Source organism: Streptomyces cinnabarinus, from assembly GCF_027270315.1.
In the GTDB taxonomy this organism is placed as follows: Bacteria; Actinomycetota; Actinomycetes; order Streptomycetales; family Streptomycetaceae; genus Streptomyces; species Streptomyces cinnabarinus.
In genome coordinates this window covers 3,303,592-3,761,271 of sequence record NZ_CP114413.1, presented here as the reverse complement: position 1 = coordinate 3,761,271, position 457,680 = coordinate 3,303,592, and the positions used below count along the sequence as shown (strand labels likewise).

395 protein-coding genes, 7 tRNA genes, 3 rRNA genes, 1 other RNA gene, 2 pseudogenes and 1 riboswitch (2 of these 409 cut by a window edge) are annotated in these 457,680 nt (G+C 71.2%); of the genes and pseudogenes, 232 read left to right on the top strand and 176 right to left on the bottom strand.

Features of this window, described 5'->3' with window-relative positions; translation table 11 throughout:
- Both ahcY and STRCI_RS16845 read left to right on the top strand, forming a co-directional pair.
- Positions 1-569: the 3' portion of an adenosylhomocysteinase gene (gene ahcY / locus STRCI_RS16850; RefSeq protein WP_269659775.1), read on the top strand. Its footprint begins 889 nt before the window's first position; only the last 569 of its 1,458 coding nucleotides appear in the window; its start codon lies beyond the left edge, outside the window; the stop codon is at positions 567-569.
- Between the two features lie 186 nt (positions 570-755).
- Positions 756-1,370 (top strand): hypothetical protein, encoded by a 615-nt coding sequence (locus STRCI_RS16845; protein ID WP_269659774.1) that lies wholly within the window; start codon positions 756-758, stop codon positions 1,368-1,370.
- Between the two features lie 40 nt (positions 1,371-1,410).
- Here the strand turns inward: STRCI_RS16845 and STRCI_RS16840 are convergent, their stop codons facing one another.
- Positions 1,411-2,376, bottom strand: a complete 966-nt coding sequence (locus tag STRCI_RS16840) for an RDD family protein (protein WP_269659773.1) — start codon at positions 2,374-2,376, stop codon at positions 1,411-1,413.
- 130 nt (positions 2,377-2,506) lie between these two features.
- Between STRCI_RS16840 and STRCI_RS16835 the strand changes: the two genes are divergently transcribed.
- The 4 genes from STRCI_RS16835 (at position 2,507) to rrf (ending at position 9,246) form a co-directional block, all read left to right on the top strand.
- Entirely contained in the window at positions 2,507-3,514 is a 1,008-nt protein-coding gene (locus STRCI_RS16835; protein ID WP_269659772.1) for a stage II sporulation protein M, read from the top strand.
- Positions 3,515-4,073: 559 nt separating this feature from the next.
- Positions 4,074-5,599 (top strand): 16S ribosomal RNA (locus tag STRCI_RS16830).
- A gap of 315 nt (positions 5,600-5,914) precedes the next feature.
- A 23S ribosomal RNA gene (locus STRCI_RS16825) occupies positions 5,915-9,039 on the top strand.
- Positions 9,040-9,129: 90 nt separating this feature from the next.
- Positions 9,130-9,246 (top strand): 5S ribosomal RNA (gene rrf, locus STRCI_RS16820).
- The 16S, 23S and 5S rRNA genes sit together here, the layout of an rRNA operon.
- 73 nt (positions 9,247-9,319) lie before the next feature.
- Here rrf and STRCI_RS16815 read toward each other — a convergent pair.
- From STRCI_RS16815 to STRCI_RS16795, 5 genes are read right to left on the bottom strand one after another with little or no spacing between them, the layout of a single operon-like run.
- The gene (locus STRCI_RS16815; protein WP_269659771.1) at positions 9,320-10,630 is read right to left on the bottom strand and encodes a DUF58 domain-containing protein; all 1,311 of its coding nucleotides are present in this window, start codon (positions 10,628-10,630) and stop codon (positions 9,320-9,322) included.
- Positions 10,630-11,622 carry an AAA family ATPase gene (locus STRCI_RS16810; RefSeq protein ID WP_269659770.1) on the bottom strand — a complete coding sequence of 331 codons (993 nt, stop codon included), beginning with the start codon at positions 11,620-11,622 and terminating at the stop codon, positions 10,630-10,632. Before STRCI_RS16810 ends, STRCI_RS16815 begins: the two co-directional genes overlap by 1 nt.
- Complete coding sequence (locus tag STRCI_RS16805) at positions 11,619-12,815, bottom strand: DUF4350 domain-containing protein (protein ID WP_269659769.1); 1,197 nt, start codon at positions 12,813-12,815, stop codon at positions 11,619-11,621. Before STRCI_RS16805 ends, STRCI_RS16810 begins: the two co-directional genes overlap by 4 nt.
- Positions 12,812-13,600, bottom strand: coding sequence for a DUF4129 domain-containing protein (locus STRCI_RS16800; RefSeq protein WP_418953345.1), 789 nt, complete (start codon positions 13,598-13,600; stop codon positions 12,812-12,814). The genes STRCI_RS16805 and STRCI_RS16800 overlap by 4 nt, the downstream gene beginning before the upstream one ends.
- A 4-nt stretch (positions 13,601-13,604) precedes the next feature.
- Positions 13,605-14,921 carry a DUF7847 domain-containing protein gene (locus STRCI_RS16795; RefSeq protein ID WP_269659768.1) on the bottom strand — a complete coding sequence of 439 codons (1,317 nt, stop codon included), beginning with the start codon at positions 14,919-14,921 and terminating at the stop codon, positions 13,605-13,607.
- A 141-nt stretch (positions 14,922-15,062) separates the two neighbouring features.
- On the opposite strand from STRCI_RS16795, the gene mtnA reads away from it, so the two are divergent.
- The 7 genes from mtnA (at position 15,063) to STRCI_RS16760 (ending at position 24,089) form a co-directional block, all read left to right on the top strand.
- Positions 15,063-16,205, top strand: coding sequence for an S-methyl-5-thioribose-1-phosphate isomerase (gene mtnA / locus STRCI_RS16790; RefSeq protein ID WP_269659767.1), 1,143 nt, complete (start codon positions 15,063-15,065; stop codon positions 16,203-16,205).
- Positions 16,206-16,392: 187 nt separating this feature from the next.
- Positions 16,393-17,082 carry a two-component system response regulator MtrA gene (gene mtrA, locus STRCI_RS16785; RefSeq protein ID WP_269659766.1) on the top strand — a complete coding sequence of 230 codons (690 nt, stop codon included), beginning with the start codon at positions 16,393-16,395 and terminating at the stop codon, positions 17,080-17,082.
- A 1-nt stretch (position 17,083) separates the two neighbouring features.
- Positions 17,084-19,147, top strand: a complete 2,064-nt coding sequence (gene mtrB, locus STRCI_RS16780) for an MtrAB system histidine kinase MtrB (protein WP_269659765.1) — start codon at positions 17,084-17,086, stop codon at positions 19,145-19,147.
- Positions 19,137-20,975, top strand: a complete 1,839-nt coding sequence (locus STRCI_RS16775) for an LpqB family beta-propeller domain-containing protein (RefSeq protein ID WP_269659764.1) — start codon at positions 19,137-19,139, stop codon at positions 20,973-20,975. Before mtrB ends, STRCI_RS16775 begins: the two co-directional genes overlap by 11 nt.
- Positions 20,976-21,210: 235 nt before the next feature.
- Positions 21,211-22,134 carry a ComF family protein gene (locus STRCI_RS16770; protein ID WP_269659763.1) on the top strand — a complete coding sequence of 308 codons (924 nt, stop codon included), beginning with the start codon at positions 21,211-21,213 and terminating at the stop codon, positions 22,132-22,134.
- A gap of 314 nt (positions 22,135-22,448) precedes the next feature.
- Positions 22,449-23,141 carry a ribosome hibernation-promoting factor, HPF/YfiA family gene (gene hpf, locus STRCI_RS16765; RefSeq protein WP_418953344.1) on the top strand — a complete coding sequence of 231 codons (693 nt, stop codon included), beginning with the start codon at positions 22,449-22,451 and terminating at the stop codon, positions 23,139-23,141.
- A gap of 201 nt (positions 23,142-23,342) precedes the next feature.
- Positions 23,343-24,089, top strand: coding sequence for a response regulator (locus tag STRCI_RS16760; protein ID WP_269659761.1), 747 nt, complete (start codon positions 23,343-23,345; stop codon positions 24,087-24,089).
- 28 nt (positions 24,090-24,117) lie between these two features.
- Here STRCI_RS16760 and STRCI_RS16755 read toward each other — a convergent pair whose 3' ends face one another.
- Complete coding sequence (locus STRCI_RS16755) at positions 24,118-25,317, bottom strand: winged helix-turn-helix domain-containing protein (RefSeq protein WP_269659760.1); 1,200 nt, start codon at positions 25,315-25,317, stop codon at positions 24,118-24,120.
- A gap of 72 nt (positions 25,318-25,389) precedes the next feature.
- A complete protein-coding gene (locus STRCI_RS16750; RefSeq protein ID WP_269659759.1) occupies positions 25,390-25,971 on the bottom strand; it encodes a GNAT family N-acetyltransferase in 582 nt (193 codons plus the stop codon).
- 268 nt (positions 25,972-26,239) lie between these two features.
- Between STRCI_RS16750 and secA the strand changes: the two genes are divergently transcribed.
- Positions 26,240-29,086 (top strand): preprotein translocase subunit SecA, encoded by a 2,847-nt coding sequence (gene secA / locus STRCI_RS16745; protein WP_269659758.1) that lies wholly within the window; start codon positions 26,240-26,242, stop codon positions 29,084-29,086.
- Between the two features lie 124 nt (positions 29,087-29,210).
- On the opposite strand, the gene STRCI_RS16740 is transcribed toward secA, so the two are convergent.
- Positions 29,211-29,852 carry an Rv3235 family protein gene (locus STRCI_RS16740; protein WP_269659757.1) on the bottom strand — a complete coding sequence of 214 codons (642 nt, stop codon included), beginning with the start codon at positions 29,850-29,852 and terminating at the stop codon, positions 29,211-29,213.
- 326 nt (positions 29,853-30,178) lie between these two features.
- On the opposite strand from STRCI_RS16740, the gene STRCI_RS16735 reads away from it, so the two are divergent.
- Entirely contained in the window at positions 30,179-30,694 is a 516-nt protein-coding gene (locus tag STRCI_RS16735) for a DUF6912 family protein (protein WP_269659756.1), read from the top strand.
- Positions 30,695-30,789: 95 nt separating this feature from the next.
- The gene (locus tag STRCI_RS16730) at positions 30,790-31,455 is read left to right on the top strand and encodes an HAD family hydrolase (protein WP_269659755.1); all 666 of its coding nucleotides are present in this window, start codon (positions 30,790-30,792) and stop codon (positions 31,453-31,455) included.
- A gap of 98 nt (positions 31,456-31,553) precedes the next feature.
- Here the strand turns inward: STRCI_RS16730 and STRCI_RS16725 are convergent, their stop codons facing one another.
- On the bottom strand, positions 31,554-32,120 hold the full coding sequence (locus tag STRCI_RS16725; protein ID WP_269659754.1) for a DJ-1/PfpI family protein: 567 nt from the start codon (positions 32,118-32,120) through the stop codon (positions 31,554-31,556).
- A gap of 538 nt (positions 32,121-32,658) precedes the next feature.
- On the opposite strand from STRCI_RS16725, the gene STRCI_RS16720 reads away from it, so the two are divergent.
- Positions 32,659-37,593, top strand: a complete 4,935-nt coding sequence (locus tag STRCI_RS16720) for an NAD-glutamate dehydrogenase (RefSeq protein WP_269659753.1) — start codon at positions 32,659-32,661, stop codon at positions 37,591-37,593.
- A 63-nt stretch (positions 37,594-37,656) separates the two neighbouring features.
- Here the strand turns inward: STRCI_RS16720 and STRCI_RS16715 are convergent, their stop codons facing one another.
- Positions 37,657-38,526 carry an ABC transporter ATP-binding protein gene (locus STRCI_RS16715; RefSeq protein ID WP_418953463.1) on the bottom strand — a complete coding sequence of 290 codons (870 nt, stop codon included), beginning with the start codon at positions 38,524-38,526 and terminating at the stop codon, positions 37,657-37,659.
- Complete coding sequence (locus STRCI_RS16710) at positions 38,501-39,424, bottom strand: ABC transporter permease (RefSeq protein ID WP_269659751.1); 924 nt, start codon at positions 39,422-39,424, stop codon at positions 38,501-38,503. The genes STRCI_RS16715 and STRCI_RS16710 overlap by 26 nt, the downstream gene beginning before the upstream one ends.
- 183 nt (positions 39,425-39,607) lie before the next feature.
- Between STRCI_RS16710 and STRCI_RS16705 the strand changes: the two genes are divergently transcribed.
- Positions 39,608-40,234 carry a TetR/AcrR family transcriptional regulator gene (locus tag STRCI_RS16705; RefSeq protein WP_269659750.1) on the top strand — a complete coding sequence of 209 codons (627 nt, stop codon included), beginning with the start codon at positions 39,608-39,610 and terminating at the stop codon, positions 40,232-40,234.
- Here the strand turns inward: STRCI_RS16705 and STRCI_RS16700 are convergent.
- From STRCI_RS16700 to STRCI_RS16690, 3 genes are all read right to left on the bottom strand, one after another.
- Positions 40,221-41,162, bottom strand: coding sequence for an ADP-ribosylglycohydrolase family protein (locus tag STRCI_RS16700; RefSeq protein WP_269659749.1), 942 nt, complete (start codon positions 41,160-41,162; stop codon positions 40,221-40,223). The two genes, STRCI_RS16705 and STRCI_RS16700, sit on opposite strands and share 14 nt — an antisense overlap.
- A gap of 9 nt (positions 41,163-41,171) precedes the next feature.
- Positions 41,172-42,152 carry a UDP-glucose 4-epimerase GalE gene (gene galE / locus STRCI_RS16695; RefSeq protein WP_269659748.1) on the bottom strand — a complete coding sequence of 327 codons (981 nt, stop codon included), beginning with the start codon at positions 42,150-42,152 and terminating at the stop codon, positions 41,172-41,174.
- Positions 42,153-42,219: 67 nt separating this feature from the next.
- The gene (locus STRCI_RS16690) at positions 42,220-42,729 is read right to left on the bottom strand and encodes a MarR family winged helix-turn-helix transcriptional regulator (RefSeq protein WP_418953343.1); all 510 of its coding nucleotides are present in this window, start codon (positions 42,727-42,729) and stop codon (positions 42,220-42,222) included.
- Between the two features lie 80 nt (positions 42,730-42,809).
- Here STRCI_RS16690 and STRCI_RS16685 point away from each other — a divergent pair, with 80 nt between their 5' ends.
- A complete protein-coding gene (locus tag STRCI_RS16685) occupies positions 42,810-43,223 on the top strand; it encodes an organic hydroperoxide resistance protein (RefSeq protein WP_269659746.1) in 414 nt (137 codons plus the stop codon).
- On the opposite strand, the gene STRCI_RS16680 is transcribed toward STRCI_RS16685, so the two are convergent.
- The 7 genes from STRCI_RS16680 to STRCI_RS16650 all read right to left on the bottom strand — a co-directional run bounded on the left by STRCI_RS16680 (position 43,224) and on the right by STRCI_RS16650 (position 55,728).
- Positions 43,224-44,549, bottom strand: a complete 1,326-nt coding sequence (locus STRCI_RS16680; RefSeq protein ID WP_269659745.1) for a hypothetical protein — start codon at positions 44,547-44,549, stop codon at positions 43,224-43,226.
- 41 nt (positions 44,550-44,590) lie between these two features.
- Positions 44,591-45,859: a hypothetical protein gene (locus STRCI_RS16675; protein WP_269659744.1), complete on the bottom strand. Its 1,269-nt coding sequence runs from the start codon at positions 45,857-45,859 to the stop codon at positions 44,591-44,593.
- 167 nt (positions 45,860-46,026) lie between these two features.
- A complete protein-coding gene (locus STRCI_RS16670) occupies positions 46,027-48,285 on the bottom strand; it encodes a bifunctional glycosyltransferase/CDP-glycerol:glycerophosphate glycerophosphotransferase (protein ID WP_269659743.1) in 2,259 nt (752 codons plus the stop codon).
- A gap of 171 nt (positions 48,286-48,456) precedes the next feature.
- Positions 48,457-49,338: a carbohydrate ABC transporter permease gene (locus STRCI_RS16665; protein ID WP_269659742.1), complete on the bottom strand. Its 882-nt coding sequence runs from the start codon at positions 49,336-49,338 to the stop codon at positions 48,457-48,459.
- Positions 49,335-50,660 carry a carbohydrate ABC transporter permease gene (locus STRCI_RS16660; protein ID WP_269659741.1) on the bottom strand — a complete coding sequence of 442 codons (1,326 nt, stop codon included), beginning with the start codon at positions 50,658-50,660 and terminating at the stop codon, positions 49,335-49,337. The genes STRCI_RS16665 and STRCI_RS16660 overlap by 4 nt, the downstream gene beginning before the upstream one ends.
- A 3-nt stretch (positions 50,661-50,663) precedes the next feature.
- Positions 50,664-52,022, bottom strand: a complete 1,359-nt coding sequence (locus STRCI_RS16655) for an ABC transporter substrate-binding protein (RefSeq protein WP_269659740.1) — start codon at positions 52,020-52,022, stop codon at positions 50,664-50,666.
- Positions 52,023-52,188: 166 nt separating this feature from the next.
- The gene (locus STRCI_RS16650; RefSeq protein WP_269664562.1) at positions 52,189-55,728 is read right to left on the bottom strand and encodes an FHA domain-containing protein; all 3,540 of its coding nucleotides are present in this window, start codon (positions 55,726-55,728) and stop codon (positions 52,189-52,191) included.
- 362 nt (positions 55,729-56,090) lie between these two features.
- On the opposite strand from STRCI_RS16650, the gene STRCI_RS16645 reads away from it, so the two are divergent.
- The 4 genes from STRCI_RS16645 to STRCI_RS16630 all read left to right on the top strand — a co-directional run bounded on the left by STRCI_RS16645 (position 56,091) and on the right by STRCI_RS16630 (position 61,255).
- The gene (locus STRCI_RS16645) at positions 56,091-57,755 is read left to right on the top strand and encodes a serine/threonine-protein kinase (RefSeq protein ID WP_269659739.1); all 1,665 of its coding nucleotides are present in this window, start codon (positions 56,091-56,093) and stop codon (positions 57,753-57,755) included.
- Positions 57,756-57,899: 144 nt separating this feature from the next.
- A complete protein-coding gene (locus tag STRCI_RS16640) occupies positions 57,900-59,132 on the top strand; it encodes a serine/threonine-protein kinase (protein WP_269659738.1) in 1,233 nt (410 codons plus the stop codon).
- Between the two features lie 120 nt (positions 59,133-59,252).
- Positions 59,253-60,359 carry a peptide chain release factor 2 gene (gene prfB / locus STRCI_RS16635; protein WP_269659737.1) on the top strand — a complete coding sequence of 369 codons (1,107 nt, stop codon included), beginning with the start codon at positions 59,253-59,255 and terminating at the stop codon, positions 60,357-60,359.
- A gap of 299 nt (positions 60,360-60,658) precedes the next feature.
- Positions 60,659-61,255, top strand: coding sequence for a hypothetical protein (locus tag STRCI_RS16630; protein WP_269659736.1), 597 nt, complete (start codon positions 60,659-60,661; stop codon positions 61,253-61,255).
- Between the two features lie 91 nt (positions 61,256-61,346).
- On the opposite strand, the gene STRCI_RS16625 is transcribed toward STRCI_RS16630, so the two are convergent.
- Complete coding sequence (locus tag STRCI_RS16625) at positions 61,347-61,538, bottom strand: hypothetical protein (RefSeq protein ID WP_269659735.1); 192 nt, start codon at positions 61,536-61,538, stop codon at positions 61,347-61,349.
- 244 nt (positions 61,539-61,782) lie between these two features.
- On the opposite strand from STRCI_RS16625, the gene ftsE reads away from it, so the two are divergent.
- The 7 genes from ftsE (at position 61,783) to STRCI_RS16590 (ending at position 67,916) form a co-directional block, all read left to right on the top strand.
- The gene (ftsE, locus tag STRCI_RS16620; protein WP_015660033.1) at positions 61,783-62,472 is read left to right on the top strand and encodes a cell division ATP-binding protein FtsE; all 690 of its coding nucleotides are present in this window, start codon (positions 61,783-61,785) and stop codon (positions 62,470-62,472) included.
- 40 nt (positions 62,473-62,512) lie between these two features.
- Complete coding sequence (gene ftsX / locus STRCI_RS16615; protein WP_269659734.1) at positions 62,513-63,430, top strand: permease-like cell division protein FtsX; 918 nt, start codon at positions 62,513-62,515, stop codon at positions 63,428-63,430.
- Between the two features lie 68 nt (positions 63,431-63,498).
- The gene (locus STRCI_RS16610) at positions 63,499-64,662 is read left to right on the top strand and encodes a S41 family peptidase (protein WP_269659733.1); all 1,164 of its coding nucleotides are present in this window, start codon (positions 63,499-63,501) and stop codon (positions 64,660-64,662) included.
- 94 nt (positions 64,663-64,756) lie between these two features.
- Positions 64,757-65,299 (top strand): SsrA-binding protein SmpB, encoded by a 543-nt coding sequence (smpB, locus tag STRCI_RS16605; RefSeq protein WP_041819879.1) that lies wholly within the window; start codon positions 64,757-64,759, stop codon positions 65,297-65,299.
- A gap of 102 nt (positions 65,300-65,401) precedes the next feature.
- Positions 65,402-65,770, top strand: a transfer-messenger RNA (tmRNA) gene (ssrA, locus tag STRCI_RS16600).
- A 271-nt stretch (positions 65,771-66,041) separates the two neighbouring features.
- On the top strand, positions 66,042-66,815 hold the full coding sequence (locus STRCI_RS16595; protein ID WP_336298802.1) for a DUF4232 domain-containing protein: 774 nt from the start codon (positions 66,042-66,044) through the stop codon (positions 66,813-66,815).
- Positions 66,816-66,944: 129 nt separating this feature from the next.
- Positions 66,945-67,916 carry an extracellular catalytic domain type 1 short-chain-length polyhydroxyalkanoate depolymerase gene (locus tag STRCI_RS16590; RefSeq protein ID WP_269659731.1) on the top strand — a complete coding sequence of 324 codons (972 nt, stop codon included), beginning with the start codon at positions 66,945-66,947 and terminating at the stop codon, positions 67,914-67,916.
- 25 nt (positions 67,917-67,941) lie between these two features.
- Here STRCI_RS16590 and STRCI_RS16585 read toward each other — a convergent pair whose 3' ends face one another.
- Positions 67,942-69,153: an MFS transporter gene (locus tag STRCI_RS16585; RefSeq protein WP_269659730.1), complete on the bottom strand. Its 1,212-nt coding sequence runs from the start codon at positions 69,151-69,153 to the stop codon at positions 67,942-67,944.
- A gap of 83 nt (positions 69,154-69,236) precedes the next feature.
- On the opposite strand from STRCI_RS16585, the gene STRCI_RS16580 reads away from it, so the two are divergent.
- The 8 genes from STRCI_RS16580 (at position 69,237) to STRCI_RS16545 (ending at position 78,079) form a co-directional block, all read left to right on the top strand.
- Complete coding sequence (locus tag STRCI_RS16580; RefSeq protein WP_269659729.1) at positions 69,237-70,193, top strand: LysR family transcriptional regulator; 957 nt, start codon at positions 69,237-69,239, stop codon at positions 70,191-70,193.
- A 228-nt stretch (positions 70,194-70,421) separates the two neighbouring features.
- On the top strand, positions 70,422-71,639 hold the full coding sequence (locus STRCI_RS16575; RefSeq protein ID WP_269659728.1) for a hypothetical protein: 1,218 nt from the start codon (positions 70,422-70,424) through the stop codon (positions 71,637-71,639).
- Positions 71,639-73,816, top strand: coding sequence for a bifunctional polysaccharide deacetylase/glycosyltransferase family 2 protein (locus STRCI_RS16570; protein WP_269659727.1), 2,178 nt, complete (start codon positions 71,639-71,641; stop codon positions 73,814-73,816). The genes STRCI_RS16575 and STRCI_RS16570 overlap by 1 nt, the downstream gene beginning before the upstream one ends.
- Positions 73,813-75,066 (top strand): acyltransferase family protein, encoded by a 1,254-nt coding sequence (locus STRCI_RS16565; protein ID WP_269659726.1) that lies wholly within the window; start codon positions 73,813-73,815, stop codon positions 75,064-75,066. The genes STRCI_RS16570 and STRCI_RS16565 overlap by 4 nt, the downstream gene beginning before the upstream one ends.
- A gap of 124 nt (positions 75,067-75,190) precedes the next feature.
- Positions 75,191-75,793, top strand: a complete 603-nt coding sequence (locus tag STRCI_RS16560; RefSeq protein ID WP_269659725.1) for a hypothetical protein — start codon at positions 75,191-75,193, stop codon at positions 75,791-75,793.
- Entirely contained in the window at positions 75,790-76,092 is a 303-nt protein-coding gene (locus STRCI_RS16555) for a DUF6317 family protein (RefSeq protein WP_269659724.1), read from the top strand. The genes STRCI_RS16560 and STRCI_RS16555 overlap by 4 nt, the downstream gene beginning before the upstream one ends.
- Positions 76,089-77,480, top strand: a complete 1,392-nt coding sequence (locus STRCI_RS16550; protein ID WP_269659723.1) for a hypothetical protein — start codon at positions 76,089-76,091, stop codon at positions 77,478-77,480. Before STRCI_RS16555 ends, STRCI_RS16550 begins: the two co-directional genes overlap by 4 nt.
- Before the next feature lie 8 nt (positions 77,481-77,488).
- A complete protein-coding gene (locus tag STRCI_RS16545; protein WP_269659722.1) occupies positions 77,489-78,079 on the top strand; it encodes a hypothetical protein in 591 nt (196 codons plus the stop codon).
- On the opposite strand, the gene STRCI_RS16540 is transcribed toward STRCI_RS16545, so the two are convergent.
- The gene (locus STRCI_RS16540; protein WP_269659721.1) at positions 78,062-78,571 is read right to left on the bottom strand and encodes a hypothetical protein; all 510 of its coding nucleotides are present in this window, start codon (positions 78,569-78,571) and stop codon (positions 78,062-78,064) included. The two genes, STRCI_RS16545 and STRCI_RS16540, sit on opposite strands and share 18 nt — an antisense overlap.
- Positions 78,572-78,645: 74 nt before the next feature.
- The gene (locus STRCI_RS16535) at positions 78,646-79,257 is read right to left on the bottom strand and encodes a hypothetical protein (protein ID WP_269659720.1); all 612 of its coding nucleotides are present in this window, start codon (positions 79,255-79,257) and stop codon (positions 78,646-78,648) included.
- A 120-nt stretch (positions 79,258-79,377) separates the two neighbouring features.
- On the opposite strand from STRCI_RS16535, the gene STRCI_RS16530 reads away from it, so the two are divergent.
- The 3 genes from STRCI_RS16530 to STRCI_RS16520 all read left to right on the top strand — a co-directional run bounded on the left by STRCI_RS16530 (position 79,378) and on the right by STRCI_RS16520 (position 83,075).
- Positions 79,378-80,226, top strand: coding sequence for a hypothetical protein (locus tag STRCI_RS16530; protein WP_269659719.1), 849 nt, complete (start codon positions 79,378-79,380; stop codon positions 80,224-80,226).
- A gap of 166 nt (positions 80,227-80,392) precedes the next feature.
- A complete protein-coding gene (locus tag STRCI_RS16525; RefSeq protein WP_269659718.1) occupies positions 80,393-81,775 on the top strand; it encodes a nitrate/nitrite transporter in 1,383 nt (460 codons plus the stop codon).
- 142 nt (positions 81,776-81,917) lie between these two features.
- A complete protein-coding gene (locus tag STRCI_RS16520) occupies positions 81,918-83,075 on the top strand; it encodes a uroporphyrinogen-III synthase (RefSeq protein ID WP_269659717.1) in 1,158 nt (385 codons plus the stop codon).
- A gap of 23 nt (positions 83,076-83,098) precedes the next feature.
- On the opposite strand, the gene STRCI_RS16515 is transcribed toward STRCI_RS16520, so the two are convergent.
- On the bottom strand, positions 83,099-83,569 hold the full coding sequence (locus tag STRCI_RS16515; RefSeq protein WP_269659716.1) for an anthrone oxygenase family protein: 471 nt from the start codon (positions 83,567-83,569) through the stop codon (positions 83,099-83,101).
- Between the two features lie 165 nt (positions 83,570-83,734).
- Between STRCI_RS16515 and STRCI_RS16510 the strand changes: the two genes are divergently transcribed.
- From STRCI_RS16510 to STRCI_RS16485, 6 genes are all read left to right on the top strand, one after another.
- Positions 83,735-84,337, top strand: a complete 603-nt coding sequence (locus STRCI_RS16510; protein ID WP_269659715.1) for a CGNR zinc finger domain-containing protein — start codon at positions 83,735-83,737, stop codon at positions 84,335-84,337.
- A 268-nt stretch (positions 84,338-84,605) separates the two neighbouring features.
- Positions 84,606-85,190, top strand: coding sequence for a sigma-70 family RNA polymerase sigma factor (locus STRCI_RS16505; protein ID WP_078598885.1), 585 nt, complete (start codon positions 84,606-84,608; stop codon positions 85,188-85,190).
- Complete coding sequence (locus tag STRCI_RS16500) at positions 85,190-86,008, top strand: zf-HC2 domain-containing protein (protein ID WP_418953342.1); 819 nt, start codon at positions 85,190-85,192, stop codon at positions 86,006-86,008. The genes STRCI_RS16505 and STRCI_RS16500 overlap by 1 nt, the downstream gene beginning before the upstream one ends.
- An 83-nt stretch (positions 86,009-86,091) precedes the next feature.
- A complete protein-coding gene (locus STRCI_RS16495) occupies positions 86,092-88,389 on the top strand; it encodes a HelD family protein (RefSeq protein ID WP_269659713.1) in 2,298 nt (765 codons plus the stop codon).
- A gap of 384 nt (positions 88,390-88,773) precedes the next feature.
- Positions 88,774-90,207 carry an NAD-dependent malic enzyme gene (locus tag STRCI_RS16490; protein WP_269659712.1) on the top strand — a complete coding sequence of 478 codons (1,434 nt, stop codon included), beginning with the start codon at positions 88,774-88,776 and terminating at the stop codon, positions 90,205-90,207.
- Positions 90,208-90,539: 332 nt separating this feature from the next.
- Positions 90,540-90,821 (top strand): HU family DNA-binding protein, encoded by a 282-nt coding sequence (locus STRCI_RS16485; protein WP_007382399.1) that lies wholly within the window; start codon positions 90,540-90,542, stop codon positions 90,819-90,821.
- A gap of 163 nt (positions 90,822-90,984) precedes the next feature.
- On the opposite strand, the gene murA is transcribed toward STRCI_RS16485, so the two are convergent.
- Positions 90,985-92,325, bottom strand: coding sequence for a UDP-N-acetylglucosamine 1-carboxyvinyltransferase (gene murA / locus STRCI_RS16480; RefSeq protein ID WP_269659711.1), 1,341 nt, complete (start codon positions 92,323-92,325; stop codon positions 90,985-90,987).
- A 251-nt stretch (positions 92,326-92,576) separates the two neighbouring features.
- On the opposite strand from murA, the gene STRCI_RS16475 reads away from it, so the two are divergent.
- From STRCI_RS16475 to STRCI_RS16425, 11 genes are all read left to right on the top strand, one after another.
- The gene (locus tag STRCI_RS16475) at positions 92,577-93,149 is read left to right on the top strand and encodes a YqgE/AlgH family protein (RefSeq protein ID WP_186287200.1); all 573 of its coding nucleotides are present in this window, start codon (positions 92,577-92,579) and stop codon (positions 93,147-93,149) included.
- A gap of 30 nt (positions 93,150-93,179) precedes the next feature.
- Positions 93,180-93,470 carry a DUF3039 domain-containing protein gene (locus tag STRCI_RS16470; protein ID WP_015660057.1) on the top strand — a complete coding sequence of 97 codons (291 nt, stop codon included), beginning with the start codon at positions 93,180-93,182 and terminating at the stop codon, positions 93,468-93,470.
- Between the two features lie 189 nt (positions 93,471-93,659).
- Positions 93,660-94,952 carry an extracellular solute-binding protein gene (locus STRCI_RS16465; RefSeq protein ID WP_269659710.1) on the top strand — a complete coding sequence of 431 codons (1,293 nt, stop codon included), beginning with the start codon at positions 93,660-93,662 and terminating at the stop codon, positions 94,950-94,952.
- Positions 94,949-95,839, top strand: coding sequence for a carbohydrate ABC transporter permease (locus tag STRCI_RS16460; RefSeq protein WP_269659709.1), 891 nt, complete (start codon positions 94,949-94,951; stop codon positions 95,837-95,839). Before STRCI_RS16465 ends, STRCI_RS16460 begins: the two co-directional genes overlap by 4 nt.
- Entirely contained in the window at positions 95,836-96,681 is an 846-nt protein-coding gene (locus STRCI_RS16455) for a carbohydrate ABC transporter permease (protein WP_269659708.1), read from the top strand. Before STRCI_RS16460 ends, STRCI_RS16455 begins: the two co-directional genes overlap by 4 nt.
- 1 nt (position 96,682) lies before the next feature.
- Complete coding sequence (locus STRCI_RS16450) at positions 96,683-98,314, top strand: beta-N-acetylhexosaminidase (protein ID WP_269659707.1); 1,632 nt, start codon at positions 96,683-96,685, stop codon at positions 98,312-98,314.
- Between the two features lie 224 nt (positions 98,315-98,538).
- Entirely contained in the window at positions 98,539-99,432 is an 894-nt protein-coding gene (locus STRCI_RS16445; protein WP_269659706.1) for an FAD binding domain-containing protein, read from the top strand.
- Positions 99,429-100,889: a 2Fe-2S iron-sulfur cluster-binding protein gene (locus STRCI_RS16440; RefSeq protein WP_269659705.1), complete on the top strand. Its 1,461-nt coding sequence runs from the start codon at positions 99,429-99,431 to the stop codon at positions 100,887-100,889. Before STRCI_RS16445 ends, STRCI_RS16440 begins: the two co-directional genes overlap by 4 nt.
- A complete protein-coding gene (locus STRCI_RS16435; RefSeq protein ID WP_269659704.1) occupies positions 100,886-103,198 on the top strand; it encodes a xanthine dehydrogenase family protein molybdopterin-binding subunit in 2,313 nt (770 codons plus the stop codon). The genes STRCI_RS16440 and STRCI_RS16435 overlap by 4 nt, the downstream gene beginning before the upstream one ends.
- 70 nt (positions 103,199-103,268) lie before the next feature.
- On the top strand, positions 103,269-103,790 hold the full coding sequence (locus STRCI_RS16430; RefSeq protein ID WP_336298800.1) for an SUKH-4 family immunity protein: 522 nt from the start codon (positions 103,269-103,271) through the stop codon (positions 103,788-103,790).
- Positions 103,787-104,278 carry a GNAT family N-acetyltransferase gene (locus tag STRCI_RS16425; RefSeq protein WP_269659703.1) on the top strand — a complete coding sequence of 164 codons (492 nt, stop codon included), beginning with the start codon at positions 103,787-103,789 and terminating at the stop codon, positions 104,276-104,278. Before STRCI_RS16430 ends, STRCI_RS16425 begins: the two co-directional genes overlap by 4 nt.
- Here STRCI_RS16425 and STRCI_RS16420 read toward each other — a convergent pair.
- Positions 104,247-104,321, bottom strand: a tRNA-Cys gene (locus tag STRCI_RS16420). The two genes, STRCI_RS16425 and STRCI_RS16420, sit on opposite strands and share 32 nt — an antisense overlap.
- A gap of 201 nt (positions 104,322-104,522) precedes the next feature.
- Here STRCI_RS16420 and STRCI_RS16415 point away from each other — a divergent pair.
- The 6 genes from STRCI_RS16415 (at position 104,523) to STRCI_RS16390 (ending at position 110,238) form a co-directional block, all read left to right on the top strand.
- A complete protein-coding gene (locus STRCI_RS16415; protein WP_269659702.1) occupies positions 104,523-105,965 on the top strand; it encodes an MFS transporter in 1,443 nt (480 codons plus the stop codon).
- Positions 105,966-106,014: 49 nt separating this feature from the next.
- Positions 106,015-106,215, top strand: coding sequence for a hypothetical protein (locus STRCI_RS16410; protein ID WP_269659701.1), 201 nt, complete (start codon positions 106,015-106,017; stop codon positions 106,213-106,215).
- Positions 106,212-106,586, top strand: a complete 375-nt coding sequence (locus STRCI_RS16405; RefSeq protein ID WP_269659700.1) for a type II toxin-antitoxin system death-on-curing family toxin — start codon at positions 106,212-106,214, stop codon at positions 106,584-106,586. The genes STRCI_RS16410 and STRCI_RS16405 overlap by 4 nt, the downstream gene beginning before the upstream one ends.
- A 103-nt stretch (positions 106,587-106,689) precedes the next feature.
- The gene (locus STRCI_RS16400; RefSeq protein WP_269659699.1) at positions 106,690-108,483 is read left to right on the top strand and encodes a DEAD/DEAH box helicase; all 1,794 of its coding nucleotides are present in this window, start codon (positions 106,690-106,692) and stop codon (positions 108,481-108,483) included.
- Between the two features lie 277 nt (positions 108,484-108,760).
- Complete coding sequence (locus STRCI_RS16395) at positions 108,761-109,402, top strand: IclR family transcriptional regulator (protein ID WP_015660070.1); 642 nt, start codon at positions 108,761-108,763, stop codon at positions 109,400-109,402.
- Between the two features lie 44 nt (positions 109,403-109,446).
- The gene (locus STRCI_RS16390) at positions 109,447-110,238 is read left to right on the top strand and encodes a S16 family serine protease (protein WP_269659698.1); all 792 of its coding nucleotides are present in this window, start codon (positions 109,447-109,449) and stop codon (positions 110,236-110,238) included.
- A 35-nt stretch (positions 110,239-110,273) separates the two neighbouring features.
- On the opposite strand, the gene STRCI_RS16385 is transcribed toward STRCI_RS16390, so the two are convergent.
- The 5 genes from STRCI_RS16385 to STRCI_RS16365 all read right to left on the bottom strand — a co-directional run bounded on the left by STRCI_RS16385 (position 110,274) and on the right by STRCI_RS16365 (position 114,474).
- The gene (locus STRCI_RS16385; RefSeq protein WP_418953462.1) at positions 110,274-111,161 is read right to left on the bottom strand and encodes a glycine betaine ABC transporter substrate-binding protein; all 888 of its coding nucleotides are present in this window, start codon (positions 111,159-111,161) and stop codon (positions 110,274-110,276) included.
- Between the two features lie 68 nt (positions 111,162-111,229).
- Complete coding sequence (locus STRCI_RS16380; protein WP_269659696.1) at positions 111,230-112,084, bottom strand: ABC transporter permease; 855 nt, start codon at positions 112,082-112,084, stop codon at positions 111,230-111,232.
- Entirely contained in the window at positions 112,081-113,337 is a 1,257-nt protein-coding gene (locus tag STRCI_RS16375; RefSeq protein WP_269659695.1) for a betaine/proline/choline family ABC transporter ATP-binding protein, read from the bottom strand. Before STRCI_RS16375 ends, STRCI_RS16380 begins: the two co-directional genes overlap by 4 nt.
- Positions 113,330-113,977 (bottom strand): ABC transporter permease, encoded by a 648-nt coding sequence (locus tag STRCI_RS16370; RefSeq protein WP_269664561.1) that lies wholly within the window; start codon positions 113,975-113,977, stop codon positions 113,330-113,332. Before STRCI_RS16370 ends, STRCI_RS16375 begins: the two co-directional genes overlap by 8 nt.
- A gap of 5 nt (positions 113,978-113,982) precedes the next feature.
- Positions 113,983-114,474: an Lrp/AsnC family transcriptional regulator gene (locus STRCI_RS16365; protein WP_269659694.1), complete on the bottom strand. Its 492-nt coding sequence runs from the start codon at positions 114,472-114,474 to the stop codon at positions 113,983-113,985.
- Between the two features lie 123 nt (positions 114,475-114,597).
- On the opposite strand from STRCI_RS16365, the gene hppD reads away from it, so the two are divergent.
- Positions 114,598-115,743 (top strand): 4-hydroxyphenylpyruvate dioxygenase, encoded by a 1,146-nt coding sequence (gene hppD, locus STRCI_RS16360; protein WP_269659693.1) that lies wholly within the window; start codon positions 114,598-114,600, stop codon positions 115,741-115,743.
- 8 nt (positions 115,744-115,751) lie between these two features.
- Here hppD and STRCI_RS16355 read toward each other — a convergent pair whose 3' ends face one another.
- A complete protein-coding gene (locus STRCI_RS16355) occupies positions 115,752-117,155 on the bottom strand; it encodes a tetratricopeptide repeat protein (protein WP_269659692.1) in 1,404 nt (467 codons plus the stop codon).
- Between the two features lie 98 nt (positions 117,156-117,253).
- On the opposite strand from STRCI_RS16355, the gene STRCI_RS16350 reads away from it, so the two are divergent.
- On the top strand, positions 117,254-118,624 hold the full coding sequence (locus STRCI_RS16350; RefSeq protein WP_269659691.1) for an FAD-binding oxidoreductase: 1,371 nt from the start codon (positions 117,254-117,256) through the stop codon (positions 118,622-118,624).
- Between the two features lie 20 nt (positions 118,625-118,644).
- On the opposite strand, the gene STRCI_RS16345 is transcribed toward STRCI_RS16350, so the two are convergent.
- Positions 118,645-119,121, bottom strand: coding sequence for an SsgA family sporulation/cell division regulator (locus tag STRCI_RS16345; RefSeq protein ID WP_269659690.1), 477 nt, complete (start codon positions 119,119-119,121; stop codon positions 118,645-118,647).
- A gap of 255 nt (positions 119,122-119,376) precedes the next feature.
- Here STRCI_RS16345 and STRCI_RS16340 point away from each other — a divergent pair, with 255 nt between their 5' ends.
- Both STRCI_RS16340 and STRCI_RS16335 read left to right on the top strand, forming a co-directional pair.
- The gene (locus STRCI_RS16340) at positions 119,377-120,909 is read left to right on the top strand and encodes an RDD family protein (protein ID WP_269659689.1); all 1,533 of its coding nucleotides are present in this window, start codon (positions 119,377-119,379) and stop codon (positions 120,907-120,909) included.
- Positions 120,910-120,999: 90 nt separating this feature from the next.
- Positions 121,000-121,641 carry an RDD family protein gene (locus tag STRCI_RS16335; RefSeq protein ID WP_269659688.1) on the top strand — a complete coding sequence of 214 codons (642 nt, stop codon included), beginning with the start codon at positions 121,000-121,002 and terminating at the stop codon, positions 121,639-121,641.
- 64 nt (positions 121,642-121,705) lie between these two features.
- On the opposite strand, the gene STRCI_RS16330 is transcribed toward STRCI_RS16335, so the two are convergent.
- Positions 121,706-121,966 (bottom strand): hypothetical protein, encoded by a 261-nt coding sequence (locus tag STRCI_RS16330; protein WP_269659687.1) that lies wholly within the window; start codon positions 121,964-121,966, stop codon positions 121,706-121,708.
- A gap of 401 nt (positions 121,967-122,367) precedes the next feature.
- Here STRCI_RS16330 and STRCI_RS16325 point away from each other — a divergent pair, with 401 nt between their 5' ends.
- Positions 122,368-124,719, top strand: a complete 2,352-nt coding sequence (locus STRCI_RS16325; protein ID WP_269659686.1) for an immune inhibitor A domain-containing protein — start codon at positions 122,368-122,370, stop codon at positions 124,717-124,719.
- A 121-nt stretch (positions 124,720-124,840) separates the two neighbouring features.
- Positions 124,841-125,185: a hypothetical protein gene (locus STRCI_RS16320; protein WP_015660087.1), complete on the top strand. Its 345-nt coding sequence runs from the start codon at positions 124,841-124,843 to the stop codon at positions 125,183-125,185.
- Between the two features lie 187 nt (positions 125,186-125,372).
- On the opposite strand, the gene STRCI_RS16315 is transcribed toward STRCI_RS16320, so the two are convergent.
- Both STRCI_RS16315 and STRCI_RS16310 read right to left on the bottom strand, forming a co-directional pair.
- Positions 125,373-125,963, bottom strand: a complete 591-nt coding sequence (locus STRCI_RS16315) for an isochorismatase family protein (RefSeq protein WP_269659685.1) — start codon at positions 125,961-125,963, stop codon at positions 125,373-125,375.
- Between the two features lie 75 nt (positions 125,964-126,038).
- On the bottom strand, positions 126,039-127,385 hold the full coding sequence (locus STRCI_RS16310; RefSeq protein WP_269659684.1) for a nicotinate phosphoribosyltransferase: 1,347 nt from the start codon (positions 127,383-127,385) through the stop codon (positions 126,039-126,041).
- A gap of 57 nt (positions 127,386-127,442) precedes the next feature.
- Between STRCI_RS16310 and clpS the strand changes: the two genes are divergently transcribed.
- The 7 genes from clpS to STRCI_RS16280 all read left to right on the top strand — a co-directional run bounded on the left by clpS (position 127,443) and on the right by STRCI_RS16280 (position 132,237).
- A complete protein-coding gene (gene clpS, locus STRCI_RS16305; protein ID WP_155054666.1) occupies positions 127,443-127,760 on the top strand; it encodes an ATP-dependent Clp protease adapter ClpS in 318 nt (105 codons plus the stop codon).
- Positions 127,761-127,772: 12 nt separating this feature from the next.
- Positions 127,773-128,375 (top strand): DUF2017 domain-containing protein, encoded by a 603-nt coding sequence (locus tag STRCI_RS16300; protein WP_269659683.1) that lies wholly within the window; start codon positions 127,773-127,775, stop codon positions 128,373-128,375.
- A gap of 353 nt (positions 128,376-128,728) precedes the next feature.
- Positions 128,729-130,156, top strand: coding sequence for an amino acid permease (locus STRCI_RS16295; protein ID WP_269659682.1), 1,428 nt, complete (start codon positions 128,729-128,731; stop codon positions 130,154-130,156).
- A gap of 153 nt (positions 130,157-130,309) precedes the next feature.
- The gene (locus STRCI_RS16290) at positions 130,310-130,732 is read left to right on the top strand and encodes a M67 family metallopeptidase (protein ID WP_269659681.1); all 423 of its coding nucleotides are present in this window, start codon (positions 130,310-130,312) and stop codon (positions 130,730-130,732) included.
- 79 nt (positions 130,733-130,811) lie between these two features.
- Positions 130,812-130,907 carry a putative leader peptide gene (locus STRCI_RS43385; protein ID WP_336298799.1) on the top strand — a complete coding sequence of 32 codons (96 nt, stop codon included), beginning with the start codon at positions 130,812-130,814 and terminating at the stop codon, positions 130,905-130,907.
- Positions 130,908-131,002: 95 nt separating this feature from the next.
- Positions 131,003-131,281, top strand: coding sequence for a MoaD/ThiS family protein (locus STRCI_RS16285; RefSeq protein ID WP_269659680.1), 279 nt, complete (start codon positions 131,003-131,005; stop codon positions 131,279-131,281).
- Positions 131,282-131,286: 5 nt separating this feature from the next.
- The gene (locus STRCI_RS16280) at positions 131,287-132,237 is read left to right on the top strand and encodes a PLP-dependent cysteine synthase family protein (protein ID WP_269659679.1); all 951 of its coding nucleotides are present in this window, start codon (positions 131,287-131,289) and stop codon (positions 132,235-132,237) included.
- Positions 132,238-132,254: 17 nt separating this feature from the next.
- Here STRCI_RS16280 and STRCI_RS16275 read toward each other — a convergent pair whose 3' ends face one another.
- Positions 132,255-132,683: a type II toxin-antitoxin system PemK/MazF family toxin gene (locus tag STRCI_RS16275; protein ID WP_269659678.1), complete on the bottom strand. Its 429-nt coding sequence runs from the start codon at positions 132,681-132,683 to the stop codon at positions 132,255-132,257.
- Positions 132,684-132,896: 213 nt separating this feature from the next.
- Here STRCI_RS16275 and STRCI_RS16270 point away from each other — a divergent pair, with 213 nt between their 5' ends.
- Positions 132,897-133,649: an MBL fold metallo-hydrolase gene (locus STRCI_RS16270; protein WP_269659677.1), complete on the top strand. Its 753-nt coding sequence runs from the start codon at positions 132,897-132,899 to the stop codon at positions 133,647-133,649.
- A gap of 63 nt (positions 133,650-133,712) precedes the next feature.
- Here STRCI_RS16270 and STRCI_RS16265 read toward each other — a convergent pair whose 3' ends face one another.
- On the bottom strand, positions 133,713-134,963 hold the full coding sequence (locus STRCI_RS16265) for a PTS transporter subunit EIIC (protein WP_269659676.1): 1,251 nt from the start codon (positions 134,961-134,963) through the stop codon (positions 133,713-133,715).
- Between the two features lie 135 nt (positions 134,964-135,098).
- Positions 135,099-136,391 (bottom strand): PTS transporter subunit EIIC, encoded by a 1,293-nt coding sequence (locus STRCI_RS16260; RefSeq protein WP_269659675.1) that lies wholly within the window; start codon positions 136,389-136,391, stop codon positions 135,099-135,101.
- A gap of 177 nt (positions 136,392-136,568) precedes the next feature.
- On the opposite strand from STRCI_RS16260, the gene STRCI_RS16255 reads away from it, so the two are divergent.
- The 4 genes from STRCI_RS16255 to rdgB all read left to right on the top strand — a co-directional run bounded on the left by STRCI_RS16255 (position 136,569) and on the right by rdgB (position 138,793).
- Positions 136,569-136,802: a PTS sugar transporter subunit IIB gene (locus STRCI_RS16255; RefSeq protein ID WP_269659674.1), complete on the top strand. Its 234-nt coding sequence runs from the start codon at positions 136,569-136,571 to the stop codon at positions 136,800-136,802.
- A gap of 92 nt (positions 136,803-136,894) precedes the next feature.
- The gene (gene rph / locus STRCI_RS16250) at positions 136,895-137,632 is read left to right on the top strand and encodes a ribonuclease PH (protein WP_269659673.1); all 738 of its coding nucleotides are present in this window, start codon (positions 136,895-136,897) and stop codon (positions 137,630-137,632) included.
- 146 nt (positions 137,633-137,778) lie between these two features.
- On the top strand, positions 137,779-138,180 hold the full coding sequence (locus tag STRCI_RS16245) for a hypothetical protein (protein ID WP_269659672.1): 402 nt from the start codon (positions 137,779-137,781) through the stop codon (positions 138,178-138,180).
- A gap of 10 nt (positions 138,181-138,190) precedes the next feature.
- On the top strand, positions 138,191-138,793 hold the full coding sequence (gene rdgB / locus STRCI_RS16240; RefSeq protein WP_269659671.1) for an RdgB/HAM1 family non-canonical purine NTP pyrophosphatase: 603 nt from the start codon (positions 138,191-138,193) through the stop codon (positions 138,791-138,793).
- 4 nt (positions 138,794-138,797) lie between these two features.
- Here rdgB and STRCI_RS16235 read toward each other — a convergent pair.
- Together STRCI_RS16235 and bcp are read right to left on the bottom strand one after the other, a co-directional pair.
- Positions 138,798-138,884 (bottom strand) — tRNA-Leu (locus STRCI_RS16235).
- Positions 138,885-138,923: 39 nt separating this feature from the next.
- Positions 138,924-139,391 carry a thioredoxin-dependent thiol peroxidase gene (gene bcp / locus STRCI_RS16230; RefSeq protein WP_269659670.1) on the bottom strand — a complete coding sequence of 156 codons (468 nt, stop codon included), beginning with the start codon at positions 139,389-139,391 and terminating at the stop codon, positions 138,924-138,926.
- 93 nt (positions 139,392-139,484) lie between these two features.
- Between bcp and STRCI_RS16225 the strand changes: the two genes are divergently transcribed.
- From STRCI_RS16225 to sugE, 3 genes are all read left to right on the top strand, one after another.
- Complete coding sequence (locus STRCI_RS16225) at positions 139,485-139,814, top strand: DUF3618 domain-containing protein (RefSeq protein ID WP_269659669.1); 330 nt, start codon at positions 139,485-139,487, stop codon at positions 139,812-139,814.
- Positions 139,815-139,908: 94 nt separating this feature from the next.
- Positions 139,909-140,211 (top strand): GroES family chaperonin, encoded by a 303-nt coding sequence (locus STRCI_RS16220; RefSeq protein WP_125517739.1) that lies wholly within the window; start codon positions 139,909-139,911, stop codon positions 140,209-140,211.
- A gap of 56 nt (positions 140,212-140,267) precedes the next feature.
- A riboswitch (guanidine-III (ykkC-III) riboswitch) is annotated at positions 140,268-140,331 on the top strand.
- 37 nt (positions 140,332-140,368) lie between these two features.
- Positions 140,369-140,689 (top strand): quaternary ammonium compound efflux SMR transporter SugE, encoded by a 321-nt coding sequence (gene sugE / locus STRCI_RS16215; protein WP_269659667.1) that lies wholly within the window; start codon positions 140,369-140,371, stop codon positions 140,687-140,689.
- A 17-nt stretch (positions 140,690-140,706) separates the two neighbouring features.
- Here the strand turns inward: sugE and STRCI_RS16210 are convergent, their stop codons facing one another.
- The gene (locus STRCI_RS16210) at positions 140,707-143,085 is read right to left on the bottom strand and encodes a transglycosylase domain-containing protein (protein ID WP_269659666.1); all 2,379 of its coding nucleotides are present in this window, start codon (positions 143,083-143,085) and stop codon (positions 140,707-140,709) included.
- 203 nt (positions 143,086-143,288) lie between these two features.
- On the opposite strand from STRCI_RS16210, the gene STRCI_RS16205 reads away from it, so the two are divergent.
- Genes STRCI_RS16205 through STRCI_RS16190 form a run of 4 tightly spaced genes read left to right on the top strand, consistent with a single transcriptional unit; the run spans position 143,289 to position 146,625 of the window.
- A complete protein-coding gene (locus STRCI_RS16205) occupies positions 143,289-144,089 on the top strand; it encodes an ABC transporter permease (RefSeq protein WP_269659665.1) in 801 nt (266 codons plus the stop codon).
- Positions 144,090-144,135: 46 nt separating this feature from the next.
- Positions 144,136-144,912: an ABC transporter permease gene (locus tag STRCI_RS16200; RefSeq protein WP_269664560.1), complete on the top strand. Its 777-nt coding sequence runs from the start codon at positions 144,136-144,138 to the stop codon at positions 144,910-144,912.
- Positions 144,893-145,879 (top strand): ABC transporter ATP-binding protein, encoded by a 987-nt coding sequence (locus STRCI_RS16195; protein WP_418953461.1) that lies wholly within the window; start codon positions 144,893-144,895, stop codon positions 145,877-145,879. The genes STRCI_RS16200 and STRCI_RS16195 overlap by 20 nt, the downstream gene beginning before the upstream one ends.
- A 32-nt stretch (positions 145,880-145,911) precedes the next feature.
- Positions 145,912-146,625: a DUF1707 SHOCT-like domain-containing protein gene (locus STRCI_RS16190; protein ID WP_269659663.1), complete on the top strand. Its 714-nt coding sequence runs from the start codon at positions 145,912-145,914 to the stop codon at positions 146,623-146,625.
- Positions 146,626-146,647: 22 nt separating this feature from the next.
- Here STRCI_RS16190 and STRCI_RS16185 read toward each other — a convergent pair whose 3' ends face one another.
- Entirely contained in the window at positions 146,648-147,982 is a 1,335-nt protein-coding gene (locus STRCI_RS16185; RefSeq protein ID WP_269659662.1) for an SGNH/GDSL hydrolase family protein, read from the bottom strand.
- A 172-nt stretch (positions 147,983-148,154) separates the two neighbouring features.
- Here STRCI_RS16185 and STRCI_RS16180 point away from each other — a divergent pair, with 172 nt between their 5' ends.
- On the top strand, positions 148,155-149,579 hold the full coding sequence (locus tag STRCI_RS16180) for a DUF445 domain-containing protein (RefSeq protein ID WP_418953341.1): 1,425 nt from the start codon (positions 148,155-148,157) through the stop codon (positions 149,577-149,579).
- 95 nt (positions 149,580-149,674) lie between these two features.
- A complete protein-coding gene (locus tag STRCI_RS16175) occupies positions 149,675-150,148 on the top strand; it encodes a carboxymuconolactone decarboxylase family protein (protein ID WP_269659660.1) in 474 nt (157 codons plus the stop codon).
- Positions 150,149-150,232: 84 nt separating this feature from the next.
- Here STRCI_RS16175 and STRCI_RS16170 read toward each other — a convergent pair whose 3' ends face one another.
- Positions 150,233-151,633, bottom strand: a complete 1,401-nt coding sequence (locus STRCI_RS16170; protein WP_269659659.1) for an alginate lyase family protein — start codon at positions 151,631-151,633, stop codon at positions 150,233-150,235.
- A 105-nt stretch (positions 151,634-151,738) separates the two neighbouring features.
- On the opposite strand from STRCI_RS16170, the gene STRCI_RS16165 reads away from it, so the two are divergent.
- On the top strand, positions 151,739-152,101 hold the full coding sequence (locus STRCI_RS16165) for a VOC family protein (protein ID WP_269659658.1): 363 nt from the start codon (positions 151,739-151,741) through the stop codon (positions 152,099-152,101).
- Positions 152,102-152,163: 62 nt separating this feature from the next.
- Here the strand turns inward: STRCI_RS16165 and STRCI_RS16160 are convergent, their stop codons facing one another.
- From STRCI_RS16160 to STRCI_RS16150, 3 genes are all read right to left on the bottom strand, one after another.
- Complete coding sequence (locus STRCI_RS16160; RefSeq protein WP_269659657.1) at positions 152,164-152,661, bottom strand: peptidylprolyl isomerase; 498 nt, start codon at positions 152,659-152,661, stop codon at positions 152,164-152,166.
- A 71-nt stretch (positions 152,662-152,732) separates the two neighbouring features.
- Positions 152,733-154,409: a glycosyltransferase family A protein gene (locus tag STRCI_RS16155; RefSeq protein ID WP_269659656.1), complete on the bottom strand. Its 1,677-nt coding sequence runs from the start codon at positions 154,407-154,409 to the stop codon at positions 152,733-152,735.
- A 54-nt stretch (positions 154,410-154,463) separates the two neighbouring features.
- The gene (locus tag STRCI_RS16150; RefSeq protein WP_269659655.1) at positions 154,464-155,276 is read right to left on the bottom strand and encodes an alpha/beta fold hydrolase; all 813 of its coding nucleotides are present in this window, start codon (positions 155,274-155,276) and stop codon (positions 154,464-154,466) included.
- Between the two features lie 125 nt (positions 155,277-155,401).
- On the opposite strand from STRCI_RS16150, the gene STRCI_RS16145 reads away from it, so the two are divergent.
- Positions 155,402-155,704, top strand: a complete 303-nt coding sequence (locus tag STRCI_RS16145; protein WP_269659654.1) for a hypothetical protein — start codon at positions 155,402-155,404, stop codon at positions 155,702-155,704.
- Between the two features lie 91 nt (positions 155,705-155,795).
- Here STRCI_RS16145 and STRCI_RS16140 read toward each other — a convergent pair whose 3' ends face one another.
- Together STRCI_RS16140 and STRCI_RS16135 are read right to left on the bottom strand one after the other, a co-directional pair.
- On the bottom strand, positions 155,796-155,990 hold the full coding sequence (locus STRCI_RS16140) for a hypothetical protein (protein ID WP_269659653.1): 195 nt from the start codon (positions 155,988-155,990) through the stop codon (positions 155,796-155,798).
- Positions 155,991-155,997: 7 nt separating this feature from the next.
- Positions 155,998-156,849, bottom strand: a complete 852-nt coding sequence (locus tag STRCI_RS16135) for a helix-turn-helix domain-containing protein (protein ID WP_269659652.1) — start codon at positions 156,847-156,849, stop codon at positions 155,998-156,000.
- 270 nt (positions 156,850-157,119) lie between these two features.
- On the opposite strand from STRCI_RS16135, the gene STRCI_RS16130 reads away from it, so the two are divergent.
- Positions 157,120-157,791, top strand: a complete 672-nt coding sequence (locus STRCI_RS16130; protein WP_269659651.1) for an ATP-binding protein — start codon at positions 157,120-157,122, stop codon at positions 157,789-157,791.
- 48 nt (positions 157,792-157,839) lie between these two features.
- Here the strand turns inward: STRCI_RS16130 and STRCI_RS16125 are convergent, their stop codons facing one another.
- Positions 157,840-158,871 carry an SRA domain-containing endonuclease gene (locus tag STRCI_RS16125; protein ID WP_269659650.1) on the bottom strand — a complete coding sequence of 344 codons (1,032 nt, stop codon included), beginning with the start codon at positions 158,869-158,871 and terminating at the stop codon, positions 157,840-157,842.
- 102 nt (positions 158,872-158,973) lie between these two features.
- Between STRCI_RS16125 and STRCI_RS16120 the strand changes: the two genes are divergently transcribed.
- Positions 158,974-159,549 (top strand): hypothetical protein, encoded by a 576-nt coding sequence (locus STRCI_RS16120; protein WP_269659649.1) that lies wholly within the window; start codon positions 158,974-158,976, stop codon positions 159,547-159,549.
- Positions 159,550-159,566: 17 nt separating this feature from the next.
- Here the strand turns inward: STRCI_RS16120 and STRCI_RS16115 are convergent, their stop codons facing one another.
- Positions 159,567-162,629, bottom strand: a complete 3,063-nt coding sequence (locus STRCI_RS16115) for a DEAD/DEAH box helicase (RefSeq protein WP_269664559.1) — start codon at positions 162,627-162,629, stop codon at positions 159,567-159,569.
- Between the two features lie 167 nt (positions 162,630-162,796).
- Between STRCI_RS16115 and STRCI_RS16110 the strand changes: the two genes are divergently transcribed.
- On the top strand, positions 162,797-163,264 hold the full coding sequence (locus tag STRCI_RS16110) for an SRPBCC family protein (protein ID WP_269659648.1): 468 nt from the start codon (positions 162,797-162,799) through the stop codon (positions 163,262-163,264).
- 31 nt (positions 163,265-163,295) lie between these two features.
- On the opposite strand, the gene STRCI_RS16105 is transcribed toward STRCI_RS16110, so the two are convergent.
- Together STRCI_RS16105 and STRCI_RS16100 are read right to left on the bottom strand one after the other, a co-directional pair.
- Positions 163,296-164,309, bottom strand: a complete 1,014-nt coding sequence (locus STRCI_RS16105; RefSeq protein WP_269659647.1) for an SEC-C domain-containing protein — start codon at positions 164,307-164,309, stop codon at positions 163,296-163,298.
- Positions 164,310-164,376: 67 nt separating this feature from the next.
- A complete protein-coding gene (locus STRCI_RS16100) occupies positions 164,377-165,849 on the bottom strand; it encodes a glycoside hydrolase (RefSeq protein ID WP_269659646.1) in 1,473 nt (490 codons plus the stop codon).
- Between the two features lie 206 nt (positions 165,850-166,055).
- On the opposite strand from STRCI_RS16100, the gene STRCI_RS16095 reads away from it, so the two are divergent.
- The 4 genes from STRCI_RS16095 to STRCI_RS16080 all read left to right on the top strand — a co-directional run bounded on the left by STRCI_RS16095 (position 166,056) and on the right by STRCI_RS16080 (position 168,973).
- A complete protein-coding gene (locus STRCI_RS16095; protein ID WP_269659645.1) occupies positions 166,056-166,844 on the top strand; it encodes a class E sortase in 789 nt (262 codons plus the stop codon).
- A gap of 35 nt (positions 166,845-166,879) precedes the next feature.
- Positions 166,880-167,203 carry a DUF6412 domain-containing protein gene (locus STRCI_RS16090; RefSeq protein ID WP_269659644.1) on the top strand — a complete coding sequence of 108 codons (324 nt, stop codon included), beginning with the start codon at positions 166,880-166,882 and terminating at the stop codon, positions 167,201-167,203.
- A 92-nt stretch (positions 167,204-167,295) separates the two neighbouring features.
- The gene (locus STRCI_RS16085) at positions 167,296-167,991 is read left to right on the top strand and encodes a YidC/Oxa1 family membrane protein insertase (protein ID WP_269659643.1); all 696 of its coding nucleotides are present in this window, start codon (positions 167,296-167,298) and stop codon (positions 167,989-167,991) included.
- A gap of 130 nt (positions 167,992-168,121) precedes the next feature.
- Positions 168,122-168,973 (top strand): fumarylacetoacetate hydrolase family protein, encoded by an 852-nt coding sequence (locus STRCI_RS16080; RefSeq protein ID WP_269659642.1) that lies wholly within the window; start codon positions 168,122-168,124, stop codon positions 168,971-168,973.
- 24 nt (positions 168,974-168,997) lie between these two features.
- Here STRCI_RS16080 and STRCI_RS16075 read toward each other — a convergent pair whose 3' ends face one another.
- Together STRCI_RS16075 and STRCI_RS16070 are read right to left on the bottom strand one after the other, a co-directional pair.
- Entirely contained in the window at positions 168,998-169,507 is a 510-nt protein-coding gene (locus STRCI_RS16075) for a heme-degrading domain-containing protein (RefSeq protein ID WP_269659641.1), read from the bottom strand.
- The gene (locus STRCI_RS16070; protein WP_269659640.1) at positions 169,504-170,571 is read right to left on the bottom strand and encodes a Gfo/Idh/MocA family oxidoreductase; all 1,068 of its coding nucleotides are present in this window, start codon (positions 170,569-170,571) and stop codon (positions 169,504-169,506) included. Before STRCI_RS16070 ends, STRCI_RS16075 begins: the two co-directional genes overlap by 4 nt.
- 56 nt (positions 170,572-170,627) lie before the next feature.
- Between STRCI_RS16070 and STRCI_RS16065 the strand changes: the two genes are divergently transcribed.
- The 14 genes from STRCI_RS16065 (at position 170,628) to STRCI_RS16000 (ending at position 184,460) form a co-directional block, all read left to right on the top strand.
- Entirely contained in the window at positions 170,628-171,782 is a 1,155-nt protein-coding gene (locus tag STRCI_RS16065; protein WP_418953340.1) for an ROK family transcriptional regulator, read from the top strand.
- Positions 171,783-171,855: 73 nt separating this feature from the next.
- Positions 171,856-172,629, top strand: coding sequence for a hypothetical protein (locus STRCI_RS16060; protein ID WP_269659639.1), 774 nt, complete (start codon positions 171,856-171,858; stop codon positions 172,627-172,629).
- 69 nt (positions 172,630-172,698) lie between these two features.
- Positions 172,699-173,454: a GntR family transcriptional regulator gene (locus STRCI_RS16055; RefSeq protein ID WP_269659638.1), complete on the top strand. Its 756-nt coding sequence runs from the start codon at positions 172,699-172,701 to the stop codon at positions 173,452-173,454.
- Between the two features lie 140 nt (positions 173,455-173,594).
- Positions 173,595-174,719 (top strand): TIGR03364 family FAD-dependent oxidoreductase, encoded by a 1,125-nt coding sequence (locus STRCI_RS16050; RefSeq protein WP_269659637.1) that lies wholly within the window; start codon positions 173,595-173,597, stop codon positions 174,717-174,719.
- Between the two features lie 5 nt (positions 174,720-174,724).
- Positions 174,725-175,408, top strand: coding sequence for a phosphonatase-like hydrolase (locus STRCI_RS16045; protein ID WP_269659636.1), 684 nt, complete (start codon positions 174,725-174,727; stop codon positions 175,406-175,408).
- Entirely contained in the window at positions 175,405-176,457 is a 1,053-nt protein-coding gene (locus STRCI_RS16040) for an ABC transporter ATP-binding protein (RefSeq protein ID WP_269659635.1), read from the top strand. Before STRCI_RS16045 ends, STRCI_RS16040 begins: the two co-directional genes overlap by 4 nt.
- Complete coding sequence (locus tag STRCI_RS16035; protein ID WP_269659634.1) at positions 176,450-177,268, top strand: 2-aminoethylphosphonate ABC transporter permease subunit; 819 nt, start codon at positions 176,450-176,452, stop codon at positions 177,266-177,268. The genes STRCI_RS16040 and STRCI_RS16035 overlap by 8 nt, the downstream gene beginning before the upstream one ends.
- The gene (locus STRCI_RS16030; RefSeq protein ID WP_269659633.1) at positions 177,255-178,052 is read left to right on the top strand and encodes an ABC transporter permease; all 798 of its coding nucleotides are present in this window, start codon (positions 177,255-177,257) and stop codon (positions 178,050-178,052) included. The genes STRCI_RS16035 and STRCI_RS16030 overlap by 14 nt, the downstream gene beginning before the upstream one ends.
- Before the next feature lie 67 nt (positions 178,053-178,119).
- On the top strand, positions 178,120-179,175 hold the full coding sequence (locus STRCI_RS16025) for a 2-aminoethylphosphonate ABC transporter substrate-binding protein (RefSeq protein WP_269659632.1): 1,056 nt from the start codon (positions 178,120-178,122) through the stop codon (positions 179,173-179,175).
- Positions 179,176-179,276: 101 nt separating this feature from the next.
- The gene (locus tag STRCI_RS16020) at positions 179,277-180,803 is read left to right on the top strand and encodes an alkaline phosphatase family protein (protein WP_269659631.1); all 1,527 of its coding nucleotides are present in this window, start codon (positions 179,277-179,279) and stop codon (positions 180,801-180,803) included.
- A gap of 77 nt (positions 180,804-180,880) precedes the next feature.
- Positions 180,881-181,660: an HAD-IIA family hydrolase gene (locus STRCI_RS16015; protein ID WP_269659630.1), complete on the top strand. Its 780-nt coding sequence runs from the start codon at positions 180,881-180,883 to the stop codon at positions 181,658-181,660.
- Positions 181,661-181,763: 103 nt separating this feature from the next.
- Positions 181,764-182,300 (top strand): hypothetical protein, encoded by a 537-nt coding sequence (locus tag STRCI_RS16010; RefSeq protein WP_269659629.1) that lies wholly within the window; start codon positions 181,764-181,766, stop codon positions 182,298-182,300.
- Positions 182,301-182,304: 4 nt separating this feature from the next.
- Complete coding sequence (locus STRCI_RS16005; RefSeq protein WP_269659628.1) at positions 182,305-182,970, top strand: class F sortase; 666 nt, start codon at positions 182,305-182,307, stop codon at positions 182,968-182,970.
- 473 nt (positions 182,971-183,443) lie between these two features.
- Positions 183,444-184,460 carry a glycoside hydrolase family 6 protein gene (locus STRCI_RS16000; protein ID WP_269659627.1) on the top strand — a complete coding sequence of 339 codons (1,017 nt, stop codon included), beginning with the start codon at positions 183,444-183,446 and terminating at the stop codon, positions 184,458-184,460.
- Between the two features lie 37 nt (positions 184,461-184,497).
- Here the strand turns inward: STRCI_RS16000 and glxA are convergent, their stop codons facing one another.
- The 3 genes from glxA to STRCI_RS15985 form a co-directional block, all read right to left on the bottom strand.
- Positions 184,498-186,435, bottom strand: a complete 1,938-nt coding sequence (gene glxA / locus STRCI_RS15995; protein WP_269659626.1) for a radical copper oxidase GlxA — start codon at positions 186,433-186,435, stop codon at positions 184,498-184,500.
- Positions 186,432-188,405: a glycosyltransferase family 2 protein gene (locus STRCI_RS15990; RefSeq protein WP_269659625.1), complete on the bottom strand. Its 1,974-nt coding sequence runs from the start codon at positions 188,403-188,405 to the stop codon at positions 186,432-186,434. The genes glxA and STRCI_RS15990 overlap by 4 nt, the downstream gene beginning before the upstream one ends.
- 568 nt (positions 188,406-188,973) lie before the next feature.
- A tRNA-Lys gene (locus tag STRCI_RS15985) sits at positions 188,974-189,047 on the bottom strand.
- A gap of 198 nt (positions 189,048-189,245) precedes the next feature.
- Here STRCI_RS15985 and STRCI_RS15980 point away from each other — a divergent pair.
- From STRCI_RS15980 to STRCI_RS15960, 5 genes are all read left to right on the top strand, one after another.
- Positions 189,246-190,592 (top strand): peptidoglycan-binding protein, encoded by a 1,347-nt coding sequence (locus STRCI_RS15980; protein WP_269659624.1) that lies wholly within the window; start codon positions 189,246-189,248, stop codon positions 190,590-190,592.
- Positions 190,593-190,696: 104 nt separating this feature from the next.
- Positions 190,697-191,806 (top strand): SPFH domain-containing protein, encoded by a 1,110-nt coding sequence (locus STRCI_RS15975; RefSeq protein ID WP_269659623.1) that lies wholly within the window; start codon positions 190,697-190,699, stop codon positions 191,804-191,806.
- 101 nt (positions 191,807-191,907) lie between these two features.
- Positions 191,908-192,513: a lytic polysaccharide monooxygenase auxiliary activity family 9 protein gene (locus tag STRCI_RS15970; RefSeq protein ID WP_269659622.1), complete on the top strand. Its 606-nt coding sequence runs from the start codon at positions 191,908-191,910 to the stop codon at positions 192,511-192,513.
- Between the two features lie 104 nt (positions 192,514-192,617).
- The gene (locus STRCI_RS15965; RefSeq protein ID WP_269659621.1) at positions 192,618-193,055 is read left to right on the top strand and encodes a hypothetical protein; all 438 of its coding nucleotides are present in this window, start codon (positions 192,618-192,620) and stop codon (positions 193,053-193,055) included.
- Positions 193,056-193,081: 26 nt separating this feature from the next.
- On the top strand, positions 193,082-194,737 hold the full coding sequence (locus tag STRCI_RS15960; protein ID WP_269659620.1) for a long-chain-fatty-acid--CoA ligase: 1,656 nt from the start codon (positions 193,082-193,084) through the stop codon (positions 194,735-194,737).
- Positions 194,738-194,852: 115 nt separating this feature from the next.
- On the opposite strand, the gene STRCI_RS15955 is transcribed toward STRCI_RS15960, so the two are convergent.
- From STRCI_RS15955 to ehuB, 6 genes are all read right to left on the bottom strand, one after another.
- Positions 194,853-194,926 (bottom strand) — tRNA-Lys (locus STRCI_RS15955).
- A 121-nt stretch (positions 194,927-195,047) separates the two neighbouring features.
- A complete protein-coding gene (locus STRCI_RS15950; protein WP_269659619.1) occupies positions 195,048-195,806 on the bottom strand; it encodes an IclR family transcriptional regulator in 759 nt (252 codons plus the stop codon).
- Positions 195,807-195,971: 165 nt separating this feature from the next.
- Entirely contained in the window at positions 195,972-196,766 is a 795-nt protein-coding gene (gene ehuA / locus STRCI_RS15945) for an ectoine/hydroxyectoine ABC transporter ATP-binding protein EhuA (RefSeq protein ID WP_269659618.1), read from the bottom strand.
- A complete protein-coding gene (gene ehuD, locus STRCI_RS15940; RefSeq protein WP_269659617.1) occupies positions 196,756-197,406 on the bottom strand; it encodes an ectoine/hydroxyectoine ABC transporter permease subunit EhuD in 651 nt (216 codons plus the stop codon). Before ehuD ends, ehuA begins: the two co-directional genes overlap by 11 nt.
- Positions 197,403-198,101: an ectoine/hydroxyectoine ABC transporter permease subunit EhuC gene (gene ehuC / locus STRCI_RS15935; RefSeq protein ID WP_269659616.1), complete on the bottom strand. Its 699-nt coding sequence runs from the start codon at positions 198,099-198,101 to the stop codon at positions 197,403-197,405. The genes ehuD and ehuC overlap by 4 nt, the downstream gene beginning before the upstream one ends.
- Positions 198,098-199,015 (bottom strand): ectoine/hydroxyectoine ABC transporter substrate-binding protein EhuB, encoded by a 918-nt coding sequence (gene ehuB, locus STRCI_RS15930; RefSeq protein WP_269659615.1) that lies wholly within the window; start codon positions 199,013-199,015, stop codon positions 198,098-198,100. The genes ehuC and ehuB overlap by 4 nt, the downstream gene beginning before the upstream one ends.
- 47 nt (positions 199,016-199,062) lie before the next feature.
- Here ehuB and STRCI_RS15925 point away from each other — a divergent pair, with 47 nt between their 5' ends.
- The gene (locus STRCI_RS15925; RefSeq protein ID WP_269659614.1) at positions 199,063-199,560 is read left to right on the top strand and encodes a DUF3830 family protein; all 498 of its coding nucleotides are present in this window, start codon (positions 199,063-199,065) and stop codon (positions 199,558-199,560) included.
- Here STRCI_RS15925 and STRCI_RS15920 read toward each other — a convergent pair.
- Positions 199,538-200,941, bottom strand: coding sequence for an amidase (locus STRCI_RS15920; RefSeq protein ID WP_269659613.1), 1,404 nt, complete (start codon positions 200,939-200,941; stop codon positions 199,538-199,540). The two genes, STRCI_RS15925 and STRCI_RS15920, sit on opposite strands and share 23 nt — an antisense overlap.
- Positions 200,942-200,963: 22 nt before the next feature.
- Entirely contained in the window at positions 200,964-201,911 is a 948-nt protein-coding gene (locus STRCI_RS15915; RefSeq protein ID WP_269659612.1) for a D-2-hydroxyacid dehydrogenase, read from the bottom strand.
- A gap of 132 nt (positions 201,912-202,043) precedes the next feature.
- On the opposite strand from STRCI_RS15915, the gene STRCI_RS15910 reads away from it, so the two are divergent.
- From STRCI_RS15910 to STRCI_RS15900, 3 genes are all read left to right on the top strand, one after another.
- Positions 202,044-202,832, top strand: a complete 789-nt coding sequence (locus STRCI_RS15910; RefSeq protein WP_269659611.1) for a maleate cis-trans isomerase family protein — start codon at positions 202,044-202,046, stop codon at positions 202,830-202,832.
- A complete protein-coding gene (locus tag STRCI_RS15905; RefSeq protein ID WP_269659610.1) occupies positions 202,829-203,560 on the top strand; it encodes a maleate cis-trans isomerase family protein in 732 nt (243 codons plus the stop codon). Before STRCI_RS15910 ends, STRCI_RS15905 begins: the two co-directional genes overlap by 4 nt.
- An 81-nt stretch (positions 203,561-203,641) precedes the next feature.
- Complete coding sequence (locus STRCI_RS15900; protein ID WP_269659609.1) at positions 203,642-204,733, top strand: LLM class flavin-dependent oxidoreductase; 1,092 nt, start codon at positions 203,642-203,644, stop codon at positions 204,731-204,733.
- Here STRCI_RS15900 and STRCI_RS15895 read toward each other — a convergent pair.
- Positions 204,709-206,574 carry a putative bifunctional diguanylate cyclase/phosphodiesterase gene (locus tag STRCI_RS15895; RefSeq protein WP_269659608.1) on the bottom strand — a complete coding sequence of 622 codons (1,866 nt, stop codon included), beginning with the start codon at positions 206,572-206,574 and terminating at the stop codon, positions 204,709-204,711. The two genes, STRCI_RS15900 and STRCI_RS15895, sit on opposite strands and share 25 nt — an antisense overlap.
- A gap of 304 nt (positions 206,575-206,878) precedes the next feature.
- Between STRCI_RS15895 and STRCI_RS15890 the strand changes: the two genes are divergently transcribed.
- Positions 206,879-208,225 (top strand): M6 family metalloprotease domain-containing protein, encoded by a 1,347-nt coding sequence (locus STRCI_RS15890; protein ID WP_269659607.1) that lies wholly within the window; start codon positions 206,879-206,881, stop codon positions 208,223-208,225.
- Between the two features lie 75 nt (positions 208,226-208,300).
- On the opposite strand, the gene STRCI_RS15885 is transcribed toward STRCI_RS15890, so the two are convergent.
- From STRCI_RS15885 to STRCI_RS15855, 7 genes are all read right to left on the bottom strand, one after another.
- A tRNA-Lys gene (locus STRCI_RS15885) sits at positions 208,301-208,374 on the bottom strand.
- The gene (locus tag STRCI_RS15880; protein ID WP_269664557.1) at positions 208,365-208,934 is read right to left on the bottom strand and encodes a bifunctional DNA primase/polymerase; all 570 of its coding nucleotides are present in this window, start codon (positions 208,932-208,934) and stop codon (positions 208,365-208,367) included. Before STRCI_RS15880 ends, STRCI_RS15885 begins: the two co-directional genes overlap by 10 nt.
- 118 nt (positions 208,935-209,052) lie before the next feature.
- The gene (locus tag STRCI_RS15875; RefSeq protein ID WP_269659606.1) at positions 209,053-209,421 is read right to left on the bottom strand and encodes a hypothetical protein; all 369 of its coding nucleotides are present in this window, start codon (positions 209,419-209,421) and stop codon (positions 209,053-209,055) included.
- 226 nt (positions 209,422-209,647) lie between these two features.
- Entirely contained in the window at positions 209,648-210,982 is a 1,335-nt protein-coding gene (locus tag STRCI_RS15870; protein WP_269659605.1) for an AAA family ATPase, read from the bottom strand.
- Positions 210,979-212,565 carry a hypothetical protein gene (locus STRCI_RS15865; protein WP_269659604.1) on the bottom strand — a complete coding sequence of 529 codons (1,587 nt, stop codon included), beginning with the start codon at positions 212,563-212,565 and terminating at the stop codon, positions 210,979-210,981. Before STRCI_RS15865 ends, STRCI_RS15870 begins: the two co-directional genes overlap by 4 nt.
- A 79-nt stretch (positions 212,566-212,644) precedes the next feature.
- Entirely contained in the window at positions 212,645-213,787 is a 1,143-nt protein-coding gene (locus STRCI_RS15860; protein WP_269659603.1) for a hypothetical protein, read from the bottom strand.
- Positions 213,738-214,739, bottom strand: a complete 1,002-nt coding sequence (locus tag STRCI_RS15855; RefSeq protein ID WP_269659602.1) for a phosphatase PAP2 family protein — start codon at positions 214,737-214,739, stop codon at positions 213,738-213,740. Before STRCI_RS15855 ends, STRCI_RS15860 begins: the two co-directional genes overlap by 50 nt.
- Before the next feature lie 190 nt (positions 214,740-214,929).
- Here STRCI_RS15855 and STRCI_RS15850 point away from each other — a divergent pair, with 190 nt between their 5' ends.
- Entirely contained in the window at positions 214,930-215,526 is a 597-nt protein-coding gene (locus STRCI_RS15850) for a histidine phosphatase family protein (RefSeq protein WP_269659601.1), read from the top strand.
- 19 nt (positions 215,527-215,545) lie between these two features.
- On the opposite strand, the gene STRCI_RS15845 is transcribed toward STRCI_RS15850, so the two are convergent.
- A complete protein-coding gene (locus STRCI_RS15845) occupies positions 215,546-216,988 on the bottom strand; it encodes an NsdA family TPR-like regulatory protein (RefSeq protein ID WP_269659600.1) in 1,443 nt (480 codons plus the stop codon).
- 298 nt (positions 216,989-217,286) lie between these two features.
- Between STRCI_RS15845 and STRCI_RS15840 the strand changes: the two genes are divergently transcribed.
- Both STRCI_RS15840 and STRCI_RS15835 read left to right on the top strand, forming a co-directional pair.
- A complete protein-coding gene (locus tag STRCI_RS15840) occupies positions 217,287-217,643 on the top strand; it encodes a hypothetical protein (RefSeq protein ID WP_269659599.1) in 357 nt (118 codons plus the stop codon).
- A 127-nt stretch (positions 217,644-217,770) separates the two neighbouring features.
- Entirely contained in the window at positions 217,771-218,637 is an 867-nt protein-coding gene (locus STRCI_RS15835) for a spermidine synthase (RefSeq protein ID WP_269659598.1), read from the top strand.
- 48 nt (positions 218,638-218,685) lie between these two features.
- Here the strand turns inward: STRCI_RS15835 and STRCI_RS15830 are convergent, their stop codons facing one another.
- Positions 218,686-219,210 (bottom strand): hypothetical protein, encoded by a 525-nt coding sequence (locus STRCI_RS15830; RefSeq protein WP_269659597.1) that lies wholly within the window; start codon positions 219,208-219,210, stop codon positions 218,686-218,688.
- Between the two features lie 109 nt (positions 219,211-219,319).
- Here STRCI_RS15830 and STRCI_RS15825 point away from each other — a divergent pair, with 109 nt between their 5' ends.
- From STRCI_RS15825 to STRCI_RS15815, 3 genes are all read left to right on the top strand, one after another.
- Positions 219,320-220,027, top strand: coding sequence for a response regulator transcription factor (locus STRCI_RS15825; protein WP_269659596.1), 708 nt, complete (start codon positions 219,320-219,322; stop codon positions 220,025-220,027).
- Positions 220,024-221,421 (top strand): HAMP domain-containing sensor histidine kinase, encoded by a 1,398-nt coding sequence (locus tag STRCI_RS15820; protein ID WP_269659595.1) that lies wholly within the window; start codon positions 220,024-220,026, stop codon positions 221,419-221,421. The genes STRCI_RS15825 and STRCI_RS15820 overlap by 4 nt, the downstream gene beginning before the upstream one ends.
- A gap of 122 nt (positions 221,422-221,543) precedes the next feature.
- Positions 221,544-223,004 carry a glycoside hydrolase family 18 protein gene (locus STRCI_RS15815; protein ID WP_269659594.1) on the top strand — a complete coding sequence of 487 codons (1,461 nt, stop codon included), beginning with the start codon at positions 221,544-221,546 and terminating at the stop codon, positions 223,002-223,004.
- 136 nt (positions 223,005-223,140) lie between these two features.
- Here STRCI_RS15815 and STRCI_RS15810 read toward each other — a convergent pair whose 3' ends face one another.
- The 4 genes from STRCI_RS15810 to STRCI_RS15795 form a co-directional block, all read right to left on the bottom strand.
- On the bottom strand, positions 223,141-224,577 hold the full coding sequence (locus tag STRCI_RS15810; protein WP_269659593.1) for a GH1 family beta-glucosidase: 1,437 nt from the start codon (positions 224,575-224,577) through the stop codon (positions 223,141-223,143).
- Positions 224,578-224,693: 116 nt separating this feature from the next.
- Positions 224,694-225,599 carry a carbohydrate ABC transporter permease gene (locus STRCI_RS15805; protein ID WP_269659592.1) on the bottom strand — a complete coding sequence of 302 codons (906 nt, stop codon included), beginning with the start codon at positions 225,597-225,599 and terminating at the stop codon, positions 224,694-224,696.
- 10 nt (positions 225,600-225,609) lie between these two features.
- On the bottom strand, positions 225,610-226,629 hold the full coding sequence (locus tag STRCI_RS15800) for a carbohydrate ABC transporter permease (RefSeq protein ID WP_269659591.1): 1,020 nt from the start codon (positions 226,627-226,629) through the stop codon (positions 225,610-225,612).
- A gap of 5 nt (positions 226,630-226,634) precedes the next feature.
- Positions 226,635-227,951, bottom strand: a complete 1,317-nt coding sequence (locus STRCI_RS15795) for an ABC transporter substrate-binding protein (protein ID WP_269659590.1) — start codon at positions 227,949-227,951, stop codon at positions 226,635-226,637.
- A 333-nt stretch (positions 227,952-228,284) separates the two neighbouring features.
- Here STRCI_RS15795 and STRCI_RS15790 point away from each other — a divergent pair, with 333 nt between their 5' ends.
- On the top strand, positions 228,285-229,340 hold the full coding sequence (locus STRCI_RS15790) for a LacI family DNA-binding transcriptional regulator (RefSeq protein WP_269659589.1): 1,056 nt from the start codon (positions 228,285-228,287) through the stop codon (positions 229,338-229,340).
- Between the two features lie 13 nt (positions 229,341-229,353).
- Here the strand turns inward: STRCI_RS15790 and STRCI_RS15785 are convergent, their stop codons facing one another.
- The 6 genes from STRCI_RS15785 to STRCI_RS15760 all read right to left on the bottom strand — a co-directional run bounded on the left by STRCI_RS15785 (position 229,354) and on the right by STRCI_RS15760 (position 233,108).
- Complete coding sequence (locus tag STRCI_RS15785) at positions 229,354-229,638, bottom strand: hypothetical protein (RefSeq protein WP_269659588.1); 285 nt, start codon at positions 229,636-229,638, stop codon at positions 229,354-229,356.
- 57 nt (positions 229,639-229,695) lie between these two features.
- Positions 229,696-230,187, bottom strand: coding sequence for a GNAT family N-acetyltransferase (locus STRCI_RS15780; protein ID WP_269659587.1), 492 nt, complete (start codon positions 230,185-230,187; stop codon positions 229,696-229,698).
- Between the two features lie 76 nt (positions 230,188-230,263).
- Positions 230,264-230,336: transfer RNA gene (locus STRCI_RS15775), tRNA-His, on the bottom strand.
- 142 nt (positions 230,337-230,478) lie between these two features.
- Positions 230,479-231,081, bottom strand: coding sequence for an oligoribonuclease (gene orn / locus STRCI_RS15770; protein ID WP_269659586.1), 603 nt, complete (start codon positions 231,079-231,081; stop codon positions 230,479-230,481).
- A 117-nt stretch (positions 231,082-231,198) separates the two neighbouring features.
- On the bottom strand, positions 231,199-232,422 hold the full coding sequence (locus STRCI_RS15765; protein ID WP_269659585.1) for a helix-turn-helix domain-containing protein: 1,224 nt from the start codon (positions 232,420-232,422) through the stop codon (positions 231,199-231,201).
- A 377-nt stretch (positions 232,423-232,799) separates the two neighbouring features.
- Positions 232,800-233,108, bottom strand: a complete 309-nt coding sequence (locus STRCI_RS15760; RefSeq protein WP_269659584.1) for a hypothetical protein — start codon at positions 233,106-233,108, stop codon at positions 232,800-232,802.
- A gap of 316 nt (positions 233,109-233,424) precedes the next feature.
- Between STRCI_RS15760 and STRCI_RS15755 the strand changes: the two genes are divergently transcribed.
- Positions 233,425-233,952, top strand: a complete 528-nt coding sequence (locus tag STRCI_RS15755) for a universal stress protein (protein WP_015660196.1) — start codon at positions 233,425-233,427, stop codon at positions 233,950-233,952.
- A gap of 150 nt (positions 233,953-234,102) precedes the next feature.
- Positions 234,103-234,669 (top strand): GPR1/FUN34/YaaH family transporter, encoded by a 567-nt coding sequence (locus STRCI_RS15750; RefSeq protein WP_269659583.1) that lies wholly within the window; start codon positions 234,103-234,105, stop codon positions 234,667-234,669.
- 167 nt (positions 234,670-234,836) lie between these two features.
- Here the strand turns inward: STRCI_RS15750 and glmS are convergent, their stop codons facing one another.
- The 3 genes from glmS to STRCI_RS15735 form a co-directional block, all read right to left on the bottom strand.
- Complete coding sequence (glmS, locus tag STRCI_RS15745; protein WP_269659582.1) at positions 234,837-236,654, bottom strand: glutamine--fructose-6-phosphate transaminase (isomerizing); 1,818 nt, start codon at positions 236,652-236,654, stop codon at positions 234,837-234,839.
- Between the two features lie 31 nt (positions 236,655-236,685).
- Positions 236,686-236,943, bottom strand: coding sequence for a hypothetical protein (locus STRCI_RS15740; RefSeq protein ID WP_015660199.1), 258 nt, complete (start codon positions 236,941-236,943; stop codon positions 236,686-236,688).
- Positions 236,944-237,040: 97 nt separating this feature from the next.
- Positions 237,041-237,931, bottom strand: coding sequence for a DUF4429 domain-containing protein (locus STRCI_RS15735; RefSeq protein ID WP_269659581.1), 891 nt, complete (start codon positions 237,929-237,931; stop codon positions 237,041-237,043).
- Positions 237,932-238,001: 70 nt separating this feature from the next.
- On the opposite strand from STRCI_RS15735, the pseudogene STRCI_RS15730 reads away from it, so the two are divergent.
- A pseudogene (locus STRCI_RS15730) lies at positions 238,002-239,586 on the top strand (beta-N-acetylhexosaminidase).
- Positions 239,587-239,643: 57 nt separating this feature from the next.
- Here STRCI_RS15730 and STRCI_RS15725 read toward each other — a convergent pair.
- The 7 genes from STRCI_RS15725 to STRCI_RS15695 form a co-directional block, all read right to left on the bottom strand.
- Complete coding sequence (locus tag STRCI_RS15725) at positions 239,644-241,416, bottom strand: IucA/IucC family protein (protein WP_269659580.1); 1,773 nt, start codon at positions 241,414-241,416, stop codon at positions 239,644-239,646.
- On the bottom strand, positions 241,413-241,964 hold the full coding sequence (locus STRCI_RS15720) for a GNAT family N-acetyltransferase (protein ID WP_269659579.1): 552 nt from the start codon (positions 241,962-241,964) through the stop codon (positions 241,413-241,415). The genes STRCI_RS15725 and STRCI_RS15720 overlap by 4 nt, the downstream gene beginning before the upstream one ends.
- A complete protein-coding gene (locus STRCI_RS15715; protein ID WP_269659578.1) occupies positions 241,961-243,253 on the bottom strand; it encodes a lysine N(6)-hydroxylase/L-ornithine N(5)-oxygenase family protein in 1,293 nt (430 codons plus the stop codon). The genes STRCI_RS15720 and STRCI_RS15715 overlap by 4 nt, the downstream gene beginning before the upstream one ends.
- Positions 243,237-244,679 (bottom strand): lysine decarboxylase DesA, encoded by a 1,443-nt coding sequence (desA, locus tag STRCI_RS15710; protein ID WP_269659577.1) that lies wholly within the window; start codon positions 244,677-244,679, stop codon positions 243,237-243,239. The genes STRCI_RS15715 and desA overlap by 17 nt, the downstream gene beginning before the upstream one ends.
- A gap of 156 nt (positions 244,680-244,835) precedes the next feature.
- Positions 244,836-245,672: a siderophore-interacting protein gene (locus STRCI_RS15705; RefSeq protein WP_269659576.1), complete on the bottom strand. Its 837-nt coding sequence runs from the start codon at positions 245,670-245,672 to the stop codon at positions 244,836-244,838.
- Positions 245,673-245,709: 37 nt separating this feature from the next.
- Positions 245,710-246,756, bottom strand: a complete 1,047-nt coding sequence (locus tag STRCI_RS15700; protein ID WP_269659575.1) for an ABC transporter substrate-binding protein — start codon at positions 246,754-246,756, stop codon at positions 245,710-245,712.
- Between the two features lie 177 nt (positions 246,757-246,933).
- Positions 246,934-247,533 (bottom strand): SACE_7040 family transcriptional regulator, encoded by a 600-nt coding sequence (locus STRCI_RS15695; RefSeq protein ID WP_269659574.1) that lies wholly within the window; start codon positions 247,531-247,533, stop codon positions 246,934-246,936.
- Positions 247,534-247,620: 87 nt separating this feature from the next.
- Between STRCI_RS15695 and STRCI_RS15690 the strand changes: the two genes are divergently transcribed.
- The 6 genes from STRCI_RS15690 to STRCI_RS15665 all read left to right on the top strand — a co-directional run bounded on the left by STRCI_RS15690 (position 247,621) and on the right by STRCI_RS15665 (position 255,489).
- On the top strand, positions 247,621-249,237 hold the full coding sequence (locus STRCI_RS15690; protein ID WP_269659573.1) for a carboxyl transferase domain-containing protein: 1,617 nt from the start codon (positions 247,621-247,623) through the stop codon (positions 249,235-249,237).
- A gap of 19 nt (positions 249,238-249,256) precedes the next feature.
- The gene (locus STRCI_RS15685) at positions 249,257-251,185 is read left to right on the top strand and encodes an ATP-binding protein (RefSeq protein WP_269664556.1); all 1,929 of its coding nucleotides are present in this window, start codon (positions 249,257-249,259) and stop codon (positions 251,183-251,185) included.
- On the top strand, positions 251,182-252,129 hold the full coding sequence (locus STRCI_RS15680) for a hydroxymethylglutaryl-CoA lyase (RefSeq protein WP_269659572.1): 948 nt from the start codon (positions 251,182-251,184) through the stop codon (positions 252,127-252,129). The genes STRCI_RS15685 and STRCI_RS15680 overlap by 4 nt, the downstream gene beginning before the upstream one ends.
- A 6-nt stretch (positions 252,130-252,135) precedes the next feature.
- Complete coding sequence (locus STRCI_RS15675; protein ID WP_269659571.1) at positions 252,136-253,299, top strand: acyl-CoA dehydrogenase family protein; 1,164 nt, start codon at positions 252,136-252,138, stop codon at positions 253,297-253,299.
- Positions 253,300-253,413: 114 nt separating this feature from the next.
- Entirely contained in the window at positions 253,414-254,571 is a 1,158-nt protein-coding gene (locus STRCI_RS15670; RefSeq protein WP_269659570.1) for an acyl-CoA dehydrogenase family protein, read from the top strand.
- Between the two features lie 36 nt (positions 254,572-254,607).
- Positions 254,608-255,489, top strand: a complete 882-nt coding sequence (locus STRCI_RS15665) for an acyl-CoA thioesterase (protein ID WP_269659569.1) — start codon at positions 254,608-254,610, stop codon at positions 255,487-255,489.
- On the opposite strand, the gene STRCI_RS15660 is transcribed toward STRCI_RS15665, so the two are convergent.
- Positions 255,486-256,274 carry a phosphatase gene (locus STRCI_RS15660; protein ID WP_269659568.1) on the bottom strand — a complete coding sequence of 263 codons (789 nt, stop codon included), beginning with the start codon at positions 256,272-256,274 and terminating at the stop codon, positions 255,486-255,488. The two genes, STRCI_RS15665 and STRCI_RS15660, sit on opposite strands and share 4 nt — an antisense overlap.
- A gap of 76 nt (positions 256,275-256,350) precedes the next feature.
- Positions 256,351-257,841 (bottom strand): PucR family transcriptional regulator, encoded by a 1,491-nt coding sequence (locus STRCI_RS15655; protein WP_269659567.1) that lies wholly within the window; start codon positions 257,839-257,841, stop codon positions 256,351-256,353.
- A gap of 159 nt (positions 257,842-258,000) precedes the next feature.
- Between STRCI_RS15655 and STRCI_RS15650 the strand changes: the two genes are divergently transcribed.
- Genes STRCI_RS15650 through STRCI_RS15640 form a run of 3 tightly spaced genes read left to right on the top strand, consistent with a single transcriptional unit; the run spans position 258,001 to position 262,201 of the window.
- The gene (locus tag STRCI_RS15650) at positions 258,001-259,485 is read left to right on the top strand and encodes a sodium:solute symporter family protein (RefSeq protein WP_269659566.1); all 1,485 of its coding nucleotides are present in this window, start codon (positions 258,001-258,003) and stop codon (positions 259,483-259,485) included.
- Positions 259,486-259,541: 56 nt separating this feature from the next.
- Positions 259,542-260,510, top strand: coding sequence for an agmatinase (gene speB / locus STRCI_RS15645; protein ID WP_186287739.1), 969 nt, complete (start codon positions 259,542-259,544; stop codon positions 260,508-260,510).
- Positions 260,507-262,201 (top strand): thiamine pyrophosphate-binding protein, encoded by a 1,695-nt coding sequence (locus tag STRCI_RS15640; protein WP_269659565.1) that lies wholly within the window; start codon positions 260,507-260,509, stop codon positions 262,199-262,201. Before speB ends, STRCI_RS15640 begins: the two co-directional genes overlap by 4 nt.
- A 176-nt stretch (positions 262,202-262,377) precedes the next feature.
- On the opposite strand, the pseudogene STRCI_RS15635 reads toward STRCI_RS15640, so the two are convergent.
- From STRCI_RS15635 to STRCI_RS15625, 3 genes and pseudogenes are all read right to left on the bottom strand, one after another.
- Positions 262,378-262,995: pseudogene (locus STRCI_RS15635) on the bottom strand (MmyB family transcriptional regulator); the annotation flags it as partial.
- Positions 262,996-263,147: 152 nt separating this feature from the next.
- A complete protein-coding gene (locus tag STRCI_RS15630) occupies positions 263,148-263,951 on the bottom strand; it encodes an endonuclease I family protein (RefSeq protein ID WP_269659564.1) in 804 nt (267 codons plus the stop codon).
- A gap of 173 nt (positions 263,952-264,124) precedes the next feature.
- On the bottom strand, positions 264,125-264,628 hold the full coding sequence (locus STRCI_RS15625) for a hypothetical protein (RefSeq protein ID WP_269659563.1): 504 nt from the start codon (positions 264,626-264,628) through the stop codon (positions 264,125-264,127).
- 111 nt (positions 264,629-264,739) lie between these two features.
- Here STRCI_RS15625 and STRCI_RS15620 point away from each other — a divergent pair, with 111 nt between their 5' ends.
- Together STRCI_RS15620 and STRCI_RS15615 are read left to right on the top strand one after the other, a co-directional pair.
- Positions 264,740-265,579 carry a serine hydrolase gene (locus STRCI_RS15620; RefSeq protein WP_269659562.1) on the top strand — a complete coding sequence of 280 codons (840 nt, stop codon included), beginning with the start codon at positions 264,740-264,742 and terminating at the stop codon, positions 265,577-265,579.
- 48 nt (positions 265,580-265,627) lie between these two features.
- The gene (locus tag STRCI_RS15615) at positions 265,628-266,650 is read left to right on the top strand and encodes an esterase-like activity of phytase family protein (protein WP_269659561.1); all 1,023 of its coding nucleotides are present in this window, start codon (positions 265,628-265,630) and stop codon (positions 266,648-266,650) included.
- Here STRCI_RS15615 and STRCI_RS15610 read toward each other — a convergent pair.
- Both STRCI_RS15610 and STRCI_RS15605 read right to left on the bottom strand, forming a co-directional pair.
- Positions 266,647-267,762 carry a YncE family protein gene (locus STRCI_RS15610; RefSeq protein ID WP_269659560.1) on the bottom strand — a complete coding sequence of 372 codons (1,116 nt, stop codon included), beginning with the start codon at positions 267,760-267,762 and terminating at the stop codon, positions 266,647-266,649. The two genes, STRCI_RS15615 and STRCI_RS15610, sit on opposite strands and share 4 nt — an antisense overlap.
- Positions 267,763-267,844: 82 nt before the next feature.
- Positions 267,845-268,396, bottom strand: a complete 552-nt coding sequence (locus STRCI_RS15605; protein WP_269659559.1) for a GlcG/HbpS family heme-binding protein — start codon at positions 268,394-268,396, stop codon at positions 267,845-267,847.
- Positions 268,397-268,626: 230 nt separating this feature from the next.
- Here STRCI_RS15605 and STRCI_RS15600 point away from each other — a divergent pair, with 230 nt between their 5' ends.
- Both STRCI_RS15600 and STRCI_RS15595 read left to right on the top strand, forming a co-directional pair.
- Complete coding sequence (locus STRCI_RS15600; protein WP_269659558.1) at positions 268,627-269,862, top strand: sensor histidine kinase; 1,236 nt, start codon at positions 268,627-268,629, stop codon at positions 269,860-269,862.
- A complete protein-coding gene (locus STRCI_RS15595; protein WP_269659557.1) occupies positions 269,859-270,485 on the top strand; it encodes a response regulator in 627 nt (208 codons plus the stop codon). Before STRCI_RS15600 ends, STRCI_RS15595 begins: the two co-directional genes overlap by 4 nt.
- A 3-nt stretch (positions 270,486-270,488) precedes the next feature.
- Here the strand turns inward: STRCI_RS15595 and STRCI_RS15590 are convergent, their stop codons facing one another.
- Positions 270,489-271,061 (bottom strand): hypothetical protein, encoded by a 573-nt coding sequence (locus tag STRCI_RS15590; RefSeq protein WP_269659556.1) that lies wholly within the window; start codon positions 271,059-271,061, stop codon positions 270,489-270,491.
- Positions 271,062-271,203: 142 nt separating this feature from the next.
- Here STRCI_RS15590 and STRCI_RS15585 point away from each other — a divergent pair, with 142 nt between their 5' ends.
- The 3 genes from STRCI_RS15585 (at position 271,204) to STRCI_RS15575 (ending at position 276,941) form a co-directional block, all read left to right on the top strand.
- On the top strand, positions 271,204-274,935 hold the full coding sequence (locus STRCI_RS15585; RefSeq protein WP_269659555.1) for an ABC transporter ATP-binding protein: 3,732 nt from the start codon (positions 271,204-271,206) through the stop codon (positions 274,933-274,935).
- A gap of 82 nt (positions 274,936-275,017) precedes the next feature.
- Positions 275,018-275,407 carry a hypothetical protein gene (locus STRCI_RS15580; RefSeq protein ID WP_269659554.1) on the top strand — a complete coding sequence of 130 codons (390 nt, stop codon included), beginning with the start codon at positions 275,018-275,020 and terminating at the stop codon, positions 275,405-275,407.
- A 115-nt stretch (positions 275,408-275,522) separates the two neighbouring features.
- The gene (locus STRCI_RS15575) at positions 275,523-276,941 is read left to right on the top strand and encodes a S28 family serine protease (protein ID WP_269659553.1); all 1,419 of its coding nucleotides are present in this window, start codon (positions 275,523-275,525) and stop codon (positions 276,939-276,941) included.
- Positions 276,942-277,003: 62 nt separating this feature from the next.
- Here the strand turns inward: STRCI_RS15575 and STRCI_RS15570 are convergent, their stop codons facing one another.
- The 5 genes from STRCI_RS15570 to STRCI_RS15550 form a co-directional block, all read right to left on the bottom strand.
- Positions 277,004-281,143, bottom strand: a complete 4,140-nt coding sequence (locus tag STRCI_RS15570; RefSeq protein WP_269659552.1) for an nSTAND1 domain-containing NTPase — start codon at positions 281,141-281,143, stop codon at positions 277,004-277,006.
- Positions 281,140-281,475: a CU044_2847 family protein gene (locus STRCI_RS15565; RefSeq protein WP_269659551.1), complete on the bottom strand. Its 336-nt coding sequence runs from the start codon at positions 281,473-281,475 to the stop codon at positions 281,140-281,142. The genes STRCI_RS15570 and STRCI_RS15565 overlap by 4 nt, the downstream gene beginning before the upstream one ends.
- Before the next feature lie 69 nt (positions 281,476-281,544).
- Positions 281,545-282,171 (bottom strand): hypothetical protein, encoded by a 627-nt coding sequence (locus STRCI_RS15560; RefSeq protein WP_269659550.1) that lies wholly within the window; start codon positions 282,169-282,171, stop codon positions 281,545-281,547.
- 117 nt (positions 282,172-282,288) lie between these two features.
- Positions 282,289-284,094, bottom strand: a complete 1,806-nt coding sequence (locus STRCI_RS15555) for a glycoside hydrolase family 3 protein (RefSeq protein WP_269659549.1) — start codon at positions 284,092-284,094, stop codon at positions 282,289-282,291.
- A gap of 402 nt (positions 284,095-284,496) precedes the next feature.
- A complete protein-coding gene (locus tag STRCI_RS15550; protein ID WP_269659548.1) occupies positions 284,497-285,144 on the bottom strand; it encodes a LysE family translocator in 648 nt (215 codons plus the stop codon).
- A 175-nt stretch (positions 285,145-285,319) separates the two neighbouring features.
- Here STRCI_RS15550 and STRCI_RS15545 point away from each other — a divergent pair, with 175 nt between their 5' ends.
- Together STRCI_RS15545 and aroA are read left to right on the top strand one after the other, a co-directional pair.
- Complete coding sequence (locus tag STRCI_RS15545; RefSeq protein WP_269659547.1) at positions 285,320-286,657, top strand: aminotransferase-like domain-containing protein; 1,338 nt, start codon at positions 285,320-285,322, stop codon at positions 286,655-286,657.
- A gap of 300 nt (positions 286,658-286,957) precedes the next feature.
- Positions 286,958-288,190, top strand: a complete 1,233-nt coding sequence (aroA, locus tag STRCI_RS15540; protein WP_269659546.1) for a 3-phosphoshikimate 1-carboxyvinyltransferase — start codon at positions 286,958-286,960, stop codon at positions 288,188-288,190.
- Positions 288,191-288,221: 31 nt separating this feature from the next.
- Here aroA and STRCI_RS15535 read toward each other — a convergent pair whose 3' ends face one another.
- The 3 genes from STRCI_RS15535 to STRCI_RS15525 form a co-directional block, all read right to left on the bottom strand.
- Positions 288,222-289,451 (bottom strand): MFS transporter, encoded by a 1,230-nt coding sequence (locus STRCI_RS15535; RefSeq protein ID WP_269659545.1) that lies wholly within the window; start codon positions 289,449-289,451, stop codon positions 288,222-288,224.
- Between the two features lie 124 nt (positions 289,452-289,575).
- Entirely contained in the window at positions 289,576-290,376 is an 801-nt protein-coding gene (locus STRCI_RS15530; RefSeq protein ID WP_269659544.1) for a sugar phosphate isomerase/epimerase family protein, read from the bottom strand.
- 30 nt (positions 290,377-290,406) lie between these two features.
- Complete coding sequence (locus STRCI_RS15525; protein WP_269659543.1) at positions 290,407-291,339, bottom strand: bifunctional helix-turn-helix transcriptional regulator/GNAT family N-acetyltransferase; 933 nt, start codon at positions 291,337-291,339, stop codon at positions 290,407-290,409.
- A gap of 88 nt (positions 291,340-291,427) precedes the next feature.
- Here STRCI_RS15525 and STRCI_RS15520 point away from each other — a divergent pair, with 88 nt between their 5' ends.
- Positions 291,428-292,027, top strand: coding sequence for a hypothetical protein (locus STRCI_RS15520; protein ID WP_269659542.1), 600 nt, complete (start codon positions 291,428-291,430; stop codon positions 292,025-292,027).
- Positions 292,028-292,278: 251 nt separating this feature from the next.
- Here STRCI_RS15520 and STRCI_RS15515 read toward each other — a convergent pair whose 3' ends face one another.
- Together STRCI_RS15515 and STRCI_RS15510 are read right to left on the bottom strand one after the other, a co-directional pair.
- Positions 292,279-292,869, bottom strand: a complete 591-nt coding sequence (locus tag STRCI_RS15515) for a dihydrofolate reductase family protein (RefSeq protein ID WP_269659541.1) — start codon at positions 292,867-292,869, stop codon at positions 292,279-292,281.
- An 84-nt stretch (positions 292,870-292,953) separates the two neighbouring features.
- Positions 292,954-293,703 (bottom strand): sporulation protein, encoded by a 750-nt coding sequence (locus STRCI_RS15510; protein ID WP_269659540.1) that lies wholly within the window; start codon positions 293,701-293,703, stop codon positions 292,954-292,956.
- A gap of 99 nt (positions 293,704-293,802) precedes the next feature.
- Here STRCI_RS15510 and STRCI_RS15505 point away from each other — a divergent pair, with 99 nt between their 5' ends.
- Positions 293,803-294,384 (top strand): DinB family protein, encoded by a 582-nt coding sequence (locus tag STRCI_RS15505; RefSeq protein WP_269659539.1) that lies wholly within the window; start codon positions 293,803-293,805, stop codon positions 294,382-294,384.
- Here the strand turns inward: STRCI_RS15505 and STRCI_RS15500 are convergent.
- From STRCI_RS15500 to STRCI_RS15490, 3 genes are all read right to left on the bottom strand, one after another.
- Complete coding sequence (locus STRCI_RS15500) at positions 294,374-294,643, bottom strand: hypothetical protein (RefSeq protein ID WP_269659538.1); 270 nt, start codon at positions 294,641-294,643, stop codon at positions 294,374-294,376. The genes STRCI_RS15505 and STRCI_RS15500 overlap by 11 nt on opposite strands.
- Positions 294,637-294,915, bottom strand: a complete 279-nt coding sequence (locus tag STRCI_RS15495) for a hypothetical protein (RefSeq protein ID WP_269659537.1) — start codon at positions 294,913-294,915, stop codon at positions 294,637-294,639. The genes STRCI_RS15500 and STRCI_RS15495 overlap by 7 nt, the downstream gene beginning before the upstream one ends.
- Before the next feature lie 69 nt (positions 294,916-294,984).
- Positions 294,985-296,031 carry a LacI family DNA-binding transcriptional regulator gene (locus STRCI_RS15490; protein ID WP_269659536.1) on the bottom strand — a complete coding sequence of 349 codons (1,047 nt, stop codon included), beginning with the start codon at positions 296,029-296,031 and terminating at the stop codon, positions 294,985-294,987.
- A 274-nt stretch (positions 296,032-296,305) separates the two neighbouring features.
- Between STRCI_RS15490 and STRCI_RS15485 the strand changes: the two genes are divergently transcribed.
- From STRCI_RS15485 to STRCI_RS15475, 3 genes are read left to right on the top strand one after another with little or no spacing between them, the layout of a single operon-like run.
- Positions 296,306-297,457: a Gfo/Idh/MocA family protein gene (locus tag STRCI_RS15485; protein WP_269659535.1), complete on the top strand. Its 1,152-nt coding sequence runs from the start codon at positions 296,306-296,308 to the stop codon at positions 297,455-297,457.
- Positions 297,454-298,605 carry a dihydrodipicolinate synthase family protein gene (locus tag STRCI_RS15480; RefSeq protein WP_269659534.1) on the top strand — a complete coding sequence of 384 codons (1,152 nt, stop codon included), beginning with the start codon at positions 297,454-297,456 and terminating at the stop codon, positions 298,603-298,605. Before STRCI_RS15485 ends, STRCI_RS15480 begins: the two co-directional genes overlap by 4 nt.
- Before the next feature lie 29 nt (positions 298,606-298,634).
- Positions 298,635-299,432, top strand: coding sequence for a sugar phosphate isomerase/epimerase family protein (locus STRCI_RS15475; RefSeq protein ID WP_269664555.1), 798 nt, complete (start codon positions 298,635-298,637; stop codon positions 299,430-299,432).
- Here the strand turns inward: STRCI_RS15475 and STRCI_RS15470 are convergent.
- The 3 genes from STRCI_RS15470 to STRCI_RS15460 form a co-directional block, all read right to left on the bottom strand.
- Positions 299,353-300,405 (bottom strand): ArsR/SmtB family transcription factor, encoded by a 1,053-nt coding sequence (locus STRCI_RS15470; RefSeq protein ID WP_269659533.1) that lies wholly within the window; start codon positions 300,403-300,405, stop codon positions 299,353-299,355. The genes STRCI_RS15475 and STRCI_RS15470 overlap by 80 nt on opposite strands.
- A 156-nt stretch (positions 300,406-300,561) precedes the next feature.
- The gene (locus STRCI_RS15465; RefSeq protein WP_269659532.1) at positions 300,562-300,789 is read right to left on the bottom strand and encodes a hypothetical protein; all 228 of its coding nucleotides are present in this window, start codon (positions 300,787-300,789) and stop codon (positions 300,562-300,564) included.
- Positions 300,786-301,874: an ABC transporter permease gene (locus STRCI_RS15460; RefSeq protein ID WP_269659531.1), complete on the bottom strand. Its 1,089-nt coding sequence runs from the start codon at positions 301,872-301,874 to the stop codon at positions 300,786-300,788. The genes STRCI_RS15465 and STRCI_RS15460 overlap by 4 nt, the downstream gene beginning before the upstream one ends.
- Before the next feature lie 386 nt (positions 301,875-302,260).
- On the opposite strand from STRCI_RS15460, the gene STRCI_RS15455 reads away from it, so the two are divergent.
- Both STRCI_RS15455 and STRCI_RS15450 read left to right on the top strand, forming a co-directional pair.
- Positions 302,261-303,229 (top strand): hypothetical protein, encoded by a 969-nt coding sequence (locus STRCI_RS15455; RefSeq protein WP_269659530.1) that lies wholly within the window; start codon positions 302,261-302,263, stop codon positions 303,227-303,229.
- The gene (locus STRCI_RS15450; protein ID WP_269659529.1) at positions 303,229-305,292 is read left to right on the top strand and encodes an NACHT domain-containing protein; all 2,064 of its coding nucleotides are present in this window, start codon (positions 303,229-303,231) and stop codon (positions 305,290-305,292) included. The genes STRCI_RS15455 and STRCI_RS15450 overlap by 1 nt, the downstream gene beginning before the upstream one ends.
- Here STRCI_RS15450 and STRCI_RS15445 read toward each other — a convergent pair.
- The 6 genes from STRCI_RS15445 to STRCI_RS15420 all read right to left on the bottom strand — a co-directional run bounded on the left by STRCI_RS15445 (position 305,205) and on the right by STRCI_RS15420 (position 312,065).
- On the bottom strand, positions 305,205-305,957 hold the full coding sequence (locus tag STRCI_RS15445; RefSeq protein WP_269659528.1) for a hypothetical protein: 753 nt from the start codon (positions 305,955-305,957) through the stop codon (positions 305,205-305,207). The genes STRCI_RS15450 and STRCI_RS15445 overlap by 88 nt on opposite strands.
- A 290-nt stretch (positions 305,958-306,247) precedes the next feature.
- Positions 306,248-306,637 (bottom strand): D-ribose pyranase, encoded by a 390-nt coding sequence (rbsD, locus tag STRCI_RS15440; protein ID WP_269659527.1) that lies wholly within the window; start codon positions 306,635-306,637, stop codon positions 306,248-306,250.
- Positions 306,634-307,536, bottom strand: coding sequence for a ribokinase (locus tag STRCI_RS15435; RefSeq protein WP_269659526.1), 903 nt, complete (start codon positions 307,534-307,536; stop codon positions 306,634-306,636). Before STRCI_RS15435 ends, rbsD begins: the two co-directional genes overlap by 4 nt.
- 38 nt (positions 307,537-307,574) lie before the next feature.
- Positions 307,575-309,521: an ABC transporter permease/substrate-binding protein gene (locus STRCI_RS15430; protein ID WP_269659525.1), complete on the bottom strand. Its 1,947-nt coding sequence runs from the start codon at positions 309,519-309,521 to the stop codon at positions 307,575-307,577.
- Positions 309,511-311,031 carry a sugar ABC transporter ATP-binding protein gene (locus STRCI_RS15425; protein WP_269659524.1) on the bottom strand — a complete coding sequence of 507 codons (1,521 nt, stop codon included), beginning with the start codon at positions 311,029-311,031 and terminating at the stop codon, positions 309,511-309,513. The genes STRCI_RS15430 and STRCI_RS15425 overlap by 11 nt, the downstream gene beginning before the upstream one ends.
- Complete coding sequence (locus STRCI_RS15420; protein WP_269659523.1) at positions 311,028-312,065, bottom strand: LacI family DNA-binding transcriptional regulator; 1,038 nt, start codon at positions 312,063-312,065, stop codon at positions 311,028-311,030. The genes STRCI_RS15425 and STRCI_RS15420 overlap by 4 nt, the downstream gene beginning before the upstream one ends.
- 169 nt (positions 312,066-312,234) lie before the next feature.
- Between STRCI_RS15420 and STRCI_RS15415 the strand changes: the two genes are divergently transcribed.
- From STRCI_RS15415 to STRCI_RS15405, 3 genes are all read left to right on the top strand, one after another.
- Positions 312,235-312,600 carry a cupin domain-containing protein gene (locus tag STRCI_RS15415; protein WP_269659522.1) on the top strand — a complete coding sequence of 122 codons (366 nt, stop codon included), beginning with the start codon at positions 312,235-312,237 and terminating at the stop codon, positions 312,598-312,600.
- Between the two features lie 30 nt (positions 312,601-312,630).
- Complete coding sequence (gene recD2, locus STRCI_RS15410) at positions 312,631-314,865, top strand: SF1B family DNA helicase RecD2 (protein ID WP_269659521.1); 2,235 nt, start codon at positions 312,631-312,633, stop codon at positions 314,863-314,865.
- 245 nt (positions 314,866-315,110) lie between these two features.
- Positions 315,111-316,403 carry a citrate synthase gene (locus tag STRCI_RS15405; RefSeq protein ID WP_269659520.1) on the top strand — a complete coding sequence of 431 codons (1,293 nt, stop codon included), beginning with the start codon at positions 315,111-315,113 and terminating at the stop codon, positions 316,401-316,403.
- 543 nt (positions 316,404-316,946) lie between these two features.
- On the opposite strand, the gene STRCI_RS15400 is transcribed toward STRCI_RS15405, so the two are convergent.
- On the bottom strand, positions 316,947-319,202 hold the full coding sequence (locus tag STRCI_RS15400) for a heavy metal translocating P-type ATPase (protein WP_269659519.1): 2,256 nt from the start codon (positions 319,200-319,202) through the stop codon (positions 316,947-316,949).
- Between the two features lie 19 nt (positions 319,203-319,221).
- Positions 319,222-319,437, bottom strand: a complete 216-nt coding sequence (locus STRCI_RS15395) for a heavy-metal-associated domain-containing protein (protein WP_269664554.1) — start codon at positions 319,435-319,437, stop codon at positions 319,222-319,224.
- 203 nt (positions 319,438-319,640) lie between these two features.
- On the opposite strand from STRCI_RS15395, the gene STRCI_RS15390 reads away from it, so the two are divergent.
- Positions 319,641-320,840, top strand: coding sequence for a cation:proton antiporter (locus STRCI_RS15390; RefSeq protein WP_269659518.1), 1,200 nt, complete (start codon positions 319,641-319,643; stop codon positions 320,838-320,840).
- A 100-nt stretch (positions 320,841-320,940) separates the two neighbouring features.
- Positions 320,941-321,984, top strand: coding sequence for a zinc-dependent alcohol dehydrogenase family protein (locus STRCI_RS15385; RefSeq protein WP_269659517.1), 1,044 nt, complete (start codon positions 320,941-320,943; stop codon positions 321,982-321,984).
- 4 nt (positions 321,985-321,988) lie between these two features.
- Here STRCI_RS15385 and STRCI_RS15380 read toward each other — a convergent pair whose 3' ends face one another.
- Positions 321,989-322,189: a helix-turn-helix transcriptional regulator gene (locus tag STRCI_RS15380; RefSeq protein WP_269659516.1), complete on the bottom strand. Its 201-nt coding sequence runs from the start codon at positions 322,187-322,189 to the stop codon at positions 321,989-321,991.
- A 328-nt stretch (positions 322,190-322,517) separates the two neighbouring features.
- On the opposite strand from STRCI_RS15380, the gene iolC reads away from it, so the two are divergent.
- The 5 genes from iolC to mmsA are packed head-to-tail and all read left to right on the top strand — an operon-like array spanning position 322,518 to position 328,794.
- A complete protein-coding gene (gene iolC, locus STRCI_RS15375) occupies positions 322,518-323,684 on the top strand; it encodes a 5-dehydro-2-deoxygluconokinase (protein WP_269659515.1) in 1,167 nt (388 codons plus the stop codon).
- Complete coding sequence (locus STRCI_RS15370) at positions 323,681-324,562, top strand: Cgl0159 family (beta/alpha)8-fold protein (protein WP_269659514.1); 882 nt, start codon at positions 323,681-323,683, stop codon at positions 324,560-324,562. Before iolC ends, STRCI_RS15370 begins: the two co-directional genes overlap by 4 nt.
- Positions 324,563-324,569: 7 nt before the next feature.
- A complete protein-coding gene (gene iolB / locus STRCI_RS15365; RefSeq protein ID WP_269659513.1) occupies positions 324,570-325,397 on the top strand; it encodes a 5-deoxy-glucuronate isomerase in 828 nt (275 codons plus the stop codon).
- A complete protein-coding gene (gene iolD / locus STRCI_RS15360; protein WP_269659512.1) occupies positions 325,394-327,277 on the top strand; it encodes a 3D-(3,5/4)-trihydroxycyclohexane-1,2-dione acylhydrolase (decyclizing) in 1,884 nt (627 codons plus the stop codon). The genes iolB and iolD overlap by 4 nt, the downstream gene beginning before the upstream one ends.
- Before the next feature lie 14 nt (positions 327,278-327,291).
- Positions 327,292-328,794 (top strand): CoA-acylating methylmalonate-semialdehyde dehydrogenase, encoded by a 1,503-nt coding sequence (mmsA, locus tag STRCI_RS15355; RefSeq protein ID WP_269659511.1) that lies wholly within the window; start codon positions 327,292-327,294, stop codon positions 328,792-328,794.
- Between the two features lie 55 nt (positions 328,795-328,849).
- Here the strand turns inward: mmsA and STRCI_RS15350 are convergent, their stop codons facing one another.
- Positions 328,850-329,698, bottom strand: a complete 849-nt coding sequence (locus STRCI_RS15350) for an SCO4651 family lipoprotein (RefSeq protein ID WP_269659510.1) — start codon at positions 329,696-329,698, stop codon at positions 328,850-328,852.
- Between the two features lie 280 nt (positions 329,699-329,978).
- Between STRCI_RS15350 and STRCI_RS15345 the strand changes: the two genes are divergently transcribed.
- A complete protein-coding gene (locus STRCI_RS15345) occupies positions 329,979-331,391 on the top strand; it encodes an APC family permease (RefSeq protein ID WP_269659509.1) in 1,413 nt (470 codons plus the stop codon).
- Here the strand turns inward: STRCI_RS15345 and STRCI_RS15340 are convergent.
- Positions 331,388-332,770: a condensation domain-containing protein gene (locus STRCI_RS15340; RefSeq protein WP_269659508.1), complete on the bottom strand. Its 1,383-nt coding sequence runs from the start codon at positions 332,768-332,770 to the stop codon at positions 331,388-331,390. The two genes, STRCI_RS15345 and STRCI_RS15340, sit on opposite strands and share 4 nt — an antisense overlap.
- A gap of 236 nt (positions 332,771-333,006) precedes the next feature.
- Here STRCI_RS15340 and STRCI_RS15335 point away from each other — a divergent pair, with 236 nt between their 5' ends.
- From STRCI_RS15335 to STRCI_RS15320, 4 genes are all read left to right on the top strand, one after another.
- On the top strand, positions 333,007-335,643 hold the full coding sequence (locus STRCI_RS15335) for a CocE/NonD family hydrolase (RefSeq protein WP_269659507.1): 2,637 nt from the start codon (positions 333,007-333,009) through the stop codon (positions 335,641-335,643).
- A complete protein-coding gene (locus STRCI_RS15330) occupies positions 335,640-336,494 on the top strand; it encodes an ABC transporter permease (protein ID WP_269659506.1) in 855 nt (284 codons plus the stop codon). Before STRCI_RS15335 ends, STRCI_RS15330 begins: the two co-directional genes overlap by 4 nt.
- A gap of 147 nt (positions 336,495-336,641) precedes the next feature.
- Positions 336,642-338,168 (top strand): vWA domain-containing protein, encoded by a 1,527-nt coding sequence (locus STRCI_RS15325; protein ID WP_269659505.1) that lies wholly within the window; start codon positions 336,642-336,644, stop codon positions 338,166-338,168.
- Between the two features lie 113 nt (positions 338,169-338,281).
- Complete coding sequence (locus STRCI_RS15320) at positions 338,282-340,201, top strand: AMP-dependent synthetase/ligase (RefSeq protein ID WP_269659504.1); 1,920 nt, start codon at positions 338,282-338,284, stop codon at positions 340,199-340,201.
- Between the two features lie 58 nt (positions 340,202-340,259).
- Here the strand turns inward: STRCI_RS15320 and STRCI_RS15315 are convergent, their stop codons facing one another.
- Together STRCI_RS15315 and STRCI_RS15310 are read right to left on the bottom strand one after the other, a co-directional pair.
- The gene (locus STRCI_RS15315) at positions 340,260-340,670 is read right to left on the bottom strand and encodes a rodlin (RefSeq protein WP_269659503.1); all 411 of its coding nucleotides are present in this window, start codon (positions 340,668-340,670) and stop codon (positions 340,260-340,262) included.
- A 235-nt stretch (positions 340,671-340,905) separates the two neighbouring features.
- Entirely contained in the window at positions 340,906-341,307 is a 402-nt protein-coding gene (locus STRCI_RS15310) for a rodlin (RefSeq protein ID WP_269659502.1), read from the bottom strand.
- Positions 341,308-341,558: 251 nt separating this feature from the next.
- On the opposite strand from STRCI_RS15310, the gene STRCI_RS15305 reads away from it, so the two are divergent.
- From STRCI_RS15305 to STRCI_RS15295, 3 genes are all read left to right on the top strand, one after another.
- Entirely contained in the window at positions 341,559-341,975 is a 417-nt protein-coding gene (locus STRCI_RS15305) for a rodlin (RefSeq protein ID WP_269659501.1), read from the top strand.
- A 274-nt stretch (positions 341,976-342,249) separates the two neighbouring features.
- Entirely contained in the window at positions 342,250-342,477 is a 228-nt protein-coding gene (locus tag STRCI_RS15300; RefSeq protein ID WP_269659500.1) for a chaplin, read from the top strand.
- Between the two features lie 131 nt (positions 342,478-342,608).
- Positions 342,609-343,394 carry a chaplin gene (locus STRCI_RS15295; protein ID WP_269659499.1) on the top strand — a complete coding sequence of 262 codons (786 nt, stop codon included), beginning with the start codon at positions 342,609-342,611 and terminating at the stop codon, positions 343,392-343,394.
- Between the two features lie 78 nt (positions 343,395-343,472).
- Here STRCI_RS15295 and STRCI_RS15290 read toward each other — a convergent pair whose 3' ends face one another.
- Positions 343,473-344,738: a carboxylate--amine ligase gene (locus STRCI_RS15290; RefSeq protein ID WP_269659498.1), complete on the bottom strand. Its 1,266-nt coding sequence runs from the start codon at positions 344,736-344,738 to the stop codon at positions 343,473-343,475.
- A 126-nt stretch (positions 344,739-344,864) separates the two neighbouring features.
- Here STRCI_RS15290 and STRCI_RS15285 point away from each other — a divergent pair, with 126 nt between their 5' ends.
- Positions 344,865-346,052, top strand: a complete 1,188-nt coding sequence (locus STRCI_RS15285; RefSeq protein WP_269659497.1) for a glycoside hydrolase family 26 protein — start codon at positions 344,865-344,867, stop codon at positions 346,050-346,052.
- A 22-nt stretch (positions 346,053-346,074) separates the two neighbouring features.
- Here STRCI_RS15285 and STRCI_RS15280 read toward each other — a convergent pair whose 3' ends face one another.
- From STRCI_RS15280 to STRCI_RS15245, 8 genes are read right to left on the bottom strand one after another with little or no spacing between them, the layout of a single operon-like run.
- Positions 346,075-347,169: a GNAT family N-acetyltransferase gene (locus STRCI_RS15280; protein ID WP_269659496.1), complete on the bottom strand. Its 1,095-nt coding sequence runs from the start codon at positions 347,167-347,169 to the stop codon at positions 346,075-346,077.
- Entirely contained in the window at positions 347,166-347,819 is a 654-nt protein-coding gene (locus STRCI_RS15275) for a YveK family protein (RefSeq protein WP_269659495.1), read from the bottom strand. The genes STRCI_RS15280 and STRCI_RS15275 overlap by 4 nt, the downstream gene beginning before the upstream one ends.
- Positions 347,816-348,961: a glycosyltransferase gene (locus STRCI_RS15270; protein WP_269659494.1), complete on the bottom strand. Its 1,146-nt coding sequence runs from the start codon at positions 348,959-348,961 to the stop codon at positions 347,816-347,818. The genes STRCI_RS15275 and STRCI_RS15270 overlap by 4 nt, the downstream gene beginning before the upstream one ends.
- The gene (locus tag STRCI_RS15265) at positions 348,961-349,716 is read right to left on the bottom strand and encodes a polysaccharide deacetylase family protein (protein ID WP_269659493.1); all 756 of its coding nucleotides are present in this window, start codon (positions 349,714-349,716) and stop codon (positions 348,961-348,963) included. Before STRCI_RS15265 ends, STRCI_RS15270 begins: the two co-directional genes overlap by 1 nt.
- Entirely contained in the window at positions 349,700-351,367 is a 1,668-nt protein-coding gene (gene murJ / locus STRCI_RS15260) for a murein biosynthesis integral membrane protein MurJ (protein WP_269659492.1), read from the bottom strand. Before murJ ends, STRCI_RS15265 begins: the two co-directional genes overlap by 17 nt.
- A complete protein-coding gene (locus STRCI_RS15255) occupies positions 351,364-352,665 on the bottom strand; it encodes an O-antigen ligase family protein (RefSeq protein WP_269659491.1) in 1,302 nt (433 codons plus the stop codon). Before STRCI_RS15255 ends, murJ begins: the two co-directional genes overlap by 4 nt.
- 2 nt (positions 352,666-352,667) lie before the next feature.
- Positions 352,668-354,095 (bottom strand): exopolysaccharide biosynthesis polyprenyl glycosylphosphotransferase, encoded by a 1,428-nt coding sequence (locus STRCI_RS15250; RefSeq protein WP_269659490.1) that lies wholly within the window; start codon positions 354,093-354,095, stop codon positions 352,668-352,670.
- Entirely contained in the window at positions 354,092-355,252 is a 1,161-nt protein-coding gene (locus tag STRCI_RS15245; protein WP_269659489.1) for a glycosyltransferase, read from the bottom strand. The genes STRCI_RS15250 and STRCI_RS15245 overlap by 4 nt, the downstream gene beginning before the upstream one ends.
- 415 nt (positions 355,253-355,667) lie before the next feature.
- Here STRCI_RS15245 and chpG point away from each other — a divergent pair, with 415 nt between their 5' ends.
- The 8 genes from chpG (at position 355,668) to STRCI_RS15205 (ending at position 360,760) form a co-directional block, all read left to right on the top strand.
- Positions 355,668-355,907: a chaplin ChpG gene (gene chpG / locus STRCI_RS15240; protein ID WP_269659488.1), complete on the top strand. Its 240-nt coding sequence runs from the start codon at positions 355,668-355,670 to the stop codon at positions 355,905-355,907.
- A gap of 253 nt (positions 355,908-356,160) precedes the next feature.
- The gene (locus tag STRCI_RS15235) at positions 356,161-356,931 is read left to right on the top strand and encodes a hypothetical protein (RefSeq protein WP_269659487.1); all 771 of its coding nucleotides are present in this window, start codon (positions 356,161-356,163) and stop codon (positions 356,929-356,931) included.
- 174 nt (positions 356,932-357,105) lie between these two features.
- The gene (locus STRCI_RS15230; protein ID WP_269659486.1) at positions 357,106-357,393 is read left to right on the top strand and encodes a hypothetical protein; all 288 of its coding nucleotides are present in this window, start codon (positions 357,106-357,108) and stop codon (positions 357,391-357,393) included.
- A gap of 183 nt (positions 357,394-357,576) precedes the next feature.
- A complete protein-coding gene (locus STRCI_RS15225; RefSeq protein ID WP_269659485.1) occupies positions 357,577-358,074 on the top strand; it encodes a DUF5949 family protein in 498 nt (165 codons plus the stop codon).
- Positions 358,074-358,679, top strand: a complete 606-nt coding sequence (locus STRCI_RS15220; protein ID WP_269659484.1) for a vitamin K epoxide reductase family protein — start codon at positions 358,074-358,076, stop codon at positions 358,677-358,679. The genes STRCI_RS15225 and STRCI_RS15220 overlap by 1 nt, the downstream gene beginning before the upstream one ends.
- A 117-nt stretch (positions 358,680-358,796) precedes the next feature.
- Positions 358,797-359,309, top strand: a complete 513-nt coding sequence (locus STRCI_RS15215) for a hypothetical protein (protein ID WP_269659483.1) — start codon at positions 358,797-358,799, stop codon at positions 359,307-359,309.
- Positions 359,310-359,439: 130 nt separating this feature from the next.
- Positions 359,440-359,910: a tyrosinase cofactor gene (locus tag STRCI_RS15210; protein WP_269664553.1), complete on the top strand. Its 471-nt coding sequence runs from the start codon at positions 359,440-359,442 to the stop codon at positions 359,908-359,910.
- On the top strand, positions 359,894-360,760 hold the full coding sequence (locus tag STRCI_RS15205) for a tyrosinase family protein (protein ID WP_269659482.1): 867 nt from the start codon (positions 359,894-359,896) through the stop codon (positions 360,758-360,760). The genes STRCI_RS15210 and STRCI_RS15205 overlap by 17 nt, the downstream gene beginning before the upstream one ends.
- A gap of 73 nt (positions 360,761-360,833) precedes the next feature.
- Here STRCI_RS15205 and STRCI_RS15200 read toward each other — a convergent pair whose 3' ends face one another.
- Both STRCI_RS15200 and STRCI_RS15195 read right to left on the bottom strand, forming a co-directional pair.
- Positions 360,834-361,124 (bottom strand): chaplin, encoded by a 291-nt coding sequence (locus STRCI_RS15200; protein WP_269659481.1) that lies wholly within the window; start codon positions 361,122-361,124, stop codon positions 360,834-360,836.
- Between the two features lie 155 nt (positions 361,125-361,279).
- Positions 361,280-362,239, bottom strand: a complete 960-nt coding sequence (locus tag STRCI_RS15195) for a D-2-hydroxyacid dehydrogenase family protein (protein WP_269659480.1) — start codon at positions 362,237-362,239, stop codon at positions 361,280-361,282.
- A 270-nt stretch (positions 362,240-362,509) separates the two neighbouring features.
- On the opposite strand from STRCI_RS15195, the gene STRCI_RS15190 reads away from it, so the two are divergent.
- The 16 genes from STRCI_RS15190 (at position 362,510) to argB (ending at position 387,617) form a co-directional block, all read left to right on the top strand.
- A complete protein-coding gene (locus STRCI_RS15190) occupies positions 362,510-363,265 on the top strand; it encodes a thioesterase II family protein (RefSeq protein WP_269659479.1) in 756 nt (251 codons plus the stop codon).
- Between the two features lie 98 nt (positions 363,266-363,363).
- Positions 363,364-364,062, top strand: coding sequence for a thioesterase II family protein (locus STRCI_RS15185; protein WP_269659478.1), 699 nt, complete (start codon positions 363,364-363,366; stop codon positions 364,060-364,062).
- Positions 364,063-364,101: 39 nt separating this feature from the next.
- Positions 364,102-366,978: an amino acid adenylation domain-containing protein gene (locus STRCI_RS15180; RefSeq protein ID WP_269659477.1), complete on the top strand. Its 2,877-nt coding sequence runs from the start codon at positions 364,102-364,104 to the stop codon at positions 366,976-366,978.
- A complete protein-coding gene (locus STRCI_RS15175; protein WP_269659476.1) occupies positions 366,971-370,600 on the top strand; it encodes an amino acid adenylation domain-containing protein in 3,630 nt (1,209 codons plus the stop codon). Before STRCI_RS15180 ends, STRCI_RS15175 begins: the two co-directional genes overlap by 8 nt.
- 14 nt (positions 370,601-370,614) lie before the next feature.
- The gene (locus STRCI_RS15170) at positions 370,615-375,867 is read left to right on the top strand and encodes a non-ribosomal peptide synthetase (RefSeq protein WP_269659475.1); all 5,253 of its coding nucleotides are present in this window, start codon (positions 370,615-370,617) and stop codon (positions 375,865-375,867) included.
- Positions 375,868-375,936: 69 nt separating this feature from the next.
- Complete coding sequence (locus STRCI_RS15165) at positions 375,937-376,719, top strand: AzlC family ABC transporter permease (protein WP_269659474.1); 783 nt, start codon at positions 375,937-375,939, stop codon at positions 376,717-376,719.
- The gene (locus STRCI_RS15160; protein ID WP_269659473.1) at positions 376,716-377,036 is read left to right on the top strand and encodes an AzlD domain-containing protein; all 321 of its coding nucleotides are present in this window, start codon (positions 376,716-376,718) and stop codon (positions 377,034-377,036) included. Before STRCI_RS15165 ends, STRCI_RS15160 begins: the two co-directional genes overlap by 4 nt.
- A 10-nt stretch (positions 377,037-377,046) precedes the next feature.
- Positions 377,047-377,880: a carbon-nitrogen hydrolase family protein gene (locus tag STRCI_RS15155; RefSeq protein WP_269659472.1), complete on the top strand. Its 834-nt coding sequence runs from the start codon at positions 377,047-377,049 to the stop codon at positions 377,878-377,880.
- An 81-nt stretch (positions 377,881-377,961) separates the two neighbouring features.
- Positions 377,962-379,254: an MFS transporter gene (locus tag STRCI_RS15150; RefSeq protein WP_269659471.1), complete on the top strand. Its 1,293-nt coding sequence runs from the start codon at positions 377,962-377,964 to the stop codon at positions 379,252-379,254.
- 110 nt (positions 379,255-379,364) lie between these two features.
- Complete coding sequence (locus STRCI_RS15145; RefSeq protein WP_269659470.1) at positions 379,365-380,057, top strand: iron-containing redox enzyme family protein; 693 nt, start codon at positions 379,365-379,367, stop codon at positions 380,055-380,057.
- A complete protein-coding gene (locus STRCI_RS15140) occupies positions 380,050-381,300 on the top strand; it encodes an ATP-grasp domain-containing protein (RefSeq protein ID WP_269659469.1) in 1,251 nt (416 codons plus the stop codon). The genes STRCI_RS15145 and STRCI_RS15140 overlap by 8 nt, the downstream gene beginning before the upstream one ends.
- Positions 381,293-382,540: an ATP-grasp domain-containing protein gene (locus STRCI_RS15135; protein ID WP_269659468.1), complete on the top strand. Its 1,248-nt coding sequence runs from the start codon at positions 381,293-381,295 to the stop codon at positions 382,538-382,540. The genes STRCI_RS15140 and STRCI_RS15135 overlap by 8 nt, the downstream gene beginning before the upstream one ends.
- Entirely contained in the window at positions 382,537-383,322 is a 786-nt protein-coding gene (locus STRCI_RS15130) for a GNAT family N-acetyltransferase (protein ID WP_269659467.1), read from the top strand. Before STRCI_RS15135 ends, STRCI_RS15130 begins: the two co-directional genes overlap by 4 nt.
- Positions 383,319-384,815, top strand: a complete 1,497-nt coding sequence (locus STRCI_RS15125) for a peptide ABC transporter substrate-binding protein (protein ID WP_269659466.1) — start codon at positions 383,319-383,321, stop codon at positions 384,813-384,815. Before STRCI_RS15130 ends, STRCI_RS15125 begins: the two co-directional genes overlap by 4 nt.
- Positions 384,812-386,755 (top strand): S9 family peptidase, encoded by a 1,944-nt coding sequence (locus tag STRCI_RS15120; protein ID WP_269659465.1) that lies wholly within the window; start codon positions 384,812-384,814, stop codon positions 386,753-386,755. Before STRCI_RS15125 ends, STRCI_RS15120 begins: the two co-directional genes overlap by 4 nt.
- Entirely contained in the window at positions 386,736-387,617 is an 882-nt protein-coding gene (argB, locus tag STRCI_RS15115) for an acetylglutamate kinase (RefSeq protein ID WP_269659464.1), read from the top strand. Before STRCI_RS15120 ends, argB begins: the two co-directional genes overlap by 20 nt.
- On the opposite strand, the gene STRCI_RS15110 is transcribed toward argB, so the two are convergent.
- Entirely contained in the window at positions 387,581-388,600 is a 1,020-nt protein-coding gene (locus STRCI_RS15110) for a helix-turn-helix domain-containing protein (RefSeq protein ID WP_269659463.1), read from the bottom strand. The genes argB and STRCI_RS15110 overlap by 37 nt on opposite strands.
- Positions 388,601-389,044: 444 nt before the next feature.
- Between STRCI_RS15110 and gntA the strand changes: the two genes are divergently transcribed.
- The 12 genes from gntA to STRCI_RS15050 all read left to right on the top strand — a co-directional run bounded on the left by gntA (position 389,045) and on the right by STRCI_RS15050 (position 401,801).
- Positions 389,045-389,770, top strand: a complete 726-nt coding sequence (gntA, locus tag STRCI_RS15105) for a guanitoxin biosynthesis heme-dependent pre-guanitoxin N-hydroxylase GntA (protein WP_269659462.1) — start codon at positions 389,045-389,047, stop codon at positions 389,768-389,770.
- A gap of 5 nt (positions 389,771-389,775) precedes the next feature.
- On the top strand, positions 389,776-390,549 hold the full coding sequence (locus STRCI_RS15100; RefSeq protein WP_269659461.1) for an SDR family NAD(P)-dependent oxidoreductase: 774 nt from the start codon (positions 389,776-389,778) through the stop codon (positions 390,547-390,549).
- Positions 390,549-391,580, top strand: a complete 1,032-nt coding sequence (locus tag STRCI_RS15095; RefSeq protein ID WP_269659460.1) for an inosamine-phosphate amidinotransferase 1 — start codon at positions 390,549-390,551, stop codon at positions 391,578-391,580. The genes STRCI_RS15100 and STRCI_RS15095 overlap by 1 nt, the downstream gene beginning before the upstream one ends.
- An 11-nt stretch (positions 391,581-391,591) precedes the next feature.
- Positions 391,592-392,299, top strand: a complete 708-nt coding sequence (locus STRCI_RS15090) for an MOSC domain-containing protein (protein WP_269659459.1) — start codon at positions 391,592-391,594, stop codon at positions 392,297-392,299.
- A gap of 111 nt (positions 392,300-392,410) precedes the next feature.
- Positions 392,411-393,835 (top strand): MocR-like transcription factor YczR, encoded by a 1,425-nt coding sequence (gene yczR / locus STRCI_RS15085; protein ID WP_269659458.1) that lies wholly within the window; start codon positions 392,411-392,413, stop codon positions 393,833-393,835.
- A 241-nt stretch (positions 393,836-394,076) separates the two neighbouring features.
- Positions 394,077-396,272, top strand: coding sequence for an asparagine synthase (glutamine-hydrolyzing) (asnB, locus tag STRCI_RS15080; RefSeq protein ID WP_269659457.1), 2,196 nt, complete (start codon positions 394,077-394,079; stop codon positions 396,270-396,272).
- Positions 396,269-396,925: a class I SAM-dependent methyltransferase gene (locus STRCI_RS15075; protein WP_269659456.1), complete on the top strand. Its 657-nt coding sequence runs from the start codon at positions 396,269-396,271 to the stop codon at positions 396,923-396,925. Before asnB ends, STRCI_RS15075 begins: the two co-directional genes overlap by 4 nt.
- Positions 396,925-397,782 carry an isocitrate lyase/phosphoenolpyruvate mutase family protein gene (locus STRCI_RS15070; RefSeq protein ID WP_269659455.1) on the top strand — a complete coding sequence of 286 codons (858 nt, stop codon included), beginning with the start codon at positions 396,925-396,927 and terminating at the stop codon, positions 397,780-397,782. Before STRCI_RS15075 ends, STRCI_RS15070 begins: the two co-directional genes overlap by 1 nt.
- Positions 397,782-398,909 carry a phosphonopyruvate decarboxylase gene (gene aepY, locus STRCI_RS15065; protein ID WP_269659454.1) on the top strand — a complete coding sequence of 376 codons (1,128 nt, stop codon included), beginning with the start codon at positions 397,782-397,784 and terminating at the stop codon, positions 398,907-398,909. The genes STRCI_RS15070 and aepY overlap by 1 nt, the downstream gene beginning before the upstream one ends.
- Entirely contained in the window at positions 398,909-399,646 is a 738-nt protein-coding gene (locus STRCI_RS15060; protein ID WP_269664552.1) for a metallophosphoesterase, read from the top strand. The genes aepY and STRCI_RS15060 overlap by 1 nt, the downstream gene beginning before the upstream one ends.
- Positions 399,647-399,660: 14 nt before the next feature.
- The gene (locus tag STRCI_RS15055) at positions 399,661-400,947 is read left to right on the top strand and encodes a biotin carboxylase N-terminal domain-containing protein (RefSeq protein WP_269659453.1); all 1,287 of its coding nucleotides are present in this window, start codon (positions 399,661-399,663) and stop codon (positions 400,945-400,947) included.
- The gene (locus STRCI_RS15050) at positions 400,944-401,801 is read left to right on the top strand and encodes a TauD/TfdA family dioxygenase (protein WP_269659452.1); all 858 of its coding nucleotides are present in this window, start codon (positions 400,944-400,946) and stop codon (positions 401,799-401,801) included. The genes STRCI_RS15055 and STRCI_RS15050 overlap by 4 nt, the downstream gene beginning before the upstream one ends.
- A 49-nt stretch (positions 401,802-401,850) precedes the next feature.
- Here the strand turns inward: STRCI_RS15050 and STRCI_RS15045 are convergent, their stop codons facing one another.
- From STRCI_RS15045 to STRCI_RS14990, 12 genes are all read right to left on the bottom strand, one after another.
- Positions 401,851-403,050: an MFS transporter gene (locus STRCI_RS15045; RefSeq protein WP_269659451.1), complete on the bottom strand. Its 1,200-nt coding sequence runs from the start codon at positions 403,048-403,050 to the stop codon at positions 401,851-401,853.
- On the bottom strand, positions 403,047-403,679 hold the full coding sequence (locus tag STRCI_RS15040) for a dTMP kinase (protein WP_269659450.1): 633 nt from the start codon (positions 403,677-403,679) through the stop codon (positions 403,047-403,049). Before STRCI_RS15040 ends, STRCI_RS15045 begins: the two co-directional genes overlap by 4 nt.
- Before the next feature lie 15 nt (positions 403,680-403,694).
- On the bottom strand, positions 403,695-405,041 hold the full coding sequence (gene pcaB / locus STRCI_RS15035) for a 3-carboxy-cis,cis-muconate cycloisomerase (protein ID WP_269659449.1): 1,347 nt from the start codon (positions 405,039-405,041) through the stop codon (positions 403,695-403,697).
- 124 nt (positions 405,042-405,165) lie between these two features.
- A complete protein-coding gene (locus STRCI_RS15030) occupies positions 405,166-406,998 on the bottom strand; it encodes an FAD/NAD(P)-binding protein (protein ID WP_269659448.1) in 1,833 nt (610 codons plus the stop codon).
- Positions 406,976-408,520: a glutamine synthetase family protein gene (locus STRCI_RS15025; RefSeq protein WP_269659447.1), complete on the bottom strand. Its 1,545-nt coding sequence runs from the start codon at positions 408,518-408,520 to the stop codon at positions 406,976-406,978. Before STRCI_RS15025 ends, STRCI_RS15030 begins: the two co-directional genes overlap by 23 nt.
- Positions 408,517-409,911 (bottom strand): amidase family protein, encoded by a 1,395-nt coding sequence (locus STRCI_RS15020; protein WP_269659446.1) that lies wholly within the window; start codon positions 409,909-409,911, stop codon positions 408,517-408,519. The genes STRCI_RS15025 and STRCI_RS15020 overlap by 4 nt, the downstream gene beginning before the upstream one ends.
- Positions 409,904-411,577: a hypothetical protein gene (locus STRCI_RS15015; protein WP_269659445.1), complete on the bottom strand. Its 1,674-nt coding sequence runs from the start codon at positions 411,575-411,577 to the stop codon at positions 409,904-409,906. Before STRCI_RS15015 ends, STRCI_RS15020 begins: the two co-directional genes overlap by 8 nt.
- Positions 411,578-411,588: 11 nt before the next feature.
- Positions 411,589-412,002 (bottom strand): GNAT family N-acetyltransferase, encoded by a 414-nt coding sequence (locus STRCI_RS15010; RefSeq protein ID WP_269659444.1) that lies wholly within the window; start codon positions 412,000-412,002, stop codon positions 411,589-411,591.
- Entirely contained in the window at positions 411,989-413,296 is a 1,308-nt protein-coding gene (gene purB / locus STRCI_RS15005; protein WP_269659443.1) for an adenylosuccinate lyase, read from the bottom strand. The genes STRCI_RS15010 and purB overlap by 14 nt, the downstream gene beginning before the upstream one ends.
- A 239-nt stretch (positions 413,297-413,535) precedes the next feature.
- Positions 413,536-415,419 carry an AfsR/SARP family transcriptional regulator gene (locus tag STRCI_RS15000; RefSeq protein ID WP_269659442.1) on the bottom strand — a complete coding sequence of 628 codons (1,884 nt, stop codon included), beginning with the start codon at positions 415,417-415,419 and terminating at the stop codon, positions 413,536-413,538.
- 20 nt (positions 415,420-415,439) lie between these two features.
- A complete protein-coding gene (locus STRCI_RS14995) occupies positions 415,440-415,721 on the bottom strand; it encodes a PqqD family protein (protein WP_269659441.1) in 282 nt (93 codons plus the stop codon).
- Positions 415,721-416,425 (bottom strand): hypothetical protein, encoded by a 705-nt coding sequence (locus STRCI_RS14990; protein ID WP_269659440.1) that lies wholly within the window; start codon positions 416,423-416,425, stop codon positions 415,721-415,723. Before STRCI_RS14990 ends, STRCI_RS14995 begins: the two co-directional genes overlap by 1 nt.
- A 315-nt stretch (positions 416,426-416,740) precedes the next feature.
- Between STRCI_RS14990 and STRCI_RS14985 the strand changes: the two genes are divergently transcribed.
- The 9 genes from STRCI_RS14985 (at position 416,741) to STRCI_RS14945 (ending at position 427,080) form a co-directional block, all read left to right on the top strand.
- The gene (locus tag STRCI_RS14985) at positions 416,741-417,433 is read left to right on the top strand and encodes an iron-containing redox enzyme family protein (RefSeq protein WP_269659439.1); all 693 of its coding nucleotides are present in this window, start codon (positions 416,741-416,743) and stop codon (positions 417,431-417,433) included.
- 56 nt (positions 417,434-417,489) lie between these two features.
- Complete coding sequence (locus tag STRCI_RS14980; protein ID WP_269659438.1) at positions 417,490-418,560, top strand: threonine aldolase family protein; 1,071 nt, start codon at positions 417,490-417,492, stop codon at positions 418,558-418,560.
- 79 nt (positions 418,561-418,639) lie between these two features.
- Complete coding sequence (locus tag STRCI_RS14975) at positions 418,640-419,953, top strand: ATP-grasp domain-containing protein (RefSeq protein ID WP_269659437.1); 1,314 nt, start codon at positions 418,640-418,642, stop codon at positions 419,951-419,953.
- A gap of 12 nt (positions 419,954-419,965) precedes the next feature.
- Entirely contained in the window at positions 419,966-421,225 is a 1,260-nt protein-coding gene (locus STRCI_RS14970; RefSeq protein ID WP_269659436.1) for an MFS transporter, read from the top strand.
- Between the two features lie 56 nt (positions 421,226-421,281).
- A complete protein-coding gene (locus tag STRCI_RS14965) occupies positions 421,282-422,514 on the top strand; it encodes a GNAT family protein (protein WP_269659435.1) in 1,233 nt (410 codons plus the stop codon).
- 203 nt (positions 422,515-422,717) lie between these two features.
- The gene (locus STRCI_RS14960; RefSeq protein WP_269659434.1) at positions 422,718-423,527 is read left to right on the top strand and encodes a hypothetical protein; all 810 of its coding nucleotides are present in this window, start codon (positions 422,718-422,720) and stop codon (positions 423,525-423,527) included.
- Positions 423,528-423,555: 28 nt separating this feature from the next.
- Entirely contained in the window at positions 423,556-424,215 is a 660-nt protein-coding gene (locus STRCI_RS14955; RefSeq protein ID WP_269659433.1) for a hypothetical protein, read from the top strand.
- Complete coding sequence (locus tag STRCI_RS14950) at positions 424,212-426,077, top strand: 2-oxoacid:acceptor oxidoreductase subunit alpha (RefSeq protein ID WP_269659432.1); 1,866 nt, start codon at positions 424,212-424,214, stop codon at positions 426,075-426,077. Before STRCI_RS14955 ends, STRCI_RS14950 begins: the two co-directional genes overlap by 4 nt.
- Positions 426,067-427,080 (top strand): 2-oxoacid:ferredoxin oxidoreductase subunit beta, encoded by a 1,014-nt coding sequence (locus STRCI_RS14945; protein WP_269659431.1) that lies wholly within the window; start codon positions 426,067-426,069, stop codon positions 427,078-427,080. The genes STRCI_RS14950 and STRCI_RS14945 overlap by 11 nt, the downstream gene beginning before the upstream one ends.
- A 16-nt stretch (positions 427,081-427,096) precedes the next feature.
- On the opposite strand, the gene STRCI_RS14940 is transcribed toward STRCI_RS14945, so the two are convergent.
- The gene (locus STRCI_RS14940) at positions 427,097-428,137 is read right to left on the bottom strand and encodes an alanine racemase (protein ID WP_269659430.1); all 1,041 of its coding nucleotides are present in this window, start codon (positions 428,135-428,137) and stop codon (positions 427,097-427,099) included.
- Between the two features lie 150 nt (positions 428,138-428,287).
- Here STRCI_RS14940 and STRCI_RS14935 point away from each other — a divergent pair, with 150 nt between their 5' ends.
- The gene (locus tag STRCI_RS14935; RefSeq protein WP_269659429.1) at positions 428,288-431,047 is read left to right on the top strand and encodes a tetratricopeptide repeat protein; all 2,760 of its coding nucleotides are present in this window, start codon (positions 428,288-428,290) and stop codon (positions 431,045-431,047) included.
- 41 nt (positions 431,048-431,088) lie between these two features.
- Here STRCI_RS14935 and STRCI_RS14930 read toward each other — a convergent pair.
- Positions 431,089-431,164 (bottom strand) — tRNA-Arg (locus STRCI_RS14930).
- A gap of 320 nt (positions 431,165-431,484) precedes the next feature.
- On the opposite strand from STRCI_RS14930, the gene STRCI_RS14925 reads away from it, so the two are divergent.
- The 4 genes from STRCI_RS14925 (at position 431,485) to STRCI_RS14910 (ending at position 437,310) form a co-directional block, all read left to right on the top strand.
- Positions 431,485-433,092 carry a dynamin family protein gene (locus STRCI_RS14925; protein ID WP_269659428.1) on the top strand — a complete coding sequence of 536 codons (1,608 nt, stop codon included), beginning with the start codon at positions 431,485-431,487 and terminating at the stop codon, positions 433,090-433,092.
- A gap of 3 nt (positions 433,093-433,095) precedes the next feature.
- The gene (locus STRCI_RS14920) at positions 433,096-435,009 is read left to right on the top strand and encodes a YfjP family GTPase (protein ID WP_269659427.1); all 1,914 of its coding nucleotides are present in this window, start codon (positions 433,096-433,098) and stop codon (positions 435,007-435,009) included.
- A 174-nt stretch (positions 435,010-435,183) separates the two neighbouring features.
- The gene (locus STRCI_RS14915) at positions 435,184-435,639 is read left to right on the top strand and encodes a single-stranded DNA-binding protein (RefSeq protein WP_269659426.1); all 456 of its coding nucleotides are present in this window, start codon (positions 435,184-435,186) and stop codon (positions 435,637-435,639) included.
- A gap of 261 nt (positions 435,640-435,900) precedes the next feature.
- A complete protein-coding gene (locus tag STRCI_RS14910; RefSeq protein ID WP_269659425.1) occupies positions 435,901-437,310 on the top strand; it encodes a Cys-Gln thioester bond-forming surface protein in 1,410 nt (469 codons plus the stop codon).
- A 25-nt stretch (positions 437,311-437,335) separates the two neighbouring features.
- Here STRCI_RS14910 and STRCI_RS14905 read toward each other — a convergent pair whose 3' ends face one another.
- Complete coding sequence (locus tag STRCI_RS14905) at positions 437,336-437,854, bottom strand: HAD domain-containing protein (protein WP_269659424.1); 519 nt, start codon at positions 437,852-437,854, stop codon at positions 437,336-437,338.
- 139 nt (positions 437,855-437,993) lie between these two features.
- Between STRCI_RS14905 and ettA the strand changes: the two genes are divergently transcribed.
- The 3 genes from ettA to STRCI_RS14890 are packed head-to-tail and all read left to right on the top strand — an operon-like array spanning position 437,994 to position 440,746.
- The gene (ettA, locus tag STRCI_RS14900; protein WP_269659423.1) at positions 437,994-439,658 is read left to right on the top strand and encodes an energy-dependent translational throttle protein EttA; all 1,665 of its coding nucleotides are present in this window, start codon (positions 437,994-437,996) and stop codon (positions 439,656-439,658) included.
- A gap of 6 nt (positions 439,659-439,664) precedes the next feature.
- Positions 439,665-440,078, top strand: coding sequence for an acyl-CoA thioesterase (locus STRCI_RS14895; protein ID WP_269659422.1), 414 nt, complete (start codon positions 439,665-439,667; stop codon positions 440,076-440,078).
- Positions 440,075-440,746, top strand: coding sequence for a DUF8010 domain-containing protein (locus tag STRCI_RS14890; protein WP_269659421.1), 672 nt, complete (start codon positions 440,075-440,077; stop codon positions 440,744-440,746). Before STRCI_RS14895 ends, STRCI_RS14890 begins: the two co-directional genes overlap by 4 nt.
- 23 nt (positions 440,747-440,769) lie before the next feature.
- Here the strand turns inward: STRCI_RS14890 and STRCI_RS14885 are convergent, their stop codons facing one another.
- A complete protein-coding gene (locus STRCI_RS14885) occupies positions 440,770-441,174 on the bottom strand; it encodes a globin (protein ID WP_269659420.1) in 405 nt (134 codons plus the stop codon).
- A gap of 93 nt (positions 441,175-441,267) precedes the next feature.
- Between STRCI_RS14885 and STRCI_RS14880 the strand changes: the two genes are divergently transcribed.
- Positions 441,268-442,251: a methyltransferase domain-containing protein gene (locus STRCI_RS14880; protein WP_269659419.1), complete on the top strand. Its 984-nt coding sequence runs from the start codon at positions 441,268-441,270 to the stop codon at positions 442,249-442,251.
- Positions 442,252-442,257: 6 nt separating this feature from the next.
- On the opposite strand, the gene STRCI_RS14875 is transcribed toward STRCI_RS14880, so the two are convergent.
- The 12 genes from STRCI_RS14875 to STRCI_RS14820 form a co-directional block, all read right to left on the bottom strand.
- Positions 442,258-443,637, bottom strand: coding sequence for an FHA domain-containing protein (locus STRCI_RS14875; RefSeq protein ID WP_269659418.1), 1,380 nt, complete (start codon positions 443,635-443,637; stop codon positions 442,258-442,260).
- A gap of 94 nt (positions 443,638-443,731) precedes the next feature.
- On the bottom strand, positions 443,732-445,078 hold the full coding sequence (locus STRCI_RS14870; protein WP_269659417.1) for a vWA domain-containing protein: 1,347 nt from the start codon (positions 445,076-445,078) through the stop codon (positions 443,732-443,734).
- A gap of 100 nt (positions 445,079-445,178) precedes the next feature.
- Complete coding sequence (locus STRCI_RS14865) at positions 445,179-446,468, bottom strand: PP2C family protein-serine/threonine phosphatase (RefSeq protein WP_269659415.1); 1,290 nt, start codon at positions 446,466-446,468, stop codon at positions 445,179-445,181.
- 3 nt (positions 446,469-446,471) lie between these two features.
- A complete protein-coding gene (locus STRCI_RS14860; protein WP_269659414.1) occupies positions 446,472-448,952 on the bottom strand; it encodes a serine/threonine-protein kinase in 2,481 nt (826 codons plus the stop codon).
- Entirely contained in the window at positions 448,949-450,283 is a 1,335-nt protein-coding gene (locus STRCI_RS14855) for a hypothetical protein (RefSeq protein ID WP_269659413.1), read from the bottom strand. The genes STRCI_RS14860 and STRCI_RS14855 overlap by 4 nt, the downstream gene beginning before the upstream one ends.
- Positions 450,284-450,351: 68 nt before the next feature.
- A complete protein-coding gene (locus STRCI_RS14850; RefSeq protein WP_269659412.1) occupies positions 450,352-451,395 on the bottom strand; it encodes a glutamate ABC transporter substrate-binding protein in 1,044 nt (347 codons plus the stop codon).
- Between the two features lie 14 nt (positions 451,396-451,409).
- Positions 451,410-452,855: a hypothetical protein gene (locus STRCI_RS14845; protein WP_418953338.1), complete on the bottom strand. Its 1,446-nt coding sequence runs from the start codon at positions 452,853-452,855 to the stop codon at positions 451,410-451,412.
- Between the two features lie 174 nt (positions 452,856-453,029).
- The gene (locus STRCI_RS14840; RefSeq protein WP_269659411.1) at positions 453,030-453,995 is read right to left on the bottom strand and encodes an N-acetylglucosamine kinase; all 966 of its coding nucleotides are present in this window, start codon (positions 453,993-453,995) and stop codon (positions 453,030-453,032) included.
- The gene (locus tag STRCI_RS14835; protein ID WP_269659410.1) at positions 453,992-455,257 is read right to left on the bottom strand and encodes a 6-phospho-beta-glucosidase; all 1,266 of its coding nucleotides are present in this window, start codon (positions 455,255-455,257) and stop codon (positions 453,992-453,994) included. Before STRCI_RS14835 ends, STRCI_RS14840 begins: the two co-directional genes overlap by 4 nt.
- An 8-nt stretch (positions 455,258-455,265) precedes the next feature.
- Positions 455,266-456,156 carry a carbohydrate ABC transporter permease gene (locus STRCI_RS14830; protein WP_269659409.1) on the bottom strand — a complete coding sequence of 297 codons (891 nt, stop codon included), beginning with the start codon at positions 456,154-456,156 and terminating at the stop codon, positions 455,266-455,268.
- Positions 456,156-457,091: a carbohydrate ABC transporter permease gene (locus tag STRCI_RS14825; protein ID WP_269659408.1), complete on the bottom strand. Its 936-nt coding sequence runs from the start codon at positions 457,089-457,091 to the stop codon at positions 456,156-456,158. Before STRCI_RS14825 ends, STRCI_RS14830 begins: the two co-directional genes overlap by 1 nt.
- 6 nt (positions 457,092-457,097) lie before the next feature.
- Positions 457,098-457,680: the 3' portion of an ABC transporter substrate-binding protein gene (locus STRCI_RS14820; RefSeq protein WP_269659407.1), read on the bottom strand. The gene runs 749 nt beyond the window's last position; only the last 583 of its 1,332 coding nucleotides appear in the window; its start codon lies beyond the right edge, outside the window; the stop codon is at positions 457,098-457,100.

The following is a 457,680-nucleotide window of genomic DNA, read 5'->3' as shown; positions in this document are numbered from 1 at the left end:
ACCCGATCTGCGCGCTCCAGGCGGCGATGGACGGCTACCAGGTCACGACCCTCGACGAGGTCATCGACAAGGCCGACATCTTCATCACCACGACCGGCAACAAGGACATCATCATGGCCTCGGACATGGCCAAGATGAAGCACCAGGCCATCGTCGGCAACATCGGCCACTTCGACAACGAGATCGACATGGCCGGCCTCGCCAAGGTCCCGGGCATCGTCAAGGACGAGGTCAAGCCGCAGGTCCACACCTGGACCTTCCCCGACGGCAAGGTGCTGATCGTCCTCTCCGAGGGCCGCCTGCTGAACCTGGGCAACGCGACCGGCCACCCGTCGTTCGTGATGTCCAACTCCTTCGCGGACCAGACGCTGGCCCAGATCGAGCTGTTCACCAAGCAGTCCGAGTACCCGATCGGCGTCTACACGCTGCCCAAGCACCTCGACGAGAAGGTCGCCCGCCTCCACCTGGACTCGCTCGGCGTGAAGCTGACGACGCTCCGCCCGGAGCAGGCCGCCTACATCGGCGTCGAGGTCGAGGGCCCCTTCAAGCCGGACCACTACCGCTACTGAGCCGGACTCCGGTACCGATTCGGACTCCGGCTCCGGGGTGAGCGCGCCCGTGCCGCGCGTGCACTGAAGCGCTCACCCCGCAGCAGGTCCTCAGGGCAGGCCCCCGCACCCCCGTGTCGGGGGCCTGCCCGTCTGGCCCTCGCGGCCCCTACCGGCCGGACCAGCCCGTCACGACCCAGGACCCCCATGCCCCGCGGCCGCTATTCGCTCCATGATCCGCACGATCACACCCCCCTCGCAGAAGAGCACTTCCACTGCGCGCCCGGCCCTTCCGGCTGGCGCTACGTCTCCCAGCTGACCGCCCCCTCGGGCGACCCCAGCGGCTCCGTCGACCTCGCCCTCGACGAACTCGGCCGCCCCATCCGCCTCGAACTGCACGCAGGCGGCTGGCAGGTGCGCGGTGCCGCCCTCGACGGCGTCACCTGGGTCCGCACGGACCCCGCCGGGACCCACGCCACGGAAGGCAATGTGCGCGCCCACGCCTTCACCGGCACGTCCCCCGCGTTCCTGGTCGCCACCACTCGTCTCCTGCGCCTCACCCCTTCCGGTTCCGCCACCCGGGTACGCCTCGTCTGCTTCACGGACCCAGTGCTCGCCCCGCGCACCGTCGACCAGTCCTGGGCCTTGCTGAGAAGAGAAGCACACGCCACTGACAACGGCCCTCTGACCGTGGACGAGTACCAGGTCACAGCCCTGGACACGGGGGAGCAGCACGCCGTCCACATCGCCGGGGACGTGGTTCTGTCGGCGCCCGGCATCGAGCTGGAGGACCTGGAAACGCCGCCCTCCACATTCGCCTGAGCGGCCGAGGGGACGAAGAAGGGCGCCCGTCAGCCGGAGATCACGCAGGCGGTACGAAACCGGTGCCGGGTCGCTCGCCGGAGGGCTGTTCGACCGGCGCCGGAGAAGCGGGCTGCTGCGCGGAGGGTGGCTGCTCCGAGGTGGGCTGGGCGATCGGCGGTCCGTACGGGCCGGGTGCCTGAGCGGGCTGCGGCCGGCCACCGTCCGCGGCGGGCGGCACCGCAGACCCATTTCGCCCCGGTGCGTGCGCCGCCGGTCCATTCCCGAAGGCCCGCCGGGCCTCGCGGGCCTGCCGCTCCTGGAGCACGGCGGCCAGATACGCCGCCGGCGGCACACCCTGCGGCGCCGGCGTACCCGTACGCGCCGCGAGATCAGCCGCGAGCCGCTCCGCCATGGTCCAGCCGACCTGCGGATCCAACTGCTGCATCCGCGTCAGGTACTGGCGGACGGCGAGCCACAGACCATCGGGAACTCCTGAGAGATCCAGCCCCGAGAACCGCCCGGCCAGCCAGGGCGGAGGCGGCGGCACAAAGCCGCCCCGGGCCATCGGCACCCGCTCCCGTACGACGAGCGTCCCCGCGAACACGTCCCCGAGCCGCCGCCCCCGCGCCGAGACCAGCGACGCGATACAGGCGACGACGCCGAAGGTCAGCAGAATCTCGATGACACCGATCGCCCCCCGCACCAGCGCATGCCGGAACTGGATCGGCCCACCGTCGTCCCGCACCACACGCAGCCCGCAGGCCATCTTCCCGAGCGAACGGCCGTGACTGAGCGTCTCGACCGCGATCGGCGCACCCACCAGCACCAGAAGGAACGAGGCGATCGACACCGCGATCCGCGCCGCCTCGTCCAGCGAAGCCGTCGCCGCGACCAGACCGATCGACACGGCTATGTAGACGGCGACGGCCACGACCAGATCGAGCAGCACGGCAAGAGCCCTGCTGGGCAGCCTCGCGGGGCTCAGCTCAAGCGCCACCGCCTCGCCCGTGACCAGCTCACTCACGTCCGCCGTCCTTCCCCTGACCTGCCCCTGGAACTGCCAGTCTGCCAAGCTGAGGGCACATCGCGCCCCAGTACGACAAGCTGACAGCCACGACGAGCCGCCGACGAACAGCCGAGGAGCAGGCACACCGATGGACCTCGACGTCTTCGTCACCGCGCACCGGGCCGAGTGGGACCGCCTCGACGCCCTGCTCCAGCGCCAGCGCCGCCTGACCGGCGCGGAAGCGGACGAACTCGTCGCTCTCTACCAGCGCACCGCCACGCACCTCTCCCTGATCCAGTCCAGCGCCCCGGACCCCCAACTGACCGGCCGGCTCAGCCAACTGGTGGCACGCGCGCGTAGTGCCGTGACAGGCACCCGACGCGCTTCCTGGCGCGACGCGACCCGCTTCTTCACCCACGGCTTCCCGGCCGCCGTCTACAAGTCGCGCCATTGGTGGGTCCCCACGGCACTCCTGTCGACCCTGGTCGCCGCACTCCTCGGCTGGTGGATCGGCACCACCCCGGAAGTGCAGTCCTCCATCGCGGCCCCGAGCGAACTACGCGAGCTCACCCGCCCCGGTGGCCAGTACGAGACGTACTACTCCAGCCATCCCGCGGCCTCCTTCGCCGCCCAGGTATGGACGAACAACGCCCAGGCCGCCGCGCTCTGCCTGGTCCTGGGCGTCTTCCTCGGACTACCCGTCCTCTGGATCCTCTTTCAGAACATGCTCAACCTCGGCGTCGGCATCGGCCTGATGTCCTCCGCGGGCCGCCTCGACACCTTCCTAGGCCTCGTCCTGCCCCACGGCCTGCTCGAACTGACCGCGGTCTTCGTCGCCGCGGGCACGGGCCTACGTCTCGGCTGGACCGTCATCGATCCCGGCCCCCGCACCCGACGCACCGCCCTCGCGGAGGAAGGCCGAGCCGCCGTGGGCATGGCGATAGGCCTGGCCCTGATCCTCTTTATCTCCGGCGCCATCGAAGGCTTCGTCACCCCATCGGGCCTGCCCACCTGGGCCCGCATCACCATCGGAGTAATCGCCGAGCTGGCATTCCTGGCATACGTCTACGTCGTCGGCGGCCGTGCCGCGCGGGCCGGCGAGACAGGTGACGTCGAGGAAGCGGAGCGCGGCGCCACTCTTCCGACGGCCGCCTGATGTGCGGACACACCTGATGAGCTGCTAGTCTCCTGTTCGCCCCGAGAGAGCCGTTGACACGGACCGATCGGGGAGGTAGATTCGAACAGTTGCCTGGACTGGACCTGATCCGGTCGGTGACAGTGAGTGTCTAGCTGCTTCTTGAAGTTTCGATCGAATCGATTATTCAGAAGCCTCTCCCGATGAATCGGAAACGAGTGGCCGGTCAGACCGGCTCGAAACTTCTGATAAAGTCGGAACCGCCGGAAAGGGAAACGCGAGAGCGAGAACCTGGAAAGCACCGAGGAAATCGGATCGGAAAGATCTGGTAGAGTCGGAAACGCAAGACCGAAGGGAAGCCCGGAGGAAAGCCCGAGAGGGTGAGTACAAAGGAAGCGACCGTTCCTTGAGAACTCAATAGCGTGCCAAAAATCAACGCCAGATATGTTGATACCCCGTCTCCGGTCATCACGACCGGGACGAGGTTCCTTTGAAATAACACAGCGAGGACGCTGTGAACGGTCGGATCATTCCTCCGACTGTTCCGCTCTCGTGGTGTCGTCCCGATTACGGGAAAACATTCACGGAGAGTTTGATCCTGGCTCAGGACGAACGCTGGCGGCGTGCTTAACACATGCAAGTCGAACGATGAAACCCTTCGGGGTGGATTAGTGGCGAACGGGTGAGTAACACGTGGGCAATCTGCCCTTCACTCTGGGACAAGCCCTGGAAACGGGGTCTAATACCGGATATCACTCTCGCAGGCATCTGTGAGGGTCGAAAGCTCCGGCGGTGAAGGATGAGCCCGCGGCCTATCAGCTTGTTGGTGAGGTAATGGCTCACCAAGGCGACGACGGGTAGCCGGCCTGAGAGGGCGACCGGCCACACTGGGACTGAGACACGGCCCAGACTCCTACGGGAGGCAGCAGTGGGGAATATTGCACAATGGGCGAAAGCCTGATGCAGCGACGCCGCGTGAGGGATGACGGCCTTCGGGTTGTAAACCTCTTTCAGCAGGGAAGAAGCGAAAGTGACGGTACCTGCAGAAGAAGCGCCGGCTAACTACGTGCCAGCAGCCGCGGTAATACGTAGGGCGCAAGCGTTGTCCGGAATTATTGGGCGTAAAGAGCTCGTAGGCGGCTTGTCACGTCGGGTGTGAAAGCTCGGGGCTTAACCCCGAGTCTGCATTCGATACGGGCTAGCTAGAGTGTGGTAGGGGAGATCGGAATTCCTGGTGTAGCGGTGAAATGCGCAGATATCAGGAGGAACACCGGTGGCGAAGGCGGATCTCTGGGCCATTACTGACGCTGAGGAGCGAAAGCGTGGGGAGCGAACAGGATTAGATACCCTGGTAGTCCACGCCGTAAACGGTGGGAACTAGGTGTTGGCGACATTCCACGTCGTCGGTGCCGCAGCTAACGCATTAAGTTCCCCGCCTGGGGAGTACGGCCGCAAGGCTAAAACTCAAAGGAATTGACGGGGGCCCGCACAAGCAGCGGAGCATGTGGCTTAATTCGACGCAACGCGAAGAACCTTACCAAGGCTTGACATACACCGGAAACGTCCAGAGATGGGCGCCCCCTTGTGGTCGGTGTACAGGTGGTGCATGGCTGTCGTCAGCTCGTGTCGTGAGATGTTGGGTTAAGTCCCGCAACGAGCGCAACCCTTGTTCTGTGTTGCCAGCATGCCCTTCGGGGTGATGGGGACTCACAGGAGACCGCCGGGGTCAACTCGGAGGAAGGTGGGGACGACGTCAAGTCATCATGCCCCTTATGTCTTGGGCTGCACACGTGCTACAATGGCCGATACAATGAGCTGCGATACCGCAAGGTGGAGCGAATCTCAAAAAGTCGGTCTCAGTTCGGATTGGGGTCTGCAACTCGACCCCATGAAGTTGGAGTTGCTAGTAATCGCAGATCAGCATTGCTGCGGTGAATACGTTCCCGGGCCTTGTACACACCGCCCGTCACGTCACGAAAGTCGGTAACACCCGAAGCCGGTGGCCCAACCCCTTGTGGGAGGGAGCTGTCGAAGGTGGGACTGGCGATTGGGACGAAGTCGTAACAAGGTAGCCGTACCGGAAGGTGCGGCTGGATCACCTCCTTTCTAAGGAGCACTTCTAGGCTGCCTCGGCAGTCCAGAGGCCAGTACATCGGCGAATGTCCGGTGCTGGTTGCTCATGGGTGGAACGTTGATTATTCGGCACGGTCCAGGACGGACCAGGCGCAAGTACTGCTCTTCGGGGCGTGGAACGCTGATCTGGTCGGCTGATCGTGTCGGGCACGCTGTTGGGTGTCTGAGGGCACGGCCGTAAAGGTCTGTCTTCAGTTGCCGGCCCCAGTGCACTCGAACCGTTAAGGGTTCGGGGTGATGGGTGGCTGGTCGTTGTTTGAGAACTGCACAGTGGACGCGAGCATCTGTGGCCAAGTTTTTAAGGGCGCACGGTGGATGCCTTGGCACCAGGAACCGATGAAGGACGTGGGAGGCCACGATAGTCCCCGGGGAGTCGTCAACCAGGCTTTGATCCGGGGGTTTCCGAATGGGGAAACCCGGCAGTCGTCATGGGCTGTCACCCGCTGCTGAACACATAGGCAGTGTGGAGGGAACGCGGGGAAGTGAAACATCTCAGTACCCGCAGGAAGAGAAAACAACCGTGATTCCGGGAGTAGTGGCGAGCGAAACTGGATGAGGCCAAACCGTTTACGTGTGAGACCCGGCAGGGGTTGCGTGAGCGGGGTTGTGGGATCTCTCTTCTATCGTCTGCCGGCGATAGGGCGAGTCAGAAACCGTTGATGTAGGCGAAGGACATGCGAAAGGTCCGGCGTAGAGGGTAAGACCCCCGTAGTCGAAACGTCAGCGGCTTGCTTGAGAGACACCCAAGTAGCACGGGGCCCGAGAAATCCCGTGTGAATCTGGCGGGACCACCCGCTAAGCCTAAATATTCCCTGGTGACCGATAGCGGATAGTACCGTGAGGGAATGGTGAAAAGTACCGCGGGAGCGGAGTGAAATAGTACCTGAAACCGTGTGCCTACAAGCCGTGGGAGCGTCGGACGGAGAGCTTGCTCTTCGTCTCGTGACTGCGTGCCTTTTGAAGAATGAGCCTGCGAGTTTGCGGTGTGTTGCGAGGTTAACCCGTGTGGGGAAGCCGTAGCGAAAGCGAGTCCGAATAGGGCGGTATAGTAGCGCGCTCAAGACCCGAAGCGGAGTGATCTAGCCATGGGCAGGTTGAAGCGGAGGTAAGACTTCGTGGAGGACCGAACCCACCAGGGTTGAAAACCTGGGGGATGACCTGTGGTTAGGGGTGAAAGGCCAATCAAACTCCGTGATAGCTGGTTCTCCCCGAAATGCATTTAGGTGCAGCGTCGTGTGTTTCTTGCCGGAGGTAGAGCACTGGATAGGCGATGGGCCCTACCGGGTTACTGACCTTAGCCAAACTCCGAATGCCGGTAAGTGAGAGCGCGGCAGTGAGACTGTGGGGGATAAGCTCCATGGTCGAGAGGGAAACAGCCCAGAGCATCGACTAAGGCCCCTAAGCGTACGCTAAGTGGGAAAGGATGTGGAGTCGCAGAGACAACCAGGAGGTTGGCTTAGAAGCAGCCACCCTTGAAAGAGTGCGTAATAGCTCACTGGTCTAGTGATTCCGCGCCGACAATGTAGCGGGGCTCAAGCGTACCGCCGAAGTCGTGTCATTGCGATATATACCCCCAACGGGGATCGTGATGGGTAGGGGAGCGTCGTGTGCCGGGTGAAGCAGCCGCGGAAGCGAGTTGTGGACGGTTCACGAGTGAGAATGCAGGCATGAGTAGCGATACAAACGTGAGAAACGTTTGCGCCGATTGACTAAGGGTTCCTGGGTCAAGCTGATCTGCCCAGGGTAAGTCGGGACCTAAGGCGAGGCCGACAGGCGTAGTCGATGGATAACCGGTTGATATTCCGGTACCCGCTGTGAAGCGTCAAACATCGAGCATCGTGATGCTAAGGCCGTGAAGCCGCCCTGATCTCTTCGGAGTTGAGGGGAGTGGTGGAGCCGCCGGACCAAGCGGTTAGTAGGTGAGTGATGGGGTGACGCAGGAAGGTAGTCCATCCCGGGCGGTGGTTGTCCCGGGGTAAGGGTGTAGCCCGAGTGGTAGGCAAATCCGCCACTCATACAGGGTGAGACCTGATGCCGAGCCGATTGTGGTGAAGTGGATGATCCTATGCTGTCGAGAAAAGCCTCTAGCGAGTTTCATGGCGGCCCGTACCCTAAACCGACTCAGGTGGTCAGGTAGAGAATACCGAGGCGTTCGGGTGAACTATGGTTAAGGAACTCGGCAAAATGCCCCCGTAACTTCGGGAGAAGGGGGGCCATGTCTGGTGAGAGGACTTGCTCCTCGAGCTGGGTGTGGCCGCAGAGACCAGCGAGAAGCGACTGTTTACTAAAAACACAGGTCCGTGCGAAGCCGTAAGGCGATGTATACGGACTGACGCCTGCCCGGTGCTGGAACGTTAAGGGGACCGGTTAGTCCGACTTCGGTCGGGCGAAGCTGAGAACTTAAGCGCCAGTAAACGGCGGTGGTAACTATAACCATCCTAAGGTAGCGAAATTCCTTGTCGGGTAAGTTCCGACCTGCACGAATGGCGTAACGACTTCTCGACTGTCTCAACCATAGGCCCGGTGAAATTGCACTACGAGTAAAGATGCTCGTTTCGCGCAGCAGGACGGAAAGACCCCGGGACCTTTACTACAGTTTGATATTGGTGTTCGGTTCGGCTTGTGTAGGATAGCTGGGAGACTTTGAAACGCGGACGCCAGTTCGCGGTGAGTCGTCGTTGAAATACCAGTCTGGTCGTGCTGGATGTCTAACCTGGGTCCGTGATCCGGATCAGGGACAGTGTCTGATGGGTAGTTTAACTGGGGCGGTTGCCTCCTAAAGAGTAACGGAGGCGCCCAAAGGTTCCCTCAGCCTGGTTGGCAATCAGGTGTTGAGTGTAAGTGCACAAGGGAGCTTGACTGTGAGACCGACGGGTCGAGCAGGGACGAAAGTCGGGACTAGTGATCCGGCGGTGGCTTGTGGAAGCGCCGTCGCTCAACGGATAAAAGGTACCCCGGGGATAACAGGCTGATCTTCCCCAAGAGTCCATATCGACGGGATGGTTTGGCACCTCGATGTCGGCTCGTCGCATCCTGGGGCTGGAGTCGGTCCCAAGGGTTGGGCTGTTCGCCCATTAAAGCGGTACGCGAGCTGGGTTTAGAACGTCGTGAGACAGTTCGGTCCCTATCCGCTGCGCGCGCAGGAATATTGAGAAGGGCTGTCCCTAGTACGAGAGGACCGGGACGGACGAACCTCTGGTGTGCCAGTTGTTCTGCCAAGGGCATGGCTGGTTGGCTACGTTCGGGAGGGATAACCGCTGAAAGCATCTAAGCGGGAAGCCTGCTTCGAGATGAGTATTCCCACCCACTTGATGGGGTAAGGCTCCCAGTAGACGACTGGGTTGATAGGCCGGATCTGGAAGCCCAGTAATGGGTGGAGGTGACCGGTACTAATAGGCCGAGGGCTTGTCCTCAGTTGCTCGCGTCCACTGTGTTGGTTCTGAAACCACGAACAGCCCCACATCCCTGATGTGGTGCGGCATTGTTCGACAGTTTCATAGTGTTTCGGTGGTCATAGCGTGAGGGAAACGCCCGGTTACATTCCGAACCCGGAAGCTAAGCCTCACAGCGCCGATGGTACTGCAGGGGGGACCCTGTGGGAGAGTAGGACGCCGCCGAACAAAACTTGAAGAAAACCCCGCACCTTTCGGTGCGGGGTTTTCTGCGTTTAAGGGCCCCTTTCGGGGGTGCCTTTCAGAGTCGTCCTGTCGTCTTCAGGGCCAGATATGCGTCCGCCAATGCGGGTGCCAGTTCGTCCGGCGTTGCGTCGACCACTGTGACGCCGTGGCGGCGGAGCTGGTCTGCCGTGCGGTGGCGCTCGCTCTGGGCCTGGGCCGCTGCTGCCGCTTGGTAGACGGAGTCCGTGGTGCCGCGGGCTGCGGCCATACGGGCGACATACGGATCCGCCACCGACGCCAGGAGGACGGTGTGGCGCTGAGTGAGTTGAGGGAGAACCGGGAGCAGGCCCTCCTCGATCGGGGCCGCGTCGAGGCTCGTGAAGAGAACGATGAGGGCGTGGCGGGGCGCCGTACGGAGTGCTGTGGCGGTGAGGCCGCGGGCGTCTGTTTCGACGAGCTCGGGTTCGAGTACGGCCATGGCGTTGACCAGGGAGGGGAGGACGTCGCCGGCGGTTCGGCCCTGGACGAGGGCGCGGACTCGGCGATCGTAGGCGAGGAGGTCCACGCGGTCTCCGGCGCGGGAGGCGAGGGCGGCGAGGAGGAGTGCCGCGTCCATGGAGGAGTCGAGACGGGGGGCGTCGCCCACGCGGCCTGCCGAGGTTCTGCCGGTGTCCAGGGCCAGGAGGATGTGGCGGTCGCGTTCCGGGCGCCAGGTGCGTACGGCTACCGCGGACTGCCGAGCGGTGGCGCGCCAGTCGATGGAGCGGGTGTCGTCGCCGGGGACGTACTCGCGGAGACTGTCGAATTCGGTGCCTTCGCCGCGGGTGAGGACGCTGGTGCGGCCGTCGAGTTCGCGTAGGCGGGCGAGTTTGGACGGGAGGTGCTTGCGGCTGGTGAAGGGGGGCAGGACACGTACCGTCCACGGGACCTTGTGTGTTCCCTGGCGGGTGAACAGGCCGAGTGGGCCGTAGGAGCGGATGGTCACGCGGTCGGCCTGGCGGTCGCCTCGGCGGGTGGGGCGCAGGCGCGTGGTGACGCGGCGGCGTTCGCCGGGCGGGACGGTCAGGCTGTGCCGGGAGGCTTCGATCTCGGTGCCGGGCTGCCAACTGCTCGGTGGCCAGGCGTCTCGGAGGTGGGCGCGCAGGGGGCGGCCGGACGGGTTGGTGACCGTGAGCGTGACGTCGGCGGTTTCGCCCAGGCGGGCTGAGGTGTCGCCGGAGCGGGTCAGGCCGAGACGGCGTACGGGGGCGGCGAGTGCGAAGTCGCAGGCGCAGGCCACCGCGAGGGGGGCGTTGACGGCGAGGATGCCGGCCCAGCTGGGTTCCCAGATGCCGACGGGGAGGGAGCCCAGGGCCGCGAGGAGTGCGGTGCGTCCGGTGAGTGCCATCAGCGCGGGACGGGGACGTGAGCGAGGATCGCGTTGATCACGGAGTCGGCTGTCACGCCCTCCATTTCCGCCTCGGGGCGGAGTTGGACGCGGTGCCGGAGGGTGGGCAGGGCCAGGGCTTTGACGTCGTCGGGGATGACGTAGTCGCGGCCGGTCAGCCATGCCCACGCGCGCGCGGTGGCGAGGAGGGCTGTCGCTCCGCGCGGGGAGACGCCGAGGGAGAGGGACGGCGATTCGCGGGTGGCGCGGCAGATGTCGACGACGTAGGCCGTGATCTCGGGGGAGACGGTGGTCTTGGCCACGGCGGCTCGGGCGGCTTCGAGGTCGGCGGCGCCAGCTACGGGGCGGACGCCCGCGGCGTGCAGGTCGCGGGGGTTGAAGCCCTCGGCGTGGCGGGTGAGGACGGCGATCTCGTCCTGACGGGAGGGCAGAGGGATCGTCAGTTTGAGGAGGAAGCGGTCCAGTTGGGCTTCGGGGAGGGGGTAGGTGCCCTCGTACTCGACCGGGTTCTGGGTTGCCGCGACCAGGAAGGGCTCGGGGAGCGGGCGGGGCGTGCCGTCGACCGTGACCTGGCGTTCCTCCATGGCTTCGAGGAGGGACGACTGGGTCTTCGGGGGCGTGCGGTTGATCTCGTCCGCGAGGAGGAGGTTGGTGAAGACCGGGCCGGGCTGGAAGGAGAACTCCGCGGTGCGGGTGTCGTAGACCAGGGAGCCGGTCACGTCGCTCGGCATGAGGTCGGGGGTGAACTGGACTCGCTTGGTGTCGAGTTCGAGTGCGGATGCGAGGGTGCGGACGAGCAACGTTTTGGCGACCCCGGGGACTCCTTCTAGTAGTACGTGTCCGCGGCAGAGGAGGGCGACGACGAGGCCGGTCACGGCGGGGTCCTGGCCGACCACGGCTTTGGCGATCTCGGCGCGCAGGGCTTCCAGGGAGGCTCGGGAATCGGCCCGGTCTCCGGTCTGCCCGGCGTTGTCGGTGGTCGGGTCCGTCATGGACGGCGTACCTCACTTTCGAGGGCGTCGAGTTGGTCGGCGAGGGAGATGAGGGCTGCGTCGTCGCCGGGCGGCGGGCCGAAGAGGAGGGTGTGCAGGGACTGTCCGTCGCCGTGGAGGTGAGTGGACAGGGCGGGGAGCAGGGCTTCGGGCGCGTGTGCCTGGGCGACGGGGACGCCTACGAGGGGGGCGAGGCGGGTGCGGGTGGTGGAGCGAAGAGCGGTTGCGGCGCGGTCGCGGGCGTTGGCCTTGCGGTAGAGGCGGGCGCGGCCTTCGACGGTTTCGGAGGCGCGGATCGCGACGGGGAGTTTCTCGGTCATGAGGGGGCCGAGTCGGCGTGCCCGCCAGAGGGCGGCGAGGGCTGCCGCGATGAAGAGCTGGAGTGTGCCCCAGAGCCAGCCCGAGGGGAGCAGGCTGAAGAAGCCGCGCTCGCCTTCGGTGCCGGCGGCGGTGGAGTCGGAGAGCGAGGGGAGGTACCAGACCAGATGGGGGCGGGAGCCGAGGAGTTGGAGGGCGAGCGAGGCGTTGCCCTGCTCGTCGAGGCGGTCGTTGGTGAGGATGTCGGGCGCGCCGAGGACGACGGTGTCGCCGTCCCCGGAGGTGTCCGGGATGAACAGGAGGGTGGCCAGGCGCTCGCTCGGGTAGCAGGAGGTCGCCCGGAGGTGGGTGGTGGTGTAGCGGATGCCACCCGTGTCGGCGGGGCCTGCGCGCTGGGCCTCGGGCAGGTCGCAGGCCGGCTGGAGCGTGGAGTCGAGGCTCTTGCCGGGGTCGGCGATGACACCGGGGGCGAGTCGCTCGACGGACCAACTGCCGGGGGCTACCAGGAGGGTGCGTCCGCCGCTGCCGGTGGTCGCGGAGTGCAGGGCGGTCTGTTGACGCTCGGTCAGCAGGTCGGGGGCGGCGACGAGGAGTGTGGTGTCGGGGCCGGTGGCGGCGCGTGCTTCGTCGAGGGTGGTGACCACGCGCGTGGAGACACTTCTGTCGGCGAGGAGTTCGGCGACTGCGCGGCTGCCCTGGGGGTCGGCGGAGCGCGGGTCGAGGGTGCCGTGCCGGGTGTCGGAGCGGATCACGGCGATCGCCACGGCGCCCGCGAGGAGGACGACCAGGGCGAGGGCGATGCCTCGCGCGCGGGTCCACACCTGGCGGGCGGTGGGCGAGACCGAAGTGGGCGGGAGCGTGGCCTCCGTGGTCATCCGGCGCCTCCCGGGCGGGAGTTGTGGGCCGCGCTGTGGGTGCTGGTGCTGGTGCTGGTGGTGGTGAGCTGGGGCTTGGTGCGCTCCAGGTCGTGGTCGAGGTCCGCGATGCGCCGGTACGACGGTTCGGTCGCGGCTCGGCCGCCATATGTCACATCGTCGAAGTCCCGTGCGGTGGCGCGCAGTCGGTCGGTGTGGGAGGGCAGGGCGCGGCCGGCTTCGGCTGCGGCCTCGTCGGCGGTGCGGCCGGGGCGGACGTCGAGGAGGGCCCGTTCCTCCAGGGATCGGACGATGGCGCGCATGCGTTCCTGGACGGCCTGGTTCCAGTGGCCCTGGGCGGCGTGTGCTTCGGCGGCGGCGCGGTGTTCGGCGGCGCTGCGGGGGCGGTCGTCGAACAGGGCGGCGGCGGACGCGGGTTCGCGGCGGGGGGTGCCGAGGCGCCACCACAGGGCGCCGAGGACGGCGAGTACGGTCATGATGACGACGACCAGGCCGAGCGGTCCTCCGGGTGTCACGGCCGACGCGCTGCTGAACAGGTCGTCGACCCAGCGCCAGAAGGCATCGAGGGCGCGTTGGAAGAAGCCGGGGTCGTTCTCGTGGTACATCCGCTTGGACAGTTCCCGGCGGGCGGCCTCCTGGGCCGGGTCGCGCGGGATCGTCAGGGGCGGTTCGTCGTCGGAGCGCGCCGGCGACAGCGCGAAGGCGTCGCCGATGTGCAGTGACATGCGTACCGCGGCGGGTGGCAGGGCCGGCGCCGTGGTGAGAACTCCCCCCGCCAGGCTCACCGGTTCAGCTCCCCGGGGTGTCGGATCCGTAGCCCTGGACACCGGCGGCGCGGGCCAGTTCGAGGTCGAGGGCTTCGCGGCGGATGCGCTGGTCGATGTAGAGGAGCACGGTGACGCCGGCCGAGATCGGGAAGGTGATCATGGAGCCGATCACCGAGCCGATACCGCTGACGATGAGGTAGGTCCAGCCGAGGTCACCGCCGCCGCTCTCGAGGAGGCCGCCCACGCTGTCGCCGCTGAGGGCGTCGGCCAGGAAGGCGAACGGGATGGCGATGATCGACGCCAGGATGCTCGCGATGATCATCGCCAGCAGCTGGATGCCGAACATCCGCCACCAGGAGCCGCGGACCAGCTTCACGGAGCGGCTCATCGACTTCACGATGCCCTGCTTCTCCAGCATCAGCGCCGGGGAGGCGAGGGAGAAGCGGACCATCACCCAGATCGCGACGACGATCGTGCACAGGCTGCCGAGGGCGGTGAGCGCGGCGCCCGCCTCGCCGGCGCCCGCGGCGGCCACCAGGACGCCGGGCAGGACGCCGACGGCGACGATGCCGAAGGCGATGAGCAGCAGCAGGAAGATCAGGCCGAACAATCTGGCGACCTGCGGGCGGGCGTCGTTCCAGGCCTCGCTGAGGTTGACCGGCTTGCCGAGGACGGCGCGGCTGGTGACGGTGGTGAGCAGGGCCGTCGCGATGATGGTGCCGATCAGCGAGACCAGGGAGATGACGCCGTAGCTGAGCATGGCGTCGCCCATGGCGCGGGTGAGTTCGCTGAGGGTGGCGCTGGGGTCGTTGAGGGCGTCGGTGTCGATGCGGTCGTTCAGGAAGAAGCCCTGGAGCAGGACGACGACGATCTCGGTGAGGACGGCGACGGTGAGCGCGATGCCGAGGACCGTGCGCCAGTAGGCGCGCATGGTGGAGACGGCGCCGTCGAGGATCTCACCGACGCCGAGCGGACGCAGCGGGATCACACCGGGCTTGGCCGCGGGCGGGGGGCCGCCCCAACCGCCGCCCCAGGCGCCGTGTCCGCCGTAACCTCCGTGGCCGCCGCTCGCGGGGGGCCTGCTGCCCCAGCCGGGGCCGGGCGGCGGGGGAGGCGGGGTCTGCTCCGGGGCCGGTGGGCCGGTGGGCGCGGACCACTGGGCCGGTGGCGGCTGCTCCTTGGACCATTTCGAGCCGGGGTCCTGAGGCTGTGTGCCGGGCTGGTCCGTGGGCTGCTCGGGGTCCGGGCGGTCGGCGGGCCGGTCAGGGCCGGACTTGCCGTGCTCCTGCCCGTCGGACGGGGCGGATCCGGGCGAGGCCCAGCCCGGAGTGTCGTTCATCGTCGCTCCTTCACGGTGCCCGTCCGCGGGTCGCGGTGGCAGGTTGGCAGCCATCGTGCCATGGGGTGGTCATCCGGTGACCGGCCAAGGTATGGGCTGCACACCTTCAATTGTCCGCCGAATAACGGGCAGACTGACCGCATGGCTGATCAGCACGCGCAATCAGGCGAGGACAAGCGGCCGACCGAGATACCGGTGATCCGCTGGGAAGAGCCACCCGAAGGCCCCGTCCTGGTCCTGCTCGACCAGACGAGGCTGCCCGCAGAGGAGGTCGAACTGGTCTGTACGGATGCGCCGATGCTGGTGGAGGCGATCCGTTCGCTCGCCGTGCGCGGAGCGCCGCTGCTCGGGATCGCGGGGGCGTACGGTGTCGCCCTCGCCGCCGTGCGGGGATTCGACGTGGACGACGCCGCGGACGCGCTCGCGGCCGCTCGGCCCACCGCGGTGAACCTCGCTGTCGGGGTGCGCAGGGCGCAGGCCGCGCACCGGGCCGAGTTGGCCCGCAGTGGTGACACCGACAAGGCGGCGGAGGCGGCGTTGGCCGCCGCGCGGAAGCTGCACCGGGACGATGCCGAGGCCAGCGCACGGATGGCCGAGCGGGGCATGGCGCTGCTCGACGAGTTGTTGCCCGGTGGTGGGCACCGGGTTCTGACGCACTGCAACACCGGTTCGCTGGTGTCCGGTGGGGAGGGCACGGCGTTCGCGGTGGCGCTCGCGGCGCATCGGGTGGGGCGGTTGCGGCGGCTGTGGGTGGACGAGACGCGTCCGCTGCTGCAAGGGGCCCGGCTGACGGCGTACGAGGCGGCGCGCAGCGGGATGGCGTACACCCTGCTGACGGACAACGCGGCGGGTTCGCTGTTCGCGGCCGGTGAGGTGGACGCGGTGCTGATCGGCGCGGACCGGATCGCGGCGGACGGGGCGGTGGCGAACAAGGTGGGGAGCTATCCGCTCGCGGTGCTCGCGCGGTACCACCATGTGCCGTTCATCGTGGTGGCGCCGGTGACGACGGTGGACCCGGACACGCCGGACGGGGCGTCCATCGAGGTGGAGCAGCGTGCCGGGTTCGAGGTGACCGAGGTGACCGCGCCGCAGGTGCCGGTGACGGGGCCGGGCGGTGGGATACCGGTGGCGCCGTTGGGGACCCAGGCGTACAACCCGGCGTTCGATGTGACACCGCCGGAGCTGGTGACGGCGATCGTGACGGAAGAGGGTGTGGTGTCGCCCGTGACGGCTGAGGCGCTGGCGGAGGTGTGTGCCAGGTCACGGGAGGTGACGATCGGCTGACGGCGGGTGGTCACGCTGTGTCGGCGGCCGGTGTCCGGCGGGCCGCCGGCCTGGCGTCGACACCGCGTCGACCGGCCGTCGGCCTCAAGATCGATGGACGAGGGCAGACAGTAGCGACCCCATACGACTATCGTCACAGGCCAGTGACCCTTCTCACCAGCGCCCCGGTCACTGTTACGAGAATGGGATGATGTCGTTTATGAAGGGACGAGTCCTTGTCGTCGACGACGACACCGCACTGGCCGAGATGCTCGGCATCGTGCTGCGTGGTGAAGGTTTCGAGCCGTCTTTCGTAGCTGACGGCGACAAGGCGCTGGCCGCTTTCCGTGAGACCAAACCTGACCTGGTGCTGCTCGACCTGATGCTGCCCGGACGGGACGGCATCGAGGTGTGCCGTCTGATCCGGGCGGAGTCGGGTGTACCGATCGTGATGCTCACGGCCAAGAGCGACACCGTCGATGTAGTCGTGGGCCTGGAATCGGGCGCGGACGACTACATCGTCAAGCCGTTCAAGCCGAAGGAGCTGGTCGCCCGGATCCGGGCGCGGCTGCGGAGGTCGGAGGAGCCGGCGCCGGAGCAGCTCGCCATCGGTGACCTGGTCATCGACGTGGCCGGGCACTCGGTGAAGCGGGACGGGCAGTCGATCGCGCTGACGCCGCTGGAGTTCGATCTGCTGGTCGCGCTCGCGCGCAAGCCGTGGCAGGTGTTCACCCGAGAGGTCCTGCTGGAGCAGGTGTGGGGCTATCGGCACGCCGCCGACACCCGCCTGGTCAATGTCCATGTACAGCGGCTGCGCTCCAAGGTCGAGAGGGACCCCGAGCGGCCGGAGATCGTGGTGACCGTCCGTGGTGTCGGTTACAAGGCGGGGCCGAGCTGACATGTCCGGTGACAGTGCCGCTTCGGCGCCCGGACGGTCCGGGGCCCGCGCGGGGCGGTCTGTCGGCCGGGGGACGGCAGGCTCCCGCTGGGGACGATTCCTGGAGGGCGGGCTGCTCCAGGGCGGAGTCCAGGGCAGTCCGGTCCTTCGGCTGTTCATGCGCTGGGTGCGTAGGCCGCTGCTGCCGGTCATGCGGCTGTGGCGGCGCAATATCCAGCTCAAGGTCGTGGTCACGACCCTGCTGATGTCGTTGGGCGTCGTGCTGCTGCTGGGCTTCGTGGTCATCGGGCAGGTGCGCAATGGCCTGCTGGACGCCAAGGTGAAGGCCTCGCAGTCCCAGGCCACCGGCGGTTTCGCCGCGGCCAAGCAGAAGGCCGACGAGACGGGCCTGGGGTCCGGGACCGGCGACGGCGCCGCCGCCGCGGACGGCCGGTCCGACCAGAACGTCATCGAGTGGATGAGTGACCTGGTGGAATCGCTGGCCAGCGGTGGCCAGGGCGCCTTCGAGGTCGTGACGCTGCCCTCCGGCGGGGACAGCGGCGGCGGACGCGGTCCGCGCGCCTCGAACTACGTCGACCCGAGCGCCAGCGTGCCCGAGAACCTGCGGGAGCGGATCGACAGCGGTACTGCGGCGGCCCAGAGCTACACGCGGATCATCTACAACGCCGACAAGGAGTCCCAGCCGGCCCTTGTCATCGGCAAGCAGGTCAATGACCCCAACGGCGACCCGTACCAGCTGTACTACCTCTTCCCGCTCACGCAGGAGGAGAAGTCGCTGAGCCTGGTCAAGGGCACGTTGGCGACCGCGGGGCTGTTCGTGGTCGTCCTGCTCGGGGCCATCGCCTGGCTGGTCGTGCGCCAGGTCGTCACGCCGGTGCGGATGGCGGCCGGGATCGCCGAGCGGCTGTCCGCCGGGCGTCTCCAGGAGCGGATGAAGGTCACCGGCGAGGACGACATCGCCCGTCTGGGCGAGGCCTTCAACAAGATGGCGCAGAACCTTCAGCTGAAGATTCAGCAGCTGGAGGACCTGTCGCGGATGCAGCGGCGGTTCGTGTCCGACGTGTCGCACGAGCTGCGGACGCCGCTGACGACCGTACGGATGGCCGCCGACGTCATCCATGAGGCGCGGGAGGACTTCGACCCGGTGACCGCGCGGTCGGCCGAGCTGCTCGCCGACCAGCTGGACCGGTTCGAGTCGCTGCTCGCGGACCTGCTGGAGATCAGCCGGTTCGACGCGGGCGCGGCGGCACTGGAGGCCGAGCCGATCGACCTGCGCGAGGTCGTGCGCAGGGTGGTCAGCGGGGCCGAGCCGCTCGCCGAGCGCAAGGGCACGACGATACGGATGGTGGGCGACCAGCAGCCCGTCGTCGCCGAGGCCGACGCGCGGCGCGTGGAGCGCGTGCTGCGCAATCTCGTGGTCAACGCCGTGGAGCACGGCGAGGGCCGGGACGTGGTGGTCAAGCTCGCCTCGGCGGGCGGGGCGGTCGCGGTCGCGGTGCGCGACTACGGTGTCGGGCTCAAGCCCGGCGAGGCGACCCGCGTCTTCAGCCGTTTCTGGCGGGCCGACCCGGCACGCGCGCGTACCACCGGCGGTACGGGTCTGGGGCTGTCCATCGCCCTGGAGGACGCCCGGCTGCACGGCGGCTGGCTCCAGGCATGGGGGGAGCCCGGCGGCGGCTCCCAGTTCCGCCTGACGCTGCCGCGGACCGCGGACGAGCCGCTCAGGGGTTCCCCGATACCGCTGGAGCCGAAGGACTCGCGCCGTAACCGCGGGCTGGACGACGCGGGTCTCCCGCGCGGGGAGAAGAGCGCGACCGTGCCGGCACAGCTGACCGGCGAGGCGTCCGGCATGCCCTCGCGTGGCCCGATCCCGCAGCGGCCGAACGGAGTGGCCCCCATGGCCGATCCGACGGCGCTGCCGGGCAACGGCGCGCGCGTCGTGCCCCGGCCCGCCTCGGCGCCGCGACGACAGGACGACGCGCCCGCTGGGGAGGCGGCGCGCGATCAGGAGGCCGGGCCGTCGCAGGACCCGAGCAGGCAAGGGGAGGCATTTCGTGGGCGCTGACCGCGAGGGGGACACCCGGCGGCGGCCGGGACGCGCGGTGGCGTACGTCGCCTGTGGCGCCGTACTGCTGGCCGGGTGTGCCTCGATGCCCGACAGCGGGGATCTGAGCGGGGTGGACTCCACTCCGCGTCAGGACACCCGGGTGCGGGTGTTCGCGATGCCGCCCTCGGAGGACGCGACGCCCACGCAGCTTGTACAGGGCTTTCTTGAGGCGCTGACCAGCGACGATCCGAATTACGAGATCGCGAGTCAGTATCTGACCAAGGACGCGGCGAAGGCGTGGCAGCCGAAGACGGGCACCACGGTGCTCGCGGACGGCCCCGACGCCTTCGAGCTGCCCCGGCCGCGGGGGCGGGAGGAGACGGGGGAGACGTCGTTCACGCTGAGTGGCCTCAAGGTCGCCACGGTGGACGAGCAGCAGTCGTACGCGCCGGCGGACGGCGGGTACGAGGCGCTGCTGCATCTCGCGCAGGACCCGAAGACCAAGCAGTGGCGCATCGACGAGCTGCCGCCGGGTGTCGTCATGGGGCAGGGCGACTTCGAGCGCAACTACACGTCGGTCAACAAGTACTACTTCGCCTCGAACAGCATCGCGGGCGGGAGCCGGCAGACGGCGGCCGTCGCCGATCCCGTTTTCGTACGCGAGCGTGTCGACCCGATGACGCAGATGGTGCGCTCGCTGCTGAAGGGGCCCACCAGCCTGCTCAGGCCCGTGGTCCGCACGAGCTTCCCCACGGGTACGGCGCTCGCGAAGGGCACCACCACGCTGACGCCCGACGAGCAGAACAAGCTGACCGTGCCGCTGAACGACAAGGCGGCCCGGGTCGGCCTGAACAAGTGCACCGAGATGGCGGCCCAGCTGCTGTTCACCCTGCGCAGCCTGTCGCCCTCGCTGGAAGAGGTCGTACTGGAGTCGGGAGACCGGCAACTGTGCTCGCTGGCCTCGGGGCGGGCCGGGTCCACGGCCACGCGCGGGTCCACGGCTGAAGTCGAGTACGTGTACTTCGTCGACGACGAGCACCGGCTGGTGCGGATGAAGGCCGAGGAGGGCGCGCGGACACCGGAGGCGGTGCCGGGCGCGCTGGGCGAGGGGCAGACCCAGCTGCGGTCCGCGGCCGTCTCGCGGGACGAGGAAATGGCTGCCGGGGTCGGCCGGGACGGCAAGCAGCTGTACGTCGGCTCGCTGGTGTCGGGCGGGTCGCTCGGGGAGCCGGTGCTGCGCAGTGCGGGCAAGACGGAGAAGGACCGGCTGACCGCGCCGAGCTGGGACGCCCAGCACGACCTCTGGATCGCCGACCGGAACCCGGGCGACCCGAAGCTGCTTCTGCTGGAGAACGGCGCGGGCGATCCGCTCGAGGTGAGGACACCGGGGCTGGACGGGCGCATCGAGTCGGTGCGGGTCGCCGCGGACGGGGTGCGGATCGCGCTGGTCGTGTCCAACGGCGACCAGTCGTCGCTGCTCATCGGGCGGATCGAGCGCGAGACGAAGCCCGGGGAGGACCGGCCGACGGTCTCGGTCATGGAACTGCGCTCCGTGACACCGCAGTTGGAGGAGGTCACCACCGTCTCCTGGGCGGGCGACAGCCGGCTCGTGGTGGTCGGACGCGAGCAGGACGGCGTGCAGACGGTGCGGTACGTGCAGGCCGACGGATCGATACCGGAGGGGCCGGCGCCCGCCGCGCTCACCGGGGTGAAGGAGATCGCCGCGACCGAGGACGACCAGCTGGCTCTGGTGGCGTACTCCGAGGACGGCATCGTGCGCCTTGAGGTGGGCGGGCAGTGGCAGAAGGTCGTGACGGACGGGACGGCACCGGTCTATCCGGGGTGAGCGGACCCGCTGTTGAGGGTGTCGAGGGGGGAGCGGCTGCTTCCGGCCGGGGCTTGGCTTCGGCGGGGAGGGCCGCTTTTCTCATGCCGTGCCTTGGCATGCCGTGCCTTCTTCTGCCGTGTTTTCCCGTGTCGGAGGGTCGTCGGATGGCCTTTGCGGGACGTCGGCGGAGTTATCCACAGGCGGTTGTCCACAGGGGTGGCAGGTCGGCGCCCGGATGGGCACAGTGGTGGTTATGCGGGGGTGGTGGCGGGACCTCACCGATCTGGTGCTGCCGGCCGAGTGCGGGGGCTGCGGGCAGCCTCGTACGGTGCTCTGCCCTCAGTGCCGTACGGCACTGAGCGGGGTGGCGCCGTGCCGGGTACGGCCTGATCCGGAGCCGCCCGGGCTGCCGGTCGTGCACGCGGCTGCTCGGTATGCGGACGAGGTACGGGCCGTCCTGCTGGCCCACAAGGAGCGCGGGGCGCTGGCGCTCGCGGCGCCGCTCGGGGTGGCGCTGGCCGGAGCCGTGCGGGAGGGGCTCCGGGCGGAGCACGGCCCGCGCGGGGGTGCGGTGCTGCTGGTGCCCGTGCCGTCGGCGCGCGGGGCCGTGCGGGCTCGCGGGCATGACCCGGCGCGGCGGATCGCGCTCGCGGCGGCGGCCGAGCTGCGGCGGGCCGGGACTCCCGCGCGGGTGCTCGCCGTGCTGCGGCAGCGGCGGGCCGTGGCCGATCAGTCGGGGCTCAACTCCCGGCAGCGGCTGGACAATCTGGCGGGCGCTCTGGAGGTCGCGCCGGGTGGCGGCCGGCTGCTGGGCGGCGGTCCGGGCGGTGGTTCGGTCGTACTGGTCGACGACCTGATGACGACCGGTGCCTCATTGGCGGAGGCGGCGCGCGCGGTGCGGGAAGGCGCGGCGGGTGGTGCGGGTGGGGACGGGCGGGAGCGGACAGGAAGGACGGTACGGCTGATTGGTGGTGATGCCGGGGTGACGGCGGTGTGTACGGCGGTTGGACGGGAAGACAGACAACACAGAGGGGAACGGAGTGCGGAAGTGAAGGCGGAGGCGGTGGTGCGGAGGCACGGAGTGCCGGGAATGGCGCGCGGTATCCCCGCAGGTGATGGGCTGTGCGCGGCCGTCGTCGCGGCTTCGCCGGATGCTTTCGAAATAAACCGGAACTGACACCGAACTTGCATCGTTGCAGGTAATGAGAGGGCCAATTCACCTGAACGGAGGTACGCCGCGGTAGAGGGTGACGACATCCGTCCGGGCGAGATATGTTCGGTTGTGAGAGAAAGGCGCAGGCCATCCCTCTCAAAACTGAATGCCGTGCTGCGGGTTTCCGTATTCACCCGGGCCGGCGGGGTGGAGATCTTGCCCATGGGGGAGGAGGAGGTGGAAGTCACCGAGTCCGAGGTTCCGGGGTTCGCCGGAGCCTGGTGCAAAAGGGAGATGCTCCGCCGTTGGAGCGGAGCGATCCGGGAACGGAGTTCTGCGTGGACATCGTCGTCAAGGGCCGCAAGACCGAGGTGCCCGAGCGGTTCCGCAAGCACGTGGCCGAGAAGCTGAAGCTGGAGAAGATCCAGAAGCTCGATGGCAAGGTGATCAGCCTCGACGTCGAGGTGTCCAAGGAGCCCAACCCCCGACAGGCCGACCGCTCCGACCGAGTGGAGATCACGCTCCGCTCCCGCGGTCCGGTGATCAGGGCGGAGGCGGCGGCCAGCGACCCGTACGCGGCACTGGATCTGGCGGCGGAGAAGCTGGACGCGCGGCTGCGCAAGCAGCATGACAAGCGTTACTCGCGCCGAGGTGCGCGACGGCTCACGGCAGCCGAGGTCCCCGACCATGTCCCGGGCGCGGCGACGCTCAACGGGAACGGCCACGCCTTCCAGGAGGAAGAGTCGGACGGCGTTCCCACCAAGAAGATCGGCTCGCTGGAAGTGAAGGGCGAGGGTCCCCTCGTCGTACGCGAGAAGACGCACGTCGCCTCCCCGATGTCCCTCGACCAGGCTCTCTACGAGATGGAGCTGGTCGGGCACGACTTCTATCTGTTCATCGACTCGGAGACCAAGGAACCGAGTGTCGTCTACCGACGGCACGCTTACGACTACGGCGTCATCCACCTCAACACGGACCCGATGGTCGCGGAGGCGGACGCCCAGGCGGCCGGTGGCACGCTGGGCGGCTGAGCCACCCGGCTGACGACGAGCGGGTGCCCCTGGAGCGCGTGTGCGCCCCCAGGGGCACCGGTGTGCGACCACTTCGCGCCCCGCTCTGTCACCGCGGTGTCGTCCGGGCATGAAATCATGGCCGCACCGGCCCAACCGGTGGGCCGCTGCCTTGGGTTGGCGATGGCACCTGACCAGCCACAGCCTTCAGGGGGAGGAACGATGGCGGACACCTTCGGACCGATGCAGGACGAGGATGCCGACGGCGGTGTCGTCGGCATGCGCCCGGACCCGGGCTCCTCACGCAAGGAGCCGATCAGAGTCCTCGTCGTGGACGACCACGCCCTCTTCCGCCGTGGACTGGAGATCGTGCTCGCCGCCGAGGAGGACATCCAGGTCGTCGGGGAGGCGGGGGACGGCGCCGAGGCCGTCGACAAGGCCGCCGATCTGCTGCCCGACATCGTGCTGATGGATGTGCGGATGCCGAAGCGGGGCGGGATCGAGGCCTGCACCTCCATCAAGGAGGTGGCACCCAGCGCGAAGATCATCATGCTGACGATCAGCGACGAGGAGGCCGACCTCTATGAGGCGATCAAGGCGGGGGCGACCGGCTATCTCCTGAAGGAGATCTCCACGGACGAGGTGGCCACCGCCATTCGCGCGGTGGCGGACGGGCAGTCGCAGATCAGCCCGTCCATGGCGTCCAAGCTGCTCACCGAGTTCAAGTCGATGATCCAGCGGACGGACGAGCGGCGGCTGGTCCCGGCGCCGCGGCTGACCGACCGTGAGCTGGAGGTGCTCAAGCTGGTCGCCACGGGCATGAACAACCGCGATATCGCGAAGGAGTTGTTCATCTCCGAGAACACCGTGAAGAACCATGTGCGCAACATCCTTGAGAAGCTTCAGCTGCACTCCAGGATGGAGGCCGTGGTGTACGCGATGCGGGAGAAGATCCTGGAGATCCGGTAGCGGATTCCAGGACGGGCCTCGGCCGCTCTCAGGCCAGCAGGCCGGTGAGTGCCTGCGCGAGGGGCTCGCGCAGCTCCGGGGCCTCGACGCGTTCCACGCGTACGTTCGTGCAGTCCACCCAGCTCGCCGCCTCCACCAGGGCCTGGGCGACCCCCGGAACCGCCTTCCGGCTGTCCAGGGTGACCTGCTTGGCCACCAGGGTGCGGCCTTCGCGGGCCGGGTCCACTCGGCCGATGAGACGGCCGCCGGACAGGACCGGCATCGCGAAGTAGCCGTGGACGCGCTTCTGGCGGGGGACGTAGGCCTCCAGGCGGTGGGTGAAGCCGAAGATCCGCTCTGTGCGCGCCCGTTCCCAGATCAGGGAGTCGAACGGGGACAGAAGCGTGGTGCGGTGGCGGCCGCGCGGGGTGGTCTCCAGGGCTGCCGGGTCGGCCCAGGCGGGTTTGCCCCAGCCCTCCACCGTGACCGGGACCAGGCCGGAGTCCGCGATGACCGCGTCGACCTGCTCGGCCTTGAGGCGGTGGTAGTCGGCGATGTCCGCGCGGGTGCCGACGCCGAGGGACTGCCCCGCGAGGCCGACCAGACGACGGAGGCACTCGGTGTCGTCCAGCTCGTCGTGGAGCAGGTCGGCCGGGATGGCGCGCTCCGCCAGGTCGTACACCCGCTTCCAGCCCCGGCGCTCGACGCAGACGACCTCGCCGTACATCAGGGCGCGCTCCACGGCGACCTTGGAGCCGGACCAGTCCCACCAGTCGCTGGTCTTCTTCGCGCCGCCCAATTCCGTGGCGGTGAGCGGGCCTTCGGTGGTGAGCTGCTTGATCACCTGGTCGTAGGCGCCGTCCGGGAGATCGTGGCCCCAGTGCGGGCGGTTGCGGTAGGCGCGGCGGCGGAAGGCGAAGTGGGGCCACTCCTCGACCGGGAGGATGCAGGCCGCGTGGGACCAGTACTCGAAGGCGTGAGGTCGTGCCGAAGGCGTGCCAAGGGATGGCGTCTTCCAGTATGAGTTCTCGACCGTGCTGCGGCCCACCGCGCCCAGGCGGGCGTACGGGATGAGCTCATGGGAGCGGGCCAGGACCGAGATGGTGTCCAGCTGGACCGCGCCGAGGTGACGCAGGACGCCGCGGACGCCGGATCTGCGGTTGGGCGTGCCGAGGAGGCCCTGGGCGCGGAGGGCGATGCGGCGGGCCTCGTCTGCCGAGAGATCGGTGCTGGGGCGCGGGGTCGTCATGGCTCGCACGATAGGCGGTGGCACTGACAGTGGGGGGGTGAGCTGGGGGTTTGTGAGGGTGGGCGCGCGGGTCTACGGCTGTTGCGGCTGCGCCGGCAAGTACGGCGCCGTCGACGGCAGGCCCAGGTCCGACGGGAGGAGGGAGGCCACCCAGCAGTCTCTGCGTACGCCCTTGTTGTTGAGGGCGGAGCGTTGGGTGCCCTCCATGGTGAAGCCGGCGCGTTCCGCGACCGCGCGGGAGGCGTGGTTGCCCACCTCGGCGCGCCATTCGACGCGGTCGATGGAGGCCTCGGTGAAGGACCAGCGGACGGCGGTGAGAACCGCCTCGGTGGTGTAGCCCTTGCCGCGGTGTTCCTTCGCCGTCCAGAAGCCGACCTCCGCGACGCCCAGGGCGCGCATCGTGAGGCCGAGCATGCCCACCAGGTCCTCCCCTTCGGGGAGGAAGACGCCGAACGTGAACATCGTGCCGTCCGCCCAGCCGTCGGGGACGAGTTGCTCGGTGAAGCTGCTGGCGTGTTCGGGGAGGTAGGGCGAGGGGATCGTGGTCCAGCGCAGGATGTCGGGGTCCTGGACGGCGCGGAACACGGCATCGGTGTCGTGCGGGCCGACCGTGCGCAGCAGGAGGCGGTCGGTGGTCAGCGTCACGGGGTCCATCGGCCGATTCTGCTCGGAGGCGCCCGAACGTGCCAGGTATTTGCCGTGCGTGAGCGGGCGATCACAATTCGCGCAATTCGTCGGTGCCGTGCGGCACCATCCGCGGCGCCCGTCCGTTGTGCCTTTCGAAGAGATGTGAAGCAGCGGACGGTCGCGGTATCGGCAGGCCTCCCGGCGTGGCGGGGTCCTCGCATACGATGGCCGTTGCTCAGTCAAGTCAAATGGAAACCGACCGTCCCAGGCCCGACCGGCAAGGAGACCAACCCCCGTGTCCGTCCTCTCGAAGATCATGCGTGCAGGCGAAGGCAAGATCCTGCGCAAGCTGCACCGCATCGCGGACCAGGTCAACTCCATCGAAGAGGACTTCGTCGACCTCTCCGACGCCGAGCTGCGGGCTCTCACCGATGAGTACAAGCAGCGCTACGCCGATGGTGAGACCCTGGACGACCTGCTCCCCGAGGCGTTCGCGACGGTCCGTGAGGCCGCCAAGCGCGCACTCGGCCAACGCCACTACGACGTGCAGATCATGGGTGGCGCCGCCCTCCACCTCGGCTATGTCGCCGAGATGAAGACCGGTGAGGGCAAGACCCTCGTCGGCACCCTGCCCGCGTACCTGAACGCGCTGTCCGGCAAAGGCGTTCACCTGATCACGGTGAACGACTACCTGGCCGAGCGCGACTCCGAGATGATGGGTCGCGTCCACAAGTTCCTGGGCCTGAACGTCGGCTGCATCCTCGCCAACATGACGCCCGCCCAGCGCCGCGAGCAGTACGCGTGCGACATCACGTATGGCACGAACAACGAGTTCGGCTTCGACTACCTGCGCGACAACATGGCGTGGTCCAAGGACGAGCTCGTCCAGCGCGGCCACAACTTCGCCATCGTCGACGAGGTCGACTCCATCCTGGTCGACGAGGCCCGTACGCCGCTGATCATCTCCGGTCCGGCCGACCAGGCCACCAAGTGGTACGGCGACTTCGCCAAGCTGGTCACCCGTCTGAAGCGGGGCGAGGCCGGCAACCAGCTCAAGGGCATCGAGGAGACCGGCGACTACGAGGTCGACGAGAAGAAGCGCACGGTCGCCATCCACGAGTCCGGCGTCTCCAAGGTCGAGGACTGGCTCGGCATCGACAACCTCTATGAGTCGGTGAACACGCCGCTGGTGGGCTACCTGAACAACGCCATCAAGGCCAAGGAGCTCTTCAAGAAGGACAAGGACTACGTCGTCATGGACGGCGAAGTCATGATCGTCGACGAGCACACCGGCCGTATCCTCGCCGGCCGCCGCTACAACGAGGGCATGCACCAGGCGATCGAGGCGAAGGAAGGGGTGGACATCAAGGACGAGAACCAGACGCTCGCCACGATCACCCTTCAGAACTTCTTCCGCCTCTACAAGCGCCGCGACCACGACGACAAGGAACAGCCCGGTCTGTCCGGCATGACCGGTACGGCGATGACCGAGGCCGCCGAGTTCCACCAGATCTACAAGCTCGGTGTGGTCCCGATCCCGACGAACCGGCCGATGATCCGCAAGGACCAGTCGGACCTGATCTACCGCACCGAGGTAGCCAAGTTCGAGGCGGTCGTCGACGACATCGTCGAGAAGCACGAGAAGGGCCAGCCGATCCTCGTCGGCACGACGTCGGTCGAGAAGTCCGAGTACCTCTCGCAGCAGTTGAGCAAGCGCGGTGTCCAGCACGAGGTGCTGAACGCCAAGCAGCACGACCGTGAGGCGACCATCGTCGCGCAGGCGGGCCGCAAGGGCGCCGTGACCGTGGCCACCAACATGGCCGGCCGTGGTACGGACATCAAGCTCGGCGGCAACCCCGAGGACCTCGCCGAGGCGGAGCTGCGCCAGCGCGGCCTCGACCCCGAGGAGCACATCGAGGAGTGGGCCCACGCGCTGCCGGCCGCCCTGGAGCGCGCCGAGCACGCGGTCAAGGCCGAGAAGGACGAGGTCGAGGACCTCGGCGGCCTGTACGTGCTGGGCACCGAGCGGCACGAGTCGCGTCGTATCGACAACCAGTTGCGCGGTCGTTCCGGCCGACAGGGTGACCCGGGCGAGTCCCGCTTCTACCTGTCCCTGGGTGACGACCTGATGCGGCTGTTCAAGGCGCAGATGGTCGAGCGCGTGATGTCGATGGCGAACGTCCCGGACGACGTGCCGATCGAGAACAAGATGGTCACCCGCGCGATCGCGTCCGCGCAGTCGCAGGTCGAGCAGCAGAACTTCGAGACGCGTAAGAACGTCCTGAAGTACGACGAGGTCCTCAACCGCCAGCGTGAGGTCATCTACGGTGAGCGCCGCCGCGTCCTGGAGGGCGAGGATCTGCACGAGCAGGTCCAGCACTTCATGAACGACACGATCGACGCGTACATCACCGCGGAGACCGCCGAGGGCTTCGCCGAGGAGTGGGACCTGGACCGGCTGTGGGGCGCCTTCAAGCAGCTCTACCCGGTGGAGGTCAACATCGATGAGCTGGAGGACACGGCAGGGGACCGCGCCGGTCTGACCGCCGAGTTCATCGCCGAGTCCATCAAGGACGACATCCACGCCCAGTACGAGGCGCGGGAGACGCAGCTCGGCTCCGAGATCATGCGTGAGCTGGAGCGCCGGGTCGTGCTGTCGGTCCTGGACCGCAAGTGGCGTGAGCACCTCTACGAGATGGACTACCTCCAGGAGGGCATCGGCCTGCGCGCGATGGCGCAGAAGGACCCGCTGGTCGAGTACCAGCGCGAGGGCTTCGACATGTTCACCGCGATGATGGAGGGCATCAAGGAGGAGTCCGTCGGCTACCTGTTCAACCTGGAGGTCCAGGTCGAGCAGCAGGTCGAGGAGGTCCCGGTCGAGGACGCCAAGCCGACGCTGGAGAAGGGCGCGCAGGACGCGGTTCCCGCGCAGGCGGGCTCGCGTCCGGAGATCCGCGCGAAGGGCCTCGACGCTCCGCAGCGGCGGAACCTGCACCTCTCCGCGCCGACCGTGGACGGCGCGGGCGGCACCATCGAGAGCGACTGGTCCGACGACGACGAGCCGGTGCGCTCGGAGGCGGACGGCCTCACCCGCGCGGAGCGGCGCAAGCAGGCGCGCGGCGGACGGCGTCGTAAGAAGTAGTCAGCGGAAGCGGTGTCGCGGCGCCTGAGAGGGCGTGGCGGCGGCTGGGAGGGCCGGGTACCCGTGTGGGTGCCCGGCCCTTCGGCATGAGGCCACGAGGCCATGAGGCCGCCGTACGGCGGCCTCAGTCGTCGTTCGCGCGGGGGCGGGCGGGGCCGCCCAGTTCCACCGCGGTGCAGCGCCAGCGAAGGTCCGCGCCTTGTTCCAGGCGGAAGGCCATGGCCCGCAGGCGGTCGCCGGCGCCGATGCGGGCGAAGACCTCGATGGCGCCGGGGGAGGGGACGTAGTAGCCGATGTCCCGGACGACCGGGCGGGTGTTGTGGTGGGCGCGCAGGGGGCCGCGTTCGGCGAGCCAGGCCAGGTCGTCGTAGGCGCGGCCCGCGGTGTGCCGGAGCATGTAGTGGACCGGGCGCTGGCCGCTGAGGACGGCGAGGAGCCGGTCGGCGAAGACGTCGGTGGGGCGGGGCTGGGGGACGGCCGGTGGGACCGGGCGGCGGGGGGTCTGGGGCGGGACCAACGGGGCTTCGAGGGTCGCTGCGCGCCGGGTGGCGGCTTCGGGGTCGGCGGCGTAAGCGGGGCCGGCGGAACAGGCAGGGCCGGAGGCGTGGGCGGGGCCGCCGGCTGTCGGTGGGCGGTTGTCGCGGGGGCGGCCCCCGCTCGGGGCGCGCGGCGGGATGCCGCCCGGGCGGCGGGTGTCGCGGCGGCCGGGCGGGCGGGCGCCGGGGTGGGTCTTCGCGGTCTTCGCCCTCGTCATGACCTTGTTCATGGGTGCCCCGTGGGTCGGCCCGGGATATACCGGGCAGTAACTTTGTGGTTGGGGATCTTGTACGGGGTGCGGGCGGCCGCATCAAGCACGGGCGGGGCCGGGTCGCAGGGGCCGGAATCTTCACCTATCCGGATGACTTCGGGGGTGCTCCGGCCCGGAAGTCCGGGGGTGTACCGGGTGAGTTTCCGGACGGGAGTGGACGGCCGTACGGGGTCGGGCGGGCGCTCGAAAGGGGACGGCGCACGTATCCTGAAGGCCCTTCGGGAGGTGCGGGTCACCCCCCTCCCGGGGCTGTTGCGGAGCCCCGACCACGAAAGCGGCCAGCCATGCGCGTCTACGTCCCCCTGACCCTTCCCGGTCTCGCCGAGGCGTACAGGACGGGTGAACTGGGGGCCGGGCCGCTCCTCGCCTACGCCGTCACGCCCGCACTGCGGGAGTGGTACCTCTCCGACGACATCGAGGAGCTGGAGTACGCCGCGCTCAACCGGGCCGCGCTGGCCTCGCTGCGGCTGCTGGCGGCGGATGCCGGGGCGGCGCGGCGGCGGGTCGTGGTGGCCGTCGACGTGGCCGACGGGGCCGCGACGGTCGATCCCGACCGGGGACCGGAACCGGCGGCGCTCGGTGAGGTGCGGGTCGCCGCGGCCGTACCGCTGCGCAAGGTGGCCTCGGTGCATGTCGACGGCGGGGACGCGGAGGCGGACATGACCGCGGCCGCTGAGGCGCTGGCGGCGGCGGACGGCGGGGACGACGACGCGCAGTTCGTCGTGGACGGGGCCGAGGACCATGAGCTGCTGTGGTTCGCGACGCAGGAGATCCCGAATCTGGTGGGGCTCGGCGAGTGAGCCGAGCCTGGCCGGGGTGAGTGCGCCGCTTGCCGGTTCGCCGCCTTGACCTGCCGTTCTCTTGATTGTCAGTGCGGGCGGGTACGGTTTTTGGCATGGGGAAGCGAGCAGGGGCGCACATCGTCTGGGACTGGAACGGGACGCTGTTCCACGACAACGACGCGATCATCGGGGCCACGAACGCGGCGTTCGGCGAGCTGGGTCTTGAGCCGATCACGATGGAGCAGTACCGGGCGCTGTACTGCGTGCCCGTGCCGAAGTTCTACGAGCGGCTGCTGGGGCGGCTGCCCACCGATGCCGAGTGGGAGGTCATGGACGGCACCTTCCACCGGTACTACGCCGAGCACCGGGTGCGGTGCGGGCTGACCGCGGGGGCGACCGAGCTGCTCGCGGGCTGGGGGGCGGCCGGGCGGAGCCAGTCCATCCTCAGCATGTACACGCATGACGACCTGGTGCCGTTGGTGCGGGGGTTCGGGATCGAGGCCCACTTCATACGCGTGGACGGGCGGACCGGGCCCTCCGGCGGGAGCAAGGCCGAGCACATGGTGCGGCATCTCGGGGCGCTGGGCGGGATCGATCCGGCGCAGACCGTGGTGATCGGGGACGCGGCCGATGACGCGGTGGCGGCGTTGCACGTGGGGGCGCGGGCGGTGCTCTACACCGGGGGGTCGCACAGCCGGGCCAGCCTGGAGGGGGCCGGGGTGCCGGTGGTGGACTCCCTGGGCGAGGCGGTCGCGGAGGCGGAGCGGTTGGCGGCGTAGGCGGTTTGCGGGGGCCTCTTGGCCACGCCGCCATGCCGCTTCGGCTACGCCGCCAGGTCGCCTCGGCCACGCCGCCAGGTCGCTCACAGCCTCGTCTCCTACGTCACCGGGGCCTTCGCGCGGAGGACCGTCAGGAACTCGCGCATCCATGCGCTGTGGTCGGGCCAGGCGCGGGAGGAGACGAGGGTGCCGTCGACCACCACCTCCGCGTCATGGAAGGTGGCGCCCGCCTGCTGCATGTCCAGTTCCAGGGCGGGATACGCCGTGACGCGGCGGCCCCGCAGTGCGTCGACCGCGGCCGTGAGCAGGGGGCCGTGGCAGATCTGGGCGATGGGTTTGTCGGCGTCGATGAAGGACTTCAGGATCTTGCGGAGCTCGGGGTCGTTGCGGAGGTACTCCGGGGCCCGGCCGCCGGGGATCACCACAGCGGCGTAGTCGCCGGGATCGACCTCGGCGAAGGCCAGGTCGGCGGGCCAGGTGTAGCCGGGCTTCTCGGTGTACGTGTCGAAGCCGGGCTCGAAGTCGTGGACCACGAACTGGAGCTTCTTGCGGGTGGGGGCGGCGACATGGACGTCGTAGCCCTCCTCGCGGAGGCGTTGGTAGGGGTACAGGACCTCCAGGGACTCCGCCGCGTCGCCGGTGAGGATGAGGATTTTGGCTGTCATGTCTGGCAACGTGCCTCGGTTGCCCGGGCTTGCCAAGGGGGCGTACGCCGAGTGGGTCTCGTCCGCCGCCGCTCGGACGGACCCGGCCGGGTCGGCCCGCTGTGCGCGCTTACTGTGCAGAACGTCAAACTTCGAGCCCTGGTTTTGTACACATACGGCTCATGACGGCCCCCCGGTAATCAGCGATAGCCTTGTGGCGTGATCAGCGCGATAGCTCGCGGGGGCGTTGTTGCCCCTGCCCTGCGCCCGGTGAGCACGGAGGACATCCGTGGCCGGGCGGTGGTCGCTGGTCTTCGCGGGCGGGGTGGGGACGAGAGAGTTCCCACGGCGACGCGCAACCCCTCGGTGACGGCAGTGCGGAGAGCAGTGTCACACCCGTCGGGCGCGGCGAAATTGGCTGATATCCCCCCGCTCATCTCACCTCGCGGCATAGCGTCGAAGCAGACCGGACACCCCGCGTCGCGACGTTACGCCGGAGGGGACGAGACCGTACTTCCTTCTACGTCACGCAACGGCGCGCGACAGGAGCCAGAGGACAATGCAGACCAAGCTGGACGAAGCCAAGGCCGAGCTGCTCGAACGGGCCGCCCGGGTAGCTGAGAACAGCCCGGTCGGGGGGCACCTACCGACTGGGAACACGGGCGAGGCAACCCCGGACCGGGACACCGTGCTCTCGTTCCTCCAGCGTTACTACCTGCACACCGCCCCGGAGGACCTCACCGACCGCGACCCGGTCGATGTCTTCGGAGCCGCCTTCTCGCACTACCGGCTGGCCGAGGCCCGACCGCAGGGCACGGCCAATGTGCGGGTCCATACGCCGACGGTGGAGGAGAACGGCTGGACCTGCAGCCACTCCGTCGTCGAAGTCGTCACCGACGACATGCCCTTCCTGGTCGACTCCGTCACCAATGAGCTGACCCGCCAGGGCCGTGGGATCCACGTCGTCATCCACCCCCAGGTCATCGTCCGCCGCGATGTCACCGGCAAGCTCGTCGAGGTGCTCAGCACGCCTCCGGCCGCCGAGGACCGCCCGCACGACGCGCACACCGAGTCCTGGATCCACGTAGAGATCGACCGCGAGACCGACCGCGCCGACCTCAAGCAGATCACCGCCGATCTGCTGCGGGTCCTGTCCGACGCCCGGGAGGCCGTCGAGGACTGGGAGAAGATGCGGGACGCCGCGATGCGGCTGTCCGAGAACCTGGCCGAGGAGCACGTCCCCGGCGATCTGCCCGGACCGGAGGTCGAGGAGGCCCGCGAGCTGCTCCAGTGGCTGGCCGCCGACCACTTCACCTTCCTCGGCTACCGCGAGTACGAGCTGCGCCAGGACGACTCCCTGGCCGCCGTCCCCGGCACCGGCCTCGGCATCCTGCGCTCCGACCCGCACCACGCCGGGGACGACGCCCACCCCGTCAGCCCCTCCTTCGAGCGGCTGCCCGCCGACGCCCGTGCCAAGGCCCGTGAGCACAAGCTGCTGGTCCTCACCAAGGCCAACAGCCGCGCCACCGTCCACCGGCCCTCGTACCTGGACTACATCGGTGTGAAGAAGTTCGACGCCGAGGGCAATGTCATCGGTGAGCGACGCTTCCTCGGGCTCTTCTCCTCCGCCGCGTACACCGAGTCCGTCCGCCGGGTCCCGGTCATCCGCCGCAAGGTCGACGACGTCCTGAGGCGCGCCGGGTTCTCGCCCAACAGCCACGATGGCCGCGACCTGCTCCAGATCCTGGAGACCTACCCGCGCGACGAGCTCTTCCAGACGCCCGTCGGCGAGCTCCAGTCGATCGTCACCAGTGTTCTCTACCTCCAGGAGCGCAGGCGGCTCCGCCTCTACCTGCGCCAGGACGAGTACGGGCGCTACTACTCCGCCCTCGTCTACCTGCCCCGCGACCGCTACACCACCGGCGTCCGGCTGCGGATCATCGACATCCTGAAGGAGGAGCTCGGCGGCACCAGCGTCGACTTCACCGCCTGGAACACCGAGTCGATCCTGTCCCGGCTGCACTTCGTGGTCCGGGTCCCGCAGGGCACCGAGCTGCCGCAGCTCAGCGACAGCGACAAGGAGCGCATCGAGGCCCGCCTGGTCGAGGCCGCCCGCTCCTGGGCCGACGGCTTCGCCGACGCGCTCAACGCCGAACTCGGCGAGGAGCGCGCCGCCGAACTGCTGCGCCGCTACGGCAACGCCTTCCCCGAGGGCTACAAGGCCGACCACACCCCGCGCTCGGCCGTCTCCGACCTGGTCCACATCGAGCAGCTGACCGAGGACAACAACTTCGCGCTCAGCCTGTACGAGCCGGTCGGCGCCGCCCCCGAGGAGCGCCGGTTCAAGATCTACCGCAAGGGCGCGGCGATCTCCCTGTCCGCCGTCCTGCCGGTGCTCAACCGGCTCGGCGTCGAGGTCATCGACGAGCGGCCCTACGAACTGCGCCGCACGGACCGGGCGACGGCGTGGATCTACGACTTCGGCCTGCGGATGCCGACCGCGCGGAACGGCAGCGGCGACTACGCCGGGGACGACGCCCGTGAGCGCGTCCAGGAGGCCTTCGCCGCCACCTGGACCGGACAGGCCGAGAACGACGGCTTCAACGCCCTGGTGCTCGCCGCGGGCCTGAGCTGGCGGCAGGCGACGGTGCTGCGCGCGTACGCCAAGTACCTGCGCCAGGCCGGGTCGACCTTCAGCCAGGACTACATGGAGGACACCCTCCGCAACAACGTCCACACCACCCGCCTCCTGGTCTCCCTGTTCGAGGCGCGGATGTCGCCGGACCGGCAGAGCGCCGGGCACGAGATCGTGGACGCGCTGCTCGAAGAGGTCGACGCGGCGCTGGACCAGGTCGCGTCCCTCGACGAGGACCGCATCCTGAGGTCCTTCCTCACGGTGATCAAGGCGACCCTGCGGACGAACTTCTTCCAGGAGGCCGCGGGCGGCAAGCCGCACGACTACGTCTCCATGAAGTTCGACCCGCAGGCCATCCCGGACCTGCCCGCGCCGCGTCCGGCGTACGAGATCTGGGTGTACTCGCCTCGGGTCGAGGGTGTGCATCTGCGCTTCGGCAAGGTCGCGCGCGGTGGTCTGCGCTGGTCCGACCGGCGGGAGGACTTCCGGACCGAGATCCTCGGCCTGGTGAAGGCGCAGATGGTGAAGAACACCGTCATCGTGCCCGTCGGCGCCAAGGGCGGCTTCGTCGCCAAGCAGCTCCCGGACCCGTCCGTGGACCGGGACGCCTGGCTGGCCGAGGGCATCGCCAGCTACAAGACGTTCATCTCGGCGCTGCTCGACATCACCGACAACATGGTCGCCGGCGATGTCGTGCCCCCGGCCGACGTGGTCCGGCACGACGAGGACGACACCTACCTCGTCGTCGCCGCCGACAAGGGCACCGCGACCTTCTCGGACATCGCCAACGGGGTCGCCGAGCAGTACAACTTCTGGCTCGGTGACGCCTTCGCCTCCGGCGGCTCGGCCGGTTACGACCACAAGGGCATGGGCATCACCGCCCGCGGCGCCTGGGAGTCCGTCAAGCGGCACTTCCGGGAGCTGGGCGTGGACACCCAGACCGAGGACTTCACGGTCGTCGGCATCGGTGACATGTCCGGTGACGTGTTCGGCAACGGCATGCTGCTCAGCGAGCACATCCGGCTGGTCGCCGCCTTCGACCACCGGCACATCTTCATCGACCCCGAGCCCGACGCGGCCACCGGCTACGCCGAGCGCCGCCGCCTGTTCGAGCTGCCGCGCTCCAGCTGGGCCGACTACAACACCGAGCTGATCTCGGCCGGTGGTGGCGTCTTCCCGCGTACCGCCAAGGCGATCCCGGTCAACGCGCACATCCGCGCGGCGCTCGGCATCGAGGGCAAGGTGTCCAAGATGACGCCGGCCGACCTGATGAAGGCGATCCTCCAGGCGCAGGTCGACCTGCTCTGGAACGGCGGCATCGGTACGTACGTCAAGGCGAGCACCGAGTCGAACGCCGACGTCGGCGACAAGGCCAACGACGCCATCCGCGTCGACGGCGCCGAGCTGCGGGTCCAGGTCGTCGGCGAGGGCGGCAACCTGGGTCTGACCCAGCTCGGCCGGATCGAGTTCGCCCGGCACGGCGGCAAGATCAACACCGATGCCATCGACAACAGCGCGGGCGTGGACACCTCCGACCACGAGGTGAACATCAAGATCCTGCTGAACGCCCTGGTCACCGAGGGCGACATGACCGTCAAGCAGCGCAACAAGCTGCTCGCGGAGATGACCGACGAGGTCGGCCGGCTGGTCCTGCGCAACAACTACGCGCAGAACACGGCCATCGCCAACGCCCTCGCCCAGTCCAAGGACATGCTCCACGCCCAGCAGCGCTACCTGCGCCACCTGGTCCGCGAGGGTCACCTGGACCGGGCCCTGGAGTTCCTGCCCACGGACCGCCAGATCCGTGAGCGGGTCTCCGCCGGACACGGTCTGACCGGCCCGGAGACGGCCGTACTGCTGGCGTACACGAAGATCACGGTCGCCGAGGAGCTGCTGCACACCTCGCTGCCGGACGACCCGTACCTGAGCACCCTGCTGCACGCGTACTTCCCGACGGCGCTGCGCGAGCGGTTCCCGGAGTACCTGGTCAGCCACCCGCTGCGCCGTGAGATCACCACGACCGTGCTGGTCAACGACACGGTCAACACCGGTGGTACGACGTATCTGCACCGGCTGCGCGAGGAGACCGGGGCCTCGCTGGAGGAGATCGTGCGGGCGCAGACCGTGGCGCGGGCGATCTTCCGCTCGTCCGCGGTGTGGGACGCCGTCGAGGCGCTCGACAACCGGGTCGAGGCCGAGGTCCAGACCCGGATCCGGCTGCACTCGCGCCGCCTCGTCGAGCGCGGCACGCGCTGGCTGCTCAACAACCGGCCGCAGCCGCTGGCGCTCGCCGACACCGTCGACTTCTTCGCCGAGCGGGTCGAGCAGGTCTGGTCCCAGCTGCCGAAGCTGCTCAAGGGCGCGGACCTGGAGTGGTACCAGCAGATCTACGACGAGCTGACCGGCGTCGGCGTCCCGGACGAGGTCGCGACCCGGGTGGCCGGGTTCTCCTCGGCCTTCCCGGCGCTCGACATCGTCTCGGTGGCCGACCGCATGGGCAAGGAGCCGCTGGAGGTCGCCGAGGTGTACTACGACCTCGCCGACCGGCTGCGGATCACCCAGCTCATGGACCGCATCATCGAGCTGCCGCGCAACGACCGCTGGCAGTCCATGGCCCGCGCCTCCATCCGCGAGGACCTGTACGCGGCGCACGCGGCGCTGACCTCGGACGTCCTCGCGGTCGGCAACGGCTCCTCCACGCCGGAGCAGCGCTTCAAGGCGTGGGAGGAGAAGAACGCGGCGATCCTCGGCCGGGCGCGCACCACCCTGGAGGAGATCCAGGGCTCGGACGCCTTCGACCTCGCCAACCTGTCGGTGGCGATGCGGACGATGCGCACGCTGCTGCGGACGCATTCGTAGCGGTACGACAGTGAAGGGCGCCCCGGGCCGTGACGGCTCGGGGCGCCCTTCGTGCTGGGGGGCTTACGCGGGCTGGGTGGCCTTCGGCTTCGGCTTGGCCTTGGGCTTCTTGTCGCCGGTGAAGGCCTCGTACTCCTTCAGGACGTCCTCCGTGGGGCCGTCCATGCGCAGCTCGCCGCGCTCCAGCCACAGGACGCGGTCGCAGGTGTCGCGGATCGACTTGTTGTTGTGGCTGACCAGGAACACCGTGCCGGCCTCCTTGCGCAGCTCGCGGATGCGGGCCTCGGAGCGCTTGCGGAAGTTCGCGTCGCCGGTGGCGAGGGCCTCGTCGATGAGCAGGACGTCGTGGTCCTTGGCGGCGGCGATGGAGAAACGGAGCCGGGCGCCCATGCCGGAGGAGTAGGTGCGCATCGGCAGGGTGATGAAGTCGCCCTTGTCGTTGATCCCGGAGAAGTCGACGATCTCCTGATACCGCTCCTTGATCTGCTCGCGGGACATGCCCATGGCGAGCCCGCCGAGGTAGACGTTGCGTTCGCCGGTCAGGTCGCCCATCAGGGCCGCGTTGACGCCGAGCAGGGAGGGCTGGCCGTCGGTGTAGATGGCGCCGCTCTCCACGGGGAGGAGTCCCGCGACCGCCTTCAGCAGCGTCGACTTCCCGGAGCCGTTGGTGCCGATCAGGCCGATGGCCTCGCCCTTGTAGGCGACGAAGGACACCTTCTTCACGGCGTGCACCGTGCGGACGCCGGACGCCTTCTCGGTCTGCTTCCGGCGCAGGATGCGGTTGAGGGCGGCGGTGGCGGAACCGCGGCCGCCGCCGGTGCCGTTGACGCGATAGACGATGTCGACGCGGTCGGCGATGACGGTGGGGACCTGCGCGTCGGTGTTCCCGGTGGTGTTCTCAGCGTTCTCAGCCACGGCCGTACGTCTCCTCAGCCTTCCAGAAGTAGATGAATCCGCCGATGCCGGCCAGCAGGGCCCAGCCGGCGGCGAGCGCCCACACATGCGGCGGGAGCTGGCTTCCGTGGAAGCTGTCGATCAGCGCGAAGCGCATCAGGTCGATGTAGACGGCGGGCGGGTTGGCCTGGAGCACGGGGCCCACCCAGGACGGCCAGTCCTGGTGCTTGGTGAGCAGGTGCTCGATGCTCCACATCACGCCGGAGGTGTACATCCAGGTGCGCAGCACGAACGGCATCAGCTGGGCGATGTCGGGGGTCTTGGCGCCGATCCGGGCCATGATCAGCGAGACACCCGCGTTGAAGGTGAACTGGAGCACCAGGACCGGGACGGCGAGCAGCCAGGAGGCGGCGACCGGGACCCCGAAGGCGAGCAGGATGACGGCCAGGGCGCCCATCGAGAACAGCAGCTGCTGGAGCTGCTGGAGGCAGAAGGAGATCGGCAGCGCGGCTCGCGGGAAGTGCAGGGCGCGCACCAGGCCGAGGTTGCCGGAGATGGCGCGGGTGCCCGCGAGGATCGAGCTCTGCGTGAAGGTCCAGATGAACACACCCGTGACCAGGAACGGGACGTAGTCCGGTACGCCGTCCTTGGTGCCCAGCAGCACGCCGAAGATCAGGAAGTAGACGGCCGCGTTCAGCAGCGGGTTCATGATCTGCCAGAGCTGGCCGAGCTTGGCCTGGCTGTACTGGGCGGTGAGCTTGGCGGTGGAGAACGCGGCGATGAAGTGGCGCCGGGCCCACAGCTGGCGGACGTACTCGGGCAGGGTCGGGCGGGCACCGCTGACCGCGAGGCCGTGGCGGGCGGCGAGGGCCGCGAGGTCGACGTCGGCGGGTGGGGCCGTCGTCGTCGGGGGCGGTGTGTCGAGGACCTGGCTCACATCCGCTGCTTTCGCTCGTGGGGTGGGGGTGCGCTGCGGCCGGCCGGCCCGTCGCCGTCCGTTTGCCTGCAGGACTCTCTGCGTTCTCTACGTCGGGACGGGACCGTATCGTCGCAACGTGAGCGTAGGCCGATCGCACGTCGGAACGCAACCGTTTCGTCGTAACGCCCTATGCTGGTCCGCATGACGACGAACGCCGACGGACCCCAGCCGCGTCCGCGCCGCCGGGCCCCCGCGGGGGCGGCCGTGCTGCGGGCGGACGTGACGGAAGCGATCCGGGCGGCCGTGTTCGAGGAGCTGGCAGCCGTTGGCTATGCGCGCATGTCGATCGAGGGCATCGCGCGGCGCGCGGGCGTCGGCAAGACGGCGGTGTACCGGCGCTGGCGCTCAAAGCTGCACCTGGTCCTGGACGTCGTCTCGGCCCTGGCGGTACAAGGCCTGCCCATGCCGGACACCGGCTCCCTGGAAGGCGACCTGCGCCTCCTCTACGAGGTGACCTCCCGCGCCCTGCGCCACCCCGTCGCCTCCCAGATCATCCCCGACCTCCAGGCGGAGGCCGCCCGCAATCCCGAGATCGCCGAGGCCATGCAGAAGGCGCTGCGGGAAGGCCAGGACGGCGTGGCCACCGGCATCGTCGCGGCGGCGGAAGGACGCGGCGAGCTCCGCCAGGGCCTCGACCACGACCTGGCCCTGGACCTGATCTCGGGCCCGCTGTACTGGCGCTCGGTGGTGATCCGCAGCCCAAAGCTCCCGAAGGGCTACCTGGCGTCCTTGGCCAGGGCTACGGCGGGGGCGCTCAAGGCGCTGTGACCAGGCCGCGCGCCAGCGCCGCCAACTCCCCGGCGTCCAGTACCCGTTCGCCGAACCCCGGCAGGGGGACGTGCAGCAGCTCCGTCCAGCGCCGCGGTACGGCGCCGATGCCGTACACCGCTCCCGCCAGGCCGCCCGTCACCGCCGCGACCGTGTCCGTGTCGCCGCCCAGGTCGACGGCGGCGCGTACCGCCTCCTCGTGGGAGGCCGTGGTGCGCAGCGCCCAGAGCGCCGAGCCCAGGCAGGGCCAGACGGCGCCGTTGAACTCGGTGGCCTGGTCGGGGTGCCAGTCCGGGGCGAGGACGGTGGCGTAGCGCTCGACGTGGTCGGGGTGGACGTGCCGCAGGGTCTCCTCCACCGCCGTCAGGGGATCGTCGCCGGCCAGCGTCACCCGCGTCAGCTCGTGGAAGATCGCCGTGCCCTCCCAGGCGGCCCGGTCCCCGTGAGTCAGCGCCGACAGACACCGGGCGGCGTCCATCGTGGCCTTGCTGCCGTACGGCGCGAAGTACACGGCCGCGGGTGCCGCCCTCATCAGCGCGCCGTTTCCCGCCGCCCGTTGGCTCACCTGGAAATGCAGCGCCGCCGCCGTGTCCCAGGGGTCGCCACTGCTCAGGACCGCCTCCGTCTGGAGCCCGATGTCCTTCGGCTCGGCCGCGGCCCAGCGCTGGAACCGCCGGAACACGTCCGGGAGTTCGAGCCCTTCGCACTCCAGCAGAGACTCCGCGATCAGCACTGCCATCTGCGTGTCGTCCGTGGCCTCGCCCGGGTCCCAGCCGCCGCCCCCGCACATCTCACCGCCCTCTCCGCGGGAGGGGAAGCGAGCGGAGAAGGCGCCCTCGGGGCCGAACTCGAAGGGGGCGCCCAGCGCGTCGCCGACGGCCGAGCCGATGACCGCGCCGACTGCTCGATCAAGGTGGGATGCGGGCATTCCCGCAGGCTAGCCGCGGGCCGCCGACGGATGCTGGCGGATCCAGCCTTCCCAGGCCGACGTGATCATGTCCTGGACGTCGTACTTGGCCTTCCAGGTGAGTTCGGTGGCGGCTCGGGTGGCGGAGGCCACTACTCGGGCGGGGTCGCCGGGGCGGCGCGGGGTGGTGGTCGGAGGGCGGTCGTAGCCGGTGATGGCGTTGATCCGGTCGATCATTTCGCGGACCGAGACGCCCTCGCCGCGGCCGATGTTCAGGGTGAGGTCGCGGCCGGGGGAGGAGCGGAGGGTGCGGGCCGCGGCCACGTGGGCCTCGGCCAGGTCGGCGACGTGGATGTAGTCGCGGATGCAGGTGCCGTCGGGGGTGGGGTAGTCGTCGCCGAAGATGCGCGGGGGGTCGTTCGCGGTGAGGCGTTCGAAGACCATCGGGATCAGGTTGTAGACGCCCACGTCCGCCAGTTCCGGGGCCGCCGCGCCCGCGACGTTGAAGTAGCGCAGGGAGGCCGTGGACAGGCCTGTCGCCCGCGCCGTCGCCCGGACCAGCCATTCGCCCGCCAGCTTGGTCTCGCCGTACGGCGAGATCGGGACGCACGGGGTCTCCTCGGTCACCAGGTCCACGTCCGGCATGCCGTAGACCGCGGCGGAGGAGGAGAAGACGAAGGACGGGACGCCCATCCTGGTCACCGACTCCAGGAGGATGCGCAGCCCTTCGACGTTCTCGCGGTAGTAGAGCAGTGGGTGCTCCATCGACTCGCCCACCTGCTTCTTCGCCGCCAGGTGGACGACCCCGGTGATCTCGTGGTCCAGGAGGGCACGGGTCACGTGCTCGGCGTCCAGGGTGGAGCCCACGACCAGCGGGACGCCGTCGGGCACGCGTTCGGAGATTCCGGTGGACAGGTCGTCGTAGACCACCGTCCGCTCGCCCGCCTCGGACATCGCCCGTACGACGTGCGCCCCGATGTATCCGGCACCGCCGGTGATCAGCCAGGTCATGTGTGGCCGTCCCCTCGTCAGTAAGCCCGTGCGTGGAGCATAGCCACGGCGCCCGTGAATCCGGCTCCTACTGTGCTGCCGCCGACAGCGCCGCCGAGTCCAGGGCCACGGTCAGCTCGTCCAGCCGGGACCGCAGGGCGTTGATCTCCTCCACGTCGAAGCCCGTCGCCGCCGCGATCCGGCGCGGCACCTGAAGCGCCTGCTCCCGCAGTGCCGCGCCCTCCTCGGTCAGCCGCACCTCCACCGACCGCTCGTCCCGCGCGCTGCGCTCCCGCCGGACCAGGCCGGCCCCCTCCAGCCGCTTCAGCAGCGGCGACAGCGTGCCGGAGTCGAGCCGCAGATGCTCGCCCAACTTCTTGACGGGCAGGTCGCCTCGCTCCCACAGCACCAGCATCACCAGGTACTGCGGATAGGTGAGACCGAGGTCCTTGAGGATCACGCGGTAGACGCCGTTGAAGGCGCGCGAGGCCGCGTGCAGGGAGAAGCAGATCTGGCGGTCCAGGCGGAGCCATGCCTCCTGGGGCGCGCCGGGTGTCTCGGGCCGGTTCATGGCTCCAGGGTAGCTCTTGTTCCCCATTTAGTTGTGCGCAATTGAATTGTGTGCTCTACTTGTGTCCGTCAACGAGCCCCGACTTCTCGAACAGGGACGGATCCTTCATGGACGCGATCTACACCGCAGTCGCCACCGCCACCCACGGCCGCGAGGGCCGCGCCATCAGCTCCGACGGCAAGCTCGACCTCCAGCTCGCCCCGCCGGTGGAGCTCGGCGGCAACGGCGAGGGCACCAACCCCGAGCAGCTCTTCGCTGCCGGTTACGCGGCCTGTTTCGCCAGCGCCCTCGGTCTCGTCGGCCGCCAGGCCAAGGTGGACGTCACCGACGCAGCCGTCACCGGTGAGGTCGGCATCGGCAAGCAGGGTGTGGGCTTCGGCCTGAAGGTGACGCTGCGCGTCGAGCTGCCCGGCACGGTGGACGAGGCGACCGGCCGCAAGCTGGTCGAGCAGGCCCACCAGGTCTGCCCGTACTCCAACGCCACCCGCGGCAACATCGACGTCGACCTCGTCATCGAGTAGTCACCCCACGACCCGCGCCAGCACCTCCCCGGTGCGCGGGCTCCACGTCACCACCACGGCCTCCTCGGGCAGGGTGTGCCGCGGCGTCAGCAGCAGCCAGCGGACGTGGTACCGGCGGATCACGGCGGTGCGCTCGGCGTGGGTCGACTCGGGGGAGAGGTATGCGCGGACGTCCGCCGTTCGCTTTCGCCGCTCTCGTTCGTCCAGTGATGCGTCCGGGCGTGCGGGGGCGGCGAGGTTTGGGCCGTGGCCCGCGAGGGTTTGCGTCGCGTGATGGCCGTCGGTGAGCACCACCTCGCCCGGGGGGATGTGCTGTGCCGCCCAGGCGTACGTCGGCCAGCGTGATGGTGGGGGGAAGTCTGCGTGGAGTGCGAGGAAGCTGGTGCAGGCTGCCGCGGCGGTGAGTGCGGCCAGCGTGCGGCGCCCTCTTGACCAGGGGCGGGGGGCCGACAGTGCTACCGCCAGGGCGAGCTGTAGGGGGATCAGGGCGAGGGTGAGGTTCGGGCCGTCGAGGGTGAGGGCGTCGAAATAGGGCCAGGCTGCTGTCAGCAGCAAGGCTGTCGTCGTCATGGTGATCACAGCGTGGGCCGGTGGGGGCTTGTCGCGCCCCTTGAGGAGCCTTCCTTGCCCGGCGATCAGAGCCATGGCTCCCAGCGCAGCCCCCACCCCTGTGCCCCTGTCGATCAGGAAGATCCCCGCGTACAGCGCGCCCAGCGCCGCGTACCCGGTCAGTCCCGGGCCGCCCCTCGGGCCCACATAGCGGACCAGGCCCCTCCCCATCGAACCCGTCAGCGCCCACGCCCAGAACGTCAGGCCGATCGCGAACGTCGACGGGTAGCCGAGGTTGACCGTCAGGGACATCAGGCCGAGGCCGTCGCCCGCCGTACCCGACAGCAGGGTCACCGTCGCCAGAGCCAGCACCGGGGCCCACGGCCGAGGGGTCAGTACGCGTACCAGGCGGCCGAGACCCGTCAGCAGGACCAGGAGGTTCAGGGGGCCCGCCAGCCGTACCACCTCCCAGCCGCCCAGGTCCGTCAGGCGGGCGAACAGGGCCTGGGCCAGGGTGTACGGCGTGTAATAGGCGCTGCCTTCGCCCGGCAGGTCCGCCGTCGGGTGGCTCGGGTGCAGGAGGTTCGCCTTGAGGCGTTCCACCACCGCCGCGTGCTGGCCCGCGTCGCAGCACAGGGGCAGGCGCCAGTGGGCCAGGCACATCAGCAGCCAGAAGAGAAAGCCGAAGAGCTGGTACGGGGTCGGGCGCCAAGCTCCGCCACCGCGTAGAGCGGTCGCGCCGTGCGTGCTGCGCCTGGCCAGTAGCGATTCGGGCATCTGTCGTATGTTCCCGGACCGGTCGACCGCTTGACCTCGCGTCACCTCATGGAGTGAGCCCGATCGGAGTGGCCCTGCGCGGGTAGTGACACCCGGTCGCGCAGCAGGTGCTCCAGCAGCAGCGGGATGCCCACCACCGGGAGCAGCCAGGCCGGGGCGATCAGCCGGCCGCCCCAGATGGCGATGTCGGGGTGCCCGGCCTGGGTGAGGACTCCCGTGCCCGCGGCCGCGATCAGGAAGGCGCCGAACGCGGGCCTGCGCAGCGCGCCCCACAGCCCGGCGCCCAGCGCCGCCAGGAACAGCGGTTCCCAGAACTGGCGGCGCAGCCACTCCGTCCAGAAGTTCAGCGACAGTTGGAAGAACTCCGGCCAGGGGTGGGTCCGGTCGGGGCGGGTGAAGTGGTCGGCGAGGAGATCCTGGAGGCTCTCGGCGGAGGAGGGGTAGCCGAGCAGCTTCGCCAGCGCCGTCGTACCCAGGGCCGCGCACAGGCCGATGCCCGTGATCGCCGTGAGGTCCCGGCCCGGCGCCCTTCCCTTCCGCCACCTCGTCAGGGCGAGCACGCCGCCCGCGCCCGCCAGGCACAGCCCGAGGAACAGGGACTGGGAGTGCTTCACCGTGAACAGGGCCGCCAGCGCGCCGGCGAGCAGTGCCAGGCCTGCCCTCCGCCCCTGCAGCACAAGCGCGCAGCCCCACACCGCGGCCAGCGTCAGCGCCATCAGCAGGCCCTCCGTCATGGGCCGCATCGCGATCGCGCCGGTCGGCAGGACGAAGTACAGGGCCTGGCCGGTGAGCGCGAGCGGCACCGGTACCGAGAGAGTGCGCAGGATCAGGAAGACCAGCACCCCGCCCGCCACCGCCACCGTGACTCCGGCCGCCCACAGGCCCCAGGTCACCCCGAGCAGCGTCACGAAGGGGACCAGGAAGAGCGGGTAGCCGGGGCGGACCTCGAAGATCCGCATGAAGCGTTCGGAGGCGAAGGGGACCGTGTGCCCGGCTGTGTGGCCCGCCCGTAGCCGACGCTCGACCTCGGGCCACTCCTTCGCCCGGCACTCGGCCTCGACCCGCGCCGTGGGGTCGGGGCGGTGGAAGCGGACCACGTTCACGTCCTGGCGGCGGTGTGCCGCCGACGCCCTCCCCGCGCAGTAGTACGCGATGGTCGCCTCGGCCGCCTCCCGCTTGCCGTCGCCGCGCAGGCTGAGGGCGTAGGAGAGGTAGTTCCGGGTGTCGGGGGTCTCCCGGCCGGTGACATTGGCCAGTTGCAGTACGGCGAAGAGGGCGGCCAGCAGCAGCACCCAGGTGCGCGGCCTCACCGCCGGCCGCCGGGCCGCCCGGCCGGACGCCAGGTGTGGGGGCGGCTGGGGGTGGGCCGCGAGGGGCTGGAGGGCATGGGAACTCCCCTGGGTCGGAACGGCGTTCAGGTGGGTGGGAACGTCGTTCGGAGGCTGTCGTTCGGAGGCTGTTGTTCAGAGACCGTCGGTCACAGGCTGTCCGTCAGGAGCAGCGGCACCGACGGCTGCGGCGGCAGCGTGAGCGGGGAGCCCGCGCGGGACGCCGCCGAGGGCACCGGGTGCCGGTCCGCCGGCGGAATCACCGGCGGCAGGCCCTGCTCACCGAGCACCACATGGCGTACGACCCGTTCGGCGGCGCGGCCGTCGTCGTACGGGCAGAAACGCGTCCGGAACGCCGAGCGCAACTGGGCGGAGCGGGAGCCGCGCCAGTGGCCGGTGGCGAAGATGTCGATCAGCTCGTCCTCGCTGCGCGCGATCGCGCCCGGCGGGAAGGCGCGCAGGTCGAAGTAGGTGCCGCGGGCGGCCTCGTAGGCCTCCTGGTCGTCGGTGTGCAGCACGATCGGGCGGTCCAGGCCCGCGTAGTCGAACATGATCGACGAGTAGTCGGTGACCAGGACGTCCGAGGCCAGGCAGAGCGACTCCACACTCGGGTGGCCGGTGACGTCGATGACCCGCGGCGAGGTCGCGCCGGGGTCGAGCGGGCCGCCGTGGCGGCGGTGGGCGCGGGCCAGGATCACGAAGCGGGGGCCGAGCCGGCTCACCACCTGGTCCAGGTCCAGCGGGCTGCGCTGGGTGCGGCGGTAGTCGCGGTGGGTCGGGGCGTACAGGATCGCCACCGCGTTCCCGGGGACGCCGAGCGACTCGCGCAGCCGGGTCACATCCGCCGAAGTCGCCTGCTGGAACACGTCGTTGCGGGGCTGGCCGTACTCCAGTGTCCTGTACGAGCCCGGGTGCACCCGCTCCCCGACCAGGGTGGAGTGGCGGTTGGCGGAGACGACGTAGTCCCAGGTGTCGACGGTCTCCAGGAGCGCCGCGAAGTCCGTGCCCGCCCCGGCCGCCGGGCGTTCCAGCAGGTCCAGGCCCTGGTGCTTGAGAGGGGTGCCGGACTGGGTCCGCACCACGATCTGGCCCCGTCGCTTGACCGGCCGGTGGTCCGGGCCGGTGTTGTCGACCAGGTACTTGGAGCGGGCCAGCGCCGTCCAGTAGGCGGCCGTGCCGGGGGTGATACGGCGGGTGGCGGCCGGGACGGTGTGATGGTGCCCGGGGTGCGCGATCCAGGCCGTGCGGATGTGCGGGGCGTGGGCGCGGAACGCCTCCTCCAGGGCACCCGGGTTGCAGCCGTGGCCCGCGCCGCCGTACGCGGAGAACACCGCCCGGTCCCGGTGCAGGGGCAGCCGGAGCTGGACGCGGTAGTGCAGGCGCAGGAGGGCCGCGCGCAGGGTGCCGCCCAGTTTCACGGTGACCTTGCCGGCCGTGCGGCCGAGCGCGCCGGTCCGTCGCAGGGCGCGGTGGGTGCGGTGCAGGCCGAGCCGGACCGGGGCGTGGCGCAGGCGGTCGCGGAGCGGGACGGGGGCGCCCGGGGCGTGATGGCGGCGGCACAGGGCGCGGGCCAGGCGCAGGAACTCGGCGCGGCTGCCGCGCGGGAGCCGGTCGCGGCGCGCGTACACCGTCGCGAGATGGTCGGCCATACGGCGGAACAGCACCGGCCGCCAGCGGGCGAGTTCGGGGCGCTCGGCGAGGAACGCGAAGACCCGGTCGTACTGCTCCAGGACGTCGAAGTGGCGGCGGCTCGGGGCGCTCTTGGCGCGGCGCTGCCGGTGGTGCGCGCAGACCCGGTCCAGGGTCGCGATGGACTCCGCCGCCAGCAGGACCGGGAAGGTCCAGGGGGTGTCCTCGTACAGGCCGGGCGGGAAGGAGAAGCCCTCGCGCTCGATGAACTCCCGCCGGTAGGTCTTGTTCCAGGGTGCCGTCGGCAGCCGCAGCAGACCCGGGCGGTCCGCCGGCCGGAACGGCGCAGGGCCCCGCTCGCCGAGTCGGGCGGCGGCGGCCGGGTCGATGACCGGCTCGCCGGTCCAGGAGATGTCGGCGTGGCCATGGACCAGGACATCCGGCCCGCCCGTCTCCTTCAGCCGGTCGGTGATCGCCTGGAGGGCGCCCGGGGTGAGCGTGTCGTCGCCGTCGAGGAAGAGCAGATAGTCGCCGGTCGCCTCCGCCATGCCCGCGTTGCGGGCCGGTCCCGGGCCCTGGTTGCGGGCCAGGCGCACCGGACGTACCCGGACGTCGCGGGTCGCGAACTCCTCGATGATCGCGCCACAGGCGTCCGGCGAGGCGTCGTCGACGGCGATCACTTCGAGATCGGGACACGACTGCGCGAGCACCGACTCCAGGCACTCGTGCAGATACGCCTGAACCTTGTACGCGGGGACGATGACACTGAACCGGGGCACGGGGACATCCATGGGTCGGCGCGGGCGGGAAGGGGCGGGCTCGGGCCCTTGCCCACGAACGGCCGACCGAGTGACTTGGTTACGCTGCGTTGCGGCATCCGGGGGAGGACGGGGAACGGAAAGGGCCGGCCGGTGTCGTCCGGCCGGCCCCGAATCCGCTTGTGCCGCGGACTACTTCACCGCGCCCGCCATCACGCCGGACACGAACTGCCGCTGGAACGCGAAGAACACGGCCAGCGGGATCACCATCGAGATGAAGGCGCCCGGCGCCAGCACCTCGATGTTGCTGCCGAACTGCCGTACCTGCTGCTGGAGGGCGACCGTCAGCGGCTGGGAGCCGGAGTCGGAGAACACCAGCGCCACCAGCATGTCGTTCCACACCCACAGGAACTGGAAGATCCCCAGCGAGGCGATGGCCGGGGCGCCGAGCGGCAGGACGACCGTCATGAACAGCCGGGCCTCGCCCGCGCCGTCGAGCCGCGCCGCCTCCAGCAGCTCCCGGGGGATCTCCGCGAAGAAGTTCCGCAACAGGAAGATCGCGAACGGGAGTCCGAACGCGACGTGGAAGAGGACGACGCCGGTGATCGAGCCGAAGATGCCGATGTCACCGAAGAGTTGGGACAGCGGGATCAGGGCCACCTGCACCGGCACCACCAGCAGCGCGATCACCACCATGAACCACCAGTCGCGGCCCTTGAAGTCCATCCACGCGAAGGCGTACCCGGCCATCGCGCCGATGATCACCACGAGCAGGGTGGCCGGGACGGTGATCCAGATGGTGTTGAACAGCGAGCTGGTGATGTCGTCGTTCTCCAGCAGGGTGCGGTAACTCTCCGTGGTGAGCTGGGCAGGCGCCGAGAAGACCTTCCACCAGCCGGAGGCGGCGATGTCGGTCGGCTCGCGGAACGAGGAGACCAGCAGACCGAAGGTGGGCACCAGCCAGAACAGCGCCACCACCAGCAGAAACGCCCGCAGCGCGCCGCCCGCCGCCCCGCTCGCCAGCCGCGAGGCCCGGGACCGCTTGCCGCGCACGGAGGTGTCGAGTGCGCTCATCGCTCGCGCTCCTTCCTCAGCCGGCGGATGTTGACGATCATCACCGGGACCACGAGCAGCAGCAGGATGATGCCGATCGCGCTGCCCAGGCCGTAGTTGCCGCCGCCGCCGAAGGACGACAGGAACAGTTGCAGCGCCAGCACGTTGGCCTCGTCCTGGGTGGGCTGCGGGGCGATGATGTAGACCAGATCGAAGACCTTCATCACATTGATCATCAGCGTGATGAGGACCACGACCAGGACCGGCGCCAGCATCGGCACCGTGATCCGGCGGAACACCTGCCATTCGTTGGCGCCGTCGACCCGCGCCGCCTCCAGCAGATTCCGGTCGACCCCGGCGAGCCCGGCCGCGATCAGCACCATCGCGAAGCCCGCCCACATCCAGACGTACGCCCCGATGATCGCCGGGGTGACGAGTGTCGGGCCGAGCCAGTCGACGCCGTTGTAGGGCGCCGCGAAGTTCGATCCGGGCAGCCGCAGTTGGGCCCCGTCGGCCTCGGCGGGCAGGGTGAAGGTGCCGTCCGCGCCGGTGGTCGCCGAGGCGACGACCTCGCCGTCCTCGACCGCCTCGACCTTGATGCCCTCCAACGCCTTCTCGCCCGCGTCGACCCGGCCCTTCTCACCGCCGCCACCGAGCTTGAAGTCCAGCCAGACGGTGCCGGTGACACCGGCACCGGTCGCCGCCTTCGCGTCCCGCGGCTCGCCCGGCAGCCGGTTGGGCGCGATACCGACCAGCGGAAGCAGCGCCGGGGTGCCCGCCTCGACCGTGCCGGTACTGGTGAACGAACCGCCGCCGGACGCCTTCAGATCGCTGACCTGTGCGTTGGGGCGGGCCTTGGGATAGACGGAGGAGTCGGCGAAGGTGTCGTGCACCGACGTCACGACCGCGTTCGCCACCCCCTGGTCGGGGTCCGCCTGGTACACCAGCCGGAAGATGATGCCGGCCGCGAGCATCGAGATCGCCATCGGCATGAAGACGATCAGCTTGAACGCCGTGCCCCAGCGCACCCGTTCGGTGAGCACGGCGAAGATCAGACCCAGCGCGGTGACCACCGCGGGCGCCACGGCGACCCAGATCGCCGTGTTGCGTACGGCCGTCAGCGTCGAGTCGTCCCGGAAGACGTCGACGTAGTTGTCCAGGCCGACGAAGCCGTCACCGCCCGCGTCGTACAGGCTGCGCCAGACCGAGTACCCGATCGGGTAGACCACGAGCGCGCCGAGCAGCACCAGCGCGGGCAGCAGGAACAGCACCGCCACCCACAGCCGGGTGCCCGTCACGCTCTTGCGCGGTGCCGCAGCACCGTTGTCCGCTACGGCCGACATCCGTCAGCCGGTCTTGTACGCCTTGGCGGCGTCCGCCTCCAGCTTTTGCTGGGCGCCCGCGACATCGCTCGGGTTCTTCAGGAAGTCCTGCAACTGCTTCCACTCACCGACACCCTGGGTGCCGCCGAACGCCGCCGGTGCCTGGTCGGACATGTCGAAGCGGAAGTCGTCGCCGGCCGCGATCAGCGCCTCGGCGATGCCCCGGGTGACGTCGTCCTTGTACGTCCCCTGGTCCATCTCCTGGTTGGGGGAGAGGAAGCCGCCCTGCGCCGCCCAGATCTCGGCCGCGTCGGTCGAGGCCAGGAACGTCATCAGGGCCTGCGCGCCCTCGCCGTCCTTCAGCGCCACGGCGACATCGCCGCCGCTGACCACGGGCGACTCGGAGCCGACCGCCGGGAACGGGAAGACCTTGGCGTCCGTGCCGACCTCGGCGTCGGTGTCGGCGTTGATGTTCGCGGTGACGAAGTCGCCCTCGAAGACCATCGCGGCCGGGGTGTCACCGGAGAAGGTCTGGGTCACCGACTTCGGGAACTCCGTCTGGAGCGCGCCCGAACGGCCGCCCGCGATCAGCTCGTCCTTGCCCCACAGCTCGGCGAGCGTGGTCAGGGCGTCCTTGACCGAGGGGTCGGTCCACTTGATCTCGTGCTGGGCCAGCTGGTCGTACTTCTCCGGGCCGGCCTGCGAGAGATAGATGTTCTCGAACCAGTCGGTGAGGGTCCAGCCGTCCGCGCCGCCGATGGAGACGGCCGGGGAACCCGCGTCCGACAGCGTCTGGGCGGTGGCCAGGAAGTCCTTCCAGGTCTTCGGCTCCTCGGTGAGCCCGGCGGCCTCGAAGGCGGCGGTGTTGTACCAGATGAGGGACTTGTTGGCGGCCTTCACATAGACGCCGTACTGCTTGCCCTCGAAGGCGCCCAGTTCCTTCCAGCCGGTGGAGAAGTTCTTGTCCAGCTGGGCCTGGGTGTCGGCGCCGAGGGGCTTGACCCAGCCCTTCTCGGCGAACTGGTGCAACACGCCGACCTGCGGCAGGAACGCCACGTCCGGCGGCTGGCCGCCCTCGATCTTGGTGCCGAGGAAGGTGGAGGTGTTGTTGCCGGTGGGCACGAAGTTCACTTTGGCGCCGGTGCGTTTCTCGAACTCGTCCAGCACCTTGGTGAAGTTGTCCTGCTCGGGGCCGGTCCAGACGGCCGCGACCTCGAGCGTCTGCCCGTCGAGCTTGGGGAGTTGGACGGTGGAGCCGGCACCGGTTTCCTTGCCGCCGTCTCCGCCGTCGCCGTTGTCGTCGTCTCCGCCACAGCCGGTGAGCGCCAGCGCGAGCGCGCCGACGGTTGCCATGGCGATCCGGATCGTGCGATTGCTGCGCATCACTGCCCCGTTCTTCGTGCTTCGTTGCCTCGTCGAACGTTCAGCGCTGTCCTTTACGCGGTCTGGTCTACGCCGGGTGCCCGGGGTCGGCAAGAGCGCAAGACCTGTCAAGTGGACGATCGTGACCACGTCGTGACTGGTCGTCGACCGGGGCTCCAGGAAGCCCTCAGAGCAGCGAGGGCACCGCGGCGGCCGAGACCTCCTTGGCCGCTCGCTCCAACGCGCTGGCCAGGAGGGCCAGATCGGTCGGGCCGTTGCCGAGTTCGCGGACCGGGCGGCGGGCCGGGGGGTCGCCCATGCGGTGCCACTCCAGCGGGACGACCGTGGGGCGGAGCGTCGCGGTGCGGGGGATCCGGCCCGTGACCCGGCCGCCCTGGAAGGCGGTCGCCCGGCCGTCCGCCCAGCTCAACCGGCCGCGTCCGGGCGCCGGTTCGTCCGGCCCGGGGGCCGGGGCGTCCAGGGCGACGCGCAGGGTGGCCAGCCGCGCGGGCTCCGACCCGGCCGTACGGCCGTCCGCGCCGGTGGCCGCCACCAGGTGCACGCCGAGCCGCTCGCCCTCCCGGGCCACCGCCTCCAGCGCGCGTATGACCGAGCCGGCGGCGGGCCTGCCCGGGGAGCCCAACGCGGGGGAGACCAGGGCATCCAGGTCGTCCACGACCACGACGAGCCGGGGCAGCGGCGGCGCCGCCTCCGTCCGGCGGCTGGACGCGGCCGGGCGCAGGCGCAGGGTAGAGCTGGGCGGGGCGTCGAGGTCAGCGGCGCCGGACCGGTTGGTGCCGGGAGAGGCGGCCGTTCGCTGGGTGACCATGCGGCCGGACACCAGTCGGCTCGCGTGCCACTCGCTGAAGTGGGAGCGGCCCAGCAGTTCGGCGCGGCGCTTCAGCTCGGCGCTCAGGGACTGGGCGAACTCCCGCATCCGGACGGGGTCGTTGGCGGTGAGGTGGGTGGTGACATGCGGGACATCGGTGCACACCCGCAGTCCGTCACCGCCGTTGCCGCCGCCGCCCGCGCCGGTGGTGTCCCGGCCGTCCATCAGGACCATGGTCAGCCGGTCCGGCCGCTCGGCGGCGGCGAGCGAGGCGACCAGGGCCCGCAGCAGTTCGGTGCGTCCGCTGCCCGCGGGGCCCTCGATCAGCAGATGCGGTCCGTCGGCCGCGAGGTCGGCGGCGACCGGGCCGCGCGGACCGGCGCCGAGTACGGCATGGGCGCGTCCGCCGAGCGCCTCGGTGTCGTCGGCCGCGTCCGCCCAACGCGTCATCAGGGAGGCGGGGGTGGCCCGGGCCAGCCCCAACTCGTCCAGCAGCCGGGCGGCTTGGGGCAGCGGCGCGGACACCCGCGGCTGCCGGTCCCCGGCGACGGCATCCGGCCGCAGCGGCGCCAGTGCGCGGGCGAACCGCTCGGCCCAGGGCAGCGACACGGCGTCCACCGTGGCGACGGTGCCGGGGCCGACGGGCGCCGGCTCGGCATGGCCGGCCTCGGCTCCGGAGCCGCGGGCGACCCGCATCAGCCGCAGCGCGGTCGCCACGTCGCCGCTCAGCAGGGCGACCGCGCCGCAGCTCCGGAAGGCCGGTGCCGCCGCGCAGGCCGCCCGGTATGTGTCGGTGACCGGAGAGGCGGGGGAGGCGGGCGGTGTCTCGGCGAGGCACACCACATGGACCCCGGCCCGCGGACCGTCCGTCGCCAGCCGCGCGACAGCCTCCCGGACATCGGCCCCACCGGGGTCGCCGTCCACGACGACGACGGTGTAGGGACCCGGGAAGCGGTCGGCCGGGGTGCCGTGGGGTCGGGCGGGGTGCCGGGTGGAGGATTCCGTCGGGTCGTCCTGGGGGCGCGAAGGGTGCCGGGTCGGGGACTCGGCCGAGGTGCCCTGGGGCCGGGAAACGTGCCGCGCGGGGAACTCCGCCGGGTCGTCCTGGGCCCAGGAGGGGCGGCGGGTGTCTGACGTGGGCGCCGCCGGAGGCTCGGGGTGGTCGTCCAGTCGTCGGAGCAGCTCCTGGGTGCGGGCCGTCGCCTGTTCCCGGTCGTGCGCCAGCAGGAGGCGGCAGTCCTGGCCGTGGGCCGGGCGCAGATGCGGGAGCCAGCCGAGCCACGCCCACTCGGCGGTGCGCTCCTCCAGCGGGCGTGCGCGGTCCGCGCTCAGCAGCACGATCTCCAGAGCGTCCGGCGAATGCAGGGCGGCGAGCTGGGAGATCACCGCGCGGGCCAGCCCGGCCAGCCGCGCACGCGGGCCCGCGAGGCCGAGGGAGCCCGCCTCGCGCAGATCGGCGGTCACGGGTACGGCGGGCAGCAGCCCGGAGCCGTCGGGTGCCGCGCGGTCGGCGGTGCCGAGCCGCACAGTGAGCGCCTCGGAGTGTTCCGGCCCGCGCTCCCAGAGACGGGGGCCGGGGCCGAGGGCGGTCAGCAGGAGGGCGGCGGGGTCCGGCCAGGTCTCCGGGGAGCGGTGGGCGGTGTCGGAGACGGGCTGGGCGAGGGCTTCGGCGCCCTGGTCGTCGTAGGTCTCCCGGCCGGGCGGGCCCTGCTCACCGCGGCCGCCCGCCAGCCGCCGCGCCCAGGCCCCGAGGCCCCCGCGCTTGCGCACGCCCTGCGGGACGTCGGTGCCGTGGAGCGGGGTGCCTTTGCGGGCGCCGGCGTGCGAGCCGTCGTCGCCGGGGGCATCGGCGTGGGCGTCCGTCCCGTGGCCGCCGTGAGAGCCGCCACGCGCGCGGGCGTCGGACCCGCGGTCGCCGGAAGCGGGCGTACTGCGCCCGGTGTGCCCGTCGGACCCGCGGTCGCCGGAGCCTCGCGCACCCGCCGGGAATCCGGCGCCGTGGGTGTCCCCGCCCCGCGGACCGGGCACCCCGGCACCCGGGGTCGCACCGCTCTCGATCCGGGGCGCCCCGCCCTGTTCGGGCACCACCGGCGGTTCGACCGGGCCGTGCTCCTGGGCCCCCGGGGTGGCCGAGGAGGCGCCCCAGGCGGCCGAGCCGTAGGCGTGCCGGGTCTCCCCGTGGGGGTCCTGCGGGGACCGCACGCGCGCGGGGGCGCCCGAGAGACGGATGTGACCCTCGCCGTCGGGCACCGTCGGTACCCGGGCCCCCGGGCCGCCCGCCGGGGCCAGGCGCAGGGCGGACTCGCCGATGCGCAGGAGGGCGCCCGGGGCGAAGCGGACCGGCCGGGTGCCGATGCGGGCGCCGTCCACCGTCGTGCCGTTGGTGGAGCCCAGGTCGGCGATGGAGACACGGCCGTCGGTGGCGACCGTCACCGCGCAGTGCAGCCGGGAGACGTCCGGGTCGTCGAGCGGGACGTCGGCGTCGGCGGAGCGGCCGACATGGATCTGCCCGCCGTGCAGAAGATGGACGCCGCCCGCGTCGGGCCCGGCCACCACCTGGAGCTGGGTCGGGGCGTCGTCGACCTCGGGATGCGCCTCGGGTTCGGCGGGGGCGCCCAGCGAGAGCACCGCGCCGTCGATCAGCGGCGGCTCGCCCAGGGTGCAGCGCGCGCTGTCGAGCCGCTCCGCGCCCGCGAACACCACCACGGGGCCGCTGCCGCGCTCGGACTCGCCCGCGCGGGAGGTGCCGCCGTCCGCCGAGACCGCCGAGGCGAGGGCCGACGCCACCGCGGCCAGGGCCGTACCGGCGGGTGCCGTGACCAGGACGTCGCGGCTCGTGGCGCGGGCGGTGGCGGGGAGCGGGCCCAGCGGGTCTACGACGGTCAGCCGGATCTGCATCGCCGTCAGCGGTCCCTTCTGCGCGGGCACCCGCGAACGGGGACGACGCCCCGCGGTCCCCCACCGCGGACTTCCCCCACCGCCACACGAGTACATCGGCCAGTACGGAAGGCATCCTCGCACCTGCCACTGACAACGCGCCCGCCACCCGGTGACAAGTGATCTTGATTGGTCGGCTCTGCCCGCAAAAATGCCTGATCCTTGCCCTGCCCGTGATCAGTTGAGATCGGTCACGCCCTGGTTCGGCAACCAAACGGAACGCCTCAAGCGTCTTTCCTGCGAACCTCTGTTTCGATCCGCCCGGCACTAGAGTGGGTCGGAACATCGGAACACTTTCAGGCAATCAGCAGGGAGCGCGTGACGTGCGGCCAGTCGGCAGCAAGTACCTGCTCGAGGAGCCGCTCGGACGCGGCGCCACGGGCACCGTCTGGCGAGCGCGCCAGCGTGAGACCGCGGGCGCCGAGGCGGCCGTGCCCGGCCAGCCCGGCGAGACCGTCGCGATCAAGGTCCTCAAGGAGGAGCTGGCCAGCGACGCCGACATCGTCATGCGGTTCCTCAGGGAGCGGTCCGTCCTGCTCCGCCTGACCCACCCGAACATCGTCCGGGTCCGTGACCTGGTCGTCGAGGGTGAGCTGCTGGCCCTGGTCATGGACCTGATCGACGGCCCCGACCTGCACCGCTACCTGCGCGAGAACGGTCCCCTCACCCCGGTCGCCGCATCCCTGCTCACCGCGCAGATCGCCGACGCGCTGGCCGCCAGCCACGCCGACGGCGTCGTCCACCGCGACCTGAAGCCCGCCAACGTCCTGCTCCAGCAGAACGGCGGCCAGATGCACCCGATGCTCACCGACTTCGGCATCGCCCGCCTCGCCGACTCCCCGGGCCTGACCCGCACCCATGAGTTCGTCGGCACGCCCGCGTATGTCGCGCCCGAGTCCGCCGAGGGCCGCCCGCAGACCTCCGCCGTCGACATCTACGGCGCAGGCATCCTGCTGTACGAGCTGGTCACCGGCCGTCCGCCGTTTTCCGGCGGCTCCGCCCTCGAAGTCCTGCACCAGCATCTGAGCGCCGAGCCGCGCCGCCCCTCCACCGTCCCCGACCCGCTGTGGACGGTCATAGAGCACTGCCTGTCCAAGAACCCGGACCGGCGGCCCAGCGCCGAGAACCTCGCGCGGGGCCTCAGGGTCGTCGCCGAGGGCATCGGGGTGCACGCGAACTCCGCGCAGATCGCCGCCGCCGAGGGTGTCGCCGCGCTGCTCCTGCCCGACCCGGCGCCCGCGACCGTGCCGGGCTCGGCCGACCCCACGCAGATGCTGCCGCACGGCGCCGGCTCCTTCGACCCGAACGCCGCGACCAGCGTCATGCCGCACACCGGGGGCCCGAACGGCGCCGCCGACCCCACCGCCGTACTGCCGAACCGGGGCGCGGCCGATCCGACCGCGGTCATGCCGCCGGTGCCGCCGGGGCAGCCCGGTGGCGCGCCGGAGGATCCGCACCCCTGGCAGAACCAGCTGCGGGCGGCGCGCGACCGCAACGAGCAGACGCAGGTCCAGTACCTCGACCCCAACGAGGACCCGCTGCGCCGCCGCCCCCAGCGGCAGGTCGCCCGGCCGCAGCAGCAGCCGCAGCGCCGGCCCCAGCCGCAGGCGGGCTACGGCTATCCGCAGCAGGGCCAGCCGCAGCAGTACGCCCCGCAGCAGCAGCCGCGGCCCCAGCAGCAGCCGCGGCCCCAGCAGCCACAGCCGCAGCGGTACGCGCCGCCGCCGCAGCCCCAGCAGCCGCAGCGCGAGCCCCGGCAGCCGCGGCAGCGCGGCGCCAACCCGATGAAGATCCCCGGTCTCGGCTGCCTGAAGGGCTGTCTGTTCACGCTCGTCATCCTGTTCGTGGCGGGCTGGCTGGTGTGGGAACTGAGCCCGCTCCAGGGCTGGATCGGCACCGGCAAGGGCTACTGGGAACAGCTGACCGACTTGTTCACCACGGTGACGGGCTGGATCGGTGACCTGGGCGAGACCACCTCGGGTCAGTAGCCCTTCCCCGCCCGCTCCCGGCCCGCCTTCCGGCCGCGAGTCTGTGGATTTGTCGACACCCGGCGGGTGATTTCCGTCTCCGCGGTGAAGGTTGGCTTGTCGGACGCGTAGTTTTAACGACAACACGCGTCTGTAGGAGCAGTCTTGGCACGGAAGATCGGCAGCCGGTACACCGCCCATCAGATCCTGGGGCGGGGCAGCGCCGGCACGGTGTGGCTGGGCGAGGGTCCCGAGGGGCCCGTCGCCATCAAGCTGCTGCGCGAGGACCTCGCCTCCGACCAGGAGCTCGTCGGACGCTTCGTGCAGGAGCGGACGGCGCTGCTCGGTCTGGAGCACCCCCATGTGGTGTCGGTCCGCGACCTCGTCGTCGACGGCAACGACCTCGCGCTGGTCATGGACCTGGTCCGTGGCACCGATCTGCGGACCCGGCTCGACCGCGACAAGCGGCTGGCGCCGGAGGCCGCGGTGGCGATCGTGGCGGACGTGGCCGACGGACTGGCCGCCGCGCACGCCGCGGGGGTCGTGCACCGGGATGTGAAGCCGGAGAACGTCCTGCTGGACATGCAGGGGCCGCTGGGCCCCGGGGGCGCGCATCCGGCGCTGCTGACGGACTTCGGGGTCGCGAAGCTGATCGACTCCCCGAAGCGGACCCGGGCCACGAAGATCATCGGCACCCCGGACTATCTGGCGCCGGAGATCGTGGAGGGGCTGCCGCCGCGCGCGTCGGTGGACATCTACGCGCTGGCGACCGTGCTGTACGAGCTGCTGGCGGGCTTCACCCCCTTCGGCGGGGGCCACCCCGGAGCCGTGCTGCGCCGCCATGTGACCGAGACGGTCGCGCCGCTGCCCGGTATCCCGGACGAGCTGTGGCAGCTGATCGTGCAGTGCCTGGCGAAGGGCCCGGCGTCCCGGCTGCGGGCGTCGGAGCTGGGGGCGCGGCTGCGGGAGCTGCTGCCGCTGGTGGCGGGGATGCCGCCGCTGGACGTGGACGAGCCGGACACCGAGCCGGTTGAGGAGGAGAGCGCGCCGTCCGAGCCCGCGCCGGCCGGTCCGGCGCGGCGGGGGGCGGTGCCGCTCGTGCCGGGGGCGAAGCCCGCGGACTCCAACCGGGACACCCATACGTCGATGCGGGTGCCGGGGCCCGACGAGCTGGCCGGGGGCGCGCGGGGGACCGCGCGGGTGCCGCGGGCGGCGGGGGCGCCGCGGCCGGGCTCGGCGCGGCATCGTGCGGCGACGCGTCGGCGGCGGGTGGCGGTGGGGGTGGCCGCGGTGGCGCTGCTCGCCGCGGCGGGGGTCGGGACGTGGGCGGCCACCTCGGGGGACGACGCGGACGCGACTCCTCAGGACACGAAGAACTCGGCGCCCGCTTCTCCGTGAGGCGGGTGGGGGGTGGCCGACCCCGCTCCTCAAACGCCGGAGGGGCTGGATCCGCGGGCTGGAAATGGCTCGGCTCCCACTCTGGAGCTGGGCGCTTGCCGTAGCCGTTACGCTGGAGGCGTGGCAGTCGTCGATGTATCCGAAGAGCTCAAGTCCCTCTCCTCGACCATGGAGTCGATCGAGGCCGTTCTGGACCTCGACAAGCTGAGGGCAGACATCGCCGTGCTCGAGGAGCAGGCGGCCGCGCCGTCCCTGTGGGACAACCCGGACGAGGCGCAGAAGATCACCAGCAAGCTCTCCCACCTCCAGGCCGAGGTCAGGAAGGCGGAAGCGCTGCGCGGGCGGATCGACGATCTCTCCGTGCTCTTCGAGATGGCCGAGGAGGAGGACGACCCGGACACCCGTGCCGAGGCCGAGTCCGAGCTCGCCTCCGTCAAGAAGGCGCTGGACGAGATGGAGGTCCGGACCCTGCTCAGCGGGGAGTACGACTCCCGCGAGGCGCTGGTGAACATCCGCGCCGAGGCCGGTGGCGTCGACGCCGCCGACTTCGCCGAGCAGCTCCAGCGCATGTACCTGCGCTGGGCCGAGCGCCACGGCTACAAGACGGAGCTCATCGAGACCTCGTACGCCGAGGAGGCCGGCATCAAGTCGACCACCTTCTCCGTGCAGGTGCCGTACGCCTACGGCACGCTCTCGGTGGAGCAGGGCACGCACCGACTGGTCCGGATCTCGCCCTTCGACAACCAGGGCCGCCGCCAGACCTCCTTCGCGGGCGTCGAGGTGCTGCCCGTGGTCGAGCAGACCGACCACGTCGAGATCGACGAGTCCGAGCTGCGGGTGGACGTCTACCGCTCCTCCGGTCCCGGCGGCCAGGGCGTCAACACCACCGACTCCGCGGTCCGGCTGACGCACATCCCCACCGGCATCGTCGTCTCCTGCCAGAACGAGCGGTCGCAGATCCAGAACAAGGCCACCGCCATGAACGTCCTCCAGGCCAAGCTCCTCGAGCGGCGCCGCCAGGAGGAGCAGGCCAAGATGGACGCGCTCAAGGGCGACGGCGGCAACTCCTGGGGCAACCAGATGCGTTCGTACGTCCTGCACCCGTACCAGATGGTCAAGGACCTGCGGACCGAGTTCGAGGTCGGTAACCCGCAGTCCGTGCTCGACGGCGAGATCGACGGTTTCCTCGAAGCCGGAATTCGCTGGCGCAAGCAGCAGGAGAAGTAAGCGAAGCGTTTTGTCGACAAGGCAACTGCCGCCGTCCGGGCGGCAGTTGCCTTTTCTGTTCCCCGATGTCTGGGTTTTACATCACACTCACAGACTCCATCCACCGGCAAAAAACCCGTACGTGGACATCGCGTACGCAACGGCCTTGACGTTGCTTTGAAAAATGGGAAGGGTTAAGCGCGGCATGCGTATCTCCGGGGCGCATGTGAACCGGGGGGCGTGAGTTCAGCTACCACCCCCGTCGATCACCGCTCCGAGCGCCGCCTCACTGACGATGAGCTACTGGGGGTAGCAACCACATGACCAAGAAGACGCGGATCCGTGTCGCCCGGCTCGCGGCCGGTGCCGTGATCGCGGCCGGTGCTTCGCTCACTGCCGCCGGTGTCGCCGCTGCCGATGAGGGTGACGACTGCGGCATCCTCGGTATATGCGTCACGCCGACGCCGAGCGAGCCGGACCCCGAGCCGACGACCTCCGAGCCCGAGCCGGAGCCGACCGAGCCGACCGTCATCCCGACGGAGGACCCGGAGCCCACCGAGCCCACCGAGGAGCCGACCGAGCCCACCGAGGACCCGGAGCCCACCGCCGAGCCGACCGAGGACGACGGCAACGGCAACGGGAATGGCAACGGAAACGGCAACGGGAACGGCAACAACACCAACCCTGACGGCGGCTCCGGCAACTCCGCCCAGCAGCAGGGTTCCTCCTCGCTGACCGACACCGGTGACGACACCGGCTCCGACACCTCCGCCCAGGGCAGCGGTGAGGAGCTCGCCGAGACCGGTGCCGGGCAGACCACGTTCCTGATCATCGGTGCCGCGACGATGATCGCCGGCGGCATCGGCTTCCGGGTGCTTCCGCGCCTGGCCGGCGGCCGTGGCGGTGCGGCTGCCTGACGGTAGCCGACCGTGCACAGTGCGTAGGACGAAGGGCCCGGAGCGAGATTCGCTCCGGGCCCTTCGTGGGTCCATGACCTGGGCGGCCGCCCTACGCGGTCTGGTGCGCCAGCAGCGCCACCGCCGCGATCAGCACCGCCAGCAGTGCGATCAGCGTCATCGGGTTCAGGTTCGCGAGCGGGTTCCCCTGCTGGAGCCGTTCGCGGTTCGCCCGGCAGACCGGGCAGCGGCCCTCGTTCACGGGCGCCGCGCAGTTCGCGCACACCAGCCGGTCGTACGTCATGCGCCTCGCCCTTCTTGTGAGTGGTTCCACGGGGAGAACGCCTCGGGGTAGGAGAACGTTCCCTTATCTACTGTGCCAGGTTCTCCTGAGTGCTGCCTGGGCGCTCCCGGATGTGAAGATGTCGCACCTCACGGGCGGGAACAAAACCGTACATCCCTAGCGCAACCCCGACCGGTGACTGCGCTCCCGCACCCGACTCGCGTATGGTCACGCTCATCTACCCCCGGCGACCCGTGGTGCATCCGTGATCCGATTCGACAACGTATCCAAGGTCTACCCCAAGCAGACCCGCCCCGCACTCAGGGATGTCTCCCTGGAAGTGGAGAAGGGCGAGTTCGTGTTCCTGGTGGGGTCCTCCGGCTCCGGAAAGTCCACCTTCCTGCGGCTGATCCTCCGCGAGGAGCGGTGCAGCCACGGGCAGGTGCACGTCCTGGGCAAGGACCTCGCACGCGTCTCCAACTGGAAGGTGCCGCAGATCCGGCGCCAGCTGGGGACGGTGTTCCAGGACTTCCGGCTGCTGCCGAACAAGACAGTCGCCGAGAACGTGGCCTTCGCCCAGGAGGTCATCGGCAAGTCGCGCGGTGAGATCCGCAAGTCCGTGCCCCAGGTCCTCGACCTCGTCGGTCTCGGCGGCAAGGACGACCGGATGCCGGGCGAGCTGTCCGGTGGTGAGCAGCAGCGCGTCGCCATCGCGCGGGCCTTCGTGAACCGGCCCAAGCTGCTCATCTGCGACGAGCCCACCGGCAACCTCGACCCGCAGACCTCCGTCGGCATCATGAAGCTGCTGGACCGGATCAACCGGACCGGCACGACCGTGGTGATGGCGACGCACGACCAGAACATCGTGGACCAGATGCGCAAGCGCGTCATCGAGCTGGAGAAGGGCCGCCTCGTCCGCGACCAGGCCCGCGGCGTCTACGGCTACCAGCACTGAGACCGCAGCGAGTTCCACGGAAAGGCTTGAAGCAGACGCCATGCGCGCCCAGTTCGTACTGTCCGAGATCGGTGTCGGTCTCCGCCGCAATCTGACGATGACCTTCGCCGTCATCGTCTCTGTCGCCCTGTCCCTGGCCCTGTTCGGCGGGTCGCTGCTGATGAGCGACCAGGTGAGCACCATGAAGGGCTACTGGTACGACAAGGTCAACGTCTCGGTCTTCCTCTGCAACAAGAGCGACGCCGAGTCCGACCCCAACTGCGCCAAGGGCGCGGTCACCGCGGACCAGAAGAAGGAGATCGTCGCCGACCTGGACAAGATGTCGGTCGTCGACACGGTGACGCACGAGTCGCAGGACCAGGCGTACAAGCACTACAAGGAGCAGTTCGGCGACTCCCCGCTGGCCAGCTCCCTCACGCCGGACCAGATGCAGGAGTCGTACCGGATCAAGCTCACCGACCCGGAGAAGTACCAGGTCATCGCGACCGCCTTCGACGGGCGGGACGGGGTGCAGTCGGTGCAGGACCAGAAGGGCATCCTGGACAACCTCTTCGAGCTGCTGAACGGCATGAACTGGGCCGCGCGCGCGGTCATGGCGCTCATGCTGGTGGTCGCGCTGATGCTGATCGTCAACACGGTGCGCGTGTCCGCGTTCAGCCGGCGGCGCGAGACCGGGATCATGCGCCTGGTCGGCGCCTCGGGCTTCTACATCCAGGCGCCGTTCATCATGGAGGCCGCGGTCGCCGGGCTGATCGGCGGGGCGGTCGCCTGCGGGTTCCTGGTGGTCGCGCGGTACTTCATCATCGATCATGGACTCGCCCTGTCGGAGAAGCTGAATCTGATCAACTTCATCGGCTGGGACGCGGTGTTGAAGTATCTGCCGCTCATCCTGGTGACGAGTTTCCTGATGCCCGCGCTTGCAGCGTTCTTCGCGCTGCGCAAGTACCTGAAGGTGTGACGCTCGCCAAGAGGGGCCGTGCGGTCAACCGACCGTACGGCCCTTTGCGTTGTCCTAGACTCACCGGCATGTCAGGTCGTGACCTGTTCTGTCAGCCCCGCCGCTACGGCCGCGGGGCCGCCCTGACCTTGGTGTTCGCGAGCGTGCTCGTCGCCGGTGCGGCCACCGGATCGCTGCCCGGACCGGAGCGGAAGTCGGCGCCCGGCCCGGCCCGTTCGACCACCGCCGCCCGCCATCAGCAGGTCGCGGACGCGGCCGCCGAGGCGATGGCCGACGGCAAGTCCCCCATGGAGGCCGCCGAGCGCGCCGTCAGCCGCAGCGGGGACCGCTGGGGCGCCGTCTACTCCGAGGGCGAGTACGAGGAGTTCGAGGAGGCCCTGGACGGCCGGTACACGGGCGTCGGGCTGTGGGCGCGCCGCGAGCGGGACGGCCGTATCGAGGTGACCAGGGTCCGCGCGGGGTCGCCCGCGGCCGGGGCCGGGATCCGGGCCGGGGACCGGCTGCGCAGCGTCGACGGCGAGCGGGTGGACGGCCGGCCGGTCACCGAGGTCGTCTCCTTACTGCGCGGTGACGCCACCGACGCGGCCGCCGGTACGGCGGTCCGGCTCGGCCTGGAGCGCGGCACGCGCGCGTGGAGCCTCACCGTGCGCCGCGCGGAGCTGTCCACGGACTCCGTCACCGCCCGCACGCTGGTCGGCGAGGTCACCGTGATCCGGATCGACTCCTTCACCAAGGGCTCCGGCGACGCGGTGCGCACCGCCCTGCGGCGGGCCCCGGCCGACGGCGGGATCATCCTCGACCTGCGCGGCAACTCCGGCGGACTGGTCACCGAGGCCGTCTCCGCCGCCTCCGCCTTCCTCGACGGCGGCCTGGTCGCCACCTACGACGTCGACGGCGACCAGCGCGCCCTGCACGCCGAGCCCGGCGGCGACACCGCCAGACCCCTGGTCGCGCTCGTCGACGGCGGCACGATGAGCGCGGCCGAGCTGGTCACCGGGGCGCTTCAGGACCGCGGCCGGGCGGTCGTGGTGGGCTCCCGCACCTTCGGCAAGGGCTCGGTGCAGATGCCGAGTCGGCTGCCCGACGGCTCCGTCGCCGAGCTCACGGTCGGGCACTACCGCACCCCGTCGGGACGCGGTGTCGACGGCCACGGCATCACACCGGACCTGGACGCGGACGCCAAGGCCATGGAGCGCGCCGAGACGGTGCTGAGCGGGCTGGGCCCGCAGTAACCCCGATCGGTGACCGCTCGGTGCCCGCTCGGGAAAACGGCTTCCCGCCGACCCCCTCCGTAGTGCGAAAATGGACGGCACTATGAGCAAGGGAATGTACGTACCCAAGGAGAACCAGCCCAAGAAGGGCGGGGCTGCCGCCCAGGGCAAGGACGGCGAGAAGGGCGGCAAGCGCAAGATCGTCGCGCAGAACAAGAAGGCGCGCCACGACTACGCGATCATCGACACCTTCGAGGCCGGTCTCGTCCTCATGGGCACCGAGGTCAAGTCGCTGCGCGAGGGGCGCACGTCGCTGACCGACGGCTTCGTCCAGATCGACCGGGGCGAGGCGTGGCTGCACAACGCCCACATCCCCGAGTACCACCAGGGCAGCTGGACCAACCACTCCGCGCGCCGCAAGCGCAAGCTGCTGCTGCACCGCGAGGAGATCGACAAGCTGGAGGCCAAGTCCCAGGAGACGGGTCACACGATCGTGCCGCTCGCCCTGTACTTCAAGGACGGCCGCGCGAAGGCCGAGATCGCGCTCGCGCGAGGCAAGAAGGAGTACGACAAGCGGCAGACCCTGCGGGAGAAGCAGGACCGGCGGGAGTCGGACCGGGCCATCGCGGCGGCGAAGCGCAGGCAGCGGGCGGGTTGACGCCGGGAATACGGTGGCATGCGCGTGCGTTGGTCACGTACGATGGCACTGCACCTCATAGAGGGTGCGACCCCCTCGTCAGAGGGTTTGAAAAATCAACATGGGGATGATCGGTTTCGACAGCGGTTGTCGAAGCAGGGGAAGCGTGTCGAGGAAGCGGCCATGATCTCGTTAACCACAGGCCGAAACAAATAATCGCCAACACCAAGCGCGATTCCTTCGCCCTCGCTGCCTAAGTAGCGACTTGCGAAGTGTCAGCCCGGGGCTGTTCCCGACCCGGATCCTGGCATCAGCTAGGGGACTAAACCTTGATCCCGGTCACGGGGTGAAGAGGGAAATCAAACAGTGACTGAGCCCGTTCCGGACTTGTCCAGGTGATCCGGAGGGCTGAGAAACTCGTACTGGACTGCACACGGAGAAGCCCTGATTCCGCACCGTTGGACGCGGGTTCGATTCCCGCCATCTCCACTTGTCCCTCCGGGGACGACCCCATGTGGGCACAGGCCCCGTCGCAGTCAGCGGCGGGGCCTTTGTCATGTCCGCGGGGCGGGTGTGATGGAGTAAGCGCATGCGTGCTGGCTTTCGTGGGGTTCCGGCTGTGCTGGCCGGGGTGTTACTGCTGGGTGCCTGTGGGACCGAGGAGGGGAGCGGGGCGCGAGCCGCCTCAGATGCCGCCGCGACCCCGTGTCCGTCGAGCGGGTCGGTGTCGGAGCCCGCTGGGCAGGCTTCCGGGACACCTTCCGTGCTGCCGATTCCCTCCGCGGGCGGAGCCGAGGACACCGAGGTCAGGATCACCGGCCTGTACGCCTGGGCCTCCGACAGCGGGTGCCGGCCCGGGTTCTCCGCCGACTTCGAGGTCACCAACTCCTCGGACGAGGCCGCCACTTACACCGTCACCCTGGGCTTTCGGTCCGGTTCCGGGGGTGCGCTCGCCGACGCGGAGCAGGTGGTCGAGGCGGTCGGGGCGGGCAAGACCGTCAAGGCGAGCGTGGTGGCGGGGGACGGGGGCGAGGTGACCGGGGTGTCCGTCGTGCAGGTGCGCAGTGTGCCCGTCGCCGAAGCCTCCACCGCGTCCGGACCCTGCCCGGAATCCGGCGTGCATGTGTACGTGGACAAGGGCGATGCCGCGATGGGGCTCCGGGCCGTCGGGCTGCACCTTGCCAACTGCGGCGAGGAGCCCTTCGAGGTCAACGGCTATCCGCAGATCGAGGTGCTCGACGAGGACCACGACCGCGTCGACGGCGTGCGGGTACTGCAGGGCACCGCGGAGATCAGCACCGGCCTCGGGGACGACACCCCGCAGGCCCTGACGCTCCGGCCCGGCGAGGCCGCGCAGGCCACGCTGGCCTGGCGGAACACCACCGAGTTCGGCGAAGCGGTGAACGCGCCCTACGCCCGGGTCCGGGTCAGGCCCGGTGCCGACCCCGTCATGGTGATCCCGGAACTCGATCTCGGGACGACGGGCAGGCTGGGCGTCGGTTCATGGGAGAAGGACGACACCTATCGCGCGCCGTAGACCGGCGGCGCTCCCACGCCCTGACCTCCGAGACCTCCGACAGCTGTCTTGACGCACCACTGCCGGCCCCTCGGCAGTGGTGTCCCGCTCTATATCGGAGGGTCGTTCACGGTTCTACGGTCCCTGCCCATGACTCAGACCAGAGCCGCGTCCCTGATCACCGTCCTGACGGCCCTGCTGGCCGTCCTCCTCGCTCCCGCGCCCGCCTCCGCCGCCTCCCTCCAGGAGGTCACCGGCTTCGGCGGCAACCCAGGCGCCCTGCGCATGTACCGCTACGTCCCGGACGGGCTGCCCGCCGGGCGGCCCGTGGTCGTCGCCGCGCACGGCTGCACCCAGAACGCCGCCGGATACGCCACCGGCACCGGCTGGCTCCAGCTCGCCGACCGCTGGGGCTTCTCCGTCGTCCTGCCGCAGCAGCAGAGCGCCAACAACCTCTCCGGTTGCTTCAACTGGTTCCAGACCGGGGACATCCAGCGCGGCCAGGGCGAGGCCGCCTCGATCGCGCAGATGGTGGACCGGCAGCTCGCCGACACCGGCGGCGACGCGTCCCGGGTCTACGTCACCGGGCTCTCCGCCGGCGGCGCGATGACCAGCGTGATGATGGCGGCGTACCCGGAGAAGTTCCGCGCGGGCGGCGTCGTCGCCGGGCTGCCCCACGGGTGCGCCCAGGCCGCCGGGTCGCCGTACGTGTGCATGTACGTCGGCGCCACGCAGACCCCGGACCAGTGGGGCGACCGGGTGCGGGCGGCGCGCCCCGGGTACGGCGGGCCCTGGCCCACGCTGACCGTGCTCCAGGGCACCGCCGACTACACGGTCAAGCCCGTCAACATGAGCGATCTCGTGGCGCAGTGGACCGACGTGCACGGCACCGACCGGACCGCCGACCTGAGCGACACCGTCGCCGGACACCCCCATCAGGTCTTCCGCGACGCCTCGGGCGCCCCCGTCGTCGAGACCTACAGCCTCACCGGCATGGGCCACGGCCAGCCCGTCGACCCCGGCACGGGGAGCGGACAGTGCGGGGCGGCCGGTGCCTACTTCCTCGATGTGAACCTGTGCGCCGCGTACCGGCTGGGGCTGGCCTGGGGGCTGAGCGGCTGACCGGCGTCCGGAGGAACCGGTGTCCTCACGCGCGGGCGAGGGCGGTCTCCGCGCTCGCCCGCCGCGCCACCGCGATCAGCAGCGCGAGACCGGCCGCCGCGACCGGCACCCCGTACCCCGCGGTCGCCGACACCTGCTCCGCCGTCCACCCGCCGGCCGCGCTGCCGAGGGCGATACCGCCGAGCAGACCGGTCACCGCGAGAGTCATGCCCTCGTTGAGCCGGCCCTCGGGGGTGCGCTCCTGGACCAGGGTCATGTTGGTGATCATCGTGGGGGCCGTGGCCATCCCGGAGACCAGCAGCGCTCCCGCCAGCAGCACGAGCGACCCGGTCAGGGACGCGGCGAGCAGCGGCAGGGTCAGCAGTACGGCCATGGCCGCGAGGCACCACCGGTAGCGGCGCTCGGCGGATCCGCCCGGCTTCAGGACCCCGTACAACAGCCCCGCCGCGAAGGAGCCGCCCGCCTGGAGGGCGAGGACCACGCCCGCCGCCGTCCCGTGCCCCTGTTCGTCGGCGAAGGCGAGGGTGACGACCTCCAGGGCGCCGAACACGGCACCCATCGCGAGGCAGACGGCGAGCAGCGCGGGCATGCCCGGGGCCCGGTAGGGCGGCGGTGTGGGCGCCGCCGACGGCCGGAGCGGCGGTTCGGTCGGGCGCTGGGCGGTGAACAGCGCCATGCCCGTGACGAGGAGCAGCATGCCGGTGAGCGTGCCCGCCTCCGGGAAGAGCGTCCCGCACAGGAAGGCCGCGAGGACCGGGCCCAGCATGAAGCACAGTTCGTCGGCGGCCTGCTCGAAGGAGTTCGCGGTGTGCAGCGCCGCCGCGTCGCCCTTGAGCAGATGCGCCCAGCGGGCCCGCGCCATACCGCCGATGTTGGGGGTGGTCGCGGTGGCGGCGTACGCGGCGAAGAGGGTCCAGTCGGGGGCGCCCTGACGGGTGCACAGCACCAGGGCGAGACTGCCCAGGGCCGCGACGAGGGTGGCGGGCAGGGCGATCCGGGCCTGCCCGTGGCGGTCGATCAGCCGCGCGGTCCAGGGGGCGACCAGCGCGGTCGCCGCCAGCCCGGTCGCCACCACGGCGCCGGCCAGGGCGTACGAGTCCCGGGTCCCGGCGATCATCATGACCGCGCTCACGCTGAACATGCCCATGGGCAGACGGGCCAGGAGGTTCCCGGCGGTGAAGGCGCGGGTGCCGGGTATGGCGAACAAGTGGCGGTATCGGGCGGTGGCTTGCGGCATGGCGCCACCCTCACCCGTAGTGGATCAAGGGGTCCAACACCTTCTGCGTACCGATTCACGCACCCTCGTTGTAAATTCCAGCCATGCCCGATCACCGTCTGCTGCGTGCCTTCCTCGCCGTCGCCGAGGAACTGCACTTCACCCGCGCCGCGGCCCGCCTCTACGTCGCCCAGCAGGCGCTCAGCCGGGACGTGCGGCGGCTGGAGCGGGAGCTGGGCGCGGAGCTGTTCGTACGGACCACCCGGCAGGTGACGCTGACCGCGGACGGCGAACGGCTGGTGCCGCACGCCCGGCGGGTGCTGGCGGCGCGGGACGAGCTGCTCGCCGCGTTCGGGCAGGCCCGGCCCCTGCTGGTGGACGTGAACTCGCCGGGCCTGGGCACCGGCACCCGGGTGCTGGCGCGGGCCCGCGAACTCGCCCCCGACCATGAGCTGATGGCCCGCTACGAGAGCGGACTGACCGGAGCCGCGGCCGACCTCCTGGCCGGCCGGCTGGATGTCTCCTTCGGCCGGTTCGCCGGCCTGGACCCGGCGCTGCGGGCCGGTCTGGAGCACCAGCCCGTGCGCTACGAGCCGATGGCGGTGATCCTGCCCGAGGACCATCCGCTGGCCGCGCTGGAGCGGGTGCCGCTCGACGCGCTGGCCGGTTCGACCGTCTACGCCGGCGCCGGCAACCCCCGCACCCCGGAGTGGACCGACCTCGCCAGGCAGCTGTTCGAGGGCCGGGGGATCGAGATCGCGGCGCCCGCACCGCTCGCCGTCGGTCACGAGGAATTCCGGCGGATCATGGCGAAGACCCGGACGCCGGTCCTCGCCGTGGTGGACTTCCCGGCCATGCCCGCCTCGGTGCTGCGGCCCTTGACCGACCCGGTGCCCCTGTCGCCGGTGTCCCTGGTGTGGCGAAGGGGGCCGGCGCACCCCGGCATCGACGCGCTGCGGCGGGCGGCGGCCGAGATCGCGGCGGCGGAAGGCTGGCTTCAGCCACCGGCGGGAGGATGGATTCCGGCCAGTGACAAAGTCACGATGCGGCTCCACAAGTGATACGTGGCAAACACAGAACTCACTCGTGCGCTACATTCTTGGCCTGAGCACAGTGTGATAAAGGGGGCGCTCGGACCGGGTGGGGGCCCGGTTTCGATCGACGGGTGCTCAGTGTCGTACGCGCACCCGGAACTCCCGTGGGGGTATGCGCGCGTGAAGAACTGGCGGGAAGACGCCCAACCGGAGTGGCCCCAGGCCGCATCCGGCACCCAGGCGACTCCGACCGGCATGACAGGCCAGGGTGGCACCCAGGCGTTTCCGGCGACCGCCGCGAACGCGGTGCCGGCGGACGCCGACGAGACGGCGGTGCTGCCGAAGCTCACCCCGTCGGACGGCTCCGGCGACCGGAACGGACCGGACCTGACCGAGCTCCTCTCGGCGTTCGACCGGTTCGAACGGACCGAGGTGCTGCCGACGGAGGGCGAGCGCAAGGCGCCGTCGGCCCGGAAGCAGCGCGTCGGCGGCGAGGCGTTCACCCCGCGCGACCGGTCCCCCCGAGCGGGCGGCCCGGACGAGACACCGGTGCCGGGGCACGACGCCCATGTGCCGGGCGCCGAGCAGGGCTCCCGCGACGCGGCGGCCCAGGCCCGCGATGCCTTCCCGCCCGTCGGCGACGGCGCTCGCGTCGCCTCCGCTCCCGCTCGCGACCCCTTCCCGCCCATGGGCGGCAGCCCCCGCGAAACCCCCACCGCTCCCCGTGACCCGTGGGACGAGTCGACCGGGAGTCTGACGCACGACCCCCATGAGGTCACCATCCAGCTGGACGCCGTCGGGCTCCAGCTCGACGGCTCGCTGCGGGCGGCCACGGGCGCTGCGGGCGGCGGTGGGCCGGACGGCTCCGACGGACCGGTGTTCGTCGACGAGTCCGGCCGCCGCAGCCGCAGGTTCCGGCGGCTCGGCATCGTCGTGGGCATCGCCTGCGCGGTCTACGCCGTCGTCATCGTCGCCACCCTGCTGTCCGGCAACTCCAACGCGCCCTGGCTGCCGGTCAAGGACCCCAAGCAGGAGAACCCGGCGGGCCAGGTGGACACCCCGCCGCTGCCCGCGGAGTCGGCGCCGTCCGCCGGCGCCGACGGTGCAAGCCCCGGCGCCGGCCCCTCCGCCTCCGACGGCGCCACGCCTTCCCCGGGCGACAGCGCCACCGCCCCCGACGCCTCCACCACCGCGGAGGACCCGGGCACCACCGCCGATCCCGAGCCGACGGCCACGAAGAAGCCGACGTTGAAGCCGGGCACCGTCCCGACAACGGACCCGGACCCCACGGACACGGCGCCCACGCCCGACCCCGAGCCCACCGAGACGGACGCCGGCGAGCCCACGCCGGACCCGACCGAGACCACCGGGGGCGGCGACACCGCCGGCACCGGCACCGACACGGTGGCCGCCGGACCGATCCCCGACCGCCCCGCCAGCCCGAACGACCCGTCCCCGGAGCACACCCTCTGATGGCCTCCCGCACCAACCGTCGGGGCCGCACGCCCCAGCCCCCCGACGGCCCCCGGCGCCGCCGCCTGCCCATGCGCCTGCTGCTGCCCCTCCTGGTCCTCGCCGCCCTGATGGCGATGCTGATGCTGCGGGGGTACGTACACAGCGAGATCCTCGCCGACCACCGCGTCCGGCCCGCCGCCGCCTCCGACCAGGTACCGGAGCAGATCCTCAAGGGCGGCCCGGTCATCGACGCCCGCAGCGGCCGTACCGAGACCCTGGACATGCCGGACCGCCGGCTCGTCCTGACCTTCGACGACGGCCCCGACCCGGAGTGGACGCCCAAGGTGCTCGACGTGCTGAAGAAGCACGACGCGCACGCGGTCTTCTTCGTCACCGGCACCATGGCCTCGCGCCACCCGGACCTGGTCCGCCGCATGGTCGAGGAGGGCCACGAGGTCGGCCTGCACACCTTCAACCACCCGGACCTGTCGTACCAGTCGAAGAAGCGCATCGACTGGGAGCTGTCGCAGAACCAGCTCGCCATCTCCGGCGCGGCCGGCATCCGCACCTCGCTGTTCCGGCCGCCGTACTCCTCCTTCGCCGCCGCCATGGACAACGAGTCCTGGCCGGTGACCGAGTACATCGGCTCGCGCGGCTACATCACGGTCGTCAACAACACCGACAGCGAGGACTGGCGCAAGCCCGGCGTCGAGGAGATCATCCGCAAGGCCACCCCCAAGGGGCGCGAGGGCGCGATCGTCCTGATGCACGACTCCGGCGGCGACCGCCACCAGACCGTCCAGGCGCTGGACCGCTTCCTGCCGCAGATGCAGGAGCGGGGCTACGAGTTCGACAACCTCACCGAGGCCCTCGGCGCGCCCAGCGCGCACAGCCAGGTCACCGGCGTCGACCTGTGGAAGGGCAAGGCGTGGGTCTTCCTGGTCCAGGCCTCCGACAACATCACCGGCGTGCTGGTGGTCGGGCTCGCGATCATCGGCTTCCTGGTGATCAGCCGGTTCGTGCTGATGCTCGTGCTGTCCGGGGCGCACGCCCGCCGGGTGCGCAAGCGAGGCTTCAGCTGGGGACCGCCGGTCACCGAACCCGTGTCGGTGCTGGTGCCCGCGTACAACGAGGCCAAGTGCATCGAGAACACCGTCCGTTCGCTGATGGCGAGCGAGCATCCCATCGAGATCCTCGTCATCGACGACGGCTCGACGGACGGCACCGCGCGCATCGTCGAGGCGATGGGCCTGCCGAACGTGCGGGTGGTCCGTCAGCTCAACGCGGGCAAGCCCGCCGCCCTCAACCGGGGCCTGGCCAACGCCCGCCACGACATCATCGTGATGATGGACGGCGACACGGTCTTCGAGCCGTCCACCGTCCGTGAACTCGTCCAGCCCTTCGGCGACCCCCGCGTCGGCGCCGTGGCGGGCAACGCCAAGGTCGGCAACCGGGACTCCCTGATCGGCGCCTGGCAGCACATCGAGTACGTGATGGGCTTCAACCTGGACCGCCGGATGTACGACATGCTGCGCTGCATGCCGACCATCCCGGGCGCGGTGGGAGCCTTCCGCCGCACGGCCCTCGAACGCGTCGGCGGCATGAGCGAGGACACCCTCGCCGAGGACACCGACATCACCATGGCGATGCACCGCGACGGCTGGCGCGTCGTCTACGCCGAGAAGGCCCGCGCCTGGACCGAGGCCCCGGAGACGGTCCAGCAGCTGTGGTCCCAGCGCTACCGCTGGTCCTACGGCACCATGCAGGCGATCTGGAAGCACCGCAAGGCGCTCGTGGAGTCCGGTCCCTCGGGCCGGTTCGGCCGCGTGGGCCTCCCGCTGGTCTCCCTGTTCATGGTGCTGGCCCCGCTGCTGGCCCCCCTCATCGACGTCTTCCTGCTGTACGGCCTGATCTTCGGCCCCACCCAGAAGACGATCGTGGCCTGGCTGGGCGTCCTCGCCATCCAGGCCGTCTGTGCCGCCTACGCCTTCCGTCTCGACCGGGAACGCATGACCCACCTGATCTCACTCCCGCTCCAGCAGATCCTCTACCGCCAGCTCATGTACGTCGTGCTCCTCCAGTCCTGGATCACCGCCCTCACCGGCGGCCGCCTGCGCTGGCAGAAGCTGCGCCGCACGGGCGTCGTCGAGGCACCCGGCGGCCCGGCCCCGCGCGAACGGAGGCCGGTGGGATGACCCAGGGGATACCGCAGCAGCAGTCGTACGAGTACGGCGCGTACGGCACACCGCAGCCGCAGCCGCAGCCGGAGGCGCAGCCCGCGCCTGCTCCCGCTCCCGCGCCCAAGAAGCCGGGCCGGGACCGCTACCTGGACCTCCTGCGCTCCATCGCGCTGGTCCGGGTCGTGGTCTACCACCTCTTCGGCTGGGCCTGGCTGACCGTGCTGTTCCCGTCCATGGGCGTGATGTTCGCGCTGGCGGGATCGCTGATGGCCCGCTCGCTGAACCGCCCGGCGTGGGGTGTGATCAGGGGCCGGATCCGCCGGCTGCTGCCCCCGCTGTGGGCGTTCAGCGCGGTGATGCTGACGCTGATGTTCGCGGGCGGCTGGAACCCGACGAAGAACACCGAGGACAGCCCCACCTGGGCCCTCCTCGAACTGGTCAACTACATCATCCCGATCGGCGCCCCGCCGTTCCCCTGGCTGCTCGGCTCCAAGTCGGGCCTGCTGGAGGACACCTGGGCGGTGCAGGCGGCGGGACCGCTGTGGTACCTGCGCGCCTACCTGTGGTTCGTGGTGGCCTCACCGCTGCTGCTGTGGGCGTTCCGCCGGGCACCGTGGCCGACCCTGCTGGCGCCGCTGGCGCTGACGGCGGTCGTCGGCACGGGCGTGGTGACCATCCCCGGCGAGACCGGCAACGCGGTCACGGACTTCGCGGTCTACGGCGGCTGCTGGGTGCTCGGCTTCGCCCACCACGAGGGCCTGCTGGCGAAGATCCCGCGCTATGTGGCGGTGTCCGTCTCCTCGCTGCTGATGGCGTTCGGCCTGTGGTGGGCGTCGGGGCATCTGGGCGCGGACGGCTGGGACCTGAACGACATCCCGCTGGCGCAGGCGACCTGGTCCTTCGGTTTCGTGGTGATCCTGCTGATCTACTCCCCGTCCTGGCAGGAGCTGCCGGGCCGGCTGGCGAAGTGGGACAAGCTCATCACGCTCTCCAACAACCGAGCGGTCACGATCTATCTGTGGCACAACATGCTGATCATGGCCACGGTCCCGATCCTGGACCGCCTCTACGAACTTCCCTTCATGCAGGGCGAACGAGCGGTGGCGGCCCTGGACTCCACCTATCTGCTGTGGATGTTCTTCCTCGTCTGGCCGCTGATCGGCCTGGCCATCGCCGCGGTCGGCTGGATCGAGGACCTGGCGGCCAAGCGCAGCCCCCGGCTGTGGCCGAACGGCGCCAAACCCCGGAAGAAGCACCGAGCGTGACAGACCGGCGGGAGCGATGCGGCGAGGTGTGTGGGTGAGGTGGGGGTCGCTTCCTGAGGCGGCGGGCAGCCGATAGCGTGGCGCTGGCCCACGCCGAACCATTTGCGCCAACCAGGAGCCCTCCATGACCGACACGCGTGCGCCCGTCTTCGGGTTGATCACGCCCGAGGACTGGTATCGCATCCCTCTCCAGCCGCAGGAGCGGCGGGAGGCGTCCGTAGCCGCCCTGATCAAACGGCAGTTCGCGGGGGTGGACGACCAGCCCGTGCTGCGGCGGAAGGCCGAGGAGCAGTTGCTCGGCGCCGCCGAGGCGGGGGTCGAGCAGGGCGGCGTGGCGCTGTACCTGTCCTTTCTGGAGGCCGGGGGGATCCCGCTCTCCGCTTCCCTGCTCGTCTGCCGGATCTTCGAGAGGTTCGACAGCCTCGACGCCGTCGTCGCGCTCGCCGGGTCCGGAGAGGTCGAGCCCGTCAAGCTGCCCGCGGCCGGGCCCGCCGCGCGGCTGCTGCGCCGTGAGCGGCCCAAGCAGTCGCGGAAGTTGGGAACCGAGTTCGAGGACACGATCGTGGAGTACTTCGTGCCGGTTCCGGACCGCGACGAGGTGCTGCTCCTCACCTTCAGCACGCCTCTGGAACCCATCGCCGACGCCATGGTCGGGCTGTTCGACGCCGTGGCCGGGACCCTGCGCTGGCACCAGCCGACCGAGGAGACCGAGGAGATAGCCGGGTGAGCAAGAAACTCAAGGTCTCCACCGACGACCTGCGCACCGCCGGTACCGGGTTGCGGACCGTGGCCACCGAGCTCGAAGGGCTCGACAAGCTGATGGACGCCTATGACCGCCGTACCGTCGGGCACCAGACGCTGCACGAGCGGCTCCAGGAGTTCTCCGACGGCTGGGACGACAACCGCAAGAAGATGATCGAGGAGATCAAGGGCCTCGGCACCCTCGCCCACGAGGCGGGCAAGGCGTACACCGAACTCGACACGGCGCTCTACGACGCCCTCATCGGCAAGGGGAAGAAGAAGTGACCCGGCCGGCCGACCACCGCTGGGAGGTGCTCGGCGAGAGCGGCGATCCCGTCCCCGGTGACCTCCACGACATGCAGGCGCTCTCGCGCCGGTTCGCGGCGACCGCCAAGACCATCACCGACACCGCCGCCGCCCTGCGCCGGATCGGGAACCTGGAGAGCTGGGACTCCGAGGCGGGCCGCGCCTTCGCCGAGAAGGCCACCGACACCGCGAAGAACGTGAGCAAGGCGCACGACCGGTACGCCGACGCCGGCAGCGCGCTCAAGGAGTACTGCACCGAGCTGGAGTCCGTGCAGGGCGAGGCCGACAAGCTGCTCACCCAGGCCGAGACCAAGGCCGGCGATCTGGGCTCGGCCAAGTCCAAGGCGCAGAACCCGCCCAAGGGCACCGACGACGCCGGCCAGGACAAGCTCGACAAGGCCGCCTCCGACCTCCAGGACGACCTCGACGGACTGCGCGAACAGCTCTCGGGGCTGAAGACCCGTCACAAGGAGGCGGGCGACAAGGCCGCCAAGAAGATCCACGACACCACCGAGGGCGACGGGCTCAACGACTCCTGGCTGGACGACCTGCGGGACACGTTGAAGATCGTCGCCGATATCGCGGGGGCGATCGCGGCGGTCTGCGGACTGCTCGCCCTGGTCGTCGGCTGGATCCCCATCATCGGCCAGGCCCTCGCTGGTGTGCTGGGCACCATCGCCCTCATTGCCACGGCCGTCTCGCTCGTCTGCCATGTGCTGCTCGCCGTCAACGGCGACGGCTCCTGGGGCGATGTCGCCATGGACGTCCTGGGCCTCGCCACCTTCGGCATCGGCCGGGTCTTCTCCGCCGGCGCCAAGATGGCCGCGACCGTCGGCCGCAGCCGGGTCTGGACGGCGGCCACGCAGTACGTCCGGGGCTGGAACCCCAACATGCCCTCGGCCGCGCGCCGCGCGCTGGTGGAGTCGATGGTCGGCGCGCGGGCCGGGGCGACCCCCGGCGCGGCACTGCCCGACGTCTCGCTGGCCGCAGCCTTCCGCGGACTGCCCGGCTCCTTCGTCGACGACCTCGGCACCATCGGCAGCCACTGGCGGGACCTGTTCAAGGTCGGCGACAACTTCTCCGCCGCCCGCGATGCCTACAACGCCGCCGGAGCGCGCGGACTCGCCAGCATGTACGCGGGTCCGGGCATGGTCGACGAGCTCACCCGCATCAAGAACATCGACCCGTCCGACCTGAGCTTCATCGGCACCCCAGACGCCTTCAAGCAGGCCATCGCCTACAACTCGCTGGCCCTCGGCGGCACCGGCACCGGCGCCGGGTCCGACACCAAGAGCTTCATCGGCCTGTTCGGCGGCGATCCCGAGATCGACGTCACCGGCTCCGACGCGTCGCTGGCGGGAGTGTGAGCCCGGAGATGACCTCCCCGACGGACTGGCAGGAGTGCCGGGTCGACCTGCCCGCCGCGCACAACTGGCTGGTGCTGGACCTGCGGAGCGAAGACCCCGAGCCCTGGGCGCTCACCCTCGCCGAGGAGCACCTGGGCGAGGAGGCAGACGAGCGGTGGCGCACGGCCTTCGCCGAGGACCTGCTCTGGTACTGGGGCGCGGCCGTACGGCAGGGTGCGCTGTGCGCGGCGGTGCTCGCCCCGCGCAATGACGCGATCGTCGCGAGCTACACGGTCCGTGAACTGCGCGTCCCCCCGGAGTCCTTGAGCCTCGCCGCCTTCCGCGCGGAGGCGGAGCGGGCCGAGGGGCCGTACTTCGGGGGCACTCAGGGTCTGTCGGAGGTCGAGCTGCCGCTGGGTCCCGCGCTCCGGGTCCACCGGCAGGAGCCGACGGCACCGGAGGCCGACAGCGGTGTGGTCGTGGAGGGCGTCGCCCACTACGTCCTGTCCGTCCGGCACACGACGGCGCTGGAGTGCCGGCTGCTGTGGACGTCGCTCGGACTCGGCGAGGAACTCAGCAAGGTGGCCGACGAACTGGCGGACTCACTGCGCCTTGCGTGACCTCGGGAACACCCCGGCCAGGCCCAGCTTCTCCCACGGCACGATCGCCAGCGGAACCCAGGCGAAGCCGACCGCGAACACGGCGACTACGGCCGTGATGTCCTTGGGCAGGACCCAGCCGACCTGGGCGGCGACCACCCCGACCAGGGCCAGGAAGACCCCGAAGCCGAGCACGGCGAGGAGCTTGCGCAGCGCCTCGCCCGGTCCCACCCGCGGGGTGTCCGCGCTGCCCTTCACCATGCCGAACAGCACGACCGGCACCATCAGCCCGATGATCCCGCCGAGCCCGATGCAGCCGACCACCACGGCGGTCTCGCCCTCGTCGGGCGTGAGCAGGGACAGCGGCGACAGCAGCAGCGCCACGGCCCCGAACGCGCCGAGCACCGTCGTCGCCAGGACGACGACCGCCGCCAGCGCGAAGAGGACGTTCCCGGCGGCGGACCGCTGCGGACGCCGCGCCTTCGGCCGCTCGGCGCTCGATTCGGCGGACATGGAGTCTCCCGTTCCTGTGGGGTCCGCTAGAGGATAACGGTGCCCGTCGACAGCGGAAGGGCCCCGTACGCACCTCACGGATCCAGCAGTTCGTCCAGCGCCCTCTCGTACGCCCGGAACCCGGCCCGACCGCTCTCGGGGGCGCCCGAGCGCGGGTCCAGGACCCGGGTCAGGCAGCGGACGCGCCAGGAGCGGAAGGCGGTGGCCGGGGTGCAGCGGCCGGTGCCGTCCGCCAGGGCCGTCACGCCGGAGAGGATCCCGGTGAGCAGCCGGGCTCCGGTCGCCGGGTCCGTCCCCGCCACCAGCGCCGCCGTGACCGACGCGTCCAGGAGCTCCGTCAGCTGGAGATCCGCGCCCGTACGGCACATGCGACGCACCGCGGCCGGGCTGTGCAGGTCCTGCCGCACGTCCTCCACGCCGCCGGACCACAGGAGCAGGGACGGTGCGCTCACCTCGTGGTCGTGGAAGTAGCCCAGTTCGTCCGCGACCGTCGTGAACACCGGCCCGAAGCCGCAGAGGCGGTGGATGCCGGCCAGGACGTGGGTCAGCTCCTCGCGCCGGGCGTCAAGGAAGGCGCCGATCGACACCTCCGGGAGGGCCCAGGTGCCGGTCGCCGTCACCGCCCCGATCTCCAGCAGGCCGCCGAGCGGGGCGATGACCGCGCGGGCCGCCCTGTGGTCCTCCACGATTCCCCCACACCAAGATCCTGTGAACCCCGCCCATCGAGGTTCCCGCTGTCAGACCCCCATGGAACACTGGCCGCGTTGCGTGAGTGAACGGGGTGGGCCCGTGGGGAGAGGGTGGCGATGAGCAAGCGTCAGGTGCGCAAGATGCTGGGGCTGATGGCGAGCGGGGAGCCGGTGGAGCTCACCAGCGCCATGGCCTCCGTGAAGAAGCTCGCCCGGCTCGCCTTCATCGCCCAGCAGTTCGGGTACGAGTACGCCGACGTCAAGCAGGGCGGCAGCCGGAACAGCTCGCTCGTGATGCTGATCGTCCCCGACCACAGCCCCCAGGCCCGGGCCCGCGCCGCGCAGAACTGGGCGCAGTACCCGAACGCCGGGGACGGCGTCTCCGTACCGCCCCTGATCCCGGACGCCTTCGAGCTGCTCAAGGCCCGGATCAACTTCGACCTCACCGGCAAGAGCGCCGAGAAGCGGATGGTGCTCGGCGCGCTCGGCGGCACCGTCGGCTGTCTGGCCGTCGCCATGCAGTCCCCGCAGGGCGGGATCGCCTGGACCATCGCGGGCGTGCTGCTGGTTCTGCTCCTCGGCTGTCTCGGCATCGGCTTCGCCGTCAACCGCAAGCGCAACGCCAAGTTCGCCGCCCGCCTCCAGGCCGCCGGCTTCCAGCCCGTCAACGACACGACGGGACGGCTGCGCTACCTCCCGCCGGGCGCCCAGGTCCCCGGGCAGGCCAACCCGTTCTCGAACGGCCCGTACGGCGCGACGCCCTACGGCGGCCCCGCCCCGTACGGACAGCCGTACCCCCAGCAGCAACAGCAACAGCAGCAGCCGTACCCACAGCCTCAGCAGCAGCCGTACCCACAGCCTCAGCCGCAGCCGTACCCCCAGCCTCAGCAGCAGCCGTATCCCCAGGCCCAGCCGCACCCCTACCCGCCCCAGCAGAACCCCCACTGGCAGCCCCCCAGCCACTGACCGGGGCGCCCGCGTCACGGGAACCTCTCATCCCGGTTCTTCGGTAGGTGAGAGCAAAGTTCCTTTCCGGTCACCGGGTGCCACAGGCAGGTAACGCGCCCTCCCTACCTTCGGGATCAGCCACTCCCTCGAGTACGAACTGAGCCCGGAGCCCCGTGGAGGCGTCATGACAGCCCAGAGCACTGCCCCCGCCGCGAGCAGGGGGGGCCGCTGGATCGATCACTGGGATCCGGAGGACGAGACCTTCTGGAACGAGAAGGGCGAGAAGATCGCCCGCCGTAACCTGTTCTTCTCCGTTCTGTCCGAGCATATCGGCTTCTCCATCTGGACCCTGTGGTCCGTCATGGTGCTCTTCATGGGCCCGGAGTACGGCCTCACCCCGGCGGACAAGTTCACCATCGTCTCGATGGCGACCCTGGTCGGCGCCGTGGTCCGGGTGCCCTACACCTTCGCCGTCGCGATCGTCGGCGGCCGGAACTGGACGATCATCTCGGCGGCGATGCTGCTCCTGCCGACGGTCGCCGCGTTCGCGGTGATGGAGCCGGGGACGTCCTTCACCACCTTCCTGCTCTGCGCGATGCTCGCGGGCGTCGGCGGTGGCAACTTCGCCTCCAGCATGACCAACATCAACGCCTTCTTCCCGCTGCGGAAGAAGGGCTGGGCGCTCGGACTCAACGCGGGCGGCGGCAACATCGGTGTGCCGGTCGTGCAGCTCGTCGGCCTGGCCGTCATCGGCGCCAGCGGTGGCCCGCGGCTGCTGCTCGGGATCTACATCCCGCTGATCCTCGTCGCCGCGATCCTCGCCGCCGTGTACATGGACAACATCTCGTCCGTGAAGAACGACACCGGCGCCGCCAAGGACGCGGTGAAGGAGGGGCACACCTGGATCATGTCCTTCCTCTACATCGGGACGTTCGGCTCGTTCATCGGCTACAGCTTCGCCTTCGGCCTGGTCCTGCAGACGCAGTTCGGCCGCACGCCGCTCCAGGCCGCGTACGTCACCTTCATCGGCCCGCTGCTCGGCTCGCTGATCCGGCCCGTCGGCGGCGCGCTCGCCGACCGGTTCGGCGGCGCGAAGATCACGCTGTGGAACTACATCGCCATGGCCGCCGCCACCGCGGTGATCATCGTGGCCTCGATGCAGGAGTCACTGCCGCTGTTCACCACCGCCTTCATCGCCCTGTTCGTCCTGACCGGCCTCGGCAACGGCTCGACGTTCAAGATGATCCCGGGCATCTTCCACGCCAAGGCCCTGGCCAAGGGGCTCACCGGTGAGGAGGCCGCCGCCTACGGCCGCCGGCTGTCCGGGGCCTCGATGGGCCTGATCGGTGCGGTCGGCGCCCTCGGCGGACTCGGCATCAACCTCGCCTTCCGCCAGTCCTTCCTCTCGGTGGGCTCCGGCACCGGCGCCTTTGTCGCCTTCCTCGCCTTCTACGGTGTGTGCTTCGTGGTCACCTGGGCCGTATACCTTCGCCGCCCGGCCGCCCAGCCCGCCGCCGAGGCGGCCGCTTCGGAGGCGAAGCCGCAGCTCAGCTATGCCGAGGTGTAAGGCGGTGTGACGTAACACTGCCGACATCAAGCCGATCCGAGCCTGTCACGCACCATTGACAGGCTCGATCGGCATGCGGGTGGAACCCGAGCATGCGGGCCCGACCCGACATGTGTGACAACTCGAGTGCGGGACGAGAGTTATGTACGAACAGCACAAGCCCGACCAAGGGCAACACGGCCCTCTCGCGGGGTTCACCGTAGGGGTGACCGCCGCGCGCCGCGCCGACGAGCTGGGGGCGCTGCTGCAGCGGCGCGGCGCCGCCGTCCTGCACGCACCTGCCCTGCGCATCGTGCCGCTGGCCGACGACGGTGAGCTGCTCGCGGCCACCAAGGAGATCGTGGACCAGGTGCCGGACGTGGTGGTCGCGACGACCGCGATCGGCTTCCGGGGCTGGATCGAGGCCGCCGACGGCTGGGGCCTCGGGGAGGACCTGCTGGACCGGCTGCGCGGGGTGGAGCTGCTCGCGCGCGGGCCGAAGGTGAAGGGGGCGATCCGGGCCGCCGGGCTGACCGAGGAGTGGTCGCCGTCGTCCGAGTCGATGGCGGAGGTGCTGGACCGGCTGCTGGAGGAGGGGGTCGCGGGGCGCCGGATCGCCGTTCAGCTGCACGGGGATCCGCTGCCGGGGTTCGTCGAGTCGCTCCAGGCCGGCGGAGCGGAGGTGGTCTGCGTGCCGGTCTACCGGTGGATGCCGCCGGAGGATCTCAGCCCGGTGGACCGGCTGCTGGACGCGACGGTCTCCCGCGGCCTGGACGCGTTGACCTTCACCAGCGCCCCGGCGGCGGCCTCGCTGCTGTCGCGGGCGGAGGGGCGGGGGCTGCTGCCGGAACTCCTGGAGGCCCTGAACCACGACGTCGTCCCGGCCTGCGTCGGCCCGGTCACCGCGCTGCCCCTGCAGTCCCGGGGCATCGACACGGTCCAGCCCGACCGCTTCCGGCTCGGGCCCCTGGTCCAGCTCCTGTGCCAGGAACTGCCCGCGCGTGCCCGGTCGTTGCCGGTGGCCGGGCACCGGATGGAGATCCGGGGCCACGCGGTGCTGGTGGACGGGGCGCTACGGCCCGTCCCACCGGCCGGGATGTCCCTGCTGAGAGCCCTGTCCCGGCGTCCGGGGTGGGTGGTGGGCCGGGCCGATCTGCTGCGGGCCCTGCCGGGCGCGGGCCGCGACGAGCACGCGGTGGAGACGGCGATGGCCCGGCTCCGTTCCGCCCTCGGCACCCCGAAGCTGATCCAGACGGTGGTGAAGCGGGGGTACCGGCTGGCGCTGGATCCGGCGGCGGATTCGAAGTACGCGGACGGCTAGGCGGGGGGCGGGGGCGAGCGTGCTCACCCCCGCCGACGTGCCGTGGCCGCCCACGCCAAGCACCCCAGCGCCACCGTCGACAGCCCCGCCCGCACCATGTTCCACGCCACCCACGGGTCCTCGAACTCCTCCCGGATCTCGGACGGCGGCCGCGCGTCCCCCAAGGTCTCGTTGAGCGGGATGTTCAGCGCCACCGTCACCAGGAGGGCAAGCGCGTTCGCCACGAGCGCCGCCCACATCCACCGGCCGCCCGGCGCGGACCGGAGCCGCCACGCCGCGACCGCCGTGAGCAGCGGCGCCCCGAGGAAGCTCAGCATGAACACCGGGTTCTGGATCACCTCGTCGACGTCGCGCATCACCTCGACGAACACCGCGTCCGAACTCCGCGCCAGCGCCGGCATCACCCCGCACGCGAAGACGTAGAAGGAACCGGCGAGCAGGCCGGTGGTGACGACGGCGGCGGTGGTCAGCGCGTTGGCTCGTGTCTGGGTCATGCGTCGAGTCAAGCGGTGGCGCCCCGCACCGGACATGGCCCTGACGCGCGGCCGCATACGCGTGCGTCCAACGAGGGGTTCCGGGCGCGCGAGCGGGCAGGCACTGTTAGAGGGAACGGTTCGTCCGGGCCGGACCCGGGGTGACCCCTAGGCGGTGACAGGCACATGGCACTGGGTACGGCCACGGTCTCGTACGAGCTGCGCTTCGGCGCCGGACGGATCTGTCTCGATCTGCTGGCGACGACCCACCCCGTGGAACGGCTCGACTCCGTCGAGGTGTTGTGCGCGTGGATCACGGGTTCGGGGCTCGTCCCACCGGGGACCCCGCTCACCCGCGCCGACGCCTCCTGGCTGGTCGACTTCCGCGAACTGCGCGGAGGTATCGACCTGTTGGTGCGCGGCGCGCTCTCCGCCGAGGTCAGGACCTGGTCGTCGTACGGCCCCGCGCTGGCCCGGGTCAACGACACCGCCCGTACCGCGCCGCCCGCCCCGCGCGCGGTCCGCGTCCAGGACGGCAGTCTCGTACGGGAGTTGGCGGGGCCCCCGGAGCGGGCCGCGCTGCTCGCCGCGGTCGCCCGGGACGCCGTGGAGCTGCTGACCGATCCGCTCGCCCGGGCCGGACTGCGCCAGTGCGAGGGCGACAACTGCCCGATCGTCTACCTCGACACCTCGCGCGGGCGACGGCGCCGCTGGTGCAGCAGTGAGGTCTGCGGAAACCGGGAGCGGGTCGCCCGTCATCGACGCAGGGCCGCGCTCGCCCGCGCCTGACGATCCCTTATGTCCTTTCCGTGACAGGGCAGTCGAAGAAAATCGAAGTGATTTCGATTACATACCGTTTACCTTCTCCAGGTCTGGACCAATGACGTCCAGACTTTCTTCATGGCGAAAATGTAAAGACATTGAGGGGGGAATGTGCCTCCGTGTCCCGTCCGTCATGTCACCCCGGAGAAAACTGTCAGCCAGGTTTGAACACACAACGGGCCCGGTCCGTACGGGTGGTGGAGCGACCGACTGGGGGAACCCCCGGACACCGGAGGTGGGCGTGCGCAAGGATGCGGCCGTGGCCAATGAACGTGGATCGAGGGCCCGACATCGCATGTCCCAGCCCTCGGTCGAACCTGACGAGGAGCTGATGCGTGCTCTGTACAGGGAGCACGCCGGACCCCTGCTTGCGTATGTCCTGCGGCTGGTCGCCGGTGACCGGCAGCGCGCGGAGGACGTCGTGCAGGAGACGCTCATCCGTGCCTGGAAGAACGCCGGTCAGCTCAATCGAGCGACCGGATCGGTACGCCCCTGGCTGGTGACGGTCGCGCGCCGCATCGTCATCGACGGCCACCGCAGCCGGCAGGCCCGGCCGCAGGAGGTCGATCCGTCGCCGCTGGAGGTCATCCCCGCGGAGGACGAGATCGACAAGGCGCTGTGGTTGATGACGCTGTCGGACGCGCTCGACGACCTGACCCCCGCCCACCGGGAGGTCCTCGTCGAGACGTACTTCAAGGGGCGTACGGTCAACGAGGCGGCGGAGACCCTGGGGATACCCAGCGGCACCGTCCGTTCCCGGGTGTTCTACGCCCTGCGGTCGATGAAGCTGGCTCTGGAGGAGCGGGGGGTGACGGCGTGATGAACACATACGGGGGATACGGAGCAGGGGGTCCGGGTATGTCTGGCCCCATGGGAACGCAGGGCTCTTCGGGCACGAACGAGCACGAGACCGTCGGCGCCTATGCCCTCGGGATTCTCGACGACGCCGAAGCAACCGCTTTCGAAATGCATCTCGCGACCTGCGAGTGGTGCGCCCAGCAGCTCGACGAGCTGGCCGGGATGGAGCCGATGCTGGCCGCGCTCGCGGACCTGCCGGGCTCCGGCACACCCGCCATCGGGGAGTCGCTCTCGGCGAAGCCGAGCCCGAGGCTGGTGAACAACCTCGTCGACGAGGTCGCCGAGCGCCGCGCGATGACCCGCCGCCGCAGCTTCTACATGGTCGCAGCCGCTGCCGCGCTGATCATCGGTGGCCCGGTCGCCGCCATCGCCACCACCGGCGACGACGGCGGTACGTCCCCCGAGGCGCACTCCACCAGCCCCGCCAAGGACGCGTTCGACGTCATGACCGACCGGGTCTCCGGCCGGGACGCCTCCACCAAGGTCTCCGCGACGGTCGCCATGGAGTCCAAGGCCTGGGGCACCCACGCCGTGCTGGAGCTGAAGAACGTCACCGGCCCGGAGAAGTGCTCCCTGATCGCCGTGGGAAAGAACGGCGAGCGCGAGACGATCACCTCGTGGTCCGTCCCGAAGTGGGGCTACGGCATCCCGAACGCCAAGACCGAGCAGGCCAAGCAGCCGCTGTACGTGCACGGCGGAGCGGCCTTCACGCCCGAGGAGATCGAGCGTTTCGAGGTCATGACCTTCGAGGGCAAGCGGCTGGTCGAGGTGGCCGTGTGAGGCCACACGCTGCGGACGCATAGCTTCCAGGGCCCCCTTTCGCGTACGGTTGACGGCTGCCCAGCACGTCAGAAGGGGGCCCGGTGGCCGCACAGGCTCAGCAGGAAACCGCGGTCGGCTCGGTCCCGGACTCGGTCCGGGACCGTGAGATCAGCGTCGAACAGGAACACCTGGACCGGGTGTACCGGCGCCTTGAGGAGAAGATCCACGAGGCGGAGTTCCTCATGCACGACGCGGCCAAGCGCGGCCAGGTCGGCACACCCGGCGCGCTCGCCGAACGGGACGCGCAGGTCTTCCGGGCGGGTGTCCACCTCAACCGGCTGAACAACGAGTACGAGGACTTCCTCTTCGGCCGGATCGACCTGCTGCTCGGCAAGGACGGCAAGAAGGGCCCGGACGGCGCCTACACCGCCGTCGAGCCCGCCGAGGGCGCGGTCCGCCCCGACCAGACCGCCGATATCGCCGAGACCCTGCACATCGGGCGGATCGGCGTCCTGGACCACGACTACGCCCCGCTGGTCATCGACTGGCGGGCGCCCGCCGCGGCCCCCTTCTACCGCTCCACCCCGGTCGACCCCGGCCGGGTCGTGCGGCGCCGGGTCATCCGCTCCAAGGGCCGCCGGGTGCTCGGTGTCGAGGACGACCTGATGCGCCCCGAGCTGAAGGCGTTCCTGGCCGGCGAGGAACTGCCGGTGATCGGCGACGGCGCCCTGATGGCGGCCCTCGGACAGGCCCGCACCCACTCCATGCGGGACATCGTCGCCTCCATCCAGGCCGAACAGGACGTGGTCATCCGGGCCCCCGCCGCCTCCGTGACCTATGTCGAGGGCGGCCCCGGCACCGGCAAGACGGCCGTCGCCCTGCACCGCGCCGCCTATCTGCTCTACCAGGACCGGCGCCGCTACTCGGGCGGCATCCTGATCGTCTCCCCGACCCCGCTGCTGGTGGCGTACACCGAGGGCGTGCTGCCCTCCCTCGGCGAGGAGGGCCAGGTCGCCATCCGCGCGATCGGCTCCCTGGTCGACGGCGCCGAGGCCGGCCTCTACGACGCCCCGGCCACGGCCCGCGCCAAGGGCTCGTACCGCATGCTCAAGGTGCTCCGGAAGGCCGCCCGCGGAGCCCTGGAGCTGAACGATTCTCCGGCCCGGCTGAGGGTGGTCGCCTTCGGCCGCCGGCTGGAGCTGGAGGCCCGGGACCTGGAGGCGGTCCGCCGCAACGCCCTCAGCGGCACCGCCCCCGTGAACCTGCTGCGTCCGCGCGCCCGCAAGCTGCTCCTGGACGCCCTGTGGTCGCGGTCGGGCGGCGCCACCCGGCACTCCGACCCCGAGCTCGCCGCCGAGCTGCGCTCCTCCTTCGACGAGGACGTGACCGGCGAGGACTCCTTCATCGAGTTCCTCGACGCCTGGTGGCCGGAGCTGACCCCGAAGGGCGTGCTCGCGCAGATGGCCGACGAGCGGCGCCTCGGCCGCTGGGCGCGGCGCGTCCTCAACCCCGGCGAGGTCCGCCGGGTCGCCCGCTCGCTGCGCCGCGACGGGCACTCGGTGCACGACATCGCCATGCTCGACGAGCTCCAGGCGATCCTCGGCGCCCCGGCCCGCCCGCGGAAGAAGCGCGAACTGGACCCGCTGGACCAGCTCACCGGCCTGGAGGAGCTGATGCCGGTGCGCGAGGAGAGCCAGCGCGAACGCGCCGAGCGGCTCGCGCAGGAGCGGGTCGAGTACGCCCATGTCATCGTCGACGAGGCCCAGGACCTCACCCCGATGCAGTGGCGCATGGTCGGCCGCCGCGGCCGTCACGCCACCTGGACGGTCGTCGGCGACCCGGCCCAGTCCTCCTGGTCCGACCCCGACGAGGCCGCCGAGGCCCGCGACGAGGCGCTCGGCACCCGCCCGCGCCGCCGCTTCCAGCTCACCGTGAACTACCGCAACCCCGCGGAGATCGCCGAGCTGGCCGCGAAGGTGCTGGCGCTGGCCATGCCGGGCTCCGAGTCACCGACCGCGGTCCGCTCGACGGGCGTCCGGCCGCGGTTCGCCGTGGTCCGGGACACCCTGGCGGAAACGGTTCGCGAGGAGGCCGCGCGGCTGCTGGAGCGGGTCGACGGCACGGTCGGCGTGGTCGTCGCCATGCAGCGCCGCGAGGAGGCCGCCCGCTGGCTCGCCGGACTCGGCGACCGGGTGGTGGCCCTCGGCTCCCTGGAGGCCAAGGGCCTGGAGTACGACGCCACCGTCGTCGTCTCCCCGGCGGAGATCGCCGACGAGTCACCGGCCGGACTGCGCGTCCTGTACGTCGCCCTCACCCGCGCCACCCAGCAGCTCACGGTGGTCTCCGGCGAACGGGACGAGCCGGACGCGACGGGGGTGCCGGATCTGCTGCGGGACTGACGGCCGGATCTTCTCCGGGACGGACCGCCGGGACGGGAATGGGCTTACGGGATCGGTTTGTTAGCCTGGGTGTGACACCGGCCCGATCCAAGCCCCCGGGCCCAACCTTCGTCGCTACGAGCGACCACTTGCCGCGAGGCGAGCATGGCGGGTCGGTGTCACTTCAGCGTCCGAGAGGCCCACGTCACCAAGTGTGACGTGGGCCTCTTCCGTTGCCTGATCACTTCTCGTATGGTGGAAGTCGTTTTCCAAAATTGCTGTTGGGTCGTCGTTCGGTCGTGAACAAAAAGAGCGCAATCCAAGGCGGCTACCACGTACTCAGCGGTAGGTGCGACGATCGGACGGCACAACTTCGCGACACGGTGAAAGCAGAGGAAGTCGGCCATGGCAACGGCGCCCAGCGTCTCCTACTCGATGACGGTCCGGCTGGAGGTGCCCGCGAGCGGAACGGCGGTCTCCCAGCTCACCACGGCCGTCGAGTCCCACGGAGGCTCGGTGACCGGCCTCGACGTCACCGCGTCCGGGCACGAGAAGCTCCGTATCGACGTCACCATCGCGGCGACGTCCACCGCCCACGCCGACGAGATCGTCGAGCAGCTCAGGACCATCGAGGGCGTGACCCTCGGCAAGGTCTCCGACCGTACGTTCCTGATGCACCTCGGCGGCAAGATCGAGATGGCGTCGAAGCATCCCATCCGCAACCGTGACGACCTCTCCATGATCTACACCCCGGGTGTGGCCCGGGTCTGCATGGCCATCGCCGAGAACCCTGAGGACGCCCGCCGCCTCACCATCAAGCGCAACTCCGTCGCGGTCGTCACCGACGGCTCCGCGGTCCTCGGCCTCGGCAACATCGGCCCCAAGGCCGCGCTGCCGGTCATGGAGGGCAAGGCGGCCCTGTTCAAGCGGTTCGCCGGGATCGACGCCTGGCCGATCTGCCTGGACACCCAGGACACCGACGCGATCGTCGAGATCGTGAAGGCCATCGCCCCCGGCTTCGCGGGCATCAACCTGGAGGACATCTCCGCACCCCGCTGCTTCGAGATCGAGGCCCGGCTGCGCGAGGCCCTCGACATCCCCGTCTTCCACGACGACCAGCACGGCACGGCGATCGTCGTCCTCGCCGCCCTGACCAACGCGCTGCGCGTGGCCGGCAAGTCCATCGAGGGCATCCGGGTCGTCATGTCCGGCGCCGGCGCGGCCGGTACGGCCATCCTGAAGCTGCTGATCGCGGCGGGTGTGAAGAACGCCGTCGTCGCCGACATCCACGGCGTGGTGCACGCCGGGCGCGAGGACCTGGTGGACGCCGCGGCCGACTCGCCGCTGCGCTGGATCGCCGACAACACCAACCCCGAGGGCCTGACCGGCACCCTGAAGGAGGCCGTGCGCGACGCGGACGTCTTCATCGGCGTCTCGGCCCCGAACGTCCTCGACGGCACCGATGTGGCCGCCATGGCGGAGGGCGCGATCGTGTTCGCGCTCGCGAACCCCGACCCCGAGGTCGACCCGGCAATCGCCCGTCAGACGGCGGCCGTTGTGGCCACCGGCCGTTCCGACTTCCCGAACCAGATCAACAACGTGCTGGTCTTCCCGGGTGTGTTCCGCGGTCTGCTGGACGCGCAGTCCCGCACGGTCAACACCGAGATGATGCTGGCGGCCGCGAAGGCCCTGGCGGATGTGGTGACCGAGGACGAGCTGAACCCCAACTACATCATCCCGAGCGTCTTCAACGACAAGGTCGCGGGCGCGGTGGCGGGTGCGGTGCGGGAGGCCGCGAGGGCGGTCGGAGCCGGCTCGGGCAACGACTCCGTGATCTGAACGGCGTCCGGCGGACGTGACGATCGCCACGGCAAGCCCTTGTAGCGGCGCGTCGTGGAACCGAGGGCCTGTGACAGCCGTTTATGGTGTCGGCCAGGCTCAGGCCCTCTTTTCGTGTGACTCCCAAGGGTGTTCTCACGACTCGGACGGGTGCCGGATTGGCTTTCCCGCCGCAGGTAGGGGCAGGATGCGTCTCTGGGCGCGAGGGTCTGACGACGGACCCGGGTCCGGGGACTGTCACAGGACCCTGGCAGCATCGGCTTCGCTGTGCCCACTATGCGGCTCCGCCGCGTGGCACGCCTCAACAGCAAGAAGAACACGGGAGTAACAACATGAACCGCAGTGAGCTGGTGGCCGCGCTGGCCGACCGCGCCGAGGTGACCCGCAAGGACGCCGACGCCGTGCTGGCCGCGTTCGCCGAGACCGTCGGCGAGATCGTCGCCAAGGGCGACGAGAAGGTCACCATCCCCGGCTTCCTGACCTTCGAGCGCACCCACCGTGCCGCTCGCACCGCCCGCAACCCGCAGACCGGCGACCCGATCCAGATCCCGGCCGGCTACAGCGTGAAGGTTTCCGCGGGCTCCAAGCTGAAGGAAGCCGCCAAGGGCAAGTAGGGGCGCCTGTTCGCCGTTGCGGTGTGGCGCCGTGGGCGACTGCCGGTCCGCTGTGGCTGGTCGCGCAGTTCCCCGCGCCCCTTACCCGGCGACGCAGTGAACCTCGAAGGGGCGGCACCCGAATCCGGGTGCCGCCCCTTCGCCGTATGTACGACCGTGCCGGCTAGCCGAGCGCCTTGCCGGGCAGTTCCACCTTCGCGCCCAGTTCCACGAGCTTCTCCATGAAGTTCTCGTAGCCGCGGTTGATGAGGTCGATGCCGTGGACCCGGGAGGTTCCCTGGGCCGCCAGGGCCGCGATGAGGTAGGAGAAGCCGCCGCGGAGGTCGGGGATGACCAGGTCGGCGCCCTGGAGCTTGGTGGGGCCGGAGACGACCGCGGAGTGCAGGAAGTTGCGCTGGCCGAAACGGCAGTCGGAGCCGCCGAGGCACTCGCGGTAGAGCTGGATGTGGGCGCCCATCTGGTTCAGCGCGGAGGTGAAGCCGAGGCGGGACTCGTAGACCGTCTCGTGGATGATGGACAGGCCCGTGGCCTGGGTGAGGGCCACCACCAGCGGCTGCTGCCAGTCCGTCTGGAAGCCGGGGTGCACGTCCGTCTCCAGCGCGATGGACTTCAACTGGCCGCCGGGGTGCCAGAAGCGGATGCCCTCGTCGTCGATCTCGAAGGCGCCGCCGACCTTGCGGTAGGTGTTCAGGAACGTCATCATCGAGCGCTGCTGGGCGCCCCGGACGTAGATGTTGCCCTCGGTCGCGAGCGCGGCGGACGCCCAGGAGGCGGCCTCCAGGCGGTCCGGCAGGGCGCGGTGGGTGTAGCCGCCGAGCTTGTCCACACCGGTGACGCGGATCGTGCGGTCGGTGTCCACGCCGATGATGGCGCCCATCTTCTGCAGCACGCAGATGAGGTCCTCGATCTCCGGCTCCACGGCCGCGTTCGAGAGCTCGGTGACACCCTCCGCGAGGACCGCCGTCAGCAGCACCTGCTCGGTCGCGCCGACGGACGGGTACGGCAGCCGGATCTTCGTGCCGCGCAGCCGCTGCGGGGCCTCCAGATACTGGCCGTCAGCCCGCTTCTCGATCGTCGCGCCGAACTGCCGCAGCACCTCGAAGTGGAAGTCGATGGGCCGGCCGCCGATGTCACAGCCGCCGAGACCCGGGATGAAGGCGTGCCCGATGCGGTGCAGCAGCGGACCGCACAGCAGGATCGGGATCCGGCTCGAACCCGCGTGGGCATCGATGTCAGCGACGTTCGCGCTCTCCACGTGCGAGGGGTCCATGACCAGTTCGCCGGGCTCGTCGCCCGGACGGACCGTCACACCGTGCAGCTGGAGCAGTCCGCGTACGACCCGGACGTCGCGAATGTCCGGAACGTTGCGCAGTCGACTTGGCTCACTGCCGAGCAGGGCGGCGACCATGGCCTTCGGTACGAGGTTCTTCGCACCGCGGACACGGATCTCGCCCTCCAGCGGGGTTCCGCCGTGGACAAGCAGGACATCGTCGTTGACGGTCATGTATCTCGCGTTCCGATGAGATGGGCAGGGGCCGAGGAAACAGGGTAAACGCCGTCCACCCCCCTTCAGTAAGCCCAAGTACCGCCCAGCTTCGTCATAGCTGTGTCACAACACGAACGGTTCTTCGCCGGGCACGAGGGGTCACTGCGGCGGGTGTGCGCCGGGGGCGCTCGGCGCCGCGCTGAGCTGCGTTCACTCCCTTACCGGGATTGCCTCCCCACACGGAGGAAAGATGCGGGATCATGTCTGGCATGACCGAGGTGTCCTCGCTCACAGGGCGGTTGCTCGTGGCAACGCCCGCCCTGGCGGACCCGAACTTCGACCGCGCGGTGGTGCTCCTTCTCGACCACGACGAGGAGGGCTCGCTCGGCGTCGTCCTCAACCGTCCGACCCCGGTGGACGTGGGCGACATCCTGGAGGGCTGGGGCGATCTCGCGGGCGAGCCCGGGGTCGTCTTCCAGGGCGGCCCGGTGTCCCTCGACTCCGCCCTCGGCGTCGCGGTCATCCCCGGCGGAGCGAGCGGCGAGAGCGCCCCGCTCGGATGGCGGCGGGTGCACGGCGCGATCGGTCTGGTGGATCTGGAGGCCCCGCCCGAGCTGCTCGCCTCGGCGCTCGGCTCGCTGCGGATCTTCGCGGGGTACGCGGGCTGGGGGCCCGGCCAGCTGGAGGACGAGCTGGTGGAGGGCGCCTGGTACGTCGTGGAGTCGGAGCCGGGCGATGTCTCCTCGCCGGCCCCGGAGAGACTCTGGCGGGAGGTGCTGCGCCGCCAGCGCAACGAACTCGCGATGGTGGCCACGTATCCGGACGACCCTTCGCTCAACTGACGCATGTGAGCTTCAGTACTCTTGGTTGTTATGAGCACTCTTGAGCCCGAGCGCGGGACTGGTACGGGGACCCTCGTAGAGCCGACGCCACAGGTGTCCCACGGCGACGGCGACCACGAGCGCTTCGCCCACTACGTCCAGAAGGATAAGATCATGGCGAGCGCCCTCGACGGGACCCCCGTCGTGGCGCTGTGCGGCAAGGTCTGGGTGCCCGGCCGCGATCCGAAGAAGTACCCCGTGTGTCCCATGTGCAAGGAGATCTACGAGTCCATGGGCGCCGGCGGCGACGACAAGGGCAAGGGCGGCGACAAGAAGAAGTAGTCCTGCTCGTCGTCTGACGTCTTCGAAGGCCCCCGGGGCGCGCTTTCTGGTGCGCTCCGGGGGCCTTCGTGTGTCACGAAGTGGTTGAGACCTCTTGTCGACGTGTTCATGTAGTCCCTAGCCTCCGGTTTGTTGTTGTGCAGAGCAAAACAGTCATTGCATATGTTGCAACGCTCGGAGGATCGCTCCATGAAGCTCCCCGCCGCCCGTCTGGCCGTGCTCCTCGCTGTCATGGCCGCCGCCTGTGCGCCCCAGACGTCCGACAACTCCGCGTCCGACAAGGACGACAAGACCGGCACCCTGCGGGTCTGGCTCTTCCAGGAGGTCAGCAACCAGCCCAAGGAGAAGGTGGTCGACTCCGTCCTCGCCGCCTTCGAGAAGGCTCACAAGGACACGAAGGTCACCGTCGAGTACATCCCCGTCGAGACCCGCGCCCAGCGCATCAAGGCCGCCTTCAACGACCCCAAGAGCGCGCCCGACGTCATCGAGTACGGCAACACCGACACCGCGGGCTATGTGAAGGACGGCGGACTCCTCGACATCACCGAGGAGTTCGGCGACTGGCCCGAGGCCAAGGACACCGACCCCACCGCCAGGCAGTCGGTCACGGTGGACGGCAAGGTCTACGGCGCCCCGTACTTCGTCGGCGTCCGCGCGCTGTACTACCGCACGGACGTCTTCGACGAACTCGGCCTCGAAGTCCCGGGCACCCAGGCCGAGCTGATCTCCACGGCGAAGGAGATACGGGCCGAGAAGCCGGAGTTGTACGGCCTCGCCGTCGGCGGCGCCTACACCTACGGCGCGATGCCCTTCGTCTGGGCCAACGGCGGCGAACTGGCCACCGGCAAGGGCGGCTCGTACGCCTCCGCCATCGACAGCGCCGCCGCGCAGCAGGGCATCAAGGCGTACACGTCGTTGTTCGGCGACGACAACTGCCCGGCCGCGACCTGCGCCGGCATGGGCGGCAACGACACCGTGACGGCGTTCGCCGCCGGCAAGGCGGGGATGGCGATCGGCGGGGACTTCAGCCACGCGGCGGTGGAGGCCGGGAAGGTCAAGGGCAAGTACGCCGTCGTCCCGCTGCCCGGGGTGCAGGAGGGGGAGATCGCTCCCGCCTTCGCGGGCGGCAACAACATCGGCGTACTGAAGAGCACCTCGCACCGCACCCTCGCCGTCGACCTGATGAAGCGGCTGGCGTCCAAGGAGACGCAGGCCTCGATGTTCGACGCGATGGGCTTCCTGCCGACCTACTCCGACGTACGGCAGCAGGCGGCGGCGAAGGAGCCGTTCGTGAAGCCGTTCGTGGAGACCCTGGGCTCGGGCACCAAGTTCGTCCCGGCGTCTCCCGCGTGGGCCCAGATCGACTCCTCGCTGGTGCTGCCGACGATGTTCCAGGAGATCGTGAGCGGCAAGAAGTCGGTGGCGGCAGCCTCCAAGGACGCGGCAGCCGAGATGAATGACGCGTTCGGGTCCATCGGGTGACCTCGGTGACCCACCGCAAGACCTGGACTCCCTGGCTCTATCTCGCCCCCGCTCTCGTCGTCCTCGGCGGACTCCTCGCCTACCCCATCTACCAGCTCGGGCTGATCTCCCTCTTCCACTACACCCAGGCCCAGGTCAGTGGCGGGGAGCCGGCCACCTTCGAGGGGTTCGGGAACTACGCCGAGCTGTTCGGGGACTCCCAGTTCTGGGAAGTCCTGCTGGCGACCGTGGTGTTCGCGGCCGCCTGTGTGGTGTCGACGCTCGGCGTCGGGTGCGCGCTCGCCGTGCTGCTCACCCGGGTGCGGGCCGTGCCGCGGCTCGCGCTGATGCTGGCGGCGCTCGGGGCCTGGGCCACCCCGGCCGTCACCGGATCGACCGTGTGGCTGTTCCTGTTCGACGCCGACTTCGGGCCCGTGAACCGCGTGCTGGGCCTCGGCGACCACTCCTGGACGTACGGAAGGTTCAGCGCCTTCTTCCTCGTCCTGCTCGAAGTGGTGTGGTGCTCCTTCCCGTTCGTGATGGTCACCGTCTACGCCGGGATCCGGGCCGTGCCCGGCGAGGTGCTGGAGGCCGCCGCGCTGGACGGCGCCTCGCAGTGGCGGATCTGGCGCTCGGTGCTCGCGCCGATGCTGCGGCCGATCCTCGTCGTCGTCACCATCCAGTCCGTCATCTGGGACTTCAAGGTGTTCACCCAGATCTACGTCATGACCAACGGCGGCGGCATCGCGGGCCAGAACCTGGTCCTCAACGTGTACGCCTACCAGAAGGCGTTCGCCTCCTCGCAGTACAGCCTCGGCTCGGCGATCGGCATCGTGATGCTGCTGATCCTGCTCGCGGTGACGCTCGGGTACCTGCGACTGCTGCGCCGCCAGGGGGAGGAGCTGTGAATCTTCTTCGGGGCCTTGTGGCCCGCCCGTGGCGGTTCGCCGCGGAAGTGACCGCGCTGCTGATCGCGGCGGTCGTCGCCTTCCCGCTGTACTGGATGGTGCTCAGCGCCTTCAAACCGGCCGGCGAGATCGAGTCGACCGAGGCGCGGCCCTGGACGACGGCGCCCTCGCTGGACTCCTTTCGGCGCGTGTTCGAGCAGCAGGAATTTGGTCGGTATTTCGTCAACAGCCTTGTTGTCGCGGGCTCGGTGGTGGTCGCCTCGGCGCTCATCGCGTTTCTCGCGGCGACCGCCGTGACCCGATTCCGCTTCCGCTTCCGAACCACCTTGCTGATCATGTTTCTGGTGGCCCAGATGGTGCCCGTGGAAGCCCTCACGATCCCCTTGTTCTTCCTCATGCGGGACGCCGGTCAGCTCAACACCCTGGGCTCGCTGATCCTGCCCCACATCGCCTTCTCGCTGCCGTTCGCGATCTGGATGCTGCGCGGTTTCGTGAAAGCGGTTCCGGAGGCTCTGGAGGAGGCCGCGTACCTCGACGGGGCGAGCCGGGCGCGATTCCTGTGGCAGATCCTTTTCCCGCTCGTGCTGCCCGGGTTGGTCGCCACGAGCGTCTTTTCCTTCATCTCGGCCTGGAACGACTTCCTCTTCGCCAAGTCGTTCATCATCAGCGACACTTCGCAGTCGACGCTGCCGATGGCGCTGCTGGTCTTCTACAAGCCGGACGAGCCGGACTGGGGCGGTGTGATGGCCGCCTCGACGGTGATGACGATTCCGGTGCTGGTGTTCTTCGTACTCGTGCAGCGACGCCTGGTCTCGGGACTGGGCGGAGCGGTTAAGGACTGACGTGACTTCACCGACGGAACTGATTCCGGCGCCCCGTGTGATCGAGGGGCCCGGCCGGTGCGGGTTCTCCCTGGAGGAGAGCACCACCCTGTGGGCCGCGCCCGGCACCGGCAGCACGGAACGCTGGCTGCGGGCCACGCTGGGCCAGGCCCTCGGCCTGCCGCTGCGCCCCGGTCCTGAGGACGCCCGGAACGCCCTGCGGCTGGTCGTCGACGCCGGCCTGGAGCCCGAGGGGTACCGGCTCACCGTCGTCGCCGACCAGGGCATCGAGATCCGTGGCGGCGACGCGGCCGGTGTCTTCTGGGGCGCGCAGACACTGCGTCAGCTCCTCGGACCCGACGCCTTCCGCAAGGCGCCGGTGCGACCGGGGATCTCCTACGGCGTCCCGCACCAGACCATCGCGGACGCGCCCCGCTTCCGCTGGCGCGGCCTCATGCTCGACGTCGCCCGGCACTTCCTGCCCAAGGACCAGGTGCTGCGCTACCTGGACCTGATGGCCGCGCACAAACTCAACGTCCTCCACTTCCACTTGACCGACGATCAGGGCTGGCGCGTCGAGATCAAGAAGTACCCCCGGCTCACCGCGGCCGGATCCTGGCGGGCGCGCACGAAATTCGGCCACCGCGCCTCCGAGCTGTGGGAGGAGAAGCCGCACGGTGGCCACTACACCCAGGACGACATCCGCGAGATCGTCGCCTACGCCGCCGAGCGGCATATCACCGTCGTCCCCGAAATCGACGTACCCGGCCACTCGCAGGCCGCCATCGCCGCGTACCCGGAACTCGGCAACACCGACGTCATCGACACCACCTCCCTGACCGTCTGGGACAACTGGGGAATCTCCGCCAACGTACTCGCCCCCACTGACAACACCCTGCGCTTCTACGAGGGGGTGTTCGAGGAACTCCTCGGTCTGTTCCCCTCGGAGTTCATCCATGTCGGCGGCGACGAATGCCCGAAGGACCAGTGGCGGCGGTCACCGACGGCACAGGCGCGCATCCGGGAACTCGGACTCGCCGACGAGGACGAACTCCAGGCGTGGTTCATCGCCCACTTCGACGAGTGGCTCTCCGAACGCGGCCGCCGCCTCATCGGCTGGGACGAGATCCTGGAGGGCGGCCTCGCCAAGGGCGCGGCGGTGTCCTCCTGGCGCGGATACGCGGGCGGGATCGCCGCCGCGCGGGCCGGCCACGACGTCGTCATGTGTCCCGAGCAGTACGTGTACTTGGACCACCGCCAGGCCGCGGGCGAGGAGGAGCCGGTCCCCATCGGCTACGTCCGCACCCTGGAGGACGTCTACCGGTTCGAGCCCGTTCCAGCCGATCTGACCCCGGAGGAGGCACCGCACGTCATCGGGACGCAGGCCAATGTGTGGACCGAGGTGATGGAGAGCCCCGCGCGGGTGGACTACCAGACGTTCCCGCGTCTGTCGGCCTTCGCCGAAGTGGCCTGGAGTCGTCTGCCCGCCCCCGACCAGCGGGACTTCGCCGACTTCGAGCGCCGGATGACGGCCCACTACGCCCGCCTGGACGCCCTGGGCGTCGGCTACCGCCCGCCCGCCGGGCCGCTCCCGTGGCAGCGGCGCCCCGGAGTGCTCGGCCGCCCGCTGGAAGGAGCGCCCCCGAACAGGTAGTGGAGAAAACCGGCAGGGTCACCGAAGAGAGGCAATTCACGCGCACCGGTGAAGCCGTACGAAAACGGACCATCTCCCCGGTGAAGTGGGCGAATGCCTCCTAGCGGACCCCCGCGTTCGGGCCCCACGAAGATGTGCCAGAGTTGCCACGTCCGCCCTGTCAGCACGTACCGTACGGCAGCAACAGGTGGGACCAGGTGGGGCAGCGGGAAGGGGCAGCCGGTTTGACCACGCACGCACCGCAGGCGGCGCAGGCCGTCACGCTGCCCACGACGCTGGACGAGGCCGTGGCGGCGCTCACCGCCATGCCGGCCGCCGTTCCGGTGGCCGGCGGCACCGATCTGATGGCCGCCGTCAACTCCGGGCAGCTCCGGCCGGCCGCGCTGGTCGGCCTGGGCCGGATCAGCGAGATCCGCGGCTGGCAGTACCAGGACGGGCACGCCCTGCTCGGGGCCGGACTCACCCACGCACGCATGGGCCGCCCCGACTTCGCCGCCCTGATCCCGGCGCTCGCCGCGTCCGCGCGCGCCGCGGGCCCGCCGCAGATCCGCAACGCCGGCACCCTGGGCGGCAACATCGCCGGCGCCGCCCCCACGGGCGACGCGCTGCCGGTGCTGGCCGCCCTGGAGGCGACGCTGATCATCGCGGGCCCGGGCGGCGCCCGCGGGGAGATCCCGGTGTCGCACCTGCTGGCCGGAGTGGAGATGCTGCGGCCCGGCGAACTCATCGGCTACGTGCGCGTGCCGCTGCTGCACGCCCCCCAGGTCTTCCTCAAGGCGACCGGCCGGACCGGACCCGGACGCGCCATGGCCTCCGTGGCGCTGGTCCTCGACCCCGCGCGGCGGGGTGTGCGGTGCGCCGTGGGCGCCATAGCGCCGATGCCGCTGCGGCCCCTGGAGGCCGAGCAGTGGGTCGCGCAGCTGATCGACTGGGACAACGACCGCGCCATCGTCCCGGAGGCGCTGGCCGCCTTCGGCGAGTACGTCGCCGCGGCCTGCATCCCCGACCCCGTGCCGGCCGAGGACGGCTCCGTGGAACCGCTGCCGCCCGCCGTACTGCATCTGCGGCGCACCGTCGCCGCGCTGGCCCGACGAGCACTGGGGAGGGCGCTGTCGTGACCGACGACCGGCAAGGAGAGGGCGCCCCGCAGGGCGCGAGCCGCTGGGACCCGCTGCCCCAGGGCGACTACGACGACGGCGCCACCGCCTTCGTCAAGCTTCCCGAGGGCGGGATCGACGCCCTGCTGGCCTCCACCGACAGCCCGCTGGCCGCGCCCGGGCACGGCTATGTGCCCCCGCCCATAACGGTCACGCCCGCCACCACCGCGGGCACCGACCCGGCGGCCACCGGCAGCTGGGCGATGCCCGCGGGCGGCGTCCAGTGGCCCGAGGCGGGCACCGGCCCCGAGGAGACCGGCAACGACCGGTTCACGTACAGCCCCGGCGCCACCGGACAGTGGAACTTCGAGGACGCCCAGGCCGACGGACCGGCGCCCGGACACGACGTCACGGGCCAGTGGTCGATCCCCGTCGCGGACGGCGACCTTCCGGACGAATCGGGCGAGTTCACCACCTCGGCGCTGGTCGAGCAGTGGGGCGGCAACCCGCCCGCCACCCTGCCCGGCGGCGCGGCCGCACCCTGGGCGGCCCAGCCGACGGAGCCGGGCGGGCCGACCCAGCCGGGTCAGCCGGCCCAGGCGATCGGCGAGCCCTGGGGACGCCCGGCCGACGCGCACGGGCCCGCCGACGCCGCCCCGGCCGTGTCGGAGCCGCCCGCGGCACCTGACGAGGCCGAGGCCCCCGAGACCCCTGAGGACGCCTCTCAGGGCGCTGTGGAGGCCCCTGAGGCGGACGGGGCCGACGAGGGCGCCCGGGAGGCCGAGGAGGCCGCCGAGGGCGCCGTGGCCGGGCCGGACGAGGACGCCGCGGAGTCGTCCTCGATGACCGGCGAGGAACACCCCCTCGCCTCCTACGTCTTGCGGGTCAACGGCGCCGACCGGCCCGTCACCGACGCCTGGATCGGCGAGTCGCTGCTGTACGTGCTGCGCGAGCGGCTCGGGCTCGCGGGTGCCAAGGACGGCTGCTCGCAGGGCGAGTGCGGGGCCTGCAACGTCCAGGTCGACGGACGGCTCGTCGCCTCCTGCCTGGTGCCCGCCGTGACCGCGGCCGGCGCCGAGGTGCGTACCGTCGAGGGCCTCGCCGTCGACGGACAGCCCTCCGACGTGCAGCGCGCGCTCGCCCGGTGCGGCGCCGTCCAGTGCGGCTTCTGCGTGCCCGGCATGGCGATGACCGTGCACGATCTCCTGGAGGGCAACCCCGCCCCGACCGAGCTGGAGACCCGCCAGGCGCTCTGCGGCAACCTGTGCCGCTGCTCCGGCTACCGCGGGGTCGTCGAGGCCGTCAAGGAGGTCGTCGCCGAACGCGAGGCGCACAGCGGGGCCGACGCCGAGGCGGACCCGGACGAGGCCCGCATCCCGCATCAGGCGGGCCCGGGAGCCGGCGGCGTCCACCCGTCCGCCCTGGACCCCACCACCCCGCATGACCAGCCGTACGGCCAGGACGGAGGCCAGGCGTGAGCAACGACGCCGTCACCGCGCCCACTGCCGCGGAGGCCGCCCCCGCCCCCGAGCCGATTCCGCACGGCCTCGGTGTCTCGCTGCCGGCCGCCGACGCCCGCGCCAAGACCGAGGGCACCTTCCCCTACGCCGCCGACCTGTGGGCCGAGGGCCTGCTGTGGGCGGCCGTGCTGCGCTCGCCGCACGCGCACGCGCGCATCGTGTCGATCGACACCACCCACGCGCGGGAGATGCCCGGCGTCCGCGCCGTCGTCACCCACGAGGACGTCCCCGGCACCCCGGTGCACGGCCGCGGCACCGCCGACCGGCCGGTGTTCGCCTCCGAGGTGGTACGCCACCACGGCGAGCCCATCGCCGCCGTCGCCGCCGACCACCCCGACACCGCGCGGATGGCCGCCGCGGCGGTCATCGTCGAGTACGAGGTCCTCGACCCGGTCACCGACCCCGAGCAGGCCTTCGAGGCCGAGCCGCTGCACCCCGACGGCAACCTGATCCGGCACATCCCGCTGCGCCACGGCGACCCCGACGCGGCCGCCGAGATCGTCGTCGAGGGCCTGTACCGCATCGGCCGCCAGGACCCGGCGCCCATCGGGGCCGAGGCCGGACTCGCCGTGCCCCGCCCGGACGGCGGGGTGGAGCTCTACCTCGCCTCCACCGACCCGCACCGCGACCGCGACACCGCCGCCGCCTGCTACGGCCTCGCGCCCGACCGCGTGAAGATCGTCGTCACCGGCGTCCCCGGCGCCACCGCCGACCGCGAGGACCAGGGCTTCCAGCTCCCGCTGGGCCTGCTGGCGCTGAAGACCGGCTGCCCGGTGAAGCTGACGGCCACCCGCGAGGAGTCCTTCCTCGGCCACGTCCACCGGCATCCGACGCTCCTGCGCTACCGTCACCACGCGGACGCCGAGGGCAAGCTGGTCAAGGTCGAGGCGCAGATCCTGCTGGACGCGGGCGCGTACGCGGACACCTCCGCCGAGGCCCTGGCGGCCGCGGTGTCCTTCGCCTGCGGCCCCTATGTCGTGCCGAACGCCTTCATCGAGGGCTGGGCGGTCCGCACCAACAACCCGCCCTCAGGACATGTCCGCGGCGAGGGCGCCATGCAGGTCGCCGCCGCCTACGAGGCGCAGATGGACAAGCTGGCCAAGAAGCTCGGCGTGGACCCGGCCGAGCTGCGCCTGCGCAATGTGCTCGCCACTGGCGACGTCCTGCCCACCGGCCAGACGGTCACCTGCCCGGCGCCGGTCGCCGAACTCCTCCAGGCGGTGCGCGACTTCCCGTTGCCGCCGCTGCCCAAGGACACCCCCGAGGACGAGTGGCTGCTGCCCGGCGGGCCCGAGGGCGCGGGCGAACCGGGCGCGGTGCGCCGCGGCGTGGGCTACGGGCTCGGCATGGTGCACATGCTGGGCACGGAGGGCGCCGACGAGGTCTCCACGGCGACGGTCAAGGTGCAGGACGGCATCGCCACGGTCCTGTGCGCGGCGGTGGAGACCGGCCAGGGCTTCGCCACGCTGGCCCGCCAGATCGTCCAGGAGACCCTCGGCATCGACGAGGTCCATGTCGCCCCGGTCGACACCGACCAGCCCCCGGCGGGCCCGGGCTGCCGCGGCCGGCACACCTGGGTGTCGGGCGGTGCGGTGGAGCGCGCGGCGAAGATGGTCCGTACCCAGCTGCTCCAGCCCCTCGCGCACAAGTTCGGTATGTCCACCGAGCTGCTCCAGATCACCGACGGAAAGATCACCTCGTACGACGGCGTCCTGTCGACCACCGTCACCGAGGCGATGGACGGCAAGGAGCTGTGGGCGACCGCGCAGTGCCGCCCGCACCCCACCGAGCCGCTGGACGAGGCCGGCCAGGGCGACGCCTTCGTGGGCCTGGCGTTCTGCGCGATCCGCGCGGTCGTGGACGTCGACATCGAGCTGGGCTCGGTCCGGGTGGTGGAGCTGGCGCTCGCCCAGGACGTGGGCCGGGTGCTGAACCCCGCTCAGCTCGCGGCGCGGATCGAGGCGGGCGTCACGCAGGGCGTCGGCATAGCGCTGACGGAGAACCTGCGCACGGCCCGCGGCTCGATACGGCATCCCGACCTGACCGGCTACGCCCTGCCAACGGCCCTGGACGCCCCGGACATCAGGATCGTGAAGCTGGTGGAGGAACGGGACGTGGTGGCGCCGTTCGGCGCGAAGGCGGTGAGCGCGGTGCCGGTGGTGGCTTCCCCCGCGGCGATCGCCTCGGCGGTGCGCGCGGCGACGGGCCGTCCGGTGAACCGGCTGCCGATCCGTCCGCAGGCGGCGGTGGTGACGAGCGGCACGTGAGCCGCTGCGCGGGCGTTGTCAGTGGTGCGGCGTAGTGTTCGGAGGTGTCGGGACACGAACGGGGGACACCATGATCGCGACGCTCGCCGAACCGGAACAGCTGCGCCGGGACGGCCGTTTGATCACCACGCTGACGCTGGTGGCGGGTCCGGAGCCGGACCTGCGCGAGGCGTCGGGCCTGGCCGTCTCCGTCCCGGCCCGGCTGCTCGCCGAGGAGTTCGGCCGTGGCGGCGTGATGCGCTTCGAGGACGTCGACTTCCCGGCCGCACTCACCCACGCCCCGACCCGCCGCTTCCTGAGCGAGACGGGACTGCCGGAGGAACACGCCCTGTTCCGGCTGCACGGGGACGAGGTGCTGCCGACCCTCACCGAGGCCCGCACCGCCGGGGCCTTCGGTGAACTCCCCCCGGACGCCGACCGCCTGATCATCCTCGGCCACCTGGAAGAAGCCGGCATCCTTCTCCTGGACGGCGCGACGGGCACCCTGCTGACCTGGACGCCGACCGATCCGGCGCCCCACCCCCTGCCCGCGGACGTCTCCACCCTGGCCTTCACCTTGTGGCTGCTGCACCGGGACACCCTGTGCGCATGACGGAAGACATCACGATCCGCCCGGCGGAACCGGCCGACCTGGCGGCGGTCGCGGGCCTGCGCTGGCAGTGGATGGCGGAGCACGGCGACACTCCGACGACGCTCGAACGCCCGGAGTTCATCCGCCACTTCGTCGCCTGGGCGGCCGAGAACTCCTCCTCGCACCGCTGCACGGTCCTGGTCCGCGACTCGGTCGTCATCGGCATGACCTGGCTGGCGGTCGTGCACCGGGTACCGACCCCGCGCGCCCTCCACCGCGCCTCCGGCGACCTCCAGTGCGTCTACGTCGCCCCCGAGGCCCGGGACACGGGCCTGGGCAGCCGGCTGATCACCGAGACCCTGGCCGCCGCCGCGGCGCTGGGCCTGGAGCGCGTCACCGTCCACTCCTCCCCGCGAGCGATACCGGCCTACGCCCGCCAGGGCTTCGAGAACTCCCCGCGCCTGCTGCAAACCCACCTGGAGGCCGTGGCGGGAATCGAACCCGCGTAACGCGATTTGCAGTCGCGCCCCTGAACCACTCGGGCACACGGCCGTGTCCTTCAGTGCCTAGAAGCTAGGCCGCCCCGGGGGAGGGGCTCAAGGGGATCGCGGGGGCTGCAACGGGACTGCCATGCCGCGTTCATAAAGCGGGCCATGTGCGGGAAACGGGGCCCCGGTCGTACGACCAAGGTCGCAGGCCGAGACCGTCTCCTGACAGGGGCGGTGGGCGGCTGCGGACCTTACGCTGGCTCGCATGACCAGCCCCGATCCCCGCGACACCGCCGTCGCGCACGACGCCGAGCCCGCCGACAAGGACGCCTCCGCCGACACCGTGCTGAGCCGGTCGTACCGCGCGCTCAGCATCGGGATCGTCTCCGTCGTGCTGCTGATCGCCTTCGAGGCGACGGCCGTCGGCACGGCCATGCCGGTCGCTGCGCGGGAACTGGACGGGGTGTCGCTGTACGCGTTCGCGTTCTCGGGGTTCTTCACCACCTCCCTGTTCGGGATGGTGCTCGCGGGACAGTGGGCGGACCGGCGCGGTCCCGTCGGGGCGGTGAGCGCCGGGATCGCGGCCTTCGCCGCCGGGCTGCTGCTGGCCGGGACGGCCACGGCGATGTGGCTGTTCGTGCTGGGGCGGGCCGTACAGGGCCTCGGCGGCGGGCTGGTGATCGTCGCGCTGTACGTCGTGATCGGGCGGGCCTACCCCGAGCGGCTGCGGCCCGCCATCGTGGCCGCGTTCGCGGCGAGCTGGGTCGTCCCCTCGATCGTCGGGCCGCTCGCCTCCGGCGCGGTCACCGAACACCTCGGCTGGCGCTGGGTGTTCGTCGGCATCCCGGTGCTCGTCGTCTTCCCGCTGGCGCTCGCCCTGCCGCAGATAAAGCGCCGCGCCTCAGGCCCGGTGGCCGGGGCGGCCCCGTCCTTCGACCGGCGCCGCATCCGCCTCGCCCTCGGGATCTCCCTGGGCGCGGGCCTGCTCCAGTACGCCGCCCAGGATCTGCGCCCGCTGTCCCTGCTGCCCGGCGCGGTGGGCGCCGCGCTGCTGGTCCCGGCAGTCCTCGGCCTCCTCCCGCGCGGCACCTACCGAGCCGCCCGTGGACTGCCCTCCGTGGTGCTGTTGCGCGGCGTCGCCTCGGGCTCCTTCATCGCCGCCGAGTCCTTCGTACCGCTGATGCTGGTCACCCAGCGAGGGCTGTCGCCGACGCTCGCCGGGTTCTCCCTCGCGGCCGGTGGCGGGACCTGGGCGGCGGGGTCGTGGCTGCAGTCCCGGCCGCGTCTTGAGCCGTACCGGGAGCGGCTGACCACGTTCGGGATGGTGCTGGTGGCCGCGGCCATCGCGGCGGCGCCCAGCGTGCTGATCGACTCCGTGCCGGTGTGGACGCTGGCCGTGGCCTGGTCGTTCGGCTGCTTCGGGATGGGCCTGGTGATCTCCTCCGCCAGCGTGCTCCTGCTGAAGCTCTCCGCGCCGGAGGAGGCCGGCACCAACTCCGCCTCCCTCCAGATCTCCGACGCGCTGTCGAACGTCGTGATGCTCTCCGTGGGCGGCGCCGCCTTCGCGGCCCTCGGCGGCGGCGCCCTCAGCCACACGGCCACGGAGACCTCCGGCTCGCACCCGGCGGCCTTCGCGGCGGTGTTCCTGCCGATGGCGGCGGTGGCGCTGGCCGGGGTCTGGGTGACGCGACGCCTGCACACGCGGTGAGCCGTAAACCGCTCGTCGGCGCGCCCGCGGCCCGCCTACCCTGCTCGGCATGACCGAGCCGACCCTCCACCTCCCGCCCGGCCTCCAGCAGGAGCTCGCCGACCTCGCGGACGCCACGGCGCGCCGCCCGGAGGACATCGCCCTGGACGCCGTACGGCAGCGGGTGGAGCAGGAGTCCGCGCCGGTCCGTGCAGCCGCCGAACTGCTCGCCGGCGCGCACGCCGATCTGCTGCGGAGGCTGGGCCGGTGACCCGGTACCTCAGCGTCGCCGAGGCCGAGCACATCGCCCGGGCCGCCTTCGGCGGGCGCGCCCCCGAGGTGCGGGACGCCGGGCTGTTCGCCTCCGCCGTACGGCGGCCACGCGCCCGCATGTTCGGTACGGAGGCCTACGCCGACCTGTACGAACAGGCCGCCGCCCTGCTGCACGCCCTCGCCACCAACCACCCCCTGGTCGACGGGAACAAGCGCACCGCCTGGCTCGCCGCGGCCACCTTCCTCCGCGTCAACGGGGTCGATCTCGCCGAGTGCGACCAGGACACGGCGTACGACCTGGTCATCGATGGGGCGTCCGGGGCCGAGGTGGACGTCGGGCGGATCGCGGGGCGGCTGCGGGAGTTGTGACGTCGGTCCCACCCACGGGTGACCCGGCCCTGTCCGCGCGTTGACACCACCCGTCCGCCGGTAGGGTGACCCGGTCGTCATACGCAGTCGAGAACCGGAGACCGTGACTACTACCGCCGCCTCCACCTCCCACTACCTTTCCCCCGCCTTCCCCGGCCGTGCCCCCTGGGGTACCGCCAGCAAGCTGCGTGCCTGGCAGCAGGGGGCGATGGAGAAGTACATCCAGGAGCAGCCGCGTGACTTCCTCGCGGTCGCGACCCCGGGCGCCGGCAAGACGACCTTCGCGCTCACCCTCGCCTCCTGGCTGCTGCACCACCACGTCGTCCAGCAGGTGACCGTGGTCGCGCCCACCGAGCACCTGAAGAAGCAGTGGGCGGACGCGGCCGCGCGGATAGGGATCAAGCTGGACCCGGAGTACAGCGCGGGACCGCTCGGCAAGGACTACCAGGGCGTCGCCGTCACCTACGCGGGTGTCGGTGTGCGGCCCATGCTGCACCGCAACCGCGTCGAGCAGCGCAAGACCCTCGTCATCCTCGACGAGATCCATCACGCCGGTGACTCCAAGTCCTGGGGCGAGGCCTGCCTCGAAGCCTTCGAGCCCGCCACCCGGCGGCTCGCGCTGACCGGTACGCCCTTCCGCTCCGACACCAACCCCATCCCCTTCGTCACGTACGAGGAGGACAACGCCGGCATCCGGCGCTCGGCCGCGGACTACACCTACGGCTACGGCAACGCGCTCGCCGACCATGTCGTGCGGCCGGTCATCTTCCTCTCCTACAGCGGCAACATGCGCTGGCGCACCAAGGCCGGTGACGAGATCGCGGCGCGGCTCGGCGAGCCGATGACCAAGGACGCCGTCTCGCAGGCCTGGCGGACCGCGCTCGATCCCCGTGGCGAGTGGATGCCGAGCGTGCTGCGCGCCGCCGACCAGCGGCTGACCGAGGTCCGCAAGGGCATCCCCGACGCGGGCGCCCTCGTCATCGCCTCCGACCAGGACTCCGCCCGCGCCTACGCCAAGCTGATCCGTGAGATCACCGGCAGCAAGGCGACGCTCGTCCTGTCCGACGACACCGGCGCGTCCAAACGGATCGACGACTTCAGCGAGGGCGACGGCCGGTGGATGGTCGCGGTGCGGATGGTCTCGGAAGGCGTCGACGTGCCCCGGCTCGCCGTCGGGGTCTACGCCACCACCATCTCCACCCCGCTCTTCTTCGCCCAGGCCGTTGGCCGTTTCGTGCGGTCCCGGCGCCGCGGCGAGACCGCCTCCGTCTTCCTGCCGACCATCCCCGACCTGCTCACCTTCGCCAACGAGATGGAGGTCGAGCGCGACCACGCCCTCGACAAGCCGAAGAAGGAGAGCGAGGAGGACCCCTACGCCGAGTCCGAGAAGGAGATGGACGAGGCGAACAAGGAGCAGGACGAGGACACCGGCGAGCAGGACATGCTGCCCTTCGAGGCGCTGGAGTCCGACGCCGTCTTCGACCGGGTCCTCTACGACGGCGCCGAGTTCGGCATGCAGGCCCACCCGGGGAGCGAGGAGGAGCAGGACTACCTCGGCATCCCGGGGCTCCTCGAACCCGACCAGGTGCAGCTGCTGCTGCAGAAGCGGCAGGCCCGGCAGATCGCGCACAGCCGCAAGAAGCCGGACTCCGAGGCCGACCTGCTGGAGCTGCCCGCCGAGCGGCGGCCGGTCGTCTCGCACCGGGAGATGATGGAGCTGCGCAAGCAGCTCAACACGATGGTCAGCGCCTACGTCCACCAGAGCGGCAAGCCGCACGGCGTGATCCACACCGAGCTGCGCCGGGTCTGCGGCGGACCGCCGAGCGCCGAGGCCACGGCCGGTCAGCTGCGCCAGCGCATCGCCAAAGTGCAGGAGTGGGCCACGCGCATGAGGTGACGCGTGGCTGTGCGTATCCGGACAAACACAGGCGTGCCGTACCGGCCGGTGCCCGGATTCTGGACGGAGGCTTCCGCTCAGCGAACCGGCTTCGCTAATGTCCCGCTACGCACACGCCCCGTGGCAGCGCCGCCGCGGAGCGCAGCCGTGAAGCGACGCGGCCCGGACAGGCCGGGCCGCCGGCCGATCGGCGGCCTCTGAAGCGCGTCGCCGACGGGACTCGGTGACGCATATTCCGCGAGGGGGCTGCCGACCTCACCACTAAGGAGTGGGCGTCGTGACCGCGGAGACCTCTCAGACGCTCGACCGGGGACTGCGTGTCCTCAAGCTGCTGGCCGACACGGACCACGGGCTGACCGTCACCGAGCTTTCCAACAAACTGGGCGTGAACCGGACCGTGGTGTACCGCTTGCTGGCCACGCTGGAGCAGCACGCGCTGGTCCGCCGTGACCTGGGTGGCCGGGCCCGGGTCGGGCTCGGCGTGCTGCGCCTCGGCCGCCAGGTGCATCCGCTGGTGCGCGAGGCCGCGCTGCCCGCGCTGCGATCGCTGGCCGAGGACATCGGGGCGACGGCACATCTGACCCTGGTGGACGGCGCGGAGGCGCTGGCCGTGGCGGTCGTGGAACCGACGTGGACCGACTACCACGTGGCCTACCGGGCCGGTTTCCGGCACCCCCTGGAGCGCGGCGCCGCCGGCAAGGCCATCCTCGCCGCCCGCCGCCAGCCCCTGGAGGAACCGGGCTACACCCTGACCCACGGCGAGCTGGAGGCCGGTGCGAGCGGAGCCGCGGCACCCCTGCTGGGGGTGACCGGGGTCGAGGGCAGCGTCGGAGTGGTGATGCTGGCGGACGCCGTACCGGAACGGGTCGGGCCGCGGGTGATGGACGCGGCGCGGGAAGTGGCGGAGGCGCTGCGCTGACCGCCCGGGACCGAGCGGGATCACCGTCACGTTAGATTGACCCCGTGCTCTCACGTCTCTCGCGTCCCCAGGCCCTCGCCGTCTGTGCCGTGCCGGTCGTGGCGCTGATCGCCACGGCCGCGCTCGCACCGCTGCCGTTCTCGCTCACGCAGCCGGGGCTGACGGCGAACGTGCTGGGGAAGAACAAGGGCGAACCGGTGATCACGATCTCCGGGGCGGCGACCCGGGACACCAGCGGGCAGCTGCGGATGACGACGATCGAGGCGACCGGCCCCGACACCAGCGTCTCGCTCGGCGACGTGCTCGACTCCTGGTTCCGCACCGACCGCGCCGTCATGCCCCGGGACGCGGTCTACCCCAGCGACAAGAGCACCAAGGAGATCGAGAAGTACAACACCGAGCAGATGCGCGAGTCCCAGGACGCCGCCTCCGAGGCCGCCCTGAACTACCTCGACCTCGACCCCGCCGGGATCGAGGTCGACCTGGAGCTGGAGGACGTCGGCGGCCCCAGCGCCGGTCTGCTCTTCTCCCTCGGCATCGTCGACAAGCTGGACGGCGACGGCACCGGCGGCGATCTCACCGGCGGCCGCACCATCGCCGGTACGGGCACCATCGACGCCGACGGCAAGGTCGGCGCGGTCGGCGGCGTCGCCCTGAAGACGCAGGCCGCCCGCCGCGACGGCGCGACGGTGTTCCTGGTTCCCGAGGCCGAGTGCGCGGACGCCAAGGCCGAACTCCCCAAGGGGCTGCGCCTCATCCCGGTCACCACCCTCAAGGGCGCCGTCGACTCCCTGATCGCCCTGGAGAAGGACAACGGGAAGGTGCCGAGCTGCTAGGGCCTGTCGTTCGGATCAGGCACTAGGCGTGCGGCTCACCCCTCCTTGACGAAGCCCTCCGCCTTCATCCAGTCCAGCGCCACCTCGTGCGGGTCCTCGCCGTCCACGTCGACCCTCGCGTTCAGCTCCCGCGCGACCGTGTTGTTCAGGCGTGCCGTCACCGGTGCCAGGATCTCCGCGATCGCCGGATACTCCTCCAGGGTCCCGGAGTTGATCTCCGGCGCCGCGTTGTAGTTGGGGAAGAACTTCTTGTCGTCCGCCATGACCACCAGGTTCATGGACTTGATGCGGCCGTCCGTGGTGAAGACCTCCCCGTAGGTGCAACTCCCTTTCGCCGCCTGGGTGTAGATGATCCCGGTGTCCATCTGCGTGATGTTCCCGGCCGGGATGCTCATCCCGTACGCCTTCTCCATGCCGGGCAGCCCGTCGGCCCGGTTGGCGAACTCGCTCTCCACGCACAGCGTCACCGCGCCGGGGTTGCTCTCCGCCAGCGCGGCCACGTCGGAGAGGGTCTTCGTGCGGTACTTCTCGAAGTTGTCCTGGTTCATCGCCAGCGCGTAGGTGTTGTTCAGCGCCGACGGTTCCAGCCAGGTCAGCCCGTTCTTCAGATCGGCCTCCCGCACCGCCTCCCACTGCCCGCGCGGATCGTCGATGGGCTCGCTGTTGCCCAGGTACGTGATCCAGGCGGTGCCCGTGTACTCGTACATCCCGTCCGCGTCCCCGGACCTGACCGCCTCCCGCGCCCCGATCGACCCCTGGATCCCGGTGCGGTCGAGCACCTCCGCGCCCGCCGCCTCGAAGGCGATGCCCATGATCGCGCCGAGGATCAGCTGCTCGGTGAACTCCTTCGAGGTCACCGTCAGCTCGGCGCCCTTCAGCGGCTCGCCCTGGCCGATCGAGCCGGGGACGACGTCGTCGACCATCGGCGAACCGCTCGTGAGCCCGCAGGCGGTGAGCAGCGCCCCGGTGAGGAGGAGGCACGCGCCGCGTTTCACGTCCCCACCTCCAACCCCCGCGGCCGCAGCAGCAGTTCGGCCAGCGAGGCCAGCCAGTCCACCAGCAGGGCCAGGGACACCGTGAGGATCGAGCCCAGCACCAGGACCGGCATTCGCTGGGTGGTGATCCCGGTGGTGATCAGCACCCCCAGCCCGCCGCCCCCGCCGAAGGTCGCCAGCGTCGCCGTACCGACGTTCAGGACGAGGGCCGTGCGGACGCCGGCCAGGATCAGGGGCACCGCCAGGGGCATCTCGACGCGGGACAGTACCCCCAGCGGGGACATGCCGATGCCGCGGGCCGCCTCCAGCAGCGTGGGGTCGTTCGCCTTCAGGCCCGCGATCGTGTTCGCCAGCACCGGCAGGATGGCGTAGGCGGTGATGCCGATCAGGGCCGCCTTCGTACCGGTGCCGAGCCAGATCACCAGCAGGGCGAGCAGGCCGATCGCCGGGGTCGCCTGGCCCATGTTGGCGACGGCCATCGCCACCGGGGTCGCCTTGCGGAAGGCCCTGCGGGTCAGCAGGACGCCCAGCGGGATGGCGATGATCAGCACGAAGAAGGTGGAGACCACCGTCAGCTCCACGTGCTGCCACAGCGCCTTGGACACCTGGCCGTCGGAGAGCGCGTTCTCGGAGATCGGGTCCAGGTCGGCCTGCGCGAACCACAGCCAGGTCGCCAGCAGCAGCGCCACCAGCAGGGCCGGCAGGACGGTCAGTTTCTGCCAGGTCACCCGGCGCGGCGGGACCGCGGGCGGCGGGGGCGCCTCCTGCTCGGCCTCGCCCTCGTCCCGGAAGGCCACACCCTTGACCTCGTGCTCACCCTCGGGGCGCTGTTGCTCGGGGGAGGTGGTCACGCCTTCGCCTCCCCTCCGTCGCCCTCCTGCTCGGCATGCGTCCGGGAGGACCGGGCCGACTCCAGGTCGTGCTGGTGCTCCAGCGCCTCAAGACGGTCCGCCTCCAGCAGCTCGTGCACGGAGTTCATGAGGGTCTCCATGTCGACGACGCCGTCGTACTCGCCGCGCCGGCCGGTGACCGCGACCCGGCCCGCATTGTCGGTGAGGACCGCCTCCAGGGCGTCGCGCAGGGTGGCGTCCCGGGTGACCGTGTCGTGCACCAGGGTGCCCGCGCGGGCGAGCGAGCCCTTGGCCCGCATCAGATCGCCGCGGCGCAGCCACTTGTAGGGGCGGCGGCGCTTGTCGAGCAGCAGGATCTCGTTGGTGCCGCTGGAGCGGAGCTTGTTGAAGATCTCCTGGAGCGGGTCGTCGACGGTGACCGTCGGATAGTCGGTGATCTCCACATCCCGTACCCGGGTCAGGTTCAGCCGCTTCAGCGCCGCCCCGGCACCGACGAACCCCGAGACGAAGTCGTCGGCGGGGTTGGTGAGGATCGCCTCCGGGGTGTCGAACTGAGCGATGTGCGAGCGTTCGCGCAGTACGGCGATCCGGTCGCCCAGCTTGATCGCCTCGTCGAAGTCATGGGTGACGAAGACGATCGTCTTGTGCAGTTCGTGCTGCAACCTGATCAGCTCGTCCTGGAGATGGTCCCGGGTGATCGGGTCGACCGCGCCGAACGGCTCGTCCATCAGCAGCACCGGGGGATCGGCGGCCAGCGCCCGCGCCACGCCGACCCGCTGCTGCTGGCCGCCGGAGAGCTGGCGGGGATAGCGGCCGTGGAACTCGCCGGGGTCCAGACCGACCAGGTCCAGCAGCTCCTCCACCCGGTTCCTGATCCGCGCCTTCGGCCAGCCGATCATCCGCGGCACCAGGCCGATGTTCTGCGCGACCGTCATGTGCGGGAAGAGACCGGCCGACTGGATCGCGTAGCCGACCTTGCGGCGCAGTTTCACCGGGTCGATGTCGGTGACGTCCTCGCCGTTGATGCGGATCCGGCCGCCGGTCGGTTCGATCAGCCGGTTGATCATCTTGAGCGTCGTGGACTTCCCGCACCCGGACGGCCCGACGAAGATGACGGTCTCGCCCGCCTGGATCTCCATGTTCACGTTGTCGACGGCCGGAGCGGGACTGCCCGGATACCGCTTGGAGAGGTTCTCCAGCTCGATCGAGGCGCCGGAGGCACCGGACTCACCGGAGCCGCTGGTCTCAGGCACGGATCCCCCTCGGAATGGTCAGCCGCCCGATCAGGACGTACGCGGCATCGAAGAGCAGGGCGAGGACGATGATCCCGAGGGTGCCCGCGAGGACCTGGTTGAGCGCGTTCTTGCTGCCCAGCGAGGCGATCCCGCGGAAGATCTCGTTGCCGAGGCCGGGCCCGGAGGCGTAGGCCGCGATGGCCGCGATGCCCATCAGCATCTGTGTGGAGACCCGGATGCCGGTCAGGATCGGCGGCCAGGCCAGCGGCAGTTCGATCCGCGTCAGCCGCGTCAGCCGGGACATCCCGATGCCCCGGGCCGCGTCCACCAGGGTCGGATCGACCCCGCGCAGCCCGACGATCGCGTTGCGTACGATCGGCAGCAGTCCGTACAGGGTCAGCGCGATCACCGTGGGCGGAACGCCCAGGCCCACGACCGGGATGAGCAGACCGATCATGGCGAGCGAGGGAATGGTCAGAATGGCCGAGGTGGTCGTCGTCGCGATGTTCCCGCCCAGCTCGCTGCGGTAGGTGAGCACACCGATCAGCACGCCCAGCACGGTCGCGACGACCATGCACTGGAAGACGGCGCTCGCGTGCTGATAGGCGTCGGTGAGCAGCTGCTGGTGACTGATGCTCAGGTACTCCCAGAAGGTCACATCGCTCACCCCACCGTCGGCTGGCTCCGCTGATCCTCCGCCGCCTGCTCCACCAGCGGGATGATCCGCAGCGGAACGGGGTTCTCCATCACGATCGCGGTGGCGGCCCGGACGATCCCATCAAAACCGACAACCCGGTCGATGACCCGTTGCAGATCGGCGTTCGAGCGGGCCACGAGCCGGCACAGCATGTCCCCGCTGCCGGTGGTCGTGTGCAGCTCCAGCACCTCCGGAACGGTCGCCAAGTGGGCCCGTACATCGGGCCCTTGGCCCTGCCGGATCTGGAGCGTGGCGAAGGCGGTGACCGGATAGCCGAGCGCCGCCGGGTCCACCTGCGGGCCGAAGCCCCGGATGACTCCGTTCGACTGAAGCCGGTCCAGCCGCGCCTGCACGGTCCCGCGGGCCACTCCCAGCCGCCGGGACATCTCCAGCACCCCGATCCGCGGCTCCCGCGCGAGCAGCACGATGATGCGCCCGTCCAGATGATCGATCGCCATGGGCCCTCCCGGCACTGGTCATGATGTACAGAAAGCCCGCCGTGACGGGCGTATCACTGCGCACATTGCCCAGTGAACACGCAAACTATTGCGCACCTTGCGAGGTGGGGTCAGGCTGCCGCTATGACGCAGACCACTCACCACACTCCCGACACCGCCCGGCAGGCCGACCCCTTCCCGGTCAAGGGAATGGACGCGGTCGTCTTCGCCGTGGGCAATGCCAAGCAGGCGGCGCACTACTACTCCACCGCCTTCGGCATGAAGCTGGTCGCCTACTCCGGACCGGAGAACGGCACCCGCGAGACCGCCTCGTACGTCCTGGAGAACGGCTCCGCCCGCTTCGTCCTCACCTCGGTGATCAAGCCTTCCACCGACTGGGGCCACTTCCTGGCCCGGCACGTGGCCGAGCACGGTGACGGCGTCATCGACCTCGCCATCGAGGTCCCGGACGCGCGCGCCGCGTACGCCTACGCCATCGAGCACGGCGCCCGCTCCGTCACCGAGCCCTACGAGCTGAAGGACGAGCACGGCACCGTCGTGCTGGCCGCCATCGCCACCTACGGCGAGACCCGCCACACCCTCGTCGAGCGCACCGGCTACGACGGCCCCTATCTGCCCGGCTACGTCCCCGCCACCCCGATGGTCGAGCCGCCCGCCCAGCGCACCTTCCAGGCGATCGACCACTGCGTCGGCAATGTCGAGCTCGGCCGGATGAACGACTGGGTCGGCTTCTACAACAAGGTCATGGGCTTCACGAACATGAAGGAGTTCGTGGGCGACGACATCGCCACCGAGTACAGCGCGCTGATGTCGAAGGTGGTGGCCGACGGCACGCTCAAGGTCAAGTTCCCGATCAACGAGCCCGCCATCGCCAAGAAGAAGTCCCAGATCGACGAGTACCTGGAGTTCTACGGCGGCGCCGGCGTCCAGCACATCGCGCTGAACACCAACGACATCGTCGCCACCGTCCGCACCATGCGCGCGGCCGGCGTCCAGTTCCTCGACACCCCGGACTCCTACTACGACACCCTCGGCGAGTGGGTCGGCGACACCCGGGTGCCGGTGGAGACCCTGCGCGAGCTGAAGATCCTCGCCGACCGCGACGAGGACGGCTATCTGCTCCAGATCTTCACCAAGCCGGTCCAGGACAAGCCGACCGTCTTCTTCGAGATCATCGAGCGCCATGGCTCGATGGGCTTCGGCAAGGGCAACTTCAAGGCCCTCTTCGAGGCGATCGAGCGCGAGCAGGCCAAGCGCGGCAACCTCTGAGGAAACCTCTAAGGCTCCGCAGGCGCCTCCAGTGAGGGCTCGCCCAGCTCGTCCAGAGCCCGGCGGGCCCTCGGCGCGTGCAGCGTCGAGAAGTACGGATTGATCCGCATCGCCTCCTGGAGCTGGCGACGGGCGGGACCGGTCAGTTCCAGGTCCCGCTCGATCATCCCGCGGTGGTAGACGTACAGCGCGCTGCGCACCCCGCCGCCCTTCGTCCGGTCCGTGGCGATCCGCGCGAACCGCAGCGCCTCCTCGTTCTCCCCGGCCCGGTGCAGCGCCCAGCCCAGCGCGTCCGCCACCGCGATCCCCGGCTGCCGCTCCCACTCGGCCCGCAGCCGCCGTACGGCCGACTCCGGATCCCCGTGGTCGGCCTCGAACAGGCCCAGCACCAGCTCCTCGTCGGCCCCGCCCGCGGCGGCGCCGCGCACCCGCTCGCGCAGTACGTCGTACTGCACCCGGGCCGCCTGCCCGAGCCCCAGGGAGTCGTACAACTCGCCCAGTTCCAGGGCGTACTGGGGGAGCGGCTGCTTGGCGAGGGCGACCCGGTAGGCGTTCAGCGCCTCCGTCGTCCGGCCCAGTGCCGCCAGCGCCCGGCCCTGTCCGGCGAGCGCGGCCCGCTGGTCGGGGTCGAGGCGGACGGCCTCCTGGAAGTGCCGCAGCGCCCCGTCCCGGTCCCCGCGCTCCCAGGCCAGCTGCCCGCCCCGTTCCAGATAGGCGGCCCGCTCGGCCGGTGCCTCCGCGGAGGCCGCCGCGTCGGAGAGGGCGGCCGCCGCGTCCTCGCGCCAGCCGCGGTCCCGGTACACGGCACCGGCCCGCGCCAGCACCGCGGGCCCCGAGCCCAGCTCCAGCATCCGGTCCATCGACTTCTTGGCCGCCTTGTAGTCGCCGAGCCCCGTGTACGCGTCGATCAGCAGGGGGTACGTCGTCCAGCGCTTCGGCGCCAGCTTCCGTGCGGCCTCGCCCCACTTCCGCGCGGCGGGGAAGTCACGGCGCGCGTTCGCCAGCGCGGCGAGACCGCCGAGCGCCTCCACATTGCCCTTCGCCCGCACCTTCAGCGAGGTCCGCAGCACCCGCTCCGCCTTCGGGTAGTACGCCGCGTCCGCCGTCCGCCGCCCCTGCTCCACATAGGCCGACCCGAGCACCGCCCAGGACTCCGCGTCCTTCGGATGGCCCCGCAGATGGCTCTCCCGCTCGTCGATCAGCACCGCCAGGTCGGGCAGCGCGGCCGGGACACCCGTGGTCACCGCGGCCAGCGCCTGCGCGCCCGGCGTCGGCACGGGCGGCTCGCCCCCGGTCCGCCCCCACGGCAGCAGCACCAGCACCCCGCCGAGCACGGCACACCCCGCTACCGAACCGACCAGCACCCGTCGGCCGGCCCACGGGCGGCGCCGCTCCTCCTGTTCGTTCTCCATGGCGCTCACTGTGCGTCAGTACGACGACCACATTCCCGTACCGAAAGCCCCTCGCTGGCGGGGTTCACACCGATGGCCCCCGGTGTCAGGCTGTGATCATGAGCCACGACCTCGTCCACCGTCTGCTCACCGGCCTGCCCGCCGAGGCGGTTCTCACCGACCCCGACGTCACGGCCTCCTACGCCAACGACATGGCGAGCTTCTGCCCGGCCGGCGCCCCGGCCGTGGTCGTCCTGCCGCGCACGGTCGAGCAGGTCCAGCACGTCATGCGCACCGCCACCGAGCTGCGCGTCCCGGTCGTCCCGCAGGGCGCCCGCACGGGCCTGTCCGGCGGCGCCAACGCCACCGACGGCTGCATCGTGCTCTCCCTGACCAGGATGGACCGCATCCTGGAGATCAGCCCGGTCGACCGGATCGCCGTCGTCGAACCGGGCGTCGTCAACGCCGCCCTCTCCCGGGCGGTCGGCGAACACGGCCTCTACTACCCGCCGGACCCCTCCAGCTGGGAGACCTGCACGATCGGCGGGAACATCGGCACCGCCTCGGGCGGCCTGTGCTGTGTGAAGTACGGGGTGACGGCCGAGTACGTCCTCGGCCTCGACGTCGTGCTGGCCGACGGACGCCTGATGTCCACCGGCCGCCGCACCGCGAAGGGCGTCGCGGGCTACGACCTGACCCGGCTGTTCGTCGGCTCCGAGGGCTCGCTCGGCATCGTCGTACGGGCGATCCTCGCGCTGAAGCCGCAGCCGCCCCGACAGCTCGTGCTGGCCGCCGAGTTCGCCTCCGCGGCCGCCGCCTGCGACGCCGTGTGCCGGATCATGGCCGGCGGACACGTCCCGTCCCTCCTCGAACTGATGGACCGTACGACCGTCAAGGCGGTCAACGACCTCGCGCACATGGGGCTGCCGGAGACCACCGAGGCGCTGCTGCTCGCGGCCTTCGACACCCCCGACCCGGCCCCCGACCTCGCCGCGGTCGGCGCGCTGTGCGAGGCCGCCGGGGCCACCCAGGTGGTGCCCGCCGACGACGCGGCCGAGTCCGAACTGCTTCTCCAGGCCCGGCGGTTGTCGCTGACGGCGCTGGAGGCGGTGCGCGGGGTGACGATGATCGACGATGTGTGCGTGCCCCGCTCCCGGCTCGGCGACATGCTCGACGGGGTCGAGCGGATCGCCGAGAAGTACAAGCTCACCATCGGCGTCGTCGCACACGCGGGTGACGGCAACACCCACCCCACGGTCTGCTTCGACGCGAGCGACGAGGACGAGTCCCGGCGGGCCCGCGAGTCCTTCGACGAGATCATGGCGCTGGGCCTGGAACTCGGCGGCACCATCACCGGTGAGCACGGCGTCGGCGTCCTGAAGAAGGAGTGGCTGGCACGCGAGATCGGCCCGGTGGGCGTGGAGATGCAGCGCTCGGTCAAGCAGGTCTTTGACCCCCTCGGCATCCTCAACCCGGGCAAGCTGTTCTGAGCCTCCCGCGGCGCTGCGGCTCACTCCCCGTCCTTGGACTCGTCGCTCGGCCAGGGGTCGCGCAGCCACAGGTCGTCGGCCGGGGTCGGGGCGAGCAGCTCGGCGAGGCCGTCGTCGATGCCGAGCTGCTCGGCCTCAGAACCCGGGGGGACCACCCGCAGGGTGCGCTCCAGCCAGGCCGACACCTGCGCGGCAGGTGCCTCCAGCAGGGCGTCCCCGTCGGGTGAACTCAGCGCCATCAGCACGACGCTGCGGCCCTCGACCTTGGTCGGCCACACCCGTACGTCCCCGTGCCCGCACGGCCGGAACACCCCCTCCACCAGGAGTTCGCGGGCGAAGGTCCAGTTGACGGGGTGCTCGGAGCCGATGTGGAAGGCGATGTGGACGGCGTAGGGGTCATCGCTGCGGTAGCTCAGCCGGGCCGGGACCGGGATGCTGCGCTCGGGCGACAGGACGAGCTTGAGCTCCAGCTCGCGCTCTACCACGGTGGGGTGCATGACGTCCGGTGTCCTCTCTGGAGACTTCTCGTACGAGTCCTTCGGTGGGCCCGTACGAGTGGAGAGGGGGTCCGGCTCGGAGCATTACGCGGTTTCGCGGAACTTTTTTCCGCACTTCCCTTCCGGGGCTGTGGAGGACCTGCGCGAGGTTGCCCGGAAAGGGGCGGGTCCGGCGGGACCGGCAGTGGGGGTTGCCCGCGTCTGATAGATGTGGAGCCCCCAAAATGACCCCCGAGCAGATACGGGACGACGGACATGAGCGCCCCAACTCCGGCCCCCGGTGACGACAGGCCCCGCGAGGGGTACTACCCGGACCCGTCCATTCCTGGATATGTCCGGTACTGGAACGGCGCCTCCTGGGTGCCGGGCACCAGCCGTCCGGCACCGACGGACGGCGAACCGCTCGCCCCGCCGCCCGGCCCGAACCAGGCCTCCCCCGCGGGCCCGGTCGAGGAGACCGGCCCGCACTTCTTCGACGAGGACCCGGCGGGCGAACCCGCCGCGGCGCAGGGCCGGTCCCAGCACGGCAGCCGTCCGGAGCCTGCCTCCGCGTGGGGCGCCGACCGCTCCCGCCAGACCGGCTTCGGCGGCGACCAGGACCGCCGCGTCTCCTGGGGCGCCCCGGACCCGCGCACCCCGGACCCGCGCACTCCGGCTCCGGCCGAGGGCGCGACGCAGAGCACGGACGGCACGGCGACGATCCCGCCGGCCGACTCCGACCCCTCCGACACCGGGGCCGCCGCCAACAACACCTTCGTCTTCCGCCGCCCGATCCCCGGCCCCGCCGCCCTGGACGCGGCCGCCCAGGACGCCCCGGCGGACGAGGGCACCATGACATTCCGGGCAGTCTCCCCGCGCACGGGTCGCCCCGACGGAGCGCCCGCGGCACAGCAGGGGCGCACACCGGGCTCGCCCGCCGGACCGGGGGCAAGTGGGTCCGGGGGTACGGGAGTCGCGGGCGCGGCGGCCGCCGCGCCCCAGGGCCGCGGCTTCGGTGCCGGCAAGGCCGCCGCCGACCGGGCCGCCGCGCAGGCCCAGCAGGGGGCCCAGGTCGCCGCTCCCACGGCGCTCTCCGGGCCGCAGGCGGCCCCGGCGGTCCCGGCGCAGTCCGGGCCGCCGTCGGCGCCGCAGACCCCCGCACAGGGCGGCGCCCAGGCGGCAACTCCCGTCACCAGCGGCCCCGGTGGCGGTCAGCCGTCCTGGGCGCAGCAGGTGCACCGGCTCGCCGGGGACGAGGACCAGCCGGTGGTCCCCTGGAAGCCGCCGGTCGAGGACCCCTTCCAGGCGGTCGTCCGGCGTCAGGCCGCCGCCCGGCCCGCCTCCCTCGGCAAGCGGCTCGCCGCCCGGCTGCTGGACACCGTGGTCCTGCTCGGCGTCACCGCGGCGGCCGCCGTACCGCTCGGCACCAGGGCGATGGACCACGTCGACGAGAAGATCGACGCGGCCAAGCTGTCCGGCGAGACCGTCACCGTCTGGCTGCTGGACGGCACGACCTCGGCCTACCTCGGCATCGTGCTGGCCGTCCTGCTGCTCTTCGGCACGCTCTACGAGGCGCTGCCCACCGCCAAGTGGGGCCGCACCCTCGGCAAGAAGCTGTTCGGTCTTGAGGTGCGGGACATCGAGGGCCATGAACCGCCCACCTTCGGCGGCGCCCTGCGCCGCTGGCTGGTCTACAGCGTCCCCGTGCTGCTGGTGATCGGTGTCGTCGGTGTCCTGTGGTGCCTGTTCGACAAGCCGTGGCGCCAGTGCTGGCACGACAAGGCGGCGGGTACGTTCGTGGCGGGTTGACCGGATACGGCGAAACCGCCCGGACAATTCCGTACTCCGGACGGCCGCTCGCCGGATGCGCGGACCTGGGGTTCGCGGTCGACTCGGGCCATGAGCAGTGAACCGCCTCCCGGCTCCGGCGGGCAGCCGCCGGAAGACGACCCGTTCAGGAAGCAGCCCCCGTCCGGGGAGCCCGGCGCGCCGGGTGGCCAGCCGCCGCCGTACCAGGGCGGCCCCTACGACGGCGGCCCGTACGGCGGTGACCCCTACGGCGGCGGCGGTTACCCCGCCGATCCGCTGGCCGGGATGCCCCCGCTCGCGGAAAGCGGCAGGCGGACCCTGGCCCGGATCATCGACATGCTGATGGTGGCCGTCGTGGTGTGGCTGCTCACCTGGGCGTTCCGGGTCAACGAACTGGACATGAGCGCCGACAACGTCGACTACGGCAAGTCCCTCGGCCAGTCGCTGATCGCCGCGCTGCTCTACATCGGCTACGACACCTTCATGATCTCCAGGACCGGCCAGACGCTCGGCAAGAAGTGGCTGGGCATGCGGGTGGCCAATCTGGACGACGGATCCACGCCCTCCGTGCAGACCTCGCTGGTCCGCGCGCTGGTGCTGTGGATCCCGTTCGCCTTCTGCTGCGCCTGCATCTGGACCGCGATCTGCGGGGGCTGGAGCTATTTCGACAAGCCCTACAAGCAGGGCCTGCACGACAAGGCGGCCAAGACGGTGGTGGTCAGCACCCGGTGAGGCGTCGCGCGGTGAGACGTCGCGGGACGACGTGAGCTGCCGCGGGGGTGTCGCGGCAGTGGGCTCAGGCGGCGCGCTCGGGAACCGGTGCCGGCGTGGGCGCGTCCTGCGCGGTGACCGCGGGGGACGGCCTGCGCATCGCGATCACCCGGGCCTTGGGCGTCGGTACCGTCAACGCGACCAGTACTCCGAGGGCCAGTGCCGCGACGACGATGAGCGCGATCGCCGCACCCGAACTCGTCTGTGACAGCAGCAGCATGGCGAGGGTCGAGAAGAGCACGGTGCACGAACCGTAGGCGAGCTGTGCGGCGGTCGGACGAGGCATGTGAATCGTGTCCTCGGAATCGGGGGTACACGGGGGGTGTGGGCCTGGCATTCCGCCAACCTCTGGGCGTTCCGCCAATCGACTCTAATCGCGTGCATGCCCGAGCGGAACGAACAGTAAGCGTGACCTAACCAACAGTACCGGTGCACGGGGGGCGCACGGAGTCATGGCGTCCAGCAAGTGGACGGCGTCACGCGCCTGTCGAGTAGGCCGCCGGTGTCCGTAAAGCGGAACTCGACTTCGCATAGTGCACTTGTCCTGCTCAAGTCAAGGTCTGTCTTTTCTGGTGAACCTCTAGTCAAATGACGTCACTTGACTACACGCGTTGATCACGCGCGCGCGAACCCTCCATGACCAGGAACCCTCCCGTCGCGCGCGCCCAACGCGGGGGAGGATCTCAAGTGACCAGCAGACCATGGACGTTCAGAGCGGCTGCGACAGCTGTCGCGTTCGCGGCGGCCACCGCCACGTTCTCGACGTTCACCATGGCGCAGGCCGATGACACGGCCAAGAACGCCACCAACCGGCACGACCCGGCGCCGGCGCACAACGAGGCCGACCACAACCTCGAAGGCCCGCTGAGCCAGACCCAGGAGGCCCAGCGCGAGGAGGCCCTCAAGCAGGTCATCTCGGGCAAGGCCCAGGTGAAGGAGCGCGCCGGCTCTCAGGTCGTCGAGCTCAAGAGCAAGAAGGGTGACAGCAAGTACGTCGAGCTGGGCCGCGAGAAGACCGACAAGATCTTCACGATCCTGGTCGAGTTCGGTGACCAGACCAAGCCCGAGTTCGGCGGCACCCCCGGCCCCGCCCACAACCAGATAGCCCAGCCCGACCGCGCCCAGGACAACAGCACGGCGTGGCAGGCGGACTACAACCAGAAGCACTTCCAGGACCTCTACTTCGGCACCGGCAAGGGTGTCGAGTCGATGAAGAAGTACTACGAGAAGCAGTCCTCGGGCCGCTACTCCATCGACGGCGAGGTCTCCGACTGGGTCAAGGTCCCCTACAACGAGGCCCGTTACGGCAACAACGCCTGTGGCGAGACCAACTGCCCGAGCGTGTGGAACATCGTCAGCGACGGTGTCACCTCGTGGGTCGCCCAGCAGAAGGCGGCGGGCCGCACCGACGCCCAGATCCAGGCGGACGTCAAGCAGTTCGACCAGTGGGACCGCTACGACTTCGACGGCGACGGCGACTTCAACGAGTCCGACGGCTACATCGACCACTTCCAGGTCGTGCACGCCGGTGAGGACGAGTCCGCGGGCGGCGGCGCGCAGGGCGAGGACGCCATCTGGGCCCACCGCTGGTACGCCTTCGGCACCGACGCCGGCGCCACCGGCCCGGACAGCAACAAGCTCGGCGGCGCCCAGATCGGCGACACCGGCATCTGGGTCGGCGACTACACCGTCCAGCCCGAGAACGGCGGACTCGGCGTCTTCGCCCACGAGTACGGCCACGACCTCGGTCTGCCGGACCACTACGACACCGCCGGCGGCGAGAACTCCACCGGCTTCTGGACGCTCATGTCCTCCGGCTCCTGGCTCGGCACCGGCAAGGACGCCATCGGTGACCTGCCCGGCGACATGACCTCCTGGGACAAGCTCCAGCTGGGCTGGCTCGACTTCGCCAAGGCGAAGGCCGCGACCAAGTCGAAGCACAAGCTGGGCGTCGCCGAGTACAACACCAAGAACAAGCAGGCGCTCATCGTCGAGCTGCCCAAGAAGCCGGTGACGACGGAGATCGTCACCCCGGCCGAGGGCACGCGGCAGTGGTGGAGCGGCAGCGGCGACAACCTCAAGAACACGCTGGCCCGTTCGGTGGACCTCACCGGCAAGTCGTCGGCGGCGCTGACCCTCGACGGCTGGTGGGCCATCGAGGCGGGCTATGACTACCTCTACACCGAGGTGTCCACCGACGGCGGCGCCAACTGGACCTCCCTGGACGGCACGGCCGACGGCCAGCCCCTCTCCCGGGACGGCAGCGACAAGCCCGCGCTGAGCGGCTTCTCCCAGACGTATAAGAAGCTGTCCTTCCCGCTGGACGCCTACGCCGGCAAGAAGATCGACCTGCGCTTCCGCTACGCCACCGACGGCGGCGTGGCCGAGAAGGGCTTCGCGGCCGACCGCATCTCGGTGACCGCGGACGGCGCGGCGCTGTTCACCGACAACGCCGAGACCGCGGACGCGGCCTGGACGGCGAGCGGCTTCGAGCGCATGGGCGCGTCCTTCACCAAGGACTACGCGCAGTACTACATCGCCGAGAACCGCCAGTACGTGTCGTACGACAAGACCCTGAAGGCCGGCCCGTACAACTTCGGCTTCTCCACCACCCGTCCGAGCTGGGTGGAGCACTACCCGTACCAGAACGGTCTGTTGATCTGGAAGTGGGACACCTCCCAGGCGGACAACAACACCAGCAAGCACCCGGGTGTCGGTCTGATCCTGCCGGTGGACTCCCACCACAAGGCGCTGAAGTGGTCCGACGGCACGCTGATGCGCAGCCGTATCCAGGCCTACGACTCGCCGTTCAGCCTGTACCGCACGGACGGCATCACGCTGCACAACGCGGACGTCGCGACGAAGATCCCGTCGTCGAAGGGTGTGCCGGTCTTCAACGACCACACGAACACCTACTACGACCAGGCGACCCCGCTCGCGGGCGTCAACATCACTGACACCAACACCAAGATCAAGATCGTCAAGGAGGCCAAGAATGGCTCCACGATCTCGGTCGAAGTTGGCCGTGCGGTGAAGTAGTCGGTAATTCCGCAGGTCAGAAGCGTATCGGCGGTGACCCCCTGGCGGGTCGCCGCCGATCGTGTTTAGGTGCGTCCTGTGGCTCTCTTATTGACACCGACGCACACGGGGGTGTGACCGCATGGCCGCAGGAGGTTTCTGCAAGCTGCCGACCGGCAGCGTGGTGGTGGCGCTGAACCTGCCCATGCCGACCGCCGACGGCACCGGCTCGGTCCGGGTCCTGGTCCACGCCCAGAACCGCGCACGCGCCCTGACCAGGCTGCGCAATCTGGGCCTGCGCGCGGTCTACCTGCGCGGCAACGCCTCCCCGCCGACCCCGGACGAGATCACCGCGGTCCTGCACCACCCCGACGGCCTCATATGGAGAACGGCCCCTGACAACGGTGTCGCCACGGGCCCGGAACTCGCCCAGGAGCTGTGGCGCCCGATCAGGGCCCTGCTGAGACGTCCCGCGGCGCAGGCGTAGCTAGGGCCTGTCGTTTGGATCAGGCCGGCTTCAAGAAGCGGTGCTGCCCGGCCCGAGCCGAGCGGGGTCTGGTGCGTGCAGCTGCAAGGCGGAGGAGGGAGTCGACGCGGAGCGTCGGCGACCGACGACAACGCCGCAGATGCGCGTGCCAGACCCCGCGACGCCGGACTGATCCAAACGACAGGCCCTAGGCCACCACAGGCTTCCCGGTCAGTTCCACCCCGGCCTCGCGCATCTCCTCCAGGGCCCGGTCCGTGGTCGCCTCGGCGACGCCCGCGGTCAGGTCCAGCAGGACGTGGGTGCGGAAGCCCTCCCGGGCGGCGTCCACCGCGGTGGCCCGTACGCAGTGGTCCGTGGCGATGCCGACCACGTCCACCTCGCCCACCTCCCGGGCGCGCAGCCAGTCGGCGAGCGTGACGCCGTTCTCGTCGACGCCCTCGAACCCGCTGTACGCCGCCGCGTACGCCCCCTTGTCGAAGACCGCGTCGATCGCGCCGGAGGCGACGGTGGGGGCGAAGTTCGGGTGGAAGCCGACCCCCTCGGTGCCCGCGACGCAGTGCGCGGGCCAGGAGCGTACGAAGTCGGGATTGTCGGCGAAGTGGCCGCCCGGCGCGATGTGGTGGTCCCGGGTGGCCACCACGTGCTGATAGCCGGTCCCGGCGGCCTGCCCCACCAGCTCGGTGATGGCGGCGGCGACATCGGCCCCGCCGGCCACCGCGAGGCTGCCCCCTTCGCAGAAGTCGTTCTGCACGTCTACGACGATCAAGGCGCGGCGCATGGTGGACGTCCTTCGACTAAGAGTGAACTTACGAGCCTAGAGACTTCGACGGCACTGCGGGAGGGCGCACCCGCATTAGCTACCCGAGCGCCCGGACAGGTACTCCGTCGGAATGACCGGTTCCCCCCGCGACAACTGTGTCGCCGACAGCGGCAGCCCCGCCCGGGCGGCGATGTGCCGGTCCCGTACGACGTCCAGCGGCTCGCGCGCGACGACCTCGCCGCCCTTGACCAGCTCCACCAGCAGCTGCCGCTCGGCCAGCTCCGCGGGCACCGCGTCGGTGCCGATGACCTCGGCCTCCGCCACGCCGTACGCGTCCAGCCGCCGTGCCGCCCACTTGCGGCCGCCGATGGAGGTCTTGCCGCCGGTGGACTTCTTCGCCACCGGCACCAGCGGCGCGCCCGGGTCGGCGGACTCGGCGCGGGCGACCAGCTTGTAGACCATCGAGCAGGTCGGGTGCCCGGAACCGGTCACCAGCTGGGTGCCGACGCCGTACGCGTCCACCGGCGCCGCGGCCAGCGAGGCGATGGCGTACTCGTCGAGATCCGAGGTCACGATGATCCGCGTGTCCCGGGCGCCCAGCTCGTCCAGCTGCTGGCGCACCCGGTGGGCCACCAGCAGCAGATCGCCGGAGTCGATCCGGACCGCGCCCAGCTCGGGCCCGGCCACCTCCACGGCCGTACGCACCGCCTCGGCGACGTCGTAGGTGTCCACCAGCAGCGTGGTGCCCCGGCCGAGCGAGTTCACCTGGGCCTGGAAGGCGTCCCGCTCCCGGTCGTGCAGGAGGGTGAAGGCGTGCGCGGAGGTGCCGACGGTCGGGATGCCGTAGCGAAAGCCGGCGGCCAGGTCGGAGGTGGTGGTGAAGCCGCCGATGTACGCGGCGCGCGCGGCGGCGACCGCGGCCAGCTCATGGGTGCGCCGGGCACCCATCTCGATCAGCGGCCGCTCGCCCGCGGCCGAGGACATCCGGGAGGCCGCCGCGGCGATGGCGGAGTCGTGGTTGAGGATGGAGAGGATCACCGTCTCCAGCAGCACGCACTCGGCGAAGGAGCCCTCGACCCGCATGATCGGCGAGCCGGGGAAATACACCTCGCCCTCCGGGTAGCCCCAGATGTCGCCGCTGAAGCGGTACCCGGCGAGCCAGTCCAGGGTCTCCTCGTCGACGATGGCCCGCTCGCGCAGGAAGCCGAGGACGCCCTCGTCGAAGCGGAAGTTCTCCACCGCGTCCAGCACCCGCCCGGTGCCCGCGACCACGCCGTACCGGCGCCCGTTCGGCAACCGTCGGGTGAAGACCTCGAACACGCTCCGCCGCTCGGCCGTGCCCGCCCGGAGAGCCGCCCGGAGCATCGTCAGCTCGTACTGGTCCGTGAAGAGCGCCGTCGAGGGAACATCCACCGGCAGCCCAAGGTCCGCTGTGTTCATGACGAAGATGCTACCCCACTTCGCGTCAGTGTGACGATTTATCGGGGGCGTGGCAGCATGGGCCATGTGACGTCACCCGCTCCCGTAGAGATCGAACGCACCGAGTCGGCGGAAGAGGTTTTCGCCGTTCCCGAGCCCGACGTCCCCTGGGTCACGATCGTCCACAACGACCCGGTCAACCTCATGAGCTACGTGACGTACGTCTTCCAGACGTACTTCGGCTATCCCAAGGACAAGGCCACCAAGCTCATGCTCGATGTCCACCACAAGGGCCGGGCGGTCGTCTCCAGCGGAACCCGCGAGGAGATGGAACGCGATGTGCAGGCCATGCACGGTTACGGTCTGTGGGCCACCCTCCAGCAGGACCGGAAGTAGCGACCAGCGCTGATGCCAGGAACCTTCGAACCGCTCCCCGGCGGCGGCGCGGCCGTCGCCCTCGACGACGTCGAGATCTCCATCATCCGGTCACTGGCCGTCCAGCTCCTGGAGCTGATCGGCCCGGGACCCGGCGCAGACAAGCCCGACGACCCGCTCGCCGAGCTCTTCGCCGACGGACCGAGCGAACCGCCCTCCGACCCCGTGCTGCGCCGGCTCTTCCCCGACGCCTACAGCGACCCCGAGGGCACCCCGGGGCCCCAGCAGGCCGAGGAGGAGCGCGCGTACTCCGCCGAGTTCCGCCGCTACACCGAGAACGACCTGCGGGCCGGCAAGCGGGAGAACGCCCTCGCGGTGATCCGCTCCCTGGACGAGCTCAGCTCCGCCGGTGACGGCGGCGCGGTGCTGAAGCTGGCGCCGGGGGAGTCCCGGCAATGGCTCAGTTCCCTCAACGACCTGCGCCTGGCGATCGGCTCCCGGCTGGACATCGTCGACGAGGACGACACGGACCTGCTCTACCGGCTTCCGGACGAGGACCCCCGTAAGCCGATGGTGATGGCCTACCTCTGGCTGGGCGGGCTCCAGGAGTCCCTCGTCTCCACGCTGATGCCGTGAACTCCCTGCAGATGCCCTGATGGTGACGGTTGTGACCGTTCCGCGCGTTCGCTCAGCGGACGCTCAAATCCGAATAACGATCGCGTCACCCTCCTGGCCTGCTGTGTCCCTTTTGTCGACCGTTTGCGCCCTTCTCCCTATGTGATGCGCCACATGCGACCCCGGCGATCAACGTTGCGGCCGTGATAGATCTTCACGACCGCTCGGACCGAACACCACCCGAATGTTCGGCCGGGTGCGCCACCGAGCCGACCATCGTCGGCCAGGCACCGCTCCATCAATCCGGGGGGATCGAGAACCGATCCGAGGCCGACGAGAGGCCCGGTTCGGCGTGGAGAAAGGCGCACGAATACATGACCTCCGCTCAGGTCGACACGGAGAAGGCTCCGGAAGAAGAGGGCTACGAGCGCGGCCTCGGCAGCCGCCAGGTCCAGATGATCGCCATCGGCGGCGCCATCGGCGTCGGCCTCTTCCTGGGGGCCGGGGCGAACATCGCCAAGGCCGGTCCCAGCCTCATCCTCATGTACGCCCTCGCGGGCGTCATCATCTTCTTCATCATGCGGGCGCTCGGCGAGCTGCTCCTGTACCGCCCGGTCTCGGGCTCCTTCGCGGAGTACTCCCGCGAGTTCCTCGGCCCGTTCTTCGGCTATTTCACCGGCTGGACGTACTGGCTGATGTGGGTCGTCACCGGTATGGCCGAACTGACGGCAGCCGCGATCTACGTCAACTACTGGTTCCCGCAGGTCCCGCAGTGGGTCACGGCCCTGGTCTTCCTGGTGGTGCTGTTCGCGGCCAACCTGATCTCGGTGAAGCTGTTCGGCGAGATCGAGTTCTGGTTCTCGATGGTCAAGGTGACCGCGCTGATCGGCATGATCGTGATCGGCCTCGGCGTCCTCACCTTCGGCTTCAGCTCCGCCGGTGACACCGCCGCGGTCTCCAACCTCTGGGCCTTCGACGGCTTCTTCCCCAAGGGCATCGGCTCCTCCCTGATGACCCTCCAGGGCGTCATGTTCGCCTACCTCGCCGTCGAGCTGGTCGGCGTCACCGCGGGCGAGTCGGAGAACCCCGAGAAGACCCTCCCCAAGGCGATCAACACCCTGCCCTGGCGCATCGCGCTCTTCTACGTCGGTGCCCTCACCGTCATCCTGTGCGTGGTCAAGTGGACCGAGTTCGCCGAGGGCGTCAGCCCCTTCGTGAAGGCCTTCGCGGTCATCGGCATCCCGGCCGGCGCCGGCATCGTCAACTTCGTGGTGCTCACCGCCGCGCTGTCGTCCTGCAACTCGGGCATGTACTCCACCGGCCGCATGCTGCGCACCCTGGCCGACAACGGCGAGGCCCCGCGCGTCTTCAGCAAGCTGTCCTCCACCAAGACGCCCGCGCTTGGCATCGGCGTCTCGGTCGTCTTCATGGGCATCGGCGTGGTGCTGAACTACATCGTCCCGGAGAAGGCCTTCGGCTACGTCGTCTCCGTCGCCACCGCGGCCGGCATCTGGACCTGGCTCATGATCCTCGTCAGCCACGTCCTGTACCGCCGCGCGGTCGACGCGGGCCGCCTGCCCGCCTCGTCCTTCCCGGCCCCGGGCGGCGCGAAGTGCAGCTGGGTCGCCATCGTCTTCCTGCTCTTCGTCACCGGCCTCATCGCCTACGACGCCGACTCCCGGGTCTGCCTGTACGTGATGGCCGGCTGGGCCGCGGCGCTCGGTGCCGGCTGGCTGGTGCTGAAGTCCCGGAACCCCGAGGTCACGCAGCGACGCGAGCCGGAGTTCGAGAAGGTCGGCTAGACGCTTCACTGAGAGGGCCGGTCTTCGGCTGCGGCGCCGTCCTGGCTGGTCGCGCAGTTCCCCGCGCCCCTGGGGTGCCTCAGCTGTCCGGCATATGGGCCACCCCGTACCACTCCTCGGTACGGGGTGGCCCCTCTGCTTATCCTGGCCAGCATGCTGACCATCACCCAGGCCCTCGTCGACCAGATCGTCGCGCACGCGCGCAAGGACCACCCAGACGAGGCGTGCGGCGTCGTCGCGGGGCCGGCCGGGACCGACCGCCCCGAGCGCTTCATCCCCATGCTGAACGCGGCCATGTCGCCCACGTTCTACGAGTTCGACTCCGGCGATCTGCTCAAGCTCTACCGCGAGCTGGACGACCGGGACGAGGAGCCGGTGGTCATCTACCACTCCCACACCGCGACCGAGGCCTACCCCTCCCGCACGGACATCTCCTACGCCAACGAGCCCGGCGCGCACTACGTCCTCGTCTCCACCGCCGACACCGACGGCCTCGGAGATTTCCAGTTCCGCTCCTTCCGGATCCTGGAGGGAGAGGTGACCGAGGAGGAGGTCAAGGTCGTGGAGGCGTACTGATCCCATTGCGTGGATGGTTTATGTCCGGCAGGTGAGATCACACTCCAGGAGCCGGTCCGGGAATCGATACGATGAGCCCATGGTTCTTCTCGACGTGAGCGACAGGGCGCCGGGCACACTGCTCGTTGCGCGGCTGCACGTCGACCTGTGCAGGCTGAACAGCGCCATCTGTTGACCGTCCCGCTGTAGCCGTACCGCCGCACAGACGCCGCGCGCCGCCGCCGCGCGCCCACCGAGACCAGACCACTTTTCCGACAGGAGCCCCTTGCCATGGCCATCGAGGTCCGCATCCCCACCATCCTCCGCACGTACACCGACGGTCAGAAGGCGGTGGAGGGCTCCGGGGACACCCTCGCCGACCTGTTCACCGACCTGGAGACCCGGCATGCGGGCATCCAGGCCCGCATCGTGGACGGCGAGCAGCTGCGCCGCTTCGTCAACGTCTACCTGAACGACGAGGACGTCCGCTTCCTGGACGGCATCAACACCAAGCTCACCGACGGCGACAGCGTCACGATCCTGCCGGCCGTGGCCGGCGGCATGGTCTGATCCGAATGCGCTACGACTCCCCGCTGGCCGCGGTGGGCAACACCCCTCTGGTGCGCCTGCCGCGGCTGTCGCCGTCCGCCGAGGTCCGGATCTGGGCCAAGCTGGAGGACCGCAACCCCACCGGCTCGGTCAAGGACCGCCCGGCCCTGCACATGATCGAGCAGGCGGAGAAGGACGGCCGGCTCACCCCGGGCTGCACCATCCTGGAGCCCACCAGCGGCAACACCGGCATCTCGCTGGCCATGGCCGCCAAGCTCAAGGGCTACCGCATGGTGTGCGTGATGCCCGAGAACACCTCCCAGGAGCGCCGGGACCTGCTCGGCATGTGGGGCGCCGAGATCATCTCCTCCCCGGCCGCGGGCGGCTCCAACACCGCCGTACGCGTCGCCAAGGAGCTGTCCGCCGAGCACCCCGACTGGGTGATGCTCTACCAGTACGGCAACCCGGACAACGCGGGCGCCCACTACGCGACCACCGGCCCCGAGATCCTCGCCGACCTCCCCTCCATCACCCACTTCGTGGCGGGCCTCGGCACCACCGGCACGCTGATGGGCGTGGGCCGCTTCCTGCGGGAGCAGAAGCCGGACGTGAAGATCGTCGCCGCCGAGCCGCGCTACGACGATCTCGTCTACGGCCTGCGCAACCTCGACGAGGGCTTCGTCCCCGAGCTGTACGACGCCTCCGTCCTCACCACCCGCTTCTCCGTCGGCTCCGCGGACGCGGTCACCCGCACCCGCGAGCTGCTCCAGCAGGAGGGCATCTTCGCCGGCGTCTCCACCGGCGCGGCCCTGCACGCCGCGATCGGCGTCGGGAACAAGGCCGTGAAGGCGGGCGAGAGCGCCGACATCGTCTTCGTCGTGGCCGACGGCGGCTGGAAGTACCTGTCGACCGGCGTCTACACCGCGCCGACGACGGAGGAAGCGATCGAGACGCTGCAGGGCCAGCTCTGGGCGTAGGCCCGCCCGCCTGACTCCTACGACGCCAGGTGACGGACCTGGTCCCACAGGACCGGGTCCACCACTCCCACCTTTCGCCGGAAGTCCCACACCGGCACCTCGCGCAGCTCGTCCGTCTCCAGGAAGCTCGCGCGGCCCTGGGCATCGCTCACCGCACCCGGCGGAAGCGGAATCACCCCGGAACGCTCGTCGTGGTAGCGGCTGGTGATCTTCGCGACGCGGACCCGCCTGCCGTGCACCGCCAGCACCAGACACGGCCGGTCCTTCGCACCGGGCCGGTCCTCGAACGGCACGCTCGCCCACCAGATCTCCGTGGGCCGCGGCCGCATCGCTGTCCGCCGCCGCCCCGGCCGCCCGGCGGGCCTGCGCCCCCACCCGTCCACCAGCGCGGCGACCAGCGCCAGCAGCACCACCGCCGCGAGCGCCAGCCACCAGGACGTGTCCATACGACGACGTTACCGGCGCGCGCCACCCCGCGCGCGCCCTTCTCGCGCCTCATGCGCCCCGCTGCCAGCCGAACCGGTGACACCACAGGTGAGTTCGCCCACAACAGCCCTTGGCGGAGGAGCGACCGGACGTTTTGCGCCTTACGCTCGACGAACCGCACGACCCCCGTCGCCCCCTATCCGGATTTCCCCGCCAGCGGAGGTTTCTGCTTCATGAAGCTCACCGTCGTCGGCTGCTCGGGGTCGTTCCCGTCCGCGGAATCGGCCTGCTCGAGCTACCTCGTCGAGGCCGACGGCTTCCGGCTGCTCCTCGACCTGGGCAACGGCGCCCTTGGCGAGCTGCAGCGCCACTGCGGTCTCTACGACCTCGACGCGATCTTCCTGAGTCATCTGCACGCCGACCACTGCATCGACATGTGCGCCTACTTCGTCGCGCGCTACTACCGGCACGACGGCGGCCGCTGCGCCCCGATCCCGGTCTACGGACCCGAGGGCACGGAGCACCGGCTGACCACCGCCTACGCCGACACTCCCTCCGCGTCCTCCATGAGCGAGGTCTTCGACTTCCACACGGTCAAGCCGTCCACCTTCGAGGTCGGCCCGTTCACCGTGCACACCGAGCGCGTGGCGCATCCGGTGGAGGCGTACGGCATCCGCGTCGAGCACGGCGGGAAGTCCCTGACGTACTCCGGAGACACGGGGGTGACCCCGGTGCTCGACGAACTCGCCCGGGACACGGACCTGTTCCTGTGCGAGGCCGCTTTCACGCACGGCAAGGAGAGCATCCCCGACCTGCACCTCAACGGCCGTGAGGCGGGCGAGACGGCGGTCCGCGCGGGCGCCCGCCGCCTGGTCCTGACCCACATCCCCCCGTGGACCGACCCCCAGACCAACCTCGCCGACGCGCGAGCGGTCTACGACGGGCCGGTGACACTGGCGGCGCCGAGGCAGACGTACGAGATCTAGCGGATACGCACACGAAGGCCCCGGTACCTCTTCGGTACCGGGGCCTTCGTCATCGTGCGGGGCTCACGCCTTCGTGAGGTCCTCGACCTCCTCCTCGGGCTCGCGGCCCGGGGTGGTGAGGTTGAACTTGGTGATGGCGAAGCGGAAGACGACGTAGTAGATGGCGGCGAAGGCCAGGCCGATCGGGATGATCATCCAGGGCTTGGTGGCCAGGTTCCAGTTGAGGAAGTAGTCGATCGCGCCGGCCGAGAAGCTGAAGCCGTGGTGCACTCCGAGGCCCCAGGTGACGGCCATGGAGACGGCGGTCAGCAGCGCGTGGATGACGTAGAGCAGCGGCGCGATGAACATGAACGCGAACTCGATCGGCTCGGTGATGCCGGTGACGAACGAGGTCAGCGCGAGGGACATCATCATGCCGCCGACGGCCTTGCGGCGCTCGGGACGGGCGGTGTGCGTGATCGCCAGGGCGGCGGCCGGGAGGGCGAACATCATGATCGGGAAGAAGCCGGTCATGAACTGGCCGGAGGTCGGGTCACCGTGGAAGAAGCGCGGCAGGTCGCCGTGCCAGACGGCACCCGCGGAGTCCGTGAAGGAGCCGATCTCCTGCCAGGCCACCGTGTTGACGAACTGGTGCATGCCGACCGGGAGCAGCGCGCGGTTGATCGCGCCGAAGATGCCCGCGCCCGCGGCGCCCAGACCGGTCATCCACTCACCGAAGTTGGTGATGACCTCACCGACGGGCTCCCAGGCCAGGCCGAAGAAGACACCGACGAGGGTGCCGATGAAGGCCATCAGGATCGGGACGAGGCGGCGGCCGTTGAAGAAGCCCAGCCAGTCCGGGAGCTTGGTGCGGTGGAAGCGCTGCCAGGTGACGGCGGCTATGAGGCCCATGATGATGCCGCCGAGGACCTTGGGGTCGTTGTAGGTGGCGGCGACGTCCGCACCCTTGGTGACCTTTGCTTCGGTGATCGGGAACGCGGTCAGTACGTTCTTGTAGACCAGGAAGCCGACCAGCGCCGCCAGGGCGGTGGAGCCGTCGGCCTTCTTGGCGAAGCCGATGGCGATGCCGACGCAGAACAGCAGCGGCAGATTGGCGAAGACGGCGTCGCCGGCGGTGGCGAAGACCGAGGCGACCTTGTTCCAGCCGAGACCGTCGGCGCCGAACACGTCGGGCTGGCCCAGCCGCAGCAGGATGCCCGCCGCCGGCAGTACGGCGATCGGGAGCTGGAGGCTGCGGCCGACCTTCTGAAGACCCTGGAACAGGCCGGATCCCCACTTCTTCGTGGGGGCCGCCGATGCGGTGGCGGTGCTCATAGACTTCCTCCATCGGGTGGTGGTCTACACCACTCAGTGGTGTAGACCTGTTGTAGCACGATGAAGGGCGCATAAGGAACCCGCGATTCCGGTGCAGGAACCGCGGGTTGCTCAACCGTTATTCGACGCTCCGCGTCAGACCTTCGTGACGTCCTCCACCTCGTCCTCCGGCTCCCGGCCGGGCGTCTTCAGATCGAACTTGAGGATCGCGAACCGGAAGATCGCGTAATACACGACTGCGAACGCCAGCCCGATCGGAATGATGAGCCACGGCTTGGTCGCCAGGTTCCAGTTGATGATGTAGTCGATGAGGCCGGCGGAGAAGCTGAACCCGTCGTGCACCCCGAGCCCCCATGTCACCGCCATCGACACACCCGTCAGCAGCGCGTGCACCGCGTACAGCAGCGGCGCGATGAACAGGAACGAGTACTCGATCGGCTCGGTGATGCCGGTGACGAACGAGGTCAGCGCGACCGACAGCATCAGACCGCCGACCTCCTTGCGGCGATGCGGCTTCGCGCAGTGCGTCATCGCCAGCGCCGCGGCCGGCAGCGCGAACATCATGATCGGGAAGAACCCGGACAGGAACTGCCCCGCGTCCGGGTCGCCCGCCAGGAACATGTTGATGTCGCCGTGCACCTCGGTGCCGTCCGGCTTGGTGTACGTGCCGAACTGGAACCAGATGGGCACGTTCAGGAACTGGTGCAGACCGATCACCAGCAAGGCCCGGTTCGCGACACCGAAGATGCCCGCACCCCACGCGCCCGCGTCGCTCAGCCAGTCGCTGAAGTTCTCCAGCGCGTCACCGATCGGCGGCCACACCCACAGGCACAGCGCCGCGAACGCGATCGCGACGAACGACATGATGATCGGCACCAGCCGGCGGCCGTTGAAGAAGCCCAGCCAGTCCACCAGCTTGGTGCGGTGGTAGCGGGCCCAGAAGAAGGCCGTCAGCAGGCCGATCACGATGCCGCCGAAGACCCCGGGGTTCTGGTAGGTGAACGCCTCCACCGCCCCGTCGGCGGTGCCCTGGCAGCCGATGTTCGGGACCGACTCCGTGCCGTCCGGGCAGTCCTCGGGGAACTGGCGCAGCACCTGGTAGTAGACGAGGAAGCCCGTCACCGCCGCGAGCGCGGTCGAGCCGTCCGCCTTCTTCGCCATGCCGATCGCGACCCCGACGCAGAACAGCAGCGGCAGGCCGAGCGACCCGTCCAGCAGCGCGCCGCCCGCGCCCGCCATGACCTTGGAGACGTCCGTCCAGCCCAGACCTTCGTCGCCGAACACATCTGGCTGGCCAAGGCGGTTGAGGATGCCCGCGGCGGGCAGCACGGCGATCGGGAGCTGAAGACTGCGGCCCATCTTCTGCAGGCCCTGGAACAGCTTGTTCCAGCGCACCCGGGCAGGGCTCAGCGCCTCGTCGGAACTCATCCGGACCCCTTAGCTGAGAGCGGGTTTGGCGAGCGTCCGCCAGGTGGTGTAGACCAGTTGACGGAACGGTTCCGCTGTCGTGATCGCCATCATTCGGCACGTACGGCATGACCGCTCGCGAAGATGGGCCAACTGTGGGTTACTGCGACAAAGCGGTTCGGATCAGGGAGAAACAACATGGCCAGCAAGGCTGAGAAGATCGTCGCCGGGCTCGGCGGCATCGCCAACATCGAAGAGGTCGAGGGCTGCATCACCCGCCTGCGCACCGAGGTCAGCGACGCCTCCCTCGTCGACGAGGCGGCCCTGAAGGCGGCCGGCGCCCATGGAGTCGTCAAGATGGGCACGGCGATCCAGGTCGTCATCGGCACCGACGCCGACCCGATCGCAGCGGAGATCGAAGACATGATGTGAGCCCCGGGCCCTGAAACGGCCGGGTTCACGCGAAGGGGCCACTTCCCACCGGGGGAGCGGCCCCTTCCACATGTACGGCTAGGCTCGTCGCCATGTCTCGAATCGACGGCCGCACCCCCGAACAGCTCCGCCCCGTCACCATTGAACGCGGCTGGAGCAAGCACGCCGAGGGCTCCGTCCTCGTCTCCTTCGGCGACACCAAGGTCTTCTGCACCGCCTCCGTCACCGAAGGCGTCCCGCGCTGGCGCAAGGGCAGCGGCGAGGGCTGGGTCACCGCGGAGTACTCCATGCTGCCCCGCGCCACCAACACCCGCGGCGACCGCGAGTCCGTCCGGGGCAAGATCGGCGGCCGAACCCACGAGATCAGCCGCCTCATCGGCCGCTCCCTGCGCGCCGTCATCGACTACAAGGCGCTCGGCGAGAACACCATCGTCCTCGACTGCGACGTCCTCCAGGCCGACGGCGGCACCCGCACCGCGGCGATCACCGGCGCCTACGTCGCCCTCGCCGACGCCATCTCCTGGGCCCAGGGCAAGAAGCTGATCAAGGCCGGCCGCCAGCCCCTGACCGGAACCGTCTCGGCGGTGTCGGTGGGCATCGTCGGCGGAGTCCCGCTCCTCGACCTCTGCTACGAGGAGGACGTCCGGGCCGAGACCGACATGAACGTCGTCTGCACCGACGACGGACGCTTCGTCGAGGTCCAGGGCACCGCCGAGGCGGAACCCTTCGCCCGCGACGAACTGAACTCCCTGCTGGACCTGGCGGTTTCGGGCTGCACCGAACTCGCTGTCCTGCAGCGCAGCGCACTTGATACCGTCCTCGAAAAGTAAAGGACGCACCAAGACGGGCGTCCGGCGCAGGCAACCAGGCCGACCGCCCCGGCGTCACTAGGGGTACGGGCGTACGACACACCGTCGTGCGCCCGGCCAGGCACGGGGGCCTGCCAAGAGGGCCTGAGCACGGGAGGGACACCAGCATGGGCGCGAGCCGACGCCGTCGGAGCCGTATCACCATCGTCGCCGCGGTGGCGGCCGTAGGGCTGACCGTGGGACTGACCACCGGCTGCGATGCCGTCAGCAAGGCGCTGGACTGCGTCCAGACCGCCGAAGCCGTCGCCGACAGCGTGACCGAACTCCAGCAGGCCGTGGAGTCCGCCGCGAACGACCCGACGCAGATCGACGAGTCCCTCGACGCCATCGACAAGAACCTCGAAGAGGTCGGCGACAAGACCGACAACGCCGACGTCAACAAGGCCGTCGACGACCTTGCCGCGGCGGTCGACAACGTCCGTACGGCCATCGAGAACGGCGACGAGACACCCGACCTCACCCCGGTCACCGACGCGGCCGGCGAACTGACCAAGGTCTGCACCCCCTGATACTGGGGGCATGACCCGCCTGATCCTCGCCACACGCAACGCCGGAAAGATCACCGAGCTGCACGCCATCCTCGCCGACGCGGGTCTGCCCCACGACCTCGTCGGCGCGGACGCGTTCCCGGAGATCCCGGACGTGAAGGAAACCGGAGTGACGTTCGCCGAGAACGCCCTCCTCAAAGCCCACGCCCTGGCCCAGGCCACGGGCCTGCCCGCGGTGGCCGACGACTCCGGCCTCTGCGTCGACGTCCTCAACGGCGCCCCGGGCATCTTCTCGGCCCGCTGGGCGGGACGCCACGGAGACGACACCGCGAACCTTCAGCTCCTGCTGGCCCAGCTGTCGGACATCTCCGACGACCACCGAGGCGCCCACTTCGCCTGCGCGGCGGCCCTGGCACTGCCGGACGGCCGCGAGCGAGTGGTCGAGGGCCAACTCCGGGGCGTACTCCGCCACACCCCGTCCGGCACCAACGGCTTCGGCTACGACCCCATCCTCCAGCCGCACGGCGACACCCGAACCTGCGCGGAACTGACCCCGGAGGAGAAGAACGCGATCAGCCACCGGGGCAAGGCGTTCCGGGCGCTGGTGCCCGTCGTGCGGGAGCTGCTCGGTTAGAGACTGGTGCGGCCGGAGGGACTCGAACCCTCACGGGAGTTACCCCACTGGGACCTAAACCCAGCGTGACTGCCAATTCCACCACGGCCGCCGGAGACTGCCCGGTCATGCTACTGGCCGGGCAGGGGAGTCAGATGCCCAGGTCCTTGATGATCTTGGCTACGTGGCCCGTGGCACGGACGTTGTAGAGGGCTCGTTCGACCTTGCCCTGCTCGTCCACGACGATCGTGGAGCGGATGACGCCCAGGTACGTCTTGCCGTAGTTCTTCTTCTCGCCGTAGGCGCCGTAGGACTCGGTGACCGTCTTCTCGGGGTCCGCGAGGAGGGTCACCTTCAGGGACTCCTTGTCGCGGAACTTCGCCAGCTTCTCGGGGGTGTCGGGGGAGATGCCGATGACGTCGTAGCCGGCGCCGGCCAGGAGTTCCAGGTTGTCCGTGAAGTCGCAGGCCTGCTTCGTGCAGCCGGGTGTGAGGGCCGCCGGGTAGAAGTACACGATGACCTTGCGGCCCTTGTGGTCCGACAGGGAGACGCCCTTGCCGTCGGCGTCGGGGAGGGTGAAGGCGGGGGCTACGTCCCCGGGCTGGAGTCGCTCGCTCATCTCGCTAGCGTAACCGGGGGTCCTGACAGTGCGGCGGCGCGGAGAGCTGACAGACTGTCCGGAACAGTATCAGCGGACTTCGGAGGCCGTACGGTGGCGGAAACGTCGGACACCAGAACCCCGGCGCAGATCGAGGCGGACATCAGGCGCCGCCGCGAAGTGCTGGCCGAGACGCTCGACGAGATCGGGGTTCGGGTCCACCCGAAGACCATCGTCGGGGATGCCAAGGCCAAGGTCGTCTCTAATATCGATCACACTCTCGGGCGGGCCTACGTCCAGGCCAACCGCGTCGTCAGCGACGTCAGGGCCAAGTTCGTCGACGACGAGGGAGCTCCCCGGCTGGAGCGGGTCATCCCCGCCGCGCTGCTCGTGGTGGGGGTCGTGGGGCTGCTCGCCGTCGGCACCCGGCGCCGCAAGCGCTGACCCGGCGGCGTACGGACGCGGAAAAGGCAGGTAGGTTCGAGGCGTGAGCGCCAACAGAAACGACACCCCCCACCACGACAAGCTGCCCATCCGGATGCTGCACGACCGGGTTCTGGTGCGGCAGGACACCAGCGAGGGCGAGCGGCGTTCCGGTGGCGGGATCCTGATTCCGGCCACCGCCGCGGTCGGCCGTCGGCTGGCCTGGGCCGAGGTCGTCGCGGTGGGGCAGAACGTACGGACGGTGGAGCCCGGTGACCGGGTGCTGTACGACCCGGAGGACCGGGCCGAGGTCGAGGTGCGGGGCGTCGCCTATGTGCTGATGCGGGAGCGCGATCTGCACGCCGTTGCCGCCGACCGGTTCGAGGGCTCCGAGGACTCGACCGGCCTGTACCTGTAGTTCGGTGGCTCGAAGGGGCCGGTGACCATCGTCACCGGCCCCTTCTGTCATTCCTTTGCTAGCTTTGAAGGCAACCCCGACGAGACGCGCCGTACCGGGACAACGCAAAGACGACGCACCGACGTCCGTTCGCGTATCCGTCTCCCGGAGGTTCCCCATGGCCTGGGTCCTGCTCGTCGTCGCCGGTCTGCTCGAAGTCGGCTGGTCGGTCGGGATGAAGTACACCGACGGGTTCACCCGCCTGGTGCCCAGCCTCCTCACCGGCGCCGGAATCGTCGCCAGCATGCTGCTGCTGTCGTACGCCGCCCGTTCCCTGCCCATCGGCACCGCCTACGGAGTGTGGGTCGGTATCGGGGCGGCCGGTGCGGCGGTGGTCGGGATGGTGGTGCTGGGCGAGCCGGCCACCGCCGCGCGGATCTTCTTCGTGTGTCTGCTGCTGGTCGCCGTGGTGGGGCTCAAGGCGACCAGCGGTCACTGAGCAGGGGTTCCCGGCGGTCAGTCCTCTCTACGGCTCGACAGCGGCCCCGCCGCCGTCCCCACCCCCGTCGTGCTCCCTGTCGTCCCGCCCCCGGTGGTCGTGTCGCCGGTCGTGCCGCCGTCCGCCGTACCGCCGCCCGTGGTGGTGTCCCCGCCGGTCGTCTCGCCGGTGGTCGTGCCGCCGTCGGTGGTGGTGCCGCCGTCCGTCGTGCCGCCGTCCGTGCCGCCGGTCGTCGTCCCGCCGCCGGTGGTGGTGTCGCCGGTCGTCTCGCCGGTGGTCGTGCCGCCGTCGGTGGTGCCGCCGGTGTCCGTGCCGCCGGTCGTCGTCCCGCCCTGGTCCTCGTCCTCGTCGCCCGTGCCCGGGTCGGTGCTCGGCGCGACGGGCAGGGTGTCGACGATGTCCGCGCCCTCCTGGAGCTCCAGGTCGAACTCGGTGACCGGCTTGCCCTTGAGGGCGTCCTTGGTGAACTGCGCCCAGATCTCCGCGGGCGCCCCGCCGCCGTTGATGCGCGGCAGGCCCATCACCTTGTACAGCGGCTTGTGCTCGGCGGTGACCGGGTCCTGGCCCATCACGGCGACGACGGTGGCGAGTTCGGGGGTGTAGCCGGCGAACCAGGCCGCCATGTCCTCCTCCGCGGTGCCGGTCTTGCCGGCGGCGGGGCGGCCCGCGGCCTGGGCGGCGGTGGCGGTGCCGGACTCCACGACGCTCTGGAGCACCGAGGTCGTGGTGTCGGCGGCGGCCCGGCTGACGACCTGGGAGGTCTTGCGCTCGGGCAGGTCGATGACGTCGGTGCCGTCCTTGGTGATCCGCTCGATCATCGTGTACGTGCCGTGCTTGCCGTGGTTGGCGAGCGTCGCGTACGCCTCCGCCATGTCCAGCACGCTGGCGGTGGCGGTGCCCAGCGCGATCGAGGGGTACGGCTCCAGGTCCGGGGTGTTCGTGGGCAGTCCGAGGTCGATCGCGGTCTGCTTGACCTTCTCGGGGCCGACGTCCACGGCCATCTGCGCGTACACCGAGTTCACCGACTTGTCGGTGGCCTCGCGGACAGTGATGTCGCCGTAGGAGTACTGGTCCTCGTTCTCGGGGGCGTAGGTCTCGCCGGTCCAGCCCTGGACGGGGCGCACGTTGGTGCCGTCGTAGAGCGTGTTGGGGGTGATCAGGCGGCCGTCCTGGGTGTTGGAGGTGTTCTCGACGGCGGAGGTGAACACGAACGGCTTGAAGGTGGAGCCGACCTGGAAGTCCCGGCGGGTGGCGTTCGGGGTGTACTGCTTGACGTAGTCGATGCCGTTGTACATCGCCACGACCTTGCCGGTCCTGGGGTCGACGGAGGCGCCGCCCGCGCGGACGTAGGAGTCGACCTTGCGGGCCTTGGGGTCGAGCTTGTCCATCAGCTGGTCGTTGACGGCCTTGACGAAGGCGTCCTGCCGGGTCTTGTTGAGGGTGGTGGTGATGCGGTAGCCGCCCGCCTCCAGCTCCTTCTCATCCACGATCTTGTTCGTGATGAGGTAGTCCTTGACGATCCGCACGATGTAACCGCGCTGCCCGGACAGGTTGGTGGAGACAGTGGCCTCCTTCGGCATCGGGAACTTCACGCCCGTCCGCTCCGCCTGGCTCAGCCAGCCCTCCTTGACCATGCCGTCCAGGACGTACTCCCAACGGGCCTCGGCGGCGGCCTTGTTCTCGGGGTGCGCGACGACGTCGTACTCGCTGGGCGCGTTGAGCAGCGCGGCCAGGTAGGCGCCCTGGGCGGCGGTGAGTTCGGCGGCGTCGATGCCGTAGTAGGCCTGGGCGGCGGCCTGGATGCCGTAGGCGTTGCGGCCGAAGTAGCTGGTGTTGAGGTAGCCCTCCAGGATCTCGTCCTTGGACTCCTCGCGGTCCAGCTTGATGGAGATGAAGAACTCCTTCACCTTGCGGGTGACGGTCTGTTCCTGTGCCAGGTAGTAGTTCTTGACGTACTGCTGGGTGATCGTGGAGCCGGACTGCTTGCCCTTGCCGGTGGCGGTGTTCCAGCCGGCGCGCACCATCGCCTTGGGGTCGATGGCGGACTCGCTGTAGAAGTCCCGGTCCTCGGCGGCCAGTACGGCGTGCTGGGCCTCCTTGGAGATCTGCGCGAGGTTGACGTTCTCCCGGTTGACCTCGCCGTCCCGGGCGAGCTGGGAGCCGTCGGCGTACAGGAAGACGTTGCTCTGCTTGGTGGCGAGCGCGTTGGCCGGCGGGATCTTGACCAGGGAGTAGCCGAGGAAGAACAGGCCGGCCAGCAGCATCATGCCGATGACGAAGGTGCCGAGCACCATGCGCCAGGTGGGGATCAGCCGACGCCAGCCGGTGCGCCTGGGCCGCTTGGCCTTCCCGGTCGACTGCTCTGGCTGCGGCTGTGGCTGCGGCTCGTCGCTCATCTGGTGCCGTGACTCCTGTTTCGCGTCATACGTTCCCGTACGACCTTGTACGCGTTCTGCGCCCCCAGTTGAAGACTCTCGCACCATGCGTTCCGTTCCCGGATCACGGCACGCTTCGGCAACGGAAAACGCGTGGCGGGCGTCACCGGCTGCGCGCTAGGCTCCTGCGCTTCGGTGTCCGGCGGGCGAGGAGGGCTGTGGCGGTGGGTTCCGGACGGTTGTACGGGGCCGTCGCGGCGGGGGGATTCAGACGGTACGCGACCTATCGGGCCGCCACCGCCGCCGGGGTGTTCACCAACACCGTCTTCGGGGTCATCCTGGTGTACACCTACCTGGCGCTGTGGGACGAGAGACCGCACCTCGGGGGGTACGACCAGACCCAGGCCGTCACCTATGCGTGGCTGGGGCAGGCCCTGTTCTCGACGCTCGCGATCCAGGGCGGCGGCGCCGAGAAGGACCTGATGGCCCGCATCCGCACCGGGGAGATCGCGGTCGATCTGTACCGTCCGGCCGACCTCCAACTGTGGTGGCTGGCCAGCGACTTGGGCCGTTCCGTGTTCCAGCTGCTGGGCCGCGGGTTGATCCCGTTCGCGTTCGGCGCGCTGTTCTTCACCATGGCGCTGCCCCGGTCCGCGGCCACCTGGGCGGCCTTCCTGGTCTCGGTGGCGCTGGCGATGCTGGTGAGCTTCGGGATCCGCTATCTGGCCGCGCTGACGATGTTCTGGCTGATGGACGACCGGGGCGTCACCCAGACCCTGATGATCACGGGAGTCTTCTGCTCCGGCATGGTCCTGCCGCTGAACGCCTTCCCGGAGCCGTGGGGGGACCTGGTGCGGGCGCTGCCGTGGGCGGCGCAGCTCCAGGTCCCGGCGGACGTGCTGATGGGGGAGACCTCGCTGGGGAGCGCGTACGCCTTCCAGGCGGTCTGGGCGGTGGTGCTGCTGGCGGCGGGGCGGCTGCTGCAGTCGGCGGCGACGCGTCGGGTGGTGGTGCAGGGTGGCTGAGACTTCCGTGCCGTCCCGGCTCGGGGAGGGACTTCGGGCGTACCGGATGATCGCCGGGATGTGGATCCGCTCCACGACGGCCTACCGCACCTCCTTCGCCCTCACGGTGGTCGGCAACCTGCTGATCACCGGGCTGGACTTCGCGGCGATCCTGCTGATGTTCTCGCAGGTCGACACGCTCGGCGGCTGGACGCTGCCCGAGGTCGCCCTGCTGTACGGCCTGGCCGCGACCGCGTTCGGCCTCGCCGATCTGCTGCTCGGCTCGATGGACGTCCTCGGCGGCCGGATCCGCGACGGCTCCTTCGACATCCTGCTGGTGCGCCCCGCGCCGGTGCTCGCCCAGGTCGGCGCCGACCAGTTCGCGCTGCGCAGGCTGGGCCGGATCACCCAGGGCGTGCTGGTGCTGGGGTACGCGCTGATGGCCGTGGACGTCGACTGGACGGCGGCGAAGGTGCTGCTGGTGCCGGTGATGGTGATCTGCGGTGGGGTGATCTTCAGCTCGGTGTTCGTGGCGGGCGCGGCCTTCCAGTTCGTGGCGCAGGACGCGGCCGAGGTGCAGAACGCGTTCACGTACGGCGGCAACACGCTGCTCCAGTACCCGCCGACGGTGTTCGGTACGGATCTGGTGCGCGGGGTGACGTATCTGCTGCCGCTGGCCTTCGTCAACTGGGTGCCGGCCGCTTATGTGCTGGGGCGGCCGTACCCGCTGGGGCTGCCTGAGTGGGCGGCGTTCGCCCCGCCGATGGTGGCGGCGGGGTTCGCTGCGGTGGCCGGTCTCGCGTGGCGGTCGGGGCTGCGGGCGTATCGAAGCACGGGGAGTTGAGGGTTGCGTGTTCATTGAGGTGGACGGCGTCGAGAAGGTCTTCGACGTGCGCCGCAGGACCGGGTTCCTGAAGCGGGAGCGGCGGCAGGTGCGGGCGGTCGACTCGATCTCCTTCACCGTGGCGCGGGGCGAGATGGTCGGGTACATCGGTCCGAACGGCGCGGGCAAGTCGACGACGATCAAGATGCTGACCGGGATCCTGACGCCCAGCGGAGGGCGGCTGCGGGTCGCCGGGATCGACCCCTCGCGGGAGCGCAGGCGGCTGGCGCACCGGATCGGCGTCGTCTTCGGCCAGCGCACCACGCTCTGGTGGGACCTGCCGCTGATCGACTCCTACAAGCTGATGCACCGCATGTACCGCATCCCGGACGGCCGTTACCGCGAGAACCTCGACCGCTGTGTGGAACTCCTGGAGCTGGGCGGCCTGTTGGAGGTGCCGGTACGGCAACTGTCGCTGGGCCAGCGGATGCGCGGCGACATCGCGGCGGCGCTGCTGCACGACCCCGAGGTGCTGTACCTGGACGAGCCGACGATCGGCCTGGACGTGATCTCGAAGGCGAAGGTCCGCGGATTCCTCCGGGAGTTGAACAGCGACCGAGGCACCACGGTCCTGCTCACCACACACGATCTCCAGGACATCGAGCAGCTCTGCTCCCGGGTGATGGTCATCGACCACGGCCGCATGGTCTACGACGGCGCGCTGGCCGGGCTGCACGAGGCGGGCGGCAGCGAGCGGATCCTGGTGGTGGACCTGGAGCGGGAACTGGCGCCGATCGAGGTGGGTGAGGCGGCACGGGTGGTGAAGGTGGAGGGCCCGCGGCAGTGGCTGGCGTTCCCGGCGGGCGAGTCGGCGGCGGGCCTGGTCGCCCGGATCGCGGCGGAGTATCCGCTGGTCGACCTGTCCGTACGGGAACCCGACATCGAGGCCGTGATCGCGCGGATGTACGCCGACAAGGCCACCGCATAGTGCCGGGCCGTCGGAACTCGTAGGCTGAACGCATGACCGAAGAACTCCCTGAGCTTCGAGCATCCGACGCCGACCGTGAGCGGGTCGCCGAGATCCTGCGGGAGGCCATGGCCGAGGGGCGCCTCGACATGGAGGAGTTCGGGGAGCGGCTGGACGCGACGTACCGGGCGCGGACGTACGGGGAACTGACCCCCCTCACCCGTGACCTGCCGGCGGCCGGCACCGTGAGCCTGGTCAAGGGCCCCGAGCCGGAAGGCAGTTGGCCGAGCCGCATCACCGGCGGCGAGGGTTCCTCCACGCTGGGGGTCGCGGTCCTGTCCGGCTTCGAGCGCAAGGGCCGCTGGACCGTGCCGCGCCGCTTCAACTGCTTCGCCTTCTGGGGCGGTGGGGAGATCGACCTGCGCGACGCGAACTTCGCGGACCGCGAGGTCGTGATCAACTGCGTGGCGATCATGGGCGGGGTGAACGTCATCGTGCCGCCCGGCGTGGAGGTGGCGACCCGCGGGATCGGCATCATGGGCGGCTTCGATCAGAGCGAGGACGGGGTTCCGGGCGACCCCGGCGCCCCGCGCGTCATCGTCACCGGCTTCGCTTTCTGGGGCGGGGTCGGGGTGGAGCGCAAGGTCACCAAGGCCGAACGCCGGCGGCTGCGCGAGGAGCGCCGCCAGGAGAAGCTGGACCGGCGCAGGGCGCGCGGTGCCCTGGACGGGCACGGCTTCCACCACCGGTCGCGGGACGACGACTGACCGTCCGGGTCGGGTGGGCGGCTCAGAGCCGCGCCGGGGCCGACCCCTTCAGGCTCTCCAGATCCACGGCCTCCGCCATCTCCTCATAGCCCCGGTCGCTCATGTGAAGGTGATCGCCCGAGTCGTAGTCGGCCCGGAGCTTGCGCGGGTTGTACGGGTCCCGCAGCGCCTCGTCGAAGTCCGCCACCGAGTCGAAGACCTTGCCCGCCCGGATCTCCGCGTTGATCTGCTGGCGGACCGCTTCCCGCTGGTCGGTGTAGCCCCGGTGGCCCTGGAACGGCATCAGCGTCGCGCCGATCACCTTCAGTCCGCGCGCGTGGGCCTGGCCGACTATGGTGCGCAGGCCGCCGAGGATGCGGTTCGGGTCGGCGAGCTGCGGGTCGCGGAGGATGTCGTTGACGCCGAGGACGATGACGACGACCTTCACGTTCGTCATGTTCAGCACGTCACGGCCGAAGCGGTCCAGGCCGCTCGGGTTGTCCGCGGGACGGCCGAGCCCGCCGGTCAGGATCCGGTTTCCGCTGATCCCCTGGTTGACCACGCTGTAGCGCGGCAGGTCCTCCCCGGCCGCGAGTGCCGTGCGCAGCCGCCGCGAAAGGGCGTCCGTCCAGCGGCGGTTGGCCCCCGAGGTGGAGGTGATCCCGTCGGTCAGCGAGTCCCCGAGCACCACGATCGTGCCGTCGGCGTCCCTGGACAGCACGTCCAGCGCGGTGAGGTACCGCCAGACGCCGACCTCCTCCGTGTACGCCGTGCCGGTCGCGTCCTCGGTCCGGTCGCCCCGGGCGACGTAGGAGGTCTGGCGCGCGTGCGGGTGGTAGGTGACCGGGCCCGAGGCGGTCGGGGAGTACGTCGTGACCAGCACGTTCGCGTCCGCGGGGATGCCCACGCGCACGGCGTCGCTCATGACCTGCCCGCCCGGCGGGATGACGACCGTGGTGTCGCCGCCGAAGGTGAGCCGCCGCATGGTGTGCGTCACCGCGGCGGCCGTGTCCGACCCGGAGGCGACGGCCAGCGAGGCGTGCGTGATGGTCAGCGGCGACTGGCCGAACAGGTTGGACAGCGTGATCCGGGCACTCGTACCGCCGACACCGGTGTGCACGACGTTGCGGACCGAACGTCCCGCCATGCCCTCCGTCTCGGTGCCGGGCTCGGCGGCGGCCGGCGAGGTCGACCAGGAGCCGACCCAGGTGCCGGTGGAGACCGGTGCTGCCTGGTTGCGCGGGGTGTTCCCGCTGGCCAGGGTGGACTCGCGGCCGCTTCCGTCGTCGGCGGCGACACCTACGTAGATCGCCGCGGACAGGCCCAGGATCAGGGCGACGACGGCGGACAGCAGGGCATAACCGTAACGCCTGGTCATGCGGTGCGTATCTCCTCGGGCAATGGGAGCCCGAGGCTCCGATGTGATCATCTCATGATGCGTCATGAGGGGGGAGGACTCGAACGGACCCCCCATTGGGCCATGGACCAACCCGGAGATTTCCCCGGTGTTCCCCCCTTCGAACAGACGCGGGGAACTCTTGTTCCGTTCCATGAGTCGGTCAGGAAGGGACAATGTGTACGGGGATCGCGGACGGGTGGAGCGGATGGAACGATCGAAAACGGAACTGTCGGGGTCTTCGGACGTAGGGGAGCATTCCCGGCGCGGCGCACCGGCCAATCCTGTCGGCGTCCCCGCCTCGGCCGTCCGTGCGATGACGACCTTCAGCGCCGCCGACGAGGAGAAGCAGCGCGGCGTCCGCCGGATGAAGCTCACCGCGACCGGACTGCTGCTCTTCGTCGCCCTGGTGTACGTCCTCGCCAAATGGGCGTCGAACGAGGGCGCCGGCACCTGGGCGGGCTATGTCGCCGCGGCCGCCGAGGCGGGCATGGTCGGCGCGCTGGCCGACTGGTTCGCTGTCACGGCCCTCTTCCGCCACCCCCTCGGCATCCCCATCCCGCACACCGCGATCATCCCCACCAAGAAGGACCAGCTGGGCGTCTCCCTGGGCGAGTTCGTCGGCGAGAACTTCCTCTCCGAGGACGTCGTACGGCAGCGGCTGCGCTCCGTCGGCATCGGCAGCAGACTCGGCGCCTGGCTGGCCGAACCGGACCACGCCGACCGGGTCACCGCCGAACTGTCGGCGGCGCTGCGGGGCGCGCTGACCGTGCTGCGGGACTCCGACGTCCAGGCGGTCGTCGGGGAGGCGATCACCCGGCGGGCCGACGCCCAGGAGATCGGCCCCGGCATCGGCAAGATGCTGGAGAAGGTGGTGGCCGACGGCGGCCACAAGCGCTTCGTCGACCTCGTCGTGGCCCGCGCGCACGACTGGCTGGTCCTGCACGACGAGCAGGTCATGGACGCCGTCCAGGGCGGCGCGCCCGGCTGGACCCCCCGCTTCGTCGACAAGCGGGTCGGCGAGCGCGTCTACAAGGAACTGCTGCGCTTCGTCACCGAGATGCGCGACATGCCCTCCCATCCGGCGCGCGGCGCCCTCGACCGCTTCCTCAACGACTTCGCCTCCGACCTCCAGTCCGACACCGAGACCCGGGCGCGCGTGGAGCGGCTCAAGGGCGAGGTGCTCGGCCGGGGCGAGGTGCAGGACCTGATCGCCTCCGCCTGGACGGCCGTCCGGTCCATGATCGTCTCGGCGGCGGAGGACGAGCGCAGCGAGCTGCGGCTGCGGCTGCGGGCCTCACTGCTGTCGCTGGGCGCCCGGATGGCGCAGGACCCCAAGCTCCAGCGGAAGGTCGACAGCTGGGTGGAGGGCGCCGCGGTCTACGTCGTCACCACCTACCGCAAGGAGATCACCTCCCTGATCACCGACACCGTGGCGAGCTGGGACGCCGAGCACACGACGAGGAAGATCGAGGCGCACATCGGCCGTGACCTGCAGTTCATCCGGATCAACGGCACGGTGGTGGGCTCGCTGGCCGGGCTGCTGATCTATACGGTGTCGCGGGCGCTGGGGGCGTAGCAGGGAGTGGCGCAGGTCACTTTTCTCCGTGTCACACAGGGCCGGGCTGTCCCGTCATAGGGGTGTCATCACCTACGACGGCTAAGGAGCCAGTCATGGAAGCCCGCCTCAACCTCTTCGAGAACCCGGTCCTGGCCAAGGTCTTCCGGCACGTCAACACCGCGGCCAAGGCGGTGGCCGACTCGACGCTGCCCGACTCGACCGCGGAGCTCGTGAAGATCCGCGCCAGCCAGATCAACGGCTGCGGCTACTGCACCGACATGCACACCAAGGACGCCGCCGCGGCCGGGGAGACCCACCAGCGCCTCCACCTCGTCGCGACCTGGCGCGAGGCGACGGTCTTCACCGAGCCGGAGCGCGCCGCGCTGGAACTGGCCGAGCAGGGCACCCGCATCGCCGACGCGGCGGGCGGCGTCCCGGCCGAGGTGTGGGAGAACGCCGCCAAGCACTACGACGAGGAGCAGCTCGGGGCGCTGGTGGCGATCATCGCGCTGATCAACACCTACAACCGGGTCAACGTGATGCTGCAGCAGCCGGCGGGGGACTACGTGGTGGGCATGTTCGGGTGAGGTGGGTCGAGCACGGGGCTGCGGGCCGCTGATGGGCAGGGGCGCGGGTGCGCGCCCCCTTGGCCCGGCCCCCTCGCGTCCGGCCTACTCGGCGGACCTGCCCCGGCGGCGCAGCAACAGCAACCCGCCCGCCAGCGCGCCGATGCCGGTCGCGGCGGCCCAGCCGAGGAGGTCGTCGGAGCCGGTCGCGGCGAGGCCGCCGGTGCTGGAGCCTCCCTGGGGGCGGGCGCCGCCGGACGGACTGGCAGAGGGCGTCACCCGTACGACCGCCCTGTCCCGCGTGAACGCCAGCGTCCCGAAGCCGAGCTGGTCGTACCCGCCACTGTTGGGACCGTAGTCCCCGCCCCCGCCCTCGGGGCCGGACCGAGCGGCGATCCGCGTGAGGTAGGAGGCGTCCTGGTCCCGGCGCCTGGTGTAGTGGTTGGCGATCATCGCCCAGACGGGCCGGGTCATGGCCGGGTCGACCGGGGCGGCCTCGGTGACGGTCTCACTTCCCGACCAGCCGTTGACCGCGCCCTTCTCCCGGGTGCCGGCGGTGAACGGCACCTCCCCGCCCATGGCCCACTTGGCCACGTACTGGGCGCCCTTGAGGAAGCGGCTGTCGTCGTGGCCGTACAGATCGATGCCCTGGTTCCAGGCCATCTCGCAGAACGTGCCCATCAGCCCGACCCCGAGCAGCGCGTGCCCCTGGTCCCGCCCGGCCTCCAGCCACTCACCGAGCCCGTCGTCGTGCAGGACGGGAATGGCGTTCTGAACCGACCCGAGCCCTTCTCCATGCTTGAAATAGTCAACGGCGCGGGCGACTTGGGCCCGGTCGTCGCAGAAGAGGCCGGTGGCCAGGACGCAGGCCATGGCGGTGAGGTCCCAGTTGGTCCAGTAGTTGGAGACGACGGCGCCGTTGTGCCGGACCAGGAAGTCGTCGCTGAGCGAGCCGAAGACGGTGCTGAGCATCTCCTGGAACCGGGCGAGGTCGAAGTCCGGGTGGTCGCGGACGAGTTCGGCGGCGTTGGCGAACTGATAGCCGTACAGCCCGGCGGCGAGGAACCGGTCGGCGCTGCCCGCGAGTCCGGTCAGCTTCCCGGACCAGGCGTTGAGGATCTCGACGGCGGTGTCGAGATGGACGTCGTCACCGCTGACGTGTCCGCGCAGGGCGTTCTGGTAGGCGGCGTGGATGTCGTTGTAGAGGATCGCGTAGTTCTGCGGCGAGCCGGCGCCGCGGTGGACGGTGGCCTGGGGGTTGGCGGTCCAGGCGCTTTGGGAGTGCCGGTTGGCGGTGAGCCTGGCGAATCCGGCGGTCTGGGGCGTGGCGCCCTTGCCGACCTTCTCGGCCATGCGGCCCAGGTCGGAGCCGGTGTGCAGGAGCCCGGGGTGGGCGTAGGCCCCGGCGGCAGCGGCGGGGGTGGCCGTACCGCCGGCGACGGCCGCGGCTCCCGCCGTGGCACCGGTCGCCTTGAGCAGGCTGCGGCGGCTGATCTGACGTATCACGTGCGCGTACCTCGGCGTCGGGGGTGGGGACGCAGAGGAGACGGGGGGTAGGGGGAGGGGATAACAGAAACCGGGAAACCGGTGGCGCCGACCCGGAGGCCCGCGATGACCATCCGCAGAATCGTCCCGAACATCCAGATCGAGTCCGCCGAGGCGCTGGCCCAGAGCCGCGACTTCTACGGCCTCCTCGGCTTCGAGGAGGTCATGAACATGGGCTGGGTCACCACGCTGGCGTCCCCCGCCAACCCCACCGCCCAGATCAGCCTCTTCACCGAGGAACGCACGGCCCCGGTCGTCCCCGACCTCAGCGTGGAGGTCGAGGACGTGGACGCGGTGTACGCCCAGGTCATCGCCTCCGGCGCGGAGATCGTGCGCGAGCTGCGGGACGAGGAGTGGGGGGTGCGGAGGTTCTTCGTCCGGGATCCGGGTGGGCGGGTGGTGAATGTGCTGACACACAAGGACCGCTGAGGACAGCAGCGGCCGGGGCGGCAGTGCTCATGCCACCCCGGCCGTCAGGTCTGTTGGTTCCGTCAGAGCTGACCCGACGCCGAGATCGTGATCTTCGCCGACGTCGTGCCGCTGCGCGAGCCCAGCGCCTCGATCTTCTTGACCAGCTTCATGCTGTCCTCGTCCGCGACCTCGCCGAAGACGACGTGCTTGCCGTCCAGCCAGTCGGTGACGATCGTCGTGATGAAGAACTGGGAGCCGTTGGTGTTCGGGCCCGCGTTGGCCATCGAGAGAAGGCCGGGGCGGGTGTGCTTGAGCTGGAAGTTCTCGTCGGCGAACTTCTCGCCGTAGATGCTCTTGCCGCCCGTGCCGTTGCCGGCGGTGAAGTCGCCGCCCTGGAGCATGAAGTCCGGGATGACCCGGTGGAAGGAGGAACCGGCGTAGCCGAAGCCCTTCTCGCCCGTGGCCAGGGCACGGAAGTTCTCGGCCGTCTTCGGGACGACGTCGTCGTAGAGGTTGAAGTTGATGCGTCCCGCGGGCTCGCCGTTGATGGTGATGTCGAAGTAGACCTTGGTAGTCATACCCCCCATCCTGCACCCTCCGGCCCCGTGCCACAGTCACAGGGGGTTGTCGACGACGTCATGGCGTGCGGTCAGTGGTCTTTCGGGGTGCTCCACGGGTCCGCGCGTCTCGCCAGCCCGCCCGCCCTGCGGCGCAGCGCCGGCGGGAGGTGGCGGAGCAGTCTGCGGGTCGTACGGCGCAGGTCGGGGGAGGTCGTGGTGCGCAGGAGCAGACGGTGGTGAAGGGCCGTGGCGCCCGGCGGGCCCACCGCCAGCCGTAGTTGCCCCTCGCGGGGTGTCCTCGTCGGGATGATCAGACGGGGCGGGCTGCCCGCGGACGCCGTGGGGATCCGTGCGAGGCTGCCGTCCGGAATGACGCGTGCTCGGCGGCCCACCCCCAGGAGCTGCGCACTCGCCCACACCAGGTGCGTACCGGGCAGCAGGGGCTCGCCGTCCGCCAGGGTCAGCGGGTCGATCCTCGTCGTGCCCGAGAGCACTACGCGGTGGTGGCGCCCGCCCGCCGGTTCCGTCCGTGGCATCAGGTCCCCGTCCGGAAACCACCACGCGTCGCGGGCCGTGTCATGGGTCAGCAGTTCACCCTCGGCATGCGCCAGGGGGTTCGGGACCACCCAGTTCTCGGCGCCCTTGATGCCGTTCAGGAGCTCGGGGTCGAGGCAGAGCCGGCCCTGACGCTCGTACAGCGTGAGAGGCTCCCCGTCCGGGCGGAGCATGTCGATTGTCGTGGTGATGTGGAGCGCGTCGCGGCTCCAGTGGATGTCCTCCACGGTCAGGCGCGGCCTGATCGCCGCCACCCTCCGCGCCAGCTCGACCAGGGAGTCCAGGCGGCCCTCCTCCAGCAGGGTCGCCCTCAGACGGGAGATCGCGGGCAGGCCCTCCCGTACGCCCGTGGGGAAGCAGTCGAGGGCCGTACGGCGGACCGTGGTGAAGTAGCGGTCCAGGGCCGCGCCGCTGCGTTGCAGGACTCTCGGTTCGCTCACGGGGCGCAGGAGTTCCACCCGGTAGGAGCGGCGCAGGAGGTCGTCCTGGAGCGGGCCCGGGTCGGTGCCCTCCTTCACCGCGTCGATCACCTGGCGCAGGTAGGCGTAGTACGTCTCCGGCGTCGTGGCCGAGGCGCTGGTGTTGCCGCCGTCCTCGCGGCGGTTCCAGACGTAGCTGGGCGTGGAGAGGATCGAGACCGTCTTGGCGCGCACGTAGGCGCGGGCCATGAACAGTTGGTCCTCCAGCCGCACCCGGCCCTCGGGGAACTCGATGCCGTGGTCGAGGAGGAAGGCCCGGCGGAACATCTTGTGCGGGGTCAGGCTCTCGAAGAGCGGGGCGTCGGCGACGGTGCAGCGGTCGACGGTGCGCTTGAAGACCCGGCTGGGCGCCTGCATCGTGCCGACCACCCGGCCCAGCACGATGTCCGAGTCGTTGCGCATCGCGAGGGTGTACAGATTCTCCAGCGCCTCCGGCATCAACTCGTCGTCCTGGTCGACGAACTGCACGTACTCACCGCGGGCGTGGCGCACTCCGACATTCCGGGGTTTGCCCGGCCAGCCGGAATTCTCCTGGTGCACCACGCGCACGAGGTGCGGGTGCTGTGCCGCCAGCCGGTCCAGGCGCGCTCCGGAGCCGTCGGTCGAGCCGTCGTCGACGTAGACGATCTCGTACGCGTCGCGGCCGATGGTCTGGTGGAGGAGGGAAGCGGCGCAGCGGTGCAGGTAGTCGCCGGCGTTGTGGACGGGGACTACGACGGTGACTTTGCGCATGGCTGGCCCCTGGGATTCACCTACGGTTCATTTGTACGTAGATGACACGCTATGTCAGCTTCTGGGGGTACGGCGCGATGTCGCGGCCATGAACGCCTCCATCACCGCATACAGCCCCTCCGGCTGATCCAGGTGTACGTCGTGCCCCGCCGCCGGGATCGTGCGCAGTTCGGTCAGGGCGCCGCGGCGGGTCGGCATCGCCTCGAACTCCTCCTCCGGCAGCCAGCCGTCCGCGCCCCTGATCACCAGCGCGGGTGCCGCCGTACGGCTCCAATCGGCCCAGTGGTCGCGCCTCGTCAGGTCTGTGATCATCCCCACCATCACGTCCCGGTCCACCCGCGGCCACCAGCCGTCCTCCCGCTCCTCCAGACCCCTCGCCCAGCCCTCGTGGCCGAGGAAATCGCTCGCCTCCTGGAACGACTTGAACGGCCTCGGCCAGCTGTCCAGCCACGCGCCTATCTGGGCGGGGGTCTCCGCGGGAGTACGTCCCGGGCCTGCCTCGATCAGGACCAGCGCCGACACCAGGTCCGGACGGGCCGCCGCCAGCAGCATCGCCGTATGGCCGCCCAGGGACTGGCCCACCAGCGTCACGGCGGACAGCGATAGGTGCTCTACCAGCGCCGCCGCGTCCGCCACGCACACCTCCCGGGTCACGCTCCGCGGGCGGCGGGTGCTCGCGCCGTGGCCTCTTGCGTCGTACGTCACCACTCGGTGGCCGTCGGCCCGCAGGCGCCCCGTCAGGTCGTCCCACTCGCCCTGGTGGCCCGCCAGGCCGTGGAGGAGGAGTACCGCGGGGCCGGGGGCGCGGTGGTCGCGGTAGGCGATGCGGGTGCCGTCGGGGGTGGTGAAGTGCTGGTTCTGTGTCACCGGTGCTCTCTTCGGTCGGTGTGACGCGATCCTGTCACTCACCCCCGTCCGGGGTGTTCGAGTGATCGTCGAGCGGGACGATTAGCCTCTGTCTCATCAGTCACTTAGGCAGGAGGCAGGCAGACATGGCGAAGATTCCCAGCGCGGCGATCGCCGCGGGCGGGCTCGTCGGCGGGTACGGCGTGGCCCGGTGGACGAAGAAGCGGCCGCTCGGCGGTGTCGTGCTCGCCGCGGCCGGGGCGGCCGCCGCCAAGCAGTGGCGGCAGCGGGCCGGCGGACCGGCCGCGGGCGCGCTGACGGCCGCGTACGTCGCCGCCTTCGCCGGGTCCCACCCCCTCGCCAAGAAGGTCGGCGCCTGGCCGGCCGTGGTCGGCGTCGCCGGAGCCGTCGCCCTCGCCTCCTGGGCCGTGGCCGACCGCAACGGCTGATCCAAGGGGATCGGGGATCCACGGGGGGCAAGCCGTGGGGTGGGCTTCTTGAGAGTTATTGAGTCACTGAGTTGACGCGTAAGGTGCCGCTTCACCGGAGCAGGTGATCTGCCTTGCCTGCCTTGATGTTGAGGATCATGGTGCGCAGGGCCTCTCGACTGTCCGTGATGAATCGATCCTCCTGGCCGTGCACTGCTATGTAAGCGTTGCCATCTTCGTCCACCCCTATCAGGAAGCACGCATTGCCCTCCCCGCAGAAGGGCTCTTCCCACTGGATCTCGTGCATGACGCCCCTAGAGTTCGCGTGCGATGGTGTTGATCAAGTCCCTTGAGTCGTCTGGGGACAGGCTGAGATCTTCCGTTCGATCCAACTGGGCACGATACTTGGCCAACTCGGACGGGCCGTGAAGGAAATCCGGGCCGTGAGAGTTGTCGATCTGCACTGTGTCCAAGCGTTCCGTGGGCCCTTCCGCGTACAACACGGTCTGGCCTGCACCGGGGAATGCTCCATGGATGAAGGGCACTACCAAGACCGTCACGCTGGGCCGTTCGGACTGGTTCAGCAAGTGCTGAAGTTGCTCACGGGCCACCCGACGCCCTCCGAACTGCATTCGGAGGGCCGCCTCATGAACGATCGCGGCTATGGCGGGAGGGGCATCATCTCGCAGAACCTCCTGGCGATGGCTGCGATGGGCGGCCCTCATTGCCACCTCGTGTTCCGGTAGGGGTGGGAGGACGGCTCGAAAGACCGCCAAGGCGTGGTCCGTTGTCTGCAACAGGCCCGGAATATGCACTGTGGACGCCACTCGCATGCGAGTGGCCCGCGTCTCCAACTCTGCGATGTCGAGAAGACCTTGAGGGAGAGATCCGCGGTACTGCTCCCACCAACCCTGATTGCCGGCCGAGGCCATGTCGACCAACGCATCGACGTACTTCTCATCGTGACACTGGCAATGGTGAGCCAAGAGGCGTAGACGCGCCTCGCTGATGTTCCGAACCCCGGACTCCATGTTGGAGATCTTTCCTCGGTCGACGCCGAGGAGGTTCGCCGCCTGCTCTGCCGACATCCCTACAGCTACCCGCATGCTGCGCAACTCATGACCCAGGCGCTTCTGGCGGTGACTGAGGAGTGCCTTCGGGGACATGCCGTTCCTTCCGGTCTGCGTTGAGCCGCAGTCTGCCGTGTCTTCCATGCCCGAACCACGATCGAGGCATTTTTGCCGAAGTGGATGGCAAATTTACCTCAGCGTCTCTACGTTGAGTATCGCGCTACTCACGTGCAGCGAGCGGAAGTGCATCGCGCAGGCTAGTCGGCTTCTCCTGCCCTGGGGGCGGCGAGCCTGCGCCAGGGAGACAGGCCACTGCTCGCTGGGGGTGACGCGTGGCATGGATCGACTGAGTCAAGGAGGCCGCACGTGAACCACGACAACTGCGTACCCCGTAAAGGGTGGGAGGTTCCCTTTCAGGCCGCTCCAAGAGAGGTGCCTGCTCTGCGTCGGATCATGCGCCTGCATCTCACGTACTGGGGACTGCTTGGTGTGCTCGAGGACGCTCAGCTCTGCGTCACTGAGTTGGCCACCAACGTAGTCAAGCATGTGGGGTTAGGTGCTCCCGCAGTGCTTGCTGTCTGTATGAACGGCACAAAGCTCCACCTGGAAGTGCAGGACCCGCATGCGGACGCGGTCCCGACACTCGACTGCGCCGGAACTCATGACGAGAGAGGCCGTGGTCTCGCACTCGTTGACGCGATGTCGGAGAGATGGGGCGTGCGCCGTACGTCTGCCGGGAAGGCGACGTGGTGCGAGCTGGCCACAACGCTCACATCCCCCAACGGACATGTTCAGGACCAACGCGTCTCCCGCGCTGACGGGTTGCTGTCCTCGTACGATGCCCATGTCGCACGCTTTACGGGGGCGGGCGTTGCGCCCCTCGATCAGGCGGCCAAGGGCGCCGCGAGCCTGATTGTCGATCTCCTGTGCTGGACTCAGGCTCACGGGCTTGATCCCGAATTGCTACTCGAAGAAGCGCAGGAGTCCTTTGAAGTGGCTTCGCTTGGGCGCCACCGATGTTCGCTTGGAGTGACTTAGAGCCTCCTGGGCAGGTGCACCTGGTTTGCAGTCCGATCTGCGGTGGACTTAAGCGGGTATGGGGCAATTCAGGCAGCGGAAAGCATGTGGTGTGCTGCTTGTGGACCTGCCTATCTCAAACTCGGAGAAGCCGCCGCTGTCGTTGCGGTACACGAGGCCAATCCCGTGTTCTGCGAGCAGGTCGCGGAGATCCACATTGGGGAGGGTCGGTGCCAGCACCATCAGGTGCAGCGGCTGATCGTGTGGGATCTCATTCAAGTAGCGTCGTGCGCGTAGGAGTTGAGCCAGAGCTTGCGTGATGGACTCGCTCGCCGCGGTGCCTGTCGGCTCATACACCGTGTTGTTGGTTGGGTTGTATAGGTCGAACATGAGCCGGGAGGTTGAGTTCCGCATCGATAGGTCTAGTTGACCAATCGTTTCCCCGCCTGCGGCCTCACGCTCCTCGAACGCATCCGCCAGATCATCGCGGGCTGCTGCTACCTGGTCGACGTCAGTCTGTGGCCGCCGTACGCGGCTCTGACGTCGAGTTGCTCGGGTGTAGCGGCCTGCGGTTCGACTGAACCTCATTCTGGATTGGGGTGCTGGTTCGAGAGTGTCAGACGCTTCCCGAATGTAGTGGCCGATGGGGCGCAGTCGGAAGACGATGACGTCGCGATCCTGGCCCAACTCATCTTTGGCCTCGCGTATCTCGAACGGCTTACGCTCGTCGAGCTTGAACATCCCGATGTACCTGTGCGTTCGCATGGCGCTTCCGGGAACCTTGCCCACGGCGATGAATAGATGCAGAGTGCGTCCCATCCTGGCGTGCTCCAGGATGGATAAGTTGCCGCCTTCGAAGGCCTGGTTGCCCTGTTGTCCTGTGCCGGTGTAGGTGAATACAGGACCGTGGTCGTCATCTTCGGCAAGCCATCCATCGCGATAGCCGAAGCGTTGGCCAGCCTTGCTGTCGGAGAAAATGAGGACGTTGCGCTTCTCCTTGGCGGGACAGATTCCGGCAAAGCCAGAGCCGCCAAGTACGGGGTGGATCTGCTTACGCGTCAGGATGTCGCCGGGCTGGAACCCGGAGGGTGCTGTCGTCATGTGCTGAGGCTAGTGCGTTCACTGTTCGAAGGGTGTGGCAGGTGATGCAGTTCGTCTGGAAGGTCGTTTGTGGCCGTGTCGGGCGCAGGCGAGGATGGTGCGATGGGTGAGACAACGGGGACTCTCGTCGCGGCTGGTATCGCATTCGCATCTGCAGTCATTGGGGCCGTGATTGCTGGTAGGTATGCCAAGGGTGGAGCGGAAGCCGGCGGGCGTAAGGCAGTTGAAGCAGCTCTCGCCCAGGTGCACGGTCAGGCGGCGGCAGAGCACTGGCAGTGGGTGCGGAGTCAGCGGCACCAGTCCTTTGCTGCGCTCTTTGCGGCCTATGCCGTACTCGATGAAGTACTCACTCGTATCGCCCCCGAGGTGCGAAGCGGCGGTGGACTTGATGCCGCGGCAAGGCGGGAGTTGGGCGACGGCACGCTTGAAGTGCAGGCGAAAACAAGCCAGTTGGCACTCTGGGGGCCAAGTGAGGCAAACGAACTGGCCTACACCCTGACGGAGAGGGCGATAGCGGCAGTGGCCTCCTTGTTGGCGGTAGCGGGCGCGAACCCCGAGAGTATGAGCGCAGCCTGGTTCCGCTTTACCCAGGCTAAGGAAGAGATGGCGCAAGCCCATGCGGCCTTTCTCCAGAGGGCGGGAGAAATAGTGCGTGATCCACAGCAGCCGGTCAGTTAGCGGATCCTCATCGTCGGCTACCCCGCGGTGATCGCCGAGTATGACCAGACATCCGCAGGCAGTTCGTGATGCAACTGCCAGGTGATGGCCATGGGCTTGCTGCCCTTGTGCTGGACGTAAGTCGCCGGGCCGAGCAGCATCCATGGTTGGGCCTTGCCGATATCGGTGTCCTTATAGCGCCGCATGAACATCAGCACATGGCTTCCGCGTTGAGTGTGCTGCTGGTAGCGCAGCCCGGTGGGTGAGGTCTCCGCGGTTGTGCTCTGCGACTCCCAGTGGAAGAGGGAGGGGCTCAGGGCGTAGTCCTTGTACCGGACGCTGGGTGAGAAGTCCTTCTCGTTCTTTTCGAGGGTGATCAGCAGAGCATCCGTCTGGATGGGCTCGTCCCACAGAACGCCCTGGGCAAAGGATCCAGGCATCTGACCACTGAGCCGGGCGACACCTAGCGCGGCGAGGATCTCGGAGCGGTTGTAGGCGCTGTGGACTTTCAGCGGGATGTGTGCGTGCGGGCCTTCGAGATGGATCGGGAAGTGGTCGGCCTGCCCCATTACATGCTTAAGTACCTGCCGCAGTTCGCTGCGGAGGGCTCGCTGTACACGGAGCGATTCGAGCCCTTCTGAGTACGAAGTGAAGCCTCCAGCCTTGTCCCAGAGGTTGAAGAACAGCATGCGGGCGAGAGTCTTGTCCCTCGGATTCAGGGACTCGTACGTGGGCGCGTCATCACTCAACAAGCGAGCGTAGACGTCAGCGCGTTCGAGGTCATCCACGTGCAAGAACGCGTGCACTCGCTTCAGTAGGTCTTCCTCGCCGGTCTGTTCGGGGAGGTCAGTCATGCTGGCTCGGCGTAGCACGGAAGTCCATGAGTTGCTCGCCTTATACAACTCCCTGATCTCACGACGGCTCTCCTTGAGGTAGTCGGCGAGCAGGGGTGTGTCAAACGTCTTGACTTCCTTGGCAAGGGTCTGGACGTTGGCCTTGATCTGGGTGCGGATGTTCTCCAGGACCAGGTCCTTCGACTTGCCTTCGAGGATGATCTGGCAGCCCGATGGCAGCAACGGAAAGTCGTGCTCAGCGTGCTCAAGAAGCCGGTTGCGCGACAAGTTCGTCATCGCACGGAACTGCTCCTCGAACCTGAACTCGGCACGATGCTGGCCGATGAAGTCGAGCACTGTGAGCACGGGCTTGTCTGGCGTGCGGCGGAGGCCCCGACCGAGTTGTTGAAGGAAGATGGTGGCGCTGCTAGTCGGGCGCAGGAGGAGCAGCGTATCGACGTCAGGGATGTCCAAGCCCTCGTTGAAGAGGTCTACCGAGAAGACGACTTGGATCTCTCCGGCCTTGAGCTGGGCGAGTACCCGATCACGGACTTCGGGCTTTGACTCGCTGTCCAAGGCCGCGGCCTTGAAGCCTGCACTCTGGAAGCACTGCGCCATGAAGTGAGCGTGCTTCCTACTGACACAGAAGCCGAGTGCGCGCATGCTCATCGGGTCGGAGACCTTGTCCCGTACCTGTTTGATGACGATGCGTGCCCGGGCGTGATCGGCGGAGAACAGCTCACCGAGCTGGCTTTGATCGTATGTTCCCGAACGCCAGTTGAGGCGGGTGAGGTCCGTGCCGTCGGGCAGACCGAAGTAATGGAACGGGCAGAGGAGGTCGTTGTCGAGGGCTTCCCACAGCCGCATCTCGGCGGCGATCCGTCCGTCAAAGAACTCGTCTTGAACGTTGAGACCGTCCGCACGTTCTGGAGTGGCGGTTAGCCCCAGGAGCTGCTTCGGCTTGAAGTGGTTGAGGACGCGGCGGTACGTCGTAGCGGTGGCATGGTGGAACTCGTCTACGACGATGATGTCGAAGTGCTCTGGGTCGAACTGGTCGAGCCGCTGGTCGGTGAGTGACTGGACACTAGCGAAGACGTGCTTCCAGTCGCGCGGTAGTTCACCGCTGAAGAGAACCTCCCCGAAAGATGCGTCATCGAGTACTTCGCGATACTTACGCAAGGACTGCAGCAGAATCTCTTTGCGGTGTGCCACGAAGAGAAGCCTCGGGTACTGCTTGCCACCCAACTGCTTGTGTAGGTCGCGGTAGTCAAGGGCGGCCATCACGGTCTTGCCCGTACCAGTCGCAGCAACGAGCAAGTTGTGGCGGTGACCTCGGACTTCCCGCTCGACGTGAAGTCGCTCCAGCATGTCGGCCTGATGTGGGTACGGCCGAACTTCAAGACCAGAGAGGCTGATCTTGAAGTCTTGTCCAGCTGTCGAACCACCTGCTACGCCTAGAGCCTCATCCAGCTTGAGCGCGTCGCGATCCGGGTCGTAGAGCTCGAAAGCGATGTCGTTCCAGTAAGCGTCGAAGGTGGCCTCGAACTTGTTGAGCACCACTGGCGTGGCCACCGAAGACAGGCGTACGTTCCACTCCAGCCCGTCGAGTAGTGCTGCCCTTGAAAGGTTGGAGCTACCGACGTAAGCCGTATCGAAGCCGCTCTTACGGCGAAACAGCCATGCCTTTGCGTGAAGACGTGTCGAGCGAGTCTCGTAGTTGACCTTCACCTCAGCGCCGAAGTCGCGAACGAGTCGGTCGAGCGCGTGACGGTCGGTTGCACCGATATAGGTGGTCGTAATAACGCGAATCGGGACGCCTCGCTCCTTAGCGGCGCGGAGAGAGTCCTCAAGCACGCGTAGCCCGTACCACTTGACGAAGGCACAGAGCAGATCGATGCGATCTGCGGTCGCCAGCTCAGCACGCAGCTCACTACCGAGGCTTGGATCCTCAGGTGAGTTGGTGATGAGGGCGGTCTCTGAGAGGGGGGTAAGCGGGCGCATTGCGTAGACGCCAGGAGCTTCTTTCTCGGCCAGCGCAAGGAGCTGGCGAGGCCCATCGGCGATGAGCTCGACACCATCACTGGATGCGAGTGACTCGATGATCTGGTTGGCTACGGCGACGCGCTGGTCAGGAGGGAGCTGGCTGAGTCGATGGCCCACAGCCCGTCCGATATGCCGGGCGATTACGTGGGGTGATGATTCCTTGCTGACCTCGCCATCGATGGCTTTCCAGCCTGCTGCATTCAGCTGCTCCATCTGCTCCTGCATGCGTTGCGTGACGAGTTCTTCGTAAACACCTGCGACAGGCTGAGACAGATCCCCCGGCAGAGCCACGCCGTATCCCCAATCCCTCACATAGCAGTGGCTCTGTTGTAGCAGGCAGCTCTGACACCTCGCAGCGGGCGGCTATCGGAGCTCGCTGCTTTCATGGACCCATGACCAGAAAGACCGTCGCAGTCGAGCGCCGTATCGCCGCAGATCAAGCCACGGTGTGGGCAGCGCTTACCGATCTTCCGGGTATGGAGCGTGTCCTCACCGGTGTCACGAAGGTCGAGGTGCTCTCGGAAGGGGGCTTCGGGGTGGGTACCCGTTGGCGGGAGACCCGGCGGATGTTCGGGAAGGACGCCACCGAGGAGATGTGGGTGACCGCCTGTGAGGTGCCTGCGCGGTATGTCGTGGAGGCCGAGTCGCACGGTTCGCACTATGTGTCGGAGTGGGACCTGCGTGCGGACGGGCCGGTGACGACTACCGTCCGCATGACGTTCACGGGGACCACCACCGGGGGTGGGGTCATGGCTGTGCTGACCAAGGTGCTGGGTCGGGTGGGTGAGCGGGCGGTCAGCAAGGCCATCGCCAAGGATCTTGATGACGTGGCCGCTGCCGTTGAGGGGCGTACCGGGTGAGGTCCGGTCAGGCGGTTAGCCCGTTACCTGGTCACTCCGCCCCATGACACCCCCCATACCCCCGCCCCGACCCGCACCAGCACACCGCCCCCCGCTGCGGCGGCCACTGCACGGCCCGCCCCCGTGCCGCCAGCGTCGTCGCGTACTGCGGCAGGAGTGACACCTCGCCCGGGGACGAGGCCTCCGACGCTGCGAAGGCCTCGTACGACGGGACCGTGCCCGTCACGATGCCCAGGTTCGGGGTGCCGGAGGAGGCGAGTTCGCGCAGGGACGTCTCTATCGTCGACAGGTGGGTGGCGTGGGACGGGTACTCCTCCGCGAGGGTCGGGTACGCCCCCAGGAGTTCCGTCAGTTCGGGCTCCGGCCAGTGCAGCACCGCCACCGGGAACGGGCGGGACAGGGCCTCCCGGTAGGCGCCCAGTTCCGCGCGGAGGCGGTTGATCTCCGCCGTCAGTTCCGCCGGGTTGTCCGAGCCGAGGGACCAGACGCGCTTCGGGTCGTGGAGTTCGTCGAGGGAGACGGCGGAGGGGTGCAGCGCGTCCGCCAGCCTGTCCCATTCGTCATGCGCCACGCCCAGCATCCTGCGCACCCGGTGCCGGCCGTACAGCAGCGGATGCGTCGAGTACGGGGGCTCCGCCACGTCCGTCAGCAGCAGGCGTACACCCTCCGTGAACGTCTCCTGCGCTGCCTCCAGCTCGTCGTGTGCTTCCAGGGCCTCCGCCACGATCACCCAGGGCGCCGGGTCCCGGGGCGCCTCCGCGCGGACGCCGTCGATGATCGCTCGGGCCTCCGCCTCATGGCCGTACTCCCAGAGGTTCGCGGCCTTCAGGGACCTGACCAGGTGCGGGTGCTCCAGTGAGGCCGGGGACGACAGCAGACGGTCGTAGAGCGTGGACGCGGCGGGGCGGGCGCCGGCCAGTTCCAGATGGGCCGCGGCCCGCAGGAGCAGGGCTTCGGCGTCCTCGGGGTACAGGCCGGCGGTCCGCTCCAGGCGTGCCGCTTCGGCGTTGTGGTCGACGTTCTCGGCAGGCGTGTCGGGGCGCATGAGGGACACCGTACTGCGGGGGCCCGGCGAGCGTGAGATATGCGCAGGCCAGGCACCCCGGGGGAGATCAGATCGTCACCCCGTCCACCTGAAGGGTCTGCACCGCCCCCGCCGCGAACGTCGCGCTCACCGATTTCCCGTTCACAGACGCATCCGTGTAAGCGCGGTACATGTCCCCTCCGCCCGTCACCGTGTTCCAGCGCGGCACCAGGCCGCCCGAGCCACCCGTCACCGTCGTGAAGCGGGACAGGTCGAAGGTGAAGGTCTGCGACGACGAGGAGGTGTTCACGGCGACCAGCACCAGGCGGCGCGCGCTCGCGTCGTACGCCGCCGCCGCGTAGCTCACCCCTGTGTCCAGGATCGTCATGCCGGGGCGGATGTGGCGGCTGAACTGGGCCATCACGTAGTACTTCGGCTGCACGGTCGTCGGCTGGAGGGTGTTCGCGTCGTACGCGATCATCGCCCAGCCCGTCGACGGGTCCATCACCTGCCAGTAGCACCAGGCCGTCGGGTGCAGCCAGCGGAAGTCGTAGCAGAGGTTGCGTGCCATGCTCAGGCCCGTGCCGTCGCTGTCGCCCGTCTCCGAGTTCCACAGCTTCTTGCCCGCGGTCGTCACCACGTCCGTGTACAGGAGATCCCTGCGGCCGCCTGTGCCCTGGTAGCCGTGCACGTTGACCTGCGACACCAGGGCCCTGGTCGCCGAGCCGAACGACGACCAGGTGCTGCGCGCCGTGTCGTAGTTCGTCTCGTCCGAGGCCGAGATGCGGACGCCGGTCAGGCCGCGCTTGTCCAACTCGCTTCTCATGTACGGCAGTACGGCCGCCTGGACGGCCGGGTCGAGGTGGCAGCCCTCCTGTGTGCCGGAGGCGGTCCACCAGGTCGACGCCGGTTCGTTGAAGGGGTCCACCGTCGCGAAGTTCACGCCCCAGTTCGTTCTCGCGTACAGGGCGACCGCCGCCAGGTGGGAGGCGTGCTGGCGGTGGTTCCAGGTCTGGAGGTTGTTGCCGCCGTCCGCAGCGCCGGAGGGGTTGTGGTTGTAACACATCCACCACATCGGAGAGTTGGCGAAAAGTTCGCTGACAGCTCCTCGCTGTGTCGCCTTCACCAGCATCGCGCGCTGTGCCGCGTCCGCCGTCCAGTCCCAGGCCGAGGACGTCGGGTCCTCGTTGTTCCAGTCCTGCCAGAAGCCCTCGATCTGCTTGAACGCGGGGATGTTCGGGGACTTCACCATGGTCTCGCCGTTCACGGTGTTCCAGCTGCACGCGCCCAGGTTGTAGCGGGCGATGTTCAGGCCCAGGCCCGGCAGTGAAGTGCCGTTGTACGTCACCGACTTGGTGGTGAAGAAGAGGTCGGCGAAGTCGTCCCGGGTGCCGAAGACATTGCCCCACCAGGCCAGGGACGTGCCCCAGCCCTCCCAGGTGCCGTACCGGGTCCCCGGGTTGACCGCGATCGTGGCGTCCGCGTGCGCGGTGCCCGTCGCCAGGGCGCTGCCCAGGACCGCGCCGCCCGTCGCCGCCAGCAGGGTTCTGCGTCGGATCATGACCTCTCCACCCTCACTAGAAGTGTCCCGTACATGCCATGAAACGAAGCATCGGGCCACCCTCGTGAGCTTGTCGAGGGTTGCGACAGCCCTTTCTAAAACCTCTGTACGAAGTCTCGAACGGCCCCTGGAAGCCTGGTGACTTCAGCCTTCTGCGCCTATCGTTCGGGCCCGCGGTGGAGGAGGCGGCTGAAGGAGGCGTACGGATGCGCGGACCCCTCGTCGTCCGGCACGGCACCCGTCGCCGCCGCGCCCTGCGCCGCCGTGCCCTGTGGACCGGCGGCGAACTCCTCGTCACCGTCGGCCTGGTGCTTCTGCTGCTCGTCGCCCATCAGCTCTGGTGGACCAACCGGGAGGCGAAGGCGGAGGCAAGGAGAGGGGTCGCGGCCCTGGAGCGGGAGTGGGGCGAGGGCTCATCGGGCGGCGGCTCCTCGAGGACGTCTCCCGCGGCGACCCCTGAGCCGCGGACATCCGCTCCGGCGGCATCCCCTACGGCAACCCCCGAGCCGCGGACCTCGCCCGACCCCGGCAGACCCCTCACCTGGTCCCAGGCCTACGCCATCCTCACCATCCCCGCCCTCGACCTCCGCGTCCCCGTCGCCGAGGGCATCAGCAAGTCCGGGGTTCTCAACCGGGGTTACGTCGGCCACTACCCCCGCACCCAACAGCCCGGCCGGCCCGGCAACTTCGCCCTCGCCGGGCACCGCAACACCCACGGCGAGCCCTTCCGGCGGCTCGACCGGCTCGACGACGGTGACGAGATCGTCGTAGAGACGAAGGAGGCTGTGTACACGTACGCCGTCGACCAGACTCTCGCGCAGACCTCCGCGCGGGACACCGGGGTGATCAGGGCGGTGCCCAGCAGCCTGGTCCACGTCGGGCGCGGCTACCGCGAACCCGGGTACTACATCACCCTGACCACCTGCACGCCCGAGTACACCTCCCGGTACCGCCTGGTGGTGTGGGGGACGCTTCTCTCGACGCGAGCGCGTTGAGGTATAACAAAGAGCAACAGGGAGGGGGGAGTTCGATGATCAAGCGTTGGGCCGTGCTGCGTCCCGCTCTCGTCATCCTCGCCCTCGTCCTCACCGTCGTCCTCGACGTCCTCCTCCTCGACTCCGGCAGCCTCTTCGCCACCGTCGCCCTCGCCGCCACCGCCGCGGCCGGTGCCGCGCTCGCCGTCTGCTCGGTCATCGCCGCGCGCTGTGCGCCCGCCGTGCCGCCCACCCGGGTGCGTACGGCCATCCGCGACCGGGACCTGCGTACGGCCTTCCTGCCGCAACGCGACCCCGACGCCAAGGGGCGCACCCGCCCCCGAGCCCCCGGACTCGCCCTCCCGGCGACCGCGGCGTAGGGGCACAGCAGATACACCCGCACTGACCCCGCGCGGGTCGTCATGCCGCCATTCCGTATCCCGGCACGACGAGACCCCCGGAGGGCTCACCCATGTCCGTTTTCGCCCGCCTTGTCGAGCAGCTCGCCGAGCTGCTCCAGCCCCTCTTCCACGGTTCAGCGGCCGCCGCCGCGATCGTCCTGTTCACCCTGCTCGTACGGCTGCTCGTGCTTCCGCTGTCCCGGGCCGCCGCCCGCGGCCAGAAGGCCCGCACCGCGCTCCAGCCGAGGATCGCCGAGCTGCGCCGCAGGCATGCGCGCAACCCCGAGAAGCTGAAGCGGGCCCTGCTGGAACTGCACACCGAGCACAAGGTGTCGCCGCTGGCCGGGATCCTGCCGAGCCTCTGCCAGGCGCCCGCCTTCCTCCTGCTCTTCCATCTGTTCTCCAGCGCGGAGATCGGCGGGCGGGCCAATGAGCTGCTCGGTCACCGGCTGTTCGCCGCGCCGCTCGGGGAGCGGTGGGCGGACGCGCTGAGCGGGGCAGGGGTGTTCGGGGCGGCCGGGCTCGTGTACCTGGGGCTGTTCGCGCTCGCCGCGGGGGTCGCCTTCTTCACCTACCGCCGGACGAAGGCCACGCTTGCCGAGAGCACGCCCGTGGACGCTCCCGGCGCCGGCGCGATCACCGCGGTGATGCCGTTCGTCTCCTTCCTCACGCTGATCAGCGTGGCCGTCGTACCGCTCGCCGCCGCGCTGTACATCGTCACCAGTTCGACCTGGAGCGCCGTGGAACGGGCGGTTCTCTACCGCTGACGTACCGCTGACCTACGGTCCAGTACGTGAACCGGGTATTGCGGAGTGGACTCGGAGCTTGGAGGATCGACCAGTCCTCCGATGGCTGCACACATCGGCGGGCGCCCCACGATCGAGGGAGATTGTGATCATGAAGCTGCTGCGAGTCGGTACGGCGGGAGCGGAGACGCCCGCGCTGCTCGACGCCGAAGGCGTTCTGCGGGATCTGTCGGGCGTCGTGCCGGACATCGACGGAGCGCTGCTCGCCGACGACGAGGCGCTCGCCCGGATCCGTGCCGTCGCCGGTCAGCTGCCGGTGCTGGACGCGGCCGGGCTGCGGATCGGACCGCCGCTCGGCCGGATCGGGAAGATCGTGTGCATCGGCCTGAACTACCACGACCACGCCCGCGAGACGGGGGCCGAGCCGCCCGCCGAGCCGGTCGTCTTCTTCAAGGCTCCGGACACGGTCGTCGGGCCGGACGACACGGTGCTCGTGCCGCGCGGTTCGGTGAAGACCGACTGGGAGGTCGAACTGGCCGTCGTCATCGGGCGTACGGCGCGCTACGTCGAGTCCGCGGAGGCGGCGCTCGGGCATGTCGCCGGGTACGCCGTCGCGCACGACGTCTCCGAGCGGGAGTTCCAGATCGAGCGGGGCGGGACCTGGGACAAGGGGAAGAACTGCGAGACGTTCAACCCGCTGGGGCCCTGGCTGGTCACCGCCGATGAGGTTCCGGATCCGCAGAACCTGTCGTTGAAGCTCTGGGTCAACGGGGAGCTGAAGCAGGACGGCACCACCGCGGAGCAGATCTTCCCGGTGGGGGAAGTCGTGCGGTACGTCAGCCAGTTCATGACCCTCTACCCCGGGGACGTCATCAACACGGGGACGCCGGCGGGGGTGGCCCTCGGGCAGCCCGAGCCGAAGCCGTTCCTGCGGGCCGGGGACGTGGTCGAGCTGGAGATCGAGGGGCTCGGGCGGCAGCGGCAGGAGTTCAAGGACGCCTAGCCGCTCCACGCACCGAGCCAGTCTCTATTCAGCCATGCCCAAGAAGGTCCCCAGCGCCTCCACCACGAACCGGTGGTCCGCCAGCTGAGGCAGTCCGCTGACCGTCACCGCGCCGATGACGCCGACCCCCTCCACCGTGAGGGGGAAGGAGCCGCCGTGCGCCGCGTACACGTCCGGGTCCAGGCGGGAGGAGTCCTCGAAGGTCGTGCCCTTGGCCCGGGAGCGGGCGCCGACCAGGTAGGACGCGGAGTGGTAGCGCTCCACCACCCGGCGCTTGCGGGCGATCCACGCGTCGTTGTCCGGGGTGGCGCCCGGGAGCGCGGCGTGGAAGAGCTGCTGTCCGCCGCGGTGGATGTCGATGGCCAGCGGCGCCTGCCGCTCGCGGGCCAGCTGAACCAGGAGCGAGCCGAGGCGCCAGGCGTCGTCGGGGGTGAACTCCTTGAAGACCAGGCGGCGTTCCTGGGCCTCCAGCTCCTCGATGGTGGGAGTGATCTCCGGGGTGAACTTCGGGGTGATTCCGTTGCTGTGGGTCACAGCGCCACCGCCACTCCGTCGCGGGCCGAACGGCGGGCCGCCTCCAGTACGTCGAGGGCGGCGGCCGCCTCCGCGGCGGTCACCGGGTTGGCGCCGCCGTCGGTAATGGCCCTGGCCACGGCCGCATAGTACGCGGGGTAGTCGCCCGGGAGGGTCGGTTCGGGGCGGCCGCCGCCGGTCAGCGGGGACTCGCCGGAACCCACCCGGCCCCACAGCGACTCGGGCTCGGTGCCCCAGTCGGCGCCGGGCAGTTCACCCTCGCGCAGAGCCGCCTCCTGGGGGTCGAGGCCGTGCTTGACGTACCCCGCCTTCGAGCCGAGGACCCGGAAGCGCGGGCCGAGTTGGGCGGTCGTGGCGGAGACGTAGAGGTGGGAGCGGACGCCGTTCGTGTGCGTGATCGCGATGAAGGTGTCGTCGTCCGTCGCGGCGCCGGGGCGGCGGATGTCGGACTCGGCGTAGACGGAGGCGGCGGGGCCGAAGAGGACCAGCGCCTGGTCGACGACATGGCTGCCGAGGTCGTAGAGGAGACCTCCGATCTCTGCAGGGTCGCCGGACTCGCGCCAGCCGCCCTTGAGTTCGGGCCGCCAGCGCTCGAAGCGGGACTCGAAGCGGTAGACGTCGCCCAGCTCGCCCTTCTCGATGAGCTTGCGGAGGGTGAGGAAGTCGTTGTCCCAGCGGCGGTTCTGGAAGACCGACAGGAGCAGTCCGCGGTCCTCGGCGAGCGCCGCCAGCTCACGGGCCTCGGCGGCCGTACCGGCGACCGGCTTGTCGACGACGACCGGGAGACCGGCCTTGAGGGCGGCGGTGGCGAGCGGGACGTGCGTCTTGTTCGGGGACGCGATGACGATCAGGTCGAGTGCGTCGGCGCGCGCGAACAGCTCATCCGGGGCTGCGGCGATCCGGACGTCCGGGTGCCCGGCGCGGGCCTGCTCCTGCCGCTCCGGGTTGGCGGTGACGACCGTGTCGAGGGTGAGGCCCTCGGTGGCCGCGATCAGCGGGGCGTGGAAGACGGAGCCGGCGAGGCCGTAGCCGATCAGGCCGGTGCGGAGGGGTGTGCCAGTCATGGCTCCTACTTTCGCAACGCTGTTGCCAAAGTGCAAGCGGTGGGGAGAATGGGGGCGTGAGCAGCAGTGTGAAGGGGATCAGTGGTGTGGGCGGCGCGGGTGGCTCAGTCGGCGCGGGTGGCTCGGTCGGGGCTTCCGCCGGAGTGAATCTGCCGGGGCTGCGCAGTCACAATGCCGCGCTCGTGCTGGATCTGCTGCGGACCGCCGGGCCCGACGGGATCAGCCGGCTGGAGCTGGCCGAGCGGATCGGGCTGACCCCGCAGGCCGTCAGCAAGATCACCGCACGGCTGCGGGCCGAGGGACTGGCGGCGGAGGCGGGGCGGCGGGCGTCCACGGGCGGCAAGCCGCGGACCGTCCTGCGCCTGGTCCCGGAGGCCGGACACGCGGTCGGCGTGCATCTGGACCGGGACGCGTTGCGGGCCGTGCTGGTGGATCTGACGGGGGCGGTGGTCGCGGAGCGGACTGCTCCGCTGGGACTCGGGGTCGGACGGGCGGCGGTCGTCGAGGGGGTGACGAGCGAGGTCACGGCGCTGCTCGGGGAGCGGCCGGGGGGTGCGCTGCTGGGGGTGGGCGTGGGGCTGCCGGGGCCGCTGGACCATGCCCGGGGAGTGCTGCACCGGGTCACGGGGTTCCCCGAGTTCGACGGGTTTCCGCTGCGGGAAGCGCTGGAGCGGGGGCTGGGGGTGCCGGTGGTGGTGGACAAGGACACCAACGCGGCGGCGCTCGGGCTCGCGGTCGGCGGGGCGGGGGAGTCCTTCGCCTATCTGCACTTTGGGGCCGGGCTCGGTGGCGGGCTGGTGCTCGGGGGTGTGGTGCACCGGGGGGCGCGGACCGGGGCGGGGGAGTTCGGGCATCAGGTGGTCCAGCTGGACGGGCCGGTGTGCGAGTGCGGCAACCGGGGGTGCGTGGAGGCGCTGTGCCTGGCGGCGGTGGCACGCGGGGACTTCGAGGAGGCCGCGCGGGTGCTGGGCACGGGCGCCGCGAACCTGGTCGCGCTGCTGGACATCGACGTGGTGCTGCTGGGCGGTCGTACGGTCGCGGCCCGTCCGGAGTGTTTCGTACGGGGTGCCGCGGCCGTGCTCGATGAGCGCGGCCGGAGGGTCGGCGAGGCGGCCGTGCCGGTGCGGGTGGCTCCCGGTGGGGGGCGGGAGGTCGCCGAGGGGGCGGCGCAGTTGACGCTGGGGTCGGTGTTCGGGCGAGGGGTGCTCTGATCGGGGGGACTTCCGGCGCCGTGCGGGGTGGCGTCCGCTGCTCGGGGGCCCGCTCCGGCATGGTCATGTGTTTATGCGACTGTGCCTGTTAGTGCCCCTGTCCCGACGCCTGTCCCTGCCGCGCCCCCGCTCCCTCCCCGCCGCGCTCTCCGCCTCCCTCGCCGGGGCCGTCGCCCTGCTCTCCGGTGCGGGAGTCGCGCACGCCGCCGAGCCCGCCGGTGCCTGTACCGCCTCCGACGGGCGCTCCTTTCCGCTGAGCACCCGGATCCGCGGGGGGCCCGGGTCCTACGAGTCCGGCGGGGGATACGGCACCTGGTACCTGGAGCTCAGCAACGAGACCGGCCGCACCTGCCGCGACGTCCACCCCGTCGTCGTCCTCGTCGACGAGCGGCGCGCGCTCACCCCCGCCCAGCCCCGGCTGGAGTTCTACGTCGGTGACCGGACCCACCCCGTCCGCTTCGAGACCACCGACGAGGACGAACTCGTCGGCGCCTTCGACGGGTTCCCCGGGTTCACCGTCGGCCCGCGCGCGACCGTCACCGTGAAGGTGAGGCTCTCCGTCACCTCCGACGCCCTGCCCAACCGCGTCACCGCCAACGCGGCGGTCGTCCAGCGCCACGACGACGACGGCGACTGGATCGGACAGTCCAACGACTACCGGTTCGGCATCGACACCGAGCCGGACACCCCGCTCGACCCCCGGAGCTCCACCGGAGCCACCCCGCCCCCGCTCGCCTTCACCAACGAGCTGGCCCGCACCGGAACCCCCACCACCGCCGTCGCCGCCGGCCTCGCCACGCTGCTCACGATCGGCGGCGCGCTGCTGATCCTGCGTCGGCGACGCTGAGCCGACCGAGTCCGACCCGCGACGGTCCCCGCGCCGAGACCGTCGGGTTCGTCTGCGACGATCCCTTCCGTGGACTACCCGAACGACCAGGCCCCCGGCGCCCCCGTCCGCTCCGGCATTCCCGAGCACGGGCGCATCCCCAAGTACTACGCGGTCAAGGCGCGCATCGACCGGCTCCTCGCGGAGCTGCCCGAGGGGAACGCCATCCCGACCGAGCGGGATCTGTCCGAGGAGTACGACGTCGCCCGCGAGACCGTCCGGCAGGCGCTGCGCGAGCTGGTGCTGGAGGGAAAACTGCGGCGCCAGGGCCGCGGCACCGTCGTCGCCGGGCCCAAGCTGGAGCAGCCGCTGTCGCTGGCCAGCTACACCGAGGGCGTACGGCGCCAGGGGCGCACCCCGGGCCGTACCCTCGTCACCCTCGACCGCTTCCCCTGCCCCGACGCCCTCGCCGCCGAGACCGGGCTCACCCGGGGCGAGGCGGTCTGGCACCTGGAGCGGGTGCTGCTCGCCGACGACGAGCGGGTCGGCCTGGAGAGCACCTACGTTGCCGTCGCCCGAGTGCCCCGCCTGGACGCCGACTTCGACCCCGACTCCTCCTTCTACGCCTACCTCCACTCCCAGGGCATCGCCTTCGGTGACGCCGACGAGCGCATCGAGACCGTGCTCGCCACTCCACGCGAAGCCCTTCTCATCGGCACCCCGCCCGCCCTGCCGATGCTGCTCATCCACCGTGTCTCGCGGGACACGGACAAGCGGCCCCTGGAACGCGTCCGCACCCTCTACCGCGGCGACCGCTTCTCCTTCTCGGCCCATCTCGGCGGCTGAAAGTCGCCTCACTCGCCCCACTCACCTCTCTCATCTCATCACGAAAAGATAACGGGTCTAGCCCAAACGTGATGGGTCGTTCACGCTCCCGTTGGTAGCCGGACCTTTCCGGTTCCCCGAGTCCGAGGAGCGTTGCCGTCGTGAGAGTGATAGTCGTCGGAGCCGGCGTGGTGGGCACCCTGCACGCCTGGCAAGCAGTGGAACGCGGCCATGAGGTCGTACAGATCGAGCGCGAGGCGGAGGCTCGCGGCGCCTCGCTGCGCAATTTCGGCCAGATCTGGGTCAGTGGCCGCGCCGAGGGCGAGGAGCTGGAGACCGCCCTGCGGGCGCGGGAGCTGTGGGCGGGGATCGGTGCCCGGGTGCCGAAGCTGGGCTTCCGGGCCAACGGCTCCCTCACCCCCGTCCGCGGCGACCTCGAACTCGCCGTCGCCGAGGCCGCCGTAGCGCGGGAGGATGCCGCCGCGCGCGGTCACAAGCTGCTCACCCCGGCCGAGGCGCGCGCCCTCAACCCCGCCCTGCGCGGCGAGTTCACCGCCGCCCTGTACTGCGAGCGGGACGCCGCCGTCGAGCCGCGGACGGCTCAACTCGCCCTGCGGGAGGAGCTGCTGAGGTCGCCGCGCTACATCTTCCTGCCGGGCCGTGAGGTCCGTGAGGTCATCGGCGAGAGCGCCGTCCGTGACGACCACGGGGACGTGCACAGCGGCGACGCGGTCGTGCTGTGCACCGGCGCCTGGCTCGGCGGGCTCGTCCGGGAGCTGGCCGGGCCCGAACTGCCCGTGCGCCGGGTCCGGCTCCAGATGATGCAGACCGACCCGCTCGGCGAACCCCTGCCCACCTCGGTCGCCGACGCCGACAGCTTCCGCTACTACCCCGCCTACCGCGGCGCCGCCCTGGACGACCTCAACTCCGGCCGGCCGCAGGCCGAGACGCCAGCGCGGCACCGGATGCAGCTGCTCATGGTCCAGCGCGCCGACGGCGGACTGACCATCGGCGACACCCACGAGTACGAGCACCCCTTCGCCTTCGACACCCTCGAAGACCCCTACGACCACCTCACCGAGGTCGTCGAATCCTTCCTCGGCCGCCCGCTGCCGAAGATCCGCCGCCGCTGGGCCGGCGTGTACGCGCAGTGCACCGACCCCGGCCGGGTCGTGCACCGGCAGCGGGTGCGCGACGGCGTGTGGCTGGTCACCGGGCCCGGCGGGCGCGGAATGACCTGCTCGCCCGCGATAGCCGAGACCACCGCGACCGAACTGGGCTGGTGACACAGATGACGCAGCAGCACCCGCACACCCCCGACATCCGGCTCGTCGTCCTCGACATGGCCGGCACCACCGTCGCCGACGGTGGCCTGGTCGAGCAGGCGTTCAGCGCGGCAGCCCGCCACCTCGGCGCCGATCCCGACGCGATGCTCGGCCACGTCCGCGCCACCATGGGCGAGTCCAAGATCTCCGTCTTCCGGCACCTGTTCGGCGAGGAGGCCAAGGCCCAGCAAGCCAACAAGGCCTTCGAGGCGGCGTACGCCGAACTCGTCGACGACGGCCGGATCGCTGCCCTGCCGGGCGCCCGGGAGACCATCGAGGAGCTCACCGCCCAGGGCCGTACCGTCGTGCTGACCACCGGGTTCGCCCGCCCCACGCAGGACGCGATCCTGGCCGCGCTCGGCTGGCAGGACCTGGTGCCGCTCACCCTGTGCCCGACGGACGCGGGGGGCCGCGGGCGGCCGTACCCGGACATGGTGCTCAGCGCCTTCCTCCGGACCGGCGCGGCGGACGGCGTGCGGCAGATCGCGGTCGTCGGCGATACCTCCTACGACATGCTCAGCGGAATCCGCTCCGGCGCGGCCGTCGTCGCCGGTGTGCTGACCGGGGCGCACGACGCCGAGGCGCTCGGCGCGGCCGGGGCGACCCATGTGCTCGGCTCCGTGGCGGAGTTGCCCGGAGTGCTCGCATGAGCAGCGGTATCCGCTTCGACGGCGTCACCGTCTCCTACGACGGCCATGTCGTCCTCGACGCCCTCGACCTCACCGTCGCTCCCGGCGAGGTCATGGCGCTGCTCGGGCCGTCCGGATCCGGCAAGACCACCGCGCTGCGGGCGGTCGCCGGGTTCGTACGGCCCGCCGCCGGGCGGGTGTTCCTCGGTGACCGCGATGTCACCGCGCTGCCCCCGCACCGGCGGGGCATCGGGATGGTCGTCCAGCAGTACGCCCTCTTCCCGCACATGCGGGTCGAGGACAACGTGGCCTTCGGACTGAAGGCCCGCAGGGCGGCCCGCGTCGAGATCCGCGAACGGGTCGCCGAGGCACTGGAGATGACCGGCATGGCGGCCTACGCCCGCCGCTACCCGCGCGAGCTGTCCGGCGGCCAGCAGCAGCGCGTCGCCATCGCCCGGGCCCTCGCCATCCGGCCGGGCGTGCTGCTGCTGGACGAGCCCCTGTCCGCCCTCGACGCCCGGCTGCGCTCCGGCATGCTCGCCGAACTGGCGCGGCTGCACCGTGAGTTGCCGGACGTGTCGATCCTGTACGTCACCCACGACCAGGTCGAGGCGCTCACCCTCGCCGACCGGATCGCGGTGATGGACCGGGCCCGGCTGCGGGCCGTGGGCACCCCGGGGGAGCTGTACCGCGCCCCGGCCGACGAGTTCACCGCGTCCTTCGTCGGCAACGCCAACCTGCTTCCGGTGACCGTGAGTTCGACAGGCGTGACCTTCGGGAAGGCCGACCTCACGGTGGACACGGCAGGCGCCGCGAAGGGCGCGAGCGCCACCCTGTGCGTACGGCCGCACCTCATCGGCGTCGGTGACGGACCCAACCGGCTCTCCGGCACGGTACGGGAGATCCAGTGGCGCGGCGCCACCCACCGCCTGTACGTCGAGGTCGACGGCCACCGCGTGATGACCGACCTGCGCGAGCTGAAGGACCCGCCCGCCCTCGGCGACCCGGTGGACCTGCACTTCGCCCCGGAGGACGCGGTCCTGCTCACAGCAGGAGTCACCCATGACTAGGCGGCTGCTCCGGGCTGCCCCACCCGTCGCCCTCCTCGCCCTCTTCTTCCTCTACCCGCTCGGTCTCGTCGTCGAGCAGTCCGTCAAGCCCGACACCGGCGGCACCTCCCTCCAGCCGTACGCCGACGTCCTGGCCTCCGGGTCCTTCCGTGAGGCGCTGTGGACCACCGTCTGGCTGGCGCTCGCCGCGACCGCCGGATGCCTGGTGCTCGGGTTCCTGCTGGCGCTGGTCATCGCCTTCGTGCCGTTCCCGGGGGCGCGGGCGGTCGCCCGGTTCGTGGACGTCTTCCTCTCCTTCCCGTCCTTCCTGATCACGCTCGCCCTGCTGTTCATCTACGGCACGGTCGGCATGGCGAACGGGCTGTGGACGGACGCCACGGGAGCCGCCGAAGGGCCGTTCCGGTTCCTCACCACGCCGTGGGGTGTTCTGCTCGCCGAGATCACCTACTTCACGCCGTTCGTGATGCGGCCCCTGCTCGCGGCCTTCGCCCAGCTCGACACCGCCCAGCTGGAGGCGGCCGGTTCGCTCGGCGCGCGGGCGCCCAGGATCGTGCGGCGGATCATCCTGCCCGAGGCGCTGCCCGCCCTCGCGGCCGGCGGCAGCCTGGTCCTGGTGCTCTGCCTCAACGAGTTCGGGATCGTGCTCTTCACCGGCGCCAAGGGCGTCACCACCCTCCCGACCCTCGTCTACAGCAAGGCGATCCTGGAGTCCGACTACCCGGGCGCCTGCGTGGTCGCCGTCGTCAACGTCCTGATCTCCGTGGGCCTCTACGGCCTCTACCGGGTGGTGAGCCGTCGTGCTGGTGCATAGCCGCCGGGCCAGGTGGGCCGTATGGGCCGTGTTCCTCCTGCTCTTCCTGCCGCTGTTCGCGCTGCCCCTGCTCGTGGTGGCCGCCGCCTCCTTCGCCACCCACTGGTCCAGCGCGCTGCCCTCGGACTTCACCACCGCGCACTACGCCGCCGCCACCCGCGGCGAGGCCCTCCAGGCGCTCACCACCAGCCTGTTCACCGCGGCCGCCGCGAGCCTTCTCGCCCTCACCGCCGGGACCTGGGCCGCGCTCGCCGCGCGCACCCTCGGCCGATGCGGACGGCGTCTGCTCGACGGGCTGTTCGTGCTGCCCCTCGCCGTGCCCTCCGTGGTCGTCGGACTCGCCGTCCTGGTCGCCTTCTCGCAGCCGCCGATGCTGCTCAACGGCACCCGGTGGATCGTGATCGTCGCGCACACCGTGCTGGTCACCGCCTTCGCCCACCAGTCCGTGTCGGCCGCGCTGACCCGGCTCGACCCCGCCTACGAGCAGGCCGCCGCCTCGCTCGGGGCGCGCCCCTCCTATGTGCTGTGGCGGGTGCGGCTGCCCCTGCTGCTGCCGTCCCTGTCCGCCGCCGCCGGCCTCTGCTTCGCCCTGTCCATGGGCGAGTTGAGCGCCACGATGATGCTCTACCCGCCCGACTGGACCCCGCTTCCGGTCCTGATCTACGCGGCCACCGACCGCGGTGCCCTGTTCACCGGGTCCGCCGTCGCGATGGTGCTGATGGCGGCGACCCTGCTCGTCCTGTTCGCCATGTCCCGCGTGCGCACCAGAGCGTCGTACCGCTGACCGACGCCCCGCTCGGCCAACACCCCGCTCGACCGACACCCCTTCCCCGCAAGGAGTTCACCTCGCCATGCCCAGAAACCGCGGCGCGCTCGCCGTAGCCCTCAGTCTGCTCGCCACCCCCGCGCTCGCCGCCTGCGGCGGCAGCTCCGCCGCCGCCGACGAGAACGTCGTCACCGTCTACAGCGCCGACGGCCTCAAGGGCGAGAACGGGGACGGCTGGTACGACCGGATCTTCGCGGACTTCGAGAAGGAGACGGGGATCAAGGTCGAGTACGTCGAGGGCGGCTCCGGCGAGATGGTGCAGCGCGCCGTCCGCGAGAAGCGCAACCCGCAGGCCGATGTGCTGGTCACCCTGCCGCCCTTCATCCAGCAGGCCGACGCCAAGGGCCTGCTCCAGAAGTACGTCCCCGCCGGCGCCGACCAGGTGAGCGGGGCCGACAAGTCGCCTGACGGGACCTGGACCTCGGTCGTCAACAACTACTTCGGGTTCGTCTACAACAAGAAGGAGCTGACGCAGGCACCCACCACCTGGGAGGAGCTGCTGGACGGCAAGTACAGGAACAAGCTCCAGTACTCCACCCCGGGTGTCGCCGGTGACGGCACCGCCGTCCTCATCAAGGCGATGCACGACTTCGGCGGCGAGCAGCCCGCCCTGGACTACCTCGGCAGGCTCCAGTCCAACAACGTCGGCCCGTCCGCCTCCACCGGCAAGCTCGCCCCCAAGGTCGACAAGGGCGAACTGCTGGTCGCCAACGGCGATGTGCAGATGAACTACGCCCAGTCCAAGGACATGCCGAACCTCGGGATCTGGTTCCCGGCCAGGGAGGGCGGCGAGCCGACGACGTTCGCGCTGCCGTATGCGGCCGGTCTGGTCACCGACGCCCCGCATTCGGAGAACGGCAGGAAGCTCTTGGAGTACATGCTCAGCCAGAAGGCCCAGCAGCAGGTCAGCGAGATCGGCGGCGGCTTCACCGCCCGCCAGGACGTGAAGGCGGTCGACGCCGACGCGATCGCCCTGACGAACCTGATCAAGGACGTGGAGGTCTTCGAACCGGACTGGGACGCCATCGAGAAGAACCTGACCGACTACGTCGACCACTGGAAGTCGGCGACCGGCAGCTGAGCCCTCGGCACCGAGACACCCCCCACCGCCACGCCCCCGGCATCACCACCGGGGGCGCGGCCGGGTCCGAGCACCTACTCTTCCCACCGGAGGATCACGCGATGTCCCGTCCGTCCCGCCGTACCGTGCTCACCGCCACCGCGACCACCGCCGCGGCCCTCACCATCGGCGCCGGCCCCGCCCGCGCCGTGCCGACCCTGCCCGGCGGCACCAGCAAGGACAAGGTCCTCGTCATCGGCATGGACGGCTTCCGGCACGACCGGATCGCCGCCGCCGACGCCCCGCACCTCAAGGCGATGATGAGCGAGGGCACCTACGGCACCTCCCTGCTCTACGCCAACCCCATGGCCGCCACCTCCTCCGGCCCCGGCTGGTCGACCGTCTCCACCGGGGTCTGGCCCGACAAGCACGGGGTGAGGGACAACACCTTCGCGGGCAAGAAGTACGGCCAGTACCCCGGCTTCCTGGCCCGCCTCGCCCAGATCCGCCCGGCGCTGTCCACGTACGCAGCCGTCGACTGGCTGCCCCTGGACACCCAGGGCACCGTCACCCCCGGCGCCGACGCCAAGCTCGTCCTCGACGGCGACCGGGACGGGTACACCGGGCACGACGCCACCATCGCCGCCGAGGCCGAGGCGATCATCAAGGGCCAGAACCCGGACGTCCTCTTCGTCTACTTCGGGCAGTCCGACATCGTCGGCCACAACCAGGGCGCGGGCAGCCAGGCCTACCTCGACCAGATCGCCGTACAGGACGCCTACCTCGGGCGGCTGCGCGCCGCCATCAAGGCACGGCCCGGTTACGCCACCGAGCGCTGGACCGTCATCGTCGCCACCGACCACGGGCACACCGACCCGGGCGGCCACGGCGGTTCCTCCGTCGAGGAGCGGCGGACCTTCGTCCTCGCCACCGGGCCCGGCATCGCCGCCGGTGCCCGCCCCATCGACACCCGGCTCGTCGACGTCGTCCCCACCGTCCTCAAGCAGCTCGGCATCCCGGTCGACCCTGCCTGGGGCCTGGACGGCAAGCCCATCCAGGAACGCTCCGCCGACCCCTTCGACACCCTCCACCCCTCCCTCGGCGCCCGCGTCGACGAGACCGGCATCCCGGCCGGGGTCCTCGGCTTCACCCACACCCCGCCCAGCGGCTGGTCCGTCATCAACAACGCCATGGGCACCGGCGGCGTGACCGAGTGGCGCGGCTGGTCCTTCGCCACCGACGAGTTCTGGTCCCGCACCCAGCGCGACCAGTCCCGCGAGCTCAACGTCCGCGCCCGCGGCGTCTTCGCCGTCGCCGACTCCGACGAGTGGTCGGACAAGTCCTTCTCCGGCAGCTACGACACGACCCTCGTGACGCCCGCGTACGACGTCACCGGCAAGGCCACGGTCCGGCTCGACTTCACCACCTTCTACCGGCAGGAAGGCGCCCAGAGCGCCCAGATCCTCGTCTCCTTCAACCTGGGCGCGCCCACCGCCGTCAAGAGCTACACCTCCGACGTCATCTCCCAGCCGCAGTCGGTCTCCGTACCGGTCCCGACCGGCGCCTCCAGCGCGAGCTTCCGCTTCCGCTACACCGGGTCCAACAACTGGTACTGGGTGATCGACGGGGTCAAGGTGACCACTTCCTGATTAGGCTGAGGGCGTCGGTACGCCGTGGTTCCGGCGCTCTCCGCTCATCGCTCGTACGTACGCCAGGAGTCCCGCACATGGCAGACCGCAAGCCCATCGAGTCATGGCTCACCGACATGGACGGAGTCCTGATCCACGAGGGCGTACCGATCCCCGGCGCCGACGCCTTCATCAAGAAACTCCGCGAGTCCGGCAAGCCGTTCCTGGTCCTGACCAACAACTCGATCTACACGCCACGCGATCTGCACGCCCGCCTCAACCGCATGGGCCTTGAGGTGCCGATCGAGAACATCTGGACCTCCGCCCTGGCCACCGCCAAGTTCCTGGACGACCAGCGGCCCGGCGGCTCGGCGTACGTCATCGGCGAGGCCGGACTGACCACGGCACTGCATGACATCGGGTACATCCTCACCGACCACGAGCCGGACTACGTCGTCCTCGGCGAGACCCGCACCTACTCCTTCGAGGCCATGACCAAGGCGGTCCGGCTCATCAACGGCGGAGCCCGCTTCATCTGCACCAACCCCGACGAGACGGGCCCCTCCACCGAGGGCCCGCTGCCCGCGACCGGCGCCGTGGCCGCGCTGATCACCAAGGCGACCGGCAAGCAGCCCTACTTCGCGGGCAAGCCGAACCCGCTGATGATGCGCACCGGCCTGAACGCCATCGGCGCCCACTCCGAGGCCAGCGCCATGATCGGCGACCGGATGGACACCGACGTCCTGGCCGGTATCGAGGCCGGGATGCAGACCTTCCTGGTGCTCACCGGGCTGACCCGGCCCGAGCAGGTGGAGAACTTCCCGTACCGGCCCTCCCAGGTCCTCGACTCCATCGCGGACCTGGTCGACCGGATCTGAAACCCTCTGGTCCCGGAAGACGACCCGAACGGAGCAGTCGGACCCCGCTGAGGATGCGGGGTCCGTCGCCCAGGAGGACGCTCCAGATATCTGGAGGTTCACGATGGGCTCAATGAAAGTCACTCTCTGTGCGGGCGCCGCGGCCCTCTTCGCGGTGCTCACCCCGGCGGCGTACGCGGCGGACGGAGGCGGCATCTCCGTGAACCCCGCCTCACCCGACCCGGGCGCCGAGGTCGCGCTGCGCGTGACGGGCTGCGCCGAGCGGACCGCGAGCGCGGTGTCGGCGGCGTTCGTCAGCGAAGTGAAGCTCAGCGTCACCGGCGCGGACGGCACCCTGGTCGGCGAGAGCCGCATCCGGTCCTCCCTGGCGGTCGGTGCCTACGAGGTCATGGTCATCTGCGGTGAGGACAAGCGCACGGTCTCCCTCCCGGTCGGCCGTCCGCCGTCCGCGCCCGCCTCTCCGGTCGCGCCCGTGAAGGCGGGCGGTGGCGGCGCCGCGGCCCACCTCACCACCGCCGACGACGACACCCGTACGACCGGTCCCGGTGCCGCGCAGACGGTGACCGGACTGGTCCTCGCCGGAGTCGCGGCGACGGCCGTGGCGCTCAGACGCGCCCGCCGGAGCCGCAGGACGGACTGATCCGATGTCCGCGCACCACCGTCCCGCGCTCTCCGGACGGCTGCTGACCGGCATGGCCTGGGCGGTCCTGCTGCTCGGTCTGTGGCTGTGGGGACGCGAGGTCACCGATGTACGGCAGGGCATATCCACGCCCACCACCGGCGACATGGCGGCCGTCGGCCGTCCGCCCGACGTCGATCTGCCGCCCTCCGCCCGCCCGTTGGGCAAGGCCGGACCCCAACGCGTCGACATCCCGGGCCTCGGCGTCCAGGCTCCGGTAGTCGCCCGCGGCCTGGACCCGCAGGGCGCCGTCGACCCGCCCCCGTTCGACCAGCCCGGCGTCGTCGGCTGGTACGCCGCCGGAGCGGCACCCGGCGCGGCCGGAACGGCGCTGCTCGTCGGGCACGTCGACACCGAGACCCGGCCGGCCGTGTTCTACAAGATCAGCGCGCTGAAGCCCGGTGAGACGGTCCGGGTGATCCGCGACGACGGCAAGGTGGCCGAGTTCACCGTCGACGACGTCCAGGTCGTCACCCGCGACCGCTTCGACGCCCGCCAGGCCTACGGCCCCCGCGAGCCCGGCCGCGCCGAACTGCGGCTCATCACCTGCGGCGGCACCTTCGACCGCGCCAGCCGCAGCTACACGGCGAACGTCGTGGTCTCCGCCTACCTCACCGGCACGGGTCTGTGAACGCACCTGGCCCGGTCGACGACCCGCTCCCCCCGAAGCCGCCGACCGGGCCGGCCCTCCACCGCGCGCGCTCGGGCTGCGGGAGTAACCCGGCGGCAGGCGCGGGAGGCAGGGGTGGTCATCACGGGGAGAGGTGACAGGCCGGGGGCCGGCGCCGTCCCACACGACTCTAGAACGGATGTGCGCCAGGGCCTAGGGCCCGACTGCCGTCATGCTGAAGCCCGGTGGCCCTGGGTGATCCGCGCACGTGATGCGCCGTACCTGCGGCCGGCCGCCGGGCCCGGTCTCCGCCGCCCGGCGGAGTTCCGCGCCCCGAGCAGCTCCAGCGCGAGCTCCCGCCGCCGCTCAGCGGCGCACTTGCCCTCGCCCCCGGGGGTGTAACAGCTCGCGGACAAGGGCCGGCCGATCTCGTACGCCCCAGGACAGGTATGTCAGGATTGGGACTTCGAACGGTGCACCCAAGGGGGAGTTGGATGTACGGCAGCAGGGGGGCCCGCAGGGGGGCCACCGCGACGGTGCTGGGGGCGGCGCTGCTGATCGCGGGGTGTTCCTCCTCGGACGACGGGGGTGACGAGCCGGAGAACGCGGCCGGCATCACCCAGCAGCCCAAGGAGGTCGACCCGTTCTGGGTGAACCCGGACGGCAACGCGGCCCAGCAGGTGGCCACCTATGAGAAGGACGGCGAGGACGGCGACGCGGAACAGATCCGCAAGATCGCCGAGCAGCCGACCGGTGAGTGGATCGGCCCCGAGAACCCGGAGGACGAGGCGCGCGGCTACACCGAGGCCGCGGACAAGGCGGGCCGTACGGCCCTGCTGGTCCTCTACAACATCCCGCACCGTGACTGCGGGCAGTACTCACAGGGCGGCGCCGCCGACGGCAACGCCTACCGTGAGTGGATCGACGGCGTGGCGGCGGGCATCGGTGACCGCTCGACGACGGTCATCCTCGAACCGGACGCCGTGCTGCACCTGGTGGACGGCTGCACCCCGGACGAGTTCCACGAGGAGCGTTACGACCTCCTCAAGGGCGCGATCGAGAAGCTCAAGTCGCTGAAGAACACCAAGGTCTACCTGGACGCGGGCAACGCCGGCTGGGGCAACCCGGACCAGATCTTCGAGCCGCTGAAGTGGGCGGGCGTCGAGGGCGCGGACGGCTTCTCGGTGAACGTCTCGAACTTCTACACCACCGAGAACTCCATCGGGTACGGCAAGACGCTCTCGTCGAAGATCGGCAACAAGCCCTTCGTCATCGACACCAGCCGCAACGGCAACGGCCCCTACGAGGAGGGCGACGCGGGCGAGCGCTGGTGCAACCCGCCCGGCAGGGCCCTGGGCGAGACCCCGACGACCAAGACGGCGGACCCGCTGGTCGACGCCTACGTCTGGGTCAAGCGCCCGGGCGAGTCGGACGGCGAGTGCAAGGGCGGCCCGAAGGCGGGCGAGTGGTGGCCGGAGTACGCGCTGGGCCTGGCCAAGGCTTCTCAGTGACAATCCCCGCGCCCCGGAAGGGGCGCGGGGATTCGTTCTACGGCACCTGAACCCACTGTGCCTCGGACGGCACGCCCTGGTCGTCGACGACGAACAGCATGTACCACCCGGCCTGGACAAGGTTCTTGCTCTCCGGCACGGTCACCGTCACCTTGTCCCCGTCCGTCTTGAAGTCCAGCGCGATGGACCGCTGATCGACGTCCGTCACATGCGTCGCCGCACTGGGCCGGATCAGCCGCACCTTCTTGATGGACGAGGCGTGCTGAGACGTGAACGTCCCCGTCTCGCCGCGCTCAATGGTCTCCGTCCCCTTGGACAGCGAAGGACGGGACCCCTGGTACAGATACGGCGGCGTGTAGATCTCGATCCGCTGCTCGAACTCACCGGGCTTGGTGTTCGCCTTGTCCGCGTACAGCGAGTCCGACCCGAAGAACATCACCCGCCCGTCGGGCAGCAGAATCGAGCCGGAGTGGTAGTTCCGGCCGACCAGCGGATCCGCGACCTGGTCGAAGGCGTTGCTCGACGGGTCGTAGATCCGGGCCTGGAGGATGTTGGAGTCGCCGCGCCCGCGGTAGTCCTCGGAGCCGCCCGACACCAGCACGGTGTCGTTCGGCAGCACCGACGCCTGCGGATAACGCGTCCCCTTCTCCATCGACGGCCCGTCCACGAACTCCGGGTTGTCGTCCTTCAGATCGATGAGCCGGGTCTTCTCGCTGGACAGCTTGGATTCACCGACCCCGCCGCCACCGATGACCATGTACTTCTCGTCCTGCGCCGGAGGCAGCAGCACGGTCCCGGAGGTCTCCAGCTGATCGGCGTCGCTCAACCCGGGCAGCTTGCTGAACTTGTTGGAGTCCACGTCCCAGATGCCGGGGTCGCGCCCGACGTCATCGGGCCCGTAGCCCGCGTTGGAACCGGAGTAGAAGATCTTCCCGTTCTGCATCAGGAACAGCGCCGGATACGTCGGGAACTGCCGGATCTTCTCGGTGTACGTCCACTTCTTGGTGTCGGGGTCGTAGACCTCGTTCTTGCCCGGCACCAACTGCCCGATGTCGTCGAGCCCGGAGACGCTGAGGATCTTCCCGTCGCTCAGCGTGGTGAGCGTCGGGTACCAGCGGGCCTCCTTCATCGGGTCGACCTTGATGTACTTCTCGGCGACCGGGTCGAACTCGTAGGCGTCCCGGATGCCCTGGAAGTCCTTCTTGTCCAGCGCCAGCTTCTGCGCGATGCCGTAGGTGTTCCGCGCGTCGGTGCCGGACAGGCCCTGCACCCGGTAGTTGTCCTCGGTGCCGGTCTCGTACTTGGAGCCGCTCTTCTGCGCCTCGACGTAAATGCGCCCGAGTCCGGGGTCGTTGCGCAGGAACTCGCCGGTCGCCTTGTCGAACACCTTCTTGGCGCGCGGCACCAGCACCGGGTCCTTGGAGACGAACGTCCGGCCGTTCTCCTTGCCGGTGAACTTGGTCCCCGCGGGCAGGGTGATCGGCTTGTCCGGGTTCTCGTTGTGGACGATCATCAGGCCGCCGGCCTTGGTGACATCGCCCTTGAGCTTCTCGTACCGCTTGGTGCCGCCCGCGATCAGCAGATTGCCGTTCGCGAGCTGGGTGTGGCCCGTGCAGAACAGGTCGCTCGGCGTGTCCACCTTCTTGATCGTGCCCTTGACCGGGTCCCAGATCCGGGTGTCGAACTTCTTCGCGTCGAAGTTCTCCTGGTCGTTGCCGGAGCCCGCGACGAGCAGCACCTTCCCGGTGCGCAGCAGCGCCGCGTGGATGGTGTTCTGCCGGTACTCCTCCGGGAAGTCGATGACCTCCCAGTGGCCGTTGTCGGCTTTGTACTCCGGTCTGTTGATCTGGTACTGGTGGTATTTCTCGGTGCCGAAGCGGTAGAGCCACGGACCGTTCATCCCGGCCAGCGCGAGCACCACCGCCGTGCCTATCGCGAGTCGACGGACACGGCGGCGGCCGGCCTGGTCTTTCATTCCTTACGTCCCCCAAGTCCACCAAGGGCGATCTGCATGGTCTGGTCGGTGCCGCCGCCCTGCGAGGCGGCCCAACTCGGCTTGTGCTGCGGGCTGTGCTGGCCGCCCGGCTGGGTCGGCAGCGGCTGAGCCTGGTGCGGCACCATCGGCGCGACCGGGTCCGGCTCGACCGGGACCGGCGGCTTCTTCTTGTCCTGGCGCAGCATGTGCCGCCAGGCGAAGATCGGGGTGGCGGTGATCAGCATGGCGAACGTCGCCCAGATGACCATCGCGGGGTGCGCGTGCCCGTAGACGAAGCCGGCCGCCATGGACGCGCCGAAGATCACGATGAAGTACCAGTGGTAGCGGAAGGTCCCGAACCACCGGTCGGGGCTGGCCGAGTCGCCCTTGGGCGTCACCACGAACTTGCTCTTGCGGCGCAGCGCCGAGTCGATCAGCGCCTTGGCGTACAGCGGCGCCGACAGCGCGGACATCACCATGCCGGCCACGCCGCCGGAGCCCTCCGGCTCGTGCGGCGAGACGTTGTGGCGGCGGTTCCAGACGTACAGGCCGATCTGGAGCGCGGAGGCGTTGCCGTAGAGCATCAGCCAGATCGTCGGGTCGATGTTCACACCCGAGGCGCCCAGGCCCAGGAACAGGGCGCAGCTCAGCGCCGCCAGGATCCAGTTGAGGGCCGACATCGGGTAGAAGATGATCATCATCGTGTAGTTGAAGAGCTTGCTCGGCGGCAGCGAGTACCAGCCCTTCCAGTACTGCTTGAGGATCGTCTCGTACGTCCCTCGCGACCAGCGCATCTGCTGGGTGAAGAAGTCCGTCCAGGCGCTCGGGCCCTCACCGACGGCGAGCACGTCCGGGGTGTACACCGAGCGCCACTTCTTGCCCGTCGCCGGGTTCTTGTGGCGGTGGATCTCGAAACCGGTCGCCATGTCCTCGGTGATCGAGTCGTACAGACCGCCGATCTGCTTGAGCGCCTTGATGCGTACGGCGTTGGAGGTGCCGACGAACATCGGCGAGCCGTACTTGTTGCCCGCGCGCTGGATCAGGGCGTGGAACAGGAACTGCTGCGACTCGGCGGCCTTGGTGACGAAGTTGTCGTAGTTGCCGTAGACCTGCGGGCCGATGACGAAGCCGATGTTCGGGTCCCGGAAGAAGCCGAGCATGCGCTCCAGGTAGTTCGGGAGCGGGACGTGGTCGGTGTCGACCGAGGCGAAGAAGTCGTAGTTGTCGCCGTGCGCGTCGAGCCAGGCGTTGTAGTTGCCGTGCTTGGTCTTGGCGCGGTGCGGGCCCTTGGCCTGGTTCCACTTGGCGATGCCCTTGCGGGAGAAGTGGTGAACGCCGAGCCGGGCGCACACCTCCTTGACCTCCGGGTCGTCGCCCTCGTCCAGCAGCCAGACGTGCATCAGGCCCCGGTGGCGCAGCTTGACCGCCGCCTCCAGGGTCTTCGTCACCATCTCCAGCGGCTCCTTGCCGGGCACGAAGGAGGTCAGGAAGGCGACTCTGGTGCCGGTCTCGGGCACCACCGGGATCGGGTCGCGGGCGACCAGGGTGGCGTGCGCGTTCGAAAGGACGTTCATGCAGCGGAAGAACTCGATCAGACCGATCGAGACGAGCATGACGATGTCGAGCGTCGGCAGGAAGTCGTACTCGACGTAGTCGCGCTCGGTCCAGTGCTCGGGCTGGAGCAGCCAGGCCAGCAGCACCAGCGACAGCAGCGGCGCCGCGGCGAGCATCAGGGCGACCCGTATGCGGTGCGGCTCCTGCGAGATCAGCGAGCGGTACTGCACCTTGTACGGCTTGTTCGGATCAGGCTGGGTGAGGGGACCCGCCAGCCGACTGTAGTGCTCGTAGTCGTACTTCGGCAGCGTCTTCTTGATGCGCCTGAATGCTCCCGTCCGATGCGTCGGCACTCTGAGCTGAGTGGTTTGTGACGGGTCGGAGTTCGGCCGGGCGCCCGTCGGCGTCGACGTCATGAGTCATCCCCCCACACGCAGGTCACCGCGTGTCTGTCGGTTCCTTCGTCTGCTTAGGTCCCCCTCGACCTTCACAGACGTATCAGTGGTGGGTCACAGTCACCACATCTTCCACTTCATAGACATGGAACCGCGACCTTCCGGTTGCATGATGCCCCCCTCGACATCCGTTCATGAACGGGGCCCCTCTCCCCGTTGAAACGGGCAACCGGTTTCTTGCCCCCCAACTGCCGCGTATCCGCAGCATCTTGAAGAACCAGAGTTCTACGGCGTTCAGCATGATCGCAAGATGCGAAACGCGGTGTTTACCGGTCATACGCGTTCATTGTGGCGCCTGTGGGGGTCCTGTGTACCGCTTGTGGACACCCTGCCCGGATATACGGGAAGCCCCCCGCATCCGCGGAGGGCTTCCCGGTCTGTGCGCCGCCAGGGACTCGAACCCCGGACCCGCTGATGCTGCCTTTCCCGGGGGGTAACCCCCGGACCCCCAGCAGCTCCTGCGGTGCCGTAGGAGAGCCCAGTATGAAAAGTGAAGGCCCTCCGCTCTCACGAAAGGCCTTCGCTGTCGTGCGCCGCCAGGGACTCGAACCCCGGACCCGCTGATTAAGAGTCAGCTGCTCTAACCAACTGAGCTAGCGGCGCCTGCTGACGTCGTAACTCTACCGGACCCCGGAGGGTGCTCCGGACCACCGGGGGGACCGCTGGTCCGGGCTCCGGCCCCGGTCACGGGGGGTGCCGTACATCATTCGGACCGTCAGCATGCGCGCCCGGAAGACAGTTGAGAAACTGGCGAATGTGTACAGACGCGAACATTTCCATCCGGAGTGTGAGGGGAATCGCATGGAGACTCCGGCATTCGAGGAGATCGAACCCGCGAGCGACTGCGACTGTCCCGGATGTGTGCACTGGCGGCGGGTCCTGCCGCACTCCGCGACGGCCCGCACCGGCGCCCACCCGGCCCACCGGACGGTGATCGTGGCGGCCGCGGCCGCGGCCTCGGCCGCGCTCGGCGCGGGTCACGCCGTACCGGCGCTGGCGGCCCCGCAGGCCCCCGGCCCGCAGAGCCTGCCGGGGGCTGTCCCGGCGGACCCGCGGGCGGACCTTCCGGGGGCCGATGAACCCGACACCCCGCAGGGCGGCAAGACCCCGCTGCACGGCCCCGGCGGGGTCCCGGCCAAGCCCGCCAAGGCGCCCACGACCACCCGCGCGGAGATCATCAAGCGGGCCAAGGAGTGGGTCGCGGCGAAGGTGCCGTACAGCATGTACCGGTACTGGTCGGACGGCTACCGGCAGGACTGCTCGGGATTCGTCTCGATGGCCTGGAGCCTGCCCGGCAACGAGTGGACGGGCTCGCTCGACCAGTACGGCGTGCGGATCCCGAAGGACGACCTCCAGCCCGGCGACATGCTGCTCTTCCACAACCCGGACGACCCCCAGAAGGGCTCGCACGTCGTCATCTTCGGCGGCTGGACCGACTACACGCACACCTACTACATCGCCTACGAGCAGGCCCCGCCGAGCGCCCGCAGACAGTCCACCCCGTACGCCTACTGGAGCAACTCCAGCCGCTATGTCGCCTACCGCTACAAGGGGCTGGTGAGCGGCGGCACGGGCGGCTCGATGCCGGAGAAGCCCGCCGAACCGGCCGAACCGGCCGGGACGCCCTATCCGGGGCGGGCGTACTTCGGGTCCGGGGCCAACAACAAGCACGTCACCGAGCTCGGCCGCATGCTCGTCGAGCGCGGCGCGGCCCGCTACTACACCTCGGGGCCGGGGCCGCGCTGGTCGGAGGCGGACCGGCGGGCCACCCAGGCGTTCCAGCGGGCGCAGGGCTGGCGGGGCACGGAGGCGGACGGGCTGCCGGGGCCGCACACCTGGGAGCTGCTGGCCACCGGCAAGGGCAGGGACATCGGCGCCGGAACGCCCGCGCCGCCCTCCTCGCACGGGGTGCCCGGGTATCCGGGACGGGCGCTGTTCCGGCCCGGGGCGAACAACAGCCACATCACGCTGCTCGGGAAACAGCTCGTGAAGAAAGGGTTCGGCAAGTACTACAGGACCGGCCCCGGCCCCCGCTGGGGCGAGGCCGACCGCCGCAACGTCGAGTCCTTCCAGCGGGCCCAGGGCTGGCGCGGCGGCGCGGCGGACGGCTACCCGGGCCCGGAGACATGGCGGCGGCTGTTCTCGTAACCGGTTCCGCAGGCCCTTCTTCTGCACCCCTTTCTGCACCCTTTCTGCACCCCCCTTCTGTACCCCCTGTTGTGACGCATCTGGCGCGGAGGCTGGAGGCACGCATGAGCACGACCACTTCACCGACACCGGAGTCCGAGGGCCCGTCCCGGCCCGCCCGGCTGATCCAGAACGAGGTCACCACCGAGATCCCCGTCCATCTGCTGTTCCGTGACGAGCCCGACCCCGTGTCCGTCCCCCTCAAGCCCGCGGTCGTCAGCCGCCGGCAGGGGACCGGGGAGCAGCCGAGGCTGCGTCGGCCGGCGTCGGCGCAGGCGCGGTCCGTGCCGGAGGTGGACCCGGAACTGGCCGAGCGCCCCGCGCGGGTGCTGCCCGGCGCGGCCGGCGTCCTCGCCGGGACCTGCGGACTCGCGGGCTGTGCCGTCACCTCCTGGTGGGCGGGCGCCCTTCCGCCGCTCGCGCTGGAGGCGCTCCGGCTGCCCGCCTACGCCGGCGCGGGCCTCGGCCCCGCCCAGTGGGCGGCCTACGCCGGGGCCGGCACCCTCGGCCTGGTCGGCTTCGGCGGTCTCGCCCGGGGCCGGACCGGACGGGCCTGGGTGCTCGGTCTGTTCGGCCGCTACCGGGGGACGGTCCGGCGCACCGGCCTGATGTGGGTCAACCCGATGCTGCTGCGCCGCCGGGTGGACGTACGGCTGCGGCACTGGCGCAGTGAGCCGATGCCCGCGGCGGACGCGAGCGGGGTCGCGCTGCGGGTGGTGGTGCTCGCGGTGTGGCGGGTGCGGGACACCGCGCGGGCCACCCTGGGCGTCGAGGACCACGAGGCGTACCTGCGCGAGTGTGTGGAGGCGGCCCTGGCCCGGGTGCCGGTGGAGGCGCCGGGGTCGGGGCGCGGGTCCGTGGACGCGGCGGGGGAGGCGCTGACCCGGCTGGTCGCGGCCGACGCGGCGGCCATCGGCGTCGAGGTGTTCTCGGTGCAGCCGGTCCGGGTCGAGTACGCGCCCGAGGTCGCCGCCGCCATGCACCGGCGCCGGATCGCCGCGCTGGACGCCCAGCACCGGGCGTCCATGCTCACCTCGGTGGTGGACTCGGTGGAGGACACGGTGACCCGGCTGACCGTGCGGGGGCTGGTCGAACTCGACGACTACGAGCGCAAGGCGCTGGTGAAGGACCTGACGGTCGCCTTCTGCGCGGGGCGAGGGGAATCGACATCGTGATTGGTATGGACATGTTCAACTAACGGCAATACTCTCAGACTTGGTCTAGACCTACCCTGCACAGCTCACCGAACATCCCCCACGTTCTCAGGAGCGGCAGCATGCGCAGAAAGACCAAGTTGTCTGCTGCCGTGGTCGGTCTCGCCACCACCGGAGCCCTCGTGCTCTCGTCCGGCGGGGCCAGTGGCCACGGCTACACCGATCTCCCCATCAGCAGGCAGAAACTCTGTCAGAACGGCACCGTGACCAACTGCGGTTCGATCCAGTGGGAACCGCAGAGTGTCGAGGGCCCCAAGGGCTTCCCGGGCTCCGGCCCGGCCGACGGGTCCATATGCAACGCCGGGCTGGGCCAGTTCAGCCAGCTCAGTTCGCCGCGCACCCCGTCGGGCGGCGCCTGGCCCGCGACCAAGGTGACGGGCGGTCAGAACTACACGTTCCGCTGGCAGTTCACGGCCATGCACGCGACGACGGACTTCAAGTACTACATCACCAAGCCGGGCTGGAACCAGAACCACAACCTGTCCCGGTCCGACCTCAACCTCACCCCGTTCCTGACGGTGCCGTACAACAACCAGCGGCCACCGCAGACCCTCTCGCACAGCGGCAGAGTGCCGTCCGGGCTCAGCGGACGGCATGTGATCCTCGCGGTTTGGACGATCGCCGACACCGGAAACGCCTTCTACGCCTGCTCGGACGTCACCTTCTGAGCAACGCTTGAGCAACTCCGGCTTCCCCCGCGGGTAGGTTCCCCGTACGCCGGCTCGACCGGCCGGCGTACGGGGAACCGCAACCGACCACGGGGGAGCGCCCGATGGACCTGATCGTCCTGGCGCCGTGCGCCATCATCGCCACCGCCCTGTATGCCGCCTCCCGGGTGTTGCGCCACTGGCTGCGGCTGCGCAGGGCCTGGAACAGCGGGATGACGGCGGAGGGTCGCTGTCTGCGGGTGTACACGACGACCTACGGCGGCGACAACGGCCGGGTCCACACCACCCTGCACCACGTCTACGAGTTCATGACCAAGGACGGCCGCACCATCCGCTTCGAGGAGGAGGACGGCCCCGGGACCACGATCGAGGGCGACTTCGTGACCGTGCACTATGCCGGCGGCGCCTCGGTGGTCGCCACGGCCCTGCCGCCGCGGCACGTCCGGCAGACGCTGTCCACCTTCGGCCTGCTCGCCTTCCTCGGCATGATCACGGTCTTCTCCGCCGGTTTCCTGCTCTCGTACCGGAGCATGGATATCTGACGTCACGTCAATTATTGTGCGCGGCCATGGAGTTCCCGAGCAGCAGCATCGCCGGACTCGTGGCGGCGCGCTGGGGTGACCACCGCCCCGGACTGTGGTGCGAGGACCGTACCCTGACCCACCACCAAGTGGCCGCGGGCGCCGCGTCCCGCGCGGCACTCCTCACCGACCTCCTCCCGCCCGGCGCCGAGCCGCACCTCGGGGTCCTGCTCGACAACACCCCGGAGTACCCGCTCTGGCTCGGCGCCGCCGCCCTCGCCCGCGCGGCGGTGGCCGGCATCAACCCCACCCGCAGAGGCCCGGAACTGGCCCGCGACATCCTGCACACCGAGTGCCGCGTCCTGATCACCGAACCCGCCCACCTCCCGCTCCTGAGCGGCCTCGACCTGCCCGGCGTCCGCATCCTCCTGACCGGCTCCGAGGAGTACGACACCCTCCTCGCGCCGTACGCCGACGCCCGCCCCGACGCCTCCCGCGCCACCCCCGCCGACCGCCTCCTCCTCTACTTCACCTCCGGCTCGACGGGCGCCCCCAAGGCCGCGGTCTGCACCCAGGGCCGCCTGGCCGCGGCCGGAAGATCACTGGCCGCGCAGTTCACGACCCGCCCCGAGGACGTGCACTACATCTGCATGCCGATGTTCCACGGCAACGCCGTCATCGCCGACTGGGCCCCCGCCCTGGTGGCCGGAGCCGGCGTCGCGCTGCGGCGGCGGTTCTCGGCGTCCGGGTTCCTGGCGGACGTACGGGCGTACCGGGCCACGTACTTCACCTACGTGGGCCGGGCCGTCCAGTACGTCCTCGCCACCGAGGCCCGTCCCGACGACCGCGACAACCCGCTGCGGCTCGGCTTCGGCACCGAGGCGGGGGCGGCGGACGCGGCGGCCTTCGAGCGGCGGTTCGGGGTACGGCTGGTGGAGGGCTACGGCTCCTCGGAGGGCGGCGCGGCCGTCCAGTGGTCGCCGGGGACCCCGGCCGGGGCGGTGGGCCGGGCGGTGCCGGGTCTCGTCGTACTGGATCCGGAGACGGGGCGGGAGCGGGCGCCCGCGCGGTTCGACGGGGGCGGGCGGCTGCTGAACGGGGACGAGGCGATCGGGGAGCTGGTGAACCGGGGGCCGAGCCCCTTCGAGGGGTACTGGCGCAATCCGGGGGCCGAGGCGGAGCGGCGCCGGGACGGGGCGTACTGGACGGGCGACCTCTTCTGCCGGGACGCCGACGGCTACCTCTACTTCGCCGGACGAGCCGACGACCGCTTACGGGTCGACGGGGAGAACCTGGCCGCCGCGATGATCGAGAACATCCTCGCCCGCTACGAGGGCGCCCACGCCGTCGCCGTGTACGCGGTCCCGGACCCGGTGACCGGAGACCAGGTGATGGCGACGATCGCCGGGAGCTTCGATCCGGTGGCCTTCACGGGGTTCCTGGCCACCCAGCCGGACCTGGGCACGAAGATGGCGCCCAGGTTCGTCCGGGTCACGGCCCGCATGCCGGTCACGGCCACGAACAAGATCCACCGGGCGCTGCTCAGGCAGGAGGGCGTCCACTGCGCCGACCCGGTGTGGTGGCGCCCGCCCGGAGAACCGACGTACCGCCTCCTCACCCCGGAGGAAGCCGAAGGGCCCCTCGTCTCGACGAGAGGCCCTTCACAAGTGCGCCGCCAGGGACTCGAACCCCGGACCCGCTGATGCTGCCTTTCCCGGGGGATAAACCCCCGGACCCCCAGCAGCTCCCGCGGCGCCGCAGGAGAGCCCCGTAAGAAAAGCGAAGGCCCTCCGCTCTCACGGAAGGCCTTCGTTGTTGTGCGCCGCCAGGGACTCGAACCCCGGACCCGCTGATTAAGAGTCAGCTGCTCTAACCAACTGAGCTAGCGGCGCATGACTCACGCCAGCGACAAGACCAGATGTCTCGCGACTGACGACAAAGAAAATACTACCTGGTCCGACGGGGTGCTTCGAACCAAGGCCAAGCGCCACGCACCCGCAGTCGAAGGGCGACCTAGATCGCCAGCGACAGAAGCACAGGCGCCGCGTTCCGATTGAGCGCGTCCGCCGCCTGCCGCAGCCGATGCGCATGCTCCACCGGAAGGGACAGCGCCAGGCACCCCACGGAGGACCCCGCGGTAATGGGCACCGCCGCGCACACCGTCCCCACCGCGTACTCCTGAAGGTCCAGCACGGGCACCGTCGCCGGCTGGGCCTCGAGTCGGGACAGCAGCAGCTTGTCGCTGGTGATCGTGCGCGAGGTCAGTCGCGCCATCTTGTGCCGCGAGAGGTGATCACGCCGACCGTTGTGGTCGAGCTGCGTGAGCAGGCTCTTGCCCACCGCCGTCGCGTGCGCGGACACCCGGAAGTCCACCCACTCGTGCACCGCGGGGGTGTCCGGGCTGTCCGCGTACTGCGTGACCTTCACCTCACCGTCGACATACCGGCTGATGTACACCGCCGCGCCGACCGAGTCGCGCAGCCGGTCCAGGGTGCGCTGGAGTTTCTCGCGCAGGGCCTCCTCGCGGTCCTGCGCCGAGCCCAGGCGGGTCAGCGCCTCGCCGGTGACATAGGCGCCGTCGGTGACCTGCTCGACGTACCCCTCGCGGCGCAGCATCCTCAGGAGGCTGGTCAGGCGCTCCGGGCTGAGGGTGGTGTGCCGGGCGAGTTCGGCGTCGGTGATTCCGGTGGTGTGCCGTGCCACGGTCTCCAGGACGCGCAGGGCGTCCTGGGCCGAGTGGTACGGCGCGGTCGGCTCGTGCTTCAGCGCCACGGTTCCCCCTGCGCTAGCTGTTCGGGGCCGGATTCCAGTCAGCCAATCGACTCAACGATAGCCGCCAAGAGGCTTGTAGTGAGCGGTTGTTGACAAGATTCCGACGCCACAACCTGCGGTGATAACCCTCCGGCATATGACACGGCCATGACCTGGTGACCGGCGTCACAACACCGCGCTGAGAAATTCCCGGGTCCGGTCGTGCTCGGGCTCGCTGAAGATCTTCTCCGGGGAGCCCGACTCGATGACCCGGCCGGAGTCGAACATCAGGACCTGGTCGGAGATGTCCCGGGCGAAGTTCATCTCGTGGGTCACACAGAGCATCGTGATGTCCGTGGAGCGGGCGATGTCCCTGAGGACGTCGAGGACACCCGCGACGAGCTCCGGGTCGAGCGCCGACGTCACCTCGTCCAGCAGCAGCACCTGCGGGCGCATGGCCAGGGCGCGGGCGATGGCCACCCGCTGCTGCTGGCCGCCGGAGAGCTGCGAGGGGTGCTTGTCGAGGTGCTCGGTGAGGCCGACCAGCTCCAGCAGCTCCCGGGCCCGCTCCTCGGCGGCGTCCTTGGACAGGCCGAGCACGGTGACCGGGGCCTCGGTGATGTTTCTCAGGACCGTCATGTTCGGGAACAGGTTGAACTGCTGGAACACCATCCCGATCTTCTTGCGGACCTCGCGGACCTGCTTCTCCGGCGCCGGGAACAGCCGCTCCCCGTCGACGGTGATCGTGCCCTCGTCGGGCTTGGTCAGGGTCATCAGCAGCCGCAGGATCGTGGTCTTGCCCGAGCCGGACGGACCGATCAGCGTGACGTGCTTGCCCGCCTCGACGGAGAAGTCGAGGTGGTCCAGGACCGTGTGGTCGCCGAACCGCTTGCTGACCTGCTCCAGCCGGATCAGCTTGCCGTCGGCGCTCTTGCCGGCGGGCTCGTTCATGTCAGGACTGGGCTTCGTGTCAGTGGACAAGGCGTCGCTCCAGGGCTCGCAGAAGAAGGGAGGCCAGATAGGAAATGACGATGAAGGCCACGCCGATCACCGTCAGCGGCTCGGTGAACTGGAACTGCTCCTGGGCGAACAGCCGCGCCTCGCCGAGCATGTCGAGCACGGTGATCGCCATCAGCAGCGGCGTGTCCTTGAGCATCGCGATGACGTAGTTGCCGAGCGCCGGCACCACCCGGCGGATCGCCTGCGGCAGGATCACCGCGGTCCAGGTCCGGGTGAGCGGCAGGTTGAGCGCCGTCGCGGCCTCCCACTGGCCGACCGGCACCGCCTCGATACCGGCCCGGTAGACCTGCATCGTGTACGTCGAGTAGTGCAGCCCGATCGCGAAGACGCCGGTGGTCAGCGCGGAGAAGGTGACCCCCCACTCGGGCAGCACGTAGAAGAGGAAGAACAGCTGCACCAGCAGCGGGGTGTTGCGCACGAACTCGGTGACCACGCCGACCGGCCAGGTCACCCAGCGGCTCGGCACCCGCATCAGCAGCGCCCACACCAGACCCAGCGCGAAGGAGATCAACGAGCCCAGCGCCAGGGCCTGAAGGGTGACCAGCAGTCCGTCCCAGAACTGCGGCATGAAGTCCGATACCGCTCCCCAGTCCCACGTCACGACACACCACCGCCCACCGGCTCGGCAACGACGACTTTCTTCTCGGGCCGCTTGCCGACCCCGGCCTTGAGCTTCTTCTCCAGACCGCGCATCACCCGGGTCAGGGCGAAGGCGATCACGAAGTAGACGAGCAGGATGTACGTGTAGATCTCGGCGCTCTCCTGGAGCGCGAGGCGCACCAGGTTGCCGCTGAAGGCGAGGTCGCCCATGCCCATCACCGACACCAGCGCGGTGCCCTTGAGCAGCTCGATCAGCAGGTTGGAGAAGGGCGGGATCATCTCCGGCACCGCCTGCGGCAGCAGGATCAGCCGCATCCGCTGCCAGGGCGTGAAGCTGAGCGCGATGCCGCCCTCCTTCTGCGCCGGGTCGACCGCGTTCAGCGCGCCGCGCACGATCTCCGAGCCGTAGGCGCCGTAGGTGAGGCCGAGGGCGAGGGTGCCTGCCCACAGGGGCACCAGCTGCCAGCCGAAGGCCGGCGGCAGCACGAAGAACACCCAGAAGATCATCACCAGCGCGGAGGTCCCGCGGAACACCTCGGTGTAGAAGCCCGCGAGGAAGCGCACGATCCACAGCCGGTGGGTGCGGGCGATGCCGACCACGAAGGAGACGGCCGCGGCCAGCAGCGCGCTGAGCACCAGGAGCTGGACCGTGACCCAGACACCCTTGAGTACGAGTTCCCAGAGTCCTGACGTCATCCGGCCGTCCCCCCGCCGCACAGCTCCTTCGCGGTCAGATCCGTCATCTCGGCCTCGGTGAAGCCGAACGGCCGCAGAATGCGCAGGAGTTCGCCGCTCCGCTTCAGCTTGTGCAGCTCGACGTTGAAGGCGTCCCGGAGCTTGGTCTCGGTCGGCCGGAACGCGAAGGCGCCGCCGTCGACATGCGGTTCGCCGTCCACGAGTGGCTTGAACGGCTCGGTCGACTCGGTCTTGCCGGACTTCTTCACCACCTCGCGGACGGTCACCGCGGTCCCCGCGAAGACGTCGGCCCGGCCCGCCTCGACGGCGTTCAGCCCCGCGACCTGGTCCGGCACGATGAGGATGTCGCCCTCGTCGTACCCGGCATCGATCGCGTACTGGATGTCCGCGTACCCGGTCCCGGTCGCGAACTTCGCCTGCTTCTCGACGACATCCTGGTAGTTGCGCAGCCCCTTGGGGTTCCCCTTGCGCACGATGAAGGCGTCGAGCATCTGGTAGTCGGGATCGGCGAAGATGACCTGCTCGCAGCGCTCGGGATTGACGTACATCCCGGCCGCGACGACGTCGAACTGCTGCGAGTTGAGCCCGGGGATCAGCGAGCCGAACTCGGTCGGGACCGGCTGGATCCTGTCCACCCCGAGCCGTTTGAAGATCACCTTCGCCAGCTCGGGCGCCTCGCCGGTCAGTTCGCCGTTCTTGTCGATGTAGCCGAACGGGATCTCGCCCGCGATCCCGAGCCGTACGACACCCGCGGCCCGCAACCGTTCCAGCAGGTCACCGCCGTCCTCGGTGGAGGCGGTGGCCACCCGGGAGCAGCCTGCCGCGCCCAGCGCACCGAGCGCCGCCACCCCCGCGAGCAGCGATCGGCGCGTGGTTCCGGATGTGTGTTCGCCATGTTCCAGTGGTGGGGACATGGCGGCGCGGCTACCCGAGAGCATGCGATGTATGCACCCTGGATGACATGACTGACCGGTTCATCGAGATCTCGCTCGTGAAGCGGGACATCCACTGCACGGCCAAGCTGCTCGCCGACCGCGCGCCGCTCACCTGCGCGGCCGTCTGGGACGCCCTCCCGCTCGGCGGCGACGTCTACCACGCCAAATACGCCCGCAACGAGATCTACGCCCTCTTCCCGCCCTTCGCGGACACCGAGCCGCCCCTGGAGAACCCGACCGTCACCCCCATCCCCGGTGACCTGTGCTACTTCGCCTTCGCGGGCGCCGAGCTGGGCACCAAGGCCTACGGCTACGACCGCGAGGTCCGCCCCGGCACCACCCTGGTCGACCTCGCGCTGTTCTACGAGCGCAACAACCTGCTGCTCAACGGCGATGTCGGCTGGGTGCCGGGGACGGTCTGGGGCGAGGTGGTGGACGGGCTCCCCCGGATGGCCGAAGCGTGCAACGACCTTTGGCGCTCGGGCGCCGCGGGCGAGACGCTCAGCTTCCGTCGTTCGCCATGAGCGTGTGCGCCGCCCTGAGCACCAGATCGTCCCGGTGCCGGGCGGCCACGAGCTGCAGGCCCACCGGCAGCCCGTCGCCGTCCGTGCCGACGGGGACGGTGGCGGCGGGCTGCTGGGTCATGTTGAACGGGTACGTGAAGGGCGTCCACCCCGTCCAGCGGCGGTGCCCGGAGCCCTTGGGCACCTCGGCGCCCGCCTCGAACGCCGTGATCGGCAGGGTGGGCGTGACGAGCAGGTCGTAGGAGTCGTGGAAGCGGCCCATCCGGCGCCCGAGTTCCATCCGGACGTCGACGGCGGCCAGATAGTCCAGGGCGCTGTACCGGGCGCCGAGGGCGCTGATCTCGCGCAGTCCGGGGTCGAGCAGTTCCCGCTGGTGCGGCCCGAGATGCTGGGTGACCCGGGCGGCGCCGCTGAACCACAGGGTGTGGAAGGCGTCCACCGGGTCGGTGAAGTCGGGGTCGGTCTCCTCGACGTACGCGCCGAGCCCCGCGAGCCGTTCCACCGCCCGCCGCACCGCGGCGGCGACCGCGGGCCGTACGGCCACCTGGCCGCCGAGCGAGGGCGAGTACGCCACGCGCAGCCCGCGCACCCCGCCCTCGCGGCCCTCGCCGCCTTCGCGGGTGAGCCCGTCGACGAAGGACCCGGCGGTGGGGCCGAGCGCCGACCAGTCCCGGGAGTCGGGCACGCCGATGACGTCCAGCATCAGCGCCGCGTCCGCCGCGTCCCGGGTCATCGGGCCGACGTGCGACAGCGTCCCGAACGCGCTCGCCGGATACAGCGGCACCCGTCCGTACGTCGGCTTCAGCGCGAAGATCCCGCAGAAGGCGGCCGGGATACGGACGCTGCCGCCGCCGTCCGTGCCGAGCGCGAGCGGGCCCGCGCCGAGCGCCACGGCCGCGGCGGCGCCCCCGCTGGAACCGCCCGCCGTGCGCGTGGGGTCCAGGGGGTGCCGGGTGACGCCGGTGAGGGGCGAGTCGGTGACGCCCTTCCAGCCGAACTCCGGGGTGGTGGTCTTGCCGAGGAAGACCGCGCCGTGCGCGCGCAGCCGGGCGACGGAGGGCGCGTCCTCCGCCCGACTGCCCTTCTCCGACAGGGTCCTGGACCCCTTGAGGGTGGGCGTCCCGCGCATCAGCAGGATGTCCTTCACGGTGACCGGCACCCCGTCCACCAACCCGGCCGGCTCCCCGCGCCGCCACCGCTCGGCCGACTCCCGGGCCTGCGCCAGCGCCTGCTCCGCGGTGATCCGTACGAAGGCGTTCACCTCCGGCTGGATCGACTCGGCCCGCTCCAGCGCCGCGAGGGTGGCGTCCACCGGGCTGAAGGCGCCCGTGCGGTAGCCGTCGAGGAGTTGTACGGCGGTCAGTCCGGTCAGGTCGGTCATACGCCCTCCAGCCGTGGGAAGTTCAGCGTCCTGGGACATACCCGCGTTGCTTGTCGACCACGTTCGGCAGCGTTCTGCCCGCTTCCCAACGCTCGTACAACTCCACGAACTGCGCGCCGAGTTCATCCCGCCAGCCGACGGTGTCCCCGCTCATGTGCGGCGACACGATCAGCCCCGGCAGTCCCCACAACGGGCTGTCGGGACCGAGGGGTTCGTGCGCGAACACATCCAGCGCCGCACCGGCGATCCACCGCTTGGTCAGCGCCTCGACCAGCGCCTCCTCCACCACCAGCGGTCCACGCCCGACGTTGATGAACCGCGCCGAGGGCTGCATCACCCCGAACCGGCGGGCGTCGAACATGCCGTACGTCCGCTCGGTGAGCGGCGCGGCGGCGATCACCCAGTCCGCGTGGGAGATGAGCCGGTCCAGGTCCTCGGGGCCGTGGATGCCGGTCCGGGGCACCCGCCCGACGAGGGCGCAGATCACGCCGAGCGCCTTCAGCGTCCGCACGATCGCCCGCCCGATCGGCCCGGACCCGACGACACAGGCCCGGGTGCCCTTCAGCCGCCTCGTCTCGCGGTGCTGCCAGGTCCGCCGCCCCTGGAGTTCGAGCGTGCGCGGCAGCTCCTTCGCCATGGCCAGGACCAGGGCGGCGACGTACTCGGCGATCGGCTCGTCGAAGATGCCGCGCGCGTTGGTCACCACGGTGTCGGAGGCGGCCAGTTCGGGACACATCAGGTGATCGACACCGGCGCTGGCCGTGTGCACCCAGCGCGGCCGGGGCCCCTCGCCGGGCCAGGCGTCCCGTACCGCGTGCGAGGTGAAGTCCCACACCAGCAGGACATCGGCGGACGGCAGTTTCGCCGCCAGCGTCGCCTCGTCCGTGTGCTCGATCCGCGCCCGCCCGGTGAGCCGTCCGAGCCGGGGGAGGGGGTCGGCGTCCAGGACGAGGAGGGTGGGGGTGGCCATGCCGTTCCTTCGGTCGGGACCGGGCGCCTGACATGCACGGATTGACCACGCTCGCACCCGAACCTACCTTCGTCAACACGGACGCCTGCACCGTCCGCGGTTCCCGTATCTCCTCGCGAGGGCGGTACTGCCATGGACGTCTCCTTTCTCGGCGGGCCGTGCCCGCAGCGCGGCGTCGGAGTCGTCGCGCCCTTCGACTTCGCACTGGACCGGGAGCTGTGGCGCTGGGTCCCGGACGAGGTGTCGCTCCATCTGACGCGGACGCCGTACGTCCCCGTCGAGGTGAGCCTGGACCTGGCCCGGCTGGTGAGCGAGCACGAGACCCTCTCCGACGGGGTCCGGGCGCTCATCGCGGTGAGCCCCGAGGTGGTGGCCTACGCCTGTACCTCCGGCAGCTTCGTCGGCGGGATCGCGGGCGAGCGGGCGATGCGCGAGGCGATGACGAGGGCGGGCGCGGTGCCCTCGGTGACCACATCAGGGGCGCTGCTGGAGGCGCTGACCGTCCTCGGCGCGCGCCGGGTGGCGCTGGTGACGCCGTACACGGTCTCGGTGACCCGGTCGCTTCAGGAGTACGTGGCCGAGGCGGGCGTCAGGGTGACGGGGTGTGCGTTCATGGGGCTGACGCGGCACATATGGAAGGTGCCGTACCGCGATGTGGCGGAGATGGCGCGCAGGGCGGCGCGGCGCGGCACGGACTGCCTGTTCATCAGCTGCACCAACCTGCCGACGTACGACGTGATCCCGCAACTGGAGGCGGAACTGCGGATACCGGTGATCTCGGCCAACCAGGTGACGATGTGGGCGGCGCTGCGCCGGCTGGGTACCCGGGCGGTGGGACCGTATCAGGCGCTGATCGACCCGGCGGCCCGCTCCGGTCCCGCACTTCCGGACGTGGAACAGCAGCAGGAAGGCTCGACATGACAGCACTCGGACTCCTCTACCCGGGCCACTCCGCCGAGGACGACTATCCACGCATCGAGCAGCTCCTGGGCAGCGACATCCGGGTGGACGTGGTGCACACGGACATCGGCGTGGACGCGCACCGGGTCGACGCGCTCAAGGAGATGGGCTCCCCCGAGCGCCTGGCGGCGGGCGTCGAACAGCTCCGCCTGACCGGCGCCGAGGCCGTGGTCTGGGCGTGCACCAGCGGCAGCTTCGTGCACGGCTGGGAGGGCGCCCACGACCAGGTGCGCACCCTGGCCCGGACGGCGGGCATGCCGGCCTCCTCGACGTCCTTCGCCTTCGTCCACGCGGCGGCGGAACTGGGCGTACGCCGGGTGGCCGTGGGCGCGACTTACCCCGACGACGTGGCCGACCTGTTCGCGTCCTTCCTGGCCGCGGGCGGCGTGGAGGTGGTCTCGGTGCGGGGCTCCGGCGTCATCACGGCGGTGGAGGTGGGCGAGTGGACCGAGCAGGACGTCCTGGCCCTGGCCCGCCGGGCGGACACCCCGACAGCGGAGGCAGTCCTCCTCCCGGACACGGCCCTGCACACGGCGGCCCTGATCCCCACCCTGGAAAAGGAACTGTCCAAGCCGGTCCTCACCGCCAACCAGGTAACGGTCTGGGAGGCCCTACGCCTGACAGACCGCAGGGTGAACGCCCCGGCCCTGGGCGCACTGTTCACGAGGGAACCGATCGTGCAGGTGTGACGACGCCCGGGAATAAACCGGAGCCAGCCTCCTGTTATGGCCGGGAGAACCACGCCGGCACGAAGCAGGAGGCACCCACCGATGGCGGCAGATGAGATCCCGGGCGCGATACACGGCACCGCCCCCGTCCCGCTCTCCGTACTCGATCTGGTCACCGTCGGCTCCGGCAGCACCGCCAGTGACGCCCTGCGGACCAGCGTCGAGCTGGCGCGGCTGACGGAGGCAAGGGGCTTCCACCGGTACTGGGTCGCCGAGCACCACTCCATGCCCGGCGTCGCCTCGTCCTCCCCGGCCGTGATCCTCGCCCACCTCGCCGCCCACACCGACCGCATCCGCCTCGGCTCCGGCGGCGTGATGCTCCCCAACCACGCCCCCCTGGTCATCGCGGAGCAGTTCGGCACCCTGGAGGCCCTCGCCCCGGGACGCGTCGACCTCGGCCTCGGCCGGGCGCCCGGCACCGACGGCGCCACCGCCGCCGCACTGCGCCGCACCGAGAGCCTCAACGAGGGCGCCGACGACTTCCCCCAGCAGCTCGCCGAGCTCACCCGCTTCCTCGACGACGACTTCCCCGACGGCCACCCCTACCGCCGGATCCACGCCGTCCCGGGCCCGGTCCAGGCGACAGCACCCGGCGGCGTCCAGTCACCGCACCGCCCGCCCGTCTGGCTGCTCGGCTCCTCCGGCTTCAGCGCCCGCCTGGCCGGCGCGCTCGGCCTGCCCTTCGCCTTCGCGCACCACTTCTCCGCGCAGAACACCATCCCGGCGCTCGACCTGTACCGCGAGTCCTTCCGGCCGTCCGAGGCGCTGGCCGAGCCGTACGCCCTCATCGGCGTCTCCGCCCTGGCCACCGACGACCCGAAGGAGGCCGCCCGCCAGGTCCGGGCCACCGGCCTGAACATGGTGCGGCTGCGGACCGGGCGCCCCGGGCTCTTCCCCAGCCCCGAGGAGGCGGAGGCGCACCGGTTCAGCGCCATGGAGGAGGAGTTCATCGCTTCCTGGGGCGCCAACATCGTGCACGGCACCGCCGACGAGGTCCGCTCCGGCCTCGACGATCTCCACAAGCGCACCGGCGCCGACGAGTTGATGCTCACGTCCCACGCCCACCGCGGCGAACTGCGGCTGCGGTCCTACGAACTCATCGCCGACGCCTACGGGTTGCCGACCGCCGCCTGAACACCAGGCGTACGCAACAGCTCGGAGATACGATCCGCCGTCACCGGCCGGGAGTACAGCCACCCCTGGCCGGTGTCGCAGCCGATCCGCCGCAGCCGGGACGCCTGCGCCGAGGTCTCCACGCACTCCGCGGTCACGGTCAGCCCCAGCCGGTGCGCGAGCTGGATCATCGCCTCCACGACGACCTCGTCGGCCGGATTCGGCGCGATGCCCTCACCGTCGTACTGGAAGCCCTTCACGAAGGAGCCGTCCAGCTTCAGCACGGACACCGGGAGCCGGCTGAGGTACGCCAGGTTCGAGTACCCCGTGCCGAAGTCGTCGATGGCGATCCGTACGCCCATGTCGCTCAGCGCCTGCAGTGCCTGCTGCGGTCGCCCGCCGGAGCCCATCACCGCCGACTCGGTCAGCTCCAGCTGGAGCAGATGCGGGGCGAGCCCGGTCTCCGCGAGGGTCTGCGCCACGTCCGCCACCAGGTCGGAGTCCCAGACCTGGCGGACCGCCACATTGACGCTGACGAAGAGCGGCGGCTCGTCCGGATGGGCCAGCTGCCAGCCCCGCGCCTGACGGCAGGCGGTGGCCAGCACCCAGCGCCCCAGCGGGACGATCGACCCGTCCTCCTCGGCCAGTCCGATGAACCGATTCGGCGTCAGCAGTCCGAACTGCGGGTGATCCCAGCGCACCAGCGCCTCCACCCCGCGCAGCCGCCCGTCCTCCATCCCCACCAGCGGCTGGTACTCCAGCACGAACTCCCCGCGCTCGATGGCGGGCCGGAGCGTGGAGGCGAGCGCCTGACGGGTCATCCGGTGCGCGTTGCGCTCGGGGTCGAAGAGGGTCCAGCGGTCCTTGCCGTCGGCCTTCGCCCAGTACAGCGTGGTGTCGGCGGCCTGCATCAGCGCGGTGGGGCTGGTCCCGGCCGCGTGCCGCTCCACCACCCCGATCGACGCCGACACCGACAGCCGCCGCCCCGAGATGTCGAACGGCGCCCGGAGCGCGCCGAGCACCGACTCGGCGAGGTCGGCGACCTGTTCGGTGCCCGTGGAGTCCTCCACCAGCAGCGCGAACTCGTCCCCGCCGAGGCGGGCCACGAGCGGGGTGCTCGCGCGGGCGTACCCCGCCTCGTCCGCGCACCGCGTCAGCCGTTCCGCCACCGCCGCCAGCAGGCGGTCGCCCACCCGGTGCCCGAGCGTGTCGTTGACCGCCTTGAATCCGTCGAGGTCGAGATAGCACAGCCCGATCCGCCCGGTGCCCTCCTCGTACGCCTCGGCCTCCAGCGCGGCCGAGAGCCGCTCGAAGAACAGGGTGCGGTTGGGCAGCCGGGTCACCGGATCGTGGTTCTGCAAGTGCCTGAGCCGGGCCTGGAGTTCACGCCGGGCGCTGATGTCGGCGACCGACAGCAGCACCCCGCCCCGCTCCTCGGCGGGCAGCGGCGCGATGGCGACCTGCACCCACAGGCAGTGCCCGTCGGGGTGCTTCAGCCGGCGCGTGCAGCGCAGCCGCGCCTGCCGGCCGCGCAGCACCTCGCGGTAGGCGTGCCAGGTCCGGGCGTCCGACGTCAGGTCCACCAGATCGGCGGCGACCGCCCCGGCCAGCGCCCTCGGCGAGCTGCCGAGCAGGTCGCCGAGGGCCGGGTTGGCGCCGGTGACCAGGCCCTCACGGTCCACGACGGCCATCGCCAGGGGGGCGGTGTCGAAGGCGGACCGGAAGGGGGAGGTGCCGGGGTCGGGGTCGGGGACCGGCCGGTCGTGCGGACCGGTACGTGAAGACGAGCCCTCGTTACTCTCTGTGACGGCCGGCCCGATGAGATCTGCCGCGGGCGCCGGCCCTTCGGACGTTCCGCTCACCGCTCGCTCCCGCAGTGCACTCGTGCAAGAAGGGATCAGGACAGTACAGGAAAGGGTCAGGAAAGTGTGCCGATCATAGAGGCTGGGTTCGGGCCCTTCCAGCCACTGTCCAGTGTCCCGGGCCCAGCCGCAGATCTGACAATTCGTTTCTGCCCGCCACTGGACGGGTTCAGCGGCCCTCCGACCACATGTGACGGTCCGTGAGCGATTCGGGGGTGTCGGAGCCCGTACTTTCCCGGCCCTCTCACCCTTCCGGTGCAGACAAACAGGGCGTAGTACGACAAATTCACACAGGCTGGGTGCGGTGTCCCGCGAACCGCTCCCGGAGGTCCACGTGCCGCGTCAGCTCCCGCTCGGGGAACTCACCCGTGCGACGTTCCGGGGGCTCGGGAGCCGGCTGCGGGAATGCCCCCGACTGCGCACCACCGCCGCCCTGTTCACCACGATGTCCGCGCTCGCCGCGACCTCCCTGGTCTCCGCCCCCTCGGTCGCCGAGCCCTTCGCGGCGGCGCCCTGCGCGCTGAAGCGCACCGACGCCCACCACTCGGAGGGCCTGGACACCTGGAACGCCGCCTATCCGCGCCCGGACACCTCGCTGGACGCGGTGATGGTCTTCCTGTCCTTCCCCGACTCGCTCCCGCTGACCAGCCCCGCCGAGCTGACCGCCGACCACTTCCCGGCCACCAGCCGCTTCTTCGAACGCGCCTCCTACGGCCGCTTCTCCCTGCGCCCGCACCCCCTCCGGGACTGGATCCGGATGCCCCGCCCGTCCACGGCGTACGCCATACAGCGCGACTGGACTCCGGCGCACCGGTCCGCCTATCTGCGCGACGCCCTGGCGGTGGCCGACAGCCGGGTGGACTTCTCGCGCTATGACGTCGTCTACTTCGTCGCCGACCCGGACGCGCCCGGGGTGGACTCCGACGCCACGAAGGTGGTCAACCTGGACGCCCCGCTGACCGCCGACGGCGCCGAGATCCGGCGGGTGGTCACGGTCTTCGAGCAGCATCCCCCGGACCGTCTCGTCCTCGCCCACGAGACGGGCCACGTCTTCGACCTGCCGGACCTCTACCACCGGCCCATGGACGGCCAGGGCGACTGGGACACCTATGTCGGCGACTGGGACCTGATGGGCAGCCAGTTCGGGCTCGCCCCCGACCTGTTCGCCTGGCACAAGTGGAAACTCGGCTGGCTGGACCCCCGTCAGGTGACCTGTGTCCGTGAGCGGGGCGGTACCCGGCTCACCCTGGAGCCCCTCGGGGCCGGACCGGGCGTCCCGGTGACCGGCGCGGCGGGGGCGCCCGCCTTCGGGCTCGGCGGCGGCACCAAGCTCGCGGTGGTCCGCACCGGCGCGGACAGCGCGCTCGCCTTCGAGGCGCGCGGCCGGGTCGGCAACGACGCGGAGGCCTGCCGGGACGGCGTCCTCGTCTACCGCGTGAGCAGCGGTGCCGAGTCCGGCCGCGGCCCGATCGAGGTCATCGACGCCCACCCCCGCACCGAGGCCTGCTGGGAGGACTCCGTCTACCCCGCCCTCGCCGACGCCCCGGTCGCCCTGGGCGAGAGCTTCACGGTGCCGGGCGAGGACGTACGGGTGGAGGTGGAGGGACGGACGGCATCGGGGGCCTGGACGGTGCGGATCGTGAGGGGGTAGGGCGGCGGTCTCGCGCAGGCGATTGTGCACATACATGAAAGGCCCCTCGCTCTCACGAGGGGCCTTCCAGTGTCGTGCGCCGCCAGGGACTCGAACCCCGGACCCGCTGATTAAGAGTCAGCTGCTCTAACCAACTGAGCTAGCGGCGCCTGCTGACGTCGTAGACCTTAGCATCATGGTCGGCGGGAGGAAAAATCGATATCCGCACGGCCGCGCGGGCTGCTCGGACGGCCGCCCAGAGCAGGATCTCGGGGCCCGGCAGCCAGGGGTGCGGGGTGTCCGGGGCCACTAACCAGCGGGAGCCGGCGGGGGCGGGCGCGGGGGCGCCGGCCGGGGCCGGGACGGTCACCGCGTCGCCGTTGCCGTGGCACAGCAGTGGCGGGATGTTCTCGGTCCGGCCGAACTCCTCCCAGCCGAGCAGCGACGGCAGCCGCTGAGCCGTGCCGGGGGCGGCGAACAGCAGCATCCGGCCCCGGAACACAGCCACCGGTCCGGAACCCGGGCCGTCGTCCCAGAGCCGGTCGAGCATCCGGCGCCCGAACATCGCGGGGGTGCTGACCACGTCGAACACCGATCCACAGGGCAGCACGACGGGGGCGTCCGGACGCTCCTCCCAGAACGCCAGGGTGCTGCGCGGATACGTTCCTGCTGAGGCCAGCCAGGCGGCTCCGTCCGGGGTGACGCCCGCGGCGTCGAGGCAACTGCTCATGGCCATCAGATGTACCGGCCGTGAGCGTCCCCTTTCGGAGAGTTGCCGGAAACCGGGACAGGGGCGGGTGCGGGGGAGTATCTTGCCCGTTTCTTGCCCGCCTGGCATATGCCCCGAGTCACACGGGGTCGACGTGTTCCCGCCCCTCGACCGCCCCGCGCAGCAGGTCTCTGCCGAACTCGACCATCTTCTTGGCGTAGTCCTCGGTCCACTCCGCCCGCTCGGCGATGTCCGCGGTGGTCAGCCGGTCGAAGTGCCGGGGGTCGGCGAGCTGGGCCGCCGCGATGGCCTGGAACTCCACGGCACGGTCGGCCGCCGCCCGGAACGCGAGCGTCAGCTCGGTGGCCCGCGCCAGCAGCGCCCGGGGGTCGTCGATCGACTCCAGGTCGAAGAAGTGCTCCGGGTCGGCGGCCGCCTGCGTGGGCTCGAAGAGCAGGGGCGCGGGGCGTAGCCGCGGTTCGTTCCGACGCGGCGTGGGCTCCGCCATGTCTTCTCCTCCTCGTACGTCAGTGATGACCCCGGTGAAGCGGGCCACCGTCCATTGTCTCGCGCCCACGCAAGAGGGCATCGAGGCCCAGGTCAGCCCCTCCACGCCACCTTGTGTTCCGCCAGCCGTGCCAGCACCGCGTGGTTGGCCTGTAACCATCGGCCGCCTCCGGCGGGTGGGGCGGCGTCGCGCTGATCGCCCGCCGGGGCAGCTGCCGGAGGGGCGGTCAGGGCCGCCAGGCCACCCGGTGCTCGGACCAGCGATCCCATGTGGACATCATTGCCTCCCAGCCGTCCGGGAACTTCACCACCGTTCCGAGCTGGACCGGTTCCGTCGACGGATAGTCGTCCAGGAGGTCGCTCACACCTGCTCGGCAGATCATGATGCAGGCGTGCCGGTGGCGGGAGGCCAGGACGCACAGGCGGCCCGTCTCCAGGTGGAAGGCGGTGGCGTCGGGGCGGCCCGAGAGGGGATGCAGGACGACGGTGACGTCGTACTCGCGGCCCTGGAGCCGGTTCGCCGTGTCGACCGTGACGTCGTGGACGCCGAGGTCCGCCAGCGCCGCCCGCACCGCCGCCGCCTGGTCGCGGTGCGCGGTGCCGACGGCGACCCGGTCCGCGGTCAGCGGCGCCGGGTCCGGCGAGCGCTCCGACGTGGCCGCGCCACCCCGGTCGAGCAGCCGCCGTACGACCGCCGCCACCGCGCCCACCGCCTCCGGGTCCGTGCGCGGGGTGTGCCGGGCGGGCAGCTCCAGCAGGCCCCAGCCGGACTCGGCCGCCTCGTCGATCACGCGGTCCGGTGCGGAGCCGTCGGAGGGGACGGCGAAGGTGAGGCGGCGGTCGTCGTGTCCGGTGCCGCTGCGGAAGGGCGTGTACGGGTAGAAGGCGTCCGAGACCAGCGGCGCCGCCGACGCCGGCAGGCGCCAGGACACCGGCAGCCGGTGCTGGGGCAGCTCGGGGTTGTGCGCGAGCAGCGTCGTCACCGCGGAGCCCGAGGGGTCGTACGACAGGCCCGCCCACTGGTCGCTGCCCACGATCGCGAACGGGTCCAGCTGACCCGGGTCGCCCACGAACAGCGCCCGCTCGAACAGCCCGGCCACGGCCAGCAGCGCGTCCGAGCGCATCTGGTACGCCTCGTCCACGATCGCGTGCCGCCACGGCTCGTCGACCTTCACATGCGCCCACTTCGCGGCCGTCGAGATCGTGACCGGCAGCCCGGTGAGATCCGCGGCCTTCGCCGACTTCCGTACGTTCGCCAGGCCGTCGAGCGCCTTGTCGTACGGGTCGGTGTCGCTGCTGTGCAGGCGGCCCACCGGCAGGTCCGGGTTCTTCTCGGCGAGCCGCAGCACCAGGTCGTCGACCTGGGCGTTGGTCTGCGCCACCACCATCAGCGGGCGGCCCGCCTCGGCCAGTTCCAGCGCCGCCCGCACCACCAGCGTGGACTTCCCGGCGCCGGGCGGGGAGTCCACGACGACCCCGCGGTGGATGCCGTGCAGGGTGTCGGCGAGGATCGCGTCGGTGGCCTGCGCGGCCGCCGCGCCCGGATCGAACACGGCGGTCACAGGACGTCCTCCTCGGTGAGCCGGTCGGCGGCCTCCGGCAGCGCCTCCCCGGGCGGCCCGCCGTGCGTCCACGGGGTCTGCTCCGGGTCGGGCAGCTTCGCCCCGCCCCGCTGCTCGTGTTCGAACAGCGTGAAGCAGATCCGGTCGCCCTTCTCCGGCACGGACCCCTCCTCGGGCTCCTTGCCGCGGCCCATCTTGTCCAGGACGCGCAGGGTCAGCTGATCGCCGTCCGCCCCGACGAGCTCCGTGGCCTGCGGCTTCCCGCCCAGCGAGCGGTACGCCCTGACCCGCTCGGCGAGCTGCGGCCGGTCGTCGGTGCGCACGGTGACCAGCGGGCGCGGACTGGGCCGCTTGCCCTCGCTGTACGCCATCACGACATCGGTGACCTCACCCACGAACGCCTCCCCGGCAAGCCGCCGCCCGGCCATCACCAGCGGGTCGTCGAGGGCCTCCTGGGCATCGAGGCGGGCCTGCTCGCGCTCCCGCGAGGCGAGCTTGTTCGCCGCCGTCACCGCGTCGTCACGGCGCGGCTGCGGGGGCTCGCCGGCCGTGATCCGGTCCCGGTGGGCGGTGAACGACCAGCGGTCGCGCGTCCACCGCTCCTCGACATGGGCACCGGGGGGCAGTTCCCGCAGCAGATCCAGGCCTGCCCACACCGCGTCCCAGGTGGGCCGCATGCTCTTCTCGACCAGTGCGCGGATCTCCCGCTCGGCGGCCGTCAGCACCGCGAGCCGGTCGTCGGCCTCCAGACCGTCCTCGGCGGCGGCGAGCGCGGTGCGGGCCCGGTCGTAGCGCTCGAAGGCGGGGGCGAGCAGCTTGTTGTCGAACGCCGGGTCGGTGGCCGGTCCGGCGGGCGGGCACAGCAACTGGCCCTGGTCGTCGCGCCCCAGCTCCGCGCGCAGGGCGGCCGCGGCGCCGGTCTCGCCCTCCGGCGGGTCGATCCAGGAGAGCAGCGCCCCGAGGTGCTGGTCCTCCAGGGTGGACTGGCCGGTCGCCCAGTGCCTCGCCAGTACGTCCGTCATGGCCAGCAGCAACGAGGAGCCGGGCACCCGGGACCGCTCGCCGTACTGCGTCAGCCAGCGCCCCAGCAGCGGGACCCGGGGCGGCGCCGGGTACGGCGTGTCCGGGTCCTGTTCCGCCGTACGCCGGAAGCGCATCGAGCGGCCGAGCAGGCGGACGTAGTCCAGGCCCGCGCGGCTCGGGACGATCAGCTGGGCCGCGTCCGCGCACAGGTCGACCTCGACCTTGACCCGCTTGCCGGTCTCCGGGTCGGTGTCGGTGCGCTCGGCGGCCTCGACGACCTCCGTGTGCGCCTCGATGTGCGGCAGCACGGTGTCGGCGAGGTCGGCCAGGAACGCGAACCGCAGATCGCGGTCGCGCGGCTGCGGCACGACCAGCAGCCGGGGCGCGCCGCGCTCGGTACCGACCAGGGCGCCGAGCGGCGCACCGGCCTCACCGGCGGTGGTGAGCGGCACGAACACCAGTGGCCGCTCGGACAGATGCCGATGCCGGACGGTGGCCGACGGCTGCGCGCGACCGGTGCTGATCGCCTCCAGGCGGGCCAGGGTGGTGATCAGGGACACGGGTCGGTCTCCGGGGTGCCGAGGGCCTTGGCTCGCGGGTGCGCGGCTCGGGGCGGTGCCGTTGCGGCCGGGGCAGTGGTCAGGGACACGGGACCGCCTCCCGGGTGCCGAGGGCCTCGGCGCGGAGGTGGGCCGCTCTGCGCAGGGCCGCCACGGCGGGGTCGGAGGGGTCGCCCGATGTGCCGTGGGCCGCCGCCAGGACGTCCTCGACCGTGGCCAGGCCGCCCAGGTCGGCGCGGGCCGAGCGGCCGAGGGAGGTGACCGCGCCCGCCGCGCGGGAGCGGTCGCGGCAGTGGAAGGCCAGTTCGCAGGCGGACAGGCACTCGGGGGCGTAGGTCGCCGGGACCGACTCCACCGCGGCCGTCAGGTCGGCGGCGGGCAGGGCGGGGTCGAAGCAGGTGCCCTCGGGGAGCGTGTCGGCGATGTCCTCGATCCGGGTGAGCCGGACCAGCTGACGGGCGGTCACCGTGCGCTGCTTGCGGATGTCGACGGCGGAGGCGGTGGGCTGGTTGGAGAAGTCCTTGGGGCAGACGAGGAGGATGCGGTGGCGTACGCGCGGGGGCGGGCCGTTCTCGGCGAGGCGGGCGGCCACCTGCTCCAGCGCCAGTACGTACACCGCCGCCTGGCGGGCCGCGGCGCCCACCTTCGCGGGGTCCGCGGAGCCGTCCAGCATCGGGAAGGACTTGATCTCCACGACCGTCCAGCTGCCGTCGGGGTGCACCACCACCGCGTCCGGCTCCAGGAACGCGGGCGAGCCCGCGACGTCCAGCGCCAGCATCGGGTGGTCCAGCAGGGTCCAGGCGCCGGGTGCCTCGACCGCCTCGCGCAGCGCCAGTGCCGTACGGGCCGTGCGGCCCTCGGGGCCCGACGCGGCGAGGTCCGGCACGCGCGCGCGGGCGGGCGGTTCGGCCGCGCGGTCCACCTTGGCGTGCACCAGCCGCAGCAGCTCGGCGCCGCCGTCCGCCTTGACCTTCGCCTCGAAGGCGTTGCCGCGGGTGAGGGCGAACTGTGACTGCCCGAAGGCCGAGGGCGCGCCCAGCGCGCTCGCCAGTGCCGTCTTGTTCACCCCGGCGCCGTCCAGGATCGCGCGCCGTCTGCACCCGGGGTTGGCGGCGAGGGCGGCCAGCGCGCGGGCGTCCAGCGCCTTGGCCGCTACCTCGGGACCGCGCAGCTCAGCGAGCCGTTGCCGGAGCGCCGTCCCCCGCGTCCGTGGGAGAGGCACCCGGTTCGGCTCCGGGCTCGAACCGTGAATCGCGCTGCCGTGGAAATCGCTCACCCGCGGAAGTCTGGCATCCGCCACTGACAATCGGGGCTTCTGCGGCGGGAGATGCCACCGAGGACGCCGTGGGAGCGGCCTCGGACGACGCCCGCGCCGAGCTCGCCGCGACCAGCGAGCCGCGCCCCTCGAAGCGGGCCCGGACCCGGTCCGCGCAGCGCAGGACGTACGGCGTGAGCAGCAGTCCGGCACCCATCACCGCGGCGCCGGCGACCGCGTCCAGGAAGTAGTGGTTCGCGGTGCCCATGACCACGATCACCGTCACCGTCGGATAGATGACCGCGGCGATCTTCGTGATGCGGTTCCCGCCGTACCGCCACAGCATCACACCGCACCACAGCGCCCAGCCGCAGTGCAGGCTCGGCATCGCCGCGTACTGGTTGGTCAGTCCGCCGAGGCCCTTCGGGGCGCTGGCCTCGCCGCCCCACCAGCCGTACGAGCTGTAGTAGGCCATCGTGTCCACGAAGCCGTAGGTCGGGGAGAGCAGCCGGGGCGGGCAGGTCGGCATCAGGGTGAAGCCGATCAGGCCGATGAAGGTGGACGTCATCAGCCAGGTGCGGGCGACGCGGTAGTGCACGGCACGGGACCGGAAGATCCAGACCAGGACCACCGGGGTGACCAGGTAGTGCAGCGAGGCGTACCAGAAGTCCGCCGGCACGCCCAGCCAGGGCTCGCGGGTGAAGAGACGGTTCAGCGGGTGCTCGGCGTTGAGGAACAGCACCTTCTCGACGCGCAGGATCGCCAGGCCGTGGTCCACGGCCGAGGTGACGTCGCCACGGGCCAGCAGCCGGCCCGCCGAGTAGCACGCGTACACCAGAACGATCAGTGGCAGCTCGGTCCACCAGCGCAGACGGGTTCGCGGAGCCGCCTTCATGCCTGGTGTCTCGGCGTGCGGCATCCGATCGCCTCCCCCTTCTCGTTGTGGCGCCGGTTGCCCGGACAGGCCACCTTACGGTGTACGTGCACGCCTCCGTCAGGCGCCCCCGGCCCTGATAGACGCAGAGATCGCCCGCCGGGTTGCCCCCTCACAGGGTGCGGGATGATGGAGGGGTTCCGCCTCGCATATTCCTGGAAAGGCTCCGGACCCCATGGCACCGCGCATTCTGCTGGCCCGGCACGGACAGACCGAGTGGTCGCTGTCCGGCAAGCACACCGGGCGGACGGACGTGCCGCTGCTGGAGGAGGGGCGCCGCGGGGCCAAGCTGCTCGGCGAGCGGCTGCACCGGCCGCCGCTGGACGGGCTGCCCGGGGTGGAGGTGCGCACCAGCCCGCTGGTCCGCGCGCGGGAGACCTGCGAGCTGGCGGGGTTCGGGGACCGGGCCACCGAGTGGGACACGCTGATGGAGTGGGACTACGGCGCCTACGAGGGCCTGACCCCGGACGAGATCCAGTCCCTGCGCCCCGGCTGGCTGATCTGGCGGGACGGCGTCCCCGAGGGCGAGACCCTCGCCGAGGTCACCGCGCGGGCGGACGAGGTGGTGTCCTGGGCGCGCTCCGCCGACCGCGACGTCCTGATCTTCGCCCACGGCCACATCCTGCGCTCCATAGGCGCCCGCTGGCTGGGTCTGCCCTTGGACTTCGCGGCCCGTATCCGCCTGAACCCGACCTCGCTGTCGGTCCTGGGCTGGGCCTACGGGGAGCCCGCGCTGGAGAACTGGAACGACGTGGGGCACCTGGCGGGCTGAACGCCTCGCGCCTCGCCCGTCACACCGCTCGCGGCACACTCGCGTGCCGCTCCAGGAATGTCGACACTCCGGCCGCCCTCCGGTGCGGGAGCAGCACCCGGGCCGTGCCCGCCAGCATGGTCTGGATGCGGGAGGACTGGACCTCGGCCAGCAGGTCCAGGACGCGCATTCCGGCCGCCGCCGCCTCGTCCGGGCGCCCGCCGCGCGCGAGGTCGTCGGCCAGTTCCGCCGTGTACAGGGCGATGTTGCGGCTGAAGTGCGGGTCCTGGAGATCGGCCGCGCGGCCCGCGTGCCGTGCCGCCCGGCGCCAGTCGCCCAGCGTCGACCAGACCTGCGCCTCCAGGCCCTCCAGTTCGGCCTCGCCGTAGAAGCTCATCCACTCGGGGTCGGCGTCCGAGCGGCCCCGCGCGTACAGCGCCTGTGCCCGCGCCAGTGCCTGTGCGCAGCCCGTGCGGTCGGCGAGGCCCGCCCAGCCGCCCGCCTCGCGCAGCGAGAGCAGGGACATCAGGCGCGCGGAGCCGAGCGGGCGCGCGACGCGCTGTGCGGCCTGCGCGGCGCGCACCGCCTCACGCGGGCGCCCCGCGTCCCGCGCGAGGAACGACGTGTTGCAGAAGGCGTGTGCCTCAAGACCCGGATCCCCGGCCATCCGGGCGGTCGCCAGCGCCTCCGCGTAGTGCGAGCGCGCGTCGTCGAACCGCCCCGAGTCGTGCGCCAGCCAGCCGACCGAGATGGCCAGCTCACCGGCGCCCGAGTGCAGCCGTTCACCTGCCGCGTGCCGAGTCGTACCGGCGTCCAGCAGCGCGTAAGCGGCGCGCAGCGGTGCCGCCGCGCGCCGGTACAGGCCGTCCGCGCCGTGCCGGTCGTCCAGCAGCCGGATCCTGCGGACCGCTTCCTCCAGTGCCGCCACCTCGCTCGTCCCGATACGCCGCGCGGGGCGTTCCGCGGCCGTGGCGTCGATGGCGAGCCCGAAAGGGCTGAGCGAGGCGGCGGCCACCGTGGCGCCTCCGCCGGTCATGAATGCGCGACGCAGCACGTCGCTCTCCTCGGGTTTCTCGTGCGTGTCGTACGGGTCTTGCGTCACATACGGCTCGGGCGCCCCCCATGTCTCACTCACGATGAACGCGGGTCTCACGGAGTGAGACGCCGGCGCGTCCTCCGCCTCGCGCGCCCGGCGCCCGCGAACGGACGCCCGGGGCGCGAAGCCCAGATCGGTGAGCGTGCTACCGGGGAACATGTGCAGGAACACCCGTTCGTACGCGTAGTTGGGGCAACGGATCTCGCCCGCTTCGACCCGGCCGATGTAACGCGCGTCACAGCACACTCGCTCCCCGATCTCGCGCGCGGCCCGGCGTACCGCCGCGGCGAACTCGGCCGGCGAGCGTTTGCCGCGCAACTGCCGGAACGCGAGGTTCGGTCGGGGTGGTCTGGGAAGCTGGGACGAGTTCAGCTCTGACGACGTCATGGCCGGGTCCTCTCGTGCGAACCGTCGAACCATGCCGAACTGGTGGCGAGTTGAACGATTTGTTCGCTTCGTACCCCCGGTGCCCGGCGGGCAAGAACGTACCTGCTGCGCCGGACCCGGCATGTGGTGTTTGGCTACAAACCGGATATCTCATCCAGCATCTGCCATGAACTGCCATCCTTTGCGGCGGACTTGTGCCGTAGCCGTTGACGTGGTGCCACGTTGAACTTCCTGGAACGGGAGCCGCCCGACTCCCGACCCGCTCGTTTCGAGGAGGGGTTCCGTGGTGGAGGCCGGGATGGAGATCAATCACAACTGCGATCTGGTGACCGTGCCCGCGCGGCAGGGTCTTGAGGCGGTCGACATCCTGCGCCGCGGGGCGGGGGACGCGGTGGGGCCCGTTCTGCACGACGACGGCTGCGACACCCTCGGATTCGTGGTACCGCCCGGGACCGCCGCCGGCTGGGACGTACCCGGCAGCATCTGCACCCGGACCGACGGCCGGGGCCTGAGTCTGCCCCCCGAGCCGCCGGCGGAGGGCTCCGACTGGCTGCTGCCGCCCGGCGAGGCGGACCTCGCGACGGACCCGGCGGTGCTGCGGGCGGCGCTCGGGGAAGCGGCCCGGCTGATCGAGGCGGCGGACAACTGCCAGTGACCCTTGGCGGCGACGCCGGGATCCCTGGCGGTGACGCCGGGAACCCCGCCGATGGCTTCGGGACCCCTGCCTGTGACCCCGCCCACCGCGGCCTGCGTGATCAGGCCCCGCTCCGCATAATGGCCGAATGGGCAAGTCCAGAAACTCCCGGCGCCAGGACGCGGCCGCCGCCGTCGTCGAGGCCGTCGACGGAGGGCTCGCCGAGCTGATACCCGACCGGGACCGGGCGCGCGCCTGGACCCTGCTCATCGACGGGGCGCCGCAGTCGCACGTCGACCTGGACGACCCGGCCTTCCTCTCCTTCGAGTACCAGCGGCGGCTCGGCCACGTCATCGACCTCGTCGCCCCACCCGGCCGCCCGATCCAGGCCGTGCACCTCGGCGGCGGCGCCCTCACCCTGGCCCGCTACGCCGCCGCCACCCGCCCCCGCTCCACCCAGCAGGTCGTCGAGCGGGACGCGCCCCTCGTCCAACTCGTCCGCCGTGAGCTGCCGCTGGACCGGAACGCCCGGATCCGGGTGCGGTCGGCGGACGCCCGCGAAGGGCTCGCCAAGGTGCCCGACGGCTGGGCCGACCTCGTCATCGCCGATGTCTTCAGCGGCGCCCGCACCCCGGCCCATCTGACCTCGACCGAGTTCCTCGACGACGTCCGCCGCGCACTGCGCCCCGGCGGCTGGTACGCCGCCAACCTCGCCGACGGACCGCCGCTCGCGCATCTGCGCGGCCAGATCGCCACCGCCGCCGTCCGCTTCCCCGAGCTGGCCCTGGTCGCCGATCCGACGGTGCTGCGCGGCAAACGCTTCGGCAACGCCGTACTGGTGGCCGCCGACCACCCGCTCCCGGTCGCGGAACTCACCCGCCGGGCCGCCTCCGACCCGCACCCGGCGCGGGTCGAGCACGGCAGGTCGCTCCTCGACTTCACGGGCGGCGCCACCCCGGTCACGGACGCCGCGGCAGTGGCCTCGCCCGCGCCACCGGCCTCGGTCTTCCGCTGAGACCGGAGGCTTTCCCTGAGACGGAAGGCTTCCGCCGAGGCCGGAGGGTCAGTAGTCCTCGACCGTCACCCGCGGCGCGCTGTCGTGCCAGGTGCAGAATACCGACACCCGGTCCGCGCCCTGGGCGAACTCCACCCGGATCCAGGACTCCGTCTTCCACACCTGCATCGACCAGCCCGTGCCCGGCGTCGCCGAGACCAGCGTGGCGTAGGTGTCGCGCAGGTCGAAGACCACTCGGCCACCGTCGGTGTCGTAGGGCTTGACCTGTCCGGAGGCCGGGGGAGCCGGGGCGGCCGGGGTGCGGGTGGGCGTGCTGGAGGCGTTGGGCTTCTTCGTCGAAGGCGGCTGGGACGACGGGCTCTTCGTGGGGGTGCCCGACGGAGCCCCCCGTTGCGTCGAGGAGGCCAGCGGCTTCGACTCCTGCGTGGTCGCGTCAGCCGCCGCGATGGGCAGGGCGCGCGGCGGGTCGTACGCCGTGCCCGCCATGACCGTGTGGACGCCCCACCACGACAGCGTGACCGCCGCGCCCGTGGCGAGCGACCAAGCCAGTACGTGTACGAGTCCTCTGCGCATCGCGGGCCATACTGCCTCACCCGCCCCACTGGTGTCGTGTGTTGTCCACAGCCCGGCAGTTGTCCACAGGTCCGGACCGGGCTCCCCCGCATGGCGTACGGTGCGGCGCATGGCAAGTGTGCTCGTGGTCGAGGACGACCAGTTCGTACGCTCGGCCCTCATCCGGCATCTGACCGACGCCGCACACACCGTGCGCAGTGTCGGCACCGCCCTTGAGGCGCTGCGCGAGGTCGCCCATTTCCGTTTCGACGTGGTCATCCTGGACCTCGGACTGCCCGATCTGGACGGGTCCGAGGCCCTGAAGATGCTGCGCGGGATCACCGACGTCCCGGTGATCATCGCCACCGCCCGCGACGACGAGACGGAGATCGTCCGGCTGCTGAACGATGGCGCGGACGACTATCTGACCAAGCCGTTCTCCGTCGAGCACCTCTCCGCCCGGATGGCCGCCGTGCTGCGCCGCTCCCGGGCCACCGCGGGAGAGGCGCCGCCCGAGTCAGTGCTCCGCGTCGGCGGCCTCACCGTCGACCCGCTGCGCCGCCAGGCCGAACTGGACGGCGTACGCCTCGACCTGACGCGCCGAGAGTTCGACCTGCTCGCCTTCCTGGCCGGCCGCCCCGGCGTCGTCGTCCCCCGCAAGGAACTGCTCGCCGAGGTGTGGCAGCAGTCCTACGGCGACGACCAGACCATCGACGTGCACCTGTCCTGGCTGCGCCGCAAACTCGGCGAGACCGCCGCGAGCCCGCGCTATCTGCACACCCTGCGCGGGGTCGGCGTGAAGCTGGAGCCACCGGTGCCCGGGGGGCCGCCGCGATGAGATGGGCCCTGGTCAAGGTCTCGCTGGCGGTCACCACCATGGTCGTGCTGGCCTTCGCCGTGCCGCTCGGCCTGGTCATCAAGGAGATGGCCCGCGACCGCGCCTTCTCCAACGCCGAGCGGGAGGCCGCCGCGGTCGCCCCCGCGCTGTCCATCACCACCGACCGCGACCAGCTCGAACGGGTCGTGGCCTCCGCCGGATCCGAGGCGGAGATGGCCGTGCACATACCGGCGGCCGACGGCGCCGAGGCCGTCGACATCGGCCGGCAGCGCGCCGCCCGCCACGACATCGCGACCGTCCGCAAGCTCGGCCGCGCCTCCACCACGGAGGTGCCCGGCGGCTCCACCCTGCTCCAGCCCGTCGCGATCAGCTCCGGCGAGATCGCCGTCGTGGAGGTGTACGTCCCCGAGGCCGAGGTCAGCAACGGCGTCTCGACGGCCTGGGCGGTCCTCGCCGTCGTGGGTATCGCCCTGATCGTCGGCTCGGTCGCGGTCGCCGACCGGCTCGGCGTCCGGATGGTGCAGCCCGCGCAGCGCCTGGTCGAGGGCGCGCACGAACTGGGGGAGGGCAAGCTGGGCGCCCGGGTGCCGGAGGAGGGACCGAAGGAACTGCGGCTGGCCGCGACCGCGTTCAACTCCATGGCCGACCAGGTCGTCCAACTGCTGGCGAACGAACGGGAGCTGGCCGCCGATCTCTCGCACCGGCTGCGCACCCCGCTGACCGTGCTGCGCCTGAACGCCGCCTCGCTGGGCGACGGACCGGCCGCCGAGCAGACCCGGGCCGCGGTCGCCCAGCTGGAGCGGGAGGTCGACACCATCATCCGGACGGCGCGGGAGGCCAAGCCGCAGACGGCGGCGATCGGTCCGGGCGCCGGCTGTGACGCGGCCGAGGTCGTGCGCGAGCGGATGGAGTTCTGGTCGGCGCTGGCCGAGGACGAGGGCCGCAAGGTGCGGGTGGCCGGGGTCGACCGGCCGGTGCGCATACCCGTGGCGCGGGCCGACCTGGCCGCCGCGCTGGACGCCCTGCTCGGCAATGTCTTCCGGCACACCTCGGAGGGCACCGCCTTCGCGGTCGACGTGCACAACGGCGAGGACGCGGTGATCGTGCTGGTGTCCGACGCCGGGCCCGGCATACCCGACCCGGAGGCGGCGATGGCCCGCGGCCGGGGCTCCGGCAGCGCCGGTTCCACCGGGCTCGGCCTGGACATCGTGCGCCGGCTCGCCGAGTCCACGGGCGGTGATGTGCGCATCGGCTCCTCCGTGCTCGGCGGCACCGAGGTGCGGATCTGGATCCAGCTCGACGGTCGGGCGCCCGAGCGGCGCGGGCACCGGGTGCGCAGACGCCGGGGCAGCCGAATGGTCTTGTCCTTTAACCGGTCCCGATCCCTTCCTTAAGCGCACCCTAAGATCCGCAACCCTCGTCCCGATCAGGCCATTTGCCCGTTTCGGCCTCGCTAGCGTGCTGCCGCACCCCCACTCGTGAGCAGCACCCAGTGAGCAGCGAAAGCAGGCAGGCGATGAGCATCCACCGGCGCAGGGTCAGTGGCAGGAACAAGGCGATAGGCGGAGTCGTCGCCGCGGCCGTGGTCGGTGGCGGCGCCGTCTTCCTCACCGGGACCGCGCAGGCGGCCGGTGTGGGCGCCGCGTACACCAAGACCAGTGACTGGTCGACCGGTTACACCGCCCAGTACGTCGTCACCAACGGCACCGGCTCCACGAAGGCCGACTGGACCCTCACCTTCGACCTGCCGTCGGGCGCGAAGCTGAGCTCGCTGTGGAACGCCGAGTCCAGTGTGAGCGGTTCGCGGGTCACCGTGAAGCCCCCGGCCTGGGACAAGGACGGCCTCAAGGCCGGGGAGTCGGTCACCGTCGGCTTCGTCGTCAACGGCTCGGGCGACCCGAGCGGTTGTGTCGTGGACGGCGTCAAGTGCTCGACGGACGGGGGCGCGACCCCCGAGCCGTCCGGGCGCCCGACGGAGACGGCGACCCCGACACCGACCCCCACCAAGACCAGCACGCCGACCCCCACGGCCACGGCCACCCCCACCCCGACGGCCACGGAGTCCACCGGCAGCGGCAACACCGCCAACGCCGGGTTCGCCCCGTACGTCGACACCTCGCTCTACCCCGCCTTCGACCTGGTCGGCACCGCCGAGGCCACCGGCGTGAAGAACTACAACCTCGCCTTCATCACCGACGGCGGCGGCTGCACGCCCAAGTGGGGCGGCGTGAGCGACCTGGCGAGCGACGCGGTCGCCGGGCAGATCGGCGCGCTGCGCGCCAAGGGCGGCGACGTCCGGGTCTCCTTCGGCGGCGCGGCCGGCAGCGAGCTGGCCACCACCTGCTCCTCGGCGGACGCGCTGGCGGCGGCGTACAACAAGGTCGTGGAGGCCTACGACCTCACCAAGGTCGACTTCGACGTCGAGGGCGGCGCGCTGCCCGACGCGGCCGCCAACACCCGCCGCGCCCAGGCCATCGCCAAGCTCCAGAAGCAGCACCCGGACCTGAACGTCTCCTACACCCTCCCGGTGATGCCGGAGGGCCTGACCCAGCCCGGCGTCGACCTGCTGGCCGACGCCAAGAAGAACGGCGTGCGGATCGACGCCGTCAACATCATGGCGATGGACTACGGCCCGGCCTACAGCGGCGACATGGGCACCTACGCCGAACAGGCGGCCACCGCCACCCAGGCCCAGATCAAGGGCGTGCTCGGGCTGTCCGACAGCGCCGCCTGGAAGACCGTCGCGGTCACCCCGATGATCGGCGTCAACGACGTGGTGACGGAGATCTTCAAGGTCGAGGACGCCACCCAGCTGGTGAACTTCGCCAAGTCCAAGGGCCTCGGCTGGCTGTCGATGTGGTCGGGCACCCGCGACAAGGCCTGCCCCGGCGGCCCGAAGCCCGCGGCCGACGCCACGTGCAGCTCCATCGACCAGGACAAGAACGCCTTCAGCAAGGCCTTCGCGGCCTACAAGTGAGCCGTAGGAAGTGAGCCGTAGGCACCTGACCCTCGCCTCCACCTGACCCACGGGGGGCGCGCCCCGGCCGGTCCCCCATCCGGCCGGGGCGCGGCACGTCCCCTCCACGTGCCGCGCCCAGCTCCTGAAGAGCGGTCTAGTCCGACTCCACCGCCGGCAGCGCTCCCGACCGGGCCGCCCGCCCGTACCACAGGGCGCTGGACTTCGGCGTCCGCTCCAGCGTGGTGTAGTCGACGTACACCGCGCCGAACCGCTTGTCGTAGCCGTAGGACCACTCGAAGTTGTCCATCAGGGACCACAGGTAGTAGCCGCGGACATCGGCGCCGTCCTCGATGGCGCGGCGGACCGCCGAGAGGTGGCCGTGGAGGTAGGCGATGCGCTCGGGGTCGTGGACGCGGCCGTCGGGGTCGGGCTTGTCGTCGTAGGCAGCGCCGTTCTCCGTGATGTACAGCGGCAGCCCCGGGGCCTCGCGGGTGTAGCGCATGATCAGGTCGTGCAGGCCGGTCGGGTCGATCGTCCAGCCCATCTCGGTGCGCTCGCCCGGCGTCTGGTGGAAGGCCACGTCGTCCGCGCCCGGCCAGGGCGAGTGGGCGCTCGCCCCGTGACCGTCGGCGCGCGGGCCCGCCGGGGCCGACTCGGCGGCCGAGACCAGCGTGGGCGTGTAGTAGTTGAGGCCCAGCGCGTCGAGCGGCTGGTTGATCAGGGCCAGATCGCCGTCCTGGACGTAGTCCCAGTCCGTCAGCGGCGCCGTCGCCGTGAGCAACGACTGGGGGTAGGCCCCGTGCAGTATCGGGCCGTGGAAGATGCCGTTGGCCAGGTCGTCGATCCGCTGCCGGGCCGCCAGGTCTTCCGGGTCGTCGGAAACCGGCCTGACCACCGAGGAGTTGAGGCTGACCGCCACCCCGTTGCGGGCCGGCATCACCGAGCGCAGGGCCGAAGCGCCCAGTCCATGCGCCAGGTTGAGGTGGTGCGCGGCCTTCAGCGAGGCCGCCGGGTCCGTCCGGCCCGGGGCGTGCACCCCGGACGCGTACCCCAGGAAGGCGCTGCACCAGGGCTCGTTGAGCGTGATCCACTGCTCCACCCGGTCGCCGAGCGCTTCGCCGACGATCTGCGCATACTCCGCGAACCGGTACGCCGTGTCCCGCTCCGGCCAGCCGCCCGCGTCCTCCAGCTCCTGCGGCAGGTCCCAGTGGTAGAGCGTGACCGCCGGCTTGATGCCGTGCGCGAGCAGCTCGTCCACGAGACTGCGGTAGAAGTCCAGGCCCCGCTGGACCGCGGGCCCCCGCCCGGTCGGCTGCACCCGGGACCAGGAGATGGAGAAGCGGTAGGCCGTCAGGCCCAGCTCGGCCATCAGTGCCACGTCGTCACGGAATCGGTGGTAGTGGTCGACAGCGATGTCACCGGTCTCGCCGCCGACCGTCTTGCCGGGGGTATGGCTGAAGGTGTCCCAGATCGACGGCGTACGGCCGTCCTCCCGCACCGCCCCCTCGATCTGGTACGCGGAGGTGGCGGCGCCCCAGAGGAAGGCGGGAGGAAAGGTCGCCGGGGTCACCGGCTGTGCGGAGTCAGGCATGGAAGCGCTCCCATAGAGAGTCGGACAGGCCGACGGACAGGGGGGATGGGGAGGAGGAAGAAGGGGGCCGGAGCGGCGGTGACCCGGCCCCTGAGGAGGTTCGGGGATACGGGGGCTCAGCCCTTGACCGCGCCCTGCATGATGCCGCCCACGATCTGCTTGCCGAAGATCGCGAACACGATCAGCAGCGGCAGCGTGCCCAGCAGCGCGCCCGCCATGATCAGGGACTGGTCCGGCGTATAGCCGCGGCCCAAACCCGCGACCGCCACCTGCACGGTCGGATTGCCGTTCTGGGTGAGCACGAGGAACGGCCACAGGAAGTCGTTCCAGGTCTGCACGAACATCAGCATGCCCAGGACCGCCATCGCGGGACGGGCAGCCGGGAACACCACGTGCCAGATCACGCGCCAACTGCTCGCGCCGTCCACCCGTGCCGCCTCGATGATCTCGTCGGGCAGTGCCTGGAGCAGGTACTGCCGCATGAAGAACACACCGAACGCGCTCACCAGCGACGGGAAGATCACCGCCTGGAGCTGGTCGGCCCAGTCGAGCTCGGCGACCATCATGTACAGCGGGATCACACTGAGCTGCGGCGGCACCATCATCGTGCCGATCACGATCAGCATCATCGCGTTACGGCCCTTGAAGCGCAGCTTGGCGAAGGCGAACCCGGCGATCGTCGACAGAAACACGATGGTCGCCGCCGACACCCCCGCCACGAACGTGGTGTTGATGAACGCCTCGCCCAGGTTGGCGTCGTTCCAGGCGAGATCGAGATTGTCGAAGAGGTTCGAGCCGAACCAGAACGGCGGCGGGGTCTCGGCCAGCCGCTGGTTGTCCCGGGAGGCGGCGATCGCCGTCCACACCAGCGGGAACAGCGAGCCGATGGTGAACAGCGCGAGGATCACGTACGCGATCGGTCCCGCGTGCAGGGTTCCGCCGGCCCGGGCCGCCTTCGGCCGCCGTACCCGCCGGGTCTTCTCCGGAGGTGTCTCGGAGGCTGGAGTCAGTGTCGTCGTCACGGCCGGTCTCCTAACTACTGGCGCGCAGCCGGCGCGAGATGACGTAATTGACGATGCCGACCACGATCAGGATCAGGAACAGCGTCCAGGCGATGGCGGAGGCACGGCCCAGATGCTGGTTCACCCAGCCCTGCTCGTACAGATAGAGGCCGAGCGTCTGGAACTGGTGCTGGGATCCGCCGGAGGCACCCTTGTTGGCGTCGAACAGCAGCGGCTCGCCGAACAGCTGGGAGGCGCCGATGGTCGACACGACCACGGTGAACAGGATCGTGGGGCGCAGCGAGGGCAGCGTGACATGGAAGAACTGCTGCCAGCGGTTGGCCCCGTCCAGCGCGGCCGACTCGTACAGGTCCTGCGGGATCGCCTGCATCGCGGCCAGGTAGATCAGCGCGTTGTAGCCGGTCCAGCGCCATATGACGATGGTCGACACGGCGATCTGGGACGCCCACTGGTCGTTCTGCCAGTCGATGTTGTCGATGCCGACCGCGCCCAGCGCCCAGTTGATCATGCCGTAGTCGCGGCCGAAGAGCAGCACGAAGACCAGCGAGGCGGCGGCGATCGAGGTCGCGTAGGGCGCGAGCATGACGACCCGGTAGAAGGTCGAGGCGCGCAGCTTGTAGTTGAGGATGTGGGCGATGCCCATCGCCATCAGCAGCTGCGGAACGGTCGAGATGATGCCGATGGTCAGCGTGTTCTCGGCCGCGTTCCAGAAGAACTCGTCGTCGAAGATCCGGGTGTAGTTGCGCAGGCCGACCCACTCCATGTCGGTCGGCGCGGTCAGCTCCACCTGGTGCAGCGAGGCCCAGCCCGTGTAGACCAGCGGGAACAGGCCGAAGGCCAGGAACAGCAGGAAGAACGGGGAGACGAAGGCGTACGGGCTCCAGCGCATGTCCCGCTGCCAACGGCGGGACAGCTTGGACCGGCGCCGCAGCTCCTGCTCGGTGTCCGGACCCTCGCCCGACGGGCGGCCCGGGGCCGCGCCCCCCTCCTTTGCGGGGGACGCGGCGGCGGTGTCGTGCCCAGTGCTCATCCGGGTCACTGGTCCAGGGCGTTGTCGATGGTCTTGACGGCGTTGTCCCAGGCTTCCTTGGCGGACTTGCCCTGGGTCACCAGGACCACGCCGTTGTCGGTCAGGCCCTGCTGGATGATCTGGTCCTTCGGGCCGATCGTCTGGACCGGGATGTTGGCGGCGGCCTCGGCGAAGATCGTGCCGATCGGCGCGTCACCGGTCATGTCGTTCTTGGCACCGGTCACCTCGGTCGACTCGTACGCCGCCGGGGTGCTCGGGAAGCTGCCCTGCACGCCGAACAGCTTGGCCTGCTGCTCGGGCGCGGTCAGCCAGGCGGCGAGCTTGGCCGCCTCCTCCGCGTTCTTGCCGGACTTCGGGACGGTCAGGAAGGAACCGCCCCAGTTGCCGGACTTCGGCGCCTGGGCGACATCCCACTTGCCGGCCGCCTCGGGCTTGGACTTGCCCTTGATGTAGCCGAGCATCCACGGCGGGCAGGACATCGCGGCGAACTTGCTGTTGGCGATGGTGGTGTCCCAGGCGGGCTGGAACTGCGTCTGGTTGCCGATCAGACCGGCCTCGGCGGCCTCCGCGGTGAGGTCGAAGGCGGACTTCACCGCCGGGTTCGTCTTGTAGATGACCTCGCCGGAGGAGTCGTAGAAGCGGTCCTTCTCACTGCTCAGGATCGCCTGGAGCATGCCGCCGGGGGAGTCCAGGAAGGTGGTGCCCTTGGGGCCGTCCGCCTTGTAGTCCTTGCCGACCTCGACGAACTTGTCCCAGCTGCCCGCCCACAGCTTGCCGACCTCCTCGCGGTCGGTGGGCAGTCCGGCCTCCTTGAACAGGTCGGTGCGGTAGCAGATCGCCATCGGGCCGACGTCGGTGCCGACACCGATGGTCTGGCCCTCGGCGGTGGTGGCCTGCTGCCACTTCCACTCCAGGTAGTCGCTCTTCTTGCCGTACTTCGACAGGTCGAGCAGCTTGTCCGACTGGGTCTGGACGATCTCGGCGATGTTGCCGACCTCGACCATCTGGATGTCCTGGAGGCCGCTGTTGGTGGTGAGGTGGTTGAGCAGGGCCGGGTAGTAGACCTCGTTGCGCTCGACAACCGTCTGCTGGATGTCGATGTCGGGGTGGAGCTTCTCGTACTCCTTGTAGAGTCCGGACTCCTCGAATCCGGCCGTGCCGAACAGACCAAGGGTGATCTTGGTCTTGCCGCCACCGCCCTCGGTCGACGAGCTGTCGTCGTCGTTGCCGTCGTCGGCACAGCCGGCCAGCAGCCCGGTGCCCAGCGACGCCACCGCCGCGAGGACAACCGCCTTGCGGCGGATTCGGGTACGTGCTCGCATTGCGTCCTCCTGTTGCCCTGACGTGCCGACCCCCCGGCCAACTGCAATGTTGGGCCCGTTAGTTCTCGCTGCGGCTCGGGCGGGGAACGTGCGGGATGTGTATGTGTCAGGTACTGTGGGAGCGCTCCCACAGGTGATGTGTTGAAGAGTCGTCGGTCCGGGCGGGGGTGTCAAGGGCATGGGGGCGGAGAGATGCGTTCAGTTATCGGGACGTTAACTGGATCCGGGCGCGGCCCCCGCAGCGCGGTCGGCCGTGCCCGTGAACAGTCACAGTGCGGGACGAGGCTGTTAAATTCCAGGCCAGCGACAGGACAACGGCGAAAGGCGGAGCCCATGGCAAGCCACGGAGCGCGGGGGCGGAGTGGCGGGCGTCCCACGCTCGAAGAGGTCGCCGCGCGCGCCGGTGTCGGGCGGGGCACCGTCTCCCGGGTGATCAACGGCTCGCCCCGGGTCAGCGACGCCACCCGGGCCGCGGTGGAGGCCGCGGTCGCCGAACTCGGCTACGTCCCGAACACGGCCGCCCGCGCCCTGGCCGCGAACCGCACCGACGCCATCGCCCTCGTCGTCCCCGAGCCGGAGACCCGGTTCTTCGCGGAGCCGTACTTCTCCGACATGCTCAAGGGCGTCGGGGCCGAACTCTCCGACACCGAGATGCAGCTGCTGCTGATCTTCGCGGGCAGCGACCGGGAGCGGCGCCGGCTGGCCCAGTACCTCGCCGCGCACCGGGTGGACGGGGTGCTGCTGGTCTCGGTGCACGCCGACGACCCGCTGCCCGATCTGCTGGCCCAGCTGGAGATACCGGCCGTGATCAGCGGCCCGAGGTCCGCCGCTGAGACGCTCACGTCGGTGGACTCCGACAACTACGGCGGCGCCCGCCAGGCCGTGGAGCATCTGCTCTCCCGGGGCCGCAGCGAGATAGCCCACATCACCGGCCGCCTCGACGTCTACGGCGCCCAGCGCCGCGTCGACGGCTACCGCGAGGCCCTGAGAGACGCGGGCCAGGCGGTGGACGACCAGCTGATCGAGCCCGGCGACTTCACCGAGGAGGGCGGCCGCCGCGCGATGTCCGCGCTGCTGGAGCGCCGCCCCGGCCTGGACGCCGTCTTCGCCGGCTCGGACGTGATGGCGGCGGGCGCCCGGCAGGTGCTGCGGGAGGCGGGCCGCCGGATCCCCGACGACGTGGCGCTGGTCGGCTACGACGACTCCGCCATCGCCCGCCACATGGACCCGCCGCTCACCAGCGTCCGCCAGCCGATCGAGGAGATGGGCCGCCGGATGATAGACCTCCTGCTGGAGGAGATCGCCGACCGGCGCCCGGCGGTGTCCCGCGGTCTGGAGCGGCGCCAGGTGGTGCTGGCCACGGAGCTGGAGGAGCGGGCGTCGTCCTGACCCCGGCAGGGCGTCAGCGGTGCCAGCCCCTGCGGGGGCGGCGGCCCGGACGTTCGGTGTGGTGGGTGATCAGCCAGGCGGCGCCCAGCAGGGCGATGCCGGTCAGCCAGACCAGGACCACCAGCCAGGTGCCGATCGAGCTGCCCGGGTCGTTGGCGCCCTGACAGAGGTCGCCGACGCAGGTGTTGTCGTCCTCGGCCGCGTCCAGCGCGATCACCAGCCACAGCAGCATCGCCAGGTTGAACCCCAGGATCAGCCACGTCAGCAGCCGCCACCGATGAACGTGCCGCGACCGCATGACGAGCCTCCCGGGAGCAAGACCGGCCCATAAGCCGACGATACGCCCCACCTGCGGTTACGGCTTGAGCAGCCAGCGGATCTCGCCGTCCTGGCGCTCCTCGGTCGGGGTCAGCCCAGCGGCCCGCGCGACCGCGGCGGAGGCGGTGTGCCCGGGGTGGACGTGGGCGATGACCGACTCCATGGCCGGCTGATCGCGGAGCCGGTCCACGAGGGCCCGTGCCGCCTCCGTCGCCAGACCACGGCCCTGCCAGGCGGTGCCCACGACCCAGGCGATCTCCGCGGAGCGGGCGGTGACCGTGGCCTGGACGGTTCCCACCAGACGGTCCTCGGCGCGCAGCCGCAGCACCCAGTTGTGCCAGGAGACCTCCGGGTCCGGGGAGCCGGCGACCAGTCGCTCGTAGCGGGCGCGCAGCGCCTCGGGAGTGGCGGGGGAGCCGCCGATGAAGGTGTGCAGCGCCGGGTCGGCCAGGACGGCGGCCATCTCCCCGGCGTGCTCGACGCGCAGGGGGACGAGGTCCAGGCGGAGGGTGCGCAGTGGCTCGGTCATTTCAGGGAGCGTACGCGGGGCCCGAAACGCGTTCAGCCGGTGACCTCGAAGAGGAGGTCACCGGCTGAACAGCCAGGGTGAGTGACGGGACTCGAACCCGCGGCATCCTGGACCACAACCAGGTGCTCTACCAGCTGAGCTACACCCACCATGACCGGCTTGGGGTTTTTCCCCGACCGGCCGAGAAAAAGTGTACAGGGTCCGAAGGGGTGCTCGCGCCCGGCTTTTCCGGGGCCCGGATCCGGGCCCCGTTCCGTGCCGTCGAGTGTCTGCCGAGCCGCCGCCGAACAGCTACTGAGCAGGGACGACGTGCTTCGCGGCGATGGTCTTGGCGGTCTCGGAGTCCGGGCCGGGCTGGGGGACGAAGACGGCCTCGCGGTAGTAGCGCAGTTCCGCGATGGACTCGCGGATGTCGGCGAGGGCGCGGTGGTTGCCGTTCTTCTCGGGGCTGTTGAAGTACGCGCGTGGGTACCAGCGGCGGGCGAGCTCCTTGATGCTCGACACGTCGACGATGCGGTAGTGCAGGTAGTCCTCCAGGGTCGCCATGTCCCGCAGCAGGAATCCGCGGTCGGTGCCGACGGAGTTGCCGCACAGGGGCGCCTTGCCGGGTTCCTTCACGTGCTCGCGTACATACGCCAGGACTTGGGCCTCGGCGTCCGCCAGCGTGGTGCCGCCGGCGAGTTCGTCGAGGAGACCGGACGCGGTGTGCATCTGACGCACCACTTCCGGCATCGTCTCCAGCGCCGAGTCCGGCGGCCGGATGACGATGTCCACACCGTCGCCGAGGATGTTCAGCTCGGAGTCGGTGACGAGGGCGGCAACCTCGATGAGCGCGTCGTCGGACAGCGAGAGGCCGGTCATCTCGCAGTCGATCCACACCATGCGATCGTTCATGCGACCACCCTAAAGCTGACGTCCGCTTTTGTGTCGCCCCCTGTCACCAACCCCTGCCCCGCACGCGGAACGCCGGACAGGCTCGGGGCCTGTCCGGCGTCTGTCGTGCGCCGTCGCTCAGGTGCCGCTGCGCTGCCCCGGAAGGGTGGCCCGGGTGACGTAGGTCTCCCGGCCGTTGTCCGCGGCGGCCGCGGCCAGGGCCTGGCCGACGGTGGTCGCCGCGGGGGTGCGGCGGGTCTGGAGCGGGACCGGGCCGGGCTCCGGGTGGAGCGTGGGCGTCGGACCTGGGGCGCTGTCGAGGTCCGCCGTCGGCCGTTCACTCTGGGGGCGCCGGGCACGGTACGCCGCCCGGTACGCGGCCGGGGACGAGCCCAGCTGGCGCCGGAAGTGCCCGCGCAGCGCCACCGGTGAGCGGAAGCCACAGCGGCCGGCGACCTCGTCCACCGAGTAGTCCGACGTCTCCAGCAGGCGCTGTGCCTGGAGCACCCGCTGGGTGATCAGCCACTGGAGCGGGGCCGAACCCGTCAGCGAGCGGAAGCGGCGGTCGAACGTACGGCGTGACATGTACGCCCGTGCCGCCAGCGTCTCCACGTCGAACTGTTCGTGGAGGTGCTCCAGCGCCCAGGCGACGACCTCGGCGAGCGGGTCGGCGCCGATCTCCTCCGGTAAAGAGCGGTCCAGGTAGCGCTCCTGGCCTCCTGTCCGGCGCGGTGGGACGACCAGTCGGCGGGCCAGCGCGCCGGCCGCCTCGTTGCCGTGGTCGGTCCGCACGATGTGGAGACAGAGGTCGATGCCCGCGGCCGTACCGGCCGAGGTCAGTACGTCTCCGTCGTCCACGAAGAGTTCTCGTGGATCCACGTGCACCGACGGATAGCGCTTGGCCAGCGTCGGTGCGTACATCCAGTGTGTCGTCGCGGGCCGGCCGTCCAGCAGGCCCGCCGCCGCCAGCACGAAGGCGCCGGTGCACAGGCCTACGATGCGGGCACCCTCGTCGTGCGCCCGGCGAAGCGCGTCGAGCGCCTCCTCCGGTGGCGGTGAGGTGATCGAACGCCAGGCCGGCACGACGACCGTGCCCGCCCGTGAGATCGCCTCCAGGCCATGTGGCGCGGTGAGTTCCAGGCCCCCTGTGGTCCGCAGCGGGCCTTCTTCGCCGCCGCACACCAACAGGCGGTAGCGCGGCACGCCGGCGTCCTGGCGGTCGATCCCGAACACCGACAGCGGTATGGAACTCTCGAAGATGGGGCCGCCGCTGAACAGCAGCACCGCGACGATCTCCTTGCGGCGTCGCCCGGAGAGTTTCCGGGCCGCGGCTTCCGGCGCGGCAGTGGAGTCGTGGCTCATACTGCTAAGCCCCCCTCGGTGGTCGCGGCTCCTCGGTTGTGTCGCTCCTGCACGTTTCCCCTCGGTCCTGCACGAGTCCCCCGCCGTAGACAGTCAAGATCGAATCTACTGTGTCGCGTCGCGCCTCAGTGGCCGGTTCGTCACTCGGCACATTGTCGACTTGGCAACTTGGCGTGAAGCATTCGATCACGAAGCGTTGCACTCAGGGGCCGTGCAGGGAAGTGCGCCTTGTCGCAGTGGCCAATCCACGTAGGGTGCGCAGCACCCCTGGAACCCTTTCCGTGCAGGTCAAACGGGGGTTGAGGGGTGGTTGGGGCCAGGAATGCACGGTCGTCAGAAGTTGGCTGAAAAGAGCCGTCCGAGGGCATGGAAACCGGTCAGCCGCCCGGTGTATTTCCCCCGGAGCGCCGTCCCCCTCGATGACACCCCGTGCCGGTCCGGTGCCGGCGCCCGCGTCGGGGCGCCGCCACCGCGTGTTCCTCGGCGAGGAGTTGGGCCGCGCCGCGCTCGGACTGGCGCAGCAGGACCCGGCAGACCGCGGTGACGGCGGCGAGACCCAGGGCGGTACCGGTGGCGCCGGCCAGTGAGGTGCCGTACCAGAGGAGGACGACGGGGACGAGGACGCACGAGAAGGCCGCCCAGCGGACCACGTCGGTGGTGGAGTCCTGGGGCTGCTGTCCGGACATTGCGTGCTCCCGGTGTCGGTGGCTCACCGGGATCAACGCCTGTTCGGGCACTCGGTCACTGTGCCGTCCGCGCGCGGGCGGCGCGAGCCGTCCGTGCACCCTGTGCAAACCGCCTGTACAGCGCAGCAACCATTGCGTTACGGGCGCCCCCTCGTGCATGCTCCCTGGAACCCCCGCGGGAGCACGTCGCGGGATCTGGGCTAAGGAGGCGTGCCGCCGTACCCTTGGGGGTATGGGGTTGGGAAGATGATTCCCGGACACTGCTCCGACCGCACCCTGTCGTCCCCCACACAAGGATCACAACGCCGAGACAGCCATGGCCGGTCACGAATTCTTCGAACCCGCGGACCGCAAGCGGCCCGTCGCCGATCCCACGGCGGCCGAGCCCCTGGCGGCCGAAGAACCACGTCATTCCTGCGACCCCGCCTTCAAGCACGGGGTCGTGGTCGGTTTCGACGGCTCCACCTCCAGTGAGCGCGCCCTCGCCTACGCCATCGGCATGGCCCACCGCTCCGGCTCCGGCCTGATCATCGTGCACGTCGCCAACCGGCTTCCCACCACCGTGTGGGCCGGCTGCGAACCGCCGGTCTTCGTCGATGTGCCGGACCACCGCACCGAGGTGCTGGGCCTGGAACTCGCCTGCGCGGAGTACCTCTCCGAGGTGCCGTGGATCCTCGTCGAGCGCGGCGGTGACATCTGCCATGAACTCGAAGAGGTCGGGCGGGAGTACGAAGCGGACGCGATCGTCGTCGGGTCCACCCACGGCATCGTCGGCCGCATCTTCGGCTCCGTCGCCGGGCGGCTCGCCAAGCGGGCGCAGCGGCCCGTCGTTGTCATTCCGTAACTCGCCGTTGTCCCAGGTGAGATGCGCCGTTGGCGCTCCCCGGCAACTTCCCTCAGCGCATAAATCTACTGGCGCGTAGAGGTGTTTGTGCCTTTGTGAAGGGCATATATCGCTCACCGCGCAACTGCACTTGCATGAAGGGAGCCCGCCGTGGACAACGACGTCTCTGCGGGAAGCGGAACCACCACCGTGGTCGGCCGACTCGCCCTCGGTGTCACCCTGTTGGCCTTCGGGCTCGGGTACACCGAGGCGATCGACGGTGTGTCGGCCGCTGACGCCGTATCAATCGCCCAGTACGTGGGCGGAGTCGCCCTGTTCGTCGCCGGTCTCATGGCCTTCCGGGACGGGGACTCCGCCGGTGGCACCGGGTTCACGGTGCTGGGGGCGCTCTGGTTCACGTGGGCTGTTTCTGCCGACGTGGCCGTCTCCGCGAACGCGGCCGGGCTGTTCCTGCTGCTGTTCGCCCTCGTGGCGCTGTCGTTGACCCTCGCGGGTGGGGATCAACTGACGCAGGGGACCCATGGGTTGTTCTTCGTCGGACTGCTTCTGCTGTCCATCTCGATGTTCGCCGAGAGCGACGGGCTGGCGAAGGCCGGTGGCTGGTTCGCCGTCGCGGCGGGGGCAGTTGCCTGGTACGCGGCGACCGCGGCGTTGGCTCACTGGCCGACGGCGCTGCCCAAGCGTGCTGCTGGCCGGGGCGTGACGGCTGCCGGCTAGCTGCGCAGGCCGGGGGGTGGGCGGCTCCCCGGCGAATTGGGTGGCCCCCCACGTGGATGGTGGCATCACGTGGGGGGCCGTTTCGTGTCTGTGGCCTGTGCGGGTGCGTGGGGGCTGATCGTGCCTGCGCGGCGGAGCCGCCCCCGCGCCCCTGAAAAAACAGGCTTCTACTCGACCGTTACCGACTTGGCGAGGTTCCTCGGCTTGTCGATGTCCCGGCCCAGCGCCAAGGCCGTGTGGTAGGCGAGGAGTTGGAGGGGGATGCCCATCAGGATGGGGTCCAGCTCGTCCTCGTTCTTCGGGACCACGATCGTCTGGTCGGCCTTCTCCTGGGGCTGGTGGGCCACCGCGAGGATCTTGCCGCTGCGGGCCTTGATCTCCTCCATCGCGGCGCGGTTCTTCTCCAGGAGGTCGTCGTCGGGGACGATCGCGACCGTGGGGAGGGCGGGCTCGATCAGGGCCAGCGGGCCGTGCTTGAGCTCGGAGGCGGGGTAGGCCTCCGCGTGGATGTAGGAGACCTCCTTGAGCTTCAGGGACGCCTCACGGGCCACCGGGTAGCCACGGACGCGGCCGATGAAGAGCATCGAGCGGGCCTGGGCGTACTCCTCGGCCAGCTTCTTGATCTCGTCCTCCTGCTCCAGCATCTCGGCGATCTGGGCCGGGAGCTTGCGCAGGCCCGCGATGATCCGCTTGCCGTCGCGGACCGAGAGGTCACGGGTGCGGCCGAGGTGCAGGGCGAGGAGACCGAAGGCCACCGTGGTGTTGGTGAAGCACTTGGTGGAGACCACGCAGACCTCGGGGCCCGCGTGCACGTAGATGCCGCCGTCGGCCTCGCGGGCGATGGCCGAGCCGACCACGTTGACGATGCCGAGGACGCGCGCGCCCTTGCGCTTCAGCTCCTGGACGGCCGCGAGGACGTCGTAGGTCTCACCGGACTGGGAGACGGCGATGTAGAGGGTGTCCGGGTCCACGACCGCGTTGCGGTAGCGGAACTCCGAGGCGGGCTCGGCGTCCGCGGGGATCCGGGCCAGCTCCTCGATCATCTGGGCGCCGATCATGCCCGCGTGGTACGAGGTGCCGCAGCCGAGGATCTTCACACGGCGGATCCGGCGCGCCTCACGGGCGTCCAGGTTGAGGCCGCCGAGGTGCACGGTGGAGAAGCGGTCGTCGATGCGGCCGCGCAGCACGCGGTCCACGGCGTCGGCCTGCTCGTGGATCTCCTTGTGCATGTAGGTGTCGTGGCCGCCCATGTCGTAGGAGGCGGCCTCCCACTCCACGGTGGTGGGCTCGGACGTCGTCCGGGTGCCCTCCGTGGTGTAGGTGCGGAAGTCGTCGGCCTTGAGGGTGGCCATCTCGCCGTCGTCGAGAGTCACTATCTGCCGCGTGTGGGCGACCAGCGCGGCGATGTCCGAGGCGACGAACATCTCCTTCTCGCCGACGCCGAGGACGACCGGGGAGCCGTTGCGGGCGACCACGATGCGGTCCGGGAAGTCGGCGTGCATGACGGCGATGCCGTAGGTGCCCTCGATGACCCGGAGGGTCTCGCGGACCTTGTCCTCCAGCTTTTCCGCCTGCGAGCGGGAGATCAGGTGGACCAGGACCTCGGTGTCGGTCTCCGAGAGGAACTCGACGCCGTCCGCCTCCAGCTTGCGGCGCAGGTCGGAGGCGTTGTCGATGATGCCGTTGTGGACGACGGCGACCTTGCCCTCGGCGTCCAGGTGCGGGTGGGCGTTGACGTCGGAGGGGGCGCCGTGGGTGGCCCAGCGGGTGTGGGCGATGCCGGTGGTGCCCTTGAAGCGCGCCGGGACCTTGGCCTCCAGGTCGCGGACCCGGCCCTTGGCCTTGACCAGCTTCAGGGCGGGCGCCTTCGGGGAGGAGACGACCACGCCGGCCGAGTCGTAGCCGCGGTACTCCAGGCGCTGCAGGCCTTCGAGCAGCAGCGGGGCCACATCACGCTTGCCGATGTATCCGACGATTCCGCACATATAGAGGTATTCCGTTTCCTGGCCGTACGACTCAGCCGTAGACGATGCGGCGCAGTTGCCGGAGGGTCAGCTCCGGCGGTGCGACCGCCCGGTATTTCAGGTCCGCCTCGATCCGTTCGAAGATCGTCGCGTTCACCAGGCCCTGGGCCTGGAGCTCGCGGTGGCGGCGACGGACGAACTCCTCGGTCGTCTCGTCGAAGTAGGCGAGCACGTCCTGGATCACCCGCAGCGCCTCGCCCCGGTTGAGGGGCGTGGACCGCGTCAGATGATCAACAAGTTCGTCGTGCACCCGGTAGATCCTGGGGTACCGGAGACTCTTTCGCAAGAATCCTGCCCGATTTCGGGCAGGGGCGTGTCGGAGGGCTGGGGAACTGCTAGGGGCCGGGTCACATCCGCTTCAGGATCGCCTGCTTGGCGAGGGTGAACTCCTCCTCGGTCAGGACGCCCGTGCGGTGCAGCTCGCCGAGCTCGCGCAGCCGGCGCAGCAGCGCGTCATGGCCGTCCTCGGCGGGGGCGGCGGACGGCAGTGCGGGGGCGGCGGCGTCCGGCTGCGGCTGCCGTACGTCGTCGGCGGGCGCCGAGGGGTGCGGGAGGCGGGCCTGGACGGCCGCCGCGATCAGGGCCATCAGCGGGTCCTTCTTGAAGCCCCACAGCTCCACGGCGTTGGGGTCGTACTTCGGCGGGGCCTTGGTCGGGGCGTTGCGCACGGTGAAGCGGAGGTGCCCGTTGTCCAGGCCGGCCGCCGGATGCCACTCGACGGCGGCGATGTCCGTCAGGCCGAGCGTGCGGGACCCGGCGGCGGCCTTGGCGTCCTCCGTCTTCCAGTTCCACTCCAGGCGGATCCGCTCCCCGTCGAAGCTCGCGGTGCCGTCCCCGGCGGAGACGGAGAGCGGGACGGCCGGGCCCGGCAGGAGGTACTCGTTCACCGGGTCGGCCGGGACCTGGTCCAGCAGCAGGGCGTTGCGGACCTCCTCGGTGAAGTACTCGGCGACGCCGTAGCGGCCGGGTTCGACGATCAGCTGGTACGGGTCGTGGGGCTCGGTGAGCCGTCCGCCGGTGGCGTTCAGCAACGGATCCGCGCCGTCCCGCAGGCGCAGCCTGAGCCGCCCCGCCTTCTTGCCCTGCTCGAACGAGACCCCCGCCAACGCGCCCAGGGGGACGACGAGTTCACCGAGGGTCTTGCGCAGGAGACTGACGTTCTTGTCCCGGCCGGGCGTCAGCCGCAGCGCGTCCCCGTCGAAGGCCCAGGTGCCGTCCTTCTGGATGATTTCCGCCATGGGGGTGATTGTTCCACCGTCTCGCGAGACAGTGGTCTGTACCTATCGGAGCTCACCGAAGGGACCGAATGTGAGACAGCGCCACAGAACGCTTCGCCTTCTCGGTTCGCTGCTGCTCATCGGCGGCCGGCGTCTCCACCACCGGCGCGGTGCCCGCGGGCACCGGGCCGGCCGCGATCCCGCTCGACCGGGTGGTCCCCGCCCCGTCCTCCGTCACACCGGGCGGATCCCCGTACCGCATCACCGACGGCACCCGAATCCGCGTCGACGGCTCGCGTGCGGCCGGGCGGATCGGGCAGTACCTCGCGGACATCCTGCGGCCCTCGACCGGCTACCGGCTGCCCGTCAGCACCCACGGCGACGGCATCCGGCTGAAGCTCGCGAAGGGCCCCTACGGCGCCGAGGGCTACCGCCTCGACAGCGGCGCGCGGGGCGTCACCATCACGGCTGCCAAACCCGCGGGCCTCTTCCACGGCGTCCAGACCCTGCGCCAGCTCCTTCCCGCGGCCGTGGAGAAGGACTCCGTGCAGCCCGGCCCCTGGCTGGTCGCGGGCGGCACGGTCAAGGACAGCCCGCGCTACGGCTGGCGCGGCGCGATGCTCGATGTCTCCCGGCACTTCTTCGACGTGGACGAAGTGAAGCGGTACATCGACCAGTTGGCGCTGTACAAGTTCAACAAGCTGCATCTGCATCTCAGTGACGACCAGGGCTGGCGCATCGCCGTCGACTCCTGGCCGCGCCTGGCCACCTACGGCGGCTCGACCGAGGTCGGCGGCGGACCCGGCGGCTACTACACCAAGGACGACTACCGGGAGATCGTCCGCTACGCCGCCTCCCGGCACCTGGAGGTCGTGCCCGAGATCGACATGCCGGGCCACACCAACGCGGCGCTCGCCTCGTACGCCGAGCTGAACTGCGACGGGGTGGCGCCGCCGCTGTACACCGGCACGGAGGTCGGCTTCAGCTCGCTGTGCGTGCCGAAGCACGTCACGTACGACTTCGTGGACGACGTGATCCGGGAGCTGGCCGCGCTGACGCCGGGGCGGTATCTGCACATCGGCGGGGACGAGGCGCACTCCACTCCGCACGCGGACTATGTGAAGTTCATAGACCGGGTACAGCCCGTGGTCGCCAAGTACGGGAAGACGGTGATCGGTTGGCACCAGCTCACGGGGGCTGGGCCGGCCAAGGGGGCGCTTGCGCAGTACTGGGGGCTCGATGGCACCAGTGCGGAGGAGAAGGCGGAGGTCGCTGCGGCGGCTCGAAACGGGACCGGGCTGATCCTCTCGCCCGCGGATCGGATCTACCTCGATATGAAGTACGACGCGAGCACGCCGCTGGGGTTGTCGTGGGCGGGGTACGTCGAGGTCCGGCGGGCCTATGACTGGGATCCCGGGAACTATCTGGCCGGGGTGCCCGCGGCGGCTGTGCGGGGGGTCGAGGCGCCGTTGTGGAGTGAGACGCTGAAGACTTCCGCCGACATCGAGTTCATGGCGTTCCCGAGGGTCGCGGGGGTGGCCGAGTCGGGGTGGTCACCGGCGGCCACGCATGACTGGGACGGCTACAAGGTGCGGCTCGCCGCGCAAGGGCCTCGCTGGGAGGCGATGGGAATCGGGTTCTATCGATCGCCACAGGTTCCCTGGCCGGCGGCCTGAAACATTGACGGGCGCCCCGGAGGACCGTACTCCGGGGCGCCCATCGGTCTGTTGGGGCTACAGCCCCGCTATCGGGTTCTTCAGCGTCCCGATCAGTTGCAGTGCCCCCGCCGGGTCCGTCAGGTCCACCATCTGCTGGTTGTTGCGGAGTTGGAGGCGGTTGAGGCAGGACAGGGCGAACTCGGGGGCGAACATGTCGTACTGGCGGAACTTGTCGGCCAGTTCCGGCAGTTCGGCCTGGTAGGCACGGGTGACCTCGGCGACCGTGCGCCAGAAGTCGTCCTCGGAGAGGATGCCCTCCGTGGCGAGGTTCGCCGCGAGGAAGCGGAAGAAGCAGTCGAAGACGTCCGTGAAGAGGGACAGGAGCTTCGTGTCCTCGGGGACGTCCACGCGGAGGCGTTCGACCGTCGGCGGCAGTACCGCGTCCGGGTCCATGACCGCGATCTCCTCGGCGATGTCCTTGTAGATCGCGCGCTCGACGACGCCGTCCTTCAGCACCAGGATCACGTTCTCGCCGTGCGGCATGAACACCAGGTCGTAGGCGTAGAAGCTGTGCAGGAGCGGGGTGAAGTACGCCGTGAGGTAGCGGCGCAGCCACTCCGTCGGCGCCAGGCCCGACCGCTCGATCAGCGCGCCCGCGAAGGACGCGCCCTCGTGGTCGACGTGGACGAGGGAGGCCATCGTGGCCAGCGACTCGCCCTCGCGCAGGGACGCCACCGGGCTCTCCCGCCACAGCGCCGCCAGCATCTTGCGGTACGGCGAGTAGCGGTCCGTCGCCGCCTCGTACTCCAGGTGCCGGTAGCCGACCGCCGCGCGCTCGCGGATGATCGTGAGGCCCGTCGCCTTCAGCACCGGGTCGCCCTCGATGAGCTGGGCGAGCCAGTCGTTGATGGCCGGGGTCGCCTCCATGTATGCCGCCGAGAGCCCGCGCATGAAGCCCATGTTGAGGACGGACAGGGCCGTCTTCACGTAGTGCTTCTCGGGGCTGGAGGTGTTGAAGAAGGTCCGGATGGACTGCTGGGCCAGGTACTCGTCGTCCCCCTCGCCCAGGCACACCAGATGGCCCCGCGCGACCTCCGCCGCGAAGGTGACCGACAGCTTGTTCCACCACTGCCAGGGGTGGACCGGGATGAGGAGGTAGTCGGCGGGGTTCAGGTCCCGCTCCCGCAGTACGGCGTGGAAGCGCTCGACCGTGTCCTCGCCCAGCTCGTCCCGGACGAAGGACTCGTACTCCAGGCCCACGCCCGCCGTGAACGCGGCCCGCGAGCGGTGCGCGGCCAGCCAGACCAGCCGGACGGGGCTCGCGGTCTCGGGGGCGTACGAGAGGTACTCGTGGACGCCGAAGCCGAGCCGGCCGTTGTTGGCGACGAAGCAGGGGTGGCCCTCGGTCATGCCGGTCTCGATGGCCTGGAAGTCCGAGCCGACCAGCTCCGCCACCGGCATCTGCGGTTTGGTGAGCTTGTAGCAGGTGCCGGAGAGGGTGGAGGAGACCTCCTCCAGGTAGACCGGCAGGATCGCGTCGCTCAGGCCGAGGGACTGCTTCAGCTCGATGAAGAAGTCCAGCGCGGCCAGAGGGAGGTCGACGCCGTCTCGTTGACGGGTGATCGAGTCGGCGTCGACCTGCCAGTGGTCGAGGGCGCGGCGGACGGCGGTGAACCCGTAGCGGGTCAGACCGTCGTCGCTGCGGACCTCGAAGCGGCCGTCGGCGGTGGCCTCCGGCGTGATCAGCCGCTCGTGCGCGAACTCGGCGAGCGCCTTGCGGACGAGGAGGCGGTTGGCCTGCTCCCAGCGCTCGGGGGAGAGGTGGGCGACGGAGTCGGCGAGGCTCATGCGGTCACCGCCCTTGCGGCGAAGCTGTGTTGAATTTTGAAGAAGTGCTCCCGGGTGCAGAAGCTCAGCAGCGCCATCTTCTCGGGCTTCCGGATCTCCCGCTCGGGGACGAACCCGACCGCCTCGTTCAGCGCGTGCACGGCCTTGTTGGAGACGTCCGGCTCGACGACCACGCGCTGCACGGCCGGGTCCTCGAAGAGGTGCGCCATGACGGCGGTGATGACCGAGCGCGTGAAGCCGTGCACGGGTGTGTCGGTGGCCGGGGTGAGGAAGTGCATGCCGATGTCGCCGGGCTGCGGCTCGTAGAGGCCGACCAGTTCGCGGTGCGCGGGGTCGTACTTCTCCATCAGGAAGGCGGGCGCGCCGCGCTCGTCGAGGCCCAGCAGCGCGTGGTGGTGCTCGTCGGCCGCGATCTCCATGTAGGCGCGCTCGACGTCCTCCAACCTGGCGTCCTGCATCATCCAGAAGGCCGCCTTGGGGTGGGTGACCCAGGTGTGCAGCAGCTCGGCGTCCTTCAGGGGGTCGAGCGGGCGGAAGGTGAAGGTCATACGGCAAACTCCTGGAACGCGATGGTCTTCTCGACCGGGTAGTACTCGCTGCCGAGCAGCTCGCGGATGATGTAGCTGTTGCGGTAGGGGCCCATGCCCAGGTCGGGGCTGGTGACGCTGTGGGTGTGCACACCGGCGTTCTGGAGGAACACGCCCCGGCCCGTCACATCGATCGCGTAGTTGCGGGCGACGTCGAAGCTGCCGTGCGCGTCACGGACCAGACGGTCGCGCACGGGCGCGAGGAACTCCGGCTCGGCGTAGGCGTATCCGGTGGCGAGCACCAGACCCTGCGACTCGATCTCGTAGTCCTTCTCCTGCTCCTCCTGGCGGAAGGAGAGCGTGTACGTCCCGTTCTCGTACCGCGCGCCGTTCAGGGCGGAGTTGGTGAGCAGGCGGGTGGGCACCGGGCCGCCGAGGTTCTTCTGGTACAGCAGATCGAAGATCTCGTTGATGAGATCGCCGTCGATGCCCTTGAACAGGCCCTTCTGCGCGGCGGTGAGCCGGTAGCGGGTCGCCTCCGGCAGCGCGCGGAAGTAGTCGATGTACTCCGGCGAGGTCATCTCCAGCGTGAGCTTGGTGTACTCCAGCGGGAAGAAGCGCGGGGAGCGGGTCACCCAGTTCAGCCGGTAGCCGTGGACGTCGATCTCGGCGAGGAGGTCGTAGTAGATCTCGGCGGCGGACTGGCCGGAGCCGACGATCGTGATGGACTCCTTCTTCTGGAGCTCCGCCTTGTGCTGCACATAGCGGGAGTTGTGGATGAAGTCGCCGCCGAGGCCCTCGACGGCCGCCGGGTAGTGCGGGGAGGTGCCGGTGCCCAGCACCAGGTGCCGGGCGCGGAAGACCTCACCGGCCTCGGTCCGTACGACGTACACCTCGGCGTCCTCGTCGAAGGTCACCTCGGTGACCGTCGTACGGAACCGGACGCTGCGCAGCTGGTTCGCGGCCCATCGGCAGTAGTCGTCGTACTCCACCCGCAGCGGGTAGAAGTTCTCGCGGATGTAGAACGAGTACAGCCGGCCCTTCTCCTTCAGGTAGTTGAGGAAGGAGTACGGCGAGGTCGGGTCGGCGAGGGTGACCAGGTCCGACATGAACGGCGTCTGGAGGTGGGCGCCCTCCAGGAACATGCCGGCGTGCCACTCGAAGTCGGGCTTCGACTCCAGGAAGACACCCTCGAGTTCGACGATGGGCTCGGTGAGGCAGGCGAGGCCGAGGTTGAAGGGGCCGAGCCCGATGCCGACGAAGTCGTAGGTCTTGGTCGTGGACTCGGTGGCTTCAGGAAGCGCGGTCAAGGGACTCTCCCAGGTACTGCTCGGCGTGGCCGGCGATCAGGTCGAGGACGGCGGTGATGTCGGCCGTCGTGGTCTCGGGGTTGAGCAGGGTGAACTTCAGGTAGTGGCGGCCGCCGACCTTGGTGCCCGCGACGACGGCGTCACCGGAGGCGAACAGGGCCTTGCGGGCGTAGAGGTTGGCGCGGTCGATCTCGGCGGGGTCGGTCACCGCGGCCGGGATGTAGCGGAAGACGAGGGTGGACAGGCTCGGCTCGACCACGACGTCGTAGCGCGGGTCCGCGGCGAGCACCTTCCAGCCCTCGGCGGCCAGTTCGACGACCTCGTCGAAGAGCTGCCCGATGCCGTCGGCGCCCATCACCCGCAGGGTCATCCACAGCTTCAGCGCGTCGAAGCGGCGGGTGGTCTGGAGGGACTTGTCGACCTGGTTGGGGATACGTTCCTGCACCATCCGGCGCGGGTTGAGGTACTCCGCGTGGTAGGTGGCGTGGCGCAGCGTGGCCGCGTCCCTGACCAGCACTGCGGAGGAACTCACCGGCTGGAAGAAGGACTTGTGGTAGTCGACGGTGACCGAGTCGGCGCGCTCGATGCCGTCGATCCGGTCCCGGAACTTCACCGAGGCGAGCAGACCGCAGCCGTAGGCGGCGTCCACATGCATCCAGGTGTCGTACTGCGCGCACAGCTCGGCGATCTCGGGCAGCGGGTCGATGGAGCCGAAGTCGGTGGTGCCGGCGGTGGCGACCACGGCCATGGGGACGAGACCGTCCTTGGCGCAGCGCTCCAGCTCACGGGCGAGCGCGACGGTCTGCATCCGCTTGTCGTGGTCGACGGGGATGGAGACCACCGAATCGGCGCTGAGACCGAGGAGTTTGGCCGATTTCTTCACGCTGAAGTGGCTGACCTCGGAGGCGAAGATGCGCAGTTTGGCGAAGGAGTCGGTCTTGGCCTCCTCGCGGGCGAGCAGCAGCGCCTGGAGGTTGGACTGGGTGCCGCCGGAGGTGAACACGCCGTCGGCGGCGGGGCCGAGGCCGATCCGGGCGGTCGTCCAGTCGATGAGTTTGCGCTCGATCAGGGTGCCGCCGGCCGACTGGTCCCAGGTGTCGAGGGAGGAGTTGACGGCGGAGAGGATCGCCTCGCCGAGCACCGCCGGTATGACGACCGGGCAGTTGAGGTGGGCGAGGTAGCGCGGGTGGTGGAAGTAGATCGCGTCCCGGAGGTAGACGTCCTCCAGCTCGTCGAGCACGGCCGCGGTGTCGTACAGCGGCTGGTCGAGGTCGATCGCGTCGATGGTGGGGGCGAGGGCGTCGACGGTGACACCGGTGAACGGCCGGTCGGTGGTGGCGAGTTTGCCGGCCACCCGCTCGATTCCTTCGGTCACGGAGCGGCGGTACTGCTCCGCGGTCGTGTCATTGAGCAGGTGCGAGCGCATGGGGGGTCCTCCGAGGGAAGTCCGTGCGGGACGAAGGCGATGCGGAGTGGGGAGAGCGAACGGAGTCGATCAACTTAGGTAAGCCTAACCTAATCTGGCCATCCGTCACGCATAGGAAACCCAGCCCCACCCGTGACGGTGGTCACTTCCGGCGCATCACTCGCCGCGCTCGCGCAACTGCTCCTCGGTCAGCCCGCGCCGCCAGTAGCCGACGAAGGTGACCCGGCGCCGGTCGATCCCGCGCTCGCCCACGAAATGCCGGCGCAGCGCCTTCACGCACCCCGACTCGCCCGCGATCCAGACGTACGGGGCCTGCGCGGCGGGGAGTCGGGCCTCGCGCAGGGCGTCGAGGGCCATGGGGGACCCCTCGGCGCCCTGGCCCTCCTGGACCAGCCAGTTGATCTCGGCGTCCGCCCCGGTGCTCAGGTCCTGGATGTCACCGGCGTGGTGCACCTCCAGCCAGACCCGGGCCCGAGTGCCCGCCGGCAGCGACTCCACGATGGCGGAGACGGCCGGTACGGCGGTCTCGTCGCCCCAGATCACCATGAGATCGGTGTCCGCGGGCGGGCGGAACCGGATGGCCCGGTTGTCCGCGACGGCGGGCCCGATGAGCAGTACCCGGTCCCCGGCGGACGCACGCGAGGCCCACCGGGAGGCGGGCCCGGCGGGCTCGTGCAGCACGAAGTCGATGTCGATCTCGTCCGGATCCCGCCGCAGCGACCGCAGCGTGTACGACCGCATCACCGCCCGTACGTCGTCCGGCAGTTCACGCCATCCCTGCCACCACCCGTCCCCGAGCTCGACGGGAACGGCGGGCGCGTCCTGCCCCGGCTGCGGCAGGAAGAGCGACAGCGACTGATCGCACCCGTCGGAGTGGAAGTCGCGCAGCTCTTCCCCGCCGAAGGTGACCCGGACCAGGGACGGGCCGAGCCGCCGAGTCCGTACCACCTGAAGAGAGAAGAAACGGAAATCGACGGCAACGGCCGTGGTCATCTCGGGTTGCTCCTGAGAGGGGGGTGGGGGAGCTCGGTCAGGCGACCTTCTTCGCGTTCTCGATCGCCTCGGCGAGGTTCTCGAGAAGCGGCGTGCACTTGTCGTACGACAGGATCGGCTCGGGCGAACGGGCGATGACCTGCCCCGCCTTGACGGCAGGCAGCTTCTTCCACGTCGCCTCGGTGATGTCCGCCGGCTGGATCGTCGACGAGCGGTCGTCCATGATGATGACGTCCGCCGGGTACTTGTCGACGTTCTCCCAGCTCAGGCTCTCGAACCAGCCGCCGGTGGCCTTCTTGGCCTTCTCCGGGGGCTCGACGAAGTTCACGCCGAGGGACTTGAAGTACTCCAGGTCGATGGAGAGGTTGGAGCCCGAGACGTAGAACAGCTCGGCGCTGGCGGAACCGGCCAGCACCTTGATGTCGGGGTTCGCCTTGGTCGCGGCGCGCAGCCGGGCCGCGGCCTCCTCGAACTTCTTCTTGGCCTGGACGACCTTGTCGGCCTTCATGTCGGCGCCGAGCGACTCGGCCAGTTCCCACATGCGCTGGAGCGGTTCGGTCAGCTGACGGTCGAACACGGAGATCGCGGCGCTCGGGGCGAGCTTGGCGATCTTGTCCTTGGACGCCTCGGGGACGTACCAGAGGGTGCCGACGTTGTCGAAGGTCGTGGTGAGGAGGACTTCGGGCGCGAGGGCGGCGTACTTCTCGACGTTGAACTGGTCCCACACGTTGCCGAGGATGGTGACCTTGCTGATGTCCATGTCGCCGGCCTGGACGTCGGCCTTGCCGTCGGTCGTCTTGGTCGGGCCGAAGACGCCCTTGACCTCGATGCCGTAGTCGTACAGCGCGGCGGCGACACCGGTGAACGCGACGATGTTCGCCGGTATCCTGTCGAGCTTCACGGTCTTGTCGCGGTCGTCCTTGAACGTCCACGGGCCGGACTTCGCGGCGGCCGTCCCCTTGTCGGAGCCACCGCTTTTCGCGTCGTCGTCGCCACAGGCTGCGAGCACGGCACCGAGGCCGAGGGCGCCGCCCGCGGCGAGGATGCCACGGCGGGTGAGGTGGGTGGCTCTGGCGTTGGGCATGGGTACGCTGCTTTCGAACAGGGCGATCTTGCGCCGGACAATTCGAAGGTAGGTTAGCCTAACCTGACTGATTGTCCAGGCCCCGGGGTGCCCTCGGCTCGGACTCACAGGTTCGGGCGCTCCGCCCGGTCTCCTGGCCCTGGCTTCAACTTCCTTACCCGCTCCGGCTGTTGAGCCTCAGTCAGACCCGCTGGCCGCCCCGAACGCACCTCTTGCCATCCGGTGCAGCAGCTCCGCCGTCGTGCCCCGGCCCGGCAGCGCGCCCGGGCGGCCGAGGTGGGGCGTGGAGTTGAGCAGACCGAAGACCGAGTGGACCGCCGAGCGGGCGCTCGGTTCGGTGAGTGCCGGGTAGGCCTTGCGGACCACGTCCACCCAGAGCTCGACGTACTGCCGCTGGAGCTGGCGGACCAGCTTGCGGTCGCTGTCGCGCAGCCGGTCCAGCTCGCGGTCGTGCAGGGTGATCAGCGGCCGGTCGTCGAGCGCGAAGTCGATATGCCCCTCGATGAGGGAGTCCAGGACCGTGCCGGGTCCCTCGCCGTCGGCTTCCGCCAGGCGCCGCTTGGCCCCCGTCAGCAGCTGCCCGCTGATCCCCACCAGCAGCTCCGCCAGCATCGCGTCCTTGCCGGGGAAGTGCCGGTAGAGGCCGGGGCCGCTGATGCCGACGGCGGCGCCTATCTCGTCGACCCCCACGCCATGGAACCCGCGCTCGGCGAACAGCCGCGCGGCCTCCTTGAGGATCTGCTCACGACGGGTGGGTGCGTCGGTTCTGGTGGCCATGCGAGCAATTCTAGACAGGGAGGTTAGCGGTCGTTAACCTGAAGGAAATGCGTTAACGCTCATTAACAAGGGTGAGGGGACCGCAGGATGCACGAGGCACCCGAGCTGACGAGCGCGGCAGATCCCGCGTCGGAGGCCTGGAAGGCCCAGGAGGAAGCGCAGCTCGCGCTGGTCGAGGAGCTGCGCGGCAAGCTCGCCGCGGCCCGGCTGGGCGGTGGGGAGAAGGCACGCGCACGGCACACCGCGCGCGGCAAGCTGCTGCCCAGGGACCGGGTGGACACCCTGCTCGACCCGGGCTCGCCCTTCCTGGAACTGGCGCCGCTGGCCGCCGACGGCATGTATGACGGACAGGCCCCCGCGGCCGGTGTCATCGCCGGGATCGGCCGGGTCAGCGGACGCGAGTGTGTGATCGTCGCCAATGACGCCACCGTCAAGGGCGGCACGTACTACCCGATGACGGTGAAGAAGCACCTCCGGGCCCAGGAGGTGGCCCTGGAGAACCGGCTGCCCTGTCTCTATCTCGTCGACTCCGGCGGCGCCTTCCTGCCCATGCAGGACGAGGTCTTCCCCGACCGTGAGCACTTCGGGCGGATCTTCTACAACCAGGCCCGGATGTCGGGCGCGGGGATCCCGCAGATCGCGGCCGTCCTCGGGTCCTGCACGGCGGGCGGCGCCTATGTGCCCGCGATGAGCGACGAGGCCGTCATCGTCCGCAACCAGGGCACGATCTTCCTGGGCGGCCCGCCGCTGGTGAAGGCCGCCACCGGTGAGGTCGTCACCGCCGAGGAGCTGGGCGGCGGCGAGGTCCACTCCCGGGTCTCGGGCGTGACCGACCATCTCGCCGAGGACGACGCGCACGCTCTCCGGATCGTCCGCAACATCGTCGCCACCCTCCCCGCGCGCGGGCCGCTCCCCTGGCAGGTGGAGCCCGCCGCCGAGCCCAAGGTCGACCCCTACGGCCTCTACGGCGCGGTGCCCGCCGACCCCCGCACCCCTTACGACGTCCGCGAGATCATCGCGCGCGTGGTCGACGGCTCCCGGTTCGCGGAGTTCAAGTCCGAGTTCGGGCAGACCCTGGTCACCGGCTTCGCCCGGATCCACGGCCACCCGGTCGGCATCGTCGCCAACAACGGCATCCTCTTCTCCGAGTCCGCCCAGAAGGGCGCCCACTTCATCGAGCTGTGCGACCAGCGCGGGATCCCGCTGGTGTTCCTTCAGAACATCTCCGGGTTCATGGTCGGCCGGGACTACGAGGCGGGCGGCATCGCCAAGCACGGCGCCAAGATGGTGACCGCGGTCGCCACCACCCGCGTCCCCAAGCTGACGGTGGTGGTGGGCGGTTCCTACGGCGCGGGCAACTACTCCATGTGCGGCCGGGCCTACTCGCCCCGCTTCCTGTGGATGTGGCCCGGCGCCAAGATCTCCGTCATGGGCGGCGAGCAGGCCTCCTCGGTCCTCGCCACGGTCAAGCGCGACCAGCTCGAAGCCCGCGGCGAACAGTGGCCCGCCGAGGAGGAAGAGGCCTTCAAGGCGCCGATCCGCGCCCAGTACGAGCAGCAGGGCAACGCCTACTACGCGACCGCCCGCCTCTGGGACGACGGTGTCATCGACCCGCTGGAGACCCGGCAGGTGCTGGGCCTGGCACTGACGGCCTGCGCCAACGCGCCCCTGGGTGAACCCCAGTTCGGCGTCTTCCGGATGTGAGGGGCTTTTACCGATGACGATGTTCGACACAGTCCTGGTGGCCAACCGGGGCGAGATCGCGGTCCGGGTCATCCGTACGCTGCGCGCCCTCGGCATCCGCTCGGTCGCCGTCTTCTCCGACGCCGACGCCGACGCCCGGCACGTCCGGGAGGCCGACACGGCGGTACGGATCGGTCCGGCGCCCGCCGTCGAGAGCTATCTGTCCGTGCCCCGGCTGCTGGAGGCGGCGGCCCGCACCGGCGCCCAGGCCGTCCACCCGGGGTACGGGTTCCTCGCCGAGAACGCCGCCTTCGCTCGGGCGTGCGCCGAGGCGGGCCTGGTCTTCATCGGGCCGTCGGCCGAGGCGATCTCCCTGATGGGCGACAAGATCCGCGCCAAGGAGACCGTGCAGGCGGCCGGAGTCCCGGTCGTCCCCGGCGGACGTGACCCCGAACTCGCCGCGGCGGCGCGGGACCTGGGCGCCCCGGTGCTGCTCAAGCCCAGCGCGGGCGGCGGCGGCAAGGGCATGCGGCTGGTCCGGGACCTGGCCGTGCTGGACGAGGAGATCGCGGCGGCCCGGCGCGAGGCGGCGGCCTCCTTCGGCGACGACACGCTCCTGGTCGAGCGGTGGATCGACCGCCCCCGGCACATCGAGATCCAGGTCCTGGCCGACGGCCACGGCAATGTCGTCCACCTCGGCGAGCGCGAGTGCTCCCTCCAGCGGCGCCACCAGAAGATCATCGAGGAGGCGCCCAGCGTGCTCCTCGACGACAAGACGCGGGCGGCGATGGGGGAGGCGGCCGTCCAGGCGGCCCGCTCCTGCGGCTACCGGGGCGCGGGCACGGTGGAGTTCATCGTGCCCGGCGGCGATCCGGACGCGTACTACTTCATGGAGATGAACACCCGTCTCCAGGTGGAGCACCCGGTCACCGAGCTGATCACCGGCATGGACCTGGTGGAGTGGCAGCTGCGGGTCGCGGCCGGGGAGAAGCTCGCCTTCACCCAGGACGACATCCGGCTGACCGGGCATGCGATCGAGGCCCGGATCTGCGCGGAGGACCCCGCGCGCGGGTTCCTCCCCTCGGGCGGCACGGTGCTGCGGCTGCGCGAGCCACAGGGTGACGGCGTGCGCACCGACTCCGGGCTCACCGAGGGCACCGAGGTCGGCAGCCTGTACGACCCGATGCTCTCCAAGGTCATCGCCTACGGCCCCGACCGCGCCACGGCCCTGCGCAAGCTCCGCGCGGCGCTCGCCGGGACGGTGACGCTGGGCGTGCAGACCAACGCCGGGTTCCTGCGCCGGCTGCTGGCCCATCCGGCGGTGGTGGCCGGGGAGCTGGACACCGGTCTGGTCGAGCGGGAGGTCGACGCCCTGGTGTCGGCGGAGGTGCCGGAGGAGGTGTACGCGGCGGCGGCGGCCGTACGGCTCGAAGGGCTGCGGCCCGCCGACGAGGGCTGGACCGACCCGTTCTCGGTGCCCAGCGGCTGGCGTCTCGGCGGTACGGCCGAGCCGCTCGCCTTCGATCTGCGGGTGCCGGGACTCGAACCCGTCGCACACGCGGCGAACGGTGCCGACACCGTCACCGAGGACCGGGTGTCCGTCACCCTCGACGGCGTCCGGCACACCTTCCACCGGGCCGCCGACTGGCTGGGCCGGGACGGCGACGCCTGGCATGTGCGCGACCACGACCCGGTCGCCGCCTCCCTCACCGGGGCCGCGCACGCCGGTGCCGACTCGCTGACCGCGCCCATGCCCGGGACCGTGACGGTGGTGAAGGTGGCCGTCGGGGACGAGGTGAGTGCCGGTCAGAGCCTGCTGGTGGTCGAGGCGATGAAGATGGAGCACGTCATCTCCGCGCCGCACGCCGGAACCGTCGCCGAGCTGGATGTCGTACCCGGCACGACGGTCGCCATGGACCAGGTGCTCGCCGTGATCACCCCGGCCGAGCAGACGGAGGAGGAGGCATGAGCGCCTTGGAACTCGGGCTCCCCATGCCCGTACCCGCCCCGGGTCTGCCCGCCCGCGTCCGGATCCATGAAGTGGGCGCCCGCGACGGGCTGCAGAACGAGAAGGCGACCGTGCCGACCGAGGTGAAGGCGGAGTTCATCCACCGCCTCGCCGACGCGGGCCTGACCACCGTCGAGGCGACCAGCTTCGTCCACCCCAAGTGGGTGCCCCAACTGGCCGACGCCGAGCGGCTGTTCCCGCTCGTCGCCGAGCTGCCGGTGGCGCTGCCGGTGCTGGTGCCCAACGAACGCGGCCTGGACCGCGCGCTCGCGCTCGGCGCCACCCGGGTGGCCGTCTTCGCCAGCGCCACCGAGTCCTTCGCCAAGGCCAACCTCAACCGCACGGTCGACGAGGCGCTCGCCATGTTCGAGCCGGTGGTGGCCCGCGCGAAGGCGGAGGGAGCCGCACAGGTCCGCGGCTATCTGTCGATGTGCTTCGGCGACCCCTGGGAGGGCCCCGTGCCCGCGTCCCAGGTGGTCCGCGTCTGCAAGGCCCTGCTGGACATGGGCTGCGACGAACTCAGCCTCGGCGACACCATCGGCGTCGCCACCCCGGGCCAGGTGAGCGCGCTGCTCACCGCGCTCGGCGAGGCCGGCGTGCCCACCGAGGCGCTGGCCGTGCACTTCCACGACACCTACGGACAGGCGCTCGCGAACACCCTCGCCGCGCTCCAGTACGGCGTCACCATCGTCGACGCCTCCGCGGGCGGCCTGGGCGGCTGCCCGTACGCCAAGTCCGCCACCGGAAACCTCGCCACCGAAGACCTCGTGTGGATGCTGCACGGCCTCGGCATCGACACCGGGGTCGACCTCGGCCGTCTCGTCGCCACAAGCGAGTGGATGGCCGGCCGACTGGGCCGCCCCAGCCCGTCCCGCACCGTACGAGCCCTCTCCCACAAGGAGTGAACCCCCATGGACCACAAGCTCTCCCCCGAGCTCGAAGAACTGCGCCACACGGTGGAGGAGTTCGCGCACGACGTCGTGGCGCCCAAGATCGGTGACCTCTACGAACGGCATGAGTTCCCCTACGAGATCGTCCGCGAGATGGGCCGCATGGGCCTGTTCGGGCTGCCCTTCCCCGAGGAGTACGGCGGCATGGGCGGTGACTACCTGGCGCTCGGCATCGCCCTGGAGGAACTGGCCCGGGTCGACTCCTCGGTGGCCATCACCCTGGAGGCAGGCGTCTCGCTGGGCGCCATGCCGATCCATCTGTTCGGCACCGAGGAGCAGAAGCGGCAGTGGCTGCCCCGGCTGTGCTCCGGCGAGCTGCTCGGCGCCTTCGGCCTGACCGAGCCGGACGGCGGCTCCGACGCGGGCGCGACCCGGACGACGGCCCGGCTCGACCCCGAGACCGACGAGTGGGTGATCAACGGCACCAAGTGCTTCATCACCAACTCCGGCACCGACATCACCGGCCTGGTCACGGTCACCGCGGTGACCGACCGCAAGCCCGACGGCCGCCCGCTGATCTCCTCGATCATCGTCCCCGCCGGCACCCCCGGTTTCACCGTGGCCCCGGCCTACTCGAAGGTCGGCTGGAACGCCTCCGACACCCGGGAGCTGTCCTTCGCCGACGTCCGGGTCCCGCGGGCCAACCTGCTCGGCACCGAGGGCCGCGGCTACGCCCAGTTCCTGCGCATCCTGGACGAGGGCCGGATCGCCATCGCGGCCCTGGCGACGGGCCTGGCGCAGGGCTGTGTGGACGAGTCGGTGAAGTACGCGAAGGAACGGCATGCCTTCGGCCGTCCCATCGGCGCCAACCAGGCCATCCAGTTCAAGATCGCCGACATGGAGATGAAGGCCCACACCGCCCGCCTCGCCTGGCGTGACGCGGCCAGCCGCCTCGTCTCCGGCGAGCCCTTCAAGAAGGAGGCGGCGCTGGCCAAGCTGTACTCCTCGACGATCGCGGTGGACAACGCCCGCGACGCCACCCAGATCCACGGCGGCTACGGTTTCATGAACGAGTACCCGGTGGCCCGGATGTGGCGGGACTCCAAGATTCTGGAGATCGGCGAGGGCACCAGCGAGGTCCAGCGCATGCTGATCGCCCGCGAATTGGGCCTCGTGGAGGCCTGATCCTGCGGCAAGGGTGACGAGCGTTACGGCCGGGCTCCTCTGGACGGGGCTTCATACTCGCCGGTACGGTTGTCTGAGCAAGCGCTTAGACAGAGCCAGGTGGAGGAGGCGGCCGTGCGCCGTACGGTGTTCAACGAGGATCACGAGGCGTTCCGGGAGACCATCCGCGCCTTCATCGAGGCCGAGGTCGTCCCGGTCTACGACGAGTGGTTCGCGGCGGGCCAGGCGCCCCGCGAGTTCTACTACAAGCTCGCCGAGCTCGGCGTCTTCGGCATCCGCGTGGACGAGGAGTACGGCGGCGCCGGCATCGACTCGTACAAGTTCGAGGCGGTGATGTACGAGGAGACCGCCCGCGCCGGTGTGCAGTTCGGCGGCTCCGGCGTGCACGTGCTGCTCGGCCTGCCGTACATCAAGATGCTCGCCTCCGACGAGCAGAAGAAGCGCTTCCTGCCGAAGTTCGTCTCCGGCGAGGAGATGTGGGCGCTGGCGATGACCGAGCCGGGCACCGGTTCCGACCTCGCGGGCATGAAGACCACCGCCAAGCTCTCCGAGGACGGCACGCACTACGTCCTCAACGGCTCCAAGACCTTCATCACCGGTGGTGTGCACGCCGACCGCGTGATCGTCTGCGCCCGCACCGACGCGCCCAGCGCCGAGGACCGCCGCCACGGCATCTCCCTGTTCGCCGTGGACACCAAGGCCGAGGGCTACTCCATCGGCCGCAAGCTGGACAAGCTGGGCCTGCGCACCTCCGACACCGCCGAGCTGGCCTTCGTCGACGTCAAGGTCCCGGTCGAGGACCTCCTCGGCGAGGAGAACAAGGGCTTCTACTACCTCGGCCACAACCTGGCCTCCGAGCGCTGGGGCATCGCCTTCGGCGCCTACGCCCAGGCCAAGGCCGCGGTGCGGTTCGCCCAGCAGTACGTGACCGAGCGCACCGTCTTCGGCAAGCCGGTCGCCGCCTTCCAGAACACCAAGTTCGAGCTGGCCGCCTGCCAGGCCGAGGTGGACGCGGCCGAGGCCGTCGCCGACCGCGCCCTGGAGGCCCTGGACGCCGGTGAGCTGACCCCCGCCGAGGCCGCCTCCGCGAAGCTCTTCTGCACCGAGGTCGCGCACCGCGTGATCGACCGCTGCCTCCAGCTGCACGGCGGCTACGGCTTCATGAACGAGTACCCGATCGCCCGCCTCTACGCGGACAACCGGGTGAACCGCATCTACGGCGGCACCAGCGAGATCATGAAGTCGATCATCGCCAAGGACATGGGCCTGTAAGGTCCCCGAAATGACTGGCCGGTACAACCAGTTGCCATGAACGAGGCACTACAGGATCTCCTCGATCTGCTCGACCTGGAGCAGATCGAGGAGAACATCTTCCGCGGCCAGTCCCGGTCCGCCGTCGTCCCGCGCGTCTTCGGCGGACAGGTCGCGGCCCAGGCGCTGGTCGCCGCCGGGCGGACGGTCCCCGAGGACCGGTTCGCCCACTCCCTGCACGCGTACTTCCTGCGCATCGGGGACCCCGGCGCGCCCATCGTCTACACCGTCGACCGCATGAACGACGGCCGGTCCTTCACGGCCCGCCGGGTGGTCGCCGTTCAGCACGGGCAGCCGATCTTCGCGCTGTCCGCCTCCTTCCAGCGGCCGGAGGAGGGCTTCGATCACCAGGAGCCGATGCCCGACTCGCCGGACCCCGCGACGCTGCCCACCTCCCAGGAGCGGCTGCGCGGCTACGGCCATCTCGACCGCGCGGTGGTGGACCGGTTCCTGGAGGCACGCGCCGCCGTGGACCTGCGCTACGTCGACGAGCCGCCGTACGGCAGGTTCGGCGAGCCGCGCGAGCCGCACTCCCAGGTCTGGTTCCGCACCAACGGCAAGCTCGGCGACGACCCGCTGCTGCACGTGGTCCTCGCCACCTACGTCTCCGACATGACCCTGCTGGACTCGGTGCTGCTCGCGCACGGCCGGGGCGGCTGGGCCGTCGGCGATGTCGTCGGCGCCTCGCTGGACCACGCGATGTGGTTCCACCGGCCGTTCCGCGCCGACGAGTGGCTGCTGTACGACCAGCAGTCCCCGTCGGCCTCCGGCGGCCGGGGCCTGGGCCAGGCCCGGATCTACACCCAGGACGGCCGGCTGGCGATCTCGGTGATCCAGGAGGGCGTGGTCCGCGCCCCCCGGACTCCCGACAGGCCCTAGACCAGTCCCGCCTCCGCCAGCAGATACGCGGTCATCGCGTCGTAGTAGCGGGGGCTGACCACATGGTCGTCGAGCGGGACCGTCACCTGGACGGTCCCCTCGGACTCGGCGAGGAAGAGGGCCGGGTCGTTGGAGTCCGCGTAGCCGACCGAGTCGACGCCGTGCCGACCGGCATACCCCGCCCAGCCGTGGTCGGCGACGACCAGGTCGGGCAGCGGGTCACCGAGCCGCTCCAGGGCGGTGAGGATCGCCTTCATCGGCGCGCCCGAGTGGGTGTGCCACAGGGTCGCGCCGTGCTCCAGCACCGCCACGTCCGCGAACTGCATGACGTAGCCCTCGTCCGTCTGGAGCCCGTCCGGGATCACCACGATGTCGCAGCCGGCCGTGCGCAGGGCGGCGGCGGTCGCGCGATGCACGTCGAGCAGGCCGCCGGGGTGACCGGTGGCGAACAGCACCCGCTGGCCGCCGTCGGCCGCCTTGCGCAGCCGGCCGGCCATCCGCTCCAGGGCGGCGACGGTCAGTTCGGGGTCGATGGTGTCCTGGCCGTAGCGGTACTCGGGATCGTCGTTCACCCCGACGCGCTCGGCCATCACCGCGAGCACGTCCTGCTCGTCGGTCCAGCGGTCACCCAGCTCCAGACCGAGCCAGAAGTTCCGGTCGCCGTTCGCCAGCTTGCGGTAGTGGGAGAGGTTGTTCTCGCGGGGAGTGGCTACGTCGCCCGCGATACGGGTTCTGACGAGGTGTTCGACGAGCTCGGCGCGGCTGGGTGTCCCGGGTATCGGCATGTGTCCCATTGTGAGGCAGAGTCCTGGTGGCGCGCGGCCTGTCCCGGCCGCTGGGACGTGGGTCACTGACCGAAAGTCACTGACGCAGTGCGAACCAGAGCTCCATGCGGACGTCGGGGTCGTCGAGGTCGGTGTCGAGCAGCGCGGCGCAGCGGGTGATGCGCTGGCGGACGGTGTTGCGGTGCACGGCGAGGGCGACGGCCGTGCGGTCCCAACTGCCGTGCAGGGACAGCCAGGTGCGGAGCGTGTCCACCAGCGCGGGGGTGTGGGCGATCGGTTGGAGGAGGGTATGGGCGTGGGCCTCGGCCTCGTCGTGCGGGACGAGTTCGGCGAGACCGGGGCGGACGCCGTGGCGGACCAGGGGGGTGCGGGTGGCGCGGGCGCGGGCGAGTGCGCGGGCGGCCCGGGTGTCGGCGGCGGGCCAGTCGGCGGGGGGCGCGGGGTCGCTGACGCCGAGGGTCCAGCCGGGTTGGGGAGTCGGGGCTCGGTCGGCGGGGACCAGGATGCGTACGACGTCCTTTGCGAGGTCGACCAAGGGGGAGCCGAGGGCGGTGCCCAGGGCGGAGGCGGCTACCGGGTCGGGGGTGGTGGGGGCGTCGGGGCGGGCGTGCACGACCAGGGACTCGCCGGTGCCGAGGAGGGGGACGACGTCTTGTGGTGCGGCCCCCAGCAGGAGCCGCACCAGTGCGGAGGTGCGGGCCGCGCCGGTGCCGCTCTGCTGTTCCCCGGTGAGGAGGGAGAGGAGTACGGCGGCGACCGAGGCGATGGTGTGGTTGGCGGGGTCGCGGTGCGTTGCCGCCACGCCCAGCACGAAGCCGTGTCCTGGGCCGAGGGCGTAGGTGGCGAGGTGGGTGTTCGCGACCGTGTCCGTGGCTGAGGTGGGGGTGGGCGCAGCTCTGTCGGCACGACTGCCCGCAGCTACGGCCGGTGCAACCACGCCGCTGAGGTCCGCCAACGCCGCCCGCGCCTCGCTCGTCGGCACCCGCCCCGCCTCCGCGATCTCTCCGCCGTCCGGCCCGTACAGCACCGCCCACCCCCCGACCCGCTGAGCCAGTTGCCGTAGCACGGCAGGTACCGGGTCCGGGCGGGAGGCTGCTGCCGCGAGGCTCTGCTGGGCCTCGGTCACCCGGCGGAGTTCTGCCAGGCGGGCCTGGGCCATCAGTTGCCAGACGGCCCTGGCGATGCCGGAGAACGTGGTCTGGGGCGGGACCTCCAGCAGGGGGAGGCCGTAGGTGTCGCAGGCCGCCACCAGGGCGCGCGGCACCGTGTCGTGGACCGGGGCCAGGCCGAAGCCGAGGGCCGCGCCGCCCGCCGCGACGATCCGCGAGACGTAGTCGTCGAAGTACGTGCCCGAGCCCGCCGCGTCCGGGATGTGCACACCCGCGCTCAGCAGCAGCTCGCCGCCCAGGAGGTACGGGTAGGGGTCCGCCATCTCCGAGGTGTGGGCCCAGTGGATGACGGTCGAGGGGTCCCGCGGGCCCGCGATCTGCTGGAGGCCCAGGTCCTCCCGGGCCAGCAGCGCCGACAGCGGGACCGGTGGGGTGGGTGGGACGGACGGGTCCGGCATGGTGTGCGTTCCCTCTACTTCGTAGGGGCTCAATGGATGAAACGTACACTTCCGGGCCTCTTTTCGGCCACCTAGGGTCAACCCCCGAAGCGCTTCAGCCATCACTCGCGGAACCACGGAAGCGGCGGCGGTTCAGCCGCGAAGAAAGGTGGGCCCCACATGGCCGTCGACTACACAGTGATCGTCGTCTATCTGGTCGGCATGCTGGCCATGGGCTGGTGGGGCATGCGCCGCGCCAGGTCCAAGAGCGAGTTCCTGGTCGCCGGGCGGCGGCTCGGTCCCGCGATGTACTCCGGGACCATGGCCGCGATCGTTCTCGGCGGCGCTTCGACCATCGGCGGCGTGGGCCTCGGGTACCAGTACGGGCTCTCCGGCGCCTGGATGGTCTTCACCATCGGTCTTGGGCTGCTCGCCCTGTCCGTCTTCTTCTCCGCCCGGATCGCCCGGCTCAAGGTCTACACCGTCTCCGAGATGCTCGATCTGCGGTACGGCGGCCGGGCCGGGGTCATCTCCGGGCTGGTCATGTGGGCGTACACCCTCATGCTCGCCGTCACCTCGACGATCGCCTACGCCACCATCTTCGATGTGCTGTTCGACATGAACCGCACCCTCGCCATCGTGCTCGGCGGCTCGATCGTCGTCGCCTACTCCACGCTCGGCGGGATGTGGTCGATCACGCTCACCGACATGGTGCAGTTCGTGGTGAAGACCATCGGCGTGCTGCTCCTGCTGCTGCCCATCGCCGTCGTCAAGGCCGGTGGGTTCGGTGAGATGAAGGCGCAGCTGCCCACCGAGTACTTCGACCCGCTGGGCATCGGCGGCGAGACGATCTTCACCTACGTGCTCATCTACACCTTCGGCATGCTCATCGGTCAGGACATCTGGCAGCGCGTCTTCACCGCGCGCAGCGACAGGACCGCCCAGTGGGGCGGCACGGTCGCCGGAACCTACTGTCTCGTCTACGCCCTGGCCGGCGCCGTCATCGGTACCGCCGCCAAGGTCCTCTACCCGAACCTGGCCAGTGCCGACGACGCCTTCGCCACCATCGTGAAGGACGAACTCCCCGTCGGTGTCAGGGGACTGGTGCTGGCCGCCGCCCTCGCCGCCGTGATGTCGACCTCCTCCGGCGCGCTGATCGCCTGCGCCACCGTCGCCAACAACGACATCTGGTCGCGGCTGCGGGGCGTGATCCGGCCGTCCGGGGAGGCGCACGACGAGGTCAAGGGCAACCGCGCCTTCATCCTGATCATGGGCGTGGGGGTCATCGCCACGGCCATCGCGCTGAACAACGTCGTCGAAGCGCTGACGGTCGCCTACAACCTCCTGGTCGGCGGACTGCTCGTACCGATCCTCGGCGGACTGCTGTGGCGGCGTGGCACTGCGCAGGGCGCCCTCGCCTCGGTGATCGTCGGCGGACTCGCGGTCGTCGGCCTGATGGCGACGTACGGAATCCTCGCCAATGAACCCGTCTACTACGGCCTGCTGTCTTCCCTTGCGGCCTACGTCGCCGTCTCCTTGGTGACGAAGCCCACCGACGCGGCCGTCCTCGCCGCCTGGCGGGAGCGCCTCGCCGGACGGGCGCCCGACCCCGACCCCGACGCCGATCCCGAACTCGTGTCCGAACCGGTCCCGGCTTCCCAGTAGAGTCGTAGCCAAAGATGTACATACGCGATGAAGCGTAGGAAAGAAGGCATATCCCCATGAGCAGCAACGAGACGCCCCGCGGCCCCGTCGACTCCTCGCGCATCCCCCGGTACGCCGGACCCGCGACCTTCGCCCGGCTGCCGCGCCTGGACGAGGTCGGCACCGCGGATGTCGCCGTGGTCGGCGTGCCCTTCGACTCGGGCGTCTCGTACCGGCCGGGCGCCCGATTCGGCGGCAACGCCATCCGTGAGGCGTCCCGGCTGCTGCGCCCCTACAACCCCGCGCAGGACGCCTCCCCGTTCGCGCTGGCCCAGGTGGCGGACGGCGGGGACATCGCCGTGAACCCGTTCAACATCAACGAGGCCGTCGAGACCATCGAGGCCGCCGCCGACGACCTGCTCGGCACCGGCGCCCGCCTGATGACCCTCGGCGGCGACCACACCATCGCGCTGCCCCTGCTCCGGAGCGTCGCGAAGAAGCACGGCCCGGTCGCCCTGCTCCACTTCGACGCCCATCTGGACACCTGGGACACGTACTTCGGCGCGGAGTACACCCACGGCACGCCCTTCCGGCGCGCGGTGGAGGAGGGCATCCTCGACACCTCCGCCCTCTCCCACGTCGGCACCCGCGGCCCGCTCTACGGCAAGCAGGACCTCACCGACGACGAGAAGATGGGCTTCGGCATCGTCACCTCCTCCGACGTCTACCGCCGGGGCGCCGACGAGATCGCCGACCAGCTGCGCCAGCGCATCGGCGACCGGCCGCTGTACATCTCCATCGACATCGACTGCCTGGACCCGGCGCACGCGCCCGGCACCGGCACCCCCGAGGCGGGCGGCATGACCTCCCGCGAGCTGCTGGAGATCCTGCGCGGACTCGCCTCCTGCAACCTGGTCTCGGCCGACGTCGTCGAGGTGGCGCCCGCGTACGATCACGCCGAGATCACGTCGGTGGCCGCGTCCCACACGGCGTACGAACTGACCACGATCATGTCCCGCCAGATTGCAGAGGCCCGCGCGAAGTGACTCACGACCACGACCTGGTGCTCCGCCCCACCGCCGCCCAGACGGAGGCCGCGCTGAACCCTCCCCCCGGCCGCACCGGCGGAGACCTGGTCGTGGAGACACTGGCCGGGCTCGGTGCCACCACCGTCTTCGGCCTGCCCGGCCAGCACGCCCTCGGCATGTTCGACGCGCTGCGCCGCAGCGATCTGCGCTACATCGGGCTGCGGGTGGAGAACAACGCCGGGTTCGCGGCGGACGCCTACGGCCGGATCACCGGCGAGGCGGCCCCGCTGCTGCTGTCGACCGGCCCCGGCGCGCTGACCTCCCTGGCCGCGCTCCAGGAGGCGGCCGCCGCCTCCGCCCCCGTCCTCGCCATCAGCAGCCAGATCCCGACCGCGGGCCTGGGCGGCGGCCGCCACGGCTATCTGCATGAACTTCCCGACCAGTCGGCCTCGTTCCGGGGCGTGGTGAAGTCCGTGCACACCGTCCGCACGCAGTCGCAGATCCCGTCCGCCGTCGCGGCGGCCTGGAAGGCGGCGCTGACCGCGCCGCACGGCCCGGTGTGGGTGGAGATCCCGCAGGACGTGCTGCTCGCCGAGACCTCGCTGCCGGTGGTGACGGGCGGCGACGCCTTCCCCGACGAGCTGCCTCCGCGTCCCGAACTGACGGCTGTGGCAGCCGACTTGCTCTCCAGGGCCGAGCGCCCGGCGATCATCGCGGGCGGCGGGGTCGTACGGGCGGACGCGAGCGGCAAGCTCCGGCAGCTCGCCGAGCTGCTCCGGGCGCCGGTCGTCACCACCCCCGGCGGCAAGGGTGCGTTCCCGTGGACGCATCCGCTGTCCCTCCAGTCCTGGCTGGAGGACCGGTACACCACGGACTTCCTGGAGGACGCGGACGTCCTGCTGGTGGTCGGGTCCGGTCTGGGCGAACTCTCCTCCAACTACCACACGTTCAGGCCGCGCGGCCGGGTCGTGCAGATCGAGGCGGACCTCGGGAAGCTGGAGTCCAACCACCCCGCGCTCGGCATCCACGCGGACGCCCGGCTCGCGTTGCAGGCGCTGCTGGAGACGGTGTCGAAGCGCACGGACGACTCGGCGCCGGAGCGGGTGCGGGACGTGCTGTCCCGCGTGCGGGAACGCATCGCGTCCCAGGAACTCACCCTGGAACAGGAGGTGCTGGCGTCGGTCCGCACGGCCCTGCCCGCCGACTCGCCGTCCTTCTGGGACATGACGATCCTGGCGTACTGGGCCTGGTCCGCCTTCGACGCCAAGGGCCCGAACCACATGCACTCCGCCCAGGGCGCCGGCGGCCTCGGCTACGGCTTCCCCGCGGCGCTCGGCGCGGCGGCGGCCGACCCGACCCGGCCGGTGCTGGCGGTCTCCGGCGACGGCGGCGCGCTCTACTCCATCGCGGAACTGGCGACGGCCCGCCAGTACGACCTGGGCGTCACCTGGCTGATCATCGACGATGGCGGCTACGGCATCCTGCGCGAGTACATGACGGACGCCTTCGGTGAGCCCACGGCGACCGAACTGACCCGCCCGGACTATGTGGCGCTGGCCGAGTCCTTCGGCGTGCCCGGGGTGCGTACGACGCCCGAGACGCTGGCGGCGGACCTGGCGAAGGCGCTGGCGACGCCGGGGCCCTCGGTGGTCGTACTCCCGGCGGTGCTGCGGATGTTCGCGCCCACGCACCTGACGTCGGAGCGGTAGAAGCTGAGGTTGATCCGGGCCCCGGGGGCGACGATCGGCTCGGCCAGGCAGGTGGCGAGCCAGCCGGGGCCGTGCACGGCGTGGTGGACGGGCAGTTCCGAGCCGTCGACGTGAGGGAGGGGCACGGAGGCGGAGGCGCGGTAGAGCGGCCCGGCCGACGGGTCGGCGAGGACGTCCCGTTCGAGCGCGGCGAGCCCGGTGCTCCCCGGGCGGAGCTCCACGGCGTGCTTGAGGAACGGCATGACGGCCGGGGCCCAGGTGGTCGGCCAGTCCCGCAGCGTCCCGGTGCGGATCTCGGGGTCCAGGAGCAGACCGCGCATGATGTTGGCCGGGGCGTGCCCTTCGGGGAAGAGCAGCCGGTAGTCCTCGTTGTGGGCGACGACGTCGAACTCCGCGTTGCTCACATACGCGACCGCCCCGCTCACCCGGTCGAGCAGCCCCCGCCACATCCCCGACAGGGACATCCCGGAGCTGTCGTGCAGCGTGCGGGGCGGGTTCTCCTTGCGAGTCAGCTGCCAAAGGAAGGTCCACTCCTGCTCGCTGAGCTCCAGCGTCTTCGCCACCGCGGTGAGGAAGTCGGCGGCCGGGCGGACGAGTTGACCGTTCTCGAACCGGTTGTACGTCCCCCGCGCCCGCCCCAGCAGCTCGTCCATCTGCTCCTGGTTCAACCCCGCGGCCCGCCGCCCGGGCCCGGCCACCCGTCGCGGGAACCCCTTGGCCACGGGGTCGATGGCGGCCCGCCGCGCCTGGAGCACCTTCTTCAGCGCCGCTCGGTCGCCGGTATTGAGTCGCATGGGTCGCATTATCTGCAATTTTATGACGTGGAAAGAAAGATCGTCGCGGGTGAGACTCCTCGTCGGAGCGGCCGCGGAACGAGGCCGGAGCGACGTACTCCGCACCAGGGTGACTGGGGAGCCCTGGTGCGGAGTACGGGGATGCCGGGTGACTACCAGATCGCCTCGACCCACTCCGGGTGGTCGATGAACGGGTTCCGGTTGCCCTGGTAGTTGGTGTAGATGAGCTGGTTGCGGCGCTCCTCGAAGGCGTCCGGCGGGTCCTCGTCGTTCCAGGCCTTCAGGACCGAGAGCCGGCCGTGGTAGGGCACGCTGCCGTTGGTGACGGCGTCGTTGGGCTCCAGGTTCGGCCAGCTGTCGTCGCCCTCGTAGCGGACGGCCATGTAGAGGATCATGCGGGCCACGTCGCCCTTGACGGCGTCGCGGGGCTCGAAGGAGTTGGAGTCGGTCAGGCTGCCACCGGAGTTGGTGAAGCTGCTGCCGCCGTTGTCGAAGTCCTTGTTGCCGCGGATGGAGTTGACCGACACGTCCTCCGGGCGCAGGTGGTGCAGGTCGGTGCCCGGACCGGCCGAGGTGCCGAAGTCGCCGTGGGACTGCGCCCAGACGTGCTCACGGTTCCAGTTCCCGCTGTTGCCGCCGTTGAGCGACTTGCTGCGGGAGATGCCCGAGTACAGCAGCTTGACGTTGTTGCTGTTGTTCGGGTCCTGGTCGGTGACCTTCAGCGCCTCCCAGACTGCGGAGTACGACAGCTTGGTCTGCGGGGTGATGATCGTGTGCAGCGCGCTCTTCAGGCTGGTGCCGGACTTGCCGATCGCGTTCTTGTAGTACGTGCTGTCATACGCGGTCGTGGTGGCCGCGGCGGGGGTCGCGGTGAGAGCGGGGGCACTGAGCCCGACCAGGACCGTGGCGGTGGCGAGGGCCACCGCCCTCCAGCGGGGTATGCGTGTCGCCAGCATGTGGGGAGTCCGATCTACGCGGGTTGATTGAAGGCGGCACCAGGGAGAGTGACATGGACATGCGGCCATGTAAATGGACTTGGCGTGTCCATTGGGTGACCGGAAACGGCAAATCGGCCGTTGTCTACGCGAGTTGACGCGGGAGAGCGGACGGGGGCCGGGCCGGCCGTCGGTCAGTCCCCGGCGCCGCCGTCGTCGAAGTCGCCCAGGCCGGAGGCGCCGGGCGCGTCGTTGGCGTCACCGCTCGGGCGTACCTGGTCCGCGAGGGCGACCGCGGTGATCAGGCCCGCGATCGACGTGAGCGTGAAAGCGGTGCCGCCCAGGAACACTGCCTGGACCTCGTGTCCGTCCGGAGAGTGGCCGGTCAGCATCAGCAGCCCGCCGCCGGGGAGCGCGGCGACGATCCAGATCAGGCACAGCACGCCGATGGTCAGGCCCTGGTGCCCCTCGGTGTTCTCACGGGAGCCCGCCTCCGCGCCGGGCCACAGCACTGCTGTGACGGCGATCCCCTGGCAGACCGCGCAGGCCGCCAGTGCCACGAGCCACGTGTCCCGCGTGGCGCCGTGGCCCCAGGCGTACCAGAACGCCGCCAGGGCGCACAGGAGTTGGGTGCCGACGCCGAACGCGATCCAGGTCACGCGGGACAGCAGCAGATCTCTCAGTTCCTCGAACTCCATCGTCCACCCCTGAGCGCTCGCCCCACCCCAAGGGAGGGTGACAGGTAACAGCTCGTACAACCCTTCCCCAACGCCTACAACCTTTCCCGCGGGCTCGTGAGTCAACAGGGCATGACTCACCGGATATCCAGACGTGCCAGATGGGTGGCGGGCGGCGTACTCGTCGCCTCTGTGGCCGCCGTCACACCCGCGAGCGCCGCGACACCCGCCGTCAGCTGTACGTCCGCCAAGGCCGGGCTCGCCGACAAGCTGAAGAAGGACATCACCGCCGCGCTGGCGACCCGTAAGGGAACCATCGCCGTCGGGGTCTACGACCGGGTCACCAAGACCACCTGCACGCTGCGCTCCGGCACCGCCTTCGACTCCGCCAGCGTGGTGAAGGTCACCGTCCTCGCCACCCTGCTGTGGGACGCGCAGAAGACCGGCCGGGCCCTCACCAGCCGGGAGAAGTCCCTCGCCACGGCCATGATCACCAAGTCGGACAACGCCTCCACCACCACCCTGTGGAAGCAGCTCGGCGTCACCAAGGTGAAGAACTTCCTCGCCGCCGCCCAGATGACGCAGACCACGCCCGGCGCCAACGGCTACTGGGGCCTGACCCAGATCACCGCCACCGACCAGCAGAAGCTGATGAAGCTGCTGACCGCGAAGAACGCGGTGCTCACCGACGACTCCCGCTGGTACGTCCGCAAGCTGATGGGCGACGTGGTCTCCTCCCAGCGCTGGGGCACCCCGTACGGAGCGCCCTCCGACGTCATCGTGCACGTCAAGAACGGCTGGCTGGAGCGGGCCACCAACGGCTGGCGGGTGCACAGCGTGGGCACCTTCAAGGGCGGCGGCCACGACTACATGATCTCGGTGCTGACCCACGGCAACAGCACCATGAACTACGGCATCACCACCATCCAGGGCGTTGCCAAGGTCATCCACCGGGATCTCACGGCGAGTTGACGCCTGGCGGTCTCCCGCGCTTCACCGTCCCGCCCTACGGTGACCGCCATGCGCATGCGATCCGTACTCGCCGCCGCCACCGCGGCGCTGGCGGCGGCCACCTGTCTGACCGCCGCCGGCCCGTCCTCCGCCGACGTCCCCCGGGACCACGCCTGTTCGCCGTCCGTCGCGATCGACCGCTTCTCCGACGCGCTCGACAAGACGACGTACCAGGGCACCTTCGTGGGCAACTTCTCCGCGCTCGCGGTGGACCGCGACGGCTCCCTCGCGGCCGTCTCCGACCGGTCCGCCCTGTTCTCGCTGGACGGCCGGACGCTCGCGCCGCGTTCGGTGGTCCCGCTCGCCGACGAGAACGGCGCCGCGCCGGACTCCGAGGGCCTGGTGATCGACCGCGACGGCACCCGGCTGATCAGCACCGAGGGCGAACCGGCCGTCCGGCGCCACTCCGCCGACGGCCGGATCCTCGACCGGCTCCCGGTGCCGGACGCGCTCCGGGTCGCGCCGGCCGGGCGGGCCGTCCCCAACGGCACCTTCGAGGGCCTGACCGCCTTCCGCGGCGGACTGCTGGCGGCCATGGAGTACGCGCTCTCCGGTGACACGGCGGGCATCGTCCGCTTCCAGACCTGGCACCGGCACAAGGGCTCGTACGAACTCGCCGCCCAGTACGCCTACCGCGCCGACACCGGACTGGGCGTCCCCGAGGTCACCGCGCTGCCCGACGGGCGGCTGCTCGTCCTGGAGCGCGGCTTCACCTCGGGCGTCGGCAACACCGTCCGCCTCTACCTGGCCGACCCGCGCCGCGCGAGCGATACCTCCGGGGTGGAGCACCTCACGGGCCAGGACGGTGTCCGGCTGATCCGCAAGACCCTCCTCGCCGACCTCGTGGACTGCCCGGACCTCGGCGCCACCGCCAAGCAGCCGCAGCCGAACCCGCTCCTCGACAACATCGAGGCGATGACGGTCACGGGCCGTACGAAGAGCGGTGCCTTCAAGGTCCTGCTCGCCAGCGACGACAACCAGAACCCCAGCCAGACGACCCGGTTCTACTACCTCAGGGTGCGCACCCACTAAGGGTTCAGGACCGCGATGCCCAACGGCCTTTGCCCCGCCGCCAGTCGGCGGGTCTCGCCCGTGTCGAGGTCGACCACCGTCAGCCCGTCCCAGTAGCCGTCCCGGGTGAAGCCGCCGGTCACATAGGCCGTACGGCCCACGGCGACGACGTCCTCGTGGGGACCGTCGAGCGGGATCACCTTCTCCTGACCGTCCGGCCGACGGACGGTCAGGGAGGGCCCCTCGTCCTCCGCCGGGTCGATCGGGCCGGTGCCCACGACCAGGAGGGTGCCGTCGGCCAGCACGCTCACGCCGTGCTGGTGCGTGTTCGCCGTCATGCGCTCCACCGTCGAGCGCCCCGTCTCCGGGTCCAGGACGACCAGCTTCTCGCCCTCGAACGGCAGCAACAGCCGCCCGTCGGAGGGGCGTACGGCCGCGTAGTGCGGCTTCAGCCAGGAGCCCAGGCCGCCCTCTGTGCCGTAGGGCGCCACCTCGACGCGGCGGGTGCCGAGGGTCGCGGCGTCGACGACGGTGACGTCGAAGGAGTCGTGGCCGGTGGCGTAGACGTGCCGGCCGTCCGGGGAGACGTCCACGTCGAAGGGGCGGCGCCCGGTGTCCGCGGTGCCGGTGACCTTCAGGGTGCGGGTGTCGATGACCTCCAGCGTGCCGTTGCCGCCGGGCACGTTGACACCGACGTACACCGTGCCGCCGTCCGGTGCGAGGGCGATGCCCATGCCGCCGCCGCGGTACTCGCCGTACGTGGGCTCGCCGAGGTCCGGAGTCTCGTAGGGGATCAGCGCGAGGCGTTCGCGGGTGCGGGTGTCCACCACCGCGACGCCCTCCGCCGTGGCGACCCAGGCGCGGCCGTCGTCCCCGACGGTCAGCCCGTAGGGGGCGGTGCCGACCCGTACCGAGCCGAGCGGGCCCTCGGCGGGGTCGACGAACGTGACCGTGTCGGCGCCGAAGTCCGCGACGAGGAGGGTGGTGTCCGGGGCGGCGGTCGGCATGCGGGAACTCCCGGTCGACGGGCGGGTGCTGGTGGGTCCGGCGGACGGGGCCGGGGGCGTGTCGCAGGCGGTGAGCAGGACGGCCGCGGCGGCGAGGGCCGGGACGGTGGTGCGCAGCGTGGGCATGTCGTGCCTCCGGTCGTGCCTGTGTGCCTACGGGAAACGGGTCCGGGCGCCCACGCGGGGCGCCCGGGAGGGGACAGCAGGGTCAGCCGGCCAGTTCGGCCACGCCCGCCTGCGCGAACTTCTCGTCCAGCGCGCCGGACGGGGCGCCCGCCACGCCGATGCCCGCGATCGGGGCGTTGTCCGCGGTGACCGGGGCACCGCCGCCCAGGAACAGGGTGCCCGGGATGTCCTTCAGGTTCGGGGTCTGCTCCAGGCGCTTGGCCAGCTCGGAGGTGGGGGCGTTCCAGGAGACCGCGGTGAACGCCTTGCGGATCGCGGACTCGTAGGACTGCGGGCCGGCGCCGTCGCCGCGCAGGGTCACCAGGGTGTTGCCGTTGCGGTCGACCACGGCGACGGAGACCCGCTGGTTCTCCTTCTTCGCCGCCTCCAGGACCGCCTCGGCGGCGTCGGTGGCCGCCTCGACCGACAGGTGCGTGGAGGTGATCGTGTCCGCGGACTTCACCGCTGCGGGCCGGGCCTGCGCGGCGGTGGGCGCCGAGGCGCTGGCGGACACGGCGCCGAAGGTACCGGCGGCCACGGCCGCGAGGACGACGCCGCCGGTGGCGATGCGGGCACGCCGGGAGATCTTCTTCATGGCTCAGCAACTCCTGGGGATTCGGTGGGAGCGGATTGCGCTTCGGTATCCAGCCTGGGGCCGGATCCGGGGCCCATCCGTCGGCGTTCCGGCTGGTCGCGGGGGGCGGGCCGGTTGATGCGGGGGTCATCCGAACGGTTGACCCCGGGCCCGGCGGGACGGGGGACACTGGAGGTGTTTGTCCAGTTCACCGCCGACCGGCGGGCTCGGCGGGAAGGCGGTGAAGCAGCATGCCGACAGCACGGCACGACGGCGCGGGCACGCTCCCGGACACCCCCGGCGACCCCGACGCCCGTTGGCTCGCCGCCGTCATGCACGCCACCTTCTTCCTGCTCCTCGGCACCTCCATGGCCCGCTACATCCAGCGCCACGGCGGAGAACCCCGCGCGCCCTGGGTGATCGCGCTGGCCGGGGTGCTGGCGGTGCTGTACGTCATGGGACGGTTCGGCGACCGGCCGGATCGCGTGGTCGCCCGGCCCACCCCGCCCCGGCTGCTGTGGCTCGGCGCGGTCGTCGCCGTATGGGTCGTCCTGGTCGCCCTGGCCCCCAGCTTCGCCTGGGTCGCCGTCCCCCTCTTCTACGTCGCCCTGCGCCACCTTCCGCCGGGCGCCGCCTACGCCCTGGTCGGCGTGCTCACCGTGTTCGTGATCGTGGCCCAGCTCCAGCTCGCCCCGCGGTTCGACCTCGACCTGGTGGTCGGCCCGGCCGCCGTGGCCGGCTTCGCCACCGCGGTCTTCGTGCAGCTGCGCCGGCAGGCGGCCCGCCAGCGCGCCCTCATCGACGACCTGGTCCGCACCCGCCGCGAGCTGGCCGCCACCGAGCGCCGCGAGGGCACCCTCGCCGAACGCCAGCGCCTGGCCATGGAGATCCACGACACCCTCGCCCAGGGCCTGTCCAGCCAGCAGATGCTGCTCCAGGCCGCCGAGCGGATCTGGGAGTCGGACCCGGCCAAGGCCCGCGAGCACGTCCGTACCGCCGAGTCCGTCGCCGAGCACAATCTCACCGAGGCCCGCCGCTTCGTGCACGATCTCGCCCCCGCCGATCTGGCCCGCGGCGGCGGGCTCGGCGAGGCGCTGCGGACACTCGCCGCGCGCGAGTCCGGCGAGGCGCTCACCGTCCGCGTCCACCTCGACGACGGCGGCCGCGCCCCCGAGCTGCCCGACCGGGTCCAGTCCGCGCTGCTGCGGATCGCGCAGGGCGCCCTGGCGAACGTACGGGAGCACTCCGGGGCGGCCTCCGCCGCGCTGACCCTCACGCTCCTCGACGACCAGGCCGTCCTGGACGTCGCCGACGACGGCCACGGCTTCGATCCGGCCGCGCGGCCGGACCCGTCCGGGGTGCGGGGGCACGGGCTGCCCGCGATCCGGGCCCGGGTGCGCCAGCTCGGCGGCACCCTGACCGTGGAGTCGGCGCCCGGCGAGGGCACGGTCCTGTCCGCCGCGATCCCCCTGGAGAACCGCCCATGACCGTTCGCATCCTGCTCTGCGACGACCACGCCGTGGTCCGCGCCGGACTGCTCGCTCTGCTCGGCAGCGCCCCGGACATCGAGGTCGTCGGCGAGGCCGGTACCGGCGAGGAGGCGCTGGCGCTGGCGGCGAAGCTCACGCCGGACGTCGTGCTGATGGACCTCCAGCTCGGCGCGGGCATCGACGGCGTGGAGACCACCCGGCGGCTGACAGCGACGCCGGGCGGCGGCCCGCACGTCCTGGTGCTGACGACGTACGACACCGACGCCGACATCACCCGGGCCATCGAGGCGGGCGCGACCGGCTACCTGCTGAAGGCCGAGCGGCCGGACGAGCTGTTCGCCGCGATCCACGCCGCCGCCCAGGGCCGTACCGCGCTGTCCGCGCCGGTCGCGGGCCGGGTCATGGCGAACCTGCGCAATCCGCGCCCCACCCTCACCGACCGTGAGCAGGAGATCCTCGCCAAGCTCTCGCAGGGCCTCGGCAACCGGGAGATCGCCAAGGCCCTGTTCATCAGCGAGGCCACGGTCAAGACCCACCTGGGCCGGATCTACGACAAGCTCGGCGTGGACACCCGGGCGGGCGCGGTGGCGGTGGCGAAGGAGCAGCGGCTGCTGCCGTGAGGCTCACCAGGCGGGCTTCTCGTACTCGTCGACGGTCCCGTCGCCGTTGTCGTCGTCCTGGAAGTCGTACGCGTCGCCGTAGGCGTCCGTGTAGCGCATGCACCTGCCCTCCGCGCGCAGCTCGGGCTCGTCGCTGTACCAGCCGAGGTGGAAGGTGACCCGGATGCCGTCGTCGAGGGTGGTGGCGATGCCGTTCTCGACCTTCTCGACCTCGCGCCCCTCCGCGCGCCAGGTGGCCTCCAGGGCCTTCAGGGCGGCGCGGAAGTCGGCGGTGCTCGCGTACTCCAGGTCCCAGGAGTAGGCCGGCCGGTCCCGGGTGACGTCGCCGTCGTCCCAGCCGAAGTCGTCCGCGCAGGAGCGGCCGCTCTCCTTGGCCGGGTAGAGGTCGCCCACCGGCGCTGGGGAGAGGGCGAGGTACACGGACGTGCCCGCCTCGGTGGTCGCCCGCACATGGGCGCGGAACTCGTCGGTCGTGCCCACCCGGCCGCCCGCCATCGCCTCGCACCCCTTGGCGACCAGCGCGAACAGCGCCACGAGGACGACGGCGACGGCGGCGAGCACGGTGTTCTTCTTCATACCGATGATCAAATCCGGCCCCGCGGCCGGGCGGCTCCGCCCGGATACTCAGCCGGACCCCGTTCGGATGCTCATCCCGGGATGAAAACCGGGGCGGAACACGTTGGGGATGTCCGTGGACGATCACACGAGGGGGCCGGACGTGGCAGCGGCGCAGGGATGGGCGCGGAGACTGTGGGGGTATGCCTGGCGCTACCCGAAGGACGTCGTCCTCGCCCTCGGATCCTCGCTGGCCGGGATGGCCGTCATGGCGCTGGTGCCGTTGATCACCAAGGTGATCATCGACGACGTGATCGGTGACAAGACCCGCGGCATGGCCCTGTGGGCGGGGCTGCTCATCGGGTCGGCCGTCATCGTCTACGCGCTCACCTACGTCCGGCGCTACTACGGCGGACGACTCGCCCTCGACGTCCAGCACGATCTCCGTACCGAGATGTACGGGACGATCACCCGGCTCGACGGGCGGCGGCAGGACGAGCTGTCCACCGGGCAGGTCGTCGGGCGGGCCACCAGCGACCTCCAGCTGATCCAGGGCCTGCTCTTCATGCTCCCGATGACCATCGGGAACTTCGCCCTGTTCCTGATCTCCCTGGTCGTCATGGCCTGGCTGTCGCTGCCGCTCACCGCCGTCGCGCTGGCCGTCGCCCCCGCCCTGTGCTGGATCGCCAGGCGCAGCCGCACCAAGCTGCACCCCGCCACCTGGTACGCCCAGGCCCAGGCGGCGGCCGTCGCGGGCGTCGTCGACGGCGCCGTCAGCGGGGTCCGGGTGGTCAAGGGCTTCGGGCAGGAGGAGCAGGAGACCGGCAAGCTCCGCGATGTCGGCCGCCGGCTGTTCGCCGGGCGGCTGCGCACCATCCGCTTCAACGCCAAGTACACCCCGGCCCTCCAGGCCGTCCCCGCCCTCGGCCAGGTCGCCATGCTCGCCGTCGGCGGCTGGCTCGCCGTACGCGGACACATCACCCTCGGCACCTTCGTCGCCTTCTCCACCTACCTCGCCCAGCTCGTCGGCCCGGTCCGGATGCTCGCCGTGGTCCTCACCGTCGCCCAGCAGGCCCGCGCGGGCACCGAGCGCGTCCTGGAGCTGATCGACACCGAGCCGTCCATGGCGGACGGCACCAAGGAACTCCCCGCCGACGCCCCCGCGACCGTGGAGTTCGACGACGTCTCCTTCGGGTACGAAGGCGCCAACGGCAAAACCAGCCCCGTCCTCGGCGGGCTGACCTTCGAGATCCGCCCCGGCGAGACCCTCGCCGTGGTCGGCTCCTCCGGCTCCGGCAAGTCCACCGTCTCGCTGCTGCTGCCCCGCTTCTACGACGTCACCCACGGGGCCGTCCTCATCGGCGGCCACGACGTCCGCGAGCTGACCCTGGACTCGCTGCGCGCTGCGATCGGCCTGGTCCCCGAGGACTCCTTCCTCTTCTCCGACACGGTCCGCGCCAACATCGCCTACGGCCGCCCCGACGCCACCGACGAGCAGATCGAGCAGGCCGCCCGCGCCGCCCAGGCGGACCGGTTCATCACCGAGCTGCCCGAGGGCTACGACACCAAGGTCGGCGAGCACGGCCTGACCCTCTCCGGCGGCCAGCGCCAGCGCGTCGCCCTCGCCCGCGCCATCCTCACCGACCCGCGCCTGCTCGTCCTCGACGACGCCACCTCCGCCGTCGACGCGCGCGTGGAGCACGAGATCCACGAGGCCCTCGCCCAGGTCATGGAGGGCCGCACCACCCTGCTGATCGCCCACCGCCGCTCCACCCTGAACCTCGCCGACCGCATCGCCGTCCTCGACGACGGCCGACTCGCCGACCTCGGCACCCACGAGGAGCTCCAGGAGCGCTCCGCCCTGTACCGGCGGCTGCTCACCGACCCCGACGAGCTGGGCGGCGTCTCGCCCGGACACACCCCGGCCGCCCCGCCCCAGGAGGAGGACACCTCCGTACGGGCCGAGCTGGACGCCGAGTTCGACGCCGAGCGCGGGATCACGCCCCGGCTGTGGGCGGGCGAGCGCACCCCGCGCGACACCGCGATGGACGGCGCCCCCGCCACCCCCGAACTCCTCGCCCAGGTCGAGGCGCTGCCCCCGGCGACCGACGTCCCGGACGTCGACGAGGCCCGCGCGGTCACCCCGGAGGAGTCCTACGGCCTCAGGCGTCTGCTGCGGGGCTTCGGGCTGCCCCTGCTGGCCAGCCTCGGCCTGGTCGCCGTGGACGCGGGCACCGCACTGCTGCTGCCGGTGCTGATCCGGCACGGCATCGACAGCGGGGTCTCCGAACTCGCCCTCGGCGCGGTCTGGGTGGCCTCCCTGCTCGGGCTGGTCGCGGTGAGCGTGCAGTGGGCGGCGCAGATCGGCGAGACCCTGATGACCGGGCGCACCGGTGAGCGGGTGCTGTACGCGCTGCGGCTGAAGATCTTCGCCCAGCTCCAGCGGCTCGGGCTCGACTACTACGAGCGCGAGCTGACCGGCCGGATCATGACCCGGATGACGACGGACGTCGACGCCCTGTCGACGTTCCTGCAGACCGGCCTGGTCACCGCCTTCGTCTCGGTCGTCACCTTCTTCGGCATCATGGGCGCCCTGCTGGTGATCGACCTGGAGCTGGCGCTGGTCGTCTTCGCGACGCTGCCGCCGCTGATCGTCGCCACCTTCTTCTTCCGCAGGGCGAGCGTGAAGGCGTACGAGCTGGCCCGTGAGCGGGTGTCGGTGGTCAACGCCGACCTCCAGGAGTCGGTGTCCGGACTGCGGATCGTGCAGGCCTTCCGGCGCGAGCGGGACGGCGGCGCGCGGTTCGCCGAGCGCAGCGACAGCTACCGCCAGGCCCGCATCCGGGGCCAGTGGCTGATCTCCGTCTACTTCCCCTTCGTGCAGTTGCTGTCGTCGGTGGCCGTGGCCGCCGTGCTGATCGTGGGCGCGGGCCGGGTGGACGCGGCGACGCTGACGACCGGCGCGCTGGTGGCGTACCTGCTCTACATCGACCTGTTCTTCGCCCCCGTCCAGCAGCTCTCCCAGGTCTTCGACGGCTACCAGCAGGCCACGGTGTCGCTCGGCCGGATCCAGGAGCTGCTCCAGGAGCCGACGTCCACGAAGTCCGCCGACGAGCCGCTGGACGTGCTCTCCCTGCGCGGCGAGATCGCCTTCGAGGATGTGAGCTTCGCGTACGGCTCCTCCGACGGCGCCGACGAGGCCCTGAGCGACGTAGACCTGCGCATCCCCGCCGGCCAGACCGTCGCCTTCGTCGGCGAGACCGGCGCCGGGAAGTCCACCCTGGTCAAGCTGGTCGCCCGGTTCTACGACCCGACCGGCGGCCGGGTCACCGTCGACGGCACCGATCTGCGCGCCCTGGACATGACGGCGTACCGGCACCGGCTCGGCGTGGTCCCGCAGGAGGCGTACCTCTTCCAGGGCACCGTCCGCGACGCCATCGCCTACGGCCGCCCCGACGCGACGGACGCCGAGGTGGAGGCGGCGGCCCGCGCGGTGGGCGCCCACGAGATGATCGCCACCCTCGACGGGGGCTATCTGCACGAGGTCGCCGAGCGCGGCCGCAACCTCTCGGCCGGTCAGCGCCAGCTGATCGCGCTGGCCCGCGCCGAACTCGTCGACCCCGACGTCCTGCTCCTCGACGAGGCGACGGCCGCCCTGGACCTGGCGACGGAGGCGCAGGTCAACCAGGCGACGGACCGCCTGGCGGGCCGTCGTACGACCTTGGTGGTGGCGCACCGGCTGACAACGGCCGCCCGCGCGGACCGCGTTGTGGTCATGGCGCACGGGCGGGTCGCCGAGGACGGCACCCACGACGAGCTGCTGGCCCTCGGCGGCCGGTACGCCGAGCTGTGGCGGACCTTCATCGGGGAACCGGTCGGCGTCGAGCTCGCGTGAGGGTCGGCACGCAACCGTCCGGTGTACGTCAGGCGTCCGTACATCAGTACGCTCATCGCCGGGGTACGGGGAGGACGACACAGTGGACAGTGGTGCGATACGCCGACGGCTGGGGACCGGACTGGCGCTGCTGATCGCGTCCGGGCTGCTGGCCGTCGCGGCGCCGGGCGAGGCACAGGCCGCCGGGACGTCCTGCCCCGGCCGCAAGGTGCGCACCGTGCCGTTCTCCACGGGTTCCGTGCAGGTCTACCGGAGCGGCGGAACGGTGTGCGCCTTCACCCTCGCCAAGAACCCCGGCCGGAAGCGGACGATGGCGGTCAGCGTGCAGGCGCGCGGCCACCGTCCGGTGCCCTACTCGGGCAAGCACAAGCGCAAGACGCTCACGGTGTCGGTGTACGCGGGCCATCGCTGCGTGAAGGTGACGGGCCGGGTGGGCGGCGGATCGGGCGCGTCGGGCTGGATTCTGTGCTGAGCTCTGTGCTGATCAGATTCGGTCTGTGACCGCTTTTGTCGGTAACTCCTCTGGTGTGATCGTCAGTTGCTCCGATAGCTTCCGGGCGCACATCTGAACTCACAGGGGAGGGTGCATGCGCAAGGCGCTCAGATGGCTGCTGGCGCTCACGGTGCTCATAGGCACGTTGAGCACGGCAGGGGCGGCCACCGCCGCCCAGCCGGAGGCCACCGACATCAAGGACCGGCTGCTCGCCATACCGGGCATGAGCCTGGTGGAGGAGAAGCCGTACACCGGCTACCGCTTCTTCGTCCTCAACTACACCCAGCCGGTGGACCACCGGCGCCCGTCCAAGGGCACGTTCCAGCAGCGCATCACCGTGCTGCACAAGGACGTCAGCCGCCCGACGGTCTTCTACACCGGAGGCTACAACGTCTCCACGAACCCGAGCCGGCGCGAGCCGACCCAGATCGTGGACGGCAACCAGATCTCCATGGAATACCGCTTCTTCACCCCGTCCCGCCCGGCCCCCGCCGACTGGACGAAGCTCGACATCTGGCAGGCGGCGAGCGACCAGCACCGCATCTTCAAGGCGCTCAAGCCGGTCTACGACAAGAAGTGGATCTCCACGGGCGGCTCGAAGGGCGGCATGACCGCCACGTACTACGAGCGCTTCTACCCGCGTGACATGGACGGCGTGGTCGCCTACGTCGCCCCCAACGACGTGGTGAACAAGGAGGACTCGGCCTACGACGACTTCTTCGCGAACGTCGGCACCAAGGAGTGCCGTGACCGCCTGAACGGCGTCCAGCGCGAGGCCCTGGTCCGCCGTGAGCCGCTGGAGCAGCGCTACGCCGCCTACGCGGCGGAGAACGGCTACACCTTCGACACCGTGGGCAGCCTGGACAAGGCGTACGAGGCGACGGTGCTCGACTACGTCTGGGGCTTCTGGCAGTACAGCCTGCTGGCGGACTGCGACACGATCCCGGCGGACGCGAAGAACGCGACGGACGACGACATCTGGAACTCCATCGACACCATCGCGGGGTTCAGCTTCTACACCGACCAGGGCCTGGAGCCGTACACGCCGTACTACTACCAGGCGGGCACCCAGCTCGGCGCCCCGACGATCGTGTTCCCGCACATCGAGAAGAAGTACATCCGCTACGGCTACCTGCCGCCGCGGAACTTCGTGCCGCGCTCGATCCCGATGACGTTCCAGCCGAGCGCCATGCGGGACGTCGACACCTGGGTCCGCCACAACGCGCGCCACATGCTCTTCGTCTACGGCGAGAACGACCCGTGGGGCGCGGAGCAGTTCCGCCTCGGCAAGGGCGCCCGTGACTCGTACGTCCTCACGGCTCCCGGCGCGAACCACGGCGCCCGCGTGGACGGCCTGGTGGCCGACGAGAAGGCCCTGGCCACGGCCCGGATCCTGGAGTGGGCGGGCGTGGCCTCGTCCTCCGTCCAGTCGAACCCGTCGACGGCGAAGCCACTGGCGAAATTCGACGCGAAGCTGGACAAGCGGGCGGTGGAGCGGACGCTGCGTCCGTAATTCGCCCTGAGGTTCGTGGTGTTGTGCAGGCGGCGGGTCCTTCGGGGCCCGCCGTCGGTGCGTCAGCGGCAGACGGAGGCGTCGGAGTCCTCGTCGTGGAGGTAGGCCTGGCGTTCCTGCGGGGTGAGGTCGCGGTGGAAGGTGCGGCAGATCTGCTCCATGATCGTCTCGGGTTCGGGGGAGGTGGCGATGTCCTCCCACAGCCGTCCGGTCCCGTCGACGCCCGCGGTGGCGAGACGGCTGCCGTCGGGGCTGAACGTCACGTGGTTCACACCACTGAGGCTGCCGAGCAGTGTCCTGCGGGGCTTGCCGCTGTCCCTGTCCCACAGCCGGACGGTGCCGTCCTCGCTGCCGGTGGCGAGGAGGTCGCCGTCAGGGTGGAACGCCACGGCCAACACGGCTCCCGAGTGCTCGGTCAGAGCGGCGATCGATCGGCCGTTCGCCGCATTCCACAGGCGGACGGTTCCGTCACTGCTCGCCGTCGCGACGGTGCCGCCGTCGGGGCTGAACGCTACGGAGATCACGGCGGCATTGTGGCCGGTGAGTGTATTGAGAAGTTGTCCGTTCCGGTCCCAGAGTTTTGCCGTCGAGTCCGCGCCCGCCGTGGCGAGAACCCGGCTGTCGGGACTGAACGTCATGTCGAAGACGATGTCGGAGTGTGCGTCGACCGGGCGGCCACGAGCCCTGCCGGTGTCCGCGTTCCTCAGCAGGACGGTTCCGTCCTCACCCCCGGTGGCCAGGTTCTTGCCGTCGGGGCTGAAGGCCGCCGCGCGCACCGGAGAGCCGTGGTCGGTAAGAGGCGGTTGGCTGATTCCGGTTTCGGTGTCCCACAGACGCAGGCTTTCGTCGTCGCTTCCCGTGGCGACCATGTCGCCGTCGGGGTGGAATGCCACCGTGTTCACCTCTCCGCTGTGTTCGGCGAGTTCCTTGTCGGGGCTCCCCGTAGCGGCGTCCCACAAGCGGGCGGTGGAGTCGGCGCTGGCGCTGGCGATGGTCTTGCCGTCGGGGCTGAAGGCCAGCCAGTACACCGAGGTGGTGTGTCCCCGCAGGGTGCTCCGGTCGCGCCCGGCCCTCGCGTTCCACAGGCGTACCGTCGTGTCGCGGCCCGCGGTGGCGAGGCTCTTGCTGTCCGGGCTGAATCCCAGCCCGAGCACGTTGTTGGCATGACCGGCGAAGGTGGCACGAGGTGCGCGGGTGTCCGTGTCCCACAGTTGCACGAACCGGTCGGTGGCGGTGGCGAAGGTCTCGCCGTCCGGGCTGAAGGCGATCAGGGAGGCCGTGTCCGACAGCGCACCCGGGCTCTCGCCGGTGGCCGGATCCCTGAGGTGGGCCTCGTAGCCGTCGGCGGTGGCGAGGGTGTCGCCGCTCGGGCTGAACACCACCGAGGTCACCGGCAGCGTATGGCCCTTGACGGTGGTGAGGTGCTTGCCGGTCTCCGGGTTCCACAGGCGGACAGTCTTGTCGTCACCGGCGGTCGCGATGACATTGTTCTCGGGGCGGAAGGCCACGGCCCTCACGGGCCCCGTGTGGCCTCGCAGTGTTCTGAGGTGCTTTCCGGTGACCGGGTTCCACAGACGGACGGTTCCGTCGTCACCGGCGGTCGCGAGGACGTCGCCCGTGGGCTGGAAGGCCACCGCCCTGACCTGGTCGGTGTGTCCTCCGAGTGTCCTGAGGTGCTTGCCGGTGGCCGGATTCCACAGGCGGACGACCCGGTCGGCACCGGCGGTCGCCAGGATCTGGCGCTCGGGGTGGAAGGCGATCGCGTGCAACGCGTTGTCGTGCGCGACGAAACTCGAGCGGGTCCTCATCGTGGTCGCGTTCCGCAGCCGGACGGTGTTGTCGGCGGCCGCGCTCGCGAAGAACCGGCCGTCCGGGCTGTACGCCACCGCACGCACCTCGTCGGTGTGCCCGGACAGACGGTCGTGCTTCGCCAGAGCCGCCGCGCTGCCCAGGCTGTCGATCGCCTCGGACGTCCGACTGGTGCGGTACGCCTTGACCGCCAGCAACGCCGCGAGTTCCGGATCCGTGCCGAGGAGTTCGCCGGACTCCGCGGCGATCTCCCGCGACAGCGCCCGTTCCTTGGCGTTGCCCACCCTGACCCACTCCCAGACCGCACCCACCATCGCGAGCAGTGCCAGGGCCAGCACCCCGCCGAGGACCCCGTTGAGCACCCGGCTCCGCCGGATCGAGGACCGCTGCCGCTGCCGGCTCGCCGCCAGGAACTCCGCGATGTCCGAGGGCAGTCGCCGCTTCCGGGCCAGCTCTACGCCTTCCGCCAGCGCCGTTCCGCCGAGCAGGTCGCCGGGGTCCCTCATCTCGGCCCAGCGGGACTGGCGTTCCTTGGTGCGGTGCAGCCAGTCCTGGAAGCGGTGCTCCTCGTCGATCCAGTCGCTCAGCGTGCCCCAGTCGCGGATGAGCGCCTCGTGGATCAGCTCGGCCACCGGCTCCCCGTGCGGGGCGTCGGGGCCCTCCGGCTCCCGTTGCGTCTGGGTGGTGATGATGCGGCTGCGGGCGAGCGCCGCGATGACGGAGTCGACCACCTCCTGCCCGCCGGTCCTGCTCGGGTCGGCCGCGAGGTCCCGCAGCTCGTCGAGGGGGACCTGGGAGCGTACGGCCTTGATGTTGTGGCTGGGGTCGGTGGGGTGGACCAGGGACGTCAGGGCCCGCCGGGCGATGTCCTGTTGCTCGGCGGACATCTTGTCCAGCGCGTCGTCGCACCAGGTGGCCACGCTGCCGTTGACCCCTCCGATGCGCCGGTACGCCTCGTGTGTGAGGTACCCGTCGTGGCGCCGCTCCCACAGCTGTTTGAGCGTCATCTCCAGCAGGGGCAGGGCGGTGGCGGGCGCCTGGCGGGTGAGGGAGGCTTCGGGCGTCGTCTCCAGGACGTCGCTGACGATCTGCTCGGGCAGCCCCGGCTGGAAGCGCAGCCCCACGTCCTTGGCGGGGTGGACGATGATGTGGTGCAGGTCCTGGTGGCTGAGCGTGCCCGGCACGTTGAGCAGGCCCGGCATGGCGGCTTCCAGCAACTTGGGGGCCAGCGCCGCCAGTTGCGGGTAGAAGTCGTCCCGCATGATCAGGATCAGGGTGATCTTGGTGTAGGCGTCGGCGGCCGAGGTGACCTCGTCGATGGCGTCCAGGAGTCTCCCCAGCCGGCCGTCGGTGCTCTGCACCAGCAGCTCCTCGAACTGGTCGATGACCAGCAGGACGCGGTGGTACTCCGGCTCGGCCGCGAGCCTCCGGTTGACCGCCGCCGGGATGCCGTCCCGGCTCGCCCCGGGCAGTCCGGCCCGCTCGATCTCGGCGAGCATGTCCTGCCTCGGCCGGGCCACCACCGGCAGCCACCGGTCGCTGCCCGGCAGTTCGCCCTCCGCCAGCTCACGCAGCACGCCCGCCTGGATCAGCGAGGACTTGCCCGAGCCCGAAGGGCCGAGCAGCAGCGTCAGCCGCCGTTGCCGGGCCAGGTTCGCCACCACCTGCCGTACCGCCTCCGACCGGCCCTGGAACCACCGGGCGTGCTCGGCGGTGAACGGCTCCAAGCCCCGGTACGGGCACACCTCGCGCTCGGCCAGCTCCGGCAGGATCTCCCGCAGTGCGTCGGTGGGCGTGGCGTACGCGATGGCCAGACCCCGTTCGTACAGGTCCGGCGCGGTGATCTCGGTGAGCATGCCGATGACCAGGCCGGTCACCTCGTCGAAGACGGGTCCGCCGCTGAATCCGGTGGTCAGATCGTTGGCGTTGGTGAGCTGGAGCAGCGCTCCCCGGCCGTCCACGGCGGGCAGCAGGTCGCCGACCTCGCCGAACCCGAGGTGTCCTTCCGGCGGGGCCTGTGCGGGGAACCCGAAGGAGCGCACCTTGTGGCCGCCGCGGCCCTCCGCGGAGCCGAGGGGCAGGACGCGGGCGCCGGCCGGGGTCCCGCTCAGCCGGACGAAGGCCACGTCCTCGCCCTGCGCGGAACGCCACAGGTCGGGGAGGACGGTGCCCGTCGGCTCGTCGGCGTCCGCCAGGTGCGGGAAGGAGAGCAGGATCTCCGTGCCGGGGCCGCCCCCGGCCGCCTCGACGACGTGCGCACAGGTGACCAGCAGTCCCTCGGCCACCAGGAACCCGGTTCCGGCGACCTCGCCGTCCGGCCCGAGGATCTGTGCCACCGACATCGGCAGCTCGGAGGGGACCGGCTCGCCCGGCGTCGGTGGCGCGCCGGTCATGGCGCTGCCCCGGCGGAGTCCTCGTCCCTCCAGGTGACGGTCACCTTCAGATGGCAGCCCGCCTGGCTCTTGGTGATCACGGCCCCGGCCTCGAAGGCGAGGTCCACGCCGAACTCGACGGTGATCTCGTCGGGGCGGGCCTTGCGCAGCGACGCGAGGGCGGCGCGGGCGGCCTGCGTGACCGGCTCCAGGGCGCCCTCCAGGGTGCCGGGAAGCTCGCGCACGGTGTCGCCGATCCGGCCGGCCTTCACCGGCCCCGCGTCCGGCGGGCCCGGCTCTTCCACCAGCAGCGAGCCCCCACCCTTCAGGGGGATCCGAGTCAGAGAGGTCACGACGCCACTGTCCGTGAACCTGGCATATGCCGCATGCCGGGTGGGCCGTCCGCGTGCCCCGTCAGCCGCTCACAGCGGCCGCGCGCAGCCCACCGGACGCTCGCCGCCCAACTGCACGTACAGGGCCGTCGAGACCGGGCACCGGGAGCGTTCGGTGACCGCCTTCACGACCCTGTACTGGGGCTTCTTCTCGCCCTTGCCGTCGCAGGAGGTCTCGCGGACCTGGCGGCCGCCGGAGTTGTAGACGCAGTCCCCGACGATCGTGCGGGGGCCGCCGCCGGAGCCGGGGTCGCCGGGGTGGGGCGGGGCGAGGTTGCGCATGCAGGCGTAGCCCTGGGGGACCGCACCGTCGCCGTCCTCGTCCGAGGGGCTCTGTTCGCTGATGTGCAGCACGAAGTCGGTGGTGCCGGGACAGGGCGGGCCGTCGCCGACGGTGCCGTCGAAGCGGGCCACTACCCGGGCCGCAGCCCGCTCCCCGCCGCACGGCACCTCGGTGAAGCTGGTCGTCCCGAAGGAACTGCACTCGTCGACCCCCAGGAACACCGTGCCGTACCCCGAGGGTGGTTTGGTCCGGGCCGGAGACGCCGGGGCGTTCTCGCCCAGGTGTGCGTCCTCCTCGCCGGTTCCCCCCGACTGGCAGCCCGTCACCAGCACGGCCGCCAGCAGCGCCGCCCCCACGGCATGTCTCAAACGCATCGCGCTCCCCCCACTTCCCCCGGATCCAGCGTGGCCCGCCGCGGCGGGCGCACGCCAGACATACGGGCCGCTTTGGGCCCGTTCGGGGTCCTGCGCGGGGGTGGTGGCGTATCGGCGCTACGCCCGATACGACAGCCCGTGCCCCACCGGATACAGCACCCGGCTCGGATCGTCGGCCCGCTGCACCGGCACCGGCAGCCGTCCGCCCGGGTTCACCGCGCCGGCGATCACCCGGGCCGCCGCCCGCAGTTCGACATCGGTCCAGGAGTAGGAGGCCACCAGGCCCCGGACGGAGGGCAGGTGGGCGACGTCGTAGGGGTTGCGGATCGCCACCGCCACCACCGGCTTCCCGGTCGCGAGGAGCTGGGCGACCAGGGTCTTCTGGCTGCTCGTCGCCGTCACGTTGTACGTGCCCACAACCACCGCGTCCGCGTCCCCCGCCGCCGCCACCGCCCTCGCGATGGTCGCCGCGGAGGGCGCCGTGCCGGTGGACAGCGCGGTTGCCGTGAAGCCGAGTTCGGTGAGGGTGCCCGCGAGGACACCGGTCGGCGGGCCCGTGGTGCCGGACGGGGAGGCCGGGTCGGCGCCGACCACCAGGAGCCTCGGGTGGTCGGTGGCGGAGAGCGGCAGCAGTCCGCCCTCGTTGACCAGCAGGGTCGTGGTGCGCTCCGCGACCCGGTCGGCCGCCGCCAGATGGTCCGGGATGCCGACCGTGCGGTCCACGCCCCGGTGGCTCACGTAGGGACTGCCGAAGAGCCCCAGCTTCGCCTTCAGCCGCAGCACCCGCAGGATCGACTCCTCCAGCCGCGCCTCGGTCAGCTCGCCGTCCCGCACCGCCTTCACCACGGCGTTCCAGGCGACGTCCAGGTTCGGCGGGTTCAGCAGCTGGTCCACGCCCGCCTTGAGCGCCAGTACCGGGACCCGGTCGTCCCCGTACTTGGTGCGCACGCCCTCCATGCCGAGGGAGTCGGTGACCACGACCCCGTCGTAGCCGAGTTCCTCGCGCAGGATGCCGGTGAGGATCGGGCGGGAGAGGGTGGCCGGGTCGCCGGAGTCGTCCAGCGCCGGGACCATGATGTGCGCGGTCATGATCGAGTCGATGCCCGCCTCGATCGCCGCCCGGAAGGGAGGCGCGTCCAGCTGGTCCCACTGGGCCCGGGTGTGGGTGATGACCGGGAAGCCGTAGTGGCTGTCCACGGCCGTGTCGCCGTGCCCGGGGAAGTGCTTGGCGGTCGCCGCGACCGAGGAGCGCTGGTAGCCCACGACCTCGGCAGCGACCATACGGGAGACCGCACTCGGGTCGGAGCCGAAGGAGCGGACGCCGATGACCGGGTTGGCGGGGTTGACGTTCACATCGGCGACGGGGGAGTAGTTCTGCCGGATGCCCAGCGCGCGCAGTTCCTTCCCGGCGATCCGGCCGAGGGTGCGGGCGTCGGTGCGCGAGCCGCTCGCGCCGATGGCCATCGCGCCCGGGAAGAGGGTGGCGGGCTCGCCCACGCGGGCGACTATGCCGTGCTCCTGGTCGGTGGAGACCAGCACCGGCAGCCCGCGCGGAAGCTCCAGGGACGCCTTCTGGATGCCGTTGGACAGGTCCGCGATCTGGTGCGGGTCACGGGTGTTGTGCGCCCAGGCGAAGTAGATGATGCCGCCCACGCGGTACTTGGCGAGCAGTTCGGCCGCCGTGCGGACGCCGATCTCCTTGAGGTTGGCGTCGATGTCGGCCTGGTCGGGGGCGGTGGCGGAGTGGCCGTAGACCCGCATCACGAAGAGCTGGCCGACCTTCTCCTCAAGGGTCATACGGGAGATGAGGGAGCGGAGCTTCCTGTCGTGCGCGTGGGAGTCGTCCGCGTATGCCGTGCCGCCCGCGGCGAGCGTGGCGGCGACTCCCGCCGTGGCGGCGAGGACGGTGCGTCTGGAGGGCACGTGCGCTCCTTCCGGAGGTGATCCGCTGAAGAGGCTTCAGAGGGGTTCCGCTGAAAGAAACTTCCGAGGAATCACCAATATCCGGGAAGTTTCTGCCAGTCAAGAGAGTGCACATTAACGCGGACCGTGGCCGTGGCCGGGTAACTGGGGGTCCGCCATCGGCGCTGTTGGAGGGGGGCGCGCCGATGGCGGATCGCTGTCGGCCGCGGCGCGGCGGAGAGGGTGGGTCAGCGTTCGCAGCCAGCAGCGAGGCCGACACCGCACCGTGGTGACTCTCCGACAGCTGCCGTTTGGACGGGCGCGGGTGGGGGCGGGTTCCCGCTTGCCCGCGGAATTCCGGAAGTCGGTGCGCGGGAGTCGGACGGGGCGATTGGGGCGGTGTACGGGGCGACTGGCGCGGCGTCAGTTCGCCTTCGCCGGTCCCGAGGTGTCCACGGCCAGGGACACCGCGAGCCCGCCGAGTACGGTGCCCATGACGTACCGCTGCGTCCGCAGCCAGCCGGGGCGGCGGGCCAGGAACACGGCGATGGTGCCGGCCGCCAGCACGATGGAGAGGTTGACCGTCACGGCGACCGCGATCTGCACCGAGCCCAGCAGCAGCCCCTGGACCAGGACATGGCCCGCCTGCGGATCGATGAACTGCGGGATCAGGGACAGGTACATGATGGCGATCTTCGGGTTGAGCAGATTCGTCACCAGGCCCATCGTGAACAGTCTGCGCGGCGAGTCGGGCGGTACGTCCTTCGGCGCGAACACCGAGATCCCGCCCGGCTTCAGCGCGCTCCAGGCGAGCCAGCCGAGGTAGCAGGCGCCGGCCAGCTTCACCGCGACGTACAGCTGGGGGACCGCGTAGAAGACGACCGACAGGCCGAGGTTCGCGGCCGTCAGATAGACCAGGAAGCCGACCGCCACCCCGCCGAGGGAGATCACCCCGGCGCGTCTGCCCTGGGTGATGCTGCGCGAGACGAGGTAGAGCATGTTCGGTCCGGGGGTGAGCACCATGCCGAGGGCGATGACGAACACACCGAGGACTCCGCTCGGTTCGACCATGACGGACTCTCCCCGTTGTCGCTGTCACTTTGTGCCGCGCCAGGCAATGCACTGACTCTCGGAGTCTATGGAGAGGTATTGCCTCGATGCAATGGCGATATTGCTCTCGGTGCAATTCTGTGGTTGGGTGGGCGATCACCTGAGCCGAGGATCGGAAGCCGAGGGGAGCGTTGCCGTGCGGGACTACCGGAGCGTCGCCGACGAGGTGGCCGCGGAGATCAGGTCCGGCGCCCTCAAGCCGGGCGACCGGCTTCCCCCGCAGCGCGCCTTCGCCCGGCGGTACGGCATCGCCAACTCCACCGCCACCCGCGTCTACCAGGAACTCGGCCGCCGCGGACTGACCGTCGGCGAGGTGGGCCGCGGCACCTTCGTGCGCTCCGCCGCCCCCACCGACCCGCCCGCGCTCGGCGAACCCGCGGGGAGCCGGATCGACCTGGAGTCCAACTACCCGGTCGTGCCCGAGCAGTCGGCGCTGCTCGCCGCCGGCCTTGAGGGCCTGCTGCGTACCGACGTCCTCCAGGACGCCCTGCGCCCGGTCGGCCCCGCCGGTCATCCCGCCGCCCGGGAGGCCGCCGCCGATCTGCTCACCCGAGGCGGCTGGCGCCCCGACCCGGCGCGGGTGCTGTTCGCCGGGAACGGCCGCCAGGCGCTCTCCGCGGTCTTCGCCGCCCTGGTCCCGCCCGGCGCCCGGCTCGGGGTGGAGGAGCTGACGTACCCCGTGGTCAAGGCGATCGCGGGTCGGCTGGGCATCACGCTGGTCCCGCTCGCCATGGACGACGACGGACTCGTCCCGGAAGCCGTGGAGGAGGCCCACCGGGCCGGTGCGCTGCACGCCGTCTACGCCCAGCCGGTGCTCCACAACCCCCTGTCTCTGACGATGCCCGAGCCCCGAACACACCGGCTGGCCGATGTGCTCAGACGCCTGGACCTCCCCGTGATCGAGGACACCATCTGGGCCTTCCTGAGGGACGAACTGCCCCCGCTGGCCGCCCTGGTGCCCGAGCGGACGGTCCTCGTCGACAGCCTCTCCAAGCGCGTCGCCCCCGGGCTCTCCCTCGGTCTGGTGGTGGCGCCGGGGCTCCTGCTCGACGACATCGCCGCCGCGCTGCGCTCCGGGGGCTGGACCGCCCAGCACTTCAACCTGGAGGCCGCCGCCCGCTGGCAGCGCGAGGGTGTCGTACGCCGGCTCGTGCGGGCCAAGCAGCGGGACGCCGCCGCACGCCAGGAGATCGCGGCCCGCCGCCTGTCCGGCTTCGCCGTGCGCACGGACCCGCGCTCCTACCACTGCTGGTGGCGGCTGCCCCGCCCCTGGCGCGCCGACACCTTCGTCGCCGCGGCCGCCCGCTACGGCATCGGCGTACCCCCCGCAGCCGCGTTCACCGTCGGCGACGCGCACGCCCCGAACGCGATCCGCCTGGGCCTCGCCACCCCCCGCACGGACACCCTCGCCACGGCCCTCTCCACCCTGGCCGGCCTGGCCCGCTCCGCCCCGGACGACATGGCCACGGACTGACCGACCGGGAGTCGCTCTGCGCGGTCCTGTGCTGCGCCGGGCCGGCCGGTTCTGCACCGGAGGGCATGGCCGCGGACTGACCGACCGGGAGTCGCTCTGCGCGGTACTGTCCTGCGCCCGCCGGACCGGCCCGTTCCGCATCGGAGGACATACCGGTCGCGAGGTGCTCCGCACAGCCCCGTCGGCGCCCCCCGGACCGGTCCGTTCCGTCCCCGGTGACATGGCCGCGGCCTGACGATCCGTGGTCCATCTCGTGGACTTCCCGGCGCGGTGGAGCCGCTGCGGGCGATCATTGGGGTCATGCCAGTTGCCGACATTCCCGGTTCCAAGTCCATCACCGCGCGCGCCCTCTTCCTGGCGGCGGCGGCCGACGGAGTCACCACCCTCGTACGGCCGCTGCGGTCGGACGACACCGAGGGCTTCGCCGAAGGGCTGACCCGGCTCGGCTATCGCGTCGGCCGGACCCCGGACAGCTGGCAGGTGGACGGCCGCCCACAGGGCCCCGCGGTCGCCGAGGCGGACGTCTACTGCCGGGACGGCGCGACGACCGCCCGCTTCCTGCCGACGCTGGCCGCCGCCGGCCACGGCACCTACCGCTTCGACGCCTCCGAGCAGATGCGCCGCCGCCCGCTGCTGCCGCTCACCCGGGCCCTGCGCGAGCTGGGCGTGGACCTGCGGCACGAGGAGCGGGACGGCCACCACCCACTGACCGTGCGGGCGGCCGGGGTCACCGGCGGCGAGGTGACGCTGGACGCCGGACAGTCCTCGCAGTACCTGACCGCCCTGCTGCTGCTCGGCCCGCTCACCGAGAAGGGCCTGCGCATCCATGTCACCGACCTGGTCTCGGTGCCGTACGTCGAGATCACCCTCGCGATGATGCGGGCGTTCGGGGTGGAGGTGGCCCGGGAGGGCAAGGACTTCGTCGTCCCGCCGGGCGGCTACCGCGCCACCACCTACGCCATCGAACCCGACGCCTCCACCTCCAGCTACTTCTTCGCCGCCGCGGCCCTCTCCGGCGGCGAGGTGACCGTCCCGGGCCTCGGCGAGGGCGCGCTCCAGGGCGACCTGGGCTTCGTCGACGTACTGCGCCGGATGGGCGCCGAGGTGGAGATCGGCGCGGACCGCACGACCGTCCGCGGCACCGGCGAACTGCGTGGCCTCACCGTCAACATGCGGGACATCTCCGACACCATGCCCACCCTCGCCGCCCTCGCCCCCTTCGCCTCGGGCCCGGTGCGCATCGAGGACGTCGCCAACACCCGGGTGAAGGAGTGCGACCGCCTGGAGGCCTGCGCGGAGAATCTGCGGCGGTTGGGGGTGCGGGTGGAGACCGGTCCCGACTGGATCGAGATCCACCCGGGCGCCGCCCCCGCCGGCGCGGAGATCAAGACCTACGGCGACCACCGCATCGTCATGTCCTTCGCCGTCACCGGCCTCCGCGTCCCGGGCATCTCCTTCGACGACCCCGGCTGCGTCCGCAAGACCTTCCCCGGCTTCCACGAGGAGTTCACCGCCCTGCGCGCCGGCCTGTGAGCCGCAGGGTGAGCCGGCCTGTGAGCCCGGCTCACTCCGGCGTGGTGCCGTCCCGCAGCTCCGGAGTGGCCGTGGCGACGTAGGCCACCGCCAGCACGCACAGCAGGCCGCCGGTGAGCAGGGCGGTCGCTCCGGACGTCCAGCCGGCCACCACACCGCCGCGCAGATTGCCCAGGTGCGGCCCCGCCTGGCCGACGATCTGCTCGGCGGCGGTCACCCGGCCCAACAGGGCGTCCGGGGTCCGGGTCTGGACGATCGTCGTCCGGGACAGCACCGACACGGAGTCCGCCGCACCCGCCACCACCAGCAGCCCGAGCCCCGCCCAGGCGCTGCTGGTCAGCCCGAACAGGGCGAGCGCCACGCCCCAGATCGCGGCCCCCCAGAGCATCACCGCGCCGGGGCGGGCCAGCCGGGTCAGCCGCCCGGAGAAGGCCGTGGCGGTGACCCCGCCGACCGCGAGGGCGGACAGGAACAGACCGAGGGTGCGCGGACTGCCGCCGAAGCGCTCCTCGTTGACCAGCGGGAACAGGCTCATCGGCATCGCCAGCACGGTCGCCGCGAGGTCGGTGATCAGCGCCCCGCGCACCACCCGGTGCCCGCCCAGGAAGCGCAGTCCGTCCAGCACGCCGTGCAGCCCCGCCCGCGCCGGCTCGCCCTCGGGCGGCAGCGCGGGCAGGCCGAAGGCGCCGTAGAAGGCCAGGCCGAAGCTGAGGGCGTCGATCAGGTAGCAGAAGCCGATGCCGAACCAGCCGAGGAACAGGCCACCGAGCGCCGGGCCGAGCAGCATCATGGACTGGGCGGTGACCTGGTTGAGGGCGAGGCCCGCGGCCACCTGGTCCTTGGGCAGCAGCCGCGGCACGAACACGCCCGCCGCCGGACCGCCGACCGCGCCGAACGAGGAGCCCGCGGCGACCAGGGCGAGGATCCCGATGACGGGCACGTTCCCGGTGAAGCCCTGCACCGCCAGCAGCAGCGAGCAGACCGCCTGTCCGATGGTCGCCACGAGGAAGATCCGCCGCCGGTCCCCCCGGTCCACCCACGACCCGGCGAACAGCCCGACCACCACCAGCGGCACCGCCTGCGCGAGCCCCACCGCACCGCTCCAGACCGCGCTGTGCGTCATGTCCCACACCTGGAACATGACCGTCACCACGGTCATGAAGCTGCCCAGGATGGAGGCGGTCCGTCCGATCAGCAGCCGCCGGAAGGCGGGGGAGGTGCGCAGGGGCCGTACGTCGACGAGGGTACGGGCGAGGCTCATGCGGGCATGACGGAGCGCGGCGGCGCGGGCGGGATCATGACGGGGACGCTAACCGGAGGCCCGCACCGATGGCCAACGAATTACCTGGCCGACGAACTACCTGACCAACGAACGGCGAAGGGTCCTACGCCGACTCGTTGAGCAGGCGCGCCAGATGGTCGTGCCCGGCGTCCAGCAGACCCGGCAGCGGCGCCGCCGCCTCGTACCAGCGCTTCTCGTACTCCCAGCACAGCCAGCCGTCCCAGCCGTGCCGGGAGAGCACCTCCACGCACTCGGCGAGCGGCAGCACCCCGGCGCCCAGCGGCAGCGGGGCGGTGTCGGTGGCCGAGGCGATGTCCTTGACCTGGACATAGCCGAGGTAGGGGGAGAGGGCCGCGTACGACTCCGTGGGCTGCTCGCCGCCCAGCCAGGTGTGCATCACGTCCCACAGCGAGCCCACGTGCCGGTGCCCCACCAGGCCCAGCACCCGGATCGCGGCGGCTCCGGTGCGGTGCGAGTCGTGCGTCTCCAGCAGGATCCGTACGCCCTGGTCCGCGGCGTACTCTGCGGCGGTGCCGAGCCTGCGGGCGGCCGTGGCGTCGGCGTCCTCGGCGCTCTGGGAGTCCTCGGCGCCGGGGAAGACGCGGACGAAGCCGGCGCCCAGGTCATGGGCGAGGTCGAGCAGCTTGCGGATCTCCTCGACGACGGGCGCGTCGGGGCCCGGGGCGCACACCCGGGCGTAGCCCGCGACGCCGACGACCTCGATCCCGGCCGCCTTGAACTCGGCCGCCGCCGCGGCCCGTTCCGCCGGACCGAGCCCCGGATGCACCGGCTCCTCGGGATGTGCGCGCAGTTCGACGCCGTGGTAGCCGTGGGCGGACGCGAGCCGCAGCACATCGGCGAGGGGAAGACCGGGGACACCGAGAGTGGAGAACGCCAGCTTCATGGTCGCGACTCTACGCGCCCCCCGTCCTCCTCACTCGGGGGCGCCGGTCAGGTCCAGGCGCCAGTCCTGGCCGTTCAGGTCCTTGCCGAAGGAGCGGTGGGGCTTCTCATCGGTCAGCACGAAGCCGTGCCGCTGGTAGAGACGGCGTGCGGCGGTCAGCACGTCATTGGTCCACAGGACGAGCTCGCGGTAGCCGACCCCGCGGGCGAAGTCCACGACGGCGGTGATCAGCCGGTCGCCGATGCCGAGGCCGCGCGCGTCCGGCTCGACCAGGAGCAGCCGGAGCCGGGCGGTGGCGGGTGCCTCGTCCCGTACGCACATCACACAGCCGACCGGGCGCCCGTCCAGCTCGGCGATCCACACCCGCTCCAGATGCGGGTCGTGGTCCTCGGCGAAGTCGGCGACGATCCGGGCGACCAGCCCCTCGTAGTCGGTGTTCCAGCCGAACTCGGCGGCGTACAGCGAGGCGTTGCGCTGCACGATCCAGCCGAGGTCCCCGGGGCCCGGTTCGCGCAGCAGCACGTCCTCGCGGCGCGGCGGCCGGCCGTCGGAGAGGAGCTCGCGGACGGTCCGCATCGCCTCCGCCAGCCGGGGCCGGTCGGCGGGCGGTACGGCCGACAGCAGGGTGCCGACCGATTCGTTCGCCCGCTCGGCCAGCAGGGTGGCGGTCTCCCGGCCGCGCGCGGTGAGGGTGATCCGGCGCCGCCGCGGATCCTGCTCCGAGGGTGTCCGCTCGACCAGCCCGTCCTGCTCGAACTTGGTCAGGATCCGGCTCAGATACCCCGAGTCCAGCGACAGCTCGCCGCGCAGGTCGGCGGCGTCGGTGCGCGGGGAGTGCGCCAGCTCGTAGATGACCCGGGACTCGGTGAGGGTGTATGGGGCGTACAGATGGCGGCTGTAGTCGAGGGCGCCGATGACGTTCGTGTAGAAGCGGTTGAAGGCGCGGATGTCCTGGACGGTCATGTCGGCCCGCTCCCTGGCTGCTGGCTGATATCTGACTGAGTCAGAGATATCGTACGACCGATCCGGCGGCCTGGCTAGGATCGCGCCCATGGGGGCGGACATCGACGGTGTGATCGAGACGCGTGAGCCGGGGGACGGCTGGGGGACCGAGGTCGATCTGCTGGACTTCGGGCTCGGGCGGGAGCGCTTCGCCTGGGACTGCCTCTTCGGCTACGGCTCGGGCCTGTGTGTGGACCGGCCGCTGTTCGACGCCCGGGGGCTCCCGGAGGACACCTCCGAGGAGGTCGCCGCGTGCGCCGGGGACTGGCAGCACAGCCACTCGTACGCCACCTGGGCCGAGATCGCGGCGGTCGACTGGGACGCGCCGGTGTGCGACGCGCCCGCCTACGGCTACGTCGGTGAGTGGCGGCCGGGTCCGGACGGTGAACTCGCCCTGGACGGCGTGGCCTGGGCCTCACTGGAGATCCTCGACGCGGCGGAGGAGCTCTTCGGCGAGGATCTGATGCCGCCGGAATGGCCACCGGGCGGTGCGGTCCCGTACGACGGAGCCGTGTACCGGCCGGTGACCGTCACGCCACGCATGTTCGCCCCACCGGACGGGAGTTGGGGCCCGGTGTGGACGAAGATGCGTGAACTGGCGGCCGAGTACGGCGACGAGAACGTCCGCCTGGTGGTCTGGTTCGGCTGACCGCGGACCGGCCGGGTGCGCGAAGTCGGGTGCCCGAACTCCTAGAGCCTGTCGTCTGGATCAGGCCGGCTGCAAGAAGGGGGCCGGGTCGGCGGGGCCGAGCGGGGGCGATGGGGGAGCGTGCAGCTGCAAGGCGGAGGAGGGCGGCGACGCGGAGCGTCGGCAACCGACGACAACGCGGCTGGGGGTCCCCCCTCTGGGGGAGTGCGTGGCCAGACCCCGCGACGCCGGACTGATCCAAACGACAGGCCCTAGTCCGCCGGCCGGAACACGCACACCTGCGCGCCCGTCTTGGCCGTGGTCGTGGAGACCAGTTCCAGCGGGCGCTTGCCGCCGTCCGTGGGGAAGATCGACTTGCCGCCGCCGAGCAGCACCGGCATCACGATGAGCTGGAGCTCGTCGACCAGGCCCTCCGCGATGAGTGTGCGCACCAGCGTGGGGCTGCCCATCATCGCCAGGTCGCCGCCCTCGGTCGCGCGCAGTTCCCGGATCCGGTCGACCGCGCCCTCGGCCGGGATCAACTCCGTGTTGTTCCAGGTCAGATCGGCGTCCGACAGGGTGCCGGAGACGACGTACTTCTTCAGGGAGTTCATCCGGTCGGCGAAGGGGTCCCCGGCCCGGTCCGGCCACGCCCCGGCCATGGTCTGCCAGGTGCGGCGCCCGAAGAGCAGCGCCTCGGCGCCCGCGAGCCCCGCGTCGAAGGCGCCGCCGAGGACCTCCGGGTCGAAGTACGGGTGCGACCAGCCGCCGTGCGTGAAACCGCCGTCGGTGTCCTCCTCGGGACCGCCGGGCGCCTGGACGACGCCGTCGAGGCTGATGAACTCGGTGATGACGATGCGCATGGTGGTCGCTCCCGTGTCTGCGTTGTGGTGTCGGCAATGAGACCGGGGCGAACCCCGGAACTCATCGCTGCGACGAGGGCGGATTCAGGAATTCGGCAGGAACCGCTCCCGGTAGTGGCCGTCCAGCACGGACCGGACCCGCTCCGGGTCGAGGTCGTCGTAGGAGAAGGTGAGCCGGCCGTTGCCGCCGGTCAGCAGGTCCATGGAGTCCTCGCGGGCGTTGAAGGCGATCTCGACCTGGCCGATGGAGGAGCCGTACTCGGCGGGGAACCACATCTCGATCTCCTGCCAGAACTTCACCCGCGAGGCCACCGACGAGCCGGGCGTGCCGTGCTTCATCTCGGCCTCGTCGAAGCGGAAACCGAGGTCGGCGAAGGCCTGGAGGACGACGTCCTGCGGCGCGAGGGGGTGCACGGAGAACTCGTCGAAGTCGCCGCGGTCCACGGAGTTGTCGATGGCCAGTTCCGTCCGCACGGCCACCCGGGCGCCCTTGAGCCGCCGTCCGCCGAGCATGTGGGTGAGCGGCATCTCCCAGGGCAGCTGGAACACGACGTCCTTGACCAGCTCCTTGCCCGCGGCGAGCGCGAACGGCCCCTCCTCGGTCCAGGACAGGACGATCCCCGGGTTGTCCCACCCGGTCTCACTGGTCTCGTTGTCCTCGAACCGCCCGACGACGTCCAGCTTCAGCCGCTCGACCAGCACATCCGCACCGCCCCCGCGCAGTGTGACGGTCGCGGTCAGCTCCTCGCCCGGCCGCACCTCGACCCGGTCCAACACCGTCTCCACCTGCGGTGCGTTGATCCCGAGCGCGCTGAGAAACGTACGGAACGCCATGACGGCAACCCCTCCCCTGAACGATCTGTCGTCCGCACCTTATGGTGCGGAACCGGCCATTCAGTAGAGATCGCCACGGTCTATTGATCCACTACTCGTATGACGATCGACGATGCCTTCAAGAACGACCTCCGCCAGACCCTCCAGGACGCCCGGGACGCCCTGCTCTGGAAGCTCGACGACCTGTCGGAGTACGACGCCCGTAGACCCCTGACCCCGACCGCCACCAATCTGCTCGGCCTGGTCAAGCACCTGACCGGCGCCGAGGCCCTCTACTTCGGCACGGTCTTCCGACGCCCCTGCCCGGCACCCCCGTTGTGGATCATGGGTGCCGAGCCGAACGCCGACCTGTGGGCCACGCCGGACGAGTCCCGGGAGCGGATCACCGCCGACTACCGCAGGGTCTGCGCCCACGCCGACGCGACCATCGAGGCGCTTCCCCTGGACGCCCTCGGTGAACTCCCCGGCTCCGGCGGCAAGACCCTCACCCTCCACCGCGTCCTCACCCACATGATCGGCGAGACCCACCGCCACGTCGGCCACGCCGACATCGTCCGCGAACTGATCGACGGCACCACGGGACAGCGACGCGACGGCACGAACATGGCGCCGGGGGAGGAGGGTTGGTGGAAGGAACACTGGGAGCGGGTGGAGCGGGCGGCCAGGGACGTCACTTCATGACGCCGCGTCGCTCGGCAGCGGCGGACCCTGACCCCGTGACTGTCCAGGTCGCCACGCCCCATAGCGACAGCGCGGAGATCAAACCCACCGTCAGGCGAACCGTCTCGTCCGGGCCGTCCGTGAGCCACACGGTCAGGCCCACCGCTCCTGCCCCGGTCAGCAGGGCCGCCGGTACGCGCAGGCGGGGCTGCTCGAACACCGCCGCCGGCGGCAGGAAGTGGAGGCCCACGACCACCGCGACCAGCGGAGGAATCAGCACGGCACCCCGGCGCGACCGCACCCCACGGCGATGACGATGATCGGCAGCCACTGGGGACCGTTGATCCGGTTGAACCGCCGGCGTCGGTCGGCGGGGAGCGGTCCCCCTGCCGAGGCGGGAAGGAAGCGGCGCGCGGCCGGCATCAGTCCCACCGCCACCGCGCAGCCGACCGCGACCGACCCCAGCCGTGCCGGTCCGTCGAAGGCGCTCGTGCCCAGCAGCCACCAGCCGAGCCCGAACAGCGCGAGAAACCCCACCCCTGACTTGAACATGATCGACACCCCAGGCGGCAGGGCGGTCCGGCGATCAGGAGATGCCCGACCCGGCGAGCGCCGTCCCCGCTACCCCCGCGGCACGCCCGAGGACCCTCGCACCATCAGCTCCCCCCGGATCGTCGCGATGCCCCCGGGCGGAGCCTCCTCGCGGCCCATCGCGATACGGCCCGCCCGCGCCCCCGCCTCCGACAGCGGCAGCCGTACCGTCGTCAGGGACGGCACCGCGTCGATGCTGAACGGCAGATCGTCGAACCCGGCGACCGAGACGTCCTCCGGGATGCGCAGCCCGGACTCCCGCAGCGCGGCGCACGCGCCCAGGGCGACGGAGTCGTTCGCGGCGACCACCGCGGTCAGGGTCGGGTCCCGGCGCAGGAGTTCCAGCGTGGCCTCGTAACCGGAGCGGCGGTCGTAGCGGCCGTGGACCGTCCAGCGGGGGTCCTCCTCGACGCCGTGCGCCGCCAGCGCGGCCCGGTGTCCCTCAAGGCGGTGCCGGGTCGTGGTGCGCTCCTCGGGGCCCGCGATATAGCCGAGCCGCCGATGGCCGAGGCCGATCAGGTGCTCGGTGAGCTCCTTGCCGCCGCCGCGGTTCTCGAAGGTCAGGGCGATGGCCCCGGTGTCCGGCGCCGGCGGCCGTCCGCACAGCACCACCCGGGTCCCCGCCTCCGACAGCTTCCGCAGCTTGGTCGCCACGGCCGTCGCGTGCGGGGCGTTCTCCATGGCCCCGCCGGTCAGCACCACGGCCGCCGCCCGCTGCCGCTGGAGCAGGGTCAGATAGGTCAGCTCGCGCTCGGGGGAGCCGCCCGTGTTGCAGACGACCGCCAGCCGCTCACCGCCCGCGCGCCCGCCCGGACCGCCGATCTCCGCCTGGATCGCGCTCGCCATGATCCCGAAGAAGGGGTCGGCGATGTCGTTGACGAGGATGCCGACCAGGTCGGACGTGGCGGCGGCCAGCGCGCTGGCCGGTCCGTTCAGCACGTAGTCCAGCTCGTCCACCGCGCGCAGCACCCGCTCACGGGTCGACGCGGCCACGGGGTAGTTCCCGTTCAGTACGCGCGACACCGTCGCGGGCGAGACCTGCGCGCGGGCCGCCACGTCCGCCAGGGTCACCGTCATCTCGTCGTCCTCCGGTCGCGCATGTCATCGCATGTCTGTCGTACATCGTCGTACGTCGTCGTACACGCGGGCCCCCGTGGCCCGGTTCCGAGCAGACTTTAAGGCCAGGCCCCCCGCTTGTTCGCCCCCTCGAACAACTCATCCTCATCACGGTCTTGTCCCGAGCGCTGGTCAGAGGCTAGCTTCTTGGTAGATAGAAAGCGCTTGCTGCAATGCCTGTCAGTGGGCTTACGTGGCACGCACGACCGCGTACGACGCCTACGAAGGGATTGACGTGACACGCAAGACGGTGCGTATCGCCATGAACGGCGTGACCGGGCGCATGGGCTACCGCCAGCACCTCGTCCGCTCCATCCTGGCCCTGCGTGAGCAGGGCGGACTCGACCTCGGCGACGGCACCGTGCTGTGGCCGGAGCCGGTCCTGGTCGGCCGCCGCGAGCACGCGCTCAGGGCGCTCGCCGAGCGGCACGGCCTGGAGCACGTCTCCACCGACGTGGACGAGGTCCTCGCCGACCCGGGCGTCGACATCTACTTCGACGCCCAGGTCACCTCCGCCCGCGAGGAGGCGATCAGGAAGGCGATCGCCGCGGGCAAGCACATCTACACCGAGAAGCCGACCGCCACCGGCCTCGGCGGCGCCCTGGAACTCGCCCGGCTCGCGGCCGACGCCGGGATCAAGCACGGCGTCGTCCAGGACAAGCTCTTCCTCCCGGGCCTGCTCAAGCTCAAGCGCCTCATCGACGGCGGCTTCTTCGGCCGGATCCTCTCCGTCCGCGGCGAGTTCGGCTACTGGGTCTTCGAGGGCGACTGGCAGGCCGCCCAGCGCCCGTCCTGGAACTACCGCGCCGAGGACGGCGGCGGCATCGTCGTCGACATGTTCCCGCACTGGGAGTACGTCCTGCACGAGCTGTTCGGCCGGGTGAAGTCCGTCCAGGCCATCGCCACCACCCACATCCCGCAGCGCTGGGACGAGAACGGCAAGCCCTACGACGCCACCGCCGACGATGCCGCCTACGGCATCTTCGAGCTGGAGGGCGGTGCCATCGCCCAGATCAACTCCTCCTGGGCGGTACGGGTGAACCGCGACGAGCTGGTCGAGTTCCAGGTCGACGGCACCGAGGGCTCGGCGGTGGCCGGACTGCGCAACTGCCGTGTCCAGCATCGCTCTGCCACCCCCAAGCCGGTCTGGAACCCGGACATCCCGGCCACCGAGGTCTTCCGCGACCAGTGGCAGGAGGTCCCCGACAACGCCGAGTTCGACAACGGCTTCAAGGCCCAGTGGGAGCTGTTCCTCAAGCACGTCTACGCGGACGCCCCCTACCACTGGGACCTCCTCGCCGGCGCCCGCGGCGTCCAGCTCGCCGACCTGGGCCTGCGCTCCTCGGCCGAGGGTCGCCGCCTCGACGTCCCGGAGATCCAGCTGTGACGATCCAACTGCCCGACGGAAACGGGGGCTTGAGGGCGTACGAGCCCCGCCAGGAGCCCCTCGCCCCGCGCTCCGGCGCGCCCTTCTCCTCTCGTACGGTGTTCTCGGCGGCCCATGTCGTCGCCGATCCGTTCGCCGACGCCGGCCCCGACTCGCCCGCCGCCGTCGACTGGGACGCCACCCTCGCCTTCCGGCGCCATCTGTGGGCGCACGGCCTCGGGGTCGCCGAGGCGATGGACACCGCGCAGCGCGGGATGGGCCTGGACTGGGCGGGCGCGGCCGAGCTGATCCGGCGCTCGGCTGCGGAGGCCCGCGCCGTCGGCGGCCGTATCGCCTGCGGGGTCGGCACCGACCAGCTCGCCGCGGGTTCGCTCGCCGAGGTCCGGGCGGCCTACGAGGAGCAGCTCGCCGTGGTGGAGGAGTCCGGGGCGCAGGCCATCCTGATGGCCTCGCGCGCCCTGTGCGCCGCCGCGTCCGGGCCGGAGGACTACCTGGAGGTCTACGGCCATCTGCTCCGCCAGGCCGCCGAGCCGGTGATCCTGCACTGGCTCGGCCCGATGTTCGACCCGGCGCTGGAGGGCTACTGGGGGTCCGGTGACCTCGACGCGGCCACCGGCACCTTCCTGGAGGTCATCTCCGCCCACCCCGACAAGGTGGACGGCATCAAGGTCTCGCTGCTGGACGCGCGGCGCGAGATCGACCTCAGGCGCAGGCTCCCCGACGGCGTCCGCTGCTACACCGGCGACGACTTCAACTATCCCGAGCTGATCGCCGGTGACGAACAGGGCTTCAGCCACGCCCTGCTCGGCATCTTCGACCCGCTGGGCCCGCTGGCGGCGGAGGCGGTCCGGGTCCTGGACACGGGCGACGTCGCCGGGTTCCGCGAACTGCTCGACCCGACCGTCGAGTTGTCCCGCCACCTCTTCCAGGCCCCGACCCGCTTCTACAAGACCGGAGTGGTGTTCCTGGCCTGGCTCGCGGGCCACCAGTCCCACTTCACGATGGTGGGCGGCCTCCAGTCGGCCCGCTCCCTGCCGCACTTCGCCCGCGCCTATGAACTCGCCGACGGTCTGGGCCTGTTCCCGGACCCCAAGCTCGCCGAGGAGCGGATGAAGAACCTGCTCTCGCTGTACGGGGTGAACCAGTGACCGGTCTCGCGCGTTTCTCCATCAACCAGATGACGGTCAAGCAGCTGTCGATGCCGGAACTGGTCGACGCCTGCGGGGAGTTGGGTGTCACGAACGTCGGTCTGTGGCGGGAGCCCGTCCAGGCGCACGGCCTGGAGGCGACGGCGAAGCTGGTCCGTGACGCGGGTCTGACCGTCACGACCCTGTGCCGGGGCGGCTTCCTCACGGCCGTCGACCCCGGAGAGCGGGCGAAGGCGCTGGCGGACAACCGGCGGGCGGTCGACGAGGCGGCGGCACTGGGCACCGAGGTGCTGGTGCTGGTCAGCGGCGGCCTGCCGGCCGGCTCGAAGGACCTGCGCGGCGCGCGGGAGCGGATCGCCGACGCGCTCGGCGAGCTGGGCCCGTACGCCGAATCCCACGGCGTACGCCTCGCCATCGAGCCGCTGCACCCCATGTTCGCCTCGGACCGCTGTGTGGTCTCCACCCTCGCCCAGGCCCTGGACCTGGCCGAGCGCTTCCCGGCCCACCAGGTCGGCGTCACGGTGGACACCTACCACATCTGGTGGGACGACACCGCGCCCGCACAGATCGCCCGGGCGGGCGCGGGCGGCCGTATCCACACCTTCCAACTCGCCGACTGGACCACGCCGTTGCCCGAGGGCGTGCTCAACGGCCGCGGGCAGATCGGGGACGGCTCGATCGACATGCGGGAGTGGAAGGGGTACGTCGAGGCCGCCGGATACACCGGTGCCATCGAGGTGGAGCTGTTCAACGACGGGCTGTGGGCTCGGGACGGCCGGGAGGTGCTGGCCGAGACGGCTCGGCGCTTTGTGGCGCACGCGATGTGAGCAGCGCGTCGGCCGTCGCGGTGCGGGCGTACAGCACCCAGCGGCCGGCCCGGTGGGCGCTGACCAGACCGGCGTCGCGCAGCGCCGTCAGCGACTGGGACACGGCGGCCGGGGACAGCCCCGTCCGCCGGGCCAGGTCGGTCGTGGCGGCGGGGACGTCCAGCTCGGTCAGCAGCCGGGTCCGTGAGCGGCCCAGCACGACGGCGAGCGCCCCGGCGGCCGGGGTGGGCCTGGGCTGCCACAGCGTCGCGGTGTCCCGGGCCGGGTAGGCGAGCTGGAGCGGGTCCGGCGGGGACACCCGGATGAGCAGTCCCGGCCCGGTGAAGACGGACGGCACGAGGACGAGTCCGGCGCCCGCCACGGCCCGGGACAGCCCCCGTCGGCGCTCCCGCAGCCGCAGCGGGTCGCCCTCCCGGGCGGCCTGGGCGTGCAGCTCGTCCAGCAGGTACGCGCTGCCGTGCTCGGCGAGCTGCCGGGCCCGGTGCAGGACGTCGGCGTCGAGGACGGCCCGGATGCGCGCCCAGTAGGGGGCGAGCGCGAGTTGCCAGTAGGTCTCCACCTCCTCGGCCAGCTTCGGCAGCTGGGTGTGCGGATCGTCGTACAGGGCCCGGAGCCGAGGGCCCAGCGAGAGGCCGTGCTCGCGCTCCAGGCGGGCCAGGTCCCGGCGTATCCGCTCGGCCGGAGCGGCCCGCAGCGCGGTGAGTTCCTCCGAGAGGGTCGGAGCCGGTCCCGTCGGAGCCGGATTGAGGAAGTCGGGGACGTAGCCGTCGCACGGTACGAGTTCGGCGAGCCGGTCGCGGTCCAGGCCCGCGGCCGCCACCCGCGGTCGCACCTGCTCGATCCAGCGGCGGTGCACCGGGTGAGCGCGCCCGGCGGAGAGCAGCCGGAAGCTGGTCGCGACCTCCCAGAGCGGCGAGGCGGCGAACCGCAGCCGCGCCCGGTCCCCGGCGGAGAACTCCAGTTCCGCCTCCATGACCCTTACCCCCCACCGGATTCGGCCACGGCTCGAACAGTGGCGGTGAGCTTAGCGCCAGGGGGGTCCTTCCGGTACGGCGCGGCAGGAGAACCTCAGGGAGGCCGGCCGGACGACGCGGGGGGCGCCCTCAGGACGCCCCCCGCGCTTCATCGGTCAGTCCTCGATCTGGCCCATGAAGTTGTCCTCGCCATCGGCCTCCAGGATGGCTTCGTACTGGCGGGCGTTCCAGTAGAAGCAGCCCCGGGAGAAGCCCATGGACTTCTTGGCGGAGTCGCCGCCCTTGACCTTCTGGTCGCCGAGCCGGGTGCCGCCGCCCGTGCCGGAGGTGGCGATGTGCCGTGTGGTGTCGCCGTCGGGCCACTTGTCCAGGTAGAACGTCACCGGGTCGGTGGCGCACCGCTTGGTGCTGTAGTGCGACCAGTCGCCGTCGTACAGCTGGCCGGAGAGCGCTCGACGGTGAGCCTCGCGGACGACGGGGTGGCCGACAGGGCGACGACGCTCAGGGCGCACACGGCGCCGGTGACCACCCGGATGATGTCGGGACGTGCGGCCCGCAAGGCCGGTACCAGCGCCGATACGACGCCGATGAGAACGGCGGCCGTGCTGCCGATGAGGGCCGCCGTGACGGGGAACTGCACTCCTCCGGAGAAGTCCGGCACCGAGTGGAGGACGGCGTTGAGGACGCCTGCCGAGAACACCGTGCCGAGCAGGGAGGAGACCGCCGTGAGAATGACGGATTCCCAGAGAATGATGGCGAAGATGTGCGACTGGGACGCCCCGAACGCCCTGCGCACGCCGAACTCATGGACTCTGGACTGGATCTGGGACAGGGGCAGATTCATCAGGCCGATTCCGCCGGTGACGAGCGAGATCCCGGCGATGGCTCCCAGTACCGCCTGGAGCAGCCGCAGGATGCGCTCGTACGAGGCGAAGTCGTCGACGCGGTGGACGCGTTCACCGCCCGTGAGGCCCGCCGCACCGAGGTGGTGCAGCACGGCGGACGGCACCCGCTCGGCGTCCGTGGGGCCGACGGTCATGAGGATCTCCGCGGACTCCGGGTCCGTGGACTCCGAGTACCACTTCCGCAGCGAGCGGACGTCCGTGTAGGCGACCGGTTCGCCGCGCGCGTCGTCGACGACGCCCAGGACGATGCCCTGGGTCGGCAGATCCGCCGCCAGCGACAGTCGGGAGCCGAGTGCCTCGCGCTCCCCGCCGAAGTGGCCGGCCGCTTCGGCGTTGAGGTACAGGGGCGGGGCCCAGGGCGCCGGCCGGCCCTCCGGCAGCCACTGCCCGGCCAGCAGGTCCATGCGCTTGACCGAGCCGTAGGCCGCGTCCACGCCCATGACCGTCGCACCGAGCGGCTCGGCCGAGGACGGCGCCGCGGCGCCGAGCTGGACCTGGCGCGACTCGACCCGGGACAGCGCGCGTACCCCCAGCTCCCTGATCCACTCGGCGTTCTCGTCCACGGACGCCCGGGAAGCGGTCCGCTCCCCGTTCGCCGTCAGATCGACCGAGAGGGTCGCGGGGCGGCCGACGGGTGCGCTCCACCTGTTCCTGTATTTCGGGATCGGCTGGTCATGCCGATCCGCGTTGTGGGATCAACTGGTCGGGTCGATCCGCCGATGCGGCACCAACTGGTCAGGCCGGTCCCGCGATCAGGTTCGTGATCACGACATGAGGGTCGATTTTCAGGCAACTCTCGTTCATGGCAGGCGGCTTGGCCGGTTCGCGATCCCCCGCCGAACCGCTTTACCGCCCGCTCACCCCTATGGGACCCTCGGATCCCTTGGGGGCGGGAGCGGGGATGCGGCAGGCAGTCGCTGAGGTCGGGGCTCTGGTGCGGAGTCTGAGGATGGCGGTCGGGCTTCCGGGCGCCGCGGGCGCCGCGTACCGGTCGCTCCCGGCGCTGACGAAGACGTACGAGACGGTCGTCGCGCCGCTGGTCGCCGAGACCCTCGAAGATCCGGCCGAACGCGCCCGTGTCGACGGCTCGTTACGGGTCATGAGTGTGAAGTTCGGTCTCGCCATGCTCAGTTACGGCCGGCTGACCGGACGCCGGACCCAGCTGGACGTGGCCGTGCTCGCCGGTGCTGTCACCCGGCTCTACGACGATCTCATCGACGGGCGCGGAGGGGGAAGCGGCGACGGAAGCGGGGACGGCGGCGGCGACACCGGCGCCGACGACCGGCTCGGGGAGCTGATGGGACATCGCGCCTTCGTGCCCGGCACCGCGCCGGAGCTGCTGCTGGAGCGGCTCGTGTACGGGATCGAGGGGGCGCTGCGGCACCCGCCGCACGCGTCGCTGCTGACGGCACTGGCCTCCCTGCACGAGTACCAGGTGCTGTCCCGTCGGCAACGGGAGGCCGACGTGCCGCTCGACGTGCTGGAGAAGATCACCCGGGGCAAGGGCGCCGCCGCCCATCTCATCCTGTGCGGCCTGGTCAAACCCGTACTGGAGCCCGCCGAGCGGGAGTTGGTGATGGACCTCGGGGAGACGCTCCAGTCGCTCGACGACTACATGGACGTCGAGTTCGACCGCGAGAACGGTGTCACCACGCTCGTGTCGTGCGGGGTGCTGACCCTGCCGGGCATCGCCCGGCGGTTACGGGCCGCCCGCCCCCGGCTGGTCGCCGTCCACGGCGGCCGCGCCGCCCGGCCCTACTGCGGAATGCTGTACTTCCTGCTGCTCCAGGCCTGGGTGGCGCGCAGGCTCCCCGTGCTGGGGCGGCTGGCCCGGCGGCCCGCCCGGCGCTCTGCCGTCCTGGCGTTCCTGTCCCGCGGGGAGGACGCCCTGCCGCCCGCCGCGCCGGAGCACCCGTGATGAGCCCGGACCGGCGGACCGTGGCGGTCCACGGGGTGCTGGCGGTCATCGTGGTGGTCACCGTCGTGGTGGTCGGGCTCGGGCTCCGCGACGGCGGTCTCGAACGGACCGACCTGTGGTTCTCCATGGTCGGCGTGATGGTCCCGATCGCCGCCATCGCCCTCCAGAGCGGCCGCCGTACCGTCACCCTCGACGAGGCCGCCTCCACGCTGGCCGGCACGGTGACCAGGCGCTGGAGCGAGGAGAGCCGTTACCGCGGTCTGTACGACGAACGCCGGATGGCCGTCCGCTGGCGGCGCGAGCCGGGGTCCGAGCGGTCCTCCCAGCTGTCCGCGGAACTCCCCGACGAGGGCGTGCTCGACCAGCTGACCGGCGCCTTCGTCCGGCACGCCCGCGCCGGGCACCGGTCCCGGCTGGTCGTGACGGGCGAGGCCGGCGCGGGGAAGACCGCCCTGTGCGTGCTGCTCACCCTGGAGCCGTCGGAGAACGCGGTCGTCCCGGTCCTCTTCCCGCTCTCCTCCTGGGACTGCGAGAGCTCCCTGACCGACTGGCTGACCGACGAACTCGCCGTCACCTACCCGGCCGACGGAGATCGCACGCGGGCCCGGAAGTTCGCCGGGGAACTGCTGCGCGAACATGTGCTGCCCGTCCTCGACGGACTGGAGGAGGCCATCGACCCGCCCGCCGCCCTTCGCGCCATCCAGCAGGAGCTGGACGCCCGCTCCTTCGTCCTGACCTGCCGGGCCACCGAGTTCGACGGTCTCGACCCCGGGCGGGTGCTGCGCGACACGCTCGTCGTACGCCTTCAGCCGCTGCGCGCCGACGAGTCCGGCGGGGTGCTGGAGCGGGCCGGAGGCGAGGGCATGGGTCCGCTGCTGGCCACGCTCCGGACACAGCCGGACGGTCCGGTGGCGAGCGCGCTGGAGACGCCGTTCATGGTGTCGCTGGCCGTGGCGCTCGGCGGTGCGCTGCCCGAGGAACTGCTGAGCGCGGACGACCCGGCCGCCGAGCAGCGGATCAAGCGGTATCTGCTGGGCGAGTTCGTCACCCAGGCCTACCGGCACACCCTCGACCGCCCCAGGGTCCTCTTCGGCGTCGAGGAGGCCCGCGGTTATCTCGCCTTCCTGGCCCGGCAGACCGAGCCGGGCACCCACCGGTTCGCCTGGTGGCATCTGCACCGGTCCGTACCGCGCGGGGTGTTCCTCGCCGTGGCGCTGGTGAACGCCGTCATCGCCTGCTCGGCCGCCTCCGTGACCACCTTCTCGTTCTTCCAACGCCCCTGGCTGGGCCTGTGGATCGGCATCGGCGCCGCCGTCGTCGGCGCGCTGGTGGTGGAGCTGGTCCCGCAGGACGACCCGCGCCGCGCCAAACCCCGGCTGCGTTCGGTACGGCCGCCCACCCGCCACGCCCTGCAACGGGTCCTGGGCTTCGGCCTGATGGGCGGCGCCGCCTGCGCGGTGATCGTCGCCTTCCTGTACGAGCGCCCCGTGCACGTCGTGGTCGGCGGCCTGCTCAGCGGCCTCACCTTCGCCGCCGCCCGCTACTTCAGCGAGCCCAGCGACCCCCTGGAGGCGGTGACCCCCGTCAGCCTGCTCCGCTCCGACCGCACCACCATCCGCTACGCCTGGCTCACCGGCGCCGTCCCCGGCGCGCTGACCGGCGCCTACCTCGGCTCCGCCATCAAGGAGGGCCGCCGGACCCCGCAACTGGACGACGTCGCCCTGATCGACGAACTGTCCAGCACGGTCGAGGCGTTGCTGGGGGCGGCCTCGGGTGCGCTGCTCAGCTCCGTGGGGCTCGGCATGATGGCGCTGGGGTCCAGTGCCTGGGGGCGGTTCCTGCCGTCACGCGCCTGGCTGGCGCTGCGCGGACACACCCCGCGCCGACTGATCCTGTTCGTCGAGGACGCCCGCGCGCGGGGCGTACTGCGCCAGGCCAACGGCTACTACGAGTTCCGGCACGCACTCCTGCACCGTCACCTCGCCGAGACCGGCCCCGGCGCGCCCTCCCGGTCCCCGGCACCGGCCGCGGACACCAGGACGGGACCGGCGAGCTCCCAGTAGGCCCGCCGCGCCGGACGCCGTCCGGGCTCCGGCAACGCCAGGTACCGGGCCTGCGGGAACCGGATCCGGGCCTGCGCGCCGTCCGGCCGCACCGTGAGCAGCTCCAGCTCGGCCAGCTCGCGGCGCACCTCGCCGAGCGCCGGCCACTGACCGCGCCCCGGCGTCGCGCACACGAACTCCAGGGTGGCCCGCGAGTGCGTGCCCGACGCCCGCTCCCGGGCCCGCCGGTCCAGCAGCCGTTCCACCTGGTCGCCGCTGGTCAGGTCGTACACCCGGGACAGACCGGGCGTCTCGTCGGTGCGCACGGAGCAGCGCACCACGGGGAACTCGTGGCCGCGCAGGGCGGCGGTCCGGTCGGCCAGCCAGCGCGGTTCGTACCGCTGCTGGAGCCGCTCGAAGATCACCAGCAGTACCGCTCTGAGCAGCACCGGCAGTCCCAGCAGGACCGCACAGCCGAGCACCTCGGTCCGTACGTCCGGCAGCAGCAGCCCGGCCAGCGTCAGGGTGGGGGGCAGCAGCGCCCAGCCCACCGTGACCCGCCGCGCGCGGGCGAACTCCGGCCCGGACAGACCGGTGGCACGGCGCCGCAGCAGGTCGGGAAACCTGCGCAGCGGCGCGAGTGCGACGGGCACTTCGGGCCGCAGCAGTCCGGGTTCGTAGCTCATCGCCGTACCCGCCTGCCCTCCGTCGACGCCTTGGGTCGATACGTACCCGGTGACGCTACCGGCACGCCGGGCGGGCTTCTCACGAGGACGCGGAAAAATTTCCGGGAGAGCGTGCAACCCTTCCCGGGGGTCGCGGGTCGTACATGGCGTCAGGGCTTCTTGGAGGGGGATCTGGGGGGATCGCGGGGGGTTCTGACACGGAGGGGGACAGCGCGAGGGGGCCTCGGTCGACGGACCGGGCCCCCTCGAAGCGTGTCCGGGGCAGGAGGAATCCGCTCAGAGGGGTCCGCTCAGAAGAACACGCCGCAGCGCAGCAGCACATTGGCGTACGGCGACGCCTCCCCGGTGCGGACGACCAGCCGCGCGTCCCACGCCAGGTCCTTCAGCCGCTGGTGGGAGACCAGGGCCAGTTCAGGACAGTGCCTGTCCAGCAGTGCCGAGGCCGCCGGATTGGCCTCCCGGACCTCCTCCGCCGCCGTCGCCCCCTCCACCACCAGCTCCGCCAGCAGCCCTTCCAGCACGTCCGCGAACGACGGCACCCCGGCCCGGAACGCGAGGTCGACGACCTTGGGCCGGTCGGGGACCGGGAAACCGACGTCACACACCAGCACCCCGTCCCCGTGCCCCAACTCGGCGAGCGCACCGGACAGATGACGGTTCAGGATGCCCGCGCGCTTCACCGGGACCCGACCTCTTCCGCCGTCGGGAACGACGCCTGCGCGCCCTCCTTCGTGACCGCCGCCGCGCCCACCCGGGCCGCGTAGGCCGCCGCCTCGGGCAGGGAGGCCCCGGCGCCGAGCCGGTAGGCCAGTGCCGCCGTGAAGGCGTCACCCGCGCCGGTGGTGTCCACGGCCGCCACCGTCACAGGCGGGATCCGGGACACGCCCTCGGCGGACGCCACCAGCGCGCCCTCCGCGCCGAGCGTCACCACCACCGAGCGCGGCCCCTTCGCCAGCAGGATCCGGGCCCAGTCCTCGGGCCGGTCCCCGACCGCCGAGTCACCCAGGATCACCTTCGCCTCGTGCTCGTTGACGATCAGCGGATCGCAGGCGGCCAGTACCTGGGACGGCAGCGGCTGCGGCGGCGAGGGGTTCAGCACGAACCGGCTGCCGTCCGCCAGATTCCGCACCACCTCCACGACCGTCTCCAAGGGGATCTCCAACTGGGCGGAGACCACCCGCGAGGCATGGAAGAGGCTCGCGGCGGCCCGTACGTCCTCCGGGGCGAGCCGGGCGTTGGCGCCGGGGGAGACCACGATGCTGTTGTCCCCGGAGGGGTCCACGGTGATCAGCGCGACCCCGGTCGGCGCCCCGCCGACCAGGACGCCCACCGTGTCCACCCCGGCCCGCCGCTGCGAGTCCAGCAGCAGCCTGCCGTGCGCGTCGTCGCCGACCCGGGCCAGCAGGGCCGTACGGGCCCCGAGCCGGGCCGCCGCGACCGCCTGGTTGGCGCCCTTGCCGCCCGGGTGGACGGCGAGATCGGAGCCGAGCACCGTCTCGCCGGGACCCGGCCTGCGTTCCACGCCGATCACCAGGTCGGCGTTGGCCGATCCCACGACCAGGAGGTCGTAGTCGTACATCGAATGTCTCCCTGTTGAGGTGGGCCGGCCGGAGTGCGTCAGCCTCCGAAACCGGCCACGTTCTCCTTGGTGACCACCTTCACCGGCACCATCACCGACTTCTCGACCTTGTCCCCCTCGGCCGTCCTCACGGCGTTGGCCACCGCGATCCTGCCGAGTTCGGCCGGCTGCTGCGCCACCGACGCGTACAGCGTGCCCTCCTCGACGGCCTTCAGACCGTCCGCGGTTCCGTCGAATCCGATGACCTGGACGGACTTTCCGGCCTTGGCGCCGAGCGCCTTGATCGCGCCGAGGGCCATCTCGTCGTTCTCCGCGAAGACCCCGTCGATGTCCGGGTTGGCCTGGAGCAGGTTGGTCATCACGTCCAGGCCCTTGGTGCGGTCCCAGTCCGCGGGCTGCTCGGCGACCACCTCGATGCCCGGGTGGTCCTTCAGGCCCTCGGTGAAGCCCGCCCCGCGCTCCCGGCTGGCGGAGGTGCCCGCCTGGCCCTGGAGGACCACGATCCGCCCCTTGCCGCCCAGCTTCTCGGCGAGCGCCTGCGCGGCCTGCTTGCCGCCGGTGACGTTGTCGGAGGCGACGAGCGCGGCCGTGCCGGCGTTGTTGACCGCGCGGTCCACGGCGACCAACGGGATGCCCGCCTTGTTGACGGACCTGGCCGCCGGGGTCACCGCGTCGGAGTCCACCGGGTTGACGATGATCGTGCCGAGGCCCTCGCTGGTGAAGTTCTGGAGCTGGTTGGCCTGTTGGGAGGCGTCGTTCTGGGCGTCCGTGACGGTCAGGTCCACGCCCAGCCGCTTCGCCTCGGCCTGCGCGCCGGCGCGGATCTGCACGAAGAAGGGGTTGTTGAGGGTGGACAGCGACAGCCCGATCTTGCGGTCCTTCGCCTCCGAGGTACCGCTGTGCAGGAAGGAGGAGGCGCCGACGACCGCCGCCGCGACCACGGCCGCGAGCAGGTAAGTGGCCGCCTGCTTCCGCTTGTTGCCGCTTCCGCCGGTGGTCACCGGGGTCGCCCCGGCCTTGCGGCGGACCGTGTCCAGCAGCACCGCCAGCGCGATCACGACACCGATGACGACCTGCTGCCAGAAGGCGGACACCGAAAGGAGGTTGAGGCCGTTCCTGAGCACCGCCAGGATCAGCGCGCCGATCAGCGTCCCGGACGCCTTGCCCGTACCACCGGCGAGCGAGGCGCCGCCGATGACGACCGCGGCGATGGCGTCCAGCTCGTAGCCCTGCGCGGCCTGCGGCTGCGCGGAGGACAGCCGGGCGGCGAGCACGATGCCCGCGGCGGCGGCGAACAGCCCGGAGAAGGCGTAGATCGCGAGCTTCTGCTTCTTCACCCGCAGACCGGACAGCCGGGCGGCCTCCTCGTTGCCGCCGATCGCGTACATCGAGCGGCCGATGTACGTCCGGCCCAGCACGAACGCCGTGATCAGACCCATGCCGACCATCACCAGCACGGGCACCGGCAGCCAGCCGCCGAGCGTGTCGCCGAGGTGCGCGACGGAGTCGGGGACGGCGATCGGGGAGCCCTGCGAGATCACCAGCGACAGACCGCGCGCCACGGACAGCATGGCGAGCGTCGCGATGAACGGCGGGAGCTTGCCGTACGAGATCAGGAAGCCGTTGACCAGGCCGCAGGCGATGCCGGTGGCGACCGCGAGGAGGACGGCCAGCACGACCGGCACACCCTCCGAAGTCGCGCTCCAGGCGAGGACGGTGGCCGACAGGGCGGCGACCGAGCCGACCGAGAGGTCGATGCCCGCGGAGACGATCACGAAGGTGACGCCGAAGGCGAGGATGGCGGTGACGGCCGCCTGGACACCGATGTTGAGCAGGTTGTCCGTCGTCATGAAGTCGCCGGACAGCGCCGACATGGCGACGACCAGGACGATCAGCGTGGTGAGCGCGCCGTTGTCGAGGAGCAGCCGGCGCAGCCCCGGGGCGCCACTCGCGCCCGTCGTGCTCTTGAGCGTGTCAGCGGCCACGGGTGGCCTCCCCTTCGGTGGTGGGTGTGCTTACGGCGAGTGCCATCACGGCGTCCTGCGTGGCCTCGTCGGCCGCGAGCTCGCCCGCGATCCGGCCCTGGGCCATCACCAGCACCCGGTCGCTCATGCCGAGCACCTCGGGCAGATCGCTGGAGATCATCAGTACGGCGGCTCCGGCGGCCGTCAGTTCGTTGATCAGCCGGTAGATCTCGACCTTGGCGCCGACATCGATGCCACGGGTCGGCTCGTCGAGGATCAGCACCCGGGTGTCGGCCAGCAGCCACTTGCCGATGACGACCTTCTGCTGGTTGCCGCCGGACAACGTCCGTACGTGCTGGCCGAGTCCGGCCATCCGCACCCCGAGCTGCCCGGCGATCCGCGCGGCGGCCTGCCGCTGCCCCTTCAGATCGACGAGCCCCGCGCGGGTGGCGCCGCGCAGGGTCACCAGGCCGAGGTTCTCCTCGACGGAGGCGTCGAGCACCAGCCCCTGTCCCTTGCGGTCCTCGGGGATCAGCCCGATCCCGGCCGCCATGGCCGCGTTGACGTCGTGGCGCTTGAGAGCCGTACCGGCGACCTTGACGGCCCCCTTGTCGTACGGGTCCGCCCCGAACACCGCCCGCACCACCTCGGTGCGCCCGGCGCCGACGAGCCCGGCGATGCCGACGACCTCACCGGCGTGCACCTCGAAGCCGATGTCGTGGAAGACACCGTCGCGGGTCAGGCCCTCGACGGTGAGCAACGCGGCACCTTTGTCGGCCCGTTCACGCGGGTACTGCTGCTCGATGGACCGGCCCACCATCAGGCGGACCAGCTCGTCCTCGGGGGTGGTGGCCGGGACCTGTCCGACGGAGCGGCCGTCCCGGATGACGGTGACCCGGTCGCCGAGGGCGGCGATCTCCTCCAGGTGATGGGTGATGAAGACGATGCCCACGCCGTCCTCGCGCAGCGAGCGCACGATGGCGAAGAGCTTGTCGACCTCCTCGGAGGTCAGTACGGCGGTCGGCTCGTCCATGATGAGCACGCGCGCGTGCAGGCTCAGCGCCTTGGCGATCTCGACCATCTGGAGCCGCGCGATACCGAGTTCACGCACCCGAGCGCGGGGGGAGACGTCCACCCCGACCCGCTTCAGCAGCTCGGCGGCCGCCGCCTCCATCCGGCGCCGGTCGATCATCCCGAACCGGCGGGGCTGGCGGCCCAGGAAGATGTTCTCGGCCACCGTGAGGTCGGGGACGAGGTTGAACTCCTGGTAGATGGTGGCGATCCCGAGGCGCTCGGAGTCCTGCGCGCCCTGGATGCGCACCTCCTCGCCGCCGGCCAGGATCCGCCCGGCGTCGGGCGTGCAGGCACCGGAGAGCGTCTTGATGAGCGTGCTCTTGCCGGCGCCGTTCTCACCGAGGAGGACATGCACCTCCCCGCGGCGCAGCTCGAAGTCGACGCCGTCCAGCGCGACCACGCCCGGGAAGGTCTTCCTGATGCCCTCGACGCGCAGCAACTCGTCCGGGTCGCTCACGGCGTGCTCCTTCGCACTGGGGAGGGGGACTGCGGGGGGTTGGGGTCCTCGCCGCACGAGCGGCGTACGACGAGACGGGCGGCGAGGGTGACGGACCGGGGGGGCCGTCCCTCGATGCGGTCGACGAGGGCCCGTACGGCGGCCCGGCCCAGCTCGCCCGTGGGCTGGGCGATCGCCGTGATCGGCGGGTCGGTGTGCACGAACCACGGGATGTCGTCGAACGCGGCGAGCGCGATGTCGTGCGGGACCCGCAGACCACGCGCGCGTACGGCGTCCAGCGCGCCGAGCGCCATCAGGTTGTCGGCGGCGAAGACGACCTCGGGCGGTTCGTCCAGGCCGAGGAAGCCCTCGGTGACCCGTCGGCCGCTCTCGGCCTGGAAGTCGCCCTGGCCGATGTAGGCGTCGGGAAGGGGGATCCCGTACTCGGCCATGGCCTCCCGGAACGCCTCCACGCGCTCGCTGCCGGTGGTGGTGGCCGCCGGTCCCGCGATGATCGCGAGCCGCCGGTGCCCGAGCCCGTGCAGATGCGCCACGAGATCCCGTACGGCGGACCGTCCGTCGGCCCGTACGACGGGTACGTCGAGGCCGGGGATCCACCGGTCGACGAACACCATCGGCGTCCCCGCGCGGGCGGCGTCCAGCATCAGCGGGGAGCCCCCGTCGGTGGGGGAGACGAGGAGCCCGTCGATCCGGCGGTCCAGCAGGGTCCGTACGTGATGGTCCTGGAGGTCCGGCCGCTCGTCGGCGTTGCCGATGATGACGCTGTAGCCGAGCGCGCGGGCCTCCTCCTCGACGGAGCGGGCCAGTTCGGTGAAGTACGGGTTGAGGACGTCGCTGATGACCAGGCCGAGGGTGCGGGTCTGGTCGGTGCGCAGCGACCGGGCGACGGCGTTCGGCCGGTACCCGAGCCTCTCGACGGCGGCCAGCACACGCGTGCGCGCGTCCGGGCTGACCGACGGATGGTCGTTCAGGACGCGCGAGACCGTAGCGACGGAGACCCCCGCCGCGGCGGCGACGTCCTTGATGCTCGCCATCGCCGGTCCACCTCCTCGTGGATGCCGTGGAATCGATTACATCGACCTGGACAAGGAGGATTGGAATCGATTGCACGGCGCCTGACAAGCCCCCGAGACCGGATCGTGATGTCCTGGAAGCGCGAGGTCCGTTTCCTCAAGGCCCTTACGGGGCCGGAGTGGAGGAGCCATGACGGCGGCGGCACGGAACGACGTACCCGTGGTGATGGAGGGCAACGGGGTGGAACTGCGCACCCGGCCCCTCGGCGGTGGCCTGTCCGTGGGGTACATCAGCCTGCCCCAGGGCACTGACATGGGCCCGGCGATGAAGGGCCTGCCCGACGACTCCTGCCAGTGCCCGCACTGGGGTTATCTGCTGAAGGGCCGGCTGCGGATGCTCACCGCGGACGGCGAGGAGATCTACGAGGCGGGCCAGGCCTACTACTGGGCGCCCGGACACATCCCCCTGGCCCTGGAGGACTGCGAGTTCGTCGAGTTCTCCCCGACCGAGGACTTCGACAAGGTCATCGCCCATGTGAAGGCCCAGGCCGGATGAGCTGTCAGTGCCGGACGGTACCGTCGGCGCATGTCCAATCCGGCGGTGGTCGAAGGCGTGCTGGAACGCATCACGTACGCCAATGAGGAGAACGGCTACACGGTCGCCCGTGTCGACACCGGACGCGGCGGCGGCGACCTCCTCACGGTGGTCGGCGCGCTGCTCGGCGCCCAGGTGGGCGAGTCCCTGCGGATGGAGGGACGCTGGGGGTCGCACCCGCAGTACGGCAAGCAGTTCACCGTCGACAACTACACGACCCTCCTCCCGGCCACCGTCCAGGGCATCCGCCGCTATCTCGGATCGGGCCTGGTCAAGGGCATCGGACCGGTCTTCGCCGACCGCATCACCCAGCACTTCGGCCTGGACACCCTGAAGATCATCGAGGAGGAGCCCAAGCGGCTCATCGAGGTCCCCGGGCTCGGCCCCAAGCGGACCAGGAAGATCGCCGACGCCTGGGAGGAGCAGAAGGCGATCAAGGAGGTCATGCTCTTCCTCCAGACCGTCGAGGTCTCCACCTCCATCGCCGTGCGCATCTACAAGAAATACGGCGACGCCTCGATCTCCGTCGTGAAGAACCAGCCCTACCGCCTGGCCGCCGACGTCTGGGGCATCGGCTTCCTCACCGCCGACAAGATCGCCCAGTCCGTCGGCATCCCGCACGACAGCCCGGAGCGGGTCAAGGCGGGCCTCCAGTACGCCCTGTCCCAGGGCAGCGACCAGGGCCACTGCTATCTCCCCGAGGAACGGCTGATCGCCGACGCGGTGAAGCTGCTCCAGGTCGACACCGGTCTGGTCATCGAGTGCCTCGCCGAACTGGCCGTACCGGACGAGGAGTCCGGCGACCCCGGCGTCGTACGGGAGAAGGTGCCCGACCCCGAAGGCGGCGATCCCGTCACCGCCGTCTACCTCGTCCCTTTCCACCGCGCCGAACTCTCCCTCTCCGGCCGGCTGCTGAGCCTGCTGCGCACCGACGAGGACCGCATGCCCGGCTTCCGGGACGTGGCCTGGGACAAGGCGCTGGCCTGGCTGAAGGGCCGCACCGGCGCCGAGCTGGCCCCCGAGCAGGAGGCCGCCGTCAAGCTGGCGCTGACCGAGAAGGTGGCTGTCCTGACCGGTGGGCCGGGCTGCGGCAAGTCCTTCACCGTCCGCTCGGTCGTCGAACTGGCCCGCGCCAAGAAGGCGAAGGTGCTGCTCGCCGCCCCCACCGGCCGCGCCGCCAAACGCCTGGCCGAGCTGACCGGCGCCGAGGCCTCCACCGTGCACCGCCTGCTGGAGCTGAAGCCCGGCGGGGACGCGGCGTACGACCGGGACCGGCCCCTCGATGCCGACCTCGTCGTCGTCGACGAGGCCTCCATGCTCGACCTGCTCCTCGCCAACAAGCTCGTCAAGGCCGTGCCTCCCGGGGCGCACCTCCTCTTCGTCGGAGACGTCGACCAGTTGCCCAGCGTCGGTGCGGGGGAGGTGCTGCGGGATCTGCTGGCCGACGGCGGCCCGGTCCCCGCCATCCGCCTCACCCAGGTCTTCCGCCAGGCCCAGCAGTCCGGTGTGGTGACCAACGCGCACCGGATCAACTCCGGGCAGCATCCCGTGACCGACGGCATGAAGGACTTCTTCCTCTTCGTCGAGGACGACACCGAGGAGGCCGGCCGGCTCACCGTGGACGTGGCCGCGCGCCGGCTTCCGGCCAAATTCGGGCTCGACCCGCGGCGCGATGTCCAGGTGCTCGCCCCCATGCACCGGGGCCCGGCCGGCGCCGGGACGCTCAACGGCCTGCTCCAGCAGGCCATCACCCCCGGCCGCCCCGACCTGCCGGAGAAGCGGTTCGGCGGCCGGGTCTTCCGGGTCGGGGACAAGGTCACCCAGATCCGCAACAATTACGACAAGGGCGCGAACGGCGTCTTCAACGGCACGGTGGGCGTGGTCACCTCGCTCGACCCGGTCGACCAGCGCCTGACGGTGCTGACCGACGAGGACGAGGAGGTGCCGTACGACTTCGACGAACTCGACGAGCTGGCGCACGCCTACGCGGTGACCATCCACCGCTCGCAGGGCAGCGAGTACCCGGCGGTGGTGATCCCGGTCACCACGGGCGCCTGGATGATGCTGCAGCGGAATCTGCTCTACACCGCGGTCACCCGGGCCAAGCGGCTGGTCGTGCTGGTCGGCTCACGCAAGGCCATCGGCCAGGCGGTGCGCACGGTCTCGGCGGGCCGGCGCTGCACGGCCCTGGACTTCAGGCTCGCACCACGCGCGCTGGAGGGGTGAATGCCAGGCTCTCAGCCCCGCTTTGGGAGGGGTGAGTGAAATTTGATCGATCAAACGAGTCGTAAAGGTCACAGAGCCCTTCCGGTGGGTGGTGCGGAGGGGGCAGGATGAGCAGGTTGGCGGCACTGAGTGCCGTCAATAAGCCCAATGGTCGACCCCGAGTGCACTCTCATGCGCCAAATGGGGGATGGTAGAGACAGTCAGGGCAACCTCGAAGAAGAGGCACAACGTCGGTGAGGGAAGACGTGAGCGACAACTCTGTAGTACTGCGGTACGGCGACGGCGGCGAGTACACCTACCCGGTGATCGACAGCACCGTCGGTGACAAGGGCTTCGACATCGGCAAGCTCCGCGCCCAGACCGGGCTGGTGACCCTGGACAGCGGCTACGGCAACACCGCCGCGTATAAATCCGCCATCACCTACCTCGACGGCGAGCAGGGCATCCTGCGGTACCGCGGCTACCCGATCGAGCAGCTGGCCGAGCGCTCCACCTTCCTGGAGGTCGCCTACCTGCTGATCAACGGTGAGCTGCCGACCGTCGACGAGCTGAGCACCTTCAAGAACGACATCACGCAGCACACGCTGCTGCACGAGGACGTCAAGAACTTCTACCGGGGCTTCCCGCGCGACGCCCACCCGATGGCGATGCTGTCCTCGGTGGTCTCCGCCCTGTCGACGTTCTACCAGGACAGCCACAACCCGTTCGACGAGAACCAGCGCAACCTCTCCACCATTCGCCTGCTCGCGAAGCTTCCGACGATCGCGGCCTACGCGTACAAGAAGTCCATCGGCCACCCGTTCGTCTACCCGCGCAACGACCTCGGCTATGTCGAGAACTTCCTGCGCATGACGTTCTCGGTGCCGGCCCAGGAGTTCGAGCTCGACCCGGTCGTCGTCTCCGCCCTCGACAAGCTGCTGATCCTGCACGCGGACCACGAGCAGAACTGTTCGACCTCCACGGTCCGTCTGGTCGGCTCCTCGCAGGCGAACATGTTCGCCTCGATCTCCGCCGGTATCTCCGCGCTGTGGGGCCCGCTGCACGGTGGCGCCAACCAGTCCGTGCTGGAGATGCTGGAGGGCATCCAGGCCAACGGCGGCGACGTCGACTCCTTCATCCGCAAGGTGAAGAACAAGGAGGACGGCGTCCGCCTGATGGGCTTCGGCCACCGGGTGTACAAGTCCTTCGACCCGCGCGCCAAGATCATCAAGGCTGCCGCGCACGATGTCCTCTCCGCCCTCGGCAAGTCCGACGAGCTGCTGGACATCGCGCTGAAGCTGGAGGAGCACGCGCTCTCCGACGAGTACTTCGTCGCGCGCAACCTCTACCCGAACGTCGACTTCTACACCGGCCTGATCTACCGGGCCATGGGCTTCCCGACCGAGATGTTCACGGTCCTCTTCGCCCTCGGCCGCCTTCCGGGGTGGATCGCCCAGTGGCACGAGATGATCAAGGAGCCCGGCTCCCGCATCGGCCGCCCGCGCCAGATCTACACGGGCGTCGTGGAGCGGGACTTCGTCCCGGTCGAAGAGCGCTGACCCGACAGGTCGAAGACGCCGTACATATGTGAAAGGCGCCCTGGCGCCGGTCCCCCCACGGGCCGACGTCCAGGGCGCCTTCCCATGTCCCGGTGCGGATTCCCCCCACGGGATCCGGCCGGGCGTCTGTGAGGACAGCGCCTGAATCGCTGTTGTTCGGTACTGCGTTGAGCAGAACGAGCGAAATTTCTCGTACTACTCGGTGTGCGGTGGTGCTCGGTCTGCGGTCTGCCGGGACAACGCACGCTCGGGAGGGCCGCTCAAGCTCCCCGGGGTGCGTGCCCCGGCAACGCATCTCTGAGGAAGTCCCCCAAGACATCCCCAGATGTCAGTTCGCGCCCCCCAAGACGCTTCCTGACATCGCCAACTTAGACCTTCGAACCCCTTCGATGGTTACGTTCACATCACTGTGATCTGCGTCTCTTGCATATGTCCGTTAGATGCGCAAGAGCCCCGATACACCGAACGAGACCCAAGCGTAAGGATGATGCGCGAGCCTTGTGAAGAGCTTATGTGAGGCTCGCGCCGGACTCCAGGGGGGTCCTAACGGAAAGTCCTCAATCGCAGGCTGTTCGTCACCACGAAGACCGACGAGAACGCCATCGCCGCGCCCGCGATCATCGGGTTCAGCAGACCGGCCGCGGCCAGCGGCAGTGCGGCCACGTTGTATCCGAACGCCCATACAAGGTTTCCCTTGATCGTGGTGAGCGTCCGCCGGGACAGCCGGATCGCGTCCGCGGCCACCCGCAGATCCCCGCGCACCAGCGTCAGATCCCCGGCCTCGATCGCCGCGTCCGTCCCGGTCCCCATCGCCAGCCCCAGATCGGCCGTGGCGAGCGCCGCCGCGTCGTTGACGCCGTCACCGACCATGGCGACCGTCCGCCCCTCGCCCTGCAGGCGCCGCACCGCCTCGACCTTCTCCTCGGGCAGCACCTCGGCGATCACCTGCTCGATCCCCACGGCACGGGCCACCGCCTCGGCCACCGCCCGGTTGTCCCCGGTGAGCAGCACCGGCGTCAGCCCGAGCGCGCGCAGCTCGCGCACGGCCTCGGCGCTGGTCTCCTTGACCGTGTCGGCGACCGCCAGCACGGCCCGCGGCTCCCCGTCCCAGCCGGCCACGACGGCCGTACGTCCGTCTCTCTCGGCCTGGTCGCGGGCCCGGGCCAACTCCCCGGGCAGTTCGGCGAAGAGGCGCCCCACGGCGACCTCATGGCCCGCCACGCGCCCGCGCACGCCGCGTCCCGGCACGTTCTCGAAGTGCTCGGCCACCGGCAGTTCCCCGGCCCGCTCCTCGGCACCCTGGGTGACCGCCCGGCCGACGGGGTGCTCGGAGGCGTGCTCCAGGGCGCCCGCGAGGCGCAGCGCCTGCTTCTCGTCGGTGCCTTCGGCGACGTAGACCTCGTGGAGGGTCATCCGGCCCGTGGTCACCGTGCCGGTCTTGTCGAGGACGACGGTGTCGACCCGGCGGGTGGACTCCAGCACCTCGGGGCCCTTGATCAGGATGCCCAGTTGGGCGCCCCGTCCGGTGCCGACCAGCAGTGCGGTCGGGGTGGCGAGGCCGAGCGCGCACGGGCAGGCGATGATCAGGACGGCGACGGCCGCGGTGAACGCGTCCACGGTGTCGCCGGTCGCGCCGAGCCAGCCGCCGAAGGTGGCGGCCGCGAGCGCGAGCACCACCGGCACGAACACCGCGGAGATCCGGTCGGCGAGCCGCTGCACCTCGGCCTTGCCGCTCTGCGCGTCCTCCACCAGCCTGGCCATCCGGGCCAGCTGGGTGTCGGCGCCGACCCGGGTGGCCTCGACGACCAGCCGCCCGCCCGCGTTCACCGTCGCCCCCGTGACGGTGTCCCCGGCCGCCACGTCCACCGGCACGGACTCCCCGGTCAGCATGGCCGCGTCCACCGCGGAGACGCCCTCCACGACGGTGCCGTCGGTGGCGATCTTCTCGCCGGGCCGGACGACGAACCGGTCCCCGACGGCCAGTTCGGCCACCGGGATCCGCCGCTCGCGCCCGCCCCGCAGGACGGCCACGTCCTTGGCGCCCAGTTCCATCAGCGCCCGCAGCGCAGCCCCCGCGTGCCGCTTGGCGCGGGCCTCCAGCCAGCGGCCCAGCAGGATGAAGGCGATCACCCCGGAGGCCACTTCGAGGTAGATCGAGGAGGCGCCGTCCATGCCGCCGACGGTGAGCCGGAAGCTCTCGCGCATCCCGGGCATGCCCGCGTCCCCGAAGAACAGCGCCCACAGCGACCACCCGAACGCGGCCAGCGTGCCGACCGAGACCAGGGTGTCCATGGTCGCGGCGCCGTGCCGGGCGTTGGTCCAGGCGGCCCGGTGGAAGGGCAGCCCGCCCCAGACGACCACGGGCGTGGCGAGCGTGAGCGCCAGCCACTGCCAGTTGTCGAACTGGAGCGCGGGGATCATGGAGAGCAGGACGACGGGCGCGGCGAGCAGCGCGGAGACGGTGAAACGGCTCCGGTAGTCGGCGAGTTCGGGATCCTCCGCCGTCGCCGTCTCGGCCGCCCCCGCGGCGGGCTCGGGCGGCGCGGGCTCCTCGGCGGTGTACCCGGTCTTCACGACCGTGGCGATCAGATCGGCCACCTCGACGCCCGCCGGGTAGCTGACCCGCGCCTTCTCGGTCGCGTAGTTGACGCTGGCGGTGACCCCGGCCATCCGGTTGAGCTTCTTCTCGACCCGGGCCGCGCAGGAGGCGCAGGTCATCCCGCCGATGAGCAGCTCGACCTCGGAGGGGGGCGCCCCCTCGGCGGTGGGTGTTATCGGGGCCGGGGCGGTGGAGGACATGATCCGGACTCCGCAGTGCTCAGGCGACGCCGACGAGCTCGAAACCGGCCTCGTCCACGGCAGCCCGCACATCCTCCTCGCGCAGCGCCTCGACGGAGACCACGGTGACCTCGCCGGTGGAGGCGACGGCCTGCACGGAGCTGACGCCGGGCAGCTCGGAGATCTCGCCGGAGACGGCGCCCTCGCAGTGGCCGCAGCTCATCCCGCTGACCTTGTAGACGGCGCTGACGCTCATGTTGTTCTCCTCGTCGAGGCAGGTGGGGCTCACGGGGTCCACGAGGGTACCCGCTGTCCACCGTATACCCCTACGGGGTATTTATCCAAGGAGAGGCGCGAGGAGCCGAAGAGTCGAGCGGGTCGGGGCGGGTGCCGGGGGCGGTTAGGGAGAGCTGGGGCCTGTTGGGGAGTTTTGTGCGCACCCTATGGTAGTTACCCCCTATGTCGCAGGCCGGGACGCTCATCCTGATCATGTCCATCGCGGTGCTGGCGCCGCTGCTCGCACACGGCGTCGCCCGCTGGCTCCCCGTCCCGCTCGTCATCTTCGAGATCGCCCTGGGCGTCCTGGTCGGCCCGGACGTGCTGGGCTGGGCGGGACAGGGCGAGGTCATCGACACCCTGGCCGACCTCGGCCTGGCGATGCTGATCTTCCTCGCGGGCTACGAGATCGAGTTCGACAAGGTCCGCGGCGACACCCTGAGCCGCTCGGTGCGGGCCTGGCTGATCGCGCTGGCGGTGGGTCTGGGCCTCGGCACCCTGATCTCCGGCTTCGACCGGGGCGTCTACATCGGCACGGCGCTGACCAGCACCGCCCTCGGCACCGTACTGCCCGTGCTGCGCGACGCGGGCGCCCTGCGCTCCCGGTTCGGCTCGGTGATGATGGCGTTCGGCGCGGTGGGCGAGTTCGGGCCGATCATCGCCATCGCGCTGCTGCTGAGCGGACGTTCACCGGGCCGCTCGACCGCGGTGCTCGCCGCGTTCGCGCTGCTGACGGCGGCGGCCGTGTGGTGGGCGACCCGGCCGCGCCCGCCCTGGTTCTCCCGGGTGGTCGCGGTGACCCTGCACACCAGCGGCCAGTTCGCCGTACGGCTGGTGGTGCTGCTCCTCGCCGTGATGCTCGGGCTCGCCCAGGCACTCGGCCTGGACACCCTGCTCGGCGCCTTCGCCGCCGGGGTCATCGCCCGCCTCGTCCTGCACGGGGCGGCGCCGCGGAGCGCCGAGCCGGTGATGGAGAAGGTGGAGGCGATGGGATTCGGCTTCCTGGTCCCGCTCTTCTACGTCGTCACCGGCATCGAGTTCGACCTGGACGCCCTGCTCTCCGGCGGCCGCGCCCTGCTGCTCCTGCCGGTGTTCCTGGTGCTGTTCCTCCTCGTCCGCGGCCTGCCCGTGTACGCCCTCGCCCCACGCGACCTCGACCGCGCCGACCGGCGCGCCCTCACCCTGTTCGCCGCCACCGCACTGCCCCTGGTCGTCGCCATCACCACGATCGGCGTCGACGCGGGCACGATGCGCACGGACGAGGCGGCGGCGCTGGTGGGGGCGGCGATGCTGTCGGTACTGCTGTTCCCGCTGGCGGGGCTGCGCCTGCGCGGATCCCGGACGCCACGGCATGAGCCGCTGGCGGAGCCGGAGTCCTGGTGAGGCCACCGGCCGCGGCACGCGCCGTCCAGTCCTCCCCGTCCAGTCCTCCCCATTTGGCCTTCCCCATTTAGCCTTCCCTCGGAGGAAAGGAGCCGCCGCCATGCGAGCCGTGGTCTTCGAGCAGTACGGCGAACCCGCCGAGGTACGCGATCTGACCGACCCCGAACCGGCCGACCACGGAGTCGTGGTGCGCGTGGAGGCCACCGGACTGTGCCGCAGCGACTGGCACGGCTGGCAGGGCCACGACCCCGACATCACGCTGCCGCATGTGCCCGGCCATGAACTCGCCGGTGTCATCGAGGCCGTGGGCTCCCGGGTGACCGGCCATCGCCCCGGCGACCGGGTCACCGTGCCCTTCGTCTGCGCCTGCGGGAGCTGCCCGTCCTGCGCGGCGGGCGACCAGCAGGTGTGCGAGCGGCAGACCCAGCCCGGCTTCACCCACTGGGGCTCCTTCGCCCAGTACGTGGCCCTGGACCACGCCGACGTGAACCTGGTCGCCGTCCCCGACGGCCTGTCCTTCGCCACCGCCGCCTCGCTCGGCTGCCGGTTCGCCACGGCGTTCCGCGCGGTGGTGCAGCAGGGCCGGGTCGCGGCCGGGGAGTGGGTCGCGGTGCACGGCTGCGGCGGCGTCGGGCTGTCGGCGGTGATGATCGCGGCGGCCTGCGGCGCCCGGGTCGTCGCCGTGGACGTGTCGCCGCGGGCCCTGGACCTGGCGCGGAGGTTCGGGGCGGCGCACTGCCTGGACGCGACGAACGTGCCGGACACGGCCGAGGCGGTCCGGGAACTGACCGGCGGCGGCGCCCATCTCTCCCTCGACGCGCTCGGCTCGCCCGCCACCTGCGCGGCCTCGGTGAACAGCCTGCGCCGCCGCGGCCGGCACCTCCAGGTCGGCCTGCTGCCCTCGGCCGACGGCACCACCCCCGTCCCGATGGCCCGCGCCATCGGCTGGGAGCTGGAGATCCTCGGGAGCCACGGCATGGCCGCGCACACCTATCCGCCGATGCTGGAACTGGTCCGCGCCGGGGTGCTGCGCCCGGACCTCCTCGTCACCACCACCATCACGCTGGCGGACACCCCGGCCGCGCTGGCGGCGATGGGCACGGCCGGGGCGTCGGGGCTGACGGTCATCGAGCCCTGGGCCTGAGGGCTCAGTCCTCTCTTCGGCCGCGGTTGCCGGGGCGGGCGGCGACCCAGGCGCGGACCGTTTCGGCGTACCAGAAGGGCTTGCCGCCCTCCACATGGTCCGGCGGGGGCAGCAGACCGTGCTTGCGATAGGACCGCACGGTGTCGGGCTGCACGCGGATGTGGGCCGCGATCTCCTTGTAGGACCAGAGTCGTCGGTCGGTCATGTGGTGCACCTCCCCGCGCGCGCCGCGGCGGCGGCCGGGAACGGCCGTCGGGGGTACCGGACGCTGCGCTGGCGATCACAGAAGCCTGTGCCCGGTGAACGACGCCGAGTGACCGTGAGGCAGTGGCTGTGTGCCGGATGTGACCCAAGACCCGCGTAGGTGCGACATGTGTGACACAAGGGGGGTGTTTGTGACACAGGTGGCACACAGGGAGTGGACCGGAACCGGTTCGATCCGGACTGTCTGGTCCGAATGTCTGGACAAAACATTGACAGGGCTCCGTGGGCGGGGCTAGAAAGCCGGGGAGAGCCGATACGAAGGGAACGCGATGGCGTACGACCTGATCACCATGGGGCGGATCGGCGTGGATCTCTATCCGTTGCAGACGGGCGTCCCGCTGCCGCAGGTCACCTCCTTCGGCAAGTTCCTCGGCGGTTCGGCGGCCAACGTCGCGGTCGCCGCCGCCCGTCTGGGCCGGAACACCGCCGTGATCACCCGCACCGGCGACGACCCCTTCGGCACCTATCTGCACGAGGCCCTGCGCGACTTCGGCGTCGACGACCGCTGGGTCACCCCGGTCCCGGGCCTGCCCACACCGGTCACCTTCTGCGAGGTGTTCCCGCCGGACGACTTCCCGCTGTACTTCTACCGGCAGCCCAAGGCGCCGGACCTGGAGATCGACGCCCACGAACTGGACCTGGACGCGATCCGGGACGCCCGCGTCTTCTGGGTGACCGGCACCGGCCTGAGCGAGGAGCCCAGCCGTACGGCGACGCTGGCGGCCCTGGCCCACAGGGCCAGGGCCGGTACGACGGTCTTCGACCTCGACTGGCGCCCGATGTTCTGGCGGGACCCGGACCAGGCCCGCCCGTTCTACCGGGAGGCCCTGCGCCACACCACCGTCGCCGTGGGCAACCTGGACGAGGTGGAGGTGGCCACGGGAGTCCGCGAACCGCACGCGGCCGCCCGGGCCCTGCTGGACGCCGGAGTGGAGCTGGCGGTGGTCAAGCAGGGCCCGAAGGGCGTCCTGGCCGTGCACCGCGACGGCGACCGGGCCGAGGTCCCGCCCCTCCCGGTGGAGGTCCTCAACGGCCTCGGCGCGGGCGACGCCTTCGGCGGCTCCCTCGTCCACGGCCTCCTCAACACCTGGGACCTGGAAACCACCATGCGCCACGCCAACGCGGCCGGCGCCATCGTCGCCTCCCGCCTGGAATGCTCCTCGGCCATGCCGACCCAGGAGGAGGTGAGGGAGGCGGTCACGGCAGGAGCGGTACAAGCACGGCAGGCACCCGGACGGCAGGCACCCGCACCCGCCGACGGCGCGTCCACCCCGGAGGGCCACCCGGATCCCGACGCCGCTCTGCCCACCCACCCACCCGCACCCGCCGATGGCGACTCCGCCCCACAGGGGCCACCCGCACCCGGCCACGAAAGTCGCACGGGTCGTGCCGGTGGGAACCCGCCCGCCGATGGCGAAGCCGAGGCCGACCGGTGACCGTCAACGTCGCGGAGCTCGTCCGCACCCGCACCAGGCACCCCGAGGCCATCGCCGAGGCCGCGGCCCGCCGCAGACGACGCCCGCTGCTGGGCGACTCCGGCCGCCTGATGATCGTCGCCGCCGACCACCCCGCCCGCGGAGCCCTCGGCGTGGGCGACCGCAAGTTCGCCATGGCCAACCGGGCCGACCTCCTCGAACGCCTCTGCCTCGCCCTCTCCCGCCCCGGCGTCGACGGAGTCCTCGCCACCGCCGACATCCTGGACGACCTCCTCCTGCTCGGCGCCCTGGACGACCGCGTGGTCATGGGCTCCATGAACCGCGGCGGCCTGCAAGGCGCCAGCTTCGAACTCGACGACCGCTTCACCGGCCACCGCCCGGAGGACATCCGCCGCCTGAACTTCGACGCCGGGAAACTCCTCCTCCGCATCGACTACGACGACCCGGGCTCCCTGAACACCCTGGAGTCCACCGCCCGCGCCGTCGACGAGATGGCGGCCCGGCAACTCCCGCTGTTCGTCGAGCCGTTCATCAGCCGTCGCACACCCGACGGGAAACTGAGCAACGATCTCTCCGCCGAGGCCGTCACCCGCTCCATCGCCATCGCCTCGGGCCTCGGCGGCAGTTCGGCCTACACCTGGCTCAAGGTCCCGGTCACCGCCAACCCGGACGACATGGCCCAGGTCATGGAGACCTCGACGCTGCCCGCCGTACTGCTCGGCGGCGACATCGGAGACGATCAGGAGGCCGCGTACGAGAAGTGGCGCGGCGCTCTCCAACTCCCCACCGTGCGCGGCCTGGTGGTCGGCCGTTCGCTGCTGTACCCGGCGGACGGCGACGTGGCCGCCGCCGTGGACACCGCCGTAGGACTGCTGTGAGGGCCGCATGAACACGACGAGCAGGGACAGGGAGCTGTACGTCCCCAGGGGCGCGACCGCGGACGGGCACTACACGCTCGACATCGATCCGAAGCGGGCCGGCTGGACCCACAGCGCGCTGCGGATCGTGGGGCTGGAGCCGGGCGGCACACACACCTTCGACGCCGGGGACAGCGAGTGGATCGTGCTGCCCCTCAACGGCGGCTGTACGGTGCGCACAGCACAGCAGGAGTTCCAACTCCTGGGCCGGGAAAGCGTCTTCGCGTCGGTCACTGACTTCGCGTACGTACCCCGAGACGCCCGGGCACAGATCGCCTCCGGCGCGGGTGGCCGCTTTGCTTTGGCAGGAGCAAGGTGCGAGCGACGACTCCCCGCCCGCTACGGCCCCGCGCCGGAGGTCCCCAGGGAGGAGCGCGGCAGCGGCAACCGGCTGCGCCATGTGCGCAACTTCGCCTCCGCCGACGCCTTCGAGTGCGACCGGCTCATCGCCGTCGAGGTGATCACCCCCGGCGGCAACTGGTCCTCGTACCCGCCGCACAAGCACGACGAGCACCGGCCGGGGGAGGAGTCGGAGCTGGAGGAGATCTACTACTTCGAGATCGACGGCCCGCACGGCTTCGGCTACCAGCGCGTCTCCCCGTCCCGCGAGGGTGGCTCCGACGTACTCGCGGAGGTCCGTTCCGGTGATGTCGTGCTCGTCCCCGACGGCTGGCACGGCCCGTCGATCGCCCAGCCCGGCCATGACATGTACTACCTGAACGTGATGGCGGGCCCGGGGGAGACCCGGGAGTGGCGGATCTGTTTCCACCCCGACCACACGGAGGGCTACCGATGACGACGACGACCCGGCTGACCGTCGCGCAGGCGCTGGTCCGTTTCCTCGCCGCGCAGTACACCGAGCGCGACGGCGTACGGCACCGGCTGATCGGCGCGACCTGGGGCATCTTCGGCCACGGCAACGTCGCCGGGCTCGGCCAGGCGCTCGTCGAGCACGCCGAGGTGATGCCGTACCACCAGGGCCGCAACGAGCAGTCCATGGTGCACGCGGCCGTGGGCTACGCCCGTCAGTCGAACCGGCTGTCCACCCACGCGGTGACGACGTCGATCGGCCCGGGCGCGACCAACCTGGTCACCGGCGCCGCCCTCGCGACCATCAACCACCTCCCGGTGCTCCTGCTGCCCGGCGACACCTTCGCCACCCGCCCGGCCGACCCGGTGCTCCAGCAGCTCGAAGTGCCGTACGCGGGCGACCTCAGCGTCAACGACTGTCTGCGCCCGGTGTCGAAGTACTTCGACCGGATCACCCGCCCCGAGGCCCTGATCCCGGCCGCCCTCCAGGCCGTACGGGTGCTCTCCGACCCGGTCGAGACCGGCGCCGTCACCCTCGCCCTGCCGCAGGACGTGCAGGCCGAGGCGTACGACTGGCCGGAGGAGTTCTTCGCCGAGCGGGTCTGGACGGTACGCCGTCCGGGCGCCGACCCGACCGAGCTGGCCGAGGCCGTGACGGCGATCCGCGCCGCCCGCCGGCCCCTCGTCGTCGCGGGCGGCGGAGTCCACCACAGCCGCGCCGAGGAGGCCCTCGCCGAGTTCGCGTCCGTCACCGGCATCCCGGTCGCCTCCACCCAGGCCGGCAAGGGCTCGCTGCGCCACGACCACCCCCAGGACGTCGGCGGCATCGGCCACACCGGCACCGCCACCGCCGACGAGCTGGCCCGTACCGCCGACCTGGTGATCGGCGTGGGTACCCGGTACACCGACTTCACCACCGCCTCCGGCACCCTCTTCCAGGAGCCCGGCGTCCGCTTCCTCAACCTCAACATCGCCCCCTACGACGGCCACAAGCTCGGCGGGCTGCCGCTGGTCGCGGACGCCCGCAGCGGCCTGATGGAGCTGACCGAGGCGCTCCAGATGCACGACCACCGGGTCGCCGCCACCTACGCCGCCGGGTACGCCGAGGGCAAGGAGCTCTGGGAGCAGCGCGTCGACGCCTGCTTCGAGGCCGCCGAACCGGACGTACGGCCCACTCAGCCGCAGGTCATCGGCGCGCTGGACGCGATCGTCGACGAGACGGACGTGATCATCAACGCGGCCGGTTCGCTCCCGGGCGATCTGCACAAGCTGTGGCGGGCCCGCTCGTCCGACCAGTACCACCTGGAGTACGGCTACTCCTGCATGGGCTACGAGATCCCGGCCGCGATCGGCGTCAAGCTCGCCGCTCCCGAGCGCAACGTCTGGGCGCTCGTCGGCGACGGTACGTATCTGATGATGCCGACCGAGATCGTCACCGCCGTGCAGGAGGGCATCGCCGTCAAGATGCTGCTCGTGCAGAACCACGGGTACGCGTCCATCGGCGGTCTGTCGGAGTCGGTGGGCGGCGAGCGGTACGGCACCGCCTACCGCTTCCCGGCCGCCGACGGCACCTATACGGGCGCCCCGCTCCCGGTCGATCTCGCCGCCAACGCGGCCAGCCTCGGCATGCGCGTGCTGCGCGCGAAAACCGTCCGGGACCTGCGGGCGGCGCTCGCCGAGGCACGGGCCGCCGACACTCCCACATGTGTCTACGTGGAGACCGAAACGACAGACACAGTGTCGGGCGCGCCCGAGGCACAGGCCTGGTGGGATGTTCCTGTGGCCGAGACCGCGACCCGACCGTCGGCGGTCAAGGCCCGTGAGCTGTACGAACGGCACGTCTCTGCTCGACGCCGCCATCTGTGAAGGAGTTCTTGGTCATGACGAAGATCGTCAACCACTGGATCGGCGGCAAGACCGCCGAAGGCGCGTCGGGTAATTACGGGCCGGTCACCGACCCGGCCACCGGCGCGGTCACCACGAAGGTCGCTTTCGCCTCGGTCGACGAGGTGGACGCCGCGGTCGCCGCCGCCAAGGAGGCGTACCTGACCTGGGGCCAGTCCTCGCTGGCCCAGCGCACCACGATCCTGTTCAAGTTCCGGGCGCTGCTGGACGCCAACCGGGACGCCATCGCCGAGCTGATCACCGCCGAGCACGGGAAGGTGCACTCCGACGCCCTCGGCGAGGTCGCGCGCGGCCTGGAGATCGTCGACCTGGCCTGCGGCATCAACGTGCAGCTGAAGGGTGAGCTGTCGACACAGGTCGCCAGCCGCGTGGACGTCTCCTCGATCCGCCAGCCGCTGGGCGTGGTCGCGGGCATCACGCCGTTCAACTTCCCGGCGATGGTCCCGATGTGGATGTTCCCGATCGCCATCGCCTGCGGCAACACCTTCGTGCTCAAGCCGAGCGAGAAGGACCCCTCGGCGGCCGTCAAGCTCGCCGAGCTGCTGGCCGAGGCGGGCCTGCCGGACGGCGTCTTCAACGTCGTGCACGGCGACAAGGTGGCCGTCGACCGCCTCCTTGAGCACCCCGACGTCAAGGCGGTGTCGTTCGTCGGCTCGACCCCGATCGCCCGCTACATCCACACCACCGCCTCCGCAAACGGCAAGCGCGTCCAGGCGCTCGGCGGCGCCAAGAACCACATGCTGGTCCTCCCCGACGCGGACCTGGACGCGGCCGCCGACGCTGCGGTGTCCGCCGCCTACGGCTCCGCGGGCGAGCGCTGCATGGCGATCTCCGCGGTCGTGGCGGTCGGCTCGATCGGCGACGAGCTGGTGGAGAAGATCCGCGAGCGCGCCGAGAAGATCAAGATCGGCCCCGGCAACGACCCGACCTCCGAGATGGGCCCGCTCATCACGGCCGTACACCGCGACAAGGTGGCCTCCTACGTAGAGGGCGCGGCGGCCGAGGGCTGCGAGGTCGTCCTGGACGGCACCGGCTACACCGTCGACGGCTTCGAGGACGGCCACTGGATCGGCATCTCGCTCCTGGACAAGGTGCCGACCGGCGCGAAGGCGTACACGGACGAGATCTTCGGCCCCGTCCTGTGCGTGCTGCGCGCGGAGACCTACGAGGAGGGCGTGGCCCTCATCAACAGCTCGCCGTTCGGCAACGGCACCGCGATCTTCACCCGGGACGGCGGCGCCGCCCGCCGCTTCCAGCTGGAGATCGAGGCCGGCATGGTCGGCGTAAACGTCCCGATCCCGGTCCCCGTCGGCTACCACAGCTTCGGCGGCTGGAAGGACTCCCTCTTCGGCGACCACCACATCTACGGCAACGACGGCACGCACTTCTACACCCGCGGCAAGGTCGTCACCACCCGCTGGCCGGACCCGTCCGAGGCCCCGACCGGCGTCGACCTGGGCTTCCCGCGCAACCACTGAGCGCACGATCGGGCCCCGGGCAGGTGGCGATCCACGTGCCCGGGGCCCTGTCGTGTCACTGGCCGTTGGCCTCCTTGAGGGCCTCGGTCAGGTCGGCGGTCTGGGCGGCCGGCGGGGCGTCGATGTCCTTGGTGGCACCGAACTTGGCGAAGTCCATGGAGACCGTCATGGTGCCCATGACCTGCTTCAGCCGGACCGGCAGGTCCTTGTCGTTGACCCAGATGTCCATTTCCATGGTGGCGGCGCCGCCGGTCATGTCGCCCAGCATGCTGTCCTCGCCGCTGTAGGCCTCCTTGAACTGGCCCAGGTCCTCCTGGTCGAGGACCGCGCGGTAGTGGTGGGTGCTCTGGCCGTTGACCGTCTCGGTGCCGAGGTCCTCGACGTCGTCGGCGTACTTCAGGCCCTTCAGGGAGGCCGTCGGGTTGCCGCTGTCGCCGCCGCCCTTGTAGGCCTGGCTGCCGCTGTCGCCGAACACGGCGGAGGAGTCGACCTTGATCCACTCCTTGCCCGCGATCGGGCCGGAGGCCTGCGGGTCGACGTCGTAGTAGTAGACGCCATCGACGAGCAGACAGTGGATGGTCGGGTCGTCCTGGAGGGACTCCATCTGGGCGGCCTTGGTGTCCATCTGGATGTCGTAGGCCATGCCGTTGCCCCACGAGTAGGTGCCGTCCATGGCTATCGGGGTGCCGGTGCCCAGATCGGTGGACATGCTCACCTCGGCCGAGCCCAGTTCCTCGGTCCGGTCGGTGGCGCGGGCGAGCGCCGCCATGATCTTGTCGGTGTTGGTGACCGCCTCGGCCGCCTTGTCCGCCGTGCCCTTGGCCGCCTCGGAACCGCACGCGGTGGCCGTCATCAGAGCCGCCGCCGTGAGCCCCACCCAGGCCGTGGTGTGCCTCAGCTTCATCTGTGTCCCCGCCCCATCGACTGTGTTTTCGCTGTGTGACACACGGACTCTAACGGTCCCCACTGACACGTCCGTATGCCGGACCCCGGCAGTTTTTTCGACCTTCACCTTGCGGTTCCCGTACCGCGGCAGGAACGGGAATGGCTTGCCTGTTCTGCTGTTTACGCGATCAAGAGGCCGTTCTTGCTACGGATTTCGTAGCCAGACAGCCATTGACGCACTGGTTTTCGTCGGTGTTCCATTCCGAACCACTGCCGCACGAGTCGATCGGAACCGCCGCATGACCGACACGCTGGAGAAGTCCACCGCCACCGATGACGCATCGGTCACCGGATCGGTTCCGGCACCGGAACTGAAGCGTTCCATCGGGGTCGTCGGCGGCACTCTGCTCACGCTCTCCTGCGTGACCCCGGCCTCCACCCTCTTCGTGGTCGTCCCGGATCTGTTCGGCTCGCTCGGCACCGCCACTGCCCTCACCATCGCGATCGGCTCCCTGCTCTGTATCGCTGTGGCGTTCTGCTACTCCGAGCTCGGCACCCTGATCCCCAGCGCGGGCGGCGAGTACGCGATGGTCACCACGCTGGCCGGACGGCTCGCGGGCTGGCTGGTCTTCGTCCTCTCCCTGCTGGTCGTGATGATCGTGCCGCCCGTGATCGCGATGGGCACCGCCGACTATCTCGCCCCGGTCGTCCACCTGGACCCCGCGCTGGCGGGCGCCGGGGTGATGCTACTGGCCACCCTCGCCGGTCTGCTGGACCTGCGCGCCAACGCCTGGATCACCGGTGTCTTCCTGGTCCTGGAGGTCATCGCCGCGGCCATCGTCGCGGTCCTCGGCTTCGCCCACGCCGAGCGCGGACCGGACAGCCTGGTCTCGCTCCAGGTCGCGGGGGCGGACGGCGGCCCGGACACCGTGACGGCCATGCTGATCGTCTCCGGGCTCGCCATCGCCCTCTTCGTCACCCAGGGCTTCTCCACCGCCGTCTACCTCTCCGAGGAACTGGAGCACCCGCGCAGGAACGTCGCCCGTACGGTGCTGGCCACCCTCGGCATCTCCGCGGTGATCATCCTGGTCCCGGTCATCGGCATCACCCTCGGCGCCTCCGACCTCGCCGAACTGACCGGCGGCGACATCGGCTCCATGGTCACCGCCTGGTCCAGCTCCGCGGTCGGCACCTTCGTCAGCCTCTGCGTGGCCCTCGCGATCATCAACGCGGGCATCGTCATGGTGATTCAGAACTCCCGCGTCCTGTTCGCCTCCGCCCGCGACAAGGCCTGGCCCCAGCCGGTGAACACGGTCTTCGCCAAGCTCGGCCGCTTCGGCTCCCCGTGGGTCGCGACCCTGGCGGTGGGCGTCCCCGGCGCCGCCCTCTGCTTCGTCAACCTGGACACCCTCTACGGCGTGACAGGCGTCTCGGTGACCGGCATGTACCTCCTGGTGGCGGTGGCCGCCCTGCTCTCCCGACGAGGCGCCCACCGCCACACCCCCGCCTGGCGCATGCCCCTGTGGCCCGCGATGCCGCTCCTGCTGATCGTGGTCCTCGCCTACATCCTGACCCAGCAGGAGACGGAGTACCTGCTCTGGACGGGCGGCATCACGGCGGCGGCCACGCTGTACTGGGCGCTGTACCTGCGCCCGAGGCGGGACACGCGGTGGCTGGTCTCACTCCCCGAGGACCAACTGACGCCGCACTAGCCCCGAACCCCCGCAATCACGTCACGCAACCGCTCCACATAGAGCGACATGTTCTTGTAGGCGACATCCGTATCCGGATACCGGCCGGCGAACCACAACCCCTCGTGCAGCCGGTTCACCCACACACAGACCTGATCCCCGTACGACACCCTGATCAGCCCGTACGCCGACTGCTCGGCCCAGTCGGCCGCACCGGGAATCCCCCGGGCGTCGAGGTACGACACGATCGAGTACAGATCGGGCGAGGTGGGCCGGAAGTCCGCCCCCAGCAACGCCAGCACCCGGGCCAACGGCATCCGCGCCAGCGGCCGCGCGGCCTGCAACTGCTCGCGCACACTCCTCAGCGCACCCGCGAAGTCCGGCACCGGCACCAGCGGAACCTCGATCGGCGCACCCCCGACGTACCACCCCACGGACTCCGACCAGCGCGACTTCACCCGCGTATGGAAGGGCACGACCGTGCGATAGACGGACTGCCCGCCGATCTCCCGCACGATCAGCGCGGTGGCCGCCAGCAACCCGACCAGACTGCCGCCGTAGGGACGGCAGTACGCCTCGAACGCGGCGGCGTCCTCCGCGCCCACCAGCGGCTCGCTCATCAGCTTCTGCGTCGGCAGCGGCCCCCCGGGCTCAAGACCGAGATCCACCGGGAACCCCGGCAGCCTCCCGTCGCAGCGCCCGATGAACTCCCGCCAGCGCCCGACAACCTCGTGCCCCGCGTCGATCCGGTCCGCGTCCGCCCGCTCGATCTCGCAGAAGTCGATGTAACTGCTCACCGGTGGCTGCTCCACGGCCCGGCCCGCGAGCCCCGCCGCGTAGAGCTCGTGGATCTCGGCGGGGATGCGGTGGATGGAGTAGGCGTCCACATTGCTGTGGTCGAAGGCCATGTACACGCTGGCCCCGTCGTCCCGCACGACCGCCGTGTAGATCAGGTTCGGCCAGCGCAGCGCGTCCGCGGCCACGTCGAAACGGTTCTGGAGGTGCCGCACCAGCTCACCCGCGTCGTCGAAGTCGCCGACGACCTCACGGTGCAGGGACACCTCGCGCGTGCCGAGGGTGAACCGGCGCAGTTCGTCCCCGTCCGGCCGGAAGCCGCTGCGCAGTGTCTCGTGCCGCAGCGTCCAGCCGCGCAGGGCGTCCTGGAGGGCGTCGAGGTCGACCGGGCCCGGGATGTCGAAGGCGGTGCCCAGCCAGGTCGGGACGAACAGACCGTCCTCGCGCACGGTCCTGGCGGTCCTGATGTGCGACTCCTGGATGTACGCCGGTGGCCGTGTGTCGTCCGGCAGCAGCGCGGCTCTCGCGACGGTCGCCGGAGAGAGCGTCCACTCGACGAGCTGTCCGGGCCGGACCTCGCAGCGCTGGATGTCGGTGATGCGCACAGGGCGTCTCCGTTCGCAGTGGGGGGCCTTCAGTGGGGGGACCTTCAAGGGTCTGCCGCCGGCGGGAGCTGGGTGTGCCGTTTCGCCCGGCTTCAGTTGATCGTGTGGCTCCTCGAACAGCGGTCCTCGTACCGCGGGCGCGGTATGCCGAGCGGTCCCCGTACGCCCCTGGTAGGTCAGCCGGTTCGGCCTGCGGTCGATAACTCTCCGACAGGTTCACCCCGTACCGTTGAAACATGGATCTTCGACTGCGAGGGCCGTTCCGGCGGCCCCGGCGTCTGCTGGCCGCCGGGGCCGCCGTCGTCGTGTTCGCCGGTGCCGGCACCTGGACGGCGGTCGCCTCCGACGACGGGCCCGCGGTGCGCCGCGCGGACCGGGTGATGTCGGTGAACGGCGTACGTCTTGACACCTCGTACTTCACCACCGCCGGGGACGAGCGCCGCCCCGCCGTCCTGCTGGGCCACGGCTTCGGCGGCAGCAAGGACGATGTGCGCGAGCAGGCCGAGGAGCTGGCCGCCGATGGGTACGCGGTGCTGACCTGGTCGGCCCGCGGCTTCGGCAGGTCCACCGGCGAGGTCGGCCTCAACGACCCGAAGGCCGAGGTCGCCGACGTGTCGAAGCTGATCGACTGGCTCGCCGAGCAGCCCCAGGTCCGGCTCGACAAGGCGGGCGACCCCCGCGTCGGCATGGCGGGTGCCTCCTACGGCGGCGCGATCAGCCTCCTCGGCGCCGGGTACGACGACCGCGTCGACGCCATAGCCCCGGCGGTGACCTACTGGAACCTCGCCGACGCCCTCTTCCCGAACGGCGTCTTCAAGAAGCTCTGGGCCGGGATCTTCGTCAACACCGCCGGCGGCTGCGACCGGTTCGAGGCCACGCTGTGCCGGATGTACGACCGGGTCGCCGAGTCCGGCACCCCGGACGCCGAGGCCCGCGAGCTGCTGGAGGAGCGCTCGCCGTCCGCCGTCGCCGACCGCATCAGGGTTCCCACGCTGCTGGTGCAGGGGCAGACCGACTCCCTCTTCCCGCTCGGCCAGGCCGACGCCGCCGCGAAGGCGATCCGGGCCAACGGCGCCCCCGTCGACGTCGACTGGATCGCGGGCGGCCACGACGGCGGCGACATGGAGGCCGACCGGGTCCGGGCTCGCGTCCAGGGCTGGTTCGACCGGTACCTCAAGGGTGACGAGGCCGCCGACACCGGCCCCGCCTTCCGCGTCACCCGCACCGGCGGCGTCGACTCCACCGACGGCGAGGCCCAGTTGCGGGGCGCGAGCGGGGACAGCTACCCCGGTCTGGGGAGCGGCCCGAAGTCCGTCGCCCTGACCGGCCGCGAGCAGAGCTTCGCCAACCCGGCCGGTGCCGCACCGCCCGCCATCTCCGCCCTGCCAGGGCTCGGCGGGGGCGGCGGCCTCGCCCAGCTCTCCTCCCTCGGCGTCGGCGTCTCCCTCGACTTCCCCGGCCAGTACGCCCGCTTCGACTCGGCCCCCGTCGCCGACGACCTGCGCGTCACCGGCTCCCCGACGGTCACCGTCCATGTGAAGTCCACCGGCGAGGACGCCGTCCTCTTCGCCAAGGTGTACGACGTCGGCGCCGACGGCACCCAGCAGGTGCTGCCGTCCCAGCTCGTCACCCCCCTGCGCGTCGAGGACGCGAAGTCCGGCAAGGACGTGACGATCACGCTCCCCGCCGTCGACCACGAGATCGACAAGGGCCACCGGCTCCGCCTGGTCCTCGCCTCCACGGACCTCGGCTACGCCTCCCCGACCGCCCCGGCCACGTACACCGTCTCCCTCAAGAGCGACCTGACCGTGCCCACGGCCCCCGGCGTGAGCACCGCCGCCGCGCCGCTGCCCGCGTGGGTCTGGTGGCTGCCGATCGCCGGTGTGCTGGTCGCCGCGGCCCTGCTGCTGACCGCCCGCCGCCGCACCGCGGGCCCCGCCCCCGACCCCGAGCTGGCCGACGTCCCGCTCCAGATCACCGAGTTGAGCAAGAAGTACGCGGGCGGCGACCGCTACAGCGTCCGCGACCTCTCCTTCCGTGTGGAGAAGGGCCAGGTCCTCGGGCTGCTCGGCCCGAACGGCGCGGGCAAGACGACGACCCTGCGCATGCTGATGGGCCTGATCGGCCCGGACGGCGGCCAGATCCGCGTCTTCGGCCACGCCATCCGCCCCGGCGCCCCGGTCCTCTCCCGCGTCGGCGCCTTCGTCGAGGGCGCGGGCTTCCTGCCGCATCTGTCCGGCCGGGAGAACCTGGAGCTGTACTGGGCCGCCACCGGCCGCTCCGCCGAGGACGCCCACCTGGACGAGGCCCTGGAGATCGCCGGTCTCGGCGACGCGCTCGCCCGCGCGGTACGCACCTACTCCCAGGGCATGCGCCAGCGCCTGGCCATCGCCCAGGCCATGCTCGGCCTGCCCGACCTGCTGATCCTCGACGAGCCGACCAACGGCCTGGACCCGCCGCAGATCCGCGAGATGCGCGAGGTGATGATCCGGTACGCGGCCGCCGGACGCACGGTGATCGTCTCCAGCCATCTGCTGGCGGAGGTCGAGCAGACCTGCACCCACCTCGTGGTCATGGACCGCGGCCGGCTCGTCCAGGCCGGCCCCGTCGGCGAGATCGTCGGCTCCGGCGACACCCTGCTCGTCGGCACGGCCGCCCCGGTCGAGGAGCCGGTCGCCGAGAAGGTCGCCGCCCTGCCGGGCATCGCCTCCGCGGTACGGACCGACGACGGACTCCTCGTCCGCCTGGACGCCGACGGCAGCGCGGCCCGCCTGGTCGCCGAACTCGTACGGCTGGAAGTGCCCGTGGAGTCCGTCGGCCCGCACCGCCGCCTGGAGGACGCCTTCCTCACCCTGATCGGAGGTTCCGCATGAGCACGCTCACCGAGGTCGCCTCCGGCTACCAGGCGGGCCGCACCCTGCCGCTGCGCGTCGAACTGGTCCGCCAGCTCAAGCGCCGCCGCACCCTGGTGATGGGCGCGATCCTGGCCGCGCTGCCCTTCGTCCTGCTGATCGCCTTCGCCATCGGCGGCGAGCCGGGCGGCCGCGGCGACCGCATCACCCTGATGGACACGGCCACCTCCTCCGGCGCCAACTTCGCCGCCGTGAACCTGTTCGTCTCCGCGGGCTTCCTGCTGGTCATCCCGGTCGCCCTGTTCTGCGGCGACACGGTCGCCTCGGAGGCCGGCTGGTCCTCCCTGCGCTATCTGCTCGCGGCGCCCGTGCCCCGGGCCCGGCTGCTGTGGTCCAAGCTCGTGGTCGGGCTCGGTCTCAGCCTCGCCGCGATGATCCTGCTGCCGGTCGTCGCGCTGGCCGTCGGCACCGCCGCCTACGGCTGGGGCCCGCTGGCCATCCCCACCGGCGGCTCGCTCGACGCGGGCACCGCCGCGCAGCGCTTGGTGGTGGTCGTCGGGTACATCTTCGTCTCCCAACTGGTCACCGCGGGACTGGCGTTCTGGCTGTCGACGAAGACCGACGCCCCGCTCGGCGCGGTCGGCGGCGCGGTCGGCCTGACGATCGTCGGCAACGTCCTGGACGCGGTGACCGCCCTCGGCGACTGGCGCCACTTCCTGCCCGCGCACTGGCAGTTCGCCTGGGCGGACGCCGTACAGCCCACCCCCGAGTGGTCCGGCATGATCCAGGGTGTCGCCGTTTCGGTAACGTACGCCGTCGTCCTGTTCGCGCTGGCCTTCCGCGGTTTCGCCCGCAAGGACGTGGTGTCGTAGGTCAACGGAAGATCACCTACCGGTCTCGACGGCCCTCCGCCGTGCCCACTTCGAGACCCACCCGCAACGCTCTGTGTCGCACGTTCCGCCCCCTTGCCCCGTCACAGTCACAGAAGTCGACGTCAACGGACCAAGGGGGAACGGACGATGGAGCGACGACGGTGGCGGCGAGCGGTCCTCGCACTCACGGCGGCGGGCCTGCTGCTGACGGGCTGCGGCGCTAGCGACGACAACAGCGCCCAGGAGACCACGGACAAGAGCGACGGCTACCACCCGGCCCCGGCCCCCGACAGCGGCCAGTACGGCGATGAGAGCGGCGAGCGGTCCGACGACTCCTCCCGGGAGGTCGCCCCGGCCCCCGACCATCTCTCCACCTTCGCCCTGGACGTCGACACCGCCTCCTACGGCTACGCCCGCCGCACCCTCTCCGAGGGCCGCCTCCCGGACCCCTGGACGGTCCGCCCCGAGGAGTTCGTCAACAGCTTCCGCCAGGACTACGACCGCCCCGACGGCGACGGCTTCTCGGTGACCGTGGACGGCGCGCGCACCGACCACGAGGACTGGTCGCTGGTCCGCGTCGGCCTCGCCACCCGGGCCGCCGAGGACGAGGGCGAACGCCCGCCCGCGGCCCTGACGTTCGTCATCGACATCTCCGGCTCGATGAGCGAGGAGGGCCGCTTGGACCTGGCCCAGGACTCCCTCGGCGTGATGACGGACCGGCTGCGCGAGGACGACTCGGTCGCGATCGTGACCTTCAGCGACGAGGCGGAGACGGTCCTGCCGATGACGCGGGTGGGCGGCAACCGCGACGAGATCCACGACGCGATCGACTCCATGGAGCCGACCTACTCCACCAACCTCGGCGCGGGCGTGGAGCGCGGCTACGCCACGGCCACCGACGGTCTGCGGGAGGGCGCGACCAACCGCGTGGTCCTGATCTCCGACGCCCTCGCCAACACCGGTGACACGGACGCCGACACCATCCTCGAACGCATCGAGGGCGCCCGTAAGGAGTACGGCATCACCCTCTTCGGCGTGGGGGTCGGCAGCGAGTACGGCGACGCGCTGATGGAACGCCTGGCCGACAAGGGCGACGGCCACACGGTCTACGTCTCCGGCGAGGCCGAGGCCCACAAGGTGTTCAGCGAGGAACTCCCGCGCAACATCGACCTGACGGCCCGGGACGCCAAGGCGCAGGTGGCCTTCGACCCGGAGAACGTCGAGGAGTTCCGCCTGATCGGCTACGACAACCGCCAGGTGGACGACGAGGACTTCCGCGACGACTCGGTCGACGGCGGCGAGACCGGTCCGGGGCACACGGTGACCGCCCTGTACGCCGTCCGTACGGCGCCGGACGCGCGGGGCCACCTGGCCACGGCGACCGTCCGCTGGCTGGACCCCAAGTCCCGCGCCCCGCACGAGGAATCGGAGCAGCTGGAGTCCGGCACCCTGGCCGACACCCTCTGGAGCACGAACCCGCGCTTCCAGGTAACAGCGGTGGCCGCCTACTTCGCCGACGCCCTGCGCCGCGGAGGCGACGAGTGGGCCTCCCTGCCCGGCGCCCCGGGCCTGGACGAACTCGGCGAGCGGGCCGATGAGTTGGCGGAGCGCACCGAGGACGACGAGGTACGTGAACTCGGTGAGGCGATCGACCGGGCGGACCGCATGATGTGACCGCGGGTCTCCCGGCCGTACCCATTGACCTCAGGCTACGCGTGAGTAAGTTGACCCTTGAGTAAGGCGAAACCCCGCAAGTCCGAGCCGCAGAGTCGCGACCGGGAGCCGTCATGGGCGTACGCAAGGATCTGAAGCGCGCGAAGCACCGTACGGACCTGCTGACCCGCACCAGGGTCGAGGTCACCAGGGGCGAGGACGGCACGGTCCGCGAGGCCCGTATCCCGCCGCTCGCCCCTCCCCGCCCCACCGGCACCCCGGCCGACATCCCCTTCACCAATGCCGCCGAGGCACCGGAGGCGGTGGTCCTGCGCCGCAGGACCGAAGGCCGTTGGCAGCCCGTCACCGCCACCGCCTTCGCCCAGGAGGTCACCGCCGTCGCCAAGGGCCTCGTCGCCGCGGGGCTGGAACCCGGCGGCCGGGTCGCGGTGATGTCCCGCACCCGCTACGAGTGGACCCTGCTGGACTTCGCGATCTGGGCCGCGGGCGGCCAGTCCGTGCCGATCTACCCCACCTCCTCCGCGGAGCAGGTGGACTGGATCGTCCGCGACTCCGGCGCCGGCCACGTCGTCACCGAGACCGCGGACAACTCCGCCACGGTGACGACCGGCACCGCGGACCACCAAGTCGCCCCGCGCATCTGGGAACTGGACGCCGGCGCCCTCACCGACCTCACCGTCCTCGGCCGGGACGTCCCCGACGAGGAGATCACCAAGCGCCGTACGACGCTCACCGCCGACACCGTCGCCACGGTCTGCTACACCTCCGGCACCACCGGCCGCCCCAAGGGCTGTGTGCTCACCCACGCCAACCTGTACGCCGAGGCCGCCAACACCGTGGAACTGATGCTGCCGGTGTTCCGCGAGGTCACCCGCCAGATCCCGTCCACCCTGCTGTTCCTCCCGCTCGCCCACATCCTCGGCCGCAGCCTCCAGATCTCCTGTCTGATGGCCCGCATCGAGGTCGGCCACTGCCCGAGCGTGAAACCCGACGAACTCCGCCCGGCGCTCAAGGAGTTCCGCCCGACCTTCATCGTCGGCGTGCCGTATCTCTTCGAGAAGATCCACGACACCGGCCGCGCCACCGCCGAGAAGATGGGCCGCGCCGCCTCCTTCGACCGCGCCGACCGCATCGCCGTCCGCTTCGGCGAGGCGTATCTGAACCGCTTCCTCGGCACCGGCAAGGGCCCAGGACCCGGCCTGTACGCCGCCTGGGCCCTGTACGACCTGCTGGTCTACCGCCGCGTCCGCAAGGAGCTCGGCGGCCGCATGCGCTACGCGATCAGCGGCGGCTCCCCCCTCGACCGCAACCTCAACCTGTTCTTCTACGCGGCCGGGATCATCATCTACGAGGGCTACGGCCTGACCGAGACCACCGCCGCCGCCACCATCGTCCCGCCCCTCAAACCCCGCCCCGGCACGGTCGGCCCCCCGGTCCCCGGTACCGCCGTCCGCATCGCCGACGACGGCGAGGTCCTGATCAAGGGCGGCATCGTCTTCTCGTCGTACTGGAACAACCCGGCCGCCACCGACGCCGTACTGGAGGGCGACTGGTTCGCCACCGGCGACCTGGGCTCCCTCGACGAGGAGGGCTATCTCACCATCACCGGCCGCAAGAAGGACCTCATCGTCACCTCCGGCGGCAAGAACGTCTCCCCGGCGGTCCTGGAGGACCGGCTGCGCAGCCGCGCGCCCGTCGGCCAGTGCCTCGTCGTCGGCGACAACCGCCCCTTCGTCGGAGCCCTGATCACCCTCGACCCCGAGGCGATCGCCCACTGGCTGTCGGTCCGCAAACTCCCCGCGGACACCCCGCTGTCCGAACTCGTCCGCGACGAGCGCATCCGCGCCGACGTCCAAAGGGCCGTCGACTACGCCAACGAGGCGGTCTCCCGGGCCGAGTCGATCCGCGCCTTCACCCTGGTCGGAGGCGAGTTCAGCGAGGAGAACGGCATGCTGACCCCGTCCCTGAAGGTCAAACGGCACACGGTGATCCGGGCCTACGAGGAGGAGATCGAGGCCCTCTACCGCGGCTGAGGCACAGCAAAGCGGGCCACCGGGAAAACCCGGTGGCCCGCCGCTACGCGGTGGAGGCTCAGCCGTTGCCCGCGCCGTTGCCCGACAGGGCCGAGATGTCGTCCAGGATGTGCGACAGGGGCTCGTCGCCCTTGGCCTGGGTGGAGTTCTCGACGCACTGCTGGTTCTGCGGCGCCGACAGGATCGGCACGTCCTGCAGGACGCCGACGGCCACGACACCGAGCAGACCCTGGGCGTTGAGCTTCGCCGGCAGGCCGATGCAGGGCTTGTTCAGCGAACCCTGGACCAGCGAGAGCTGCGGGCTCATGTCACCGAACGTGGCCGAGTTGCCGAACTCCTGCTTGGCGCCGTTGCCGCTGGCGGACGTGGTGCCGTTGTCGTCGCCGATCGCGAGCGCCGGCGCCGCGGTGGCCGCCGAGACACCGGCGACGGAGGTGGCGATAGCCGCGGTTGCCCACAGCTTCTTCATGTTCGTTCCCTTCGAAAAGCGGACTCCGGGGGAGGAGCTGCATGATCGTCAACGCCCTCACCCCCGAGAGGGTTGCGGGCTTTGCCCCGATTGGCCCAGCGCGCACGCCCCGCCCCGAGCGCCCTCGCGAGCGGACCCGCGCGCTCCCGCGGGCCGGGACCGGGAGTGAACGCACAACAGCGGGCCGCCGGTGATCCGGCGGCCCGCTGACGGGGGCTCAGTGCAGCCCGGTACTTCAGTGGTTGTCGAGGCCGTTGCCGGCGAGGACGGAGATGTCGTCCAGGATGTGCGACAGGGGCTCGTCGCCCTTGGCCTGGGTGGAGTTCTCGACGCACTGCTGGTTCTGCGGCGCCGACAGGATCGGCACGTCCTGCAGGACGCCGACCGCGCCGAGACCGAGGATGCCCTGGAGGTTGGCCTTGGCCGGCAGACCGATGCAGGGCTTGTTGAACGAGCCCTGGATGAGCGCCATCTGCGGGCTCATGTGGCCGTACGTGGCGGAGTTGCCGAACGACTGCGACGCGCCGTTGCCGCTGGCGGACTTGGTGCCGTCGTCGTTGCCGATGGCCATGGCCGGCGAGGCGGCCCCGACGACGGAGGCGGCGACCGCGGCGGAAGCCAGAACCTTCTTGATCACTTGCTAGTCCCTTCTGGAGAAACCCCGTCCACCGGAGCGCTCTGGTCAACTGCCGCGGGCCCGCTTGGTTGCTGCCATTCACTCCGATGGCGCACATCGGCATTCCGTGAATTCCGTGCGCCGAACGGCCCGAACGGGTGAAGTGGCGAAACCAATCCTGGCGCACCGGGTTGATGCGGAGGCAGGAACCTGCGCCTCGCCTCAGGGTGTGTCCGGACCCACGGCGCTCCTGCCCAGGAAAGGAAAAGCGAATGTTCAAGAAGGCAATGGCCGCCGCCGCGGTCACCGCGTCCGTCGTCGGAGCGTCGGCCGCGGCCGCCCCCCAGGCGCTTGCCATCGGTGATGACAGCGGCACCACCTCCGCCAGCGGCAACCACGCCGAGTCCAAGTTCGGCAACTCGGTGACCAAGGGCGACATGAGCCCGCAGGCCAGCCTGGTCCAGGGCTCGGTCAACAAGCTCTGCGCGGGTGTGCCGGTGAAGGCGAACCTCCAGGGCATCGTCGGCATCCTCGCCGCCGTCGGCGTGGCCCAGGACGTGCCGATCCTGTCCGCCCCGCAGAACCAGCAGTGCGCCGAGAACTCCACCCAGGCCAAGGGTGACGAGCCGCTGTCGCACATCCTCAGCGACATCTCGGCGCTGTCCGGAAACGGTCTCGGCAACGGCTGACGATTCTCGCCGATCGAACAGAACCGCCCGGTGATCCCCTTTCCCCAGGGATCGCCGGGCGGTTTCTTCATGCTCGCCGCGAGATGCGCATGTGGTTCTTACGTGTCAATTCTGTGAAGGCGAACGAGTGAAATAAGCGGCGACTCGCGTTCCGTAGTTTCTTCGTCTGTCTATCCCTCGTTTAACAGCCTGCCGGTCATGGTGCGAGCCGTTCCTGTTGTGCTCGCTCGGCTTCGGCCGACAAAGGGGCATGACCGCAGAGAAGGGATAGTTCATGAAGAAGAGCGCTGCTGTTGTCGCGGGTGCCCTCATGGCCGTGGGCATGGCCACGCCGGCATTCGCCGACTCGGGTGCGGGCGCTGTCGCCGAGCACTCCCCGGGTGTCCTGTCGGGCAACGTCGTGCAGGTCCCGATCAACATTCCGGTCAACGTCTGCGGCAACACCGTGAACGTCATCGCGCTGCTGAACCCGGCGTTCGGCAACACCTGCATCAACCGCTGACGACTCAACGCACCAGCCGCTCGGCTTGTGTCACGGCCGGCCTTGGACACCTTCTCCCCGTTCCGAGGCCGGCTTCTCCCACTTCTACCAGCAGGAAGACAACGAGATTGCGACAGACCCTGAGTAGGGGAATGGTCGCGGCCGCGGCCGCGACAAGCATTCTGTCCCTCTGCGGCGCTCCCGCCCTCGCCGACACGAGCGCGAACGGGACCGCGAAGGATTCGCCCGGTCTGCTGTCCGGCAACGACGTGTCGGCGCCGGTCGACGTTCCGGTCAACGCCTGCGGCAACACCGTCGACGCGGCCTCGGCGCTCAACCCGTCCTTCGGCAACGACTGCGCCACGGCCGGGGACGCGGATCGGTACGGCGGCCACCACTTCGACGAGGACCACGACCAGGACCACGACGAGGACCGTGACCAGGACCGAGGCCGGGACCACGGCGACCATCACGCGTCCGGCAGCTCGGCGCACGGGAAGAGCGAGGGCTCGCCCGGTGTCGGGAGCGGGAACGGGGTGCACGTTCCGGTCGAGGCCCCGGTGCAGCTGTGCGGGAACACCGGCGACGTGATCAGCGGGCTGAACCCCGCGTTCGGCAACGACTGCGGCGGTCACGAGGACTCGTCGGACGGCGGCTACGGCGACACCCCGCCGACCAAGCCCCCGACGACGAAGCCGCCCACGAAGCCGCCGACGACGCCGCCGACGACGAAGCCGCCCACCAAGCCGCCGACGACGCCTCCCACGACGCCGCCGACGACAACGCCCCCGGCTCCCCCGGGGCACCACGGGCCGCCGCCGCAGATGGCCGACACCGGTGCCGGAGAGGCCACGCTGGCCGCGTCCGGTGCCAGTGCCGCGCTGATCGTGGCCGGGGCCGTGCTGTACCGACGAGGCCGGGCCGCGTCCCGTCGGTGAACCGAGCGAAGGTGCCGGACGTCCACAGCGTCCGGCACCTTCGCCGTTTTCCGGAGCGGCACCACTGCGGGTCGTGGGTCAGCGGGTGTTCGCCTTCTCGTCGTCGGTCACCCGTGGGGGCAGCTGGCGGACCACCCGGGCGTCGGCCGGGGCGGCGGAGCGGCTGAACAGGCGGCGCAGCCGGGACAGGACGCGGCGGGACGCGTGCCGCGTCCACAGTGCCCACATCGCCCAGCCGGGCTTGCGGTCGTCCCTGGCGTACCAGGCCGCCTCGCGGCCCGCCCGCACCGGGCGCAGCGCGGTCAGTGGCGCGTAGCTCTCCACCACGAACAGCCGGCCGGGTCGCTCGGCCCCCGCCGGCAGCGGACGGTGGGTCAGATCCAGGTGCAGGGCCCGTACGACGTCCAGGTCCGCGGTGTCCGTGAAGAGCCGGAACTGGGCGCCGGGGCGCGGGTTGAAGTCCAGCAGGTGGTACCGGCCCGTCGTGCCGCAGCGGCGGAAGTCGAGGTCGAGGATGCCGCGGTAGCCGAGCCCGGAGACCAGGCCCTCCGCCAGCGCCCGTACCTGGGGGTCGGGGGTCCAGCGGCCCGCCGCCGTCAGGCCCGCGCCCCGGGGCCAGGACAGGTGCTTCACTCCGGAGCCGCCCGCGCGGAGGGTGCCCGCGCGGTCGGCGTACCCGTGGAAGAACCAGTCCAGGTCCGGGCCCGGTGGCAGATAGGCCTGGAGGAGCAGTCGGCTGCCCGCCTCCGCCGAGCGGGCGTACAACTCCCCGGCCTGCTGGGCCGAGCGGAGCACCGTCGTGCTGCGCAGTCCGCTGCCGGGCGGCAGCAGCCAGGGGCGGCTCCACTTCGCCACCACCGGCAGGCCGAGACGCCAGGCCGCCGCGGCGGCCTCGGCCGCGCTCACCGGGACGACCGTCCGCGGGTGCGGTACCGCCGCCGCCGCGCACAGGCCGGCCAGTTCGGCCTTGTCGGCCACCCGCTCGGCCAGTGAACCGGGCTGCTGCGGCAGCAGATAGGCGGGGGACAGCTCCTCGCGCAGCCGGTTCACGGCGACCGCGCCCGCGTCGTCCATCGGGATCAGCACGGCCGGCCGGGCGATCCGGGCGGCCACCCGGCGCAGCACCACCGCGACCTCGGCCGGGGTGGCGCCGGGCGGTGGCGGCGGGTGGAGCTGCGTGACGAAACGCGAGGCGCGTACGGGGGACGCCGTGCAGTCGGCGACCACATGCACGGACACGCCCGCCCGGCCCAGCGAGCGCACCGCGCCGAGCGTTCCGTGGTGAAAGGGATTCCGGTCGATCCGCAGCAGCACGGCGGGGACCCGGGTGTCGAAAAGCGACACGGATTCAATTCCTTCGGTCGGGCGAGCGGGGGCACTCGAAAGCCGTAACGGCGGTGGCGTAATTCCTGTTCATATGACTGAGTGTCAGTAAGAGGTGATCCCGCGAGTGCGGAGAATGGAGCAGGCATGGCCCCACAGCAGCGACCGGGCCGGTCCCGCCGGCGGCTGGCGTGTGTCGCGGCGACGGTCGTCGCGTCCGCCGCCCTGGCGTCCGGTCCTGGATTCGCCGCGGGCGCGGGGGCGGCACGATCCGCCGATCCGCCCGCTCCGGCACCCACCGCGGCCGTCGAACCGAAGAAGGACGTCCCCGCCTTCGGCGCCTACCTCGACTACGGCTCCCGGGGCGTCGCCCGGATCGCCGAGCTCAGCCGCTGGCTGGGCGGCGCCGAGCTGCGGGTCGGCCACACCTATCTGCCGGGCGACCGGTGGAGCAACATCGAGGGCGCCCCGGACTTCCTGGAGAGCTGGGCGAACTGGCGGCGGGAGCGGGCCGACCGGATGTTCGTCCTCAACGTCCCCATGCTGGAGCGCAACGAGGAGCGGGTCTCCGACGCCCACGTCCGGCTGCTGCTGCGGCAGGGCGCGGCCGGTGTCTTCGATCACCACTTCCGCCGTCTGGCCGAACGCCTGGTGGCGCTGAAGGTGCCGGACACGGTGATCGTGCCCGGCTGGGAGATGAACGGCATCACGTACACCCATCGCTGCGGCCCCGACCCGCAGGCCTGGAAGAAGTACTGGAACAGGATCGTCACCACCATGCGTTCGGTGCCGGGCCAGGAATTCCGCTTCGACTTCACCCCGACCCGGGGCAGGGACGCCATTCCCTGGACGCAGTGCTATCCGGGGGACGACACGGTCGACATCATCGGAATGGACTCGTACGACCAACCGCGTGGAATGTCGTTCGACGAACAGGTGAAAGAGCCCTACGGACTTCAGGAACACGTGGACTTCGCCAAAGCGCACGGCAAGCCCATTTCCTATCCCGAATGGGGACTCTTCCGCAATGGTGACAACGCCGAGTACATGCGGCGGATGCTCGCCTGGATGGATGAGCACAAGCCGCTGTACAACACGCTGACCGACTACTGTCCGCACGGCGTGTGGCAGTGCGAGGACAACCCGAGGTCGAGCGAGGTCTACCGCTCGGTGCTGTTCGGCCGTACCGACGAGCCGGAGCCCTCGCCCACCCCGACGCCGGTGGAGCCGACCACGCCGCCGAACTGTTCCCCGCTGGATCTCGGCGACTGGGTGGAGTACTGGCTCGGCGGGAAGCTGTGCCTGCGCTTCGACTGGTACTCGCGCAACTGGTGAGCCCCTGGTGGCGGCAGGTCCGTCAGGGCCTGTCGCCACGGTCGCGCTCCTTCCAGCGGCGCACCAGCTCCTTGCCGCAGCGCCGGGCGTCCGCCTGGCACACCGCGGCCGCCAGCAGCGGGGCGGTGCGCCGACGGGCCAGCAGCAGCCGCCGGTTCGCCACCGGTTCGGGCCGCCAGTGCTGCTTGTACGGCTCGTTCCCGCGCAGCAGGCTCAGCGTGCCCCGGGCGCGCTCGGCGCACGCGTCGAGCAGCATCACCGCCACGTCCGCCTTGCGTTCCCTGAGACACGGATGGGCGCCGTACAGATAGCCGCCCGTCAGGTGGCGGGAGCGCAGGGTCAGGTCGACGGCGACCACGTCGTCGGCCAGCCGGAACTCGGTGACGACCGCGTCCCCGGAGGCCACCATCGGCCCGACCGAGCGCACCAGGTGCTCGCCGAAGCGGGGGCGCAGATGCTCGGAGGTCACCTTCCGTCCCTGCCACTGGAGCCGGTGCAGTTCCAGCAGCCGCCGCAGCGCCTTGTCGACCTCGTCCGGCGCGACGACGTGCCGTTCGATGCCGAGGGCGGTGAGCTTGCGCAGTTTGGCGCGCACCCGCTGCTGGGCCTTGGCGGACGGCAGCCGGGCGATCAGCTCGGGCAGCGGGGCCGCGGGCAGCTCCAGGCACAGCGAGTCGGGCACCCCGCGGCGTGGGCCCGGCCAGCGGTCGTAGACCTGTTCGGCGGCGCTGCCCGGACGGACCTCGCGCAGATCGATCAGCGCGGTGCGGGCGGCCGCCGCGAGGCCCGCGGTGAGCGCGGCCACCGCCGCCTCGCCCCGCTCGTCGGCCAGCAGGACATCGCCGTAGTCGGAGATCGCGCCGCCGAGCGGCACCAGGGAGGGGACCGGTCGGCGTACCCGCATCAGGGGGGCGGCGGCGACGAGTTCGCCCCGGCCGTCGCGGGCCAGGACGAGGCGCAGCTGTCCGGGCGCGCCGTACGACCGCCACCAGGAGTGCAGCCAGGGGTGGCTCTGGAAGGGGGTCGCGGTGGCGCAGCCGCTGTACAGCCGCGCCCAGTCGGGGGAGAGGGCGGCGAAGGCGTCCTCGTCGGTGACGAGTTCCGTCGCGTAGGTCACAGCTGCCCGTGGACGTCGGCGGCGGGGGCCGGTCCCGGCACCGCGGGGCGGCCCCGGCCGTCGGCGGCCCGGCGGGGCCGGACCAGCAGCATCAGACCGCCGAGCAGACCGCCCGCGCTCGCGCCGACCAGGCCGGTGACCGTGGGGGAGGCGGAGGAGGGCTCGGTGGGTTCGGTGGCCCGGGCGAACTGCTGGAGTTCCACATGGGTGGACTGCTCGGCGTCGGACGCGTGCCGGGTCAGGGCGCGGGCGACGGCGTTGGCCATGTCGGCGGCGAGGTCGGCGCGCGAGGAGGTGGCGGTGACGGCGACCATCGGCGCGTCCGGGGAGGTCGCGGTCCGCACGTTCTCCTGCAGCGTCGACACCGGTACGCCCGCCCACACCTGGGCGTCCCCGAGCACCGCGAGCTGGGTGGCGACCCGGCCGTAGGCCTGGGCGAAGCCGAGCGCGGACGTCGGGTCGGACTTCTCGTTCGGTACCGCGACGACATAGCTGGTGGCCGTGTAGGCCGGCGGCTGGAGCAGGCCGTAGGCGCCGCCGAGGAGTCCGCCGGCCAGGGCGCCGGCCGCGATCAGGGACCAGGGCGGCAGGGCCTTGGCACGGGCCAGGGGGGTGGTCGCGTGGCGTGGTCCGGTGGGGTTCTCGGTCATGAGGAGCTGACCTTCCGGGGTGACGGTGACGGGACGGTGACGGCGGCGTACACATCCATCAGGCGGCCGGCGCTGCGGGTGATGCCGTAGTGCAGGGCGGCCTCGGGCGTGGTGCGCGGGCGGGGGTCCGCGGCGCGGGTGGCGGCGATGGCGCGGGCGAACTCCTCGGGGCCGCCCCGGATCCGGCGGGCGCCCGGCGCGGAGTGCGCGGGGAGGTCCTCGACGGCGGGGCAGGAGGCGTAGAGCACGGGGAGTCCGCAGGCCAGTGCCTCCACGACGGCGAGCCCGAACGCCTCCTCCGGGGACGGTGAGGCGAAGACGTCCATGGCGGCGGTGAGGGAGGGCAGGTCGGGGCCCGGGGAGCCGTCGGGGACGTAGGGGCGTTCGCCGGTGAACAGGACCCGGTCGGCGACGCCCGCCTCGTGAGCGGTGCGCCTGAGGACGCTCTCCTCGGGGCCGCCGCCGACCAGCAGCAGCCAGTGGTCGTCGGGGAGCCGGGCGAGGGCCTGGACGAGGGTGCCGAAGGATTTGCCCGCGGTGAGGCGGCCGATGCCGCCGATGACGTAGGCGTCCTCGGGCAGGCCGAGGCGGCGGCGGGTGCGCAGCCGCCGGCCCGGGTCGAAACGGAAGCGGTCCAGATCGATGCCGTTGGGGACGACCTCGATCCGGGGCGCGGGCACGCCCCAGCGCTTCAGGCGGTCGGCGACGGTCGGGGAGACGGCCACCGTCATCCGGCCGAGCCGCTCGCCCGCCAGGTACAGGGCGCGCACCCCCGCGCCGAGCCGGCGGCCCTCCATCTGCGAGTCGCCGAGGGAGTGCTCGGTGGCGACGACCGCCCTGACCCCGGCCATCCGGGCGGCGAGGCGCCCGTAGAGGCAGGCGCGGTAGAGGTGGGTGTGGACCAGGTCGTAGCCGCCGGTCCGGATCAGGCGGGTGAGGCGGGGCAGGGCGGCGAGGTCGCGGTTGCCCGCCATGCCGAGGTGCGTGACCCGCACCCCGTCGGCGACCAGGCCGTCGGCGACCGAGCCCGGGTTGGTGAGCGTGACGACGTCGCAGTCGACCGGCAGGTGCTTGAGCAGCAGCCGCAGTTGCTGCTCGGCACCGCCGATGCCGAGGCCGGTGATGATGTGCAGCGCCTTCATCACAGCCCCGCCACGGGGCGTCGGCGCAGGCGGTGCAGCCGGTGCTTGAGATAGAGGCGTACGGCGGTGTCGTTCTGGCCGACGTGGACGCGGGGGAGGGCGTGCGGGGAGGTGAGCGGGCCGGGGTCGATGGCGCAGGCGTAGGTGTACCCGGCCGCGCGGACCGCCGCGACGGCGCGGGCGTCCACGGTGCCGTACGGGTAGCAGAAGCCGTCGACCGGAGCACTGATCAACTCCGAGAGCACTGCTCTGCTTTCGGCCGTCTCGGTGTGCAGCAGATCGTCGTCGGCCTTCGTCAGGTCCACATGGGTCAGTCCGTGCGAACCGATCTCCACCCCGGCCTCGGCGGCCCGCCGGATGCCGTCGGCGGTCAGCAGGGGCTTGCGCGGGCCGAGCGGGTCCCAGGCGTTGTCACCGCCGAGCCTGCCGGGCAGGACGAAGAGGGTGGCGCCGCAGTCGTGGCGGCGCAGCACCGGCAGGGCGTGGTCGAGGAAGTCGGCATAGCCGTCGTCGAAGGTGAGCCCGACCAGACCGCGTCGCTCGCCCCGGGCGCGGGCGGCGAGCAGTTCGGCCATGGACACGCCTCTGAGGCCGCGGCGGCGCAGTCGGCCGAGCTGTTCGTCGAGGCGCTCGGGGGTGACGGTGATCCGGTACGGGTCGTCCGAGCAGTCACCCACGGAGTGGTACATCGCCACCCACGGGACCGGACCTGGGCGGGGCCCGAGGCGCGGGCCGGTGTCAACGGAAACGGACATGGCGGAGCCTTTGCGTGACGGTGCGTACGGAGTGCAGTGCGGGGGTCAGACCCTGGGCACCGAGGCCCAGGCCGAGCAGGAGGAACACGCCGGTCACGGTGGCCGCCCCGGCGGCCAGACCGGACAGAGGGGTGTCGAGGCGGGCGGCGACCAGGGCGCCGGCCACGGTCGCGAGCGCCGCGGCCCGGACCGGCTTGCTCAGTTCGTGCAGCACCCGCCGGGTGCGCACCGGGACCGCGCGGCGGCGCATCCCGGCGAGGAGCAGGACGGCGGTGACGGTGATGCCGGCGGCGTTGGCGGCGGCGATGCCGTGCATGCCCCAGGGGCCCACCGTCGCCACGCCGATCCAGGTGGTGACGACGATGCCGACGGCCATCGTGGCGAGCGGGAACCAGGTGGGGCGGCCCGCCGAGAAATAGGAGCGGATCAGGGCGCCGACCAGGGTCTGGCCGAGCAGTCCGAGGGCGTAGACGCGCATCACCCCGGCCGTGGCCGCGGTGTCCCGCTCGGTGAACGCGCCGCGCTGGAAGAGCAGTTCGATGATCTGCGGGGCGCAGGCGATGACCGTGGACGCGCCGAGCAGCACCACACAGGCGGCCAGCGCCAGATCGCGCTCCACCCGGGCGCGGGCCAGGTCGGTGTCGCCCTCGGCCATCGCGCGTGCCACCACCGGGAAGGTGACCGTGCACAGCATCAGCGAGAGCGTCATCGGGATCTGGGCGACCTTCTGCGCGTAGTTCAGGTGCGAGATGGACCCGGCGGGCAGACCGGAGGCGAGGAAGCGCTCGATGAGGACCTGCGACTGCCGGCACAACGCGAACAGCAGCACGGTCCCGACCAGCGCGAGGGTCACGGCCTGTCCCTCACTGGGGGCCGACTCCGCCTGCGCCGCGGCCGCCTTGCGGCGCAACCTCCCGAGGACGGACGGCAGTTGGACAGCGACCATCAGGGCGCCGCCCACCGCCACACCCACCGCCGCCGAACGCACCCCCCAGCGCCCGCCGAGGACGAACATCGCCGTGATGATGCCGGTGTTGTACGCCACGTAGATCGCGGCCGGTACCAGGAAGCGCCGGTGGGCCCGCAGGACCGCGCTGAAGTACCCGGCGAGCCCGAAGCTCAGGACGCAGGTCGTGGTCAGCCGGGTGCAGTCGACGGCGAGGGCGGGGTCGGGCAGACCGGGCGCGAGGGCCTCGACCAGGTAGGGGGCGGTGACGAAGGCCAGTGCGGCGGCGCCGATCAGGGTGAGCGTCAGCTTGGGCAGGGTGGCGGCGACCAGCGCCCGTACCGGGTCGCCGGGGGCGCCCTGGGCGCGGCGGGCCAGCGCCAGGCTGAACGCCGGGACCAGCGCGAAGGCCAGGCCGTCCTCGATCAGCAGGGTCGAGGCGAACTCCGGCACGGTCCACGCGACCAGGAAGGCGTCCGTCTCGCTGCCCGCCCCGAACAGCCGGGCCAGCGCCTGGTCACGGGCCAGCCCCAGCAGGGCACCGGCGATCGACAGCACCGCGGTGACGAGGGTGGCGCGGGCCAGGAACTTCCGGGAGACAGGGGCGAGTTCGGTACGGTCCCGGACCGGTCCGGGGTCACCGGAGCGCGCCGACGGCAGGGTCGCCGAGCCGTCGGCGCCGGTCCGCGGAGGCGTCACCGTCATCGGGGCGTGGCCTCCCCGGGGCTCGGGGCCAGTGCCCACCAGGCCACGAGGCCCAGGCAGACCGCGGTCAGCACGGTCGACGGGCCGCCGATGTCGGCGTAGGCGAAGTCCGTGAGCTGCCACACCAGCAGCCCGCAGGCGACGAGCCCGCAGTCCAGGCCCGAGCCCGCCGCGCGCACCCGGATCAGCCGCCGCACCGCGCACACCAGCAGGGCCAGCCAGCCGCCCGCGAGCGCCAGCAGGCCGATCAGGCCCTGCTCGGCGAGGACGAGCAGATACATGTTGTGCGGGGAGAGCAGCGGCTGCCGGACGAACGCCGCTCCGGCGCCCTCGGTGTCGCTGCCGGCGGACAGGGCGAGCGAGGAGTGCGCGTCCCGGTGTTCGGGGAAGCCTTTCAACCCCACGCCGGTCAGCGGCTGTTCGCGCCACATGCCGAGAGCGGCGGCCCACATGCTGTACCGGTCGGTGACGGACTGGTCGGGGGCGGCCGTGACCTGGGTGATGCTGCTGATCCGCTCCTGGAGCATGGCCGTGCCGACCCCGAACCCGCCGACCAGGATGACCGCCGCCGCGGCCACCGTCGCGCCCACCTTCAGCGCCCGCCGCAGCCCGCCGAGCGCCAGCTGCACCGCACAGGTCACCGCGGTCGCGATCCAGGCGCCCCGGCTGAAGGACAGCGCGAGCGGCAGCAGGAGGGCGAGGGCGCAGACCGCGGCCAGGGCACGCTGTCGTACCGGAGCGCGGCCGAGGGCCAGGCCCACCGCGCAGACCACTCCGAAGGAGACGACGGTCGCCATCCCCATCACGTCCTGTGCCCCGAAGGTGCCGACCGCGCGGATCTGCTCGCCCTGGTAGGAGGCGCCGGTCCCGGTGACGTACTGGTGCACGCCGATGGCGCCCTGCCAGCCCGCCAGGGCGACGAACGACCAGGCCAGCAGCCGGAAGTCGACCCGGTCCCGGACCAGCAGCGCCACGGCCGCCGGGACCAGCACGAACACCTGGAGATAGCGGCCCATGCCGGTGAGCCCGGCGCCGGGCGAGTCCGCGCCCACCGCCGCGACCGCGAGCCCCACCACGGGCAGGCCCAGCACCACGGCCGCCGTCGGGGACAGCGGGCGCCGCCGGTCCCGGACGACCCGGATCGCGGCGTAGAGGACGATCAGCGCGGAGAGCGCGTCGGCCGGGCCCGCGCCGCCCTCGCCGCCGGGGCTGACCGGCAGCGCGAGCACGGCCACGACGGCCACCACCGGGAGCACCGGGGAGAGGGCGCGGGGCGCGGCGAGGACGAGGCTCGTCATCGTCAGCTCCCTGTCGGACGCACGAGCGAGGCCGCGGTGCGCAGCAGGATGCAGACGTCCTGCCACAGCGACCAGTTGTCGATATAGGCGTTGTCGAACCGCGCCCGGTCCTCGATGGACGTGTCGCCGCGCAGCCCCTGGATCTGGGCGAGCCCGGTGATACCGGTCCGCATCCGGTGGCGGGCCGCGTAGCCGGGGTAGGTCTGGCTGAACTTCCCGACGAAGTACGGGCGTTCGGGGCGCGGGCCGACCAGGCTCATATCGCCCCACAGCACGTTCCACAGCTGGAGCAGCTCGTCCAGCGAACTGCGGCGCAGGAAGCGGCAGAACCACGACATGCGCACCTCGTCGGCCACGCTCCAGCGGGTCGCCGACTCGTGCGCGTCGACCGGGCGGTGGGTGCGGAACTTCAGCAGGGTGAAGGGGCGCCCGTCCTTGCCGATGCGCTCCTGCCGGAAGACCACACCGGGCCCGTCGGTCAGCCGCAGCACCACGGCGAACAGCATCAGCAGCGGGCTGACCAGCAGCAACAGCGTCCCGGACACGGTCACGTCGAACAGTCGCTTGCCCGCGCTGCCGGGCCGCCGGGCCGTCCCCATGTCCAGCCGGCGGCAGGCGAACCCGGCGAGCTGGCCGCGGGTGGCATAGGCCGGGGAGTCCGCGTCGACCTCCCACACCGCGCACCCCGACTCGGCGAGCGCCCGCAGCAGCGGGGCCCGCCCGGACCGTACCGACGGATGCACGGCGAGGACGTCCCGGACGCCGTTCTGGATCAGCGCCCGCTGCACCTCCTCGCCGGTGGTCAGCACGGGCAGGCCCTCGGTGCCGTCGGGGTCGTCGGCGACGATGCCCACCGGCCGTACCCCGCACCGCGGATGGCGCAGCACCCCGGCGGCCACCCGCTGGGCGGTCGCGGCCGGGCCGATGACCAGTGCGGCGCGCGGCCGCTGGAGCAGGGCGGTGGTCCGCCGCCGGTGCACCAGCGCGCGCAGCGCGCAGCTCGCGGCGCACTGGAGGAGGAAGCCGAGCAGGAGGGCGCGCCGGCCGATCGGCATGCCCGGGGCGTGTACGGCGGCCGCGGTGGCCAGCGCCAGCCAGGCCACCGCGATCCGGCCGCAGACGGCGGGCAGTTCGTCCAGTACGCCGGCGATGGGCCGGGGCAGGTGCGGGCGCAGCAGCAGCGAGGCGGCCACCAGCAGCGCGACCAGCAGCGGGCGGCGCTGGGCGCCGGTGAGCGCCAGGGTGGCCAGTAGCGCGGCCACGGTGTCCGCGGCGAGCAGCGGTACGGGGGAGGCGGGGCGTGGCCGGGCTCTGCGGGCCGGCAAGCGGAAACCGGTGGCCGGGCCGAGCCGGGGCATGACGGAGACGGGCGAGAAACCGTGATCCCGTGGCCGCCCGCCGGGCGGGGGGACGGTGCTGTCGGCAGTCACGAGTGGATGGACTCCCTGTACTCGGAGGGCACTGGGTGTGCCAGCAGGTCGCGGTAGACCCCGGCGACCGCCTCGGCGGTGTGCCGCACGTCGTGTGTGGACAGGACGTGTCGGCGCCCCTGGTGGCCGAGGGACTCGCGCAGCAGCGGGTCGCGCAGCAGCTCGACCACGGCGGCGGCGAGCCGGGCCGGGTCGCGCGGGGGCACCAGGCAGTGCGGTGCGAGGGGGAGCGGCAGGCTCTCGCGGGCGCCGTCCACATCGGTCACCACGACCGGGCGCCCGCACGCCATGGCCTCCAGCGGGGCGAGCGCCATGCCCTCCCAGCGCGAGGGCAGCACGACCAGATCGGCGGCCTGGTACCAGGGGGCGGCATCGGTGACGGCCCCCGTGAACAGCACCGACTTCGGCGCTCTGGCCCGCAGCGGGCCGCCGTCGGGACCCTCGCCGACCAGCACGAGGCGGGCCCCGGGCACCCGTTCCACCACCGTGGTCCAGGCCCGCAGCAGCAGGTCCTGCCCCTTCTGCCGGCACAGCCGTCCGACGCACACCACGAGCGGCGCGGCGGGGTCGACGTCCGGCAGCAGCCCGGCGCGTACGGTGCCGACGGCGGCGGGGTGGAAGCGCTCGGGGTCGATGCCGTTGGGGATCACCGTGTACCGGCCCTGGATCCCGGCCCGTACCCCGGTCAGCCGCTCGGCCTCGCTCACGCACACCACCCGCGCGGCCCAACGCGCGGCCCTGCGCTCCCAGTTGAGCGCCAGCGCCGCCATGCCGCCGCCGACCGCCTCGAACGACCAGGCGTGCGGCTGGAACACCGTCGGGATCCGCCCCCGCAGCGCGAGCCGCCCGGCCAGACCGGCCTTGGCGCTGTGCGCGTGCACCAGGTCGGGCCGTACGTCCTCGATCAGCCGGCTGAGCAGCCGTACCTCTCGAACGAGTGTCGGGCCCGGCGTGCGGGTGGCGGACCAGGCGCGCACCTTGGCGCCGAGCGCCCCCAGTTCGGCGCTCAGGGCGCTGTGCGGGCAGCCCACGGTGACCTGGAGACCGGCCGCGAGCTGGGCACGCGCCAGGTCTGTCACGACGCGGGCGACCCCGCCGTCCACGGGCTGGGTCAGATGCAGGACCCGAGGCGGAGGGTCGGTGGCTGACAGATGCATTGCGCGGTTTCCTCGCTCACGGGTGTCGCTCAGGGACGGGCGGGATCACGCCTCGGCTCCGGGCGTCGACGGCGGCCAACAGCACGCCGGTCCACACTGCGTCCCGCTGGGAAACGAGCCGGAAGCCCGGCTGGTCACCATGCGCGGGCGCACGCTCCGCCGGAGCCGCCCCCGTTGACTGATCGTCTGTTCTTTCCGAAGGTGTTATTTGCGGGCAATAAGGATGTTTCGGGAGGTCCGCAACTCTAGTGGTGATACGGATTGATCCGTCGAAACCTGGCAAGTGTGTCGGAATGGTGAAGCCCGGCCGGCGGGAGATCACTCCTTTGGCGGCACAACCCCCGTGCGCGTCACGCGTTGACACAGCGCCGGGCATCCCCGCCCGGGTGTTTTCAACCCCAAGGAGCACTTCTCCATGTCCCGTATCGCGAAGGGCCTGGTCCTTACGTCCGTTGCCGCTGCGGCTGTTGCGGGTGGCGCCGGTATCGCCGCCGCCGACGCCGGCGCGGGCGGCGGCGCCGCCCACTCCCCGGGCGTGCTGTCGGGCAACGTTGTTCAGGTCCCGGTTCACATCCCGGTCAACGTCTGCGGCAACACGGTCAACGTGATCGGCCTGCTGAACCCCGCGTTCGGCAACACCTGCGTCAACGACTGACGTAGCCGCGAGACCCTCTTACCGGCCGCCCCCTCCGTGGATCCGTCACGGCGGGGGGCGGCCGGTTTGCGTTGACCCGAATGGGGCATTCGTGCGGCGGACCGGCCATGTCGCCTTGACAAGCCCCCTCACCAGGCATGACGTCATCGAAACGGCGTTCGGGCGGTTACGGTGGGCGTTCGAACGGTTGCAGAGCGCGGTGAGCGCTTTCACGGTGGGCACAAGATCCGAAGCACCACCGAAAGGAACACCCATGCGTGCCCTGCCCGCACGGCGTATCGCGGTCTCCGCACTCAGCGCCACCCTCCTGATCGGAATCGCCGGTCCAGCCGCCGCCGCTGCCGACGACTCCGCCCGTGAGCGCACCCACGCGGCGTCCCATGCGCCCGTCCCCGGCGCGGACGCGCTGCTCGCCCAGGTCAAGTCCCTGGGCGGTGTCGGTGGTGTGCTCACCCCGGTCACCGAGCTGCTGAACGCCGCGCTCAAGGCCGAGAACGGCCAACTGCCCGCCGCGGACGCGCAGAAGCTCGGCCAGGCCGTGAAGGACGCCATCGCCAAGGCCACCGCCGTGGCCCCGGTCGCCCCGCCGGCCGTCGCCGTCCCGGGGACCTCGACGTCGAGCTCGACCGTGCCCGCCGCCCCGGCCACCCCGGCGACCTCGGCCACGCCCGCCCTCCCGGCGACGCCGACCACGCTGCCCGCGACGCCGGCCCTGCCGACGCTCGGCAAGAGCGACGACTCCAAGGCGCCGTCCGCCGAGCTCCCGGCCGATCTGGTCGCCGACGCCCTGGCCGGGCTCCAGAAGGCAGTCGACTCGCTGCTCGCGGCGGTCACCTCCGGAAACGTCGCCGCGGTCCTCCCGGCCGCCACCGCTGTGGTGACCGGCCTGGTCAACCTGGTCGCCGCCACTCTGCTCGGCGGCGGACTGCCCGCCCCGAGCCTGGCCGGACTGCCCGCGCTGCCGAGCCTGCCGATCGCCACGCCGCAACTCCCGGTCGGCGGTGGGCTGCTGCCCGCGTCCTAGGGAAACCCCGAGAGCCGTCGTGCCGGCCGATTCGGTCGGCACGACGGCTGCTTCTCTTTCCGCGCTGATATCAGGGACTCGGGGCCTCAGGGATCTCATATGAGGATGCGGGCCCGGGGTTTCCGCTGCGGAACAAGGTCGTTAGGCACGGCAGTTGCCGAAGAAAGGAACACGATGAAGTCCCTGAAGGCCGCCGCTGTCGTCGCCGGTTCCCTGGTCGTCGCCGGAGCCGCCGCACCCGCGTTCGCCAACAGCACCGCCGATCTGACGCCCACCAGCCTCAACGGCGCCGTGAACACGCTCACCAGCGGTCGCCTCACGGCCACCGACGCGCTGCCGCTCCAGCACCAGTCGGACGCGCTCGACACCGAGAACAAGGACTCCGTGCTCAACACCGTGAAGGGCGCCACCGGCGCGCTGAACCAGGGCGGACTGCTCGGCGGTCTCCCGCTCCAGAGCTGAACTCCTCCGGTCGTTCCGGAGCCACGAGGGCCGATTCCGTGCCGTACGGAATCGGCCCTCGATGTGTGCCGGCGGGGCTGTTCGAGGGGTGCGTAACTCGTTCGTGTGGACAGCGCGCGGGGCGTCGCCCGGTCGGGTGAGAAGGGCCGTGGGGGCCTTCCGGGGCGTCGATATGGTCGCGCGGTGACCTCAACCTCAAGCGAAAACCGCGCCTTCAACGCCGCCGAACTCGGCACGCTCGTCGTGATGGCCTGGAGCGGCGAGGCCCCCGGCGGCGACATGCCCTATCTGCTCGCCTACACCCTCGGCGACGGAACCGCGGGCCCGGAGGGCTCGGCCAGGGCCGTCGAAGCGCTCCTGGAGAACAACGGCCTGCCGGTCGGCGGTGAGCTCGTCGACGGCGCCTCCCGGCCCAGCCTCCCAGTCAGCCTGCTCGTCGAGGCCGGTCAGGCCGTCGTCAGCATGACCGGCTTCAACGCCCAGTGCACCCCGCCGCCCGAGTGGCTGGAGGCGGTCGGCGAACGCGGCTTCGCCTACTTCGTGTTCACCACCCGCCCCTGGCCCGAGGCCGAGCCCGGCAAGCCGGTCGACCCGGAGGCGCTGGCCGCGTTCGCCGGTGCCACCGAGACCCTGGACGCCGCCGCGCACGTAGTGCTGCCGGCCCGCAGCCTGCGCGGCTGATGGCCACGACCGCGGGACGGCCCGCGCGGACCGTGGGCGCGGGGTGGGGGTTCGCCCTGCTGCTGGTGCTCACCGGCGCCGCCGGGCTGCTGGCCTCCTGGGTCATCACCATCGACAAGTTCAAGCTGCTGGAGGACCCGGACTTCACTCCGGGATGCAGCCTGAACCCGGTGGTGTCCTGCGGCAGCGTGATGGAGAGCGACCAGGCCGAGGCCTTCGGGTTCCCCAACCCGATGCTGGGCCTGGTCGCCTACGGCGTCGTCATCTGCGTCGGTGTCAGCCTGCTGGCCGGGGCGCAATTCCCGCGCTGGTACTGGCTCGGCTTCGAGGCGGGCTGTCTGTTCGGCGTCGGGTTCGTCTCATGGCTCCAGTTCGAGTCGCTGTACCGGATCAACGCCCTGTGCCTGTGGTGCTGTCTGGCGTGGATCGCGACGATCATCCTCTTCTGGTACGTCACCTCGCACCTCGTCACCCGCCGACTCGTGCCCGCCCCGGGCTGGTTGGTGACGTTCTTCGAGGAGTTCACCTGGGCGGTGGCGGTGCTGCACCTCGGGGTCGTCGGGATGCTGATCCTGACCCGCTGGTGGGACTTCTGGACCAGCTGACAGGACGTAGGTCGTACTACTGCGGCACTCGGGGGAATTGTGCGCTCGTGACGTTCGCGGAGTCGTTGTGCGGTACGGACGTCGATCCACCGAACCCTGGAAGGGGCCGCAGCCGATATGAAGTCGACCACCCGAGGAACTCTTGTCGCCGTCGTGACGGGCGTCGCGGCGGCGGTGGCCAGCGCCGCTCCGGCCGCCGCGGTCGGCACGGTCCCGGTCCCGGTGCCGCTGGACGGCGTGGAGAAGTCCCTCAACATCGAACTGCCGACGATCGGCGGCGAGGTGCCGGTGCCGATGCCGGGCGCCCCCGAGGGCCCGCGCTACGTCGAGGGCCGGCTCATCCCCGAGCGGGTCGTCCCGCAGCTCCCGGTGAGCGGCGGCCTGCCGGGCCTCGGCCTGCGCACCCCGCTGCCGCACCTGCTCGGCGACCACTTCGACCACGTCGGTGTCGACGCCCCGGCCTCCGACCTGCGCACCCTGGCGCCGGGCCTGACCCTGGACGCCCCGCTGACCCCGCCGAACCCGGAGAACTTCGGGCTGCCCGAGCTCAAGCTGCCGCAGGTGGGCCTGCTCGCCCCGGTCGTCCAGACCGTGACGGGCGCCGACCTGGCGGCGGGCCCCGGCCTGTAGCCGCCTCGTCGCCAGGGCCCGGGGCGCGCGGCGCCGACCGGGCCCTTCGGCTGTCCGGAGGACGTGCGGTGACCGGGGTGAGCACCGAGGGGTTACCGCTACGACAAACCAACTGGATGAGGAGCACATGATGGTCGTGGGCGTCGGTGGAATGGCCGTGGGGACGCAGCCGGGAACGCAGCGGAAGGCGAGAACCGGCCCGGTGCACGGCGGGCGCCGGGACATGCTGCGGGGGTTGCTGGTCGCGGCCGGGGCGCTGGTGCTGGCGCCGGTCGTCGCGGCCTCCCGGCCGGGCACGGTCCAGGGCGGGGACAAGCCCGGCGAGCTGGCCTTCGACGAGACCTATCGGGGCCGCCACCTCCGGGGCATCCGCACCTCGGACGGCCGCGACGGCGCCGCGCAGTGGCACGTCACCGTCGACGGCGTACGCCTGCATCTGATGCGTCGGGCCGACGGCTCCTGGCTGAGCATGATCGACCACTACCGCTCCTACGCCACCCCCCTGGACGCGGCCCGGGGTGCCGTCGACGAACTGGGGCCGGGGGTGCGGCTGCGGGACACCGGGACGGACACGGGGGAACAGCATGGCGTACACGCGTAAGGACGTCAGCACGCTGACCCGCACCGAGCGGCGGCGGCTGGTGAAGGCGTTCCTAGAGGTCAAACGGCGGGGCGAGTACGACGAGTTCGTGCGGACGCACATCGAGTACTACGTCTCCGACGGCGAGGGCGGACTGCGTACGGCCCATATGACGCCCTCCTTCCTGCCCTGGCACCGGCAGTTCCTGCTGGATCTGGAGCGGGCGCTGCGCCGGGTGGACTCCTCGGTGACGCTGCCGTACTGGGACTGGACCAAGGACCGGACCGCCGGTGCCGTGCCCTGGACGGCGGATCTGCTCGGGGGCACCGGGCGGACCACCGACCGGCAGGTGATGACCGGGCCGTTCGCCTACGCGGAGGGCAACTGGACGATCAGGGAGAGCGTGACGGACGGGCGGTTCCTCACCCGGGACCTCGGACGGCGGCGCGATCCGATCGCGCTGCCGACCAGGAGCGATCTGGAGTGGGCGCTGTCGGATCCGGTCTACGACGCCGCGCCGTGGGACTCCACCGTCCGCAAGGGGTTCCGCAACAAGCTGGAGGGGTGGGGCGCGGGTCGTGGTCCGGTGGCCTGGCGCAACCACAACCGGGTGCACCGCTGGGTGGGCGGGGACATGGTCGGCGGCGCCTCCGTCAACGACCCGGTGTTCTGGATGCACCACGCCTTCATCGACCTGTGCTGGACGCGCTGGCAGCGGCGGCACCGGGTGCACCGCTATCTCCCCGCGAAGCCGCCCGGGGCCGGGAACGAGCAGCGGGGGCGGATCGTCGCCCGCCAGGAGAAGCTGCCGCCGTGGGACCTGACGCCGGACCAGCTGGAGGACGTCAGCCGGATCTACCGGTACGCGTGAGACAGCCGCAGGCGTGAGACATGGGAAGAGCCCCGGCGCTCGGAGGTGCCGGGGCTCTGTCCGTACGAGGGTGTCAGTCGCCGTAGCCGTTGCCGTGGCCGCCGCCGTGCTTGTCCTTGTGGTCGTCGGCGTTGACGCAGGTGTTGCCGAAGGCCGGGTTCAGCAGGGCGATCACGTTGACGGTGTTCCCGCACAGGTTGACGGGGACGTGGACCGGGACCTGGATGACGTTGCCCGAGGCGACGCCGGGCGAGTGCGCGGCCGTGCCGTCTGCGCCCGCGTCCGCCAGGGCCATTCCGGCCCCGCCGACCACCATGGCACTGGTGCCGACGGCTACAGCGGCTGCCTTCGCGATGCGAGACATCAACTTCTCCTTTGACTCGGTGAGCTCGACGGCGGCAGTTCGCGCCGCCGCACTTCCCCTACAACGCCGTTGATCGCGGGGGGTCACGCCGATGCCGCCGGGATCACCCCCGGCGTTGAGCCGAGCGGGGGTGCGGTGGGGGTGCGACGGGGGTGTCAGGGGAGTCGTCGCAGGGGCGAGCCCGCGAGGTAGGCCCGGATGTTCTCGACCGCCTGGCCGTAGTAGGCGCGGTAGTTGGCCTCGGAGACATAGCCGAGGTGCGGGGTGGCCAGGAGGCGGGGGGCCGTGCGCATCGGGTGGTCGGCGGGGAGCGGCTCGGTGTCGAAGACGTCCACGGCCGCGCCCGCGATGCGGCCCGAGTGCAGGGCGGCGAGCAGGGCGTCCTGGTCGACGATGGCCGCGCGGGAGGTGTTGACCAGGTAGGCGGTGGGCTTGAGCAGGGCGAGTTCGGGGGCGCCGAGCAGACCGCGGGTGCGTTCGCCGAGGGCGAGGTGGACCGAGACGAAGTCGCTGGTGGCGAGGAGGTCATCCTTGCTCGCGGCCTTCTCGACACCCACCTCGTCCGCGCGTTCCCCGGTGAGGTTCTGGCTCCAGGCGCTGACGCGCATACCGAAGGCGAGGCCGACCCGGGCGACTTTGCCGCCGATCTTTCCCAGGCCGAGCAGGCCCAGGCGGCGGCCGTGCAGATCGGCGCCGACGGTCGACTGCCAGGGGCCGCCGGTGCGCAGCGCGGTGCTCTCCTCGACCAGGCCGCGGGCCAGGCCCAGCAGCAGCGCCCAGGTCAGTTCCACCGGCGGGGTCGAGGAGCTGGCCGTACCGCAGACCGTGACGCCGTGGGCCTCGGCGGCGCCGTAGTCGATGACGCTGTTGCGCATGCCGGAGGCGATGAGCAGACGCAGCCGGGGCAGCCTGGCGAACAGGGCGGCGGGGAAGGGGACCCGCTCGCGCAGGGTGACCACGATGTCGAACTCGGCGAGCGCCGCGGCGAGGGCGTCCTCGTCGGCGAAGTGGAAGCCGAAGGAGACCACCTCGACGTCCTCGGCGATCGGCGACCAGTCGACGAGCCCGGTCGCGACCTGCTGGAAGTCGTCGAGCACGGCACAGCGCAGCGGCACGGTGAAGTCCTTTCCGCGGGGCAGGGGTTGTCGACTCTACGCGGCCGACGGTCGGGGTGTTTCAGCCGCTTTCACCGCTTCTGTTCCCCTGTCGCTTTTCGTTTGGCGCAGGTCCGCCAGGCGCTCGGCCCGCATTCGATGATCTTGGATGTCTAGGCTGCCAGGGAAGCTCACAAGGCCGGTTCTTCTGTATCAAGTTGGAGCAGATCCATGCTTTCCCCCCATGCCACCCTGTCCGTCACCCCTGACCTGGGCTGGAAGTAGCCCGGTATGACCGAGGGGCCGTGGATCAGAGACCTGTGCCCGCCGCCCCGGCAGCCTGTCGGCAGGGTCGTCGTCTTCCCGCACTCCGGGGCGGGACCGAGCACGCTGCGACCGCTGGCGAGGCTCTTCGCGACCCGCCATGAGGTACTCGGGCTCACCCTGCCCGGGCGCGAGACCCGTTTCACCGAGGACCCCGAGTGCGCACCGCCGGACGTGGTGGCCGCCGTACGGCGGGAGCTGGGCGCCCGCGCGCCGCTGCCGACCGTGTTCCTCGGGCACAGCCTCGGCGGATCGGTCGCGCTCGCCGTGGCGCTGGCCGAACCGCGCCTGTGCGCGGCGCTGGTGATCAGCGCGCAGCTGCCGGGCGGGTCCCGGGCCGAGCATCCCGGTGAGTGGAGCGACGCCGAGCTGGGCCGGATCGTGGCCGAGGGCGGCGGTACGCCCGACGAGGTGCTGGCGGATCCCCAGTGGCGCGAGCATGTCTTCCGGGTGCTGCGCGCCGACCTGAGCCTGGGGACCCGGTTCGCCGAACTGTGCCGCGACCGGGTGCCGGAGGTGCCGGTGACCGTGCTCGGCGGGGCCGCGGACCGGCTCGTACCGGCGGCACGCCTGGACGCCTGGCGCACCCGGGTGGCGCCGGACGCCCGGATCGAGATCCTGCCGGGCGGGCACTTCTATCTGCTCGACCCGGAGAACACCGACACCGTGGCGGGACACGTCCTCGCCGCCCTCGACGACGCCCGCGCGACCGCCGCCTCCTGACGCCTCGCGGCCTCCTCCGCCCCGCGCGTGCCCCATGCCGGAGCACGGACACCGTGCTGCCCCGGCCCACCCCACACCGAACGGAGAACTGCGCTCTCATGGAGCCGACCCATCTGATCTGCCTGCCCTTCGGCGGTGCCGGTGCCTCCTTCTTCAAGGACTGGCAGCAGAGCGCCCCCGACGGACTGACCGTGCTGCCGGTCCAGCTGCCCGGCCGCGAGGAGCGTTTCATCGAGCCCGCCCACACCGCGGCCGGGCCCGCCGTCGACGAGGCCTTCTCCTGGGTGCTGGACCGGATCGGCGGCAGCGGACGCGTCGCCCTCTTCGGGCACAGCCTCGGCGCGGTGCTCGCCTACGAACTGGCCCACCGGCTGGCCTCCGTGGACGGCGTGCACCTGGTCCGGCTGATCGTCAGCGGCTCGCCCGCGCCCTGGAACGGCCGTACCGAGCGGGCCACCGGACTGGACGACGAGGGCTTCCTGGAGCAGCTGCGCCGCTTCACCGGCTATGTCCACCCGGCCCTCGAAGCGCCCGAGATGCGTGAGCTGCTGCTGCCCACGCTGCGGGCCGACGTGCAGCTGCACGAGGACTACCGGCCCTCCACCGAGAAGCCGCTGGCGGCGCCGATCACCGCGCTGCGCGGGCGGGACGACACGCTCGTGGACGCGGCCCGGCTCGCCGGCTGGGCCGAGGCGACCACGGCCGGTCTGGACACCGTCGAGGTCGACGGCGGGCACATGTACCTGGCCCACGACCAGGAGCCGCTGCTGCGCCAGATCCTGACCGCGCTCGCCTGATCCGCCTTCGCCCGTCCGCTTCGCTCCAGGGAAACCCTCGTGCCCCGTACTGACTCCGCCGCCCTGCTCATCCCGGCCGACAGCGCACCGTCGGCCCACTGTCACGCGCTGGGCGTACGGCTGCCCGGCGGCACGGAACCCGCCGCGCTCGGCCGGCTCCTCGACGAGGCGGCCCGGCACTGGTGGCCGGACCGGGCGCTGCCCGAACTCGCCGTCCGTGACGTGCCGTTCGCCGCCGACTCCGACCGGGCGCACCGGGCGCTCCAGGAAGAGCTGCGTCGTCGCCCGGTGCCCGAGGGGGCGCCGCTCGGCGCGGTGCTGCTGCGGTACCCGGACGGCGCCGCCGACCTGGTGCTCGCCGCCCACCGGGCCGACCTGGACGCCCGGTCGCTGCGGCTGATCGCCGAGGTGCTCGACGGGCGTACGGCGAAGGAGACGCTCGCGCCGCAGGCGGCCGGGCCGGTGGCCGGGCCGGACACCGAGACGCTCAAGCGCTGGGCCGCGGCCGACTATTCGGGGCGGGCCGAGTGGGCCACGCCGGAGGAGTCGGCGGGGGAGCACACCGGCACGGTCGTCGTGGACCTCGACGGCGGCCCGGCCGACCCGTTGCCCGCGCTCGCCGTCGCCCTCGGGCTCGTCCTCGGACGGTACGAGGGGCAGGAACAGCCCCTGGTCGGCGTGGTCGGCGCGCTGCCCGAGCGGCCCGAGCGGGCGCTCGGGGCGTTCGACGCGGGCACGCTGCTCGCGCTCGACCTGTCCGGGGCGCGCAGCACCGGCGAACTGGTCGGCGAGGCCGGGCGGGTGCTCGACGGCGGCGCCGGGTGGTGCGGCCGCGAGCGGTACGCGGAACTGTGCGAGGAGGCGGGCGGGCGGCCGCTGGCCGGTGTCGTGACCGGCGCGGAGTCGTCGTACCTGCCGTGCCGGAGCGCGCCGTTCCCGGTCACCGTCGCCGTGGAGGACGGGGTCCGGCTCGTTGTGCGGCACCGGACCGCCGAAGTCGACGCGGAGTCGGCCGCCCGGCTCGCCGGGTATGTCGCGCGGGTGTTCCGGCAGCTGGCCGGCGCCGATCTCCCGCTCGCCGAGGTCGAGTTGCTCGGACCCGAGGAGCTGGCCTCCACGGTCGCGCTCGGCCGTCCCGGGCGGTCGCTCCGGTGGCGGCCGGGGCGGATCGACGCCGCCTTCGCGGAGCAGGCCGCCCGGCGGCCGGACGCCGTCGCGCTCAGCTGCGACGGGGAGTCCCTGACCTATGCCGAACTGGACGCCAGGGCCGGGCGGTTCGCCGCCGGGCTGCGGGCCCGGGGCACCCGGCCCGGGGAGCGGGTCGGCATCTGCCTGGAGCGCACCCTCGACCTCGTGGTGACCATGCTCGCGGTGCTCAAGGCCGACGCGGTCTATGTGCCGATGGACCCGGCCTATCCGGTCGAGCGGCTGGCCTACACCGCCGAGGACGCCGGGCTGCGGACCGTCGTCACCACCCTCGACGACTTCCCCGCCCGCGCGGGCCTGGGCGTCGTACGGCCCGCGGAGCTCGACGGCGCGGAGGAAGCACCGGCGCCTCCCCCGCGGGCTGCCGAAGAGGCCGCCTACGTCATCTACACCTCCGGCTCCACCGGCCGGCCCAAGGGCGTGGTGGTCCCGCACCGCAACGTCCTCGCCCTGCTCGCGGCCACCCGGGACGACTTCGGGCTCGGCGCCGACGACACCTGGACGCTCTTCCACTCCAGCGCCTTCGACTTCTCGGTGTGGGAGATCTGGGGGCCGCTGCTGACCGGCGGCCGGCTCGTGGTGGTGCCGTACTGGGTGTCCCGGTCGCCCGAGGACTTCCGGGAGCTGCTGGCCCGGGAGCGGGTCAGCGTGCTCAACCAGACGCCGTCGGCCTTCGCCCAGCTGATGGAGGCGGACCGGCACGGCGCCGAACCGCTCGCGGTGCGGCTGGTCGTGTTCGGCGGGGAGCCGCTGGACGCGCGGTCGCTGCGGGGCTGGCTGGACCGGTACCCCGAGGAGCGGTGCCGCCTGGTCAACATGTTCGGCATCACCGAGACCACCGTCCATGTCACCGCCCAGACCGTCACCGGGCGCGAGGTCGCCGCCGGTTCCCGGTCGGTGGGACCGGCCCTGCCCGGCTGGTACCTCTACGTCCTGGACGGACAGGGGCGCCCGGTGCCCGTCGGGGTGCCCGGGGAGATCTACGTCGGCGGCGAGGGCGTGGCCCTGGAGTACCTCGGGCGGCCGGAGCTGACGGCCGAGCGGTTCCTGGCCGACCCGTTCGCGGGCGGGCGGATGTACCGCAGCGGTGACCGGGGCCGGTTGCTGCCCGACGGGCGGCTGGAGCATCTGGGGCGGCTGGACTCGCAGGTGAAGGTGCGTGGCTTCCGCATCGAGCTGGACGAGATCCGCAACGTGCTGCTCGACGATCCGCGGGTCACCGCCGCCGCCGTGGTCATCGGCGGGGACGCCGCCGAGGACGCGGCGGGCGTCCGGATCGACGCCTACGTCGTGCTCGACGGCGGCACGGACACCGCCGCCGTACGGGAACGGGCCGCCGGGGTGCTGCCCTCGTACATGGTGCCCACGACCGTCACCGCGCTGTCCGCGCTGCCGCTCACCGCCAACGGCAAGCTCGACGCCCGGCGGCTGCCGGAGCCCGCGCCGCCCGTGGCCGCGCCCGCCCCGGCCGGTGCCGGGCACGACGAGACCACGCTCGCCGGTCGGCTGGCCGCCGTGTGGGAGTCCGTGCTGGGCGTGCCGGTCGGCGGGGACGACAACTTCTTCGCGCTCGGCGGGAACTCGCTGCACGCCATGCGGGTGGCGGCGGCGATGCGGGAGCGGGGCATGCCCGCGCTGCCGATCCGCGAGCTGTACCTGAAGCCGACGGTCAACGCGCTCGCCGCGGTTCTGGAGGGCGTCGATGAGTGAGTCCTTCGCCGAGCTGCTTCCCGGGCCCGGCGATCCGGCTCCGGCCGGGGCCTACGGTCCGGTCGGTGACGGGCCGTTCCCCGTCCCGCTCCCGGCGGGCGCCGATCTCGCCGCGGTCGTCGCCGGGTGGGCCGCGCTGCTGTACCACCACACCGGGCGTACGGAGTTCGGCCTCGCCGTCGAGGAGGAGCGGGCCCGGCCGGTCGTCGTCCGGCTGGCCGTGGAGCCGGCCCTGCCCTGGACGCGGCTGCGGGACACCGCGCTGCGGGCCCTGGAGCGTCCGGAGCCGTGCGCGGGACCGGTGGCGGGGCTGCCGCTGCTGGTCGTGGACGGGAACGACGTCCTCCTGCGGCACGATCCCGCGGTGAGCCGGAGCGACGCCGTCGCCCGGCACGCGGGGCACCTGGGCGCCGTACTCGCCGCCGCCCTGCGGGAGCCGGGGACCGCCGTACGGGAGCTCGAACCGCTGTCGGCGGACGAGCGAGCCGCGCTGGAGGACGGCTCGCACGACGAGGTGAACCCGGGCCGGGTCGAGCGGCTCTTCGCCGAGCGGGCCGCCGAGAGCCCCGGCCGGCCGGCCGTCGTGCACGGCGACAGCACGCTCAGCTACGCCGAACTCGACCACCGCGCCGAGGTGCTGGCGTCGGTGCTGCGGGCTGGCGGACTGCGCCCCGGGGAGCCGGTCGCGCTGCTGCTGCCCCGGGAACCGGGGCTCGTGGTCGCGGCGCTGGCCGTGCTCAAGGCGGGCGGCGTCTATCTGCCCGTCGACCCGGACTATCCGGCCGACCGGGTCGCCCTGCTGCTCGACGACAGCGGCGCGAGCCGGGTCGTCACCTCGGCCCGCGTGACCGGGGAGCGGCCCGCGGGACAGGTCGTCGTCCTGGAGGACCTGGAGGAACAGGGCTGGTCGGCCGTGCCCGACGCCGTGGACGCGGGGGAGCTGCCCGGGTCCGAGGCACCCGCCTACCTGATGTACACCTCCGGAACCACCGGGCGCCCCAAGGGAGTCGAGGTCCCGCACCGCGGCATCGTGCGGGTCTGCCGGGACACCGACTACGTGCCGCTGGACCGGAGCTCGCGGCTGGCGCAGATCGGGGCGACCGGGTTCGACGCCTCGGTGTGGGAGATCTGGGGCGCGCTGCTCAACGGCGGGACCCTGCACATCCTGGACCGCGAGACCTTCCTCGACGTCGACGCGCTGGGCCCGGCGCTGGCCGGACAGGCCGTCACCACCGCCTTCTTCACCTCCGCGCTCTTCCACCAGCTCGCCGACGAGGACCCCGGGGTCTTCCGGCCGCTGCGGGATCTGCTGGTCGGCGGTGACGTGGTCTCCGCCAAGCACGCGAGCGCCGTGCTGCGGGCCTGCCCGGGGCTGCGGCTGACGAACATGTACGGGCCCACGGAGAACGTCGTCTTCTCCACCTTCCAGCCGGTCACCGAGCCGGTCCCGGCCCGGCTGCCGATCGGGCGGCCGATCCGGGGCACCTCGGCCCATGTGCTCAACCAGGACCGCAGACCGCTGCCCGTCGGGGTCCCCGGCGAGCTGTACGTGGGCGGCGAGGGCATGGCGCTCGGCTACCACGCGCGGCCCGAGCTGACCGAACGCGCCTTCGTGCCGCACCCGTTCGCCCCCGGCCGCACGCTCTACCGCACCGGCGACCGGGCCCGGCTGCTGCCCGACGGCACCATCGACTTCCTGGGCCGCGTCGACCACCAGGTGAAGGTGCGCGGGTTCCGGGTCGAGCCCGGCGAGGTCGAGACCGCGCTGCTCGGCTGTACGGGCGTGAAGTCCGCGGTCGTCCTGGCCCGGCGCCGCCCCGACTCGGCCGACAGCTACCTGTGCGCCTATCTCTCCGGCGACGGGACCCTCGTACCGGACGAGGTGCGCGAGCAGGCGCGGGCCGCGCTGCCGCCGCACATGGTGCCCGCGCACTTCATGGTGCTGCCCGCGCTGCCGCTGACCACCAACGGCAAGGTGGACCGGGCGGCGCTGCCCGAGCCGGACTCCGGGGCGGCCGGGGCGGACGTGGCGGCCCGGGACGAGGTCGAGCGGGCGCTGATCGAGCTGTGGGAGGAGATCCTCGGGGTGCGCGGGGTCGGCCCCGGGCGGACCCTTCAGGAGCTGGGCGGGACCTCCCTGACCGCGACCCGGATCGCGGCCCGGGTGGCCCGGCGGTTCGGGATCGCCTGCCCGGTGTCCGTGGTGCTGCGCACGCCCACGCTCGCCGCGCTGGCCGACTTCGTGCGGACGGCCGAGCCCGCGCGGGGCGAGGGGCCGCGGCCGGGCGGCGCCGGGGAGCGGGCGCCGCTCTCGCCGCAGCAGCACGGCATCTACGTCGAGCAGATCAAGGATCCCTCGGGGACCGAGTACAACCTGCCGATCGTGGTGGACCTGCCGGGGGACGTGGACGCGGCCGCGCTGCGGGACACCCTGGCCGTGCTGGTGGCCCGGCACGAGGTGCTGCGCACCGACATCGCCCCGGACGAGGACGGACGCCCCTGGCAGCGGGTGCACGACGAACCGCCGGTGGTGCTGGAGGAGGCCGTGCTGCCGCCCGGGGCGGACCCGGACGGCTGGACCGAGCGGTGGATCCGGCCCTTCGACCCGCACCGGGCGCCCCTGTGGCGGGCGGTCCTGCTGCGGCACGCCGACGGGGCGCGGCTCGTCCTGGACCTCCACCATCTGATCACCGACGGCTACTCCCTCGCGCTGCTCATGACCGAGTGGGCCGCGCTGGTGCGCGGTGCGGAGCGCCTGCCCCAAGTGGAGCTGGTGCACCGGGACTTCGCGCGGTGGGCGACCGGACCCGAGGGGCGGCACCGGGCGGAGCGGCAACGCGGGTTCTGGACCGGGACGTTCACGCCCGCGCCCAAGCCGCTCGACCTGCCGACGGACCGGCCCCGGCCGCCCGTGCGCCGTACCGAGGGTAACGTCGTCGCCTTCGAGTTCGGCGCCGAACGCAGTGCGCTGGTAAGGGAGTTGGCGCGCACTGAAGGAGTCACTCCCTTCCATGTGCTGCTCGCCGCGTACACCGCCTTCCTCGGGCGGGTGTCCGCGGCCGAGGACGTCACCGTCGGCGTCCCGGTCTCCGGCCGGCACCTGCCGGGCGTGGAAGCGGCGCAGGGCATGTTCGTCAACACCCTCGCGCTGCGCGTACGGCCGCTTGCCGGCCTCCCGTTCCGGGCGCACCTCGCCGAGGTGGCCCGGCACGCCCTGGCCGCCGCCGACCACCAGGACCACGGCTTCGCCGACGTCGTAGGACTGACCGGGGAGCGGGACTACAGCAGGCATCCGCTGTTCGACACGCTCTTCGCGGTCCAGGACACCGGGCTGCACCAGGTGGACTTCCTCGGCGGGCGCCCGCGGTGGCGTCCGGAGGTCACCCGGCGGACCCTGTTCGACCTCAACCTCCAGATCGACGACGCGCCCGAGGGCTACAGCGCCCGCTGGGCCTACGCCACCGCCCTGTTCCTGCGGCCCACCGTCGAGACCTTCGGCTCGGCCCTGCTCGCGCTGCTCGACGCCGCGCTCGCCGCACCGGACACGCCGCTGGGCGAACTGGACCGGCCCGCTCCGTCGGGCCCCGCCGTCGTCGCGCCTGACTTCGATTTCGACTTCTGAACCTGGAAGGCACCATGCAATCTCTCGAAACCCGAGGCCAGCTCAAGGTCGCCGCCGCGCAGCGCCCGCGTGAGGGCGCGTTCTGGCGCGCGGCGCTCGCCGGGCTGCCCGAGCGCGCCGGATTCCCGGCGGACGCCGTCGGCGCCCGGACCGGCGGCCCGTACGACACCGCCCGGCTCGGCCTGGGCCCCGAGCTGTCCGAGCGGCTGGGCAAGCTGACCCGGGGTTCGGACGCCGCCCTGACGTCCGTGCTCGTCGCCGCCGTGGCCGCGCTGCTCGGCCGCTACACGGGCGGCGAGGAGGTCGTCGTCGCCGTACCGCCCGCCGCCGCGGGCGAGCCGCTCGCCGGTGCGCTGCCGCTGCGGCTCGGCCTCGGCCGGGACACCGCGCTGCGCGGGCTGCTCGGGGAGGTGAAGGAGCGGCTGCGGGAGGCCGTCGAGCACCAGGACTACCCGGTCGAGCTGCTCGCCGACGAGTTCGGGATCGTCGCCGAGGAGGGCGGACACCCCTTCTCCGACGTCCTGGTCGGCACGGTGGCCGAGCCCACGGGCTTCCCCCTGGCCTTCGCCGCCGAGTCCGAGGGCGGCGCGCTCACCCTGACCCTCCGGCACCGCCCCGCCCAGCACTCGGCCGAGACCGCCGACCGGCTGCTCGCGCACTGCGCGGCGCTGCTGGAGCGGGCCGTCGCCGCCCCCGACGCCGCCCTGGCCGGGCTCGACCTGCGCTCCGAGGCCGACCGCGAACTGGCGGACCGGACCAACGCCACCGAGGCGGCCTTCGACGACACGGTCCGGCTCGACGAGCTGTTCGCCCGGCAGGCCGCCCGCACCCCGGACGCCGTGGCCGCGCAGGGTGACGGCTTCCGGCTCACCTACGCCGAACTGGACGCCCGCGCCAACCGCCTGGCGCACACCCTCCGGGCCCGCGGAGTCGGCCGCGAGGACCTGGTGGCCGTCCTGGCCGACCGCTCCCCTGAGCTGCTCGTCGCGATCTACGCGGTGCTCAAGGCGGGCGCCGCCTATGTGCCGGTCGACCCCGCCAACCCGCGCGACCGTATCGCCCACATCCTCGACGACAGCGCCGCCCGGCTGGTCCTCACCCAGCCCCGGTACGCGGAGCTGGTGGCGGGCCCGGCCGCGCTGGACCTGACCGACGAGGCCAGCTACGCCGCCGAGCAGGCCGCGCCCGAAGTCCGGGGTGACGCCGGTGACCTGGCGTACGTCATCTACACCTCCGGTTCCACCGGCCGGCCCAAGGGCGTGCTGATCGAGCACCGCTCGGTGGTCAACCGGCTCACCTGGATGCAGCGGGCGTACCCGCTCACCGACGCCGACGTCCTCCTCCAGAAGACCCCGACCTCCTTCGACGTGTCGGTGTGGGAGCTGTTCTGGTGGACGCTCACCGGAGCCTCGGTGACGCTGCCCGCGCCCGGTGCCGAGCGCGACCCGCAGGCCCTCGTCGACCACATCGAGCGGTACGGCGTCACCACCGCCCACTTCGTCCCCTCGATGCTCGGCGCCTTCCTGGACTACGTGTCCGGCGCGGGCGAGAGCGGACGGCTGGGCACGCTGCGGCAGGTCTTCGCCAGCGGCGAGGCGCTGGCCCCGCACCACGTCCACCGCTGCGCCGCGGTGCTGCCCGGCGCCCGGCTGCTGAACCTCTACGGCCCGACCGAGGCCACCGTCGACGTCACCCACCACGCCTGCGCCGGGGACGAGATCCGGGTGCCGATCGGACTGCCGGTCGACAACACCCGCATCCTGGTCCTCGACGAGGAACTGCGTCCGCAGCCGACCGGTGTACCCGGCGAACTGTGCGTCGCGGGAGTGCAGTTGGCGCGCGGCTACCTCAACCGGCCGGAACTGACCGCCGAGCGGTTCACCGCCGCGCCGCAGGCCGGCGAGGAGCGCGTCTACCGCACCGGTGACCTGGCCCGCCGCCTCCCGGACGGCTCCATCGAGTACCTCGGCCGGATCGACCACCAGGTCAAGGTCCGCGGCTACCGCATCGAACTCGGCGAGATCGAGGAGCAGTTGCGCCGCCACGAGGACGTCAAGGACGCGGTCGTCGTGGCGCGGACCGGCGACGACGGTCAGACGTACCTGTGCGGATACGTGCTGTCCCCGGCGGCACCCGTCCTCGCCGAGCAGGAACTGCGCGAGCACCTCGGCCGGATGCTGCCGGAGTACATGATCCCGGCCCGGCTGGTCGCCCTGGAGACCTTCCCGCTCACCCCGAACGGCAAGCTGGACCGGCGGGCGCTGCCCGAGCCGGCCGCGCCCGCGGACCGGGCCGCCGCCTATCAGGCGCCCGGCACCCGGGAGGAGTCCGAACTCGTCCGCGTCTGGGGCGAGGTGCTCGGCATCGACCCCGAGCGCATCGGCGTGCACGACAACTTCTTCGCGCTCGGCGGAAACTCCATCCATTTCGTCACGGTGCTGGCCAAGGCGCGGGCCGCCGGGATCGAGTTCACCTTCCAGCAGTTCTTCCAGAACCCCACGGTCGCCGCCATGGCCGCGAGCCTCGCCGATCCGGCACACTCGGCGCCCGCCGAGACCCCGCGCCGCCTGGAGCCGTTCGAGCTGCTCACCCCCGAGGACCGGGCGCTGGTCCCGGACGGGGTCGAGGACGCCTACCCGATGACCCAGCTCCAGACCGGCCTGGTCTTCCAGAGCGAGCTGACCCACGGCACGGCCGAGTACCACGACATCATCAGCTACATGATCCAGAGCTCCTTCGACGCCGAGGTGTTCGAGCGGGCCGCCCGGATCGTCGTGGACCGCAACCCGATCTTCCGCACCAGCTTCCACATCACCGGGTACAGCGAGTACCTCCAGTTCGTGCACGCCGGCACGGAGCTGCCGCTGGAGATCGCGGACCTGCGCGGAATGAGCGGGGACGAGCAGGACGCCTGGTTCCGCGAGTGGGCCGACGCGGAGCGGGCGTACCGCTTCGAGTGGACGCGGCCGGGCCTGGTGCGGCTGCACGTCCATGTGCTCGACGACAACCTGTTCCGGTACACGCTCAGCCAGCACAACTCCGCGCTCGACGGCTGGAGCATCACGCTGGTGCACACCACGCTGTTCGACACCTACTACCGGCTGCTCGAAGGCCGTCCGCTCGACGAGCCCTCCATCGACAACCACACCCGCAACTACGTTGCCCTGGAGCGCCGTTCGCTGGAGAACGAGGAGCACGGCTCCTTCTGGTCGGAGGTCCTTGAGGGCAGCACCTTCCTGGAGCTGCCGCGCACCAAGGAGTCCGACGACCCCGAGCTCTTCCCGGTGATCTTCCACGAGGTGGAGTTCCCGCGCGGACTGTCCGACCGGGTCGTGGCGCTCGCGGACCGGCTGTCGGTGCCGGTGAAGAACGTCGCCATGGCCGCCCACGTCAAGGCACTGTCGGTGCTGTCGGGCGACCTGGACGTCATGACCGGCTACGAGCACAGCGGGCGCCCCGAGGCGGAGGACGCCACCCGGGCGATCGGCATGTTCCTCAACACCGTGCCGTTCCGGGTGTCGATGGCTCAGGGCTCCTGGGAGGACCTGATCCGTCAGGTCTACCGCCGGGAGATCGACCTGCTGCCCGCCCGGCGCTATCCGATGGCCCAGATGAAGTTCGACCTGGAGACCCAGGAGGCGCTCTTCGAGACCGCCTTCAACTTCACCCACTTCTATCTGCTCAAGCAGCTGGAGGAGCGTGACGGCTTCGCGCTGCTGGACGTCCGCGCCAACGCGGAGACCGAGTTCGTGCAGCGCGCCGAGTTCTCCCGGCACTTCCTCACCGACGAGCTGCGGCTGAGCATCCACTACCACGCGCATCTCTTCGAGTCCTGGCAGATCGACCGCCTGGGCGGCTACTACGTGGCCGCGTTCGAGCAGATGACCGCCGACCCGGCCGCCGCCCACCACCTCGCGGTGCTGCTGTCGGACGAGGAGCTGGCCGAGGTCGCCGCCGCCGAGCGAGCCGAGGCCCTGGCGCCCGAGCTGGCCGCGCTGGTCCCCGCCGGGGCCTGGCGGGCCCGGGTCGTCGACGGGCACGGCCGCCCCGCCCCCTTCGCCACGCCGGGCCGGATCGTGCTGACCGCCGACGACGGGCAGGACGTGGTCACGGAGTTCCACGGCAGCCGTGGGCGGGCCGGGCTGCGGATCCTGGACGGCGACCGGGAGCGGCTGACCTTCCGCAGGCCGGAGCGGTCCGGGGCGGCCGTACCGGCGGAGCAGCAGTCGGTCCAGGAGCCGCTCAGCGAGGTGCAGTTGCGGATCGTCCGCGCCTGGTCCGAGGTGCTCGGCATCCCGGCCGAGGAGATCTCGCCGGAGGACAACTTCTTCCTGCTCGGCGGCAACTCGCTGTCCGCGCTGCGGGTGACGATGCAGCTGGACGGACTGGTCTCGCTGACCGACCTGATGCGCAACTCCACCCTCGGCCCGCTCGGCGAGGTCGCCCAGGCCCGCCTCGCCGAGCAGACCGCGCCGGAGCGGCCGGGGTTGCTCCACCCGCTCTCCGCCGACCCGGCGAAGGCCCGCGCCACCCTGGTCTGCTTCCCCTACGCGGGCGGCAACGCCATCAACTTCGAGCCGCTGGCCAAGGCGCTGGACCGGGCGGGCGGCGACATCGCCGTCCTCGCGGTGGAGCTGCCCGGCCATGACGCGGGGCGCCCGGACGAGCCGCTGCTCTCCCTGGCGGACGCCACCCGCAGGGCCGTCGAGGAGATCGGCGAGCTGGCCGTCGGGCCGGTCCTGCTCTGGGGGCACTGCGTCGGCTCGGCGCTCGCGGTGGAGACCGCGCGGCTGCTGGAGGCCGAGGGCCGGCGCCCGGTCCATGTGTTCGCGGGCGGCAAGCTGCTGAGCGGGGCCGAGGCGACGCGCGGCGGTCTTGAGCAGGTGCGGGCCATGACCGACGGCGACATCGTCCGCTGGCTGGTCGACAACACCGGTTCCGCGGAGCTGGCAGGGCTCACCGACGAGCAGCAGGGCTTCCTCGCCCGGGTGTTCCGGCACGACACCGCCACGGCGAACGGCTATCTGCTCGCCGCCGCGGAGCGGCCGGAGGGCGCGGCGCTCACGGCGCCGTTCACCGCGGTGTACGCGGCCGACGACAGCCTCACCGAGGACCGGGCCGACCGGCACAACGGCTGGGGGCTCTTCTTCGAGCGGCCCCGGGCCGCGGAACTCGGCACCGGCGGCCACTACTTCTGCCGCACCGTGCCGAACGCGGTGGCCGAACTGGTCCTGGCCACCTGGCGGGAGACGCCCGCCGAGGCGTGATCACACCTATCCAGGCCGGGGCACCTCCTCGGAGGTGCCCCGGGAAGACAGCGAGCGAAGTGCGCGGAGATGGGCAGCACAGAAACGACTCGGGCCGCGGAGCCTGCCACGCCGTACGAGCTGGTGCTCGCCGGTGCCAAGAGCATGACGCCGTTCCTCGCGTCGGTGATCCCGATGGGCCTCGCCGGCGGGGTGCTGGGGCTGTCGAGCGGACTGTCCGGCTGGTCCACGCTGGGCCTGGCCATGGCGGTCAACTCGGGCACGGCACAGTTCGTCGGCTACGCCCTGCTGGCGGACGGCGCCGGCTGGATCACGATCATCCTCACCACCCTGATCCTCAGCCTCAGACTGCTGATCTACTCGACGATCCTCAGCCCCTACGTCCGTGAAGTGCCCCAGCGCTGGCGGGTGTTCGTCGGCTTCGGGCTGATCGACGCGGTGTTCTTCGTCGTCATCGACCGGCTGAAGAAGGGCAAACTGGACCACGGCCGCCATCTGTTCTTCCTCGGCGCCTCGGGCGTCATGTACGTCACCTGGATGTCCTGCACCGCCATCGGCATGGCGCTGGGCTCGGCGGTGCCGGACCTGGAGAAGCTCGGCCTGGACTTCCCGATGACCGCGATGTTCGTCGCGATGCTCGCCACGGGGCTCGCCAACTGGCGGGTCGCGGCGGTCATCTGCACGGCCGGCACGGTCGCGATGCTGGCCCGGGGACTGCCGTACAACCTGGGAGTCGTGCTCGCGACCGTCGTCGGCGCGGTGGTGGGCACGGTGCTGGAGTACGCGGTGCGGGGGGACGGCGAGAAGCCGGAACAGGCCCCCGCGGAGCACGAGGAGGAGCCGACCCGATGAGCATGGCCCTGCTGATCCTGGGCATGGCGCTGTGCAGCTTCCTGCCGCGCTGGATCCCGCTCGTACTGCTCGCCGACCGCGAGATGCCGCCGCTGGTGAAGACCCTGCTCGGGCACACCCCGCACGCCGTGCTGGCCGCGCTGGTCGCCCCGGCGCTGCTCGCCCCCACCGGCGACGCCCTTGAGGTGTCGTGGTCGAATCCCTATCTGCTCGGCGGTGCGGCGACCTTCGCCGTGGGCGCCGTGACCAAGAAGTTCGGCGTCTCCACCGCGGCCGGTGTCGCCGTGTTCTACCTGTGCCGCTGGCTCCTGGGATGAAAGGCCGTACATGAACACCAGCACCCGCTCCCCGCTCCGGGCCGCCGTGGCGCAGACCCGGGCCGTGGTGGGGGACGTCCCGCACAACCTCGCCGAGGCCGTCTCGGCGGTGCGCGAGGCGGGGGAGCGGGGGGCGCGGCTCGTGCTGTTCCCGGAGCTGTCGCTGACCGGCTACGAGCCGGGCTGGCTGCGCGCCTCGCTGCCCGCCGCCGCGATCGACCCCCACGGCCCCGGCCTCGACGCCCTCAGGGACGCCTGCCGGGACACCGGGGTCACGGCGGTCGTCGGAGCGCCCACCGCCTCCGGCGCCCGCCCGGCGATCTCCGCCCTCGTCCTCGACGGCACCGGACGCACCGTCGAGGTCCGCCACAAGCAGCATCTGGAGGTGCCCGAGCGGGAGCTCTTCACCCCCGGCACCGACAGCCCCCTGTTCACCGTGGACGGCTGGCGACTGGCCCTCGGCATCTGCTACGACGCCAGCTTCCCGGAGCACGCCCGCGCCGCCGCCCTGGCCGGGGCGGACGCCTATCTGTGCCCCGGCGGATTCACCCTCGGCGCCTCCGACCACCGGCGCTCGCTCTACTACCCGACGCGGGCCCTGGAGAACACCTGCTACGTGCTGTTCGCCAACTTCCTCGGCCGCCAAGGCGACTGGGACTTCAGCGGCAACAGCGCGATCTACGGGCCGGACGGCCGCCCGCTCGCGGAGGCGGGCGGGGAGTCGGCCCGGGTCATCGTCGCCGACCTGGACGACGACCGACTGGCAGCCGCGCGGGGGCAGTTGACCATGCTGGCCGACATGGCGGGCAGGGCGGACGTGGCCGACCCGGCGCGCACGGCCTGACCACCGCGGAACCACCGCCGCACCACCGTCCCGCCCGATGATCGACCGTCCGCATCCGCGACGGGAGAACGAGGGCTCGGCATGACGGTGGAGTCGGTCACCGGTTCACCGGCACCCGGGCGCCCCGCCACCACCGCACACCTGCGTTGGCTGGGTTTCGGCGCGGCCGTCGACTCCCTCGGCACCGGACTCAGCACCGTCATCGTGCTGCTGTACTTCGTCCAGGTCATCGGCTTCGACGCGGTGTCGGTGACGGTGGCCATGTCGGTCGGTGCCGTGCTCGGTCTGCTCACCCCGATCCCGGTCGGGCGGCTCGCGGACCGCAGCGGACTGGTCGGGGTGTACGTCGGCGCGCTGTGTCTGCGGGGGCTCGGGTTCCTCGGGTACGCCGTCGTGGACGACTACGCCTGGTTCTTCGGGATCACGCTCGGGCTGATGGCCCTGGAGACCACGACCAGCTCGCTCCAGCAGTCCCTCGTCGCCGGGCTCTTCGACGAGGCGGGGCGGGTGCGTGCCATGTCGCTCGTCAGCGCCGTGCGCAACGCGGCGCTCGGCGCCGGCACCCTCCTCGGCGGTCTGGCGCTCGCGACCGACTCCCGGCTGGTCAACGCCTCGCTGCTGGCGGTCAACGGGCTGTCGTTCTTCGTGTTCGCGGTGGTGGTGTCCCGGCTGGGACGCGACCTGCCCGAGCCGGGCTCCCGGACCGCGGAACCCGCCGAACCCGCAGAGCCCGCGGAACTCGCCGAGCCGACCGCACCGTTGAAGCCCACGGACGCGCCCCCCGTCCTGCGCAACCTCCGCTTCCTCGCCCTGGCCGGAGCCAACGGCCTGCTCTTCCTGCACGACTCGGTGCTCAATGAGCTGCTACCGCTGTGGATGGTGACCTCGGTCGGGCTCTCCCCGGTGGTGATGTCGGTCCTGCTGGTCGTCAACACCGCGCTCAGTGTGGGCCTCCAGGTGCTCTTCGGCCGGATGAACGGGCTGGTTAGCCGGGTCCGGTTGCTGCTGTGGGGGTCCGTGGTCCTGCTGCTCGTCTTCTGCGCCCTGTGCGTGGCCGCGGAACGGGTCCCGGCCGGGCCCGCCATCGCCGTGTGCGCGCTCGCCGTCGTCCTGCTCACCATCGCCGAGAACGTGCATTCCGTGGTGAGCTGGCAGATCTCCTTCGAGACGGCGCCGGAATCCCGGCGCAGCGAATACATGGCCGCTTTCAGTACCGGATACGGACTGCAACGCGTGATCGGACCGGTGTTTCTCATCGGGGTCGTCCTCGCGCGCGGGGATGTCGGCTGGCTGGTCCTGGGATCCGTGTTCGCGCTCTCCGGGATCGGGCTCGGTGTGCTGTCCCGGAAGGGGGCCAACCGCCAAGCGCATTAGCCCTGTTCGCGGGGCCATGGGTGTGGGTTTGGCTCTGTGGGTGGGGTGGTGGGGTCGGTCAGGGTGGGGGGTGTTGGTTGCCGGTGATGCTGGAGGTTTGTGTGTCTGGTGTGGCGTTGGACCGTGAGCGGCTGGAGTCGCTGGCGGTGGAGTTGATGGAGCGTCAGTTCGCTCGGGTGCCGCGGATGCGGGAGCTGCACGCGGGTGAGTGGATCGAGCGGGACTACTTCGTCCGGCATGTGGTGGAGACGGTGCTGCGGATCCGTCTGAACAACGAGGTCGACACGTACGCGTTGTTCAAGGTGGGTTCGAAGGACGACGCGCTGGCCGCGCATCTGGCGCAGTACCTGGCGGAGGAGTTCGGGCACGAGGGGATGTTCCTTCGTGATCTGGCGAAGTTCGGTGTGTCGCTGGAGGACGTGAACGCGATTCCCGTCTTTTCGTCGACGGCGAAGCTGATGGGTTATCTGCGGCTGGCGGCGGATTCTCGTGGTCCGGCGCCGACGACGGTGTGGGACTGGTTCGTGGAGTGGTATTCGGACCGGTACAACCAGGTGATCACGGATGCGGCCGGGAAGGAGTTCGGTGCGGAGTTCGTGCGGGGTACGCAGTCGCATCTGGACTTCGACGAGTCGCATGACCATGACGAGTTGATGTTCCGTACGGTCTCGCGTGCGGTGGAGTCGTTCGGGTCGGCGGAGCAGGCGTACGCGGATCTGGAGACGTTCGTGGACCTGATCGGTGACTACTTCGCCGAACTCCACGCCACCACCGTCCGCGCCGAAGAGCCGAGCCATGTCTGAGCCGCGGTCCCGCCGGCGCATCCTCGTCGTCGAGCCGATGTCCTCCGGCCTGGAGATGCTCAAGGCCGCCCAGGAACTCGGCATCGAGGTCGTCGCGTTCTCCGCCGACGAGGGCGACCGCGAACTGCCGGCCAAGCTCAAGCGGTACATCGACCACCTGGTCGAGATGGAGACCAACGACGAGCGCGCCGTCGTCGAGACGGCCACGGAGCTGCACGCCCAGGCCCCCTTCTGCGCGGTCGTCCCCGGCTTCGAGTTCTACGTCGACACCGTCGCCCGGCTCGCCGCCCGCTTCGGACTGCCCGGCCTGGATCCCGCCGCCGCCGAGCGCCTGCGCGACAAGGCGCGGATGCGGGAGGCCGTCGCCGCGGCCGGACTGCGGGTGCCCCGGCACCAGGAGGCCCGTACCGCGGCCGAGCTGGACATGGCCGTCGAGCACGTCGGCTTCCCGGCCGTCCTGAAGCCCACCACCTCCGCGGGCAGCGTCCACGTCAGCCGCGTCGACTCCCTCGACGACCTGCGCCGCGCCTACGGCTGGATGAGCGAGGACGCCCGCACCGACCTCGGCCGCGGCCTCGACGGTCGGGTCCTGCTGGAGGAGTACGTCGCCGGACCCGAGGTCAGCGTCGAGGGCTACGTCGTCGACGGCACCCCCTTCATCGTCTCGGTGACCGCCAAGGAGCTGGGCCCCGAGCCGCACTTCGTCGAGGTCGGCCACGCCGTCCAGGCCGACCTGGGGCCCGAGGAGCGGGCCGCCGTCGACTCCTACGTCAGCGACGTCTGCCGCGCCCTCGGCGTGAGCCTGGGCCCCTTCCACTGCGAGCTGCGGCTCGGTGGCGGTGAGCCGGTGCTCATCGAGATCGGCGCCCGGCTCGCGGGCGACCACATCTGCGACCTGATCGAGCTGGCCACCGGGGTCTCGCTGCCCCGGATCATGCTCGCCGCGTACGCGGGCCTGCCGCTCGACGAGGTGGCCCCCGCCGGGGTGCCGGCCGCCAAGTACGCCGGGATCCACTTCTTCACCGCCCCCGAGCTGACCGTGCTCTCCTCCGTCGAGGGCTGGGACGCCGTGCTCGCCGCCGACGGGGTCGTGGAGGCCGAGCTGTATCTCGCGCCGGGCGACGAGGTGCCCCCGATGCAGGACTTCCGCGGCCGGATCGGCCATGTGCTGTACCGCGCCGAGTCCTACGCCGACGCCGTGACCCGCCGTACGACCTTCGGAAAGTTGGTGCGCTTTGGCTGATCGCCTGGAGCCGGGTTATCTGGTCCTGAACCGCTACGACGACGAGTTCGGCGAGTACCACCGGTTTGTCGAGCCCGACCGCTGCCGCCTCTTCTACCTCACGGTCCCCGACGGCCTCGGCGTCCTCGACACCGAGAGCGCCTGGGAGACCGTCGTCGTCGATGACCTGGAGTACGACACCGTCCTCCCGGTCGCCCGGCGACTGGCCGAGCAGTACGGCGACTTCGACGGCATCGTCGGACTGTCCGAGTACGACCTGCTGACCGCCGCCCGGCTGCGCGCGGCCCTCGGCGCCCCCGGCTGGACCCCGGACTTCGTCCTCGCCTTCCGGGACAAGGTGCGGATGAAGCACGCCGTCGAGTCCGCCGGGATCGCCGTACCGCGCTATCTGGAGCTGGACGACACCGTCACCGCCGAGCGGGTCGCGGCCGGGGTCGGACTGCCCGTCATCCTCAAGCCCCGCTCCGGGGCCGCCTCCAGCGGAGTCGTCCGCGCCGAGGACACCGCCTCGCTCCAGCGCGCGCTGGACACCGTCGACCGCGCCGACTACGAGTGCGAGGAGTTCGTCGCCGGGGACATCTTCCATGTCGACGGCATCCGCCGCGACGGCAAGTTCCACCTCGTCACCGCCTCCGGCTACGTCAACACCTGCCTGGAGTTCGCCGAGGGCAAGCCGCTCGGCTCGGTCCTGCTGGACCCCGGCCCGCTGCGCGACGGGATCGTCGGCTTCACCGCCGAGTGCCTGGACGCCCTCGCCCTGGACGACGGCCCCTTCCACCTGGAGGTGATGCGCCGGGACAGCGGCGAACTCGTCTTCCTGGAGGTGGGGTTGCGCCCCGGCGGCGCCGAGGTCGCCTTCATCCACCGGGACCTGTACGGCATCGACCTGATGGGCGAGGCGTTCCGGGCCACCCTCGGCCTGCCGCCGCTCACCCAGGCCGACCAGTTCGGCGAGCACAAGGCCGGCGGCTGGGCCCTGATGCCCGAACCGCGCCCGCTGCCCAGCCGGGTCACGGCCGTACGCCCCGTCCTGGACCGGATCCCCGAGGTGTACGAGGAGATCGTCCCGCGCGCCGGTGACGTCTTCGACGGCTCGGGCGGCTACGGGCACGTCGGCGGCCGGTTCCGGCTGCGCGGCGACGACGAGAGCGCCGTACGGGCCGCGGTGCTGCGGATCATGGACGAGTACGGCCTGGACGCCGAGCCCGTGCTCCCCGAGCCGGAACGGACCACGACGTGACCAAGGCCATCTTCCTCACCCTCAGCAGGGGCGGCGACGAGCTGCTCGACGTGGGGTTCCGGACCGCGACTGACGCCGACACCGACGCCGTCGTCGCCCTGTCCGAGCCGTTCGTCGCGGACGGCTCGCTGATCTCCCGCACCCGCGAGACGTACGCGGCGGACATCGCGGAGTTCTTCGTCCTCGACATCGAGGGCGAGATCGTGGCCTGCGCGGGCGCGGGCCGCGGCGGCGCCCTGGCCGAGATCTACAATTTCGCCGTGCACGAGAAGTGGCACGGCCACGGGCTCGGCCACGTCCTGCTCGGCAGTGTCATCGCGGCCCTGCACCAGGAGCAGGTCGAGCAGGTGGTGCTGTTCTCCGGGACCACCGTCCGCTGGTTCGAACGGCACGGCTTCGAGCGGGTCGAGGAGAGCGAACTGCCCGCCGAGCGGGTCGCCCGGATCGACCGTGAGCGCGGCTCGGTGCCGCTGCGCCGGTCCACCCTGCGCGGCTTCGACGCCCCCGACGTACTCGCCCGGATCGCGGGCCTGAAGGTCCGCTTCGAGCGCTCGGGCGTCGAGCTCGGCTGGGACGGCACCTTCGACTCGCTGCTCCAGTTCGCCGACCACCACGGCATCGAGACCGACTCCCGCTGCTGGGCCGGGGCCTGCGGCACCTGCCGCACCTTCCTGAAGAAGGGCACGGTCAACTACCACACCGAGCCGGGCGCCGACCTGGAGGGCCAGGAGATGCTGCTGTGCCAGGCGCAGCCGGTGACGGACCTGGTGCTGGACCTGTGAGCGGCACGCACCCGGCGCTGCGGATCGGGACGGGCACCCCGGCCTCTCTGGACCCGGCGCTCTGCGCCGACCACGACGGGGCGCTCGTTCTCGGCCTGCTCGCCGACCCGCTGGTCGACTTCGAGCCCGCGACCGGCCGCCTCCGGCCCGCCGCGGCCCTCGGCTGGCAGGTCGACCCGGACGGTCTGCGCGTCTGCTTCCGGCTGCGGCCCGGGGTGCGCTTCCACGACGGACGCGAGGTGACGGCCGAGGACTACGTGTACGCCCTGTCCCGGGTGGTACGTCCCGCCACCGGCTCCCAGATCGCCTACCACCTCTCCGTGATCGACGGCTTCGAGGACGTACGCGCCGGGCGCGCCGACACCCTGAGCGGGGTGCGCGTCATCGGCCCCGGGCAGCTGGAGGTCCGCCTCACCCGGCCCTTCCACGAGATCGCGGCCGTCTTCAGCCTCCGGCTCACCGCGGCCGTACCCGCGGACGGCGGCCCCGGCCTCACCGGCCCCTACCGGCTCGATCCGGCCCGCTCCCGGGACGGCGTGCTCGCCCTGGAGCGGTTCCCCGGCTACCACGCCGCCAACGAGGCCCACCCCTACGGCGGTTCGGGCCGCGCGGAGCGGATCGAGTGCCACTTCGTGGACGACGAGGACACTGCCTACGCGTCCTGGCGCTCCGGACGGCTCGACCTGGTGGAGATCGCCGGACCCCGGGCCGCCGACGCCCGCCGCGAGACCGGCTACCGCCTCACGCCCTGCGCCTCCCTGACATATCTCGGCTTCCCCGCCGCGCTCGCCCCCTTCGACGACCCGGCCGTGCGCCGAGCGGTCGCCCTGGGCCTGGACCGGCGGGCGCTGTGCGAGGCGGTCGGCGAGGGCGAGTTCACGCTCGCCGACGCGATGGTGCCGCCCCGGCTGGGCGGCGACCGACCGCCCCTGGAACCCCTGGAGTTCGACCCGGCGCGGGCCCGCGCCGAACTGGCCGCCCTCGGCGTGCGGCCCGAGCGGCCCGTCCCGCTGGTCTACGACGGCGACAAGGGCCACGACCGCTGGATCACCCTGGTCGCCGGGCAGTTGCGCACCCACCTCGGCTGGGACGCCGAGATCCGGGCCCTGCCCCGCCAGGAGTACCTGCGCTGGCTGGACAAGCCCGACGCGCTGTTCCGGGCCACCTGGGTCAGCGACTACCCCTCCGTCGACACCGTGCTCTTCCCGCTGTTCCACTCCGACTCGGTGGGCGGCGGCGGGAACTACGCCGGGTACCGCAACCCGGCCGTGGACGCGCTCATCGACGCGGCCCGCGCCGAGGCCGACCCGGCCCTGCGTGCCGACCGGTACCGGGCCGCGGAGGCGGCGGTCCGCGCCGACCTGCCCGTACTGCCGCTCTGGTACGGCACGATGCGGCATCTGATCGCCGACGCCGTGGTCCCCGCGGGCGCGACCGCCGTCGACCTCTTCGGGGCACCCGCGCCCCGCGCACTCGGGAGAGATGAGCCGTGACCACCCCTGTCGTCGCCCCCTACGGCACCTGGACGTCCCCGCTGACGCCCCGGCTCGCCGCGGGCTTCGCCGCCCGCCCCGACAGTCTGCAGTGGCTCGGCGAGGAGCTGTGGTGGACCGAACTGCGCCCGGCCGAGGGGGCCAGGACCACCCTGGTCCGGCGCACCCCCGACGGCACGGTGGGCGCGGTCCTGCCCGCGCCCTGGAGCGTGCGCACCCGGGTGGTGGAGTACGGCGGCTGCGCGTGGACCGGAGTGCCCGGTCCGGACGTGGTCTTCGTCGACGAGTCCGACCAGCGGCTGTACCGCTGGACGCCGGGCACCGACCCGCGTCCGCTGACCCCGCCCGGCGCGCTGCGGCACGCCGACCCGGTGCTGCCACCGGGGCGCGAGGAGGTGTGGTGCGTCCAGGAGGACCACTTCGGCCCCGGCCCGCAGGACGTGCGCCGGGCCCTGGTCGCCGTACCCCTGGACGGGTCGGCGGCCGAAACCGGCCGTGGGGTGCGGGAGTTGGCCACGGGACGGTTCCTCACCGGGCCGCGGCTCTCGCCGGACGGGCGGTACGCGGCCTGGCTGGGGTGGGAGCATCCCTCGATGCCCTGGGACGGGGCCGAGCTGCGGGTCGCGGAGGTCTCGGCGGACGGGGAGTTCCTCGGCGCCAAGACCCTGTGCGGGGGGCCTGGGGCGCCCGTCGCGCAGGTCGAGTGGGCCGACCCGGACACGCTGCTCGTCGCGATGGACACCACCGGCTGGTGGAATCTGCACCGGGTGGACCGGGCCACCGGCGAGGTGCGCGAACTGTGCCGCCGCGCCCAGGAGTTCGCCGGCCCGCTGTGGCGCCTCGGCAGCCGCTGGTTCGCGCCGCTGGACGACGGCCGGATCGCCGTCCTGCACGGCACCGGACCGCTGGCGCTCGGGGTGCTGGACCCGGCGAGCGGGCAGCTCACCGGAGTGGCCGGACACTGGACCGAGTGGCTTCCCACGCTGGCGGCGAACGGCTCCCGGATCGCGGGCGTGGGCGCGAGCCCCGTCACCGGGTTCGAGGTGGTCCGGGCCGACCTCGACAGCCGGACCGCCGAGGCCGTCGGCCACTTCCACCGTGACCTGGTCGACCCCGCCTATCTGCCGCGCCCGCGGCGGCGGACCTACCCCTCCGCGGGCGGGCGGGTCGTGCACGCCACCGTCTTCCCGCCGACCAGCCCCGACTTCGAGGGCGGCGACGAACTCGCGCCGTACGTGATCTGGCCGCACGGCGGTCCGACCAACCGCTTCCTCGCCTCCTGCGATCTGTCCGTGGCCTTCTTCACCAGCCGCGGCATCGGCGTCGCCCAGGTCGACTACGCGGGCTCCACCGGATACGGCCGCGCCTACCGGCAGAGCCTGGACGGGCAGTGGGGCAGCGCGGACGTCGAGGACTGCGCGGCCGTCGCCCGCGCGCTCGCCGAGGAGGGGCTCGCCGACCCGCGAAGGCTCGCCGTGCGCGGCGCCAGCGCCGGCGGCTGGACCGCCGCCATCGCCCTCGCCACCACCGACGTCTTCCGCTGCGGCACCCTCTACTTCCCGGTCCTCGACCTGGTGGAGTGGGCCGAGGGCGACACCCACGACCTGGAGTCGCACTACGCCGACACCCTGGTCGGCGGCCCCGAGGAGATCCGCGCCCGCGGCGCCCTGCTCTCCCCGGTCAACCTGGTCGACCGGCTCACCGCGCCCTTCCTGCTGGCCCAGGGATTGCGCGACGCGGTGTGCCCGCCCGCCCAGAGCGAACGGTTCCTGGCCCGGGTCCGGGACGTGCCGCACGCCTGTCTCGCCTTCCCCGGGGAGGGCCACGGCTTCCGTGCCGCGGACACCCATGTGCGCTGCATGGAGGCCGAACTCTCGCTGTACGGACAGGTCCTGGGGTTCGAGCCGAAGGAGGTGGCCCGTGTCGAGCTGTCCCGCTGACCTCGCACCGCTGTACGGCCGTACCGTCGTCGTCAAGATCGGCGGGCACGCGATGACCGCCGAGGCGCACCTGCGGGCGTTCGCCGCGGACGTCACCGCGCTGCGCGCGGCCGGAGTGCGTCCGGTGGTGGTGCACGGCGGCGGCCCGCAGATCAGCGCCCATCTCCAACGGCTCGGCCAGGAACCGGCCTTCCGCTCCGGGCTGCGGGTGACCACCCCGGAGACCATGGACGTGGTCCGGATGGTGCTGGCCGGGCAGGTGCAGCGGAACCTGGTCGGACTGCTCAACCGGCACGCGCCCGTCGCCGTCGGCATGACCGGCGAGGACGCCCGCACCCTCACCGCGGTCCGCCGCTACGCCCTCGACGGCGGCCGGCGCGTCGACATCGGCCTGGTCGGCGAGGTGACCGAGGTCGACCCGGCCCTGGTCGGCGACCACCTCGCCGCCGGACGGATCCCGGTGATCTCCAGCATCGCCCCCGGCACCGAGGGCGAGATCTACAACGTCAACGCCGACACCGCGGCCGCCGCGCTCGCGGTCGCGCTCGGCGCCGAGCGGCTCTGTGTGCTCACCGATGTCGACGGCATCCAGCAGAACTGGCCCGGACCCGGGCCGGTACTGCGGGAACTGACGGTCAGCCAGGCCCGGCGGCTGCAGCCGGACCTGAGCGGCGGCATGGCCCCGAAGGTCGAGGCCTGTCTGACGGCGGTGACCGGCGGGGTCGGCAGCGCGCACATCCTCGACGGGCGCCGGGAGCACGCCCTGCTGCACTCGCTGAGCACCGGCGAACCGCTCGGCACCAGGCTGGTGCCGGACGGTGTGGCTCAGCCCTCGGAGGGCAGCAGCCGGTGCAGCAGGTAGCCGGCATGCAGCCGGTTGCGGGCGCCCAGTTCGTTCATGATCTCCGAGACATGGCGCTGGCAGGTGCGCAGCGAGATGCCGAGCCGCTTGGCGATGACCTTGTCCTCCTCACCGGAGACCAGCATGGTGATCACCGTCGAGCGGATCTCGGCGGACGTTAACGACAGCCGGGACCGGTCCAGCGTGGTGGGGAAGGGAGCGGCGGAGACCCACAGACTCTCGAAGGTCTCGGCGATGAAGGCCACCAGGTCCAGGTCCTTGACCAGACAGGCGCCCTGCGGTTCGGAGCGCAGCGAGATCACCGCGAATCTGCGGTCGAAGACGATCAGCCGCTGAAAGGCGCTGGCCAGGGTCCGCACCTCGGCGCCGAGCTGGGTGACATGCTCGACATAGGCGCTCATCCCGGAGCTGAACCGCGCCGAGTGCTGGTACAGCGTCCTCATCTGCACGCCCCGGCGCAGCAGTTGCTCGGTGCGGGGCAGGGACTCCTGGAGGACCTCCTCCCGGCGGGCGCCGCCGGGCTGGGCGGTGAGCACCTCGAATTCGCTGCGGCCGGCCAGGTCGGTGATGGTGTGCCGGACGTCGTTCAGGTCGGAAAGGGTGCTGATTGCCTCCCGGCGTATTCGCTCCACCATGCTTTCTTCGTAGTGTGAAGAAAGCCTGGCCAGATCGGTGTGCACCCGGTCGATTTCCTCCTGGCGCTGCCGGACCTCTTCGAGGGCCGGGCTCAGGAGGCGGTAACGCGCGGTGTCCGGAGCCACCGCCGTGTAGGTGTCCGTGCGTCCGGTGACCGTACGCAGGAGCTTCAATTCCAGAAGCTCCTGTACCCATTGCTCAGCTTCTCCGGCCGAAAGTTCCATTTCGTCGGCCAGTCGGCCCGGAGTCAGGTCGGCGACGGTGACGGCGTAGGCGTACGCGCGCACCGCTCCGTCGGTGAGGTTCGGCAACGGCAGCCTCTGTGGGGCGACCGCCGGCTCCGGCATGGTGCGCTTCCTCTCGGTAAGTGACCTGATGAAACAGGTGATCATACAACGAGAGGCTGAGAGGGCCGGGTCGGCTCCCGTGATGGTCACGGTGTGTAGTTCATCTCGCCTCGCAAAGTTCTCTCTTCAAATATTCGACTTGCGAATGAATATATTCATCCGGTTGATTTGTCCGTTTCGTCATCCGTGCGGGTCTCCGCCAGGCACAACTACGACACAAGCGGCTCTGGCCTCCCCCCTGACCCTCATGCATAGTTATTCATGCACGGCCCAAACGGCCATCGCAAATTCCCGAGATCCGCGATCCGGAATGAAATTGGAGTGCATCCGAGTTGAATATCGTCTACGGGTTTTCGCTGCTCTTCACCAAGTTCTCGCAGGCTGCCGTCGCGCTGAACGACCTGGGCTGGGGCTGATTTCCTGCACGGGGGAAGGCATAAGGAAGTGGGATCTCTTCCGTCGCTGGACGGTGTTCGAGAACAGCTCTACACCTGGATCCGGAGTGACGAATTCTCCTGCCTGGCCGGAAAGGCCTCGGTGCGGAAGGGGATCCTCCACTGCGTCGAGGTCGGCGAAATGGGCGCGGAAGACTCCACACAGGCGCTCTATACGGCGCTGGGGGACTTCGTCCACCACCGGCTGACGCCCACCGAGAACTTCCAGACACTCGTCGCCGTCTTCTCCGGGCCGCTGGACGTCCCGGAGTCCGAGTTCGAGAAGATTCTCTGGCAGCAGCTCGCGGATCTCCATGAGATGGACCGCGAATTCCATGACTGGGCGCCCGACGTGGCCGCCGATCCGGATTCCGAGGAGTTCGGGTTCAGCCTGGTCGGCCACCCCTTCTTCGTGGTCGGCCTGCACAACCGGTCCTCCCGGATCACCCGCCGGTTCCCGCGCCCCGCACTCGCCTTCAACTCCCATCACCAGTTCCGCCGGCTGAAGGAGAACGGCACGTTCGAGGGACTCAAACAGAAGATCCGCGAACGCGAGACCCGGCTCCAGCAGTCGATCAATCCGAACCTCGCCGACTTCGGAGAGGCATCGGAGGCGCGGCAGTATTCCGGGCGCGCTGTCGAGCCAACCTGGATGTGCCCGATATTCCCGCCGGGTCACCCCCCGGTACGGGACGAAGAGCACGGTACGACTGTGCGGGCAGGAGTGGACAAGTGAGTCGTATGAGAACAGCCGTCGTGACGGGGGCGTCCTCGGGCTTCGGCGCGGCCGTCGTCCGGCGGCTGGCCGCCCAGGGCAGGCCGGTCGTGGCGCTCGCCCGCCGGGCCGAACGGCTTGAGGCGCTGAGCGAGGAGGCGGGCCCGGACAGCCGGATCCTCCCGCTCGCCGTCGACATCCGGGACGGCGAGGCCGTCGCCAAGGCCCTCGGCACCCTGCCGGAGGAGTTCGCCGATGTGGCGGTCCTGGTCAACAACGCGGGCCTGTCCCGGGGGTTCGGCCCGCTCCAGGACGCCGACCCGCAGCACTGGCAGGACATGGTCGACACCAACGTCATGGGCCAGCTGCACTGCATCAGGGCCGCCCTGCCGTCCCTGATCGCCTCCGGCTGCGGCCACATCGTCAACATCGGGTCCATCGCCGCCCTCTACCCCTACTCGGGCGGCAATGTGTACGGCGCCACCAAGGCGTTCACCCACCAGCTGAGCCTGAGCCTGCGCACCGACCTGGAGGGCACCGGCGTCCGGGTCAGCTGTATCGCGCCCGGCATGGCCCGTACCGAGTTCGCCCTGGTGCGCTTCGAGGGCGACCAGGGGCGCGCGGACGCGCTCTACGACGGCGTCGAACCGCTCGCCGCCGAGGACATCGCCGAGGCCGTGCAGTGGTGTGTGGCCCAGCCGCCCCGGGTCAACGTGAACATGATCGAGATCATGCCGACCTCCCAGCCGTTCGGCCTGGGATTCCGTACCGCAGCAACCACAGCGAGGAGCACCGACTGATGTCCCGTGTCTGGAGCACCAACGACTGGGACCCGCTGGAGGAGATCGTCCTCGGCACCGCCCAGGGCCTGACGCCGCCGCCGGTGGACGACTCCGTGCGGCACTTCTTCGAGCCGCCCGCGGACGCCCACCTGGAGCGGATCGGCGCCGACACCCTCAAGCGCGTGGTGGAGGAGACGGAGGAGGACTTCGCCGATCTGACGGAGATCCTCCAGCAGGCCGGGGTCACCGTCCGCCGCCCCGAACCGCCCCGCCCCGACCAGGCCTTCGCCACCCCGAACTGGTCGACGGTCGCCATGCACGCGCTGATGCCGCGCGACTGTCTCCTCGTCATCGGCGACAAGGTCATCGAGGCGCCCATGGCGATGCGCGCCCGCTTCTTCGAGACCATGCCGTTCCGGCGGCTGCTCGGCGAGTACTTCGACGACGGCGCGACCTGGCTCGCCGCGCCCAAGCCCGAACTCGCCGACAGCACCTATGTCTACGAGCCCGGCCACTCCGTCGTCGGCGAGAACGAGCCGCTGTTCGACGGCGCCAACACCCTGCGCTGCGGCCGTGACGTCTTCTTCAACGTCAGCAACACCGGCAACCGCAAGGGCGCCGAGTGGCTGCGCCGGGCGCTCGGCCCGGAGTACCGGGTGCACGAGATGTCGATCTGCTCCGACCACGTCGGCACCACGCTGCACATCCTGCGCCCCGGACTGCTGCTCGCCAACTCGGCCCGGCTGAGCGAGGACTCCATCCCCGAGCAGCTGCGCGGCTGGAAGACCCTGTGGGTCGACGAGCCCGAGGACGACGGCTACGCCTTCTCCTGGCCGCGCGCCTCGGTGTGGATCGGCATGAACATCCTCGCCCTCGGCCCGGACCGGGTGATCGTGCCCGCCAACCAGGAGCGGGTGATGCGCCAGCTGGAGTCCGTCGGCATCGAGCCCGTCCCGGCGCGGTTCCGGCACGGCCGGACCTTCGGCGGCGGCTTCCACTGCTGCTCGCTGGACACCCGGCGCACCGGCGAACTCGCCGACCACCTCTGAGGCCGCGGCTGATGGCAGACGCGCGCGTGGCCGAAGTACGCCGCCACCCGGTGAAGTCGATGCGCGGGGAGTGCCTCGCACACGGCGACTTCACCGCGCGGGGCCTCGACGGCGACCGGCACTGGGGCGTGACCTTCGACGACGGCAAGGTCGGCAGCGGCAAGAACTGGCGGCATCTGCGCCGGATCGAGGGGCTGCTGGAGTACGCCGCCGGGACGGTCGACGGCGCCGTGGTGGTCCGTACGCCCGACGGGCGGACCCACGCGGCCGGGGACCCGGGGCTCGACGAGGAGCTGAGCCGCCTCGCCGCCGCCCCGGTGCGCCTCGCCGAGGAGCGGGAGGTGCAGCACTTCGACTGCGCCGCGGTCCATCTGCTGTCCCGGCCCGCGCTGTCCCGGCTCGCCGCGCTGATGCCGCAAGAGGCGGACCAGATCGTCGTCGAGCGCTTCCGCCCCAACCTCCTGCTGGACGGCGACGACCTCGCCCTGCTGGAGGACGACTGGGTGGGCGCCAAGGTGGCGGTCGGCCCGGAGGTGGTGCTGGAGATCACCGAGCGCACCGAGCGCTGTGTGATGACCACGCTGCCCCAGCCCGGCCTGCCCGCGGCCCGCACCGTCCTGCGCACCCTCGCCCAGCGGTTCGACACCCGGATCGGCGTGTACGCGCGGGTCATCAGGGGCGGACGCGTGGGCGTCGGCGACCTCGTGCAGGTCACCTGAACTCGGGCGGGAGGCCCAGGACCCGTCGATGCCCGGGGCCTCCCGCCCGGACGAACTCATCCGTGCCACACCGGAGTCCAGATCACTGACATGCGAAAAACCACCTACTCAGTGAGCGCCGACCAGACCGGCCGGCTGCTGGGGGACTGGCTCGCGGACGGCCCCGCCTACCTGGCGCTGGCCACCGCCTTCCGTGCGCTGATCACGGACGGCAGGCTGCCCGTGGGCACCCGGATCCCCTCCGAACGAGTCCTGGCCGCACAGTGCCGGATCGGCCGGAACACCGTGACCGCCGCCTACAGCCTGCTGCGCACCGAGGGCTATCTGGAGGGCCGCCGCGGCGCGGGCAGCTTCACCGCGCTGCCGCCCGGCGTCCACCGCCCACAACCGGCGGCGCCCGTCGCCGTGTCCCGGTCCGCCGACACCCCCATCGACCTGACCATCGCCCAGGTGCCCGCACCGCAGGCGCTGCTCGCCCAGGCCGTACGCGACGCAGCCGGGCACGTCGGCGACTACACCAACGACCTGACCCACGACCGGATCGGCATCCGCGAACTGCGGCAGGCCATCGCCGACCGGTACACCGAGCGCGGACTGCCCACCTGCGCCGACGAGATCATGGTGACCACCGGCGCCTACCAGGGCTGGGGACTGCTGCTGCGCCTGGTCGCCCAGCGCTTCGACCCGGTGATGGTCGACTCGCCGACCTACCCGGACGCCCTGGACGCCATCCGCTCCCTGGCCGGACGGCCCCTGCCGGTCGGCCTCGGCCCCGAGGGCTGGGACCCGGAGCTGATCGGCTCGGTCTGCCGCCAGGCCCGTCCCGCGCTCGCCTACCTCATGCCCGACCACCACAACCCCACCGGCCACGTCATGCCCGACGACGTCCGCCGGGCCGTCGTCACCGCGGCCAGGGCCTCCGGGACGCTGCTCGTCGTCGACGAGACGCTCTCCGAACTCACCCTGGACGGGCCCGAACCCACGCCCATGGCCTGCTTCGGCGGGCGCAGCGACGTGGTCACCATCGGATCGCTGTCCAAGGTCTTCTGGGGCGGACTCAACCTCGGCTGGATCCGCGCCACCCCCTCCCTCATCAACCGGCTCGCGGCGCTGCGCGGCCCCGGCGACGCGGGCAACTCGGTCGTCAACCAGCTCATCGCCCGCAGGCTCTACGAGGACTACGACGCCGTCCTGCGCGAACGACGGCAGATGCTCACCCTCCAGCGCGACGAACTCGCGGGCGCCCTCCGGCGAAGGCTGCCCGAGTGGACGTTCACCCGGCCCCGGGGCGGCCTGTGCCTGTGGATCGACCTCGGGCAACGGGTCAGCTCCCGACTGGCCGCCATGGCACCGGCGTTCGGGGTGGAGGTGCTCACCGGGTCCAAGTTCGCCGTGGAGGGCACCCTCGACGGGCATCTGCGGCTGCCCTTCGTCCAGCCGCCCGGCACGCTCACCGAGGCGGTGGACCGGCTCGCGGACGCCTTCGGCGCCGTGACCGCGCACCGCACCCGGCGCGGCGCGCTCCTGGCGGCGTAGCCGCACCTCCGCCGGACCACCGCCGCGCCACCACGCACCGAGATGGTTGTTCCGTCAGCACGAGGACCAGCGCGGCAAGGGGGTGACAGACATGAAGGCTTACACGAAGCCCGAGGCCAAGAAGGTGGACCAGGCCACCATCGTCGCCAACGTTCGTTAGCGACCGGAGTGCCACGCCTGCGCAGGCAGGCGTGGCACTCGCATTCAAGCGACAGAACTCGCGGAGAAGTAGGTAGCCCACATGTGCGGAATCGCGGGATTCGCCCACACCGACGGAACGCTTCTGGACGGCGGCGCCGACCGGATTCTGCGCGACATGGCGCGCGCCCTGCGGCCCCGCGGGCCCGACGACATGCAGTTCCACCACGCCGGACAGGCCAGCATGTCCTTCACCCGGCTCGCCCTGATCGACCCCGAGGGCGGACGCCAGCCGTTCGTCAGCGACGACGGGCAGGTGATCCTCGCCTGCAACGGCGAGATCTACAACTACCGCGAGCTGCGCAAGGGCCTGCGCGGCCCCGCGAAGTTCCGCAGCGAGTCCGACTGCGAGGTGCTGCTGCACCTCTACCTCCAGGACGGCCTGGACTTCCTCGACGACGTCCGCGGCATGTTCGGCATCGCCGTCATCGACCTGCGCGAGCAGCGGCTGATCCTGGCCCGCGACCGCCTCGGCATCAAGCCGCTCTTCCACAGCACCCAGGGCCGCACGATCCTCTTCGGCTCCGAGATCAAGGCCCTCTTCGAGCACCCCGAGTGCCCGCGCGAACTGGACTGGGCCCGCGCCCTGGCCGACCAGAGCCTGAACGCGGCGCCCGTCATGGCCGACGGCGCCCCCACGACCTGGTTCGCGGGCGTCCAGCACGTGCCCGCGGGCGCCCTGCTGAACATCAGCCTGCGCGACGGCGGCGTCCGCGAGCACCGCTACTGGCGGCTGCCCGAACCGGCCGACGCGGCCGACCACCCCGAGCGGCACTTCGTCGACTCGCTGGCCGACCTGCTGAAGTCCTCCGTCTCCGAGTGCCTGGTGGCCGACGCCGAGATCGGCGTCTTCCTCAGCGGCGGCCTGGACTCCGCGGCCGTCGCCGCCCTGTCCGCGCACACCGGCATGCACACCTTCTCCGCGCTGACCGGCTCCACCCTCGTCAACGGGGACGCCCGGTACGCCCAGGAGACCGCCCGTGCCCTCGGCCTGCCCAACCACCTCGTCGCCCTCGGCGCCGACCGGGTGCCCAGCGCCGACGAGTGGCGCCGGCTGCTGTGGCTGATGGAGACCCCGCTGTGCGGGCCCGAGCAGTTCTACAAGAGCGAGATGTACCGCTACGCCCGCGCCGAGCGCCCCGAGCTGAAGGCGATCCTGCTCGGCTCCGGCGCCGACGAGTTCAGCGGCGGCTACAGCGTCGACCTGGCCGGCGGCGGCACCTGGGACGACTTCCTCACCAACCTCGGCGACCTGGCCCGGCGCCGCGCGCTCGGCGCCGCCGACCCGGTCTCCGTGTGGTGGGAGGGCGCCGAGCTGCCGCTGCTCACCGACGACGCCGTGCATGCCTACGCGCCCGGCGCGATGGACGACGTCTACGGCTCGTATCTCGGCTGGAAGTTCCGGGACATGCAGCAGTACAACTTCTGGGTCGAGGACCGCACCGCCTCCGGCAACGGCGTCGAGGCACGCGTGCCCTTCCTCGATCACCGCATCGTGGAGCTGCTGGCCCAGGTGCCGCGCGCCCACCGCCGCGCACTGTTCTGGAACAAGCAGGTCGTCCGCCGCGCCGTCGCCGACGTACTGCCCGCCGAGGTCCTGGCCCGCCCCAAGCTCGCCTTCTACGAGGGCGACGGCGTCCGGCACACCCACCGCACCTTCGCCCGGATGCTCGCCGCCGACGGACACGCCCTGATCGAGGAGGCGCTCGCCTCGCCGCGCGCCGCGCAGTACGTGGACGCCGCCAACCTCCACGAGACCCTGCGCCGCTGGCAGAGCGGACGCAGCGGCGCCCACATCGAACTGCTGCTGCGCGTCGTCAACCTCGGTCTGCTGGACCGCATGGCCCAGGACGTGCCGCCCAACCGGGCACCGGACGGGCAGCGGCCGTACGCCCTGGACATCACCGACTTCGACGGGCCCGAGGCCGTGTCCGTCCTGGACGAGCCGCGGTGCGCCGAGGACTCGGTGCTGCGGATCGCGCCCGGCGTCCTGGTCCTGGACGACGCGCCGGGCGAGAACACGTCGTACGTGGCCGTCGACGGCGCCCTGCGCTACGTCATCGACCACGACACCCACCTGGACTGGCTGAAGCTGCTGCGCGGCCTCGACGGCCGCCGCACGGTGGCCGAGCTCGCGGCCGGCATCGGGTGCGAGCTGGACCTGATGCGGCCGCTGCTGGAGGAGTCCCTGGACAGCGGTCTGCTCCAGTTCGCTCATCACGGAGGACAAGAGGGATGACTGCCCACGTCTACTGGGACGCCGTATGGCGCACCGACGAGGGGCGGGCCGACTGGTCGCGCCCCCACCCCTGGGTCGCGGACACCGTGCCGCACCTGCGCGAGCGCGGCGTGCGCGAGGTACTCGACCTCGGGTGCGGCGTCGGCCGGCACGCGCTGTTCCTCGCCGCCGAGGGCTTCACCGCCCGCGGTGTCGACGCCAGCCCCGCCGCCCTCGACCACGCCCGCGAGGAGGCCGGACGGCGCGGACTCGACGCCGCCTTCGACACCGCCGACTTCACCGAACTGCCCTACGCGGACGCGAGTTTCGACTACGTCCTCGCCTTCAACGTCGTCTACCACGCCGACGAGGAAGGACTGCGCCGCGCCCTGAAGGAGGTCCGCCGCGTGCTGCGCCCCGGCGGCCGCTACCAGTGCACGATGCTCTCCAAGCGCAACGGCGAGTACGGCAAGGGCGACGAGGTCAGCCCCAACACCTTCCGCCAGCCCGAGGCGGCCGACGACAAGGTGCACCCGCACCTGTACACCGACGCCGCCGACCTGGTGCGCCTGCACGAGGGCTTCGAGCTGATCAGTGCTTTCGACGCCGAGCACGGCAAGCCCGGCTCCCAGCACTGGCACTGCCTGTTCGAGCTCGCCGGAGGGGAGCGCTGATGACGACCAAGGCCGCGCGGCTCAGGGAACTCCTGCACCGCCCGCAGATCGCCCGCGTCATGGGCGCCCGCGACGCCCTCACCGCACGGCTCGTCGCCGACGCCGGATTCGACGGCGTCTGGGCCTCCAGCTTCGAACTCTCCGCCAGCCGGGGCCTGCCCGACGTCGGCCTGCTCACCATGGCGGAGTGCCTGAGCGAGGCCGTCCACATCGACGACGCCACCGCGCTGCCGCTGCTCGCCGACTGCGACACCGGCTTCGGCGGGCGCGCCAACCTGGTCCGCACGGTCCAGCAGTACGAGCGGGCGGGCATCGCCGGCGTCTGCTTCGAGGACAAGGTCTTCCCCAAGCGCAACAGCTTCCTGGAGGGCGGCCAGCTCCTGGAGGACGCCCACGAGTTCGCGGCCCGGATCGAGGCCGCCGCCCAGGTCCGCAGCCACGGCGACTTCACCGTCGTGGCCCGCACCGAGGCGCTGATCGCCGGGGCCGGGATGGCCGAGGCGCTGCGCCGGGCGCACCTGTACGCGGACGCGGGCGCCGACGCGCTGCTGATCCACTCCAAGCGGTCCGACGCGGGCGAGATCGAGGAGTTCCTCGGGCACTGGCGGCGCCGGCTGCCGGTGGTCGTGGTGCCCACCACCTACCCCGACTGGTCGCCCGCCGACGCCGCCGAGGCCGGGGTGTCGATGGTCATATACGCCAACCACGCCCTGCGCGCCGCGGTCTCCGCGATGCGCGAGGTGCTGACCGAGATCAGTCTGCGCGGCGGCACCAGCACCGTCGAGTCGTCCATCGCCTCGATGAAGGACGTCTTCGAACTCACCGGCGTCGCACAGTGGGAAGGGTGGGGCGGCTGATGGAGGCCGAGACCTTCTGCCAGGAGCTGGAGCGGCGCGGCTACGGATTCTTCAGCGGCGTCCCCTGCTCCTACCTCCAGGGCCCCTTCGCCCTGCTGGAACAGCGCGGCAGCTATGTGCCCGCGCCCAACGAGGGCATCGCCCTCTCCCTCGCCGCGGGCGCCGAGCTGGCCGGGACCCGGTCCGCCGTGCTGATCCAGAACTCCGGGCTCGGCAACCTGCTGGACCCGCTCACCTCTCTGATCCTCGCCTACGACATCCCGGTGCTGCTGGTGGCGTCCCTGCGCGGCTGGCCCCGGGCCGAGGACGACGAACCGCACCACGCGGCGATGGGCGCCAGCACGATCGGCATCCTGGAGGCGACCGGCATCGCCCACGGCATCCTCCAGGAGGACCCGGCGAGCCTCGCCGGACTCCTCGACCGGGCCGAGCGAGCCCGCCTGGAGAACCGGCCGTTCGTGATCCTGGTGCCCAAGGGCACTGTCGGCACCTGCGCGGTGGACGCCGGCACCGAGGGCGAGGAACTGGAGCTCGACCGGCAGTCCGCCGTCGAGGCGCTCGTCGAATTCCTCGACGACCAGCTGGTGTTCAGCACCACCGGAATGATCAGCCGCGAGCTGTTCGCGGCCGGCAACCGGCCTGAGAACTTCTACATGCAGGGCTCCATGGGCCACGCGATCGGCCTCGGCCTCGGCACCGCGCTGCGGCTGCCCGAACGGGGCGTCACCGTGGTCGACGGCGACGGCGCGGCCCTGATGCACCTGGGCGGTTCGGCCCTGGTCGGCGAGCGCCGCCCGGAGAACCTCACCCACATCGTCCTCGACAACGGCGCGTACGATTCCACGGGCGGCCAGCGGGCCTCCCGGCTGCGCTGGACGGAGCTGGCCCTCTCCCTGGGCTACCGCACCGCGCGCACGGTCACGACAGCGGCGGAACTGACCGCGCGGCTACGGGACATCGCGGGTACGCCAGGGCCGCACATGGTGGGCGTGACGATCCGCAGGGGCAGCTCCTGCACCCCGCCCCGGGTCACCTCCGCGCACAGCAACAGCGAGATCCGGGCCCGCTTCCAGAAGGCGGCCGCCGCGCCGAGCACCACCACCAGCGTCGAGGAGCCACCGCAGTGATCACCATCGCCCACATCAGCGACCCGCACTTGGACGGCGGCCCCCGGGCCACCGAACGCGCCGCCCGCGTCACGGACTTCCTGCGCTCCATGCCGGGCCCGGTCGACGCCGTCCTGGTCTCCGGCGACATAGCCGACCACGGCGCCGCCGACGAGTACGACGAGGCCGCGGCCCTGCTCAAGCTGCCCTACCCGGTGCTCACCCTGCCCGGGAACCACGACCGCCGGGCCGAGTTCCGCAAGGGCCTGCTCGACGAGGCCGCCTCCGACGAGGAGATCAACCGGGTGGTGCGGGTCGGCGGCGCGGTGTTCGTGCTGTGCGACTCCACGATCCCGGGCCAGGACGACGGCGTCCTCACCGACCGCACGCTCGCCTGGCTGGACGCGACCCTCGCCGAACACTCCGGTGACGCCCCGGTGTTCGTCTGCTTCCACCACCCGCCGGTGGTGCTGCACCTGCCCTACGTCGACCGCATCCGGCAGTCCGGCGAGGAGCGGCTCGCGGCCGTCCTGGAGAAGCACCCGCAGGTCGTCGCCGTGCTGTGCGGCCACTCCCACACGGCCGCGGCGACGACTTTCGCGGGCCGCCCGCTGGTGGTGGGCCCCGGCATCGCCTCCACGGTCCCGCTGCCCCTGGAGGGCCGCCCCGAGGTCGACTTCGACCTCCCGCCGCTGATCGCCTTCCACATCCTGGACGACGACCACCGCCTGGTCACGCACTACCGCGCCATCGTCTGACGGGGGAAGCGCTGATGGAGAGAGTCCTGATCGCGGGCCGTGGGGCGATAGCCGCCCGAGCCGTTCGCTCCGCGCGGGCGGCGGGACTCTCCCCGGTCGCCGTGGTGTCCGCCGCAGATCCGCAGCAGGCCCACGCGCGCGCCGCCGACGCCGTGGAACCGCTCGACGGCACCGGCAACCCGTACGACGACGTGGAGCGGATCGTCGCCGCGGCCGTCCGCGCGGGCGCCGCGCTCGTCCACCCCGGGCACGGCGCGCTGGCCGAGGATCCCGAACTGCCCTCGCGGCTCGCCCGGGAGGGGATCGGCTGCGCCGGGGCCGGGCCGGAGCTGCTGACCACCGCCGGGGACAAGAGCCTCGCGGTGGCCGCGGCCGAGCGGCTCGGCGTGCCGGTGCTGCCGCACGCCACCGGCCGGGACGCGATCACCGAACTGGTCTCCCGGGCCGGTTTCCCGCTCGTCCTCAAACCGCGCGGCGGCTGCTACGGCCAGGGCGTGCAGGTCGTGCGCTCGGCCGCGGACGTCGCCCGCGTCCTGGCCACGGACCCCGGCCCGGGGGCGCCGACCTGGTACGCGGAGCGCTATGTGGAGGACGCCCGGATCGTCGGAGTCACCGTCGCCGTCGACCACGCCGGGCGCGTGGCACACCTCGGCGACCGGGAGAGCCTGCTGGTCGAGGGCCACCTCAAACTCCTGGACGCGGCGCCCGTCCTGGACGCCCCCGCCGCATGGGCCGCCGCGATGCGCGCGCACACCCAGGTCCTCGCCGAGGGGCTCGGCTTCCGCGGGGTGTCCAGCGTGGAGTTCGTGGTGGGCCCCGACGGCTACCACTTCCTGGAGATCAACCCGCGGCTCACCGGCGCCTACCGCATGTGCGAGGTGCAGACCGGACACGACGTGATCGCGCTGCAACTCGACCTGGCGCGCGGCCGGTCACTGGATCCGGCCGTGCTGCGGTACGACCCCGCCGCCCATGTCGCCGAGGCCCGGCTCTTCGTCCGGCCCGGCACCCCGCGCCCCGGCCGGCTCACCGCGCTGCGGCTCGCCGAGCACCCCGGGGTGTCGTACGCCTGCACGCTGGACGCGGACCGCCCGGTCCGCCACGAGAGCATGCTCGTCCAGGCCCTGGCCACGGCCGACGGCCGCGAGGAGGCCGTACGACGCACCGTGACCGCCCTCGCGGCGAGCGAGGTGTCCGGGATCCGGCACTACGGCGACGCCCTCGCGAGCTGGTTCGCCCAGCGCGCCACCACCCGTGTCCGACACCACGGTTCACCACCGATCCCGAGGAGGGTGAGATGACCGACGAGGATCCCTTCGCGCACGTACGGTTCGCCGTGGAGCCCGGCCTGGCCGACAGCATCGCCGCGGCGGACCAGGACGGCGTACCGGACCCGCGGCACACGGAGTTCGCCGAGCGGCTGCGCGGCTACGCCGCCGACCGGCTCGACCGGCGGCCCGGCTGCTTCGTCCTGACCGGGCTCGGCGGTCTCTCCGACGCCGCCGCCCGCCGCTTCACCGTCAACGCCTCCCGCATGCTGGGCGAGGTCATGCCGCAGGACTTCTCCGGCGCGCTGCTGCGCGAGGTCAAGGACCGCGGGCTGCGCCTGGACGGGGCGAGCGCCCGCTACTCCGACACCCGGCAGGGCGGCAATCTGCACACCGACGGCTTCCACCGGCCGGGTCGCGTCCCGGACTACTTCACGCTCTTCTGTCTGCGGCAGGCGGCCCTCGGTGGCTCCCTGGTGATGGTGCACGTCCAGGACGTCCTGACGGAGCTGCGCGCCCGCCCCGACGTCCTCGACGTACTGCGGCGGCCCTTCCACTTCGACACGCGTGCCGACACGCCGGGGGCGCCCCGTACCGTCCGGCGTCCGGTGCTCGACTTCGCGGACGGTTCCGCTCGCGTGCACTATCTGCGGGAGTACGTCGAGGCGGGGCACCGGCAGGACGGTGTGGCGCCGTTGACGCCGGAGCAGACCGGCGCGCTGGATCATCTCGACGGGCTTCTGGCCCGTGCGGATCTGCACACGCTGGGGCGGCTGCGGCCCGGGGAGATGGTGTTCATCGACAACCGGTCCGTCATTCATGGGCGTACGCCCTTCGAGGACGGTTCGGCGGGGCGGATGATGTTCCGTACCTGGATCGCCGCGTAGTTCGTCGGGCGCGGCGCCGTCGCGGCTTGTCGCGCAGTTCCCCGCGCCCCTAGGGAACCGCCGGGCCCGGAGTTCGTTCGTACTGCTTCTCCGCTCGTCGTACCACCGGTGGGACCGCTGTGCCCGCTGCTATCACCAGGCCGCACAGTGCCAGCCAGCCCGCCGGGCCCGCCATCAGGCACAGGGCGTTCAGGAGCGGGGGCGCGACCGCTGTGCCGAGGCCGGTGCCGAGGCCGAACACGCCCTGGTACTCGCCCTGTGCGTGGTCGGGGGCCAGGCCGAAGGAGACCGCGTACTCGCCGGCCGCGAAGACCATCTCGCCCAGCGTCAGCACCGCCGTCCCGGCCAGCAGCAGCGACATCGCGGCCATGCCCGGGACATGGGAGGCCGCGTACACGATCAGTACCGCGACCGCCACCGCCGGTCCGCTGCGGCGCAGGGCCAGGGCGCCGTCCCGGGGGGTCTCCACGCCGCGCGCGACCCGGGTCTGGAGCAGCACCACCATCACCGAACTCAGCGCGAAGGTCAGCGAGACCGTCCAGCGGGGGGCGTCGGTGTGCTCGGAGATCCACACCGGCATCAGCACCGCGAGGAAGCTCTCGAAGACGACCAGGACGCCCGCGAGCAGGCTCACCGCGACGAACGGCCGGTCCGTGAGCGCCGCCCGGCGCCCGCCGGTGGCCTCGGGGTCCCGGCGCACCGGCGGCAGATGCCCGAGCCGCGCGACCAGGGCCGCGGCGAGCAGGTAGGAGCAGACGTCGGCGAGCACGGCGACGGTGTAGCCGGTCCGGCTGTCCAGCTGGAGCACGATGCCGCCGAGCAGCGAGCCGCTGACCATGGCCAGGTTCTGCAGCGAGTACAGCCTGGCCCGGTACATGACCTTGTCGTCGCCGCCGACATGGGCGATCAGCGCCCCGGTGATGGCGGGGAACGCGCCCTTGCCGAGCGCCACCAGCACGATCACCGCGAGAAAGCCGGTGAAGTCGTCCACGGTGAGCAGCAGCGCCGCCGCCCCGGCCTGCACCAGCAGCCCGGCCACGCCCACCTCGCGCGGCCCGAACCGGTCGGCGAGGCGTCCGGCGGCGGGCCCGGCGAGCAGCCCGACCAGCGAGGCCGCGGTGAGCCCGGTGACGACCCGGGAGGTGTCCAGCTCCACGATCCGTACGAAGAACAGCACCTGGAGCGGCATCCACACGCCCGTGCCGAGGTAGCGGACGAACAGCGCCGCCGCGAGCGAGCGCCGGGTCACCGGTCCGCCAGGAGGTCCGCGACGAGCGTCTTCAGCTCCTGTTGCGCCGAGCCGGGCGAATCGGTGCGGATGACGTTCCAGTCGTGCTCCCGGGCCCAGCCGAGCAGGATCTCGCGGACCGCGCTCTGGTGGCGCAGGAAATTCTCCGGGCGGCACTCCAGGTCGCGGCCGCACTCGTAGGGAGCGAGGTCGCTTCCCTTGCGGCGCAGCGCCTCCTCGGGGGTGACGTCGAAGTAGACGATCCGGTCGACGGGCGCGATGGCCTCGACGATCGCCTCCACCAGAGGGCGGTGGGTGCCGGCGACCAGTTCGGCGGCGGCGTGCTTGGCCCAGTAGCCGTCGAGGACGACGAGTTCCTCCTTGGCGGTGGCCGCGTAGTGGGCGGCCATGGTGTTCATCCAGCCGAGGAAGAGCATGCGGGCCGGGGAGGGCATCTCCGCGATGCAGACGCGGATCTCCTCCTGCCGGCTGCCGCGCAGGAAGCGGGCCTCGGGCATGACGGTCTCGTCGAACAGCTGCCACTTGGTCACGGTCCGGAAGGACACCCCGAGTTCACCCGCCCAGTCGGCGAGCCGCGCGAGCTGGGTGGACTTTCCGGCGCCGTCGGGCCCGTCGAGTGCGATGATCACGTGTCTGTTCTCTCCTCAGTAGCTGTGCCGGTAGTGCCTGAGCGCCCGGTCCACCAGTGCGGGGGCCGCGCCCAGATAGCCCTCGGGCTCCAGAAGCCGCGGGTCGAGGCCGTGCAGCGCGGTGGTGAGGTCGGCCCCGGGCGCGAGCGCCGCCTCCCGTACAGCGCTCTGCGCACCGGCCCTGCCCAGCGCGGGAGTCAGCGCGGCAGCCAGCCGCTCGGCGACCGGCAGGGACCCGCTGTGCGCGAGGTTCTCCCGCATCCGTGCCGCGTCCACGACCAGGCCCTCGGCGAGTTCGGCCGCCGTGTGCGCGGCGCCGCCCACCAGGCGCAGGGTCTCGCGCAGCGGCTGCCACTCGGCGTGCCAGGCCCCGGCCGGGCGCTCGTCCTCGGCGACCGCGCACTGGTACAACACCGCGACCAGCGAGGGGACTTGGAGGGACACCGAGCGGATCAGGGTGGCGAGCACCGGGTTGCGCTTCTGCGGCATCGCGGAGGACCGGCCGCGCCCGGCCACGGCCGGTTCGGCCACCTCGGCCAGTTCGGTGCGGGCCAGGGTCTGTACGTCCAGCGCGAACTTGCCGAGCGCGCCGGCGGTGCCCGCGAGCGCCGCCGCCAGATCGCCGAGGGGTGTGCGCAGGGTGTGCCAGGGCAGCACCGGCACCGCGAGGCCGAGCTCCGCCGCGAAGGTCTGCGTCAACCGCTCGGCGTAGGCCCCGGGGTCGGCGGCGGGTGACTCCAGGCGCAGGTACTCGACGTATCCCGCGAGCGTGCCCGCCGCGCCGCCGAGCTGTACCGGCAGTCCGCCGTCCAGCAGGGCCGCGATCCGGCGCCGGGCGTCGAGGACCCCGGTCAGCCAGCCCGCCGCGCGCAGCCCGAACACGGTCGGCACCGCGTGCTGGCCCAGCGTGCGGGCGGCCATGACGGTGCCCCGGTGCCGCTCGGCGTGCCCGGCGAGGGCGGCCGCCGTACGGTCCAGGTCGGCCACGACCGGCTCCAGCGTCCGCCGGGCGACCAGCATGGCGCCGGTGTCGAGGATGTCCTGGCTGGTGGAGCCGCGATGGACGTACTCGGCCGCGCGCGGGTCCTCGGCCGCCACGACCGCCGTCAGCTCCTCGACCAGCGCCACCACCGGATTGGCGGCCTCCCGGGCCCGCTCAGCCAGCGCCGCCAGGTCGAACCGATCGGCCCGCGCGCACGCGCTGATCGTCCGGGCCGCGCCCTCGGGCACGGTCCCCAGACGAGCCTGGGCGCGCGCCAGAGCGGCCTCGGCGTCGAGCATGGCCTGAACCCACGCCGCATCGGAGAGCGCACCCTCGGTCGGGGCACCCGCGCGGACGGGGGAGAGCAGGGCGGAGTCCATCAGCTGTTCCTGTTCGGGAGGGTGAGCACGGTGCGGGCGCGCGTGTCGGAGTGGCTGAGGGGTACGGGGCCAGGCCCACTGCGGGCGCCCGTGGTCGGCTTCGCGGAGCGGTGGGCGGGGTCCATCAGCTGTTCCTGTTCGGGAGGGTGAGCACGGTGCGGGCGAGGGCGTCGGAGTCGCCGAGGATCACGGAGTCGACGCCGGGGCGGACACCGGCCGCGGTGGCCCAGTGGGCGCCCTCGGTCGGCACGCCGAAGGCGAAGCGGCGCGGATGCGGGACGCCGTCGCGGTCGACGACGTGGTACGGGCGCTCGGTGACGGCGAGTCCGCCGGTCTCGAAGTCGCCCACGGAGTAGGTCCGGCAGCCGCCGCTCGCCAGGAGGCCCGACAGCAAGGGGTCGGCGGTGCGGGTGAGATCCGGCTCGGGCAGTCGCGCCTCGACCAGGACCCGCGCGCTCACCGCGGAGCCGGCGACCCTGGGGGAGCGCGCGGTGAAGAGTCCGGTCGCCGGGTCGGGCCGTACGGTCAGCTCCGGGCCCAGCACGGTCAGCACCCCGGCCTCGATCAGCGCGACGGCCTCCTCGATGCGGCCGGCGGGCGGCCCGATCGAGAGATGGGCGTTCAACGGCGTGTACCAGCCCGCCAGTTCGGCCCGGTGCGAGTCGGCCGCCAGCAGCCCGTGGTCGACCACCTGCCGGACCTCGTTGCGCAGATCGCGCAGCACGTCCAGGGCGGCCTTCTCGGGGCCGCGCACATTCCCGGCCCGCGCCTTGGCGACATCGGCGCGCAGATGGTCCAGCAGCCAGCCGGTGAACTCGCTCGGCCCCCGGAACGTGCGCTGACCGCACGGCCGGGCCACCGCGTCCCAGTCCCACCGGTGCGCCGCGGCCACGCCCGACGCGTCCAGCAGCCGGTCCCGCCCGGCGGCCGTCCAGGGCCCCCGCGCACTCACCGCCCGCAGCCGCCCGGCCGCCTCCGGTTCGCCCCAGCTCTCCAGCAGCGTCGTGTAGTACGCCGTCTCCACCTCCTGGGAGACCAGCGGCCACACCTCGTCCCGGAACCCGAGCCCGCCCCGCTCCCGCAACTCCCGGATCACCGCGGGAGTCAGCACGACGGGCTCGTACCGCCCGGAGGGGCCCTTCTGGTTCTCGCCGCGCGCGGAGTAGGGCACCCCGCGCCGGGAGCCCGCGACGATCCGGGGCTCGGCGCCTGAGCGGTGGTAGACCAGCCCGCCGCCCTTGCGCTCGAACCGTCCGCCGCGGCCCTCCGTGAGCAGCGCCAGATGATCGAAGAAGGCCAGCCCCAGCCCGCGCAGCAGCACCGGCTCACCCGGCGCGAGCGCCCCGAGGCCGAGGTCGGCGGGGTTGCCCGGGGGCACATGGACGGCCCCGTGCCGCTCGGCGAAGGAGGCGAACTCCCGGTCCTGGGCGCTCGGTTCGACCGGCAGATGGCCCTGCGCCAGCACCACCGCGGTCAGTGCCCGCAGTACCCGCCCGTCGTCGAGGTGGACGGCCTGCCCCTCCTCCAGGCGTACCGCCCGGTGGCGGTGCAGCACGATCTCCAGCCCCTCGGGACACCGCTCCAGCAGCTCCTGGAGCACCCAGCGCAGATAGCGCCCGTACAGCGCCCGCGTCGGATAGGCGTCCGGCCCCAGCTCCTCGGCGCCGCCCCGGGCCCACTCGTACAGCGATGGCCCCGGCACGACCGGACCCGCCATGGACACGCTGGCGTCGGTGAACAGGGTCACCTGGGAGGCGACCGTGTTCATCAGCAGATACGGCGACTGCTCCGGCCGCCAGACCCGGCCGCACCCCGGGTCCGGGTCCACCACGTGCACCCGGAGCCGGGCGCCGGGCGGCAGCAGCAGCGGGGCGTTCGCCACCAGGCGCTCCAGCACCGACAGACCGCGCGGCCCGGCGCCGACGAGACAGATCTCAGAAGGCGCCGAAGTACTCACGGTGCTCCCAGTCGGTGGCCACCCCCGGCTCCACCGGACCCGCCTTGGCCAGCCAGTCGGTGAACCGGGTGTGCTCGCTCCGCTTGAGCCGCACCAGGCACTCCGTCAACGGGGCGCCCAGCAGCTCCCGGCACAGCGCACTGCCCTCGAGCGCCCGCACGGCCTCCTCCAGATCGGCGGGCAGCGCCGAGTCGGCGGGCGCGTGCGGATCGGTGGCCGGGGCGCCGGGGCGCAGACCCCGCTCGATCCCGTCGAGGCCCGCGGCGAGCTGCGCGGCGAGATAGAGGTAGGGGTTGGCGCAGGGTTCGCCGATCCGGTTCTCCACATGGGTGGAGGGCTCGCCCGGCGCGCCCAGCACCCGCACCATCGCGCCCCGGTTCTCCGGGCTCCACACGATCCGGTCGGGCGAGAGGGTGTGCCGCTCGGCGAGACGCCGGTAGCCGTTGACGGTGGGGACGCACAGGGCGGAGACGTCCCGCGCGTGCTCCAGCAGCCCGCCGACGTAGGCGAGACCGGTCCGCGACAGCGGGCCGGCGCCGTCCGCGGCCATGAAGGCGTTGCCGCCGGTTCCGCCGGAGCCTTCGGCGCGGAACAGCGACTGGTGCAGATGCCAGCCGCTCGGGTCGAACCCGTCCAGGCCCGGCAGCGCCATGAAGGAGGCGTGGTACCCGGCGCGGGCACAGATCTGCTTGGTCACCGTGCGCAGCAGCAGCATCGCGTCGGCCGCCGCGAGCCCCTCCATCGGGCTGAAGGTGAACTCCACCTGCCCCGGCCCCGACTCGTGCTCCACGCTGCGCAGCGGCAGGCCGAGCGCGCGCAGCGCCCGGGTCAGCGGAGTGAGGACCGGCATCAGGGCGTCGGTGAGCCCGTCATGGTTGAACTGATAGCCGTCGTCGACCGGTTCCACCTCGGGCGCGGCACCCTGCACCCCGAACCCGCCGATCCGCCCCGGCCGCCGCTCACCGGCCGACCGGGTCAGATACCACTCCACCTCGAGCCCGACCACGAAGGTCCAGCCGTCCGCCGCCGCCCGGTCCAGGGTCCGCCGCAGCACCGCCCGGCTGGACAGCGGATGCGGCCGCCCGTCCCGCAGATACTCGTCCGCCACCACCCACCCGGTCCGCGCCTCGGTGTACGGCAGCTCCCGGAAGGTCAGCGGATCCGGTACGACCAGGAAGTCACCGGCGCCGCTCAGCTCGGGCACGCCGATGCCGCCGCCGGGCGCGAAGATGTCGACGGCCACCGCGTGCCCGGTGTCGAAGACGAACGGCCCCGGACTGAAGTCCATGCCGTTGCGCAGCGCGGTGCGGAACGCCTCGACCGTCAGCGTCTTGGACCGGAACAGCCCGTGCGGATCGCCGAACCCGACCCGGACGAACTCCAGTTCCGCCAGCAGCGGCTCCAACTCGGCGGCCCTGGCGTGCTGTTCGTCGGTCCACAGGCCGTGCCGCCCGACGAAGCCGACGCTGCCCGTATCGGTCCCGGCCAGCCGCTCCGTCACCTCGGGGGTGCTGTGCATCATGCGTACTCTTTCCGCTGTAGTTCCGCGTACCAGTGCCGCCACGGGCGCCGCCGCTGAAGCTCCTCGGCCGCCGAGAGCACCAGGTCGTCCCGGTGCCGGGCGCCGACCAGCTGAAGGCCGACGGGCAGTCCGGCCGCGGTCCGTCCGGCGGGCACCGAGATCGCGGGCTGGCCGGTCAGGTTGAAGGGGTACGTCCCCGGCGTCCACGCCAGCCAGGGCAGCCGCCCCTTGCGCACCGGCGGTTGTGGTGCCGCGAGACCGGCGGCGAACGGCAGGACGGGGACGGTGGGCAGCGCCAACAGGTCGTAACGGTCCATCAGCCGGTGCGCCTCGGCCCACAGCCGGTCCCGCCCGGCGTACGCCTCGGCCAGTTCGGCGGCGGACAGACTCCGGCCGAACTCGACGACCTCCGCGAGCCCCGGATCGGACGGGACGGAGGTGCGCCCGGCCGCCTCGGCGCTCGCCAGCAGCACCTCCAGCAGGGGGTACGGGTCCTCGAACGGCGCGGCGATCTCCTCGACCCGGTGGCCCGCCGCGGCCAGCTCCTCGACCGCGCTCCGGGCCAGCCCCTCGACCTCCGGGTGCGGCTCGGGCAGCCCGAGGGACCGCACCCAGCCGATCCGCAGCCGCTCGGGCGCGGGTGCGGGCGGGGGCGGCGCGGGCACCGAGAACGGGTCGCGGGCGTCGTAGCCGGACATCACCCGGACCAGCAGGGCCGCGTCCTCGACGGTGCGGGTCAGCGGGCCCAGATGGGACAGCCCCTCGGAGCTCGCCGGGACGTACGGGACCAGCCCGCGGGTCGGCTTGAAGCCGACGACCCCGCAGAACGCGGCCGGGATCCGGACCGAACCGGCGCCGTCGGTGCCGGTCGCGGCGACCCCGAGCCCCGTGGCCACCGCCGCGGCCGCCCCGGAGCTCGAACCGCCGCTGGTGAGCGCGGTGTCCCAGGGGTTGCGGACCGGTCCGCGCAACGCGTTGACCCCGGCACCGCACCAACCGCCCTCCGGGGTACTGGTCTTGCCGATGACGATCGCGCCCGCCGCGCGCAGCCGGGCCACGGCGGGCGCGTCCTCGCCGGGCACCGCATGCCCCCCGGCCGCGCCCCGGGTCGTCCTGATCCCCTCGGTGCGCGTCAGGTCCTTCACCGACACCGGCATGCCCAGCAGCGGCCGTCGTGCCAGCGCCGCCCGGCCGCCCCGGACCAGGCTCGCCTCCGCGGCCGCCGCCTCCTCCAGCGCCCGCTCGGCCGCGACCGTGAGGAACGCCCGCAGCACCGGGTCGGTGCGCTCGACGGCGTCCAGTACGGCCGAGACGTACTCCTTCGGGGACAGGCTCCCGTCGGCGTAGTGGGCGCGGACCTCGGCGATCGACGCGAGGCGCGGGTCAGCCATGGAAGGTCCGGTACCAGGTGTTGTCGAAGTCCCGGACGGACAGGCCGGTCCCGGCCGCCGCCTGGTGCAGGGTCTCCAGCTCCCGGCCCACCGCGACGGCCGCCCGCAGGTCGGCGAGCTCGAACTCCGGGTCAGCGGTGCGCAGCAGCCGCAGGTCGTACAGGCCCGGCCGGTAGGCGCCGGCCAGCTCGATGCCGAGCGGAACGCGCAGCGCGTGCCGCACCCCGAAGGCGACATGGCCGGTGTGGTGCCGGTCCGACCAGTTGGTGATGTCGGGCATCACCGGCGCGAAGTACCAGTCGTCCCGGCCGGGCCGCCGGTCCGTCCAGGACATGGTGTGCGGCAGGTAGTGCCAGGTGTTGTAACGCATCCGGGCGCTGTACGCCGACAGCGCGCGGGACAGCCCCGCCCGGTCCGCGCCGAACGCCTCGTCGAAGCGGCGGCTCGGCGCCACGGCGCAGTAGCAGTCCCGCGTGGCCGTCTCCAGGCCGAGGCCGTCCAGCCGGCGCGGGCCGCGGCCCATGACGACATCACAGTCCAGGGCCTCGGCGAGCGCGGTGAACAGCTCGTGCAGGAACGCCTCGTACGCCGAGGAGAAGCCGTGCGGCGCGGGGCGCCCGAGCAGCGCCGCCGGGATGCCCGCCACCGCCCGCGTCGCGGTGTCCCGGTCGGTGTCGTGGGTCAGCGCGGTGTCCGCGTACCGGCCCAGCAGCTCCACCACCGGACCCGGCACGTCCGCCCAGCCGATCGGCGCGTCCATGATGAGCTCGCGCTTGTGCAGCGTCACCCCGTTGATCCGCCGGTACAGCGTCGCCCCGCCGTCCACCACCGCCGCCCGGCCGCGGGCGCACACCCCGGCCAGCAGCTCCAGCCACTCGGCGGTGCCCAGCGCCCCGCGCTCCGGCGGCGGTGTCCCGTAGGCGGCGGCCCGCTCCAGCAGGAACTCCGCCAGCGCCTCGGGGTCGAGCTGGGCGCCGTTGAACTCCTCGGCGCGCACCGGTGTCCCGGAGCTGATCAGGGCGTCCATGCAGACCACGAAGGTGGCCTCCTCCGGCGCCCACGCGGTGACCTCGGTCGCCGCGAGCCGGGTCAGTACCGACTCCTCGGCGCCGGCCGCGAGGGAACGGCCCGGCAGATTGGCCGGGTCGGCGAGATTGCCGAAGGTCCGGTCGCCGACGTACAGCCGCACCGGCGCCATGTGCACCAGCGCGTGCGTGATGGCGTCCAGCCGGGCCACGACCTCGGCGCGGGGCCGCCCCGCCAGCCAGCGGGCGATGTCGCCGTACTGGCGGCGCTGCACCTCCTCGGCCAGCTCCCGCAGCCGGGTCACCGCCCCTTCCTGCCCCGGCCACTTCACCGCGCCGAGCACATGACCGGGCACCGCCGGTGCCGGGCGGCGGCCGGGCAGGACGCGCAGCCGTCCCGTCTCCGACAGCACCAGCAGATCGCCCTCGGCCGCGGACGGGTCCAGGGCCGCCCCGCTGCACACCGCGGAGTCGAGCAGGATCTGCTCCGGCAGGCTGATCGCCTTGCGGCCGACCTCCTCGGGGACCTTGCCGTCCAGCGTGACCGCTATGCCGACCGCGTCGGCGACCAGCACGGCGTCCCGGGCGCGCCGGGCCGCCGCCACCACCAGCGCCGGGAACCCCTCCGTCTTCAGCTGCATCGCGGCGCTGCTCAACCGAGCTCGGACGCCGCGTCCAGCGTCCAGGCCGAGGGGTGCTGGGCGAAGCCCACGCGCGGGTAGTAGTCGACCGCCGCGGGCGCGGACAGCAGGATCAGCTTCGCCTGCGGCGCCGCCTGCCGGGTGGCCCGGATCAGGTCCCGGCCCACCCCCTGCTTCTGATGGGCCACGTCCACCGCGATATCGCTGAGATACGTGGCATAGGCGCCGTCGGTCAGCGAGCGGGCGATGCCGATCAGCTTCCCGTCGAGCCGGGCGGTGACCACCAGGTTGGCGCCGCGCAGCATCCGCGCGAAGCGCTCCCGGTCCGCGATGGGGCGCCGCTCGCCCAGCGTGGACGCCTCGTACAGGGCCGTCACTTCGTCGACGTCGAGGTCGGCGCCGGTGACGCGCTCACAGATCCACATGAGGGTGCAGCTCCTTACGGATGGTTTCCAGACGGGACTTGAGATGGCTGCGGTTGCCCAGGAACCGCTCCGGCGCCAACTGCCCCTCGGTGACCGGGACGTCGTGGGCGCGCAGGGTGTCGGCGAGTGGCCGGCCGCTCTGCCAGGCCTCGGTGGCGGCGCGCTGCACCAGGCGGTAGGCGGCCTCCCGGTCGGCGCCGGACTCGACCAGGTCCAGATAGACCGCGGAGCTGTAGACCAGACCGCGGGTGGCGTCGATGTTGGACCGCATCCGGTCCGCCGACACCCGCAGCCCACGGGCCAGTTCGGCGGCGGCGGTCACCTGGTAGTGCGCGGCGATCAGGCTGTCGGGCAGGATGACCCGCTCCACGGACGAGTGCGCGAGATCCCGCTCGTGCCACAGCGCGACGTTCTCGTAGGCCGCGCCCGCGTTGGCCCGCAGGATCCGCGCCAGACCGCACAGCCGCTCGCTGGACGTCGGGTTCCGCTTGTGCGGCATCGCGCTCGACCCCTGGTAGGCGCTGGTCCGCGCCTCCTCCACCTCGGCCACCTCGGTGCGCTGCAACAGCCGCATCTCCAGGGCGAAGTGCTCCACCACCGACCCCAGCGCGGCCAGCGCGGCGAGCAGTTGGGCGTGCCGGTCCCGCGCGACCACCTGCGTCGGCACCGGCTCCACCCCGAGCCCGAGCCGTGCGCACACGAACTCCTCGACGTACGGGGAGATATGCGCGTACGTGCCCACCGGACCGGAGATCGTGCCGACGGCCACCGCCTCCCGGGCTGCCGTGAGCCGCCCGACCGACCGGTGGACGGCGAAGGCGTGCCCGGCGAGCTTCTGGCCGAAGGAGGTGGGCTCGGCGTGGATGCCGTGGGTGCGGGCGATACAGGGGGTGTCCCAGTGTTCCTCCGCCCGCTCCACCAGCACCCGCAGCAGTTCACCGGCCGCCGTCAGCAGCAGGTCGCAGGAGCGGGCCAGGGTGTGGCCGAGGGCGGTGTCGACCAGGTCGTAGCTGGTCATGCCGTGGTGCACCCAGCGCGCCGAGTCCTGCGGCATCGCCTCGGTGTACGCGGCGAGGAAGGCGAGGATCTCGTGGTCCCGGGTCAGCTCCAGCTCCCGGATCCGCGCCACGGTCGGCACCGGCGCGGCCCGGATGACGTCCAGGTCGGCCTCGGGCACGACCCCGAGCTCCGCCTGCGCCGTGCTGGCCAGCACCTCCACCTCGGCCCAGGAGGCGTACTTCGCCTCCTCGGTCCACAACGCGGCCATCTCCGGCCGGGCGTACCGCTCGATCATGGGGTTCCTCTCTGAGCGCGACGCGGGGTGGCCGGGGCGCGCTTCGGGGCCGGGCCGGGGCCGACTCGGTGGTCTCGGGGCCGACTCGGATGGTCTTGGGGGGCGGCTCGGGTGGTCTTCGGGGGTGACTCATGTGGTCTTCGGGGGTGGCTCGGACTCGGTCGGGGACGCGCTCAAATGCCGTCCGAGGTCCGCTCAAGTGCCGCCCCGGCCCGCCTCGCCGTGCTGTCGCCGTCCGGTCAGGCGCTCAGCGGCGCCCGCTCGGGTACGGCCGGAATGGGCCGCGCGTACCAGGCGGCGAGGGCGCGGCGCACGGTTCGGGTGCGTTCGGTGGCGGGGTCGGTCAGCGCGGCCAGCTCCTGGGCGTAGGCCCGCACCAGGCCGTCGTAGGTGTAGCGGAGCCGGCCCCGGTGGCTGAGGCCGGTGCCGAGGAGCTGGCGGTGGACGATCTCGTCCAGCAGCTCCTCCGCCTCGCCCCGCGTGACGCCGAGCGCGGCGGCGGCCACCTCGGCCGGGAAGGACCCCGTGCGCAGCAGGCTCAGCAGCCGGAAGGCGCGGCGCGCCGGGGCGCCGAGACCGTCGTAGCCGATGCCGAGACTGTCGCGCACGGACAGGTCGCCGGCGGTCAGTTCGTCCAGGCGGCGCGGTGAGTCGAGCCGCGCGGCGAGCTGGGCGAGCCGCCAGTGCGGCCGGGCCAGCAGCTTCGCCCCGGCGATGCGCACGGCCAGCGGCAGCCGGCAGCACAGGTCGATCAGCTCGCCCGCCGCCTCCGGTTCCGCCCGCACCCGCTCGTGCCCGATCATCCGGCCGAGGATGTCCAGGGACTGACCGTCCGTCAGCACGCCGACCCGCAGATGCCGGGCACCGTCCAGCGCGGCGGGCGGGGCGATACCGGTGACCAGGGCCGCGCTCCCCGCCGACGGCGGCAGCAGCGGACGTACCTGGGTCTCGCTCTCGGCGTCGTCCAGGACGACCAGCACCCGCTTGCCCGCCAGCAGGCTCCGGTACAGCGCGACCCGTTCCGCCGGCCCCGCGGGAATCCCCTCCGGCTCCACCCCGAGCACCCGCAGCAGCGCCCCGAGCACCTCCGAGGGGGAGCGCGGCGCCCGTCCGTCCCGCAGTTCCGCGAAGAGCCGGCCGTCGGGGAAGTGCCCGGCGACCTCGTGCGCGACCCGGACGGCGAGGGTCGTCTTGCCGGTGCCGACGGCGCCGTGCAGCGCCACGATGCCGGGCCCCGCACCACCGGTGCCGACGAGCAGGGCACGGGCCGCGTCCGCCTCGATGTCCGGCCGGGCGAACTCGGCCACCGCCGGGGGCAGCGTCGAGGGCACCGCGACGGCCTCGGCCGCGGGCCGCCGCGCCCCGGGCACGTCACCGGAGAGGATCCGCTGGTGCAGTCGCCGCAGCTCCTCGCCGGGCTCCACCCCCAGCTCGTCCCGCAGGACCCGGCGCGCCTGCTGGTACGCCGAGAGCGCGTCGGCCTGCCGTCCGGCGCCGTACAGCGCCAGCATCCGGCGGCTCCACAGGGTCTCGCGGAAGGGATGGTCGGCGGTCAGCGCGCGCAGCCTCGGCAGCACCTCGCCGTACCGGCCGAGCGCCATCTCGGCGTCCGCCCACCGCTCGACCGTGTGCACCAGCCGCTCGGCCAGTTCGGCCCGTTCGCCGTGCCGGAAGCACTCCTGCGGGAGGTCGGCGAGCGGCGGTCCGGCGGCCGTGTCGAGCGCGGCCCGCAGCAGCCGCGCCCGTGCGTCGGCGTCCTGCGTGCGGTCGGCCTCGGCGGCCAGGGACGCGAAGCGGCCGAGGTCCAGCTGGTCGGGCCGGGCCGCGATCCGGTATCCGGCCGGGTGGCTGACCAGGACCTCGTGCCCCAGCTTCTTGCGCAGCCGGGCGACATAGCCCTGGAGGGTCTTGCGGGCGGTGACCGGGGGAGCGTCGTCCCACAGATGCGTGGTGAGGTCCTCGACGGTGACCAGCCGGTCCGCGCGCAGCAGCAGCGCCGCCAGCACGACCCGGTGCTTGGTCTGCGGGATGGTGATCGTCCGGCCGTCCCGGGTGACGGTCAGCGGGCCGAACAGGGCGAAGCGAAGGCCGTGATCGGTCGGGGTGTCGTGGGGTATGGGCACCTGCAACCTCCTGTCGCCGGTCAGGCGATGTCCAGCACCCCGTGCGCGGTGAGCTGGGTGAACAGTTCGCACACGTCCTCGGTGGCGGACTCCTCGTCGATGGCGTACTCGGCGGCCAGCAGCGCGCCCAGTTCGGCGACCGTGCGGGCCCCGTCGATGTGCCGCCAGACGAAGACGGCGGACTCGCTCAGCTCGACGGTGTGCTCGTAACCGGCGGCGAACATGGTGCCGCGGTGGTTGCGCATCCGGACGTTCAGCGGCAGCGAGGCCACGGACGCGGGGGTCACGGTGAGGGGCGCCATCAGACGGACACCTCCATCGAGATCCGCTGGCAGACGGCGATGACCTCGCGCACCCACACCTCGGGCGCCTCCGGATCGAAGGTGCGCATGGTCTCCAGCTCCCAGTACCGCTCGTAGGGCAGCACCGGGGTGTCGACCAGCCGCATCCGCCGGGACCGCCACTTGGGCCACAGGCTGCCGAACTGGCCGAGGCTCGCCTGGAGTCCGTCCACCGCGAAGTGGAAGGCACGGCGCGCGGAGAGCACCGCGCTGTCGGCGTCGCCCGCCTGGAGCTGCCCGGCCGCGTCCTCGACGGAACCGTCCGCGTGCCGCAGACACAGGGACACCAGCACCGAGCGGTGCGCCGAGGCCGCGAGCCGCTCCCGGGTCGCCCCCAGCCACGCCCCGTCGTCCGCCGGCGCCGCGAAGGAGAGCCGCTCCAGCAGGGCGATCTCATGGTGGCTGAGGGTGCGCCAGGCGCCCTTGTCGTCGGCGAACTCCGCCTCGGATACCTTCGCGAGAACCTGTTCGACCTGGCCGGTCGTCCAGTATTCGACGTCCCAGCGACGGCCTTCGACAAACGTCTCCTCGAAGGGCAGCGTATTCGGCTCCAACGCCACGTGCTCGGCCTCGTCGATGGAGCTCTGCCAAGCCTCCGGGGCCACCACATGGACATCGAGATCGCTGGTCGCATTCCCCCAGCCACGCACCAGAGAACCGCTCATGAATACCGTGTCGTAAACGTCCGGAAGCAGTCCTCTGGACCGCAACTCGGGAATGACGGAAGTGAATTCGGGCGACATGAGAACGCTCCACTGGGAATGCGGGACCGGGCGCGCCTGGATTTCAGGAGAAACCGAGGTGAACGGAGATCAACCCGGGGCACATGTAACGCTCGGCGGGTGCGGCATGTCAACAGGAGGATGCCCGAAGCCAATTCGGGGCCATGGGTGTGGGTTTGGCTCTGTGGGTGGGGTGGTGGGGTCGGTCAGGGTGGGGGGTGTTGGTTGCCGGTGATGCTGGAGGTTTGTGTGTCTGGTGTGGCGTTGGACCGTGAGCGGCTGGAGTCGCTGGCGGTGGAGTTGATGGAGCGTCAGTTCGCTCGGGTGCCGCGGATGCGGGAGCTGCACGCGGGTGAGTGGATCGAGCGGGACTACTTCGTCCGGCATGTGGTGGAGACGGTGCTGCGGATCCGTCTGAACAACGAGGTCGACACGTACGCGTTGTTCAAGGTGGGTTCGAAGGACGACGCGCTGGCCGCGCATCTGGCGCAGTATCTGGCGGAGGAGTTCGGGCACGAGGGGATGTTCCTTCGTGATCTGGCGAAGTTCGGTGTGTCGCTGGAGGACGTGAACGCGATTCCCGTCTTTTCGTCGACGGCGAAGCTGATGGGTTATCTGCGGCTGGCGGCGGATTCTCGTGGTCCGGCGCCGACGACGGTGTGGGACTGGTTCGTGGAGTGGTATTCGGACCGGTACAACCAGGTGATCACGGATGCGGCCGGGAAGGAGTTCGGTGCGGAGTTCGTGCGGGGTACGCAGTCGCATCTGGACTTCGACGAGTCGCATGACCATGACGAGTTGATGTTCCGTACGGTCTCGCGTGCGGTGGAGTCGTTCGGGTCGGCGGAGCAGGCGTACGCGGATCTGGAGACGTTCGTGGACCTGATCGGTGACTACTTCGCCGAACTCCACGCCACCACCGTCAAGGAAGCGGAGCCCGTCGGCGTCTGACCGACGCCTTTCAGGTCGGATCCGAAACCCAGCTAGCCCAGTCGGAGAGAATTTCCATGCGGCGATCGTCCAGTGCTCCAGTGGACTTCCGAAGTGACACCATGACCAAGCCCACCGAGGCGATGGTCCGTCACATGATGTCGGCAGAAGTCGGTGACGACTGCTGGGGGACGGATCCGACCACGCGTGCGCTGGAGGAGCGCTGCGCCGACCTGTTCGGCAAGGAGGCGGCGCTCTTCACCTCCAGCGGCACGCTCAGCAATCAGCTGGCCCTGCGCGCCCACACCGTCCCCGGCGACGAGGTCGTGGTGGACGCGTCCACCCACATCGTGGTCTACGAGGGAGCGCAGAGCGCCGACCTCGGCCATGTGGTGTTCAACATCCTCAACGCCGAGAACGGCCTGGTCACCGCCCAGCACCTGGACAACGTGTTCGGGGACCGGGCACGCGGACCGTCCTACGCCATGCCGACGCTGCTCTGCCTGGAGAACACCGTCAACTGGCACGGCGGCTGTGTCCTTCCGCTGGACGAGATGCGCCGGCTGCGCGAGAGGTCCACCGCGATGGGCATGGTCACCCATCTCGACGGGGCCCGGCTGCCCAACGCGGCCGTCGCGACCGGCGTCTCCATGGCCGAGTACGCCTCGACCGTGGACACCGTCTCCGTCTGCTTCTCCAAGGCCCTCGGCGCACCCTTCGGCAGCGTCCTCGCCGGACCGGCGGACGTCATCAAGAAGGCCAAGCGGTTCCGCAAGTGGTACGGCGGCGATCTGCACCAGAACGGCTATCTGGCGGCCGCCGCCGACTACGCGCTGACCCACCACATGGACCGGATCGCCGAGGACCACGAGAACGCGGCCCTGCTGGCCAAGCTGCTCGCCGAGAACCCGCTGTTCAAGCCGGAGATCCACGACCCGATGACCAACATCGTGGTCGTCGACGTCACGGCCACCGGACTCGGCCCCGAGGAGTTCTGCGACCGCGCCGCCGAGGTGGGCGTGCTGCTCGGCGACTGGAAGCCCGGCACCGTCCGCGCCGTGCTCAGCATGCTGGTCGACGAGGAAGGCGTCCGCGCCGCCGCGGACCGCCTGAACCTGCTGGCGGACACCTCCGCGAAGGCGGCGTAACGCGTCACGGCGTACCGCGCGAGGCCGCGTACCGCCCCAGGCCGCCGCGTATCGAACGAGAGATCTCCGGAGTCGTCCCATGGCACCTTCGAGCCGCCCGAGCGCCTTCATCCTGATGGGAGGCTTCGGGGCCATCTGCCGCAACTCCCGCTATCTGGCGGAGCTGTCCGCGCGCGGCCTGCGGATCCTGCTGATCACCCCCGGCATGTGGCGCGCCGAGGTCGCCGCCGCGCGGGCCGACCCGGAGCACCCCGCGTACGGCGTCGCCGACGTGGCGTTCGTGGACGGCAGCGTCGACAGCGAGGGCGCCTACGTCGCCGGGTCCGTCGCGGCGGCGAGCCGCTGGCGCGGGGAGTACGACATCGTCGGCGTCACCTCCGTCAGCGAGGTGCTCGTCGAACCCGCGGCCCTGCTCGCCGATGCCCTCGGCCTGCCCGGTCCGGGTGCCAACGCGGGCCGGATCTGCCGCAGCAAGTACCTCCAGCGCTGGTACCTGCACGAATGGGCGCCCGCCTCGATGACCCTGCCCGCCGGGGAGCACGGCACGCTCACCGCCGGCCAGGTCCGCTTCCCCGCCGTGGTGAAGCCCGCCGGACGCCACTCCAGCGATGGCGTCGTGGCGGTGAACACCTGGGACGAACTGCGCGACTGCCTCGCCTCCTACCCCGAGCACGAGACGGTGCTCGTCGAGGAGCGGATCAGCGGCCAGGAGTACTCCGTGGAGAGCCTGGTCCAGGGCGGCCGTACCGTCTTCGCCTCGGTCACCCGCAAGGAGACCACCGAGTCCTCCACCAGCCGCTTCGTCGAGCTGGCCCACTGCGTGCCGAACGAGCGCGAGGAAGTGGACGACAAACTCCTCGCCGCCAACGCCGAGATGCTCACCCGGCTGAGCTTCGGCGACGGCATCACCCACTCCGAATGGCGCGTCACCGAGGACGGCCGCGTCTACCTCATGGAGGTCGCCGCCCGCGCCCCCGGCGACGGCGTGCTCGCCCTCTACCAGCTCGCCACCGGGGAGGCGATGGAGCCGGTGATCACCCGGATCGCGCTCGGCGAGCCCGCCGCCTACCCGCCGCCGCGCCGCCACACCCGCCAGGTCTACCTGCCGCACACCGAGGGCGTCCTCACCGACGTCACCGTCGACTGGCCCGGCGTGGACCCCGCCTGGATCGCCGACACCGGGGTCTGGCCCGACATCGAGGCCGGCTCCCCGGACGACCCGCCCACCCTGCGCGCCGTCCTCGTCCTCCAGCACCGGGGCGCCCGGCTCGCCCCGCTGAACAGCTCCGACGACCGCTCCGTCACCTTCGTCGTCGACGCCGCGACACCGCGGGAGCTCGACGCCCTCGAAGCACGGGTGCGCGCCGCCGTCACCGTGGACGTGCGGGGCTGATCACCGGTGCCCATGACGACGGCCACCGACGACCGGCCCCCGGTCGTCTCCCCGCTGCGGGTCCCGGCGTTCCGCAGTCTGTGGGCGGGCGACTCCGTCTCCCAACTGGCCCACCAGGTCACGCAGTTCCTGTTGCCGCTGCTGGCCGTGACCGTCGTGCACACCAGCGGCTTCGGGGTGGGCGTGGTCTCCGCCTCCCAGTTCCTGCCGGTGATCTTCCTCTCGCTGGTCGCCGGCTCGTACGCCAACAAGGTGTCCACCCGCGCCCTGTTGGTGCTGTGCAACGTCCTGCGCGGGGTCGCGCTCGGCCTGATGGGCGTCGTGTGCGCCTTCACGGGCCTGAGCTTCTGGCTGCTGGTGGCCGCGGCGGTGGTGATCGGCTGCGTGGCCGTCTTCCATGACGTCGGCTTCCACGCCGCCTTCCCCCGGGTGCTCACCACCGAGCAGCTCACCCCGGGCAACGGCCTGTACGAGGCGAGCTATTCGGCGGCCCAGATGGCCGGCCCCGCCCTCGCCGGGTACGCCGTGCACAGCCTCGGCCTGTCCACCCTGATGTCGGTGACCGCGGTGCTGTTCCTCGCGTCCGCCCTGTGCTTCCTGCCGCTCCGGCTGCCCGCGCTCGCCGACCACCCGGACACCAAGGACGTCTCGGTCCGGGCGGGCCTCGCCTTCATCTGGCGGACCCGCGCCATCCGCGACCTGTGCGTCCAGTCGGCCCTGTACAACCTGCACGAACAGGCCTTCCTCACCGCCTTCATGATCTACGGCGTGCGCTCTCTGCACCTGTCCGGCGGCGCCCTCGGCCTGGTCATGGGCCTGGGCAGCCTGGGCGCGGTGGCCGGTTCCCTGGTCATCGGCCGGATCGGCGCCCGGCTGCACGTGGGCGCCGCGCTCTCGGCCTCCCTGGTCCTCGGCGGACTGTCGCTGTTCGTCGGCGCGCTGGTGGCGACCCCGGGCTCGGCGGCGCCGGTCCTGGCGGCGGCGTTCGTCGTCAACGGCGCGGCGCTCGCCTCGTACAACGTCTTCGCGCTGAGCCTGCGCGGGGCGCTGCCGCCGCCCGAGCACCTGGGCATCGTCACCGCCGGCTACCGCCTGGTCTCCCGGGCCCCGATGCCGCTCGGCGCGCTGCTGGGCGGCGTGCTGGTCGAGACCGTGGGCGGCGCCACGGCCGTCACCGTCATCGCGCTGTCGCTGACGCTGGCCGCGACCAGCCTGCTGCGCTCACCGCTGCGCCGGGTGCGGCGGCTGGGCACGGCGACCTCAGCTCTGTGACCTGTACCGGCCCTGCGACCCGTACCGGCTTTGCGACCTGCACTGAAGGAAGTCCGATGCTCTCCACGAACACCACCGCCTTCACGAGCGCCACCGGCACCCTGGACCCGGCGGCCTGGCAGGAGCTGGCCGGGGCCCCGCTCTACACCTCGGCGCCCTGGCTGTCGTTCTGCCGCTCCCTGTACGGGGACCGGGCCGGAGCCGTGCACACCGGCCGGGACGGCGCCCCGGCGGCCGGGATCGCCGTGACCGAGCTGCGGTCGGAGGCGTCGAACCCCTTCTACCGCTGGTCGACCCCGCTGACCGCGGCCGGCCTGCCCACCCCCGGCCCGACCGGACTCCTGGTCGGCCAGCAGAGCGGCTACCAGACCCACCTCCTGCACACGCCGGACACCACCCCCGCGACCGCCGCTGACGCCGTGACGCGCGCGGTACGCGACCTCGCGGCGACGGACGACTTCCGCGCCCGGGTCGGCCGTACCGACGCCGGGGCCGCGCCCAGCGTCGGCATGTTCCTGTCCACGGCGGACGTACGGGCCTTCCGCGCGGCCGCGGTGACCACCGAGCCGCTGCTGCTCCAGCTCGACGCCTGGATCCCGGTGCCGGAGGGCGGCTGGGACGGCTATCTCGCCGTACTCGACGAGCGCAGGCGCAAGTGGGGCCGCTCCTGCGCGCCCTGGTCGGTGAAGTCCGAGCGCCGCAAGTTCGCGGCCGCGGGCTACACCGTCGAGCACCACCGGCTCGCCGACTGCGTCAAGGACGTCGGACACCTCCTGGCCCAGACCGAGCGCCGCCACGGCAACGACGTCGACCCCGACGACTGCGCGAGCACCTTCGCCCACCAGGCCGCCGCCACCGACTCCCGCGGCGAGGTCCTGCTCTGCCGCGACGAGTCCGGCCGGGCCGTCGGCTTCTGCCTGTTCTACGAGTGGCGGGGCGCGATGTACCTGCGCGCGGTCGGCTTCGACTACGAGCGCCTCAAGGGCGCCAACGAGTACTTCAACCTGGTCTACTACCGCCCCCTGGAGATCGCCGCCGAACGCGGCCTGAGCTGGTACCACGCCGGTATCGAGGCCCCCGAGGCGAAGGCGCTGCGCGGCGCCGAACTGCGCGGCCTGTGGCTGCTGGACCTGACCGCCGACAGCGTCCTGGCCGGACACGGGGACACGATCCGCGCCGCCAACCACGCCTTCCTCGCACGGGCCGCGGCCGACTCCCGGGTCGTCGGCAGATCGGTACGGCAGGACGTCTGGGACCTGGCCGGAACGCGCCCGGCCGAGGAGGAATGACAGGAGTGGCCACGCCCATGGACCGACAGGACCGCATGGACCGAATGGACCGCCTTGACCGGACGGACCGACCGGACCGCTTTGACCGGACGGACCGACCGGACCGCCTTGACCGCTTGGACCGACCGGATCGCCTTGACCGCTTGGACCGACCGGACCGCCTTGACCGCCTGGACCGACAGAACCGGCGCAGGGTGCTCCGCGTGTTCATCGACGGACCCGACCCCACCGCCGAGCGCATCGAACGGCGGCTCGTCGGCCACCCCCGCACGGAGGTGCTCCGGCTGGAACCGGCCGGGAACACCTCCGCGCGACGGGCGTCGATGGCGGCGGCGGACCTGACGGTGCTGTGCCGGCCGGCCACCGAGGCCCCGGAAGCGGCCGACCTGGCGGGCCGGGCCGGCTCCCGCATCCTCGACCTCAGCTCCGCCCACCGCACCACCTGCGGCTGGATCTACGGACTGCCCGAACTGACCCGCAGCCAGCGCCCCCGCATCATGCGCGGCCACGCCGTGGCCCAGCCCGACGGCCGCGCGGTGGCGACGGCCCTGCTGCTGCGCCCCCTGATCGCGGTGGGCCTGCTGGACGCGAAGTCGCCCTGCCGGATCGCGGGCGGCGCCGCCGGCGGCGACGTACTGCCCGAAGTGGTCAAGTGGACCAGGCTCGCCCACAAGCCCGAGTTCGAGGTGAACCCGCTCGCCGACGACGACATCCACGTCACGATCGGCCACGAGGCCTCCGCCTCCCTCGACGCCCTGCGCGCCTGTCTGGCCGAGGCCCACCGCGACGAACAGCACCTCCGGGTCGCCGCGACCGCCGCCGGCACCACGGACGCCACCGCCCTGACGCTGTCCGTGCACCCCGACACCGACGGCCGGGTCCGCCTCACCGCGCGGATGCCGACCGCGACGGACTGGGTGCTCGACCTGACCCTCCGGAACATCAACCTCATGCTCGGCCTCCCCGAGAACCTCGGGGTCGCCGAGGAGGCACGACAGCCGACGGCTCGCTGACCCACGTTCCACCGACCCCACGGATCCCATGCGACTCATCACTTCCTCCTCCGCCGCCGGCCTCGGCCTCCTGCACGCCAGGGCCTGGCTCCTCCGGTCCCCCGAGGCCCCCCTCCTGGACGGCACCGGGCTCGCCCCCGACGAGGCCGTGCGCCTCGGCCTCACCGACGCACCCCCGCCGCCCGTCGGCTACGCCAAGCTCCTCGCCGACCTCGGCCACCCCGGCACGGTCCCCGCGGGCGAGCGCCTGCGCGAACTCGTCGGCACCCGCGGCTTCCGCTCCATCGGCGCGGTCGTCGACGCGGTCAACGTCGCGACCCTCCGGTACGGCGGAGGCGTGGGCCTGCACCGGCTGGACCCGGCCGACCTGGACACCGACCTGGTCGTCACCCGCGCCGAGGGCACCGAACGCATCGTGCCCGCCTTCTCCTCCAAGTCCCGCCCGATCCCGGCGGGCGATCTGGTCTACGGCCCCACGGGCGAGCCGTTCGCCTGGCTCGGCCGCCGCGACTGCGACGCCGCCGGACGCCAGCTCACCGAAACCGGCCGCCTGGGTGTCGTCGTGGTCCTCGGCTGCCCCGGCGAGGACGCCGGCCACACCGAGGCCATCGGCGCCACGATCGCCGGGATCCTCGCCCGCCTGCGCCCCGACGTCACGATGACGCCCCTGCCGACGGTGGCGTCATGACGTCGGCCAAGGAAGTACGGCAACTGGACCGGGTGATCATCCGCTTCGCGGGCGACTCGGGCGACGGTATGCAGCTGACGGGTGACCGTTTCACCTCGGAGACGGCGTCGTTCGGCAATGACCTGTCGACGCTGCCGAACTTCCCTGCCGAGATCCGCGCTCCCGCCGGGACGCTCCCTGGTGTCTCGTCCTTCCAGTTGCACTTCGCGGACCACGACATCCTGACTCCGGGCGATGCCCCGAACGTGCTGGTCGCGATGAACCCGGCGGCCCTGAAGGCGAACGTCGCCGATCTGCCGCGCGGCGCGGAGATCATCGTCAACACCGACGAGTTCACGCGCCGCGCGATGCACAAGGTCGGCTACGAGGGCTCTCCCTTGGAGGACGGCTCCCTCGACGGCTACCACCTGCACCGGGTGCCGCTGACGACGCTCACGGTCGAGGCCCTGCGCGGCTTCGACCTGTCCCGCAAGGAGGCCGAGCGCAGCAAGAACATGTTCGCGCTGGGCCTGTTGTCGTGGATGTACCACCGGCCGACGGAGGGCACGGAGAAGTTCCTGAAGTCGAAGTTCGCGAAGAAGCCGGAGATCGCGGCGGCGAACATCGCGGCGTTCCGCGCGGGCTGGAACTTCGGTGAGACGACTGAGGACTTCGCGGTCTCCTACGAGGTCGCGCCGGCGTCGAAGGCGTTCCCGGTCGGCACCTACCGGAACATCTCCGGGAACCTGGCGCTGTCGTACGGCCTGGTCGCGGCGGGTCAACAGGCGGATCTCCCGCTGTTCCTGGGCTCGTACCCGATCACCCCGGCTTCGGACATCCTGCACGAGCTGAGCAAGCACAAGAACTTCGGTGTGCGGACGTTCCAGGCCGAGGACGAGATCGCGGGCATCGGGGCGGCGCTGGGGGCGGCTTTCGGGGGTTCCCTGGCGGTGACGACGACGTCCGGCCCCGGCGTGGCGCTGAAGTCGGAGACGATCGGGCTGGCGGTCTCGCTGGAGCTGCCGCTGCTGGTGGTGGACATCCAACGAGGCGGCCCGTCGACTGGTCTGCCGACGAAGACGGAGCAAGCGGACCTGTTGCAGGCGATGTTCGGCCGCAACGGCGAGGCCCCGGTGCCGGTCATCGCGCCCTGCACCCCGGCGGACTGCTTCGACGCGGCGGTGGAAGCGGCGCGGATCGCCCTGACGTACCGGACCCCGGTGTTCCTGCTCTCGGACGGCTACCTGGCCAACGGCTCGGAACCCTGGCGGATCCCCTCGCCGGACGAACTCCCGGACCTACGGGTGAACTTCGCCGACGGACCCAACCACACGCTGGAGGACGGCTCGGAGGTCTTCTGGCCGTACAAGCGCGACCCGCAGACCCTGGCCCGCCCCTGGGCGGTCCCCGGCACCCCCGGTCTTGAGCACCGCATCGGCGGCATCGAGAAGCAGGACGGCTCGGGGAACATCTCCTACGACCCGGCCAACCACGACTTCATGGTCCGCACCCGGCAGGCGAAGATCGACGGCATCGACGTACCGGACCTGGAGGTCGACGACCCCCAGGGCGCGAACACCCTTGTCCTGGGCTGGGGTTCGACCTACGGCCCGATCACCGCGGCGGTACGCAGACTGCGCGCCTCCGGGGAGCGGGTGGCGCAGGCGCATCTACGCCACCTCAACCCGTTCCCGAAGAACCTCGGCGAGGTACTCCGGCGCTACGACCGGGTCGTCGTCCCCGAGATGAACCTCGGTCAGCTCGCCACGCTGATCCGGGCCAAGTATCTGGTGGACGCACGCTCATACACCCAGGTCAACGGCATGCCGTTCAAGGCCGAGCAGCTCGCCACGGTGCTGAAGGAGGAGATCCATGGCGCTTGAACTGTCGGCCCGTGACTTCAAGTCCGATCAGGAGGTGCGCTGGTGCCCCGGTTGCGGTGACTACGCGATCCTCGCCGCGGTACAGGGCTTCATGCCCGAACTCGGCCTGGCGCGCGAGAACATCGTGTTCGTCTCGGGCATCGGCTGCTCGTCCCGCTTCCCGTACTACATGAACACGTACGGCATGCACTCCATCCACGGCAGGGCGCCGGCGATCGCCACGGGTCTGTCGACGTCACGCGACGACCTCTCGGTCTGGGTGGTGACGGGCGACGGCGACGCGCTGTCGATCGGCGGCAACCACCTCATCCACGCCCTGCGCCGGAACGTCAACCTCAAGATCCTGCTGTTCAACAACCGGATCTACGGCCTCACCAAGGGCCAGTACAGCCCCACTTCGGAGCTCGGCAAGATCACGAAGTCGACGCCGATGGGTTCGCTGGACGCGCCGTTCAACCCGGTGTCGCTGGCGATCGGCGCGGAGGCGTCCTTCGTGGCGCGGACCGTCGACTCCGACCGCAAACACCTCACCGAGGTCCTGCGCCAGGCCGCCGCCCACCCCGGCACGGCACTGGTGGAGATCTACCAGAACTGCAACATCTTCAACGACGGCGCCTTCGACGTCCTGAAGGACAAGCAGCGGGCTCAGGAGGCGGTCATCCGCCTGGAACACGGCGAGCCGATCCGCGTGGGCGCGACGAGGGGAGTCGTACGGGACCGGACGACGGGCGACTTGAGGGTGGTGGAGGTGACGCCGGAGAACGAGCGGGATGTCGTCATCCACGACGCCCACGCGGAGTCCCCCGCGACGGCGTTCGCGCTGTCCCGCCTGGCCGACCCGGACACCCTGCACCACACCCCGATCGGTGTGTTCCGCAGCGTCGAACGTCCGGTCTACGACACGCAGATGAGCGACCAGATGGACGCGGCGGTGGAGCGGTACGGCAAGGGCGACCTGGCGGCGTTGCTGACGGGCGGCGACACCTGGACGGTGGCGGGCTAGGTATTGCTGGTCATTGTTAGGTATTGGCCCCGCGGGCCCGCACGGCCCACCGGTCGACGACCTCGCCGCCCTGGACGACGTAGAGCTCATCGGCCAGGTTCACGGCAGTGCAGACGTGGTTGGGGACGATCGTGAACACCGAGCCGAGGGCGGGCGGTTCGGTGTCCTCGGGCAGGCGCACCACGGCGTGGTGCTCCCACAGCGCGGTGACGACGGCCCCCGGCAGCCCGGGAAGATGCGCCCGCCCGGTGACCCAGGGGGACCGGTCGGTCCCGAGGACCTTGCTTCCGGCGTCCAGTACGAACCGGTCCGGGGCGGGCACGCTGATCACGGTCGCCACGGCGGCGAGGGCGAGATCGTCCGGCCCACAGGTGCCGATGGCGAGCTGGGTGGCGTCGTTGAACACATAGACCCCGGGCCGCTGTTCGTCGACGACACCGGCCCGCCAGGCACCGACGGTGGGAGTGGAGCCCCCGCTGACGACACGGGCCTCGACCCCGGCCTCGCGCAGCGCCGCGACGGCCTCGCCGAGCGCCCGCTCCTCATCGCGCGCGCCACGCTCCCGGGCGCCGGGATCGTGCCCGTAGCCATGCCCGGGAAAGGTGAACACACCGACGACGTCGAGCCCGACGTCATGCGCGGCAGCGGCCACGACCCCGGCGTCAGAGGGCCGCACACCGCCTCGCCGACTGCCGCAGTCGACCTCGACGACGACTTCGACACCGCCTGGCACGGCCTCCCCGAGCCGCCGCGCACCGTCCACCGAGTCGACACCGACCCGCAGCGAGACGGCCTCGGCCAGCCGCCGGACCCTGGGCGCACGCGCCCGATCGATCCAGAGGGAGGAGGCGATGAAAAGATCCTCGATCCCGGCGTCGGCGAAGACCTCGGCCTCCGACACGGTGGCGACGGACAACCCCCGCGCCCCGGCGCGGATCTGCCGCTCACCGATCTCCGGGCACTTGTGACTCTTGGCATGCGGCCGCAGCCGGAACCCGCCCTCCAGGGCGGCCTTCTGCATCCGGGCGACATTACGGTCGAGGACATCGACATCCACGAAAAGCCCCGGTGTCAGAACCCCATCAGGAACCCGCACGCCCCACCCTCTCCATGGCGCCCCCGGCGAGCGACCCTACAGCGTATTCACCGGAACTGGTTTGTGTCGTGAACGGCCGGTGGCCGGGGTGGGTCCGCGGGTACGTTCGGGATGCTGGATCCGACCGTGTTCGAGGGGGTTTCGGTGGCGGGCGGCGCTGAGGACGGGGATCACATCGACTTCGGTGGGGGTGTGTTCAAGGGCTCGGTCACGGGCAAGGCCGAGCATCACTATTACGGTGCGCGGCGGCCTGCGGTGGCGTGGCCGCATCAGGTGGGGGTGATTCCCCCGCGGGCGGGTTGTTTCCAGTCGCGGGCGGAGGTGGTGCGGCTGCGTGAAGCGCTCACGGCTGGCCAGGCCGCGGTGCTGGTGGGGCAGGACGTGGTGCGGGGGCAGGTGCTGGCCGGGATGGGCGGGGTCGGCAAGACCCAACTGGCCGCGGACTACGCCCGTACGGCGTTGTGGTCCGGTGAGCTGGACCTGCTGGTGTGGATCACGGCGAGCAACGCCACCGCGGCCGCGTCGGGGTACGCGCAGGCGGCCGTGGACATCCTGGGTGCCGATCCCGCGGACCGGGAGGCGGCGGCGCGCGCGTTCCTGGCGTGGCTGGAGCCCAAGGCGAACGCGGCGCCGTGCCGCTGGCTGGTGGTCCTCGACGACGTGTCGGACCCTGCCGATCTGAACGGGCTGTGGCCGCCGGCCTGCCCGCACGGTCGGACCCTGGTCACCACCCGCCGCCAGGACGCCGCCCTGACCGGCCGCTTGATCAAGGTGGGGCTGTTCTCCGAGGCCGAGTCCCTCGCCTATCTCACGGCCGCCCTGGACGCCCGGAACCGTCACGAGCCGGCTGAACAGCTCGCCGCGCTCGCCGAGGACCTGGGGCATCTGCCGCTGGCGCTGTCGCAGGCCGCCGCGTATCTCATCGACGCGGGTATCAGCGCCGCCGCGTATCGGGAGCTGCTGGCCGACCGCGCCACTGTGCTCGCTGACGCCGCTCCCGAGGTCCTGCCCGACGGCCAGAGCCAAAGTGCGGCGGCGGCCTGGTCCCTGTCCGTCGACCGCGCCGACACCCTGCGCCCGGCCGGACTGGCCCGCCCCATGCTCCAGCTCGCCGCGTTCCTCAACCCCAACGGCATCCCCGAAACCGTCCTGACCAGCACCCCCGCCCTCACCCACCTCACCCAGCACCGCACCGAAACGCAGGACAGGACTCCCGAGCCTGTCACCGCGGGCGAGGCGGTCGGTGCCCTGCGGGCGCTGGACCGGCTCAGCCTCATCAGCCACAACCCCGCCAACCCCCACCAGGCCGTCCGCGTCCACCAGCTCATCCAGCGCGCCACCCGCGAGGCGCTCACCCCTGACGAGCACGACCAGCTTGCCCGCACGACCGCCAGCGCACTCACCACGGCCTGGCCCGCCATCGAACGCGACACCGAACTCGCCCAGGCCCTGCGCACCAACGCCACCGCCCTCACCCGAAGCGCCGGAGACGCCCTGTACAAGCCCGACGCGCATGCGGTGCTGTACCGGGCCGGACAAAGCCTCGGCGAAGCCGGCCAGGTCACCGCCGCCAAAGACCACTTCCATCGCCTGGCCGAGACCTTCAGCCACCACCTCGGCCCCGGCCACCCCTCCACCTTGACCGCCCGCCACAGCCGCGCCTATTGGCGGGGGAGGGCTGGAGATGCGGCCGGTGCTGCCGCCGCGTTCGAGCAACTGCTGCCCGACCGAGTCCGGGTGCAGGGTGAGGACCACGCCCACACCCTCAACATCCGCCACAACATCGCCTACTGGCGGGGGGAGGCCGGAGACGCGGCCGGTGCCGCCGCCGCGTTCGAGCTGCTGCTGTCCGACTCTGTTCGGGTGCTGGGTGAGGACCATCCCGACACCCTGACCATCCGCAGCAACATCGCCCGGTGGCGAGGGAGGGCGGGAGATGCTGCCGGTGCCGCCGCCGCGTATGAGCAGTTGCTGCCTGACCGAGTCCGGGTGCTGGGTGAAGGCCACCCCGACACCCTGACCACCCGCCACGAACTCGCCTACTGGCGGGGGATGACGGGAGACGCTGCCGGTGCCGCCGCCGCCTTCGAGCTGCTGCTGCCCGACCGTGTCCGAGTGCAGGGCGAAGACCATCCCGACACCCTGACCACCCGCCACGAACTCGCCTACTGGCGAGGGATGGCGGGTGACGCGCCTGGCGCCGCCGCCGCACTCGAGCAGTTGCTGCCCGACCGAGTTCGGGTGCTGGGTGAGGACCATCCCGACACCCTGACCACCCGCAGCAACCTCGCCCGGTGGCGCGGGACGGCGGGAGACGCCGCCGGCGCCGCCGCCGCGCTCCAGCAGGTGCTGCCCGACTCGCTTCGGGTGCGGGGTGAAGGCCACCCCGACATCCTGACCACCCGCCACAACATCGCCTACTGGCGGGGGAAGGCGGGAGACGCCGCTGGTGCCGCCGCCGCGTTCGAGCAGTTGCTGCCCGAATCGGTTCGGGTGCTGGGTGCAGACCACCTCGACACCCTGACCGCCCGCCACGAACTCGCCTACTGGCGGGGGAGGGCGGGAGATGCCGCCGGTGCCGCCGCCACGTTCGAGCAGTTGCTGCCCGACCGTGTCCGGGTGCTGGGCGCGGATCACCCCAACACCCTGACCACCCGCCACAACCTCGCGTACTGGCGGGGGATGGCTGGAGACGCTGCCGGTGCCGCCGCCGCGTTCGAGCAGTTGCTGCCCGACCGTGTCCGGGTGCAGGGCGAAGACCATCCCGACACCCTGACCGCCCGCAACAACCTCGCCTACTGGCGGGAGAAGGCGGAAGAGACACACCCAGCGCCTGAGGCCGACGGGAGACGACGCAGTCCCCAAGTCTGACGGGACCAGCAAAAAAGCCCTCCCGGAGGAGAGCTGAGAGATGGCGCCCCCGGCAGGACTCGAACCTGCGGCCAAGCGCTTAGAAGGCGCCTGCTCTATCCACTGAGCTACGGGGGCCGGTGTGGTGGCCTCTGTCCTGGTGCCCGGGTGTGGGCCGATCCGTGACGTTGCCGGGGACAAGGATAGGGCTCCCGGGTCCATGTCCCTGTTTCTTCGCCTCCGTGGCTCGATGTGGAGGTTCAGTGAAGCGGTCCTGATAATCGCAGGCAGGTACGAATCGTGCACCGCTTTTGCCGTCCGGCGCACCGGGTGTTGTGCACTCGTTATGCCTGGACTATGCCGTTGTCCCGGTCGCCCCTTCCGTCCCTTCTGTTCCGTCGGCACGCAGACATGCTCATATGCTTCAGAATTCCCCTAAAATTGGGCATTCTTCACATGTGGTGACCTTGGACGTACGGCCTCAGCTGATCGACGCACTCTCCGCTCTGCGCGACCGTGTCGCAGCCGCACGCTTTCCGCTTCCCTTGACAGGGGCGCCACGCGCGCGTGCCAACCGCGACGAACTGCTCGCCCAGCTCGACGACTACTTGGTGCCCCGGTTGAGAGAGCCCGAAGCGCCTTTGCTGGCCGTCGTGGGCGGTTCCACCGGCGCCGGCAAGTCGACGCTGGTCAACTCCCTGGTGGGCAGACGGGTCAGCGAGGCGGGCGTGCTGCGCCCCACGACACGCACACCGGTGCTCGTCTGCCATCCGGAGGATCACCACTGGTTCAGCGGGATGCGCGTCCTGCCCGACCTCACGCGGGTGTGGGTCCCCCAGCAGGACCCAGGCGACGATCTGCTGCTGCCCGGCGAGGACCCCACGCGCGTGCTGCGCATCGAGACCGCCGAAACACTCCCGCGCGGGCTCGCCCTCCTCGACGCGCCCGACATCGACTCCCTGGTCGCCGACAACCGCACCCTCGCCGCCGAACTGATCTGCGCCGCCGACATCTGGATCATGGTCACCACGGCCGCCCGCTACGCCGACGCCGTCCCCTGGCACCTGCTGCGCACCGCCAAGGAGTACGACGCCACCCTCGTCACCGTCCTCGACCGCGTGCCCCACCAGGTCGTCTCCGAGGTCTCCCGGCAGTACGGCGCCCTGCTCACCAAGGCCGGGCTCGGCGACGTCCCCCGCTTCACCGTCCCCGAGCTGCCCGAGTCGGCCTGGGGCGGCGGACTGCTGCCCGCCACCGCCGTGGCACCGCTGCGCACCTGGCTCGTCCACCAGGCCCAGGACCCCGCCGCCCGCCAGCACGTCATGGCCCGCACGGCCTACGGCGTCCTGGACTCCCTCAAGGCCCGGATGCCCGAGCTGGCCAGCGCCGCCGCCGCCCAGTACGCCGCGGCCCTGCGGCTGACCTCGGCCGTGGACGGGGCGTACGACAGCGAGCACGCGCGCGTGCGGGGCCGTCTCCAGTCCGGCGCCGTCCTCGCGGGCGACGCCCTCAAGCGCTGGCGCGCCTTCCCCCTCGACTGCTCGGCGGGCGAGCTCATGGAGGCCCTCACGGAGAGCCTCGCCGCGCTCCTGCTGTGCGCCGTCACGGCCGCCGACGAGCGCGTGGACGAGGCCTGGCGCCGCGAACCGGCGGCCAACGCCCCCACCCTCCGGGACCGCGACTCCGCCCTGGAGACCGCCGAGCACCGCATCGACCTGGCCGTACGGCGCTGGCGGCGCGAGCTGGAGGAGTACGCCGAGGACGAGGTGCGCGAGCTGGAGCGGGGCGCGGCGCCCGACCCCGAGGTGATCGCCGCCCTGGTCGCCACCGCGCTCCTGGGCGGCCGCAGAGCGCGCTCCGCGGGCGAGGGGCTCGCCGAGCGGCTCGGCGCCCATGGCGCGCTGCGGCTGCGCGACCGCGGCGGGCGGCTGCTCGCCGACCACCTGGACCGCGTCATGCACACCGAACGCGAACGCCGTCTCGCCCCCCTGGACGCGCTCGACGTCCACCCCGAGCCACAGGCCGAACTCATCGCCGCGCTGTCCGTACTTCAGAAGGAGAGGTGACCGGTGACCGCCGTCACTGACCAGGACCACGACCACGGGCACACGGAACCCACCGAGGGCGCGGACGGGGGTCCCGAGGACGCCGAGCCGGCCGACGCGGCGGAGGCCGCCGAAGAGGCGGCCGAGGCCGTCGGCGAGGAGCACGCGCGCGAGGCGGCCGACGAGCCTGCCGAGGGCCGCCCGCCCGCGGCCGACGAGGAACCCGCTGAGTCCGGGCGGACCGGCTGGGACGACGGGCTGATCGCGCGGCGGGTGAACGAGACCGCCGTGGCGGAGCAGCCGGTGCCCGCCGTGGAGAGCCGGGCGTCCACCCCGCGCACGGCGCCGCCCCTGGCGTACGACGGCGCCCTGCGCTCGCGTCTGGACGCGCTGCGCGAGCTGGTCGGGCTGTCCCGCACCCGCCTGGACAGCCGCACCCTCGCCGAGGCCGGACGGGTGCTCGACGAGGCCTCCGCGCGGCGCAGACTCTCCGGCCGGCACACCGTGGTCGCCATCGCGGGCGCCACCGGCAGCGGCAAGTCGCAGCTGTTCAACGCGCTGGCCGGGGTGACGATCTCGGAGACCGGCGTCCGCCGACCCACCACCGCCGCGCCCATCGCGTGCAGCTGGAGCGACGGCGCGGCCGGTCTCATCGACCGGCTCGGCATCCCGCCCCGGCTGCGCCGCCGCCCCGCCCAGCACACGGACGCCGAGGGACACCTGAGCGGCCTCGTCCTGGTCGACCTGCCCGACCACGACTCCGCGGCCGTGCAGCACCGCGAGCAGGTGGACCGGGTGCTGGCCCTCGTCGACGCGGTCATCTGGGTCGTGGATCCCGAGAAGTACGCGGACGCCGTGCTCCACGAGCGGTATCTGCGCCCCATGGCGGGCCACGCCGAGATCATGTTCGTCGTCCTCAACCAGATCGACCGGCTCCCCGGGGAGGCCACCCACCAGGTCCTCGGCGACCTGCGGCGGCTGCTGGACGAGGACGGCATCGCGCTCGGCGACTACGGCGAACCGGGCGCGACGGTCCTCGCGCTGTCCGCGCTCACCGGCGACGGGGTCGGCGAACTGCGCGAGACGCTCGGCCAGTTCGTGATGGAGCGCGGCGCCGCCGCGCGCCGGATCTCCGCCGACGTGGACGCCGCGGGCTGGCGGCTGAGCCCCGTCTACGCCACCACCAGCGGCACCGGGCTGAGCGAGGAGGCCCGCGACGAGTTCGCCGCCCGCCTCGCCGACGCCGTCGGTGCCACCGCCGCCGGGGAGGCCGCCGAGCGCGCCTGGCTGCGCAACGCCAACCGCGCCTGCGGCACGCCCTGGCTACGGCTGTGGCGGTGGTACCAGGACCGGCTCGAACCCCCCACCGGACGGTTCCCGTTGCGCGCCCAGGCGGACGAGGAGGCGACCGCGCGCCAGCGCGTGGAGCAGGCGGTGCGCACGGTCGCCGAGCGGGCCTCCGCCGGGCTGCCGTCGCCCTGGGCGCAGGCGGTGCGCGAGGCCGCCGTACGCGGCTCGCAGGGGCTGCCCGAGGCGCTGGACGACCTGGCCGCGCGGGCGGGCCTGCCGCCGGGGCGGCCACCGCGGCCAGGCTGGTGGCCGGCCGCCGTGCTGGTGCAGGCGTCGATGACGCTGCTCCAAGTGGTGGGCGGCCTGTGGCTGGTGGGCCAGATCGTGGGCGTGATGTCACCCAACCTGGGCGTGCCGGTGCTGCTGATGGTGGCCGGCATCATCGGCGGGCCGCTGGTGGAGTGGGGCTGCCGGATGGCGGCCCGGGGACCGGCCCGGCGGTACGGCTCCGACGCGGAGAGACGGCTGCGGGAGGCGGCCGCCGGGTGCGGGCGGGCACGGGTGCTGGATCCGGTGGCGGCGGAGCTGCTGCGGTACCGGGAGGTGCGCGAGCAGTACGGGAAGGTCATGGGAGTGGGCGTGGGGTGATACGGCGCACGGATCGGCGTCCTGGCGGAACTCCTCGTTCGGGTGGCGAGGTTGTCCACAGGCACCGAGCCGGTCCACAGCACGCGGCGGGTCCGGCCCGGCGGATGCAGTCTGGCTTCGCGGCAGACGCAGCCGTACGGGACGGGCCCGTCGGCGTATCAGGGAGGGTGCACGATGAACGAGACGATCATTTCCGTGGTGGGGAACGTGGCCACGCAGCCGGTGTACCGCGAGGTCGCCACGGGACCGTCGGCGCGGTTCCGGCTGGCGGTGACCGCGCGCTATCTGGACCGCGAGAAGAACGAGTGGACGGACGGGCACACCAACTTCTTCACGGTCTGGGCCAATCGGCAGCTCGCCACCAACGCGGCGGCGTCGCTGACCGTCGGCGACCCCGTCCTGGTGCAGGGCAGGCTGAAGGTCCGCTCGGAGGTGCGCGAGCAGCAGACCTGGACCTCGGCCGACATCGAGGCGGTGGCGATCGGCCATGACCTCGCACGCGGTACGTCGGTCTTCCGCCGCCCGGGCAGGCCGGAACCGGCGGTCAGCGGCCCGCCGCAGCGCCCTGAACCGGAATGGGAGACGCCGCAAGCCGCCCAACAGCCGCCGGAGCCGGTCGCGGTGACGTGACCTCAGCCACTCCTGACCCGTTGTCCGAACTGTGGCTTATCGGCGGTCCCGCGACCGAACACGCCGGGTGGATTTGTCGATAAGCCCTGTTCGTGGCGGTTTCCGCGATAACGATTCCGAGTCGGATCGCTTGTCCTGCGGGATCCCTGGGGAGCGTGGTGCGCCCGGTCCTTAGGATGCCGAACAAGGCTCTCGGGGCTTGCAGTTCTGCCGGCGGGACCGTACCCCCACGTCAACGGGTCCCGCTCGAAGGGGAATTCTGTGCTTTCTGCTTTCTCCGCGCTGTCCGGGCGCGGGCGAGAGGCGGCCCGGCTCACCGCCGCGACGCTGGTGTCCGGCCTGCTCGCCGCCGGTGCGCTGGTGGCCGGTGCCGGCCAGGCCGCCGCGGACGGCGGGTCGCAGAGCCAGGGCGGGGCGACGGCCACGATAGGCGGTCTGAAGACCTTCGGCGCGGCGGTCATCCACAGCGACACCGGGGACCAGGAGATCTCGGCGGGCCTGTTCGAGATGTCCGTCGAGGGCGGCGGCACGCTGCAGACGTACTGCGTGGACCTGTTCAACCCCACGCAGAAGGACGCCAAGTACCACGAGACCCCGTGGAGCGGGACCTCGCTCGGCGCCAACGAGAACTCCGGCCGGATCCGCTGGATCCTCCAGAACTCCTACCCGCAGGTGAACGACCTGGCGGCGCTCGCCCGGAAGGCGGGCCTGAGCGGCGGCCTCAGCGAGCAGGACGCGGCGGCGGGCACCCAGGTGGCCGTGTGGCGGTACTCGGACGGCGCGGACGTCGACGCGGTGGACCCGCAGGCCGAGAAGCTCGCCGACTACCTGGAGCGGAGCGCCCAGGACCTGGCCGAGCCGCGGGCCTCCCTGACCCTCGACCCGCCCGCGCTCTCCGGGCACCCCGGCGAGCGGCTCGGTCCGGTGACCGTGCGCACGGGCGCGGACGCGGTGACGGTGACCCCGCCCGCGGCCATGAGCGGTGTGCGGATCGTCGACAAGAAGGGCAAGCCGGTCTCCGCCACGACCGACGGCGGCCAGATCTGGTTCGACGTGCCCGAGGAAGCGCCGGACGGCACCGCAGAACTGACCGTGCAGGCCTCCACCACCGTGCCGGTGGGCCGCGCCTTCACCTCCGAGAGCCGCAGCCAGACCCAGATCCTGGCCGGCTCCAGCGAGTCCACGGTGTCCGCGACGGCGAGCGCGGCCTGGGCGAAGCAGGGCGCGATACCGGCGCTGTCCGCGACGAAGAACTGCGCCGAGGGCGGCGTGGACATCACGGCGGCCAACGAGGGCGACGCGCCGTTCACCTTCGAACTCCTCGGCACGGACTACACGATCGCCCCGTCCGAGACCCGCACGGTCACGATCCCCCTCCAGGAGGACCAGGCCTACGACTTCGCCATCGAGGGCCCCGGCGGCATCGCCAAGCGCTTCACCGGTGTCCTGGACTGCCTGACCCAGGCGGCGGAAGCCGACAACACCACCACCCAGACCCTCACCGAGCCCAGCCCCGCCTCGGTGGGCGGCACCTCCCCCGACACCAACCTCGCCGAAACAGGCAGCTCCAACGCGACCCCGGTGATCGCAGGCGTCGCCATCGGCCTGGTCCTGCTCGGCGGAGCGTTCCTCGTCATGGTCCACAACCGCAGAACGCCTGACCGGGACTGAGCCCCGGCCGATACGCGCGGTGGGCTCATGGCTTCCATGACTCTGCTGGCTTCCACGACTCTGCGCGGAGCCAATCGGCGAGCACGGTGAAGTCGGCCTCTTCCAGGCCCTTCGTCGGGGCCACGCGATGGAGAAGCGCCGGGCCGGGGTGGGCGGCGGCCACCCACTGGCGGTCCAGGGCGCCGATCTCGTCGTCGACCCAGATGAACGGCCGGCCGGCGGCCCGGTCCACGAGCGGCCGGGTCTTCCAGTGCAGGCCGCGTGGGCCGGGGTCGGAGGCGGTCTCCGGGTACGTCAGCACAGGCAGCGTCGGCAGCCCGAGGTGCGGGGCGACGACCTCGTTCGCCTCATCCATCCAGGTCGTGGCCCAGATGAGATCGCAGCCCAGGCTCAGCAGGCGCGCCCCCACGCCGGGGTCGAGCCGCCCCACCAGCGGGTTCCCCCCGGCGGTGACTGCCTGTGTGCGACCGGCCGCCGACCCGAACGGGATGAGCGGACCATCGACATCGAGGAAGAGAAGGGGGCGGACCTCTGCGCCGGTCATATCGGCACTGTAGTCGGGGGCATTCGAAAACCCCAGGTCACAGACGCCTGAGGTAACGGGTTTCCACCCAAGGGTGGCGGTACGGCAAGATGGGGTGTATCTGCCCACTGCCAGATTTCAAGCTGCCGGACGGTTTCTCTTGGCTGAGTTCATTTACACCATGCGCAAGGCGCGCAAGGCGCACGGCGACAAGGTGATCCTCGATGACGTCACCCTGAACTTCCTCCCCGGGGCGAAGATCGGCGTCGTCGGCCCGAACGGCGCCGGTAAGTCGACCGTGCTGAAGATCATGGCGGGGCTGGAGCAGCCGTCGAACGGTGACGCGTTCCTGTCGCCCGGCTACAGCGTCGGCATCCTGATGCAGGAGCCCAAGCTCAACGACGACAAGACCGTCCTGGAGAACGTCCAGGAGGGTGTCGCCGAGGTCAAGGGCAAGCTCGACCGGTTCAACGAGATCGCCGAGCTGATGGCGACCGACTACTCCGACGCGCTGCTCGACGAGATGGGCAAGCTCCAGGAGGACCTCGACCACTCCAACGCCTGGGACCTCGACGCCCAGCTGGAGCAGGCCATGGACGCCCTGGGCTGCCCGCCCGGCGACTGGCCCGTCGTCAACCTCTCCGGTGGCGAGAAGCGCCGTGTCGCGCTCTGCAAGCTGCTGCTGGAGGCCCCCGACCTGCTGCTCCTCGACGAGCCCACCAACCACCTCGACGCCGAGTCGGTGAACTGGCTGGAGCAGCACCTCGCCAAGTACGCGGGCACCGTCGTGGCCATCACCCACGACCGGTACTTCCTGGACAACGTCGCCGAGTGGATCCTCGAACTCGACCGCGGCCGCGCCTACCCGTACGAGGGCAACTACTCCACGTACCTGGAGACCAAGCAGACCCGTCTGAAGGTCGAGGGCCAGAAGGACGCCAAGCGTGCGAAGCGTCTGAAGGAAGAGCTGGAGTGGGTGCGCTCCAACGCCAAGGGGCGCCAGGCCAAGTCCAAGGCCCGTCTCGCGCGGTACGAGGAGATGGCCGCCGAGGCCGAGAAGATGCGGAAGCTGGACTTCGAGGAGATCCAGATCCCGCCGGGCCCGCGGCTCGGCAGCATCGTCGTCGAGGTCAACAACCTCAACAAGGCCTTCGGCGACAAGGTCCTCATCGACGATCTCTCCTTCACGCTGCCGCGCAACGGCATCGTCGGTGTCATCGGCCCGAACGGCGCCGGCAAGACCACCCTCTTCAAGATGATCCAGGGTCTCGAAGAGCCCGACTCCGGGTCCATCAAGGTCGGCGAGACCGTCAAGATCTCCTACGTCGACCAGAGCCGCGAGAACATCGACCCGAAGAAGACCCTGTGGGCCGTGGTCTCCGACGAGCTCGACTACATCAACGTCGGTCAGGTCGAGATGCCGAGCCGGGCGTACGTGTCCGCCTTCGGCTTCAAGGGCCCGGACCAGCAGAAGCCCGCCGGCGTGCTCTCCGGTGGTGAGCGCAACCGCCTCAACCTCGCGCTCACCCTCAAGCAGGGCGGCAACCTGCTGCTCCTCGACGAGCCGACCAACGACCTCGACGTCGAGACGCTGTCCTCCCTGGAGAACGCCCTGCTCGACTTCCCGGGCTGCGCCGTGGTCGTCTCCCACGACCGCTGGTTCCTGGACCGGGTGGCCACCCACATCCTCGCCTACGAGGGCGAGTCCAAGTGGTTCTGGTTCGAGGGCAACTTCGAGTCCTACGAGAAGAACAAGATCGAGCGCCTCGGTGCGGACGCCACCCGCCCGCACCGCGCCACCTACAAGAAGCTGACCCGGGGCTGATCGATCTTGCGGCACATCTACCGCTGCCCACTGCGCTGGGCGGACATGGACGCGTACGGCCACGTCAACAACGTGGTCTTCCTCCGCTACCTGGAGGAAGCCCGTATCGACTTCCTGTTCCGCCCGGAGAAGGACTTCAAGCAGGGGTCCGTGGTGGCGCGCCATGAGATCGACTACAAGCGGCAGCTCGTCCACCGGCACCACCCGGTGGACATCGAGCTGTGGGTCACCGAGATAAGGGCCGCGTCCTTCACCATCACCTACGAGGTGAAGGACAAGGATCTCGTCTACGTCCGTGCCTCGACGGTCATAGTGCCGTTCGACTTCGAGGCGCAGCGGCCCCGCCGGATCACGTCCGAGGAACGAGAGTTCCTCCAGGAGTACACGGACGACGACGAGGAGGAGGCCGTCGCCGCATGACGGTGCTCCATCTCGCGGACGAGGGGGAGGCGGCGGATCTCGCCGCCTTCCTCTCGCGGCTGCTGCACTACGACCGCGGCGCCGCGGTGCGCCTCCAGGCCGCCGGTACCGCGCTCGCCGTCTTCGGGCGGCCGCCGTCCTTCGAGGTGCTGGCGATCCGCGCGGCGCGACTGGCCAAGCCGTACGAGAACGGCCTCGACGCCGGCCTGGACCGGACCGTGTCCGCCGGTGAACTGCTGGAGGCGGTGGACGAGTCGGCGGCCACGGCCGTCGTCCCGGACGCCGTCACCGGTCCGCCCTGGGCCGGGGTGCTGCCCCCGCGGGGCGGCTGGACCCCCGAGCCGGGGCTGCCCGCCCCCGACGCGCTGCGCGCCATGGTCGGCGCCGCGGTGGCCGAGTTCCGGGCCCGCACCGAGGAGCTGGCCCCCGATCTCCGTACGCGGGCCGCACTCGACCGGATCGGGCGGGACATCTGGTCCCGGGCCGTCGGTGACACCCCCCTGCCGGTCCGTGCCGTACATGCGGCGCAGTCCCTGGGTTTTCTGCGGGCCACCGGGGAGCCGGCGCTGTTCTCGGCAGCCGCCTGGCTGCGCCTGCGCACGCCGTACGGATCGATCGCCGTGCGCCGGGCGGGCCTCGGGTCGCTGGGCGTCAGCGTCTCCCGCTGACCCGCCGGATGCCCCGGGGCGGCTCAGCCCCGGGCGTTCACCATCGACGCCGCCGCGTACGTCAGGTAGCTCCACAGCGTGTGCTCGTGCTCCTCGGAGAGGCCGAGTTCGTCCACGGCGTCCCGCATGTGCTTCAGCCAGGCGTCATGGGCCGCCTGGTCGACGGTGAACGGCGCGTGGCGCATCCGCAGACGGGGGTGGCCGCGGTTCTCGCTGTAGGTGGTCGGACCGCCCCAGTACTGGATCAGGAACAGGACCAGGCGCTCCTCGGCGGGGCCCAGGTCCTCCTCGGGGTACATGGGGCGCAGCAGCGGGTCCTCGGCGACACCCGCGTAGAAACGGTGGACCAGACGGCGGAAGGTCTCCTCCCCGCCGACCTGCTCGTAGAAGGTCTGCTCCTGAAGCGTGCCGCGCCGAATCTCATTCACTCACCCATGGTCTCAGACGCCAGGAACCAGGACCTGGGACTTAGGTCCCTACCGGCACTCGCCCCGGGCGGCGTCCCGCAGGACAGTGGTGGTATGAGCGCGCACGCTCTCGACAAGGGCCTCGACGACCTCGCCTCCGCGCTGCGGGCGGACCTCGTGCGGGAGATCGACCGGAGCGGGGCCTGGGCCGGGGAACCGGTGTGGAGCGAGGTGTTCACCGCCGTACCGCGCCATCTCTTCGTGCCCTACTACTACGTCAGCGCCGTCGGCGGGTACGAGCGGCGCTGGGGCGAGAGCCCCGAACCCGGCGCGCGGGAGCGCTGGCTGCGCGGCGCCTATGCCGACGTACCGCTGGCGACCCGGATGCGCGACGGCGAGCTGCTCTCCTCCAGCAGCCAGCCCTCGCTCATGGCGATGATGCTGGTGGCGCTGGGTGTGCGGGCCGGGGACCGGGTGCTGGAGATCGGTGCCGGGACCGGGTACAACGCCGCCCTGCTCGCCCGGCGGCTCGGCGACGACGCACTCGTCACCACCGTGGACCTGGAGCCGGAGATCACCGAGTCGGCCACCCGGCATCTGGCCGCCGCCGGGTACCACCCCGCCGTCCTGACCGGCGACGGCGCTCGCGGCGCCCCGGAACGCGGGCCCTACGACCGGATCATCGCGACCTGCACCCTGAGGTCGATTCCGCCCGCCTGGCTCGCCCAGTGCCGGTCCGGCGCCCGGATCCTGACCCCGATGGCCACCGGTCTGGTCGCGCTGACCGTGCAGGACGCCGAGCACGCCGAGGGCCGCTTCCTGACCACGCCCGCCTACTTCGTGCCCCTGCGCGGCGGCGACCGCCCCGAGTCCGAACCGGCACCCCTCGGCGGAGTGCCCCGCCACGCCCGCGACCACGAACTGTTCCGCTTCCTGCTGGCGCTCAGCCGCGACGGCCTGGACCCGCAGGAGGCGTACGCGCTGTGGCACCGCGAGGGCGCACCGCAGCGCCGCCGCTACGGCATCACCGTCAGCGGCGAGAGCCAGTGGGCCTGGCTGGACGATCCGGAGGGGCCGTACTCCTGGCCCCTCCGATGAGGTGCGTCAGCCCCGGCGGACGGTGATCGTCGTCCACGCGCCCACGTGGACCCGGTCCCCGTCCTGGAGCGGCACCGGCACGAAGGGCTGGATCGGTTCCTCGGAGCCGTTCACCGTCGTGCCGTTCGTCGAGTTCTGGTCGACGACCGCCCAGGAGCCGTTCGGCTGCTGCACCAGCACCGCGTGCTGGTGCGAGACGCCCGGGTCCTCCGGCGGCACCGCGAGGTCGATGTCGGGGGTGTCGCCGGTGGAGTGGCGGCGACGGCCGATGGTGACCTGGTTGCCGGTGAGCGTGCGCTGCTGCTCGGGCGAGTACGCGGGCAGGTTCAGGCCCGCGGCCTCGGGGCCCGAGCGCTGCATCATCGCCATGAAGTACTCACGGTCCGGGCCGATCGTCGCCGTCCAGGTGGCCGGCTGCTGCGGGTAGCCGCCGCCCGGCGGGGGCGGCATCTGGCCGGAGCCGGGCTGGGGGTAGCCGTAACCGCCGGCGCCCTGGCCGGGGCCGCCGGGGCCGGTGGCGGACGGGGGCGAGATCACCCAGTCGTCCTCACCGCCGCCGAAGGACGGGCCGCCGGGCTGGGGACGGTTCGTCTCCTGCGGGTAGGCGGGCGGGGGCGGGCCGGACGGGGACTGGAACGCCTGCGGGGCGCCGCCGGTCGCGCCGGGACCACCCGGGCCGCCGAAGCCGCCGGGACCACCCGGTCCGCCGGGACCGGCGGGCGGGGTCGGGCCGGGCGGGGGCGGAACGGGCCGCGAGGGGTCACCACCGAAACCGGAGGGACCGCCGGGACCGCCCTGGCCGCCGAAGCCACCGGGGCCGGGACCACCGGGTCCACCCGGTCCGCCGAAGGGACCCGGGCCACCCGGACCACCAGGACCGGGCTGTCCGCCGAAGCCACCGGGCCCGCCGGGACCAGGCCCACCAGCCCCCGGCTCCGAGCCGAACGGCGGGATCGGCTCCGCGGGCCGGTTCATCTGCGAGGGCCGCGAGCTCTGGTAGTCGTACGCGTCACCGCCGCCGTAGGACGGCCCCGGCTGCTGCTGGAAGTGGGCGGCGGGGCTCGGTCCGGTGCCGGGCGCCGGCGGGCGCGGGGCGGCCGGGGTGTACGACGTCGCCGTGTTGGTCAGGAAGTTCCACCGGCACTCCTCGCAGAACGGCGCGCCGCCCTCACGGGGCGTACGGCACTGCGGGCAGAGCTCCGGCTCGGGGTTCGGCACGGCGGACAGATGCGGCGGCCGGGCACCGCCGGGCGGCGGCGGGAAGCCGTACCCACCGCCGGGCGGAGGCGGCGGAGGGGGTGGCGGTACGGCACCGGCCATGCGGTGACCGCAGACCTCGCACCAGTCGTCGGAACCCGACTGGTGTCCGTTCGGGCAGGTCGGCATGTCGGCGCTTCCCCCTCTCCTTTCCGGCCGTTATGGCCGGATTTCTCCAACCCCGAGGGGTCAGGCTCGCGTTATTGCTCGGTCACTTCTGGTGTCACTTCTTTACACGAACAGTCTTTGTCGACCTTGTTTCGAGAGTCATCTCATCGGCCTCCGCGACCTTCGCCTTCAGTCGCACAGTACCTGCCGCGGCATCGACCACGTCCACCACCTTCGCAAGGAGTTTCGCCGTATCGGCGTTTCCGGAGGCGCTGGCGAGCTGAACGGCCCGGCCCAGTTTGGCCGTTGCTCCATCGATATCGCCCGCTTTGCGCAGGTCCAGACCCTGTTGGATGGCCTGGGCCAGTTCGGCCTGTCCGGTGTAGTGGGCGACCTGGGGGTTGATCGACGTCGAGGCGACCATGTCGTCCGTCCACACGGCCCGTACCAGGCCCTGCGAACCGAGGTTGTGGACGCTGCCGTCGGGCTGCGGGGTCACCAGTGAGACCCGGGCGGCGAGCATCTCGCGGCCCAGTTCGGCGACCGGTACCTCCACACAAACGTGGTAGTCACGGGACTCGTCTCCCCAGGAGCCGGTGGGGTAGTCCCCGGAGCGCGGGCCCGATTCGGTCCGGCGGTCGGTCAACTCCTCCACCGTCGGCGCGACTTGCTTGACGAACTTGATGGTGGTGCCCACCGGCGTCCACACCCTCAGGGCGACGTCGGCGACCTCCTTGCCCATCGCCGTCTCCATCATCTGTGTGAAGTCGGCGGCCAGGCCCGCCGGGTCGGCGACGATGTCGGCGGTGCCGAGCAGCGCCGAGGCGATGCCTGTGACTTCTTTCACTACCCAGTCGGTGCCCACACCGCGCGCGTCACAGGTGAAACGCCCGGAACAGGCGTCCAGCGCGGCCCGCAACTCCTCTGGTGACTCGTGTTCATTGCGGCCGTCGGTGAGCAGGATGCCGTGGCGGATGGCGACGTCCGCGGAGGACAGCAGCCGGTCGGCGAGCTTCAGCCAGGTGCCGATGGCCGTACCGCCGCCCGCGCTGAGCTTGCGCAGCGCCTGCTTGGCCTGCTCGCGGGTGGTCGCGTCGGCGACCGCGAGGCGTCCGGCGCCCGGGTAGACCTCCTTGGCGACATGCGTGCCGTCGATCACCGCGAAGTGCACGCCGTCGCGCAGGGTGTCGATGGCCGCGGCCGTCGCGTCCCGGGCGTTGCGCATCTTGGTCGGCGGGTAGTCCATCGAGCCCGAGCAGTCGACCATGATCGCCACGGCCGCGGACGGGCCCTGTCCGGCGCTGTAGAGGTGAGGCGCCCCGACCGCGGTTCCGATCGTGCCGCCGCCGGTCGAGGTGACCGTGACGATCGCGTTGACCTCACGGCCGCCCTCGGGGAGGTACTCGTTCTGGTACACGTCCATCGAGAACTGCGGCACGTTCGACTTCGAGAAAATGGCCATGCCTTCTCTGATCCCCCTAGGACACCCCACCGGGGTGGGGCGGTGGCTGTTGGCGGACCGGTCCCCTCCGGTCCGTCGAGGCGCTCCCCGCTGCGTGGCCTCAGGCCGATCCTGCCCCCATCGGAGGGGCCGGGAACGGCAGCACGGCCACTGTTACGTTGTCGTGGCCCCCGCCGTCGAGCGCGTGACCGACCAGAACCTGGGCGCTGTGCAGGGGACGCACGGCCGCGTCGAGCGGCAACACGTCGGCCATCTCCTCGGCCGCCTCGGCGTAGTTCCACAGGCCGTCGGTGCACACCACCACCACACCGGGCCGGTCCGGCTTGAAGGAAGCGGTGTGCGGCTCCAGTTCGTAGGCGTCCGCGCCGAGCCAGCCGGTGATCGCGTGGGCGCGCTCGTCGGCGTACGCCTCGGCCTCGTTCATCAGGCCCGCGGCGACCATCTGCGCGGCCCAGGAGTCGTCCTCGGTGAGCCGGGCCGGGGGAGCGCTGCGGTCCACCGGCACCCAGTAGACGCGGCTGTCGCCGACCCAGCCGACGACCAGCAGCCCGGCGGTGATCACGGCGCCGACCAGGGTGCAGGCGGGGGCGTTCTGGTGCGGGGCGTGCTCGCGGGCGGTGGCGGGCTCGCCGGCCAGCGCGTTGACCGCGCGGGAGGCGGCGACGATCGCCTCGTGCATCGCCTGCTGCGGGTGCGTGCCCTGCGGCAGGGCCGCGAGCAGCGCGTCGGTCGCCGCCCGGGACGCGGCCAGCGAGGCGTCGTCGGGGCGGGTCGCCGAGGAGACGCCGTCGCAGACGATCGCCAGGACCGCGGGGGAGCCGTCGGCGAGGGCGGTGCAGCCCACGGCGAAGGAGTCCTCGTTGCGGTGATGGCGCAGTCCGCGGTCGCTGACGGCGGCGACGGGGCCGCACTCCTGCTCCATGTGGTCGCGCTCGCGGGGCTGGGCGTGCCCGCAGTTCTCGCAGTACCCGTCGTGGTCGACCCGGCCGGCCCGGCAGGCCACGCACACCTTGGCGGGCGCGGGCTGTTCGGGGGCGATCCGCGGGTCGGGCGCCTGGAGCGGGTACTCCTCGGGCTCCGGCGCGCGGTCGAAGCGCACGCCGTGACCGGCGGGCGGGGTGCCGGGGTCGTCGCCCCGCACACCCTCCTGACCGCGGCCGTCCGACTCCGTGCCCTGGAGGTCGGCCGGCAGGTGCACGGCCGGCGGAGTGTCCGAGCTGTCCGGCTCGGAGGCGTGCGGCCAGGCGACACTGCCGTTCACTGCGGCCGGGGTCCCGGCCGACGCGGACAGGTCGTATCCGCACTTCTCGCAGAAACGGTCACCCGAGAGCAGCGGTTCCGCGCAGCTCGGGCAGTGCGACAGAGCGGCCTGCTGGGGCATCTGTGACATCAACTACACCCACGTCCGGGGGCGGTAACGGTTGGCGCGTTCCACCAGGTCGATCCTCTCCTCGCCGCCCTGCGCGAGCCGGGCCAGCGTGCGGTACGAACGCTCGAGCCCGAACCGCAGTCCCCGCTCGTCCAGGCCGCTGCCGAGCAGCACCCGTCCCCCGGCGGCGGTGGGGACGGAACCCTGGCCACCGGAGAGTATCCAGTCCAGCGCACAGCCGAGCACCTCCGTGGCCAACTGCTCGCGGCGCGCCGGGTCCAGACCGTACGCCTGAAGCGCCTCCACCTGCCCGGCGGCGGCGGTCAGGTCCTCCAGGAACGGTACGTCACCGGCGACCGCGGTGCGTTGCCGCAGCCGCGCCCGGACGGCGGCCACCCGGGCGGCCGTGTAGTGGATGGAGCTCTCCGCCAACGACTCCAGGGTGCCTACGGCGCTGCCCCGGTCGCCGGTGGCGAGCTGGACGCGGGCCAGACCGAAGGCGGCGCTCACATAGCTCGGGTCGGTCGACCAGACCAGGCGGTAGTACTCGGCGGCGTTGTCCAACTGGCCGAGCACCTCCGCGCACAGGCCGAGGGCCAGCTTCGGCGCGGGCTCGCCGGGAAAGGCGTCGTAGACCGCATCGAAGGCGAGCGCGGCGCCCTCGTGGTCGCCGGTCACCAGCGCGGCCACGCCCCGGAACCAGACCACCCGCCAGTCGTCGGGCCGTTCGCCCTCCAGCTGGAGCAGGGTCTCGTGGGCGGTGCCCGCGTCGCCGTTCTCCAGCCAGGCCCGCACCTGCCGCAGCCGGGTCTCGGTGGACGCCGCCGGGGCCGCGGCGAGGGCGCTCACCAGTTCGGCGGGCGCGGAGGCCATCAGGCCCGCCAGGAAACCGGCGTTGGGGTCCCCGGGGTCCACATGCGGCACCGGCAGCGCGAGCGCCGCGGCCGGGGTGGGGACGGCCCGGACGAGCCCGGTGGTCAGCGCGGGCGCGCCGACCGGGGCGGCGCCGCCCCGGACCCCGAGCCGGGAGACCTCGCCGTCCAGCCTGGGGAACAACTCCGTGTCCGTGACCTTCACTTCGGGCCCGAACAGCGTCGACAGGGAGGGCCGCGCCCGCCCGGTCTGCAGCGACACGACCTCCCGCAGCACGCCCGTCAGCTGCTCCGCCATCTCCTGCGCGGAGGCGAACCGGCGCGCCGGATCCGGGTCGGTCGCCCGCACCAGGAGCCGGTAGAAGGACTCGTACTGCCGGAACACCTCGATGTTGTCCGGGTCGGGCAGGGAGTCCACGAAGACGTTCGTGTAGCCCTGGAAGTCGAAGGTCAGCACCGCGAGGGTGCGGGCGACGGTGTAGAGGTCGCTGGCCACAGAGGGGCCCACGTCGGCGACTTCGGGCGCCTGGTAGCCGACCGTGCCGTAGATGGCCGACTCCTCGTCGTCCATGCGGCGCACGGCACCCATGTCGATGAGCTTGAGCTGGCTCTCGGTCTGGATGGCGTTGTCGACCTTGAAGTCGCAGTACAGCAGGTTGCGGCTGTGCAGATGGCCGAGCGCCTCCAGGGCCTCGATGCCGTACGCGCACGCCTGCTCCACCGGCAGCGGATCGCGCTTGCCGCCGGTCGTGCGGCGGCCGTTGGCGATCTCCTTCAGGGACTTGCCGCCGACGTACTCCATGACGATGTAGCCGTCCAGGGAGCCGGTGCGCTGATCCAGGTGCTCGACGAAGTTGTAGATCCGCACGATGTTGGCGTGCTCGATCTCCGCCAGGAAGCGCCGCTCGGAGATCGCGGCGGCCATCGCGTCCTGGTCGCCGGTGTCCAGCAGGCCCTTGAGCACCACCCACCGGTCGGAGACCGCGCGGTCCACGGCGAGGTAGACCCAGCCCAGCCCGCCGTGCGCCAGACAGCCCACCACCTCGTACTGGCCGTGCACGACGTCCCCCGACTTCAGCTTCGGGACGAAGGAGTACGGATGGCCGCACTTGGTGCAGAAGCCCTCCGTACGGCCCGGCCGCTCGTCGCGCGCCCGGCCCACCGGGGCCCCGCAGTCCGAGCGCGAGCAGTACCGCTTGCGCTCGGGCACCTCGGGGTTGTCCAGCACCATCGCGCGCGGGTCGGGCCGCGGCACGTCCGGCACCTCGACCAGGCCCACGCCGAGCCGGCCCCGCCCGGAGGCACTGGCCGCCGCGCCGGAGCTGCGCACCGACACCGAGCGGCCCGAGGTCCGCCCCGACAGGGACCGCGAGAGCCGTCCCGACACCGAGCGGCGCGACTTCGACGACTGCGAGGACGTACGGGAGCTGGCGCGGCCACTGGAGCGCGAGCTGGCGCTGCCGGAGCTGTCCTTGCCGCCGCCGGTCACCCCGGTGGCCGGTGAGCCCACCATGCCGTTGGTGGCCACGACCGGGGCGAGCCCGCAGGTGTCGCAGTACAGCTCGCCGCCGCCCACGTCCTCGTACGTACCACCGCAGCCGGGCCGCTGGCAGGTCCGCTGTGCCTCACTCATGACGACGTCTCCCCCCGACGGTCCTCAGGGCCGCCCTGCCCCGGCACGCGCGGGGCGCCCAGCTGTTCGGCGGCCGCCTGCTGATAGCGCAGGACGGCCTGTTCCGCGACGCGCAGGTCGCAGGGCGCGCTCCACAGCATCCGCCGGGCCGCGTCGTAGCGCTCGATCAGGAACGGGTCCTCGGCCAGGCCGTGCCGGGCCACCTTCGCCTTGTACGCGTCCAGCCGGCCGCGCAGCTCGGCGCGGACTGCGAGCGGAGCGGTCACCGCGGTCAACGACTCGCGGGCCCGCAGCAGTTCGTCCTCCGCCTTCTGCTCCAGCGACTCCAGCAGCGGGGACAGCCGGTGCCACTGGGCGTGCCGGCGGTACTCGGCGGCCGCCGCGAGCTGTTCCTGGAGCACGGTCGGCGGGCCGCTGACCACCGGCACCTCGGTGGCGGCGATCTTCGCGAGGACCTCACCGCGCGCGGTGCGGGCCTCGGCGAGGGTACGGTCCGCGCGCGAGAGCACGTCCCGCAGCTTGACCAGCCGCGCCTCGGAGTCCTGCCGGACGGTCAGCACGGCGTCGATCTCCCGGCGCACGTCCTCCAGGGCGCGCGCCTCACGGTCGTAGACCATGGTGTCCGGCTTGCCGCCGCCCGGCGCCGAACTCCCCTGCGCGGGACGCCAGAAGGCCAGCGGGTCGGAGACCACCTGCTCGCGCAGCAGGGTCAGGGTGCGGGTGATGCGCTCCAGGTCGTCACCGGCCGGATGCTCGCCCGGACGCACCCCGACGGAGTGCGCGAGCTTACGGGTGCGCTGGAGCTCGGCGGCCAGTAAATCGATCCGGGCGGGCAGCGCCGACCACACCGCGTCGGCGGCGACCACCATGTCCAGCGAGGTCGCGTACAGCTCGTTCATCCGGTCCACCAGCGTCACCAGCGAGAACCGCTCGCTCAGCTTGCCCGAATTGCCGTGCAGGGTCGGCGCGTTGGCGGTCGCCGCGGTCGACCCGGCGATCGTGACCGACTCGCCGCGCAGCACCTCGGTCAGCTCGGCCAGGTCCTCCCGGCTGGACCAGCGGCGCCGGGAGCGGATCTCGCGGGCGCCGCGCAGCGCCGCCGTATAGGCGTCGAAATAGGCCCACAGCAGCGTGATCGAGGCGTCCGTGGCCGTCCAGCGCTCATTGGTGACGCCGGTCAGTTCGGCGCCTTCGAGGAGTCTGCGGCCCGCGTGGTCCTGGAGGGCGAGCAGCGAGGTCTCGATCGCCTCGTGCTCCGCGCCGAGCCGCGCCAGCGCACGGTCCACCTCGTCCCGGTCCATCACCGGGCCGGGGGGTTCCGTGACGCCCATCGATCACCTCTCGCTGCTGTGTTGGGTGGCTGGGGGGTAGTTTCCCGGATGGTTCCGGTCCGTGCGGTTCAGCTCTTGCGGAGGTACTGCGGTGCGGGCGGCTCCGAGTCCTCCGACTCGGCTCCCAGTGTCGCCGAGAGCCACTTGTCGTACGAGGACTGCCAGCCGCCGGAGGCGTCCTTGCGGTAGTCGAGCAGGATCTGGTTGACCCGGCGTACCAGATCGTCGGCGTCCTTCTTCATCGCCACGCCGTAGTACTCGGTGGTGAACGCGGCGCCCTTCAGCTCGACCGTCGGGTCCTGCGCGGCCTGGCTGGCGGCGAGGGCGCCGTCGGTCACCACCGCGTCCACCTCGCCGAGTTGGAGCCGGACCAGGCAGTCGAGCTGGTTCGGGACGGTGCGGGAGATGTCCGCGGAGGCAGGCAGGTCGCCGTCCTTCTGGCCCTGTTCCAGGGTGGAGTACGCCGTCGAGCCCTCGGCGGTGCAGATCTTCCGCTCGGCGAGGGTGCCGTCGTAGCCCTTGACGGTGGAGGACTTGGGGGCCAGGACCTGCTGGCCGGTCTTGAAGTAGGGGGCGGAGAACGCGACGTCGGCGAGCCTGTCGCAGTTGATCGTCATGGTGCGCACCACCATGTCGACCCGGCCCTCCTGGATCGCGGGGATGCGCTGGTTGGTGGGGATCGCCTTGAACTGCACGGCGTCCGGGTCGCCGAGGATGTCCTCGGCGATGCGGTGCACCAGGTCGATGTCGAAGCCCTCCAGCTCGGCGGTGCCGGTGCTGTTGGGGTTGCGGTAGCCCCAGCGGTAGCTGTTCTGGTCGACGCCGACGACCAGCTTGCGCTTCTCGCCCTGCCGGTTCTTGATCGCCTCGATGGTCGGGCCGTCGGCGCCGGACGGGGAGAGCGTCTGCTTCTCCGGGTCCGTGCACTCCTCCTCCGCGCGGACGGGGCTGCCCTGTGCGATCCCCGGGGAGCCGGTGCCGGTGCTGCCGTCGCCGGAGCCCTGGGTGCGCGGCAGCAGCAGCGCGAGCACCACCGCCAGGGCGCACAGGGCCGCCATCGCCCCCACTCCGCCCCAGCCCTTCAGACTGGCCCGCAAACGTCGTGCACGCATGCTCACGCCCCCTCTCACCGGTACTCCGACAGCCTGCGGCCGATGCCCAGGACGGCGCCCGCCGCGCCCAGGACGGCGAGGACGGCGGCGCCGATGGACAGGCCCGACATCGCGTCCAGGCCGTCGCCGGCCGCCGTCTTGAACTCGGTCGTCTCGTGGTTCAGCGCGGTGGCGAGGTTGGTGTCGACGCTGTCGAAGCACTCGCCGGTGGTGCCCTTGGCGCCGATCACCTTGTCCAGCGCCGCCTGGTACTCGCCGTTCTCGTCCTCCGCGCGGGCGGCGGAGTGGCGCTTCTTCCACTCCGTCATGTTGCCCACGGCCGCGGTGACCGGCTGCTCGCCCGCCTCGTCGTCGGCGAGCCCCTCGGCCAGCGCGAGGCCCTTGCCGAGGGTGTCCATGTCCTGCTGGAAGTCGTAGTCGTAGGCGTCGTACGTCTCCTCGCCGACCTTCTTGGTCTCGGCGCCGCGGGAGACCAGCGTCAGGTTCTCGTTGCCCCGCGCCTTCAGGGAGGCGATCCGGGCGTCGTGCAGGACGTTCAGCGAGCGGACGCCGTGGTCGTAGGAGTCGTTCAGGTTCGCGCGGGCGACGCTGTGGCCGACGACCAGCCAGAGCAGCACGACGGTGGCGGTGGCCGTGGCGGCGACCAGGCCGTGGTTGAGCAGGCGGTTGGTGCGGCGGTAGTTGCGGTGCTGGGCCCAGGCGAGCGCGGCCAGCGCGACCACGCCGAGGGCTATCGCGATCCAGGGGTACGGGGTGGCGGCGGCGTAGTCCGCGCGCAGCCGCTGGTTCTCCCGCGTGTAGAGGTCCTCCGCCTTCGGGAGCATCTGCTCCTGCATCTTCTCGTTGGCGTAGCGCAGATAGGCGCCGCCGACCGGGAAGCCCTGGCGGTTGTACGTCCGCGCCTGCTCGACCAGGCCCTTGTACTCCGGCAGCAGCCGGTTGAGTTCGGCGATGGCCGCCGCGGAGGGGGAGTCGGGGTCGGAGCTGGCCGCGGCGTTGACCAGCTTCTCGGCGGCCGTGCGGATGCCCTTCTCGTAGCGGACGCGGTTGACGCCGGTCTCCGCGCGGCCGGCCAGGAAGCCGCTGGAGGCGGCGGTGTTGGCGTCGGCGAGCGAGCGGTAGATGTCGGCGGCGTCCGAGCTGAGCGGCTGGCTGCTGTGCAGGACGTCGTCGGCGGCGGCCGAACGGTCGGTGACCTGCCAGGCGGTGACGGCGCCGAACGCGACGACGAGCAGGGCGAGTACGGCGCCGATGATGCGCAGCCGGCCGGGCTCGGTGGTGGCGGCCGACCGGAGCTGGTCGAGGCCCTCGGCGAGGGCCGTACGCCGCCTCTCGGGCGGGCTGGGCTCCGTCGGCGCGGGGCGCCCCTGCGGTGGTACCGACGGCATGGCGGGCATGCCGGTGCCCGGTGGTGATGCCGTACTGCTCTGCGCCGGCTGTGTCACTTCGACCTCCCCCATGGTCATCCGTCGCCCGCAAGTATCACTGGCGGGACCGGCATTCGTCACGACGGGTCCGCCGGCGGCCTTGCAGTGTCCCGGATCACCCCCTGCCCATGAATACGCCCAGCGAATCGGTTCGGTTCCGGCGGGGGTGTGTCGGGGTGCGCGGGGGTGAGGAAAGGCCGGCTCGGGTCACCGCTCGTAGTGCGCCCGCGCCCTTCTCTCCGCGTTCACCGCCGAGCCCAGCCGGTCCAGACCCAGCAGCACCGCACCCAGTACCGGAGGAGCTGTCACCACCCTCGGTACCGCCTTCGGGGCGCGGGACACCAGGGAGTCCCGTACGGCGTTGTCGAGCAGGGGGTGGCGGGCGGCGAGGATGCTGCCGCCGAGGACCACCGGGGTTTCCTCCGTCAGCAGGTCCAGCCTGGTCAGGGCGACCGTGGCCAGGGTGACCACCTCGTCCGCCAGGCGGTCGACCAGGGAGCGCGCCACCGGGTCGCCCGCCGCTGCCGTCGCGAACAGGACCGGGGTCAGTTCGTGGCGGCGGAGCGGGGGGATGTGTTCCAGGTGGAGGGCCTCGATCAGGGCCGGCATGGACGGCAGGTCGAAGTGGGCGGGGAGGGTGAAGGCCAGGGCGGTCGGGGCGCCGCGGCCGTCCTGGGCCCGTGCCGCGTACCACAGCGCCTCTTCCGCCAGGCCCCAACCGCCGCCCCAGTCACCGGAGATGCGGCCCAGCGCGGGGAAGCGGGCGGTGCGGCCGTCGGGGCGCATGCCCACGCAGTTGATGCCCGCGCCGCAGACGACCGCCACGCCGCGGGGCTCGGCCACGCCCGCGCGCAGGATGGCGAAGGTGTCGTTGCGGACGTCCACCTCGGCGCCCCACGCGCGGGCTCGCAGCGCCGCCGCCAACTGTTCCTCCTCCACCGGGAGATCGGCGTTCGCCAAGCACGCCGACACATGGGTCACCGAGTCGACACCCGCCTCCGCGAACGCCCGCCGTACCGCCCCCTCCACCTCGTCCACCGCCGCCGTCACCCCGACCGCCGGCGGCCGGAAGCCGCCCGCGCGCGCCGTTCCGAGGACCTCCCCGTCGGCCGTGACCACCGCCACGTCGGTCTTGCTGTTCCCCGCGTCGACGGCGAGAACACTGCCCGTCATGCCCACGCGAGGTGCTCCCGGTTGTGTGCGAGCAGCCGGTCGGTGAGGGCGTCGGCGTACTCGTACTGAGCGACCAGGGGATGGGCCAGCAAGGCACGGAACACCCGTTCCCGGCCGCCGCGGAGCGCCGCCTCCAGCGCCAGGTCCTCGTACGCCGTCACGTTCGCCATCAGCCCCGCGTACAGCGGATCCACCTCCGCCACCGGCAGCGGCGCCGCTCCCTGCGCGCCCACCGCCGCCTGCACCTCCACCACCGCGTCGTCGGGGAGGAACGGCAGCGTGCCGCGGTTGTAGGTGTTCACCACCTGGTACGTGCTCCCGCCCCCGCCCAGCAGCGCCGCCGCCAGGTCGACGGCCGCCTCCGAGTAGTACGCCCCGCCCCGCCGGGCCAGCAGCTCCGGCTTCTCGTCGAGCCCCGGGTCGGCGTACATCCGTAGCAACTCCCGTTCCATCTCCGCCACTTCGGCGGCGCGCGAGGGCTTGGTGCGCAGTTCTCGTACGACCTCGTCGTGGGCGTAGAAATAGCGCAGGTAGTAGGACGGGACCACGCCCAGGCGGTCCAGTACCGGGCGGGGCAGGCGCAGGGAGTCGGCGATCGTCTCGCCGTGCTCCGCCAGCAGTTTCGGCAGCACGTTCTCGCCCTCCGGACCGCCCAGCCGTACGCCCGTCTCCCAGGTGAGGTGGTTGAGGCCCACGTGGTCCAGGTGGACGTCGGAGGGGCTGACCCCGAGCAGGCCGGCGAACCGGCGCTGGAAGCCGATCGCCACGTTGCACAGGCCCACCGCGCGGTGCCCGGCCTGGAGCAGGGCCCGGGTCACGATGCCGACCGGGTTGGTGAAGTCGATGATCCAGGCGTGGGGGTTGGCGCGGCGGACGCGTTCGGCGATGTCCAGCACGACCGGGACGGTTCGCAGCGCCTTGGCCAGGCCGCCCGCGCCGGTCGTCTCCTGGCCCACGCAGCCGCACTCCAGCGGCCAGGTCTCGTCCTCGTTGCGGGCCGCCTGCCCGCCGACGCGGAGCTGGAGCAGGACGGCGTCGGCGCCCTCCACCGCCCGGTCCAGGTCGCCGGTGGTGACCACCCGGCCCGGGTGGCCCTGGCGGGCGAGGATACGGCGGGCCAGGCCGCCCACCAGCTCCAGGCGTTCTGCCGCCGGGTCCACCAGGACCAGTTCCTCCACGGGCAGGGTGTCCCTCAACCGGGCGAAACCGTCGACCAGTTCGGGGGTGTAGGTCGATCCTCCGCCGACCACGGTGAGTTTCATTCTGCGGCTCAACCCTTCACTCCGGTCAGTGTGACGCCCTCGACGAACGCCTTCTGCGCGAAGAAGAACACGACGATCACGGGGGCCATGACCAGGACGGTCGCGGCCATGGTCAGATTCCAGTCGGTGTGGTGCGCCCCCTTGAAGGACTCCAGGCCGTAACTGAGCGTCCAGGCACCGGCGTTCTCGGAGGCGTAGATCTGCGGGCCGAAGTAGTCGTTCCAGGCGTAGAAGAACTGGAACAGCGCCACGGCGGCGATCCCGGGCCTGGCCATCGGCACCACGACTCGCATCAGCGTCCTGAACTCTCCGCAGCCGTCCACGCGGGCCGCGTCCAGGTACTCGTTCGGGATGGTCAGCAGGAACTGGCGGAGCAGGAAGATGGAGAACGCGTCCCCGAACGCCATCGGGATGATCAGCGGCCACAGGGTGCCCGAGAGGTCCAGCTGCTTCGCCCAGAAGAGGTACATCGGGATGATCACGACCTGCGGCGGCAGCATCATCATCGCGATGACCAGCATCAGGGACAGATTCCGGCCCCGGAAGCGGAACTTGGCCAGCGCGTACGCCACCGGGAGCGACGACACGACCGTGAGGACGGTGCCGAGCCCGGCGTACAGCAGGGTGTTGCGCCACCAGGTGAGGAAGCCGGGGGTGTCGAAGACCCGGCGGTAGTTGTCCCACTGCCAGGTGTCGGGGACGAGGTCGCGGGTGAGGGCCTGCTGGTCGCTCATCAGCGAGGTGAGGACCACGAAGACGAAGGGGAGGGTGAAGAAGAGGGCCACGGCGACGCCGAGGGCGTGCACGGCGATCCACTCCAGGAGGGCTCTTCGTCGGGCGGTGCGTACCGCTTCGCCCACGGGGCCCAACTGCACTGGCTTTTCCAGTACTTGAGTCATCAGTCACCTGCCCCGAGCAGCCCGCCCCGGCGGCGCATCAGCAGCGCCGTGAAGGCCATGGCGAGGGCGAAGAGAACCAGCGCGACCACACAGGCGGCGCCGTAGTCGAAGCGCTGGAAGCCGAGGTTGTAGACGAGTTGGGGGAGCGTGAGGGTCGACTTGTCGGGGTAGCCCGGCTCGAAGGACTGCCCCGAGCCGCCGATGATCCCGGAGGCGACCTTCCCGGCCACCAGGGGCTGGGTGTAGTACTGCATCGTCTGGATCACCCCGGTGACCACCGCGAACAGCACGATCGGCGAGATGTTCGGCAGTGTCACGTACCGGAACCGCTGCCAGGCCGAGGTGCCGTCCAGTTCGGCGGCCTCGTACTGCTCCTTCGGCACGTCGAGCAGCGCGGCCATGAAGATCACCATCAGGTCGCCCACGCCCCACAGGGCGAGCGCGGTGAGCGCGGGCTTGGACCAGGCGGCGTCCGTGAACCAGCCCGGGGTGGGCAGCCCCAGATCGTCCAGGATCGAGTTCACCGGTCCCGTACCGGGGTTGAGCAGGAAGACGAAGGCGAGGGTGGCGGCGACGGGCGGGGCGAGATACGGCAGGTAGAACAGCGTCCGGAAGACGCCCGTACCCGTCTTGATCTTCGTGATCAGCAGGCCCACCCCGAGCCCGAACACCACCCGGCAGCTGACCATCACCAGCACCAGCCACAGGGTGTTGCGCAGCGCCGGCCAGAACATGGGGTAGTCGGAGAAGACGTAGGTCCAGTTGTCCAGGCCGCGGAACTCCGGGGTGTTGAAGCCGTCGTACCTCATCAGGGAGAAGTACACGGTGGAGATCAGCGGGTAGGCGAAGAAGACGGTGAAGCCGATCAGCCAGGGGGAGAGGAAGGCCAGCGTCCGCAGGGCGGACCTGCGGCGCCGTACGGCGAGCGTGGGCATGGCCGGCTACTTCGCCTGCTCGATGTCGCGGTCGATCTGCTCGGCCGTGTCCGTCAGGCCCGCCTTGAGGTCCTTCGCCTTGCCGGACTCGTACTGGTAGCCGAAGTCCTGGAGGGTGAGCTGGTAGGTGGCGCCGTTGACCGAGTTCGGGGCGGTGTTCGACTCCGGGTGCTGGGCGATGTCCAGGAAGGTCTTGAACGCCGGGTCCGCCTTCAGGTCGGGCGACTTCAGCGCCGCGAACGTCGACGGCACGTTGTGGATGGCGTTGGAGAAGGCGACGACGGCCTCGGTGTCGGTCGTCATGTACTTCACCAGCTCCCAGGCGGCGTTCTGCTTCTTGCTCTGGGGCGCGATGCCGATGATCGTGCCGGAGAGGAAGCCCTTGCCGTACTCGGCCACCTCGTCGTCGGCGACCGGCAGCGGCGCGGTGCCTATCTCGAAGTCGAGCCCGGCGTCCTGGGCCATGCCGAGCCGCCACTCGCCGTCGAGCTGCATCGCCACCTGGCCGGTGTGGAAGGGGTGTTCGGCCCCCCACTCGTCACCGAAGGTGTTGCGGTACTTCTCCAGTTTCGTGAACCCGCCGAGGTCG

What these genes read in the sequence shown, in the direction of transcription:
- STRCI_RS16845 (WP_269659774.1), top strand. Translation starts at nt 756, where the DNA reads ATGCCCCGCGGCCGCTATTCGCTCCATGATCCGCACGATCACACCCCC.
- STRCI_RS16835 (WP_269659772.1), top strand. Translation starts at nt 2,507, where the DNA reads ATGGACCTCGACGTCTTCGTCACCGCGCACCGGGCCGAGTGGGACCGC.
- STRCI_RS16815 (WP_269659771.1), bottom strand. Translation starts at nt 10,630, where the DNA reads ATGGCACTCACCGGACGCACCGCACTCCTCGCGGCCCTGGGCTCCCTC.
- STRCI_RS16810 (WP_269659770.1), bottom strand. Translation starts at nt 11,622, where the DNA reads ATGACGGACCCGACCACCGACAACGCCGGGCAGACCGGAGACCGGGCC.
- STRCI_RS16805 (WP_269659769.1), bottom strand. Translation starts at nt 12,815, where the DNA reads ATGACCACGGAGGCCACGCTCCCGCCCACTTCGGTCTCGCCCACCGCC.
- STRCI_RS16795 (WP_269659768.1), bottom strand. Translation starts at nt 14,921, where the DNA reads ATGAACGACACTCCGGGCTGGGCCTCGCCCGGATCCGCCCCGTCCGAC.
- mtnA (WP_269659767.1), top strand. Translation starts at nt 15,063, where the DNA reads ATGGCTGATCAGCACGCGCAATCAGGCGAGGACAAGCGGCCGACCGAG.
- mtrA (WP_269659766.1), top strand. Translation starts at nt 16,393, where the DNA reads ATGATGTCGTTTATGAAGGGACGAGTCCTTGTCGTCGACGACGACACC.
- mtrB (WP_269659765.1), top strand. Translation starts at nt 17,084, where the DNA reads ATGTCCGGTGACAGTGCCGCTTCGGCGCCCGGACGGTCCGGGGCCCGC.
- STRCI_RS16770 (WP_269659763.1), top strand. Translation starts at nt 21,211, where the DNA reads ATGCGGGGGTGGTGGCGGGACCTCACCGATCTGGTGCTGCCGGCCGAG.
- STRCI_RS16760 (WP_269659761.1), top strand. Translation starts at nt 23,343, where the DNA reads ATGGCGGACACCTTCGGACCGATGCAGGACGAGGATGCCGACGGCGGT.
- STRCI_RS16755 (WP_269659760.1), bottom strand. Translation starts at nt 25,317, where the DNA reads ATGACGACCCCGCGCCCCAGCACCGATCTCTCGGCAGACGAGGCCCGC.
- STRCI_RS16750 (WP_269659759.1), bottom strand. Translation starts at nt 25,971, where the DNA reads ATGGACCCCGTGACGCTGACCACCGACCGCCTCCTGCTGCGCACGGTC.
- STRCI_RS16740 (WP_269659757.1), bottom strand. Translation starts at nt 29,852, where the DNA reads ATGAACAAGGTCATGACGAGGGCGAAGACCGCGAAGACCCACCCCGGC.
- STRCI_RS16735 (WP_269659756.1), top strand. Translation starts at nt 30,179, where the DNA reads ATGCGCGTCTACGTCCCCCTGACCCTTCCCGGTCTCGCCGAGGCGTAC.
- STRCI_RS16730 (WP_269659755.1), top strand. Translation starts at nt 30,790, where the DNA reads ATGGGGAAGCGAGCAGGGGCGCACATCGTCTGGGACTGGAACGGGACG.
- STRCI_RS16725 (WP_269659754.1), bottom strand. Translation starts at nt 32,120, where the DNA reads ATGACAGCCAAAATCCTCATCCTCACCGGCGACGCGGCGGAGTCCCTG.
- STRCI_RS16720 (WP_269659753.1), top strand. Translation starts at nt 32,659, where the DNA reads ATGCAGACCAAGCTGGACGAAGCCAAGGCCGAGCTGCTCGAACGGGCC.
- STRCI_RS16705 (WP_269659750.1), top strand. Translation starts at nt 39,608, where the DNA reads ATGACGACGAACGCCGACGGACCCCAGCCGCGTCCGCGCCGCCGGGCC.
- STRCI_RS16700 (WP_269659749.1), bottom strand. Translation starts at nt 41,162, where the DNA reads ATGCCCGCATCCCACCTTGATCGAGCAGTCGGCGCGGTCATCGGCTCG.
- galE (WP_269659748.1), bottom strand. Translation starts at nt 42,152, where the DNA reads ATGACCTGGCTGATCACCGGCGGTGCCGGATACATCGGGGCGCACGTC.
- STRCI_RS16690 (WP_418953343.1), bottom strand. Translation starts at nt 42,729, where the DNA reads ATGGGGAACAAGAGCTACCCTGGAGCCATGAACCGGCCCGAGACACCC.
- STRCI_RS16685 (WP_269659746.1), top strand. Translation starts at nt 42,810, where the DNA reads ATGGACGCGATCTACACCGCAGTCGCCACCGCCACCCACGGCCGCGAG.
- STRCI_RS16680 (WP_269659745.1), bottom strand. Translation starts at nt 44,549, where the DNA reads ATGCCCGAATCGCTACTGGCCAGGCGCAGCACGCACGGCGCGACCGCT.
- STRCI_RS16665 (WP_269659742.1), bottom strand. Translation starts at nt 49,338, where the DNA reads ATGAGCGCACTCGACACCTCCGTGCGCGGCAAGCGGTCCCGGGCCTCG.
- STRCI_RS16660 (WP_269659741.1), bottom strand. Translation starts at nt 50,660, where the DNA reads ATGTCGGCCGTAGCGGACAACGGTGCTGCGGCACCGCGCAAGAGCGTG.
- STRCI_RS16655 (WP_269659740.1), bottom strand. Translation starts at nt 52,022, where the DNA reads ATGCGCAGCAATCGCACGATCCGGATCGCCATGGCAACCGTCGGCGCG.
- STRCI_RS16650 (WP_269664562.1), bottom strand. Translation starts at nt 55,728, where the DNA reads ATGCAGATCCGGCTGACCGTCGTAGACCCGCTGGGCCCGCTCCCCGCC.
- STRCI_RS16630 (WP_269659736.1), top strand. Translation starts at nt 60,659, where the DNA reads ATGACCAAGAAGACGCGGATCCGTGTCGCCCGGCTCGCGGCCGGTGCC.
- STRCI_RS16625 (WP_269659735.1), bottom strand. Translation starts at nt 61,538, where the DNA reads ATGACGTACGACCGGCTGGTGTGCGCGAACTGCGCGGCGCCCGTGAAC.
- ftsX (WP_269659734.1), top strand. Translation starts at nt 62,513, where the DNA reads ATGCGCGCCCAGTTCGTACTGTCCGAGATCGGTGTCGGTCTCCGCCGC.
- STRCI_RS16610 (WP_269659733.1), top strand. Translation starts at nt 63,499, where the DNA reads ATGTCAGGTCGTGACCTGTTCTGTCAGCCCCGCCGCTACGGCCGCGGG.
- smpB (WP_041819879.1), top strand. Translation starts at nt 64,757, where the DNA reads ATGTACGTACCCAAGGAGAACCAGCCCAAGAAGGGCGGGGCTGCCGCC.
- STRCI_RS16590 (WP_269659731.1), top strand. Translation starts at nt 66,945, where the DNA reads ATGACTCAGACCAGAGCCGCGTCCCTGATCACCGTCCTGACGGCCCTG.
- STRCI_RS16585 (WP_269659730.1), bottom strand. Translation starts at nt 69,153, where the DNA reads ATGCCGCAAGCCACCGCCCGATACCGCCACTTGTTCGCCATACCCGGC.
- STRCI_RS16580 (WP_269659729.1), top strand. Translation starts at nt 69,237, where the DNA reads ATGCCCGATCACCGTCTGCTGCGTGCCTTCCTCGCCGTCGCCGAGGAA.
- STRCI_RS16575 (WP_269659728.1), top strand. Translation starts at nt 70,422, where the DNA reads ATGACAGGCCAGGGTGGCACCCAGGCGTTTCCGGCGACCGCCGCGAAC.
- STRCI_RS16570 (WP_269659727.1), top strand. Translation starts at nt 71,639, where the DNA reads ATGGCCTCCCGCACCAACCGTCGGGGCCGCACGCCCCAGCCCCCCGAC.
- STRCI_RS16565 (WP_269659726.1), top strand. Translation starts at nt 73,813, where the DNA reads ATGACCCAGGGGATACCGCAGCAGCAGTCGTACGAGTACGGCGCGTAC.
- STRCI_RS16560 (WP_269659725.1), top strand. Translation starts at nt 75,191, where the DNA reads ATGACCGACACGCGTGCGCCCGTCTTCGGGTTGATCACGCCCGAGGAC.
- STRCI_RS16545 (WP_269659722.1), top strand. Translation starts at nt 77,489, where the DNA reads ATGACCTCCCCGACGGACTGGCAGGAGTGCCGGGTCGACCTGCCCGCC.
- STRCI_RS16540 (WP_269659721.1), bottom strand. Translation starts at nt 78,571, where the DNA reads ATGTCCGCCGAATCGAGCGCCGAGCGGCCGAAGGCGCGGCGTCCGCAG.
- STRCI_RS16530 (WP_269659719.1), top strand. Translation starts at nt 79,378, where the DNA reads ATGAGCAAGCGTCAGGTGCGCAAGATGCTGGGGCTGATGGCGAGCGGG.
- STRCI_RS16525 (WP_269659718.1), top strand. Translation starts at nt 80,393, where the DNA reads ATGACAGCCCAGAGCACTGCCCCCGCCGCGAGCAGGGGGGGCCGCTGG.
- STRCI_RS16520 (WP_269659717.1), top strand. Translation starts at nt 81,918, where the DNA reads ATGTACGAACAGCACAAGCCCGACCAAGGGCAACACGGCCCTCTCGCG.
- STRCI_RS16515 (WP_269659716.1), bottom strand. Translation starts at nt 83,569, where the DNA reads ATGACCCAGACACGAGCCAACGCGCTGACCACCGCCGCCGTCGTCACC.
- STRCI_RS16510 (WP_269659715.1), top strand. Translation starts at nt 83,735, where the DNA reads ATGGCACTGGGTACGGCCACGGTCTCGTACGAGCTGCGCTTCGGCGCC.
- STRCI_RS16500 (WP_418953342.1), top strand. Translation starts at nt 85,190, where the DNA reads ATGAACACATACGGGGGATACGGAGCAGGGGGTCCGGGTATGTCTGGC.
- STRCI_RS16490 (WP_269659712.1), top strand. Translation starts at nt 88,774, where the DNA reads ATGGCAACGGCGCCCAGCGTCTCCTACTCGATGACGGTCCGGCTGGAG.
- STRCI_RS16485 (WP_007382399.1), top strand. Translation starts at nt 90,540, where the DNA reads ATGAACCGCAGTGAGCTGGTGGCCGCGCTGGCCGACCGCGCCGAGGTG.
- murA (WP_269659711.1), bottom strand. Translation starts at nt 92,325, where the DNA reads ATGACCGTCAACGACGATGTCCTGCTTGTCCACGGCGGAACCCCGCTG.
- STRCI_RS16475 (WP_186287200.1), top strand. Translation starts at nt 92,577, where the DNA reads ATGACCGAGGTGTCCTCGCTCACAGGGCGGTTGCTCGTGGCAACGCCC.
- STRCI_RS16470 (WP_015660057.1), top strand. Translation starts at nt 93,180, where the DNA reads ATGAGCACTCTTGAGCCCGAGCGCGGGACTGGTACGGGGACCCTCGTA.
- STRCI_RS16465 (WP_269659710.1), top strand. Translation starts at nt 93,660, where the DNA reads ATGAAGCTCCCCGCCGCCCGTCTGGCCGTGCTCCTCGCTGTCATGGCC.
- STRCI_RS16430 (WP_336298800.1), top strand. Translation starts at nt 103,269, where the DNA reads ATGATCGCGACGCTCGCCGAACCGGAACAGCTGCGCCGGGACGGCCGT.
- STRCI_RS16425 (WP_269659703.1), top strand. Translation starts at nt 103,787, where the DNA reads ATGACGGAAGACATCACGATCCGCCCGGCGGAACCGGCCGACCTGGCG.
- STRCI_RS16415 (WP_269659702.1), top strand. Translation starts at nt 104,523, where the DNA reads ATGACCAGCCCCGATCCCCGCGACACCGCCGTCGCGCACGACGCCGAG.
- STRCI_RS16410 (WP_269659701.1), top strand. Translation starts at nt 106,015, where the DNA reads ATGACCGAGCCGACCCTCCACCTCCCGCCCGGCCTCCAGCAGGAGCTC.
- STRCI_RS16385 (WP_418953462.1), bottom strand. Translation starts at nt 111,161, where the DNA reads ATGGTCGACGACGTCGTCCCCGGCTCGATCGGCCAGGGCGAGCCGCTG.
- STRCI_RS16365 (WP_269659694.1), bottom strand. Translation starts at nt 114,474, where the DNA reads ATGGCGATCGATCATCTGGACGGGCGCATCATCGTGCTGCTCGCGCGG.
- hppD (WP_269659693.1), top strand. Translation starts at nt 114,598, where the DNA reads ATGACGCAGACCACTCACCACACTCCCGACACCGCCCGGCAGGCCGAC.
- STRCI_RS16355 (WP_269659692.1), bottom strand. Translation starts at nt 117,155, where the DNA reads ATGGAGAACGAACAGGAGGAGCGGCGCCGCCCGTGGGCCGGCCGACGG.
- STRCI_RS16350 (WP_269659691.1), top strand. Translation starts at nt 117,254, where the DNA reads ATGAGCCACGACCTCGTCCACCGTCTGCTCACCGGCCTGCCCGCCGAG.
- STRCI_RS16345 (WP_269659690.1), bottom strand. Translation starts at nt 119,121, where the DNA reads ATGCACCCCACCGTGGTAGAGCGCGAGCTGGAGCTCAAGCTCGTCCTG.
- STRCI_RS16340 (WP_269659689.1), top strand. Translation starts at nt 119,377, where the DNA reads ATGAGCGCCCCAACTCCGGCCCCCGGTGACGACAGGCCCCGCGAGGGG.
- STRCI_RS16335 (WP_269659688.1), top strand. Translation starts at nt 121,000, where the DNA reads ATGAGCAGTGAACCGCCTCCCGGCTCCGGCGGGCAGCCGCCGGAAGAC.
- STRCI_RS16330 (WP_269659687.1), bottom strand. Translation starts at nt 121,966, where the DNA reads ATGCCTCGTCCGACCGCCGCACAGCTCGCCTACGGTTCGTGCACCGTG.
- STRCI_RS16320 (WP_015660087.1), top strand. Translation starts at nt 124,841, where the DNA reads ATGGCCGCAGGAGGTTTCTGCAAGCTGCCGACCGGCAGCGTGGTGGTG.
- STRCI_RS16315 (WP_269659685.1), bottom strand. Translation starts at nt 125,963, where the DNA reads ATGCGCCGCGCCTTGATCGTCGTAGACGTGCAGAACGACTTCTGCGAA.
- STRCI_RS16310 (WP_269659684.1), bottom strand. Translation starts at nt 127,385, where the DNA reads ATGAACACAGCGGACCTTGGGCTGCCGGTGGATGTTCCCTCGACGGCG.
- clpS (WP_155054666.1), top strand. Translation starts at nt 127,443, where the DNA reads ATGGGCCATGTGACGTCACCCGCTCCCGTAGAGATCGAACGCACCGAG.
- STRCI_RS16300 (WP_269659683.1), top strand. Translation starts at nt 127,773, where the DNA reads ATGCCAGGAACCTTCGAACCGCTCCCCGGCGGCGGCGCGGCCGTCGCC.
- STRCI_RS16295 (WP_269659682.1), top strand. Translation starts at nt 128,729, where the DNA reads ATGACCTCCGCTCAGGTCGACACGGAGAAGGCTCCGGAAGAAGAGGGC.
- STRCI_RS16290 (WP_269659681.1), top strand. Translation starts at nt 130,310, where the DNA reads ATGCTGACCATCACCCAGGCCCTCGTCGACCAGATCGTCGCGCACGCG.
- STRCI_RS43385 (WP_336298799.1), top strand. Translation starts at nt 130,812, where the DNA reads ATGGTTCTTCTCGACGTGAGCGACAGGGCGCCGGGCACACTGCTCGTT.
- STRCI_RS16285 (WP_269659680.1), top strand. Translation starts at nt 131,003, where the DNA reads ATGGCCATCGAGGTCCGCATCCCCACCATCCTCCGCACGTACACCGAC.
- STRCI_RS16280 (WP_269659679.1), top strand. Translation starts at nt 131,287, where the DNA reads ATGCGCTACGACTCCCCGCTGGCCGCGGTGGGCAACACCCCTCTGGTG.
- STRCI_RS16275 (WP_269659678.1), bottom strand. Translation starts at nt 132,683, where the DNA reads ATGGACACGTCCTGGTGGCTGGCGCTCGCGGCGGTGGTGCTGCTGGCG.
- STRCI_RS16270 (WP_269659677.1), top strand. Translation starts at nt 132,897, where the DNA reads ATGAAGCTCACCGTCGTCGGCTGCTCGGGGTCGTTCCCGTCCGCGGAA.
- STRCI_RS16265 (WP_269659676.1), bottom strand. Translation starts at nt 134,963, where the DNA reads ATGAGCACCGCCACCGCATCGGCGGCCCCCACGAAGAAGTGGGGATCC.
- STRCI_RS16260 (WP_269659675.1), bottom strand. Translation starts at nt 136,391, where the DNA reads ATGAGTTCCGACGAGGCGCTGAGCCCTGCCCGGGTGCGCTGGAACAAG.
- STRCI_RS16255 (WP_269659674.1), top strand. Translation starts at nt 136,569, where the DNA reads ATGGCCAGCAAGGCTGAGAAGATCGTCGCCGGGCTCGGCGGCATCGCC.
- rph (WP_269659673.1), top strand. Translation starts at nt 136,895, where the DNA reads ATGTCTCGAATCGACGGCCGCACCCCCGAACAGCTCCGCCCCGTCACC.
- STRCI_RS16245 (WP_269659672.1), top strand. Translation starts at nt 137,779, where the DNA reads ATGGGCGCGAGCCGACGCCGTCGGAGCCGTATCACCATCGTCGCCGCG.
- rdgB (WP_269659671.1), top strand. Translation starts at nt 138,191, where the DNA reads ATGACCCGCCTGATCCTCGCCACACGCAACGCCGGAAAGATCACCGAG.
- bcp (WP_269659670.1), bottom strand. Translation starts at nt 139,391, where the DNA reads ATGAGCGAGCGACTCCAGCCCGGGGACGTAGCCCCCGCCTTCACCCTC.
- STRCI_RS16220 (WP_125517739.1), top strand. Translation starts at nt 139,909, where the DNA reads ATGCTGCACGACCGGGTTCTGGTGCGGCAGGACACCAGCGAGGGCGAG.
- sugE (WP_269659667.1), top strand. Translation starts at nt 140,369, where the DNA reads ATGGCCTGGGTCCTGCTCGTCGTCGCCGGTCTGCTCGAAGTCGGCTGG.
- STRCI_RS16210 (WP_269659666.1), bottom strand. Translation starts at nt 143,085, where the DNA reads ATGAGCGACGAGCCGCAGCCACAGCCGCAGCCAGAGCAGTCGACCGGG.
- STRCI_RS16200 (WP_269664560.1), top strand. Translation starts at nt 144,136, where the DNA reads ATGATCGCCGGGATGTGGATCCGCTCCACGACGGCCTACCGCACCTCC.
- STRCI_RS16190 (WP_269659663.1), top strand. Translation starts at nt 145,912, where the DNA reads ATGACCGAAGAACTCCCTGAGCTTCGAGCATCCGACGCCGACCGTGAG.
- STRCI_RS16185 (WP_269659662.1), bottom strand. Translation starts at nt 147,982, where the DNA reads ATGACCAGGCGTTACGGTTATGCCCTGCTGTCCGCCGTCGTCGCCCTG.
- STRCI_RS16180 (WP_418953341.1), top strand. Translation starts at nt 148,155, where the DNA reads ATGAGTCGGTCAGGAAGGGACAATGTGTACGGGGATCGCGGACGGGTG.
- STRCI_RS16175 (WP_269659660.1), top strand. Translation starts at nt 149,675, where the DNA reads ATGGAAGCCCGCCTCAACCTCTTCGAGAACCCGGTCCTGGCCAAGGTC.
- STRCI_RS16165 (WP_269659658.1), top strand. Translation starts at nt 151,739, where the DNA reads ATGACCATCCGCAGAATCGTCCCGAACATCCAGATCGAGTCCGCCGAG.
- STRCI_RS16160 (WP_269659657.1), bottom strand. Translation starts at nt 152,661, where the DNA reads ATGACTACCAAGGTCTACTTCGACATCACCATCAACGGCGAGCCCGCG.
- STRCI_RS16155 (WP_269659656.1), bottom strand. Translation starts at nt 154,409, where the DNA reads ATGCGCAAAGTCACCGTCGTAGTCCCCGTCCACAACGCCGGCGACTAC.
- STRCI_RS16145 (WP_269659654.1), top strand. Translation starts at nt 155,402, where the DNA reads ATGGCGAAGATTCCCAGCGCGGCGATCGCCGCGGGCGGGCTCGTCGGC.
- STRCI_RS16140 (WP_269659653.1), bottom strand. Translation starts at nt 155,990, where the DNA reads ATGCACGAGATCCAGTGGGAAGAGCCCTTCTGCGGGGAGGGCAATGCG.
- STRCI_RS16135 (WP_269659652.1), bottom strand. Translation starts at nt 156,849, where the DNA reads ATGTCCCCGAAGGCACTCCTCAGTCACCGCCAGAAGCGCCTGGGTCAT.
- STRCI_RS16125 (WP_269659650.1), bottom strand. Translation starts at nt 158,871, where the DNA reads ATGACGACAGCACCCTCCGGGTTCCAGCCCGGCGACATCCTGACGCGT.
- STRCI_RS16120 (WP_269659649.1), top strand. Translation starts at nt 158,974, where the DNA reads ATGGGTGAGACAACGGGGACTCTCGTCGCGGCTGGTATCGCATTCGCA.
- STRCI_RS16115 (WP_269664559.1), bottom strand. Translation starts at nt 162,629, where the DNA reads ATGCAGGAGCAGATGGAGCAGCTGAATGCAGCAGGCTGGAAAGCCATC.
- STRCI_RS16110 (WP_269659648.1), top strand. Translation starts at nt 162,797, where the DNA reads ATGACCAGAAAGACCGTCGCAGTCGAGCGCCGTATCGCCGCAGATCAA.
- STRCI_RS16105 (WP_269659647.1), bottom strand. Translation starts at nt 164,309, where the DNA reads ATGCGCCCCGACACGCCTGCCGAGAACGTCGACCACAACGCCGAAGCG.
- STRCI_RS16100 (WP_269659646.1), bottom strand. Translation starts at nt 165,849, where the DNA reads ATGATCCGACGCAGAACCCTGCTGGCGGCGACGGGCGGCGCGGTCCTG.
- STRCI_RS16095 (WP_269659645.1), top strand. Translation starts at nt 166,056, where the DNA reads ATGCGCGGACCCCTCGTCGTCCGGCACGGCACCCGTCGCCGCCGCGCC.
- STRCI_RS16090 (WP_269659644.1), top strand. Translation starts at nt 166,880, where the DNA reads ATGATCAAGCGTTGGGCCGTGCTGCGTCCCGCTCTCGTCATCCTCGCC.
- STRCI_RS16085 (WP_269659643.1), top strand. Translation starts at nt 167,296, where the DNA reads ATGTCCGTTTTCGCCCGCCTTGTCGAGCAGCTCGCCGAGCTGCTCCAG.
- STRCI_RS16080 (WP_269659642.1), top strand. Translation starts at nt 168,122, where the DNA reads ATGAAGCTGCTGCGAGTCGGTACGGCGGGAGCGGAGACGCCCGCGCTG.
- STRCI_RS16070 (WP_269659640.1), bottom strand. Translation starts at nt 170,571, where the DNA reads ATGACTGGCACACCCCTCCGCACCGGCCTGATCGGCTACGGCCTCGCC.
- STRCI_RS16060 (WP_269659639.1), top strand. Translation starts at nt 171,856, where the DNA reads ATGCGACTGTGCCTGTTAGTGCCCCTGTCCCGACGCCTGTCCCTGCCG.
- STRCI_RS16045 (WP_269659636.1), top strand. Translation starts at nt 174,725, where the DNA reads ATGACGCAGCAGCACCCGCACACCCCCGACATCCGGCTCGTCGTCCTC.
- STRCI_RS16040 (WP_269659635.1), top strand. Translation starts at nt 175,405, where the DNA reads ATGAGCAGCGGTATCCGCTTCGACGGCGTCACCGTCTCCTACGACGGC.
- STRCI_RS16035 (WP_269659634.1), top strand. Translation starts at nt 176,450, where the DNA reads ATGACTAGGCGGCTGCTCCGGGCTGCCCCACCCGTCGCCCTCCTCGCC.
- STRCI_RS16025 (WP_269659632.1), top strand. Translation starts at nt 178,120, where the DNA reads ATGCCCAGAAACCGCGGCGCGCTCGCCGTAGCCCTCAGTCTGCTCGCC.
- STRCI_RS16020 (WP_269659631.1), top strand. Translation starts at nt 179,277, where the DNA reads ATGTCCCGTCCGTCCCGCCGTACCGTGCTCACCGCCACCGCGACCACC.
- STRCI_RS16015 (WP_269659630.1), top strand. Translation starts at nt 180,881, where the DNA reads ATGGCAGACCGCAAGCCCATCGAGTCATGGCTCACCGACATGGACGGA.
- STRCI_RS16010 (WP_269659629.1), top strand. Translation starts at nt 181,764, where the DNA reads ATGGGCTCAATGAAAGTCACTCTCTGTGCGGGCGCCGCGGCCCTCTTC.
- STRCI_RS16005 (WP_269659628.1), top strand. Translation starts at nt 182,305, where the DNA reads ATGTCCGCGCACCACCGTCCCGCGCTCTCCGGACGGCTGCTGACCGGC.
- STRCI_RS16000 (WP_269659627.1), top strand. Translation starts at nt 183,444, where the DNA reads ATGTACGGCAGCAGGGGGGCCCGCAGGGGGGCCACCGCGACGGTGCTG.
- glxA (WP_269659626.1), bottom strand. Translation starts at nt 186,435, where the DNA reads ATGAAAGACCAGGCCGGCCGCCGCCGTGTCCGTCGACTCGCGATAGGC.
- STRCI_RS15990 (WP_269659625.1), bottom strand. Translation starts at nt 188,405, where the DNA reads ATGACGTCGACGCCGACGGGCGCCCGGCCGAACTCCGACCCGTCACAA.
- STRCI_RS15980 (WP_269659624.1), top strand. Translation starts at nt 189,246, where the DNA reads ATGGAGACTCCGGCATTCGAGGAGATCGAACCCGCGAGCGACTGCGAC.
- STRCI_RS15975 (WP_269659623.1), top strand. Translation starts at nt 190,697, where the DNA reads ATGAGCACGACCACTTCACCGACACCGGAGTCCGAGGGCCCGTCCCGG.
- STRCI_RS15970 (WP_269659622.1), top strand. Translation starts at nt 191,908, where the DNA reads ATGCGCAGAAAGACCAAGTTGTCTGCTGCCGTGGTCGGTCTCGCCACC.
- STRCI_RS15965 (WP_269659621.1), top strand. Translation starts at nt 192,618, where the DNA reads ATGGACCTGATCGTCCTGGCGCCGTGCGCCATCATCGCCACCGCCCTG.
- STRCI_RS15960 (WP_269659620.1), top strand. Translation starts at nt 193,082, where the DNA reads ATGGAGTTCCCGAGCAGCAGCATCGCCGGACTCGTGGCGGCGCGCTGG.
- ehuC (WP_269659616.1), bottom strand. Translation starts at nt 198,101, where the DNA reads ATGACGTCAGGACTCTGGGAACTCGTACTCAAGGGTGTCTGGGTCACG.
- ehuB (WP_269659615.1), bottom strand. Translation starts at nt 199,015, where the DNA reads ATGTCCCCACCACTGGAACATGGCGAACACACATCCGGAACCACGCGC.
- STRCI_RS15925 (WP_269659614.1), top strand. Translation starts at nt 199,063, where the DNA reads ATGACTGACCGGTTCATCGAGATCTCGCTCGTGAAGCGGGACATCCAC.
- STRCI_RS15920 (WP_269659613.1), bottom strand. Translation starts at nt 200,941, where the DNA reads ATGACCGACCTGACCGGACTGACCGCCGTACAACTCCTCGACGGCTAC.
- STRCI_RS15915 (WP_269659612.1), bottom strand. Translation starts at nt 201,911, where the DNA reads ATGGCCACCCCCACCCTCCTCGTCCTGGACGCCGACCCCCTCCCCCGG.
- STRCI_RS15910 (WP_269659611.1), top strand. Translation starts at nt 202,044, where the DNA reads ATGGACGTCTCCTTTCTCGGCGGGCCGTGCCCGCAGCGCGGCGTCGGA.
- STRCI_RS15905 (WP_269659610.1), top strand. Translation starts at nt 202,829, where the DNA reads ATGACAGCACTCGGACTCCTCTACCCGGGCCACTCCGCCGAGGACGAC.
- STRCI_RS15900 (WP_269659609.1), top strand. Translation starts at nt 203,642, where the DNA reads ATGGCGGCAGATGAGATCCCGGGCGCGATACACGGCACCGCCCCCGTC.
- STRCI_RS15880 (WP_269664557.1), bottom strand. Translation starts at nt 208,934, where the DNA reads ATGAGCAGTTGCCTCGACGCCGCGGGCGTCACCCCGGACGGAGCCGCC.
- STRCI_RS15875 (WP_269659606.1), bottom strand. Translation starts at nt 209,421, where the DNA reads ATGGCGGAGCCCACGCCGCGTCGGAACGAACCGCGGCTACGCCCCGCG.
- STRCI_RS15855 (WP_269659602.1), bottom strand. Translation starts at nt 214,739, where the DNA reads ATGCCGCACGCCGAGACACCAGGCATGAAGGCGGCTCCGCGAACCCGT.
- STRCI_RS15850 (WP_269659601.1), top strand. Translation starts at nt 214,930, where the DNA reads ATGGCACCGCGCATTCTGCTGGCCCGGCACGGACAGACCGAGTGGTCG.
- STRCI_RS15845 (WP_269659600.1), bottom strand. Translation starts at nt 216,988, where the DNA reads ATGACGTCGTCAGAGCTGAACTCGTCCCAGCTTCCCAGACCACCCCGA.
- STRCI_RS15840 (WP_269659599.1), top strand. Translation starts at nt 217,287, where the DNA reads ATGGAGATCAATCACAACTGCGATCTGGTGACCGTGCCCGCGCGGCAG.
- STRCI_RS15835 (WP_269659598.1), top strand. Translation starts at nt 217,771, where the DNA reads ATGGGCAAGTCCAGAAACTCCCGGCGCCAGGACGCGGCCGCCGCCGTC.
- STRCI_RS15830 (WP_269659597.1), bottom strand. Translation starts at nt 219,210, where the DNA reads ATGCGCAGAGGACTCGTACACGTACTGGCTTGGTCGCTCGCCACGGGC.
- STRCI_RS15825 (WP_269659596.1), top strand. Translation starts at nt 219,320, where the DNA reads ATGGCAAGTGTGCTCGTGGTCGAGGACGACCAGTTCGTACGCTCGGCC.
- STRCI_RS15820 (WP_269659595.1), top strand. Translation starts at nt 220,024, where the DNA reads ATGAGATGGGCCCTGGTCAAGGTCTCGCTGGCGGTCACCACCATGGTC.
- STRCI_RS15815 (WP_269659594.1), top strand. Translation starts at nt 221,544, where the DNA reads ATGAGCATCCACCGGCGCAGGGTCAGTGGCAGGAACAAGGCGATAGGC.
- STRCI_RS15810 (WP_269659593.1), bottom strand. Translation starts at nt 224,577, where the DNA reads ATGCCTGACTCCGCACAGCCGGTGACCCCGGCGACCTTTCCTCCCGCC.
- STRCI_RS15800 (WP_269659591.1), bottom strand. Translation starts at nt 226,629, where the DNA reads ATGAGCACTGGGCACGACACCGCCGCCGCGTCCCCCGCAAAGGAGGGG.
- STRCI_RS15795 (WP_269659590.1), bottom strand. Translation starts at nt 227,951, where the DNA reads ATGCGAGCACGTACCCGAATCCGCCGCAAGGCGGTTGTCCTCGCGGCG.
- STRCI_RS15790 (WP_269659589.1), top strand. Translation starts at nt 228,285, where the DNA reads ATGGCAAGCCACGGAGCGCGGGGGCGGAGTGGCGGGCGTCCCACGCTC.
- STRCI_RS15785 (WP_269659588.1), bottom strand. Translation starts at nt 229,638, where the DNA reads ATGCGGTCGCGGCACGTTCATCGGTGGCGGCTGCTGACGTGGCTGATC.
- STRCI_RS15780 (WP_269659587.1), bottom strand. Translation starts at nt 230,187, where the DNA reads ATGACCGAGCCACTGCGCACCCTCCGCCTGGACCTCGTCCCCCTGCGC.
- orn (WP_269659586.1), bottom strand. Translation starts at nt 231,081, where the DNA reads ATGAACGATCGCATGGTGTGGATCGACTGCGAGATGACCGGCCTCTCG.
- STRCI_RS15765 (WP_269659585.1), bottom strand. Translation starts at nt 232,422, where the DNA reads ATGAGCCACGACTCCACTGCCGCGCCGGAAGCCGCGGCCCGGAAACTC.
- STRCI_RS15760 (WP_269659584.1), bottom strand. Translation starts at nt 233,108, where the DNA reads ATGTCCGGACAGCAGCCCCAGGACTCCACCACCGACGTGGTCCGCTGG.
- STRCI_RS15755 (WP_015660196.1), top strand. Translation starts at nt 233,425, where the DNA reads ATGGCCGGTCACGAATTCTTCGAACCCGCGGACCGCAAGCGGCCCGTC.
- glmS (WP_269659582.1), bottom strand. Translation starts at nt 236,654, where the DNA reads ATGTGCGGAATCGTCGGATACATCGGCAAGCGTGATGTGGCCCCGCTG.
- STRCI_RS15735 (WP_269659581.1), bottom strand. Translation starts at nt 237,931, where the DNA reads ATGGCGGAAATCATCCAGAAGGACGGCACCTGGGCCTTCGACGGGGAC.
- STRCI_RS15725 (WP_269659580.1), bottom strand. Translation starts at nt 241,416, where the DNA reads ATGAGCCTCGCCGACTCCGTCGCCCACCTCTCCCCCGAGCGCTGGGAG.
- STRCI_RS15720 (WP_269659579.1), bottom strand. Translation starts at nt 241,964, where the DNA reads ATGACCTTCACCTTCCGCCCGCTCGACCCCCTGAAGGACGCCGAGCTG.
- desA (WP_269659577.1), bottom strand. Translation starts at nt 244,679, where the DNA reads ATGCGCTCGCACCTGCTCAATGACACGACCGCGGAGCAGTACCGCCGC.
- STRCI_RS15705 (WP_269659576.1), bottom strand. Translation starts at nt 245,672, where the DNA reads ATGACCACGGCCGTTGCCGTCGATTTCCGTTTCTTCTCTCTTCAGGTG.
- STRCI_RS15700 (WP_269659575.1), bottom strand. Translation starts at nt 246,756, where the DNA reads ATGCCCAACGCCAGAGCCACCCACCTCACCCGCCGTGGCATCCTCGCC.
- STRCI_RS15695 (WP_269659574.1), bottom strand. Translation starts at nt 247,533, where the DNA reads ATGGCCACCAGAACCGACGCACCCACCCGTCGTGAGCAGATCCTCAAG.
- STRCI_RS15690 (WP_269659573.1), top strand. Translation starts at nt 247,621, where the DNA reads ATGCACGAGGCACCCGAGCTGACGAGCGCGGCAGATCCCGCGTCGGAG.
- STRCI_RS15685 (WP_269664556.1), top strand. Translation starts at nt 249,257, where the DNA reads ATGTTCGACACAGTCCTGGTGGCCAACCGGGGCGAGATCGCGGTCCGG.
- STRCI_RS15680 (WP_269659572.1), top strand. Translation starts at nt 251,182, where the DNA reads ATGAGCGCCTTGGAACTCGGGCTCCCCATGCCCGTACCCGCCCCGGGT.
- STRCI_RS15675 (WP_269659571.1), top strand. Translation starts at nt 252,136, where the DNA reads ATGGACCACAAGCTCTCCCCCGAGCTCGAAGAACTGCGCCACACGGTG.
- STRCI_RS15665 (WP_269659569.1), top strand. Translation starts at nt 254,608, where the DNA reads ATGAACGAGGCACTACAGGATCTCCTCGATCTGCTCGACCTGGAGCAG.
- STRCI_RS15660 (WP_269659568.1), bottom strand. Translation starts at nt 256,274, where the DNA reads ATGCCGATACCCGGGACACCCAGCCGCGCCGAGCTCGTCGAACACCTC.
- STRCI_RS15655 (WP_269659567.1), bottom strand. Translation starts at nt 257,841, where the DNA reads ATGCCGGACCCGTCCGTCCCACCCACCCCACCGGTCCCGCTGTCGGCG.
- STRCI_RS15650 (WP_269659566.1), top strand. Translation starts at nt 258,001, where the DNA reads ATGGCCGTCGACTACACAGTGATCGTCGTCTATCTGGTCGGCATGCTG.
- speB (WP_186287739.1), top strand. Translation starts at nt 259,542, where the DNA reads ATGAGCAGCAACGAGACGCCCCGCGGCCCCGTCGACTCCTCGCGCATC.
- STRCI_RS15630 (WP_269659564.1), bottom strand. Translation starts at nt 263,951, where the DNA reads ATGCTGGCGACACGCATACCCCGCTGGAGGGCGGTGGCCCTCGCCACC.
- STRCI_RS15625 (WP_269659563.1), bottom strand. Translation starts at nt 264,628, where the DNA reads ATGGAGTTCGAGGAACTGAGAGATCTGCTGCTGTCCCGCGTGACCTGG.
- STRCI_RS15620 (WP_269659562.1), top strand. Translation starts at nt 264,740, where the DNA reads ATGACTCACCGGATATCCAGACGTGCCAGATGGGTGGCGGGCGGCGTA.
- STRCI_RS15615 (WP_269659561.1), top strand. Translation starts at nt 265,628, where the DNA reads ATGCGCATGCGATCCGTACTCGCCGCCGCCACCGCGGCGCTGGCGGCG.
- STRCI_RS15610 (WP_269659560.1), bottom strand. Translation starts at nt 267,762, where the DNA reads ATGCCCACGCTGCGCACCACCGTCCCGGCCCTCGCCGCCGCGGCCGTC.
- STRCI_RS15605 (WP_269659559.1), bottom strand. Translation starts at nt 268,396, where the DNA reads ATGAAGAAGATCTCCCGGCGTGCCCGCATCGCCACCGGCGGCGTCGTC.
- STRCI_RS15600 (WP_269659558.1), top strand. Translation starts at nt 268,627, where the DNA reads ATGCCGACAGCACGGCACGACGGCGCGGGCACGCTCCCGGACACCCCC.
- STRCI_RS15595 (WP_269659557.1), top strand. Translation starts at nt 269,859, where the DNA reads ATGACCGTTCGCATCCTGCTCTGCGACGACCACGCCGTGGTCCGCGCC.
- STRCI_RS15590 (WP_269659556.1), bottom strand. Translation starts at nt 271,061, where the DNA reads ATGAAGAAGAACACCGTGCTCGCCGCCGTCGCCGTCGTCCTCGTGGCG.
- STRCI_RS15575 (WP_269659553.1), top strand. Translation starts at nt 275,523, where the DNA reads ATGCGCAAGGCGCTCAGATGGCTGCTGGCGCTCACGGTGCTCATAGGC.
- STRCI_RS15570 (WP_269659552.1), bottom strand. Translation starts at nt 281,143, where the DNA reads ATGACCGGCGCGCCACCGACGCCGGGCGAGCCGGTCCCCTCCGAGCTG.
- STRCI_RS15560 (WP_269659550.1), bottom strand. Translation starts at nt 282,171, where the DNA reads ATGCGTTTGAGACATGCCGTGGGGGCGGCGCTGCTGGCGGCCGTGCTG.
- STRCI_RS15550 (WP_269659548.1), bottom strand. Translation starts at nt 285,144, where the DNA reads ATGGTCGAACCGAGCGGAGTCCTCGGTGTGTTCGTCATCGCCCTCGGC.
- aroA (WP_269659546.1), top strand. Translation starts at nt 286,958, where the DNA reads ATGCCAGTTGCCGACATTCCCGGTTCCAAGTCCATCACCGCGCGCGCC.
- STRCI_RS15535 (WP_269659545.1), bottom strand. Translation starts at nt 289,451, where the DNA reads ATGAGCCTCGCCCGTACCCTCGTCGACGTACGGCCCCTGCGCACCTCC.
- STRCI_RS15530 (WP_269659544.1), bottom strand. Translation starts at nt 290,376, where the DNA reads ATGAAGCTGGCGTTCTCCACTCTCGGTGTCCCCGGTCTTCCCCTCGCC.
- STRCI_RS15525 (WP_269659543.1), bottom strand. Translation starts at nt 291,339, where the DNA reads ATGACCGTCCAGGACATCCGCGCCTTCAACCGCTTCTACACGAACGTC.
- STRCI_RS15520 (WP_269659542.1), top strand. Translation starts at nt 291,428, where the DNA reads ATGGGGGCGGACATCGACGGTGTGATCGAGACGCGTGAGCCGGGGGAC.
- STRCI_RS15515 (WP_269659541.1), bottom strand. Translation starts at nt 292,869, where the DNA reads ATGCGCATCGTCATCACCGAGTTCATCAGCCTCGACGGCGTCGTCCAG.
- STRCI_RS15510 (WP_269659540.1), bottom strand. Translation starts at nt 293,703, where the DNA reads ATGGCGTTCCGTACGTTTCTCAGCGCGCTCGGGATCAACGCACCGCAG.
- STRCI_RS15505 (WP_269659539.1), top strand. Translation starts at nt 293,803, where the DNA reads ATGACGATCGACGATGCCTTCAAGAACGACCTCCGCCAGACCCTCCAG.
- STRCI_RS15495 (WP_269659537.1), bottom strand. Translation starts at nt 294,915, where the DNA reads ATGTTCAAGTCAGGGGTGGGGTTTCTCGCGCTGTTCGGGCTCGGCTGG.
- STRCI_RS15490 (WP_269659536.1), bottom strand. Translation starts at nt 296,031, where the DNA reads ATGACGGTGACCCTGGCGGACGTGGCGGCCCGCGCGCAGGTCTCGCCC.
- STRCI_RS15475 (WP_269664555.1), top strand. Translation starts at nt 298,635, where the DNA reads ATGACGGTCAAGCAGCTGTCGATGCCGGAACTGGTCGACGCCTGCGGG.
- STRCI_RS15470 (WP_269659533.1), bottom strand. Translation starts at nt 300,405, where the DNA reads ATGGAGGCGGAACTGGAGTTCTCCGCCGGGGACCGGGCGCGGCTGCGG.
- STRCI_RS15455 (WP_269659530.1), top strand. Translation starts at nt 302,261, where the DNA reads ATGGCGGTCGGGCTTCCGGGCGCCGCGGGCGCCGCGTACCGGTCGCTC.
- STRCI_RS15450 (WP_269659529.1), top strand. Translation starts at nt 303,229, where the DNA reads ATGAGCCCGGACCGGCGGACCGTGGCGGTCCACGGGGTGCTGGCGGTC.
- STRCI_RS15445 (WP_269659528.1), bottom strand. Translation starts at nt 305,957, where the DNA reads ATGAGCTACGAACCCGGACTGCTGCGGCCCGAAGTGCCCGTCGCACTC.
- STRCI_RS15435 (WP_269659526.1), bottom strand. Translation starts at nt 307,536, where the DNA reads ATGTACGACTACGACCTCCTGGTCGTGGGATCGGCCAACGCCGACCTG.
- STRCI_RS15420 (WP_269659523.1), bottom strand. Translation starts at nt 312,065, where the DNA reads ATGGCGAGCATCAAGGACGTCGCCGCCGCGGCGGGGGTCTCCGTCGCT.
- STRCI_RS15415 (WP_269659522.1), top strand. Translation starts at nt 312,235, where the DNA reads ATGACGGCGGCGGCACGGAACGACGTACCCGTGGTGATGGAGGGCAAC.
- recD2 (WP_269659521.1), top strand. Translation starts at nt 312,631, where the DNA reads ATGTCCAATCCGGCGGTGGTCGAAGGCGTGCTGGAACGCATCACGTAC.
- STRCI_RS15400 (WP_269659519.1), bottom strand. Translation starts at nt 319,202, where the DNA reads ATGTCCTCCACCGCCCCGGCCCCGATAACACCCACCGCCGAGGGGGCG.
- STRCI_RS15395 (WP_269664554.1), bottom strand. Translation starts at nt 319,437, where the DNA reads ATGAGCGTCAGCGCCGTCTACAAGGTCAGCGGGATGAGCTGCGGCCAC.
- STRCI_RS15390 (WP_269659518.1), top strand. Translation starts at nt 319,641, where the DNA reads ATGTCGCAGGCCGGGACGCTCATCCTGATCATGTCCATCGCGGTGCTG.
- STRCI_RS15385 (WP_269659517.1), top strand. Translation starts at nt 320,941, where the DNA reads ATGCGAGCCGTGGTCTTCGAGCAGTACGGCGAACCCGCCGAGGTACGC.
- STRCI_RS15380 (WP_269659516.1), bottom strand. Translation starts at nt 322,189, where the DNA reads ATGACCGACCGACGACTCTGGTCCTACAAGGAGATCGCGGCCCACATC.
- iolC (WP_269659515.1), top strand. Translation starts at nt 322,518, where the DNA reads ATGGCGTACGACCTGATCACCATGGGGCGGATCGGCGTGGATCTCTAT.
- iolB (WP_269659513.1), top strand. Translation starts at nt 324,570, where the DNA reads ATGAACACGACGAGCAGGGACAGGGAGCTGTACGTCCCCAGGGGCGCG.
- iolD (WP_269659512.1), top strand. Translation starts at nt 325,394, where the DNA reads ATGACGACGACGACCCGGCTGACCGTCGCGCAGGCGCTGGTCCGTTTC.
- mmsA (WP_269659511.1), top strand. Translation starts at nt 327,292, where the DNA reads ATGACGAAGATCGTCAACCACTGGATCGGCGGCAAGACCGCCGAAGGC.
- STRCI_RS15350 (WP_269659510.1), bottom strand. Translation starts at nt 329,698, where the DNA reads ATGAAGCTGAGGCACACCACGGCCTGGGTGGGGCTCACGGCGGCGGCT.
- STRCI_RS15345 (WP_269659509.1), top strand. Translation starts at nt 329,979, where the DNA reads ATGACCGACACGCTGGAGAAGTCCACCGCCACCGATGACGCATCGGTC.
- STRCI_RS15335 (WP_269659507.1), top strand. Translation starts at nt 333,007, where the DNA reads ATGGATCTTCGACTGCGAGGGCCGTTCCGGCGGCCCCGGCGTCTGCTG.
- STRCI_RS15330 (WP_269659506.1), top strand. Translation starts at nt 335,640, where the DNA reads ATGAGCACGCTCACCGAGGTCGCCTCCGGCTACCAGGCGGGCCGCACC.
- STRCI_RS15325 (WP_269659505.1), top strand. Translation starts at nt 336,642, where the DNA reads ATGGAGCGACGACGGTGGCGGCGAGCGGTCCTCGCACTCACGGCGGCG.
- STRCI_RS15320 (WP_269659504.1), top strand. Translation starts at nt 338,282, where the DNA reads ATGGGCGTACGCAAGGATCTGAAGCGCGCGAAGCACCGTACGGACCTG.
- STRCI_RS15315 (WP_269659503.1), bottom strand. Translation starts at nt 340,670, where the DNA reads ATGAAGAAGCTGTGGGCAACCGCGGCTATCGCCACCTCCGTCGCCGGT.
- STRCI_RS15305 (WP_269659501.1), top strand. Translation starts at nt 341,559, where the DNA reads ATGTTCAAGAAGGCAATGGCCGCCGCCGCGGTCACCGCGTCCGTCGTC.
- STRCI_RS15300 (WP_269659500.1), top strand. Translation starts at nt 342,250, where the DNA reads ATGAAGAAGAGCGCTGCTGTTGTCGCGGGTGCCCTCATGGCCGTGGGC.
- STRCI_RS15295 (WP_269659499.1), top strand. Translation starts at nt 342,609, where the DNA reads ATGGTCGCGGCCGCGGCCGCGACAAGCATTCTGTCCCTCTGCGGCGCT.
- STRCI_RS15285 (WP_269659497.1), top strand. Translation starts at nt 344,865, where the DNA reads ATGGCCCCACAGCAGCGACCGGGCCGGTCCCGCCGGCGGCTGGCGTGT.
- STRCI_RS15275 (WP_269659495.1), bottom strand. Translation starts at nt 347,819, where the DNA reads ATGACCGAGAACCCCACCGGACCACGCCACGCGACCACCCCCCTGGCC.
- STRCI_RS15270 (WP_269659494.1), bottom strand. Translation starts at nt 348,961, where the DNA reads ATGAAGGCGCTGCACATCATCACCGGCCTCGGCATCGGCGGTGCCGAG.
- STRCI_RS15265 (WP_269659493.1), bottom strand. Translation starts at nt 349,716, where the DNA reads ATGTCCGTTTCCGTTGACACCGGCCCGCGCCTCGGGCCCCGCCCAGGT.
- murJ (WP_269659492.1), bottom strand. Translation starts at nt 351,367, where the DNA reads ATGACGGTGACGCCTCCGCGGACCGGCGCCGACGGCTCGGCGACCCTG.
- STRCI_RS15255 (WP_269659491.1), bottom strand. Translation starts at nt 352,665, where the DNA reads ATGACGAGCCTCGTCCTCGCCGCGCCCCGCGCCCTCTCCCCGGTGCTC.
- STRCI_RS15245 (WP_269659489.1), bottom strand. Translation starts at nt 355,252, where the DNA reads ATGCATCTGTCAGCCACCGACCCTCCGCCTCGGGTCCTGCATCTGACC.
- chpG (WP_269659488.1), top strand. Translation starts at nt 355,668, where the DNA reads ATGTCCCGTATCGCGAAGGGCCTGGTCCTTACGTCCGTTGCCGCTGCG.
- STRCI_RS15235 (WP_269659487.1), top strand. Translation starts at nt 356,161, where the DNA reads ATGCGTGCCCTGCCCGCACGGCGTATCGCGGTCTCCGCACTCAGCGCC.
- STRCI_RS15230 (WP_269659486.1), top strand. Translation starts at nt 357,106, where the DNA reads ATGAAGTCCCTGAAGGCCGCCGCTGTCGTCGCCGGTTCCCTGGTCGTC.
- STRCI_RS15220 (WP_269659484.1), top strand. Translation starts at nt 358,074, where the DNA reads ATGGCCACGACCGCGGGACGGCCCGCGCGGACCGTGGGCGCGGGGTGG.
- STRCI_RS15215 (WP_269659483.1), top strand. Translation starts at nt 358,797, where the DNA reads ATGAAGTCGACCACCCGAGGAACTCTTGTCGCCGTCGTGACGGGCGTC.
- STRCI_RS15210 (WP_269664553.1), top strand. Translation starts at nt 359,440, where the DNA reads ATGGTCGTGGGCGTCGGTGGAATGGCCGTGGGGACGCAGCCGGGAACG.
- STRCI_RS15205 (WP_269659482.1), top strand. Translation starts at nt 359,894, where the DNA reads ATGGCGTACACGCGTAAGGACGTCAGCACGCTGACCCGCACCGAGCGG.
- STRCI_RS15200 (WP_269659481.1), bottom strand. Translation starts at nt 361,124, where the DNA reads ATGTCTCGCATCGCGAAGGCAGCCGCTGTAGCCGTCGGCACCAGTGCC.
- STRCI_RS15190 (WP_269659479.1), top strand. Translation starts at nt 362,510, where the DNA reads ATGACCGAGGGGCCGTGGATCAGAGACCTGTGCCCGCCGCCCCGGCAG.
- STRCI_RS15185 (WP_269659478.1), top strand. Translation starts at nt 363,364, where the DNA reads ATGGAGCCGACCCATCTGATCTGCCTGCCCTTCGGCGGTGCCGGTGCC.
- STRCI_RS15175 (WP_269659476.1), top strand. Translation starts at nt 366,971, where the DNA reads ATGAGTGAGTCCTTCGCCGAGCTGCTTCCCGGGCCCGGCGATCCGGCT.
- STRCI_RS15170 (WP_269659475.1), top strand. Translation starts at nt 370,615, where the DNA reads ATGCAATCTCTCGAAACCCGAGGCCAGCTCAAGGTCGCCGCCGCGCAG.
- STRCI_RS15165 (WP_269659474.1), top strand. Translation starts at nt 375,937, where the DNA reads ATGGGCAGCACAGAAACGACTCGGGCCGCGGAGCCTGCCACGCCGTAC.
- STRCI_RS15160 (WP_269659473.1), top strand. Translation starts at nt 376,716, where the DNA reads ATGAGCATGGCCCTGCTGATCCTGGGCATGGCGCTGTGCAGCTTCCTG.
- STRCI_RS15155 (WP_269659472.1), top strand. Translation starts at nt 377,047, where the DNA reads ATGAACACCAGCACCCGCTCCCCGCTCCGGGCCGCCGTGGCGCAGACC.
- STRCI_RS15150 (WP_269659471.1), top strand. Translation starts at nt 377,962, where the DNA reads ATGACGGTGGAGTCGGTCACCGGTTCACCGGCACCCGGGCGCCCCGCC.
- STRCI_RS15140 (WP_269659469.1), top strand. Translation starts at nt 380,050, where the DNA reads ATGTCTGAGCCGCGGTCCCGCCGGCGCATCCTCGTCGTCGAGCCGATG.
- STRCI_RS15110 (WP_269659463.1), bottom strand. Translation starts at nt 388,600, where the DNA reads ATGCCGGAGCCGGCGGTCGCCCCACAGAGGCTGCCGTTGCCGAACCTC.
- STRCI_RS15100 (WP_269659461.1), top strand. Translation starts at nt 389,776, where the DNA reads ATGAGAACAGCCGTCGTGACGGGGGCGTCCTCGGGCTTCGGCGCGGCC.
- STRCI_RS15095 (WP_269659460.1), top strand. Translation starts at nt 390,549, where the DNA reads ATGTCCCGTGTCTGGAGCACCAACGACTGGGACCCGCTGGAGGAGATC.
- STRCI_RS15090 (WP_269659459.1), top strand. Translation starts at nt 391,592, where the DNA reads ATGGCAGACGCGCGCGTGGCCGAAGTACGCCGCCACCCGGTGAAGTCG.
- asnB (WP_269659457.1), top strand. Translation starts at nt 394,077, where the DNA reads ATGTGCGGAATCGCGGGATTCGCCCACACCGACGGAACGCTTCTGGAC.
- STRCI_RS15075 (WP_269659456.1), top strand. Translation starts at nt 396,269, where the DNA reads ATGACTGCCCACGTCTACTGGGACGCCGTATGGCGCACCGACGAGGGG.
- STRCI_RS15070 (WP_269659455.1), top strand. Translation starts at nt 396,925, where the DNA reads ATGACGACCAAGGCCGCGCGGCTCAGGGAACTCCTGCACCGCCCGCAG.
- aepY (WP_269659454.1), top strand. Translation starts at nt 397,782, where the DNA reads ATGGAGGCCGAGACCTTCTGCCAGGAGCTGGAGCGGCGCGGCTACGGA.
- STRCI_RS15055 (WP_269659453.1), top strand. Translation starts at nt 399,661, where the DNA reads ATGGAGAGAGTCCTGATCGCGGGCCGTGGGGCGATAGCCGCCCGAGCC.
- STRCI_RS15050 (WP_269659452.1), top strand. Translation starts at nt 400,944, where the DNA reads ATGACCGACGAGGATCCCTTCGCGCACGTACGGTTCGCCGTGGAGCCC.
- pcaB (WP_269659449.1), bottom strand. Translation starts at nt 405,041, where the DNA reads ATGGACTCCGCCCTGCTCTCCCCCGTCCGCGCGGGTGCCCCGACCGAG.
- STRCI_RS15025 (WP_269659447.1), bottom strand. Translation starts at nt 408,520, where the DNA reads ATGATGCACAGCACCCCCGAGGTGACGGAGCGGCTGGCCGGGACCGAT.
- STRCI_RS15020 (WP_269659446.1), bottom strand. Translation starts at nt 409,911, where the DNA reads ATGGCTGACCCGCGCCTCGCGTCGATCGCCGAGGTCCGCGCCCACTAC.
- STRCI_RS15015 (WP_269659445.1), bottom strand. Translation starts at nt 411,577, where the DNA reads ATGCAGCTGAAGACGGAGGGGTTCCCGGCGCTGGTGGTGGCGGCGGCC.
- STRCI_RS15010 (WP_269659444.1), bottom strand. Translation starts at nt 412,002, where the DNA reads ATGTGGATCTGTGAGCGCGTCACCGGCGCCGACCTCGACGTCGACGAA.
- purB (WP_269659443.1), bottom strand. Translation starts at nt 413,296, where the DNA reads ATGATCGAGCGGTACGCCCGGCCGGAGATGGCCGCGTTGTGGACCGAG.
- STRCI_RS14995 (WP_269659441.1), bottom strand. Translation starts at nt 415,721, where the DNA reads ATGGCGCCCCTCACCGTGACCCCCGCGTCCGTGGCCTCGCTGCCGCTG.
- STRCI_RS14990 (WP_269659440.1), bottom strand. Translation starts at nt 416,425, where the DNA reads ATGAGCGGTTCTCTGGTGCGTGGCTGGGGGAATGCGACCAGCGATCTC.
- STRCI_RS14980 (WP_269659438.1), top strand. Translation starts at nt 417,490, where the DNA reads ATGCGGCGATCGTCCAGTGCTCCAGTGGACTTCCGAAGTGACACCATG.
- STRCI_RS14975 (WP_269659437.1), top strand. Translation starts at nt 418,640, where the DNA reads ATGGCACCTTCGAGCCGCCCGAGCGCCTTCATCCTGATGGGAGGCTTC.
- STRCI_RS14970 (WP_269659436.1), top strand. Translation starts at nt 419,966, where the DNA reads ATGACGACGGCCACCGACGACCGGCCCCCGGTCGTCTCCCCGCTGCGG.
- STRCI_RS14965 (WP_269659435.1), top strand. Translation starts at nt 421,282, where the DNA reads ATGCTCTCCACGAACACCACCGCCTTCACGAGCGCCACCGGCACCCTG.
- STRCI_RS14955 (WP_269659433.1), top strand. Translation starts at nt 423,556, where the DNA reads ATGCGACTCATCACTTCCTCCTCCGCCGCCGGCCTCGGCCTCCTGCAC.
- STRCI_RS14950 (WP_269659432.1), top strand. Translation starts at nt 424,212, where the DNA reads ATGACGTCGGCCAAGGAAGTACGGCAACTGGACCGGGTGATCATCCGC.
- STRCI_RS14945 (WP_269659431.1), top strand. Translation starts at nt 426,067, where the DNA reads ATGGCGCTTGAACTGTCGGCCCGTGACTTCAAGTCCGATCAGGAGGTG.
- STRCI_RS14935 (WP_269659429.1), top strand. Translation starts at nt 428,288, where the DNA reads ATGCTGGATCCGACCGTGTTCGAGGGGGTTTCGGTGGCGGGCGGCGCT.
- STRCI_RS14915 (WP_269659426.1), top strand. Translation starts at nt 435,184, where the DNA reads ATGAACGAGACGATCATTTCCGTGGTGGGGAACGTGGCCACGCAGCCG.
- STRCI_RS14905 (WP_269659424.1), bottom strand. Translation starts at nt 437,854, where the DNA reads ATGACCGGCGCAGAGGTCCGCCCCCTTCTCTTCCTCGATGTCGATGGT.
- STRCI_RS14890 (WP_269659421.1), top strand. Translation starts at nt 440,075, where the DNA reads ATGACGGTGCTCCATCTCGCGGACGAGGGGGAGGCGGCGGATCTCGCC.
- STRCI_RS14880 (WP_269659419.1), top strand. Translation starts at nt 441,268, where the DNA reads ATGAGCGCGCACGCTCTCGACAAGGGCCTCGACGACCTCGCCTCCGCG.
- STRCI_RS14875 (WP_269659418.1), bottom strand. Translation starts at nt 443,637, where the DNA reads ATGCCGACCTGCCCGAACGGACACCAGTCGGGTTCCGACGACTGGTGC.
- STRCI_RS14870 (WP_269659417.1), bottom strand. Translation starts at nt 445,078, where the DNA reads ATGGCCATTTTCTCGAAGTCGAACGTGCCGCAGTTCTCGATGGACGTG.
- STRCI_RS14865 (WP_269659415.1), bottom strand. Translation starts at nt 446,468, where the DNA reads ATGTCACAGATGCCCCAGCAGGCCGCTCTGTCGCACTGCCCGAGCTGC.
- STRCI_RS14860 (WP_269659414.1), bottom strand. Translation starts at nt 448,952, where the DNA reads ATGAGTGAGGCACAGCGGACCTGCCAGCGGCCCGGCTGCGGTGGTACG.
- STRCI_RS14855 (WP_269659413.1), bottom strand. Translation starts at nt 450,283, where the DNA reads ATGGGCGTCACGGAACCCCCCGGCCCGGTGATGGACCGGGACGAGGTG.
- STRCI_RS14850 (WP_269659412.1), bottom strand. Translation starts at nt 451,395, where the DNA reads ATGCGTGCACGACGTTTGCGGGCCAGTCTGAAGGGCTGGGGCGGAGTG.
- STRCI_RS14845 (WP_418953338.1), bottom strand. Translation starts at nt 452,855, where the DNA reads ATGGGGGAGGTCGAAGTGACACAGCCGGCGCAGAGCAGTACGGCATCA.
- STRCI_RS14840 (WP_269659411.1), bottom strand. Translation starts at nt 453,995, where the DNA reads ATGACGGGCAGTGTTCTCGCCGTCGACGCGGGGAACAGCAAGACCGAC.
- STRCI_RS14835 (WP_269659410.1), bottom strand. Translation starts at nt 455,257, where the DNA reads ATGAAACTCACCGTGGTCGGCGGAGGATCGACCTACACCCCCGAACTG.
- STRCI_RS14830 (WP_269659409.1), bottom strand. Translation starts at nt 456,156, where the DNA reads ATGACTCAAGTACTGGAAAAGCCAGTGCAGTTGGGCCCCGTGGGCGAA.
- STRCI_RS14825 (WP_269659408.1), bottom strand. Translation starts at nt 457,091, where the DNA reads ATGCCCACGCTCGCCGTACGGCGCCGCAGGTCCGCCCTGCGGACGCTG.